The sequence below is a fragment of the Terrirhizobium terrae genome (assembly GCF_030323265.1).
Lineage (GTDB): Bacteria > Pseudomonadota > Alphaproteobacteria > Rhizobiales > Rhizobiaceae > Neorhizobium.
This window is the reverse complement of the sequence record NZ_CP104992.1, coordinates 2,215,040-2,676,412: the sequence shown is the minus strand read 5'-3', so window position 1 is coordinate 2,676,412 and position 461,373 is coordinate 2,215,040. Positions and strand designations below refer to the sequence as shown.

385 protein-coding genes, 6 tRNA genes, 69 pseudogenes and 1 riboswitch (1 of these 461 running past the window's edge) are annotated in these 461,373 nt (G+C 60.7%); of the genes and pseudogenes, 192 read left to right on the top strand and 268 right to left on the bottom strand.

The features are described from left to right. Window positions 1-299: 299 nt before the first annotated feature. Both N7E02_RS20950 and N7E02_RS20945 read right to left on the bottom strand, forming a co-directional pair. A pseudogene (locus N7E02_RS20950) lies at window positions 300-1,186 on the bottom strand (branched-chain amino acid aminotransferase). Window positions 1,187-1,334: 148 nt separating this feature from the next. Further along, the gene (locus N7E02_RS20945) at window positions 1,335-1,712 is read right to left on the bottom strand and encodes a hypothetical protein (protein ID WP_286579535.1); all 378 of its coding nucleotides are present in this window, start codon (window positions 1,710-1,712) and stop codon (window positions 1,335-1,337) included. A gap of 7 nt (window positions 1,713-1,719) precedes the next feature. On the opposite strand from N7E02_RS20945, the gene N7E02_RS20940 reads away from it, so the two are divergent. The 3 genes from N7E02_RS20940 to N7E02_RS20930 all read left to right on the top strand — a co-directional run bounded on the left by N7E02_RS20940 (window position 1,720) and on the right by N7E02_RS20930 (window position 4,023). Continuing rightward, window positions 1,720-2,472 (top strand): gamma-glutamylcyclotransferase, encoded by a 753-nt coding sequence (locus N7E02_RS20940; protein WP_286579534.1) that lies wholly within the window; start codon window positions 1,720-1,722, stop codon window positions 2,470-2,472. 64 nt (window positions 2,473-2,536) lie between these two features. Beyond that, complete coding sequence (locus N7E02_RS20935) at window positions 2,537-3,418, top strand: phospholipase D-like domain-containing protein (protein WP_286579533.1); 882 nt, start codon at window positions 2,537-2,539, stop codon at window positions 3,416-3,418. Continuing rightward, a complete protein-coding gene (locus tag N7E02_RS20930) occupies window positions 3,301-4,023 on the top strand; it encodes a phospholipase D-like domain-containing protein (protein WP_353622920.1) in 723 nt (240 codons plus the stop codon). The genes N7E02_RS20935 and N7E02_RS20930 overlap by 118 nt, the downstream gene beginning before the upstream one ends. Here the strand turns inward: N7E02_RS20930 and N7E02_RS20925 are convergent. Continuing rightward, the gene (locus N7E02_RS20925) at window positions 4,020-4,913 is read right to left on the bottom strand and encodes a LysR family transcriptional regulator (RefSeq protein ID WP_286579532.1); all 894 of its coding nucleotides are present in this window, start codon (window positions 4,911-4,913) and stop codon (window positions 4,020-4,022) included. The genes N7E02_RS20930 and N7E02_RS20925 overlap by 4 nt on opposite strands. Window positions 4,914-5,319: 406 nt before the next feature. On the opposite strand from N7E02_RS20925, the gene N7E02_RS20920 reads away from it, so the two are divergent. From N7E02_RS20920 to N7E02_RS20910, 3 genes are all read left to right on the top strand, one after another. Next, a complete protein-coding gene (locus tag N7E02_RS20920) occupies window positions 5,320-6,507 on the top strand; it encodes an MFS transporter (RefSeq protein WP_286579530.1) in 1,188 nt (395 codons plus the stop codon). Between the two features lie 21 nt (window positions 6,508-6,528). Further along, window positions 6,529-7,566, top strand: coding sequence for an aldo/keto reductase (locus N7E02_RS20915; protein WP_286579529.1), 1,038 nt, complete (start codon window positions 6,529-6,531; stop codon window positions 7,564-7,566). 143 nt (window positions 7,567-7,709) lie between these two features. Beyond that, window positions 7,710-8,537 (top strand): aldo/keto reductase, encoded by an 828-nt coding sequence (locus tag N7E02_RS20910; RefSeq protein WP_286579527.1) that lies wholly within the window; start codon window positions 7,710-7,712, stop codon window positions 8,535-8,537. A 68-nt stretch (window positions 8,538-8,605) separates the two neighbouring features. Here N7E02_RS20910 and N7E02_RS30230 read toward each other — a convergent pair whose 3' ends face one another. After that, window positions 8,606-9,013 carry a hypothetical protein gene (locus N7E02_RS30230; protein ID WP_445344469.1) on the bottom strand — a complete coding sequence of 136 codons (408 nt, stop codon included), beginning with the start codon at window positions 9,011-9,013 and terminating at the stop codon, window positions 8,606-8,608. Between N7E02_RS30230 and N7E02_RS29840 the strand changes: the two genes are divergently transcribed. Both N7E02_RS29840 and N7E02_RS20895 read left to right on the top strand, forming a co-directional pair. Next, window positions 8,943-9,116, top strand: a complete 174-nt coding sequence (locus N7E02_RS29840) for a BrnA antitoxin family protein (RefSeq protein ID WP_445344467.1) — start codon at window positions 8,943-8,945, stop codon at window positions 9,114-9,116. The two genes, N7E02_RS30230 and N7E02_RS29840, sit on opposite strands and share 71 nt — an antisense overlap. Before the next feature lie 160 nt (window positions 9,117-9,276). Further along, window positions 9,277-10,584 (top strand): alpha/beta hydrolase family protein, encoded by a 1,308-nt coding sequence (locus N7E02_RS20895; RefSeq protein ID WP_286579525.1) that lies wholly within the window; start codon window positions 9,277-9,279, stop codon window positions 10,582-10,584. 243 nt (window positions 10,585-10,827) lie between these two features. On the opposite strand, the gene N7E02_RS20890 is transcribed toward N7E02_RS20895, so the two are convergent. From N7E02_RS20890 to N7E02_RS20875, 4 genes are all read right to left on the bottom strand, one after another. Continuing rightward, window positions 10,828-11,658: a YiiG family protein gene (locus N7E02_RS20890; RefSeq protein WP_286579523.1), complete on the bottom strand. Its 831-nt coding sequence runs from the start codon at window positions 11,656-11,658 to the stop codon at window positions 10,828-10,830. A gap of 304 nt (window positions 11,659-11,962) precedes the next feature. After that, on the bottom strand, window positions 11,963-13,012 hold the full coding sequence (locus N7E02_RS20885; protein ID WP_286579522.1) for a magnesium transporter CorA family protein: 1,050 nt from the start codon (window positions 13,010-13,012) through the stop codon (window positions 11,963-11,965). A gap of 724 nt (window positions 13,013-13,736) precedes the next feature. Beyond that, window positions 13,737-14,126 (bottom strand): hypothetical protein, encoded by a 390-nt coding sequence (locus tag N7E02_RS20880; protein WP_092997364.1) that lies wholly within the window; start codon window positions 14,124-14,126, stop codon window positions 13,737-13,739. A 132-nt stretch (window positions 14,127-14,258) separates the two neighbouring features. Then, window positions 14,259-15,251, bottom strand: a complete 993-nt coding sequence (locus N7E02_RS20875) for a YihY/virulence factor BrkB family protein (RefSeq protein ID WP_286579521.1) — start codon at window positions 15,249-15,251, stop codon at window positions 14,259-14,261. Between the two features lie 116 nt (window positions 15,252-15,367). On the opposite strand from N7E02_RS20875, the gene N7E02_RS20870 reads away from it, so the two are divergent. The 3 genes from N7E02_RS20870 to N7E02_RS20860 all read left to right on the top strand — a co-directional run bounded on the left by N7E02_RS20870 (window position 15,368) and on the right by N7E02_RS20860 (window position 18,724). Further along, window positions 15,368-16,945, top strand: a complete 1,578-nt coding sequence (locus N7E02_RS20870; RefSeq protein WP_286579519.1) for a helicase HerA-like C-terminal domain-containing protein — start codon at window positions 15,368-15,370, stop codon at window positions 16,943-16,945. Between the two features lie 241 nt (window positions 16,946-17,186). Next, window positions 17,187-17,381 (top strand): hypothetical protein, encoded by a 195-nt coding sequence (locus N7E02_RS20865; RefSeq protein ID WP_286579518.1) that lies wholly within the window; start codon window positions 17,187-17,189, stop codon window positions 17,379-17,381. Continuing rightward, window positions 17,369-18,724 carry an EAL domain-containing protein gene (locus N7E02_RS20860; protein ID WP_286579516.1) on the top strand — a complete coding sequence of 452 codons (1,356 nt, stop codon included), beginning with the start codon at window positions 17,369-17,371 and terminating at the stop codon, window positions 18,722-18,724. The genes N7E02_RS20865 and N7E02_RS20860 overlap by 13 nt, the downstream gene beginning before the upstream one ends. A gap of 63 nt (window positions 18,725-18,787) precedes the next feature. Here N7E02_RS20860 and N7E02_RS20855 read toward each other — a convergent pair whose 3' ends face one another. From N7E02_RS20855 to N7E02_RS20840, 4 genes are read right to left on the bottom strand one after another with little or no spacing between them, the layout of a single operon-like run. After that, on the bottom strand, window positions 18,788-19,630 hold the full coding sequence (locus N7E02_RS20855) for a VOC family protein (RefSeq protein ID WP_286579515.1): 843 nt from the start codon (window positions 19,628-19,630) through the stop codon (window positions 18,788-18,790). 39 nt (window positions 19,631-19,669) lie between these two features. Next, the gene (locus N7E02_RS20850; protein WP_286579514.1) at window positions 19,670-20,143 is read right to left on the bottom strand and encodes a DUF1579 domain-containing protein; all 474 of its coding nucleotides are present in this window, start codon (window positions 20,141-20,143) and stop codon (window positions 19,670-19,672) included. A gap of 49 nt (window positions 20,144-20,192) precedes the next feature. Then, a complete protein-coding gene (locus N7E02_RS20845) occupies window positions 20,193-20,657 on the bottom strand; it encodes a DUF1579 domain-containing protein (RefSeq protein ID WP_286583962.1) in 465 nt (154 codons plus the stop codon). A gap of 41 nt (window positions 20,658-20,698) precedes the next feature. Further along, entirely contained in the window at window positions 20,699-21,454 is a 756-nt protein-coding gene (locus N7E02_RS20840; protein ID WP_286579513.1) for a DUF899 domain-containing protein, read from the bottom strand. A gap of 55 nt (window positions 21,455-21,509) precedes the next feature. Between N7E02_RS20840 and N7E02_RS20835 the strand changes: the two genes are divergently transcribed. The 3 genes and pseudogenes from N7E02_RS20835 to N7E02_RS20825 all read left to right on the top strand — a co-directional run bounded on the left by N7E02_RS20835 (window position 21,510) and on the right by N7E02_RS20825 (window position 25,870). Beyond that, window positions 21,510-21,971, top strand: coding sequence for a MarR family winged helix-turn-helix transcriptional regulator (locus N7E02_RS20835; RefSeq protein WP_286583961.1), 462 nt, complete (start codon window positions 21,510-21,512; stop codon window positions 21,969-21,971). Window positions 21,972-22,304: 333 nt separating this feature from the next. Then, a pseudogene (locus tag N7E02_RS20830) lies at window positions 22,305-24,733 on the top strand (glucose/quinate/shikimate family membrane-bound PQQ-dependent dehydrogenase). A gap of 237 nt (window positions 24,734-24,970) precedes the next feature. Continuing rightward, window positions 24,971-25,870 (top strand): bestrophin family protein, encoded by a 900-nt coding sequence (locus N7E02_RS20825; protein ID WP_286579512.1) that lies wholly within the window; start codon window positions 24,971-24,973, stop codon window positions 25,868-25,870. Between the two features lie 57 nt (window positions 25,871-25,927). Here the strand turns inward: N7E02_RS20825 and N7E02_RS20820 are convergent, their stop codons facing one another. From N7E02_RS20820 to N7E02_RS20810, 3 genes are all read right to left on the bottom strand, one after another. After that, the gene (locus N7E02_RS20820; protein ID WP_286579511.1) at window positions 25,928-26,584 is read right to left on the bottom strand and encodes an SMI1/KNR4 family protein; all 657 of its coding nucleotides are present in this window, start codon (window positions 26,582-26,584) and stop codon (window positions 25,928-25,930) included. Then, window positions 26,527-27,417 carry a hypothetical protein gene (locus tag N7E02_RS20815; protein ID WP_286579510.1) on the bottom strand — a complete coding sequence of 297 codons (891 nt, stop codon included), beginning with the start codon at window positions 27,415-27,417 and terminating at the stop codon, window positions 26,527-26,529. The genes N7E02_RS20820 and N7E02_RS20815 overlap by 58 nt, the downstream gene beginning before the upstream one ends. 138 nt (window positions 27,418-27,555) lie before the next feature. Continuing rightward, window positions 27,556-28,395, bottom strand: coding sequence for an SDR family NAD(P)-dependent oxidoreductase (locus N7E02_RS20810; protein ID WP_286579509.1), 840 nt, complete (start codon window positions 28,393-28,395; stop codon window positions 27,556-27,558). 130 nt (window positions 28,396-28,525) lie between these two features. Between N7E02_RS20810 and N7E02_RS20805 the strand changes: the two are divergent. The 3 genes and pseudogenes from N7E02_RS20805 to N7E02_RS20795 all read left to right on the top strand — a co-directional run bounded on the left by N7E02_RS20805 (window position 28,526) and on the right by N7E02_RS20795 (window position 30,674). Next, window positions 28,526-29,448, top strand: a pseudogene (locus N7E02_RS20805) (LysR family transcriptional regulator). Window positions 29,449-29,486: 38 nt separating this feature from the next. Then, entirely contained in the window at window positions 29,487-29,957 is a 471-nt protein-coding gene (locus N7E02_RS20800; protein WP_286579508.1) for a hypothetical protein, read from the top strand. 84 nt (window positions 29,958-30,041) lie between these two features. Further along, the gene (locus N7E02_RS20795; protein WP_286579507.1) at window positions 30,042-30,674 is read left to right on the top strand and encodes a LysE family translocator; all 633 of its coding nucleotides are present in this window, start codon (window positions 30,042-30,044) and stop codon (window positions 30,672-30,674) included. Between the two features lie 102 nt (window positions 30,675-30,776). On the opposite strand, the gene N7E02_RS20790 is transcribed toward N7E02_RS20795, so the two are convergent. After that, window positions 30,777-31,199, bottom strand: coding sequence for an organic hydroperoxide resistance protein (locus tag N7E02_RS20790; protein ID WP_092998446.1), 423 nt, complete (start codon window positions 31,197-31,199; stop codon window positions 30,777-30,779). A 173-nt stretch (window positions 31,200-31,372) separates the two neighbouring features. Between N7E02_RS20790 and N7E02_RS20785 the strand changes: the two genes are divergently transcribed. Further along, the gene (locus tag N7E02_RS20785) at window positions 31,373-31,804 is read left to right on the top strand and encodes a MarR family winged helix-turn-helix transcriptional regulator (RefSeq protein WP_286579505.1); all 432 of its coding nucleotides are present in this window, start codon (window positions 31,373-31,375) and stop codon (window positions 31,802-31,804) included. Window positions 31,805-31,894: 90 nt separating this feature from the next. Here N7E02_RS20785 and N7E02_RS20780 read toward each other — a convergent pair whose 3' ends face one another. Then, window positions 31,895-32,617: a L,D-transpeptidase gene (locus N7E02_RS20780; RefSeq protein ID WP_286579504.1), complete on the bottom strand. Its 723-nt coding sequence runs from the start codon at window positions 32,615-32,617 to the stop codon at window positions 31,895-31,897. Between the two features lie 224 nt (window positions 32,618-32,841). Then, window positions 32,842-33,666: a L,D-transpeptidase gene (locus N7E02_RS20775; RefSeq protein WP_286579503.1), complete on the bottom strand. Its 825-nt coding sequence runs from the start codon at window positions 33,664-33,666 to the stop codon at window positions 32,842-32,844. Window positions 33,667-33,918: 252 nt separating this feature from the next. Between N7E02_RS20775 and N7E02_RS20770 the strand changes: the two genes are divergently transcribed. Then, window positions 33,919-36,213 carry a methyl-accepting chemotaxis protein gene (locus N7E02_RS20770; protein WP_286579501.1) on the top strand — a complete coding sequence of 765 codons (2,295 nt, stop codon included), beginning with the start codon at window positions 33,919-33,921 and terminating at the stop codon, window positions 36,211-36,213. 86 nt (window positions 36,214-36,299) lie between these two features. Here N7E02_RS20770 and N7E02_RS20765 read toward each other — a convergent pair whose 3' ends face one another. Then, window positions 36,300-36,758: an Rrf2 family transcriptional regulator gene (locus N7E02_RS20765; RefSeq protein ID WP_286579499.1), complete on the bottom strand. Its 459-nt coding sequence runs from the start codon at window positions 36,756-36,758 to the stop codon at window positions 36,300-36,302. 150 nt (window positions 36,759-36,908) lie between these two features. Here N7E02_RS20765 and N7E02_RS20760 point away from each other — a divergent pair. Further along, window positions 36,909-37,822, top strand: a pseudogene (locus N7E02_RS20760) (NAD(P)/FAD-dependent oxidoreductase). 20 nt (window positions 37,823-37,842) lie between these two features. On the opposite strand, the gene N7E02_RS20755 reads toward N7E02_RS20760, so the two are convergent. The 4 genes from N7E02_RS20755 to N7E02_RS20740 all read right to left on the bottom strand — a co-directional run bounded on the left by N7E02_RS20755 (window position 37,843) and on the right by N7E02_RS20740 (window position 42,546). Further along, window positions 37,843-38,109, bottom strand: a complete 267-nt coding sequence (locus N7E02_RS20755; RefSeq protein WP_286579498.1) for a hypothetical protein — start codon at window positions 38,107-38,109, stop codon at window positions 37,843-37,845. A 5-nt stretch (window positions 38,110-38,114) separates the two neighbouring features. Then, on the bottom strand, window positions 38,115-39,764 hold the full coding sequence (locus N7E02_RS20750) for a cisplatin damage response ATP-dependent DNA ligase (protein ID WP_286579497.1): 1,650 nt from the start codon (window positions 39,762-39,764) through the stop codon (window positions 38,115-38,117). Between the two features lie 255 nt (window positions 39,765-40,019). Continuing rightward, window positions 40,020-41,030 carry a ligase-associated DNA damage response exonuclease gene (locus tag N7E02_RS20745; protein WP_286579496.1) on the bottom strand — a complete coding sequence of 337 codons (1,011 nt, stop codon included), beginning with the start codon at window positions 41,028-41,030 and terminating at the stop codon, window positions 40,020-40,022. Window positions 41,031-41,079: 49 nt separating this feature from the next. Further along, window positions 41,080-42,546 carry an MDR family MFS transporter gene (locus N7E02_RS20740; protein ID WP_286583960.1) on the bottom strand — a complete coding sequence of 489 codons (1,467 nt, stop codon included), beginning with the start codon at window positions 42,544-42,546 and terminating at the stop codon, window positions 41,080-41,082. A gap of 186 nt (window positions 42,547-42,732) precedes the next feature. Between N7E02_RS20740 and N7E02_RS20735 the strand changes: the two genes are divergently transcribed. Continuing rightward, window positions 42,733-43,263 carry a MarR family winged helix-turn-helix transcriptional regulator gene (locus N7E02_RS20735; protein ID WP_286579495.1) on the top strand — a complete coding sequence of 177 codons (531 nt, stop codon included), beginning with the start codon at window positions 42,733-42,735 and terminating at the stop codon, window positions 43,261-43,263. A 6-nt stretch (window positions 43,264-43,269) separates the two neighbouring features. Here N7E02_RS20735 and N7E02_RS20730 read toward each other — a convergent pair whose 3' ends face one another. Next, a complete protein-coding gene (locus tag N7E02_RS20730) occupies window positions 43,270-44,802 on the bottom strand; it encodes a diguanylate cyclase domain-containing protein (protein ID WP_286579494.1) in 1,533 nt (510 codons plus the stop codon). A gap of 165 nt (window positions 44,803-44,967) precedes the next feature. On the opposite strand from N7E02_RS20730, the pseudogene N7E02_RS20725 reads away from it, so the two are divergent. Beyond that, a pseudogene (locus N7E02_RS20725) lies at window positions 44,968-46,340 on the top strand (TIGR03808 family TAT-translocated repetitive protein). Here N7E02_RS20725 and N7E02_RS20720 read toward each other — a convergent pair. Further along, window positions 46,337-46,654, bottom strand: a complete 318-nt coding sequence (locus tag N7E02_RS20720) for a type II toxin-antitoxin system RelE/ParE family toxin (RefSeq protein WP_286579493.1) — start codon at window positions 46,652-46,654, stop codon at window positions 46,337-46,339. The pseudogene N7E02_RS20725 and the gene N7E02_RS20720 overlap by 4 nt on opposite strands. Beyond that, window positions 46,651-46,938 carry a ribbon-helix-helix domain-containing protein gene (locus tag N7E02_RS20715; protein WP_286579492.1) on the bottom strand — a complete coding sequence of 96 codons (288 nt, stop codon included), beginning with the start codon at window positions 46,936-46,938 and terminating at the stop codon, window positions 46,651-46,653. The genes N7E02_RS20720 and N7E02_RS20715 overlap by 4 nt, the downstream gene beginning before the upstream one ends. A 130-nt stretch (window positions 46,939-47,068) precedes the next feature. Here N7E02_RS20715 and N7E02_RS20710 point away from each other — a divergent pair, with 130 nt between their 5' ends. Further along, window positions 47,069-47,716, top strand: a complete 648-nt coding sequence (locus tag N7E02_RS20710) for a glutathione S-transferase family protein (protein WP_286579490.1) — start codon at window positions 47,069-47,071, stop codon at window positions 47,714-47,716. Between the two features lie 10 nt (window positions 47,717-47,726). Here the strand turns inward: N7E02_RS20710 and N7E02_RS20705 are convergent, their stop codons facing one another. After that, on the bottom strand, window positions 47,727-48,617 hold the full coding sequence (locus N7E02_RS20705) for a LysR substrate-binding domain-containing protein (RefSeq protein ID WP_286579489.1): 891 nt from the start codon (window positions 48,615-48,617) through the stop codon (window positions 47,727-47,729). Window positions 48,618-48,645: 28 nt separating this feature from the next. Between N7E02_RS20705 and N7E02_RS20700 the strand changes: the two genes are divergently transcribed. Further along, window positions 48,646-48,933 carry a hypothetical protein gene (locus tag N7E02_RS20700; RefSeq protein ID WP_286579488.1) on the top strand — a complete coding sequence of 96 codons (288 nt, stop codon included), beginning with the start codon at window positions 48,646-48,648 and terminating at the stop codon, window positions 48,931-48,933. 4 nt (window positions 48,934-48,937) lie between these two features. Here the strand turns inward: N7E02_RS20700 and N7E02_RS20695 are convergent, their stop codons facing one another. Together N7E02_RS20695 and N7E02_RS20690 are read right to left on the bottom strand one after the other, a co-directional pair. Then, complete coding sequence (locus N7E02_RS20695) at window positions 48,938-49,561, bottom strand: glutathione S-transferase family protein (RefSeq protein ID WP_286579487.1); 624 nt, start codon at window positions 49,559-49,561, stop codon at window positions 48,938-48,940. A gap of 75 nt (window positions 49,562-49,636) precedes the next feature. Then, window positions 49,637-50,643: pseudogene (locus N7E02_RS20690) on the bottom strand (asparaginase). A gap of 90 nt (window positions 50,644-50,733) precedes the next feature. On the opposite strand from N7E02_RS20690, the gene N7E02_RS20685 reads away from it, so the two are divergent. Next, window positions 50,734-51,471, top strand: coding sequence for a DUF3750 domain-containing protein (locus tag N7E02_RS20685; RefSeq protein ID WP_286579486.1), 738 nt, complete (start codon window positions 50,734-50,736; stop codon window positions 51,469-51,471). Between the two features lie 82 nt (window positions 51,472-51,553). Here N7E02_RS20685 and N7E02_RS20680 read toward each other — a convergent pair whose 3' ends face one another. Then, complete coding sequence (locus tag N7E02_RS20680) at window positions 51,554-51,700, bottom strand: DUF1127 domain-containing protein (protein WP_092997469.1); 147 nt, start codon at window positions 51,698-51,700, stop codon at window positions 51,554-51,556. Between the two features lie 627 nt (window positions 51,701-52,327). Between N7E02_RS20680 and N7E02_RS20675 the strand changes: the two genes are divergently transcribed. Genes N7E02_RS20675 through N7E02_RS20665 form a run of 3 tightly spaced genes read left to right on the top strand, consistent with a single transcriptional unit; the run spans window position 52,328 to window position 54,164 of the window. Further along, a complete protein-coding gene (locus N7E02_RS20675; RefSeq protein ID WP_286579484.1) occupies window positions 52,328-52,705 on the top strand; it encodes a hypothetical protein in 378 nt (125 codons plus the stop codon). Next, window positions 52,654-53,595 (top strand): YcxB family protein, encoded by a 942-nt coding sequence (locus N7E02_RS20670; protein WP_286579483.1) that lies wholly within the window; start codon window positions 52,654-52,656, stop codon window positions 53,593-53,595. The genes N7E02_RS20675 and N7E02_RS20670 overlap by 52 nt, the downstream gene beginning before the upstream one ends. Further along, window positions 53,592-54,164 carry a hypothetical protein gene (locus N7E02_RS20665; protein WP_286579481.1) on the top strand — a complete coding sequence of 191 codons (573 nt, stop codon included), beginning with the start codon at window positions 53,592-53,594 and terminating at the stop codon, window positions 54,162-54,164. Before N7E02_RS20670 ends, N7E02_RS20665 begins: the two co-directional genes overlap by 4 nt. Before the next feature lie 7 nt (window positions 54,165-54,171). On the opposite strand, the gene N7E02_RS20660 is transcribed toward N7E02_RS20665, so the two are convergent. From N7E02_RS20660 to N7E02_RS20650, 3 genes are all read right to left on the bottom strand, one after another. Continuing rightward, entirely contained in the window at window positions 54,172-55,185 is a 1,014-nt protein-coding gene (locus N7E02_RS20660) for an NAD(P)H-quinone oxidoreductase (protein ID WP_286579479.1), read from the bottom strand. A 77-nt stretch (window positions 55,186-55,262) separates the two neighbouring features. Beyond that, complete coding sequence (locus N7E02_RS20655; protein WP_286579477.1) at window positions 55,263-57,068, bottom strand: bifunctional diguanylate cyclase/phosphodiesterase; 1,806 nt, start codon at window positions 57,066-57,068, stop codon at window positions 55,263-55,265. 172 nt (window positions 57,069-57,240) lie between these two features. Next, entirely contained in the window at window positions 57,241-57,792 is a 552-nt protein-coding gene (locus tag N7E02_RS20650; RefSeq protein ID WP_286579475.1) for an HdeD family acid-resistance protein, read from the bottom strand. 223 nt (window positions 57,793-58,015) lie between these two features. On the opposite strand from N7E02_RS20650, the gene betC reads away from it, so the two are divergent. From betC to betA, 3 genes and pseudogenes are all read left to right on the top strand, one after another. Continuing rightward, on the top strand, window positions 58,016-59,533 hold the full coding sequence (gene betC / locus N7E02_RS20645; RefSeq protein ID WP_286579474.1) for a choline-sulfatase: 1,518 nt from the start codon (window positions 58,016-58,018) through the stop codon (window positions 59,531-59,533). A gap of 25 nt (window positions 59,534-59,558) precedes the next feature. Continuing rightward, the gene (gene betB / locus N7E02_RS20640) at window positions 59,559-61,022 is read left to right on the top strand and encodes a betaine-aldehyde dehydrogenase (RefSeq protein ID WP_286579473.1); all 1,464 of its coding nucleotides are present in this window, start codon (window positions 59,559-59,561) and stop codon (window positions 61,020-61,022) included. 257 nt (window positions 61,023-61,279) lie between these two features. Then, window positions 61,280-62,928, top strand: a pseudogene (betA, locus tag N7E02_RS20635) (choline dehydrogenase). 14 nt (window positions 62,929-62,942) lie between these two features. On the opposite strand, the gene N7E02_RS20630 reads toward betA, so the two are convergent. The 4 genes from N7E02_RS20630 to N7E02_RS20615 form a co-directional block, all read right to left on the bottom strand. Then, complete coding sequence (locus N7E02_RS20630; protein ID WP_286579472.1) at window positions 62,943-63,242, bottom strand: type II toxin-antitoxin system RelE/ParE family toxin; 300 nt, start codon at window positions 63,240-63,242, stop codon at window positions 62,943-62,945. A gap of 24 nt (window positions 63,243-63,266) precedes the next feature. Then, on the bottom strand, window positions 63,267-63,524 hold the full coding sequence (locus N7E02_RS20625; protein ID WP_286579470.1) for a YlcI/YnfO family protein: 258 nt from the start codon (window positions 63,522-63,524) through the stop codon (window positions 63,267-63,269). A gap of 61 nt (window positions 63,525-63,585) precedes the next feature. Beyond that, window positions 63,586-64,068: a DUF6644 family protein gene (locus N7E02_RS20620; protein WP_286579468.1), complete on the bottom strand. Its 483-nt coding sequence runs from the start codon at window positions 64,066-64,068 to the stop codon at window positions 63,586-63,588. A 9-nt stretch (window positions 64,069-64,077) separates the two neighbouring features. Then, window positions 64,078-64,470, bottom strand: coding sequence for a DUF6152 family protein (locus N7E02_RS20615; protein ID WP_374730649.1), 393 nt, complete (start codon window positions 64,468-64,470; stop codon window positions 64,078-64,080). Window positions 64,471-64,787: 317 nt separating this feature from the next. Here N7E02_RS20615 and N7E02_RS20610 point away from each other — a divergent pair, with 317 nt between their 5' ends. Next, entirely contained in the window at window positions 64,788-66,101 is a 1,314-nt protein-coding gene (locus N7E02_RS20610; RefSeq protein WP_374730648.1) for a chloride channel protein, read from the top strand. A 3-nt stretch (window positions 66,102-66,104) separates the two neighbouring features. Here the strand turns inward: N7E02_RS20610 and N7E02_RS20605 are convergent, their stop codons facing one another. The 8 genes and pseudogenes from N7E02_RS20605 to N7E02_RS20575 all read right to left on the bottom strand — a co-directional run bounded on the left by N7E02_RS20605 (window position 66,105) and on the right by N7E02_RS20575 (window position 72,137). Further along, entirely contained in the window at window positions 66,105-67,142 is a 1,038-nt protein-coding gene (locus N7E02_RS20605) for a sulfate/molybdate ABC transporter ATP-binding protein (RefSeq protein WP_286579466.1), read from the bottom strand. A gap of 15 nt (window positions 67,143-67,157) precedes the next feature. Beyond that, on the bottom strand, window positions 67,158-68,018 hold the full coding sequence (cysW, locus tag N7E02_RS20600; RefSeq protein WP_286579464.1) for a sulfate ABC transporter permease subunit CysW: 861 nt from the start codon (window positions 68,016-68,018) through the stop codon (window positions 67,158-67,160). Between the two features lie 162 nt (window positions 68,019-68,180). Further along, window positions 68,181-69,046: pseudogene (cysT, locus tag N7E02_RS20595) on the bottom strand (sulfate ABC transporter permease subunit CysT). Window positions 69,047-69,051: 5 nt separating this feature from the next. Continuing rightward, window positions 69,052-70,074 carry a sulfate ABC transporter substrate-binding protein gene (locus N7E02_RS20590; protein WP_286579463.1) on the bottom strand — a complete coding sequence of 341 codons (1,023 nt, stop codon included), beginning with the start codon at window positions 70,072-70,074 and terminating at the stop codon, window positions 69,052-69,054. 183 nt (window positions 70,075-70,257) lie between these two features. Next, window positions 70,258-70,590 carry a GNAT family N-acetyltransferase gene (locus tag N7E02_RS29835; protein ID WP_353622833.1) on the bottom strand — a complete coding sequence of 111 codons (333 nt, stop codon included), beginning with the start codon at window positions 70,588-70,590 and terminating at the stop codon, window positions 70,258-70,260. Continuing rightward, window positions 70,485-70,793 carry a hypothetical protein gene (locus tag N7E02_RS20585; RefSeq protein ID WP_286579462.1) on the bottom strand — a complete coding sequence of 103 codons (309 nt, stop codon included), beginning with the start codon at window positions 70,791-70,793 and terminating at the stop codon, window positions 70,485-70,487. Before N7E02_RS20585 ends, N7E02_RS29835 begins: the two co-directional genes overlap by 106 nt. Window positions 70,794-70,897: 104 nt before the next feature. Beyond that, window positions 70,898-71,545 carry a DUF938 domain-containing protein gene (locus N7E02_RS20580; RefSeq protein WP_286579461.1) on the bottom strand — a complete coding sequence of 216 codons (648 nt, stop codon included), beginning with the start codon at window positions 71,543-71,545 and terminating at the stop codon, window positions 70,898-70,900. Window positions 71,546-71,678: 133 nt separating this feature from the next. Then, the gene (locus N7E02_RS20575; protein WP_286579460.1) at window positions 71,679-72,137 is read right to left on the bottom strand and encodes an RrF2 family transcriptional regulator; all 459 of its coding nucleotides are present in this window, start codon (window positions 72,135-72,137) and stop codon (window positions 71,679-71,681) included. A 363-nt stretch (window positions 72,138-72,500) separates the two neighbouring features. On the opposite strand from N7E02_RS20575, the gene N7E02_RS20570 reads away from it, so the two are divergent. The 3 genes and pseudogenes from N7E02_RS20570 (at window position 72,501) to cysN (ending at window position 75,830) form a co-directional block, all read left to right on the top strand. Beyond that, window positions 72,501-73,301 (top strand): phosphoadenylyl-sulfate reductase, encoded by an 801-nt coding sequence (locus tag N7E02_RS20570; protein ID WP_286579459.1) that lies wholly within the window; start codon window positions 72,501-72,503, stop codon window positions 73,299-73,301. Between the two features lie 50 nt (window positions 73,302-73,351). Then, a pseudogene (gene cysD, locus N7E02_RS20565) lies at window positions 73,352-74,304 on the top strand (sulfate adenylyltransferase subunit CysD). 1 nt (window position 74,305) lies between these two features. Beyond that, window positions 74,306-75,830, top strand: a pseudogene (cysN, locus tag N7E02_RS20560) (sulfate adenylyltransferase subunit CysN). Between the two features lie 73 nt (window positions 75,831-75,903). On the opposite strand, the gene N7E02_RS20555 reads toward cysN, so the two are convergent. Together N7E02_RS20555 and N7E02_RS20550 are read right to left on the bottom strand one after the other, a co-directional pair. Then, window positions 75,904-76,899: a KpsF/GutQ family sugar-phosphate isomerase gene (locus tag N7E02_RS20555; protein WP_286579458.1), complete on the bottom strand. Its 996-nt coding sequence runs from the start codon at window positions 76,897-76,899 to the stop codon at window positions 75,904-75,906. 296 nt (window positions 76,900-77,195) lie between these two features. Beyond that, a tRNA-Pro gene (locus N7E02_RS20550) sits at window positions 77,196-77,273 on the bottom strand. Between the two features lie 236 nt (window positions 77,274-77,509). Between N7E02_RS20550 and N7E02_RS20545 the strand changes: the two genes are divergently transcribed. Further along, window positions 77,510-77,866 carry a hypothetical protein gene (locus tag N7E02_RS20545; protein WP_286579457.1) on the top strand — a complete coding sequence of 119 codons (357 nt, stop codon included), beginning with the start codon at window positions 77,510-77,512 and terminating at the stop codon, window positions 77,864-77,866. Window positions 77,867-78,057: 191 nt separating this feature from the next. On the opposite strand, the gene N7E02_RS20540 is transcribed toward N7E02_RS20545, so the two are convergent. Beyond that, window positions 78,058-78,132: transfer RNA gene (locus N7E02_RS20540), tRNA-Gln, on the bottom strand. 304 nt (window positions 78,133-78,436) lie between these two features. On the opposite strand from N7E02_RS20540, the gene N7E02_RS20535 reads away from it, so the two are divergent. Next, window positions 78,437-79,351 (top strand): MBL fold metallo-hydrolase, encoded by a 915-nt coding sequence (locus N7E02_RS20535; RefSeq protein WP_286579456.1) that lies wholly within the window; start codon window positions 78,437-78,439, stop codon window positions 79,349-79,351. Between the two features lie 5 nt (window positions 79,352-79,356). Here the strand turns inward: N7E02_RS20535 and N7E02_RS20530 are convergent, their stop codons facing one another. Further along, on the bottom strand, window positions 79,357-80,250 hold the full coding sequence (locus N7E02_RS20530; RefSeq protein ID WP_286579454.1) for a DUF1499 domain-containing protein: 894 nt from the start codon (window positions 80,248-80,250) through the stop codon (window positions 79,357-79,359). Window positions 80,251-80,503: 253 nt separating this feature from the next. Here N7E02_RS20530 and N7E02_RS20525 point away from each other — a divergent pair, with 253 nt between their 5' ends. Next, the gene (locus tag N7E02_RS20525; RefSeq protein ID WP_286579453.1) at window positions 80,504-80,770 is read left to right on the top strand and encodes a hypothetical protein; all 267 of its coding nucleotides are present in this window, start codon (window positions 80,504-80,506) and stop codon (window positions 80,768-80,770) included. Between the two features lie 71 nt (window positions 80,771-80,841). Here the strand turns inward: N7E02_RS20525 and ppdK are convergent, their stop codons facing one another. The 4 genes and pseudogenes from ppdK to N7E02_RS20505 all read right to left on the bottom strand — a co-directional run bounded on the left by ppdK (window position 80,842) and on the right by N7E02_RS20505 (window position 88,739). Beyond that, entirely contained in the window at window positions 80,842-83,514 is a 2,673-nt protein-coding gene (gene ppdK / locus N7E02_RS20520) for a pyruvate, phosphate dikinase (protein ID WP_286579452.1), read from the bottom strand. A gap of 362 nt (window positions 83,515-83,876) precedes the next feature. Beyond that, window positions 83,877-87,337: pseudogene (locus tag N7E02_RS20515) on the bottom strand (chromosome segregation SMC family protein). 36 nt (window positions 87,338-87,373) lie between these two features. Further along, window positions 87,374-88,075 carry a DsbA family protein gene (locus tag N7E02_RS20510; RefSeq protein ID WP_286579451.1) on the bottom strand — a complete coding sequence of 234 codons (702 nt, stop codon included), beginning with the start codon at window positions 88,073-88,075 and terminating at the stop codon, window positions 87,374-87,376. 142 nt (window positions 88,076-88,217) lie between these two features. Further along, the gene (locus N7E02_RS20505; protein ID WP_286579450.1) at window positions 88,218-88,739 is read right to left on the bottom strand and encodes a DUF721 domain-containing protein; all 522 of its coding nucleotides are present in this window, start codon (window positions 88,737-88,739) and stop codon (window positions 88,218-88,220) included. Between the two features lie 93 nt (window positions 88,740-88,832). On the opposite strand from N7E02_RS20505, the gene mutY reads away from it, so the two are divergent. Together mutY and N7E02_RS20495 are read left to right on the top strand one after the other, a co-directional pair. Further along, complete coding sequence (gene mutY, locus N7E02_RS20500; protein ID WP_286579449.1) at window positions 88,833-89,924, top strand: A/G-specific adenine glycosylase; 1,092 nt, start codon at window positions 88,833-88,835, stop codon at window positions 89,922-89,924. Between the two features lie 14 nt (window positions 89,925-89,938). Next, entirely contained in the window at window positions 89,939-90,553 is a 615-nt protein-coding gene (locus tag N7E02_RS20495) for an HAD family hydrolase (RefSeq protein WP_286579448.1), read from the top strand. A gap of 10 nt (window positions 90,554-90,563) precedes the next feature. Here N7E02_RS20495 and N7E02_RS20490 read toward each other — a convergent pair whose 3' ends face one another. After that, window positions 90,564-90,974 carry a S24 family peptidase gene (locus tag N7E02_RS20490; RefSeq protein ID WP_286579446.1) on the bottom strand — a complete coding sequence of 137 codons (411 nt, stop codon included), beginning with the start codon at window positions 90,972-90,974 and terminating at the stop codon, window positions 90,564-90,566. A 44-nt stretch (window positions 90,975-91,018) separates the two neighbouring features. Continuing rightward, window positions 91,019-91,330 (bottom strand): helix-turn-helix transcriptional regulator, encoded by a 312-nt coding sequence (locus tag N7E02_RS20485; RefSeq protein ID WP_286579445.1) that lies wholly within the window; start codon window positions 91,328-91,330, stop codon window positions 91,019-91,021. A gap of 240 nt (window positions 91,331-91,570) precedes the next feature. Here N7E02_RS20485 and N7E02_RS20480 point away from each other — a divergent pair, with 240 nt between their 5' ends. Further along, window positions 91,571-91,867: a hypothetical protein gene (locus N7E02_RS20480; RefSeq protein WP_286579444.1), complete on the top strand. Its 297-nt coding sequence runs from the start codon at window positions 91,571-91,573 to the stop codon at window positions 91,865-91,867. A gap of 20 nt (window positions 91,868-91,887) precedes the next feature. Then, window positions 91,888-92,127: a hypothetical protein gene (locus N7E02_RS20475; RefSeq protein WP_286579443.1), complete on the top strand. Its 240-nt coding sequence runs from the start codon at window positions 91,888-91,890 to the stop codon at window positions 92,125-92,127. Between the two features lie 161 nt (window positions 92,128-92,288). Here N7E02_RS20475 and N7E02_RS20470 read toward each other — a convergent pair whose 3' ends face one another. Next, on the bottom strand, window positions 92,289-93,419 hold the full coding sequence (locus N7E02_RS20470) for a site-specific DNA-methyltransferase (protein ID WP_286579442.1): 1,131 nt from the start codon (window positions 93,417-93,419) through the stop codon (window positions 92,289-92,291). Window positions 93,420-93,562: 143 nt separating this feature from the next. Beyond that, the gene (locus N7E02_RS20465) at window positions 93,563-94,411 is read right to left on the bottom strand and encodes a DUF1214 domain-containing protein (protein WP_353622832.1); all 849 of its coding nucleotides are present in this window, start codon (window positions 94,409-94,411) and stop codon (window positions 93,563-93,565) included. Between the two features lie 425 nt (window positions 94,412-94,836). Here N7E02_RS20465 and N7E02_RS20460 point away from each other — a divergent pair. Next, window positions 94,837-96,476 (top strand): annotated as a pseudogene (locus N7E02_RS20460) (Na+/H+ antiporter). A 6-nt stretch (window positions 96,477-96,482) separates the two neighbouring features. Here N7E02_RS20460 and N7E02_RS20455 read toward each other — a convergent pair. Continuing rightward, the gene (locus tag N7E02_RS20455; protein WP_286579441.1) at window positions 96,483-96,830 is read right to left on the bottom strand and encodes an antibiotic biosynthesis monooxygenase family protein; all 348 of its coding nucleotides are present in this window, start codon (window positions 96,828-96,830) and stop codon (window positions 96,483-96,485) included. Beyond that, complete coding sequence (locus tag N7E02_RS20450; protein ID WP_286579440.1) at window positions 96,827-97,180, bottom strand: NIPSNAP family protein; 354 nt, start codon at window positions 97,178-97,180, stop codon at window positions 96,827-96,829. The genes N7E02_RS20455 and N7E02_RS20450 overlap by 4 nt, the downstream gene beginning before the upstream one ends. 104 nt (window positions 97,181-97,284) lie before the next feature. Here N7E02_RS20450 and N7E02_RS20445 point away from each other — a divergent pair, with 104 nt between their 5' ends. After that, entirely contained in the window at window positions 97,285-97,977 is a 693-nt protein-coding gene (locus N7E02_RS20445; RefSeq protein WP_286579439.1) for an ArsR/SmtB family transcription factor, read from the top strand. Window positions 97,978-98,077: 100 nt separating this feature from the next. Beyond that, window positions 98,078-98,768 (top strand): annotated as a pseudogene (locus tag N7E02_RS20440) (HAD family hydrolase). 203 nt (window positions 98,769-98,971) lie between these two features. Here N7E02_RS20440 and N7E02_RS20435 read toward each other — a convergent pair. Then, window positions 98,972-99,496 carry a PilZ domain-containing protein gene (locus tag N7E02_RS20435; RefSeq protein ID WP_286579438.1) on the bottom strand — a complete coding sequence of 175 codons (525 nt, stop codon included), beginning with the start codon at window positions 99,494-99,496 and terminating at the stop codon, window positions 98,972-98,974. A 165-nt stretch (window positions 99,497-99,661) separates the two neighbouring features. Between N7E02_RS20435 and thrC the strand changes: the two are divergent. From thrC to N7E02_RS20415, 4 genes and pseudogenes are all read left to right on the top strand, one after another. Beyond that, window positions 99,662-101,055: pseudogene (gene thrC / locus N7E02_RS20430) on the top strand (threonine synthase). A 24-nt stretch (window positions 101,056-101,079) separates the two neighbouring features. After that, a pseudogene (locus N7E02_RS20425) lies at window positions 101,080-102,374 on the top strand (M16 family metallopeptidase). Between the two features lie 30 nt (window positions 102,375-102,404). Then, window positions 102,405-103,016 (top strand): GNAT family N-acetyltransferase, encoded by a 612-nt coding sequence (locus tag N7E02_RS20420; RefSeq protein WP_286579435.1) that lies wholly within the window; start codon window positions 102,405-102,407, stop codon window positions 103,014-103,016. After that, window positions 103,013-105,917, top strand: a pseudogene (locus N7E02_RS20415) (EAL domain-containing protein). Before N7E02_RS20420 ends, N7E02_RS20415 begins: the two are co-directional and overlap by 4 nt. 149 nt (window positions 105,918-106,066) lie before the next feature. Here N7E02_RS20415 and N7E02_RS20410 read toward each other — a convergent pair. From N7E02_RS20410 to N7E02_RS20400, 3 genes and pseudogenes are all read right to left on the bottom strand, one after another. Continuing rightward, the gene (locus N7E02_RS20410) at window positions 106,067-107,128 is read right to left on the bottom strand and encodes a zinc-binding metallopeptidase family protein (RefSeq protein ID WP_286579434.1); all 1,062 of its coding nucleotides are present in this window, start codon (window positions 107,126-107,128) and stop codon (window positions 106,067-106,069) included. Window positions 107,129-107,229: 101 nt separating this feature from the next. Continuing rightward, on the bottom strand, window positions 107,230-107,421 hold the full coding sequence (locus N7E02_RS20405) for a CsbD family protein (RefSeq protein ID WP_286579433.1): 192 nt from the start codon (window positions 107,419-107,421) through the stop codon (window positions 107,230-107,232). A 91-nt stretch (window positions 107,422-107,512) separates the two neighbouring features. Continuing rightward, window positions 107,513-108,053, bottom strand: a pseudogene (locus tag N7E02_RS20400) (YqgE/AlgH family protein). Window positions 108,054-108,286: 233 nt separating this feature from the next. Here N7E02_RS20400 and N7E02_RS20395 point away from each other — a divergent pair. After that, the gene (locus tag N7E02_RS20395) at window positions 108,287-109,135 is read left to right on the top strand and encodes a protein-disulfide reductase DsbD domain-containing protein (protein ID WP_286579432.1); all 849 of its coding nucleotides are present in this window, start codon (window positions 108,287-108,289) and stop codon (window positions 109,133-109,135) included. Window positions 109,136-109,225: 90 nt separating this feature from the next. Next, a complete protein-coding gene (locus tag N7E02_RS20390) occupies window positions 109,226-109,711 on the top strand; it encodes a peroxiredoxin (RefSeq protein ID WP_286579431.1) in 486 nt (161 codons plus the stop codon). Between the two features lie 58 nt (window positions 109,712-109,769). Here N7E02_RS20390 and N7E02_RS20385 read toward each other — a convergent pair whose 3' ends face one another. After that, window positions 109,770-110,078, bottom strand: coding sequence for a Dabb family protein (locus tag N7E02_RS20385; RefSeq protein ID WP_286579429.1), 309 nt, complete (start codon window positions 110,076-110,078; stop codon window positions 109,770-109,772). A 219-nt stretch (window positions 110,079-110,297) separates the two neighbouring features. Between N7E02_RS20385 and N7E02_RS20380 the strand changes: the two genes are divergently transcribed. Then, entirely contained in the window at window positions 110,298-111,374 is a 1,077-nt protein-coding gene (locus N7E02_RS20380) for an NAD(P)-dependent alcohol dehydrogenase (RefSeq protein ID WP_286579428.1), read from the top strand. A gap of 56 nt (window positions 111,375-111,430) precedes the next feature. Here the strand turns inward: N7E02_RS20380 and rnhA are convergent, their stop codons facing one another. The 12 genes and pseudogenes from rnhA to coxB all read right to left on the bottom strand — a co-directional run bounded on the left by rnhA (window position 111,431) and on the right by coxB (window position 121,127). After that, window positions 111,431-111,898, bottom strand: coding sequence for a ribonuclease HI (gene rnhA, locus N7E02_RS20375; protein ID WP_286579427.1), 468 nt, complete (start codon window positions 111,896-111,898; stop codon window positions 111,431-111,433). Next, window positions 111,895-112,875, bottom strand: a complete 981-nt coding sequence (locus N7E02_RS20370) for a homoserine kinase (RefSeq protein ID WP_286579426.1) — start codon at window positions 112,873-112,875, stop codon at window positions 111,895-111,897. The genes rnhA and N7E02_RS20370 overlap by 4 nt, the downstream gene beginning before the upstream one ends. 240 nt (window positions 112,876-113,115) lie before the next feature. Continuing rightward, a pseudogene (ispH, locus tag N7E02_RS20365) lies at window positions 113,116-114,160 on the bottom strand (4-hydroxy-3-methylbut-2-enyl diphosphate reductase). Window positions 114,161-114,238: 78 nt separating this feature from the next. After that, window positions 114,239-115,006 (bottom strand): SURF1 family protein, encoded by a 768-nt coding sequence (locus N7E02_RS20360; RefSeq protein WP_286583957.1) that lies wholly within the window; start codon window positions 115,004-115,006, stop codon window positions 114,239-114,241. Window positions 115,007-115,017: 11 nt separating this feature from the next. Further along, window positions 115,018-115,314 carry a helix-turn-helix domain-containing protein gene (locus tag N7E02_RS20355; RefSeq protein WP_286579425.1) on the bottom strand — a complete coding sequence of 99 codons (297 nt, stop codon included), beginning with the start codon at window positions 115,312-115,314 and terminating at the stop codon, window positions 115,018-115,020. Next, window positions 115,311-115,657: pseudogene (locus N7E02_RS20350) on the bottom strand (type II toxin-antitoxin system RelE/ParE family toxin). The gene N7E02_RS20355 and the pseudogene N7E02_RS20350 overlap by 4 nt, the downstream one beginning before the upstream one ends. Before the next feature lie 84 nt (window positions 115,658-115,741). Continuing rightward, window positions 115,742-116,620 (bottom strand): cytochrome c oxidase subunit 3, encoded by an 879-nt coding sequence (locus N7E02_RS20345; RefSeq protein ID WP_286579424.1) that lies wholly within the window; start codon window positions 116,618-116,620, stop codon window positions 115,742-115,744. Window positions 116,621-116,679: 59 nt separating this feature from the next. Then, window positions 116,680-117,300 (bottom strand): cytochrome c oxidase assembly protein, encoded by a 621-nt coding sequence (locus N7E02_RS20340; protein WP_286579423.1) that lies wholly within the window; start codon window positions 117,298-117,300, stop codon window positions 116,680-116,682. 38 nt (window positions 117,301-117,338) lie between these two features. Further along, the gene (locus N7E02_RS20335; protein WP_510185315.1) at window positions 117,339-117,476 is read right to left on the bottom strand and encodes a cytochrome c oxidase system small membrane protein; all 138 of its coding nucleotides are present in this window, start codon (window positions 117,474-117,476) and stop codon (window positions 117,339-117,341) included. After that, entirely contained in the window at window positions 117,476-118,432 is a 957-nt protein-coding gene (cyoE, locus tag N7E02_RS20330; protein WP_286579422.1) for a heme o synthase, read from the bottom strand. Before cyoE ends, N7E02_RS20335 begins: the two co-directional genes overlap by 1 nt. Window positions 118,433-118,488: 56 nt before the next feature. Next, entirely contained in the window at window positions 118,489-120,186 is a 1,698-nt protein-coding gene (gene ctaD / locus N7E02_RS20325; RefSeq protein WP_286579421.1) for a cytochrome c oxidase subunit I, read from the bottom strand. Between the two features lie 14 nt (window positions 120,187-120,200). After that, a complete protein-coding gene (gene coxB / locus N7E02_RS20320; protein WP_286579420.1) occupies window positions 120,201-121,127 on the bottom strand; it encodes a cytochrome c oxidase subunit II in 927 nt (308 codons plus the stop codon). A gap of 382 nt (window positions 121,128-121,509) precedes the next feature. Between coxB and N7E02_RS20315 the strand changes: the two genes are divergently transcribed. The 6 genes and pseudogenes from N7E02_RS20315 (at window position 121,510) to N7E02_RS20290 (ending at window position 126,598) form a co-directional block, all read left to right on the top strand. Next, window positions 121,510-122,142, top strand: a complete 633-nt coding sequence (locus tag N7E02_RS20315) for an invasion associated locus B family protein (RefSeq protein ID WP_286579419.1) — start codon at window positions 121,510-121,512, stop codon at window positions 122,140-122,142. A gap of 124 nt (window positions 122,143-122,266) precedes the next feature. Continuing rightward, window positions 122,267-123,682, top strand: a complete 1,416-nt coding sequence (gene tldD / locus N7E02_RS20310; protein WP_286579418.1) for a metalloprotease TldD — start codon at window positions 122,267-122,269, stop codon at window positions 123,680-123,682. 8 nt (window positions 123,683-123,690) lie between these two features. Continuing rightward, window positions 123,691-124,185 (top strand): GNAT family N-acetyltransferase, encoded by a 495-nt coding sequence (locus N7E02_RS20305; protein WP_286579416.1) that lies wholly within the window; start codon window positions 123,691-123,693, stop codon window positions 124,183-124,185. A 3-nt stretch (window positions 124,186-124,188) separates the two neighbouring features. Continuing rightward, complete coding sequence (locus N7E02_RS20300; RefSeq protein ID WP_286579414.1) at window positions 124,189-124,623, top strand: bleomycin resistance protein; 435 nt, start codon at window positions 124,189-124,191, stop codon at window positions 124,621-124,623. Between the two features lie 116 nt (window positions 124,624-124,739). Then, window positions 124,740-125,474 (top strand): sulfite exporter TauE/SafE family protein, encoded by a 735-nt coding sequence (locus N7E02_RS20295; RefSeq protein WP_374730647.1) that lies wholly within the window; start codon window positions 124,740-124,742, stop codon window positions 125,472-125,474. A 72-nt stretch (window positions 125,475-125,546) separates the two neighbouring features. Beyond that, a pseudogene (locus N7E02_RS20290) lies at window positions 125,547-126,598 on the top strand (polysaccharide deacetylase family protein). Window positions 126,599-126,603: 5 nt separating this feature from the next. On the opposite strand, the pseudogene pdxH reads toward N7E02_RS20290, so the two are convergent. Further along, a pseudogene (gene pdxH, locus N7E02_RS20285) lies at window positions 126,604-127,223 on the bottom strand (pyridoxamine 5'-phosphate oxidase). Between the two features lie 31 nt (window positions 127,224-127,254). Here pdxH and N7E02_RS29830 point away from each other — a divergent pair. From N7E02_RS29830 to N7E02_RS20260, 4 genes and pseudogenes are all read left to right on the top strand, one after another. Beyond that, a pseudogene (locus N7E02_RS29830) lies at window positions 127,255-127,742 on the top strand (RT0821/Lpp0805 family surface protein). Window positions 127,743-128,040: 298 nt separating this feature from the next. Next, entirely contained in the window at window positions 128,041-129,168 is a 1,128-nt protein-coding gene (locus N7E02_RS20270; RefSeq protein WP_286579413.1) for a DnaJ C-terminal domain-containing protein, read from the top strand. A 234-nt stretch (window positions 129,169-129,402) separates the two neighbouring features. Then, window positions 129,403-130,221: an enoyl-ACP reductase FabI gene (gene fabI / locus N7E02_RS20265; protein WP_092997714.1), complete on the top strand. Its 819-nt coding sequence runs from the start codon at window positions 129,403-129,405 to the stop codon at window positions 130,219-130,221. Window positions 130,222-130,237: 16 nt separating this feature from the next. After that, complete coding sequence (locus N7E02_RS20260) at window positions 130,238-130,825, top strand: histidine phosphatase family protein (protein ID WP_286579412.1); 588 nt, start codon at window positions 130,238-130,240, stop codon at window positions 130,823-130,825. 59 nt (window positions 130,826-130,884) lie between these two features. Here the strand turns inward: N7E02_RS20260 and N7E02_RS20255 are convergent, their stop codons facing one another. After that, entirely contained in the window at window positions 130,885-131,148 is a 264-nt protein-coding gene (locus N7E02_RS20255; RefSeq protein WP_286579411.1) for a DUF1344 domain-containing protein, read from the bottom strand. Between the two features lie 639 nt (window positions 131,149-131,787). Between N7E02_RS20255 and aroC the strand changes: the two genes are divergently transcribed. The 7 genes and pseudogenes from aroC (at window position 131,788) to glgB (ending at window position 143,683) form a co-directional block, all read left to right on the top strand. Further along, a complete protein-coding gene (gene aroC, locus N7E02_RS20250; protein WP_286579410.1) occupies window positions 131,788-132,885 on the top strand; it encodes a chorismate synthase in 1,098 nt (365 codons plus the stop codon). Between the two features lie 11 nt (window positions 132,886-132,896). Continuing rightward, window positions 132,897-133,997: a 3,4-dihydroxy-2-butanone-4-phosphate synthase gene (gene ribB / locus N7E02_RS20245; RefSeq protein ID WP_286579407.1), complete on the top strand. Its 1,101-nt coding sequence runs from the start codon at window positions 132,897-132,899 to the stop codon at window positions 133,995-133,997. 83 nt (window positions 133,998-134,080) lie between these two features. Then, window positions 134,081-134,329, top strand: coding sequence for a BrnT family toxin (locus N7E02_RS20240; RefSeq protein ID WP_286579405.1), 249 nt, complete (start codon window positions 134,081-134,083; stop codon window positions 134,327-134,329). Between the two features lie 68 nt (window positions 134,330-134,397). Next, window positions 134,398-134,643, top strand: a complete 246-nt coding sequence (locus N7E02_RS20235; protein WP_353622831.1) for a BrnA antitoxin family protein — start codon at window positions 134,398-134,400, stop codon at window positions 134,641-134,643. 255 nt (window positions 134,644-134,898) lie between these two features. Beyond that, a complete protein-coding gene (locus N7E02_RS20230; protein WP_286579402.1) occupies window positions 134,899-138,153 on the top strand; it encodes a maltotransferase domain-containing protein in 3,255 nt (1,084 codons plus the stop codon). Between the two features lie 24 nt (window positions 138,154-138,177). After that, window positions 138,178-141,479, top strand: a pseudogene (treS, locus tag N7E02_RS20225) (maltose alpha-D-glucosyltransferase). Then, window positions 141,476-143,683 (top strand): 1,4-alpha-glucan branching protein GlgB, encoded by a 2,208-nt coding sequence (gene glgB, locus N7E02_RS20220; protein ID WP_286579401.1) that lies wholly within the window; start codon window positions 141,476-141,478, stop codon window positions 143,681-143,683. The pseudogene treS and the gene glgB overlap by 4 nt, the downstream one beginning before the upstream one ends. Here glgB and N7E02_RS20215 read toward each other — a convergent pair whose 3' ends face one another. Then, window positions 143,684-144,877: a winged helix-turn-helix domain-containing protein gene (locus tag N7E02_RS20215; protein WP_286579400.1), complete on the bottom strand. Its 1,194-nt coding sequence runs from the start codon at window positions 144,875-144,877 to the stop codon at window positions 143,684-143,686. Window positions 144,878-144,986: 109 nt separating this feature from the next. Here N7E02_RS20215 and N7E02_RS20210 point away from each other — a divergent pair, with 109 nt between their 5' ends. The 3 genes from N7E02_RS20210 to N7E02_RS20200 are packed head-to-tail and all read left to right on the top strand — an operon-like array spanning window position 144,987 to window position 146,872. Further along, on the top strand, window positions 144,987-145,673 hold the full coding sequence (locus tag N7E02_RS20210; RefSeq protein ID WP_286579399.1) for an energy-coupling factor ABC transporter ATP-binding protein: 687 nt from the start codon (window positions 144,987-144,989) through the stop codon (window positions 145,671-145,673). Then, window positions 145,673-146,278 carry an energy-coupling factor transporter transmembrane component T family protein gene (locus N7E02_RS20205; RefSeq protein ID WP_286579398.1) on the top strand — a complete coding sequence of 202 codons (606 nt, stop codon included), beginning with the start codon at window positions 145,673-145,675 and terminating at the stop codon, window positions 146,276-146,278. Before N7E02_RS20210 ends, N7E02_RS20205 begins: the two co-directional genes overlap by 1 nt. A 30-nt stretch (window positions 146,279-146,308) precedes the next feature. Continuing rightward, a complete protein-coding gene (locus N7E02_RS20200; protein WP_286579397.1) occupies window positions 146,309-146,872 on the top strand; it encodes a biotin transporter BioY in 564 nt (187 codons plus the stop codon). Window positions 146,873-146,882: 10 nt separating this feature from the next. On the opposite strand, the gene N7E02_RS20195 is transcribed toward N7E02_RS20200, so the two are convergent. Continuing rightward, a complete protein-coding gene (locus N7E02_RS20195) occupies window positions 146,883-147,359 on the bottom strand; it encodes an acyl-CoA thioesterase (protein ID WP_286579396.1) in 477 nt (158 codons plus the stop codon). A gap of 52 nt (window positions 147,360-147,411) precedes the next feature. Here N7E02_RS20195 and N7E02_RS20190 point away from each other — a divergent pair. The 3 genes and pseudogenes from N7E02_RS20190 to N7E02_RS20180 all read left to right on the top strand — a co-directional run bounded on the left by N7E02_RS20190 (window position 147,412) and on the right by N7E02_RS20180 (window position 149,882). Next, window positions 147,412-148,343: pseudogene (locus N7E02_RS20190) on the top strand (histone deacetylase family protein). 5 nt (window positions 148,344-148,348) lie between these two features. Beyond that, window positions 148,349-148,615: an exodeoxyribonuclease VII small subunit gene (locus N7E02_RS20185; RefSeq protein ID WP_286579395.1), complete on the top strand. Its 267-nt coding sequence runs from the start codon at window positions 148,349-148,351 to the stop codon at window positions 148,613-148,615. Between the two features lie 199 nt (window positions 148,616-148,814). Then, window positions 148,815-149,882 (top strand): hypothetical protein, encoded by a 1,068-nt coding sequence (locus N7E02_RS20180; protein WP_286579394.1) that lies wholly within the window; start codon window positions 148,815-148,817, stop codon window positions 149,880-149,882. A 17-nt stretch (window positions 149,883-149,899) separates the two neighbouring features. Here N7E02_RS20180 and N7E02_RS20175 read toward each other — a convergent pair whose 3' ends face one another. Together N7E02_RS20175 and N7E02_RS20170 are read right to left on the bottom strand one after the other, a co-directional pair. Beyond that, window positions 149,900-150,250, bottom strand: a complete 351-nt coding sequence (locus N7E02_RS20175; RefSeq protein ID WP_286579393.1) for an HVO_A0114 family putative DNA-binding protein — start codon at window positions 150,248-150,250, stop codon at window positions 149,900-149,902. Next, on the bottom strand, window positions 150,247-150,537 hold the full coding sequence (locus tag N7E02_RS20170) for a toxin-antitoxin system TumE family protein (RefSeq protein WP_286579391.1): 291 nt from the start codon (window positions 150,535-150,537) through the stop codon (window positions 150,247-150,249). Before N7E02_RS20170 ends, N7E02_RS20175 begins: the two co-directional genes overlap by 4 nt. A 109-nt stretch (window positions 150,538-150,646) precedes the next feature. Between N7E02_RS20170 and N7E02_RS20165 the strand changes: the two genes are divergently transcribed. The 3 genes from N7E02_RS20165 to N7E02_RS20155 all read left to right on the top strand — a co-directional run bounded on the left by N7E02_RS20165 (window position 150,647) and on the right by N7E02_RS20155 (window position 154,261). Next, window positions 150,647-151,573, top strand: coding sequence for a pirin family protein (locus N7E02_RS20165; protein WP_286579389.1), 927 nt, complete (start codon window positions 150,647-150,649; stop codon window positions 151,571-151,573). A gap of 132 nt (window positions 151,574-151,705) precedes the next feature. Next, window positions 151,706-153,625, top strand: coding sequence for a 1-deoxy-D-xylulose-5-phosphate synthase (dxs, locus tag N7E02_RS20160; protein WP_286579388.1), 1,920 nt, complete (start codon window positions 151,706-151,708; stop codon window positions 153,623-153,625). A gap of 3 nt (window positions 153,626-153,628) precedes the next feature. Then, window positions 153,629-154,261 carry a hypothetical protein gene (locus N7E02_RS20155; protein ID WP_286579386.1) on the top strand — a complete coding sequence of 211 codons (633 nt, stop codon included), beginning with the start codon at window positions 153,629-153,631 and terminating at the stop codon, window positions 154,259-154,261. Between the two features lie 30 nt (window positions 154,262-154,291). Here the strand turns inward: N7E02_RS20155 and N7E02_RS20150 are convergent, their stop codons facing one another. After that, window positions 154,292-154,873 carry a YceI family protein gene (locus N7E02_RS20150; RefSeq protein ID WP_286579385.1) on the bottom strand — a complete coding sequence of 194 codons (582 nt, stop codon included), beginning with the start codon at window positions 154,871-154,873 and terminating at the stop codon, window positions 154,292-154,294. Between the two features lies 1 nt (window position 154,874). Then, on the bottom strand, window positions 154,875-155,459 hold the full coding sequence (locus tag N7E02_RS20145) for a cytochrome b (RefSeq protein ID WP_286579384.1): 585 nt from the start codon (window positions 155,457-155,459) through the stop codon (window positions 154,875-154,877). Between the two features lie 250 nt (window positions 155,460-155,709). On the opposite strand from N7E02_RS20145, the pseudogene N7E02_RS20140 reads away from it, so the two are divergent. The 3 genes and pseudogenes from N7E02_RS20140 to N7E02_RS20130 all read left to right on the top strand — a co-directional run bounded on the left by N7E02_RS20140 (window position 155,710) and on the right by N7E02_RS20130 (window position 159,494). Next, window positions 155,710-156,482: pseudogene (locus tag N7E02_RS20140) on the top strand (TlyA family RNA methyltransferase). After that, on the top strand, window positions 156,479-157,723 hold the full coding sequence (locus N7E02_RS20135; protein ID WP_286579383.1) for a class I SAM-dependent RNA methyltransferase: 1,245 nt from the start codon (window positions 156,479-156,481) through the stop codon (window positions 157,721-157,723). Before N7E02_RS20140 ends, N7E02_RS20135 begins: the two are co-directional and overlap by 4 nt. A gap of 166 nt (window positions 157,724-157,889) precedes the next feature. Beyond that, window positions 157,890-159,494, top strand: a complete 1,605-nt coding sequence (locus N7E02_RS20130; protein WP_286579382.1) for a peroxidase family protein — start codon at window positions 157,890-157,892, stop codon at window positions 159,492-159,494. 126 nt (window positions 159,495-159,620) lie between these two features. Here the strand turns inward: N7E02_RS20130 and N7E02_RS20125 are convergent. Continuing rightward, window positions 159,621-160,258 (bottom strand): annotated as a pseudogene (locus tag N7E02_RS20125) (enoyl-CoA hydratase-related protein). 251 nt (window positions 160,259-160,509) lie between these two features. Next, window positions 160,510-162,299 (bottom strand): annotated as a pseudogene (locus tag N7E02_RS20120) (acyl-CoA dehydrogenase family protein). Window positions 162,300-162,496: 197 nt separating this feature from the next. Between N7E02_RS20120 and N7E02_RS20115 the strand changes: the two are divergent. Further along, complete coding sequence (locus tag N7E02_RS20115) at window positions 162,497-163,501, top strand: transporter (RefSeq protein WP_286579381.1); 1,005 nt, start codon at window positions 162,497-162,499, stop codon at window positions 163,499-163,501. An 80-nt stretch (window positions 163,502-163,581) separates the two neighbouring features. Here N7E02_RS20115 and N7E02_RS20110 read toward each other — a convergent pair whose 3' ends face one another. The 3 genes and pseudogenes from N7E02_RS20110 to N7E02_RS20100 form a co-directional block, all read right to left on the bottom strand. After that, window positions 163,582-164,085, bottom strand: coding sequence for a BA14K family protein (locus N7E02_RS20110; protein ID WP_286579380.1), 504 nt, complete (start codon window positions 164,083-164,085; stop codon window positions 163,582-163,584). A gap of 170 nt (window positions 164,086-164,255) precedes the next feature. Beyond that, window positions 164,256-164,705 (bottom strand): BA14K family protein, encoded by a 450-nt coding sequence (locus N7E02_RS20105; RefSeq protein WP_286579379.1) that lies wholly within the window; start codon window positions 164,703-164,705, stop codon window positions 164,256-164,258. A 73-nt stretch (window positions 164,706-164,778) separates the two neighbouring features. After that, window positions 164,779-166,022: pseudogene (locus N7E02_RS20100) on the bottom strand (aromatic ring-hydroxylating oxygenase subunit alpha). Window positions 166,023-166,115: 93 nt separating this feature from the next. Then, a riboswitch (cobalamin riboswitch) is annotated at window positions 166,116-166,350 on the bottom strand. A gap of 161 nt (window positions 166,351-166,511) precedes the next feature. On the opposite strand from N7E02_RS20100, the gene N7E02_RS20095 reads away from it, so the two are divergent. Genes N7E02_RS20095 through N7E02_RS20080 form a run of 4 tightly spaced genes read left to right on the top strand, consistent with a single transcriptional unit; the run spans window position 166,512 to window position 170,025 of the window. Further along, on the top strand, window positions 166,512-167,120 hold the full coding sequence (locus tag N7E02_RS20095; RefSeq protein WP_286579378.1) for a DUF6656 family protein: 609 nt from the start codon (window positions 166,512-166,514) through the stop codon (window positions 167,118-167,120). Between the two features lie 31 nt (window positions 167,121-167,151). Then, window positions 167,152-168,144, top strand: a complete 993-nt coding sequence (locus tag N7E02_RS20090) for an L-threonylcarbamoyladenylate synthase (RefSeq protein ID WP_286579377.1) — start codon at window positions 167,152-167,154, stop codon at window positions 168,142-168,144. Window position 168,145: 1 nt separating this feature from the next. Then, entirely contained in the window at window positions 168,146-169,615 is a 1,470-nt protein-coding gene (locus tag N7E02_RS20085) for an FAD-binding oxidoreductase (RefSeq protein ID WP_286579376.1), read from the top strand. Continuing rightward, window positions 169,612-170,025, top strand: coding sequence for a winged helix-turn-helix domain-containing protein (locus N7E02_RS20080; RefSeq protein WP_286579375.1), 414 nt, complete (start codon window positions 169,612-169,614; stop codon window positions 170,023-170,025). Before N7E02_RS20085 ends, N7E02_RS20080 begins: the two co-directional genes overlap by 4 nt. On the opposite strand, the gene N7E02_RS20075 is transcribed toward N7E02_RS20080, so the two are convergent. Next, window positions 170,007-170,744, bottom strand: coding sequence for a DUF1217 domain-containing protein (locus N7E02_RS20075; protein ID WP_286579374.1), 738 nt, complete (start codon window positions 170,742-170,744; stop codon window positions 170,007-170,009). The genes N7E02_RS20080 and N7E02_RS20075 overlap by 19 nt on opposite strands. Next, the gene (locus N7E02_RS20070; protein ID WP_286579373.1) at window positions 170,741-172,603 is read right to left on the bottom strand and encodes a DUF1217 domain-containing protein; all 1,863 of its coding nucleotides are present in this window, start codon (window positions 172,601-172,603) and stop codon (window positions 170,741-170,743) included. The genes N7E02_RS20075 and N7E02_RS20070 overlap by 4 nt, the downstream gene beginning before the upstream one ends. A 304-nt stretch (window positions 172,604-172,907) precedes the next feature. On the opposite strand from N7E02_RS20070, the pseudogene N7E02_RS20065 reads away from it, so the two are divergent. Continuing rightward, a pseudogene (locus N7E02_RS20065) lies at window positions 172,908-173,473 on the top strand (DUF6101 family protein). A gap of 67 nt (window positions 173,474-173,540) precedes the next feature. Here N7E02_RS20065 and ubiA read toward each other — a convergent pair. The 3 genes and pseudogenes from ubiA to N7E02_RS20050 all read right to left on the bottom strand — a co-directional run bounded on the left by ubiA (window position 173,541) and on the right by N7E02_RS20050 (window position 178,426). Continuing rightward, a complete protein-coding gene (ubiA, locus tag N7E02_RS20060) occupies window positions 173,541-174,491 on the bottom strand; it encodes a 4-hydroxybenzoate octaprenyltransferase (RefSeq protein WP_286583953.1) in 951 nt (316 codons plus the stop codon). Window positions 174,492-174,699: 208 nt separating this feature from the next. Beyond that, a complete protein-coding gene (locus N7E02_RS20055) occupies window positions 174,700-175,956 on the bottom strand; it encodes a cyclopropane fatty acid synthase (protein ID WP_286579372.1) in 1,257 nt (418 codons plus the stop codon). A 171-nt stretch (window positions 175,957-176,127) separates the two neighbouring features. After that, a pseudogene (locus N7E02_RS20050) lies at window positions 176,128-178,426 on the bottom strand (Tex family protein). Between the two features lie 227 nt (window positions 178,427-178,653). Between N7E02_RS20050 and N7E02_RS20045 the strand changes: the two are divergent. The 4 genes from N7E02_RS20045 to N7E02_RS20030 all read left to right on the top strand — a co-directional run bounded on the left by N7E02_RS20045 (window position 178,654) and on the right by N7E02_RS20030 (window position 182,999). Beyond that, window positions 178,654-178,860: a hypothetical protein gene (locus tag N7E02_RS20045; RefSeq protein WP_286579371.1), complete on the top strand. Its 207-nt coding sequence runs from the start codon at window positions 178,654-178,656 to the stop codon at window positions 178,858-178,860. Between the two features lie 175 nt (window positions 178,861-179,035). Next, window positions 179,036-180,307, top strand: a complete 1,272-nt coding sequence (gene purD, locus N7E02_RS20040) for a phosphoribosylamine--glycine ligase (RefSeq protein ID WP_286579370.1) — start codon at window positions 179,036-179,038, stop codon at window positions 180,305-180,307. 112 nt (window positions 180,308-180,419) lie between these two features. Then, the gene (locus tag N7E02_RS20035; protein ID WP_286579369.1) at window positions 180,420-180,896 is read left to right on the top strand and encodes a plant virulence effector HPE1-like domain-containing protein; all 477 of its coding nucleotides are present in this window, start codon (window positions 180,420-180,422) and stop codon (window positions 180,894-180,896) included. Window positions 180,897-181,166: 270 nt separating this feature from the next. Beyond that, the gene (locus tag N7E02_RS20030) at window positions 181,167-182,999 is read left to right on the top strand and encodes a methyl-accepting chemotaxis protein (RefSeq protein WP_286579368.1); all 1,833 of its coding nucleotides are present in this window, start codon (window positions 181,167-181,169) and stop codon (window positions 182,997-182,999) included. Window positions 183,000-183,167: 168 nt separating this feature from the next. Here the strand turns inward: N7E02_RS20030 and N7E02_RS20025 are convergent, their stop codons facing one another. From N7E02_RS20025 to N7E02_RS19975, 11 genes and pseudogenes are all read right to left on the bottom strand, one after another. Further along, a complete protein-coding gene (locus N7E02_RS20025; RefSeq protein WP_286579367.1) occupies window positions 183,168-183,659 on the bottom strand; it encodes a 2-thiouracil desulfurase family protein in 492 nt (163 codons plus the stop codon). After that, complete coding sequence (locus N7E02_RS20020; RefSeq protein WP_286579366.1) at window positions 183,656-183,961, bottom strand: type II toxin-antitoxin system RelE/ParE family toxin; 306 nt, start codon at window positions 183,959-183,961, stop codon at window positions 183,656-183,658. The genes N7E02_RS20025 and N7E02_RS20020 overlap by 4 nt, the downstream gene beginning before the upstream one ends. Then, window positions 183,958-184,203, bottom strand: a complete 246-nt coding sequence (locus N7E02_RS20015) for a type II toxin-antitoxin system ParD family antitoxin (RefSeq protein ID WP_286579365.1) — start codon at window positions 184,201-184,203, stop codon at window positions 183,958-183,960. The genes N7E02_RS20020 and N7E02_RS20015 overlap by 4 nt, the downstream gene beginning before the upstream one ends. Window positions 184,204-184,305: 102 nt before the next feature. Continuing rightward, on the bottom strand, window positions 184,306-186,459 hold the full coding sequence (gene glyS / locus N7E02_RS20010; protein ID WP_286579364.1) for a glycine--tRNA ligase subunit beta: 2,154 nt from the start codon (window positions 186,457-186,459) through the stop codon (window positions 184,306-184,308). A gap of 40 nt (window positions 186,460-186,499) precedes the next feature. Next, window positions 186,500-188,473: a DUF2207 domain-containing protein gene (locus N7E02_RS20005; protein ID WP_286579363.1), complete on the bottom strand. Its 1,974-nt coding sequence runs from the start codon at window positions 188,471-188,473 to the stop codon at window positions 186,500-186,502. A gap of 14 nt (window positions 188,474-188,487) precedes the next feature. After that, window positions 188,488-189,038: pseudogene (locus tag N7E02_RS20000) on the bottom strand (LemA family protein). Between the two features lie 88 nt (window positions 189,039-189,126). After that, entirely contained in the window at window positions 189,127-190,059 is a 933-nt protein-coding gene (locus tag N7E02_RS19995; RefSeq protein WP_286583952.1) for a glycine--tRNA ligase subunit alpha, read from the bottom strand. Window positions 190,060-190,175: 116 nt separating this feature from the next. Continuing rightward, window positions 190,176-190,367 (bottom strand): hypothetical protein, encoded by a 192-nt coding sequence (locus tag N7E02_RS19990; RefSeq protein ID WP_286579362.1) that lies wholly within the window; start codon window positions 190,365-190,367, stop codon window positions 190,176-190,178. A 56-nt stretch (window positions 190,368-190,423) separates the two neighbouring features. Then, a pseudogene (locus N7E02_RS19985) lies at window positions 190,424-191,286 on the bottom strand (S49 family peptidase). Between the two features lie 97 nt (window positions 191,287-191,383). Continuing rightward, complete coding sequence (locus N7E02_RS19980; protein ID WP_286579361.1) at window positions 191,384-192,193, bottom strand: tRNA1(Val) (adenine(37)-N6)-methyltransferase; 810 nt, start codon at window positions 192,191-192,193, stop codon at window positions 191,384-191,386. Then, window positions 192,190-192,411 (bottom strand): putative signal transducing protein, encoded by a 222-nt coding sequence (locus tag N7E02_RS19975; RefSeq protein ID WP_286579360.1) that lies wholly within the window; start codon window positions 192,409-192,411, stop codon window positions 192,190-192,192. Before N7E02_RS19975 ends, N7E02_RS19980 begins: the two co-directional genes overlap by 4 nt. 97 nt (window positions 192,412-192,508) lie before the next feature. Here N7E02_RS19975 and N7E02_RS19970 point away from each other — a divergent pair, with 97 nt between their 5' ends. From N7E02_RS19970 to moaB, 4 genes and pseudogenes are all read left to right on the top strand, one after another. After that, window positions 192,509-193,525, top strand: coding sequence for a polyprenyl synthetase family protein (locus tag N7E02_RS19970; protein WP_286579359.1), 1,017 nt, complete (start codon window positions 192,509-192,511; stop codon window positions 193,523-193,525). Between the two features lie 147 nt (window positions 193,526-193,672). Further along, a pseudogene (locus tag N7E02_RS19965) lies at window positions 193,673-195,509 on the top strand (tetratricopeptide repeat protein). After that, window positions 195,509-196,426 carry a 4-(cytidine 5'-diphospho)-2-C-methyl-D-erythritol kinase gene (locus N7E02_RS19955; RefSeq protein ID WP_286579356.1) on the top strand — a complete coding sequence of 306 codons (918 nt, stop codon included), beginning with the start codon at window positions 195,509-195,511 and terminating at the stop codon, window positions 196,424-196,426. The pseudogene N7E02_RS19965 and the gene N7E02_RS19955 overlap by 1 nt, the downstream one beginning before the upstream one ends. Further along, on the top strand, window positions 196,423-196,971 hold the full coding sequence (gene moaB / locus N7E02_RS19950) for a molybdenum cofactor biosynthesis protein B (protein WP_286579355.1): 549 nt from the start codon (window positions 196,423-196,425) through the stop codon (window positions 196,969-196,971). The genes N7E02_RS19955 and moaB overlap by 4 nt, the downstream gene beginning before the upstream one ends. Before the next feature lie 6 nt (window positions 196,972-196,977). Here moaB and N7E02_RS19945 read toward each other — a convergent pair whose 3' ends face one another. Continuing rightward, the gene (locus N7E02_RS19945; protein ID WP_286579354.1) at window positions 196,978-197,502 is read right to left on the bottom strand and encodes a glycosyl transferase; all 525 of its coding nucleotides are present in this window, start codon (window positions 197,500-197,502) and stop codon (window positions 196,978-196,980) included. Between the two features lie 127 nt (window positions 197,503-197,629). On the opposite strand from N7E02_RS19945, the gene N7E02_RS19940 reads away from it, so the two are divergent. The 3 genes from N7E02_RS19940 to N7E02_RS19930 all read left to right on the top strand — a co-directional run bounded on the left by N7E02_RS19940 (window position 197,630) and on the right by N7E02_RS19930 (window position 200,200). Further along, window positions 197,630-198,787 (top strand): PA0069 family radical SAM protein, encoded by a 1,158-nt coding sequence (locus N7E02_RS19940; protein ID WP_286579353.1) that lies wholly within the window; start codon window positions 197,630-197,632, stop codon window positions 198,785-198,787. Between the two features lie 260 nt (window positions 198,788-199,047). Then, window positions 199,048-199,713: a ribonuclease HII gene (gene rnhB / locus N7E02_RS19935; protein WP_286579352.1), complete on the top strand. Its 666-nt coding sequence runs from the start codon at window positions 199,048-199,050 to the stop codon at window positions 199,711-199,713. A 163-nt stretch (window positions 199,714-199,876) separates the two neighbouring features. After that, entirely contained in the window at window positions 199,877-200,200 is a 324-nt protein-coding gene (locus tag N7E02_RS19930) for a hypothetical protein (RefSeq protein ID WP_286579351.1), read from the top strand. A gap of 66 nt (window positions 200,201-200,266) precedes the next feature. On the opposite strand, the gene N7E02_RS19925 is transcribed toward N7E02_RS19930, so the two are convergent. The 9 genes from N7E02_RS19925 to N7E02_RS19885 form a co-directional block, all read right to left on the bottom strand. Beyond that, window positions 200,267-200,752: a F0F1 ATP synthase subunit B gene (locus N7E02_RS19925; protein WP_286579350.1), complete on the bottom strand. Its 486-nt coding sequence runs from the start codon at window positions 200,750-200,752 to the stop codon at window positions 200,267-200,269. Between the two features lie 5 nt (window positions 200,753-200,757). Beyond that, window positions 200,758-201,405: a F0F1 ATP synthase subunit B gene (locus tag N7E02_RS19920; protein WP_374730646.1), complete on the bottom strand. Its 648-nt coding sequence runs from the start codon at window positions 201,403-201,405 to the stop codon at window positions 200,758-200,760. 79 nt (window positions 201,406-201,484) lie between these two features. Beyond that, window positions 201,485-201,712, bottom strand: a complete 228-nt coding sequence (locus tag N7E02_RS19915) for a F0F1 ATP synthase subunit C (protein ID WP_037087706.1) — start codon at window positions 201,710-201,712, stop codon at window positions 201,485-201,487. 66 nt (window positions 201,713-201,778) lie between these two features. Continuing rightward, the gene (locus N7E02_RS19910) at window positions 201,779-202,531 is read right to left on the bottom strand and encodes a F0F1 ATP synthase subunit A (protein WP_092997903.1); all 753 of its coding nucleotides are present in this window, start codon (window positions 202,529-202,531) and stop codon (window positions 201,779-201,781) included. Between the two features lie 56 nt (window positions 202,532-202,587). Continuing rightward, window positions 202,588-202,947 carry an AtpZ/AtpI family protein gene (locus N7E02_RS19905; protein ID WP_286579348.1) on the bottom strand — a complete coding sequence of 120 codons (360 nt, stop codon included), beginning with the start codon at window positions 202,945-202,947 and terminating at the stop codon, window positions 202,588-202,590. A gap of 246 nt (window positions 202,948-203,193) precedes the next feature. Next, window positions 203,194-204,360: a cell wall hydrolase gene (locus N7E02_RS19900; protein WP_374730734.1), complete on the bottom strand. Its 1,167-nt coding sequence runs from the start codon at window positions 204,358-204,360 to the stop codon at window positions 203,194-203,196. A 216-nt stretch (window positions 204,361-204,576) separates the two neighbouring features. Then, window positions 204,577-206,478, bottom strand: a complete 1,902-nt coding sequence (locus N7E02_RS19895; RefSeq protein ID WP_286579346.1) for a potassium transporter Kup — start codon at window positions 206,476-206,478, stop codon at window positions 204,577-204,579. Between the two features lie 377 nt (window positions 206,479-206,855). After that, window positions 206,856-208,034 carry an Mrp/NBP35 family ATP-binding protein gene (locus N7E02_RS19890; RefSeq protein ID WP_286579345.1) on the bottom strand — a complete coding sequence of 393 codons (1,179 nt, stop codon included), beginning with the start codon at window positions 208,032-208,034 and terminating at the stop codon, window positions 206,856-206,858. Window positions 208,035-208,423: 389 nt separating this feature from the next. Then, on the bottom strand, window positions 208,424-209,155 hold the full coding sequence (locus N7E02_RS19885) for a helix-turn-helix transcriptional regulator (RefSeq protein WP_286579344.1): 732 nt from the start codon (window positions 209,153-209,155) through the stop codon (window positions 208,424-208,426). Between the two features lie 342 nt (window positions 209,156-209,497). Here N7E02_RS19885 and N7E02_RS19880 point away from each other — a divergent pair, with 342 nt between their 5' ends. Continuing rightward, the gene (locus tag N7E02_RS19880; protein WP_286579343.1) at window positions 209,498-210,379 is read left to right on the top strand and encodes an SMP-30/gluconolactonase/LRE family protein; all 882 of its coding nucleotides are present in this window, start codon (window positions 209,498-209,500) and stop codon (window positions 210,377-210,379) included. A gap of 179 nt (window positions 210,380-210,558) precedes the next feature. After that, window positions 210,559-211,182: a PRC-barrel domain-containing protein gene (locus tag N7E02_RS19875; RefSeq protein WP_286579342.1), complete on the top strand. Its 624-nt coding sequence runs from the start codon at window positions 210,559-210,561 to the stop codon at window positions 211,180-211,182. An 84-nt stretch (window positions 211,183-211,266) separates the two neighbouring features. Here N7E02_RS19875 and N7E02_RS19870 read toward each other — a convergent pair. The 4 genes and pseudogenes from N7E02_RS19870 to N7E02_RS19855 form a co-directional block, all read right to left on the bottom strand. After that, a pseudogene (locus N7E02_RS19870) lies at window positions 211,267-213,307 on the bottom strand (oxidoreductase). A 120-nt stretch (window positions 213,308-213,427) separates the two neighbouring features. Beyond that, window positions 213,428-214,783 carry a putative bifunctional diguanylate cyclase/phosphodiesterase gene (locus N7E02_RS19865; protein ID WP_286579341.1) on the bottom strand — a complete coding sequence of 452 codons (1,356 nt, stop codon included), beginning with the start codon at window positions 214,781-214,783 and terminating at the stop codon, window positions 213,428-213,430. A gap of 100 nt (window positions 214,784-214,883) precedes the next feature. Then, on the bottom strand, window positions 214,884-215,666 hold the full coding sequence (locus tag N7E02_RS19860) for a response regulator (protein ID WP_286579340.1): 783 nt from the start codon (window positions 215,664-215,666) through the stop codon (window positions 214,884-214,886). Beyond that, the gene (locus N7E02_RS19855) at window positions 215,633-216,565 is read right to left on the bottom strand and encodes a PAS domain-containing protein (RefSeq protein WP_286579339.1); all 933 of its coding nucleotides are present in this window, start codon (window positions 216,563-216,565) and stop codon (window positions 215,633-215,635) included. The genes N7E02_RS19860 and N7E02_RS19855 overlap by 34 nt, the downstream gene beginning before the upstream one ends. Window positions 216,566-216,910: 345 nt before the next feature. On the opposite strand from N7E02_RS19855, the gene mutL reads away from it, so the two are divergent. Then, window positions 216,911-218,758, top strand: a complete 1,848-nt coding sequence (gene mutL, locus N7E02_RS19850) for a DNA mismatch repair endonuclease MutL (RefSeq protein WP_286579338.1) — start codon at window positions 216,911-216,913, stop codon at window positions 218,756-218,758. A 167-nt stretch (window positions 218,759-218,925) separates the two neighbouring features. Further along, window positions 218,926-219,159, top strand: a complete 234-nt coding sequence (locus tag N7E02_RS19845) for a DUF2093 domain-containing protein (RefSeq protein WP_286579337.1) — start codon at window positions 218,926-218,928, stop codon at window positions 219,157-219,159. Window positions 219,160-219,165: 6 nt separating this feature from the next. On the opposite strand, the gene lpxK is transcribed toward N7E02_RS19845, so the two are convergent. The 6 genes and pseudogenes from lpxK to N7E02_RS19815 form a co-directional block, all read right to left on the bottom strand. Continuing rightward, window positions 219,166-220,209, bottom strand: coding sequence for a tetraacyldisaccharide 4'-kinase (gene lpxK / locus N7E02_RS19840; RefSeq protein WP_286579336.1), 1,044 nt, complete (start codon window positions 220,207-220,209; stop codon window positions 219,166-219,168). Between the two features lie 5 nt (window positions 220,210-220,214). Further along, window positions 220,215-220,957 (bottom strand): annotated as a pseudogene (locus N7E02_RS19835) (HAD family hydrolase). Continuing rightward, the gene (gene waaA / locus N7E02_RS19830; RefSeq protein ID WP_286579335.1) at window positions 220,954-222,282 is read right to left on the bottom strand and encodes a lipid IV(A) 3-deoxy-D-manno-octulosonic acid transferase; all 1,329 of its coding nucleotides are present in this window, start codon (window positions 222,280-222,282) and stop codon (window positions 220,954-220,956) included. The pseudogene N7E02_RS19835 and the gene waaA overlap by 4 nt, the downstream one beginning before the upstream one ends. Before the next feature lie 152 nt (window positions 222,283-222,434). Next, the gene (locus tag N7E02_RS19825) at window positions 222,435-222,677 is read right to left on the bottom strand and encodes a DUF4170 domain-containing protein (protein WP_286579334.1); all 243 of its coding nucleotides are present in this window, start codon (window positions 222,675-222,677) and stop codon (window positions 222,435-222,437) included. Window positions 222,678-222,737: 60 nt separating this feature from the next. Beyond that, window positions 222,738-223,538: a 3'(2'),5'-bisphosphate nucleotidase CysQ gene (locus N7E02_RS19820; RefSeq protein WP_510185301.1), complete on the bottom strand. Its 801-nt coding sequence runs from the start codon at window positions 223,536-223,538 to the stop codon at window positions 222,738-222,740. Between the two features lie 5 nt (window positions 223,539-223,543). Then, entirely contained in the window at window positions 223,544-224,890 is a 1,347-nt protein-coding gene (locus tag N7E02_RS19815) for a TldD/PmbA family protein (protein ID WP_286579332.1), read from the bottom strand. Window positions 224,891-225,008: 118 nt separating this feature from the next. On the opposite strand from N7E02_RS19815, the gene N7E02_RS19810 reads away from it, so the two are divergent. After that, the gene (locus N7E02_RS19810; protein WP_286579331.1) at window positions 225,009-226,823 is read left to right on the top strand and encodes a monovalent cation:proton antiporter-2 (CPA2) family protein; all 1,815 of its coding nucleotides are present in this window, start codon (window positions 225,009-225,011) and stop codon (window positions 226,821-226,823) included. Window positions 226,824-226,842: 19 nt separating this feature from the next. Here N7E02_RS19810 and N7E02_RS19805 read toward each other — a convergent pair whose 3' ends face one another. From N7E02_RS19805 to N7E02_RS30220, 4 genes are read right to left on the bottom strand one after another with little or no spacing between them, the layout of a single operon-like run. Continuing rightward, the gene (locus N7E02_RS19805) at window positions 226,843-227,727 is read right to left on the bottom strand and encodes a patatin-like phospholipase family protein (RefSeq protein WP_286579330.1); all 885 of its coding nucleotides are present in this window, start codon (window positions 227,725-227,727) and stop codon (window positions 226,843-226,845) included. A 6-nt stretch (window positions 227,728-227,733) separates the two neighbouring features. Beyond that, a complete protein-coding gene (gene rsmD, locus N7E02_RS19800) occupies window positions 227,734-228,294 on the bottom strand; it encodes a 16S rRNA (guanine(966)-N(2))-methyltransferase RsmD (protein WP_286579329.1) in 561 nt (186 codons plus the stop codon). 3 nt (window positions 228,295-228,297) lie between these two features. Continuing rightward, window positions 228,298-229,392 carry a hypothetical protein gene (locus tag N7E02_RS30225; RefSeq protein WP_353622830.1) on the bottom strand — a complete coding sequence of 365 codons (1,095 nt, stop codon included), beginning with the start codon at window positions 229,390-229,392 and terminating at the stop codon, window positions 228,298-228,300. Continuing rightward, the gene (locus N7E02_RS30220; protein ID WP_353622829.1) at window positions 229,340-230,443 is read right to left on the bottom strand and encodes a pseudouridine synthase; all 1,104 of its coding nucleotides are present in this window, start codon (window positions 230,441-230,443) and stop codon (window positions 229,340-229,342) included. The genes N7E02_RS30225 and N7E02_RS30220 overlap by 53 nt, the downstream gene beginning before the upstream one ends. Window positions 230,444-230,589: 146 nt before the next feature. Here N7E02_RS30220 and N7E02_RS19790 point away from each other — a divergent pair, with 146 nt between their 5' ends. Next, complete coding sequence (locus tag N7E02_RS19790; protein ID WP_286579328.1) at window positions 230,590-231,045, top strand: nucleoside deaminase; 456 nt, start codon at window positions 230,590-230,592, stop codon at window positions 231,043-231,045. 18 nt (window positions 231,046-231,063) lie between these two features. On the opposite strand, the gene N7E02_RS19785 is transcribed toward N7E02_RS19790, so the two are convergent. Together N7E02_RS19785 and ileS are read right to left on the bottom strand one after the other, a co-directional pair. Continuing rightward, a complete protein-coding gene (locus tag N7E02_RS19785) occupies window positions 231,064-231,699 on the bottom strand; it encodes a hypothetical protein (RefSeq protein WP_374730645.1) in 636 nt (211 codons plus the stop codon). A 136-nt stretch (window positions 231,700-231,835) separates the two neighbouring features. Further along, window positions 231,836-234,754, bottom strand: a pseudogene (gene ileS, locus N7E02_RS29815) (isoleucine--tRNA ligase). A 319-nt stretch (window positions 234,755-235,073) separates the two neighbouring features. Here ileS and N7E02_RS19765 point away from each other — a divergent pair. Together N7E02_RS19765 and N7E02_RS19760 are read left to right on the top strand one after the other, a co-directional pair. Continuing rightward, window positions 235,074-235,340 (top strand): type II toxin-antitoxin system Phd/YefM family antitoxin, encoded by a 267-nt coding sequence (locus tag N7E02_RS19765; protein WP_286579325.1) that lies wholly within the window; start codon window positions 235,074-235,076, stop codon window positions 235,338-235,340. Then, a pseudogene (locus tag N7E02_RS19760) lies at window positions 235,337-235,794 on the top strand (type II toxin-antitoxin system VapC family toxin). Before N7E02_RS19765 ends, N7E02_RS19760 begins: the two are co-directional and overlap by 4 nt. 18 nt (window positions 235,795-235,812) lie before the next feature. Here N7E02_RS19760 and N7E02_RS19755 read toward each other — a convergent pair. Then, window positions 235,813-236,055, bottom strand: a complete 243-nt coding sequence (locus N7E02_RS19755; protein ID WP_286579324.1) for a BrnA antitoxin family protein — start codon at window positions 236,053-236,055, stop codon at window positions 235,813-235,815. A gap of 145 nt (window positions 236,056-236,200) precedes the next feature. Here N7E02_RS19755 and N7E02_RS19750 point away from each other — a divergent pair, with 145 nt between their 5' ends. Then, the gene (locus tag N7E02_RS19750) at window positions 236,201-236,482 is read left to right on the top strand and encodes an antitoxin of toxin-antitoxin stability system (protein ID WP_286579323.1); all 282 of its coding nucleotides are present in this window, start codon (window positions 236,201-236,203) and stop codon (window positions 236,480-236,482) included. A 5-nt stretch (window positions 236,483-236,487) separates the two neighbouring features. Then, window positions 236,488-236,772: a type II toxin-antitoxin system RelE/ParE family toxin gene (locus tag N7E02_RS19745; RefSeq protein WP_286579322.1), complete on the top strand. Its 285-nt coding sequence runs from the start codon at window positions 236,488-236,490 to the stop codon at window positions 236,770-236,772. 3 nt (window positions 236,773-236,775) lie between these two features. Here N7E02_RS19745 and N7E02_RS19740 read toward each other — a convergent pair. Together N7E02_RS19740 and N7E02_RS19735 are read right to left on the bottom strand one after the other, a co-directional pair. Then, window positions 236,776-237,755, bottom strand: a pseudogene (locus N7E02_RS19740) (bifunctional riboflavin kinase/FAD synthetase). Between the two features lie 14 nt (window positions 237,756-237,769). After that, window positions 237,770-238,618 (bottom strand): TIGR01459 family HAD-type hydrolase, encoded by an 849-nt coding sequence (locus N7E02_RS19735; protein ID WP_286579321.1) that lies wholly within the window; start codon window positions 238,616-238,618, stop codon window positions 237,770-237,772. Window positions 238,619-238,833: 215 nt separating this feature from the next. Between N7E02_RS19735 and N7E02_RS19730 the strand changes: the two genes are divergently transcribed. Continuing rightward, on the top strand, window positions 238,834-239,949 hold the full coding sequence (locus tag N7E02_RS19730) for an acyltransferase family protein (RefSeq protein ID WP_286579320.1): 1,116 nt from the start codon (window positions 238,834-238,836) through the stop codon (window positions 239,947-239,949). On the opposite strand, the gene chrA is transcribed toward N7E02_RS19730, so the two are convergent. Continuing rightward, complete coding sequence (gene chrA / locus N7E02_RS19725) at window positions 239,946-241,274, bottom strand: chromate efflux transporter (RefSeq protein WP_374730644.1); 1,329 nt, start codon at window positions 241,272-241,274, stop codon at window positions 239,946-239,948. The two genes, N7E02_RS19730 and chrA, sit on opposite strands and share 4 nt — an antisense overlap. Before the next feature lie 339 nt (window positions 241,275-241,613). Between chrA and groES the strand changes: the two genes are divergently transcribed. Next, complete coding sequence (gene groES / locus N7E02_RS19720) at window positions 241,614-241,910, top strand: co-chaperone GroES (RefSeq protein ID WP_092997992.1); 297 nt, start codon at window positions 241,614-241,616, stop codon at window positions 241,908-241,910. Window positions 241,911-241,966: 56 nt separating this feature from the next. Next, on the top strand, window positions 241,967-243,610 hold the full coding sequence (gene groL, locus N7E02_RS19715; protein ID WP_286579319.1) for a chaperonin GroEL: 1,644 nt from the start codon (window positions 241,967-241,969) through the stop codon (window positions 243,608-243,610). Window positions 243,611-243,693: 83 nt separating this feature from the next. On the opposite strand, the gene N7E02_RS19710 is transcribed toward groL, so the two are convergent. Next, on the bottom strand, window positions 243,694-244,320 hold the full coding sequence (locus N7E02_RS19710) for a TetR/AcrR family transcriptional regulator (RefSeq protein ID WP_286579318.1): 627 nt from the start codon (window positions 244,318-244,320) through the stop codon (window positions 243,694-243,696). Window positions 244,321-244,588: 268 nt separating this feature from the next. Between N7E02_RS19710 and N7E02_RS19705 the strand changes: the two genes are divergently transcribed. The 4 genes from N7E02_RS19705 to N7E02_RS19690 all read left to right on the top strand — a co-directional run bounded on the left by N7E02_RS19705 (window position 244,589) and on the right by N7E02_RS19690 (window position 247,677). After that, window positions 244,589-246,148 carry a prolyl oligopeptidase family protein gene (locus N7E02_RS19705; RefSeq protein WP_286579317.1) on the top strand — a complete coding sequence of 520 codons (1,560 nt, stop codon included), beginning with the start codon at window positions 244,589-244,591 and terminating at the stop codon, window positions 246,146-246,148. Continuing rightward, a complete protein-coding gene (locus N7E02_RS19700; RefSeq protein WP_286583943.1) occupies window positions 246,031-246,651 on the top strand; it encodes a prolyl oligopeptidase family serine peptidase in 621 nt (206 codons plus the stop codon). Before N7E02_RS19705 ends, N7E02_RS19700 begins: the two co-directional genes overlap by 118 nt. Before the next feature lie 25 nt (window positions 246,652-246,676). Beyond that, window positions 246,677-246,961 carry a hypothetical protein gene (locus tag N7E02_RS19695; protein WP_286579316.1) on the top strand — a complete coding sequence of 95 codons (285 nt, stop codon included), beginning with the start codon at window positions 246,677-246,679 and terminating at the stop codon, window positions 246,959-246,961. Between the two features lie 203 nt (window positions 246,962-247,164). Continuing rightward, entirely contained in the window at window positions 247,165-247,677 is a 513-nt protein-coding gene (locus tag N7E02_RS19690; protein ID WP_286579315.1) for a hypothetical protein, read from the top strand. Between the two features lie 29 nt (window positions 247,678-247,706). Here N7E02_RS19690 and N7E02_RS19685 read toward each other — a convergent pair whose 3' ends face one another. Further along, entirely contained in the window at window positions 247,707-247,931 is a 225-nt protein-coding gene (locus N7E02_RS19685; protein WP_286579314.1) for a hypothetical protein, read from the bottom strand. A 38-nt stretch (window positions 247,932-247,969) separates the two neighbouring features. On the opposite strand from N7E02_RS19685, the gene N7E02_RS19680 reads away from it, so the two are divergent. Together N7E02_RS19680 and N7E02_RS19675 are read left to right on the top strand one after the other, a co-directional pair. After that, window positions 247,970-248,803 carry an alpha/beta hydrolase family protein gene (locus N7E02_RS19680; protein ID WP_286579313.1) on the top strand — a complete coding sequence of 278 codons (834 nt, stop codon included), beginning with the start codon at window positions 247,970-247,972 and terminating at the stop codon, window positions 248,801-248,803. Further along, window positions 248,773-248,943: a hypothetical protein gene (locus N7E02_RS19675; RefSeq protein WP_286579312.1), complete on the top strand. Its 171-nt coding sequence runs from the start codon at window positions 248,773-248,775 to the stop codon at window positions 248,941-248,943. The genes N7E02_RS19680 and N7E02_RS19675 overlap by 31 nt, the downstream gene beginning before the upstream one ends. A 39-nt stretch (window positions 248,944-248,982) precedes the next feature. On the opposite strand, the gene N7E02_RS19670 is transcribed toward N7E02_RS19675, so the two are convergent. Beyond that, window positions 248,983-249,588, bottom strand: coding sequence for a LysE family translocator (locus N7E02_RS19670; RefSeq protein WP_286579311.1), 606 nt, complete (start codon window positions 249,586-249,588; stop codon window positions 248,983-248,985). Between the two features lie 237 nt (window positions 249,589-249,825). Then, window positions 249,826-250,146 (bottom strand): hypothetical protein, encoded by a 321-nt coding sequence (locus N7E02_RS19665; protein ID WP_092998007.1) that lies wholly within the window; start codon window positions 250,144-250,146, stop codon window positions 249,826-249,828. 646 nt (window positions 250,147-250,792) lie between these two features. Between N7E02_RS19665 and N7E02_RS19660 the strand changes: the two genes are divergently transcribed. After that, window positions 250,793-251,242, top strand: a complete 450-nt coding sequence (locus tag N7E02_RS19660; protein WP_286579310.1) for a DoxX family protein — start codon at window positions 250,793-250,795, stop codon at window positions 251,240-251,242. Between the two features lie 79 nt (window positions 251,243-251,321). On the opposite strand, the gene N7E02_RS19655 is transcribed toward N7E02_RS19660, so the two are convergent. The 4 genes and pseudogenes from N7E02_RS19655 to hisS all read right to left on the bottom strand — a co-directional run bounded on the left by N7E02_RS19655 (window position 251,322) and on the right by hisS (window position 255,514). Next, window positions 251,322-251,930, bottom strand: coding sequence for a class I SAM-dependent DNA methyltransferase (locus N7E02_RS19655; RefSeq protein ID WP_286579309.1), 609 nt, complete (start codon window positions 251,928-251,930; stop codon window positions 251,322-251,324). A gap of 17 nt (window positions 251,931-251,947) precedes the next feature. Further along, window positions 251,948-252,644 (bottom strand): annotated as a pseudogene (hisG, locus tag N7E02_RS19650) (ATP phosphoribosyltransferase). Next, entirely contained in the window at window positions 252,644-253,753 is a 1,110-nt protein-coding gene (locus N7E02_RS19645; protein WP_286579308.1) for an ATP phosphoribosyltransferase regulatory subunit, read from the bottom strand. Before N7E02_RS19645 ends, hisG begins: the two are co-directional and overlap by 1 nt. 218 nt (window positions 253,754-253,971) lie before the next feature. Then, a pseudogene (gene hisS, locus N7E02_RS19640) lies at window positions 253,972-255,514 on the bottom strand (histidine--tRNA ligase). Between the two features lie 147 nt (window positions 255,515-255,661). Here hisS and relB point away from each other — a divergent pair. From relB to N7E02_RS19610, 6 genes are all read left to right on the top strand, one after another. Beyond that, window positions 255,662-255,892, top strand: a complete 231-nt coding sequence (gene relB / locus N7E02_RS19635) for a type II toxin-antitoxin system RelB family antitoxin (protein WP_286579307.1) — start codon at window positions 255,662-255,664, stop codon at window positions 255,890-255,892. Beyond that, window positions 255,876-256,145 carry a type II toxin-antitoxin system RelE family toxin gene (locus N7E02_RS19630; protein ID WP_286579306.1) on the top strand — a complete coding sequence of 90 codons (270 nt, stop codon included), beginning with the start codon at window positions 255,876-255,878 and terminating at the stop codon, window positions 256,143-256,145. The genes relB and N7E02_RS19630 overlap by 17 nt, the downstream gene beginning before the upstream one ends. A gap of 3 nt (window positions 256,146-256,148) precedes the next feature. Continuing rightward, complete coding sequence (locus N7E02_RS19625; RefSeq protein WP_286579305.1) at window positions 256,149-256,901, top strand: hypothetical protein; 753 nt, start codon at window positions 256,149-256,151, stop codon at window positions 256,899-256,901. A 228-nt stretch (window positions 256,902-257,129) separates the two neighbouring features. Further along, window positions 257,130-257,591 carry a hypothetical protein gene (locus N7E02_RS19620; RefSeq protein WP_286579304.1) on the top strand — a complete coding sequence of 154 codons (462 nt, stop codon included), beginning with the start codon at window positions 257,130-257,132 and terminating at the stop codon, window positions 257,589-257,591. A 51-nt stretch (window positions 257,592-257,642) separates the two neighbouring features. Further along, window positions 257,643-258,017: a CopM family metallochaperone gene (gene copM, locus N7E02_RS19615; protein ID WP_286579303.1), complete on the top strand. Its 375-nt coding sequence runs from the start codon at window positions 257,643-257,645 to the stop codon at window positions 258,015-258,017. Between the two features lie 260 nt (window positions 258,018-258,277). After that, window positions 258,278-258,988 (top strand): HAD family hydrolase, encoded by a 711-nt coding sequence (locus tag N7E02_RS19610; RefSeq protein ID WP_286579302.1) that lies wholly within the window; start codon window positions 258,278-258,280, stop codon window positions 258,986-258,988. 54 nt (window positions 258,989-259,042) lie between these two features. Here the strand turns inward: N7E02_RS19610 and N7E02_RS19605 are convergent, their stop codons facing one another. Further along, window positions 259,043-259,666, bottom strand: coding sequence for a DNA-3-methyladenine glycosylase I (locus tag N7E02_RS19605; protein WP_286579301.1), 624 nt, complete (start codon window positions 259,664-259,666; stop codon window positions 259,043-259,045). A 230-nt stretch (window positions 259,667-259,896) separates the two neighbouring features. On the opposite strand from N7E02_RS19605, the gene N7E02_RS19600 reads away from it, so the two are divergent. From N7E02_RS19600 to N7E02_RS19590, 3 genes are all read left to right on the top strand, one after another. Then, the gene (locus N7E02_RS19600) at window positions 259,897-260,742 is read left to right on the top strand and encodes a L,D-transpeptidase (RefSeq protein ID WP_286579300.1); all 846 of its coding nucleotides are present in this window, start codon (window positions 259,897-259,899) and stop codon (window positions 260,740-260,742) included. A 155-nt stretch (window positions 260,743-260,897) separates the two neighbouring features. Further along, window positions 260,898-261,581: a L,D-transpeptidase gene (locus N7E02_RS19595; RefSeq protein ID WP_374730643.1), complete on the top strand. Its 684-nt coding sequence runs from the start codon at window positions 260,898-260,900 to the stop codon at window positions 261,579-261,581. Window positions 261,582-261,722: 141 nt separating this feature from the next. Further along, window positions 261,723-262,385 carry an outer membrane protein gene (locus N7E02_RS19590; protein WP_286579299.1) on the top strand — a complete coding sequence of 221 codons (663 nt, stop codon included), beginning with the start codon at window positions 261,723-261,725 and terminating at the stop codon, window positions 262,383-262,385. Window positions 262,386-262,535: 150 nt separating this feature from the next. Here the strand turns inward: N7E02_RS19590 and glcF are convergent, their stop codons facing one another. The 3 genes and pseudogenes from glcF to N7E02_RS19575 all read right to left on the bottom strand — a co-directional run. Then, window positions 262,536-263,867 carry a glycolate oxidase subunit GlcF gene (glcF, locus tag N7E02_RS19585; RefSeq protein WP_286579298.1) on the bottom strand — a complete coding sequence of 444 codons (1,332 nt, stop codon included), beginning with the start codon at window positions 263,865-263,867 and terminating at the stop codon, window positions 262,536-262,538. Beyond that, window positions 263,867-265,084, bottom strand: a pseudogene (locus tag N7E02_RS19580) (FAD-binding protein); the annotation flags it as partial. The gene glcF and the pseudogene N7E02_RS19580, both read right to left, overlap by 1 nt. 315 nt (window positions 265,085-265,399) lie before the next feature. After that, window positions 265,400-266,823: pseudogene (locus N7E02_RS19575) on the bottom strand (FAD-linked oxidase C-terminal domain-containing protein); the annotation flags it as partial. A gap of 390 nt (window positions 266,824-267,213) precedes the next feature. Here N7E02_RS19575 and N7E02_RS19570 point away from each other — a divergent pair. The 4 genes from N7E02_RS19570 to N7E02_RS19555 all read left to right on the top strand — a co-directional run bounded on the left by N7E02_RS19570 (window position 267,214) and on the right by N7E02_RS19555 (window position 271,648). Next, on the top strand, window positions 267,214-267,732 hold the full coding sequence (locus N7E02_RS19570; protein ID WP_286579297.1) for an NUDIX hydrolase: 519 nt from the start codon (window positions 267,214-267,216) through the stop codon (window positions 267,730-267,732). A 132-nt stretch (window positions 267,733-267,864) separates the two neighbouring features. Continuing rightward, on the top strand, window positions 267,865-269,370 hold the full coding sequence (locus tag N7E02_RS19565) for an inorganic phosphate transporter (protein WP_286579296.1): 1,506 nt from the start codon (window positions 267,865-267,867) through the stop codon (window positions 269,368-269,370). Between the two features lie 12 nt (window positions 269,371-269,382). Next, the gene (locus N7E02_RS19560) at window positions 269,383-270,120 is read left to right on the top strand and encodes a 16S rRNA (uracil(1498)-N(3))-methyltransferase (protein WP_286579295.1); all 738 of its coding nucleotides are present in this window, start codon (window positions 269,383-269,385) and stop codon (window positions 270,118-270,120) included. A 154-nt stretch (window positions 270,121-270,274) separates the two neighbouring features. After that, on the top strand, window positions 270,275-271,648 hold the full coding sequence (locus N7E02_RS19555; protein WP_286579294.1) for a glutamate--cysteine ligase: 1,374 nt from the start codon (window positions 270,275-270,277) through the stop codon (window positions 271,646-271,648). Between the two features lie 227 nt (window positions 271,649-271,875). Here the strand turns inward: N7E02_RS19555 and N7E02_RS19550 are convergent, their stop codons facing one another. Then, complete coding sequence (locus tag N7E02_RS19550; RefSeq protein WP_286579293.1) at window positions 271,876-272,181, bottom strand: DUF1127 domain-containing protein; 306 nt, start codon at window positions 272,179-272,181, stop codon at window positions 271,876-271,878. A gap of 190 nt (window positions 272,182-272,371) precedes the next feature. On the opposite strand from N7E02_RS19550, the gene N7E02_RS19545 reads away from it, so the two are divergent. Next, window positions 272,372-273,322 (top strand): LysR substrate-binding domain-containing protein, encoded by a 951-nt coding sequence (locus N7E02_RS19545; protein ID WP_286579292.1) that lies wholly within the window; start codon window positions 272,372-272,374, stop codon window positions 273,320-273,322. Window positions 273,323-273,325: 3 nt separating this feature from the next. Here N7E02_RS19545 and N7E02_RS19540 read toward each other — a convergent pair whose 3' ends face one another. Both N7E02_RS19540 and N7E02_RS19535 read right to left on the bottom strand, forming a co-directional pair. Beyond that, on the bottom strand, window positions 273,326-273,613 hold the full coding sequence (locus N7E02_RS19540; RefSeq protein ID WP_286579291.1) for a BrnA antitoxin family protein: 288 nt from the start codon (window positions 273,611-273,613) through the stop codon (window positions 273,326-273,328). Continuing rightward, window positions 273,549-273,815, bottom strand: coding sequence for a BrnT family toxin (locus N7E02_RS19535; RefSeq protein WP_286583937.1), 267 nt, complete (start codon window positions 273,813-273,815; stop codon window positions 273,549-273,551). The genes N7E02_RS19540 and N7E02_RS19535 overlap by 65 nt, the downstream gene beginning before the upstream one ends. Window positions 273,816-274,002: 187 nt before the next feature. On the opposite strand from N7E02_RS19535, the pseudogene N7E02_RS19530 reads away from it, so the two are divergent. Further along, window positions 274,003-274,937, top strand: a pseudogene (locus tag N7E02_RS19530) (hydrogen peroxide-inducible genes activator). Between the two features lie 96 nt (window positions 274,938-275,033). Here the strand turns inward: N7E02_RS19530 and N7E02_RS19525 are convergent. The 4 genes from N7E02_RS19525 to N7E02_RS19510 all read right to left on the bottom strand — a co-directional run bounded on the left by N7E02_RS19525 (window position 275,034) and on the right by N7E02_RS19510 (window position 279,259). After that, the gene (locus N7E02_RS19525) at window positions 275,034-275,930 is read right to left on the bottom strand and encodes a dienelactone hydrolase family protein (RefSeq protein WP_286579290.1); all 897 of its coding nucleotides are present in this window, start codon (window positions 275,928-275,930) and stop codon (window positions 275,034-275,036) included. Window positions 275,931-276,029: 99 nt separating this feature from the next. Next, window positions 276,030-276,449: an MAPEG family protein gene (locus tag N7E02_RS19520; protein ID WP_286579289.1), complete on the bottom strand. Its 420-nt coding sequence runs from the start codon at window positions 276,447-276,449 to the stop codon at window positions 276,030-276,032. Between the two features lie 122 nt (window positions 276,450-276,571). Continuing rightward, complete coding sequence (guaB, locus tag N7E02_RS19515; protein WP_286579288.1) at window positions 276,572-278,065, bottom strand: IMP dehydrogenase; 1,494 nt, start codon at window positions 278,063-278,065, stop codon at window positions 276,572-276,574. A gap of 189 nt (window positions 278,066-278,254) precedes the next feature. Further along, a complete protein-coding gene (locus tag N7E02_RS19510) occupies window positions 278,255-279,259 on the bottom strand; it encodes an MBL fold metallo-hydrolase (RefSeq protein ID WP_286579287.1) in 1,005 nt (334 codons plus the stop codon). 212 nt (window positions 279,260-279,471) lie between these two features. On the opposite strand from N7E02_RS19510, the gene N7E02_RS19505 reads away from it, so the two are divergent. Next, window positions 279,472-280,881 carry an MFS transporter gene (locus N7E02_RS19505; protein ID WP_286583935.1) on the top strand — a complete coding sequence of 470 codons (1,410 nt, stop codon included), beginning with the start codon at window positions 279,472-279,474 and terminating at the stop codon, window positions 280,879-280,881. Between the two features lie 3 nt (window positions 280,882-280,884). Here the strand turns inward: N7E02_RS19505 and N7E02_RS19500 are convergent, their stop codons facing one another. Further along, window positions 280,885-281,625 carry an RlmE family RNA methyltransferase gene (locus N7E02_RS19500; protein WP_286579286.1) on the bottom strand — a complete coding sequence of 247 codons (741 nt, stop codon included), beginning with the start codon at window positions 281,623-281,625 and terminating at the stop codon, window positions 280,885-280,887. Then, on the bottom strand, window positions 281,622-283,244 hold the full coding sequence (locus N7E02_RS19495) for a Ppx/GppA phosphatase family protein (protein WP_286579285.1): 1,623 nt from the start codon (window positions 283,242-283,244) through the stop codon (window positions 281,622-281,624). Before N7E02_RS19495 ends, N7E02_RS19500 begins: the two co-directional genes overlap by 4 nt. A gap of 300 nt (window positions 283,245-283,544) precedes the next feature. Here N7E02_RS19495 and N7E02_RS19490 point away from each other — a divergent pair. After that, window positions 283,545-283,618 (top strand) — tRNA-Gln (locus N7E02_RS19490). A gap of 734 nt (window positions 283,619-284,352) precedes the next feature. Here N7E02_RS19490 and N7E02_RS19485 read toward each other — a convergent pair. The 3 genes from N7E02_RS19485 to N7E02_RS19475 are packed head-to-tail and all read right to left on the bottom strand — an operon-like array spanning window position 284,353 to window position 286,340. Beyond that, the gene (locus N7E02_RS19485; protein WP_286579284.1) at window positions 284,353-285,543 is read right to left on the bottom strand and encodes a recombinase family protein; all 1,191 of its coding nucleotides are present in this window, start codon (window positions 285,541-285,543) and stop codon (window positions 284,353-284,355) included. Beyond that, on the bottom strand, window positions 285,540-285,977 hold the full coding sequence (locus N7E02_RS19480) for a DUF2924 domain-containing protein (RefSeq protein ID WP_286579283.1): 438 nt from the start codon (window positions 285,975-285,977) through the stop codon (window positions 285,540-285,542). The genes N7E02_RS19485 and N7E02_RS19480 overlap by 4 nt, the downstream gene beginning before the upstream one ends. A 6-nt stretch (window positions 285,978-285,983) precedes the next feature. Further along, window positions 285,984-286,340, bottom strand: coding sequence for a DUF3489 domain-containing protein (locus tag N7E02_RS19475; protein ID WP_286579282.1), 357 nt, complete (start codon window positions 286,338-286,340; stop codon window positions 285,984-285,986). A 545-nt stretch (window positions 286,341-286,885) separates the two neighbouring features. Between N7E02_RS19475 and N7E02_RS19470 the strand changes: the two genes are divergently transcribed. From N7E02_RS19470 to N7E02_RS19430, 9 genes are all read left to right on the top strand, one after another. Beyond that, window positions 286,886-287,731 carry a class I SAM-dependent methyltransferase gene (locus tag N7E02_RS19470; RefSeq protein ID WP_286579281.1) on the top strand — a complete coding sequence of 282 codons (846 nt, stop codon included), beginning with the start codon at window positions 286,886-286,888 and terminating at the stop codon, window positions 287,729-287,731. Window positions 287,732-288,245: 514 nt separating this feature from the next. Next, entirely contained in the window at window positions 288,246-289,310 is a 1,065-nt protein-coding gene (locus N7E02_RS19465) for a type 1 periplasmic-binding domain-containing protein (RefSeq protein ID WP_286579280.1), read from the top strand. A 534-nt stretch (window positions 289,311-289,844) separates the two neighbouring features. Beyond that, complete coding sequence (locus tag N7E02_RS19460) at window positions 289,845-290,570, top strand: KpsE/RkpR family capsule polysaccharide export protein (protein ID WP_286579279.1); 726 nt, start codon at window positions 289,845-289,847, stop codon at window positions 290,568-290,570. A 96-nt stretch (window positions 290,571-290,666) separates the two neighbouring features. After that, a complete protein-coding gene (locus N7E02_RS19455; protein WP_286579278.1) occupies window positions 290,667-291,320 on the top strand; it encodes an ABC transporter ATP-binding protein in 654 nt (217 codons plus the stop codon). Between the two features lie 24 nt (window positions 291,321-291,344). Beyond that, window positions 291,345-292,622, top strand: coding sequence for a KpsE/RkpR family capsule polysaccharide export protein (locus N7E02_RS19450; RefSeq protein ID WP_286579277.1), 1,278 nt, complete (start codon window positions 291,345-291,347; stop codon window positions 292,620-292,622). A 224-nt stretch (window positions 292,623-292,846) separates the two neighbouring features. Further along, on the top strand, window positions 292,847-293,740 hold the full coding sequence (locus tag N7E02_RS19445) for a glycosyltransferase family protein (RefSeq protein WP_286579276.1): 894 nt from the start codon (window positions 292,847-292,849) through the stop codon (window positions 293,738-293,740). A 1-nt stretch (window position 293,741) separates the two neighbouring features. Next, entirely contained in the window at window positions 293,742-295,928 is a 2,187-nt protein-coding gene (locus N7E02_RS19440) for a glycosyltransferase (RefSeq protein WP_286579275.1), read from the top strand. 159 nt (window positions 295,929-296,087) lie between these two features. Continuing rightward, window positions 296,088-296,903, top strand: coding sequence for an ABC transporter permease (locus N7E02_RS19435; RefSeq protein ID WP_286579274.1), 816 nt, complete (start codon window positions 296,088-296,090; stop codon window positions 296,901-296,903). Between the two features lie 614 nt (window positions 296,904-297,517). Beyond that, window positions 297,518-298,408, top strand: a complete 891-nt coding sequence (locus N7E02_RS19430; RefSeq protein WP_286579273.1) for a class I SAM-dependent methyltransferase — start codon at window positions 297,518-297,520, stop codon at window positions 298,406-298,408. 388 nt (window positions 298,409-298,796) lie between these two features. Here N7E02_RS19430 and N7E02_RS19425 read toward each other — a convergent pair whose 3' ends face one another. Genes N7E02_RS19425 through N7E02_RS19415 form a run of 3 tightly spaced genes read right to left on the bottom strand, consistent with a single transcriptional unit; the run spans window position 298,797 to window position 303,740 of the window. Then, entirely contained in the window at window positions 298,797-300,110 is a 1,314-nt protein-coding gene (locus N7E02_RS19425; RefSeq protein ID WP_286579272.1) for a glycosyltransferase, read from the bottom strand. A 31-nt stretch (window positions 300,111-300,141) separates the two neighbouring features. Continuing rightward, window positions 300,142-303,096 (bottom strand): rhamnosyltransferase WsaF family glycosyltransferase, encoded by a 2,955-nt coding sequence (locus tag N7E02_RS19420; RefSeq protein WP_286579271.1) that lies wholly within the window; start codon window positions 303,094-303,096, stop codon window positions 300,142-300,144. Continuing rightward, complete coding sequence (locus N7E02_RS19415; protein ID WP_286579270.1) at window positions 302,991-303,740, bottom strand: hypothetical protein; 750 nt, start codon at window positions 303,738-303,740, stop codon at window positions 302,991-302,993. The genes N7E02_RS19420 and N7E02_RS19415 overlap by 106 nt, the downstream gene beginning before the upstream one ends. Window positions 303,741-303,955: 215 nt before the next feature. Here N7E02_RS19415 and rfbC point away from each other — a divergent pair, with 215 nt between their 5' ends. The 10 genes from rfbC (at window position 303,956) to N7E02_RS19370 (ending at window position 312,445) form a co-directional block, all read left to right on the top strand. Continuing rightward, window positions 303,956-304,513, top strand: coding sequence for a dTDP-4-dehydrorhamnose 3,5-epimerase (rfbC, locus tag N7E02_RS19410; RefSeq protein ID WP_286579269.1), 558 nt, complete (start codon window positions 303,956-303,958; stop codon window positions 304,511-304,513). A gap of 99 nt (window positions 304,514-304,612) precedes the next feature. Next, complete coding sequence (rfbB, locus tag N7E02_RS19405) at window positions 304,613-305,674, top strand: dTDP-glucose 4,6-dehydratase (RefSeq protein ID WP_286579268.1); 1,062 nt, start codon at window positions 304,613-304,615, stop codon at window positions 305,672-305,674. A gap of 26 nt (window positions 305,675-305,700) precedes the next feature. Beyond that, a complete protein-coding gene (rfbD, locus tag N7E02_RS19400; protein ID WP_286579267.1) occupies window positions 305,701-306,591 on the top strand; it encodes a dTDP-4-dehydrorhamnose reductase in 891 nt (296 codons plus the stop codon). Window positions 306,592-306,602: 11 nt separating this feature from the next. Beyond that, window positions 306,603-307,490: a glucose-1-phosphate thymidylyltransferase RfbA gene (gene rfbA / locus N7E02_RS19395; RefSeq protein ID WP_286579266.1), complete on the top strand. Its 888-nt coding sequence runs from the start codon at window positions 306,603-306,605 to the stop codon at window positions 307,488-307,490. Window positions 307,491-307,778: 288 nt separating this feature from the next. Next, complete coding sequence (gene rfbF / locus N7E02_RS19390) at window positions 307,779-308,549, top strand: glucose-1-phosphate cytidylyltransferase (protein WP_286579265.1); 771 nt, start codon at window positions 307,779-307,781, stop codon at window positions 308,547-308,549. Between the two features lie 31 nt (window positions 308,550-308,580). Further along, the gene (locus tag N7E02_RS19385; RefSeq protein ID WP_286579264.1) at window positions 308,581-309,051 is read left to right on the top strand and encodes an NAD-dependent epimerase/dehydratase family protein; all 471 of its coding nucleotides are present in this window, start codon (window positions 308,581-308,583) and stop codon (window positions 309,049-309,051) included. A 50-nt stretch (window positions 309,052-309,101) separates the two neighbouring features. Continuing rightward, on the top strand, window positions 309,102-309,680 hold the full coding sequence (locus tag N7E02_RS29805; RefSeq protein ID WP_353622828.1) for a CDP-glucose 4,6-dehydratase: 579 nt from the start codon (window positions 309,102-309,104) through the stop codon (window positions 309,678-309,680). 4 nt (window positions 309,681-309,684) lie between these two features. Further along, a complete protein-coding gene (locus N7E02_RS19380; protein ID WP_374730642.1) occupies window positions 309,685-310,938 on the top strand; it encodes a methyltransferase domain-containing protein in 1,254 nt (417 codons plus the stop codon). Next, window positions 310,890-311,399 (top strand): dTDP-4-dehydrorhamnose 3,5-epimerase family protein, encoded by a 510-nt coding sequence (locus N7E02_RS19375; protein ID WP_353622827.1) that lies wholly within the window; start codon window positions 310,890-310,892, stop codon window positions 311,397-311,399. Before N7E02_RS19380 ends, N7E02_RS19375 begins: the two co-directional genes overlap by 49 nt. 116 nt (window positions 311,400-311,515) lie before the next feature. Beyond that, the gene (locus N7E02_RS19370) at window positions 311,516-312,445 is read left to right on the top strand and encodes an NAD-dependent epimerase/dehydratase family protein (protein ID WP_286579261.1); all 930 of its coding nucleotides are present in this window, start codon (window positions 311,516-311,518) and stop codon (window positions 312,443-312,445) included. A gap of 626 nt (window positions 312,446-313,071) precedes the next feature. On the opposite strand, the gene N7E02_RS19365 is transcribed toward N7E02_RS19370, so the two are convergent. The 3 genes and pseudogenes from N7E02_RS19365 to N7E02_RS19355 form a co-directional block, all read right to left on the bottom strand. After that, window positions 313,072-313,704 carry a DUF5681 domain-containing protein gene (locus tag N7E02_RS19365; RefSeq protein WP_286579260.1) on the bottom strand — a complete coding sequence of 211 codons (633 nt, stop codon included), beginning with the start codon at window positions 313,702-313,704 and terminating at the stop codon, window positions 313,072-313,074. Then, entirely contained in the window at window positions 313,701-315,074 is a 1,374-nt protein-coding gene (locus N7E02_RS19360; RefSeq protein WP_286579259.1) for a site-specific DNA-methyltransferase, read from the bottom strand. Before N7E02_RS19360 ends, N7E02_RS19365 begins: the two co-directional genes overlap by 4 nt. Before the next feature lie 1,143 nt (window positions 315,075-316,217). Next, window positions 316,218-317,107, bottom strand: a pseudogene (locus tag N7E02_RS19355) (LysR family transcriptional regulator). Window positions 317,108-317,276: 169 nt separating this feature from the next. Here N7E02_RS19355 and N7E02_RS19350 point away from each other — a divergent pair. From N7E02_RS19350 to N7E02_RS19325, 6 genes are all read left to right on the top strand, one after another. Further along, window positions 317,277-318,266 (top strand): aldo/keto reductase, encoded by a 990-nt coding sequence (locus tag N7E02_RS19350; protein WP_286579258.1) that lies wholly within the window; start codon window positions 317,277-317,279, stop codon window positions 318,264-318,266. Between the two features lie 180 nt (window positions 318,267-318,446). Then, window positions 318,447-319,664, top strand: coding sequence for a (R)-mandelonitrile lyase (locus N7E02_RS19345; RefSeq protein ID WP_286579257.1), 1,218 nt, complete (start codon window positions 318,447-318,449; stop codon window positions 319,662-319,664). A gap of 79 nt (window positions 319,665-319,743) precedes the next feature. After that, window positions 319,744-320,322 carry a flavodoxin gene (locus N7E02_RS19340; protein WP_286579256.1) on the top strand — a complete coding sequence of 193 codons (579 nt, stop codon included), beginning with the start codon at window positions 319,744-319,746 and terminating at the stop codon, window positions 320,320-320,322. A gap of 84 nt (window positions 320,323-320,406) precedes the next feature. After that, window positions 320,407-321,111 carry an SDR family oxidoreductase gene (locus N7E02_RS19335; RefSeq protein ID WP_286579255.1) on the top strand — a complete coding sequence of 235 codons (705 nt, stop codon included), beginning with the start codon at window positions 320,407-320,409 and terminating at the stop codon, window positions 321,109-321,111. Between the two features lie 101 nt (window positions 321,112-321,212). After that, window positions 321,213-322,460 carry an NAD(P)/FAD-dependent oxidoreductase gene (locus tag N7E02_RS19330; protein ID WP_286579254.1) on the top strand — a complete coding sequence of 416 codons (1,248 nt, stop codon included), beginning with the start codon at window positions 321,213-321,215 and terminating at the stop codon, window positions 322,458-322,460. Window positions 322,461-322,474: 14 nt separating this feature from the next. After that, window positions 322,475-323,788: an NAD(P)/FAD-dependent oxidoreductase gene (locus tag N7E02_RS19325; protein WP_286579253.1), complete on the top strand. Its 1,314-nt coding sequence runs from the start codon at window positions 322,475-322,477 to the stop codon at window positions 323,786-323,788. 37 nt (window positions 323,789-323,825) lie between these two features. Here N7E02_RS19325 and N7E02_RS19320 read toward each other — a convergent pair whose 3' ends face one another. From N7E02_RS19320 to N7E02_RS19300, 5 genes and pseudogenes are all read right to left on the bottom strand, one after another. Beyond that, a complete protein-coding gene (locus N7E02_RS19320; protein ID WP_286579252.1) occupies window positions 323,826-324,482 on the bottom strand; it encodes a TetR/AcrR family transcriptional regulator in 657 nt (218 codons plus the stop codon). 168 nt (window positions 324,483-324,650) lie between these two features. After that, a complete protein-coding gene (locus tag N7E02_RS19315; protein ID WP_374730641.1) occupies window positions 324,651-325,184 on the bottom strand; it encodes a gluconokinase in 534 nt (177 codons plus the stop codon). Between the two features lie 30 nt (window positions 325,185-325,214). Continuing rightward, the gene (locus N7E02_RS19310) at window positions 325,215-326,246 is read right to left on the bottom strand and encodes an AbrB family protein (RefSeq protein ID WP_286579251.1); all 1,032 of its coding nucleotides are present in this window, start codon (window positions 326,244-326,246) and stop codon (window positions 325,215-325,217) included. A 163-nt stretch (window positions 326,247-326,409) separates the two neighbouring features. Continuing rightward, window positions 326,410-326,880 (bottom strand): iron-responsive transcriptional regulator RirA, encoded by a 471-nt coding sequence (gene rirA / locus N7E02_RS19305; RefSeq protein ID WP_286579250.1) that lies wholly within the window; start codon window positions 326,878-326,880, stop codon window positions 326,410-326,412. A gap of 835 nt (window positions 326,881-327,715) precedes the next feature. Further along, a pseudogene (locus tag N7E02_RS19300) lies at window positions 327,716-329,210 on the bottom strand (CoA-acylating methylmalonate-semialdehyde dehydrogenase). A gap of 125 nt (window positions 329,211-329,335) precedes the next feature. Here N7E02_RS19300 and N7E02_RS19295 point away from each other — a divergent pair. Beyond that, window positions 329,336-330,223: a LysR family transcriptional regulator gene (locus N7E02_RS19295; RefSeq protein WP_286579249.1), complete on the top strand. Its 888-nt coding sequence runs from the start codon at window positions 329,336-329,338 to the stop codon at window positions 330,221-330,223. 61 nt (window positions 330,224-330,284) lie between these two features. Here the strand turns inward: N7E02_RS19295 and N7E02_RS19290 are convergent, their stop codons facing one another. Beyond that, window positions 330,285-330,530: a helix-turn-helix domain-containing protein gene (locus N7E02_RS19290; RefSeq protein ID WP_286579248.1), complete on the bottom strand. Its 246-nt coding sequence runs from the start codon at window positions 330,528-330,530 to the stop codon at window positions 330,285-330,287. 254 nt (window positions 330,531-330,784) lie between these two features. On the opposite strand from N7E02_RS19290, the gene N7E02_RS19285 reads away from it, so the two are divergent. The 3 genes and pseudogenes from N7E02_RS19285 to N7E02_RS19275 all read left to right on the top strand — a co-directional run bounded on the left by N7E02_RS19285 (window position 330,785) and on the right by N7E02_RS19275 (window position 335,100). Beyond that, window positions 330,785-331,258 carry a hypothetical protein gene (locus N7E02_RS19285; protein ID WP_286579247.1) on the top strand — a complete coding sequence of 158 codons (474 nt, stop codon included), beginning with the start codon at window positions 330,785-330,787 and terminating at the stop codon, window positions 331,256-331,258. A 149-nt stretch (window positions 331,259-331,407) separates the two neighbouring features. Further along, window positions 331,408-332,628, top strand: a complete 1,221-nt coding sequence (locus tag N7E02_RS19280; RefSeq protein WP_286579246.1) for an acetate/propionate family kinase — start codon at window positions 331,408-331,410, stop codon at window positions 332,626-332,628. Between the two features lie 139 nt (window positions 332,629-332,767). Next, window positions 332,768-335,100: pseudogene (locus N7E02_RS19275) on the top strand (phosphoketolase family protein). 77 nt (window positions 335,101-335,177) lie between these two features. Here N7E02_RS19275 and N7E02_RS19270 read toward each other — a convergent pair. From N7E02_RS19270 to N7E02_RS19250, 5 genes and pseudogenes are all read right to left on the bottom strand, one after another. Beyond that, on the bottom strand, window positions 335,178-335,993 hold the full coding sequence (locus N7E02_RS19270) for a DeoR/GlpR family DNA-binding transcription regulator (protein WP_286579245.1): 816 nt from the start codon (window positions 335,991-335,993) through the stop codon (window positions 335,178-335,180). Between the two features lie 139 nt (window positions 335,994-336,132). After that, window positions 336,133-336,981 carry an autotransporter outer membrane beta-barrel domain-containing protein gene (locus N7E02_RS19265; protein WP_286583931.1) on the bottom strand — a complete coding sequence of 283 codons (849 nt, stop codon included), beginning with the start codon at window positions 336,979-336,981 and terminating at the stop codon, window positions 336,133-336,135. 95 nt (window positions 336,982-337,076) lie between these two features. Next, window positions 337,077-337,553, bottom strand: a pseudogene (locus N7E02_RS19260) (autotransporter outer membrane beta-barrel domain-containing protein); the annotation flags it as partial. Then, window positions 337,550-339,292, bottom strand: a complete 1,743-nt coding sequence (locus tag N7E02_RS19255; protein WP_286583928.1) for an endonuclease/exonuclease/phosphatase family protein — start codon at window positions 339,290-339,292, stop codon at window positions 337,550-337,552. The gene N7E02_RS19255 and the pseudogene N7E02_RS19260, both read right to left, overlap by 4 nt. A gap of 421 nt (window positions 339,293-339,713) precedes the next feature. After that, window positions 339,714-340,457: an SDR family oxidoreductase gene (locus tag N7E02_RS19250; protein WP_286579244.1), complete on the bottom strand. Its 744-nt coding sequence runs from the start codon at window positions 340,455-340,457 to the stop codon at window positions 339,714-339,716. A gap of 95 nt (window positions 340,458-340,552) precedes the next feature. On the opposite strand from N7E02_RS19250, the pseudogene N7E02_RS19245 reads away from it, so the two are divergent. Continuing rightward, window positions 340,553-341,463: pseudogene (locus N7E02_RS19245) on the top strand (AraC family transcriptional regulator). A gap of 88 nt (window positions 341,464-341,551) precedes the next feature. Here N7E02_RS19245 and N7E02_RS19240 read toward each other — a convergent pair. Further along, window positions 341,552-341,628 (bottom strand) — tRNA-His (locus N7E02_RS19240). A gap of 169 nt (window positions 341,629-341,797) precedes the next feature. Then, entirely contained in the window at window positions 341,798-342,241 is a 444-nt protein-coding gene (locus N7E02_RS19235) for a phasin family protein (protein WP_286579243.1), read from the bottom strand. A 260-nt stretch (window positions 342,242-342,501) separates the two neighbouring features. Here N7E02_RS19235 and N7E02_RS30095 point away from each other — a divergent pair, with 260 nt between their 5' ends. Next, window positions 342,502-345,861, top strand: a complete 3,360-nt coding sequence (locus tag N7E02_RS30095; protein ID WP_374730640.1) for a PAS domain-containing protein — start codon at window positions 342,502-342,504, stop codon at window positions 345,859-345,861. Continuing rightward, window positions 345,855-346,742, top strand: a complete 888-nt coding sequence (locus N7E02_RS30090) for a sensor histidine kinase (RefSeq protein WP_374730639.1) — start codon at window positions 345,855-345,857, stop codon at window positions 346,740-346,742. The genes N7E02_RS30095 and N7E02_RS30090 overlap by 7 nt, the downstream gene beginning before the upstream one ends. Window positions 346,743-347,000: 258 nt before the next feature. Here the strand turns inward: N7E02_RS30090 and N7E02_RS30215 are convergent. Further along, window positions 347,001-348,845: pseudogene (locus tag N7E02_RS30215) on the bottom strand (acetoacetate--CoA ligase); the annotation flags it as partial. A 270-nt stretch (window positions 348,846-349,115) separates the two neighbouring features. Here N7E02_RS30215 and N7E02_RS19220 point away from each other — a divergent pair. After that, entirely contained in the window at window positions 349,116-349,940 is an 825-nt protein-coding gene (locus N7E02_RS19220) for an AsmA family protein (protein ID WP_286579242.1), read from the top strand. An 11-nt stretch (window positions 349,941-349,951) separates the two neighbouring features. Next, on the top strand, window positions 349,952-350,962 hold the full coding sequence (locus N7E02_RS19215; RefSeq protein ID WP_286579241.1) for an AsmA family protein: 1,011 nt from the start codon (window positions 349,952-349,954) through the stop codon (window positions 350,960-350,962). Here the strand turns inward: N7E02_RS19215 and N7E02_RS19210 are convergent, their stop codons facing one another. The 5 genes and pseudogenes from N7E02_RS19210 to N7E02_RS19190 form a co-directional block, all read right to left on the bottom strand. After that, on the bottom strand, window positions 350,963-351,781 hold the full coding sequence (locus N7E02_RS19210) for an ABC transporter permease (RefSeq protein WP_286579240.1): 819 nt from the start codon (window positions 351,779-351,781) through the stop codon (window positions 350,963-350,965). It lies immediately after the preceding gene. A gap of 4 nt (window positions 351,782-351,785) precedes the next feature. Further along, window positions 351,786-352,715 (bottom strand): ABC transporter permease subunit, encoded by a 930-nt coding sequence (locus N7E02_RS19205; protein ID WP_286579239.1) that lies wholly within the window; start codon window positions 352,713-352,715, stop codon window positions 351,786-351,788. Between the two features lie 16 nt (window positions 352,716-352,731). Continuing rightward, window positions 352,732-353,888 (bottom strand): annotated as a pseudogene (locus N7E02_RS19200) (ABC transporter ATP-binding protein). 64 nt (window positions 353,889-353,952) lie between these two features. Continuing rightward, window positions 353,953-355,046 (bottom strand): annotated as a pseudogene (locus N7E02_RS19195) (polyamine ABC transporter substrate-binding protein). Window positions 355,047-355,190: 144 nt separating this feature from the next. Continuing rightward, window positions 355,191-356,608: pseudogene (locus tag N7E02_RS19190) on the bottom strand (helix-turn-helix domain-containing protein). A 199-nt stretch (window positions 356,609-356,807) separates the two neighbouring features. Here N7E02_RS19190 and aceA point away from each other — a divergent pair. Continuing rightward, the gene (gene aceA, locus N7E02_RS19185) at window positions 356,808-358,097 is read left to right on the top strand and encodes an isocitrate lyase (RefSeq protein WP_286579238.1); all 1,290 of its coding nucleotides are present in this window, start codon (window positions 356,808-356,810) and stop codon (window positions 358,095-358,097) included. 16 nt (window positions 358,098-358,113) lie between these two features. Continuing rightward, the gene (locus N7E02_RS19180; RefSeq protein WP_286579237.1) at window positions 358,114-358,365 is read left to right on the top strand and encodes an SMc00767 family acetate metabolism repressor; all 252 of its coding nucleotides are present in this window, start codon (window positions 358,114-358,116) and stop codon (window positions 358,363-358,365) included. Window positions 358,366-358,572: 207 nt separating this feature from the next. On the opposite strand, the gene N7E02_RS19175 is transcribed toward N7E02_RS19180, so the two are convergent. The 3 genes from N7E02_RS19175 to N7E02_RS19165 form a co-directional block, all read right to left on the bottom strand. Further along, entirely contained in the window at window positions 358,573-360,420 is a 1,848-nt protein-coding gene (locus N7E02_RS19175; protein WP_286579236.1) for a methyl-accepting chemotaxis protein, read from the bottom strand. A gap of 166 nt (window positions 360,421-360,586) precedes the next feature. Next, window positions 360,587-360,868 carry a hypothetical protein gene (locus N7E02_RS19170; protein WP_286584113.1) on the bottom strand — a complete coding sequence of 94 codons (282 nt, stop codon included), beginning with the start codon at window positions 360,866-360,868 and terminating at the stop codon, window positions 360,587-360,589. Further along, entirely contained in the window at window positions 360,846-362,078 is a 1,233-nt protein-coding gene (locus N7E02_RS19165) for a BaiN/RdsA family NAD(P)/FAD-dependent oxidoreductase (protein WP_286579235.1), read from the bottom strand. The genes N7E02_RS19170 and N7E02_RS19165 overlap by 23 nt, the downstream gene beginning before the upstream one ends. A gap of 132 nt (window positions 362,079-362,210) precedes the next feature. Between N7E02_RS19165 and N7E02_RS19160 the strand changes: the two genes are divergently transcribed. The 6 genes from N7E02_RS19160 to N7E02_RS19135 all read left to right on the top strand — a co-directional run bounded on the left by N7E02_RS19160 (window position 362,211) and on the right by N7E02_RS19135 (window position 369,961). Beyond that, entirely contained in the window at window positions 362,211-363,650 is a 1,440-nt protein-coding gene (locus N7E02_RS19160) for a glutamine synthetase family protein (RefSeq protein WP_286579234.1), read from the top strand. An 11-nt stretch (window positions 363,651-363,661) separates the two neighbouring features. Further along, complete coding sequence (locus N7E02_RS19155) at window positions 363,662-365,014, top strand: NAD(P)/FAD-dependent oxidoreductase (protein ID WP_286579233.1); 1,353 nt, start codon at window positions 363,662-363,664, stop codon at window positions 365,012-365,014. 73 nt (window positions 365,015-365,087) lie between these two features. After that, window positions 365,088-366,560, top strand: a complete 1,473-nt coding sequence (gene zwf, locus N7E02_RS19150; RefSeq protein WP_286579232.1) for a glucose-6-phosphate dehydrogenase — start codon at window positions 365,088-365,090, stop codon at window positions 366,558-366,560. A gap of 6 nt (window positions 366,561-366,566) precedes the next feature. Continuing rightward, window positions 366,567-367,265, top strand: coding sequence for a 6-phosphogluconolactonase (gene pgl, locus N7E02_RS19145; RefSeq protein ID WP_286579231.1), 699 nt, complete (start codon window positions 366,567-366,569; stop codon window positions 367,263-367,265). Window positions 367,266-367,430: 165 nt separating this feature from the next. Then, entirely contained in the window at window positions 367,431-369,248 is a 1,818-nt protein-coding gene (gene edd / locus N7E02_RS19140; protein WP_286579230.1) for a phosphogluconate dehydratase, read from the top strand. A gap of 23 nt (window positions 369,249-369,271) precedes the next feature. Beyond that, window positions 369,272-369,961 carry a Type 1 glutamine amidotransferase-like domain-containing protein gene (locus N7E02_RS19135; RefSeq protein WP_286579229.1) on the top strand — a complete coding sequence of 230 codons (690 nt, stop codon included), beginning with the start codon at window positions 369,272-369,274 and terminating at the stop codon, window positions 369,959-369,961. 17 nt (window positions 369,962-369,978) lie between these two features. On the opposite strand, the gene N7E02_RS19130 is transcribed toward N7E02_RS19135, so the two are convergent. From N7E02_RS19130 to N7E02_RS18980, 31 genes and pseudogenes are all read right to left on the bottom strand, one after another. Next, a complete protein-coding gene (locus tag N7E02_RS19130; RefSeq protein ID WP_286579228.1) occupies window positions 369,979-370,335 on the bottom strand; it encodes a hypothetical protein in 357 nt (118 codons plus the stop codon). Window positions 370,336-370,514: 179 nt separating this feature from the next. After that, on the bottom strand, window positions 370,515-371,603 hold the full coding sequence (locus tag N7E02_RS19125; RefSeq protein WP_286579227.1) for an ABC transporter ATP-binding protein: 1,089 nt from the start codon (window positions 371,601-371,603) through the stop codon (window positions 370,515-370,517). A gap of 171 nt (window positions 371,604-371,774) precedes the next feature. Then, window positions 371,775-373,431: pseudogene (bglA, locus tag N7E02_RS19120) on the bottom strand (beta-galactosidase BglA). A gap of 45 nt (window positions 373,432-373,476) precedes the next feature. Continuing rightward, a pseudogene (locus tag N7E02_RS19115) lies at window positions 373,477-374,645 on the bottom strand (carbohydrate ABC transporter permease). Between the two features lies 1 nt (window position 374,646). After that, window positions 374,647-375,661, bottom strand: a pseudogene (locus N7E02_RS19110) (carbohydrate ABC transporter permease). A gap of 190 nt (window positions 375,662-375,851) precedes the next feature. Further along, window positions 375,852-377,214, bottom strand: a pseudogene (locus N7E02_RS19105) (ABC transporter substrate-binding protein). Window positions 377,215-377,389: 175 nt separating this feature from the next. Then, window positions 377,390-378,289: a bifunctional methylenetetrahydrofolate dehydrogenase/methenyltetrahydrofolate cyclohydrolase FolD gene (folD, locus tag N7E02_RS19100; RefSeq protein WP_286579226.1), complete on the bottom strand. Its 900-nt coding sequence runs from the start codon at window positions 378,287-378,289 to the stop codon at window positions 377,390-377,392. Between the two features lie 125 nt (window positions 378,290-378,414). Then, window positions 378,415-379,446, bottom strand: coding sequence for a hypothetical protein (locus N7E02_RS19095; protein WP_286579225.1), 1,032 nt, complete (start codon window positions 379,444-379,446; stop codon window positions 378,415-378,417). After that, entirely contained in the window at window positions 379,443-380,186 is a 744-nt protein-coding gene (locus N7E02_RS19090) for a hypothetical protein (RefSeq protein ID WP_286579224.1), read from the bottom strand. Before N7E02_RS19090 ends, N7E02_RS19095 begins: the two co-directional genes overlap by 4 nt. A 119-nt stretch (window positions 380,187-380,305) precedes the next feature. Further along, window positions 380,306-380,884 carry a hypothetical protein gene (locus N7E02_RS19085; RefSeq protein WP_286579223.1) on the bottom strand — a complete coding sequence of 193 codons (579 nt, stop codon included), beginning with the start codon at window positions 380,882-380,884 and terminating at the stop codon, window positions 380,306-380,308. A 152-nt stretch (window positions 380,885-381,036) separates the two neighbouring features. Continuing rightward, complete coding sequence (locus tag N7E02_RS19080) at window positions 381,037-381,582, bottom strand: hypothetical protein (protein WP_286579222.1); 546 nt, start codon at window positions 381,580-381,582, stop codon at window positions 381,037-381,039. Next, window positions 381,582-381,947: a hypothetical protein gene (locus N7E02_RS19075; protein ID WP_286583926.1), complete on the bottom strand. Its 366-nt coding sequence runs from the start codon at window positions 381,945-381,947 to the stop codon at window positions 381,582-381,584. Before N7E02_RS19075 ends, N7E02_RS19080 begins: the two co-directional genes overlap by 1 nt. A 23-nt stretch (window positions 381,948-381,970) precedes the next feature. Beyond that, complete coding sequence (locus tag N7E02_RS19070; RefSeq protein WP_286579221.1) at window positions 381,971-382,531, bottom strand: rod-binding protein; 561 nt, start codon at window positions 382,529-382,531, stop codon at window positions 381,971-381,973. A gap of 119 nt (window positions 382,532-382,650) precedes the next feature. Beyond that, window positions 382,651-383,070: a hypothetical protein gene (locus N7E02_RS19065; protein WP_286579220.1), complete on the bottom strand. Its 420-nt coding sequence runs from the start codon at window positions 383,068-383,070 to the stop codon at window positions 382,651-382,653. An 8-nt stretch (window positions 383,071-383,078) separates the two neighbouring features. Continuing rightward, the gene (gene fliR / locus N7E02_RS19060; RefSeq protein WP_286579219.1) at window positions 383,079-383,831 is read right to left on the bottom strand and encodes a flagellar biosynthetic protein FliR; all 753 of its coding nucleotides are present in this window, start codon (window positions 383,829-383,831) and stop codon (window positions 383,079-383,081) included. 40 nt (window positions 383,832-383,871) lie between these two features. Then, complete coding sequence (gene flhA, locus N7E02_RS19055) at window positions 383,872-385,959, bottom strand: flagellar biosynthesis protein FlhA (protein ID WP_286579218.1); 2,088 nt, start codon at window positions 385,957-385,959, stop codon at window positions 383,872-383,874. A gap of 97 nt (window positions 385,960-386,056) precedes the next feature. Further along, window positions 386,057-386,323, bottom strand: coding sequence for a flagellar biosynthesis protein FliQ (gene fliQ / locus N7E02_RS19050; protein WP_286579217.1), 267 nt, complete (start codon window positions 386,321-386,323; stop codon window positions 386,057-386,059). A 35-nt stretch (window positions 386,324-386,358) separates the two neighbouring features. Beyond that, window positions 386,359-386,835: a flagellar hook assembly protein FlgD gene (flgD, locus tag N7E02_RS19045; protein ID WP_286579216.1), complete on the bottom strand. Its 477-nt coding sequence runs from the start codon at window positions 386,833-386,835 to the stop codon at window positions 386,359-386,361. After that, window positions 386,826-387,276, bottom strand: a pseudogene (gene flbT / locus N7E02_RS19040) (flagellar biosynthesis repressor FlbT). Before flbT ends, flgD begins: the two are co-directional and overlap by 10 nt. Further along, window positions 387,273-387,620, bottom strand: a complete 348-nt coding sequence (gene flaF, locus N7E02_RS19035) for a flagellar biosynthesis regulator FlaF (protein ID WP_286579215.1) — start codon at window positions 387,618-387,620, stop codon at window positions 387,273-387,275. Before flaF ends, flbT begins: the two are co-directional and overlap by 4 nt. Window positions 387,621-387,656: 36 nt before the next feature. Continuing rightward, complete coding sequence (locus tag N7E02_RS19030; protein WP_286579214.1) at window positions 387,657-388,730, bottom strand: flagellar hook-associated family protein; 1,074 nt, start codon at window positions 388,728-388,730, stop codon at window positions 387,657-387,659. Between the two features lie 5 nt (window positions 388,731-388,735). Continuing rightward, window positions 388,736-390,269 (bottom strand): annotated as a pseudogene (gene flgK / locus N7E02_RS19025) (flagellar hook-associated protein FlgK). A gap of 33 nt (window positions 390,270-390,302) precedes the next feature. Further along, window positions 390,303-391,589 (bottom strand): flagellar hook protein FlgE, encoded by a 1,287-nt coding sequence (locus tag N7E02_RS19020; RefSeq protein ID WP_286579213.1) that lies wholly within the window; start codon window positions 391,587-391,589, stop codon window positions 390,303-390,305. Between the two features lie 136 nt (window positions 391,590-391,725). Then, window positions 391,726-392,398, bottom strand: a pseudogene (gene rem / locus N7E02_RS19015) (transcriptional activator Rem). A gap of 282 nt (window positions 392,399-392,680) precedes the next feature. Further along, window positions 392,681-393,151: a transglycosylase SLT domain-containing protein gene (locus N7E02_RS19010; RefSeq protein ID WP_286583924.1), complete on the bottom strand. Its 471-nt coding sequence runs from the start codon at window positions 393,149-393,151 to the stop codon at window positions 392,681-392,683. 152 nt (window positions 393,152-393,303) lie between these two features. Beyond that, entirely contained in the window at window positions 393,304-393,669 is a 366-nt protein-coding gene (fliK, locus tag N7E02_RS19005) for a flagellar hook-length control protein FliK (protein WP_286579212.1), read from the bottom strand. Beyond that, complete coding sequence (locus N7E02_RS19000; RefSeq protein WP_286579211.1) at window positions 393,590-394,714, bottom strand: hypothetical protein; 1,125 nt, start codon at window positions 394,712-394,714, stop codon at window positions 393,590-393,592. Before N7E02_RS19000 ends, fliK begins: the two co-directional genes overlap by 80 nt. Then, window positions 394,711-395,996, bottom strand: a pseudogene (gene motC, locus N7E02_RS18995) (chemotaxis protein MotC). The gene N7E02_RS19000 and the pseudogene motC overlap by 4 nt, the downstream one beginning before the upstream one ends. Next, the gene (locus tag N7E02_RS18990; protein ID WP_286579210.1) at window positions 395,993-397,294 is read right to left on the bottom strand and encodes a MotB family protein; all 1,302 of its coding nucleotides are present in this window, start codon (window positions 397,292-397,294) and stop codon (window positions 395,993-395,995) included. Before N7E02_RS18990 ends, motC begins: the two are co-directional and overlap by 4 nt. Further along, entirely contained in the window at window positions 397,291-397,929 is a 639-nt protein-coding gene (locus N7E02_RS18985) for a hypothetical protein (protein ID WP_286579209.1), read from the bottom strand. Before N7E02_RS18985 ends, N7E02_RS18990 begins: the two co-directional genes overlap by 4 nt. Window positions 397,930-398,192: 263 nt before the next feature. Continuing rightward, window positions 398,193-399,227, bottom strand: a complete 1,035-nt coding sequence (locus N7E02_RS18980; protein WP_286579208.1) for a flagellin N-terminal helical domain-containing protein — start codon at window positions 399,225-399,227, stop codon at window positions 398,193-398,195. 584 nt (window positions 399,228-399,811) lie between these two features. On the opposite strand from N7E02_RS18980, the gene N7E02_RS18975 reads away from it, so the two are divergent. From N7E02_RS18975 to glf, 5 genes and pseudogenes are all read left to right on the top strand, one after another. After that, the gene (locus N7E02_RS18975; protein WP_286579207.1) at window positions 399,812-400,594 is read left to right on the top strand and encodes a hypothetical protein; all 783 of its coding nucleotides are present in this window, start codon (window positions 399,812-399,814) and stop codon (window positions 400,592-400,594) included. Then, window positions 400,482-402,629 carry a hypothetical protein gene (locus N7E02_RS18970; RefSeq protein WP_353622917.1) on the top strand — a complete coding sequence of 716 codons (2,148 nt, stop codon included), beginning with the start codon at window positions 400,482-400,484 and terminating at the stop codon, window positions 402,627-402,629. Before N7E02_RS18975 ends, N7E02_RS18970 begins: the two co-directional genes overlap by 113 nt. Before the next feature lie 193 nt (window positions 402,630-402,822). Next, on the top strand, window positions 402,823-403,947 hold the full coding sequence (locus tag N7E02_RS18965) for a hypothetical protein (RefSeq protein WP_286579206.1): 1,125 nt from the start codon (window positions 402,823-402,825) through the stop codon (window positions 403,945-403,947). A 187-nt stretch (window positions 403,948-404,134) separates the two neighbouring features. Further along, window positions 404,135-406,179, top strand: a pseudogene (locus tag N7E02_RS18960) (O-linked N-acetylglucosamine transferase, SPINDLY family protein). Between the two features lie 46 nt (window positions 406,180-406,225). Continuing rightward, window positions 406,226-407,380, top strand: a complete 1,155-nt coding sequence (gene glf / locus N7E02_RS18955) for a UDP-galactopyranose mutase (RefSeq protein WP_286579205.1) — start codon at window positions 406,226-406,228, stop codon at window positions 407,378-407,380. Window positions 407,381-407,519: 139 nt separating this feature from the next. On the opposite strand, the pseudogene N7E02_RS18950 reads toward glf, so the two are convergent. The 17 genes and pseudogenes from N7E02_RS18950 to N7E02_RS18870 form a co-directional block, all read right to left on the bottom strand. Then, a pseudogene (locus tag N7E02_RS18950) lies at window positions 407,520-408,789 on the bottom strand (flagellin N-terminal helical domain-containing protein). Window positions 408,790-409,054: 265 nt separating this feature from the next. Beyond that, a complete protein-coding gene (locus tag N7E02_RS18945; protein ID WP_286579204.1) occupies window positions 409,055-410,266 on the bottom strand; it encodes a flagellin N-terminal helical domain-containing protein in 1,212 nt (403 codons plus the stop codon). A gap of 333 nt (window positions 410,267-410,599) precedes the next feature. After that, window positions 410,600-411,808 carry a flagellin N-terminal helical domain-containing protein gene (locus tag N7E02_RS18940; RefSeq protein ID WP_286579203.1) on the bottom strand — a complete coding sequence of 403 codons (1,209 nt, stop codon included), beginning with the start codon at window positions 411,806-411,808 and terminating at the stop codon, window positions 410,600-410,602. A 348-nt stretch (window positions 411,809-412,156) separates the two neighbouring features. Further along, complete coding sequence (gene fliP, locus N7E02_RS18935) at window positions 412,157-412,894, bottom strand: flagellar type III secretion system pore protein FliP (protein WP_286579202.1); 738 nt, start codon at window positions 412,892-412,894, stop codon at window positions 412,157-412,159. 160 nt (window positions 412,895-413,054) lie between these two features. After that, entirely contained in the window at window positions 413,055-413,561 is a 507-nt protein-coding gene (locus tag N7E02_RS18930; protein WP_286579201.1) for a flagellar basal body-associated FliL family protein, read from the bottom strand. A gap of 24 nt (window positions 413,562-413,585) precedes the next feature. Beyond that, window positions 413,586-414,305 carry a flagellar basal body L-ring protein FlgH gene (gene flgH / locus N7E02_RS18925; RefSeq protein ID WP_286579200.1) on the bottom strand — a complete coding sequence of 240 codons (720 nt, stop codon included), beginning with the start codon at window positions 414,303-414,305 and terminating at the stop codon, window positions 413,586-413,588. Continuing rightward, entirely contained in the window at window positions 414,302-414,859 is a 558-nt protein-coding gene (locus tag N7E02_RS18920; RefSeq protein WP_374730638.1) for a MotE family protein, read from the bottom strand. The genes flgH and N7E02_RS18920 overlap by 4 nt, the downstream gene beginning before the upstream one ends. Further along, on the bottom strand, window positions 414,856-415,974 hold the full coding sequence (locus N7E02_RS18915; RefSeq protein ID WP_286579199.1) for a flagellar basal body P-ring protein FlgI: 1,119 nt from the start codon (window positions 415,972-415,974) through the stop codon (window positions 414,856-414,858). The genes N7E02_RS18920 and N7E02_RS18915 overlap by 4 nt, the downstream gene beginning before the upstream one ends. Further along, window positions 415,971-416,453: a flagellar basal body P-ring formation chaperone FlgA gene (gene flgA / locus N7E02_RS18910; RefSeq protein ID WP_286579198.1), complete on the bottom strand. Its 483-nt coding sequence runs from the start codon at window positions 416,451-416,453 to the stop codon at window positions 415,971-415,973. The genes N7E02_RS18915 and flgA overlap by 4 nt, the downstream gene beginning before the upstream one ends. A gap of 18 nt (window positions 416,454-416,471) precedes the next feature. After that, window positions 416,472-417,260: a flagellar basal-body rod protein FlgG gene (gene flgG / locus N7E02_RS18905; protein ID WP_286579197.1), complete on the bottom strand. Its 789-nt coding sequence runs from the start codon at window positions 417,258-417,260 to the stop codon at window positions 416,472-416,474. Between the two features lie 16 nt (window positions 417,261-417,276). Next, window positions 417,277-417,624 (bottom strand): flagellar hook-basal body complex protein FliE, encoded by a 348-nt coding sequence (gene fliE, locus N7E02_RS18900; protein WP_286579196.1) that lies wholly within the window; start codon window positions 417,622-417,624, stop codon window positions 417,277-417,279. Further along, complete coding sequence (flgC, locus tag N7E02_RS18895) at window positions 417,624-418,043, bottom strand: flagellar basal body rod protein FlgC (protein ID WP_286579195.1); 420 nt, start codon at window positions 418,041-418,043, stop codon at window positions 417,624-417,626. Before flgC ends, fliE begins: the two co-directional genes overlap by 1 nt. 3 nt (window positions 418,044-418,046) lie before the next feature. Then, complete coding sequence (gene flgB / locus N7E02_RS18890) at window positions 418,047-418,433, bottom strand: flagellar basal body rod protein FlgB (RefSeq protein ID WP_286579194.1); 387 nt, start codon at window positions 418,431-418,433, stop codon at window positions 418,047-418,049. 53 nt (window positions 418,434-418,486) lie between these two features. Continuing rightward, entirely contained in the window at window positions 418,487-419,041 is a 555-nt protein-coding gene (locus N7E02_RS18885; RefSeq protein ID WP_286579193.1) for a flagellar protein, read from the bottom strand. Window positions 419,042-419,048: 7 nt separating this feature from the next. Continuing rightward, window positions 419,049-420,461 (bottom strand): flagellar protein export ATPase FliI, encoded by a 1,413-nt coding sequence (gene fliI / locus N7E02_RS18880; protein ID WP_286579192.1) that lies wholly within the window; start codon window positions 420,459-420,461, stop codon window positions 419,049-419,051. Then, window positions 420,461-421,199: pseudogene (flgF, locus tag N7E02_RS18875) on the bottom strand (flagellar basal-body rod protein FlgF). The gene fliI and the pseudogene flgF overlap by 1 nt, the downstream one beginning before the upstream one ends. A 1-nt stretch (window position 421,200) precedes the next feature. Then, window positions 421,201-421,977, bottom strand: a complete 777-nt coding sequence (locus N7E02_RS18870) for a DUF1217 domain-containing protein (protein ID WP_286579191.1) — start codon at window positions 421,975-421,977, stop codon at window positions 421,201-421,203. A 186-nt stretch (window positions 421,978-422,163) separates the two neighbouring features. On the opposite strand from N7E02_RS18870, the gene motA reads away from it, so the two are divergent. The 6 genes from motA to N7E02_RS18840 all read left to right on the top strand — a co-directional run bounded on the left by motA (window position 422,164) and on the right by N7E02_RS18840 (window position 427,412). Next, window positions 422,164-423,033 (top strand): flagellar motor stator protein MotA, encoded by an 870-nt coding sequence (motA, locus tag N7E02_RS18865; protein WP_286579190.1) that lies wholly within the window; start codon window positions 422,164-422,166, stop codon window positions 423,031-423,033. Next, a complete protein-coding gene (locus tag N7E02_RS18860; protein WP_374730733.1) occupies window positions 423,030-423,983 on the top strand; it encodes a FliM/FliN family flagellar motor switch protein in 954 nt (317 codons plus the stop codon). Before motA ends, N7E02_RS18860 begins: the two co-directional genes overlap by 4 nt. A gap of 65 nt (window positions 423,984-424,048) precedes the next feature. Then, a complete protein-coding gene (fliN, locus tag N7E02_RS18855) occupies window positions 424,049-424,639 on the top strand; it encodes a flagellar motor switch protein FliN (protein ID WP_286579188.1) in 591 nt (196 codons plus the stop codon). 29 nt (window positions 424,640-424,668) lie between these two features. Continuing rightward, window positions 424,669-425,721, top strand: a complete 1,053-nt coding sequence (gene fliG, locus N7E02_RS18850) for a flagellar motor switch protein FliG (RefSeq protein ID WP_286579187.1) — start codon at window positions 424,669-424,671, stop codon at window positions 425,719-425,721. A gap of 222 nt (window positions 425,722-425,943) precedes the next feature. Continuing rightward, complete coding sequence (flhB, locus tag N7E02_RS18845; protein ID WP_286579186.1) at window positions 425,944-426,972, top strand: flagellar biosynthesis protein FlhB; 1,029 nt, start codon at window positions 425,944-425,946, stop codon at window positions 426,970-426,972. Between the two features lie 5 nt (window positions 426,973-426,977). Then, window positions 426,978-427,412 (top strand): BspJ family T4SS effector nucleomodulin, encoded by a 435-nt coding sequence (locus N7E02_RS18840; RefSeq protein WP_286579185.1) that lies wholly within the window; start codon window positions 426,978-426,980, stop codon window positions 427,410-427,412. A 44-nt stretch (window positions 427,413-427,456) separates the two neighbouring features. On the opposite strand, the gene visR is transcribed toward N7E02_RS18840, so the two are convergent. The 27 genes and pseudogenes from visR to N7E02_RS18705 form a co-directional block, all read right to left on the bottom strand. Beyond that, window positions 427,457-428,203, bottom strand: a complete 747-nt coding sequence (gene visR / locus N7E02_RS18835; protein WP_286579184.1) for a transcriptional regulator VisR — start codon at window positions 428,201-428,203, stop codon at window positions 427,457-427,459. A gap of 11 nt (window positions 428,204-428,214) precedes the next feature. Further along, entirely contained in the window at window positions 428,215-428,952 is a 738-nt protein-coding gene (gene visN, locus N7E02_RS18830; protein ID WP_286579183.1) for a transcriptional regulator VisN, read from the bottom strand. Between the two features lie 371 nt (window positions 428,953-429,323). Then, window positions 429,324-431,003: a flagellar basal-body MS-ring/collar protein FliF gene (gene fliF / locus N7E02_RS18825; RefSeq protein WP_286579182.1), complete on the bottom strand. Its 1,680-nt coding sequence runs from the start codon at window positions 431,001-431,003 to the stop codon at window positions 429,324-429,326. Between the two features lie 134 nt (window positions 431,004-431,137). Further along, window positions 431,138-431,527 carry a chemotaxis protein CheT gene (gene cheT, locus N7E02_RS18820; protein ID WP_286579181.1) on the bottom strand — a complete coding sequence of 130 codons (390 nt, stop codon included), beginning with the start codon at window positions 431,525-431,527 and terminating at the stop codon, window positions 431,138-431,140. Window positions 431,528-431,554: 27 nt separating this feature from the next. Continuing rightward, window positions 431,555-432,115, bottom strand: coding sequence for a chemoreceptor glutamine deamidase CheD (gene cheD / locus N7E02_RS18815; RefSeq protein WP_286579180.1), 561 nt, complete (start codon window positions 432,113-432,115; stop codon window positions 431,555-431,557). After that, a complete protein-coding gene (locus N7E02_RS18810) occupies window positions 432,112-432,501 on the bottom strand; it encodes a response regulator (protein WP_092998331.1) in 390 nt (129 codons plus the stop codon). The genes cheD and N7E02_RS18810 overlap by 4 nt, the downstream gene beginning before the upstream one ends. Continuing rightward, on the bottom strand, window positions 432,502-433,551 hold the full coding sequence (cheB, locus tag N7E02_RS18805; protein ID WP_286579179.1) for a protein-glutamate O-methylesterase CheB: 1,050 nt from the start codon (window positions 433,549-433,551) through the stop codon (window positions 432,502-432,504). It abuts the gene before it with no gap. Window positions 433,552-433,558: 7 nt separating this feature from the next. Beyond that, window positions 433,559-434,455 (bottom strand): annotated as a pseudogene (gene cheR / locus N7E02_RS18800) (protein-glutamate O-methyltransferase CheR); the annotation flags it as partial. Then, window positions 434,452-434,929 (bottom strand): annotated as a pseudogene (locus N7E02_RS18795) (chemotaxis protein CheW). The pseudogenes N7E02_RS18795 and cheR, both read right to left, overlap by 4 nt. Window positions 434,930-434,934: 5 nt before the next feature. Beyond that, window positions 434,935-437,161 (bottom strand): annotated as a pseudogene (locus N7E02_RS18790) (chemotaxis protein CheA). A gap of 16 nt (window positions 437,162-437,177) precedes the next feature. After that, entirely contained in the window at window positions 437,178-437,495 is a 318-nt protein-coding gene (locus N7E02_RS18785) for a response regulator (RefSeq protein ID WP_286579178.1), read from the bottom strand. A 49-nt stretch (window positions 437,496-437,544) separates the two neighbouring features. Next, window positions 437,545-437,838, bottom strand: coding sequence for an STAS domain-containing protein (locus N7E02_RS18780; protein WP_286579177.1), 294 nt, complete (start codon window positions 437,836-437,838; stop codon window positions 437,545-437,547). Further along, window positions 437,838-439,462 (bottom strand): annotated as a pseudogene (locus N7E02_RS18775) (globin-coupled sensor protein). The gene N7E02_RS18780 and the pseudogene N7E02_RS18775 overlap by 1 nt, the downstream one beginning before the upstream one ends. A gap of 399 nt (window positions 439,463-439,861) precedes the next feature. After that, window positions 439,862-440,434, bottom strand: coding sequence for a DNA-3-methyladenine glycosylase (locus N7E02_RS18770; RefSeq protein ID WP_286579176.1), 573 nt, complete (start codon window positions 440,432-440,434; stop codon window positions 439,862-439,864). 86 nt (window positions 440,435-440,520) lie between these two features. Then, window positions 440,521-441,183, bottom strand: coding sequence for a hypothetical protein (locus N7E02_RS18765; RefSeq protein WP_286579175.1), 663 nt, complete (start codon window positions 441,181-441,183; stop codon window positions 440,521-440,523). 144 nt (window positions 441,184-441,327) lie between these two features. After that, window positions 441,328-441,630: an AbiTii domain-containing protein gene (locus tag N7E02_RS18760; RefSeq protein ID WP_286579174.1), complete on the bottom strand. Its 303-nt coding sequence runs from the start codon at window positions 441,628-441,630 to the stop codon at window positions 441,328-441,330. Between the two features lie 195 nt (window positions 441,631-441,825). Further along, window positions 441,826-441,901 (bottom strand) — tRNA-Phe (locus tag N7E02_RS18755). 314 nt (window positions 441,902-442,215) lie between these two features. Beyond that, window positions 442,216-442,428, bottom strand: coding sequence for a DNA gyrase inhibitor YacG (gene yacG, locus N7E02_RS18750; protein ID WP_286579173.1), 213 nt, complete (start codon window positions 442,426-442,428; stop codon window positions 442,216-442,218). Between the two features lie 74 nt (window positions 442,429-442,502). Beyond that, window positions 442,503-443,123, bottom strand: a complete 621-nt coding sequence (locus tag N7E02_RS18745; RefSeq protein ID WP_286579172.1) for a Maf-like protein — start codon at window positions 443,121-443,123, stop codon at window positions 442,503-442,505. 27 nt (window positions 443,124-443,150) lie between these two features. Then, window positions 443,151-443,369, bottom strand: a complete 219-nt coding sequence (gene infA / locus N7E02_RS18740) for a translation initiation factor IF-1 (protein ID WP_004435948.1) — start codon at window positions 443,367-443,369, stop codon at window positions 443,151-443,153. A 131-nt stretch (window positions 443,370-443,500) separates the two neighbouring features. Beyond that, window positions 443,501-443,992 (bottom strand): arsenate-mycothiol transferase ArsC, encoded by a 492-nt coding sequence (locus N7E02_RS18735; RefSeq protein ID WP_374730637.1) that lies wholly within the window; start codon window positions 443,990-443,992, stop codon window positions 443,501-443,503. A 2-nt stretch (window positions 443,993-443,994) separates the two neighbouring features. After that, on the bottom strand, window positions 443,995-444,468 hold the full coding sequence (locus tag N7E02_RS18730) for a UPF0262 family protein (RefSeq protein WP_092998358.1): 474 nt from the start codon (window positions 444,466-444,468) through the stop codon (window positions 443,995-443,997). A 2-nt stretch (window positions 444,469-444,470) separates the two neighbouring features. Then, window positions 444,471-445,784 carry a histidinol dehydrogenase gene (gene hisD / locus N7E02_RS18725; RefSeq protein ID WP_286579171.1) on the bottom strand — a complete coding sequence of 438 codons (1,314 nt, stop codon included), beginning with the start codon at window positions 445,782-445,784 and terminating at the stop codon, window positions 444,471-444,473. 69 nt (window positions 445,785-445,853) lie between these two features. After that, a complete protein-coding gene (locus N7E02_RS18720; RefSeq protein WP_286579170.1) occupies window positions 445,854-446,285 on the bottom strand; it encodes a DUF2948 family protein in 432 nt (143 codons plus the stop codon). A 140-nt stretch (window positions 446,286-446,425) separates the two neighbouring features. Next, the gene (locus N7E02_RS18715; protein ID WP_286579169.1) at window positions 446,426-447,268 is read right to left on the bottom strand and encodes an oxidoreductase; all 843 of its coding nucleotides are present in this window, start codon (window positions 447,266-447,268) and stop codon (window positions 446,426-446,428) included. Between the two features lie 193 nt (window positions 447,269-447,461). Continuing rightward, a pseudogene (gene murA, locus N7E02_RS18710) lies at window positions 447,462-448,753 on the bottom strand (UDP-N-acetylglucosamine 1-carboxyvinyltransferase). Between the two features lie 106 nt (window positions 448,754-448,859). Continuing rightward, a complete protein-coding gene (locus N7E02_RS18705; RefSeq protein WP_286579168.1) occupies window positions 448,860-449,105 on the bottom strand; it encodes a hypothetical protein in 246 nt (81 codons plus the stop codon). A gap of 156 nt (window positions 449,106-449,261) precedes the next feature. On the opposite strand from N7E02_RS18705, the gene N7E02_RS18700 reads away from it, so the two are divergent. Both N7E02_RS18700 and N7E02_RS18695 read left to right on the top strand, forming a co-directional pair. Beyond that, window positions 449,262-449,336: transfer RNA gene (locus N7E02_RS18700), tRNA-Thr, on the top strand. Between the two features lie 638 nt (window positions 449,337-449,974). Next, window positions 449,975-450,814: a hypothetical protein gene (locus N7E02_RS18695; RefSeq protein ID WP_286579167.1), complete on the top strand. Its 840-nt coding sequence runs from the start codon at window positions 449,975-449,977 to the stop codon at window positions 450,812-450,814. Between the two features lie 59 nt (window positions 450,815-450,873). On the opposite strand, the gene N7E02_RS18690 is transcribed toward N7E02_RS18695, so the two are convergent. From N7E02_RS18690 to mscL, 5 genes are all read right to left on the bottom strand, one after another. Continuing rightward, a complete protein-coding gene (locus tag N7E02_RS18690; RefSeq protein WP_286579166.1) occupies window positions 450,874-451,572 on the bottom strand; it encodes a RibD family protein in 699 nt (232 codons plus the stop codon). Between the two features lie 163 nt (window positions 451,573-451,735). Further along, window positions 451,736-452,542, bottom strand: a complete 807-nt coding sequence (locus N7E02_RS18685) for a polysaccharide deacetylase family protein (protein WP_286579165.1) — start codon at window positions 452,540-452,542, stop codon at window positions 451,736-451,738. Window positions 452,543-452,663: 121 nt separating this feature from the next. Then, window positions 452,664-453,698: a UDP-glucose 4-epimerase GalE gene (gene galE, locus N7E02_RS18680; RefSeq protein WP_286579164.1), complete on the bottom strand. Its 1,035-nt coding sequence runs from the start codon at window positions 453,696-453,698 to the stop codon at window positions 452,664-452,666. Window positions 453,699-453,858: 160 nt separating this feature from the next. After that, window positions 453,859-455,034, bottom strand: coding sequence for a pyridoxal phosphate-dependent aminotransferase (locus N7E02_RS18675; protein WP_286579163.1), 1,176 nt, complete (start codon window positions 455,032-455,034; stop codon window positions 453,859-453,861). 124 nt (window positions 455,035-455,158) lie between these two features. After that, window positions 455,159-455,590, bottom strand: a complete 432-nt coding sequence (mscL, locus tag N7E02_RS18670) for a large conductance mechanosensitive channel protein MscL (protein WP_286579162.1) — start codon at window positions 455,588-455,590, stop codon at window positions 455,159-455,161. Between the two features lie 211 nt (window positions 455,591-455,801). On the opposite strand from mscL, the pseudogene N7E02_RS18665 reads away from it, so the two are divergent. Together N7E02_RS18665 and N7E02_RS18660 are read left to right on the top strand one after the other, a co-directional pair. Beyond that, window positions 455,802-459,313: pseudogene (locus N7E02_RS18665) on the top strand (hybrid sensor histidine kinase/response regulator). Between the two features lie 208 nt (window positions 459,314-459,521). Further along, window positions 459,522-460,763 (top strand): OpgC family protein, encoded by a 1,242-nt coding sequence (locus N7E02_RS18660; RefSeq protein WP_286579161.1) that lies wholly within the window; start codon window positions 459,522-459,524, stop codon window positions 460,761-460,763. A gap of 73 nt (window positions 460,764-460,836) precedes the next feature. Here N7E02_RS18660 and N7E02_RS18655 read toward each other — a convergent pair whose 3' ends face one another. Beyond that, window positions 460,837-461,373, bottom strand: the 3' portion of a protein-coding gene (locus N7E02_RS18655; RefSeq protein WP_286579160.1) for a bile acid:sodium symporter family protein. 423 nt of this gene lie beyond the right edge of the window; 537 of the gene's 960 nt are visible here — the last part of the coding sequence; its start codon lies beyond the right edge, outside the window — the gene reads right to left on this strand; the stop codon is at window positions 460,837-460,839.

Here is a 461,373-nt window from a genome sequence, read left to right as displayed (position 1 = left end):
TTCGCTGACATTGCCGCTCCTTTCCGGGCTTGGTTTCCGAGTGCGGAGAGAGACTGCATGTATTACTTGAATGCAGTTGGCATATTTTTGCTGCAATGCGTCAAAAATGAGATGACAGAACGATTTAGACTTGTAGAATGCTTAGCAAAATCTGAAAACAGCCCCATATCGGCACATGTAAATTTATAATACTTTGTCTCATTTGCCTCAAAAAGATACATCACCTCCCAGCCAAAGGCATTGCGGCGCCGAGGCAAGGCCTCAGGCGCCGCAGTAGATCAATGGTGGGTCAGACCGCCTCAGACGTCGTTGCGACCGCCAGAACGGGCCCAGTCCATGTAGAGTTCCAGCGCCTTGCGGGCGACCGGGCCTTCCTGCAGCGAGCGCTCCTCGAACTTCGTCACCGGAACGATCTTGGAATAGTTACCGGAGGTGAAAATCTCGTCGGCATTGGCGAAATCCTGAACCGTCAGCGTCATTTCACGAACGTCGAAGCCGGCCTCGCGCAGCAGGCCGAGGATGCGGGCACGGGTGATGCCGGCAAGGAAGGTGCCGTTGGCGATCGGGGTCATCACGACGCCGTCCTTGACCATGAAGATGTTCGAGGATGCCGTCTCGGCGACATTGCCGTTCATGTCGAGCGCCAGCGCATTGTCGAAGCCGCGGGCGCGGGCTTCAAGGATCATGCGGCCGCTGTTGGGATAAAGGCTGCCGGCCTTGGCGGTGGTCATGGCGACTTCCGGCGACGGGCGGCGGAAGGGCGAGACGGTGAGCGACGAAGGCTTTGCGGTGTGCATCGGCGCTTCGAACAGGCAGAGAGCGAAACGGGTCGATTCCGCATCCGGAGCCACGACGCTGAAGGCGGAGCCGTGTTCGGCCCAGTACATCGGCTTGATGTAGATCGCGGTCTTGCCGTCGAACTTCTTGACGCCTTCGAGCGCGAGGGCCTCGATTTCCTCGGCCGTCATCGTCGGCTTCATGCCCATGTTGGTGGCAGAGCGGTTGATGCGCTGGCAATGCAGATCGAGATCTGGCGTGATGCCGTCGAACCAACGGGCGCCATCGAAGACGGTCGAGGCCAGCCACATGGCATGCGAAGTGGGGCCGATGAGCTTCGGATTGCCCTCCACCCACTCACCATCCACATAGGTCCAGGTGGTAGAACGGGGGATGTATCGACGGCCATGGTAGTCTCCTTCAAACAGGCACGAAAAGTGCCGCGAATGAAGAGCCACGGGCGCCAAAGGTCAAGCGATTATGTCAGATGTAACATCACAAGAATTGATGATTCAGCCTGACAAAGCGATCAAGCAGCATGAAATCTTATAGGCAAGTCAGGGATTATTCTTCGGCGCGGGAGCGAGGAGCGGTTCGTCGGAAGGCTGGATGGGAGCAGTTTGCGGCTTCTCCCCACTGGACAACTGATTTTCATCATTCATCAGCGCGATGCTCAGCACACATGCAATCATCACGGCAATCACGAGTATCGGCAGCCACCGCATACAAAACTGCATCCAAAAATGCCCCCATGCTATGTTCACGCAATCGTTCAAATAGAAACGATCCGTGATCTTGATCAGAACAATCGGGCGGCTATGGGGCAATGTTACAAATCGCAACATTGCGGTCCGTTGACATGCCGGGATGGCGGGCGCACTCTTGGCCGCATGTGCACTGCAGCACTTTCCCGACAGATCCTTATCTTGATCCATTGGAGCCATGCCTACACAATCGTCGATGTCGCTGACCCAGCAACTGGTCGATCTCTGTTTCCGCGAGGAGCAGGATCCGGGAATGCCTGCAGCCTGGCAGCCACTGACCGACGAGGACTATGCCGCGCTTTCTGAAAAACTGACGGAAGAGATCGGCGACGAGCCGCTCTGGATTTTCGCCTATGGTTCGCTGATCTGGAAACCGGGCTTCGATTCCGTCGCCTGCCAGAAGGCAACCGCCTATGGTTGGCACCGGTCGTTCTCGCTGCATATCGAGCGCGGCCGCGGCTCGCCGACACAGCCCGGTTTGATGATGATGCTGTCGCGCGGCGGCCGATGCGACGGGGTGATCTACCGCGTCGCCGACCATGACAAGCGCGACCAGATCGAAAGCGCGCTTCGCCGCGAGGTGAGCCACAAGGACAGCATCAGTACCTTCCGTTTCCTGCCGGTCAGGACGGTGGAGGGCGACACGATCCGGGCACTTACCTTCTGGGCCGGCGGCGACAGCCCGCGGATCATCCGTCCGTTATTGCCGCTGGAACAGGTGGCGCCGATCCTGGCGCGCGCCTGCGGCCATCGCGGATCCTGCGCCGAATATCTCTACAATACAGTCGTGCATCTGGCAGAATTCGGCATTCGAGACCGCAATCTCTGGCAGTTGCAGGAGATGGTGGCGCGCGAGATCCGCAGCCTGCACGAACGCGGCCGGTCGCCCTGCGACGAGCCGCTGGTGACGGAATTCGACATCGCCCGATAGGCGGGCAGAAAAGCCGCCCTATATGCGCCTGCATTCTTATTTCAGCGGCGGGCAACGATATTTCATGGAAAGCATATTGAAGGAAGGCGAGACCTGCTGGAAGATCGCCAAGGCCGACAGGCTGTCGATCATTATCGATGCGGCCGACTTCTTTCGCCACGCCAAGAGCGCGATGACCAAGGCGAAGCGCTCGATCTACCTGATCGGCTGGGATTTCGACACGCGGATCGACCTCGTGCCCGGCAATGGCGACGACCGGAAGAAGAATGGCGCCGACGGCTGGCCGGATCAGCTCGGCAAATTTCTCAACGCCCTGGCTGAGCGCAACGACCAGGTCGATATCCGCATACTGAAATGGGATATCGGACTGTTCAACTCCATCACCCGCGGCGAGACGCCTTTCTACATTCTCAAATGGATGTTCGACAAACGCATCCACCTGACGCTCGACGGCGCCCATCCATCCATCTCGTCCCACCACATGAAGCTTTTGGTCATCGACGATGAAGTGGCCTTCTGCGGCGGGATCGACATGACGGTCGGACGCTGGGATACGCGCGACCATACGGAGAAGGAGCCGCTGCGCAAATCGCCGATGGGTTTTGCGCAGGACCCTTGGCACGACGCGACGACCTGCCTTTCCGGTGAGGCGGCGAAGGCGCTCGGCGAGGTAGCCCGGCGCCGCTGGAAGCTTGCGACCGACGAGGAACTGCCGGCACCGCCCCCGCCGGCGACGACACGCCGTGGCCGGAAGGGCTTGAAGTCGGGTTCCGCGACATCTCGATCGGCATCGCCCGCACCGCGCCGGAATATAAGGAGCGCAAGCAGATCGCCGAGATCGAGACGGCAAAGCTTGCAATCATCGCGGCGGCGAAGAAGACGCTTTATGTCGAGAGCCAGTATTTCGCCTCCCGCCGCATCGCGACCGCCATGGCCGAGCGGCTGAAGGAGCCGGATGGACCGGAAATCGTACTGATCAATCCGGAAGGTTGCGAGGGGTATCTGGAAGCCAAGGCGATGGATTCCGCCCGCATAAGGCTGATGAAGCTGGTGCGGGATGCCGACATCCACAATCGCTTCCGGCTCTACTATCCCGTCAACGCTGCGCGCACACCGATCTATGTGCATGCCAAGATGATGTTCGCCGACGACCGGATCGTGAAGATCGGCTCGGCCAATCTCAACAACCGCTCGATGGGCTATGACACCGAATGCGACGTCATCCTCGAGGCGGAGGAAGGGCAGGATGAATTGCGGGCCAAGATCATCGCGACACGCGACGATCTTCTCGCCGAGCATCTAGGATGCAATCCGGAGGAAGTCGCCAAGGCCATCGCCGACCATGACGGCTCGATCATCGGCGCGATCGAGGCACTGAACCGCGACACCGGCCGCGGGCTCGTGCCGGTGCCGATGCGCGAGCTGACGGCCGATGAGGAAGCCTTCGCAGAGTCCGACATCGCCGACCCCGAGCGGCCATCCGGCGTGCGCTACAGGACGTCCCACTTCCTCAAGCGCCGCTTCGGCCACAAGGTGAAGCGGGCGATCTAAAGCCGCTCCGCCAGGAAATCGATGAAAGCGCGGATGCGGACCGCGAGATGTTCGTGGCCGGCATAGACGGCGTGGATCTCCTCGATGTCTTCCGGATTATAGTCTTCCAGGATCGGCACCAGCGTGCCCGCCTGGATATCCGGTTCGACATGGAAGCGGCCGACGCGGCCGATGCCGAGGCCATCGAGGCAGAACTGGCGGATGATCGAGCCGGAACTGGCCTTGAGATTGCCGGAGACCGGATGAACCTCGATCTTGCCTGTCTCCGGATCACGAAAGGTCCAGCCTTCGACCGAGCGGCGGAAATTGAAATTGATGCAGTTGTGGCGGTCGAGATCGGCAGGCGTCTGCGGCTGGCCGTGGGTGGCGATATAGTCCGGCGAGGCGATCACCACCTGTCGGCTCTGCCCGAGTTTTCGCGCCATCAATGACGAATCGCGCAAGGGCCCGTGGCGGATGGCGATGTCGACGCGCTCGCGGATGAGATCGACCGTGTCGTCGGTCAGTGTGATATCGAGCTGGACATCGGGGAAGAGCGCCAGGAACTCCTTCGTCATCGGCAGGATGTAATGCTCGCCGAAACCGACCGAGGCATTGACCGACAGCGGCCCGCGCGGCAGTGCCCGCCCGCCGCCCGAGACGATCTCCTCCGTATCGGCGATCTCGGCCAGGATGCGCGAGGCGCGGGCGAGATAGGTTTCCCCTTCCGGGGTCAGCTGCAGCAGGCGCGTGGAGCGGACGACCAGCCGCGTGCCGAGCCGGTCTTCCAGCCGGGTAACGAGCTTGCTGACGGCCGATGGCGACAGTTTCAGCATGCGACCGGCAGCCGAAAAGCTTTTCAGCTCGGCGGCGAGGACGAAGACTTCCATTTCTCCGGCGCGGTTATCCATGGGTAATCCTGCTTTGGTGGGTGGCCATACCCCCTCTGCCCTGCCGGGCATCTCCCCCACAAGGAGGGAGATCAGATGGGGGCGCCGCTCCGGCTCGATCAGCCCGCCCATGCTTGGCTTACTGACCGACACCTGTCTAGAGAGCGGAACGAAGGTGGTGCCTCTAGTGATCTCCCCTTGTGGGGGAGATGCCCGGCAGGGCAGAGGGGGGCCAAGTTCGCGACGCTTGATGGAGAGCCCGCAAACATATCCCGAAGGACTGCTACTCACGCCACTTGTTCCTAAATTTCACAAATGATTATCCGCTTATGCCGCTACCCATGCAAGTGGCGGGCGACGATATTGCGCGGCATCGAATGATTTCCGCTTCGCCCTCCTCCCAGGGGTTATAGACAAGGACACTCCAATGCCTCTCGCTCTCTACGCGTTGACGGCCGGCGCCTTCGGCATCGGCGTCACCGAATTCGTCATCATGGGTCTGCTGATCGATGTTTCCAAGGACCTCGGCGTTTCGATCTCGGCCGCCGGCCTGCTGATCTCCGGCTATGCGCTCGGCGTTGTCATCGGTGCGCCGATCCTCGGCGCGATCTCCGGCAAATGGTCGCGCAAGACGCTGCTGATGGCGCTGATGGTGGTGTTCACCGTCGGCAATCTCGCCTGCGCCATCGCACCTGATTACTGGACGCTGATGGCGGCCCGGGTGCTGACCGCCTTTGCACACGCCTCCTTCTTCGGCGTCGGCTCGGTGGTCGCCACCGGCCTCGTGGCGCCGAACAAGAAGGCTTCCGCGATTGCCATCATGTTCACAGGCCTCACCGTCGCCAACATTCTCGGCGTGCCCTTCGGCACCTGGCTCGGACAGGCCTATGGCTGGCGTTCGACCTTCTGGGCTGTGACGCTGATCGGTATTGCAGCACTTGCCGTCATCGCGCTGCTGGTGCCCAAGGACAAGCCTTCAGACACGCCGGAAGAAGCCTCGCAGGGCGTGCTGGCCGTACTCGGCCGCCGCGCCGTTCTTCTCGGCCTTCTCACCACCGTGCTCTCCTGGGTCGGCGTATTTGCGGGCTTCACCTATATCGCGCCCATTCTGACCGAGATCACCGGCTTTTCGGAAAGCGCCGTCTCGCCGATCCTGCTCGTCTTCGGCGGTGGTCTGGTGATCGGCGATCTGTTCGGCGGATGGCTGGCCGATAAGCATCTCGTGCCGACCATCGTCGGCAGCCTCGTGGCACTGGCGGTCGTGCTGCTCGCCATGACGGCGGCGATCCACCAGCCGGTACTTGCCGTCATCGCCATCGGCCTGTTCGGTGCCGCCGCCTTTGCCACCGTCTCGCCGCTGCAGATGTGGGTGCTCGCCAAGGCCGAAGGTGCAGGTCAGGGTCTTGCCTCCTCCTTCAACATCGCCGCCTTCAACCTCGGCAATGCCATCGGTGCCTGGCTCGGCGGCGCGGTCATCGATCATGGTCCGGGTCTCGGCGCGGTTACCCTCGTCGCCGGTCTCGTGCCGATCGCAGCGCTCGGCGTGGCGCTCGTCGCTATCCGCCTCGACAGGCCTGCAACTGGCAATAGTGCCCTCGCCTCCCCGGCCGAATAATCACCCTAAAGGATGCCTAACATGGAATATCGCAGCCTTGGCAAATCCGGCCTCAAGGTGCCGGTCCTCTCCTTCGGCGCCGGCACGTTCGGCGGCGCAGGGCCACTGTTCAGCCATTGGGGCACGACCGATGTGGAGGAGGCCCGCCGCCTCGTCGACATCTGCCTCGAGGCAGGCGTCAACCTGTTCGACACGGCCGATGTCTATTCCAACGGTGCCTCGGAAGAGGTGCTGGGACAGGCGATCAAAGGCCGGCGTAACGAGGTGCTGATCTCAACCAAGGCCAGCCTGCCGACCGGCGATGGGGCGAACGAATGGGGCTCATCCCGCGCCCGGCTGATCGGCGCCGTCGAGAAGTCACTGAAGCGGCTCGGTACCGACCATATCGACATTTTTCAGCTGCATGCCTTCGATGCGTCGACGCCGGTGGAGGAAGTGGTCTCGACGCTCGACCGGCTCGTGGCCGAGGGCAAGCTTCGCTATATCGGCGTTTCCAACTTCACCGGCTGGCAGATCATGAAATCGCTGGCGGCGGCCGAGAAGCATGGCTGGACGCGCTATGTGGCCAACCAGGTCTATTATTCGCTGGTCGGCCGCGACTATGAATGGGACCTGATGCCGCTCGGACAGGATCAGGGGCTCGGCGCTCTGATCTGGAGCCCGCTCGGCTGGGGCAGGCTCACCGGCAAGATCAGCCGCGCCAAGCCGATTCCGGACGGCAGCCGGCTGCACGAGACGGCAAGCTTCGGCCCTCCCGTCGAGGACGAGCTTCTCTACCGCGTCGTCGATGCGCTGGAAGAGGTTTCCGCAGAGGTGGGGAAGACGGTGCCGCAGGTGGCGATTAACTGGCTGATCTCGCGGCCGACCGTGTCCTCCGTCATCATCGGCGCCCGCAACGAGGAACAGCTGAGGCAAAACCTCGACGCGGTGGGCTGGTCCCTGACGAAGGAGCAGATCGGAAAGCTCGATGCGGCGAGCGCCGTTACCGCGCCCTATCCGCATTTTCCCTATCACCGGCAGGAAGGCTTTGCCCGGCTTGCCCCACCGATCGTCGGATAATCTGAGGGGCGATCCACGGCAGGATCCTGCAAGAAGCTACTCCGCCAAAACGGCAGCTTGATCCAAGTCCCGACCGGCCCATGTAACACACGTCTCATTCCCGCCCGGCGCTTCCGCCGGGCTTTCACTTCGAAGGAGAGCTCATGCACACTGTCAGCGCAAACGGCGCCAATATTCCCGCCCTCGGTTTCGGTACGTTCCGCATGCCGGATGCCGATGTCCACCGTGTCCTGCCCGAAGCCCTGAAACTCGGCTTCCGCCATGTCGATACTGCCCAGATCTACGGCAACGAACAGGCCGTCGGCGATGTCCTGAAAGCCTCCGGCATTCCGCGTGCCGACATCTTTCTCACCACCAAGGTTTGGGTGGACAAGGTCGGCCATGACGCCTTCATCGGCTCCGTCGACGAGAGCTTGAAGAAGCTGAAGACCGACCATGTCGACCTGCTTCTCCTGCACTGGCCGCAGAGCAGGATGCCGCTTGCCGACCGGATCGGTGCGCTGAACGAGCTGGTCAAGGCCGGCAAGGTCAAGCATATCGGCGTCTCGAACTTTTCGACCGGGCTGATGGCCGAGGCGGTGAAGCTGTCCGACGCGCCAATCGCCAACAACCAGGTCGAATATCATCCCTATATCGACCAGACGAAGGTGATCAAAGCGGCCCGTGAAACCGGCATGTCGGTGACCGCCTACTTCCTGATGGCGGACGGCGCCGTCATGGGCGATGAGGTGCTGAAGGATATCGGCGCCAAGCACGGCAAGAGCGTCGCCCAAGTGGTGCTGCGCTGGGCCGTGCAGCAGAAGGACGTGATCGCGCTCTCGAAGACGGCGACGACGAGCCGGCTGACGGAAAACTTCGACGTCTTCGATTTCGCCCTGTCGCTTGACGAGATGGAGGCGATCCACGCGCTGGCGCGCGCCGATGGCCGCATCAACGATCCGAGCCATCTGGCGCCGGAATGGGACGTGTAACCTCTATGCCAGCCTGCAATTAGTGATTGAGTTCGGAAAGCTCCAGAGAGAATATCTCTGGAGCTTTTTTATTTTTGTAGTAACGATAAATGGCAATCGTTTTTGATCAGGCAAAACATGAGGCCACGCTCTCGGAACGCGGCCTGGACTTTCGCCGCTGCGGCGAAATTTTCGACGGCCCGCATCTGACGATAGAGGACGATCGTTTCGACTACGGCGAGAGCCGTTACATCACGGTCGGGTTTCTGGAGCAGAGAATGGTGATTTTCGTCTGGACGCCAAGGGGCGACGATCAGCGGATCATCAGCATGAGGAAAGCCAATGAGCGAGAACAGAAAATCTATGCCAACCGGCTCAATTTTCTCCGAAGAGGATGATGCCCCGGATCTCTCCCAGTCGCCCTGGCTGGAAAAACTCGCGGGGACACCTGTCCGACGTGGCCGGCCAAAAAGCGACAGTACCAAGGTTTCCACCACGATCAGGCTCGATGCCGATGTGCTGGAGCGCTTCCGGGCAGAAGGCCCCGGCTGGCAGTCACGTATCAACGACGCATTGAGAGACTGGCTGGCTCATCGATAGGCTGGGTCGATTATCACCCATCGCCTTTTGTGTTTGGGCAGAATTCTACCCATGACCCGCAATGTCGTCGGTCCAGACGTCATTCGCTCAAGTTCTGCCCATTGCCTCCCTCTACCATCGCCATAGTTTTCTCACCGGGCTGGGGAAGGAGGAGTTTTCCATGCTTTTCAAAACGTTATTGATATCGGCGGCGGTGATCGCCACCACCGCCTTGCCTGCTGCCGCGCAAAGACGGGGTGCTGAGCCGGCGCCGAAGGATTGCCCGAAATCGATGCCGGAGGGCACCGAATGCTATGCGGGCCGAGATTTCCGCGGCGCCTATTACTGGATCGCCAGGCCGAAGAACTGGAACGGCACGCTGGTCGTGCATTCCCATGGCGGGCCACGTACGGCCAAGCCCGAGCCAGATGACCCGGTGGAGGATCTGGAGCGTTTCGCCGTGACCGTGCAGGAAGGCTATGCCTGGGCGGGCTCGAACTATCGCCGCGAAGGCTATGGCGTGCGCATGGCGGCGGCCGATACCGATAATGTGCGGCGCATCGCGATCCGGTTGCTCGGCGAGCCGAAGCATGTGCTGCTGCATGGCCAGTCCTGGGGCGGCAATGTCGCGGCCAAGACCGCCGAGCTCTATGCGCTCGACTGGCGCGGGCACAAGAATTACGACGGCGTGGTGCTGACCAGCGGGCTTCTGGCGGGCGGCGGGCATGGCTATGATTTTCGCGCGGATCTGCGGGCCGCCTATCAATATTACTGCAAGAACCATCCGCGCGCCGACGAGGTGCAATATCCCGTCTGGCAGGGTCTGCCGAAGGGCGAGAAGATGTCGCGCGACGAGCTGGAAAAACGCGTCGACGAATGCACCGGCATTTCGCAGGCCAAGGACAAGCGCACGCCCGAGCAGGCCAAGAACCTCGCCAACATCCTGGCCGTGACGAAGGTGCCGGAAAAATCGCTGGTGGCGCATCTCGCCTGGGCGACGGGGCTGTTCTCCGACATCGTCTGGCGCAGGCTCGACGGGCGGAACCCGTTCGACAATTCGAAGGTCGAATACAAGGGCTCGGACGACGACGCGGCGCTGAACAAGGGTGTCGAGCGGTTTACTGCCGATCCGGAAGGGCATCGGCTGATGGCCTATGATTCAGACCTCACCGGCCAGATCGTCGTCCCGACGATAACCCTGCATGCGAAGGACGATCCGACCGTCTTTGTCAGTCACGAGGCGATCTATCGCCAGACGGTGGAAAAGGCGGGCAATGGCGATCTCTTGCAGCAGAATTTTTCCGACGAGGCGGAGCATTCGAAGCTCTCGACGCCGCAATATGCGGCACTGTTTTCGGCCATGATGACGTGGATCGACAAGGGCGAGAAGCCGACCAAGCAGACGATCGCGGCGCTTTGCGAGGAGAAGCGGAAAAGCTACGACGAGCCGTGCAAGCTGCTGCCGGATTTCGAGCCGGTGGCGGACTAGTGACGGCCGTATGACACCGAGTGCGGGATACCCCCTCTGCCCTGCCGGGCATCTCCCCCACAGGGGGAGATTGGCTAGGTGCACGCTTCTGCCCTAAGCATAACCAATGTAAACCAATAGGAAGCTGCAATTGTCAGTTCGGGCGAAGGTCGTGCGGCATATGATCTCCCCCTTGTGGGGGAGATGGCCGGCAGGCCAGAGGGGGTGGGCTTGCGCCAACGCCGCCAGCCAAACGAACCCAACTCAATCCTTCGCAAACGTCGTCGCCGTCTGCGACGTCGAGACCATCGTATTGTAGTCCGAGACGATCCATTCGATGTCGTCGCCGCCGGCCTTGCGGGCGTCGCCTTTGACCTTACCCAGCGTCTCGTCGAGATCGCGCAGCTTCGACAGGAGCGAGGCCGGGCGAGATTCGAAGACGTGGAAACTGTCCGGGTGTTCCAGCGCGTAGTCGTCGAACTCGCGGACGGCGGCGGCGTAGCTGTCGAGCTCCGTCTTGAAGACGGCCATGTCGACCACCGGCTTGTCGTTGTCGGGCATCAGATCCATCATTGCCTCGGCATGGATCATGATGTTGCGCACATGCCAGCGGGATTTCTTCCCTTCCGCCTTTTCCAGCGCCGCAAGCGAGGCCAGATCAAGCTTCAGCTTTTCCGTCCGAAGCGCAAGATCGACTGCCTTGCGGCGCTCCTCATAGGTCGGAGCGAGCGCAGCGATATCCTTGTGGAAGGCCTTGGCGCCCGCCATCTTGTCGGACTTGTAGTCCAGCCGTTCGTAATATTTGTTGGCCTTCTCGATGACCGGCGCGAGCTTCTGGTAGGTCTCGACATAGGCGAGTATGGCGGTGTCGAGTTCCGGCATGTTCGGCTCGGCCTTGGCGGCGGCCTCGACGGCGGCGATTTCCTCGCGCACGTCATAGAGCGAATAGAGGCCGTAGATTACCCGCTCCTTGCCCGTCGGGCCTTTCTTCATGTCGACCCAGCTTGCATAGCGCTGCAGGCTTTCCGAGGCGCGCAGCGAGCGGTTGAGGAATTCGACATAGGCATTCATCTTGGTGATGGCAGCGTCGGTCACCACCTCCTCGGCCCCGGCCGGATCCTCAGGCGTGGCCTCGGATTGAGCGATGGCGGATGAGTCACTTGTGATCAGCGCCCAAAGTGGCGCCTGCAGAAAAAGAGCAAAAATCGCGACGGCGACCGCCCTCGACGCAAAAGACCGCATTATGAATACCCCCAGAAAGACTTAGCCTTAAAAACCACTGGGCATTTGGGGCTGAAACGCCGAAGGTCAATTGCGAAAATTCGCATAAATGGAGAATGCGCCAGCGCGGCCTTGTGCGGGCATCGGCAGGGAATGCGCCACCGATGCCCGCGCAGGCCTATAGCCAGCCTCTACGCTTGAAATAGAGATAGGGTACTGCCATCGAGACGACCATCATCACGATGGCCGAATGGTAGCCGTAATGCCATTGCAGTTCCGGCTGGTATGCGAAGTTCATGCCGTAGACGGAGGCGACCAGCGTCGGCGGCAGGAACATGACCGAGGCGACCGAGAAGATCTTGATGATCTGGTTCTGCTCCAGATTGATCAGGCCGAGCGTCGCATCGAGCAGGAAGTTGATCTTGCCCGATAGGAAGGCGGAGTGGTCGCCGAGCGAGGTCGCGTCCCGCTGCAAGAGCTTCAGGCGCTGGCGCATTTCCTTCGGCAGCTTGCGATCGACGCCGTCGAGTGCCCCGTAATAGGCGACGACGCGGGAGACGCTGACGAGGCTTTCGCGGGTGACGGTGATGAACTCGCCCTTCTGGCCGATCGCGCGGATCAGTTCCTGCAGGTCGCGCTGCTTCTTGTTGGCCTTGGAGGCCTTGGCGGCAAAGACGTCGCGGGAGATCTGGTCGATATCGTTGCCGAGCCGCTCCAGCGTATCGGCCATGCGGTCGATGATCGCCTCGATCAGGCCGGTCATGATCAGCTCGCCGGTGGCGGAATGCAGGCCCATGCCGTTTGCCTTGCGGGCACGGGCCATGAAGGCATCGAACGGGCGCGGTTCGGAGTGGCGGACAGTCACGAGGACATGACCCTTGACGATAAACGTGACCGGCACCTTGAGCGGGGTGCCGGCATCCGGCCGCGTCAGGACGGTCATGGTCATGAACTCGGCGCCGTCCTCCTGGTAGAGCCGGGCGGAAAGCTCGATGTCCTCCATCTCGTCCATGGTGGGAACGACGATGCCGAGGCATTCGCCGACTTCACGTTCTTCCTCGGCGGTCGGGCTGATCAGGTCGTACCAGACGACGGTCTGCTTACGCCCAACGGTTGCCTGCCCTGCCGGTGCGGATGCTGCGGTCAGTTCGTTTGCGGCCTCCTCCACCGGCTCGTCGAAGACGGCGGGAACAAGGCGGTCGATGTCATAGGCGTGGATACGCAGCATGACGGCTCCTTCTCGGACCATTGGGTCCCGGAGCGCGCATCCTGTTGTTCAAAGGATCAGAGCCCCGAGGCGGCAGGTCTATGTAATGACGTCGAACTTCGACTGTCGGGGTTCATCTCAATTGTCCTTTGAAATAGGGCGGGCCCGAACGGGTGCCCCTTCACGGCGTGAAATGTGCCTCAGCCAACGAAAAGTCAAACGGTTTTTTCGCGCCGCGGCCCCGCTCCCAGAGCTTTGATCGCATTGCAGCGTCGGTTCCGTTTGTACATTATTAATAACTAATATATAAGGTCGAAAGCCTGCTTCTCTTAGCTCGATACTAGAGCAGCTATTTCGTTCGTAGCAGGTCCAGGTTCAATTCCTCGGTGGGGCACCAGTATTCCCTGCGAGGCGTCACAGATCCCACTCGATCTGGCAATGTTGCGAGTGCCAATCGACAAAAAGCCGCCGGTATTACAGGAACCGGCGGCTTTCTTGTTTCTACATATTTCAGATAATACTGTGTAAACTCCTCGCACTTGGCTTACTCAACCAAGAAACCAATTTCATATTGCGAATGTATAACTTCTTATTTACTGGATAATCCGAACAAGGGTATTCCAATACCCAGAAAATATATTAGAGTTTCGGCAAAACAATCAAAATACGGATCACAGAAATTGAAAAGCCGCCGGTCTACAGGAGCCGGCGGCCTTCTTGTGTTCGGTGCGTGACAGCGATTGGATCAGACGAACTGGCTGAGGCCCGGCACCGAGGCGATGACGGTATCGACCGTTTCGTCGCCAGCGTGTTCGCGGGCAACGGCCATGGTTTCCTTGGCAAGCGCCGTGATCTCGCCCATGCCGAGACCCTGACTCATCAGCTGCTGGCCAAGCGCCATGACGCCGCCGCCGAAGCTTGCCATCAGGCCGCCGAGCAGACCGCCGCCACCCGCACCTTCGCCGTTGAACTGGGCAACGAGTTCCGGCGCGCCGGGGATCGCTTCGATCATCCTGGCGACCGCGCCGTCATCCGCCTCGCGCTGCAGGAAGCCGAGCATCATGCCGATCGCCTTTTCGGCGACATCGGGAGCAAGGCCGACATTGTCGGCGACGCGGGAAACCAGTTCGTTCATCAGAGGTATCTCCTCAAAAATCTGACGTTGACGTCAACGTAATACACACTTGACTGGGATATGGCCAGCGGCGGAGCATTGTTATTCACGGGCAAGGGATGGTCGCGCAAGGTCTATTCTGGCTAGCCCCCGTCAATCGCTCGCCTTGCCCAGCGTATCGGCCATATAGGCGCCGCGCTCACCCATCGGCTTCGGGCGGCCGGTGGTGCTGTCCTTTGCCGTCTGGTGTTCGAGCTCGGCGTTGATCTCGGCACCGACGATGACGATGATGGCGGAAATCCAGGTCCAGACCATGAAGCCGATCAGCGCGCCCAGCGTGCCATAGGTCGCGTTGTAATCGGCAATGTTGGACAGGTAGTAGGAAACGCCGAGCGAGGCAGCGAACCACAAGATGGTAGAGAAGGCAGCACCCCAGGTGAGCCAGCGGACCTTGGCCGGCTCGCGGCTCGGCCCGAAGCGATAGAGCGCCATGATGCCGATGCCGACAAAGACCATCATGATCGGCCAGCGGGCAAAGCGGATGATCAGCTCCGCCCAGCGATCGAGCCAGAGATAGTTGAGCACGGCGGGCACCACGCCCATGGCAAACAGGATGACGACCGCGATGACGAAGGCGCCGAGCGTGAAGAGGAGCGAGGCAATGTTGAGCCATAGCAGGCTGCGCTTCTCGCTCTCCCCATAGGCGACGTTCATAGCCTCGAACAGGGCCTTGATGCCATTGTTGGCGCTCCAGATCGCCAGCGCCAGGCCGCCGATGAGACCGACCGAGAGCGTTGCGCCGCGCTCGGATGCCAGTGCCCTCACCTGATCGAGGAAGATGTTAAGAGCATCGGCCGGCATGACACTGCTGAGGCTTGCGATGCGCTCGGCAATGGTCGCTGGGTCGGCGAGGAAGCCGTAGATCGAGACCAGCACGCTGGCGGCAGGAAACAGTGCAAGCAGGAGATAGTAGGTGACACCGGCCGCGATCAGCGTCACGCGATCTTCGGTCACGGCGGAGAACACACGCCAGAAGACGTCCTTGAGGCCGCGAGCGGGAATCTCGGCCGGCGTATCCGCTGCCCTGCCCCGCTCTCTCCCGGGCTGATTGCCCTCGCCTTCCGCAACACCATCGATGATCGTCATAGCGCCCTCTTTTCAGGCGGTTGCCGCTTCCCGTTCCTCTGCAAAACCGTTGCCCCTCCCCGCGGGCCATCTTATAAGCATTTGACAACAAACGCCGCGAGGGAGCGCATAGTTGCATGACGGACGAGACGGGTAAGCTCTTCATCGGCGGCAGCCGCAAGCCGGACGACACGCTCAACAAGGCCGAATATCTCGACCTCAAGTTCGGCAACCGTCACGGTCTGGTCACCGGCGCGACCGGCACCGGCAAGACGGTGACGCTGCAGATCCTTGCCGAGGGCTTTTCGCGCGCCGGCGTTCCGGTCTTCGCGGCCGACATCAAGGGCGACCTTTCCGGTGTCGCGGCCAAGGGTGAGGCTAAGGATTTTCTCCTGAAGCGCGCCGAGCAGATCGGCCTGCAGGACTATGATTTCGAACAGTTCCCCGTCATCTTCTGGGATATCTACGGCGAGAAGGGCCACCGTGTCCGCACCACGATCGCCGAAATGGGGCCGCTGCTGCTCGCCCGGCTGATGAATGCGTCGGAACCGCAGGAAGGCGTGCTCAACATCGCCTTCAAGCTGGCCGACAAGGCCGGCCTGCCGTTGCTCGACCTGAAGGACCTTACCTCGCTGCTGAACTACATGGGCGAGAATGCCGGCGAGCTTTCCAAGGAATTCGGCCTGATCTCCAAGGCCTCGGTCAGCTCGATCCAGCGCGCGCTGCTGGTGCTTGAACAGCAGGGTGCGGAACACTTCTTCGGCGAGCCGGCCCTGAAGATCACCGATATCATGCGGACGAACCCGAACAATGGCTATGGCCAGATTTCGATTCTGGCCGCCGACAAGCTGATGATGAACCCGCGGCTCTACGCGACCTTCCTGCTGTGGCTTCTCTCGGAACTGTTCGAGGAACTGCCGGAAGTGGGCGATCCGGAAAAGCCGAAGCTGGTCTTCTTCTTTGACGAGGCGCATCTCCTGTTCGACGAGGCGCCGAAGATCCTGATCGATCGCGTGGAACAGGTCGTGCGACTGATCCGCTCCAAGGGCGTCGGCGTCTATTTCGTCACGCAGAACCCGCTCGACGTGCCGGAAACGGTGCTCGCACAGCTCGGCAACCGGGTGCAGCACGCTTTGCGCGCCTATACGCCGCGCGAGCAGAAGGCGGTGAAGACGGCGGCCGATACGTTCCGCCCCAACCCGGATTTCGATTGCGCGACGGCAATCACCCAGCTCGGCACCGGCGAGGCTCTGGTCTCGACGCTGGAAGCCAAGGGCGCGCCTTCCATGGTCGAGCGCACGCTGATCCGCCCGCCGGCTGGCCGGATCGGTCCGCTGACGGATGAGGAGCGGCAGGGCGTGATGGATCGCAGCCCAGTACTCGGCATGTATGACGAGGATGTCGATCGCGAAAGCGCCTTCGAAATGCTCGCCTCGCGCGCCAAGCAGGCGGCCGACGCGGCCGCGGCCAAGAACGCGCAGGACGAACTGGAGCCCGCCCCGCCGGCCGGTTCCGGCGAGACGACCGGGTGGACGCTTCCGGGCTTCGGCGGCGGTGACGAGGACGAGCAGCAGCGTGGCCGCAAGACCGTCGGTCGTTCCGGCTATCAGCGTGAGACGATCGTGGAAGCAGCGATGAAGAGCGTGACGCGCACCGTCGCCACCCAGCTCGGCCGGGCACTGGTGCGCGGAATTCTGGGCAGTCTCAAGCGCTGATTGCTGGCGCCTTGAGAGAGCAATACCCTTGGTTGCCGTATAGCGCTGCAACCGAGGAATTTTCTGCTGCAATGCGAAAATAGATGGTGATTCAAGGCATTATGGAGACGTTGCCTTAACACCTCGCTTCTAGTGTGCGCCGGTATTCCCGTGACTTTATTGCACGAGCGAGGCGCCAGTGAAGCGATCAGGGGTCATAGCCCAAGCCACCATACTCGCGCTTGTCGGGGTGCTCCTTCCGTTGTCCATCACGATCTACGCGGCCTGGTCGCTGTCGGTGAAGACCGAACAGGACAGGCTGATGGAGATCGCGCAGCAGGCTGTTGCCCGCACCGAGCGATCCATCCTTCATGCCGCCGCGACCCTGCGTGCGATCGACGGTAATGCTTCCTTTCCCCTTGTTCGGATGCGCATGTCGGCGAGATGCGTCGACTGACGATCAATTCGCGCAGCATCAAGGAAATCGGCTTTCTCGACGGTGGCCTGTTGAAATGCACCTCCTGGGGGCAAGTGACGAAAAGGATCGACCAGCAGGCGCCCGACTTCACCATGGGCGATGATATCCAGGCCTGGGTTGCCGTCCCTCCGCTTTTCAGCGGCGCCGATCCAATGACGGTGGTGCAGGTCGGCCGACACAATGCGCTGATCGACCCCATCCGGCCTATCGATCTTCTCGCTGACAATCACATTCGTATCGCCATCATCGCGCCGAATGGCGCCAAGGCTGCCAGCCTGAACGGAACGGTTTCGGCCGAGACCGAGGAGCGTGCGCGGGAAAGCAGCCGAGGGTTGGAAAATGACCATGTCTATGCCGTCGCCTCAGAGGCGGGATGGACGGCCATCGCCCTCAATCAGCAGGACGAACTTTACGAGCATTTCCAGGGCCAGCTCGTGGTCTTCCTGCCCTTCGGTGCCTTCGCCTCGCTCTTCATCGTGGCGCTCGTGGTTCGCATGTCGCGCAAGCGGCTTTCGCCGCTCAGCGAATTGCAGATTGCCGTGCGCAAACGCGAATTCATCGTGCACTACCAGCCGATCGTCGAACTGGCGACGGGGCTCTGCGTCGGCGCGGAGGCATTGGTCCGGTGGAAGCGGCCGGACGGCAGCCTCGTACGACCCGATCTCTTCATTCCGCTTGCCGAACAGAGCGGGCTTATCAAACCGATCACCGACCAGGTGCTGGATGCCGTGGTCAGGGACCTGAACGAGTTGCTCGTCCAGCATCGGTCGCTGCATGTGGCGATCAATTTCTGCGCCGACGACATCAAGACCGGTCGCATTCTCGAGACGGTGGAGAAGCGCATCGGCCGCACTGGCATCGAGAACCGGCAGATCTGGATGGAAGCCACGGAGCGTGGCCTGCTCGACATCACCGAAGCGAGCAAGACGATCGCCGAGGCCCGCGCTCGCGGTTACAAGGTTGCAATCGACGATTTCGGAACCGGCTATTCCAGCCTGCAATATCTGCAGAGCCTGCCGCTGGACGCGCTGAAAATCGACAAGTCCTTCATCGACACGATCAACAAACAGACCGCCACGAGCTCCGTCGTCTCCTACATTATCGACATGGCGAAGGCGTTGAAGCTCAGCGTCGTGGCAGAAGGGGTCGAGACGAAGGAACAGGCCGACTACCTGATCGAGCACGGCGTAGAGTTCGCTCAGGGCTGGTATTACGGCAAGCCGATGCCCGCCGACCTGTTCATCTCCTATGTCCATTCCAACCTGCAGCGCCAGGCCAGCAAGGTCGTTCCGCTGCAGCGCGTCCATGGCGGACGCCGCTGAGACATGCCGACGGACTGGTGCAGGACATGAGAATGTCCTGCACCTTACTTTCTATCGCAGTGGTCAGCGCTTCGGCGCCACCAGGCAGAAAAAGGCCCCTTGGGGGTCTGTGGCCTGGATGATCCAGCTGTCGCCCGGCACCGGCATCGGACCGTTGACGACCTGGCCGCCGCCGGCCTTGACCCGCTCGATCGCGGCATCGATCGCCTCGACGTTGAAATAGTAACTCCAGCACGGGATCGGAACGCCCGCCGGCATCTTCATCATTCCGCCGACCGCTTCCCCGCCATGGGCGAAGATGCGGTAGGGCCCCATTTCGCCCATGTCGAAATCATGGTCCTTGGTCCAGCCGAAAACTTTCGAATAGAAGTCGAAAGCCTCGTCGACATTGCCGGCGTAGAGTTCGCGCCAGCCGACATTGCCGGGGTCATTGGGGCCGAGTTCCCGCGGCGGATTTTCCGGCGGGAGCGGCGTCATGATGCAGATCACCGCGCCATGGGGATCAGCAACGACGGCAAAGCGGCCGATACCCGGGATGTCGGCGGGCTCCCGTTGAACGTTGCCGCCGAGGGCCACATAGTCCTTAGCCGTCTGGTCGACATCATCGACGGCGACATAGCCGGTCCAGTTCGGCGGCAGCTTGCCTTCCAGCTCCGCGGGAAACGACATCATGCCGCCGATGCCCGGGCAATCGTCGCCCTCGCCCATCTCGAACAGGAAATAGGGCATGTCCTCGCTGCCCCCGGCTTCACCCGGATCTTCGACGGACACCGGCATTTCGCCGATCTTCCAGCCAATGACCGACGAATAGAACTCGCCGGCGGCCTTGGTGTCGGAGGTCATCAACTCGCACCAGATGAACTTTCCATGGGTATCTGATCGTGATTTCGAGGCAGTCTGCAACATTGTCGTCATCTCCTCTCGATAGGCGGCGAACGCCGCGCTTCAGCTCTTGCGGGTGTAATGAATGTCCTGAAATGTCTTCCAGCTGCCGTCCGGCTGCTTTGTGGCCGAGGTGAAAAGCCGGTGGTCGTCATCCTCGAAGACGATCTGTTCGCGGTATTCGACGGTGCCGCCGCTGCCTTCGAAATCCGGCCCGGTCGTGTAGAGGCTGAGCGTGTTGCCATCCTCGGACAAATCGCCCTCATAGGTCCAGAGCATGCCCATCATCGTGCCGATCCAAGAGCCGACATATTTGCCCTTTTCGGGATCGTAGCCCACCGTCAGAATGGTTTTCGCCCAGCCGCCGGGCACATCACCCTCGCCTTCGGCGACATACCACATGCCATCCAGCGAACGGCAGGTTTCAGTCCAGCGGGCATAGGGCCCGGTCATCGAGGATTTCACGTCCCAGGTGCCGACCATGCGCTCCAACGCGAAATGTTCGGGCTGGGGCTTATACATCTCTGCTGCGCTCATCGTTCTCTCCTTCGGGTTCGAGCAGGTGGGCGGGTGCGGCGAGCCGATATCAGCTCTTCCGATGGTAATGCGCTTCCATGAACTGCTTCCAGCTGCCGTCCGGCTGTTTGGCGGCGGAGGTGAAGGTGCGGTGGTCGTCGCTCAGGAAGGTGACTCGTTCGCGATAGTCGGCCATGCCCTCGCCGCTCATCGACGGGCCGATCGTGTAGAGGCTGAGCGTCTTGCCGTCGGGCTCGACTTCACCTTCATAGACCCACAGATAGTCCATCATCGAGCCGAGCCAGGTGCCGACATACTTGCCCTTGGCCGCATCGAAGCCGAGGGTCAGCATGGTCGTTGCCGGCCCTTCCCCGCCCGGCATGTCGCCGCTTCCTTCCGCGACGATCCAGATGCCCTGCAGCGAGCGGACCTCCTCGACCCAGGGGATGCCGGCGCTCATGTCCGAGGTGACATCCCAGCTGCCGACCATCTTTTCCAGAAAGCCGTGCTCGGCGCGCGGCTTGGCCATGACCATGGTCATATCTTCCTCCCTGAAGTTTTTGACCTTACGCCGCCTCAATGGCAGCAGGATGAAGACCCATTCTCGGGCTTCTGCTCATACTCGTCGTGACGCTTGAGAAAGCTCATGGTCGACGTCTCGTTGCGGCCGAGCGGCGCGCGATCGAGCAGCATCAGCGTGCCGCAGACTTCCTCGCCGCCGCGGGCATAGGTGGAATAGGTGTGAAATATCTCGCCGGTCGCCTCGTCGCGATAGAAGGAGGACATGCCGTGTTCTTCATCCGCGATCTGATCGGTCGGCACCTTGCGGTAATTGTATTGGACCGCGCCCGACGCCCGCTCCTCATCGGAAAACGAGACGTCGTAGTCATAGTTGAAATCGCTGCCGAAGGACGAGACCCAGGGAAAATTCCAGCCCATGCGCTTGCGATAGGCCTCGATCTTGTCGAGCGGCGCGCGGGACACGGCGACCCAGGTGACGTCGTGATTGTTGAGATGCGGCAGGGCGCCCTCGATGTGATCGCAGAAGAAGGAGCAGCCGATACAGCCCTCCTCCCAATCCGGCCCGAGCATGAAATGGTAGACGAGCAGCTGGCTGCGGCCGTCGAACAGTTCGGCGAAGGTCTTGCGGCCGGCAAGCGTGTCGAAGGCGTAGTCCTTCTCGACCTTTACCCAGGGCAGCGCCTGGCGAGCGGCGCGGACCTTGTCGCGCAGCCGCGTCTCCTCCTTTTCCAACTCCAGAAGCTTCAGCCGCGCGTCGCGCCACTCGTCCTTGTCGATCACGGGGTTCTTCGCGGAAACGGTCACGTCCATCTCAGGCCTCCTCTTCCTTGACAGATTACGTTGATATCAACATGATTATCCCATGATGTCAAATCTCGATTCGGTTCCATTCTCCACTACCCTGCATGTGCGCGACACGTGCCTGTGCCTGCATGTGCAGCGAGCGGCCCGTGCTCTCGCCCGTCGCTTCGACGTGGCGATGAAGCCAATCGGGCTGAACAACGGCCAGTTCTCGCTGATGATGTCCTTGAACCGGCCGGTGCCCGCGACGATGAAATCCGTCTGCGATCTGCTTGCCATGGATCGCACGACGCTGACGGCGGCGCTGAAAGTGCTGGAGCGCCGTGGGCTGGTGAAGAGCGAGAGCGATCCCAAGGACCGCCGCGGTCGCCTTCTGACCTTGACCGACGAGGGCATGGCGATACTGTCTGCCGCCGTGCCGATCTGGACGCGCGTCCATGCCGAGATCGATCAGGAACTGGGCGACGGCGGGTCTCTCGCGGTGCGCAGAATCTCTCTCCGCAATTCGCTGAAAACAGGTGAATAACAGCGCATTTTCAGATACGCGGAAACATTGAACGCTTCGTGTACGAAATAGTACATACATTCTCTTGCAATTTCGTCGCAGGCGGCATTATACCGCAGCGCGGGCATTAAAATGCCTGCGGCTGTCGCGCGATGGGAGGGCGTGCCAGACCTTGAGACGAAGTCCTCGAGAGGACGCTCCCGACCCGCCGGTCACAGATGACCGGCCCGCCGCCGGCGTCCTTCGACAGAAGCATGGTAGGCGCATCTTGAACCTCTATTCCGCTCCTGACGTCACTCCCGGGGATTTCGGCTGTCGACATTGTCGAACCCGAAACTGGAGCTAGAAATACCCATGGAAACCTCTCGGAGCGCCCTCTCCGCGATCGCCAAGACCTGGCTGTTCGTCCTCGGCGCCGTTCTCGTACTCGCAGGCCTGTTCTTCGCCATCGGCGGGGGCAAGCTCGTCATGCTCGGCGGCAGCCTCTACTTCCTGCTGGCCGGCATCGCCATCATCGCAGCCGGCGTGCTGACCATCCTGCGCAAGCCGTCCGGCGCGCTTCTTTTCGGCTTGGTCACCATCCTCACCGCCATCTGGGCCGTCTGGGACGCGGGCCTCGATTTCTGGCCGCTGATCTCGCGCCTGCTGGCCTTCGGCGTCGGTGCGACCGTGATCGCGCTCAGCTTCCCACTCTTGCGCCGTGCCGCCGGCAAGACGCCGGCCTACCTCCCGTCCTTCGCCGTCGCCGCCGTGCTCGCCGTCGCCTCGGCTGCCGGTTTCGCCGGCATGTTCGTGCCGCATCCGACCGTTGCCTTTTCCGGCACCCTGCGCCACTCACTCCGGTCGATCCGGCCAATGAGCAGAAGAACTGGGAAGCCTATGGCAATACCAATGGCGGATCGCGCTTTGCCGCGCTCGACCAGATCACCCGTGACAACGTCAAGGACCTGACCGTTGCCTGGACCTACCGGACCGGCGATACGCCGATCAGCCCCGGTGGTGGCGGCGCGGAAGACCAGCTGACACCGCTTCAGGTCAACGACCGCGTCTTCCTCTGCACCCCGCACAACAACGTCATCGCCATCGATGCCGATACGGGCAAGGAGATCTGGAAGAACGAGATCAACGCAAAGTCGTCCGTCTGGATGCGCTGCCGCGGTCTTGCCTATTTCGATGCAGCCGCGCCGCTCGTCCAGCCGACGATCGAAGGTTCGACGCCGGTTACTCCTGTGAACGTTGCCGAAGGCGCGCTCTGCCAGCGCCGCATCATCATGAACACCATCCAGGCCGAGCTGATCGCGCTCGATGCCGATACCGGCGCCTTCTGCCCGGACTTCGGCAACAATGGCCGTGTCGACCTGAAGATCGGCCTCGGTGATGCACCCGATCCGCAATACGTCTTGACGGCCGCACCAACAGTTGCCGGCACGACGATCATCGTCGGCGGCCGCATTGCCGACAACGTGCAGACCGACATGCCGGGTGGCGTTATGCGCGGCTTCGACGTCGTCACCGGCGCTCTGCGCTGGGCCTTCGACCCGGGCAACCCGACGGTCAACACAGCACCGGAAGACGGCCACACCTACAAGCGTTCGACCCCGAACGTCTGGGCCGGCACGTCCTATGACGCGGCTTCCAACACCGTGTTCCTGCCGGTCGGCAGCCCGTCTGTCGACCTCTATGGCGCAACCCGCACGGATCTCGACCACAAGTATGGCGCCTCCATGCTGGCGCTCGACGCCACGACCGGGCGCGAGAAATGGGTCTACCAGACGGTCCATAACGACCTCTGGGATTTCGACGTGCCGATGGCGCCGTCCTTCGTCGATTTCCCGAAGGGTGACGGCACGACCGTTCCGGCACTCGTGTTCGGCACCAAGGCCGGCCAGATCTGGGTTCTCGACCGCGCCACCGGCCAGCCGCTGACCAAGGTGGAAGAAGTTCCGGTCAAGCCAGGCAAGATCCCGTACGAGCCCTATGCGCCGACGCAGAAGCTTTCCGTCGGCATGCCGCAGATCGGCGCCCAGACGCTGACCGAAAGCGACATGTGGGGCGCGACCCCGTTCGACCAGCTTCTGTGCCGCATCTCGTTCAAGAGCATGCGCTATGACGGCGTCTATACGGTGCCAGGCACGGACCTCGCGCTCAACTTCCCGGGCTCGCTCGGCGGCATGAACTGGGGCGGCGTTTCCACCGATCCCACGACGAACACCGTTTTCGTCAACGACATGCGCCTCGGCCTCTGGATCCAGATGAAGGAAGCCGCACCGACGACGGCCGTTGCCAGCGGTTCGGAAGCAACCAACACGGTCATGGGCGTCGTGCCGATGAAGGGTACGCCCTATGCCGTCGACAAGAACCGCTTCCTGTCGGCGCTCGGCATTCCCTGCCAGGAACCGCCTTTCGGTTCGCTGACGGCGATCGACATGACGACGCAGAAGATAAAGTGGCAGGTGCCGCTCGGCACGGTGCAGGATACCGGCCCGTTCGGTATCAAGATGGGCATGCAGATCCCGATCGGCATGCCGACCATCGGCGGCTCGCTCGCCACCCAGGGCGGCCTCGTCTTCTTCGCCGCCACCCAGGACTACTATCTGCGCGCCTTCGACTCAGCCACGGGCAAGGAAATCTGGAAGGCCCGCATGCCGGTCGGCAGCCAGGGCACACCGATGACCTACAAATCGCCGAAGACCGGCAAGCAGTATGTCGTCATCTCAGCCGGCGGCGCCCGCCAGTCGCCCGACCGCGGCGACTACGTGATCGCCTACGCACTGCCAAACTGATCATCGGTTCGCCACAAATGCTCGAAATGCCCGGCCAAGCGCCGGGCATTTTTCGTTTGAACAGCTGCGCAAAATCCCGCTCAAAAAAGTTTATCGCGGGAACCTCCCTGCCCGGCATGGTGAAATTAATTTCGGCGCCCGTTGGCGACCTCGATTGCTGCACCGCACCTCGAAATTGCTGCAATGCAGCTTAAGTTCGAAATTGCGCATTTAAGCGAGTGAACGAGGAAGCTTTTCATGGTCTTACCCCAGTCCGCCCGTCTGCACCGCATGCTCGGCTATATCGGATGGCCGCTTGCCCTTCTGTTTCTCTGGGACCTGGCCGTCACGCTGGCCTATGTCTACCTTCCCCATCCCTGGCTCAACCTGCCCGTCCTGCCGATGAGCCTGCTTGGCTCAGCTCTCGCGCTGTTTCTCGGTTTCCGCAACAACAATGCCTATAACCGCTGGTGGGAGGCCCGCACGCTGTGGGGCGCAATGGTGAATGCCTCACGCTCATTTGCCCGCGAGGTCTATTCGCTGATCGACGATCGGCCGGAGAGCCGTCACCTGCGCCGCACGCTGGTAACCCGCCAGATCGCCTATGTGCATGCCCTGCGCTGCCATCTGCGCAGTCAGAAATCCTGCGAAGAGATCGATGAATTTCTGCCCGAGGACGAGGCGGAGAAGGTGCGCGGCTTCAACAACACGCCGAACGCCATCCTGAACGGCAGCGCCGCGATGCTGGCCGACGCGGAGAGCAAAGGCTGGATCGACAGCTATCGCCGCATCCAGATCGAAAGCCTGCTCGTCGACATGAGCAATGCCCAGGGCGGCATGGAGCGGATCAAGAACACGCCGCTACCGCGCGAATATGCCTATTACCCGACGCTGTTCGTGCATGCCTTCTGTATCCTGCTGCCGATCGGGCTCGTCGATACGCTGACGATCTTCACGCCGCTCGCCTCCACCGTGGTCGGCTTCATGCTGCTTGCCATGGACCGGATCGGCGCCGACCTGCAGGATCCGTTCGCCAACCGTGCCCATGACGTGCCGCTGTCCTCGATCTGCCGGACAATCCAGATCGATCTCGAACAGCTGATCGGCAAGCCCAAGCCGGCAACGCCGCTCAAGCCTGTCGGGAATGTGCTGTGGTAGTCTGACGACGGCCAAAACGCCCGGCATGGTGCCGGGCGCGCCGGCGCCGGTCAGCCTTCAGTCCTCATCACTTTCCAAATCCTCTTCTTCAAAGAGGTGGATGTTGAACAGATCGAGCGCCTGAGGGTCTTTCAACACGATGCCGCCGAGCAATTTTTCCTTCATGGCCGCAAAGCTCGGCTGCTCGCAGACGAGTTCCCATGGGTCGTCATGGTTCCAGACGTAGCAATGGCCATAGCGCTCTCCGGGGCCGACATACAGGAGCAGAAGATTGCTCACATATTGGGGTTCCGCGATCGGAATGAGGTGATCGAGAGACAGGCCAAAGCCATCAACGACGATTTGATCAGGACCTGCCACACCCGGGTTGCGAACGAAATTCATGAAGTCGTCGCGCATCCTTACCTGTTGCGAAGGGTTGGCGAATTTCAGAACCGCGTCCTCATGTGGCAAGCGCACGAACAGCCTGCACTCGCCCTTGTCCTTCAAGAAGTTCGTGTAGTCCTCAGGGTATGCGATGACCAAGGAGTGTTCGACCTCGGCGATCGCGGCTTCATCGGCCGGTGAGGTAGCAGTGCTCCAGCGCCATGTGGAGCGCCCGGCTTTCTGGTCTGCAAGACGATGTTTCGCATAGGCCTTGAAGCTGTCGCGTGAAGTTATCTCCTTGAAATAGCTGTCACCCGCAATGCGATATATCGCGTCATAAGCATCCACTTCACGCTCGGTGAAGTGATTGCAGATGATCCAGGCTTCGAGCCATTGACGATAACGTGTCGCCGAAGCTTCCTTGCGACCGTGATCGCGACGAGCGCGGCTGCAGGATTGCAGTTTGGGCCTTCGAAAAGATATTCCCGCCCCAGAAGTTCGAAGAGTTCGCCCTCGATATTGCTCGAATAGACGGACCAGATGTAACCGGCGTGCCCCTCTGCCTGACAACGCCGCCACGCTGCGCAAGCCTGTTCTGCAAGCTCGAGCGAATCCGGCCGTTCCATCGCACTTGCGTATCGAGCCTCCAGCCACTTTGCCAATGGCTGTTCCTGAGCCGGCGTGCCTATGAAGGCGGCATTGCGTTCCGCCTGCACGTCAAGAGGGTCGGCAAATGCCGACATCAGCGCCTCATCGATTGTCTGCTGCCATTCCGGCTTCGGGGTGAAATCGCCATTAAGATCCCGGAGCGTGTGCCTCGTGTGATGGGTCTCTATATAGCCCTGCCGGCGCAGCGCTTCGGCTTCTCGTCGAAACGCGGTGATGCCTTCGTTTTCATCATCGATTTCGATCCGCAGGAACTCGCCCGGCAGGTTGTCTTTCGTTTTATCATAAGTGGCCCAATCAAAGCCGAGATAGTCGACCTCCCGCAGATAGGAGCCGATCAGCACATCGCCGTCGACCGCGAGAAAAAGCATGCGGTCATCGTCACCCGGCGCCTTGTGAAAGAATTTCGCAAAATTCATGGGATCCTGCTTGAAAACTAACCGGCCCAACGCCGGAAGATAAAAGGCTGAAAATATCACTCGCTTCGGATCTAGAGGACGACCGCCGGATTGCAACGAAGCTTGTAGAAATGAGGATGATATAGCGCGATTGCCTTGGCGAGCGGTCGGTCTCTATCGCCCCTCCCCTGCCGGTTGCTCACGACGGAAAAACGCCCGGCGGATGACCGGGCGTTTTCGTTTTGAACCAACAGTTCAGGCTGCGGCGGTGGCGAAATCCGTCGAGACGGAGATGCTGCGCAAACTTTCCAGAATTGCCGTGTCGGAAGCGATCTTGGCTTCGATGGCGGCGACCGTGTCGCTGCCGAGCGGCAGGCGGACCGGCGGGTTTTCCATGTCGACGAAATCGATCACCACCGAGGCGAGCTTCTCGGGATTGCCCGGCTGGTTGCGGCTGATCATCTTTGCATGTTCACGCACCGCGCCGGAGGTTGCCGCATAGTCGTCGATCACGACCGGGCTGATTGTGAGCGAATTGCCCTCCAGGAAATCGGTGCGGGTATAGCCAGGTTCTACAGCGGTCGCATAGATGCCGAGCGGGGCGAGTTCATCGGCCAGCGCCTCGGTCAGGCCTTCGACGGCAAATTTTGTCGCGCAATAGACGCCGAAGCCTGCCGCGCTGCGATATCCGCCGATCGACGAGAAATTCAGGATATGGCCGGAACGCTGGCGGCGCATGTGGGGCAGCACGGCGCGGGTGACCGAAAGAAGACCCAGGACATTGGTGCGGAAAATCGCTTCCACTTCCTGCGCACTTGCTTCTTCGACGGCGCCGAGCAGGCCGAAGCCGGCATTGTTCACGAGCACGTCGATGCGGCCGAAGAGGGTGACGGCGGCTCTTGCGGCCTCATGGGCCTGGGCCTCGTCATTGACATCAAGTGCGACGGGAAGAAGATTGGAATGTTCGCCGAAGCGTTCGGTGACCGTCTTCGGATTGCGGGCAGTGGCAACGACATTGTCGCCCTTTGCCAATGCCTTTTCGGCGATGAGAGCACCAAGACCGCGGGATGCTCCGGTGATGAACCATGTACGCATGAGAACCTCCTATTTGTCTTCTAAGACGTTGGAGCCGTCGACCACCGGCGGCTTGAGGAGAGTTTTACGCCGTGAACGTTCCTGAGATAATCGACTCGATTCTCCTCGGCTTAGTGAATACAGTTCACCAATGCGGATCATTGCTCCCTCCGACCTGACACCCTTTCTGGCGCTTGCCCGGCACAAGAGTTTTCGACGCGCGGCGGATGAGCTGGGATGCACGCCGTCCGCACTCAGCCATGCGATGAAGGCGCTGGAGGAGCGGATGGACCTGCGTCTGTTCAACCGCACGACCCGCAGCGTGGCGCTGACCGAGGCCGGGGAGCGGCTGCTTGCCCGCGTGGCGCCGGCCTTTCGCGACATCGAGGACGCGCTCGACGACCTCAACAACTTTCGCGGCACGCCGGTCGGGCGATTGAGGATCAACGCATCGCGTCCTTCGGCGCGCATGGTGCTTCTGCCGCTCGTCGCCCGATTTCTGGAAACACATCCGCGCATCGCCATCGAGATCGTCATAAATAACGATCTTGTCGATATGGTCTCCGAGGGTTCGACGCCGGCGTGCGCTTCGGCGAAGTGATCGCGCAGGACATGATCGCCGTGCCGATCGGGCCGAGGCAGAGGACGGCAATCGTTGCCACGCCGGACTTCTTCCAGAAGCATCCGAAGCCCACGGCCCCCGAGCAGCTGAAATCGCTGCCCTGTATCGGCTTCCGCTTCGGCACCGGCCGGCTCTATGCCTGGGAATTCGAGCGCGGCGGCGTGGAGCTTTCGGTCGAGGTGGAAGGCGCCCTGGTTCTCGATGATCAGGACATGATGGTGGATGCGGCGCTGCTTGGCGGCGGCATCGCCTTTACCTTCGAGGATCAGGTGAAGGATCTTGTAGCACAGGGCAAGCTGGTGCGTGTGCTAGAGGACTGGTGCCCTTTTACTCGGGCTTCTATCTCTACTATCCAAGCCGCCGCCAGATGCCCGCTGCGCTGCGGGCATTCGTGGACTTCGTCAGGGCTGGTTGATGGCGAAGAATTCCCCTTTCGGCCTGCACAGCATTGATAGGCACCGGGTGTTCCTCTTCTGAAATGGAAGACAAAATGACAGAGACATCAACATTCAGGGATAGGTGTGAGCCTTTTGGCAAAGTCGAAAACATACCCTATCGAGACAGTTTTTCGCCGGAGGAATTTCAGCGGATCAAGGCCGGCTTCGAACCGAAAGCCATGGAAGACAAGTGGATGATCTATTTCGAAGATGGCTCACTCTTCCTTCATCGAAGTTGGACCGGGCTTGGTGTCTATCGAGTGAATTTTGAAGAAAGCGACGGCGGCGCCAGGGTGCGCGATGCTTTCTGCAGCCGTGATGTCCTGCAAAACCGGGAGGCGAACTATCAAGCAAAAATGCTCGATTTCCTCGTCTCCAACCTGCTTCTCAAGAAGTCGAAGCCTTTCCCTCTTCCAGAGAACGTCTCGGAGCCTGCGCCGGGTGTATTCCAGCATCACGTTGCGGGTACCGGCTATCCGCAGGTCATCGTACGAAAACGGCCCTGGTGGAAATTCTGGGCTTGATGTGAGAATTCAGTCGAATGGCGCGCGGGCTTTAAACCAGCTATCGTCGCTCGTGCCCGGTCACCCCCGCCTTGAGGATCAACGATGCCATCTTACGAACTGCTGATCGCATTCTTCGTAACGACCGCGATATTCGCCTACATTCCCGGTCCGGCCATGCTTTACGCAGCAGCACAGACCATGGCACGCGGGCGGCGGGGCGGACTGATGGCGACGCTCGGCATCCATCTCGGCTGCTACGTGCATGTCATCGCCGCAGCGGCCGGTCTTTCGGTCCTCTTTCACGCGGTTCCGCTCGCCTATTCCGCCGTCAAGCTGATCGGCGCCGCCTATCTGATCTGGCTCGGGATTTCGCTGTTCAGGGCGCGCGCGAGCGGTGATACCACCCTGCCCGCGATGGCGCAGAAATCGGCACGGCGGGCATTTCTGGAAAGCGTGACCGTGGAAGTGCTCAATCCGAAGACGGCGATCTTCTTCATGGCCTTCCTGCCACAATTCGTCGATGCCTCGGCAAACTTTCCGGTCTGGCTGCAATTCCTGATCCTAGGCGCGATCGTGAACCTGATCTTTTCCTCGGCGGATCTGGTTTGCGTGCTTCTGGCAGGCGCGATCCTTTGCCGCCTGAAAAAGTCCGGGACGGCGCAACGGATGATGCAACGCGCCGGCGGAACCATCCTGATCGGGCTTGGTGCGCATCTGGCGCTACAACGCAGCTAAGACCCGCTGAACATAAAACGGCCGGAACCCGCAGGCCCCAGCCGTTTTGAAGTATGCACCGGAAGGCCGCCTGACGCAGCTTTCCGTGTGGCAGTGCCTGACTCAGACCACCGTGACCGGAACTTCGGTCGAGGTGCGCATGGCGTGGCTGTAGGGGCATACGATATGCGCCTTGGCGACCAGATCTTCGGCCTGGGCCTTGTCCATACCGGGAATGTCGACCGCGAGAGAGACTTCAATGCCGAAGCCGGTGCCGTCTTCGCGCGGGCCGATGCCGACGGTGGCGGTGACCTTGGCGTCTTCCGGGATCTTGACCTTTTCCTTGGCCGCGACGGCCTTCAGCGCGCCGAGGAAGCAGGCGGAATAACCGACCGAGAAAAGCTGTTCCGGGTTGGTGCCCGTCGCGCCGTCACCGCCGAGTTCCTTCGGAACCGTCAGCGTCACGTCGAGAACGCCGTTTTCAGAAGCGCCATGGCCTGCACGGCCGCCGGTAGCGGAACCCTTGGTAGTATAGAGAATAGGCATGCTCAAACTCCTTCTTCGTTAATTTGCGCGCAATTCAATTGCGTGCAATAGATTTATGCGCATTGATTTCCGCCGTCAAGCCTGCGAGAATGAATTATGGAAAAGATAGAGCACAGTTCGGTGACGACAGGGGGCCGAGCCCGAAAAAATCGCCCGCCAGTTTGGATCCCGGCATGCCAGCAGGACTGGATGCGATGCTGTGCTTTGCCATCTACGGTGCGGCCCACGCCTTCACCCGCGCTTACAAGCCATTGCTCGAACCGCTTGGCCTCACCTATCCGCAATATCTCGTCATGATCACGCTCTGGGCGGAAGACGGACAAAAGGTGAAGACGCTGGGCGATCGGCTGGGGCTCGATTCCGGCACGCTGTCTCCTCTCCTCAAGCGGCTCGAACAATCCGGCCTGGTGATGCGCAAGCGCGATCCGGAGGACGAGCGGCAGGTGAAGATCACACTGACGCCAGAAGGGCTGGCGTTGAAGGACAAGTCCGACAGCGTGATGGGAGCAATCATGAAGGCCACCGGTTGCAATCTCGAAGAGGCCTCAGCCTTGCGCGAAGCACTGGTGGGATTGAAGACAAGGCTGGACGGGGCGGAGGAGTAAGTTTCCGCCCGAAAGGAAAAGGCCGCGAATGATCGCGGCCTTTGTACCTTCATCAAGAAGCAGCTTGCCGCTTTGCGGCAATGCTTCTCCTTACTGCCAGACTACAACACGGGCCTTGTTCGGCACCCGTTCATACAGGTCGATGATGTCCTGGTTCATCAGGCGCACGCAGCCGGACGATACGGCCTTGCCGATGGAGTTCCATTCCGGCGAGCCGTGCAGGCGGTAGAGCGTGTCTTGGCCGTTCTGGAAGATATAAAGCGCGCGGGCACCGAGCGGGTTGGTGAGGCCCGGCGGCATGCCGCCATTGGCGGCCGAATATTTGACCAGTTCCGGCTGACGGGCGACCATCTCGTTCGGCGGGGTCCATTTCGGCCATTTCTGGCGCCACTGGATGACACCCTCGCCGCTCCAGGCAAAACCTTCGCGGCCGATGCCGACGCCGTAACGCATCGCGGAGCCGCCGGGCTCGACCAGATAGAGGAAGCGCGACGGCGTATCGACGACGATCGTACCGGGACGCTCGCCCGTCGGGTCGACCACTCGCTGACGATAATAGCGCGGATTGATCTTCTGATAAGGAACGGCCGGGATAACGTAACCGCCATCGACCACGGTGCCGTACATCTGCGCCGCTTCGGAATCGGCACCGCCCATCATGGCGGATCCCGGCAGGCCGGTATCGTTGCGGTAGGAAATCACCGTGCCGCCGGAGCCGGGCGTGGTGGAGGCACAGCCGGCAAGCGCCGACGCGGTGCCTACGCCGAGGGCTGACAGGAAGCCGCGGCGGGAGAGGGAATTGTCGAAGATCATGTCAGGAAGAACCATTCGAGAGGGACACGTTGACGCAAAGCTTAATCGAACGATGTCGAAGACGAAAGGTTCCCGTCGACTAGGCTTACCCCTGAACAGATAGGGCTGCGGTAAATCCGCAACTATCACAAATGCGGCACGGCCGCTCACGGAGACGGGAGCGGCACGTGGAAACTCAATGATCGAAGGGAGTTCCGAGGCGACAGGGCCGACCTCGGAGCCGTTTACATGACGACGATCGGGGTACCGTTCGGCACTCGATCGAAGAGGTCGATGACATCCTGGTTCAGCATGCGCACGCAGCCCGACGAGGTCGCCTTGCCGACGGATTGCCAGTCAGGCGTGCCGTGCACCCGGTAAAGCGTGTCCTTGCCATCCTTGTAGATGTAGAGCGCGCGGGCACCGAGCGGATTGTTGAGGCCGGGCGTTGCACCGCCTTCGGCAGCAGCGAACTGGCGCAGATCCGGCTGGCGGTCCACCATGTCCTGCGGCGGCGTCCAGCGTGGCCATTTCGCCTTGCGCTGGATGATGCCGCGGCCCGACCAGGCAAAGCCGTCCTTGCCGAGTCCGACGCCATAGCGCATGGCCTTGCCGTTCGGCTGTACGAAATAGAGGTAATGGGCGCGGGTATCGACGACGATCGTGCCGGGCGCCTCGGTGGTGCGATAATCCACCTCGGCACGCAGGAAGCGCCGGTCGACGCGAGACAGCGGAATGGCCGGCAGCGTGTGGCCGTCGTCGCGCATGACGTCATACATCGTTCGATGCACCGGGTTCGTGACCGGCAAACCGTAGGTCTGGTGGAAGTCCGATGGGTAGAGCTGACGCCGATGCGGGATACCGCCGGGCATGGGCGGCGGCTGGTTGGTCGGTGGATCCCGATATTCCGGGACGGAAAAGACAGGCGCCGTCTCCTGCACGAAGACGTCCGGGTTCATGCGGCTCGTATCGGTGACGAAGAGCGGCTGGCAGCCGGCAAGCGCAGTCGTGGCGACGAGGATGGCGGCAAGGCCCGCGGCACGGCGGAGCGGTAAGGCGTTATTCAGCATGGAAACCCACTTCGGCAGAGATTCTCTTTCTGCAATGTGGCAGTCCGCGCTGGCGCGAAGCTGGTGGAGAGGGCACGCGCCTGACAACCTTTTCGAGAGGCCCAGCGGCACCTTGCAACCCCGTCGCGATACCCGGTCTTCCGGTGAAAATTATGATGAACGAAAGGCTACTGAGCGTGTATTACTTTATCTAAAATTAGCAATTTGCACGTCATAGCTGCGTCCGGGACACTATGCTTAACGGACGGGGTTATGACCGAGACTACTATCAAGAGACCGCTTTGGGTCACGATTACCGGCTGCGGGTTTGCAGCCGTCATGTTTGCCAGTGCAGCCGTCGGTGGCCTTGCCTGGTATGCGCAGAATGCGATGGGTAATGACGCGCTGACCCGCAAGGCGGACAGCGATCTCAAGCTTATTCAGAACGACATGGCCGCCATTCAGCGCTCCGCTTCGGCGATCGCTGCCCAAGCTGCGGCAGATGCCGACATGGCTGCGCTGATCACGTCCAGGGACCGCCAGGAAATATTGCAGAAATACTCTGCCGGCGCAGAATTCGTGAAGAGCCAGGGCGGCCTTTCGCTCATTACCTTCGTCAGCAGCGACGGCAAGGTCGTCGCGCGGACCCATAATCCGGATGCTTTCGACGACGAAATCCGCGGACGCCGCAAGACCATCGACCAGGCCATGAAAACCGGTCAGATCACCTCCGGCCTCGAACAGGGCAACAATGGCGACATCAGCATGTATGCGGTCGCCCCGGTCATGGTGGATGGCAAGGTCATCGGTGCGGTAGATGTCGGCACCCGACTGGCCGATGCCTATTTCGACCCGCTGGCCGAAAAGCTCGGCAGCGAAATCGCCGTCGACGTCATGGTCAACGGCAAGCTGACCACCCAGACCTCGACCCAGAACGACAAGCCGCTTGTCGCAGAGCAGAGCCTGAAAGACGGGTTCGACGGCAAGAAAGTCTTCGATCGCATCGAAATCAACGGTCGCCAACTCGTCGTGAAGGTCATTCCGTTCAACAATTTCGCCGGTGAGAAGATCGGCGTGTTCGAGATCGGCGCCGACGCGACCCATATCGTCGCGGCCAACACCTCGGCACTGATCAACACGGTCATCGGCACCCTGATTGCTGCGGCGATCTGCCTTGCCGGCTTCCTCGTGTTCGCACGTTCGCTCGGCAACACGATCGGCGGACTGACCCGTACGATGGGACGTTTGGCCTCCGGTGATCTGACCGCGAAGATCGACGGCGAGAGCCGTGCAGACGAACTCGGCGCGATGGCCAAGGCTGTGCAGGTGTTCAAGGACAATGCGCTGAAGACGCAGGCACTGGAGCGCCAGGCCGAGGAACAGCGCAGCCAGACAGAAGAACAGCGCCGCCACAATGCGGAGCAGGACCGCATTCGCGCCGAAGCCATGGCCGAGGCGACCAATGGTCTGGCTACCGGCCTCAAGCATCTGTCGTCGGGCAATCTGACCTTCCAGCTCGACCGGCCCTTCGCCGCAGATTTCGAGAGCCTTCGCTCCGATTTCAACGCCGCCATCGAACAACTGCGCGGCACGCTCGGATCCGTCGCGCAGGCGACCAGCTCGATCGACAGCGGTTCGCGGGAAATCAGCCAGAGCGCCGACGACCTTTCCAAGCGTACCGAACAGCAGGCGGCCTCGCTCGAGGAAACCGCAGCCGCCCTGGACGAAATCACCACCAACGTGGCGAATTCTTCCAAGCGTGCCGACGAAGCGCGTACGGTGGCGATCCAGGCAAACGAAAGCGCCCGCCATTCCGGCGCCGTTGTTGCCAATGCGGTCGATGCCATGGGTCGCATCGAACAGTCTTCCGGCCAGATCTCCAACATCATCGGCGTCATCGATGACATCGCGTTCCAGACCAACCTTCTCGCTCTGAACGCCGGCGTCGAAGCCGCGCGTGCAGGCGAAGCCGGCAAGGGCTTTGCGGTCGTCGCACAGGAAGTTCGTGAACTTGCTCAGCGTTCGGCACAGGCCGCCAAGGAAATCAAGGACCTGATCGGCAAGTCCTCGATCGAAGTCGAAACAGGCGTCAAGCTGGTAAGCGATACCGGTGAGGCATTGAAGACGATCGAGGGCTATATCGTCACGATCAACCAGCACATGGATTCGATCGCGACTTCCGCCCGCGAGCAGTCCGTAGGTCTTGCCGAGGTCAATACCGCGGTCAACCAGATGGACCAGGTGACCCAGCAGAACGCAGCCATGGTTGAAGAGGCAAATGCCGCAGGCGCGACGCTTGCCACCGAAGCTGCTCGCCTGCGCGACCTTGTCTCGCAGTTCCAGCTGAATGGCGGAACATCACAGCAGGCGACATCTTACCAGATGCCTGCTCGCCAGTCGGCAGCGCTGCGCCAGACGGCTTCCGTCATGGCCGCATCGCCGGCTTCCCAGCCGCGCCAGTCGCCGGCTCGCGGCATGGTCGGCAAGATCGCTCAGGCTTTCGGTGGCGGCCGGACTGCGGCAGCGGCCTCTCCGTCGGCTGCAGCGGATAACTGGGAAGAGTTCTGATCAAGCAGATCTGCCAGTAAGACTGTGATACGAAAGGCGGAAGTGCTTCAGGCGCTTCCGCCTTTTTCCTGGCCACCTCCGCAGGTTCAGGGCGCGCAGCCGCCTTCCGCATCGTGGCCGGCGAGCGAAAGCCCGGGCGGAAACTCGCCGGCGATATCTGCCAGCGTCACGCCTGCGAACCGCCTTAGCAGCAGCTGCTCCGCTTCGGCAAAAACATCCTTCAGCGTTGCATTGACCGCCTGCTCGATAGGACAGCCCGGCATGTCATAGGCGGGACCCACGGCAAAGACGGAGGGTTCGCCGACAGCACGGTAGACATCCAGCAAGGTCAGGTCGGCAAGCGGCCGCGCAAGCGTCCAGCCACCGCCATGGCCCTTTTCCGAACGCACGTAACCCTTGTCGCGCAGGCCCGCCATCGTCCTGCGGATGACGACCGGATTGGTATCCAGCATGGCGGCGATCATGTCCGATGTCATGGCGCCCTCGTGCCTGCCCATATGGATCAGGACATGCAGCATTCGCGAAAGCCGACTATCCTGACGCATCTCCATCCCCTTTCCATCCGGAAATCGCGGCCACCCGGCCCGATGGCCATCGCTTAGCATGGCGATCGACACTCGTCACAACAAAAGTTGCGTGACCGTTGACATGGCAATATCACGTAACTTATCTTGTTTCGAGAAAAGGAGCCTCTCATGACAGATCCCATCCATGACGTCATTATCATCGGCGGCAGCTATGCCGGCCTGTCGGCCGCCTTGCAGCTCGGGCGCGCCAGACGCGACGTGCTGATCATCGACGAAGGCAAGCGCCGCAACCGTTTTGCAGACAGCTCACACGGGTTCCTGACGCAGGATGGCGCCGATCCGGCGGCGATTGCAGCCGATGCCCGATCTCAGGTTATGGAGTATCCGACCGTCCAGTGGATTTCCGGTCGGGCCGAAAGTGCCGCGCGGATCGCGGCAACCGATCGTTCGGACGCGGGCTTCGAGGTCAGCGCAGCCGGCGGGTCGCATCGGGCGCGGCGGCTTCTGCTGGCGACCGGCATCAGGGATATCCTGCCAAAGGTGGAAGGGCTGGAGGAGCGCTGGGGCAAGGCCGTATTCCATTGCCCCTATTGCCATGGCTACGAGCTGGAACAGGGGCGGATCGGCGTCATCGCCACCTCCCGCTTTCGACACATCAAGCGCTGATGCTGCCGGACTGGGGGCCGACGACATTGCTGGTCAACGGCACTTTCGAGCCGGATGAGGAACAACTGGCCAGCCTCGCGCTGCGCGGCGTAAGCGTCGAACGCAGCCCGATCGAGGCGATTACCGGACATGCGGACATTCGTCTTGCCGACGGCCGTATGCTTACGTTTGCCGGCCTGTTCACGGCGGCGAATTTCGAGATGGCAAGCCCAATCGCCGAACAGCTCGGCCTGGATTTCGAAGAGGGCATGTTCGGCTCGGTCATCAAGACCGATCCGATGAAGGAAACGAGCATGCCGGGCGTATTCGCCTGCGGCGACGCCGCAAGGCTGATGGCATCGGTGGCGCTTGCCGTCGGTGACGGCAATATTGCCGGTGCCGGCGTTCACCGGTCGCTGATATTCGGCACGATCTGACCCATTTGGGGCGGGAGCGTTCAGGCGCTCCTGCCACCATCCCTTGCCGCGATGCGTGCGGCGTCCTTTTCCTTGCGCCAGGCAAGAAGCGACTTGAACAGCGGGCCGCAGGTTGCGCCGAGCATGGCGCCGCCGACCGTCCAGCCAAGCGCGCCGCCGCCGATCACCTCCTCGAAGACGTAGGCGGTGGCAATGCAGCCCGCCAGTGCCAGAAGCCCCTCCAGATCCAGCCCGATGCCGTCATCAAAACCCTCCCGATCACCTCCATGGCGGAGGCGCAGAGGCAAGTAGATCAGTTTTCGTCGGCGGCAAGGCCGACAGCCCCATCGCGCATCTCGATCATCGCCGTAAGGGTTTCCAGGCGATCGGCATCACGGGGAAGCTTGTCCTGCCGCAGACGCGCGATACGGGGAAAACGCATCGCGACGCCCGACTTGTGACGCGTCGAGCGGGCGATGCCTTCGAAGGCGACTTCCAGCACGAAGCCGAAATCGGGTGTCGCCTTGACGGCCCTCACCGGCCCGAAACGATCGATCGTGTTGTCGCGGACGAACTTGTCGAGCACTTCCAGTTCGGCATCGGTGAAGCCGAAATAGGCCTTGCCGACCGGCACGAGCTGGTCCTTGCCATCCTCGCCGACCGTCCACACGCCGAAGGTGAAGTCGGAATAGTAGCTCGACCGCTTGCCGTGGCCGCGCTGGGCATAGAGCATGACGGCATCGATATTGTAGGGATCGCGCTTCCACTTGAACCACGGACCTTTCAGGCGACCGGCCTGATACGGGCTGTCCTTCCGCTTGATCATCACGCCTTCGATGACGGGATCGGGCGGGTCGATGCGCAGGCGGTCGAGTTCGGCCCAGTCAGTGAAGGGTACAAGATCGGAGAGATCGAAGCGGTCGTGGGGCGCCTTGTCGATTACCTCGGACAGTCGGTCGCGGCGGGTGAGAAATCCTTCGGCGCGGATATCAGCCTCGCCCTGAAAGAGCAGATCGTAGGCGCGAACGAAAGCGGGGTATTCGTCCATCATCTTGCCCGTCACGGTCTTGCGGTTCAGCCGCTGCTGCAGATCGGAAAAGGTGCGCGTCGGGGCATTCGTCCGCTTCGTGCCGCCGACCAGAAGCTCGCCATCGATGACACCGTCGAAATTGATCGCGTCGACCACATCCGGGAAGGCGCCGGTAATGTCGTCGCCGGAGCGGGAATAGAGCTTTTTCGTGCCGCCATGGCTCGACATCTGCACGCGGATGCCGTCCCATTTCCATTCGGCGGCGTAATCGGCCGGATCGAGCTTTTCGAGATCGCCGTCCTCTACCGGATTGGCGAGCATGACGGAATGGAAGATGGCCGGCGTTGCCAGAACCGGCTTGCCCGCCTTGCCTTCCAGCCAGGCGAAAAGCGGTTCATAGGGCGGCGTCAGGCCATGCCAGAGCGTCTCGATCTCGATGATGTCCTTACCGCTCATATCGGCCAGTGCCTGCTTGGCGAGACGGGCGGAAACGCCGATCCTGAGCGAACCGGTGGCGAGCTTCAGGAAGGCGAAGCGGCCGGAGGGGTCAAGGTGGTCGAGCAGATCACGCACGGCACCACGAACCTCGGTGCGACCGAGCGCGTTCATCCGCTTAACGACGTCGGAGAGGCGCGGCTCTTCGACAAGGTGTTCCTTGGCAGAACCTTCCCAGACCAGCGAGATGGTTTCGGCCAGATCGCCGACATAGTCGTAGGAATAACGGAACAGCACCTCGTCCATCCGCTCCATGACGAGCTCGCGCAGCATGGCCGGCTTGACGCTTTTGAGGTCGAGCGTACCGGCAAGGGCTGCGAGGCCATAGCCGCGATCGGGGTCGGGGGTATTGCGGAAATAGTCGACGAGCAGGGTGAGCTTGCCGTTGCGCGACGGGGTGAGGACGAGGCGGTCGAGGAGAGTTGCAAAGGGTTTCATAGGTGCGCCCCGCCGATATCTGCCGTCGTGCTCTGCCAGCCCCCTCTGGCCTGCCGGCCATCTCCCCCACGAGGGGGAGATCACAAGTGGCGAGCGCCTCGTCCCATAAGGGCTACCATCAAGCCAATGCAGTTCACTTCGACTTTTCATGTCAGCGGCTGGTTTGGGCTGAAGTGGTGCGCCCAGCTGATCTCCCCCTTGTGGGGGAGATGGCCGGCAGGCCAGAGGGGGTGTCTTGATGCGAACGGATGCCCATCAATCCCCCTCATCCTCATAGCCCACCAGATGCAGCGGCCGTGCCGGAATGCCTTTCAGCTCGCACCACCTCACCAGAACCTCCTCCCGCCCATGGGTAACCCAAACCTCCTGCGGGGCAATCTCCTCGATCGTCGAGAGAAGCTCGGGCCAGTCGCAATGGTCGGAGACGACAAGCGGCAGTTCGACGCCGCCCTGTTTGGCGCGTTGGCGCACCATCATCCAGCCGGAAGCAAAGGCGATCAGCGGTTCGTTGAAGCGCCGCGCCCAGCGGTCCTGGAAGGCAGACGGCGGGCCGACAACGACGGCGCCGGCGAATTCAGCCGGCTTGCTCTTCTCGATCGTCGCGGGGCGAATATCGCCCAGCTCGATGCCCTGGGACTGGTAATAGTCGCAGAGCCGCGCCAGCGCGCCATGGATGTAGATCGGCTCGGAATAGCCGTTGTCGCGGATCAGGCGAATGACCCTTTGTGCCTTGCCGAGAGCATAGGCGCCGACGAGATGGCTGCGTTCGGGAAACTGTTCGAGCGAGGTGAACAGCTTGCGGATTTCCGCCTTCGGATCGGGGTGGTGGAAGACCGGCAGGCCGAAGGTCGCCTCGGTGATGAAGACGTCGCAGGCGATCGGCTCAAAAGGCGCGCAGGTGGGGTCGACACCGCGCTTGTAATCACCCGACACGACAATTCTCAGGCCATCCTTCTCGATCAGGATCTGGGCCGAACCGAGGACATGGCCGGCGGGTCTGAACATCACCTTGACGCCGTCGATGACGATCTCCTCGCCCCATCCGGCCGCCTGCTCGGTGCCTGCAAAATCCTCGCCGTAGCGGATCGCCATGATGTCGAGCGTCTGGCGGGTGGCGAGCACGCTGCCATGGCCGGAACGGGCGTGGTCGGAGTGACCATGGGTAATCAGTGCCCGGCCGACGGGACGGACGGGATCGACGTAGAAATTGCCGATGGGGCAGAACAGCCCGGCGGGAGTGGGATGAAGCAGAGCCTCGGGTTTCATCCCCATCAACATAGGCGGGAATGCGGGAGTTTCGAGAGGGACGAAGCGCTTAGGCTGCGGCCGCCTTCTCTTCTTCCTTCGGTGCAGGTACCGGCTGCGCCATCGGCAGGCGGATCGGCTTGAGGCAGAAGGCCGCAACGAGCCCGATCGCGGCGATGCCGGCAGCCGTGACAAACAGCGGCGCGAAGGCGTCGTGATAGATGGCAGCGATGGCCTGACGCGAAGCCTCGGGCAGGCCCGCCAGGATTTTCGGCGTCAGGGCTTCGATATCGGAGAGGCCCGGTATCGATACGCTTTCGCCCCTCAATCCCGTTCCGATGATCGCGCCAAAGAGCGAGATGGCAATCGACGCGCCACCCATGCGCATCAGCGTCACGGCACCGGTCGCAGCGCCGATATCGCTGCGCGGCGCGGAATTCTGCACACCGATGATCGGTGCCTGCTGGCCGATGCCGACGGACATGCCCTGCAGGAACATGATGACAGCGACGACAGCAAGCGAAACGTCATGGCCGATGCGCGAGAAGCAGAACAGCATGACGACGCTCATCGACAGGCCGATGATGGTGAAGGGCTTGTAGCGTCCGGTGATGGAAATCAGGCGGCCGGCCGACAGCGACCCGGTGACGATGCCACCGGTCAGCGCGATGAAGAACAGGCCGGCAAGCGAGGGAGAGAGGCCCGTCGTCGTCTGCAGGAAGAGCGCGTAGTAATTGACGAGACCGATGCCGACTGCGCCCGAGCAAAGCGAGATGATCAGGTAAAGCGAGAAGGTACTGTCGCGGAAGAGTTTCAGCGGGACGATGGGTTCCGGCACCCGGCTTTCGACGAAGACCCAGAGGGCCGCGCAGGCGATGCCGACCGCCAGCATGGCAAGTGATTCAGGTGCCACCAGCGAGCCGAAGATCTGGCGGCTGTCGGCATAGGCGACGAGGCAGGTGATCGTCGCCGCCAGCACGACGGCGCCGACATAATCGATCTTCGGCCGGCGGGTGGGGCGGCGATAGGGCAGCATCATCACGAGGCCGGCGATGACGATGACACCAAGCGGCAGGTTGATGAGAAAGATCGAGCGCCAGCCGAACAGGTCGCTCATCGTGCCGCCGAGCAGCGGGCCGATGCTGCCGGACGCCATGATCATCAGGCTCGAATAGCTCTGGTATTTCGCCCGTTCACGCGGCTCGAAGAGATCGGCATTGATCGAGAAGATCGACACCATGATACCGCCGCCGCCGAGCCCCTGGAAGACGCGGGCGGCAATGAGGCTGTCCATCGACCAGGCGAAACCACAGGCGAGCGAACCGAGCGTGAAGATGACGATGGCGGCCAGCATGACGTATTTGCGGCCAAAGAGATCACCGAGCTTGCCGTAGATCGGCATAACGGCGCTGGTGGCGAGCAGGAAGGCGGAACTGACCCAGCCGAAGCGCTCCATCTGGCCGAATTCGCCGACGATCGTCGGGAGAGCCGTGGAGACGATCTGGTTGTCCAGCGTCGCCATGAACAGCGCGGCCATCAGCAAAGAGAAGACGATAAGCCGCTGCCGGTGGTCGGCAACAAGGGTGGGGCAATATGAGTGGGGGTCATGGCGGATCCAAGCTTCCACCAATTAATGTGCCTTTCGCATATAAATGTCAATCGCACTTTCATGTGAAAGACAAATATCTATTGCGGGCACACTCTACTCTGGTATTCTGCGGCCATGACGAAGCAGACCGCCCAGATAGAACCGCCCTCTTCCGCGGCCGCCGATATTGCCCATATCAGCGACGTTATGGGCCGCATGCGCATGATGATCGGCCGGCGCGTGATCAGCCGTACGGTGATCAACAAGATCGCGCCCAGCCTGGAAATCTCGCATCTCGACGCGCTTGACGCGATGCGGCGGATCGATGGCGAGGTGACGGTCGGCGCGATCGCAGACGCGATGCGGCTCGATCCGTCGCGCGGAAGCCGTCTGGTCGCCGAACTGGTGGCGCAAGGAATTCTTCGCCGCGACGCATCGCAGATCGACGGCCGCCGCTCGATCGTCGTCAGGACGGAACTCGGCGACAAGCTTCTCGCCGAAATTCATGCGACGAAGCGCCGGTTGCTTGCATCGCTGCTTGAGGACTGGCCGGAAGACGAATTGAGCGCGTTTGCGGTTCTGTTCGAGAAATTCGTAGGACGTTTCGAGAGTGCCTATGCAACCGAGAAGGCGCCGCAGCAGCCTACCCTCGCGGACGCCTCCTGAGACCGCTTACCGCGCCGGGCTTTGCCCGTCACGGCCAAGTTCCTTGTCGCGATACATGGCGCGGTCGGCGCTTGCCAGAAGCTCGTCCGGCGCGTCGCCATCGACGGGGAAGAAGGCGACGCCCATGCTGCAGTTTGCGGTAATGTCGCGGCCCTGCAGGGCAATCGGCCGGGTGATCAGGTCTTTCAAGCCGTCGAGGCGGTCAAGTGCTGCGTTGCAGTCACCGGTGTCGTCAAACACGACGGCGAATTCGTCGCCTCCCAGCCGGACGAGAAGATCGCCCGGACGGGCATATCTCGCCATGCGCGCGGCAACCGTTTTCAGCACCTCGTCGCCTGCGGCATGACCGAACGTGTCGTTGATGTCCTTGAAATTATCGAGATCCAGATAGGCAACGGTGAGCCGGCGCGCATCGCGCTTGGCCTGTCGCAGGGCATCGCCGAGCTGGCCCCAGAACAGGGCGCGGTTCGGCAATCCGGTCAGCGCGTCGTGATGGGCCATGTGACGGATGCGGCGCTCGCTCAGGTCGCGTTCGATCGCAATGCCAGCAAGATCGGTCGCCATGGTCATCAGTTCGAGTTCAAGCGCCGTGGGTTCGCGCACCGAGTCAGCATAGAGCGCGAACGTGCCGAGCACCCGTGCCTCCGCACCAATGATCGGCGTCGACCAGCAGCAACGGAAACCGAAAAGCGGCCCAAGCTCGCGAAAATCCTCCCAGAGGGGATCGCTGTTGACGTCCTTGACGATCACCGGCTGGCGGCGCCAAGCGGCAGTGCCGCAGGAGCCGCGGGATGGGCCGACTTCAAGACCATCGATCAGCCTCGCATAGGCTGCCGGAAGACTTGGGGCAGCGATCGAGGTGAGACGCTTGCCGCTCTCATCCGTCAGCATGATCGCGCCCCTGACATCATCAAGCTGGCTTTCTGCGAGTTTGATCAATGCTTCAAGCACGGAGTCGATCGGCCGTCCACGCGCGATCATTTCCAGAAGTCGCGCGTGGCCGTGACGCAGATCCTCCTGCCGCTTGCGCTCGGTGATATCCCGCGAGATCTCTACAACGCCGATGATCTCACCGAGATCGTTGCGCAGCGGCGTCTTGGAGATGGAGAGCCAGAGCGTGCGGCCATTCGTCAGCACGCATTTTTCCTCGTGCTTTTCGACCGGGACGCCGGTCGCCAGGACACGTTTTTCAAGGGAGGACAGGCGGAGCGCAACCCGCTCGTCCACGAAGTCAAAATCGGTCTTGCCGGTCAGTTCAGCGCCGTCACCGGTGCCGGTCGCGCGGCAGACGACCTGGTTGCAGAAGACGTAGCGCCCTTCCCTATCCCTTACCGACACATAGTCGGACAGCTGATCGAGAAGCCCGAGCGCGGGGAGATCGTTCAGCGCCTGGTCAAGGTCCTCGTCGAGACGGGAACCATCCTGGAGAGAGATAATCTGCAATGGATCGCGGAGCGCCTCGGAGGACTGAGCCGTCGCCTTCTTGCGTAGCTTAATCGAAACATCCGAGGCCATAGTCTGCGATGCCAAGCCTGTCATTATTTCCCTCCTCGAAAATGAATACAGTAAACGCTACGGATCAAAGAACGTGCCAGATCTGGATGATGACAAAGTTTTTACCCGCTTGGGCAAACAATATCGACGCAGGTTGGTAACAGAGCCATCCATGAATAACATAGGATTAACAAGCGTCGCGAGGGCTGGATGATTTCGAAACGCGAGTTGCTGGCTGGACTAACGGCGACAGCGTCGTTCGCAGCGCTTCCGTCTCTCGTTAGGGCGCAGTCTCCGGCGATCGGCGGCACGAACCTGCGCGGCGCACTCGATGCCCGCGCCCATGGCGTGACGCCGGAGGGCGGTGCCGCGTCACAGCGCAAGCTCGCGCGCCTGCTGCAGGATGCCGCCCGGCAGAACCTGCCCGTCTTCCTGCCGCCCGGGGACTACCCGGTCTCCAATCTCGACCTGCCCGACGGCTGCCGGATCACAGGTATCGCCCGCGCTTCGCGTCTCGTCTATTCCGGCGAGGGCGCAATGCTACGGGCTGAGGGCGTACGGCGAGTGGAGCTTTCCGATATCGTTATCGACGGCGGCAACCGGCCGCTGACCGGCGATGAACCGGCTCTGGTCCGCCTAAGCGGCGTCTCGGCACTCACGATCGAAAACTGCGCGATCACGAATGCCAGCGGCACTGGGTTGAGCCTCGAGCGCTGCGGCGGACGAGTGGAACGCAACACAATTACGGAAGCCGGTGACTACGGGCTCTATGCGGTGCAAAGCGCGGATCTATCGATCACCGGCAACAGCGTTTCCGACTGCGGCAATGGCGGCATCCTTATCCACCGCTGGGAGAAGGGCAAGGATGGCACGATCGTGACCGGCAACCGGGTCTCACGGATCCGCTCGACCAATGGCGGCACCGGCCAATACGGCAACGCCATCAACCTGTTTCGCGCCGATGACGTGATCGTTTCCGGCAACCACATTTCCGACTCCGCCTTTTCGGCGATCCGGGCCAACAGCGCGTCGAACGTGATGATCGCCGACAATCACTGCACCGCGTCGGGCGAGACCGCGATCTATGCCGAATTCGCCTTCGAGGGCGCGATGATCTCAGGCAATATCGTCGATGAGGCGGCGAACGGCATCTCGGTCGTCAATTTCAACGAGGGCGGGCGGCTTGCGACCGTTGCCGGCAACATGGTGCGCAACCTGCGCCTCGTCGGGCCTTACGTTCTCGACGGTGCGATCTTCGGCGTCGGCATCAGCGTCGAGGCCGATACGGCCGTCACCGGTAACGTCATCGAGAACGCGCCGTTCTGGGGCCTGGCGCTCGGCTTCGGTCCTTATCTGCGCAATGTGACCGCGACGGGCAACATCGTACGGCAGGCCGGCACCGGCTGTGCCGTGTCGGTGGCAGATGGCGCCGGCAGTGCTGTCATCGCCAACAACATTTTCCAGGCGGTGCAGCGCGGCGCCATCATCGGCTATCGCTGGAGCGATGCTTCGACCGGGGACCTTGCTAAGGAGGGGCGGAGCGTTTTGCGCATCTGACGATTGAGGGTAACCGAGTGAGCTAGGTTTCCACGTAGGAGCTATAATCATCAGGATCGATGCCTCTACCTTTATAGTAGATGCGGGCAATGCGCACGACATCCCCTCGAACCTGGAAGGCGATGGTGGCCCTGCGCCGATAGCCGACAAGACGAAGATTTGGCCACAAGTCGTCGCGCAGCATTCCCCGCTGCGGGAATGTCGAAAAACCGAAGCAATAGATCTGGATTTTCCGGACATATTCCCGCGCGCCCTTCAGGCCCATTTCGGGAACGAGATAGATAAACAATTCTTCGAGGTCATCACTTGCGGCAGGCGAGAAGACGACCTTGTAGCTCATCGCTTTTCCTGCTCCGCAAGAAGAACTGCCATCCGGGCATCCAGCCTCCTGTCGACCTCTTCCAGTGTCAGCAGGCTTTCAGGATGCTCCTCGATTTCCTTCATCGTCGGCACCACCTCCTCCACCAGCCATTTCTCGATCGCCGCATCTCGCGCGATCAGCGTGCGCAGGCCGTCGCGGATGACTTCGCTTTCGGAGGCGTATTCGCCCGAGGCGACCTTGGCCTTGACCATCTCGGCCATTTCGATCGGAAGCGTGATGCTGAGGGACTGGGTGGTACGCATGGCGATCTCCTACGGTCATCCGACACGATTAAATCCTATCGAAAACTTTCATGGACGTCCAACGCCCATTGATCTTCCGTTCGTCGCAGAACCGCTTTAGCTTCGCGCGCATATCACGAGGGAGATATTGATGCTGAAAATCTACGGGGTTTATCGTTCGCGTGCGACACGGCCGCTCTGGCTCGTCGAGGAAATCGGCCTGCCGTTCGAGCATGTGCCGATCATGCAGGCCTACCGGCTCGACGAGCCGATGGCGGCTGGAGCCCCGGTCAACACGCTGTCGGCGGAATTCCTGGCGATCAACCCGATGGGCTCGATCCCATCGATGGACGACGACGGTTTCGTGCTGCACGAGTCGCTGGCGATCTGCCTCTATCTCGCCCGCAAATACGGTGGCGATCTGGGGCCGAAGGATGTCGAGGAAGAGGCGCTGATGGTGCAGTGGTCGCTGTTTGCCGCAACAAGCGTCGAGACGCCGGCGCTCAAGATCCAGTCCACCAAGGCTGATACAGTCGAAGGCGAGGCCGAAATCGGGGTTGCCGCCCGTCTGCTGAAACGCCCCTGCGACGTTCTGGAAAAGCACCTGACGACCACCCACTACATGGTCGGCGACCGCTTCACCGCGGCCGATATCAATGTCGCGGAAATCCTGCGCTATGCTCGCGGCCACAACGCCCTGTTCGACAGCCGCCCGGCGTTGAAGGCCTGGTACGAGACCTGCACCAGCCGCCCGGCCTATCGCTCCATGTGGGCCAAGCGCAACGCCGAACCGGCGTGATTGCCCAAGCTTAATCCGGCTGGAGATCTACCAGCTCGCCAGTCAGCCATATGTGAAAGGCCTTCACCTTGGCTGACTGGCGTAGTCCGGAGGGCGTGACGAAATAGTGCCCGAAGCCAGTGGGGGCGCGAATGGAAAAAGGCTCGACCAACTTGCCCTCTTTCAGGGCATAGCCCGCCAAGGTTTGCCAGGCGAGCATCACCCCCTCGCCCGCCATCGTCGCGTCAAGGCAGAGCGATGCCTCGCTGAATACGTGGCGTGCTTGCATCAGCCGGCCCTCAAGACCCGCTGCGTGAAGCCACACATCCCATGAAAACATCGCCGGTCCGTCGATGATGGCCGGCAGCTTCAGCACATCTGCGGGCTCCTTCAGCTCTTTGGCGAGAGCAGGTGTACAAACGGGGAAGACGAGTTGGGGCAGAAGCAACTCGGCATCGACGCCCGGCCATTTTCCCGCGCCGACGCGAATGCCGAGATCGACGCCGTCGGCAACGAAATCCGCCATAGCCGTCGTCGCATCGATCCTCAAACGAATATCGGGATGCAGTGCTGTAAAGCGGTCGAGACGATGGACGAGGAAACGCGCGGCGAAGACCGGGGCGACGGAGATGGTCAGGAGCTTTTCGTCCCGCGGCCGGCCGATCGCGACCGCTTCTGACAGGTTGCGAAATCCCTCGGTCAGCCGCGCAAGCATGGGCCGGGCGCTATCGAGCGGCACCATGCCCTTTGCCAGACGCTGGAAGACGGGATGGCCGAGCTGCGCCTCCGCCTTGATGACCTGCTGGCTGACGGCGCCAATCGATACGCCAAGCTCATCGGCCGCTGCCTGCAGCGAGCCGAGACGAGCCACTGCTTCCAGCGCCCTGAGGCCGTTGAGATGAACCAGGTTCAGATTGCTCATATAGAAAACCTATAACGGCAAACTGAGAATGTCGATTGTCTGGACACCCGCCACCTCCCATATTCACCGTGCAAATGAAACCGGCATTTGTGAGGTGCTAGAGATGAACTCCCTCAAGATTTTCTTCAATTTGCGGACGCGGATTACGGATCTGCTCCTGGCTACGGGTCGTCCCGCCCCGGATGCGTTCGATCATCCGGACATATGCGCCATGGATCTGCGCGAGCTTGCAGACCTTCCCCTGCCCGGCCTGCCCCTGGCAGTAGAGGCAAGCGCCGACCAGCAAGGACCAATGCCGCTCGCGCGCTGCGCCTGAACCTTCAAGCCGCCTTTTCTTCCGCCAATGCCTTCTGCACGGCGGGTCGTTCCAGCATCATGCGGTAATGGGCATGGACGCGCGGAAAATCCGCGATCTCCACCCGGTCGCTCTTCAGCCAGCCAGACATGAGAAAAAGATAGGGATCGGCGGTGGAATAGTGCTCACCGAGCACATAGGGGCCTTCCAGCATGCCGTCCTCGATCAGGCGAAAGCACTCGGTCATCACCTGCGGCAGCTTGGTCTTCATGTCGTCGAACGAAGATTCCTGATCGGCCCAACGATAGCCGCGCCTTCCATGGGCATGGGCCACATGAACGGTGGACGCCATATAGGCGTTAAAGGCCTGCATCTTCGCAAACAGATAGGGATCGTGAAGCGGCGCCAGTTTCGCCTCGGGCGCCATCTGGGCGATATAGGCAAGGATGGCGACGGTCTCGGTCACGGCACCCTCTTCCGTCACCAAGGCCGGGACGCGGCCTTTCGGATTGATCGCCAGATAGGCTTGTCCCTGCTGCTCCTTCTCGGCGAAGTTCAGCTTCTTCACCTCATAGGGCAGACCGGATTCGGCCAGCGCGATGTGGCTGGCGAGTGCGCAGCTTCCGGGCGAGAAATAGAGCGTGTTCATCGGTATCCTCCCTGCTTCCCCAGTCATAACACGGCATGAGCCGCTGACCAGTCCGGGCGATGCCGATCCGCGCAATCAGCCGAACATGGCGTCGGTGACCCTGACGTCACCGACATGGCGGCCGTTCCAGTTCTTCATCTGCCGGTTGGCCATGCCCATCAGCTTGGTCTCAATCTCACCGCCCTTTTCGAAATAGCGGGCGATCAGGGCGAAGATCATCGCCTCGGCGGCACGGGTTGTGCCATCCTCGCATTTGACGGCCATGGAAAGCCCCTGCTCCGGCAGAAGCGCGACAAAGACGCCTTCGGCGCCGGTCTTGGCGAAGATCTTGCCGGGCGCAAGCTCCATCAGCTGGGTGCAGGCGCGGCCGGTGCCGGCCACGTAGAAGGGCTCGGCCATGCAGGCATCGATCAGGCGACGCGAGGCCTTTGCACGCGAGGGGAGAGACCTTCACCGGTCAGCATCTTGGCGAAGCCGTGGGCAAGGCCCTTGAGCGGCACGGCATACGTCGGGATCGAGCAGCCGTCGGTGCCGCAATTGTCGGCGCCGAGCACGGCACCGGTCAAGCTCTGCATGACATCGCGGATTTCCCGCTGCAGCGGATGGTCATATTCGACATAGCCTGCCACCGGCGCATCGGAATGAACGCAGGTGCAGACGAAGCCGGCATGCTTGCCGGAACAATTGTTGTGGAGCTGCGTCGGCGCGTCCATCGTGCGGGCCTGATGGATGAGCGACTGCTGCTCGAAGGCCCAGTGGGAGCCGCATTCCAACGCCGAGACGTCGCGGCCTGCCTTGGCCAGCATGGAGGCCGCCATTTCCGCGTGACGGTCCTCGCCGGAATGGGAGGCACAGGCGAAGGCGAGTTCGGCATTACCGAAGCCATAGGCATCAGCCGCGCCGCTTTCGATCAGCGGCAGGGCTTGCATCGCCTTGCAGGAGGAACGCGGGAAGACGGCAGCGTCAGCATCGCCGAAGGAAAACACCGTCTTTCCGCTACCATCGACCACCACGCCCAATCCCCTGTGGCGGCTTTCAACGAGATTGCCGCGGGTCACTTCTACGGTAACGGGATTTTGCATGGTCAGTCCTGGCTTTGCTGGCTTGAATGACAAGAAGAAACGGTGGCAGCCTCTTAGCTTGTTCGCCCATTACTTGCACGGGAAATACTTATGAAATCGGTAAAGCGATTGCTGATCGTCATTTTCGTCGTCTACCTGCTGCCGACCTTTGCTTCGGCAGGGCTTTGGGCAATGGGAGAACACCCGTCCCGTTGGAGCGAAGCACGCTGGACGTCGGCCGGCATCCTCCCGAAGGCCGATGAAAGCGATGAAGCGGCGATCTACATTTTCTCGGCGATGACCGGTGGGCTGAAGGGTTCCGTCGCCAGCCATGCCTGGATCGTGACGAAAGAAAAGGGCGCTTCCGCCTATACCCGCTACGACAAGGTGGGCTGGGGTTCACCGATACGCCGCAACCACCGGGAGGCGGATGCCTACTGGTATTCGAACATGCCGCAGATGGTGGCCGAGATCCGCGGCGCGAAGGCGGAACTGCTGATCCCGAAGGTCGAGGGCGCGATCGCCGCCTATCCCTATGCCGAGCCGGGCGGCTATACGATCTGGCCCGGACCGAACTCCAACACTTTCGTTGCCTATGTGCTTAGGACCGTGCCGGAACTCGGCGCGGTGCTGCCGCCCCATGCGGTCGGGCGCGATTACCTGCCGAACGGCGAGTTCATCCATCTCGACGACGACTGGCGCGACCTGCATGTGACGCTGCGCGGCCTTGTCGGCTTTTCCATCGGTCAGCGCAGCGGCATAGAAGTGCATTTCCTCGGCCTCGTCGCGGGGCTCGATTTCGCCCAGCCCGGCGTCAAAGTGCCGGCGCTCGGGCGGATCGGGGTCTGATCTGCAGGCCGCGACATATCCCGAAAATGCAAAACGCCCGCGGCAGAGCGGGCGTTTACAGAGTAGATTGCCTATCTATTGATCAGAGGCCGTTGGCGGTCCGTGCAAAGTGACGGATGTTCTTCGGGTCGACCCCGATATCGGTCAGCTCACGCGGCGTCATGCGCCCCAGTTCGGCAACCGTCTGACGATACTTGCGCCAGTTGGTGAAGGTGCGTGCTACGTTCATGATAGTCCCCCTTTCCTGGGTTTTCGAAGCCGGCGGCCAGTCCTTGGCGCCTTCATTGCTTCGATGGCTTTCTTATACCTCAGGATGCATTGCTGGCGTAGCACGCGTTTGTCAGCGCACCTATGTGCAATTCGCATAGGTCGAACTGATCTCGATCAAAGTTAAGGCAATCGACTGCGGATAGACTGAAGGGATCTTCGTCAAAATCGTCGCGACCATATCGGACGCACAAAAGGAAAAGGGCCGCCAGAGCGACCCTTCCATGAAATCTAGTCCGTTCAACGAACCCGGGCCGCCTCTAGACGGTCCGACAGGAAGATAAGGTTTAAGCCGAGGGCTGCCTCGTCAAAACCACCTTTCCATTGCCCGAAACACAGACCGAAATCTCATTAGACATTGGATCACCTTCCTTTCACTACGTTGACGATGACTAAAAGGTAGGAGCGAAAGGCGCCTTTCGCAAGGCAAGATATGTAACCGAACCGCGAAATACGTGTGTTGCAAAGCTCACGGCACGTTTTAGCATACGCAAGCGATCGAGCCTGATTCTCTTCCCTGCTCTTGCTGGACATCCCTTTCTCTCCCTCTACATTACGGGCCATCCCGCCATTGCACGACAGGCCTGCCGTGAAACTTCCGACCGTTCGCCGAGACCCGACCGAGGCCCGTGAAACGCTGCCGCCGCTCGAAATTGCCATCACCCAGACGATCGAGGACAGGGTGCAAGCGCTGGTCATGCAGGAGGTTGCCTATGGTGTGCGCAGCAAAGGCAAGGTCAAAGCCCGTGCTGTCATGTGGATTTGGCTCTGGCTGTTCTTCGTGCTGGCCCTCGGCTTCTTTCTATATGACGACATTCGCGAACGCGGCGTCGAGGTCTTTCTGACGGGTTCCGCGATCGCCGCCATTCTACCCATCTTGCTCCTGCTGGTCGCAGCGACGATCGCAGACCTTTTGTGGGCCAGGGGCGTGGCCCGGCGCAAGCGGGGAAATACCGCCGCTATCTGACGCGGCTTGGCGAGACAGGCCAGCGCGCCGTCAGCTTCCGCTTCGATGGCGAAGGAATCACGCTTATCGAAGCGGATGGGATGGCCCAGCTACAGCCGTGGCACGACAATCTGACGCTGACGGACGAGAATGGATGGCTGTGCTTCGTCGGCCATATGCACGAGTTGTGCATTACCATTCCCAAGTACGATCTCTCCGCCCAACAGATCGAGGCGATACTAGAATGGAATGAACTGCGCACAGCGGCAGGCCTGCCTGCAAACCTCGCAATCGCGCCGGAACTCCAAGGCGCAGAAATCGCGCGTTCGGAAACATTCACCTCCAGCCGCGACGAGCTGGTAGCCACGGTGGAGGAGACCGGCAACAGCCAGGCCTGGAGGATGCATCGCATCAGGACTTTCCTAGCTATCGCCGCTGCACTCAGCCTTCTTACCCCGGCATTCTATCTGATCGGTTGGCTAATCGATCCGGATCGGCTGCCGCTTGCGATCGCATGGCCGATCTATCTCGAACTATTCATGACGACTTTCTGGAAAACGGCTTTGGTCGCAGTCGCGGTGATGGCCGGCTTTGCCGCTTTCAATTCAACGTTTCGTCGCTGGGGCGCCCGGTTTTATGCCGACCAGATGTTGGCGGCAGGACTTGGTGAAAGCACTGTCGTGATCGGCGAGAACGGGCTCCTGGACGATGGCACCGCGATCCGCATGTTCATTCCGTGGAAAGCCATCCGCAGGGTCAGGATCTCGCCCGACCACATTTTCCTGACGATACGGCTGGGCGCCGTGCTCACCTACCCTAAGCGTGTCTTTCCGTCGGACAAGATCCCGGCCATCGAAACGCTGTTCCGCGAGCGGGTCGGCCAAGGCGTGAGCGAAGGGAAGAACCCATGAAGAGCATGGCTGTCCTTTTGCTGACCTACCTCCTGCTGGCAGCCGGATCGGCTGAGGCCACGGATACCGCCGCTTTGACGCTCGATCACGGCATCTCCTTTACGCTGCCGCCCGGCTGGGTGCTGGAGGAAAAACGCGATACACGCAAGGGCGACAACGGCCGCCTCATCGTCGAGATCGCCTGTGAGACCGAGCATTGCAAGAACGACACGCTGGAGACCTGCCGCGTGGTGCTTTTCCCGGAGCATCATGGCGACGCGCGGGATGCCGAAAGCCTCGAAGCGCTCTATGCAGCGCCTATGGCACGCTATTTCCGCATGCGCGCGGTGCGCATCGCCACCAGCAAGGACGCCGAATTCCGTCGCCTGCTGGCGCCGATGAGGATCGGTCCGCGCGATTGGTACGTGGCCGAAACCGACGCCCGCCACAACATGAAATCGGGCCTGTTCGCCGATACCATCATCGGTGGCTGGAAGGTGCAGGTGAGCTGCAAGACCTGCGAAACTGGCGAGATACGTCATCGCGACGCTATGGCCATGCTCGCCTCGTTCCGTCAGGACGCAGACTGAGCCCGGCTTAAAGCTTCAACACGATCTTGCCGACATGGCTGCTGGTTTCCATCAATCGGTGCGCCTCGACGACCTGACCGAAATCCAGCACCGAATGGATTACCGGCGCGACCTTGCCCTGTTCCAGGAGCGGCCAAACCTGAGCCAGAAGATCGTCGCGGATGGCGCGTTTCTCTTCCGCCGTGCGCGGGCGCATGGTGGAGCCGGTCACCGTCAGGCGCTTGACCATGATCGGCGTGAGGTTTGCGTTCTCGACCGTGTTGCCGCCGAGGAAAGCGATGATCGACAGGCAGCCGTCCTTGGCAAGCACCGCCAGGTTCTTCTCGAAATAAGCACCGCCGATCATGTCGAGCACGACATCGACGCCCTTGCCGCCGGTCTCGTTTTTGACCACTTCGGCAAAATCTTCCGACTTGTAATCGATCGCCCGCGTCGCACCGAGCTTTTCGCAGGCTTCGCATTTATCGCGCGAGCCCGCCGTCGTGTAGACGGTCGCGCCAAAAGCCTTGGCGAGCTGGATCGCGGTCGTGCCGATGCCGCTCGAGCCGCCGTGGATCAGGACGCTCTCGCCTTCGGTGAGGCCGGCCATCTGGAAGAGGTTGGCCCAGACGGTGAAGAAGGTTTCCGGCACGGCTGCAGCCTTTACGGCGTCATAGCCCTTTGGCCAGGGCAGTGTCTGACCGGCCGGGAGGACGCAATAATCCGCATAGCCGCCACCATTGGCGAGGCCGCAGACCTTGTCGCCGATCGCAAATTCGGTGACGCCTTCGCCGAGCGCCACGATCTCGCCGGCGATCTCGAGCCCGAGGATCGGACTTGCGTCCTTCGGCGGTGGATAGCTGCCCTGACGCTGCGCGACATCCGGGCGATTGACGCCTGCAGCCTCGACCTTGACCAGGATTTCTCCAGCGCGCGGCTTCGGCAGCGGACCCCGGGCAAGTTTCATCACCTCGGGCGCACCGAAGGATGGCAGGTCGACATGGCGCATGTCAGCGGGAAGCGTCGCGGGGGAAAGCGGCATGGAGAACTCCTGTCAGCGTGAAGCCACTGACTTAGGTCAGGCCGCTAGTTTTAGAAAGGCGGCGTTAAGCCGCTCTGTCATTTTGTCTCGCCGAAAGTCGAGAACACGAGCCCGCCTTCGCTCTCCTTGGCGCTCGCCTTGACCGCTGCGATCTCCACGCTGATGCGGCCGATATCGTCGAGCAGCAGGTCCTTGGGCAATTCGAGAACGCCGATCGAGCAGCGCAGCAACGGGAAATCTCGCTCGCGGCCGGAACGGTCGTGGCCGCGGATCTTGCCGGCGGCGCGTTCTTCCTCGGAATAGAGTTCGATCGCATCGTCATGGAAATCACCGAGCAGGCGTTCCAGGATCTCTTCCATCTCCTCACGCGTCCAGTCACGCACGCCAATGAAGAAATCGTCGCCGCCGATATGGCCGAGGAAATGTTCCTCGGAGAAGAAGTAGCGCTTCATCAGGGCGGCGAAGAGCGAGATGGCGTGATCGCCCTTCTGGAAGCCGTAGTGATCGTTGAAAGGCTTGAAGTTGTCGAAGTCGCAATAGCAGAAGAAGCGCGACTGACCGTCGTCGCGGCCGGCCTCCTGCATGAAATCGCGCACGGCGCGGTTGCCCGGCAGGCTGGTCAGCGGGTTCTGGTCCTGGGCGATCTTCAGCTGCTTCTCGTTGACGACCTTGATGAGCGAGGCGGCCGACACGACGCCAGCATAACGCATGTTTTCCGTCAGGATGACGCAGGCGCTGTTCTCCATATTGGCAAAGAGGCTCATCAGTTCTTCCGCTTCGGCATCGAGGCCGATGATCGGCGCACGCTCGACGAAATGGGCGATCGAGCGCTCATAGACCTTGTTCTTCAAAAGGTCGCGGCCGAAAGGCTGATGAATAAATTCCTTCAGGTGATATTCGTTGATGACGCCACGCGGTTCGCCATTGGCATTCAGCACCGGAAAGAAGGCCTGGCGCGGGTTGCGGCGGAAGAGTTCGAAGACCGAGTCGATCGCGTCGTTCTCGAACACCGTCGGCAGTTTCTCGATCTGCTTGCGGATGAGGATTTCGTCGAGCGACTGGCTGGAGCGGCGTGTCCGGCCGATATCCGCAAGATGATGAAATGAATGCTGCAGTTCCGAGGTGAATGTCGTCGGCTTGGCAACGAAATAGCCCTGGACCAGATCGACGCCATATTCGCGACAGGCGAGGAAATCCGCCTCGGTCTCGATGCCCTCGGCAATGACGCGGATGCCAAGGACATGGGCGATGTTGACGATGCTCTTGACCAGATGGCGCTTGCGCGGGCTCGCCTCGATATTGGAGACGAAATGCCGGTCGATCTTCAAATAATCGACCGGGTAGTCGCAGAGCAGCTTCATCTCGCCATGGCCGACGCCGAAATCGTCGATGGCGAGCTTGAAGCCCGCCTTGCGCATCTCGCTCACCAGGTCGGCAAACTCGGGCACGCTGGTATTGTCGAAGCGCTCGGAGAATTCGAAGCAGACGGAGGACGGCGCGATGTGGGCCGCGCGCAGGTGGTGCAATACCCGCTCCAAAAACTCATGCCCCTGGGGGATGAGCCGGACATCGAGATTGAGGAACAGCGTGGCGGAGGAGAAATCCGGCAGCGTGGCGAACTTGGCGAGCGCGCGGCCCGACATCATCTGTTCAAGCGCCAGAAGCTGGCCGGAGCCTTCGGCTTCGTCCAGCAGTTCCGGCGGCGAGGAAAAGCCGATCCGCTCATGGCCGCGCAGCAGGGACTCGTAACCGAAGACCGTACCCGTCGCGACTTCGACGATGGGCTGGAAAGCATTCTCCAGCACCAGTTTTCCGAGACTGACAAGCTGATCGCCCGCATAACGCCGGACAATTTCCGGCTCAACAACGGCAGCAGACGACATCACGCGATACTCCAACGCAAGGCAGGCTGCAAAGCCCCCATAAAGATGTGGGAAAACTGGCGCACAACCTCTCAACAATCCGTTGCTCGTCTATGAAGTTCGTATGAAGGTTTTGTGACGGTCGGCGAGGTTGTGCTTAATATTCAATTAATTAGCACAGCCTCACCACGCCTCATGCCTGTCGGGCGGCGAGCGCTAAGGCAACCATCGCCCAACCCTGGATCATCAGATCCACCGCCAGGAACGCGCCAAGCACGAGGAGGCTGTTGACCGGCCAGCCGAGGGCTATGATCAGACCGGCAAGAGCCGTGATGACACCGCCAGCGACGATCCAGCCCGATCCCCGATGCGGGCGCATGCGAATACCCACCCAGATGCGGAAAATGCCCGCCACCATCAGCGCGACCGCCATCAGAAGCGTCAGGACGACCGCGGTCAACGCAGGGTTCCAGAAGGCGAGAAAGCCCGCGACCGTGTAAAGGATGCCGCTCAGCACCCAAGTCAGCGTATGTTCCCAGCCTTTGACCTGGAAGGCATGAAAGAGATAGGCGAAGCCACCGATCAGCATCAGCATGCCGATGTAGAAAACCGATGCAACAGTGGCAGCGAACAGATTTGCAAAGGCTATGAAGCCGAAAACGATCAGCAGGATGCCGAGCGCGAGAAACCAGCCCCACTTGTCCCGCAGCGTCGAAACCGGGGGCGTATCCAGACCGAGAACCATGACACTTCCTCCTAAACCGTGAACCAGAGAATGAAGCTATCGCCGCCCGCCAGCAGGCGGCTTGGACGTTTCGAATATCGCGGATCGGATTTGGTGCGACCTTGACCGGCGTCAATGGCGCGCTTTTGGAACAGCGCTGTTCGCAATCACCGCTTGATCCAGAGCGCGATCAAAAATAACTCGGTACGACGCCAATTCCGCCATCAGAGAGTCGACCGCGATCATGTCCCGCCCGAATATCCTCATCATCATGGTCGACCAACTGAACGGCACGCTGTTTCCGGATGGTCCGGCGGACTGGCTGCATGCGCCGCATCTGAAAGCGTTGGCGGCACGCTCGGCACGGTTCCGCAACAACTACACGTCCTCGCCCCTCTGCGCCCCGGCCCGCGCCTCGTTCATGGCCGGGCAATTACCGTCACGGACGCAGGTCTATGACAATGCCGCCGAATATGTCTCCTCCATCCCAACCTATGCGCATCACCTGCGCCGCGCCGGTTACTACACGGCGCTTTCCGGCAAGATGCATTTCGTCGGGCCGGACCAGATGCACGGGTTCGAGGAGCGGCTGACAACCGACATCTACCCCGCCGATTTCGGCTGGACGCCGGATTATCGCAAGCCGGGCGAGCGGATCGACTGGTGGTATCACAACATGGGATCGGTGACCGGCGCGGGCGTGGCCGAGATTTCCAACCAGATGGAATATGACGACGAGGTCGCCTTCCTCGCCAACCAGAAGCTCTACCATCTGTCGCGCGAGAGTGACGACGCGGAGCGACGCCCCTGGGCGCTGACCGTGTCCTTCACCCATCCGCACGACCCTTATGTGGCGCGGCGGAAATTCTGGGACCTCTATAACGATTGCAAGCACCTGATGCCGGAGGTCGGCATGCTCGACGATCAGGATCCGCATTCCAAGCGCATCCTGGGTTCCTGCGACTATGCGAGCTTCGCGATCACCGACGAGCATGTGCGCCGCGCACGGCAAGGCTATTTCGCCAACATTTCCTATATCGACGAGAAGGTCGGCGAGCTTATCGACACGCTGACCCGGACGCGGATGCTGGACAACACCTACATCCTGTTCTGCTCCGACCATGGCGACATGCTGGGCGAGCGCGGGCTGTGGTTCAAGATGAACTTCTTCGAGGGCTCGGCGCGCGTGCCATTGATGATCGCCGGGCCGGAGGTCGCCCCTGCCCTGCATGAGGCGCCGGTTTCAAATCTCGACGTGACGCCGACACTCTGTGACCTCGCCGGCATTTCCATGGCCGAGATCGCGCCCTGGACGGATGGTGAGAGCCTGAAGCCGGTCATCGACGGCGGGAAGCGCACATCGCCGGTGCTGATGGAATATGCCGCAGAGGCTTCCTATTCCCCGCTCGTCGGCATCCGCTCGGGAAAATGGAAATATATCCATTGCATGCTCGACCCGGACCAGCTGTACGACCTCGAGGCCGATCCGCAGGAGCTGACGAACCTCGCCGATGATCCGGATTTCGCCGACGTCGTGGCGATGTTCCGCAAGCAGCGGGAGGAGCGCTGGGACATGGGCGCCTTCGACGCCGCCGTGCGCGAAAGCCAGGCGCGGCGGTGGGTTGTCTACGAGGCGCTGAGAAATGGCGCCTACTATCCGTGGGACCACCAGCCCTTGCAACGAGCCTCAGAGCGCTACATGCGCAACCACATGAACCTTGATAACCTTGAAGAATCCAAGCGCTACCCTCGGGGCGAATGACGCGCGGGGAATGCGGAGAATGACCATGAAAGCACAGCCGAAAGCCAGCCACTTCATCGACGGCGAATATGTGGAAGACACTGCAGGTACCGTCATCGAGAGCCTTTACCCCGCCACCGGCGAGGTGGTCGCAAGGCTGCATGCGGCAACGCCCGCGATTGTCGAACAGGCGATCGCGGCGGCGAAACGCGCCCAGCCGGAATGGGCGGCGATGAGCCCGACGGCGCGCGGCCGCATCCTGAAGCGAGCCGCCGAGATCATGCGCGAGCGCAATCGCGCGCTGTCCGAACTCGAGACGCTCGATACCGGCAAGCCGATCCAGGAAACGATCGTTGCCGACCCGACCTCGGGCGCCGACAGTTTCGAATTCTTCGGCGGCGTGATCGCGGCAGGCATGAACGGACAATACATCCCGCTTGGCGGCGATTTTGCCTATACGAAGCGGGTGCCGCTCGGCGTCTGCGTCGGCATCGGCGCCTGGAACTATCCGCAGCAGATTGCCTGCTGGAAGGGTGCGCCCGCACTCGCCGCCGGCAATGCCATGGTGTTCAAGCCTTCGGAAAACACGCCGCTCGGCGCATTGAAGATTGCCGAGATCCTGATCGAGGCCGGACTGCCGAAGGGCCTGTTCAATGTCATCCAGGGCGACCGCGCGACTGGCCCCCTTCTCGTCAATCATCCCGATGTCGCGAAGGTTTCGCTGACCGGCTCCGTGCCGACCGGCCGCAAGGTGGCGGCAGCGGCAGCCGGAAGCCTCAAGCATGTGACGATGGAGCTTGGCGGAAAATCGCCACTGATCGTGTTCGATGATGCGGATATCGACAGTGCCATCGGCGGCGCGATGCTCGGCAATTTCTATTCGACCGGTCAGGTCTGCTCCAACGGCACGCGCGTCTTCGTGCAGCGGAAGATCAAAGACCAGTTCCTGTCGCGGCTTAAAGTCCGGACGGAAAAGATCGTCATCGGCGAGCCGATGAACGAGGCGACGCAGATGGGACCGCTGATTTCCTTCGACCAGCGCCAGAAGGTGATGAGCTATATCGACAAGGGCAAAGCGGAAGGCGCCACGCTTCTGACCGGCGGCGGCATTCCCAACGATGTCACCGGCGAGGGCTATTACATCCAACCGACCGTATTTGCCGACGTGACCGACGAGATGACGATCGCGCGCGAGGAGATCTTCGGGCCGGTGATGTGCGTGCTCGATTTCGACGACGAGGACGAGGTGATTGCGCGGGCGAACGCCACCGAATTCGGCCTGTCGGCCGGCGTGTTCACCGCGGATCTGACGCGCGGGCACCGGGTTGTCGACCAGCTCGAGGCCGGGACGCTGTGGATCAACACCTACAATCTTTGCCCGGTGGAAATGCCGTTCGGCGGGTCAAAGCAGTCAGGTTTCGGGCGGGAGAACTCGCTCGCGGCTCTGGAGCATTACTCCGAGCTGAAGACGGTTTATGTGGGAATGGGCAAGGTCGAGGCGCCGTATTGAGGGGTACCCGGTGGGGCTTACCCCTTACCAACTTCGGCCAAGGGTTCGCTTTGCTCACCCGGCCTTCGTATCCTCTCCCGCAAGGGGAGAGGCAGGGTGCCACAAGCCGCCTTCGCTTCGAGCAAGAGGGGGCCACGAGTTTACCTCTCCCCTTGCGGGAGAGGATAGCAAGTCCGCGAGAGGCATAGCCGATCGCTGGACGCGCTTGGTGAGGGTGAGGCCCTTCAGCCAGCGCCGCAGACAGGGGACAGGTTAGAATGCAGGCAGATTTCGTCATCATCGGTTCCGGTTCGGCAGGTTCAGCCATGGCTTACCGGCTGTCGGAGGACGGCAAGCATTCGGTGATCGTCATCGAGGCCGGCGGATCGGACTATGGTCCGTTCATCCAGATGCCGGGCGCGCTGGCATGGCCGATGAGCATGAAGCGGTACAACTGGGGCTATCTCTCCGAGCCCGAGCCCAATCTCAACAACCGCCGCATCACCGCGCCGCGCGGCAAGGTTCTCGGCGGCTCGTCCTCCATCAACGGTCTCGTCTATGTGCGCGGGCACGAGCAGGATTACGAGCGTTGGGAAGAGCTGGGTGCCACCGGCTGGTCCTATGCGGACGTTCTGCCCTATTTCAAGCGGATGGAAACCTCTCACGGTGGCGAGGCCGGCTGGCGCGGTACCGACGGGCCGATGCATGTGCAGCGCGGACCGGTGAAGAACCCGCTGTTCCACGCCTTCATCCAGGCGGGCGCGCAGGCCGGTTTCGAGACGACCGAGGACTATAACGGCTCGAAGCAGGAAGGTTTCGGGCTGATGGAGCAGACGATCCACAATGGTCGCCGCTGGTCCGCCGCCAATGCCTATCTGAGGCCGGCGATGAAGCAGCCGAATGTCGAGATCGTTTATGGCGTTGCGCAGAAGGTCGTCATCGAGAATGGCCGCGCCATTGGCGTGGAAGTGCTGCGCCGTGGTGTGCCGGAGGTGATCAAGGCGAACCGCGAGGTCATCGTCGCCGCCTCCTCCTTCAACTCGCCGAAGCTTTTGATGCTGTCGGGCATTGGCCCGGCGGAGCACCTGAAATCCATGGGCATAGAGGTGAAGGCCGACCGTCCAGGCGTCGGCGCCAACCTGCAGGACCATATGGAATTCTACTTCCAGCAGGTCTCGACCAAGCCGGTATCGCTCTATTCCTGGCTGCCCTGGTTTTGGCAGGGCGTGGCCGGCGCGCAATGGGTGCTTTCGAAAGGCGGGCTCGGCGCCTCGAACCAGTTCGAGGCCTGTGCCTTCCTGCGTTCCGAGGCGGGGTTGAAGCAACCGGATATCCAGTATCACTTCCTGCCCGTCGCAATTTCCTATGACGGTAAGGCGGCCGCCAAGAGCCACGGTTTCCAGGCGCATGTCGGCTACAACCTGTCGAAATCTCGCGGCAATGTGACCCTGCGCTCGGCCGATCCGATGGACGAGCCGGTGATCCGCTTCAACTACATGAGCCACGAAGAGGACTGGATCAAATTCCGCCATTGCGTGCGGCTCACTCGCGAGATCTTTTCCCAGAAGGCCTTCGATGATTATCGGGGGCCGGAGATCCAGCCGGGCGAGAAAGTGCAGTCGGACGAAGAGATCGACGCCTTCCTGCGCGAGCATCTGGAAAGCGCCTACCATCCCTGCGGCACCTGCCGCATGGGCCGCGCCGATGATCCGATGGCGGTCGTGGACCCGGAGTGCAGGGTGATCGGCGTCGAGGGGCTGCGTGTGGCGGACTCATCGATCTTCCCGCACATCACCTACGGCAATCTCAACGGTCCCTCGATCATGACCGGCGAGAAGGCGGCGGATCACATCCTCGGCAGGACGCCGCTCCCCGCAGCAACCAGGAGCCCTGGGTCAATCCAAGAGCTGCGGTGAGCGATCGGTAGTCATTGCAAGAAGATCAATGGTAATCGTCCTCGCGCTGGTGCCGGATGGCGAGAATAGTGACTTGCGTGGCATTCTCTATCTCGAAAAGAGCGACGTAACCCGCTGATTCGAAGGGGATGACGAGTTCCCGTATAAAAGGATTGCCCTCTTGCGCTTTCCGAGCCGCAAAGGGGAATTCCCTTAGCGTGTTAATCGTTCTTATGATGACTTCGACCGCTCGTTCCGCGGTATCGAAATCATGCTCCAACAGAAATGCGTAGAGCCGCTTGATATCGGCGCGGGCTTTTTTGGCGTAGCGAAGTCGGAAGGTCATCTTTTCAGTTCGGCGCGCTTTGCCTCAAAGCATTGCTCTCAACTCGTCGTGGACCTCATCAGCATCATAATACTCGCCGGTGCGTCTGGACTCCTCTCTTGCCGCCAGCCCCCTTGCGATGAACTCAGCCTGGGTTTTGCGATAGTGGACCTGCTTTTTCAGAGCATCTTCCACAAACGCTGACAACGTCTCTCCTTTTTCAAGCACGCTTTCTGCTGCTGCACGCAATTCGGGCTCGACGCGGAGCGAAGGAATTGTCGCAGTTTTTGTCGCAGCCTTCATGGCACACCTCATGCGTTGCAATTGCGATGCATGATGCGCTCATCCACGAATAATGGCAAGGCTACAGAAAGCCGATCCACCTTCCCGCCACGACTGCACCAATCCAGATCGCAATCGAAGCAAAGGCCGAAATCCGCAGGCCAGTCGTTACTCCGCCACCTTGAAGCACCGCCTTCCAACCGCTGCTGCGATGAACCGCAATTACATTGAGCAGCCCCAGCGCGATCAAGCCGAGCTTCCAGAGAAAGGCTGGATTGGTCGCATATTCCACCGGCCGGACGGAGAAGAGACAGAGGCCGCTGATCATCGTGAGGACGAGGCCTGTTCCTGCCAGACGCGACAGGTAGGGGGCGACGACCGGCAGCGGGATAGGCTTCGCGAGGCCTAACAGTCTCAGGTCCAGCGCCAGGATGGCGCCGAACAGAGTGCCGAGGCTGAGAATGTGGGCGGCATTGACCAGCAGGTAAGCGGTGGACGACCGGATGAGCAGGCGCGCGACCGGCGTCGCCGACAGCGGTTCGATCCACTCGGCAATCCACTCCATGTCGCAGGCCTAATTCGTCTTGATCCTCTCTGGATACATGTCGAAATTCTTGCCTGCGACGGTGATGCGTACGGCCTTCATCAGCTTCTCGTTCTCATCCTGGGACTTATTTCCTAGCACGGTGATGGCGTCGCCGACCTTGGCGGAGCCTTCAGCAAAGCCCGAGCGTTCGGTCTGGCGCGGATTGCCGAGATCGATCTGCCAGACCACACCCTCGGACATGACCGTGAGCGAGGGATGCGGCGGGGCGAAGGATATCGACTGGATCGTCCCTTCGAGAGTCGTCTGCTCGCCTTCCGCCCAGGCCCAGCCGTGATGGGCGAAAGCGGTGCCGGCGATCGTGGCGAACAGGGTGGTGGCGGCGAAGGCCGCGGCAATCGCGCGAGTTGTCATCGGTATCATGGCTGCTCTCCTTTTCCCGTTTCTGCCGATGAAGTGGGACAGCCTTGCCGCATGGCGAGTGGCCTCACCGGTTGTTGAAGGACGGTTCATCGAAAGCGAGCAAGCCATGCGGTGCTCATCATCGCTCCGCCGGAGATTCCTCGTTGCTTGGAACGGCGTAGCTACCCGCCATGCCGGAAACAGGCCCTAGGGCCGGATTTCGGGCAACCCGGCCTTGCAAGCCCGGGAACAGGCGCTTAAGCAAGCCTGCATACGCGCCCTTCCTGCAACCTGCCGCCCTCTCGTCCGCCATGTCCTCTGCCTTCCGCCGTTCCAAGATGTTCCGCCGTTCCCGCGTCATGCGCGGCTCATGGTCGGTGTGGAAACCGCGGATCGTGTTCTGGATCGGGGCGCTGATGATCGGCGTCGTCAGTGTCGGCTTTGCATGGGCAGCGGATGCGGCCCACGGGCTGTTTACGGCGATGACGGAGGCCGGGCCGCACACCTTCCTCATCCCGCTTGTCCTGACGCCGGCCGGCTTCGCGCTTTGCGCATGGCTCGCCATCACCGTCTTTCCCAATGCGCAGGGCAGCGGCATTCCCCAGGCGATCGCTGCGCGTCATCTGCGTCATGAGGAAGACCGCAAGCTGCTGCTCTCGCTCAAGATCGCGGTCGGCAAGATCGTGCTGACCGTTGTCGGCCTGTTCTGCGGCGCTTCGATCGGCCGCGAGGGACCGACGGTACAGGTGGGCGCATCGATCATGCTGGCGGCCGCGCGCTTCGGCGGCATGGCGCAGGCGCGTGGGCTGATCCTCGCCGGCTCGGCCGCCGGCATCGCGGCGGCGTTCAACACACCGCTTGCCGGCATTGTCTTTGCCATCGAGGAAATGAGCCGCACCTATGAAGCCCGTGCCAATGGGTTGGTACTGACGGCAGTCATCCTCTCCGGTCTGGCGGCACTCGGGCTCGTCGGCAGCTATACCTATTTCGGCGAGACCTCGGTCATGGCAACCAGCCATCTCGACTGGCTGATGGTCGGGCTTTGCGGCATCGGCGGCGGTGCGCTTGGGGCCGGTTTCAGTGCCGGCGCGATAAGACTGTCGCGGCGCATCCGTCGCTGGGCGCAGCCAAACCCGATGAAGCGCATGGTAGGGCTGGCCACAGGCTGCGGCCTGCTCGTCGCGTTGATCGGCATCATTTCCGGCGGAGAGACCTTCGGCACTGGATACGAACAGGCCCGTGCCATGCTGGAGGGCGATGCCGCTTCGCCGTTCTTCTTCATCGAGAAATTCGCAAGCACGCTCGCCTCGATGGTGTCGGGCATTCCCGGCAGCATCTTCGCGCCGTCGTTGTCGGTCGGTGTCGGCATGGGTGCGACGCTGGGCTCACTGCTTGGGGCCAGCATCGCACTGTCGGCGCTTCTCGGCATGGCCGGTTATTTTGCAGGCGTTGTGCAGGCGCCGATGACCGCCTTCGTCATCATCATCGAAATGACCGGTAACCACGAAGCGGTGATACCGGTGATGGCCGCATCCATGCTTGGTTACATCACCTCGCGCATGCTGTCGCCGGAACCGCTCTACCACGCCCTCTCGCGGCCGTTCATCGCCGCCGGATTGCGGGCGCGGCGGGCGGAAAGCCGGGCAGCCTGAGCCCTACTTCTGGAAGATTTTCCAGCGGGTCGGGCGGAAGCGGGCTTCCGATCCGAGCTCGATTGGCGCGTACAGCGGCACCTCGATTTCGACGTGGTAGGGATCGTGGCCATTGTTGGCGATGTCTATCTCGGCGATGCGGGTGCCGGCCAGACGACGCGAGGCGGTGACCCTGCCGAAAAGCGCGTCCTTCTCATCCGTCAGCACCACGTCTTCCGGGCGGAAGAACAGGTCGCCGGCGGTATCGGCCTGTCCCGAGACACCGATCGGCTCGCCCTGGAACAGAACGGTGCCGTCCTTCACCTCGACCGGCAGATGCGAGGATTCGCCGATGAAGGAGAAGACGAAGGGCGATTGCGGCCGATCATAGACGTCGTCCGCCGAGCCCACCTGCTCGATCTTGCCCTGGCTCATGACGACGACGCGGTCGGCAAGTTCCAGCGCCTCCTCCTGGTCGTGGGTGACGAAGACGGTCGTGTGGCCGGTGCGGTCGTGGAACTCGCGCAGCCAGCGGCGCAGTTCCTTGCGCACCTTCGCATCGAGCGCGCCAAAAGGTTCGTCGAGCAGCAGGATGCGCGGCTCGATCGCCATGGCGCGGGCAAGCGCCACGCGCTGCCGCTGGCCGCCGGAAAGCTGGTTCGGATAGCGATTTTCCAACCCCGAGAGCTGCACCATGTCGAGCAGGTCGGAGACGCGCTTCCTAATCTCGCCTTTCTGCGGCCGGGTGGCTGCGGGGCGCACCTTGAGGCCGAAGCCGATATTTTCCGCCACCGTCATGTGGCGAAACAGCGCGTAATGCTGGAAGACGAAGCCGACATTGCGCTCCTGCACCGAGTGATGCGAAGCGTCTTCCTGGCCGAAGAAGATCTGGCCGGCGGTAGGGAAATCCAGACCGGCTATCAGGCGCAGCAGCGTCGTCTTGCCGGAACCGGAGGGGCCGAGCAGCGCGATCAGCTCGCCCGACGCGATGTCGAGCGAGACATCGTTCAGCGCGGCGAAGCGGTCGAATTCCTTGCGGATGGTATTGATGCGAACTTCCATGCGGGCTTCAGCCTTTTAATGTCTGCCGCCGGCTGCGCCGGCACCGAACCGAAGTTCGAGAAAGGTTTTCAATGCGAGCGTGACGAGGGCGAGCAGGGCCAGAAGCGAGGCCACCGCAAAGGCCGCGACCATGTTGTACTCATTATAGAGTATCTCGACATGAAGCGGCATCGTGTTGGTGAGGCCCCGGATGCGGCCTGACACGACCGAGACGGCGCCGAACTCGCCCATGGCACGGGCGTTGCAGAGCAGCACGCCATAGAGCAGGCCCCATTTGATGTTCGGCAGCGTCACGTACCAGAAGGTCTGCCATCCGGATGCTCCGAGTGACAGCGCCGCTTCCTCGTCTCCCGTGCCCTGGTCCTGCATGAGCGGGATCAGCTCACGCGCGACGAAGGGGAATGTCACGAAGATGGTGGCAAGCACGATGCCCGGCACGGCGAACAGGATCTCGATGCCATAACTCTTCAGAAACGGCCCGAGCACACTGCCGGAGCCGAATAGGAGCACATAGACCAGACCCGAGATGACCGGCGAGATGGAGAATGGCAGGTCGATGAGCGTGATGAGGAAGGCCTTGCCCTTGAACTCGAACTTGGCAATCGCCCATGAGGCGGCAAGCCCGAAGATGAGGTTGAGCGGCACCGCAATGGCCGCCACCAGCAATGTCAGCTGGATAGCCGACCAGGCATCCGGTTCGAGCAGAGCTTCCTCATAGGTCACCCACCCCTCGCGAAACGCTTCGAAAAAGACCGAGACCAGGGGCAGGAAGAGGAAGAAAGCGAGGAAGACGAGCGAGACGGCGACAAGCAACAGCTTGGTCGTGAAGCTTTCGTCGGCCGGGTTGCGGAATTTTGTCCGGGACGTTTCAGACATTTTAAAAAGTCTCCCTCTGGCCTGCCGGCCATCTCCCCCACAAGGGGGAGAAAACTTGCGGCGACGTTCTGCCCCATCGAATGTCGACGGATCGGCTGGGTTAAGCCCCTCCCCTTGTGGGGAGGGGTTGGGGAAGGGTTCGGTCGCGCACGGTTTGCGAACTCACGCATTCCCATACCTCCTGCGGCTCCAGGCCTGGATGAGGTTGATCACCAGCAGCATGGCAAAGGAGATCAGCAGCATGATCGTGGCGATCGCGGTCGCGCCGGCATAGTTGAACTCTTCCAGCCGGATGACGATCAGGAGGGTGCGATTTCCGAGACGTAAGGAATGTTGCCGGCAATGAAGATGACCGAGCCGTATTCCCCCACGCCGCGGGCGAAGGCGAGTGCGAAGCCCGTCAGGATGGCGGGGGTCAGGCCGGGCAAAAGCACCTTGAAGATGGTCTGGAAACGGTTGGCGCCGAGCGTTGCGGCCGCCTCTTCCACTTCCTTGTCGATCTCCTCCATGATCGGCTGCACGGTGCGCACGACGAAGGGCAGGCCGATGAAGATGAGCGCAATGACGATGCCGAGCGGGGTAAATGCAATCCGGAACGGCATGAAGAGCGAGCCGATCCAGCCATTCGGTGCATAGAGCGACGCGAAAGCAATGCCGGCCACCGCTGTCGGTAGCGCAAACGGCAGGTCGACCATCGCGTCGATCAACCTGCGGCCGGGGAAGCGGTAGCGGGTGAGCACCCAGGCGAGCAGCGTCCCGAAGACAACGTTAACGATGGCTGCGACGAAGGCAGTGCCGAAGGAAACATAGAGTGCCCGCAGCGTGCGTTCATCGGAGAGGATGGCGAAGAAGCCGGCCCAGCCGAGTTCGGCCGTGCGCCAGAGCAGCCCGGCGATGGGGATGAGGATGATCAGCGACAGGTAGGCGAGCGAAAAGCCGAGCGTCAACCCGAAACCCGGGATGATGCTCGGCTGCTTCAGTCGCCACCCGCCACCGACGGATGTCGAGGCGGAGGCGTTTGTGTTCATGCGGCTTATCTACCCGGCTTGTAGATCTGGTCGAAAATGCCGCCGTCGCCGAAGTGTTCCGGCTGCGCCTTCTTCCAGCCGCCGAAAATCGGATCGTCGATGGTGACGAGCTTGATGTCCGGCAGCGCCTTCAGGAGATCCGGCTCGACGACGTCGCGCTTCGAGGGGCGATAGAAATGCTTGGCCGCGATATTCTGTCCCTCATCGGAATAGAGGTACTGGAGATAGGCTTCGGCCACCTTGCGGGTGCCCTTGGCGTCGACCGTCGCGTCGACCACGGCGACTGGCGGTTCTGCCAGGATGGAGATCGGCGGCACGACGATGTCGAAAGCGTCCTTGCCGAATTCCTCACCGGCCAGATAGGCCTCGTTTTCCCAGGCAAGCAGCACGTCGCCGATCTGGCGCTGCGCGAACGTCACCGTGGAACCGCGGGCGCCGGTGTCGAGAACCGGGGCGCGCTTGTAGAGATCGGCGATATAGGCCTTGATCTTGTCCTGATCGCCCTTGAACTCTTCATTGGCCCAGGCCCAGGCGGCGAGATAGTTCCAGCGGGCGCCACCGGAGGTTTTCGGGTTCGGGGTTACGATCTGCACGTCGCCCTTGACCAGATCACCCCAGTTCTTGATGCCCTTCGGATTGCCCTTGCGGACGAGGAAGACGATCGTCGAGGTGTAAGGCGAAGAGTTATTCGGCAGACGGGAACGCCAGTCCTCCTTGATCTTGCCGGTCTTCTGGATTGCGTTGATATCGCTTTCCAGCGCCAGCGTGACGACATCGGCTTCGAGACCATCAATCACCGAGCGCGCCTGGGCGCCGGAACCGCCATGGGACTGGCGGATGGTAACGTCCTCACCGCTTTCGGCCTTCCAGTGCTTGGCAAAGGCGGCGTTGAAATCCTTGTAGAGCTCGCGGGTCGGATCGTAGGACACGTTGAGGAGCTGGCTGTCGGCAAAGGCCGGCGCGAAGACGCCGGTGGTCAGCGAAAGGCTGAGCGCGACAATGCCCAATCTCCGGAAAAAGTTCTGCATGAGGATCCCTCCTGTGGTCTCGGCTAAACTCTATCGGTCAGGTCGTCTTAGTCAATTCACGGCGAAAAGAAGGCAAAACTGTTTCCCTTTGACGGGTTTGGCGGGCAAAGAACGCGCAGCGTGAAGGCGATCAGGCAGAACGGCTGACACGGGAAAAGCCGTGCCGGCAGAATGCCAATCCGGCTAAGAGGGCTCCATTCGTGCCCGATCCGATGCTTCAAAGGGGCGGCTCAGAAACAGCTCCGTGTGTCTGACCGACTCGGGCACATCCCGAAACGGCGGGCAAAGATCCAGGCCGAAGGCGCGATAGAGCGCCACGGCGTCGCTCATATAGATCGTCGTGTGCGCCAGCAGCCTGCATCGCCGGCGAAGCTCGACATTGGCCACAACGGACTGCATCAAAGCACGGCCTATGCCCTTCCTGCGGAAGGCGGGCGGGACGAAGAACTTGTGCAATTCATCCGATGTCTCATCAAAGGGGAGAGGGCAAGGCAGCCGGCGGGTTTGCCCACCCACGTTGCCAGAAACAGCCCCGCGCCATCTTTCAGGTAGCGGCCAGCAAGGCTCGTCGCGGTCTCGCCGTGATAGAGGCCCATGACAATATCGGGATCGACGCCGTGGGCTTGAGCCATCGCCATGTCCCATTCGGCAAGCTGCCCGCACAGCAAGGAAGCCGCCTCGAAATCCTCCTGAGATTTCGCGATAGAGACTGAGAGCATGCCGAACCCTCGACTGTGCTCTCAAACATTAGCACAACCGCACCCGCATCGACAGGCATACATCGAACCGGAGGCGAGACCCGCAGGGCCGCAGGGTCAGGGCATCAGCGGTACAGCGCCACGAACAGATTGTTGGCAGGCATGGGGATGATCTCTTCCCGCGTGAAGCCGCAGTCGCGGGCAAGTGCGATCACGTCATAGATGCGGCGCACGCCCCATTCCGGATTGCGCTCCCGCAGCGATGCGTCGAAGGCGATGTTGCTCGGCGCGGTCTCGACGCCTGCCTGTATGAACGGGCCGTAGATGAAAAGCGGCTGACCGGGCTTGAGCAGTTTGCGGCTTCCCGCAAGCAGACCCTCGGTCGACGACCAGGGACTGATATGGATCATGTTGATGCAGAGCACCGCATCGGCCTCCGCAATCGGCCATGGTGACGCAGCGGCATCGATATTCAGCGGCGCCAGCAGGTTCGGCAGGCCGGAATGCTCGCGCCATGCCTCGATCGAGGTCAGCGCATGGGGATCCGGATCGCTCGGCTGCCAGGTCAATTGAGGGAACAGGCCCGCGAAATAGACGGCATGCTCGCCGCTTCCGCTCGCCAGTTCGAGGATAAGACCATCGCGGGGCAGCAGATCTTTCAGCACCGCAGCAATCGCCTCGCGATTGCGCTGCACGGCGGGCGCGTACTTGCGCCCCTCCTCTTCGGCCTCGGCGGCGAGCCAGGGCTTGGATGCTGCGGTCTCGGATGACATGGTCGGATCCTCTTCGGTCACGGAGGCGGCGCCTAGCTGCCCGCGAAAGCGCTTATCTACGATTTCGCTGATATCACGAGATTTCAAACTCCGCGGCCATCATTGCATCTGCAACGCGGACCAGTCCGCAGCACTAGGCCGTCAACAGTTCGCGGACCTTGGCGGGCTTCTGCTCGGCGGCGCCTTCGATCGCGTCGGCGATCGTGGTGTTGAACAGCACGTCGCGGGTGGCATCGGCCACGCGGGCGAAGACATGGCGGATTTCGCAGAGATGCTCGCCGTCGCAATCGTCGCATTTGCGGTAGGCGGTCTGGGAGAGGCAGGGCAGCGGCGCGATCGGGCCATCGACCAGACGCAGCACTTCCCCAAAGGTGATCGCATCGGCCGGCTTCAAGAGCAGATATCCGCCCTGTTTGCCGCGGCGGCTCACGACGATGCCGGAGCGTTTGAGGTCGAGCAGGATCTGTTCCAAAAACTTCTTCGGAATGCTCTGCTGGACCGCGATCTCCGAAATCAACATCGGCTCGTCCTGGTCGGCCTGCGCAAGGGCGGCGAGCGCCCTCAGCGCATATTTCGCTCTCTGGGATATCATCACGCAACCACTAACAGGATCGCCGCCGCGAGGCTGTTTTGAAGGCCTCACGTCGTCGCTCAATCATCAAAGTCTACGGACATCCTTGAGGCCGGGAATGGCCTTGCGGGTGCTCGTTTGCATGCGGCAATCCCGCATTGCAAAAATCTGCCTTCGGCATAGCTCAAACTGCCTGAAAATACAAACCAATGCGGGCACTTGAGCCCGCAAAAACAGTCACATTTGGTTAAGGCGGCAGGTTTTCTGTGTGCGCCGCGGTTTCTAGAGATATTTGCTCCCGAGCCAGAGCCGAAGAAACGCCTGTTTCTCGCCATCAGCCTTTCGCGTGCCGATAATCCAGCCATCGCTGATGAAAGTAGAAACATGACACCGCATGATGTGATTGAGCGTAACGCGTATGCTGAGGGTGCTGAAACCCTGGCAGCAGACCTCGACCGGCGACTGGCCGATCTCGATCTCGCAGGCCGTCTTTCCTCCGCCGCCGAATTCGGCCACGCGGTCTTCACGACATCTCTCGGCATCGAGGATCAGGTGATCACCGCCGCAATCGGCACCCATCGCCTGCCGATCGACGTCTCCACCCTGGAGACCGGGCGCCTGTTCAAGGAAACCGTCGAGCTGATTTCGGAGACGGAGGACCGCTACGACATTTCGATCCGCCGGTTCCGGCCCGAGCAGGACGATGTCGACGCCTATGCAGCCAAATATGGCCTGAACGGTTTCTATGACAGTGTCGAGGCCCGCCATGCCTGCTGTCATGTCAGAAAGCTGGTGCCGCTCGCCAAGGCGTTGAGCGGCGCGCAGGTGTGGATCACCGGCCTTCGCCGCGGCCAGTCCGGCAATCGCGCGACCACGCCGTTTGCCGAATACGATGCCGAGCGAAACCTCATCAAGGTCAATCCACTGGCCGATTGGGATATCGACACCATCAAAGCCCATGTGGCGGCGGAAGAGATCCCGATCAACCCGCTGCATGCCCGAGGTTATCCCTCGATCGGCTGCGAGCCCTGTACCCGCGCCATCAAGCCCGGCGAACCCGAACGCGCCGGCCGATGGTGGTGGGAAAACGATGAGAAACGCGAATGCGGCCTGCATGTGCCAGACAGTCATGCAAACGCCAACGCGTCTCAGCCTATCCCGCAGGCGAGTTCCATCGCCCGCTAGGCCCCGCCTCTTCACTCTTTGTGTGTAACGTCCGACTACCGGAGACCGAAATGTCCCTGTCCGTACAGGAAACGGAAATCAAGAACCCGCCCGTTTCCCGCCCGCCGCTCGATCCGCATCTCAAGGCTCTCGAAAACGAAGCGATCCACATCTTCCGCGAAGTCGCGGCCGAATTCGAAAACCCGGTCATGCTCTATTCGATCGGCAAGGATTCTTCCGTCCTTCTGCATCTCGCCCGCAAAGCCTTCCATCCGGGCCGCGTCCCCTTCCCGCTCCTCCATGTCGACACGACCTGGAAGTTCAAGGAGATGATCGAGTTCCGCGACCGGATCGCCGAGGAATACGACCTCGATCTCGTCGTGCATACCAACAAGCGCGGCAAGCAAGAGAACATCACTCCCTTCACCCGCGGTTCCGCCTTCTATACCGACGTGATGAAGACCGAGGCGTTGAAGCAGGCGCTCGATGCAGGCGGCTATGACGCGGCATTCGGCGGCGCGCGGCGCGACGAGGAAGCCTCCCGCGCCAAGGAACGCATCTATTCCTTCCGCACGCCCGACCATAAATGGGACCCGCGCAACCAGCGGCCGGAATTGTGGAACATCTATAACGGCATGATCAGACAAGGCGAGAGCGTGCGCGCCTTCCCTCTATCGAACTGGACCGAGGTCGACATCTGGCGCTACATCCAGGCCGAAGACATTCCGCTCGTCCCCTCTATTACGCCGCCGAACGCCCCTATGTGGAGCGCGACGGCATGATGATCCTGGCCGAAGATCCTCGGCTGGAACTCCTGCCCGGCGAAGAGATCAAGCACGGTTCGATCCGCTTCCGCACGCTCGGCTGCTTCCCGCTCACCGGCGCGATCCGCTCGACGGCGTCGAACCTCGAGGAAGTGATCGCCGAACTGGAAATCGCCACCGTCTCCGAACGCCAGGGCCGCGCCATCGACCGCGACCAGTCCGGCTCCATGGAAAAGAAGAAGCGCGAGGGGTATTTCTGATATGAGCGCCACAGCAACCGCGACAAACACCGCGCCGGCCGCTTCGGCCAATGTCATTCCCTTTGCGGAATCGGCTGCCCGCGTCTCCTCCCGAGACACCCGGCCGCTTCGGCTGATTACCTGCGGCTCCGTCGATGATGGCAAGTCGACACTGATCGGCCGGCTGCTCTGGGACACCAAGGCAGTGAAGGAAGACCAGGCGGCAACGCTTGCCCGCGATTCTGGGCCAGCAGAACGATCTCGGCCTGCCCGATTTCGCCCTGCTGCTCGACGGCCTGCAGGCGGAGCGCGAACAGGGCATCACGATCGACGTGGCCTATCGCTATTTCTCCACCGACCGGCGCTCGTTCATCGTCGCCGATACGCCCGGCCATGAGCAATATACCCGCAACATGGTGACGGGAGCATCGACGGCCGATCTTGCCATCCTGCTTGCCGACGCACGCGCCGGCCTGCTGGAACAGACCCGCCGCCATGCGACGATCGCAGCCCTGATGGGCATCAAGCAATTCGTGCTGGCGGTCAACAAGATCGACCTGATTGGCTACGACAAGGCGGTGTTCGAAAAGATCGCCGCCGAGTTCCGTGAATTTGCGCTGGCGCTCGGTGTACGCCAGATCACCGCCATTCCGATGTCGGCGCTGAAGGGCGAGAATGTCGTGCTTTCCGGCGGCCAGGCCATGCCCTGGTATGACGGCCCGACGCTGATCGAGGCGCTGGAACTGGCCACCACACGTTCCACCCAGGCCGGCGGCTTCCGCCTTCCGGTACAGCGCGTCGTGCGCCCGGGCGAAAGTTTCCGCGGCTATCAGGGCACGGTTGCCGGCGGTTCGATCAAGCCGGGCGACAGTGTCGCGATCCTGCCGTCCGGCACGGTTGCCAACGTTAAGCAGATCGTCACCTTCGATCTCGTGCGCAATGCGGCCGTTGCCGGCGACGCGATCACGCTCGTGCTCGACCGGCAGGTGGACGTCGCCCGCGGCGATGTGATCGTCTCGATCGACAACCAGCCGATGACCGGCAAGGCCTTCGACGCGCAGATCGTGGCACTGCAGCCCGGCGGCATCGAGCCCGGCAAGCGCTACTGGCTGAAGAGCGGCTCACGCCGCCAGCGCGTCGCGGTCGAGCCGCTTTCCCAGCTCGACCTTCAGACCGGCCAGTGGAAGCCGCATGCATCGGCTTACGGCATGAACGCGATCGGCAAGGCGCATCTCGCCTTCGAGGAACAGGCTGTCTTCGACACCTACGAGCAGAACCGCTCGACGGGTGCCTTCATCCTGATCGATCCGGATACGCTCAACACCGTCGCAGGCGGCATGATCACGGCCAAGCGCGCCGAACTCGGCGGCATTCATCGCGACCGTGACGGCGACCGCCAGCGTGTCGTGCTGTCGCTGCCTGCCGATCTTGCCGAGCAGCTGATGACGAGCGAACTCTTCGCCAGCCGCCGCGACGAGGCGGAGATCCGCCGGATGACGGCGAGCGAAGCGGCCGAAATCTTCAAGGATGTCGGTAGCGGCATCTGATTGTTTCGGGAGGAAGAAGAACGGCGGCCTGCAGCAATGCGGGCCGCCGTTGCGTTATCAACCAGTCGGCCGGTCAGGCGACGCCGACGCGCAGCAGATCGTGGAAGTGGATGATGCCGATCGGGCGGCGGTCGTCATCGACGACCAGGAGTGCTGCGATGCTGTGCTTGTTGAGCAGAGCCATGGCAGCGGTCGCAAGCGCATCCTTGCCGATCGTCTTCGGGTTCGTCGTCATCGCCTCATCGACGGTCATGACACCAAGATTGCCGTCCAGATGACGGGCAAGGTCGCCGTCGGTCAGAACGCCGCAAAGCCTTCCGTCCTCATCCAGCACGCCGACGCAGCCGAAGCGCTTGGCGGATAGTTCGTGGATGGCGTCCGGCATGGACGAACCCTTGCTGATGAGCGGGACGCGATCACCCGAATGCATCAGGTCGCTGACATGGCTCAGCATCGCGCCGAGCTTGCCGCCGGGATGATAAACGCGGAAATCGGTCGCGGAAAAGCCGCGTGCCTCAAGCAGGGCGACGGCCAACGCATCGCCAAGCGCGAGCTGCATCAACGTTGAGGTCGTCGGCGCCAGTCCATGCGGACAGGCTTCCTGCGCCTTGGGCAGAAGAAGAACGATATCGGCCTCACGCGCCAGGGTCGAAGTCGCGCCGGAGGTCATCGCGATCAGCGGAATGGAAAAGCGGCGAGTGAAGGAAACGATGCCCCGAAGCTCGGCCGTCTCGCCGCCCCAGGAAAGCGCGAGAACGACATCGCTTGCGGTGATCATACCGAGATCGCCGTGATTGGCCTCAACCGGATGGACAAAAAAGGCCGGAGTACCCGTCGACGCGAGGCTTGCTGCGATCTTGTGACCGATATGGCCGCTTTTACCGATGCCGGTGATGATGACCCGGCCCTCGATGCCGCCGATCATTTCGGCGGCGCTTCGGAAAGCTGCACCGAGCCCATCCTGTAGGGAGCTCTCAAGCGCATCCAGCCCTTGTTTTCCGAATGAGATCGTCCGCAACGCGGAATCGATCACGTCATGTTCAACCAGTTGAAGGGCTCGCTTGATCATCGAGACGTTTTATCCCCTTTGCACGCTCAAGTATACGCCTTTCGCATCCGGCGCAGCTGTGGATAACAGCCGTGAGCGCTTGAAACGCGAATTGAGTGCAGCCCTCGTAGCGCCCACCGCTATTTGCCATGAACTAACGGTTCTGATGGCTCTCTCCGCCGTCTTCGCCGGCATCATTATATTCGCTATATTGACCATCGAGCGCCTAGACACCCTGGCCTTTCAGGTGATTTGGCCGCTTGCGCGACCTGGCATCCCGCCAAAAGAAAAAGCCCGCGAGAGCGAGCCTTTTCGACTGGTCGGAGTGGCAAGATCTCGAACTTGCGACCCCCACGTCCCGAACGTGGTGCGCTACCAGACTGCGCTACACTCCGTGACCAGCGGCGCCTCTATAGATCAGCCGAACTGGTCGCACAAGCTCCCTTCTTGAAAAAAATGCGACAGCATTTTTCAATCTGTCGAAGGAGCCGCCTGCGATGCGTTGCAAAAAAGCGGCGCATGAGAGTTTTGATGCTCGAACCCTCAGCAAATCCGTGACGCGCCGACAAAATCTGCTAGCTCAGAATGGAAGTTTTTCTGCTGCAATCCAAAGATCAGGATATCACCGTTCATGCGCCATCGCCTTATCGCCGCGACCGCTCTTTTCGCCTTCACACTTGCCGGCTGCACCACGGTCAGCGTTGCCGCCAACCCGATCAGCAAGACCTGGGTCGGACGTTCCGCAGGCGAGTTCTTTGCCGCCTATAACCCGCCGCTCAGCGATATCGAGAGCGGATCCTCGACGATCTATAACTGGCGCGGCGGCTACAAGCGGATCAAACAACAGAGCGGGCGCACCGCAAGCGTCAGCTGCTCGGCGAAACTGACGGTTTCCGACAGCTATGTGATCCGCGACATCACGATCACCTCCGACCGTCCGGGCGCAAATGGCCCGAGCTATTGCGAAGAGCTTCTGGCACGCCAGTAAGGATTTGGGAGGGGCCGATCGAGCTTTCGCAACGGATCGGCCCGCCCCACAGCCGGCTCTAGTTCGACACGAGCCTTCGGTTGCATGGCAGCGGCCTTCTCTCGGCGCGAGGCGGGAGGAAAATTGTTGGCGAACCCCAGAGGGTCTCGATTTCAGCGCGGTGAAAGAGATCGACTTCGTCAACAAAGCCGTGGCTGGGGCGCCAGGATTCGAACCTGGGAATGCCGGTACCAAAAACCGGTGCCTTACCGCTTGGCGACGCCCCAATGCGAGGGCGGCAAATCGAGTGCAAGCCGCCCGGCAGGCGCCTCATCTAGCAAAGCTTTGACGCCCCCTCAACGGCTAAGTTCATTTCGCTTTCCATTTTCCGAAAGTGTTTTTGCTTAAATTGGCTGGCGGATCGGGTGCTCAGCCGGCCGCGGGCAGCAATCCCGCCTTTGTGCGACCGACAAAGGGATTTGCCAGGGGTGTGCGGCAGGCGCAAAACGTCGTAATGGCAGAGCACAATGCGTGCCGCTTGAATTGCAGCAGGTATATCAGGAAGCAAGGCATCGAGCGGGCCGGATCCATATGGCAGACGATATTGACTTCGATACGGCATTCCAACCGTCCTATGGAGTGCCAGTGCCGGTAGCCGCCGGCGTCCAGCGGCTGACAGTCAACAATCCCTCCCCGTTCACATTCCACGGTACGAACAGCTATATCGTCGGTGGATCGTCATCGGTCGCCGTCATCGATCCCGGCCCGGATGACGAGGCGCATTTCGATGCGCTGATGCGGGCGCTCGATGGACGCGCGGTCAGCCACATCTTTGTCAGCCATACGCATCGGGATCATTCGCCGCTTGCCGGCAGACTGAAGGCTGCCACCGGTGCGCTCACGGTGGCGGAGGGCCCGCATCGCGCATCGCGCCCACTGCACGAGGGTGAGATCAATCCATTCGCCGAAAGCGCCGATACCGATTTCCGCCCGGACATCGCGCTTGCGGATGGTGCTGCGATCGAAGGCGATGGCTGGACCCTGTCGGCGGTCCACACACCGGGACATACCGCCAACCATTCAGCTTTCTCTCTGGACGGCACCGGCATCCTGTTTTCAGCCGATCACGTGATGGCCTGGGCGACCACGATCGTTGCCCCGCCAGATGGCTCGATGGCGGATTTCATGCGGTCGATCGACAAGCTGCTCTTGCGCGATGACCGCATCTTCCTGCCGGGCCATGGCGGGCCGGTGCGCGAGACCGCATCCTTCCTGCGCGGCCTGCGCACCCACAGACGCATGAGGGAGCGCGCCGTTATGGAACGCATCCTCGCTGGAGACCGGACTATTCCCGATATGGTCAAGGCGATTTATGTGAAGACCGATCCGAAGCTGCATGGTGCGGCAGCCCTGTCGGTCCTGGCGCATTTGGAAGATCTGATCGAAAAAGGGCGCGTGGTAACGGACGGGTCGCCCTCGCTCGCAGGCATCTACAGGCCCGCCTGAGGAAATCAACCGCCGGCGAGCCCCAGCAGTTCCGAATCCAGCCTGTCGAGGAAGTCCTCGGCAATCTCTTCGCCGAAGCCCAGGTCGTGCGGGCCATAGCGGGAGACGACGCGGATATCGACGGACGTGGTCTCGGCATCCTCGCGAAGGCGGATGACGACATCGAAGCGCAGGCCGGCGAGCAGCGTGCGGGTTTCGCCCTGCAGAAGGACGTCGCCGACATTGCCGAAATCCGCATCGAGAGAAGGTTCCGGCCGCGGCATGGGAACCGGGGCGACGTCGGGCACCGGTGCCTGGTCGTCCTTCGCTGCGGTACGTTCGGAAAGATCCGGTTCGACGAGCGAGAGACCCTGGTTGCGGCGAATGGAGATCCGTGCCGATACCGCCGCCTTGCGGACACCCTCGTAGACGCGGTCAAGCGCGCCCTCATAGCGGCGACCTGTCAGGCCGGAATAGGCGGCAAGCTGGATGCGGCGCTCACCAACGGTGATAGCTTCGGGTCGCGGCAGCCATTGCTGTGGCGCGTGCGGTTCTGCGATGAAGCTTGGAGGATCGGCCAGATCGGTGGAGATGTCGTAGAGCGCCGGCAAGGTATAGTATTGAAGGGCTCCGTAAGCGACCGTGCCGAGCGGTAGTGCGGCGTAGATGAGCCCCTTCGTTGCGGCAACACCACCTTCTGCACCTACCTGCCAGAGACGCGCCAGGCCGATCAGCGAGAACGGCAAGGACGCGGCGGCGATCGCTGCGGACAGAAACAGCAGCGCCAGAAAATCCGGCTCTCGAAGCGGGCCGAAGCGATGGGCAAGCACAACGATGGCAAAAAGCAGGAAGGCCGACAGGGCCAGGCGCCGGCCGAGATAGGCGGAATGGGAAACGGGCCGGACAAAGCGGACTGTCATGGAGGCAGCGCAACCTTAAATGCTCGAACACTTTCTGCGCGCCGCGTCCGGCGACACTACAGCAAAGCCATTCTCGTCTTGTACGGCAGGTAGAGTTGAATTGGAATCCCGAAGCATGATTGCAGGGTTCAATTCATCCGTCACATCATGTCGATTTTTTTATTACAAAACCAACCAAGGCCAAGCATTTTCACGCCGCGTGCCCTAGATATGAATCGTGCGGCTCCCCGCGCGACTTGACGGAGTTCGAACGATGCGTCCTCAACGCTTTCTCATCCCTTCCCTTCTGCTTGTGCTGCTGGCTTCCTGCCAGACGATGACACCGGAGGAACGGCGAGCGGCGGATCAGCAGACCTGCGCCAGCTATGGCTTCAAGGCGCGGACAGACGGGATGGCGCGTTGCCTGCTGGATCTCGAACTCGATCGCCGCGCACGGTTACGCTCGCTTTCGGCCTATGACGATCCGTTCTACTGGAACGGCCCGGTCTTTGTCGGGCGGCACGGCTTTTATCGGTACTAAACGACACTATTCGATCCTGATCCCTTCGGGGCAGGATCTATCGGTCGTATCATAGCAATATCAAGATGGTCTCAACCGCGCCGCTTGTCGATCGCCGCCTGGGCCGCTGCCAGTCGGGCAACTGGCACGCGGAAGGGCGAGCAGGAGACGTAGTCGAGATCGGCATTCTCGCAGAAGCGGATCGACGCTGGATCGCCGCCGTGTTCACCGCAAATGCCGAGCTTGAGATCCGGCTTGGTCCGGCGCCCGCGCTCTGCCGCAATCTGGATCAACTCGCCGACACCGTCGAAATCGAGAGACACGAAAGGGTCGTGCTCGATGATGCCCTTGCGCTGATACGTTGGAATGAAGGTCGCAGCGTCATCGCGGGAAATGCCGAAAGTGGTCTGGGTCAGGTCGTTGGTGCCGAAGGAGAAGAAATCGGCGGTCTCGGCAATCACATGGGCGCGGATCGCCGCGCGTGGCAGCTCGATCATCGTGCCGGCGAGATAGTCGATCGGCCGGCCGGTCTCCTTCGAAACCTCCCCGGCCACCGCATCGATCACGCCCTTGACGTAGTCGAGCTCGGCGCGGAGGCCGACCAGCGGCACGAGGATTTCCAGTTCGACCGGTTCGCCGGTCATGCCGGCAGCCTCGGTCGCGGCCTCGAAGATGGCGCGCGCCTGCATTTCGGCGATCTCGGGATAGGAGATCGCCAGGCGGCAGCCGCGGTGGCCAAGCATCGGGTTGAACTCGTGGATAGCGTCGATGCGGCGGGCGAGGAAGGCAGGCGGCATGCCCATGGCACGCGCCACGTCCTCGATCTCTGCCTCCGTCTTCGGCAGGAATTCGTGCAGAGGCGGATCGAGAAGGCGGATCGTCACCGGCAGGCCGTGCATGATCGAAAAGATCTCGGTGAAGTCCGACCTCTGCATCGGCAGAAGCTTGGCGAGCGCCGCACGACGCGCAGTCTCGTCTTCCGCGAGGATCATCTCGCGCATGATGTGGATGCGCTCGCCCTCGAAGAACATATGCTCGGTTCGGCAGAGGCCGATGCCCTCGGCGCCGAAGGAGCGGGCCGACCGGGCATCCTGCGGCGTGTCGGCATTGGTCCTGACGGACATGCGGCGCGTCTTGTCAGCCCAGGCCATCAGCTTGCCGAAATCGCCGGAGAGTTCCGGCTGCAGCATGGCGACGCTGCCCTTCAGCACCTGGCCGGACGAGCCGTCGATGGTGACGATGTCGCCCTTTCTGAGCGTGACACCGCCGACGCCGATCAGCAGCTCGTTGCGCAGGTCGACACGCATCGATCCGGCACCGACGACGCAGGGAATGCCCATGCCGCGGGCGACGACGGCCGCGTGGCTGGTCATGCCGCCACGGGTGGTCAGGATCGCCTCGGCCGCATGCATGCCGTGGATGTCTTCGGGGCTCGTCTCGATACGCACGAGGATAACGCGGCGGCCTTCCGCTTCGGCCTCCACCGCCTGTTCGGCGGTGAAGACGATCTCTCCTGTGGCAGCGCCCGGCGACGCAGGCAGGCCGGAGCCGAGGATATGGCGCTGGACCTTGGGGTCGATCGTCGGATGCAGCAGCTGATCCAGTGAGGACGGCTCGATGCGACAGACCGCTTCCTCTTCGGAAATCAGGCCCTCGGCGACGAGATCGGCCGCGATCTTCATCGCGGCCCTTGTCGTCCGCTTGCCGGTGCGCGTCTGCAGCATCCACAGCTTGCCACGCTCGACGGTGAATTCGACATCCTGCAGATCGCGATAGTGGTTCTCAAGTCGCTCGCAGGTGGCGCGAAACTCAGTGAAGGCTGCCGGCATCAGCTTTTCCATCGACGGCTTGTCGGAGCCGGATGCGAGGCGCCCTTCCTCGGTGATCGACTGCGGCGTACGCATGCCGGCAACGACATCCTCGCCCTGGGCATTGACCAGGAACTCGCCATAGAGCGCCTTCTCGCCGGTCGAGGGATTGCGGGTGAAGGCCACGCCGGTGGCAGACGTCGAGCCGAGATTGCCGAAGACCATGGCCTGGACGTTGACGGCCGTGCCCCAGCTGTCGGGAATGCGGTGCAGGTTGCGATACGTCGCGGCGCGGGCATTGTTCCAGCTCGAGAATACGGCGGCGATCGCCTTCCACAACTGCACGTCGGGATCCTGCGGGAAACTCTCGCCAAGCTCTTCCTCGATCAGGCGCTTGTAGAGATCGACGATATGCTGCCATTCGACGGCCGAGAGATCGGTGTCCTGCTCGTGCCCGAGCGCGCCCTTCTGGTCTTCGAGAATTTCTTCAAAGGCCTCATGGTCGAGGCCCATGACGACATCGGCATACATCTGGATGAAGCGGCGATAACTGTCCCAGGCAAATCGCGCGTCGCCGGCATCATGGCCGAGTGCCTGGACGGTCTTATCGTTGAGGCCGAGATTGAGGACAGTGTCCATCATGCCCGGCATGGAGGCGCGCGCGCCGGAGCGGATGGAGAGAAGCAGCGGCCGCTCGCCGCCACCAAAGACGCGGCCGGTCTTGGCTTCGATCGTCTTGATGCCCGCGATAACCTGGTTCTTCAGCTCATCGCAGAGCTTCTTGCCGTTGTCGAAGAAATCATGGCAGGCATCGCAGGTGATCGTGAGGCCTGGAGGAACCGGAAGGCCGAGATTGGCCATTTCCGCGAGATGAGCGCCCTTTCCTCCGAGCAACGCCACGTCCGCAGCGCTGCCATCAGCCTCGCCTCCTCCGAACAGATAAACCCATTTCGTCATGCCTGCCTCCCACCGCATCTTTCCCCCGCATTTGCAGATTTTGCAATAGGTTAGGAATTCAACGGGGCAGGATTATGTTGCGGCGCAACATAATGACGATGAGACAGCTAGATGGGTGAAATTAAAAGGCTTTGCGGGGCCGGATCACACTCGGCCCCGCAAAGCCTTCCGCGCGGGACAGGAAACCCGCGCGGGGGTAGCATCCGTCAGGATGGCTATTCGCACCAGAAGGTGCGCCCCCAGCCCCCGACGAATTGTCTAATTCATGTATTCATATACCGCATTTTGCGCATCACCCATATAGGTGAATTGACGTATTTATGATGACAATAAATCGATTTATTTGCGAGACTGATTTTTTGTCAGCTTGCTTCGCGCAGAAGCTCGGCGGTCTGCAGGTCGACCGATACCAATTGCGACACGCCCTGTTCCGCCATCGTCACGCCAAACAAACGGTTCATCCGTGCCATGGTGATCGGATTATGCGTGATGATGATGAAGCGCGTCTCGGTCGATGCGGCCATCTCGTCCATCAGGTTGCAGTAGCGCTCGACATTGTGGTCGTCGAGCGGCGCGTCCACCTCGTCCAGCACGCAGATCGGCGCGGGATTGGTGAGGAAGACGGCAAAGATCAGTGCCATCGCCGTCAGCGCCTGTTCGCCGCCCGAGAGCAGCGTCATGGTCTGCGGCTTCTTGCCCGGCGGGCGGGCGAGAATTTCGAGACCAGCTTCCAGCGGGTCATCCGATTCTATCAGCTGCAGTTCCGCCGTGCCGCCGCCGAAGAGATGGGTGAACAGGCGCTGGAACTGGGCGTTGACCACGTCGAAGGCGGCGATCAGACGCTCGCGGCCTTCCTTGTTCAGGTTCTGGATTGCGCCGCGCAGCTTGCGGATGGCATCGACCACGTCGTCGCGCTCGCGGGTCAAGGTACCGAGCTTTTCGGCCAGTTCCTGCTGTTCCTCGTCGGCGCGCAGGTTGACGGCGCCGAGGCGCTCGCGCTCCATCTTCAGGCGATCGACCTCGCGCTCGATGGCGCGGATATCCGGCACAGGCTGGCCGGGCTGCATGCCGGCAAGGCGCAGCACTTCGGGCGGCGAGACATTGAGTGCCTCGCGGATGCGCAGCTCGCTCTCGTGACGTTTTTCGGCGGCGGAGACGAGACGTTCTTCGGCGCGGCCGCGCTTTTCGCGGACGTCGGCCAGTTCGGACAGGGCGGTTGCGGCACGCTGGTCGGCCTCGCGCTGGCGGGTTTCGGCGAGAGCGAGTTCGTCGGACGCCTTGCGGCGGGCTTCCTCGGCCTTCTGCAGTTCCGACAGCAGGCTGCGGCGGCGATCATCCACCTCTTCGGGTGCGGCTTCCAGTTCGACGATTTCGTCGCGCGCTTCTTCCTCGCGTTCACGCAGGCTTTCGATATGGGCGGCGGCGCTATCGGCACGCGCCTTCCAAGAGGAGCGCTCCTGGGCAATGGCCGCGATGCGGCGCTTGCGGGCTTCCAGCTCGCGGCTCAAGCCTTCGTAGCGGGCGCGGGCCTCGGCCAGACGGCCGCGATCGGTGGCGACCTCGGCCTGCTGGTCGCGCAGGCGATTGTCGAGCTCGGAAATATCCGGCGCGTTTTCCAACTCAATGCGCGCATTTTCGCCCTGCGCATCGACATCCTCGATCTGCGCCTCGACCTGATGCAGCGCCTCCGTCACCACGTCACGGCGGCGCATCAGGTCACCGGAGGCGCGCTCTGCGGCAGCCAGAGCCTCACGGGCATCGGCCACCTGACGGGTCGCGAGCCTGACACGGTCGCGAGCATCGCCGAGGACGCGTTCGCTCGTGGCGATCTCGGCTGTGGCGTCGGCGAGCAGGCTCTCGCATTCAGAGAGGATGTCGCGGGCCTCGTCGATCTCGGCTTCGAGTTCGGAAAGGCGGTTCTTCTGCGACAGGCGAAGGGCAGCCGCGCCGGGCGCCTCGGAGCCGGTCACATGGCCGTCCCAGCGATAGACGGCGCCATCCTTCGTCACGAGCCGCTGGCCGGGCTTGAGGAGGCCATCAACGTGCGGGCCTGTTCAGCCGATGTGATGCCGATCTGGGCAAGACGGCGAGCGAGTTCCGGCGGGGCGGTGACGCGGGCGGCAAGCGGCTCGACGCCGTCTGGGAGGCGCGGATCGGCAGAGGCATCGCCACTGACCGACCAGAATTTCGACGCGGACGCATCGACCGGGCTTTCGAGATCGTCGCCGAGGGCGGCACCAAGTGCGGCCTCATAACCACGCTCGACATGGATCATTTCGGCGACCGGCACATGGTCCCCGGAGGTCGCGCCAGCGGCCAGCATTTTCGAGATGGTGCGGGCTTCGGTTTCCAGCCCGTTCAGCGCCGTCTTCGCATCCTCGACCGGACGGCGAGCGGAGACTTCCGCGGCACGGGTTGTGGCCAGAGCCGCTTCGGCTTCCTCGGCGGCGGCGGTCGCATCTTCCAGCCCGATCTCGGCAGCCTCGACTAGTTCGGCCTTTTCGGCGGGATCGTCGAGCGAAGACAGGCGCTCCGTGACGGCATCACGTTCTGCAGCCGCATCCTGCCGCTGGCGGTCGAGACGCTGGCGGCGCTCGTCGAGATCGCGGATCAGGCGTTCCAGCTGGTTGCGGCCGGCAGCGGCTTCAGCGCGTTCGCCGGTGATCGCGGCGAGGCGCTGCTCGCTCTCGGCAAGCGCAGTGCCGGCCGCCTCGAAGGCATCGCGCAGATCGGCGCTTTCCGCGCCGCTATCGGCCAGCATGTCGTTGAGTTCGGCCTCTTCCTCGTCGAGCTTGTCGAGGAAGGCTGTGTTGTCGGCGGCGAGCTGTTCCTCGCGGCGAATGTCCTCGCCGAGCTGCGCCAGCCGGCGGGTCAGCTCGTCGCGCCGCTTCAAGAGGCGTCCGGCCTCTTCCTCCAGCTGGCTGCGGGCGATCTGCAGGCGCTGCAGGGCGGCACCGGCTTTCGCCTCCTCCTCGCGCAGTTCGGGCAGCTTGAGGCTGGAGACCGCCTGGTCCTTGGCCGCTTCCATCTGCACCTGCGCCTTTTCGGCGACGACATTGGTGATCTGGTTCAGCGCGGTCTGGGCTTCCAGTTCCGCCTGTTCGGCCTCGACCCAGCGGATATGCAGGAGCATCGCCTCGCGGGCGCGAATATCGGCCGAAAGCGACTTGAAACGGTTCGCCTGGCGGGCCTGACGCTTGAGGCTCTCGATCTGGCTTTCCAGCTGGACGACGACATCTTCCAGCCGTTCCAGATTGGTTTCGGCGGCGCGCAGGCGAAGCTCTGCCTCGTGGCGACGCGAATGCAGGCCGGAGATGCCGGCTGCCTCTTCCAGGAGCTGGCGGCGGGCCTGCGGCTTGGCATTGATCAGCTCGCCGATACGCCCCTGCCCGACCATGGAAGGCGAGCGGGCGCCCGTCGAGGCATCGGCGAAGAGAAGCTGTACGTCCTTGGCGCGGCTTTCCTTGCCGTTGATGCGGTAGACGGAACCGTTCTCGCGCTCGATGCGGCGGGTGACCTGGATCTCGTCGGCATCGTTGAAGGCGGCAGGCGCGGTGCGGTCGAAATTGTCGAGATAAAGCCCGACTTCGGCGGTGTTGCGCGCCGGGCGATTTCCGGAGCCGGAAAAGATCACGTCGTCCATGCCGGACGCACGCATGTTCTTGTAGGAGTTTTCGCCCATCACCCAGCGCAGGGCTTCGACAAGGTTCGACTTGCCGCAGCCATTCGGCCCGACCACACCGGTCAGGCCGCGCTCGATGAAGAATTCCGTCGGCTCGACGAAGGACTTGAACCCGACGAGGCGCAGCTTGTTGAACTTCATGCCGCGCCCCTCACGCTCTCAGATGAGAGCGCGTTATCAGATGCTGTCGAAAAGCGCCGACATGGATTCAACCGTCATGTCCCCAGAATACTTCTTCCCGTTGATCAGGAAGGTCGGGGTGGAGTTGACGCCGAATTCATCGGCGCCACGCTTCACCACCTCGTTGATTTCATCGAGAAGCTTCTGGTTCGTCAAGCAGGCCTCGAAAGTCTGCTGTGAGTAACCTGCAATCCGGACGGTCTGGAGCAGTGCCTTGCGGACATCCTTGTCGGCCGGAGCCGCCCAGGCGCGCTGCTGTTTGAACAGAAGCGAAACCATGGCGAAATACTGTTCCGACGTCGAAGGCTCGGTCGGGTTCTGCGGATTGGAGCGCGCCAGCATGAAGGCGGCGGTGGCGACCGGATCGAACGGGAATTCGCGAATGATGAAGCGAACCTTGCCGCTGTCGACATACTTCGTCTTGATCGGTTCGAAGGTCGTGGTGTGGAAATGGGCGCAATGCGGGCAGGTCATCGACATGTATTCGATGACGGTGATCGGCGCGTCTTCCTTGCCGAGGAACATGTCCGGAAGGGTGCCGGGCTTCAGCGCGGCTTCCATGTCGACATCGCCCTGAGCGTCCGGCATTTCCTGCGCGAAGGCGTCGGAGATGCCGAGCGGGAGCGCGAGGCTGAGGGCGGTGACGGCTGCGCCACCGAGAAGTGCGCGCCGGGTCATGGTCAGGTCGTTCAGAAGCATGGAACATCCTTGCAGGATCGAGAAATCTGTCAGATTGGAACTCCGTATCGCGGCGTTCCTTCCGCGGCAAGTTGCCGTTAAGTAACTTACTTCAAAGAATTGTGACGAAACGGCGATTTTGGAGGGCATCGGATCTCAAAGCCTATACCTTCCGCTTCTGCTGCAGCACTGCCGTTCCCAGTCGCTCGACCGCCTTGCGCAGCGCCTCGCTTTCGATCCCCTCCATCATCTCGTTCAGTTTGCGCGCCGGTTCGCCCTTCAACGGGCGCGGCGTGCGGGAATGCTTCACCTGCGGCGAAACCGGTTTCTGGACGATGCGGATCTGGCGGACGGCGGGAAAGCCGAAGAACGAGTTGATGCGGCCGATCAGTTCGCCCTGCGCATGGGTGAGGAACAGTGCGCGCGCGCCCTCGCAGGCGATCGTCAGCACACCCGGCGTATAGCCGTCCTCGCGGTAACCGTCATTGCGGGCCCAGGTTATCTTTTCCGGTCGCGTGCAATCGGCAAATTCCTCGCCGGCAATTTCGTCCCAGGAGCCGAGCAAAGCCGTCGAGATGCCGGCGCGTTTTGCCAGCACCGGATCGATGATGCCGTTGGCGATCTCGGCGATCTGGTTTGCGCCCTTGCGGACGAAGGGTTTGGCTTTCTTGGCGGGGTAATTCATCGCTGGATAACCGGTCTCTTGCGACTTGGCCGTCCTTGATGCCGGCGCATTCATCTTCCAAGTATAAGGCAATCTTCTCCGATACGGCAAACGATGCTCGATACCTTATCCCCGATACCCACGCTGACCCACGCTGAAAAACTGCTCGGCTGGTACGATCGCCACCATCGCGAACTGCCGTGGCGGGTTAACCCGTCTGCCGCGTGCGCGGGCAAGCGGGCCGATCCCTATCATGTCTGGCTGTCGGAAGTGATGCTGCAGCAGACGACGGTCGGGGCAGTGAAGCCGTATTTCGCCAAGTTTCTCGACCGTTGGCCGAGCGTGAAAGACCTCGCGGCCGCATCTTCCGACGATGTGATGGCTGCATGGGCGGGGCTCGGCTATTACGCCCGTGCCCGCAACCTAAAGAAATGCGCCGAGGCCGTCGCCGCCGATCATGACGGTATCTTTCCTGATACCGAAGATGGCTTGAGGGCGCTGCCCGGCATCGGCGATTACACGTCGGCGGCCGTCGCCGCGATCGCCTTCAACCGGCCGTCGGCGGTGATGGATGGTAATGTCGAGCGGGTCATCTCGCGGCTCTTCGCCATCGATGCGCCCCTGCCCAGCTCCAAGCCCGAGATGAAGGCGAAGGTTCGCGAGCTGACGCCGACGGACCGGCCCGGTGATTTCGCCCAGGCGATGATGGATCTCGGCGCCACGATCTGCACGCCCAAGCGTCCGGCCTGCGCGCTCTGTCCCTTCCGCGACGACTGTCTGGCGCTTGCCGAGCATGACCCGGAGCGTTTCCCGGTGAAGGCGGCGAAGAAGGACAAGCCGGTACGTGTCGGCGCGGCCTTCGTCGCGGTGACTGAGGATGGCGAGATCCTGCTGCGGCGGCGCGTCGAGACCGGTCTGCTCGGTGGCATGACCGAAGTGCCGACCACGGCCTGGACGGCGCGGATCGATGGCGGCACCGGAGACGAGCATGCACCGTTCGACGCCGACTGGCAGCCCTGTGGCGCCATCACCCACATTTTCACCCATTTCGAACTCAGGCTTTCCGTCTATCGGACGCACATCGCATCGAGCGCGGCACCGGAAGGCTGGTGGGTGCCTGTCGAGGCGCTCGGAGACGAGGCTTTGCCGACTGTCATGAAAAAGGTAATCAGTCAGGCTATTCCGACCGCATTTATAAAACACTGACCGCAGGATTTATCATGGCTGCCAAGATCGACCACATCGTCTTCGACATCGGCAAGGTTCTCATCCACTACGACCCGAACCTGCCCTTCAGCCGCATCATTCCCGATGCCGAGGAACGCAAGTGGTTCTTCCAGAATGTATGCACCCATGACTGGAACCTGGAACAGGATCGCGGGCGCAAGTGGGAAGATGCCGAGGCGCTATTGATTGCGCAGTATCCGGATCGCGAAGAGCATATCCGCGCCTTCCGTAAATACTGGCCCGAAATGGTGCCGCATGCCTATGACGGCTCGGTCGAGATCATGCTCGGCCTGATCGACAAGGGCCATGACGTGACCATGCTGACCAATTTCGCAGCCGACACATTCGTCGAGGCGCGCAAAATGTATCCGTTTCTCAACCAGACACGCGGCGTGACGGTTTCGGGTGAGATCGGGCTGATAAAGCCGGATGTGGCCATCTACGAACGGCATGCGAAGGATTTCGGCCTGACGCCGGAAAATTCGATCTTCATCGACGATACCATGGTGAATGTCGAAGGTGCACGGGCGGCCGGCTGGCAGGCGGTGCAGTTCACAGATCCTGAGACGCTGAGGAAGGATCTCATCGCCCACGGCGTGGCGATCTGATCTTACCCGCTCAGCAGGCGACGGCTGTGCTGCGGACGCGGCCGACAACATCGAGGTCCGACAGTGCCCCGGGATCGATGCTTTGCGGCGGATAGGCGGTGCCGTTATCGGCCAATAGCTGCAGTCCGCCGCCGATAAGGCGCTGCACGCGGCGGATGACGAGATTGCCCTCCACCTTGATGGCGTAGATCCCGCCATCGGCAAGGCCACGATCGTCGGTATCGACGAAGACCGGTGCCTGATCGGCAATCGTCGGCACCATGCTGTCGCCTTCCGCCACCAGCGTGGTGACGGTATCGGGCTGCAGGCCGAGGCGTTTCCAGTAGTCTTCAAGCGTCCTCACCGCCGCGGATGCCGGTCTCACCTCGTCATAACCGTGCAGATAGGGCTGAGACGGGTTGTCCATCAGGCCCGGTGGCATGAGACCGGAAGCATAGTCCCGCAGACCCGCCGCCTGCGACAGTTCTATGCGGATGGCCTCGCCGTCCAGAAACCATTCTCCCCCAGATAGGAGGCGGAGACGCCTGCCCTGTCGGCCATCAGTTCAAGCGTCCTGAGCTTCGGGTCCTTCTTTCCATGGCGATAATTGTCGAGCGTATTGTCCGCGACACCGGCGACATCGGCAGCCTTGGCCCTGCCACCCAGTATCTCGGATAGGATGACGGCCTTGACCGCGGTGCTGCGGCGTAAGGGGTCCAGCCCATCCCAGCTGCGGGCGAAACGTGCCAGGGCAAGTTCGATCTTGCCCGCAACTTCTCGCTTTAAGGGAATTCGCATGGCGACATATCTCTTAGGTGGAAGAATGTTTACAAGTGAACTTAATTGGACTATCGTTCACTCGGTTTCACTTAAAGCAAATTTAAAAACTTATCCTACTGCCACAATAATCAACTTCAGGTGGCCGGCATATATCGGCGCACCATAGGCCCGCCCCCGGCGAAAGTACATACAGATCAGGCCACTACAATCCGCGAATGCCCGGACCGCCTTGCTTCCCTGAAACACCGTCGGATTTTCATGCCTCAGCCAGAGAAGCCAAAACACGTCTTCGAAGCCGGCGGTGACGCGTTTTCGGAACGCTTTTCGTTCGTCATTGACGAAGGTTTAACCAAGGACGTCGAGGTTACGAGAAACGGTCGCGGCATCACTGTAGACATCGAGGTTACCGACAGGGCCGTGATCGACACGACCCGGGAAACATTCGAGGCCGACGGCCCGGTCAGGATCAGCGTGACGGACAGCGGACTATACATGACCACATCCTGCGCCTTGTTGGCCGGTCGCGTACGCCTTAGGCGGACTCGCTTCTTTTAAGCAAATCAGTATATAAATCTATGCTGATGGTAATCGACAAAGAGACAGAGGCTTCGGCCCTGGCGGAGTTGGAGCAGGAGCCCCGGCGAACCGCCGCGCCCTTGGGGGCGACCATAAATCAAACCGACATGCCTGCCTTCGCACATGACGGGGATAGCGAGGATGAAGAGAACGGTCGTTCGCTCGCCTTCGTGTATGTTATCGTCGCGTTTGTGATCGGCCTCGGCGCCATCGGCTGGGCCATTTCCGCGATCTACTGACTTTTCCCTTCTTGCTTTGTGAGAGGCTGACAAAGGCACCAAAAACAATGGCGCCCGGGGTCAGCCTCCCCGGGCGCCAGTTATCCTCGTCCGGGACTAGAGGTACAAAACCGGACGAGGAATTCAGCGATCCGTCACAAGTTGAGCCTCGGACTGGTGGTTCAGTCGAGCTTGGCCAGATCGTTGCGGATGACGACGCGCAGTTCATCAATGGGACGCATTCCCTGGCCGTCGTCGAAGTGCCAGAAGGTCCATCCGTTGCAGGCATCCAGCCCCTGCACTTTCGCGCCGAGACGGTGGATCGAACCGGCGTCGCCGCCGGCAGCAAGTGTTCCGTCCGCGCGGATGATGGCGCTCCAGCGGCGCTTGGCATCCGTCAGGACCTGACCGGGGCGTAGGAGACCCGCCTCGATCAGAGTGTTGAAAGCGACACGCGGCTCGGCCTTCTTGCCGGTCATGACCGTCAGTTCCGCCTTGCCGAGCGGCTCTACCGCCTCGATACGGGCAGAGGCCGCGTCGATATAATCCTGCTCGCGCTCAATGCCGACGAAGTTGCGGCCGAGACGTTTTGCGACGGCACCGGTGGTACCGGAACCGAAGAACGGGTCGAGAATGACGTCGCCCGGCTTGGTGGAGGCCATGATGACGCGGGCGAGAAGCGCTTCCGGCTTCTGGGTCGGGTGAACCTTCTTGCCGTCGTCGCCCTTCAGGCGCTCGCCGCCCGAGCAGATCGGGAACAGCCAGTCGGAGCGCATCTGCACGTCGTCGTTGGAGGCCTTCAATGCATCGTAGTTGAAGGTATAGCTCTTGGCCTTGGCATCGCGGCTCGCCCAGATCATCGTCTCATGGGCATTCTGGAAGCGACGGCCCTTGAAGTTCGGCATCGGATTGGTCTTGCGCCAGACGACGTCGTTGAGGAGCCAGAAGTTCAGGTCCTGCATGATGGCGCCGACGCGGAAGATGTTGTGGTAGGAGCCGATCACCCAGATCGTGCCGTTCGGCTTCAGCACGCGGCGGCAGGCGAGCAGCCATGCGCGGGTAAAGGCGTCATAGGCCTGGAAGGATGCGAACTGATCCCAGTCGTTGTCGACGGCATCGACCAGCGACTGGTCGGGGCGGTGAAGCGCGCCACCGAGCTGCAGGTTATACGGCGGATCGGCAAAGATCGCGTCGACGGAATGATCCGGCAGAGCCTCGAGCGCTGCGACGCAATCACCCTTGATGATAGAGTTTACCCAAGAACCCGGACGGACCTGATGCTTCAGATCTGCCAGCGGAAGAACTGCTGCCATGTGACACTCGCTACGCTGAACACAAACGAATTTAATGACTGTTATGGTTACTCAATCTGGTTACCAAAAGCTGAAGCGAGAGCGTCATTTCGGGAAAAAGTTCCAGAACCTGAGTTAGATTACCAACCCTGCAGCGAGTAGGCTCAGTTCACCGGCTCAGGCTGAGGAAATTTCCAGCTGCCGTCGAGGATGCTCGCCTGAGGCTGGTAGAGCCTCACCGTATAGTTCCAGCCTGCCTCGATCGGCAGGCAGTTCGGCACCTTGCCGTCGCAGCCACCGAACTGGATGTCGACGGAGCCGTCCGATCCCTTTGCCGCGGTCATGTTGTTCACCGAGTAGGCGTTCTGCTCGTTCGGCACGAAATAGCCCTTGGCATTGTAGCGGCTGATCGACCAGAAGCCGTCAACGGGCACGTCGGCCGGAACGTGCAACCTGTAGATGGTATTGCCATCGTTCTTTTCGGGCGCAACCCCGAGATAGGTGGCCTCCGTATCGGGATTGCCACCCCATCCGGCCGCTGTGCCGATCAGATGATGGACGGGATCAACCTCGCTCTTCTTGCCAAAGGCCTTGCCGAAGCCATCCATGGTGGCAGCGAGCGCCAGCAGCGCATTACGCACGGCATCGTGGCTTGCCTTGTCCCACGCCGGCAAATCGAGCGCACCAAGTCCGCCGGGCTGATCCACCCTGATTGCATCCTGCAGCCTGTGCACCTCTTCGGCATCGCCGGCCTTGCCCGGATCAATCAGAGTACGCACCGCCGCCATCACATAGCGCGTGCCGACGCCATCACGGGTCAACAAATGGCTGCCGGCGCCATGGAAGAGATCCGTGACATAGTGATCCTGATTGACCACCATCAGCGACATGAAGCGCTTTCCAGCGTCCGGCATGGTGATCGTTACCGGCCCGGCATCGAGATCGAAGACGGCGCTGGAATAAAGCGTATCCCGATTGCCGCGAATGACGGTCTGCTTCGATACGTCGAACACCTCGCGGTGGTGGAATAACTTCCCGATTCCGCCTCCCGCGCCCACGAAGCGAAGTACATGTCCGTCTCGGCCCGTGCGAAATTATCCGGCGTCACCTTGATTGCGTCCGCAGCCGTCACGACCGCAGGCAATAGAACCATGGCGAAGATGAACGTACTCTTTTTCGCGATCATCGCCTCTCTCCTCAAAGTCGTTGGGGCAGCGGCTTACTCCAAGCCTTGCTTGAGACGGCAGGGATGGCCGCCATACCGGATGTCGGCGGAAAATTAGCGCCGGCGACCCCGGGCATGGAAGTACGCAACGGTAAATGCCAAGTACAAACCGGCGTAAACAAACGCGGCAGGCGAGGCTCGCACTGCCCTTGCCTCATCCGCCTGCCTTTCCTATTCAGGGTCGGTATCGGGAATGAGAAAGGCCGCCGATCGATGGACAGCATCACGATAGCACTTGCCCTGCTTCTGGCCGTCATCCTGAGCGGCACGATCTCGCGCATGCTGCCTGTCGCCATTCCCCTGCCCCTCATCCAGATCGCGTTCGGAGCGCTGATCGCGGTTACCACCGGCGGCGGGGTGGAGCTTGAGCCGGACATCTTCTTCCTGCTGTTTTTGCCGCCGCTGTTGTTTCTCGATGGGTGGCGCATTCCCAAGGAAGGGCTGTTTCGCGACAAGGGCGTGATCCTGGAACTGGCGCTCGGGCTCGTCGTCTTCACCGTTCTCTTCGTCGGGCTGTTCATCCACTGGATGATCCCGGCCATGCCGCTCGCCGTTGCCTTTGCGCTGGCGGCCATCGTCTCGCCGACGGATCCGATCGCGGTTTCGGCGATCGCCTCGCGCGTGCCGATCCCGCACCGGCTGATGCATATTCTCGAAGGGGAATCGCTGCTGAACGACGCCTCCGGCCTCGTCTGCATGCGCTTTGCCGTGGCCGCCGCGCTGACCGGCACCTTCTCGCTGATCGATGCCGTCGGCGGCTTCCTGTGGCTGGCGATCGGCGGCATTGCCATCGGTGTTGCGATCGTCTGGGTCGCGATGAAGGCGAAGGAATATGTCTCGCGAAAACTCGGCGAAGATACCGGATCGCAGATCCTGCTCAGCCTGCTCCTGCCCTTCGGCGCCTATCTGGCGGCAGAACACCTGCATTGCTCCGGCATTCTCGCCGCCGTCGCGGCCGGCATCACGATGAGCTACATGGAACTGCGCGGCAAGGCGCTGGCCAAGACCCGCGTCGGCCAAGGCGCCGTGTGGGATACGATCCAGTTTGCGCTGAACGGCATGATCTTCGTGCTCTTCGGAGAGCAATTGCCGCGGATCGTCTCGGGCGCGGCGCGGATCGTCACCGAGACCGGGCATCTGCACCCGATCTGGCTGCTCGTCTACGTGCTCACCATCTATACGGCACTGGTGCTGCTGCGCTTCGGCTGGGTGTGGGTGTCGCTGCGCTTCACCATGTTTCGTGCCGCCCGCCTCGGTCGGGATATCCAAAAACCGCCGGTGCGGCTGCTGATCGCCGCCTCGCTTGCCGGCGTGCGCGGGGCGATCACACTTGCCGGTATTCTGACACTGCCGCTGTTCATGAATGATGGCACGACGCCGTTCCCGGCCCGCGACCTTGCGATCTTCCTTGCCGCCGGTGTGATCGTCGTGTCGCTGATCGTCGCGAGCCTTGGCTTACCTATCGTGCTGAAGGACCTGCAGCTGCCGCCGCAGCCCGATCACCACCAGCAGGAAGACGAGGCGCGCATCGCCGCCGCCAAGGCCGCCATCCGCATGATCGACGAGTTGACCAACAAGATGAGCGAGGGCCGTACCGATGCCGACCGCTATTCGGATGTCGGGACCCGGCTGATGGAATTCTATCGCCACCGGATCGAAGGTCACGGAAAGACCGGAGAGGATGCCGAAACGGTGCGCAAGCTGGAAGAGGCGGAGCGCCGCCTGAGGCTCGCCGCGCTGAGGGCCGAGCGCGACGAATATTACCGGCTCGGCCGCCGGCGCCAGCTTCCGGCGATATCGCCCGCAAACTGGTGCGCGAGATCGATCTGCTCGAGACGCGGTTCACGATCTGACGTGCCTCACGCGGCATGCACCTCGCGGCTGTCCTTCGGCGCTTCGTCACGCTCGAACATGCCATAGTCGCGCAGCACATGGCCGATGCGCAGGCGGTAGTCGGCGAAGATGCCGTTGCGGCCCGCCTGCTGGGCGGCACGATGGGCTTCCACATTGCGCCAGGCCTTCACCGCCTCCTCGTCGCGCCAGAAGGAGAGCGACAGAAGCTTGCCGCGCATGGTGAGGCTCTCGAAGCGCTCGATCGAGATGAACCCGTCGATCTTCTCCAGTTCCGAGCGCAGGTCTCCGGCGAGATCGAGATAGCGGTGGCGTTCGCCCATATAGGGCACGACTTCAAAGATGACGGCGATCATGGCTTTATCAATTCCTCCATTGGCGCCATTCGGGGTGCCCCATGCGGCAGAGACATATTCTTCAGGAAGATCCGGTCCTCCTTCAGGATGAAACGCTCCCGTTTGGCGAACTCGTAATTTTCCCGGCCCAGCGGATCATTGGCGAGACGAGCGCGATAGGCCTCGTAGGCGGCCAGGCTTTCGATGTTGTAGACACCATAAGCGGTGGTGGCCGAGCCCTCATGCGGGCCGAAATAGCCGATCAGGTCGGCACCGTTGCGCGGGATCGACTGGCCCCAGGCGCGGGCATAGTCCTCGAACTTGTCTCTTTTGAACGGGTCGATCTCGTAGCGGATGAAACAGGTGATCATCAGGCGTCTCCATTGTTGTCGACCACCTTCTGCCACGTCACCTTGCGCGAATGCTTCGATTGCGATCGAAGTATGGGCGGGAAAGACGTGCTAGGAATGGTCGCATGAACGAAGGTCCAGACATTGCCCAGATCGCCTCGCTGATCGGCGATCCCGTGCGCGCCAATATGCTGGCGGCACTCACCGGCGGGCAGGCACTGACGGCGACCGAACTTGCCGCCGTCGGCGGCATCACGCTGCAGACGGCGAGCACGCATCTTTCCAAGCTCGAGGCCGGCGGGCTGCTCGCCCAGCGCAAGCAGGGCCGGCACCGCTATTTTGCCTTGGCCGACGAGGCTGCGGCCCGGCTGATCGAGACGATGATGGGTTTTGCCGCGAGCCGCGGCCACCTGCGCTACCGCCCCGGCCCGAAGGACCCGGCGCTGAGGAAGGCACGCATCTGCTACGATCACCTCGCCGGCGATTTCGGGGTGCGGATGCTCGACAGTTTCGTCTGCCATGGCGAGATCGAAAGTGATGGGGAAAACCTCAGCGTGACGACCAAGGGGCGCCAGCAACTTGAGGCGTTCGGCATCGATCTTTCGGCGCTGAAATCCAGCCGCCGTCCGCTGTGCAAATCCTGTCTGGACTGGAGCGAACGGCGCTCGCATCTCGCCGGCACACTCGGCAAGGCGCTGCTCTCGCATATGTTCGAAAAGGGTTGGGCCCGGCGCAGCGCCGACAGCCGGGCGATCATCTTCTCACCGGAAGGCGAGCGGAAATTCCTGCTGCAGTTCCCCCTGCCCGACGCCGCCTGACAGCATCCCGGCCCTTTCGACCCTGCCATGCGGCTTCGTCGGTTGAGCTTATGCCTTCCATCCGCTAGAAGGCCGGCTGACGGATATAAAGGGAATTCCCATGAGCGGTTTCGACCTCATCATCTTCGATTGCGACGGCGTGCTCGTCGATTCCGAAATCATCGCAGCCCAGGTCGAGATCGCGGCTTCTCACGGAAGCGGGATACCCGATCAGCGTCGAGGAAATGGGCGAGCGCTTTGCCGGCCTGACCTGGAAGGACATCCTGCTTGCGGTCGAAAAAGAAGCGGACATCCCGCTTTCGGCGACGCTGCTCGACAAGTCGGAAAAGCTGCTCGATGCCCGGCTGGAACGCGATGTGAAGATCATCGAGGGCGTCACGTTCGCCCTGGCGCGGCTGACGACGCAGCGCTGCATCTGCTCCAATTCGTCGAGCCAGCGGCTGGACATGATGCTGACCAAAGTCGGCCTGAAACCCTTCTTCTCGCCGCATATCTATTCGGCCAAGGATCTCGGCCCCGATCGCGTCAAGCCGAAGCCGGACATCTTCCTGCATGCCGCCGAGCAGTTCGGCGTGCAGCCTTCGCGTTGCCTGGTGATCGAGGATTCTACCCACGGCATTCACGGTGCCCGCGCCGCCGGCATGCGCGTCGTCGGCTTTACCGGCGCATCGCATACCTATCCGAGCCATGCCGACCGCCTGACCGATGCCGGCGCCGAGACGGTAATCTCGCGCATGCAGGACCTGCCGGGCGTGGTTGCCGCGCTGTCGGAATGGGCCGGGGCGATCTAAATCGCGCAATAGATGAGGCACAGTGCGCACCCTAATCGCGACGTCATCCTCGGGCTTGTCCCGAGGATCTGCCAACGCTGATGTCGGGGTTCGTTAGATCCTAGGGACAAGCCCTAGGATGACGATAGTGCGGAGGAGACCTGCGCACCAGAAACTCCCATGCGCAATACTCAAGTCGCGCTGCCGTGCAGCGCAACCGGCAATCACCCTCGCTTGCCCTTCTTCGCGGGCGCGTTATCGAAGCCGAGGCGGACGCGGGTGAAGCGGGAGACGCCGCCCTGGGCGTTCGGGATCTGCACGTCGGCCTTGTTGAAGATGAACTGGGTGCCGCCGGCATCCACCTGGACCGGGAAGGCGACCTTCTGGGAATAGATGACATTGTCGCCGTCGATGACTTCGACGGAGATCGGCAGTGTTACCTGGCCGGCAGTGCCGACGGGTCCCTGAACGATGCGGCCCTGGGCGACGACATTGATCGTCAGCGTCGTCTCGTTGGCCGTGCACTGGCGCGTCGCGTCGGCGAGCGAAGCCTGGTAGACGAGCTTCTGCGGGTCATCCTGGCCGCCGCGAGCATAGGAGCGGTAATAGGCATCCTGTTCCAGCATCACCACCTGCGGGCAATAGGCCTGGATGACGGCGGGAGCAGCAGGCTGAGCGCTGGCATCGGCGGGAGAGGTCAGGCCGAGGCCTGGGGAAGAGGAATTGCAGCCGGCAAGAACAGCCGCCATGGATATCGCCAGAAAACCGCGAGAGAACTTGCCAACCACGTTACTCAACCCTTTGCAGTCGCGTTTCGAATGACGATGCCGGCACGTCGTATTCCGGTCTTTCACCGCCGATTTCGATAGTCTATATCAGCCGTCGGAACAAAAATCGATTAGGGATTCAACGTCGTGGATTACATTTCTACACGGGGCACAGCACCCGCTCTCGGCTTCCGTGATGCACTGATGGCAGGCCTTGCGAAAGACGGTGGTCTCTATGTTCCGCGCGAATGGCCGACCCTGTCGAAGAAGGAAATCCGAGGCTTGCGCGGCAAGTCCTACCAGGACGTCGCCTTCGAAATCCTGTCGCGTTTCGTCGATGGCGAGATCGCCGACGACAAGCTCAAGGCAATGATCGACGAGGCCTATGCCACCTTCCGCCACCCGGCCGTCGTGCCGCTGGTGCAGGTCGGCCCGAACGATTTCATTCTTGAACTCTTCCACGGCACGACGCTCGCCTTCAAGGACGTGGCAATGCAGCTTCTCGCCCGCCTGATGGACCATGTGCTGGCCGAGCGCGGCGAGCGCGCGACGATCGTCGGTGCCACCTCGGGCGATACGGGCGGGGCTGCGATCGATGCGTTTGCCGGACGCGAGCGCACCGACATCTTCATCCTCTTCCCGCATGGCAAGGTCTCGCCGGTGCAGCAGCGGCAGATGACCTCATCGACGGCATCGAACGTGCACGCGATCGCGGTCAAGGGCAATTTCGACGACTGCCAGAACCTCGTCAAAGAGATGTTCAACGACGCCGCCTTCCGCGAGAAGGTGAAGCTTTCCGGCGTCAACTCGATCAACTGGGCGCGCATCATGGCGCAGGTGGTCTATTACTTCACCGCCGCCCTGTCCCTCGGCGGGCCGGACCGGAAAATCTCCTTCACCGTGCCGACCGGCAATTTCGGCGATATCTTCGCCGGCTACGTCGCCAAAAAGATGGGCCTGCCGATCGATCGCCTCGTCATCGCCACCAACGACAACGACATCCTGGCGCGCACTTTGAAGACCGGCCGCTACGAGATGAAGGGCGTCAAAGCGACTACCTCGCCGTCTATGGACATCCAGATCTCGTCGAACTTCGAACGCCTGCTATTTGAAGCCTACGGCCGTGACGCGAGCGCCGTGCGCCGCTCGATGGACGGGCTGAAGCAATCCGGCGCGTTCGAAATTCCGGAAGCGCCGCTGAAGGCGATCAAGCGCGAGTTCCGCGCCGGCCGCACCACCGAAAAGCAGGTGGCGCAGACGATCCGCGAGACGCTTTCGGCCACCGGCTACCTGCTCGACCCGCATACGGCGACCGGCGTTTTCGTCGCACAGAAGAACGCCAAGCCGACAAGCCCGATGGTCACCCTGTCGACCGCGCATCCGGCCAAATTCCCCGCTGCGGTAGAATCCGCTTGCGGAATTGATCCCGCCCTCCCATCATGGCTTGCTGATCTGATGCAAAGGAGGAGCGCTTCGACATACTGGAACCGGAACTCAAGGCAGTCGAGACTTTCATCGGCAGCCATACCCGGGCCAAGTGACGCCAGCGCCGGAAAGAATTGCGTATGAATGTTGAAATTACCCGGCTTCCTCCGGTCTCACCGTCGTTACCGAAACCATGCCGCATCTGGAGAGCGTCGCGCTCGGCGTGTGGATCAAGTCGGGGTCGCGCAACGAGACCGAGGCGGAGCATGGCATTGCCCATCTTCTCGAGCACATGGCCTTCAAGGGCACCAAGCGCCGCAGTGCGCGCGACATCGCCGAGCAGATCGAGGATGTCGGCGGTGAACTGAACGCCGCGACCTCGACCGAGACGACGTCCTATTACGCCCGCGTTCTGAAGGACCACGTTCCGCTGGCCGTGGACATTCTCGCCGACATCCTGACCGAATCCGTGTTCGACAAGGAAGAGCTGCGCCGCGAGAAGCAGGTCATCCTGCAGGAAATCAACGCCGCCAACGACACGCCCGATGACATCGTCTTCGACCATTTCTCGTCGGTCGCCTATCGCGACCAGACGATCGGTCGGCCGATCCTCGGCACGCCGGAACGGGTGAAAAGCTTCACGCCGTCGCAGATCCGCGGCTATCTCTCGCGCAATTACACGACCGACCGCATGTTCGTGGTGGCGGCCGGCGCGGTCGATCACCAGTCCTTCTGCAAACAGGTCGAAGAGCGTTTTGCCGGCCTGCCGCAGACGGCAAGCGCCCCTCCCGTCTCCGAGGTCGCACGCTACACGGGCGGCGACATTCGCGAAGAACGCGACCTCATGGATACCCAGGTTCTGCTCGGTTTCGAGGGCAAAGCCTACCACATGCGTGACTTCTACTGTTCGCAGATTCTTGCCAACATCCTCGGCGGCGGCATGTCCTCGCGGCTATTCCAGGAAGTGCGCGAGCATCGCGGCCTATGCTATTCGGTCTATGCCTTCCACTGGGGCTTTTCCGATACCGGCATTTTCGGCGTCCATGCCGCAACCGGCGGCGACGAGTTGCCGACACTGATCCCGGTCATCATCGACGAGCTGCACAAGTCTTCCGAGACGATCCATCAGGTGGAAATCGACCGCGCACGGGCGCAGATCCGCGCCCAGCTGCTGATGGGCCAGGAAAGCCCGGCCGCCCGTGCGGGCCAGATCGCAAGACAGATGCTGCTCTACGGTCGCTCGATCCCGAACGAGGAGATGATGGAACGGCTGGAAGGCATCACCACCCAGCGCCTGACCGACCTCGCCGGCCGGCTGTTCTTCGATACCGTGCCGACGCTTTCAGCCGTCGGTCCGATCGAAAAGCTTGCGCCGATGACCGAGATCTCAGCGGCACTCTCCGCCCCCATCGTCAAGACCAAGGCGGCCGGTTAAACCCGGCCGGCCTCCCGGAGCGCGCACAGGATGGGCAGATCGGTGTTTCGGTTCTTGTCCCGGCATCCGGATACACCGGAGCTTCTCGGGCCGGAACATCTTCTGCGGCTGCCTCACCAGTCCGATTACAGCCAATGGTTCAAACTGCGTTCGGAAAGTCGCTCCTTTCTGCAGCCGTGGGAGCCGACATGGCGCGGCGACGAGCTGACCGAAAGCGCCTTTCGTGCGCGCGTGGTGCGTGGCGGCCAGGAATATGCCTCGGGGCTTGCCGTGCCGCTGCTCCTCTTCCGCCGTGAGGACATGGTGCTGCTCGGCGGGCTGACGATCGGCTATATTCGTCGAGGTGCGGCACAAAGCTGCATGATCGGATACTGGATGGGCGAAAAACATGCGGGCCAAGGCCATATGTTGGCCGCATTGAGAGTGGCAATCCCCTATATCCAAGGCGGACTTCAGTTGCACCGGATCGAGGCAGCCTGTATTCCGGAAAACTGGAAAAGCATCCGGCTCTTAGAAAAAGCCGGCTTCGAGCGGGAAGGTCTTTTGCGAAAATATCTCAAAATCAATGGTGAGTGGCGTGACCACGTGATGTTTTCCCGGTTGCCGGAAGACGGCGAATTCGGGAAAATGATCAAGCCATGACCGAAGATTTGCGTATTGCGTACCGGGCCTTCGGCCTCAAATTCCTGCTGGTTGCCCTTCTCGCGCTTCTGACGTTCGGGATCGCCGGTGCACGCGCCGCCGAACCGGTGAAGATTTCCGGGACGACACCGCGCTCGACCTGACCGCGACGACCGATATCTACGCCAACCAGGGCGAGGCCTTCCAGGTTTCGACAGCGGCCGGCGCAGACGGCATCCGCCGGCGCATCGAGGTGCGTTCGAGTTCGCAGAGCCACCAGGGCGACTGGGCCGTTTTCGCGCTTTCCAACGTCTCCGAGGAACAGTTGGAACGCGTCATCGTCGCCCCGCATTTCCGCCTTGTCGACTCCAAGGTCTTCTGGCCGGATCTCGGTTCTCAGCGCATCATCGCGATCACGCCGTCGGAAGGCTTTTCGCTCGACCGGGTGCCAAGCCCGGATGCGGACGTCTTCCGTATCACGCTCAACCCGGGTGCGACAATTACCTTCGTGGCGGAACTCGCCACCCCTTCCCTGCCGCAGATCTATCTCTGGCAACCGGATGCCTACAAGGATCAGGTCAACGCGTTCACGCTCTATCGCGGCATCGTGCTCGGCATTGCTGGCCTGCTTGCGGTGTTCCTCACCATTCTCTTCGTCGTCAAGGGCACGTCGATGCTGCCGGCGGCAGCCGCACTCGCCTGGGCGGTGCTTGCCTATATCTGCGTCGACTTCGGCTTCGTCGACAAGCTGATCACCATTACCTCCAGCGACCAGCGCATATGGCGTGCGGGCGCGGAAGTGGCGCTTGCCTCCTCCTCGTCATCTTCCTGTTCACCTATCTCAATCTCAACCGCTGGCACGTCCATCTAGGCTACGCGACGCTGGCCTGGGTGGTGGGTCTGGTGCTGCTCGGCGGCGTGGCGATCTACGACCCGTCCGTCGCTTCCGGTATCGCGCGGCTTTCCTTCGCGCTGACCGGCACGGTCGGCATCCTCCTGATCATCTATCTCGGCTTCAACCGCTATGACCGCGCCATTCTGCTGGTGCCGACCTGGACGCTGATCCTGGTCTGGCTTTTCGGAGGCTGGCTGACGGTGACGGGCCAGCTCGATAACGACATCATCCAGCCGGCGCTCGGCGGTGGCCTCGTGCTGATCGTGCTGCTGATCGGCTTCACCGTCATGCAGCACGCCTTTGCCGGCGGCGCCTATCAGCAGGGCCTGTTCTCCGATCTCGAGCGCCAGTCGCTGGCGCTGACGGGTTCCGGCGACACCGTCTGGGACTGGGATGTCGCCCGCGACCGCGTCGTCACCACGCCCGACATTTCCGGCCGCCTGGGCCTTGAGCCCGGCGCGATGCACGGGCCGGTGCGCAACTGGGTGCCGCGCCTCCATCCCGACGACCGAGACCGCTTCCGCGCCACGCTCGACGTGCTGCTCGAACATCGCCGCGGCCGGCTGCATCACGAATTCCGCATCCGCGCCGAGGACGGCCATTTCCACTGGCTGCAGATCCGTGCGCGGCCGGTGCTCGGCTCCAACGGCGAGATCATCCGCTGCGTCGGCACGATCATCGACGTCACCGAACAGAAGAACTCGGTCGAACGCCTGCTGCAGGATGCGCTGCACGACAACCTGACCGGCCTGCCGAACCGCCAGGTCTTCCTCGACCGTCTGCAGGGCGTGCTGACGCTCGCATCCGGCGGCGACAGCGTGCGACCGACGGTCATGGCGATCGACATCGACCGCTACAAGCAGGTGAACGACAGTCTCGGGATCGCGGCCGGCGACAACATGCTGATCGCGCTCACACGGCGCCTGCGCCGCCTCCTGAAACCGCAGGACACGCTGGCACGGCTTGCAGGCGACCAGTTCGGCCTCATCCTCGTATCCGAACGGGACCCGGCCAAGATCGCCGATTTCGCGGACGCGGTGTCGAAGGCGATCATGGTGCCGATCAACTATGCCAATCGCGAGATCGTGCTGACCGCTTCGATCGGCCTGGCCTCCTGGGTGGACCAACAGGAAAGCGCCGCCGGGCTTCTGGCGGATGCGGAACTTGCCATGTACCGGGCCAAGCGCGGCGGCGGCAACAAGGTCGAGCCGTTCCGGCCGGTCTTCCGATCCTCCGGTACCGACCGGCTGCAGATCGAGACGGATCTTCGCCGCGCGCTGGAGCGCAAGGAATTATCGCTCGCCTATCAGCCGATCATTTCGCTGAAGGACGGCGAGATCGCCGGCTTCGAGGCGCTCATGCGCTGGGAGCACCCAAAGCGCGGCACGATCCCGCCATCGGAATTCATCCCGATCGCGGAAATGTCGGACCTTATCGGCCCGCTCGGCGTGTTTGCCATGGAAAAGGCGGCGCAGGATCTCGTGTCCTGGCAGGAGCAGACCGGCGAGCTGCCGATCTTCGTCTCCGTCAACCTATCGAGCGCGCAGTTGCTCAATGCCGATCTCTACAACGACGTCCGCTCGCTCGTCTCAAAGACCCATGTCAATCCGGCCCAGTTGAAGCTGGAACTGACCGAGAGCCTGATGATGGAGAACCCGGAACAGGCGCGGCTGGTTCTGGCCAAGCTCAAGGAAACGGGCCTCAGCCTCGCGCTCGACGATTTCGGTACCGGTTATTCGTCGCTCGCCTATCTCACCCAGTTCCCGTTCGACATGATCAAGCTCGACAAGAGCATTGTCGGCGACAATAGCGACCGTGGCTCGGTGCTGCTGCGCTCGGTCATCGCCATGGCGCGGGCGCTGGAAATGGTCGTGGTCGCGGAAGGCATCCAGACCGACGACGACGCGATGGACCTCGCCAAGATGGGCTGCCATTACGGCCAGAGCTACCTCTTCGGCCCGCCTGCAGCAGGGGATGCGATCCTGCGTCTGCTGAAAGAGCGCTTTCCACTGACGAAGCGGGCTTGAGGCGAGCTTCCTTATCTCCCCCTTGTGGGGGAGATGTCATCGAAGATGACAGAGGGGGTGGCGCAGCGAACTCAACCAACGAAGAGTATGCGGATCTACCCCCTCTGCCCTGCCGGGCATCTCCCCCACAAGGGGAGATCAGCTAGCTGCTACCGCCTCTGCACCAAATCATGGATGAACTGCAGCTTGGCAGTCACCGCCGGCGTCAGGATGAACGGGTAGAGATCCGGCACGCCCATCGACCGGTGGATGCTGTTGATCGCCAGGCTGAACGGTATCCAGGCCGAGACGAGCTGTTCGGCGCTTTCTGCCCTGTAGGGATTGAAATCGACCTCGGCGGCAAGTTCCTCGTGCTGGCGCGGATCGATCGACATGCCGTAGGAGCGCGCCGTTTCCAGCGTGTCGACGATATGGATGTAGTGGGCGAAGCTTTCAGCGAAATCCTCCCAAGGATGGGAGCTGGCATAGGTCGAGATGAAGAAGTCCTGCCAGTTCGGCGGCGGCCCTTCCTCGTAATTTCGCCGCAGGGCCTCGCCGTAATCGACCGTCTCATCGCCGAAGACCGTGCGGAATTCCTCCAGCCGGCCGCCGTCGCGCACCATCTTGTCCCATATGTAATGGCCGGTCTCGTGACGGAAATGGCCGAGCATGGTGCGATAGGGCTCGTTCATCGACACGCGGATCTGCTCGCGTGTGGCGTCGTCGGCTTCTGCAGCACGGATCGCAATCAGGCCGTTTTCATGGCCGGTCATCGCCGGCTTGAGTGTGCCGTCCGGCTGGACTTCATCGACAAGGAAGTCGAAGACCAGACCACCTACTGGATCCTCGTCGCGGTTGATGCGCGGCAGGTTCCATTTGAGCATCGAGTAAAAGAGATGGCGCTGGGCCTGGCTGATGCGCCGCCACTGGTTGAGCCCCTCCTCCGTCGAGGCATCGGGTACGAGCCGATTGTGCCGGCAGGCAGGGCAGAAGACGTTCGGGTCATCCGCCATGACCGTCCAATTGCAGATGTCCAGGCCTGCGTTTTCGCAGAGCCTCACCTGATGATCAGGCTTGCCGAACAGATGCCAGGTCACACCATCTTCTGCCGCTTCGAGCGCCTGCATCGAGAGCGTTTCGGGCACGAAGGCGAGCCGATAGCCGCAATTGACGCAGTTCCGGTTGACGAAGAAGACAGTCTGGCCGCAGTGATCGCAATCGAAGAGGCGCATGGATGATCCGCTCGAGAGAGGGTTGAGGAGCACATAGAAGAAAACCTGCCCCGACCGAAGCCGAAACAGGTTTCCCGTTCGATTGGAGAGTCGAACTTAAATCAGACGCGGTCTACGAAGTCCTTCGCGGCGTCCTTGACCTTGCCCTTGGCCTGCTGAGCATGGCCCTTGGCTTCCTGGGCGTTGCCCTTAGCCTTGAGGTTGCGGTTGTCGGTCATGTCGCCTGCGGCCTGCTTGACCTTGCCGGCGATCTCGTTGCCCTTGCCGGATACCTTGTCGCTGGTGCTACCCATCGGTGTTTCTCCTTATCTCGTGGCGCTGTCAGCGCGCCTTGCAGAGTAGAAACGACGGGGACGGCAGTTCGTTCCAGCGTAAGTAATTTAATCAGGCGTGGCCGGCGTCAGTAGACAGCATTTCCGGACTTACGCCCATCAGGGCCAATGCTCGTTCATACTTGGTATCGACGCAGGGATCAAAGATGATGTCGTCATGGGCGTTGCAGTTGAGCCAGCCATTATTGCTGATCTCCGCCTCCAGCTGACCTGCCGCCCAACCGGCATAACCGAGCAGCATGGTGGCGCGCGCAGGGCCCTTCCCTTCGGCGATCGCCCGCAGAATGTCGAGCGTCGCGGTCAGCGAGATGTCGTCGCTGACGGGAATGGAGGATCTCGCTGGAGAAATCATCGGAATGCAGGACGAAGCCCCGCCCGGGCTCCACGGGCCCACCGGACAGGACCGGAAAGTGGCGGGTCGTATCCGGCAGCATGAAGGCTTCAGGTTGTTCAAGTAGCTTCAGATGCAGCAGCACATCACTGAACGAAAGTTCCTGCAGGCGGTTGATGATGAAGCCCATCGCGCCGGCCGAGGAATGGGCGCATATATAAACGACACTGCGGGCGAAGTTGCCGTCCTGCACGCCGGGCATGGCGATCAGGAACTGGCCATCCAGAAAACCGCGTTCGCTCTTGTCCGTCAGTGCCGAGTATCCCAATCCTGCCTCCAGTCGGTGTGCTGTCAAAGCCCAGTCCAGTGGTGCGGACCGTAGCAAGCGGTCAGTCACAGCAACATGGGGCAGTCCTCAATATCATTCAACCGAAAATGATCGCTTTTCCTCAGACGTGGCTGGCAGGCTTGAAAGCACTGAGTTAAATCCAGTGCATGAAGACGATTGCCCCCACTTCCCGCAATCCCTTGATTGCGGCTGCAGCGCTTGCCCTCCTGTCTCTCCTTGCGCCCATGCCTCCGGCGCAGGCCGAGACTACCGACTGGGCAGGCAATGAAGGCGGACGCATGCGGATCGTGGCGCTTGCGCCCGACACGCGCGGCATCGTGCGCGGCGCGCTGCAGATCGAACCCAAGGCGGGTTGGATCACCTATTGGCGGGAACCCGGCGATGCCGGCATTCCCCCGCATATCAACTTCCCGTCATCTTCCGACGTGACATTGCAGAAAATGTCCTATCCCGTGCCGAAGCGCTTCGACAATGGCGACCTGCGCGACATCGGCTATGACGGTCCGGTGGCATTTCCGTTCGAACTGAAGATCACGGACCCGTCCAAGCCGGCGAAGCTGACGGCATCCACCTTCATCGGTCTTTGCCGCAATATCTGCATTCCCTTTCAGGCCGATTTCTCGCTCTCCCTCAATCAGGAGGGCGGCACCTCGTTCTCCGAGGCGATGATCGTCAACGACGCCGAGACCAAACTGCCCGAGAAGCCATCCGGCGATTTTGCGGTGACCCATTATGCGGTGTCGGCCGACGGCGATCAGCTGCGGCTGCGGTTGCGGCTTCCCAAAGACGCCGTCAAGAAGCCGAAGGTGATCGTCACCGGGCCCGAGGGGCATGTGCTTTTCAGCGACGATGACGGCAAACGCGACGGCGACGACTATTCGGTGGCATTGCCGGTCGGCAAGCTGCCGAAGGATTACGACATTAAGGGCAAGCGCTGGGGCATTCTCGTGCTCGCCGGCAACCGCGCAATGGAGACCTCACTCGCGTTTGAGTGAGGGTCCAGCGAGTGAGGTTCCGGGCGCCCTTGTCTTGGGTTTCGTCGGCTCTATAGTGCTGGAATTGCATTTGAAACGCGAGACAACACGATGACCATTGCAGTGGGCGACAAGCTTCCCGAAGCCAAGTTCAAGGAAAAGACCGCGGACGGTCCGGTCGAGATCACAACGGGTGAACTCTTCGCCGGCAAGAAAGTCGTGCTGTTTGCCGTGCCCGGCGCCTTCACGCCCACCTGCTCGCTCAACCATCTGCCCGGCTATGTCGAGAACCGCGATGCGATCCTGGCTCGCGGCGTCGACGAAATCGCCGTCGTCGCCGTCAACGACTGGCATGTGATGGGTGCCTGGGCGCAGCAGTCCGGCGCAATGGGCAAGATCCATTTCCTCGCCGATTTCGACGCGTCTTTCACCAAGGCGATGGGTCTTGAAGCCGATCTTTCTGCTGGCGGGCTCGGTGTCCGCTCCAAGCGCTATTCGATGCTGGTCGAGGACGGCGTGGTGAAGTCGCTTAATGTCGAGGAAAGCCCCGGCCAGGCCACCGCCTCCGGCGCCGCGGCGATGCTGGAACAGCTCTGAATTTCATTCTGCAAAAAGGGCGCCTCGCACGGCGCCCTTTTTCTTTGATGCCCTGCGATCAGGCCGCCAGGTCGTAGACGATAAGCCCCGACAATCCACCATCCGCAGCCGCGATAAGGCGTTCGGCGACGGCGATGTGAGCCGGCGCGGTAATGTAGGCGTCACGAGCTTCAGGGCTTTCGAAGGTCACGACAAAGCCGTCGAGAAAGCCACCATTCAGCCCTTCCAGTGATACGTTCGGCCCCGCCTTCAGGTCGAGAATGCCGGGGACGACATCTCGCAGGGTCGCAACCGCTTCATAAAGTTCCTGCTTTTCGGCCGCCTGAAGCGCCGATTTGAAGCGGATGAAAACACAGTGAAGAATCATGCGGGATTTCCCCTATCGCGTCGAGAATTTGCCTCACCATAGGCACTCAGCCCCGGCTGGCAAGCATCTACCCATAGGGCATCGTGATGCCGCTGAAATGACGAAAGACAATCATGACGCGATAACGTCATTGATCTGCGTCATATTGCGATCCTTGCGTTTGCCTATGGTCAGCCATGCTTGCTCATCCGCAAAGGGACAATCCGAGAGGAATTGCAAATGGCGCAGAAAATGAAGGCCGCGATTTTTGTCGACAAGGGGCGCATCGTGCTCGACGAGAAGCCGATCCCGGAGATCGGCCCGCTTGATGCTCTGATCAGGATCACCACCACGACGATCTGCGGCACCGACGTGCATATCCTGAAAGGCGAATACCCCGTCGAAAAGGGACTGACCATCGGTCACGAACCGGTCGGCATCATCGAGAAACTCGGGTCCGGCGTGACCGGGCTGAAGGAAGGCCAGCGGGTGATCGCCGGCGCCATCACGCCATCGGGCTGGAGCCATGCATGCCTGTGCGGCTGCGGCGCGCAGGACGGGGCCGGCACCAAGCATGGCTGGAAGGCGATGGGCGGCTGGCGCTTCGGCAACACGATCGACGGCGCGCAGGCCGAATATCTGCGCGTTCCCGATGCCATGGCCAATCTTGCGCCAATCGACGACGGGATCAGCGACGAGCAGGTGCTGATGTGCCCGGACATCATGTCGACCGGCCTTTCAGGGGCTGAAACCGGGCAGATCAGGATCGGCGATTGCGTCGCCGTCTTCGCCCAGGGGCCGATCGGGCTTTGCGCGACCGCCGGCGCGAAACTGATGGGCGCGACGAAGATCATCGCCGTCGACACCGTGCCGGCGCGACTGGACATGGCCAGGCGCATGGGCGCCGATATCGTGGTCGATTACAAACAGGAAAACCCGGTCGATGCGATCATGCGGATCACCGATGGCCGGGGCGTCGATGTGGCGATCGAGGCGCTCGGCACGCAATCCACCTTCGAGTCGGCGCTGAGAGTGCTGAGACCCGGCGGCATACTGTCCAGCCTCGGCGTCTATTCCACCGACCTGACCATTCCGCTTGATGCCTTCTCCGCCGGCCTCGGCGACAAGTCGATCCGCTCGACCTTGTGCCCGGGCGGCAAGGAGCGGATGCGCCGCATGCAGGATGTCATCTCGTCCGGCCGCGTCGATCTTTCCGGCCTCGTCACGCACCGGTTCAAGCTGGACGACATCGAAGCGGCCTATGACCTCTTCGCCAATCAGCGTGATGGCGTGCTGAAGGTGGCGATCACGCCGTGAGGCGCGAGTGATGGCGGCTTGATGATCCGCTGCGGGTGCGGCGGACCATCGGCGCATTACTTCACCAGAAGCGACCTGCCCAGATTGGGCTTCTTGAACGGCGCCATGCCGAGGCGGGCGAGTTCATCGGCCCGCTCATTTTCCGGATGGCCGGCATGGCCCTTGACCCAGTGCCACTTGACTTTGTGGCGCTGGTTGGCGGCATCGAGCTGCTGCCAGAGTTCACCATTCTTGACCGGCTTCTTATCGGCGGTCTTCCAGCCATTCTTCTTCCAGCCGAAGATCCATTTCGAAATGCCGTCCATCACATATTTGCTGTCGGTGTGGAGATCGACCTCGCAGGGACTCTTCAACGCGTTCAGCGCCGAGATCGCCGCCAGCAGCTCCATGCGGTTGTTGGTCGTTTCCGCCTCGCCGCCATTCAGCTCCTTGGTGGTCTCGCCATAACGCAGGATGGCGCCCCAGCCGCCGGGGCCAGGATTGCCGGAGCAGGCGCCATCGGTGAAGATCTCGACATGCTTCATGGTGCGGCCACCTCGATATTGGGTGCGTACTCGGCGGTCGTAGACACCTGCCGGTGGAAGCGCAGCTTGCGCAGATATTCGAGCGGGTCCTTCTTCACCACCAGCGCGCCTTCCGGCGTGGTCAGCCAGTCATAGAGACGGGTCAGGAAGAAGCGCAGCGCCGAGCCGCGCGACAGGACCGGAAGCGCATCGCGTTCCGCATCCGAGAGCGGCCGGACGGAGCAATAGCCTTCGATGAGCGCCGAACCCTTGGTGACGTTATAAGCGCCGTCCTTCTCAAAGCACCATGCATTGAGGCAGATCGAGACGTCGTAAGCGAGCAGGTCGTTGCAAGCGAAATAGAAGTCGATCAGACCGGAAAGGTTGTCACCGAGGAAGAAGACATTGTCCTGGAAAAGATCGGCATGAATGACGCCGGCCGGCAGGTCCTTCGGCCAATGGGCTTCGAGATAGGCGAGCTCTGCCGTGATCTCCTCCTCTAGACCTTTCTCCACCTCGTCGGCGCGCTCGGCCGATTTGTCCCACAGGACTTTCCAGCCTTCGAGCGACAGCGCATTCGGCCGCTTGATCTCGAACCCTTCGCCGGCAAGGTGCATTTCGGCCAGCGCCTTGCCGACTTCACGGCAGTGTTTGGCTTCCGGCTTTCTCAGCCACATGCCTTCGAGGAAGGAGATCAACGCGGCGGGACGGCCGGACAGCTCGCCGAGCAGCTCGCCATCCCGGCGCGGCAGCGGCAGCGGGCAGGACAGGCCGCGTTCCGACAGATGCTGCATCAGGCCGAGAAAGAACGGCAGGTCCGACTTTTCCACCCGCTTCTCGTAAAGCGTCAGGATCAGCGGATCCTTCGTCGTGTGGAGCAGGAAGTTGGAATTCTCGACGCCCTCTGCAATGCCCTTGTAGGAGGTCAGCTCGCCGACATCATATTCGGCAAGAAAGCGCTGGAGGTCGATTTCGGTGATGTCAGTGTAAACGGCCAAGGAAAACTCACTTTGGATCGAATTTCAGCGACAGCGGCATTCCCTCATTCCTGTGCTTGTCACAGGAATCCAGCCACGGCGCGTCTGCGCCGTGAATAACAAGTTCGTCGCGAAAATGCCACAAGGGTTCTCTCGCGCCCAATGACTTGGGCGCACTGGATTCCTGTGACAAGCACAGGAATGAGGGAAGTTGGGACCAACTCCAACCTTCCCGGACTCTTAAGCCGGTAAATCGAATCGTTATCGAACGATTTCGTCAGAGCCTGCAGCAAGCGGGCGATCACCGTTCACCCAGGCCATATCTTCCGTCGTCAGCGGCACGCTGCGAAGCTCGCGGTTGACGAGGAAGTTTTCGGTTTCCTCGGCGGTGATCGCAAGCTCGATCTCGGCGGAGAAACGCTGCTTGAAAGCCTCGATGATCTCGTCGACGATAACTTCCGGGGCCGATGCACCGGCAGACAGGCCGAGCGTGCCGATATTGCCGATCTCGTCCCAGTTCAGCTCGGAGGCGCGCTGCACCAGCATGGAGCGCTTGGCCCCTGCCCTCAGCGCCACTTCAACGAGACGCTTGGAGTTGGATGAGTTCGGTGCGCCGACGACGATGAAGAGATCGCAGCCGGGAGCCGCCTCCTTTACCGCTTCCTGGCGGTTGGTCGTGGCATAGCAGATCGAGATCGGCTGCGGGCGCCGTCAGGTTCGGGAAGCGTTCCTGCAGCTTGGCGATGACGCCCGCCGTGTCGTCGACCGACAGCGTCGTCTGGGTGACGTAGCCGAGATTGTCCGGGTCTTCGGGCATGTAGGCTTCGGCGTCCGCGATCGTATCGACGAGCGAGACAGTCCCCGGAGGAAGTTGTCCCATCGTGCCGATGACTTCCGGATGGCCGGCATGGCCGATCAGCACGACATGACGGCCGAGGCGCTGGTGGCGCATCGCCTGCTTGTGGACCTTGGAAACCAGCGGGCAAGTCGCGTCGAGATAGAAGAGATTGCGGGCCTGGGCATCTTCCGGCACCGATTTCGGCACGCCATGGGCGGAAAAGACAACCGGCTGCTCGCGATGTTCTTCGGGGATCTCGTGCAGTTCCTCGACAAAGACGGCGCCCTTGGCCTCGAGGCCTTCCACGACATAGCGGTTGTGGACGATCTCGTGGCGGACATAGACCGGCGCACCATATTGCTTCAGCGCCAGAACGACGATCTGGATCGCCCGGTCGACACCGGCGCAAAAGCCGCGCGGACCGCAAAGCCTGATCTTGAGAGCCGGTTTGGTGACCTGAATGTTCATTCCGCGTCCGATGTTCGTGGTGCGTTTTTCAAGCCTCATATAGGCGAGCCAACCAAGCCCTGCCAACAGAAAATGTCGTTATCGCGACCCCGGGCCGGCTGCGGCATCCGGCCTGCGGCTGCGCCACCACATGCCGAAGACCACGGCCATGAGGGCCGCGGCGAGCCCGTACCAGGTGACGGCATATTGGAGATGATTGTTCGGCAAGTCGAACTGCGTAACGCCACCCTTCGGCCAACTACCGGGATTTGTCACCGAAGCGTCGGCATCGACGAACATCGGGATGACGCCGGAGAGGCCGCTGCTGGACGCCATCGCATCGAGGTCCTTCCAGTAGAAAATGTTCTTGGCGAGATCATTGTCCGGCACGATCATCGACGGTTTTTGCGTGAGCTTCGAGCGCGCATAGCCGGTGATCGTCTGTTCGCCCGTCACCTCGCCGGCGGCCCGCGTCGCCGGCTCCTTCATCTCGTAGGGCACGAAGCCGCGATTGACGAAGATCACACGGCCATCGGCGAGCTTAAGCGGCGTATAGACATAGAATCCGGTGCGGCCTTCGAACGTGGCGAAGAAATGCCGTTCCTTCGCATGGTCGAACGTGCCGGACATGGAGACGCGACGATATTCGATATCTTCGCCGGCGGCGGGGCTGCGTTCGATATCGGCCAGCGGGACCGGCTCGGCTGAGCGACGCGCGGCGATATCGGCGAGCAGCCCTTCCTTCCAGTAGAGCCGCTCCAACTGCCATGTGCCGAGCGCGAACAGAATGGCGAGTGAAAGAAGGACGACGACGGCGGTGAGGATGATGCGGAGGCGGCCGGTTTTACCTCGCCGCGTGGCTGGCAGTTGAAGCACCTTCAAACGAGCTCGATACGCAGATTGCGGCCAACGGCAGCGGCGGCACGGCGTAGGGTAAGGAGGGTCACGGATGGATTGTTAGGATCGAGCAATCTATCCAGTTGCTGACGGCTGGAATGCATCCGCTGTGCCATTGCAGTTTTGGTAAGTCCCTCTTGCTCCATCGCGGCACGCAGCTGATCTGCAATGACCTGCTTCAGCGCGATAGCCTCCGTTTCCTCCAGCAGACCGTCCGCTTCCAGGAAGTCGTCGAATGTCTCCGAACGGTCGATATAGCCTTTTGCTTCTTTGCTCATACCACGTCTCTCTTTCTCGCCAAGGCGAGGTCAATGTCCTGCGTAGGCGTCTTCTGCGTCTTCTTCTCAAACCCGTGGAGCAAGATCATCTCTCCTCATGGATGAAGAAGATAACCCTTGCGATGCGTCCACCGGTCAAGCTGCTGCGTACTTCCCAGAGTCCGTGGCCCAATGATCGACAATAGGGCATGCCGAGAGGCCATCCGAATTCAACACGCTGGATATCGACACCTATTTGCCTTCGGTCTTCACGCGAGAGATCCAGCAGCCATTCACGCACTGGCCTACGTCCGCTCCCGGGCGCATAAAATCTTCCGACGATCTTCTTGGGTGCCTCGATCATCTGCTGTTTTGTACCAAAATTGATACGTTAGCGCAAGCATTAAGGGCGGCCCATGCCGCCCTTAATGCGCACCTTGGTCCACGATCACATATGCGCCAGCGGCGCGCCCCATCCGCCCCAGATGTAGATGGAGAAGAACAGGAACAGCCAGACGACGTCGACGAAGTGCCAGTACCAGGCGGCGGCTTCGAAGCCGAAATGCTTTTCCGGGGTGAAGCCGCCGTTCATGGCGCGGAGCAGGCAGACGATCAGGAAGATCGTGCCGACCAGCACGTGGAAGCCGTGGAAGCCGGTGGCCATGAAGAAGGTCGCGCCGTAGATCGAGTTCGCGAACTCGAACGGGGCATGCATGTATTCATAGGCCTGGACGAAAGAGAAGAGGATGCCGAGCGCCACCGTTAGCGCCAGGCCGGTAACAAGGCCCTTGCGGTCGTTGTGGAGCAGCGCATGGTGCGCCCAGGTCACGCAGGTGCCGGACAGAAGCAGGATGATCGTGTTGTAGAGCGGCAGGTGCCAGGGATCGAGGACCTCGATGCCCTTCGGTGGCCACTGTCCGCCCATCGCCTCGACGCGGGAGGCCTGGATCGCCTCGCCCGGATAGAGGCTGGCATCGAAGAAGGCCCAGAACCAGGCGACGAAGAACATCACTTCCGAGGCGATGAACATGATCATGCCGTAGCGCAGATGCAGCGATACGACCCGGGTGTGGTGGCCCTCCCGGCCCTCCTTGATCGTGTCCGCCCACCAGCCGATCATGACATAGACGATGATCGCCAAGCCAATGAAGAAGATCCACGGCGTCGCCCAGTTGAGGCCGAACATGTGGAATTCGCTGCCCTTGAGATAGCGCATGTAACCGACGCCGCCAAAGGTGATGACGAAGGCGCCGATCGAGGCCAGAAGCGGCCAGGGGCTCGGATCGATGATGTGGTAGTCGTGATGTTTCTGATGCGCATCGGCCATATCAGGTACCCCGGTGAATGCCTCTCCAACCGCCCAAGGTCATCCCCGGGCGGCTCCTCTCAAAGCTTGCTTTCAACCTGTTCTTCATCCTTCCTGACAGCGGCGACGGGTTTGGTCGGCTCGCTCGGATAGAAGGAATAGGAAAGGGTGATCGTCTTTATGTTCTTCGTCTCTTCCGCCTTCACGATCTCCGGATCAACGAAGAAGATGACGGGCATGGACACGCTTTCGCCCGGCTGCAGCGTCTGCTCGGTGAAGCAGAAGCACTGTACCTTGTTGAAATAGGCGCCCGCTTCCATCGGCGTGACGTTGAAGACCGCAGTACCCGTCGTCGCGACCGGCGAACGATTGGTGGCGGTGAACTCCACCTGCACCGTCTCGCCGATCTTCGGCTTGACGGTCCTGGCCGGCTTGAACTCCCAGTTCAGGCCGCTCGATACATTGGCGTCGAAGGTGACCTGCATGGTGCGGTTAAGAACGGTGGTCGAATATTGTTCGACGCGCTGGGTCGTACCGTTATAGCCGGTGACCTGACAGAAGAGGCGATAGAGCGGCACGGACGCATAGGCTGCGCCAACCATGCAGGTGACGAAGACCGCGCAGCCGGCAAAGATCGAGGCGTTGCTGACGCGTTTCGTCTGCGCCACGTCCGACTTTCCGCCTTGAACCTCGCCTCCCATGTCGCTCCTCCCTAGCTCCATTCGGCCTTATTTCTCGCCTAGTTCCAGAACCCGCCGACCTTGACCAGCGTGATCACGTAGAAAAGGACACAGAGCCCGGCGAGAACCAGACCGAGCGCCACATTGCGGTTTCGCCGCGATTTCCTCTGCGCCTCGCTGAGCTTGATGGTTTCGATCAAAGCACGCCTCCGATGAAGGCGACAATATCGGCCGCGACATGATCGACCAGCAGGGCGGAGAAGACCGCGAAGAGATAGAAGATCGAATAGAAGAACAGCTTCTTGGCCGGCACCATCTTCTCGTCATCCTCAGGCATGCGCAGCACTAGGATGGAATAGTAGAGGAAGATAACGCTCAGAATACCGGTAAAGATGCCGTAGCCGATGCTGGCAAGACCGGTAAAGGTTGGAGCTGCGACAACGGCCGCCATCAGGACCGAATAGACGACCATCTGGAGTTTGGTGGAACGCTGGCCGACGACATTCGGCATCATTGGAATGCCGACCGAGCCGTAATCACGCATCTTGAACAGAGCTAAAGCCCAGAAATGCGGCGGGGTCCACATGAAGGTGATCATGAATAGGATGACGCTGTCGAGCGACACGCCTCCCGTCACGCAGGCCCATCCGAGCATGGGCGGGAAAGCGCCGGCGGCGCCGCCGATGACGATGTTCTGCGGCGTCGAGCGCTTAAGCCACATCGTGTAGACGACGGCGTAGAAGAAAATCGTGAAGGCGAGCAGGCCGGCGGCGAACCAGTTGACGGCGAGGCCGAGGATGGCGACCGAGAAGGCGGACAACGTCAGGCCGAAGGCAAGCGCTTCCTTGGGCAGGATGCGGCCGGCCGGGATAGGCCGCTTGGCCGTACGGGTCATGACCGCGTCGATATCGGCATCGTACCACATGTTGAGCGCGCCGGACGCACCAGCGCCGACGGCGATACAGAGGATCGAGATGACGGCCAGAACCGGGTTCAGATGGCCCGGTGCCAGAACGAGGCCCGCAAGGGCAGTGAAGACAACCAGCGACATGACCCGCGGCTTCAGAAGCGCGAAGAAATCACGCGCATTCGCCTCGGAAAGGAGCTTTCCTTCCTCGTTGCCAATGGCGTGGGTGGGGTCGATGACGGTCATTTCACTTCAAATCCTGAGAAGATGCCGGGCGCCTCCCAGACACCCGGTTTAAAGTTCTACTTGATGCGGGGAAGCTGTTCCCACTGGTGATAGGGCGGCGGCGAAGACAGCTGCCATTCCAGCGTCGTCGCACCATCGCCCCAGGGGTTATCACCGGCAACCCGCTTCTTGGCGAAGGCCTCCCATACGCCAAAGAGGAAGATCAGTACACCCACGAATGAAATGTAGGAGCCGATCGACGAGACGTAGTTCCAGCCGGCAAAGGCATCGGGATAGTCGATGTAGCGGCGCGGCATGCCTGCAAGGCCGAGGAAGTGCTGCGGGAAGAACACCAGGTTGACGCCGATGAACATGACCCAGAAATGCAGCTTGCCGATCGCCTCGTTGTACATGTAGCCGAACATTTTCGGGAACCAGTAGTACCAGGCAGCGAAGATGGCGAAGACGGCGCCGAGCGACAAGACGTAGTGGAAATGGGCCACGACGTAATAGGTGTCGTGCAGCGAGCGGTCGAGACCGGCATTGGCGAGCTGCACGCCGGTGACACCACCGACGGTGAACAGGAAGATGAAGCCGATCGCCCAGACCATCGGCGTCGCGAAGGTGATCGAGCCACCCCACATCGTCGCGATCCAGGAGAAGATCTTGATGCCGGTCGGCACCGCGATGACCATGGTGGCGAAGACGAAGTAACGCTGCGCATCAAGCGACAGGCCGACCGTATACATATGGTGGGCCCAGACGATGAAGCCGACCGCGCCGATCGCCACCATCGCATAGGCCATGCCGAGATAACCGAAGACCGGCTTGCGCGAGAAGGTCGAGACGATGTGGCTGATGATGCCGAAGCCGGGCAGGATCAGAATGTAGACTTCCGGGTGACCGAAGAACCAGAACAGGTGCTGGTAGAGGATCGGGTCACCGCCGCCTTCCGGCGAGAAGAAAGTGGTGCCGAAATTGCGGTCGGTCAGCGCCATGGTGATGGCACCTGCGAGAACCGGCAGCGACAGAAGCAGCAGGAAGGCGGTGACCAGCACGGCCCAGGCGAAGAGCGGCATCTTGTGCAGCGTCATGCCCGGAGCGCGCATGTTCAGGATGGTGGTGATGAAGTTGATCGCACCTAATATCGACGACGCGCCGGCGACGTGCAGCGAGAAGATCGCGAGATCCACTGCAGGCCCTGGATGGCCGGAGGTAGAAAGCGGCGGATACATGGTCCAGCCGCCGCCCGCGCCATAGGCGCCTGCCGGTCCTTCGACGAACATCGACATGACGAGCAGCAGGAAGGCCGGCACGATCAGCCAGAAGGAAATGTTGTTCAGACGCGGGAAGGCCATGTCCGGCGCGCCGATCATGATCGGCACCATCCAGTTGGCAAAACCGCCGATCATTGCCGGCATGACCATGGAGAAGATCATGATCAGGGCGTGCGCGGTGGTGAACACGTTGAACATGTGCTTGCCGCCGTCGATCGCGGCATCGCCCTCGAAGCCGTAGACGATGGAGGCAAGACCGTGGAAGATCTGGATGCCGGGTTCCTGCAGTTCCATGCGCATGGCGACCGACAGAAGGCCGCCGATGATGCCTGCCATGATCGCGAAGATCAGGTAGAGCGTGCCGATATCCTTGTGGTTGGTCGAGAAGAGCCAGCGGGCGGCGAAGCCCGGCGTGTGATGATGATGCTCGCCATGGGCGTGGGCATCGTCATGGGTGGCGCGGTGAGAATGATCTTCGTGGTGGGTCGTGTCAGCCATTGTCCTCGCCTCCCTTACTTCACATCGTTTGCAGCGACATCGACGTCGCTTGCAGATTTTGTACCAGCATCGGCGAGAAGCGCCTTGTACGCTCCTGGCAGATCGTTAGCGGCGGCGGCGAGCCAGGCGGTGTATTTCTCATCGGAAACGACGCGGATGGCGATCGGCATGTAGGCGTGGTCCTTGCCGCAGAGCTCGGAACACTGTCCGTAATAAAGACCTTCGCGCTCGGCGCGGAACCAGGTCTCGTTGAGACGGCCCGGCACGGCATCGATCTTGACGCCGAAGGCCGGCATGGCGAAGGCGTGAATGACGTCGGTCGGAGCTGCCGTGACGAGCAGGCGCACGGTCTTGTTGACCGGCACGACCATTTCGTTGTCGACGGCAAGAAGGCGCGGATAGACGGCCATGTCGGTCTTGCCGGCTGCGTCGCGATCGCCTTCCTTCAGCATGTAGCTGTCAAAGGCGACCGGAGACGCATTCTCCCCTTGGCCAGAGCCCTCGTATTCGTAGTTCCACTGCCACTGGGTGGCGGTGGCCTTCACCGTCATGTCTGATTCGGGAATTTCCAGCTGAGCGTTCAAGAGGTTGAAGGACGGGATCGCCAGCAGGAACAGGATCAGTACCGGAGCGATCGTCCAGATAACCTCGATCAGACTATTATGACTGGTGCGGGACGGGACAGGGTTCTTGTCGGCGCGGAACTTGACCGCGACCACGACGAGAAGGGCAAGGACGAAGAGCGTGACGGGCACGATAAACCAGAGCGAATAATGCTCGAACCAGCGAATCTGGTGCATGATTCCGGTTGCCGGTTCCTGCAGGTCCAGCTGCCACGGATGCGGTTGATCCGCATATGCCACCGAAGTACCCGCCAGCCCCGCAAGCGAGGTGGCGAGCAGACAGATGGAGCCCATCATCACTGCACTAGCCCTGTTCATCACAAACTTTCTCCCCATGCGCGTGATCCAGATCAAATCGTACGCAAGCCTCCAAGCTATAAGGTTGGTTCAACCATAGTTTGCCTATGTCCGCAATGTCTCGCGGCAAATGCGCCTGCGGCATTTGTACGCGCAAATCCGGACATCGATCTGCGGATCCAACTCCTCCAGAATCAGGCGCCTCTCCCTCCAGAGCGACACCCGCGAAGCAAGGATAAGCCCTTCGCGCCTCAAAATTCCACCAGAATTTGAATTGTGACCGGCCCTGTGGGTTGAACAGGGTCCCATTTTCGCCGTACTCCGCTGTGAAGTCGGCGGCGAGACTTTAAAGTCGCGCCCGTCGCGACAACAATAGCTGCATTGATCTGCACCAGAGGTATCCATGGGTCGTCGTTCCTTGATCATCGCAAGCCTTTTCGCCTTGGTCTCGGCGACTGCTTCTCCCGTGTTAGCCCAGCAACAAGGTGCACGCCCGACACCCCAGACGGCGCCGCAGCCACAGCTGCAGGCTCCGGCAGAAGGTGCAGCTCCGAAGGGTCCGCAGGTTCAGGCACCCTCCGCCGCAACGCCGGGCGCGCCGCAGCCGGGCAATGTCAAGGAAAGCCATGGCGCCTGGTCGGTCATCTGTGACCGTCCGGCAGGGGCTACCGCCGAACAATGTGCGCTGATGCAGAACGTCATCGCCGAGGACAGGCCGGAAGTCGGTCTTTCGGTCGTCGTGCTCAAGACCGCAGACCGCAAAGCAAAGATCCTGCGCATCCTGGCGCCGCTCGGCGTCCTGTTGAAGGACGGCATGGAGCTCTATGTCGACAACAACAATATCGGCCGCGCCTATTTCACCCGCTGCTTCTCCGAGGGTTGCTATGTCGAGGTGGAAATCGACGACGAACTGATGCGCATCCTGCGCGCCGGCAAGAACGCCGTCTTTGCGCTGCGCGAATCCACCGACCAGGACCGCGTCGGCATTCCGGTGGAACTCAACGGCTTCGGCCCCGGCTACGACGCGCTTCCTTAAAGCGTGACCGGCCAAGGGGCGCGACAGCGCTTGCGCCTGTCCACCGACGGACCTACATCGGTTTTCTAAGTTATTTCGGCTTGGGTGCGAATGCGTTCGCGCCCATTTCGCCAAGGAGCATTCCATGAACACCGATCTCGTGAGCCTGTTCGATACCGACGAGGCGAAGCTTCGCTCGATCGTCGCCGAAGCCCTTTCTGGCGCCGATGACGGCGAACTCTTCATCGAACATGCCCAGGCGGAATCGCTCAGTTTCGACAATGGCCGCCTTAAGGGCGGTTCGTTCAACACCGACCAGGGGTTTGGCCTGCGCTCGGTAGCGGGTGAAGCGGTCGGCTATGCCCATGCGGGTGAATTGAGCGCCGCGGCCCTGTCGCGCGCATCGGAAGCGGTTCGCGCCGTCACGGCCGGCTATTCCGGCTCCTATGCGGCCGCCCCCCAGCGTACCAACAAGAAATACTATGGCGACGAGAACCCGATCGGTTCGCCGAGCTTCGAGGCAAAAGCCAAGCTCCTTGCAGAGATCGACGCCTATCTGCGCGACAAGGACCCGAAGGTGCGGCAGGTGACGGCATCGATTGCCGCCAGCTGGCAGGTGGTCGACATCCTGCGCGCCGATGGCCACCGGGTGCAGGACATCCGCCCGATGACACGGATCAACATTTCCGTCGTTGCCGGCGAAGGCGACCGGCAGGAATCGGGCACGTTCGGCACCGGCGGCCGCATCGGCTTCGGCGATTTCGTCGCCGAGGGCAATTGGCAGGTCGGTGCCGACGAGGCGCTGCGCCAGGCGCTGGTCAATCTCGACGCGATCGAGGCCCCTGCCGGCACGATGGACGTCGTGCTCGGCTCCGGCTGGCCGGGCGTGATGCTGCACGAGGCTGTCGGCCACGGGCTGGAAGGTGATTTCAACCGCAAGAAGACATCGGCCTTTGCCGGCCTGCTCGGCGAAATGGTCGCCGCCCCCGGGGTCACCGTCGTCGACGACGGCACGATCGACAACCGCCGCGGCTCGATCACCATCGACGACGAAGGCACGCCATCCGCCTATAACGTTCTGATCGAGAACGGCCGTCTGGTCGGCTATATGCAAGACCGGCAGAACGCCCGGCTGATGGGCATGAAGCCGACCGGCAACGGCCGTCGACAAGGCTACAGTTCCGTGCCGATGCCGCGCATGACCAATACCTACATGCTCGGCGGCGACAAGACACCGGAAGAGATCATCGCGTCGGTCAAGAAGGGCGTCTATGCCGTCTCCTTCGGTGGCGGGCAGGTGGATATCACTTCTGGCAAGTTCGTGTTCGGCTGCACCGAGGCCTATCTGATCGAAAACGGCAAGATCGGTCCCGCCATCAAGGGCGCCATGCTGATCGGCAACGGCCCGGATGCGATGAAGCGCGTCTCGATGGTCGGCAACGACATGAAGCTCGACACCGGCATCGGCAATTGCGGCAAGGCTGGCCAGTGGGTGCCGGTCGGCGTCGGCCAACCGCATCTCAGGATGGATCAAGTTACCGTCGGCGGCACAAAGGCGTGACGGCAGGGATGAGCGAGATCCTTATCCGCCCCTTCGAGCCCGGCGACGAGCAAGGCGTTGCCGACGTCATCCTGCCGATCCAGCGGGAGGAATTCGGCATTGCCATCACCGCGGCCGACCAGCCGGATCTCGCCGACATTCCCGGCTTCTACCAGACGGGCAAAGGCCAGTTCTGGGTCGCGGTGAAGGATGGCCGGATCGTCGGCACGATCTCGCTCAAGGATATCGGCAATAACGAGGCAGCACTGCGCAAGATGTTCGTTGCCGCCGATGTGCGCGGAAAGGAATTCGGCGTGGCGGCGCGGTTGCTGGAGGCGCTGATCGCTCACGCCTCGGCGAGTGGGCTGAAAGCGATCTTGCTCGGTACGACCGATAAGTTTCTCGCCGCCCACCGATTCTACGAGAAGAACGGGTTTGCCGAAGTGACGCCGGCGGAATTGCCGGCAAGCTTCCCGCGCATGTCGGTCGACAGCAAGTTCTATCGTCTGGTATTGGCGGCTTGAGCCATGGAAAACGCCCTCGTTCCGGAACTCTCCGCGACCGACTGGCGAAAGAGCCGCGATTTCTACTGTGACCTGATCGGCTTTTCGGTCGTCTATGATCGCCCCGAGGAAGGCTTCGTTTATCTGGCCCTCGGCCAGGCTCAGATCATGCTGGACCAGATCGGCATCGGTCGCGATTTCCATCAGATCGATGCCGCACCCGCCTATCCCTTCGGGCGGGGCCTGAACCTGCAGATACTGGTTCCGGCTCTCGCTCCCATTCTTGAGCGCTTGGACGAAGCAAAGATCCCACTCCATCTACCTTTGGAAGAGAAGTGGTACCGCCGAGGCGACATCGAGGTCGGCAACAGGCAGTTCATCGTGGCCGATCCCGACGGATATCTGCTGAGGCTGTTCGAGGATTTGGGCGAGCGGTCAATCGCAAGCGGCACCGCTTGACATCCCCCGCAAAACCTCGGCACTTGCGGCGCATCTTCCCTCATCCGCCGTCCTGCAGTCATGACCTCCCCGATCCTGTTTCCGCGTTTCTCGCCACCTGGCTTCCGGGGCATTCCGTGGGCGAACTGGCCTTCGTGGCATTCGCGGCGATGATTGCCGGGTTGGCGCGCGGGTTTTCCGGGTTCGGTGGGGCGCTGATCTTCGTGCCGCTGGCGGGATCGGCGACGAGCCCGCAATTGGCTTCGGCGCTGCTGCTCGTCATCGACGGGATCATGACGCTCGGCATGGTGCCGGAAGGATGGCGCAAGGCGAACCGGCGCGACGTCTTCACCATGCTGGCCGGTGCCACGGTCGGCGTGCCGGCAGGCGCTGCGGCGCTTTCGCTGCTGCCCTCGGTCACACTACGCTGGATCATCTCCGTCGTTGTGCTTTGCCTGCTCATCTTCCTCATGTCCGGCTGGCGTTATCACGGCCGTCCGAAGACCTGGCTGACGGTGGGGGTCGGCGCTATCGCCGGTCTGTTCGGTGGTGCGGCGCAGATGTCCGGGCCGCCGATCGTCGCCTACTGGCTTGGAGGGGCGATCGAGCGCAAGGTCGTGCGCGCCAATCTGATCCTCTATTTCGCGCTGGCAACGGTGCTGTCCGCGACGTCCTACGTCATCGGCGGATTGTTGCCGCTCGAAGTCTTCCTCGTCGCGCTGATCGCCGGACCGGGCTACGGCATCGGTCTGTCGATCGGCTCGCGCATGTTCGGCATTGCCAGCGAAGAGACGTTTCGGCGCATCTGTTTCACGCTGATTGCCGCCGCCGCGATCATCGGCCTGCCGCTGCTTGATGGCATCAGGCCGTAAGAGCCGGGTTCAGCAAGACTTAACGGGTCCCGGTCTAGCCTTTCCGGACGGGGAAACGGTTATCTGACGATGATGAAAGACAAAGCGAAGGCAATCTGGCGCCGCAATCTGAAGCGCTGGCTGATCGGCGTGGGGCTTGAGGGCTCGGCGCTTGCAACCCAGGCCGGGCTTGCAAAAGATGCCCGCGGCCTGGGCGCGATCTTCACGCTGCACCATGTGCGCCCGGAAATCGAGCCGATCATCGGCCCGAACCGGCATCTCGAGATCACGCCGGAATTTCTCGACGCCACCATCATCGAATTGAAGGCGCTGGGATATGAGTTCATTCCGCTTGCCGACGTGCCGGCGAGACTGGCCGCGCCGTCCGGGAGACCTTTACTGCCTTCACGCTTGACGACGGCTATCGGAACAATGCCGATCATGCCCTGCCCGTCTTCGCAAGGCATAATGTGCCGTTCACCGTCTTCGTCGCACCGGGTTTGGCCGAGCATGCCCAGCCGCTCTGGTGGGAAATCATGGGCAGGCTGCTGCGGCAGCAAAAAGAGGTCAGCTTCGATTTCGGCCAGGGTGAGGAAAAGCTGAACCTGAAGACCACCGTGCAGAAGCTCGACACATTCTTCCGCTTCGCCAGCTATGTCTGGAGCCGCGACGAGCGGGAGACGGTCGGCACGCTCTGCCTTCTGGCGGAACGTTACGGCATCGATCCGCTCGGCATGACCCGCGAGTTGGTGATGGGACCCGAAGAGCTTCGGCAGTTCGCAGCCCATCCGCTCGTTTCGCTCGGCGCCCATACCGTAACGCACCGCAAGCTCGCCCGTCTGAGCGCCGACGAGGCTGCCGGCGAAATGGGCCGCTCCGCCGAATGGCTGGAACGGCTTACCGGCAGGCGGCCGACAATGGTCGCCTATCCCTATGGCAGCAAGGAAGCTGTCGGGCCGCGGGAATTTGCCGCGGCCCGCGATCTCGGCTTTGCGATCGGGGTCACGACGCAGCCCGGCACGCTGAGAACGAGCGACCTCTCGCGGCCAACCGCCCTGCCCCGCATCTCGCTTAACGGCTATTACCAGAAGCGGCGCTATGTCTCGGCGCTCGCCTCCGGCATTCCCTTCTCGCTGAAACGCTGAGAAGGTTACGGATACATCCGCACCTTTTCCCAGGCGCCTGCCGCGTCCTTGCGGCGGAACTCGATGCGGTCATGCAGGCGGAACTGGCGATCGTGCCAGAACTCGATCGACACCGGCTTGATTCGGAAACCCGACCAATGGGCCGGCCGGGGATTTCGCCGATCGCGTAACGGGCCGTGTATTCCGCCACCGATTTTTCCAGCGCAAAGCGGCTTTCCAGCGGGCGCGACTGTTTCGACGCCCAGGCACCGATGCGGCTGCCGCGCGGGCGTGAAGCGTAATAAGCGTCGGCTTCCGCATCACTGACCACCTCAACCTCGCCGCGCAGACGAACCTGACGGCGTAGCGACTTCCAGTGGAAAACCATGGCGGCTTTCATCTGGCCGAGGATTTCCTGGCCTTTCTGGCTTTCGAAATTCGTGTAGAACACGAAGCCGTGTTCGTCGAAGCCCTTGAGCAGAACCATCCGGACGTTCGGCAGGCCATGCTCGTCGACCGTCGCCAGCGCAACAGCGTTGGGATCGTTGGGTTCGGAGGCCTCGGCATCCTTCAACCACTGGCCGAACAGTTCGAACGGCTGCGATTCTTCCGTGAAGTCACGTGTTGTTAACTCACTCGAAGACATATTGACTTAAATACTCCCAATCTGATCGAACATGCCCGAGACCGTTCGCCGGACAGGACACAAGGTGACAGTGATAGCAAAGTGGATTGACCTGACAAAGAGGTGGCGTGCGGAAACAAGAACCGCGCTCTGCATCACCTGCCTGGCAATGCCGCTTGCTGGCTGCACGAGCATGGACATTTTCGGTGGTTCCGAAAAGGTCGATCGCTCGATCGCGACTGGCACCGTACCAGCGCACAATCAGTCGGAGACCAGCCTTTCCGACGAGACCACCGTTCGCAACGCCGTAAGCTCTGCAGATCTTGCCAAGATGGGTGCAAGCTCGCTTCCTGGGCCAATACTGCGACCGGCAGCGCCGGCGTCGTCGAGGCTATCCGCGAGGACCACGACCAGGGCCGCACCTGCCGCGCTTTCCGCACCACCCGCCACTCCTATGAAGGCATCGCCGTCTTTGCTGGCCAGACCTGCATGACCGGCAGCGGCGACTGGATGCTGACCGCCTTCGACAAGCAGGGCTGAGCCTCCCATAGACGTTTCAATCGGGCACTCGATGCCCGCTTTCGGCTGCCCGCCACACTGCCGCCACCAGCGTTAACCTGCGATCACGGCCGTTTAATCCATTCTTTGCCATGTCGCAGGGCTCTCCCGGCTGTGTAACCACTGATTCAGGACTGCGCCCATACGTTGCTTTCCATGTAAAAACGGAGAGTTGCGCAGCCGCATGACGGGCCTGCCGCGCTCCGAAAAGTTGTTTTGGAGGAAGGGCGGGTCAGGGATTTCCCGAGCCCCCAGTGTCAGCGTAACCGGTGGTCTCACAATGCGTGATCCCTATTCCATTCTCGGCGTCAAGCGCAGCGCGGGCGCGGACGAAATCAAGGCGGCGTGGCGCTCGAAGGCAAAGAGCATCCATCCCGACCACAATCGCGACGACCCCGGCGCAACCGACCGCTTCACCGAGGTCGGCCAGGCCTATGATTTGTTGAAGGATCCCGAGCGCCGTCAGCGCTATGACAAGGCCGCCGAGATGCACCAGACGATCGCGCAGCAGCGTGAGGCTGCCGAACGGGCCAAGGCCGCACGCGCCAATGCCGAAAAGGTTATGGAGGAGCTGGCCAAGGCTCAGGCAGCACGGGCCCAGGCCAATGCCCAGGCAGGCGCGCAAGCCGGCAAGGCCAGGCAGCAGCAGGCAAGCGAGAAGGGCGGCGAAAAGGCGGGGGAGAGCCCCGAGGAAACCATCGAGCGGATTTTCGGCGGAAGTCCCGAAGCCCGCGAACGGGCCAAGGAACATGCGGAGTCGACGGCAGAGCAGAAGCGCGCTGACGAGCCTCTGGGCAAAGACGACGAGCATGCCGACCAGCGGCAGCCACTCCCGTTGATGGCGGTCGAACTGATCAGCAGCCTCGTCAACCGCTTCCGCGGCACGGCGCCGCTACCGGAAAAGGCGCCGGATCTTTCCGTCGATGCCAAGGTAACGATCGCGGACCTTCTGGCGCAGAAGCCGGTCGGCCTCAACCTTGCCGACGAACGCGAAGTGCGCGTGCCGATCGAACCCGGCGCGACCGACGGACAGGTCGTGCGACTGAAAGGCCAGGGGCTTAAGGTGCCGGGCATGAAGCAGGGCGACCTGCTGGTCTCACTTAGGCTCGCGCGCGGCGAGAAATTCCAGGTGCAGGGCTACGACCTGCACACGATGCTGCCGATCTCGCTGCAGGATGCGGTGCTCGGCGGAGAGGCACGTGTCGAGACACCGGAAGGCTCCCGCACCATCACGATCCCGAGCTGGTCGGGTTCGGATCAGACGATCAAGCTCGACGGGCTCGGTCTGTTCGACGACGCCGGCGGCCGAGGCAAACTTGTTGTCGAATTGCGCGTCGTCCTGTGGGAAAAGCCGGACGCCAAGGTGACCGACCTGATGCGGCACATGCGCGACGGGCTGTTTCTCTGATCGGTCAAAGAGCTTCCAGCAATCGAAAACTTCCGGATTTTCACGCCAGAGGCTTTCGGATGTAGCCGTTATCCACAGAGATGAAGCCTGTTTGACCGATTCCACTGCCGCGCACCCATTGTTACATTTCCTAACAGGAGATGATCTGCAGCCAGCTTGAACGCCGGTTCGGCCTATGCCATAGGCAGCATTCAAGTTTTGGCGGTTTCCCGCCCGTTCATTCAGGGGACAAGTATGGTTCAGGCATCCGGCCTCATGGCAGGCAAGCGCGGGCTCATCATGGGCGTCGCGAACAATCGCTCCATCGCATGGGGCATTGCCAAGGCCATCGTCGAACACGGCGGAGAAGTGGCATTCACCTATCAGGGCGATGCGCTGAAGAAGCGCGTCGAGCCGCTCGCAGCCGAACTCGGCGCGTTCATGGCCGGCCACTGTGACGTCGGCGATGAAGCCACGATCGACGAAGTCTTCGGCAATATCGAGAAGCACTGGGGCAAGATCGACTTCATCGTCCACGCCATCGGCTTTTCCGACAAGGACGAGCTGACCGGCCGTTATGTCGACACCTCTGCCGACAATTTTGCCAAGACGATGCAGATTTCGGTTTACTCCTTCACTTCGGTTGCCCGTCGCGCCGAGAAGCTGATGACCGATGGCGGCTCCATGCTGACGCTGACCTATTACGGTGCAGAGAAGGTCATGCCGAACTACAACGTCATGGGCGTTGCCAAGGCCGCACTCGAAGCCAGCGTCAAGTATCTGGCCGTCGACCTCGGCCCGAAGAACATCCGCGTCAACGCCATCTCGGCCGGCCCGATCAAGACGCTTGCAGCCTCGGGCATCGGCGACTTCCGCTACATCCTCAAGTGGAACGAGTATAACGCACCGCTGCGCCGTACCGTCACGATCGAGGAAGTGGGCGATGTCGGCCTCTATCTCCTGTCGGACCTGTCGCGTTCGGTCACCGGCGAAACCCATCATGCGGACAGCGGCTACCACGTCGTCGGCATGAAGGCCGTCGACGCGCCGGACATCTCGGTCATCAAGGACTGATCCTGGAAAGGTTGCCGTGCTCATCTATGTGATCCGCCACGGCCAGACGGACTGGAATGCCGAAGGCCGGCTTCAGGGCCAGAAGGACATCCCTATCAATGCGCTCGGCCGGGCGCAGGCGACGCAGAACGGCGAAGCCCTTGCCGAGATCATCGGGACTGCCGACGGATATGATTTCGTCGCCAGCCCGCTCGGTCGCACCCGCGAAACGATGGAGCGGATCCGGACCGCGATGGGGCTCGAGCCTGAGGCCTATCGGCTCGACGATCGGCTGAAGGAACTCTCCTTCGGCGACTGGGAAGGTTTTACCACCGCAGAGATCAAGGCTGTCGACCGCGAGCGCATTCGCGAAAGGTCCCGGCAAAAATGGGGTTTCATCCCGCCGGGCGAGGACGCGGAAAGCTACGAGATCCTCTCCTGGCGCGTCGGGGCATGGCTCTCATCGGTCAACCAGCCCACCGTCTGCGTCAGCCATGGCGGCGTCGTGCGCTCGCTCTTCCGCATTGTCGGCAAGGTGGATGAGGACGAGGCGGCGAACATGCCGATCTACCAGGATCGGCTCGTCAGGATAGACACAGAGACGAACGAAATCGGCTGGATCTAGGATTTTGCCTTATCGCCTTGCGGCGTCGCGAAATCGTAGAGCGCTTCTAGGAAGCGTTTTCAGGCCTGAACGATCTCGAGGTCGTCCACCATCCGGTTGTCATCGACCATGGTGTAGAAGATCAGCACCTTCACGCCGGCTTCCAACCCCTCGAAATTGAATTCCTCGGGAACCTTGTAGGTTTTGCCGTCATCCAGTGTCAGGCTCAGTGCCTTGACGTCGACGGCCTTGATCGTCGCCTCGATATCCGCACTCTGCGCCCAGGAATTGAGCGGAGAAAAGATGCTGGCAGTGGCCAGCAGGGTGGCAATGAGGATACGCATTGTTAGAGGCCTTTGACGAGGTCCGGTGATGTTTCGTTTCGATGCAAAATTAGCCTGCCGATTGTGGCGGAATTTGCTCGCGATCATGGCAATTTACGTGAAATTTTATACGCTTATATTGACAAACTTTACCTTTTATCTCTGCAGAATCGGTCCCATCAGGGCCATTTATGTTGTTTCTAAGAAAAAATACAAAACCTGAATGAACATGTTGCGATTATGTATTTCCGACACCACCTTGCCAGCACAGAAAAACAGTATAACCCATGTCACAACGGTTAACACGACCATCAACCGCAGAATATCCTGCGGCCCTTTTGGAAATGCACTTTACAAGGGGTAAATTCGCGCATCCGGACCGCACATCAGCACAACTTCATCGCAAGAAGGCGCTGGAAATATGACCGGTGGTTGCCCGTGTTACAGTATGTGTGTCTCACGGATCAAATCGTCTTTTATCGAGAACCGTGCACAGGCTGCCGAGTTGAAGGTTTTGCCCACCGCGCCGATATCGGCGAGCGGCCCGGATGACAGACCGTCAACGGCGCGTGGCACAAAAGGCTTTCCCCTCGGCGAGATTTTCTAATAAGACAAAGCCGCTTTACGGCGGGAACGGATCCCGCCCTTTGGCGGGGTAACATGTCGCATAATACATTCGGTCATCTTTTCCGCGTCACGACCTGGGGTGAAAGCCACGGTCCCGCATTGGGCTGCGTCGTCGACGGCTGCCCTCCGGGGCTTCGCTTCACGCTTGCCGAAATCCAGGCATGGATGGACAAGCGCAAGCCCGGCCAGTCGCGTTTCGTCACACAGCGCCGCGAAGACGATATCGTCAAGGTTCTCTCCGGCGTGATGTTCGATGAGGACGGCGAGACGATGATCTCGACCGGCACGCCGATTTCCATGCTGATCGAGAATACCGACCAGCGGTCCAAAGATTACGGCGAGATCGCCCGCCGCTACCGCCCCGGCCATGCCGATTACGCCTACGACGTCAAATACGGCATTCGCGACTATCGTGGTGGGGGACGTTCTTCCGCACGCGAGACGGCGGCGCGCGTTGCCGCCGGGGCGCTGGCCCGCAAGGTCGTGCCGGGTGTTATAGTGCGCGGCGCGCTTGTCCAGATCGGCAAGCACAAGATCAACCGCGCCAACTGGGATTGGGCGCAGGTCGACCAGAACCCGTTCTTCTGCCCCGACCCGCAGATGGTACCGGTCTGGGAAGAGTATCTTGACGGCATCCGCAAGGCGGGCTCGTCGATCGGCGCTGTCGTCGAGGTCATCGCCGAAGGCGTACCGGCTGGCCTCGGCGCCCCGGTCTATGGCAAGCTCGACCAGGACATCGCCTCGCTTCTGATGTCGATCAATGCCGTAAAGGGCGTCGAGATCGGCGAAGGCTTTGCATCGGCGGAACTGACCGGCGAGGAAAATGCCGACGAAATGCGGATGGGCAATGACGGCCAGCCGATCTTCCTGTCCAATCATGCGGGCGGGATCCTCGGCGGTATCTCGACCGGCCAGCCGCTTGTCGCGCGCTTCGCCATCAAGCCGACCTCTTCCATTCTCACCGAACGCCAGTCGATCGATGCCGACGGCAACAATGTGGACGTTCGCACCAAGGGCCGTCACGACCCCTGCGTCGGTATCCGCGCCGTGCCGATCGGCGAAGCCATGGTCGCCTGTGCCATCGCCGACCACTATCTGCGAGACCGCGGTCAAACGGGCAAAACACGCTAAGGATGTTCAGCATGGCATATGATCAGAAACGCGTCGTCGACGCCATCAGAGCCTTCGAAGCCGGCGAGATCGTCGTCGTTACCGATGATGACGACCGCGAGAACGAAGGCGACCTGATCGTCGCCGCCGTCCATTGCACGCCGGAAAAGATGGCCTTCATCGTGCGTCACACATCCGGCATCGTCTGCGCGCCCATGCCGCGCGAGGAAGCTAAGCGCCTGAACCTCAACGCCATGGTGGCGGAGAATGACAGCGCGCACACGACGGCATTTACCGTCAGCGTCGACTTCAAGCACGGCACGACGACCGGCATTTCAGCCGACGACCGCAACCTGACCGTTCGCAACCTCGCCAATCCGAATGTCGGTGCGGCGGATTTCGTCCGACCCGGCCACATCTTCCCGCTGATCTCCCGCGAAGGCGGCGTATTGATGCGCTCCGGCCATACGGAAGCGGCGACCGACCTTTGCAAACTCGCCAACCTGCCGCTGATCGGCGTCATCTCCGAACTCGTGAACGACGACGGGACGGTGATGCGCGGCCAGCAGGTCGCCGATTTTGCCGTCAAGCACCAGTTGAAGCAGCTGTCCGTGGCCGACCTGATCGCCTATCGGCAGCGCAAGGAAACGCTGATCGAACTGAAGTCCTCGTTCGACGTCACGACCCCGGTCGGCCCGGCCAAGGCGCATGCCTATTCGCTGCCCTGGGATCCGATGCAGCACGTCGCCGTCATATTCGGCGACATCCGCGACGGCGTCGACATTCCGGTCCGCCTGCACCTGGAAAACGTCGCGCAGGACGTGTTCGGCACGAGCCGATCGATCGAGCGCTACATGGACATTATCGAGAAGGAAGGCCGCGGCGTCATCATCTATCTGCGCGAAGGCTCGGTCGGCGTCGGTCAGACCGATACCGGCCGCAAGGTGCGCGCCGGGCAGGAAAGCCACGCCGAAGCGCAGGCTCGTGAAAGCGAATGGCTGGAAATCGGTCTCGGTGCGCAGATCCTGAAAGATCTCGGCGTCTCCTCGATCAAGCTTCTCACCCGCAGCGAACGCCACTATGTCGGCCTCGAAGGTTTCGGCATCAAGATCGCCGAGACGGTGATCTGCTGATCCCCACAATCCCGGGATTGTAACGCCTATCGTTTCGTTGAATCGTCGCTCGTTGTCGGGCGGCGATTTTTCGTGTACGAATAATGCATATCATCTGGGATGAACGGAAGCGACAGGCCAATATCGAGAAGCATGGCCTCGACTTCGAGGACCTGTCATTCGACTTCTTCCTGTCTGCGGTAACCGTCCCGGCGCGACATGGTCGCCACAAAGCAATTGGCAGACTTCACGATGGTACGATTGCAGCGATATTTGTGACACTCGGCTCGGAAGCGCTTTCAGTCATTTCCATGCGCCCTGCCCGTAAGGATGAAAGGAAACTGGTCGAATGAACATCAAAGCTCAAAGACAGACTGAATTTAAGCCTGGCCGCGGCTACACCAAAGAGGACTGGGATGAGGTGTCCGATAACCCTCCGTGGACCGAGGAAGAGCTGAAGAACGCTCGCCCCTTCCGCGAAGTCTTTCCGGAGATCGCCGAGAAGATGGAAAAAGCCATTGCTGCCCGCGGTCGGCCCAAGGTCGAGGCACCGAAGGTCGCCGTGACGTTGAGGCTTGATCCCGACGTTCTCGAGACGTTCAAGGCATCCGGCAAGAACTGGCGAGCGAAGATGGCGGAAGAATTGCGCAAGGCCGCCGGGCTGTAAGCCCGGTTGCCAAGCCAGCCGACCACCGGCGGGCACGACGCGCGTCCATGCAAAAAACTATCATCGCCGGCGAATACGACCGGCCAACCAGCAACTCCAAATTGCAGTTCAACTTCAGCGGGTTCCGCGAGATGGCCACGTCTCTCCCCGCAGTACCCATGCGTTCCCTCTAATTTTATCGGAACCGCCTCGCCGGGCTTGCCGTTAGGCCGGGAAATTCCTGTCCCCGCAATCTACCCACGGCAAGGACATCCGATGAACACGCGCCCGCAGTTTAACGCTTCCACGTCGCTCACCGATCTCCCGCCGCAGATCTACTATGTGCATCCGCTCGCGCTTTCGGGCAGGCAAGCTTGGGAAGAAGTCTTCGCCCACGCGCAGGATCTCGGTTTCGACACGATCCTGTCCGGGCCACTCTTCGAACGCGGCGCAGGCGCCAGCATTTTTACGACGCGCAATTTCGATCGCCTGGATCCGGCACTCGGTCTCGGCGACGATCCGATAAAGGCGATTGCGGCTTTGGTCGAAATGGCCCGCGCCCATGACCTTAAATTCATGCTCGATCTCGTCATCGATCAGGTCGCGGTCGACCGCGAGCATGCTCCGCCGGTAGCGGCCGATCCACGCTTGAAGCCGCAGCTGAACGGCGCGCGCAAGATCGACTTCATGGCTGAAGCACGGCATATCGAGGGCTGGCGGCAGCGGCTGGCGGCGCTGGCAGGTGCTGGTGTCGCCGGCTTCCGCTGTATCGGCATCGGACGTGTCGCCCCTGAAGCGTGGCATGACCTGATCACCTTCACGCGCCGGACGAAGCCGGACACGATCTTTGTCGCCTGGACGCCGGGCAGCGCATTCGTCGACCGCAAGGCACTCAAGGGCACCGGTATCGACGGCAGCTTCTCCTCGCTCGCCTGGTGGGACATGGAAGAACGCTGGATCATGGACGAGTACCAAATCCAGCGGGATCTCGGCTATCAGATCGCCTTCCCCGAAGCGCCGTTTGGCAAGCGCATCGCCCACGGAACAGACGGTTGCGAGGTGCTGAAGCGCAAGGCGGTGCGCGCGCTGAAACTGGCTTCCACCTTCACCAGCGGGCTGATGATCCCGATGGGGTTCGAATATGGCGTGTCGCTGCCGCTCGACCCGCTCAATGGTGACGGAGCCGGTTTGCGGGACCTGAGGGACCAGGGTTCTTACGACCTATCGGCCGATATCCGCGAGATCAACGGCGCGACGAACAAAACCGCCGCCGGGTTTGCTCGCCGACCTCTGAAACTCGTCTCCGCCAGCCAAGGTCCAGTCGTCGGCCTTTTTCAAACCGACCAGGAAGACAGCCGGGCATCGGAAAAGATGCGCGTCGTGCTTCTCAACCGCGACCTCAGGAAGGTCGCGCCGGCTCCCTTCAACGTGCTGCGCGAGGCCGCCTCACCCTTCCTGCCGCTGCTGGCGCCGGAAGACGAAACGGAAGTGTTCGATGCCAAGCTGAAACTCAAGCCCGGCGAGATCCGCATCTTCGAGGGATATGTTTCCGAACCGATCGTCGATGCAGTGCCTGTGCCGAGCGCCAGCGAGGCTGCGGCGACACCGCGGCTGGCGATCGAGAAGATCACGCCAGCCGTCGACGGGGGTCGCTTCGTCGTCAAGCGCGTGGTTGGCGAGGTGCTGAAGGTCGAGGCCGATATCTTTGGTGACGGACATGATCCGCTTGCCGCAGCCCTGCTCTACCGCTGTGCCGATGACGCGGACTGGCAGGAAGTGCCGATGCAGCTCGTCCTGAATGACCGCTGGCAGGCCGAGTTTCCGCTGAAGCGCATGGGCCGGCACGAATTTGTGGTCGAGGGTTGGAAGAACCCGTTCCAGATTTTTCGCTACGAATTCACCAAGAAGCACGAGGCGGGTCTCGATCTGAGGCTTGAAATTCAGGAAGGCATCAATCTCGTGCTCGACGCGCTCGATCACGCCTCGGGCGAGCTCAAATTGAAGCTGCAGAAGCTATTCGACCGGCTGACTGCCGAGCAGGACAAGCAGCGTATCGAGACACTGCTGCTGGCCGAGACCAATGCGCTGATGGTCAAGGCCGACCGTCGGCCGCATCGGGTCCGTTCGCAGGTCATTCCCGTAGATGCCGAGCGTACGGCGGCAAGCTTCGCCAGCTGGTACCAGATCTTTCCACGGTCCCAGAGCGGCGACCCGAACCGGCACGGCACGTTCGACGACGTGATCGGCCGCCTGCCCGCGATCCGCGAGATGGGCTTCGATGTTCTCTATTTCCCGCCCATCCACCCGATTGGCAAAACCAACCGTAAGGGCAAGAACAACACGCTGACGCCAGGTCCGAACGATCCCGGCAGCCCCTATGCGATCGGCTCGCCGGATGGCGGGCATGACGAGATCCATCCCGAACTCGGGACGTTCGCGGATTTCCGCAGGCTAGTGGATGCAGCGGAGGAGCATGGGCTGGAGATCGCGCTCGATCTCGCCATCCAGGCGTCACCCGATCATCCGTGGCTGAAATCCCATCCCGGCTGGTTCGACTGGCGGCCGGACGGCACCATCCGTTATGCGGAAAACCCGCCGAAGAAATACGAGGACATCGTCAACGTCGATTTCTACGCCTGCGAGGCCGTGCCATCGCTGTGGACCGAGCTGCGCGACGTCGTGCAGAAATGGGTCGACAACGGCGTCAAGCTGTTCCGCGTCGACAATCCGCACACGAAGCCGTTTCCTTTCTGGGAATGGCTGATTGCAGATATCCGCGCACGCCATCCGGACGTGGTCTTCCTGTCGGAAGCCTTCACCAAGCCGAAGGTCATGTATCGGCTGGCCAAGGTCGGCTTCTCGCAGTCCTATACCTATTTCACCTGGCGCAATGCCAAGTGGGAACTCGAGCAATATATGCGCGAGATCACCACCGAAGAGCCGAAGGAGTTCTTCCGGCCGCATTTCTTCGTCAACACCCACGATATCAACCCGGATTTCCTGCAGAATGCGCCGCGCCCGGCCTATCTCATCCGCGCCGCGCTTGCGGCCACGCTCTCGGGTCTCTGGGGCGTCTATAACGGGTTCGAGCTTTGCGAGGGCCGGCCGGACGTCAAGCGCAAGGAATATGCGGATTCGGAGAAATACGAGATCCGCGCCTGGGACTACGACCGGCCCGGCAATATCAAGGGCGAGATCGCGTTACTTAACCGCATCCGCCGCGAGAACCCGGCGCTGCATTCCCATCTCGGCCTGCAGCTTCTGACCGCCTGGAACGAGAACATCATGTTCTTCGAGAAGGCGAGCGCGGGGCGCGAGAACGTGCTTCTGATCGCCGTCAATCTCGATCCCCACAACGCACAGGAAGCGGATGTCGAAATTCCGCTCTGGTCGTGGAACCTTCCCGACCACGGCGCACTTGACCTCGAAGACCTGATTGCAGGCAACCGGTTCACCTGGACAGGAAAGATCCAGCGCCTGCGGCTCGATCCGCAGGCAGGACTGCCGTTTGCGATCTGGCGCGTACGATAAAGGGAGGAATGCGCCGTGGACTTCATGACCAACAGCCTGACGGATCAGCTTGGCCAGCAGCAGTCGAATGCGGACGATCCGCTATGGTATAAGGATGCGATCATCTACCAGCTGCATGTGAAGTCGTTTCACGATGCGAACGGTGACGGGATCGGCGACTTCAAGGGCCTGCACGAGAAGCTCGACCATATTGCATCGCTCGGCGCCAATGCGATCTGGCTCCTACCCTTCTTCCCTCGCCGCGCCGCGATGACGGCTACGACATCGCCGACTACGGCAATGTCAGCCCCGACTACGGCACGATGGAGGAGTTTCGCGCCTTCGTGGATGCAGCGCACGAGCGCGGGATCCGGGTGATCATCGAGCTCGTCATCAACCACACGTCGGACCAGCATCCCTGGTTCCAGCGGGCCCGCCACGCACCGCCCGGTTCGCCGGAGCGGGATTTCTACGTATGGTCAGACACCGACCAGAAATTCCCGGAAACGCGGATCATCTTCCTTGATACGGAAAAATCCAACTGGACCTGGGATCCGGTGGCCGGCGCCTATTACTGGCACCGCTTCTATTCCCACCAGCCGGACCTCAACTTCGACAATCCGCAGGTGCTCGACGAGTTGCTGGAGGTCATGCGCTTCTGGGCGGATACTGGGATCGACGGGTTCCGGCTCGATGCGATCCCCTATCTCATCGAGCGCGAAGGCACGAACAACGAGAACCTGCCCGAAACCCACGTCATCCTGAAGAAGATCCGTGCCGCACTCGATCTCAGCCATCCGGGCAAGATGCTCTTGGCCGAAGCAAACCAGTGGCCGGAGGATACGAGCGAATATTTCGGTGACGGCGACGAATGCAACATGGCGTTCCATTTCCCGCTGATGCCGCGCATGTATATGGCGATCGCCAAGGAAGACCGGTTCCCGATCACCGACATCATGCGCCAGACACCGGAAATCCCGGAAAACAGCCAATGGGCGATCTTCCTGCGGAACCATGACGAGCTGACGCTCGAAATGGTGACCGACGAGGAACGCGACTACCTGTGGAACACCTATGCCGCAGACCGGCGCGCCCGTATCAATCTCGGCATCCGCCGACGTCTCGCGCCGCTGATGGAGCGTGACCGCCGCCGCATCGAACTGATGAACGCGCTTCTGCTCTCCATGCCCGGCACGCCGGTTCTCTACTACGGCGACGAGATCGGCATGGGCGACAACATCTATCTCGGCGACCGCGATGGCGTTCGCACGCCGATGCAATGGTCGCCGGACCGCAATGGCGGTTTCTCCAAGGCCGATCCCGCCCGGCTGGTTCTGCCGCCGGTCATGGATCCGCTCTATGGCTATGAAGCGGTCAATGTCGAAGCGCAGGGTGCCGACGCTCACTCGCTCCTCAACTGGACCCGGCGCATGCTGGCGCTGCGCAACCGGCACCCGGCCTTCGGCCGCGGCTCGCTGCGGTTCCTGACGCCCGGCAACCGCAAGATCATGGCCTATCTGCGCGAAGATGACGGCGAAACGATCCTCTGCGTCGCCAATCTTTCGCGCCTGCCGCAGGCGGTGGAATTGGACCTGTCGCAATTCGAAGGCTCCGTGCCGATCGAGCTCACCGGCATGTCGCCCTTCCCGCCGATCGGCCAGCTGACCTACCTGCTGACGCTGCCTCCCTATGGCTTCTTCTGGTTCCAGCTGTCGCATGAATCCGATGGCCCGAGCTGGCGCAAGGCACCGCCGGAGCAGGTGCAGGACATGGTGACGATGGTGGTTCGTCGTGACCTGCAGGAACTGATCGACCAGCCGAAGCTGGCGGACACGATGTCGAAGGAAGTGCTGCCTGGCTATCTCACCATGCGGCGCTGGTTCGGCTCCAAGGGCCAGATCCTCAACCACGCCTCGCTGATCTCGGCGACCCCGCTGCCCTTTGCCAACAACATTCTGCTTGGCGAGTTGGAGGCAGATATCGCGGGCCGCATGGACAGCTATCTGCTGCCGCTTGCCGTCTCCTGGGACGATGGTCTGCCAACAGCGCTGGCCCAGCAGCTTGCCATGGCGCGGCTGCGGCAGGGTCGTCGCGTCGGCTTCCTGACCGACGGCTTTGCCCATGAGGGCTTTGCCCGCGCCATCCTTCGCGGACTGTCGGAACGGGCGGTCATCACCGGCCGCACCGGCGCGCTGGAATTCATCGGCACAGACCATCTCGACAAGCTGGAGATCACCGACGAGCTGCCGGTACATTGGCTGTCGGCAGAACAGTCCAACAGCTCGCTGATCGTCGGCGATCTGGCCATGGTGAAGCTCATCCGCCACATCTTCCCGGGCATCCATCCGGAAGTGGAAATGACGCGGCACCTCACCAAGGTGGGCTACAGGAACACGGCGCAGCTGCTCGGCGAAGTGGCCCGCACCGGACCGGACGGAACGCGCCATACGCTGATCATCGTGCAGAAGGCGATCCGCAATCAGGGTGACGCTTGGAACTGGATGCTCGGCAACCTACGCCGTTCGATCGACGAAATCGTCGTGACCGGCCTTGAGGACGAGGCCGCCGACGATCACTTCAAGCCGCTCGTCGACTTTGCCGCGACGATCGGCACGCGCCTCGGTGAGCTGCATGTGGTGCTTGCAGAGAATACCGATGACGAAGCCTTCAAGCCCGAATGGGGGACGAAGGAAGACGTTGCGGCGGCGCGACGGGCAGTGGCGGACCAGATCGGACAGAGCCTGACCATTTTGGAAGGCACGGTCGGCGGGCTTGAGGGAGAACTGGCGGAGATCGCCAAGTCACTGATTGCCCGCAGCGACGAGCTCACGGCGCTTGCCGGAAAGCTGACCGAGGCGACCGGTGGCACGCTGAAGACCCGCCATCACGGCGATTTTCATCTTGGCCAGATCCTGGTTGCCGAAAGCGATGCCTATATCATCGACTTCGAGGGCGAGCCGACCAAGACGCTGGCCGAGCGCCGCGCCAAGACCAATCCGCTGCGCGACGTCGCCGGGCTGCTGAGATCGCTGAGCTATCTGGCCGCCGCCGCCGACATGGACCGGGAAGTGGTGAGCGAGGTGGACGACATCCGCCATCGCAAGCTGATCACCCGCTTCATCGAACTGGCCGAACCCGCCTTCCTCGGCGCCTATTTCACCGCGGTCGAAAAGTCCGACGCACTGATGCAGTCGAACGAGAACCGCGACCGGGTGCTCGACCTCTTCCTGCTGGAAAAGGCGGCTTACGAGGTTGCCTACGAAGTCCGCAGCCGGCCACACTGGCTGCCCCTGCCCCTTGCCGGATTTTCGGCGATCGCCTCCCGACTATTGGAGACTGACCGATGAGATATGAGCGCGCAGACCTGATGACCGGCATGGTGCAGGAAGGCCTGCAGGCCCTTGCCGAAGGCCGCCACGGAGATCCCTTCTCCATTCTCGGCCGCCACCAGTATGGCGACCTGACCGTGGTCCGCGTGCTGCTGCCGGGTGCGCTTTCCGTCTCGGTCATCGAAAGCGAAACGGGCCGGGTGATGGCCGAGCTGGAGACAATCCATGAAGCGGGCATATTTGCCGGCCTCGTCGGCAGCCCGGTGCCCTACCGCCTGCGCATCGAATGGCCGGATGCGGTGCAGGAGACGGAAGATCCCTATTCCTTCTCTCCGCTCCTCGGTGATCTCGACCTGCACCTGATCAGCCAAGGGACCCATTACGAGCTTGGCCGCACGCTCGGCGCGATCCCGATGGATATCGACGGTATAGAGGGCGTGCGTTTTTCCGTCTGGGCCCCGAATGCGCGTAGGGTTTCCGTTGTCGGCGATTTCAACGCCTGGGACGGGCGGCGCAACCCGATGCGGCTTCGCCCGCAGGCGGGCATATGGGAATTGTTCATTCCCTGCCTGACCCGTGGCGAACGCTACAAGTTCGAACTTCTCGACGCCCATGGCAACCTCCTGCCGCAACGCGCCGATCCGGTGGCGCGGTCTTCGGAAGCGGCCCCTTCAACCGCATCAATCGTCGCCTCGTCCAAGCCTTTCCGCTGGAACGATGCCGAATGGATGGAGCGCCAGGCACAGGATCGCGCCCGCGAAGGCGCGATGTCCGTTTATGAAGTGCATCTCGGCTCGTGGGTCCGTATCTCCGAAGAAGGCAACCGCTCGCTCGACTGGGTGGAGCTCAGCCAGCGGCTGATCCCCTATGCGCAGAACCTCGGATTTACCCATATCGAAATGCTGCCGATCATGGAGCATCCGTTCGGCGGGTCCTGGGGCTACCAGCCGCTCGGCCTCTTCGCGCCGACCGGACGTTACGGCACGCCGGAGGACTTTGCCTATTTCGTCGATCGCTGCCATCAGGCCGGCATCGGCGTTATCCTCGACTGGGTGCCGGCGCATTTCCCGACGGATGTCTGGGGCCTCGCCCGTTTCGACGGCACGGCACTTTATGAGCATTCCGATCCGCGCGAAGGGTTCCACAAGGACTGGAACACGCTGATCTACAATCTCGGCCGCAACGAGGTTAAGGGTTTCATCATCGCCTCGGCTCTGGAATGGCTTGAACATTTCCATGTCGATGCCCTGCGGGTCGATGCGGTCGCCTCCATGCTCTATCGCGACTACAGCCGCAACGAAGGTGAGTGGATCCCGAACCAGTATGGCGGGCGGGAAAACCTCGAATCCGTGGAGTTCTTCAAGCACCTGAACAGCATCATCCACGACCGTTGCCCGCATGCCTTCACCGTGGCGGAGGAATCGACCGCATGGCCGGGCGTGACGAAAAAGCCGGAGGACGGCGGGCTCGGCTTCGACTTCAAGTGGAACATGGGCTGGATGCACGACACGCTGCATTACATCTCGGAAGACCCGGTCTATCGCAAATACCAGCATGGCGGCATGACCTTCGGGATGATCTATGCCTATTCCGAGCGCTTCATGCTGCCGATCAGCCACGACGAAGTAGTGCATGGCAAGGGCTCGCTGCTCGGCAAGATGCCGGGCGACGCATGGCAGAAGCTCGCGAACCTGCGCGCCTATTACGGCTTCATGTGGGGCCATCCCGGCAAGAAGCTGCTGTTCATGGGCAGCGAAATTGGTCAGGAAAGCGAGTGGAACCACGACGGCTCCGTCACCTGGGACCTTCTCGACCAGCCCGACCATGCCGGCGTGCAGTTCCTGATCCGCGACCTCAACCGCCTCTATGGGGCGGAACCGGCGCTGCAGTTCAGCGACCTTCACTCCGAAGGTTTTCAATGGGCGGTGGCCGACGATGCGGAAAACTCGGTCTACGGCATGCTGCGAACGTCACAGGATCGGTCGACGCATATGCTCGTCATGTCCAACATGACGCCCGTGCCGCGTTACGGCTACCGCGTCGGCGTGCCCGATGAGGGCCGTTGGGAAGTGGTGCTGAACACGGATGCGTCGATCTATGGCGGCTCGAATTTCGGCCAGATGGATGCCTGGGCGCAGCGCTCTCCGGCGCACGGCAAGCCGTTCTCTATCGCGCTGGATCTTCCGGCACTGTCGACGGTGTTCCTGAGGTGGCGGGGGTAATTACTCCCCGCGCCATCCCGGCTGATAGACCACGGTGTCGACACCGGCGAAGCGAGCCACGCGCTGCAGTTCGGCATCCAGTTTCTCCAGCCGTCCGGCAGACGCCCGTACGCTCTTTTCCAGCCAGAGCCTTTTGACGTCGAGCACGCCCGCCTTGCGGTCGGCCTTCATGTCGATACGGCCGATCATCCGGTCGCCTTCGAGAAGTGGAAATACATAATAGCCGTATTGCCGCTTCGGCTCCGGCACAAAGACTTCAATGCGGTAGAAGAAATTGAACAGGCGCTCGGCGCGGTCGCGGTTTCTGAGCAGCGGATCGAAGGGGCTCAGGACGCGAATGCGCGCTGGCGGTTCGGGAATGTCGCCGAGATGATCCGGAAAACCGAGAAAGGCGAAGGAGGCTCGCGGGCGGCTGCCGTCGGCGGTCTCGATCAGCACTTCCGTCAGTTCGTCGCGGTGGCTCGCCACCCAGGCCTTGGCCTCGTCTGGGGTGACGATATCCCAGAAGGCGGCAAGCTCGCCTGACGTTGCGAAGCCGAGTTTCGTCATGGCGCTGCGGCAGGCCCAGTCGACGAATTCCTCGTGCTCCACCTCCGGCTCATGATGATGGGTTGCGATGACGCGTTCGGTGAGATCATAGATCTTCTGAAAGTTGACGCGCCCGGCGATCGCGAGCTTGCCCGTGTGCCAGTAATATTCGAGCGCCGTCTTGTTCGGATGCCAGTTCCACCAGCCGCCGGATTTGTGATCCTCGACCTTCATGTCCCGGGACATGATAGCGCCGTTCTCGGCAATATGCCGGAAGGTCTCGTCGAAAGCGGAATCGAAACCCTCGCCGTGCCATTTGCGCCAGCGTTCTGCGAGGATCGGCTCGCGGCGGCGGAAGCGGTGCTTCCAGTAGCGGAAGAGACGCGCGGGAATGATGGAGGCGTCGTGGGTCCAGTGCTCGAAAAGCTCGCCGTCCTTTTCCAGGAGTGCCGTCAGGTGCTCCCGCCGATAGGTCTGGTTGCGGGAGAACAGGATCATGTGATGGGCCCGTTCCACCGTCGCGATACTGTCGACCTGGACGAAGCCGAGATCGTCGATCAGCTGCAGGAGGTCGGCCTTGGGCAACGCGCGCCCCGGCGGCTGCGACAGCTGCTGCCGTTCGAGGAAGATGCGCCGGGCTTGATTGTTCGGAATAAGAATCGCCATAGAGTAAAGAGTATGGCTCCGTTACAACCTTTTCAACGTTCTTGTTTGGTTCCGAATTTCCTTAATCGCCTCGGCGGTCTATAGACGCTGCGAGAATTGAGGGCATCGCTTGGACATTCGCTACGACACGGTCGAGGTTCGCTTCGAGGGCCGCACGGTCATCCATCCCCTGACGGTCACGCTCACCGAGCGGCGCATCGGCATTATTGGGCTGAACGGCTCCGGCAAGACGACGTTTGCGCGGATGATCAATGGGCTGGTCAAGCCATCAACCGGACGCGTGACCGTCAACGGCTTTGATACGGTGACAGCAGAGCAAGACGCCCGCATGCAGAGCGGCTTCATCTTCCAGAACCCGCAGAACCAGATCATCCTGCCGATCCTGAGCGAGGATATCGCGCTGGGGCTGAAGTCACGGAAATTGCCGAAAGCCGATGTGACGGCTGCGGTGGATGCGATGCTCGACCGCTTCGGGATCAGCCGTTTGGCCGATCGGCGGGCGCATGAGCTTTCCGGCGGCGAGCTGCAGCTTGCAGCGCTGGCCTCCGTGCTGGTGACGGAGCCGAAGATCCTGGTCATGGACGAGCCGACCAATCAGCTCGATCTGAAAAACCGCAATCTCGTCGAACGCACCATCCACACGCTGCCCGAAGACGTCATCGTCATCAGCCATGATCTCGATCTGATTTCCGGTTTCGATCGTGTGCTGATGTTCCACGAAGGGCAGATCGCCGCAGATGGCGCGCCTTCTGAGGTGATCGGCCAGTATCGCGCCCTGCACGGAGCGGCGGCCTGATGCGCTCGCTTCATATCGACGGCAACAGCTTTCTCCACCGGCTGTCACCTGGCGTGAAGCTAGCAACGCTCGCCGTCGTCAGTCTCGGCCTGTTCAGCATAAAGGCGCCGCTGGTGCTCGCGATCGCTGCCACAGCAGGCCTCGCCGGTCACTTGCTGCTGCGAATCAGTCCCCGGCAGATTTGGCTGCGGTTGCGCCCGTTTGCGCTGATCATTGTCGTGGTTGCGCTGTTCACGGCCATTTTAAATAGCCCCGCAGAGGGCCTGACCGCATTTTTTCGGCTGGCTGCGCTGGCGCTTTTCGCCAGTCTGGTCACGGCGACGACCACGACCGGTGATTTCATCGACGTCATCACGAAAGCCGCCTCACCATTGGAGCGGATCGGCCTCGTCAAGGCGCAGGATGTGGGGCTTTCGATCGGGCTCGTCGTCCGTTTCGTGCCGGAAATTGTCGGCCGCTACGAAGCGATCCGCGATGCACATCACGCGCGTGGGTTGAAATTGCATCCGCTTTCCGTTGCCGTTCCGCTAATCATCACGACGCTTCGAAGCGCTGACGAGATCGCATCCGCCATTGACGCCCGCGGCATCCGCCGCCAGAAGTGACACAGGCTCAGCCTTAAGGGATTGGAAACCATGCCTACACGCGACCTCGTTCTGTCAGCGCTTTTCGCCGCCATCATCGTGGCCCTCGGCCTGGTTCCGCCGATCATGCTCGGCTTCATTCCCGTGCCGATCACGGCACAGTCGCTCGGCGTCATGCTGGCCGGCGTCGTGCTCGGCGCCAAGCGCGGCACGATTTCCGTGCTTCTCGTCCTCGTTCTCGCTGCAATCGGTCTGCCGGTTCTCTCCGGCGGTCGTGGCGGTCTAGCGGTCTTCATGGCGCCGACCACCGGCTACCTGATCGGCTGGGTCTTCACGGCACTGATTACCGGCTATCTCTCCCAGTTGATGGTAGGGCGCGACCAGTCGGGTCTCGTGCAGACCGTCAACTTCTTCATTGCCGCGCTCGTCGGTGGCGTCGTCGTGCTCTACGGTTTCGGCATCATCTATCTGGCGCTCGTCACCGGCATGGGCTTCACCCAGGCCTTCCTCGGCTCGATGGCCTTTATCCCGGGCGATGTCATCAAGGCGCTGATCGCAGCACTGGCCGGTCGCGCCGTGATGGTCGGTTACCCGCTTCTGCCGCAACGGGCGTAATGGCGCGACCCTAGTCGAGAAATTTGTAGAGCCAGTCGCGCAGGTCTTCCGGCAAGGAGATCGTCGCGCCTGTCTCCGCATCGACCGCGACCCAGACGATCTCGACTTCCGCAACCGATTCCGCGCCGCGGGTCATGCGCACCAGAAAGCCGGCGGACTTGCCGCCGATCTTGCTGACGCCGACATGCATGTGAACGACGTCACCCATCTGCAGCGGGATGTGGAATGTGCCGGCGACCTTGCCGATGGTGAAGCCCGGATCATCGCCCTGCGATTTCCGGCGACGCCAGAAATCGGCAACCGCTTCCTCCGCCCTGTCGATATAGACCGAGCGGAACATCTGCCCATTCTTGTCCACATCGCGGAAAGCGACGCGAAATTCCGATACCTTGATCGTGTCCTTGACCACGTTTCCCCTGATCGATCGTCCCCCGACGCCTCGACCAAAGAAGCGACGGCAAGAGCGGTGCTTGAAAAGATAGCGCATATGCGCCATGTCGTCAGCAATTCCACGATAAGCCACAGGACGGGGCACGCGTATGACAACCCGCCTCTACGAGCACAAGATCTTCCTCGAGCACAATACGCCGGAGGGCCATCCCGAACGGGCCGACCGGCTGCGTTCGCTGGCGATCGCGCTCGAACATCCAAACTTCAAGAAACTCGACCGAAAAGAGGCGCCCCAGGCCAACGAGGACGCGGTGCTGCTCGCCCATCCGGAAGAGCATCTGCGCTGGGTGATGAGCCGCATCCCGGAAGAGGACGAGATCCGGCAGGTCGAATCCGACACCTATACGAGCCCGAAGAGCCTGCAGGCGGCGCTGACCGGGATCGGCGGAGCGATGGCCGCCGTCGACGACGTGTTGACGGGCAAGGTGGACAACGCCTTCGTCGCCGCCCGTCCGCCCGGCCACCATGCCGAAAAGTCTAAGGCGATGGGCTTCTGTCTGTTCAACAATGCCGCGATCGCCGCACGCCATGCTCAGCAGTTTCACGGCGTCGAGCGCGTCGCGATCGTCGACTGGGACGTCCATCACGGCAACGGCACCCAGGATATCTTCTGGGACGATCCGTCGGTGCTGTTCTGCTCAACGCACCAGATGCCGCTCTATCCCGGCACCGGTGCCAAGGACGAAACCGGCACCAAGAACACCATAGTCAATGCGCCGCTTTCCCCAACGACGGCAGCGAGCATTTCCGCGAGGCGTTCAAGGACAGGGTGCTGCCGCGACTGCAGGACTTCCGGCCGGATTTCATCATCATCTCGGCCGGCTTCGACGCCCATCACCGCGATCCGCTGGCGCAGATCAATCTCGTCGGCGACGATTTTGACTGGGCAACCGGCAGGCTGATGGAAATTGCTGGGAAATACGCCAACAACCGGGTCGTCAGCCTGCTCGAGGGTGGCTATGATCTGGAAGGGCTGGCAGAATCCGCCGGCATGCATATCTGCAGACTGATGAGAGGATGAAGGACATGACCGAAGCAGCACGGGAGCCGGATGGGCAGATCGATGTGAGCGGCTATTCCTTCGAAAAGGCCGTGGCGGAGCTGGAAAGCATCGTCGCCCGGCTGGAGCGTGGCGACGTGGCGCTCGACGAATCGATCGCCATCTACGAGCGCGGCGAAGCGCTGAAGAAGCATTGCGAAAAGCTGCTCACCGCCGCCGAAAACCGTATCGAGAAAATCCGTCTCGACCGCGCCGGCAAACCTCAGGGCATCGAACCGCTCGACGCCGAATAAGGTCGTCGACGCCCCAGTCTGCGCCGGAAAGGGCCAGACTGCTCAAATGCCGATAATTATCTTGAACCACAGTTCATCCGTTTGTCTTAGCTGTCGGATTAGCGTTAGCTAACCAAGACTTGGATAACAGACTTGGTCTCGGGAAAATGGCGGGGTTATGGGTCAGATACGCCCTTTGACAGAAACGGATATTCCAGCAGTGGCCGCCCTTTTCCAAAAGGCGTTCAGGCGGACGAACCAGGCTGCATCCGACGCGCTCGTCGAGTGCCTCAGATATCTCTATCTCGAACACCCGCTCTGCCACGACAGCGTTCCGTCCTTTGTGCATGAAAGCCCGATCGGTCTCTCCGGCTTCGTGGGGCGTCATCGTATTCCTATGACGCTTGCCGGACGCGACATAAGCTGCGCGCTGTTCAGCACCATCATGGCCGACCGCCGTGCCGGGGATCCCCTGATCGGGCCAAAACTGCTGAAGGCGGCACTGGCCGGCCCGCAGGACGTTTCCCTGACGGATACGGCCAGCGATATCTCGCTCGCCATGGGCCTGCGTCTCGGCAATACGGCATTGCCGTGTCACAGTCTCAACTGGATACGGATCATCCGTCCGGCGCAATGGCTGCTGGACCGCGCTTCCCAACGCGCGCCCTTGCTTCGTCTCATTCGGCCGATTGCCGGCGCCGGCGATGATCTGCTGCGCAAGCGCATCTCACCCGACCAGCCGCGCTGGCTTGGTTTCACGGAAAGAAGAGGCGGCAGGCTGGCAAATGTAAAGGAGATCGACCACGACACGTTCGCCGGGCTTTTTCTCGAATTTTCCCATCGGTTCGCCCTGCGACCCGCTTGGTCACCAGCGGAAGTTTCGGCGCTGACCATGGAAGCGATCCTCAAGCGGGACTTCGGTCCGGCCTTTATCGCCTCCGTGACGGATCACCGCGGAAAGACGATCGGCGGCTTTTTCTACCATCTGAAGGAGAGGTCGAACGCGCGCGTGCTCCAGATCGTGACCGCACCTGGGCACGAAGGCGCCGTCCTCGACGCGCTGATCACCCATGCGGCCGACAAAGGTGCCGCCGCCATCACCGGCCGCAGCGAACCCTATATGATGGAAGCCATGCTCGGGCGGCGCATTGCCTTCACCAATACCGCTTCGACCATGATCAGCACCCGCGATGCCGAGATCAAGGCGAGAATCCAAAGCGGAGACGCCATGCTGAACGGCCTGATCGGCGAGCAATGGAGCCCATTGATCGGTAATCGGTTCGATTGATCGGCAGTAGAGGGGCTCTACAGCGCGATGACAGTCCGTATTTCGTCGTAACCGGTGTGAATGCCGTTCTCATCCTGCTCGATCAGGCCTGCGCGTCCAAGGATTTCCACATCCTCGTGGACGCGGCGATAATCCCTCTCAAGCGAACGCGCCAACGCTGCCACGCTCGCTTGTGGATTGGCATGCAGGTGACGCAAGAGTTCCAGCCGCTTGGCCGTCATCGTGCTGGAAAAGACATCCCAAGTGACGAAGGTCAGATGTTCCTGCCCCGCCACGTCGCCGTGTTCGGCCCGATGCCAGGCATCCGTTACACGCTTTGCAACTTCATCGAAAGAGCCGCCGATATGCAGCTCGATATCCTTGCTCATATCCGTTCTCCTCTCAAAGCCTCGACATCCGTCCGGAAGTCAGCGAGCAGTCGCTCAATCGACGTAAACGGGTAGACCTCTTCATGATCACCATAGTGGCGATGATCGCCTTTGCCGCGCTCGTTGTCATAGCAGATAAGCCGCTCGCCAGGTCGGCCGTAGAACAGTGAATACTTCAAAAAATGCCCGGATGGCGGCACGCTTTCAGCAACGCGCCAAATCCGGATTTCCAGGATGGCACCGTCGCTATAAAGAATGCGCTCTCGGATGACCAACTCTGCCTTCATACGGGAAATATGTCATTGGACGCCATATAGCGTCAAGCGGCATATCCGCGGCGATTGTTCTGTAGTGCGATCTTGCGATAGGCTTGATTTGAAACATTGGAGACCGGCCATGTCCTTCTTTCCTGGAACAGATCCCGCAGCCGGCGATGCCTTTGCCTGCGATGCAATCGAGAACCTGATCATCCCGCGCTCTTCCGACATCGGAGGATTTTCCGTCCGCCGCGCCTTGCCGAGCCGGCAGCGGCGACTGGTCGGGCCGTTCATTTTCTTCGACCGGATGGGGCCGGCGATCCTGAGGCCCGACGAGGCGCTGGATGTCAAACCGCATCCCCATATCGGGCTTTCCACCGTCACCTATCTGTTCGATGGCGAGATCAAGCATCGCGACAGTCTCGGCACCGAACTCGTCATCAAGCCAGGCGACATAAACCTGATGACCGCCGGCCGCGGCATCGTGCATTCTGAGCGCACACCGGAGAATTTGCGCGGGCATCCGCTTTCCATGTCCGGCCTGCAGACTTGGCTGGCGCTGCCGGACGAGAAGGAGGAAATCGATCCCGCCTTCGCCCATACGGGCCACGAGAAAATGCCGGATATCGATTGGGATGGCGCCAGGGGTCGCGTCGTGATCGGCGCTTTTGCCGGTCTCACTTCACCGGTCGCCACCTTTACCGATACGCTTTACGTCGACCTGAGCCTGGAACCGGGCAGGCGCTTTCCCTTCCCCGCGGGCCACGAGGAACGGGCGCTCTATATTCTCTCCGGAGAGCTGGAGATTGCCGGCGATCGTTTCGCGCCGGATCAGTTGCTCGTCTTCCGCGCCGGCGACGAGATCACGCTGCAGGCCGGACCACAGGGCTGTCATGTCATGCTGTTCGGCGGAGCGGCACTTAACTCCAAGCGCTATATCTGGTGGAACTTCGTCTCTTCGTCGAAAGAGCGGATCGAGAAGGCCAAGGAGGAGTGGCGCACCGGCCGTTTCGACATCGTGCCGGGCGATGAGGAGGAGTTTGTTCCTCTACCTGCACCCCTATAGCCCTTCCCCACCCCTTGCCCGCCAGCTAAAATCGATTAGAAACCGTCTCTCATAAAACTTGAAAAAGCCTGTTTCGTACTCATGTTGTGCGGTAACGTGCTTTTAGAAAACAAGAAGAGAAAGCCAGCCTCCGTGACATCCCTCCCCGAGACGCCGCTCCTCGACACCGTCAAGCTTCCCGCCGATTTGCGCAAGGTCGAAGACAAGGACCTGACGCAGCTTGCCCGCGAAGTGCGCGATGAGATGATCGATGCCGTGTCGAAAACGGGCGGACATCTCGGCGCAGGGCTAGGCGTGGTGGAACTCACCATCGCTATCCACAAGGTTTTCAACACGCCGGACGACCGGCTGATCTTCGACGTCGGCCACCAGTGTTATCCGCACAAGATCCTGACCGGCCGTCGCGAGCGCATCCGCACCCTGCGCCAGGAAGACGGGCTCTCCGGCTTCACCCGCCGCGCAGAAAGCGAGTACGATCCTTTCGGTGCTGCGCATTCCTCGACCTCGATCTCGGCCGGTCTCGGCATGGCCGTCGGTTCGGATCTGCAGGGCTCGAAGCGCAATGTGATTGCCGTGATCGGTGACGGCGCAATGTCGGCCGGCATGGCCTATGAGGCGCTCAACAATGCCGGCGCGCTCGATGCCCGGCTGATCGTCATCCTCAACGACAACGATATGTCGATCGCCCCGCCGACGGGCGCGATGAGCGCCTATCTGGCGCGTCTTGCCTCCGGCCGGACCTATATGGGCTTCCGCGAAATGGGCAAGAAGCTGACCGGCTATCTCGGCAAAAATATCGATCGCGCCATCACCCGCGCCGTAGAACACGCCCGCGGCTACGTGACCGGCGGCACGATGTTCGAGGAAATGGGTTTCTACCATATCGGCCCAATCGACGGTCATTCCTTCGAGCATCTGCTGCCCGTGTTGCGCAATGTACGCGACAATGCCCAGGGCCCGGTGCTGATTCATGTCGTCACCCAGAAAGGCAAGGGCTATCCCCCTGCCGAAGCCGCGGCCGACAAGTATCACGGCGTCAACAAATTTGACGTCATTACCGGCGCGCAGGCCAAGGCCAAGCCGAATGCTCCCTCTTATACGAGCGTGTTCGGCGATGCGCTGGTGCAGGAAGCCGGCTTCGACGAGAAGATCGTCGGGGTCACAGCCGCCATGCCCGATGGTACCGGCCTCGGAAAGCTGCAGCAGATCTACCCGGCGCGCACCTTCGATGTCGGCATTGCCGAACAGCATGCAGTGACGTTTGCCGCGGGTCTCGCGACCGAAGGTTTCAAGCCGTTCTGCGCGCTTTACTCCACCTTCCTGCAGCGCGGCTACGATCAGGTGGTCCACGACGTGGCGATCCAGGGCCTGCCCGTCCGCTTCCCGATCGACCGAGCCGGCTTCGTCGGCGCCGACGGGCCGACCCATGCCGGTTCCTTCGATACGACCTTCCTTGCCACGCTTCCGGGCATGGTGGTCATGGCCGCAGCCGACGAAGCGGAACTGAAGCACATGGTGCGCACGGCCGCAGCTTACGATGAAGGCCCGATCTCCTTCCGTTACCCGCGCGGCGAAGGCGTGGGTGTCGAACTGCCCGAGCGGGGAGAAATCCTGCAGATCGGCAAGGGCCGCATCGTCAAGGAAGGCTCCAAGGTGGCGCTTCTCTCCTTCGGTACTCGCCTTAAAGACTGTCTGACGGCTGCGGAAGATCTCGAAGCCGCCGGCCTTTCGACGACGGTTGCCGATGCGCGCTTCGCCAAGCCGCTCGACCACGACCTGATCCGCCAGCTTGCCCGCCACCACGAGGTGCTGATCACCATCGAGGAAGGCGCAGTCGGCGGATTCGGCAGCCACGTCCTGCAGTTCCTTTCCGCCGAGGGCCTGCTTGATAACGGCCTGAAGATCCGCTCACTGGTCCTGCCCGATATCTGGATGGAACAGGCGTCACCCGACGTCATGTATGCCAAGGCGGGTCTCGACCGCGCCGGCATCGTCAAGACGGTGTTCGGCGCGCTTGGAAAGACCATGATCGGTGTGGGCGCTGCGGGGTAGCGAGTGAAGGCGACCATGTCAGACGGAGCGTCCCCTGCTACCTCCGGCCGAAATCCGGGCGAAACAATGAGCGTTGAAGGTGAAACGGCCGGCGGGCATAGAGACTGGGAAGATTATTTCGCCGACCCCACTATCGAGGGGCGCGTTCTCTCCGACCACGCTCTCATTTTCCGCTACGAGGCCTGTGCCCGTTACCTCAAGAAAGACGGCGACCTAGATCTCTATGTACAAGGGCGCCGAAATCTCCTCGACTACGAGCCTTTTCAGTTTGGGCGTCTCTACCGCTGCATCCGCAACGTTAAGGCCAACCGTACGGACAGGATAAGCGGGGAATTTGCCGAAGCGCATGTAGGCGATACGATGTGGTTTACCGGCTGGTCTTCGCACGCGTACGATGGCCTTGCGGCTCTGTTTTTCTGCGATCTCCAGGCCGCACGAGAATTCGTCTTCTCCGATGCCTGCCCGGAAATTGACGGACGTATCAATCGCGCTTTCAAGGCCGCACCGGAAGACTATTTCCAGGTGATGGAAGACAATAGCGAGTATGGCGATGCCCTGATGGCGTTGCGTGGCGAGATCATGAGCCGGAGACATGCCCTGCCACCCTCCAAGCGCTGTTACGGCCTTCTGGACTGAGGCTGCCTGTCGGCGGATGCCGTACGCCTGTCAGCGCTGGCCTTCGATCATCATGTCGAACTGCACGACATTGGAATAGATCGGCGTGCCGACATCCATCGCATAGCGGGAGCGCAATATCCTGCCGCTGACGTTGAAGGCGATCTTGCCGCCGCTCCACGAGGTCAGTTTGACGTCGAAAACTTCCGGCAGGCTGCGCCCCTTGGCCGTCAGCGTACCGGAGATGCGAGCGCTGTCCGTGCTGGTCTTCTCGACCTTGTCGGATCGGAATGAGATCGTCTCGAATTCACTGGCATCGAAGACTGCGGGCGAGCGCAGGAAATTGTCGATGCGGCCCTGTCCGGTGCTGATGCTTTCAGGCTTCAACTCGAAACTGACGACCGAATGGGGCAGATCGCCCGCCTTGAGATTGAAGGTGCCGGCGAACTGGCCGAAATGTCCCTTGATGCCACCTCCGCCGATTTGATCGACTGTAAAGCCTATCGTGGAACCGGAGGTAATCCGGTATCGGCCGGCAACTTCCGCGAGATCCGGCTCCTTGGTCTCGGCTTTTCCGGCCAAAGGCGCCGACAAGAAAAGCAACGCTGCGAGAAGAACTGCTCTCCGGGTCATCTCAATAGTCTCCGATAGTCGTTCTGGCCGGCCGTGGACGGATGCCGAGCATTCTCGTCAGAACCTCGTCGCGACGGCGGTAATGGTGATAGAGCGCGGCTGCCGAATGGATCAGGACGAGCACGAGCAGCGTGTAGGCGAGGCAGGTATGGACCGATGTCCAGAGTGCTTCCGCGGCATCCGACTTGGCGACCGGCAGATGCGGCATGACGAAGAGGTTGAAGACGAAGGTCGGGATTTCCAGCGGCGAGACCGATACGATCATCCAGCCGGCAACAGGGATGCAGACCGCAAGCAGGATCAGCAAATAGTGCATGGTGCGGGCGATGCCGTATTCGATGCGGCTGACGCCTTTCGCGGGCGTGCTGCGTACCCAGATGAAGGAATGCACCAATCTGATCGAAGCCAGCAGCAGGGCCAGCAGGCCGAAGGACTTGTGCCACTGGAAAAGCGAGAACTGCAGGCCGGGATCAATCGGCAACCGAGCCATCACGAAACCCAGACAGATCTGGCCGAGGATAAGGAGTGCGATCAGCCAGTGGAGGATGATCGTGACTGCGTCGTAGCGATCTGCCGCATGCTTCATCGCGGGGTCTCCGGGAGATGGTGTTCTCCACGAACGGCATCCGCTGCCGGTTCACGCTGATAACACCTGGACCACCGCTGCTATTCGCTCCGGGAAGGCGCAATCTCACGTCACAAATCGGTAATTCAGTTTCAACTGAAAGACGGGCGGATCGGGTATTGATGTCGCGGCTCTCGGCAGGGCTATCCACTGACGTGAGCGATGAGGAAAAGCTTGCATAACAGGTCATCCGCAGGCATTGACGTCCACCATGTCCAAACCTTCAGAAAACCAGCGCCTCGACCAGCTTCTGGTCTCGCTCGATCTTTTTGCGAGCCGCGCCCGCGCTCGCGATGCGGTAGCGCGCGGAACCGTCACCGTCAACGGCCGTGTCGTCACTAAGCCGAGCCTCACCTTCCCGGCCGACGCAACCATCAGCATCGACGATCCGGCGCAGGATTACGTGTCGCGCGCAGCGCTGAAGCTCGTCGCGGCGCTCGATCACTTCAAGCTCGACCCGGCCGGCCACGACTGTCTCGATGTCGGTGCGTCGACCGGCGGCTTCACTCAGGTCCTGCTGGAACGGGGTGCCGAGCACGTCACCGCGATCGATGTCGGCCACGACCAGATGCATGACAGGATCGCAAGCGATCCGCGCGTCACCAATATCGAGGGCCTCAACGCCCGCAATCTGGAGCCTGAGGATTACGACGAGAGGAAATCACCTTCATCGTCTCCGACGTCTCCTTCATCTCGCTGAAGCTGGCACTCGCGCCTGCACTTGAGCAGGCCGAACCGGATGCGCTCTGCGTGTTGCTGGTCAAGCCGCAATTCGAGGCCGGTCGCGACGCAATCAGCAAGGCCGGACTGTTGAAGGAGCCCGAGACGGCACCTGCAGTGGCCGCGGAACTGGAACGCTGGCTCGTCGAGGACATGGGCTGGACGAGCCTTGGCCTGATCCCCTCGCCGATCGACGGCGGAGACGGCAACAAGGAATTCCTGCTCGCCGGAAGGAAGCCCGAAAACGCAGAGGACGACGAATGAGCACGGTCATCGTCACGATCGACAGGCTCGGCGCCCAGGGACATGGCATCGCCGATGGCAAGGACGGCCCGGTCTACGTGCCCTATGCGCTGCCCGGCGAAGTGCTGGCGATTGCCCGCAACGGCGACCATGGGACGGTCATGTCGACCTCCAATCCGTCGCCGGACCGTATCGAGCCGGTCTGTCGTCATTTCGATCCCGACCGGGACAATTGCGGCGGCTGTTCGCTGCAGCATCTGGCAGCCCCGGCCTATCAGGCCTTCAAGCGCGGACTTGTCGTCGATGCGCTGAAGTCGCGAGGTCTCACGCCCGAGGTTGGCGCGCTGATCGCCTGCCATCCGGGCGAGCGGCGCCGCACCACGTTCTCGGTACGCAAGACTGAAAAGGAACTGCTGCTCGGCTTCAATCGCGCCGAGACCAATCACATTGTCTCCATAGAGGAATGTCCCATCGCCTCGCCGGGCATCGTGGCGAGGCTTCCCGCGATCCGCACCGTCGCGGCCGCGATGGCAATCGGCTCGGAAACCTTCCGGCTGACCGTGCTGGAGACCCTGTCGGGCCTCGATCTTGCCGCCGAAGGGCTGAAGAAGATCGAGGACAAGCAGCGCCGCAGCATTACCGAGGCGGTCCTGTCGCTCAAGGGGATCGCGCGCGTATCCATCAATGGCGAGGTCGTTCTCGAACCGGTAAAGCCGGTGATCGATTTCGGCGGCGTGCAGGTGTCGCCGCCCTCCGGGGCCTTTGCCCAGGCGACCAAGCCGGCGGAAGACGCGATGGCGGAACTGGTGCTCGGTCATCTCGGCAAGGCGAAGCGCGTCCTCGACCTGTTTGCCGGTTCAGGCACGTTCTCGCTGAGGATCGCCCGGAAAGCGAAGGTGCATGCGGTCGAGGGCGAGGACAAGCCGCTGAAGGCTCTCGATACCGCAGCCCGAAATACCCAGGGCCTCAAGCCCGTGACGGTGGAAAAGCGCGATCTGTTTCGCCGGCCGATGATGGCGCAGGAGCTGAAGGTCTACGACGCTGCGGTCTTCGATCCGCCGCGCGCCGGCGCCGAGGTACAGGTGAAGGAACTTGCCCACTCCGGCATCAAGACAATCGCCGCCGTCAGTTGCAACCCGGCTACCCTGGCGCGGGACCTCAGGATCCTCGTCGACGCCGGATACCGCATCCAGTCGGTCACGCCGATCGACCAGTTCCTGTGGTCGCCTCATGTGGAGGCCGTGGCGCTGCTGACGCGCTAATTTGGAGCAGAAAGACCTATTGCGGTATCGAAGGATATACCGTTCGGCGGCTCTAAAGTTGTAGTTTAGACATTACTAATTTACGTGAATTTGGAACTGACTTAACCTTTGTCGGTCGCGCCCCAAGGAGGCAAATGACTTGCTTCAGCGCGGCCTAGGGGAAGTCATGACAGACATAGCGATGCATGGGCATGGCGTGCGCGGCATGAAGCCGGAGACGCTGCACTCTTTCGACGGCATAGGTGATCCCGGAAAATTCGGGGTAATGTTTCCCAATCTCATTCCGCTTTCCGCAAGCGATGATGCGCTTGCCGAGCTCGCGGAGGCGATGCTCGACAAGATCGATGCGAAAGGGAACCCTGATACGGGCGGCGACAACGCCAATATCCCCGCCGGCTATACCTATCTGGGCCAATTCGTTGATCACGACATCACGCTCGACACGACGCCGCTAGACCAGCAGAAAGCCGATCCGACGGCGACGATCAATTTTCGTACGCCTGCTCTCGATCTTGATTCTCTCTATGGCGACGGGCCGGGCATCCACCCCTATCTCTATCAACGCCATCCCACAAAGCCCGAGATCCTCGGCAAGATGCTGATCGGCCATACGAGTGAATCACCGGATCAGAATGGCGTGGCGATCCCATCGCTGCCGAACGATCTGCCACGCAATCAGGTGGGTCATGCGCTGATCTTCGACGAGCGCAACGACGAAAACCTGTTGGTGGCACAGTTCCATCTGCTGATGCTGAAGTTTCACAACAAGGTGTTCGACAAGGTTTCAGCCGAGCGCCCTGACTTGAAGGGGACTGCCCTGTTCAAGGAAGTCCGTCGCATCGTCACGTGGCACTATCAATGGATCGTGCTGTTCGATTTCGTCGAGCTGCTCACCGAACCCGGCCTGATCCAGAAGATCAAGCGGGAGGGTCGGCGCTTCTACCGCTTCAGGCAGCGTCCCTATATGCCGGCCGAATTCGCCGCTGCCTGTTATCGGCTCGGGCATTCCATGGTTCGGCAGACCTACAGCCATAACAGGGTGTTTAATCCGACGACGGATCTGATCGCCAACGGCACACTTGGCCTGCTATTCAACTTCACCGGCAAATCCGGCTCTATCGTCGGCGAACTTGCACCGGTGCCACCGGCAGGGCCGACCTCGCCCCTGCCCAAATTGCCATCCAACTGGATCATCGACTGGCGGCGTTTCTTTGATCTCAAGACGCCGGCCGGCGGCAACTTTGCCCTTAACCACAGCCGCCGTCTCGACCCGATGATCACGCCCGCACTGCACACGCTGCCCGGTCGGGAGCCCAATGCGCCCCCGCAGCAGATGCGGGAATTCAACCTGGCCTTCCGCAATCTCAGGCGCGGCGTTCAGATCGGGCTTCCGTCCGGCCAGGCGATCTGTCGTGCAATGGGTCTTACGCCGTTGAAACCATCGCAGGTGGCGACCGGCCCCGACGGCAAGGCGGCCAAGAAACACGGCCTGCACGAGGAAACGCCACTCTGGTATTACGTGCTAAAAGAGGCCGAATATTATCACAAGGGTGAGCGGCTCGGTCCGATGGCGTCGACCATCGTCGCCGAGACTTTCCTCGGCATGGTGCACGGAGACCACGAGTCCTTCCTATGGCAACGGTCGGACTGGAAACCGGAACTGCCGGGTGCAAAGGCTGGCCACTTCACCATGGCCGATCTCATCGAGTTCGTCGGGGACATCAACCCGATCGACGCGCTCGTGCCGGCGCAGCCCGTTCCTCAGGTCTGACTGAGCCTTTGCGAACACGAACATCTCCGCCTGTCGGTGCGTTAGGCATCGACAGGCTTCACCGCCGCATGAAAGCCTCGAACGCCTCCCGGGCTTCCGTACTCTTCAATCGCTCGGAGAAATGGATCAGCTCCTCGTCCATGCGGGCGAGGACTTCGTCACGCGGACCACGGACCAAATCCCGAGCGATCTTGAGCGCCTGCGGCGGCTTTTGGCAAGGCTGGCGGCGAGCGTCAGCGTCTCCGCCTCTACGGCATCTGTCTCGACGATCTTCCAGATCAGCCCGGCCTCCAGGGCGGCCTGTGCCGAAAAGCCCTCGCCTGCCACGAGCATGGCGAACGAGCGCTGATGGCCCATGATGCGGGGGCGAGCAGGCTGGATGCCGCTTCCGGTATAAGCGCCAGGTCGACGAAGGGCGTCTTGAACAGGCTGCGGTTAGAGGCCACCGTCATGTCGCAATGCAGATTGAGCGTGGTGCCGATGCCGATCGCCAGCCCGTCTACGCCGGAAACGAGCGGCTTTTCAGCCAGTGCCAGCGCCTTGATGAAGACGGCAGCGGCCGGTGCATCCGTCGAGCCCGACATGGCGTGAGCGAGGAAGTCGCCCATGTCGTTGCCGGCGGAAAAACAGCCTTCGGTGCCGAGAAAGGCAACCGCCCTGACCGCCTCGTCGCCATTCGCCTCCTCCAGCGTCGCCGTCATGCGGTGATACATGGCGGCCGTGATGGCATTCTTCTTTTCCGGCCGGTTGAAGCGGATGACCATGACGCCCGAATAGGCTTCGGGGCGCTCGACGATGATATGTTCGGTCATAGGTATCTCCCCCATCTAATTGTCTTTTGTTGGCAGTGCGTTCGCAGATGCAAGTCCCCCTCTGGCCTGCCGGCCATCTCCCCCACAAGGGGGAGAATATCCGGGGCGCGGTCTTACCTCGCAATTGGCCAACCGTTCGAAAGAAGCGGCGCTGCGGGTTAAGCCCCTCCCCCTTGTGGGGAGGGGTTGGGGAGGGGAATGCTTCAATCCAGAACCGCGCGCGCAGCCGCGAGGCTGGCGGGACCGGCGATGACGCGGTCCTTCAGCGCCGAGGTTTCGGCGAGCAGGTTTTCCGCCATGAAGCGGCAGAGGCTGGCCCGCTTGTCGCCCTCGCCATTGTCGAGAGCGACCAGCCCTCCCTTGGCGAGATAGGTTCCCGTCAAGACGAGGCCGAAGAGCCGCTGATAGGGCGTGGCACCCGCCAGGGCGTCCGCTGCGCGTCCTTCGGCCTGAGCGTCCATGAGCCAGGCGGTCGCAGTCTCCAGCGCCGTGACGGCTGCCTTCAGGCGGATACCGGTCTCGCCGAAAGCGTCATCGTTGCGAGCCGCAACTTCCTCCGCCACGTCCTTCAGCTCGGCGATGAGACCGTGCACCTGATCGCCATTCGACAGCGGCAGCTTGCGGGTGACGAGGTCGATGGCCTGGATACCGTTGGTGCCTTCATAGATCGGCGCGATGCGGGCATCGCGAAGATAACGCGCCGCGCCGGTCTCCTCGATGAAGCCCATGCCGCCATGGACCTGGATGCCGAGGGACGCCACTTCGACGCCGATATCGGTCGAGAAGGATTTTGCGATCGGCGTCAGCAGCGCCGCGCGTTCAGCCCAATGACGGGCGGTGTCGCCCTCTGTGTGATGGGACATGTCGGTGGCATAGGCGCAGGCATAGCAGATGGCGCGGGCGCCCTGCGTCAGCGCTTTCATGGTGAGCAGCATCTGGGCGACATCCGGGTGCTCGATGATCGGGCTCATCGACTTGCCACTATCGGCGGACCAATCCGGCGTCTTGCCCTGGGTGCGCTCCTTGGCAAAGGCGATCGCCTTCTGTGTGGCGGCCTCGGCGATCGCGACACCCTGGATGCCGACAGCCAATCGGGCATTGTTCATCATCGTGAACATGCAGGCGAGGCCTTTGTTCTCCTCGCCGACCAGATAACCGACGGCACCGCTTTCGGCGCCAAACTTGCCATCGCCATAGATCATCGTGCAGGTCGGCGAACCGTGAATGCCGAGCTTGTGTTCAATCGAGTGGCAGAACACGTCGTTGCGTTCGCCGAGCGAACCGTCCTCATTGACCAGGAATTTCGGTACGAGGAAGAGCGAGATGCCGCGCGTGCCTGCCGGGGCATCGGGAAGGCGCGCCAGCACCAGGTGGATGATGTTGTCGGCGGCATCGTGTTCGCCCCAGGTGATGAAGATCTTCTGGCCGAAGATGCGGTAGCTGCCGTCGTCGCTGCGTTCGGCGCGGCTTTTCAAGACGCCGAGATCCGAGCCTGCATGGGGCTCGGTCAGGTTCATCGTGCCGGTCCATTCACCGGAGACCATCTTTTCCAGATAGGTCGCCTTCAGCGTCTCGGAACCATGGGTGGCCAGCGCATCGATCGCGCCCATGGTGAGCGTCGGTGCCAGCGCGAAGGCCATGGAGGCGGAATTCCACATTTCCAGCGTCGCGACATTGAGCATATGCGGCAGGTTCTGACCGCCATAGGCTTCCGGCGCGGTCAACCCGTTCCAGCCCCTTCCCGCCAGTGGCGATAGAGCTCTACCCAACCGGCCGGCGTCGTCACCTTGCCGTCGGCAAGCGTGGCACCCTCGCGGTCACCGCTTTCGCCGAGCGGCGCCAATTCACCGGAGGCAAAGCGGCCCGCTTCTTCCAGGATCGCATCCACCAGATCGCCGCTCAGGTCGCCGAAGCGTCCCTCCTCGAGCGCGGAGCCTAGGCCGGCAATATGGTTCAGGGTGAAGGCAATTTCCTCCACGGGGGCGCTGTACATGTGATCCTCCTCATCAGCCGTGCAGCCATGCCATCTCGGCAGTATCTATCTTTTACGTAAACGTAAATACTCTTGTCAATTCTCTGTTCCTGCTGTCACCAAGGCAGCGAAATCCGGCATCAACCGTTCATAAGTCGACGCTAGAGATTCTTTTTCAAGTTTGGCGTACAAGGCGAGAAGACAGAGGAATTGTGCCCATGGATACGCCCCCGCTGATGACGCCTGCCATTCCGGGTCTCGTCTGGGCCTATCGCTTCGATGGGCCGACGCGCTCCTGTGCACGCCTGCCGCTGGAAACGACGGTCAACGAACTTGATGTAACGGACGGGTTCCTGTGGCTGCATCTCAACCTCGCCGACAGCCGCGTGCCCGCTTTTCTCGAAAGCCTTCCCGACCTGACGCCACCGGCGCTTTCGGCGCTTACCACGCGCGACACCCATGCGGCGGTGATCCTGGACGAGCAGCTGATTTACGGCACACTGATCGACTTCCAGAAGGAATTCGCCAGCGAGACACGCGATATCGGCTGGCTGCATTTCTTCGTCTCGGAACGCATCATCATCACCACGCGCCTGCAGCCATTGCGATCCATCGACCGGCTGAAGGTGGCGGTGGAAAAGAATGCCGGCCGCTACAAGCGACCGATCGACGTGTTCGAAACGCTGGTGGCGGAATTCCAGCGCACGCTCATCGCGCTCGTCATGGAGCTGACGGAAGAGCTGAACCTGATCGAGGACTTCGTCTACGACAACGCGCCGCGAGACGAGCGCCGGCGGCTGGCGCCTGTGCGGCGCACGGTCGTCAGGCTGCACCGGCACCTCAGAACGATCCTGACCCTGATGCGGCGCGCGGCGGCGTCCGACGAGGACGACATGCCTTTGGGCTTCGACGATGCGGCGGCGCGGCTGATCGGCCGGCTGGAGGCGGTGGATCACGATGTCTACGCGCTGCAGGAACGGGCGCGTCTGCTGCACGAGGAAATCGATTCCAAACTGTCCTCGGAAACCAACCGTCACCTCTATATCCTGTCGCTGATGACAGCCTTCCTGCTGCCACCGTCGCTGGTCACCGGCTTCTTCGGCATGAACACGTCGTCACTGCCCTTTGCCGAGGGCATTCACGGGACGGCATTTGCCTTCGGCGCGATTGTGCTGTCGGTTGCCGCCGCGTGGTGGCTGCTGCGTCGCGTGGGCATCCTGTAGCTTTGACAATCCGGCAAAGAAAACCCGCGCCGGAGCGCGGGTCTGTCTTGTTCCAGTAAGCCTTTAGCGGAAGCCGAACCTCAGTAGTAAGGCGAGTAGCACTGTTGGCGCGGGCCGTTATAGGGCTGGAACGTATTCGAATAGGAATCGTACGAGCGGTAACGCCCGGCGCAGTATTCGTAGTGGCGCGGATTGAGGCCACCGCTGCTGCGATAGACCGGCGCAGGGGCCGGTTCGACATAACGCGGCGCCGCGAGGGCACCACCGATGATAGCACCGGCGCCAAAGGCCGCCAGCGGATACCAGTAGCCGTCGCTGTGACGGCGGTAGCCATCACGGTAGCCGTGATAGCCGCGGTAACCGCCATACCAGCCACGGCGAGGGCCGCCGTAATAGCCGCGGCGCGGCCCATCCCAGCCCCGACGGGGGCCGCCATAATGCCGGTAATACTGGACGTTGGTCACGTCAGAGGCCGCTGGCGCGTTCGGCACCGCCGGCAGCGGAAGCGCCTGGGCCGAGCCCAAAGAGCCTGCCAGGACGACCGCGGAGACCGCAGCGACTGCAAGTTTCTTGAACAGAGTCATTTCAAATTCTCCATTCCGTGGTTGTTGCGATCATGCGGGGCCTTAAGCGCCGGTGATCGCAGGTCATGATGATCCCGTTTCTCCATGAGGCTAGGATTTTCATCCTGAACCGCCGATTAACAGCGGGATCATCAAAGGTCCGGCCGCGGATCCGGTCGGGCCAAGGAGGCTCACCTGTAGGGCGAGTTGCACGAGCGGCGAACGCCCGGGCTTGAGACATAGGTATTGTCGGATGCACGATAGGTCCGGTAACGGTCGGCGCACCACTGGACGTGACGGCTTCTCCCGCCGGAATTGGCAATCGCACCGCCGATGATAGCACCGGTGGCGAAGGCGGCCAGCGGGAACCAGTAGCCATTGTGATAGCGATAGCCACGACGGCGTTCGCGATAGCCTCGATGACCGTTGTAATAGCCTTCGCGATAGTGGCGGCGGTCATGACGATAGTGGCGACGATCGTCGCGATGGCGCCACTGAACCTCGGTCACCTGACCGGCAGATGACGACACGGCCGGAACCGGCATCGGCGAAACAGGCATTGCGGAAGCCGGAATAAAGCTGGTGGCAAGGACAGCAGCGGCCGTCAGCGCCGTAGCAAGGCGCATGCGAAAGGCGGTCATACGGGGTGTTTCCTTTATTGTAGACTAGCGGTCTACAACGGATGACACCCCGCTTTGTTCCAATGACATGACTTTAGGCAACGGCGTAAAGCTTGCCCTCGTCTCCCTGCAGGCGATCGATCATGAAGTTGGCGTACCATTCGACGAACTGCATGACGCCGCCTTCATGGGCTTCCGAATACGGGCCCGGCTCATAGGCCGGCGAGCGGATCCCGAAGGCATTTTCCTCGACGATCTGGCGGTCCTGGTCGTTGGTCATGTTCCAGACATGGGTCAGTTCGTCGACATTGTAATCGACACCTTCAACCGCATCCCTGTGGACGAGCCATGTGGTGGTGACGGCCGTTTCCTCCGGTCCGATCGGGATCACGCGGAAGGAGATCGCGTGATCGACGAGCATATGGTTCCAGGTCGTCGGATAGTGGAACAGCAGCATCGTGCCGATATGGGAAATCTTCACATCGTCGGAGAGCGAACGCAGGACGGCGGGTCGACCGTTCATCGTGTAGCTCTCGGCATCCTCGATGAGCGGCATGCGGGCGACGCGGAACTGGCCGTCCGGCGACATGTTGAACGTGCTCGGCAGACCGGCCGCCTCGCAGCGGCTCCAGTGTTCGGAGATGAACGGATCATCGCCCGCGCCCTGGACGCCGGTCGCCGTCGGCGCTTCCGGATAGGTGCGGCAGAGTTCGGGATGGTTGCCGGCGCAGTGGTAGCACTCGCGGTTGTTTTCCCAGACGAGCTTCCAGTTGCCCTTTTCGATGATGGTATTCTTGGCGGCGACCTTTGTCTCCGACAACCGGTGGGGGCCATGTAGGGCTCGACGGTAGCACGCACCGGAGCAAAATCCGGGGCCTCCTGAGCAACGCAGACGAAGATGTAGCCGGCAACGACCTGGCAATGGACGGGCTTCAGGCCGAATTTCTTCTTGTCGAAATCCTCGCCCATGTGGCGGGCCGACATCAACGAGCCGTCATGTTGATAGGTCCACTGGTGATAGGGACAGACGAGACGAGTGGCTGAACCGGTTTCCTTGGTGCAGACGCGGTGCCCGCGATGGCGACAGGTATTGTGATAGGCGCGGATATCGCCCTCGCGGGTGCGGATCACGAGAACCGGATAGTCGCCGATCTGCAGGGTGAAATACTGGCCGGCCTTTTCCACCTCGCAATCATGGCCGACGAACAGCCAGTCGCGATACCAGATCATCTCCAGATCGAGCTTGTAGTAATCCTGGTCGATATAGAAGGGCTGCTCCAGGCTGAAGCCTTCGCGACGGTTCTTCAGCTGCCGCAGAACCTGATTATGAATGTCCATATGCTTCCTCGCAAATCAAGCAAGCGGACAGGGCATGGACAAGCCGGCGGGGAGCCTCCCGCCCATTCTCGTCCCGAGCGCCCTCCGCGACCGGTCTAAACTACGGCTCAGGCTGGTTTCCGGGCTGAGGAGTTGTCTCCAAGGTTTCCCTCAGTGAACTGCATGGCACCTTCCCGGGCGGCCGTTCGGCTCTGTCCCAGTGGCTTACGCCATGCCTCAAACTCCACCACCGTTGCGGGGGCAGCGCCGGTTAGATCTTTTAGATCCGCCGGCTTCCCAATTCTCCGCCTTCCCTAGCAAGGCGGCACCATGAGCTTGGTGTCATTTAAGCCCGATGACAGCTTGTCGCATAGGCGACATTGCGACATCCGACACTGCATTGGCGACGAGGCCATATTGCTATCCCGGAACACTATGGCAGCAGGTGAAACTCGTTGTTAAGATTTCACTAATAGAATCGTATCCGACTCACAGGGAAGGCTCGCGCCTATGCCAGGACAGATCCGGTATTTCGAGGTCAACAGGCAACCGACATTCGCGCCGCCGCCTGCTCGGAGCAATGCGCATTCGGAATTCCTGCGCACCGGCAAGATCTCCCGCCCGCGCCCGCCATCGATACCGAACGAACGTCGTTATCTCAGCCATGACGAAGTGGCCGAGCAGACCGGCCGCAAGCTGGAAGCGGCAGGTGAGACGACCCATGCGCGCCTCAACAAATTCCACCGCCTGATCGCCCTGCCGAAGCTCATCTTCCACCGCACGCTCGATGGCAGCCCACATCTCGGCTATTGCCACGTCACGGCTGCACGCACCGCCTTCTCGCGGGAAGACATGGTGAGCTGGTCGTTCTACATCGCCAATTTTTCCTCCGACATTGGCGAGGAGGAAGAATTCTTCGCCCGCATCATTCCGAAGAGCTCGCGCATGTATTTCGCCGTCGCGATCGAGGGAGATGCCGGGCAAGGCGCACGGATCGACCGCACATTCCGCAAGAACGGCCTGCTGTTTCGCACCAGCGATCCGCGCGAAGCGATGCGCAACGTGCTGATGCTGGGCGCGCCGGACGCAGCCGTCCGCGAGATCATCAAAAAGCTTTGAACCGGCTCTCTCCCGCTGTATTGACGACGGCATGACGGCCGAGATCATAGACAGCAGACAGGAACGGGAACGCGCAATCCGCGAGGCGAGCCGCGTGCTCGGCGAAGGTTTTCCTGTCGCCATCCCCACCGAAACGGTCTACGGCCTTGCCGCCGATGCGACGCAGGCCGACGCGATTTCGCGGATCTACGAGACGAAGGGCCGGCCGCGCTTCAACCCGCTGATCTGCCATGTGTCCGATATCGCCATGGCCGAGCGCTATGCGGTCTTCGACCCCATCTCGCGGCGACTTGCGGAGACTTTCTGGCCCGGTCCGCTCACCATCATCCTGCCGCTCCGACCAGGAAGCCCGATCCATCCGCTGGCGACAGCCGGTCTCGAAACCGTCGGACTGCGCTGCCCCGAAGGCTTTGCCAGCGACCTGATCCGCGCCTTCGACAGGCCACTCGCAGCGCCGAGCGCCAATACGTCGGGCAAGATCAGCCCGACCGCCGCCCGGCATGTCATGGACGACCTCGGTGAAAAACTGAAACTGATCATCGACGGTGGCTCATCACCGGTCGGCGTGGAATCGACCATCGTGCGCGTCGACCCCGAGACCGGCGCGATCCTGCTCCTGCGGCCGGGTGGGCTTGCGGCAGACGATATTGCCAAAGCTGTCGGACAGGATGTCCAGCGCCGCGAAGGACCTGCCGCGATCATCGAGGCGCCGGGCATGCTCGCCTCGCATTATGCCCCGGGCGCGGCCGTGCGTCTCAACGCGCGGTCGGTAGAGCCGGGTGAGGCGCTGATCCGTCTTGGCGGCATCGAAATTCCCGGCATCGAGACGGCGGCGATCGATCTCGATCTCAGCCCCTCGGGAGACCTTGCGCAGGCGGCCGCAAACCTGTTCGAATACCTGAAGCGCGCAGATGCCAGCGGCGCGCAGCGGATCGCCGTCACGGCCATTCCCGAGGAGGGACTTGGCGAGGCGATCAACGACAGGCTGGCACGCGCTGCGGCGCCGAGGGATGGAGAGACCTGAAATGGATAATGCGGCGGACCTGCCGGTCGTGGCACCCGAATTGCTCGACCGCTTCGCGGCCATCGTCGGCGAGGCACATGCCGTTCGCGACGCTGCGGATCTCGCCCCGCATCTCATCGAAAACCGCGGTCTCTACAAGGGATCGTCGCCGCTTCTGTTGAAGCCCGGCACGACGGAAGAAGTCGCCGCCATCCTGAAACTCGCCAGCGAAACCGGCACGCCGATCGTGCCGCAGACCGGAAATACCGGTCTCGTGGGCGGCCAGACCCCGCGAACGGGCGGACATGACATCATCGTGTCGCTCGAGCGGATGAACAAGATCCGCGACGTCGACCCGCTTGCCAACGTTCTGGTCGCCGAGGGCGGCGCCATCCTCGCCGACGTGCAGGCCGCGGCCGACAAGGTCGACCGGCTGTTCCCGCTGTCACTCGGCTCGGAAGGCTCCTGCCGGATCGGCGGCAATCTCTCCACCAATGCCGGCGGCACCGCCGTGCTCGCCTATGGCAACATGCGGCAGCTCTGCCTCGGGCTGGAAGTCGTGCTGCCGTCCGGCGAAATCTGGAACGGCCTGCGCCGGCTGAAGAAGGACAATACCGGCTACGATCTGCGCGATCTCTTCATCGGCGCGGAAGGCACGCTCGGCATCATCACCGGCGCGGTCTTGAAACTCTTCCCCAAGCCTGTCGGCCATCAGGTGGCGCTTGCCGGCCTCGCCTCGCCGGAAGATGCGCTGCATCTCTTCGAGAAGGCCTCGACGCTCTGCGGCACGGCACTGACCGGTTTCGAACTCATGCCGCGCATCGGCATCGAGTTCACCACGCGTCATATAGACGGCGTGCGTGATCCGCTGGAAGGTCCACATGCCTGGTACGCGCTGATCGACATTTCGACCTCCGACAGCGCCGAGACGGCCAGCGTCATGGTGCAGTCCCTGCTGGAACAGGGTTTCGAGGCCGGGCTCGTCGAGGACGCGGTTATCGCCTCCTCGGTTGCCCAGCAAAAGGCGCTGTGGCACATGCGCGAAAGCATGTCGGATGCGCAGAAGCCTGAAGGCGGATCGATCAAGCACGATGTTTCGGTACCGGTCTCGAAGATCCCGGCCTTCATGGCGGAAGCGGAGAGAGCCGTGCTCGCCGCCATGCCCGGTGCCCGTATCTGCGCATTCGGCCATCTCGGCGATGGCAATATCCACTACAACATCTCGCAGCCGGTCACCGCCGATATGGGAGCCGACAAGCAGGCCTTTCTCGACCGCTGGCGCGAAATCAACGAAATCGTCCACGCCATCGTTCTCGATGCCGGCGGATCGATCTCGGCGGAGCATGGCATCGGCCAGCTGAAGCGCGATGAACTCGCCCATATCCGTTCGGACATCGAGATGGAGTTGATGTACCGGATCAAGTCCGCCTTCGACCCGGCCGGCATCATGAACCCCGGCAAGGTGGTCAACGTTCCCGGCGCCTCGGCATGAGCCATATCCGCAAGGCGACGATCCGCATCGATTTCGACATCGGCGTCAGGCTCGGACCGGGCAAGGCACAGCTGATGGAACTGATCGAGGAACACGGCTCGATCCGTGCCGCCGGCGCCTCGATCGGCATGTCCTACCGCCGCGCCTGGTTGCTGGCGGACGAGATCAACCGGATGTTCCGCGAGCCGTCGATCTCCACCCGCCATGGCGGCAAAAGCGGCGGCGGTGCGGGGCTGACGGAATTCGGTCAGGAAATGCTGAAGCGCTACCGCCGGGTGGAAGCCGCCATGCGGGCTGCCGCCGAGGACGATCTCGACTGGCTGTCAGGCCATATCGATCCCGACTTCAAGCCAACGGAAAAGAAGAACGACTCTAACGTGCTGACGCCGGATCAGCCCGTGCCCAGCTGAGAAAGCGCCCAGAGCGTATCGGCGCTGATCCCTGCGGTAGCACTGCTGCCGTTCAAAATGCTGACGGCCGGAGACGTCGCGCCCGAATTGTTCTCGATGTCATACATGAAGGTGAAACGCTCGACGAGCTTCTTCAGCTTTACCGGATCGGAGAGATCCGCAAGGTTGAGGTTCTTCTCCACCACGGCCGCCTGCTTGTCGACGTCCATGTTGCTGAACTCGGTCGGCAGGCTGTAGGTCACGCGGAAGAATTCGGCGAGCGCGTCGTCACCAAGAATGACATAGGGATCGGTGATCGTGTCGGCCATGCGCTGGAAATATAGCGCGAGGCGCACGCCGGCATTGTCGTTGCCCTGCTCCGTTTCCAGAAGCTGACTGAGATACATGGACTGTGTCGCCGACATCTGGCCGCCGTTCTGCGCGCCACCACCCTTAGAGCGATCGATTTCGCCATCGGCATCGAAGTTGAAGGAGCCAACGATCTGGGCGAAGCGCTTGTCGTCCAGCGTGTTGACGTAGCTTTCCGGATCATCGAGATCGGACGCGAAGATCTGCTCGATGAAGTCGTCGGTTATCGTCTCCGGGTCGATGCCCTTCGAAACCAGCACGATGTCGATCAGCTGGCGGTCGGCAAGGAACTGGTCGCGGGTGTCGATCCGCTGCATGGCGTCGGTATAATACTTGCTGTCTTCCTCGGCCTTGGCCTTGGCGGCCTTCAATTCATCCCCTCCAGGAAACGAGTCTGGCGCAGGATATAGTCCTTGGCGACATTGGTAATGGTCGCATTCGACTGGGCGAGCACGGGTACCGTTACGTCGCCGTCCTTGTCGAAATTGAACAGCTTGGCGAGCGAGACGAAACGCTCGTCTTTCTGCTGGTAAACATAGCTGTTGGGATCGGAGAGATCACTCTGCAGAATGCTTCTGATCTTGAACTTGGAAACGCTGTCCGGATCGATACCGACAGCCTTCAGCGCAAATTCATAGGTCGTATCGGCATCGGCACTGAGGAAGTCGTCAAGTGTCTCGATTGAAGCCATGTCCGACTTGTAGAAGCCGATGGACTTTTCGAGATCTTCTTCCTGCTTATCGTCCCAGCGGGACATGTAAATGTTGCGCGTGTTCGTGGTCTGGGCTTCCGTCTGGGCATTGCCCGCTTCCACCGTACCGGCGGTACTGAAATTGAACGCCTTGGCGAGCTCCAGATATTGCGGTCGCTCGGCGCCATAAAAATTCGCATAGCTGGTCGGGTCGGAGAGATCGCTGGTCAGGATCTGCTCCAGCGTCGACTTCACGACATAAGCTTCATCAAGATTGAAGGCGCCGCGCAGGTACTGATAGATGCGGTCATCGGCCAGCATCTCATCCACATTGGTGAAAGTGCCAACCTTGCTCTCGAAATATTCCTGGTTGAACATCGCCTCGGCATGGGTGACGCGGCCCTGCGAGGAGAAGTAGTTGCCGACGATTTCCTGGATCTTGTCATCGCTGAGCGCGCCGCTTGCCGGCACGGTGCCGTCGGCGTTGAACTGAAAGTCCTCCGCCAGCTTCTTCATTTTCTCGTAGAAGGCCATGTTGCCGGCGGAATAGCCGCTTATCATCGTCTTCAACTCTGCGCGGCGCGCATCCGTCTCGTCGATCGGCACCAGCTTCGCATCCAGCTCGTCGTAACGCGCCTGCTTTGCCTCCATCGACGCCTGGTCGGCGGCGATCAGTTCTTCGGTCTCGTCCAGCTTGACCTGAAGCGCATCGATTTCGGCCTGCAGGGCTTCCTGGTCTCCGCCATTGTTGATTTCCTGCTGCTTGGCATCGATCTGCTGCTGGTAGTCGGTTTTCTGCTCCTGGCCGAGCGCGATCGACTTCTCGTAGCCCGCAATCGCATCCTTGGCACTGACGCGTTCGGCCAGTTCCGGATCCTCGGTCTTGGCTGCGTTATAGCTGTCGAGCTGCGTGCCGTAAGTCTTGCTGTAATAGCTGTCAGGGTCGTTCGGATCGCTGGTCAGCGCACCCCTGACGGCGGTGTAATTGTAATACTGGCCGTCGATGCCGTATGCGTTGAAGATGTAGTTGCGCAGGTCGTCGTTGCGAAGAAACTGATCGACATTGGTGACATAGCCACTGGTGCCCATCATTACCTTGAAATAGCGGGTATCCTCTTCAGTCTTGTCCTCCAGCGCAGAAATCTGCGCATTATAGAGGTCGAAGACATCTTCCATCTGCCCTTCGGACTGGGCCACGGCCGTCGTCGAGCTCGAGACGGAGAAATTGAAGGCAGCTGCGAAGTTGGTATAGCGCTCGTCGGTGAGGCGGTTGGCAAAGCTGTTCTGGTCGGAGAGATCGCTTTCCAGCACTTGCTTCATGAAGGCCTTGGCATAAGCCATTTCCCCCAGACCGTAGGCAGTCATCGCAAAATTGTAGAGCCGGTAGTTATCGAGGAACTCGTCGACGCTGGTGATCTTGCCGATATTTTCCTGGTAGTAGGCCTGATCGTTGGCGACCTGGGTCTGGCTCGAGATCCGCTTCAGGCTTGAGGCCATGTCGCGGTTGACGAGATCGAAGCTGAGATAGGTCGAAACCATGCGAGACGCCTCACGTATTCCTGTGCTGGCGCAATCATGCCGCACGAGCCTTGTCCGGGGCTTTTCCGCATCCCGGCAAAACACCCGCAAAATGTGCCGTCGCGGCACGAAGGAGGCTCCACGTTCACCCTTCGGAAACCGCGATCGATCCGCATTTGATAACCATCCGGGGTGGCAAACTTTCCTTAACCGCAATTTTTAAGCAGTCGCGAATAGCCCCCGCCTATTGTGAGCCCATCAGAGGACAAAAGTCCCGATGGGAAACCGGAAACGGCTCTCAGGTAAAACAAGGGTAGCATACGAGATGAGCAAAACCGTTCTGAAGCCCGAATGGGCAGGGTCGACATTGAGGCTCGATCCGTCTCGCTTTCCGCAGCAAGTGACTTACGCGCTGCGCGAGACATCAGGAGATGTCACGATCACCATCGACGAGCGCGGCGCCGTGCTGCGCAAAATCCTTCCGGGTAGCGGCCTGCCGCTGTCCTTTGCCCTTCCGGCTCGCGCCTTCAAGGGGTTGCCGCCCGCGCCATCGACCATGGCGACGGCGAAGTTACCGTTACGCTTGAACTCCACCATGAAGATCCGGATCTCTGCATTCCGCTGCTCGTCGCCCACGACCTGTGCGACATCGCAGCAGACTGGCGCAGCTGGTCCGATGCCTTCCGCATTCCCATGCTGATGGTCGAGGCCGACGGCATTGCCCGTCCGCTCGAAAACCATCTCGGTGACGTGCGCACGCAGGCCGTTCGCCCCCGCCGCCGCCATTCCTATTTCGCCGCAAGACGCCCGCGCTTCCTGGTTCGCCGCACCACCGGCAGCCTCGGCGTGGCCATGAAGATCGAAGGCAAGGAAATCATCGCCCGTCGCTAGGAGTTGTTTGTCCCTCTCCTGACGATAGCGCGATGGGAAGCCCGGCGTTTTCGCCGGGCTTTTGCTTTCAGAGAATAAGCGACAGCATTAACCCGCCAAAAAGAATGGCGCCGACACGATTGTTGGACTTGAACAGTCTGAGGCAGTGTTCGGGATTGTCGATATCGAGCACCAGGATCTGCCAGGCGAGCAAGACGGCCGCGGCGACCAGACCGAGATAGGCGAAAAAGCCCGCGCCCGCTGCGATGAAGGAAAAGAGAAGCAGCAGGAGCGTGACGCCATAGAGTCCGACCAGCCAGGGCTTGGCATTGTCACCGAATAGCCGGGCCGTGGAGCGGACGCCGATCAGCTCGTCATCCTCGATATCCTGATAGGCGTAGATCGTGTCGTAACCAATCGTCCAGGCAACGGCGGCGATATAGAGCCAGATCGCGGCCCAGGAAAGCGAACCAAAGATCGCCGCCCAGCCCATCAGCGCGCCCCATGAGAAAGCCAATCCGAGGAAAAACTGCGGCCAGTCGGTGAAGCGCTTAGCGAACGGGTAAACCGCGACCACCGCCAGCGAGACAATCCCGAGGGCTATAGAAAACGCGTTGAACTGTATCAGGACAAGCAGACCGACCAGCGCCTGCAGCGCGATGAAGGCTTTTGCCTCGAAGCGGGACACCCGGCCGGAGGGCAGCGGCCGCGAGCGGGTGCGCGCCACTTCCATATCGATCTTGTGGTCGACGAGATCATTATAGGTGCAGCCGGCACCGCGCATGGCGACCGAACCGATGAACATCAGGAACAGATAGAAAAGGACCGTTCCGAAGGAGAGGTCCAGATCGTCCGGTGCGGCATCGACCGCAAGCGCGACCGACCAGAAGCAAGGCCACATCAGAAGCTGCCAGCCGATCGGCCGGTCCCAGCGGGCAAGCTGGGCATAGGGCCAGGCAGCGCGCGGCAGGATGCGATAGACAAAATTGTCGGAAGGGGCGTCGGCCACGCGGGCGCCAAGATCAGGTGCGTTCGTCATCATGGCCGAGTTTCTAGCGCCGGGAAAATGCGGTGGTCAAGGCGCCAGCCTTTTGCCGCTCATCCGCCTGCCGGCACCTTCTCCCCGTATCGACGGGGAGAAGGACACAAGTCGCAAGCTCTCCGCCCCAAGTTGAAGCACATCCCCTCGCCCCGCTTGCGGGGAGAGGGTTAGGGTGAAGGGCAATCTTTTCCAAAGTATGAGGTCGTCACACCGCAATCTTGTCCAGCGGCAGACGGCTCTGTTCGAATGCCCGCAGCTGCGCCTCGCGTTCGTAGATATAGTCGCGATTGTCCGGCACTGCCTGACGCTTCTTGACGATCTGCATCTGGAAGATGTGGAACGCCTCGTGGGTGAAGGCCATTTCGGAGCCGGCGAGATAGAATTCCCACATGCGCACGAAACGCTCGTCATAGAGGGCCGCGGCCTTGTCACGATTTGCCATGAAACGCTCGCGCCAGTGGCGCAGCGTATAGGCGTAGTGCATCGGCAGGATTTCGATGTCGGAGACGAGCAGGCCCGCCTTCTCGATCGCCGGCATGACTTCCGCAACCGACGGAATGTAACCGCCCGGAAAAATGTATTTCTCGATCCACGGATTGTTGTAGATCGCCGGATAAGGCTGGCCAATCGAGTGCAGCACCATGACGCCGTCATCGGCCAGCACGTCGTTCACCTTGTTGAAGAACTTGCGATAGTTCAGCCGTCCGACATGCTCGAACATGCCGACGGAGACGATACGATCGTAGCTCTTGGTCGGCGGCAGGTAATAATAGTCCTGCAGCTCGAAGCGGACGCTGTTGGAGAGACCGCGTTTGGCGGCGCGCTCGCGCGAGATCTTCAACTGCTCCGTCGACAAAGTGATGCCGGTGACGTCGACGCCGCAGCTTTCCGACAGATACATCGCCATGCCGCCCCAGCCGGATCCGATCTCCAGCGCCTTCTGGCCCGGCTCGGCGAGAAGCTTTGCGACGATATGGCGCTTCTTGGCGATCTGCGCCTCGTCCAGCGAAATGCCGGGCGGGTTGAAATAGGCGCAGGAATACTGCCAGTCCTCATCGAGAAAGAGCGAGAACAGCTTTTCGTCGAGATCATAGTGATGGGCGACGTTGCGGCGATTATGGTTGATCGGCACGCGGTTGCGGAACTGCGAGGCAATGATCCGGCCGATGCCGTGGACGATCATGCCGAAGGTCAGGCCTTCGGACAGCGTGTTGTCCTTGATCAAGGCCAGGAACTCGTAAATGTCGCCGTCTTCGACGCGAAGGCGGCCATCCATGTAGAGTTCGCCGAGCTTCAGTTGCGGATCGCGAACCATTTCCTTTTCGGCCGTCTCGTCAGAAAAACGGATCGTAACCGATCGCCCTCCTCCGCCGCCATATCGCTGTTTGCCGCCGGAACCCCGGACTGTTAAAGTACCAATTTTGATGATTTTGCTGAGAAGATCGTGAAGGGACGAGGCCACTGACCCACCTCCTGAATACTAAGGATGCCTTACTATTTTTCGAAATCTAGCGTCTAATCGTTGGACTGCAAGCACATTCCAGCCATGAAAATGACATAAAATGACAGGCCGTCAAACGGTTGTCTGACGGCCTGCATCTAAAGGTGGAGTTGAAAGAAAAAATTGTCAGATTCAGCGCTTTTTTAAAGCTTCCGCGAGCGCCGCACCGAATGCGCCTTGTGAAGACGGCTTTTCGGTCTTCATGAATTTTTGATTGGCCGGACGCTCGTTTTTGGCACCACCGCGCGGCGGTTGGGCCGACTCAGCCCGTCCTTGCGCATCGTCAGGCCGATGCGCTTGCGCTTAACATCCACCTCGACGACGCGAACCTTCACCACGTCGCCAGCCTTTACTACCTCATGGGGATCCTTGACGAACTTGTCGGCGAGCTGGGACACGTGGACGAGCCCATCCTGATGCACGCCGATATCGACGAAGGCACCGAAGGCGGCAACGTTGGTGACCGTACCTTCCAGCAGCATGCCGGGCTTCAAGTCGGTGATTTCGTCGATACCCTCCGCGAAGGTCGCGGTCTTGAAGCTTGGACGCGGGTCGCGGCCCGGCTTTTCCAGCTCGGCGATAATGTCCTTCACCGTCGGCAGACCGAATTGCTCGTCGATGAACTGACGCGGGTCGACAGCCTTCAAAGCGGCGCTATCGCCCATCAGTGCGCGCAGGTCGCGACCGCAGGCGGCGACGATCTTCTTTGCCACGCCATAGGCTTCCGGGTGGACTGCCGAGGCATCGAGCGGCTCCTTGCCGTTGACGATGCGCAGGAAGCCGGCGGCCTGTTCGAAGGTTCGGTTGCCGAGACGGGCGACCTTCAGCAAATCCTTGCGGCTTCCGAATGCACCATTGGCATCACGGTGGGCGACGATTGCCTCCGCGGTCGAGCGCGAGAGGCCGGAGACACGGGCGAGCAAAGGTGCGGATGCCATATTGAGATCGACACCGACGGCATTCACCGCATCTTCAACCACGGCATCCAGCGAACGGGCGAGCTTGCCCTGGTCGACATCGTGCTGGTACTGGCCGACGCCGATCGCCTTCGGCTCGATCTTGACCAGTTCCGCCAGCGGATCCTGAAGGCGGCGGGCAATGGAGACGGCGCCGCGCAGCGACACATCGAGCCCTGGGAATTCGGCTGCCGCCGTTTCCGACGCCGAATAGACAGAGGCGCCTGCTTCCGAGACGATGACCTTGGTCGGCTTGTTGCCGGGAAGAGAGGACAGCATGTCGGCCACGAGCTTTTCCGTCTCGCGGCTGCCGGTGCCGTTGCCGATCGCGATCAGTTCGACATTGTGCTTGCGGATCAGCGAGGCGAGTTCGGCCTGCGTACCGCGCAGATCGTTCTTCGGCGGGAAGGGATAGACGGTCGAGGTTTCGAGCAGTTTGCCGGTCGAGTCGACGATCGCCACCTTGACGCCGGTGCGGATGCCCGGATCGAGGCCCATCGTGGCGCGAGAACCAGCAGGAGCGGCTAGCAGCAGATCCTTGAGATTGCGAGCGAAGACGTGGATCGCATCCTCCTCCGAGCGCTCACGCATTTCCCGCATCAGGTCGAGCGACAGGGAGACCGACAGCTTCACCCGCCAGGTCCAGCCTGCGACATCCATCAGCCAGAGGTCACCTTTGCCCGAGCCGCGGATTTCGAAGGCAGAGGCGATGATGCGCTGCGCCGGCTTGACCGGCGAGGTGTCGTCAGCATCGACATCGATGGTCAGCGTCAACATCTCCTCGTTCCAGCCGCGCAGCATGGCGAGCGCGCGATGGCCCGGCACGGTCGCCCAGCGTTCGGTATGATCGAAATAGTCGGCGAACTTGGCGCCCGCCTCCTGCTTGCCGTCGACCACCTTCGCCCGCAGCACCGCGCCGTCGCGCATATGCTGGCGCAGGCGACCGAGAAGATCGGCGTTCTCGGAAATGGTTTCGGCCACGATATCGCGCGCCCCGTCGAGCGCCGTTTTCACGTCGGGCACCTCGCCCTGCACATAGGCCTCGGCGAGACTGGCCGGATCGGCGGCACGGTCCGCCCAGATCGCCTCCGCCAGGGGGCGAGGCCGCGTTCGCGTGCGATTTCGGCACGGGTGCGACGCTTCGGCTTGTAGGGCAGGTAAAGGTCTTCCAGCTCCGCTTTAGTGGCCGCGCCGGCGAGCTTTGCCGCAAGCTCATCGGTCATCTTGCCCTGGCCGTTGATCGACTCGACGATCGAGCCACGGCGCGCTTCCAGTTCGCGCAGATAGACAAGCCGCTCGGCGAGATTGCGAAGCTGGGTATCGTCCAGGCCGCCGGTGACTTCCTTACGGTAACGGGCAATGAACGGCACCGTGGCACCCTCGTCCAGCAGCGCGATGGCAGCCTTGGCCTGGTCCGGCCGAGCATTGATTTCGGCGGCGATCGCAACGGCGAGTTTCTGGTTATCGGCAGCCATCGGTATCCTCGTCAATTTCAGGAGGCGCGACCATAGTCAAACTTTAAGGCAAGGCAACACGGGCGCCGATGCCGCGCACAGAATGCTTCGCCTAGCTGTGCCAAATCGAACTAACATTCATCAAGCGGTAACCGTGACGCAGTGGATAAGGAGCTGACATCTTCTCGCGTTTGACCTCGCCACTATAAATACCCTTGCCGCATGATGTGGTATATTAGGAGGTATGAATGCCTAGAAATATCGCTAACCAACTAGCCAGCGACGAGGCGGTCGGCTCCGAAGAACTTGAAGCCGCAATCGCCTACTTGAACGACAAGATCAGAAATGCCGAATTGAGACATGAACCAATCCCTTTTCTTGCATATCGTAATAAAGTGATTTTTCAGACCACGCTCAATCTGCGCCGCGAGTTCCCCTCGCAGTATGAGAACTGACCATCGACGCTGATGTCGATCAGGGCTTAGCCGACCGCCTTACAGGCCGGCTTCGCCACTGCGGCGACAATTCCCTTCATTCGCCGTCCGCGATCTGTGTCCTAACCGCGCCGCGCCCTTGACCTTTGGGTCTGTGAGCCTTAACCGCCCAGTGAAACAACCATGAGGGCGGTGTATGAAGGTTCTCCTGATCGGCTCCGGCGGCCGCGAGCATGCATTGGCGTGGAAGATCGCCCAGTCTCCCAAACTGACACGCCTTTATGCCGCGCCTGGCAATCCCGGCATTGCCGAGCATGCAGAAATTCTCCCGCTTGATGTGGACGACCATGCGGCTGTCACGCGCTTCTGCGTCGAAACCGGCATCGATCTTGTCGTCGTTGGCCCGGAAGGCCCGCTGGTGGCCGGTCTTTCCGACGTTCTGTGTGCGAGCGGCATCACCGTCTTCGGTCCATCGGCTGCTGCGGCGCAGCTTGAAGGCTCCAAGGGCTTCACCAAGGACCTCTGCGCCCGCTACGACATTCCGACCGGCGCCTATCGTCGCTTCACCAATGGTGAAGATGCCAAGACCTATATCATCGAACAGGGTGCGCCGATCGTCGTGAAGGCCGATGGCCTTGCCGCCGGTAAGGGCGTCACCGTGGCAATGACGATCGAGGAAGCGCTTTCCGCCGTCGACGACTGCTTTGACGGTGCCTTTGGCGCCGCCGGTGCGGAAGTTGTCATCGAGGCCTATCTCGATGGCGAGGAAGCCAGCTTCTTCTGCCTCTGCGATGGCAAGACCGCTTTGCCGCTCGTGACCGCGCAGGATCACAAGCGCGTCGGCGACGGCGATACCGGCCCGAATACCGGCGGCATGGGCGCCTATTCGCCCGCCCCCGTCATGACACCCGACATGGTCGAGCGGACGATGAAGGAGATCATCGAACCGACCATTCGCGGCATGGCGGAAAGCGGTTATCCATTTGTCGGCGTGTTCTTTGCCGGCCTTATGATCACGCAAAAAGGCCCGGAGCTGATCGAATACAATGTCCGCTTCGGCGATCCGGAATGCCAGGTGCTGATGATGCGGCTGAAGAGCGATCTGCTCGATCTTCTCTACGCCGCCGCAACCGGCACGCTCGACAAGGTTTCTGCCGACTGGAGCGACGATGTAGCTCTGACTGTGGTCATGGCCTCGAAGGGTTATCCGGCTGCCTATGATAAGAACACGCCGATCGCCTCCCTGCCGCAAACCGGCCCGGGCGAGAAGATTTTCCACGCCGGCACGGCGCTCAAGGGTGGTGCTCTGGTCGCCACCGGCGGCCGCGTGCTCAACGTAACCGCCACCGGCCCGACCGTACGCGAGGCCCAGGTTGGCGCCTATTCGCTGGTCGAGGGCGTCGAGTGGGACAACGGCTTCTGCCGCAGGGATATCGGCTGGCGCGCGGTGGAGCGGGAAAACGGCTGATAACGGGCCAGTCTCGGACAGGCCCTGACAATTTAAGTGGTTGTTTACCGATTTTTCTGACGGGATCGCAACCACTTGCCCCTAAGCATGGTGCAAAGAGAGGATTTGCACCATGCGCCATGTGCTTCTGTCAGCTTTCGTGCTCGTTACCGGCTCCGCCCAGGCGCAGTCGATCGAGCCGCTTGCGACGAACACCCGTAGCGCGACCGCCAGCTTCGTCACTAGGACCTGCGCCCATTGCCCTCCGCTGAAGCCGGTGGAAGATAAAAGCAGCTACAAGGTTCCGGTTCTGAAGGACGGCGTGCAGTCCGTTGCCGTCATGGATATCGATGGCCAGAAGAAGATCGTCCGCACCGATGTCTGGATGGGCGGCTCGCCGGTCGTTCACGTCAGCAAGGTGCCGGCATGGATGACGACCGAGCAGTTGCAGGCAGTTGTCGATACCGGCAACGGCCTGAGCACGGAAGAAGGCATCGAGAGCGCCAACGCTCCCGCCACCCCGATCGACTTCAATGCGAAGACCGGCGCAGTCGAAGACAACGGCTCCATTTCCCAGACCTTTGACGGACTTCCTCTGCGCCGCGACTGACCTGCAACAAACGATCCTGAATACTTGCGAGCTCCGGACAGGCCTCTGTCTCGGACATCCTCCAGTTATGCTTGACTTATGCTGATCGCTTCGCAGGGAGAGATAGTAACGGCCTGAGCCCCCTCCCAACAGTTAAAACTTTATTCAATCTGATATGCGATCGTGTGTTGTGCGATGCAGCACGCCCGGGCGCAGGATGCGCTACCCTCCCCTACATCTCATCTCATTGAAGCCGCATGCGCATGCGGCTGATTGCCCTTCGAGGACATCATGAAGAACCTGAAGATCTCCCATCAGCTCGTGCTGCTCGTGCTGACCCTGATGATCGCCTTTGCGATCGGCACCTATGTCCAGCTGCGCACGTCGACCAACGCTATCTATGCCGAGCGCTACGCCATGTTGCGCACGCAGGTGGAATCCGGCCTCGGCATCATGAAGAAGTTCCAGCAGCGCGAGGCCGCCGGCGAGTTTTCGCGGGAAGAGGCCCAGAAGCGCGCCTTCGAAGCGATTGCGGCCATGACCTTCACGCCGGACGGCTATCTCTATGCCTATGACTACGACGTGACGATGCGCCTGCATCCGGATCCGAAGCGTCTCGGCCAGAATTTCAAGGGCAAACCAGACGTCACCGGCTTCATGTATCGCGACGAACTGGTCAAGATCGCCCGCAATGGCGGCGGCACCGCAGACTTTCTCGGCCCCAAGCCCGGTGAGCAGGGCGACGGTTTCCGCAAGAGCTCCTACGCTCTGGCCTTCGAACCCTGGCAGCTGGTTCTCGTCACCGGCGTCTATGTGGACGATCTGGAAGCGCAGATCCGCGGCGAAGCGATGAAGGCGATCGGCATCGGTGCAGGCATCCTGGTTCTTGCCTCGCTTCTCGCCTTCGTCGTCATCCGCAACATTTCCGGCCCGCTCGGCGCCATTCGCAATGCGCTGAATGCCGTTGCCGACGAAAATGTCGATCTCGCCATCCCTCACACCGGCATGAAGAACGAAGTCGGCCTTATGGCCCGCGCCACCCAGGCACTGCAGCAGAAGGTGCGCGAGCGCCATGCGATGGAAGAGCGGCAGCAGCGCAGCCAAGAGGAGCTGGACGGCGAACGGCAGCAGAATCTCGATATGCAGCGCAGCGAAGCGGACCTGCAGGCCCGCGTCGTGTCGACCATCGGCACTGCTCTGGAAGCGCTGGCAAAGGGCGACCTTACCGTCCGTTGCGGCGATCTTGGCAACCGTTATGCCGGCCTGCGCGACAACTTCAACGAGGCGCTCAGCCATCTCGAGGCCGCCATGGCCAAGGTCAATGCCAAGGGGATCGATATCGGTGGCTCCAAGGACGAAATCCGCCGCGCTTCCAACGAACTGTCGCAGCGCACCGAGCGTCAGGCCGCCAACCTGGAAGAGACTTCCGCTGCCCTCGACGAGCTGACAGTCGCCGTCAAGCAGACGGCGGACGGCGCCAAGGAAGCGGCACAGCGCGTCGTCACCGTCAGCGGCGAGGCAAGCCGCAGCGATGCGGTGGTTGCCGAAGCGATCGAGGCGATGAGCGGCATCGAACAGTCTTCCGGCGAAATCACCAAGATCATCGGCGTAATCGACGAGATTGCCTTCCAGACCAACCTTCTGGCGCTGAATGCCGGTGTCGAGGCCGCTCGTGCGGGCGAAAGCGGCAAGGGCTTTGCGGTCGTCGCACAGGAAGTGCGCGAACTCGCGCAGCGTTCCGCCGCAGCCGCCAAGGAGATCAAGGATCAGATCTCCCGCTCCTCCACTCAGGTGGAAAACGGCGTCCGTCTCGTGGGCCAGGCCGGCGAAGCTCTGAAGCGGATCTCGGGCCAGGTGAAGGCCGCAAGCGACATCGTCAGCAAGATCGCCGATTCGGCGGCCGAGCAGGACACGACGCTGCGCTCCATCTCCTCGTCGCTCAATCATCTCGACCAGGCAACGCAGCACAATGCCGCAATGGCCGAAGAGACGACGGCTTCCGCTGAGGCTCTGGCCGCAGACACCGAGGAACTGCTCAACCTCATCCGCGGTTTCCGCATCAGCGGCACGACCCATGTCGACCGCCTGCGCGACGCGGGCACGCAGATGCGCATGGCGAGCTGATTATCTTTCATCGCTCAGTCAAGAGATCCGTTCCCCGGGGGTATCAGGGGGATGGTGGAAGCCGTCGGGCGAAAGCTCGACGGTTTCTTTTGGGGAGCCATCGCAAGGCCGCACCACAGGCCTCATTGCCAGCTGCCGACAATCTCAGGCGATCCGTGCCGCCCGGATTCAGAGCCCGGAAAGCAAGGCGTCGAGGTCATCGATACGGCGATCCGAAAACACCCTGATGCCCGCATTTTCCAGGAGCGCCGCCGTCACGCCATTACCGGCATGCTTTCGCCCTCCGAACGAGCCATCATAAATAAACCCCGAGCCGCAGGACGGGCTTCCATCGATCAGCAGCGCATGGGTGCAACCGTGAGCCATGGCAAAATCCAGCGCCTGCCGCGCGCCGGCCATGAACTGGGCCGTTACGTCGCCGCCGGTGATTTCCACAACACGCGCCCTGCCCGCCAGGACATCGGCGCCGGTCATGCCGTTCTCGATCTCGGCAGGCGGGCGCGGCACGCTCATGCCGCCGGCGAGCTCCGGACAGATCGTCACCAGCCTTCCCTCCTCCCGCCAGCGGTCGATCGCCGGATGCACGAGCGGCTTGCCCTTGCCGTCATAACGGACGGCATGACCGAGAAGACAGGCGCTGATGAGGATTTTGGCGGTCATTCTTTGTCATCGAAATGGCGGCGGACATCGACCTTTTCGTGGAGGATGCGGACAATATTCGCCTGCCCGTCATCGGCAGTCACGTAGAATATCAGATGGTGGCCGCATCTGAAGCGACGATAACCCGACATGATCCAATTCGCATTCCGGCCGAGACTTGGATTTTCGCCAAGTTTGATGAAGCTGTCGAAAAGGCGGGACACATAGCGTTCCGCTTGTTCTTGCGACCAATTGATGATGGTGTAATTCCATATATCGTCGAGATCCGCCTCAGCCGCCGGGCTTAGACGATAGACTTTCATCGAGCGTGTTTCTCGCGCATGCGCGCCAGAAATTCATCCCGATCAACATGACGCGGCTCGCCGCTGTTCTCACCCTCGATCAGCAATTCACGGAGCTTTTCAAGTTTTTGCTGCTCTTCCTCAAGCAAGCGGAGGCCTGCCGCAACGACCTCGTCCGGAGACGCAAACCGGCCGCTCTCGACTTCGTTGTCGACAAAGCTGGCAAGTGGTTCACCGATGGTAACTTGAACGGGCTTGTTCATCGACAGCTCCAGGATCGTTCTGTTTGCCAGTCTAGCATGGAGCATCAGACAGAAAAAAGCCCCGGCAATGCGGGGCTTTCAAATGTCACCATCCCGGCTGAATCAACCTGAGATCTTCGAGAAATCCGCCACCGTGCCGGTCGCTTCGCGGATCGCCTTCAGGAGCGCCAGGCGGTTGGCGCGGATCGCGGGATCCTCGTCGTTGACCAGCACGTCCTCGAAGAACATGTCGACCGGCGCACGCAACTTCGACAGGGCTTCCATCGCCGAGCGGAAGTCTTCCCCGGCGACAGCTTCAGAAGCTTCCGCCGAGGCAGCCTTGATCGCAGCCCAGAGCGCCTTTTCGGCATCGAGCTTCAACAGTTCTTCCGAGACGCCATCGGCAACGACGGTGCCCTTCTTCTCTTCGGCGGCGAGAAGCTGGACCGCACGTTTGGTGCCGGCCAGCAGGTTCTTGCCGTCATCCGACGAAATGAAGGAGGTCAGCGCTTCGGCGCGGCGGGCGACGAGCAGAAGGTCATCGGTTTCCGGTGTAAGGACGGAATCGATGATGTCGTGACGGGCGCCCATGTCGCGCAGATAGACTTTCAAGCGGTCGTGGAAGAAGGAGAGGAGGTCGGCGTCCTTGGTCGTCGCCAGCAGCGGCAACCGCACATTCCGCTCCAGCAGGATACGCACTACACCAAGCGCCGCGCGGCGCAGCGCATACGGATCCTTCGAGCCGGTCGGCTTTTCATCAATGGCCCAGAAGCCGACGAGCGTGTCGAGCTTGTCGGCCAGCGCCACGGTGATCGCCACCTTGTCCTTTGGCACGCGGTCGGACGGGCCCTGCGGCTTGTAGTGGTCCTCGATGGCGATCGCGACGGATTCGTTTTCGCCCTGCAGGCCGGCGTAACGACGACCCATCAGGCCCTGCAGTTCGGGGAATTCGCCGACGGCCTCGGTGCGCAGGTCGGCCTTGGCGAGGACCGCGGCGCGATCGACGAGGATCGGGTCGGCGCCGACGATCGGAGCCAGTTCCTTCGCAAGCGCCCGGATGCGGGCGACGCGTTCGCCCTGCGTGCCGAGCTTGGCGTGGAAGGTCACGTTCAGCGCATCGAGCTTGGCCATGCGCTGGTCGAGCGGCTTCTTCAGGTCGAGGTCGAATTTCTTCGCCGAATCCGTCAGCGTGCCGAGATCCGGGATGTCGCCCTGGTCGCGGGTCCAGAAATGCTTGGCGTCGGACAGGCGCGCGCGCACGACCTTGCCGTTGCCGTGAATGATTTCCTTGCCGCCATCCTTGGCATCGATATTCGAGATCAGGATGAAATGGTTCGACAGGCCTTCCTCAGCCCCCTGAGGACGGGTGACGAAACACTTCTGGTTGGTCTTGATCGTCAGGCGGATGATCTCGGCCGGGATTTCGAGATAGTCCTTCTCGAATTCTCCCATCAGCACATGCGGCCATTCGACGAGGCCGGAAACCTCTTCCAGCAGACCTTCATCCTCGACCAGTTCCAGACCGTTGGCGAAGGCGAGATCTCGGGCGTCGTGCAGGATCATGTCCTTGCGGCGGTCGGCATCAAGCATGACCTTCGCCTTTTCCAGGCTCGCAACATAATCATCGAAGCGGCGCACGGTGATCGCTTCCGGCGCGTGGAAACGGTGACCATAGGTGACGTTACCGGCAGTGATGCCGTCGATCTCGAAGGGGATGACCTTGGTCTCGTCATGCTCGGGGCCGAACATGCAGACGATCGACTGCAGCGGGCGCACCCAGCGCAGGCTCTCGGACCCTTTGCCTTCGATGCCGCCATAGCTCGAACCCTTAGGCATGGAGGCGAAACCGGAGCGCATCGACTTCGGCCAGGGGAAGGAGCGGATGATGCCGGGCATCACGCCTTCGATGATCTCTTCCGCCGCGCGGCCGGGCTTGGAGACGATCGCGACGTAATAGTCACCCTTCTTCGGGTCGGTGGCGACCTGAGCCTCGGAAATATCCGAGAGGCCTGCCTTGCGCAGAAAGCCGGCGATTGCCTGTTCCGGAGCAGAGGTCGACGGGCCCTTGATCTCTTCGCGCAGATCGGCCGAACGGGCGGTGAGGCCCCGGATATCCAGCGTCAGCCGACGTGGCGTCCAGTATTCGCGCGCACCCTCATAAGTCAGGCCCGCATCCACCAGCGCGTCGGTGACGAGCTTTTTCAGATCACCCGCCGCCTTGCGCTGCATGCGCGCGGGGATTTCCTCGGAGCGAAGTTCAAGAAGCAGGTCGGGCATGATCTCTAGTCTTTGCGCTGAAAATGATGTCGTGGCGGGCTTAGCAAGCCCATCCGTAAAAGTCATCAGTTCGATTCGGGAAAGTGGGGCTACCAGCCCCTCCTCCTCCGCCACCTCCGCCGCCGCCGGAGAAACCGCCTCCACCGGAAAAGCCCGAGGACGAGGAGGAGGATTTCGGGGTCGGAATGGTGGATCTGATGGTCGAGGCCATGTCGGAGGAGAAGCCACCGATGCGGTCGCCGAAATTGCCGAAGCTGTCGCCGTGATACCAGCCGGGCGTATAGGAAGCAGCCACGACGCCGGCCGCCGCAGTCGACAGCCACGCTTCGAAAGCCTTGCTCCACGGCTCCTCCACCTGCAGCGCGACCGCGTAGGGCAGCAGCGTCTCGAAATGCTGCGGCGACATGGTGGGCGCACCGGCCATGTTCATCCGGTCCTTTTCGGCCACCGTGAGATAGGTGCGCAGACCCTCGATGTGATCCATCATCTTGCGACCAAGCGGCGTCGGTGCGCCGATCAGGAAGAAGAAGAGCGCATTGGTCATGACGATGCCGCCGATGCCGACCAGGGTCGGCCACTGGCCGTGCAGGATGCTGCCTATAATTCCGACGAGAAACTGGGCAGCTATGCCAAGCCCGATGAAGCCGAAGAAGGCCAAACCGATCGCTCCCATGATCCTGGCGAGAACCGTTTTTCGCCGCATCAGCGACTGCGCCGATTTGACCGCGAAGAAAGACCAGAACAGGCCAAAGAAGATCGGCATGATCATGAAGCCAACGCTGTCCGCATCGACATCGCCCAGGAGCAGCAGGAATATCAGCACGACGACACTCAGGAATATGCCGAAAACGATCGCCGCGGTATTGTGCCTGTAATACTTGCCGCGATGCTCCCTTTCTATCGCATCCCGGAAAGCCTTGCCGACTTCCTGCACCCTTTCTCCGTTGGATTCTTCAATGGAAAGCGTCTTGCCCGATCGCGCGATCTCCCGCATGAGGGTCGCCTGTCCTATCGGAAGTTCCTTGGTGTCCATCGCCTTTTCCGTCCGGTGGACGCGGACGCGCGATCCCAGATCATCGAGCGTGACGAAGCCCTTGACCGCCAGATCCAGCAGACTTGCCGAAAGCGCCGTCCAGCCGCGACCGGAAAAACCCTTGTTGTCGATATAATTGACCAATGCCGGCGACAGACCCGGCGGGAGGTCCCAGCGCGGTACGATCGTGCCACGTTCGGGGTCACGACCGATCACAAGCCAGATGAGGACGTAGTAGGCCAACACGACGAGAAGGCAGGCGGCCGCCAGCATGAGGTTGAGATTGTCGCGCCACCACCAGGAACTCTGCTGATCAGCCGAAGGTGCGGCAACGACGCCCTTGGGAAAACCGACGACGATGGTGAGACCTTCCTCGCGGCCAAGCGGCTGCCTTGTCGTAAACGTTGCTTCCCGACCGGATGAATTCATGGTGACATCGCGCTCGGTCGAGCCATAAGCGCCGGTAAAGGCCGTCGTTTCGGTCACCCTGCCGCCCGGCAGCGTCACCTTGGCCGAAGCACGCGCGATGCGAAACTGCCAGCCATTGCCGGTGACATTCCAGTAGAGTTCGTCATGATCGTCGAAATAACGGATCTGGCGATTGGTTCTGTAGGTAATCTCGTAGGTGTGCCGGCCGGGCCTGAGCAGCGTGTTCTCGCCGCCCGCATAGATGCGGATGCCGCGGGCAATGCTTTCCGTGTGGGACGGCTCCTGCTGCCCGTCGCGGGTGACGGAGACGAGGTCGAAATCGACATGGATGGTACGGCCGCGCGCATCCTCCATCGTCAGCGGAAAATCACGGAAAATGCCGCGGCGGATGCGATCGCCTTCCGCCATGACGGTGATCGTCTCGGTCACCGTCAATTCGCCATCGGCGGCGATGCTGATATCGGAATGGTAGTCGCGGATATATTCCTCGGCTGCGGCTGGGAGCGAAGCGCCGAAAACAATTGCGACAGCAAGAACAAGACGACGAAGCATCAGCGGGATCCCGTTTAGAATTTTACGGAAGGAACAGCCCGGTCAGCTTCGTTGGTGATCTCGAAATAATCGCGCTTGGAAAAGCCGAAGGGGCCGGCGATCAGGTTGGACGGAAAGCTCTCGACCTTGATGTTGAGATCGCGTGCCGAGCCATTGTAATAGCGCCGCGACATCTGGATCTCGCTTTCGATCGTCTCCAGCGACGTCTGCAGTTCAGCAAAATTCTGGTTGGCCTTCAGGTCCGGGTAGGCTTCCGCCAGCGCGAAGAGTTTTCCGAGCGCCTGGGAGAGCATACCTTCCGCCTGGGCGCGACCGGCGACATCGCCGGGGGAACGGCCTGCGCCTGGTTGCGCAGCTTCACCACCTCTTCGAGCGTGCCCTTTTCATGGGCTGCGTAGCCCTTCACGGTTTCGATGAGGTTGGGGATGAGGTCGGCGCGGCGCTTCAGCTGCACATCGATACCGGACCATGCTTCCTCGGCCATCTGCCGGGCCCGGACGAGGCCGTTGTAGATGAAGATCACGTAGAGGGCGATGATGGCGACGACGCCGAGCGCAATGAGCATGAAAGCAGTCTCCCCGAGGCATTTAAGCTGCGGGGAGATTATGTCGATCGCTTTGAATTGTCACCGCAAAACGGCGACGTCTTCGATATCAGGCGGCCTTGCCGAAATTGGCGCCGCCGGCATCGGTCAGCAGGAAGGCTTCGCCACAGGCCTTGGCCAGCGTGCGCACGCGCAGGATGTAGCTCTGGCGCTCGGTAACCGAGATCACGCCGCGGGCATCCAGCAGGTTGAAGACATGCGAGGCCTTGATGCACTGGTCATAAGCCGGGAAGACGCATTTATGCAGGCGCTGGTTGTCGCCATCGCCCGGCGCGCCGGCTGCCAGCAACGCCTGGCATTCCTTCTCCGCATCGATGAAGTGACGGTGTAGCATCTCGGTATTGGCGAATTCGAAATTGTGACGGGAATATTCCTGCTCTGCCTGCAGGAAGACGTCACCATAGGAAATCTTCTCTTCGCCCTCACGGCCGTTGAAGTTCAGGTCGTAGACATTGTCGACGCCCTGAACATACATAGCGAGGCGTTCCAAGCCATAGGTGAGTTCGCCGGCCACCGGCGAGCATTCGATGCCGCAGACCTGCTGGAAATAGGTGAACTGCGAGACTTCCATACCGTCGCACCAGCATTCCCAGCCAAGGCCCCAGGCGCCGAGCGTCGGGCTTTCCCAGTCGTCCTCGACGAAGCGCACGTCATGCAGAAGCGGATCGAGGCCGATTGCCTTCAGCGAGCCGAGATAGAGCTCCTGCAGGTTGGACGGGTTGGGCTTCAGGATGACCTGGTACTGATAATAGTGCTGCAGCCGGTTCGGGTTCTCGCCGTAGCGACCGTCGGACGGGCGGCGCGAGGGCTGCACATAGGCGGCCTTCCAAGGCTTGGGGCCGAGCGCGCGCAGCGTGGTGGCCGGATGGAATGTACCGGCGCCGACTTCCATGTCGTAAGGCTGCAGCACGGCGCAACCCTTGTCCGCCCAATAGTTATGGAGCGTCAGGATGAGCGCCTGGAACGAGCGCTTGGGGTCCATATGGGGGGCCATGTGTTCGGGCAGATCGGTCATCGCAATCATCGGCATCGTTTATTGAGGATGCGGACGAGTGCCATGTGACGCGCTGAGGGTCAAGCTTGAAGGCGAAGCCGCCGCTATTCCTCATCCTTCTTCAGCCGATACTCACCCGTGACCGGGTCCTTTTCGAGCGTGCCGATTGCGCCCGTCTGGCGCTGCTTTTCCTCGCGGCGGGTCTTGGCCGACAGCCGCTCGGCATCCTTGATGAAGCGCTTGTAGAGCATCCACCCGCCGCAAGCCACGACGACCAGAAATATAAGTTGGGCCATTTCCCCTCGAAGTCCTCACAAATCGCGCCGCAGGTCGAGCGGCCGCGCCGGGCATATTACAGCCCGTATCGGCTCCACAATGCCTTTTCTTCCAGGCTCGCGGCAAGACCCGCACCCGCCTGTGCGGCAATTTCGCCATAAGGCGGAGCAATTGCAGCGACGCCAGGCATTTTTCGACCGAACAATGTGCGGGCGCTGCCGATCAGTTCCAGACGCGCATCCTTTCCGAAACGGCGCTTCAGCACGTCGCGCATATCGCCCAGCCCGTCGATCAGGCCAAGTTCCAATCCCTTGTTGCCCGTCCAGAACAGGCCGGAGAAAATCTCGCCGTCATCGGCCAGCCGCTCGCCGCGGCGCATCTTGACCATGTCTATGAAGACTTTGTGGATCTCCACCTGCAGCGTCTTCAGATATTCGATGTCGCTTTCCTTCTCCGGCTTGAACGGATCGAGGATCACCTTGTTCTCGCCGGCGGTATAGACACGGCGCTCGACGCCGATCTTCTTCAGCATTTCCGGAAAGCCGAAGCCGCCGGAGACGACGCCAATCGAACCGACGATCGAAGTCGGGTCAGCGAAAATCTCGTCGCCCGCAAGCGCGATCATGTAGCCGCCGGATGCGGCCACATCCTCGACGAAGATCAGCACCTTTTTCTGCTTTTCCTCGGCCAGCGCCCGGATGCGCTGGAAGATCAGCCGTGACTGAACCGGCGAACCGCCCGGGGAGTTGAGTGAAATGGCGACAACCGGCGCTTCCTTGCGCGAAAACGCCTTTTCCAGCATGGGCGCCGCAGTCGCAAGGCTCAGCGTCGGCTTGAACTGGCTGCCTCCTGTCATGATCGCTCCATGCAGCCGCACCACGGGAATGGACACCCCTTTTTGCGGAAACGCTTCGGCAGCAGGCGACCCAGGAAACCCATTTTTTCTCCCATCAATCAATCGTTCAGGTGGATGGGATGTATGTAACATTGCGGTAAACGCAATGGTTCTCAGGAGAATTTGACGTTCTACGCCGGCTCAGCCACGACCTGAAACCTTGCCGCGGCGCTGATAGGCGGCACGGCCATTGTTGAGATCGTCCACATCCGGCGAAAAGGAATGACCGTCCGGGCCATGCACGATAAGCGGCGCACGGAAGGCAAGCCGCGCCTTGGAGCCCTTGATGGCGGTGACGAGAATACGCGTCGCATCCTCGCCCGGGCGCGGATGGACCGGGGTAATCTCGAGGCCGCCGAAGCGTTTGCCGCAGGCCGCGAGGATCTCCGCGATCGAGTGCGGACGGGCGATCAGGGATAGCTGTCCGCCCGGCTTCATGATCGCGCCGGCCGTCTTCAGCCAGCTTTCGAACAGGCCTTCGGTCAGAGCATGAGCTTCAGCCTTCAGGCTGTCGGGCGTCCTGCGATCCCCGGCATGGTTGAAAGGCGGGTTCAGGATGACGTGATCGTGAACCTCGTCCTCCAGCCCGGCAGCAAGCCGCGCCTTGCCAGTCAGTGTTACATCCGCCTCGATGACCCGAACACGATCCAACAGGAAGGCATTTTCAGGCAAAGCGACGCTCTGACGCGCATAATCGGCCATGACCGGAAACTTTTCGACGAGCAGGACGCGGGCATTCTCCAACCGCGAAGCGACTGCAAGCCCTGCCGCCCCGGCACCGGAGCCCAGATCAGCGACGCTGATCGGCCTGTCGCTCGCAACCAATGAGGCAAGCAGCATGGCGTCGATGCCGGAGCGATGCCCCTCACCTTTCGGCTGGACAACATGGAAGCGCCCGCGATGGAAGGCGTCGATGGTGAAGTCAGGCCGAACTACATCAGGTCCGTTCATGGCCGAAGCTCATCTCCGAGCCCTGCATCCTTCAAAATCCCCCGCGCCTCGTCCGCCCGCGCTTCCTCCACCAGAAAGCGTCGCTGGAGCAGTCCGAGCGAGCCTTCCAGCACGCTCATCGACTGGTCGGCGACGAGGCAGTGAATGCCGGCATCCTTCATCAGGCTTTCCGCCAGCGACAGCGTTACGACGTCATTGGTGCGGATAAGCTCGATCATGAGGCACCCTTTCGTGAAAATCTCTTTATGTTTTCCCCTTGCCGCCCTATGGACCAGTTTCTATTGTCATTCTGCAAATTTCCAAGGAGGCCTGAACTTGGGCGTCGTCATACCGCTTGAAGAAGGCAAAAACAAACCGGCATCCGTCAAGCCACTGGTCGACCTTACCAAGTCCGACATGGAACGGGTCAACCAGCTGATCCTGTCCAAGGCAGGCTCGGATGTGCAGATGATCCCGGAAGTTGCCAATCACCTTATCTCGTCCGGTGGCAAACGCCTGCGTCCGATGCTGACGCTCGCGTCGGCCTCGATGTTCGGCTACGAGGGCGAAGGTCATGTCAAGCTCGCGACCTCGGTCGAGTTCATGCACACGGCAACGCTGCTGCATGACGACGTGGTCGACGAAAGCGATCTGCGGCGCGGCAAATCAACCGCCCGAATGATCTGGGGCAACCAGGCGAGTGTCCTCGTCGGCGACTTCCTGCTCGGCCAGGCCTTCAAGATGATGGTCGATGTCGGTTCGCTGGAAGCGCTCGATGTGCTGGCGACCGCCGCCTCGGTCATCGCCGAGGGCGAGGTGCTGCAGCTTTCCGTCGCCAAGAACATGGAGACGACGGAGGACGACTATCTGTCCGTCATCCGTGCGAAGACCGCCGCCCTGTTTGCCGCCGCAGCCGAAGTCGGGCCGATCATCGCCAATGCCGACAAGGCCAGCCGCGCGGCGCTGCGCTCCTACGGCATGAACCTCGGCTATGCCTTCCAGATGGCCGACGACGCGCTGGATTACGGCGGCAAAGCTGCCGATCTCGGCAAGAATGTCGGCGACGATTTCCGCGAAGGAAAGATAACGCTTCCCGTCATCCTGGCCTTCCGCCGCGGCACGCCGGATGAACAGGCCTTCTGGCGCACGGCGATCGAAAAGGGTGAAAGCAGCGACGAGAACCTGGAAAAGGCGCTCGGCCTGATCACCAAATATGACGCGCTGAAGGACACGATCGCCCGCGCCCTGCATTACGGCAAGATCGCCCGCGACGCGCTGGCCCCGCTGCCGGCAGGCCCGATCAAGGACGCGCTGATGGAAGTCATCGACTTCTCCATCCAGCGGGTGAACTGACGCTAAAATCTCCCGGTTCACGCCTTCGTGCGTCCGGGAGATTTTCTTGCGGCACCGCTTCAAAAAAGCCATTCTGTTGTGAATCACTCGGCGGCACCTTGCGGCGACGCTTCGCCGCCACGCCCGATCTCTTGAAAGGCCTTGCTCATGCGGCAGACATCCCGTCACCTCCTGCTTTCCAGCGCCGCGCTTGCGGTGTGCCTGGTGTTTGGTTCCGTTGCGGGCGCCGCCACGCCGGAAGCAAAGCCGGCCGAGGAAAAGCCGGTGACGTTCGAGGCGAAAGATGCCCGTTCCTTCTCCGGCGCCTTCCTTGCCGCGCGCACCGCCGATGTCGACCACGATTACCCAACGGCGATCTCGCTCTACCGCAAAGCGCTCGATTTCGATCCGGCCAATCTGGAAATTCGCGAACGGCTGATGATCTCGCTCCTGCTCAACGGCGATTTCGCTGACGGGCTGAAGGAAGCAGAAGCCTTGAAGGATGACGCTGCCGTCGAGCGCGTCACCAAGATCGTCCGCGGGCTCGATGCCCTTCGAAACGGCAAGTTCGACGTCGCCAAGAAGATCCTTGCCTATGACGGCCCGAACGATCTCGACCGGCTGACCCAGGTGATGATGTCAGCCTGGGCCGATGTCGGCGCCGGCAAGGGCAAGCGAGCGATCTCGACGATCACCGGCCTCAAGGGCCCGGCCTGGTTCAAGGTCTTCACCGATTACCATCTCGGCGCGATGGCGCTGGTGAACGGCGACGTGTCGACCGCGCGCCAGTATCTCAACAAGGCTGTGACCAACAATGATGCTGTCGCAACCGCGCCGGATACGTTCATGCGCGCCGTCATGGCGCTTGCGCGTCTGGAAGCCGCAGCCGGCAACAAGCAGAAGGCGCTCGACGCGATCTCCGTCGGCGACGGGCTGATTGCCAACTACGCGCCGCTAAAGGCCCTGCGCCAGAGCATCGAGGCCGGCGAGAAGCCCGCCCAGCAGATCACCACGGCGGCCGAAGGTGCGGCCGGTGTTCTCTTCTCCATCGGCGGTGCCCTGAACCGCCAGGGTGCCGAAGACATGGTGGCGCTCTACCTGCAGATCTCCCACGCACTCGACCCGAAAAGCGCCGACACGCTGATCCTGCTCGGCGGCATTGCCGAGAAACTGGAACAGCCGGAACGCGCGATTTCCTTCTACCAGCAGGTGCCGGAAGATTCGCCGATGCGGCGCATTTCCGAGCTGCAGCTCGGCATCACGCTTTCGGACACCGGCAAGGTCGACGAGGCAAAGCAACACCTCAAGGAACTCATCACGTCAGATCCCGCCGACGTACGCAGCTACATCGCCTATGGCAGCGTCCTTTCCGAAGCGAAGGACTACAAGGAGATGGCGGCGAATTACGACAAGGCCGTCGAAGTCATCGGCCCGGTGACGAAGCAGGGCGACTGGTCGGTCTTCTTCCAGCGCGGCATCGCCTATGAACGCCTGAAGGACTGGCCGAAGGCCGAGCCGAACTTCCGCAAGGCGCTGGAACTCAATCCCGAACAGCCGCAGGTCCTGAACTATCTCGGCTATTCGCTCGTCGACATGAACCTCAATCTCGACGAAGGGCTGCAGATGATCCAGCGCGCCGTCGATGCGCGTCCGGACGACGGCTATATCGTCGATCTCGCTCGGCTGGGCCTATTACCGCATGGGCAGGTTCGACGACGCGGTGACGGAACTTGAAAAGGCAATCCAGCTGCGCGCCGGCGATGCGACGATCAACGACCACCTGGGCGATGCCTATTGGCGCGTCGGCCGCAAGCTCGAAGCCGTCTACCAGTGGAACCGCACGCTGGTTTCCGAGGGCGAGGACGTCAACCGCGAGCATGTGAAGGAAAAGATCGCAAACGGCCTGCCGCCGCTTGGTCCGAACGACACCAACACCGTGCGCAACCAGACGGAAACGCCGGCGGCGCCTGCCCCCGCACCGGCTCAGCCCGACAAGAAGTCCTGATGCTCGACATTTCGCTCGATCACACAAGGACTGCCGCCGCGGCGGGCCTTGTCGAGTTTGCGCGGGCGAAGATCAATCTCGCGCTGCATGTCACCGGCCGCCGCGCCGATGGTTATCACCTGCTCGACAGCGTGGTGACCTTCTGCGAGACGGGCGATAGGCTGACAATCGTGCCCGCAGAGCAGGACGTTTTTACCGTTTCCGGCCGCTTTGCCGATGGGCTCGGCGAAGCTTCCGATAATCTGGTGCTGAAGGCCCGCGACGGATTGCGGGCGCGGCTTGCCGCAGCAGGCGTCACAACATCACCGGTCTCCATCCATCTGGAAAAGAACCTGCCCGTCGCATCGGGCATTGGCGGCGGATCGGCGGATGCCGCGGCCGCCCTGCATGGGCTGATGCGCGTCTGGAACGTCGATCTGGAACCGCAGGAAGGCAAGGCGCTGGCGCTTTCGCTCGGGGCCGACGTGCCCATGTGCCTCGCCGGCCAGCCGCTTTCGGCCCGCGGCATCGGTGAGGATATCACGACGCTACCGCAGATGCCGTCCATGGCGCTGGTGCTGGTCAATCCGCTGATCGGCGTCTCGACGCCAGCGATCTTCAAGGCGCTGCAAAGCCGCGACAACCCGTCGGTCGGCGCCCTGCCGGCCTCGGATTCACTGTCCGAGTGGATCGGCTGTCTTGCGGACCTGCGCAACGATCTCGAGCCACCGGCCACCCTGCTGGTGCCGGAGATCGCGAGCGCTCGCGGGCTGCTGGACCGTCAGGGCGCGCTTCTGTCGCGCATGTCCGGCTCCGGCGCCACCTGCTTCGGCATTTTCGAGGATATCGACAAGGCGCAGGCGGCGGCCGCGGCAATAACGGCAGAACGGCCAGGCTGGTATGTCGCGGCTGCCAGAACGGTTGGAGGACGGACATGATCGGCATAGACGAGAAGCGCAGTTTCATCCCGCTCGGCATCGCCGTGCTCACCGTCTCCGATACGCGCACGATCGAGGACGACAAGTCCGGCCAGACGCTGGTCGACCGCATCACCGACGCCGGGCATCAAGTCAAGGCGCGTGCGATCGTCACCGACGACAAGGCAAAGATCGCTGACCAGGTAAAGGCCTGGACGCTCGATGCGGAGATCGACGTCGTGATCACCACCGGCGGCACGGGCTTTACCGGCCGCGACGTGACGCCGGAAGCGCTGGAACCACTGTTCGAAAAGCGGATGGACGGATTTTCCGAAGTCTTCCACCGGATTTCCTACGACAAGATCGGCACGTCGACGATCCAGTCGCGCGCCACAGGTGGCGTCGCCAACGCCACTTTCATCTTCGTGCTGCCCGGCTCTCCCGGCGCATGCAAGGATGCCTGGGACGGGATCATCAAGGCGCAGCTCGACTATCGCCACATGCCCTGCAATTTCGTGGAAATCATGCCGCGGCTCGACGAGCACCTGCAGCGGACCAAGAGCTGATACGGTTCACGCCCCGCCGCGCGCCGCAGCGACCCAGGCGGGGATCATTTCGCTCGTCAGCCTGATCGTCTTTTCGCCGTTTGCCAGCACTTCCAGCGACATGCCCGACTTCGCCACCGAGATCGCATGGCGCTTCGGCACCAGCAAACCATATTCCAGCGGCGGCACGGCACGGCCGATGCGCTTGAAGAACGGCCGGCGATAATTGCGCGCCGGCGAGAAACGGGCCGACTGCTTCTGCACCGCCAGATGCTCCGCGACCTCGTCGATCCAGCCGCTCTGCGGGCGGGCACCCGGCTCCAGCAGCATCAGCCACTCGCCACGGGCGCTGCGCAGCACGTCCTTGATGTCCCAATGGGTATGGAAACGGCAGCCGGCCGCATCCGCAACGCGCGACGAGCCATCGCGCGAGGCGTGATCGAGAATGATCACGTCACTCACAAGACCCTCCACTGCGGCGGAGACGAGAATCGAAAGCGTTTGCGCCAGTTCAGCTTCCTGGTCGCGGCATTCCATCAGGACAGTCAGCATGATTGACCCTTATCGCATTGCACAAGCGCTTGCCAACAGCGCATCAAAGTTTGTTCTTGCAATGTTCTCATTTAAGAGGTAGGAATTTAATCATCAGGTACGGGAATGATCCCGTCAGGAGCCCCTTATGAACGAGCTGTCCCATTTGAGGCAGGGAGCATTCGCGCCCGCCCATACGGCAGATATTGCCGATGCACTGGTTCAATCGTCCGGTCTGCGGATCGATATCGACCGGCGACGGGGGCGTGGCGCGGGTCTGAACCCGAGCGGACGTTTCGAAGAAGAGCGTCGCGAGACCTTCGACGACGGCTGGCAGACGATCGAGGAACTGGAAGCGTTTCGCACGGAAGTGCAGGTCGAGAAACCGAAGACGGCGATCACCCGCAACGATTCTCCCGACATTCCCTTCGATCGCTCTATCAACCCCTATCGAGGCTGCGAGCATGGCTGCATCTACTGCTTCGCCCGCCCGACCCACAGTTTCATGGGCCTGTCGCCGGGGCTCGATTTCGAATCGAAGCTGTTTGCCAAGCCGGACGTGCCGCGCCTGCTGGAGCGGGAGCTGAGCAAGCCGGACTACAAGGTGCGAGCCATGGCGATCGGTACGAATACCGATCCGTATCAGCCGATCGAACGGGAATGGCGGATCATGCGCCAGATCCTCGAAGTGCTGCACAAGGCCAACCATCCGGTGGCGATCGTGACGAAGTCGGCGCTGATCATGCGCGACATCGATATTTTGGCCGACATGGCCTCCAAGGGTCTAGCTAAGGTCGGCATATCGGTAACGACGCTGGACAGAAAACTGGCCCGCACGATGGAGCCGCGCGCCTCGACGCCGACCAAGCGCCTGGAAGCGATCAAGGCCCTGACCGATGCCGGCATCCCGACCGCCGTCATGGCATCGCCGATCATCCCGGCGCTGAACGACCACGAGATAGAGCGCATCCTGGACGCCGGGCATGCGGCCGGTGCCACGGAGGCGAGCTATGTGCTCCTGCGCCTGCCGCTGGAAGTGGCGCCGCTCTTCCGCGACTGGCTGCTGCGCAACTATCCTGACCGCTACCGGCACGTCATGTCGCTGGTTCGCTCGATGCGCGGCGGAAAGGATTACGATGCAGAATTCGGCAAGCGGATGAAGGGTGCCGGTCCCTATGCCTGGCAGATCAGCCGCCGGTTCGAGATGGCGACAAAACGGCTCGGCATGACCCGTCGCGGCATGCCGCTGCGCGATGACCTGTTCCTCCGCCCGAATGGCGGCGGCATCCAGCTGTCGCTGCTCTGAGCCGGGAGACACGCTCCGAAAGGGACATATGAGGAACGAGGAGCGGTGAGTGAATCGTCCAAGAGGAACAAGGTGGCATCTGCCATGATCCATCCTGTTCTTCGCCATTTAAATTCGACTTCGTTCTCGGCAAGGTTACCCGCCTCCCCTGCCCGCCGAGAACGCTGCGCCCCGAACCCACCGCGTTCCCCGGTGGACAGCGAAGCCGCACTCGCTGTCGGGGCTTGCAGGAGATCGGGACGGCGTGCGAACCTGCCGCCATGTTGGTTCGCACGCCGCCCGATTCTCCGATGCTTTTCGACGCCGCGCCGATCGTCTGCGACTTCAGCCTGGAGCTTGCCGCACGCGATGCCGGACACTGGCCTGTAGCCGGTACCGACGAGGCGGGCAGAGGGCCGCTGGCAGGCCCGGTTGTCGCCGCCGCGGTCATTCTCGATCCCGACAATATTCCAACCGGCCTCAACGATTCCAAACAGCTGACGCTTATCCAGCGTGAGATGTTGTTCGAGGCGATCATGGCGACGGCGCGTGTCTCCATCGCGGCTTCCAGTCCTCGCCATATCGACGAGCGCAATATCCTGCGCGCCAGCCTCGACGCCATGCGCCGCGCCGTCGCCGGCCTCTGTACGCCGCCTGCCCTCGTTCTTGCGGACGGCCGCGACGTGCCGCGAGGGCTTGCCTGCCGCGGCCAGGCCGTCATCAAGGGCGACAGCCGTTCCGTCTCGATCGCCGCCGCCTCGATCATCGCCAAGGTCACCCGCGACCGCATGATGGCCCGCGCCGGCATTGTCTACCCCGCCTACGGTTTTGAAAAACACGCTGGCTACGGCACCAGGCAGCACCGCGACGGCATCGACCAGCACGGCCCCTGCTCGCTGCACCGCATGAGCTTTCGGCCGTTGAAGAAGGATGTGGCGGCTGAATAGGCGCGCCGGGCAAGCGGCTCTCGCCAGTCTTGCAGCGGAGTGCCGCTTCTTTCTTGAGACCATTTGGCCACGATGGCACCTGCATAGCGGATTGACCATTCCAAGGCCGGCATCACGGGGCACATGCGGTCGAAGCAGCCTTTTCCTCTCTCACGCACTGATTATGGAAGGCTTTCCAGCCAAAATTGCGGTGGGTAATCCGTTCGGCGAAGACGGCAGGATGCGCATTACCAATGCCGGTTTCCTGGCAGGCCGATGCTGGGAGAGCCATGCGTGGATCTGCTGCGAGGACATGATCGTAGATGTGACCGCTGATCAGTTCGGTGGCGACCGCCTGATCATCACCCATTCCTCTGATTTGCGATATTGCGCCAACGGTTTAGATGCTGCTTCCCGTTTATCTATGGAAGCGCGGCGCACAGCTGTCGCGCAGATTTGGCCAGAATGGCTTGCCTACCGCCGTGATCACTTGCCAGCTTTGCTTTGAGTTCACGCAACAAAAAAGCCGGGCGTCTCCACCCGGCTTTTCCAATTCCATATCTGACCAGACAGATCAGTTCAGGCGCGACTGGACCTTGGCGACGCCGTCCTTGAAGAGGGCGTTCTGCGTCGTCTTGTCGGCCTTCGAGGCGATGACCTTTTCGGCGGCAGCGATCGCGATGTCGACGGCTGCGGCGCGGACGGCGCCGATGGCGTCGGCTTCGGCCTGCTTGATCTTCTGCTCGGAGAGAGCGTTGCGGCGGGCAACGAATTCCTCGGTCTTCTGGCGGGCTTCTTCCGTCAGGGCCGCGGCTTCACGTTCGGCTGCAGCGACGATCTCGGCGGCGTCAGCTTCGGCTTCCTTGCGCTTCTTCTGGTATTCGGCAAGCAGGGCCTGAGCTTCTTCGCGCAGGCGCTTGGCTTCCTCGAGTTCCTGGCGGATGTTGTCGGCGCGCGCGTCAAGCGACTTCGCCAGCATGCCCGGAACCTTCACATAGACCAGGATGGCGAGGAAGATGATCAGCGCGACGAGCGTAAAGAAAGTTGCGTCGAATGCCATGGTGATCAGGCTCCCGTCTTGGCGGCCGCGACGGCAGCCTTGATGTCGTCACCGGTCGCCTTGCCGCCGATCAGCTGATCGACGATTGCGGATGCGGTGTCCTCGGCGATCTGGCCGACCTCGGTGAATGCCTTGGCCTTGATCTCGCCGATGCGGGTTTCCGCGGCAGCGAGCTTTTCGGCCAGTTCGGCTTCAATCGCGGTGCGGTCGGCGATGGCCTTGGTCTTGGCGGCTTCGCGGGCGGTCTCGGCAATGCCGTGGGCCTTGGAGCGGGCTGCAGCCAGTTCCTTTTCGTAGGTTTCTACGGCAGCGTCGGCCTCAGCCTTCATGCGACCGGCTTCTTCGAGATCGCGGGCGATGCGGCCCTGGCGGTCCTCGATGATGCCACCGACGCGCGGCACGATGATCTTCTTCATGACGAAGTAGAAGATACCGAAGGTAATCGCGAGCCACAGAAGCTGCGATGCAAAGAAGGATGAGTCGAGCGGCGGGAACGGACCACTACCGTGCTCGGTGCCGTGGGCGACACCGGTTTCGGTATGCACTTCGCCAGCCGGTGCAGCATGCGGATCGGTCGCCGGTGCGGCGCCCGGTGCTGCAGGCGTTTCAGGAGCGGCCGGCGCGGTCTGCGCATGTGCCGAAGTCACGAACATCATCACCTCCAGGTGAATTCCAAATGCGAAGGATCACGGCGCGCGTCGAACGGCCGTGATCCGAAGTCCAGGTCCGATATTAGACCACGAACAGGAGGAGCAGGGCTACGAGCAGCGAGAAGATGCCCAGAGCTTCCGTAACGGCGAAGCCGAAAACCAGACGGCCGAACTGGCTGTCAGCGGCAGACGGGTTGCGCAGGGCGCCAGAGAGGTAGCTGCCGAAGATGTTGCCGAGGCCGAGAGCCGTGCCGGCCATGCCAAAGCAAGCCAGACCTGCGCCGATGAACTTTGCTGCTTCCGCTTCCATGATGAACTCCTTGAATGGGTGTTGCGGCTGATGACTGACGCCTCAGGACGCCAATGGTGGTTATCCTTAGTGCCCGCCGGGGTGAACCGCGTCGTTCAGGTACATGCAGGTGAGTACCGCGAAGACGTAGGCCTGGAGGAAGGCGACGAGGAATTCGAGACCCGTCAGGGCGACGGCCATGGCGAGCGGCAGGATTGCGCCGCCGATGCCGAGTGCGCCAAGTGCTCCGAGCGAGCCGACAAAGCCCGCGAACACTTTCAGGGTGATGTGGCCGGCCAGCATGTTCGCGAAAAGACGAACGGAGAGCGAGATCGGACGCGACAGGAACGAGATGATTTCGATGGCGACGACCAGCGGCAGAAGCGCGCCGGGAACACCGCTCGGCACGAACAGCTTCAGGAAGCCGAGGCCGTGCTTGTAGAAACCGTAGACCAGCACCGTGCCGATGACGAGCATGGCCAGCGCGAAGGTGACGATGATCTGGCTGGTGACGGTGAAGAAGTAAGGGAACATGCCGATCATGTTGGCGGTGAGCACGAACATGAACAGCGAGAAGACCAGCGGGAAGAACTTCATGCCATGGCTGCCGGCGCCTTCGCGCAGCATGTTGGCGATGAATTCATAGGACATTTCGGCAACGGACTGGGCGCGCGTCGGGATGAGGCTGCGCGAGGAGGTCGCGAAATAGAGGAAACCGGCGGCGCAGGCCACGGTGGCGGTCATGAACAGGGAGGCATTGGTGAAGGAGAGATCGACGCCGCCGATCTCGATCGGAACGATCTTGCTGATCTGGAACTGATGGATCGGATCGTTTGCCACCGTCTACCCTCTTTCATATGCCGCCCTTCGGCGGCTCAATTCAATATGGAACCAGGCTAGTGCCCGCTTCCCTTCCCGTCCTCGTCGCCCCGCTTCTGGAAGACCGGCGGCTGTGCCACCTTGCCCACCGAGCGAAGGACGTTCAAAACGCCTGCACAGAAACCAAGGAGAAGAAGAACAATCATCCCCCAAGGCGACGTGCCGACAAGATAGTCCAAGCCATAGCCCAGAACCGCGCCCACTGCGATGGCCGAGATGAATTCGGAGGAAATCTTCAAGCCGAGGGCCATGCCCTTGCGACTTTCTTCAGATTGCGCGTCCCGTTTCGCCTCTGCCGCCTCTTCAGCCTTCCTGTCCGCCAATTCGGCCGACAGGCGCTTCCGGCGCTCGTCCAGACCATCGCCACGGTCATCCATCTGTCGCATCCTCCACCACCGGCCGCTCCCGTCCGGCTGAGCCAGACCACGGTTAGCGAGGGATTTCGCGCCTTCCGGCCCGTCTTTCAAGTCGCGCGCAACATAGTTTTGAGCGCCTTGCTAGTCAAGGCGTTCGGCATGCTTCATCCAAGGTTAATTAGAATAGCGAATTCAGCGGCTTAATACCGCTCTACACGCGCCGGCACTAAAACCGTTGCGGGAATCGGCGGCATGTAGGCGCGTGTATCAGCTCCAACCACCACCATAGGTACGGTAGAAGACATGCAGGCCGATGCGACCGACCTTCTTCATCGTGCGCGCCCAGTTCGGGCGGACGTAGACGGCATGGTAGTGAGTGGAGGACCCGACTTCCGGCAGCCAGATCTTGCCGGCGGTGGTCGCCATTGCAACCTCCTTGGCCATTTTCCAGTGATCTTGGGAACGGACACGGTCCTTGATGTTGTCGCAGGCGAAGGAGAATTGGCAGCGGTTGCGCCAATCCTCGTTCTGGTAGACCACGTCGCAGATCGTGCTCGGATAGGCGGGGTTGCGCACCCGGTTCAAGATGACCTGGGCGACGGCCGCCTGGCCCTTCACGGATTCGCCGCGCGCCTCGAAATAAATGCCCGAGGCGAGACATTGCTGCTGCTTGGGCGAGAACGAATCCTCCGGCAGCGGGTTTGCGGCCCAAGCATGGTCTTCCGGCCCGATCGGCGGAATGAAGCGTCCGGCATTCGGCTTGGTGCCGAGAATCGCATCGAAGGGCGACTGGCGGGAGAAATCAGGCTTTGGCGAAGCATAGGCAGTTGCCAGGATATCGGCAGTATCGTTGGTGACGAGGTCGGCGAGCATCGGCGCGAGGCCCGGTTCCTTGATCTCGTCCTTGCGGAAATAGAATTCGGCGAGTTCCACCGGCTGCTGGTCATTGTCCGATTTGACGAAGGCGGTCATGTCCTCGTCACCCGTGATCGGCGCCAGCAGAGCGGGCGTCGTCAGTGAGCTTGAGCGTTCCAGCACAGAGCCGGCCGAAAAGGCCTTCGGCGGCAGCATCGGCTCGACGGCAACGACGCGGCCCTTCTTCTGGCCGCGGTTGACGCGATCCTCGTCAGGCGTGCCCTCGCCCGGCTTGACCTTGCCGGTCAGCGCCAGCTTTTCGCCATCCGGCATCGCGATGCCCGCATCGCCGCCGAGAATGTTCGCACCGCCTGGGAAGGCGAGTGAGGCAGTGTGCAGGGAACCGGCTGGCGACTGGGTGATGACCATCCGCCAGCGCTCGGCCGAACCGTTCACGCCATTCAGAAGGTCGGTCAGATCACCCTGGGAGGGGACGGCGGGAAAAACGAGCCATGTGGCAAGGCCCAGAAGGACCGGTGAGGCCAACCTGTCCCAACGCGGCAGGGACCTCTTACGCAGAACTCTCTTCGGACGCAAAACGGCAACTCCACAAGGCAAGAACGGGCAACGACTAAGCCTTGAGAGTGAATCATTAACCTTGATGAGCGGTTAACGCCGAGGGGTAAAGCCTTGCCCGTCAGGCTTGTTCAGCACACGCGTACTTAACAAGACCGTGAATGTTGCTTTGAGGACACGCCAAAGTGGGGTCGGCCGGGCTCGCTCTCAAGGATCGGCCTAGATGATCACATGAGATCCAAGTTCGACCACGCGGTTGGTCGGCAGGTGGAAATAGTCCGACGGATCGGTCGCGGTATTGGCCATGGCGATGAACAGCCGATCCTGCCACATGGGCATGCCGGACGCGGCATCCGGCACAAGCTTGCGGCGGCCGAGATAGAAGGAGGTCGACATGATGTCGAACTTGAAGCCGGTCTTGCGCAGATAGGCGAGCGCCTGGGACACGTTGTGCGACTGCATGAAGCCGAAGCGCAGTTCGATCAGGGTAAAGCGCTCGGAGATCTTCTCGATGTGATAGCGCTGTTCCAGCGAGACGCGCGGCTTGTTGACCGTGCGGATCGTCAGGACGACGTTCTTCTCGTGCAGGACGTGATTGTGCTTGATGTTGTGCAGCAGTGCCGCCGGCGCGGTCTCCGGATCGCTGGTCAGGAAGATCGCGACGCCCGGGACGGAAACCGGAGCATGATCACTCCGCTTTTCCACCATGGGCACGAAAGTTGCGAGTGGCACGTCGATGCGGCGCGTCTTTTCGAACAGGATGGCCGTGCCACGCTTCCAGGTCAGCATGATGATGGTGAAGGCGATGGCCATCATGACAGGCACCCAGCCGCCGTCATGGATCTTCAAAAGGTTGGCGCCGAGGAAGACGAGTTCGAGCGCAAGCAATGGTGCCAGCGCGGCGACCGCAAGCGTCTGCGGCCATCTCCATTTCAGCCGGACGAATTCGAAGGCCATCAGCGTGGTGACGACCATGGCACCGGTGACGGAGATGCCATAGGCGGTGGCCAGCGCTTCCGAGCTTTCGAAACCGAGCACGAGGGCAATGACGCCGATCAGGAGCAGCGTGTTGACGCCCGGCAGGAAAATCTGCCCGGTATTGGTCTCGGAGGTGAAGAGGATCTGCATGCGCGGCAGGTATCCGAGGTGGATCGCCTGGCGCACCAACGAGAAGGCGCCGGTGATGACCGCCTGGCTGGCGATGATGGTTGCAGCCGTCGCCAGGATGACGACCGGCAGCAGCGCCCATTCGGGGAACATCAGATAGAATGGATCACTCATTGCCTCCGGGTGCTTCAACACGAAGGCGCCCTGCCCCAGATAGTTGAGCGTCAGCGCCGGGAAGACGAGCAGGAACCAGGCCCACTGGATCGGCCGGCGGCCGAAATGGCCGAGATCGGCGTAAAGCGCCTCGGCACCGGTGACGGTCAGGAAGACAGCGCCGAGCACGATGATGCCGGCAAAGCCTTCGCGCAGCATGAATTCGATCGCGTACCAGGGATTGAAAGCCAGAAGGATGCTGTAGTCATCGGCAATATGCATGATGCCGGCGGCGCCCATGACGAGGAACCAGACCGCGGTGATCGGACCGAAGAATTTCGCGACCGCGCCGGTACCCTTCGACTGGATGGCGAAAAGCGCGACGAGAATGACGACCGAGATGGGGAGGACGGCGCTGTCGAGCGCCGGGGTCACCAGTTTGAGGCCTTCGACGGCGGAAAGAACAGAGAGCGCGGGCGTGATCATCGCGTCGCCGAGGAAAAGTGCGGCGCCGATCAGACCGAGAAGCATCAGCATCGCGCGCTGGCCTTTGGCAGCCTTGGTGAGCAGCGCCAGCAAGGACAACGTGCCGCCTTCGCCATCGTTATCGGCCCGCAGCAGGAAGAGCACGTATTTGATCGTGACGATCACCGTCAGGGTCCAGATCATCAGCGAGATGAGGCCGATGATTTCCACATGGGTCACGCCGTCATTGGCGACAGGCTTCAAGGCCTCGCGGAACGCGTAGAGCGGGCTCGTGCCGATATCGCCGTAGACGACGCCGACCGACCCAAGTGCGAGAGCAAACAGGCTGTGCGTACGCGTCTTTTCAGCTGCGTGATGTTCTGCGGGATGACCCATGTAGTATCCGGCGCGAGGCCGGCCTTTCCAGCGGAAAAAGGGGATTATGCGGAGAGCTGCATGCAGGTGCGGGCAGGCGATCTTCCGGAATGCTATGCGACGAGGCTGCGTATTCTTCATGTTCGGCCGGCGTCTTCGGACCCTCGCCCAAAAGCGGCGGAAGAGTTCGCTGGCTATCGACCTGTCGTCAGCGCGAGGCGCCTATAAAGTGAGCTTTTGCTAAAAGCAAGTGCGCGATTGCATGCCTCACCTGCCGAAAACACAAGGACTGAGGGCGTTTTCAGGCAAAACACGTGATCGGCGAGAAGCTTCGCCTGCACCGAGTTTCATGGTCCTGCGGGATTTCGGGCAAGGGCCGACCGGCCCTCTGCCATATTCTATTCGAACACGATGGACGGCGCCTTGCGACGCGCGCCCTGCGACAGCTGAGCCCATACCTGGGCCGCGATGTCCTTGTAGATCTTCGAGATTTCATGCTCCGGATCGGCATGGACGATCGGATCTCCGAGATCGGAGCGTTCGCGAATGTCCATCGTCAGCGGCACTTCGCCGAGGAAGGGGACGCCGATACGATCGGCTTCGGCGCGGGCACCGCCATGGCCGAAGATGTCGTAGCGCTTGCCGGTATCGGGCGCGAGGAAATAGCTCATGTTCTCGACGATACCAAAGAGCGGAACCTCGACCTTTCTGAACATGGTCACCGCCTTGCGGGCATCGATCAGCGCCAGATCCTGCGGCGTCGAGACAATCACTGCGCCGGCAAGCGGCACCTGCTGGGCCATGGTCAGCTGGGCATCGCCCGTGCCCGGCGGCATGTCGACCACCAGAACATCGAGATCGCCCCAGGCAACTTCTCGCAGCATCTGCAGCAGCGCCGACTGAACCATCGGACCACGCCAGATCATCGCGGTTTCCTCATCAACGAGAAAGCCCATCGACATGGCCTTCAGGCCGTAATTTTCCATCGGCTTGATCAGGCGGCCATCGATCTGTTCCGGTCGGCCGGAAAGCTTCAAGAGACGCGGCACGGACGGGCCGTAGATATCCGCATCGAGAATACCGACACGCAGGCCGTTGGCCTTCAGGCCAAGGGCAAAATTGACGGCGGTCGTCGACTTCCCGACCCCGCCCTTGCCGGAGGCGACGGCAATGATCGCGCCGACGCCCGGAACGCCGGCCTTCGCATTGGCCGGGCCGCGGCCCTGACCGGGGCCGCCTGCCGGAGCATGCTGATGACCGTGCGAATGACCGTGACCTGCAGCCGGTGCAGGCTGCGGTGCTTGCGCCTGCGATTGCGGAGAAGCCTTTCGATCGGCGGTCAGGGTGACGAGCGCGCCCTTGACGCCAGGAATTGAGGTGACGGTCTTTTCGGCAGCGAGCCGGAGCGGCTCCAGCTGCTGCGCGCGGTCGGCGGGCACGGTGATCGAGAAATACACCTTGGCATCGGAGATGAAGACGTCCGACACCATCTTTAGCGATACGATATCGCCTTCAAGATCGGGTCCCCGGACCTTGCCGAGCGCTGCCAGCACCTGGTCCTTGGTCACATCAGACATGTCGAACTCCTCATTCACTGCCATTGCGGCGGATCGCGCCGATCCGCCGATGATCTTCTTGCCGCTATATAGGAGTTGGCATGGGTGGGGAGCAAGACGGCGAAGACCGATACAGAGCGCGAGTCGCGAAAGATTAAAGCCGCCGCCCGGTCGGCTGCCATGGGGCGCACTGACCGGACGACGGCTTTTGCTTCTTCACGCCTCTTGGGGCGCTTTTTTCAGTCCCCTCTGGACCTGGCTCTATAGGAAGCATGAAACATGCCACACGGGAAGAGCCTGCTTTTGCCCAGAGAAAAGACATTTTCTCACGACTTACGGCCGAATAACGCGGCACCCTGATGCCGCAACCACAAGCTTCATGCCCAAATCTTGGACAAACAACCTGTCGCTTACTTAATGAGCCCGACGCGCAGGGCCTTGGCAACGGCCTGCGTGCGGTTGACGGTGTCGAGCTTCTTGGCGGCGCGGTTGAGGTAATGATTGACCGTATGTTCGGAGAGACCAAGGATATCGGCAATCTCCGCACTGGTCTTGCCGGCAGCCGTCCAGTTGAGACAATCGGTCTCGCGTTCGGTCAGGACTTCGCCAGGGCGTATATCCGCCTTGCGGAAATCTGCCAGTCGTTCGTAGACGTGCGCCGAGACATACGTCAGCTCCATCATCTGCGGTACGGACAGCGCCGGGCGCGATCCACCAAAGGCAATCGCCCCTCGTTTACCCGAGGCATCGTGGACGGGGAAATAGGCGCCAGACGAGATGCCGAAGCGCCCAAAAATTTCGCGGAGGTTTTCGTCACCATCCGCCGAGCGGGTGTTTTCAAGATCGTAAGTGAAGGGCAAAACGGAATTGCGAAGATGCTTGAGCAAGAAACTCGTCTTGCCCAGGCCCTCGCGATCAAATAGCGCGGTCAACTCCGCCGGCCAATTGGTGATTATCGTGTTGCCGGCCAGTTCCATTGCGGTCGGTGGCGGCAGGTTGAGGACCATGAAACTGCGGAAATCATAGAACTCCGTCAGCTTCTTCATGAAACGAAAGACGTCGAACTGCGTGTCGAGACCCGCGATCTCTCCGACATCGACACCAAAGCCAGACAGTTCAGCGGCTTTTTCCGTTTTGGACATCTGCTACTTCTTTGTTCCACCGTGTGAGGTGATGCGCCCGTGAAGGCCCGAATCGATAGGGGGTTCTTCGACCAAAATCTAGCAGGAGACGAGAGAAAAGTTGCAAGCTCTTTTCCTTCTCCCGTATGGAGTGCTTCGTGAATTGCAAGCTTCCACTTGAGACTTGAAAGAGATGTTAATTTCTCCGGCCATCCCCGTCGAAGATACTGACATTTTATCGCTTTTAATCGGATTCTGCAGCATTGCGCATCTCTGTTGACCATTTTCCTGGGGATGACATTTTGTAAGTCCATGCGATGGCCCCCGCAGGGAGCACCGCAAAAACATCAAGGCGAGGAAAAAATGACGACTGTCCACCCGTTCGAAGGCACCATCCTCTCGCGCTCCCCTTGCGAACTCGGTGAGGGGCCGAGCTTCGAAATGGAAAACAATACGCTCTGGTGGTTCGACATTTTGGGCAAGGCGCTTCACGAATTGAAGATGGATACGATGACGGAAAACATCCATCCGCTGCCCTTCATGGGAAGCGTGATCGCCCGCATCGACGATAAAAGCCAACTGATCGCGAGCGACAACGGCCTGTTCATCCGCGATCGCGCGACGGGCGACCTGTCGCTCCATTGCGAACTGGAGCCCAACAAGCCCGAAAACCGCTCAAATGACGGCCGGGTGCACGCCTCCGGCAGCCTGTGGATCGGCACGATGGGCAAGACCGCGCCGGATGGTGCGGGGGCGATCTATCACGTTGCCAAGGGCAAGGTGACGAAACTCTTCGATGCGATCAGCATCTCCAACTCGATCTGCTTCTCGCCGGATGGCGCCACCGGCTATTTCGTCGATACCCGCGCCAACAAGCTGATGAAGGTCGCGGTCGATCCGGCAACCGGCCTGCCGATGGGCGAGCCCACAATCTTCATCGACGGCAGCACGGACCCGGGCGGCATCGACGGCTCCGTCTGCGACGGCGAAGGCCACATCTGGAATGCCCGCTGGGGCGAGGCCGCCCTCGATCACTACGGCACCGACGGAAAGTTGATCGAACGCTATGCGCTGCCGGCCAAGCGCACCACCTGCCCCGCCTTCATCGGCGGTGGTCGCATCGCGGTTACCTCGTCATGGGAAGGACTGGACGCAGCAGGTCGTGCAGAAGATCCGATGGCAGGAAACCTGTTTGCGGTCACGACAGGCGCGAAGGAAAAATACGAATTTTCCTATAGGCTCTAAGCCCGGAAAACCGGGGATGTTTGCACCAGATCGGCACAAATCCCGCCTCTCAAGTCCGTAAAATCGTGGAACGAAACCTCTTCTGTCGTTGTTTGCCTATCGAAGCCCGCGGTGAGAACACAAGAAACAGACCGCGGGCCGAGCTGAACGACAAGAACAAACAGAAGAGGCAGGATCCCATGAAAAAGACCCTTGGAGCACTCGTAGCCGCAGCTCTCATGACATCGACCGCGCTTGCACCCGCATTCGCACAGTCGAACAACAACGGCGCCAGCCCGGTAACGCCCGCCGCCCCGACGGCCCCGGCCGAACCGAAGGGCATGGCACCGGCACCGTCGGCCAATTCCGACATGCCGGCAACCGGTGACGCCGCCTACCTGACCCAGCAATCGGAAACGCAGGTAAGCGCCAACGATTATATCGGCAAGCAGATCTACAATTCCAACAATGAGAGTATCGGTGACGTGAACGATATCATTCTGGAAGAAAACGGCGGCATCGTCGCTGCCGTGGTCGGTGTCGGCGGCTTCCTCGGTATCGGCGAAAAGGATGTCGCCCTGCCGATGGGCAAGATCAGCATGGCCCGCGATGCCGAGAACAACAATGAAGTGCGTCTGACCACGACCGAAACAGCCGAGGCCCTGCAGGCGGCCCCGGCGTTCAAGACCCTGGGTGATCAGCAGGCCGAGACCGATGGGACGACAACGTCGTCGACGACATCCGCTCCGGCAGCAACGCCTGCAACCCCGGCAACGCCTTCCACTGGCGGCGACACGAACTCGTCGACGGCTCCCGCAAAGTAAGCGACAGCCCGGAACGAGTGGATCATCGCCAATGGCGAGACTGACGATGAGGGGCGGTGCCGCGGCGCCGCCCTTTCTCTTTGCCTACAAGAGAGAACAGAGACGCAGGGCGTCATAGATCGCCGCATGGATATTCCGGCTCGACACGGCATCACCGATCCGCACGAGGTCGAACGCGCTGTCCATATTGCGTGCAAACAGAGGCGGCTGGCGGGCGATCAGCGCCCTGTAGTCGACAGCGCCGAGATTCCGCGACAGCGGCTTCAGCTCCAGAAACAGGTCGGCATTGGCCTGGGTGCCATGCTCGACCACCACCTGCGCCACGCGCCGCTCCGTATTGGCGTCGGAGTAATCCGACCCGAGAACCGCGGTCAGGCCGTTGCCGTCGCGCCGGACGGATTTGAGCCGCGTGTTGATCGTCACCTTCACCTGCCTCTCGGCAAAGGCCTTTGCGTAAGGAACATGGTTCATGCCGCCCATTTCCGGCGCGAGGAACCGTTCCGGTGAAACCAGTTCCAGTTCGGCACCCGATGCCGCGATCACTTCCGCAGCGCTCATGCCCGGATGGCCCCCATTGTCGTCGAACAGCAATACCGGACCCGACGGCTTGACCGCACCGGCCAGGATATCCCAGCTGCTGGTGACTAGGTCTTCACCCGCATCCAACTCCGGCACCTGCGCGAAGCCGCCGGTTGCGACGACGACCAGATCCGGTTCCAGTGCCAGAACATCCGCACCCTCGGCATAGATATCGTAACGGATTTCGACGCCGAGGCGTTCGAGTTCGGCGAGCCGCCAGTCGACGATGCCGACCATTTCCTTGCGGCGCGGGTTGCGGATCAGGAGATTGACCTGCCCGCCGGCCTCTCCCGTCGCTTCCAGCACCGTCACGGCATGGCCGCGTTCGGCCAGCACGCGGGCCGCCTCCAGCCCCGCCGGTCCCGCTCCGACGACCACAGCGCGACGCGACTTCTCGGCCGGCGCGATATCATGAGGGATGAGCGCCTCGCGGCCGGTTGCCGCATTGTGAATACAGAGCGCCTCACCGCCTTCGTAGATCTCTATCGAGACAGTAGGTCGCGCCGACGCAGGGGCGGATGCGCGCCTCCTCGCCGCGCATGATCTTTGCGACGATATGCGGGTCGGCGATATGGGCGCGAGTCATGCCCACCATGTCGAGCTTGCCCTCGGCGATCGCGTGACGGGCGGTCGCGACATCGGCGATGCGGGCGGCATGGAAGACCGGGAATTTCGTCGCCGCCCTCACCTCGCCGGCAAAATCGAGATGGGGCGAGGCCCGCATGCCCTGGATCGGGATGACCTCGTTCAGCGAGGCATCGTGATCGATATGGCCACGGATGACATTGAGGAAATCGACATTGCCGGATGCCACAAGTCGGCGGGCGATCTCGATCCCCTCCTCCTTCGACAGGCCCTTCTCCCAGTCCTCATCCGCCACCATGCGGATGCCGACAATGAAGTCGGGGCCGACCGACTTGCGGATGGCGGTCAGGACCATGTCGGAAAAGCGCATGCGGTTTTCCAACGATCCGCCGAATTCATCCTCGCGACGATTGGTGGCGGGCGACCAGAACTGGTCCATCAGGTGGCCATAGGCTTCGATCTCGATCCCGTCGAGGCCGCCTTCCTGCATGCGGGCCGCCGCATCGGCATAGTCGGCGACGATCCGTTCGATGTCCCAGTCCTCCATCTCCTTCGGAAAGGCGCGGTGGGCGGGTTCGCGAATCGGCGACGGGGCCAGAACGGGCAGCCAGTTGCCCTTGTTCCAGTTGGTGCGCCGGCCGAGATGGGTGAGCTGGATCATCACGGCCGTGCCGTGCTCATGACAGTCGTCTGTCAGCTTCCTCAGCCACGGCACGATCTCGTCCTTGTAGGCGAGCAGATTGCCGAAGGCGGGCGGGCTGTCCGCCGAGACGCTGGCCGAGCCCGCCGTCATGGTCATGGCGATGCCGCCCTTGGCCTTTTCCAGATGATAAAGCCGGTAGCGATCCTTCGGCATCCCGTCCTCGGAATAGGCCGGCTCATGGGCGGTCGACATGATGCGGTTTTTCAGCCGCAGATGCTTGAGCTGAAACGGCTGTAGCAGGGGATCGTTGGATGTCAACATCGGAAGGTCTCACGCCAGCAAAAGACCCATCATCGCGCAGGCGGCAAATCATGGCGAGGACCAGACGCGGCGCGGACTATCCGCCATGCGCCGTCATCGTGCTTAAGGCAGGCCCGTTCAGATGCGCTCGATCATCATGAAGTCGTGGTAGTGCTCGTGGAGATATTGGAGGGTCGAGGCGCCGTCCTTGGGCCTGCCGTAATACCAGCCCTGCCCCATGCCGCAGCCGAGCGCGCGCAGCATCTCGACATCCGCTTTCTCCTCGATGCCTTCGGCGACAACTTCGAGGTCGAGCCCCTGGCACATGGCGATGATGGCGCGAACGATATGTTCGGAGGCGCGGTCGGAGGTGATGCGGGAGATGAAGGCCCGGTCGATCTTGACCTTGTCGAAGGTGAAATCGCGCAGGCGCCCGAGGCTCGACTGGCCGGTGCCGAAATCGTCGAGCGAGATGCGCACGCCCTTCTGTCTCAGGTCAGAAATGATCCGCTCCGCCGTGTCGGCAGAGGTCATGACCGCGGTCTCGGTGATCTCCAGCTCCACCCGCCGCGGATCGAGGCCGACGCGCGACAGCGTCGAGAGGATATTGCCCGATGTGCCGGGGTCCATCAGCTGGGCCGAGGACAGATTGAAGGAAAGAAACAGTTCGCGCGGCCAGGACAGTGCGGCTTCCGCCGCCTTGCGCAGCAACGTGTCGGACAGGGCGTCGATGAAGCCGCGTTCTTCGGCGAGCGGCACGAAGCTTGCCGGTGAGACGGGACCGAGATCAGGATCGTTCCATCGGGCGAGCGCCTCGAAACCGGCTACCATGCCGTCGCGGATGCGCACGATCGGCTGAAAATGAACGTCGACCGCATCCGAAATGATCGCGTGGCGCAGCGCCTGCTCGATCTGCGTCGCGCGCCGCATTTCCTGGGCGATTTCGGTCGAATAGACGGTGATCTGCGCCCGGCCGCGGCGCTTGGAGCGATAAAGCGCGGTCTCGGCGCTTTTCAGCAATTCCTCGAATTCCTCCCCGGCAAAGGGATAGATGGCGAACCCGAAGGAGGCGGAAAGCCGAACATTGCGGTCACCCAGATCATAGGGCGCCGACAAAACGTCCTTCATCATCTGGCCGATACGCTCGGCACCGAGACGCTCGAAGACGAGCGGCAGGACGAAGGCGAATTCATCCCCGTCATGGCGGGTGACTGTGGCGCCATCCGGGATGCAGGCCTTCAGGCGATGAGCCACCTGACAGAGGATTTCGTCGCCGGCCTCGGAACCGAACAGATCGTTGATCGGCTTGAAACCGTCCAGATTGGCGATGCAGATGGTGAAAGGTGCGGGATCGTCCGCGCGCTCGGCAGCCAGAAGCTTCACCTTGTCGCGCAGGCGGTAGCGATTGCCGAGCCCGGTCAGCGGATCGCTGTATGCCATGGCCTGCAGCTCGTTCTGGCTGACCTGCGGCAATGGTTTGACCGCTGAGTTCATGAATATCCCGCCCTCGAATTGCCGGCAGAATGCTTGACAAAGATTAAGAAACCTTGCCGTGCAAAGTCGCAGATGTGCTAATCTGCGACGCGTATTGATCTCAGGATGCGATCAATCTATCGGCGTCGCGCCGGTCGTCCGCGTCTACGAGAAACCGCCTGAAGACGGCGTCGAGCGCCTCGGGGCTGATCGGCTTCAGGATCACGTCGTCCATGCCGGCGCCGAAGCAGCTTTCGCGATCACGGTCAAATGCCTGGGCCAATACGCCGATGATTGGTACAGGAGCCGCATTGCCCTCCAATGCGCGGATCGCAGCAGAGGCCTCGAAGCCGGTGAGCTTCGGCAGAGTGACGTCCATCAACACCAGACGCGGCGAATATTGCCGCCACAGGCGCACCGCCTCTTCGCCATCCACGGCGAGCGCATAGCGATAGCCGAAGCTTTCAATGATCTGGGAAAAGACGATCTGGTTCACCTCGTTGTCCTCGGCGACGAGAACGTCGATCCCGCGATCCTCCTCAGTAGCGCCGACACGCCAGTCCTCCGATGGAGATACGATCATCTCCTCCGAGGCCCGCGTGAGTTCGGCACTTACAAACAGCGGCAGATCGTTCTTGAGCATAAGGGGATCGACCCTCAGCACAGGCGTTGCATGGGCATCGGCGACCTGTACGCAGTCGCCACTCACACGAGTATCGACGACAACCAGATCGATACGTATGTCCGATTCAGACGCAAGCTGGAGGAAAAGCGCAAGTTCGCCCGGTCCCGAGACGGCAGAAACATCGGCTCCCTGATCCTCGAGAATCGCGACCGCGCGGGCCTCGGTCTCCGCGGAAGCAGCGACGATCAGGATCTTCGCATCGGCGATGTCTGCCCGCACAGGGGCTTCGGCAACGCTGGACCTTCCCTGCGGGTAAGATCGATCTCGACGAGATCTTCTTCCTTGATCAGCGGCACCAACGGACGGCCCTCGCCTTCCTGGCCAACAAGTGCGGAGACATCGTGTTTCAGCGTCACGAGATAGTAGCGACCGGGCTTGCCGACGCGGTACTTGTGCACGACGACGATCGCCGTCGATCCGTCCGGCCGGATGATGCGTTCGGGAAGATCGACAGGCTCGCCGGTTTCATAGACCTGGCGATTGATCGGACCGAGGCGTTCCTCGAGCGCCGGCGGGTTGATCTCGGCCCCACTATTGCCGAGAATCGCATCGGCGTTCAGATCGAGAAAATCGCAATTGGCCCGGTTGATGGCGACGAAGGTGCCGTTACCGTCTTTGACGGAAATCGGAAAAGGCAGGTTGTCCAGAACCTCCTCGGTGATCTGGACCCGTTCTGTGTCGAGCCGCCACTGGTCTTCGCGTCGCTTCTGCTCGGAGACGTCCTTGACGACACAGACGCCGTAACCCGAGGGCAGACGACGCTTGGTAATGCGTAGCCACCGATCCTGGCCGATGCATTCCAGCGCTTCGGCCCGTTCCTTCCACATTCCCGAAATCTGCTCGGCGAGCCAGCCTTCCCGGTTTAGCGTGCGTCTCTGACCGTAGGCATCGGTACCCAGATGGATACCGGAATCATAGACTTCAACGAGCAGATCACGCAGGCGCGTCCCCGGCGACATCAGTTCTTTCGCGACCGAAAGGAGCGCTGCAAACTGCTGGCTGGCAAAGACAATCTGATCGTTCTTGTCACATAGAAGCACGCCCGCGGACACACCTTCGGACATCGCTTCCAGAATGGCAGACTGAATGTTCGGATCCGCCGAGTCCAAATCATTCATGGGATGAAACTCCGTATGCTTTCAGGCCGGCCTGCAGCCGCGCCCGGTCAACCAACCCCACGCACGATCGGCGAGGCTTCCTTCACGTCCGGTCAGATCGGTAGGGTGGGACATGCTGGCTCCAAGTCTTCAACGGGCGGCCGAACCAAAGTGACGGTGCCCAGCTGGCCGCCACGTCAGTCGCTCGCGGAGAGTGAGACTCTCCCGGTTTCATCCATTTCAACAGTTAGAGACTATCAGGTTTCTCTTAAGGCCCCATTAATGACAAATCGCAGCCGCCCTATTACCGAGGGATAATCGTCTTCCACCCTTTCCTCCGACCGTCGAATCCCCGAAAATAGAGCCATGCCCGTACAGCTCCTGCCAGAAACCCTGATCAACCAGATCGCCGCCGGCGAGGTCATCGAAAGACCGGCCAGCGCGACGAAGGAACTGGTCGAAAACGCGATCGACGCCGGCGCGACCCGTATAGAGATCGCCACCGCGGGTGGCGGCAAGAGCCTGATCCGCATCACCGACAACGGCTCCGGCATGAATGCCGCCGATCTGGAGCTTGCGGTCCGCCGCCATTGCACGTCAAAGATTTCGACGACGCTCGACGACATTCACACGCTCGGCTTTCGCGGCGAGGCGCTGCCCTCGATCGGCTCCGTCGCGCGACTGACGATAACCAGCCGCCGCCAGGGCGAGGCTGAAGGCTATCAGGTTTCCGTCAATGGCGGACAGGCCTCCACGGTCAAGCCGGCGCCCGCCAATGCCGGCACGGTGGTCGAGGTCCGCGACCTGTTCTTCGCCACCCCTGCCCGTCTCAAGTTCATGAAGACCGAGCGGGCCGAAGCGGCCGCGATCACCGAAGTCGTCAAGCGGATGGCCATCGCCTTCCCGCAGATCCGTTTCGTGCTCTCCGGCTCCGACCGTTCGACGCTCGAATTTCCTGCGACCGGCGACGATCGGCTGGCGCGGATGGCGCAGGTGCTGGGGTCGGAGTTCAAGGAAAATTCGATCGAGATCGAGGCCGCTCGCGAGGACGTGTCGCTTTCCGGCTTTGTCGGCGTACCGACCTTCCACCGCGGCAACTCCGCCCACCAGTTCGCCTTCGTCAATGGCCGGCCGGTGCAGGACAAGCTGATCCTGTCGGCGATCCGCGGCGCCTATGCCGAGCAGATGCCGGCAGGTCGTTATCCCGTCGCGGTGCTCTCCATCGAACTGGACCCGGCGCTGGTCGACGTCAACGTCCACCCGGCCAAGGCCGATGTGCGCTTCCGTGATCCGCAACTCGTGCGTGGGCTGATCGTCGGCGCAATCCGGCAGGCACTGCATCGGGAGGGCGACCGTGCCGCGACGACCGGGGCCGCCGCCATGCTGCGCGCCTTCCAGCCGGGATTTGCGGAAAGTCCGAGGCCGGCGACGCAGCAATACGCATGGCCGCAGCCTTCCGCTCCCCAGGCGCCGTGGTCGGCGTCCTCATCCGTGTCCCGGCCGCTCGATCTCGCTGCTGCTGTGCCCTATCAGGCGCGCCCGACCCAGTCCGGCTTCGAAGCCTTCGCAGCGCCGACCGCGCGGGCAGATACTGTTTCCGAGCCTGCCTATACACCCGAGACGACAGCCGCCGGATACCGGCTCGGCGCGGCCCGAGCGCAGGTGCACGAGAACTATATCGTCGCCCAGACGGAAAGTGGGCTCGTCATCGTCGACCAGCACGCCGCCCATGAGCGCCTCGTTTACGAAAACCTGCGCAAGGCGCTGGAAAGCGACCGCCTCGCCTCGCAGGTTCTGCTGATCCCCGACATCATCGACCTGCCGGAGGAAGACTGCGACCGGCTGATGGCCCATGCGGAAGATCTCGACCGGCTGGGACTCGCGATCGAGCGCTTCGGCCCGGGTGCTGTCGCCGTGCGCGAGACGCCGGCCATGCTCGGTGAGGTCGATGCCTCTGCGCTGGTGCGCGATCTCGCCGACGAGATCGCCGAATGGAACACAGCAAGCGGATTGCGCAACAAGCTCGAATATATCGCCGCGACCATGGCCTGCCACGGTTCGGTCCGCTCCGGTCGGCGACTGAAGCCGGACGAGATGAACGCCCTGCTGCGGCAGATGGAAGCCACACCCGGCTCCGGCACCTGCAATCACGGCAGGCCGACCTATATCGAGCTCAAACTCGCGGATATCGAGCGGCTGTTCGGCCGAAGCTGAATACGCCAAGGTGTTTTACCGGCGGCAAAGGACCTTCAAAGCCTGTGCATCGGAGGCCATGCTTTAAGGTTTTCGCGGCGCGGTTCCGAATTTTTGGGCCGATCGCTGGAAATGGCGCCCGGTTCAGGTTAGACGGTGTGCCCATGTTTTTCGGCAGGAGACCCAGGATGAACCGGTTTGAGGGAAGCGGCTTTCGCGAAGCCAAGATCCGCTATCTCGACGGCGACTACCAGATCCTGAGTGCCGGGTCCTATGTCGTCTGCGCCATGACCGGTGTACAGATCCCCATCGACGAGCTGCGCTACTGGAGCGTCGTCCGTCAGGAAGCCTATGCCGATTGCGAAACCTCGCTCGAGGCCGAAAAGCGCGCCGGCGCCCTGCCTAACCAGAAACGGGCCTGATCCCGCTCAGCTTTTAGCCGAACCTTCACGCAGCCGGCGTTCGCGGAAATTGCGGAATGCCGTTTCGATGATCGCGGCCGGTGCGCGCGGATCGTCGAAAACCATGTCGATCTCCACGATCTTCGAGCGCTCCAAGAGCGTGCGGGCAACGCCCGAATGCCCGGCGAGACGGGCCGCATCCTTCGCCGTTGTGACGAGAGTGAGGTTCTCGCGCCCGGCATCGTCCAGCAGCGACCGTATCTCGTCATCGCTAAAATAGTGGTGATCGGGGAAGGAACGGGTCTTGCCGATCCGGCCACCGACCGCCTCGACCGTGCGGTAGAATTTCGCCGTATCGGCGATGCCGGCATAGGCGAATACGGTCTGGCCGGCGAGTGCCTTTGCATCATGCGGCTGGATAGAGGCCACGTAAATGGCCTTTCCGGCACGGGCCGCCTGGCGGACCAGGGCATCGGCCGCCTCGCCATTGCCGACCTTGAGGATTGCCGACAGCTGCCGCATCTGTTCGGCGATCGGTGCTCTCACCGGGCCTCCCGGCACGAGATGGCCGTTGCCGATGCCGCGCATGGTCTCGATGACGACCAGCGCATAATCAAGATGAAGCCGCGCGCTCTGGAAACCGTCATCCATGATGATCAGGTCGGCACCCTCGGCTGCCAGCCTCTTGGCACCCTCGACGCGGCGCCTCGATATGACTGTCATCGTCTCGGCAGCGAGCAGCAGCGCCTCATCGCCCACGGCATCGGCGCGGTGATGGTCGCGGTCGACCAGCGTCGTGACATCGAGCGACCCGCCATAACCGCGGCTCAGGAAGCCCGGCTTGTGCCCCATGGCCCTAGCGGCGCGCGCCATTGCGATCGCCGTCGGGGTCTTTCCGGCGCCGCCGACGGTGAAATTGCCGATGCAGATGACAGGGACAGGAGCGGAAGCGCGCTTCGCCGTCCGCATCCTACGACCCGCCACCTTGCCGTAGATCGCCGAGATGGGCGAGAGCGCGAAGGCGCGCCAGTCTGCCTTTTCCCACCAGAAGGGCGGCGCCTCGGACACCATGACCGCTATTCCCTTGCCATTATTTCGCGAGGAGCTGCGATGACGGTTTCGAGTGCGGTGATATCGGCCAGGCAATGATCGGCGAGTTTAGACAGCGTCTCGCGCGTGCCGGTTCCGCTGAGCACAGCAATATTCAGCCCCGCCCCGCCGGCGCGGCCCATGGCCATGTCGTGATTGTTGTCGCCGACCATCGCGACTTCAGCCGGCGCAAGACCGGTCGCCTCGCAGAAGGCGAGAAACATTCCCGGCCCCGGCTTGGCGCCGAAGCCGCTGTCGTAGCCGGCGATAAAATCGACATGGCCGGCGATGCCGAAATGTTCGGCGGTTCGGCGGATCGCCGTCTCGTTGTCGCTGGAGGCGATGCCGAGCCTCAGCCCCTTCGCCTTCAGCCCAGCGAATAATGGCGCAAGATCAGCGACGGGCACGGAGAATTCGGCAGCGCGGACGAAAAGCGCATCGAGTTCCGCCGCAAGGGTCATCGGATCGAGGGAGAGCCCGCCGCGACGAAGCCTTTGGCGATCTCTGCGGCATTGCCGGCTGCAAACAGGCTGTCGGCCATAGTCATGCCCGTGACCGGGTCCATGCCACCGGCGATCAGCAGGCGAGGTTCGAGTTCGGCATCGCCGGCGGCAGCGATACGCGCGGCCTCGCGGTTCACCGGCCCCCAGCTCTCGTCATAGCGGAGAAGCGTGCCATCCTTGTCGAACAGAATCCCCGCGATTGCAGGCGTCGGCGCGGGCGGCGTCACGGAGCACTGCCCACTGTTGCCGCCTTCGGCTGCAGCCGCGCGGAAACCGTCAGAGGGTTGATATAGGGCTCGAGCGCTTTGACCGTCTTCGACAGGGCGCCGCGCATTTCTTCCATCGCATCCTGGCCGGCATCGACCATCTTGCGACGGGCGGGATCGGTAATGATCAGGTAATGCACGGCCTTTGCCAGCATCTCGACATCCTTGACCACACGGGCACCGCCCTTGCGTACCAGATGCTGGTAGGCATCGCGGAAATTCTGGATATTCGGGCCGGTCAGCACGGCGCAGCCGATCATCGCCGGTTCCAGCGGGTTCTGGCCGCCCTCGTTCGTCAACGACCGGCCGACGAAAGCGATCTCGGTCAGACGCAGATAGAGGCCCATCTCGCCGATGCTGTCGCCGAGAAATATATCGGTCTCCGGCGTCAATGCATCATCGCGCGAACGACGGGCAACGTTGAGCCCCTCCTCCTTCAGCATCGCCTCGACGGCATCGGCGCGATCCGGATGGCGCGGCACGATGATGGTCAGCTGGCCATTCTTCGGCTTCAGCGCCCGGTGGACGACGGCGGCTGCCTTTTCTTCCCCGTCAAAGGTGGAAATGGCGGCCCAGGTCTTTCTCTCGCCGATCTGTCCCTTGTACTTGGCCAGCAGTTCCTCGTCACAGGGCGGCGGGTCGGTATCGCTCTTCAGGTTGCCGGAGACGATGACCGGCCAGGCGCCGAGATCGCGATAGCGTTCTGCATCTAGATCCGATTGGGCGACGACCAGCGCCATCTTCTCGAACAGCGCCTCGGCGATCTTGTTGTGGTTGCGCCAGCGATCGAAGGAACGGTCGGAAATGCGGGCATTGACCCTGATCTGCGGGATCTTGCGGCGGGCAAGTTCGGCCACCGTCGTCGGCCAGATTTCCGATTCCGCCGTGATCGAGGCGTCAGGCTTCCAGTAGGCGATGAAGCGCTTGATCGGGAACTTGACGTCGACAGGCGCATATTGATGGATCACCTCATCACCGAGCCTCTGCTGCACGAGGGCCGCGGAGGTAACAGTGCCGGTCGTCAGGACGACATGGATTTCCCGGCGGCGCAGCTCGCGGATCAAGGGCAGGATGGACAGTGTCTCGCCGACGCTTGCCGAATGCACCCAGACGAGCGGCCCACGCGGACGCGCAACGCTGGCATAGCCGAGGCGTTCCAGACGGCGGGAGCGATCCTCCTTGCCCTTGACGGCACGGTAGGAAAGGTAGGACCCCGCCAATGGATAAAGCGCAATGCCGGCCAGCCGATAGCCGGCAAGTGCAGCGCGAGCCAGGCCGCTGCTCATCGCATCCGCTCCCGATCGCTGACGATCGCCATCAAAGCTTTACCCCAACAGTAATATCCTGAGCCGTTCTGTGTTTTACAATTACGTCAAAATAGCGGGGCTAGCGAGCCCCGTCACGATATGACTAACTGTCATAATTAACGGATCTTGCCTCAGGCCGACTTGACTTCCGGCTCGAGCAACCGGTGCATGTGCACGATGAAATAGCGCATCTCGGCATTGTCGACTGTGGCCTGGGCCTTCGCCCGCCAGGCGATCAGCGCGCTGGCATAGTCCGGGTAGATGCCGACGATGTCGAGAGCCGAGAGGTCCTTGAACTGGACGCCTTCAAGGCTGGCAAGCTCACCACCGAAGACCAGGTGAAGAAGCTGTTTCTTGTCGCTCGATTCCGTCATTTCATTCGTCCCGTCCGTTGTATTACAGGTCCCCTCCTCTGCTGCATTCCTCGGCAAAGGTCAACCCGCCGCGCCAGTCAACAAATGCGGAAGAAGTGCCTGCCGGGCTTCGGTCGTGCCGGCCAGCAGAACACCATGGCTGACCGCCTGACGATTATAGGAAAGCGGCCGTCCCTGAAGATCGGTCAGGGCACCGCCCGCACGCTCAAGAATGAGATCGGCGGCGGCGAGATCCCAGTCGTGGGAATCCGCCTTCACGATCGTGCCATCGATGCGTCCATCGGCCGCCATGGCCAGCCGATAAGCCAGCGAGGGTACATGCGACACGCGACGGATGCGGAGATCGGTGGTCAGCCGATTTACGATCCGCTCGTCTGCGGCGAGAACCAGCTCGCCATCGTCACCGACGCTTCCGACAGTAATGGAAACGCCATTCTTCAAGGCAGGACCACCTGCGGCCGCGGAAAACTCCTCGTTCAGCGCAGGCGCCACGAGAACACCGGCAACCGGCCGGCCCTGATAGACGACGGCGACCGATACGCACCAGGTCGCCTTGCCGGCGATGAAAGCCCGCGTTCCATCGATCGGATCGATGACGAAAACGGTCTTGCGGGAAAGCCGCGTATCGTCGTCATCGGTCTCTTCCGAAAGCCAACCGTAATCGGGACGCGCCTTCAACAGGACGGATTGAAGATGATCGTTAGCGGCGAAATCGGCGGCGCTGACCGGAGAGCGCCCCTCGTTCTTCCACCAGACTTCCGGCTCATGTCCGAAGAAGCGGTTGGCGATCTCGCCGGCTCCCCGCGCAGCGTCGAGGATCAAAGCGAGGTCGTCATCCCAAGATGTGCGAGCCTCGGCCATGATGCTCACCGTCCCGCCAGCGTCATGCCGTCGATCGCGATGGTCGGGGAGGCGACGCCGTATTTGCGGTCGATGTCGTTTGCAGGGGTGACCCGCATGAACATGTCCTTGAGATTGGACGCGATCGTGACTTCCGAGACCGGGAAGGAGAGCTTGCCATTCTCGATCCAGAAGCCGCTGGCGCCGCGCGAATATTCGCCGGTGATCATGTTGACGCCCTGGCCGATCAGCTCTGTCACATAAAGCCCAGTACCGACCTGCGCGATCAGGTCTTCCGGCGAGATGTCGCCCGGTTCGAGCGCGAGATTGGTCGAGGCAGGGCCGACCGAGTTGCCGCCACGCACGCCGCGGCCATTGGTGGAGAGGCCGAGCTCCTTGCCGGTCGAGGTCGACAGGAACCAGTGCAGCAGGACGCCGTCCTCGATCATGGTCAGCCGCTCGCCGGAAACTCCTTCGCCATCGAAGGGACGCGAGGAGGAGCCACGGACGACAAGCGGATCGTCGGTGATGTTGAGACCAGCCTTCAGCACCTGCTCGCCCATCCTGTCGCGCAGGAAGCTGGTCTTGCGCGCAACCGAGGCGCCGTTGATGGCGCCGGCGATATGGCCGACAAAGCCGCGCGCCATGCGCGGATCGAAGACGACGGTGACGTTGCTGGCGGTCTCGACCTGGCGCGGGTTGACGCGGGCGACGGTGCGCTCGCCGGCGCGGTGGCCGATCAGTTCCGGTGCATCGAGATCGGCGGCATAGAGGCGGCTGTCGAAATCGTAGTCGCGCTCCATCTTGGTGCCCTCGCCGGCGATGACGCTGACGGAGCGGCCGAAGCGAGAGGCCATGTAGGAACCGGAAAAGCCGTGGGAGGTGACGAGCACCATGCCGCCCATGCCGGCGGATGCGCCGGCACCGGAGGAGTTGGAGACGCCGGAGACGCCGAGTGCCGCCGATTCCATCGCAAGTGCGGTCTCGCGCAACTCGTCGGTCGACACATGGGTCGGGTCATAAAGGTCGAGATCAGGATAGGATGTCGCCAGGCGATCCGCTTCGGCGAGCGTCGCGAATGGGTCCTCCGGCGAGACCTTGGCCATGGCAACGGCACGCTCGGCCAGCGTCTTCATGTCGAAGCCGGGATTGGCGGAAACGCTCGCGACCTTCTTGCCGACGAAGACGCGCAGGGCGAAGTCGTCGTTTTCGGAAGCCTCGGTGCCTTCGACCTTGCCGAGACGGACCGAGACGGAGCGGGAATGGGAACGCACCACGACGGCATCGGCCTGATCCGCTCCTGCGGCCTTGGCCAGATCGATCAGTTCGGAAGCGCGGGCCAGAAGCGAAGCGGAATCAATTTCAGAGCTCATATTTGCAAGCCTTTCGTTCCGTCCCATTTATTGTGCGTGCTCCGACGCATCAAGGGCGCTACACCGATTCTTGACACTTGGGTTCAGCACCCCGGTCGCCCCACCGAAAGTTTACTGCATGACTGCACCCGGCTCGCTGTTTTCCGAAATGCTTCTGCTCCTTGCCGGGGCGGTCATAGCCGCACCTATCTTCCGCCGGCTGGGGCTCGGCACCGTGCTCGGTTATCTCGCGGCCGGCGTGGTCATCGGCCCGGTCCTGCAGAGCGTCAGCGATACCGAAGAAGTGCTGCATGTGGCGGAATTCGGCGTCGTCTTTCTGCTTTTCATCATCGGCCTGGAACTGAAGCCCTCGCGCCTGTGGCAGATGCGCGGCGACGTCTTTGGCCTTGGTCCGGCACAAGTGATGCTTACCGGCGCCGCACTTGCGGGGCTGGCACTCTGGACCGGGATGTCCGACTGGCGCGGCAGTCTCGTCATCGGCTTCGGGCTGGCGCTCTCCTCCACTGCCTTTGCGCTGCAACTGCTGAATGATGCGGGCGAAATGAACAGCCGCTACGGCCAGCGATCCTTCTCGGTCCTGCTTTTCCAGGATCTCGCGATCGTGCCTCTCCTGGCGCTGATCACGGTTCTGGCGCCCGGCACGGAGGAACAGGCGGCGACGCCTCTGATCGATTTCGGCGTCGCGGTGGCGGCGGTCATGGCAGTGGTCATCGCCGGCAAATATCTCCTGAACCCGATGTTCCAGATCATCGCTAAGGCGGGTGCGCGCGAGGTGATGATCGCGGCGGCACTTCTCGTCGTGCTCGGGGCTGCGGCCGCGATGCAGGCGGTCGGGCTATCCATGGCGATGGGCTCCTTCCTTGCCGGCGTTATGCTCGCCGAATCCTCCTACCGACACGAGCTGGAAGCCGATATCGAGCCTTTCCGCGGCCTGCTTCTGGCACTGTTCTTCGTTGCCGTCGGCCTGTCGCTCGAAGTCGATGTGATCGTCGAGAACATCCTCTTCATCATCCCGGCCGTGCTCGTCTTCATGGCGGTGAAGATGCTTGTCGTCTACGCGCTCTGCCGCCTCTGGGGCTCGCCGCACAACGATGCGATGCAGATTGCCTCACTGCTGCCCCAGGGCGGTGAGTTCGCTTTCGTTCTGTTCACCACGGCCACCGCCGCGGGCTTGCTGTCGTCTTCTACGGCGTCGCTGTTGATCGCCATCGTGACCCTCTCCATGGCACTGACCCCGCTCGGGGCGGCCCTTGCCAAGCGCTTTCTTAATGGCGAGACGCGGGAAGAGTTGGAGGAAAATTTCGAAGGCGCCGGCGCCGATGTGATGATGATCGGCTTCTCCCGTTTCGGGCAGATTGCCGCGCAGATACTTCTCGCCGGCGGGTCAAGCGTTACCGTCATCGACGATTCCGCCGATCGCATCAGGCAGGCGGCGAACTTTGGCTTCCGCATCTATTTCGGCGATGGCACCCGCAAGGACGTGCTGATCTCGTCCGGCATCGAACGGGCGAAGATCGTCGTCGTTTGCACCCAAAAGCGGGAGACGACCAATCGCATCGTCGAGCTGATCCGATCGGATTTCCCGACCGTGCGCGTCTTCGCCCGCTCCTATGATCGCGTCCGCTCCCTCTATCTGCGCGAACAGGGGATCGAATACGAGCTGCGCGAAACGCTGGAATCCGGTCTGCTCTTCGGCCGGCGCACGCTGGAGGCGCTGGGCATGTCGGAAGCGGCCGCCGAGGAGATCGGCAACGACATCCGCCGCCGCGACGAGGAGCGGCTGGAGATACAGGCGGTCCAGGGACTGGGTGCCGGGCGGGCACTGCTGTTCAACGAGCCGGTCAAGCCGGAGCCGCTGATCAAGCCAAAGCGTGCCAATGTGGAGAATGCGGAGGAGGACGCTTCCACCGGTGTTTCGATTGGGAAGTGGTAGCTCGGCACCGACGCCGGTGTCAGCGATTACTCTCGAAGGCTGTCTCCAGCGCATCGACCGCCCGTTTCAGCTCGTCCTTGACGTGTTCGGACTCGTCGAGGATTTCGCGGGCACGCAGGAAATCCAAGACTCGAAAACGGTTGACCTGCGGGCGCAGGAAGATGTGCGGTGGGTTGAGCTTAAGTTTTAGCGAGATGCTGGCCTGCATGGTGAGCTGGCTTGCGCCGAACAGGCTGTCGATACGGCTCGGCGGATGGGTGCCGTCGCCCTCCGGCGCGCCGACGACATCGACGGCGATGACAACGTCCGCAAGTTCCAGCAGCGGCTCGTAGGGAATGGGGTTAAGCACGCCGCCGTCGATCATCACCCGGCCATTGACCCAGACCGGCATGAACAGGCCGGGAATGGCGGCGGAGGCCGCGATCGCCTCGCGCAGCTCGCCGGTCTCCAGCACCACTTCCGCCTGGCCGTAATAGTCGGTCGCGGAAATCTTCAATGGGATGGCGAGATCGGCAAAATCCCGCGGGATTTCCGGCGGCAGGAAGGCTTCGAGGATCGGTTCCAGATTGAAATGGCCGAAGCGGAAGCCGCCGAGCTTGTCGCGCATAGAGGCGGGACCGAGCGCCCAGAGACGGTTCAGAAGATAGTTGCGGGTGCCGACCGTCTGCAGCGTATAATCCCGGATATCGGCGCCGCGCATGCCCGACGCCATGCCGGCGCCCATGATCGCACCGATTGAGGAACCGGAGATGGCGACCGGCCGGATGCCGATCTCGTCCAGCGCCTCGATGACGCTGATATGGGAAATGCCCCTAGCCCCGCCGCCGCCGAAAGCCACCGCATAACGAAGACCGTTGGCGGTCTCGTCTGCGTTGAGATCTGGCAGGCTGATGCGGGTGTTCATGGTTCGTCAGCCCGGCTCGTAGCGATAGAATTCCACACGGGTATCGCCGAACATACGGCTTTCCAGCGGCTTGAACACCGGATCGACATCAAGCTCGACATCCGCCTTTTCTTCCAGAACCACCAGCGCGCCCGGCACCAGCCAGCCGCCGGCATGAGCCGCATAAAGCGCCCGTTCGCCGAGCTTCTGGCCATAAGGCGGATCGGCGAAGAGGAAGTTGAACGGCTCGATATTGCCGATCGTGCCGAGGCTGGTCGCATCGCGGCGCAGGATGCGCGCGCGACCGTGCAGGCCGAAACTGTCGATGTTCTCCCAGAGAAGGCCGCGACCCTCGACGCCGTTCTCGACGAAGAGCGCCGTGCGGCAACCACGCGACAGAGCCTCGAGGCCGACCGCGCCGGTGCCGGCGAAGAGGTCGATCACCCGGGTGCCGTCCAGCGCTTCCGGATAGACATGGCCGATGATGTTGAACAGGCTTTCGCGCGTCCGGTCGATAGTCGGCCGGATGTCGTTCGTCTTCGGCGTGGCCAGGGCGCGGCCGCGGAATTCACCCCCAACGATGCGCATCGATCAGCCCCTCGGCGTGCGCGGCTTGCCGGCAGGACGCCCTCCGGGCCTTCCACCGCCGCCAGCCGGGCGACCACCGGGCTTGCCGCCACCGGCACCGCCACGCGAACCGCCGCCGCCGGGCTTGCCGCCGAAACCTTTCGATCCACCGGGCTTGCCGCCAAATCCAGGCTTACCGCCGGACGGTTTTCCACCAAATGGCTTGTCGCCCCGGGCCGGACGATCGCCAAAGCTGCGCTCGCCCCTGTTGTCGTCCCGTGCGGGACGGTCGCCACGCGACGGACGATCGGAGAACGGACGTTCACTGCGACCTTCGCCACGGGGACGTTCCGAACGTCCCTCGCCGCCGAACGATCGGGCCGGACGATCACCATCCTGACGCGGCTTGCGGTCACCAAATGACCGCTCGCCGGAAGACCGCTCACCTCTGGGCTTGTCGCCATAGGGACGATCGCCGCGGGGCCTGTCACCACGGGGGCCATCACCACGCGGGCGGTCACGGAAATTACCTTCTCCACGCGAACGCTCGGAGCGTCCCTCTCCGGAGAAGCGCGCGGGGCGGTCGCCATCTTCGCGGGGCTTGCGATCACCGAAGCTGCGCTCGCCTCTCGGTTTGTCGCCAAATCCGCGATCACCGCGATCGCCACGGCCTTCACGATCTCCAAAACCCCGCTTGCCGCCAAAGCCGCCCTTGTCGGACTTGTCCGGGCCGTCTGCGCGGATCCAGTCGCCATCCTCGTCGGCCGTACGATTGACCACGACGCGGCGGTCATTTTCGGGCGTCGGCTTTTTGAACAGCTGTTCCGCCTCGGCACGGGCCGAGGTCTTGCGTCCCCTGTCATCGGTGGTCGGGCGCGCGCCGGGTGCCATCCAGACATTGGTCGTGCGGCTGGTACCCATCGGCGTACGCTTCTTCGGTTTCTCATCGCCGAAGTCGCGATCGCGTGCCTTGTCGCCGAACTTGCCCGCGGGCTTGCCGCCGAACTTGCGGTCGTCCCGCTTGGTGTCGAGACGGCCGAGTGCACGCTCGCGGCGATCTCCGCGGTCATCCCCCTGGCGCCACCTCGGTCGCTCCCCGATCATTGACGCGATCGCCACGATCGCCGGCCCAGCCGCGCTCTGCCTTTTCGGCACGCTGAGGCTTGTCGTCCTCAGCGCCGCGCTCGTTATAGAGCGGCGCTTCGAAATTCGCCTTCGCCTCATCGATGAGGCGCGGGCCGAGCTGGTCGCGCAGGGTGCGGCCGCGCACTTCCAGCGCCTCGCCTTCCGGCAGATCGCCGAGCTGGAACGGACCGTAGGAGATGCGGATCAGGCGGTTGACCTCAAGGCCGAGGGCGCCGAGCACGTTCTTGATCTCGCGGTTCTTGCCTTCGCGCAGGCCCATGGTGATCCAGACGTTGCGGCCCTGGCTGCGGTCGAGCGTCGCCTCGATCGAACCGTAGAGAACGCCGTCGACGGCAATACCGTCCTTCAGCTTGTCGAGTGCTTCCTGATCGACCTCGCCATGGGCGCGCACGCGGTAGCGGCGCAACCAGCCGGTGGTCGGCAGTTCGAGCGTCCGAGACAGGCCGCCGTCATTGGTCAGCAGCAGCAGGCCTTCGGTATTGATGTCGAGGCGACCGATCGAAAGAACCCGCGGCAGACCTTCCGGCAGGTTGTCGAACACGGTGGGACGGCCTTCCGGATCGGAATTGGTCGTCACCAAGCCGCCGGGCTTGTGGTAGAGCCACAAGCGCGTGCGCTCGATGCCGCGGATCGGCACGCCATCGACTTCGATCTTGTCGTCCAGCGTCACGTTGATGACCGGCGTGTCGAGAACCTTGCCGTTCAGGGTGACGCGGCCGTCGAGGATCATCCGCTCGATGTCGCGGCGCGACGCCACGCCGGCGCGGGCGAGTATCTTGGAAATGCGCTCGGGCTTGCCGTCACCGGCCGTCGAGCCTGCGTCGGCCGCGAATTCCTCACGCTTGGCGGAGCGCACCTGCTTCTTCGGCGCAGCGTCCGCCTTGGCGCGGGTCTTTGCCGGCGCGGACGACTTTACAGCAGACTTGGCACCCGGCTTAGATGCAGTCTTGCCTTCCGCTCTGGGCTTGGTTTCGCGAACGAAGGGCTTGGCTTCGCCGCGCTTCGGCTTGTCTTTTGAATTCATTTGTTGTTTGCCTGAAGCATGATGTCGACGGACTGTGCCGGACATCCGTGTTCGTGTTGACTAGAAGATGCACGCCCGCATAGCGCGCTTCGTGTTGGATGCTTCCTACCAGTTCATGCGATCCGGGTTAAGAGGAAATCGCTGAAATGCCTAAGAGTGACGGCTTCATGGATGCCGCCCTGACAGAAGCCAGGAATGCGGCGGCACGCGGAGAGGTTCCGGTCGGCGCCGTTCTGGTCATTGACGGCGTCATCGTCGCCCGTTCGGGGAACCGCACCCGTGCCGACAATGACGTGACCGCCCATGCCGAAATCGCCGTCATTCGCGAGGCCGCCGAAAAGCTCGGCGCGGAACGGCTCGGCGGGGCCGATCTGTATGTGACGCTGGAACCCTGCACCATGTGCGCCGGCGCCATTTCCTTTGCCCGTATCCGCCGGCTTTATTACGGCGCGAACGATCCGAAGGGTGGTGCGGTGGAAAGCGGCGTGCGGTTCTTTTCGCAACCGACCTGCCACCATGCGCCGGATGTCTATTCCGGCATCGGCGAACAGGACGCCGCCGAGCTGCTCACCAACTTCTTTCGCGAACGGCGGGAAAAATAAGGCCCGGCAGGCTGAGACTTACTGGAACGGCTTCCACCAGGAAGAACCGCCGGTGCCGGCAGCCTGGGCTTCCTTCTTGCGGCGCGCTTCCTTCTTGCTCTCGGGCTCGCCGAGATCGCTCAAGGTGCCCGCATCGGCCGAGCGATATTCCGCCGGCGGCTCTGACAGCGAACGGCGGCGCGCCGTCACGTCGGTGGTCTCGGCATTCGCCTTGGCTTGACGGAAGGCTTCCCACTTTTCCGTTTCCGTCAGCTGGCCCGCCTGGCCGCGGCCCGTCAGAAGCGGCGAACGGTAATTCTGGTTTTTCTCGTTGTCCTCGGCTTCCTGGCGCAGGCGCGCACGGGTTTCTTCCGGAGACTCGACCCAGTTCGGATTGTTTTCGCGATTGGCGAGCGACTGCTGCGGCGCGGGCAGATTGCCGGCCTGCTGCTGGCCTGCGACGACCAATTGCGGACGCGGATTATAGCGGATCTTCGCCTTTTCCTCGTCACGGGTGCTGCCGAGCGCGACTGCGGCACCGAGGTCGTCACCGAGCTGCGCCATTGCAGGCTTGTCTGTGCCGTAAGTCGGACCCATGCAGCCGGAGAGAGCCACGGTCGCAGCCAGAATGCCGGCCGCAGTCATGGCCATGCTCAACGCTTTTGTCGTTTCCATCAAACCCCTACCACAAGCGCCCGCCTCGACGCCTCAGAGACTATTATTGTCGACCTGACGTATAAATCCGGCCAATTTCAGGCAGGAATACCGGATGAAGCGCTCAAGCGCAATCATCCGGCAGTATTCCCGAGGTTTAGATCCGGCCGAGCTTCGCCAGCTCGGTCAGTGCCGCGGCATCACGCGCCGAGACATCCGGCCATGCCGGATCAGAGCCGACATCGGTCGTCACCCGCCAGGAACGGGCGCATTTGGTGCCTTCCGCCAGTTTCGGCTCGACGGCCACACCCGCCACTTCGGCCAAACGGAAGGCCGCTTCCGGGCCCTCCCTGACGTGATCGTGATGGCGGAGGTGATGCAGGTTTCCTCGAATTCGAGACCTTCCAGTGCCTTCATCAGTTCCGCATCCGCGACATAAACGACTGGGGCCGCTTCCAGCGACGAACCGATGCGCTTGTCCTTGCGCTCGATTTCGAGAGCGCCCGTCACCACTGAGCGAACCTTGCGGATCTTCGCCCACTTCTCGGCAACAGCCTCGTTCTTCCACTCGGCCGGAATTGCCGGGAACTGTTCCAGATGGACGGACACCGCATCCGGCTTCAGCGACAGCCAGGCTTCTTCCGTCGTGAACGGCAGCATCGGCGCAAGCCAGGTGACCGTGCATTCGAAGATTTTTCGGATGACGGCCAAGGCAGCGCGGCGGCGCAGCGATGACGGCGCGTCGCAATAGAGCGCATCCTTTCGGATGTCGAAATAGAAGGCCGACAGTTCGATATTGCAGAAATCGATCAGCGCGCGGGCGATCTTCTTGAACTCGAACGCGTCATAACCTTCGCGCACGACCTTATCCAGTTCGGACAGGCGGTGCAGCATCAGCTTTTCGAGTTCCGGCAGTTCGGCGTAGGCGATCTCTTCACCTTCGTCGTGCGCCAGCGTGCCGAGCATCCAGCGGATGGTGTTGCGCAGCTTGCGATAGGCATCGACATTCGTCTGGATGATCGTCTTGCCGAGGCGCTGATCTTCCCAATAGTCGGTGGTCATGACCCAGAGACGCAGGATATCGGCGCCGGCATCCTTCATCACGTCCTGCGGGGACACGACGTTGCCGAGCGACTTCGACATCTTCTGGCCCTTCTCATCCATGGTGAAGCCATGGGTGACGACCGTGTCATAGGGCGCGCGGCCGCGGGTGGCAGCCGATTCCAGAAGCGAGGAATGGAACCAGCCACGATGCTGGTCAGAGCCTTCCAGATAGACATCGGCCGGCCATTTCAGGTCCGGACGGTCTTCCAGCGTGAAGGTGTGGGTGGAGCCCGAGTCGAACCAGACATCGAGGATGTCCATGACCTGCGTCCACTTGGCCGTATCGTGCTTGTTGCCGAGGAAACGCTCCTTGGCGCCGGCCGCGAACCAGGCATCCGCACCTTCGGCGTCGAAGGCTTCGAGAATGCGGGCATTGACCTCTTCGTCCTGCAGGACATTGCCTTCCTCATCGGCAAAGACGCAGATCGGGACGCCCCACGCGCGCTGACGCGACAGAACCCAATCCGGGCGCTGCTCGATCATGGCGCGCAGGCGGTTCTGGCCGCCAGCGGGAACGAAGCGGGTGTCGTCGATCGCCGAAAGCGCACGGGTGCGCAGCGTCGTGCCGTCCTTCAGGTCCTTGTCCATATAGACGAACCATTGCGGCGTGTTGCGGAAGATGATCGGCTTCTTGGAACGCCAGGAATGCGGATACTGGTGCTTCAGGCGGCCACGGGCAAACAGCGCATTGCGCTCGATCAGCGCCTTGATGACGCGATCATTGGCATCGCCCTTCTTACCGTTGTCGTCCATGACGCGGCCACCCTCGAAACCGGAAGCATCGGCGGTATAGGTGCCGCCATCATCGACCGGGAACGGGATGCGGGTGTCGATGCCCTTGGCTTCCAGTTCCTTCACCGAAGACATCCATGCCTCGAAGTCTTCGCGGCCGTGGGAGGGAGCGGTGTGAACGAAACCCGTACCGGCATCATCGGTAACGTGATCACCGGCGAGAAGCGGAACGGCGAATTCGTAGCCGCCACCGAGGCCCTTGAGGGGTGGGCAGCCGTCATCGATGCCAGATCGTCAGCGGAAACGGAAGCCAGACGCTTGTATTCGAGCTTCGACTTTTTGAACGATCTCGTCGGCCAACGCATCGGCAAAGATCAGCTTTTCGCCCGGACGCGGGCCAAAGTCGTTTTCGGCAGCGGTCACTTCATAAAGGCCGTAAGCGACTTTTGGCGAATAGGCTATGGCACGGTTGCCGGGGATGGTCCACGGGGTGGTGGTCCAGATGACAACGTGGGCATCGGCCAGATTGTCAGCCCCCTACGACCGGGAACTTCACCCAGATCGTGTCGCTCTCGTAGTCGTGGTACTCGACCTCAGCCTCAGCCAGCGCTGTGCGTTCGACGACCGACCACATGATCGGCTTGGAGCCGCGATACAGCTGGCCGCTCATGGCGATCTTCAGCAGCTCACCGGCGATACGGCTTTCCGCGTGGAAATTCATCGTCAGATAGGGATTGTCGAAATCGCCGACGATGCCGAGGCGCTTGAATTCGTCGCCCTGGATCTTGATCCACTTTTCGGCATAGGCGCGGCATTCCTTGCGGAATTCGATCATCGCGTCGGGCTGCTTCAGGTCAGGCTTCGCCTTGCCCTTGGCGCGATAATTCTCTTCCTCGATCTTCCACTCGATCGGCAGGCCGTGGCAATCCCAGCCCGGAACGTAGTTGCTATCGTAGCCGCGCATCTGGAACGAGCGGGTGATGACGTCCTTGAGGATCTTGTTCAGCGCATGGCCGATATGAATGTTGCCGTTGGCATAGGGAGGGCCGTCGTGCAGAACGAATTTTTCGCGGCCGGCGGCGGAAGCGCGAAGCTTCTTGTAGAGATCCATCTGCTGCCAGCGGGCAACAGTTTCCGGCTCCTTCTGCGGCAGGCCGGCGCGCATCGGGAATTCGGTCTCCGGCAGATAAAGGGTCTTCGAGTAGTCGAGCTTTTCAGCAGTATCAGGCGTATTTGTCATGGGGTCGGGCAATCGTCTCTTGGCGCCGATCGGGGCGCAATGCGGATTGAAAATTCGGTGGCGGAGGCGCGGTTTTCTTGAAGCGCCAAAATCCCGGACCTTCCCGCAGCTTGATCAAGCAGCGCGGAAAGCCGGGCCGATAATTCGTATGATCATCTTCTCGATGATCCTAGCCGAGATCTGAGCCGACCGGAAATCTGTCATGGACGCGGTTATTACGGGTTTTTGGGATGGAAAGGAAGGGGCAAAACCGAGATGCCTGCTGGACTCATTGCATGATGAAAACTATATCTGACTATCTGACCAGTCAGGAAACGCCATGCCGCGCAAAAGTGAACAAAACAGTTGGAAGCTTGAGGATGCGAAGGCACGCTTTTCCGAGGTGGTGCGACGAGCGCGGAGTGAAGGTCCTCAGCATGTTACGGTGCGCGGCAAGGATAGCGTGGTCATCATCAGCACAGAGGAACTGGAACGGCTGAGCAAGCCGGCGCCGCAAAAGCCCTTCGTTGAGTTTATGGAGAGCCTTGGTCTCGACACGCTGGACATTGAGAGAAGCGATGATCGTGGCCGGGATGTCGAACTGTGATCGGCTGGCTGCTCGATACCAACGTCATCTCGGCGCTGATCAACCCGAATGGTGCGCCGTCAGTCAAGCGCTGGGCCGCGGGCCAAAACGAAGAGACGTTTTTCATCAGCATTCTTACGCTTGCCGAATATGACAAGGGCATCGAAAACCTGCCCTCCGAAGATGAAAACCGCTACCGCCATATCGCCGCCCGGAATGCTCTTGAAGACAGGTTTGGTGGACGAACCCTTTCGCTGGAAAATACCGTCGTCCGTCGATGGGGGAGATCTCGGGTCGCGTGAAGCGCGACGCCGGTCATGCACCGCCGGTGATAGACACGCTTTTCGCGGCGACTGCGATCGAGAACGATCTTTATCTGGCTACCCGCAATATCAAAGATGTCCGATTATCTGGCGCGGCAATCTTCGACCCATGGAATGATGATGCCTCGCGGTTCCCACTAAGCCTGCGTTAGGCTTCGGATACCTCTCATTCAATCCTTTGGATTCGCAGCAATCACCGCCCGCAGCGCATCGTTGATGCGGTCCTGCCAGCCGGGGCCGTCTTCCTGGAAATATTCAAGCACCTTGCTGTCGAGTTTCAGCGACACGAGTTCCTTCGTCTCGGGCAGCGCGCGCTTCTCGACCGCCGGAGCAGCGGCTGGCTTCTTCGCCGGCTTGAACAGCGCTTCGGCGGCATCCATCGGGTTTGCAGGCCTGCGCGGGGTCGTTGCCATGGGATCATTCTCCATTGCTTGCATATGGGGGCGTGATTTTCGTATCCAGCCGCCGACCGGCTGACGCCTAGCTTGTTTAGGGCCGTCATCGCAATATTGCTGCAACTCCGCATCAAGTGTATATCTTCCGGCAGAGGATATGGCCATGAGCAAGGACGCGATACTCACATTGCAGGTCGATGTGGAACTCCATGATGCGTTCATGGCAGCGGCAAAGGCGTCGCATAGGCCCGCCTCGCAAATCATCCGCGATATGATGCGCGATTTTGTCGGCCAGCAGGAATCCAATCCGGACTATGTAGCCTTCCTGCAAAGAAAGGCGGACCTCGCCCGATCTCAGATCGCCTCAGGCGATACTTTGAGTGACGAAGAGGTAGAGCGGGAATTTGCCGAGAAACGCACTGCGATTTCTAGCGGGCGCCGCTAGACGCAATGAACATCCGCTGGGCGCCGGCTGCGAGACAGGACCGTGCCCGGATATTCGACTATATCGAATCCCGCGATCCGCGTGCAGCGGCGAGGATCGATGAGCTTTTCGTCGCAGCGATCGCCCGCCTCAAAGATTTACCGCTTCTGGGAAGACCCGGAGCTATCGCAGGAACGCGGGAGCTGATCCCGCATGAAAGCTATCGCATCGTCTATGAAGTCGAAGGCGATACCATCTGGATATTGATGATCGTGCATACCGCACGTAGCTGGCCACCCGAAGCGGAGTAACGCCTAGAACGCCACCTTCATATCCAGTTCCCCGATCGGCTTCACGCCCGTAAGCAGCGCCCTTGCCTCTTCCTCGTCGCGCTTGATCTGCGCTACCAGCGGCTCCAGTCCGTCGAATTTCAGTTCGTCGCGCAGATGGCCGAAGAAGGAGACTGAGCAGACCTCGCCATAGAGCGAGCCGGAAAAATCGAAAAGATAGGTTTCAAGCAGGCGGATACCATCATCCGTGACCGTCGGACGGCGGCCGTAGCTGGCAACGCCGTCATAAAGCTCGCCATTCGGGCGGCGGAAGCGCACAGCGTAGATGCCGGGCTTCAGCTCCGCCTCCGGCGCGAGCCGCATGTTGGCGGTGGGATAACCGAGCTGGCGGCCGAGCTTTTCGCCGTCGATGACTTCTGCCTCGACCGTGTAGCGATAGCCGAGCGGGCCGGCGGCTGAGGCGACATCGCCTTCGGCCAGCATCTCGCGGATGCGGCTTGACGAGATTACCTCGGCATTCTCGTCGCGGAAGGCATCGACCAGCGAGACGGAAAAGCCGTGGCGCTCGCCGGATGCCATGAGGAAGGCCGGGCCGCCTTCCTGCCCTTGCCGAAATGGAAGTCGAAGCCGGTAACGACGGCGCTGGCGCCGAGCCAGTCGACCAGGATCGTCCTGACGAACTCCTCCGCCGAACGGGTCGCGAAGTCGCGGTCGAACGGATATTCGATCACCGACCGGAAACCCATCGCCTCGAGAAGCCGCGCCTTCAGCGGCGCCGGCGTCAGCCGGAAAACCGGCTGATCGGGCTTGAAGACGGTGCGCGGGTGGGGCTCGAAAGTCAGGACAAGCGCCGGGACCCCGCGTTCTTCCGCCAGTTCCAGCGCCCGTTCCAAGACGCTCCGATGGCCGCGATGGACGCCGTCGAAATTGCCGATCGCCACGACGCCGCCCTTCAGCGCGTCCGGCAGCGGCTCCTTCTTCTCGTTGCGGTGGAATACGGTCATTCCGATCAATTCCGTTAGGCCAGTCGGGGCATCCAGAATTTCGGCGCCGCGTTTTCGGATTTCAGCCAGGCCTGGAGGATCGCCTCGTCGGTCTGGCCGTTTGCCGTGTACTCCGCGACATGGATGCCGTCGCTGATATAAAGCAGGTCGAGGTCTTGCGAAAGCGCACCGCGGACATCGGTCGGCATGCCGTCACCGATCGCGAGCACCCTCGCCTTGTCAAACTCCCCGCGCGCCTCGCGGGCAATCGCCAGCGCCTCGTCATAGATCGGCTTGTGCGGCTTGCCGGCCACGCGGGTCTTGCCGCCGAGCTGTTCGTAATAGGCGGCAACCGCGCCGGCGCAGGGGATCATCTTGTGACCCCGCTCGACGATGAGATCGGGGTTGGCGCAGATCAGCGGCACGTCACGCTTCACCCAAGCGGTCAGCATGTCGGTATAATCCTCCGGCACTTCCTTCTCGTCGTCGAAGAAGCCGGTGCAGACGATTGCTTCGGCCTCTTCCTTCGACACGATCTCGACATCGAGACCGTCGAAGAAGTTGAGGTCGCGCTCGGGGCCGAGCAGAAAAACCTTCTTCGGGCCTTCGGCGACCAGATGGCGGGTCACGTCGCCGGAGGTGACGATGCGGTCATAGGTGCCGTCCGGCACGCCGAGCACCTTCATCTGCTCGATCACGCCGGGGGCAGGCCGCGGCGAATTGGTGATCAGCACCACGGTCGCGCCGGCCTCGCGGGCGCCGGCAAGAGCCTTGCAGGAATGCGGGAAAGCTTCGACGCCATTGTGCACAACGCCCCAGACATCCGACAGAACGACGTCGTAGCCGCCGATCACTTCGCTCAAATTCTGGATGCGCTTTGCCATGCCTGGTTCCTTGTCACAATTGTCCCGGTCACATCGCAAACCATTGGCGGGATTACAAGAGGATCGTCGGTGAAAGGCGGCGGAGAGCCGTGCCTGAGACCAAAACTTCACATTTCTGCAACGCACCATGTTGTGATCGTACGTGCGAAATGTTTAATTGACGTGGGGCTGGCTCACTCGAACGAGGAGCCGATCGATGAAAAGGATCGACCAGCTTGAAGGTCTTCGTGGCCTGCTCGCCGTCTGGGTTGTCGTCGTACACCTGCTTCCCGCATCCGGTATCGAGCCGGAGGGATCTCGGACCTCTCCAGGCGCTTTTCAACGAGAAGATAAGGGTGCAGATCTTCTGCATCATGAGCGGTTTCGTGATCTTCATGATGATGTCCGCATCGCATGAAAGCTACGGCACCTACCTCAAGCGCCGCATCCTGCGCATCTATCCGGCCTTCATGCTGGCCTTCGTGCTGTCGATCCTGACCGCCGGCATCGCCTACCAGGCCGTGGCGCAAGCCGACTTCGAAAGCATCCGCAATGCCGGGCGCCTGAAGATACTCGACGAGAGCTTTCTCAACTGGCCGCTGCATTTGATCGCTCATGCGACGCTGATCCACGGGCTGATCCCGGAAGGCTGGCTGAAATTCGGCTCCTACGCCTTTCTCGGTCAGGGCTGGAATGTCTCGACCGAGTTCCAGTTCTATCTGATCGCGCCGATCGTGTTCTTCTTCCTGCACCAGCCGCTGCGCTGGCTGCGCGTACTGTTCGTTGTCGCCAGCCTCGCCGTGATGTGGAAGCTGCGCTTCTATCCGAACGCTTCGTTCCTGGTCTATTACGCGCTCTATTTCGCCGCAGGCATCGCGAGCTACTATCTCTGGAAACGCAAGTGGCAGGACCGGCGCTTCGTCAATCCGGTCACCGTCATCGCCGCCGCCGTCCTCGTCGGCGTGATCGATCTGGCGATCGGCGGCTGGATCTTCGTCTTCGGCTTTGCCGTTTTGATCCGCGACCAGCGCCAGTCGAAGGACCCGGTCACGCGTTTCCTGCAGAAGCCGGCCATGACCTTCCTCGGCACGATCTCCTACTCGCTCTACCTATTGCACATGGTGCCGCTCTATTGCTGGATGTATCTCTTGAACCACCAGGGCCTCAGCCAGCCGGTCTATTTCGGCACGCTGTCCGTCCTGACCTTTGCGACCGCCATCCCGCTCGCCATGCTGTCGCAGAAATATGTCGAACAGGCCTTCTATGCCTCGAAGACCCATAAGCTGCAGCATAGGCTGCCGGAGGGCCATCGGTCGGGCAGCAAGGAAGCCGGCGTGATGGCGCGGCGCTAGCCGAGCAAAAGCCTGACAGCCAAGCCGGCAATGGCGCTCGTGGCGAGCACGGGCACCATGCCGGCCTTCATTACGAAGAGCATGAAGGCCGATCCCGCAAAGAGAATTGCGGCAACGGGATCAAGGCTCGACAAGACGGGCAACGGCAGACCCAGGCCGATCGCCGGCACCAGTTCCGTCGGCCGCACCTCGCGGAAGAGGACATGCAGTCCGAACCAGATCGCGAGGTTGAGGATGACGCCGACGACAGCGGCCGTAATCGCCGAGAGCGCGCCTGACAGCGCGCGGTTCCCCCGCATCCGTTCGACATAGGGCGCTCCGGCAAAGATGAAGATGAAGCTCGGCACGAAGGTTGCCCAGGCGACCAGAAGCGCCCCGACAATGCCGCCTGACATCCCGAAAGCCTCACGAAACCCGGTCACGAAACCGACGAAGGAGAGGACAAGCACCAAAGGGCCCGGCGTGGTTTCCGCCAGCGCCAGTCCGTCCAGCATTTCACCGGGCTTCAGCCAGCCATATTGCTCGACGCCCACCTGCGCGACATAGGCCAGCACCGCATAGGCGCCACCGAAGGTCACCACCGCCATCTTGGAGAAAAAGACGAAGAGGCTGGACAGCGCATCGGGTGCGGAGACTATCCAGAGAACCGCAAGCGGCAATTGCCAGACGATAAGCCAGCCGATCAGCGTGGCAATCGCCCTGCCCGCCGGAGGCTTTGCCGGAACTTCCGCCATGTCGGCGGGAGCGGTCGAAACACCTGCGCGCCGGACATTGACAAGACCCGCAATCGCCGCCGCCAGCACAACGATCGGAAAAGGCACGGAAAACAGAAACAGCGCCGCGAAGGCCGCAGCGGCGACAAGACAGAGAAAGCCGCTTTTCAGCGTCTTCCTGCCTAGGCGGATGACCGCCTCGACGACAATCGCAAGCACGGCCGCCTTCAGGCCGAAGAACAGGCCGGCAAGCCATGTCGTCTCCTGATAGAGCACGTAGGCGGCAGAAAGCGCGGTGATGACGATGAGACCCGGCACGACGAAGAGCAGGCCGGAAATGATGCCGCCGCGCGTGCCGTGCAGGAGCCAGCCGATATAGGTGGCGAGCTGCTGGGCTTCCGGCCCCGGCAGAAGCATGCAGTAATTCAGCGCATGGAGAAATCGCGCCTCGGAGATCCAGCGTTTTTCCTCCACCACGGCCCGATGCATCATGGCGATCTGCGCCGCCGGACCGCCGAAGCTTAGACAGCCGATACGGGCAAAGACGGACGTTAGTTCGGCCAGTGTGGGCGTCGCCCCGCTCTCCTCGCCCCCACGATCCATCGCCGCCATTCACACCTCCCCGATGCGGGTTCAACACCCGGAACTGGCCCCATTAAAAATGTCATGTAAAGGTCGTATGACGGTCCCGGCGGCGGCGTGCCATGCTTATACCAAAGTCCGGTGCGAAAAGCCGCTCGCCCGAGCAACACACAGGCTGGCCATCGGTCCCGTTAATCCTGTTTTGCTTGATGCTGCAGAGCGGCAACGAAATTTTCGGGCCCGTTCTTGACTCGACCAGTGGCCACCCTTATCTCGGGCTCCGTTAGCACTCTCGATAGACGAGTGCCAAACGAGATCCGCGGGTCTCTTCCGAGACCTGTCCATGTCATTTGATCGAGGGATTAGACAATGGCAAGCACAACTTTCCGCCCCCTGCACGATCGCGTTGTCGTAAAGCGCGTCGAGTCTGAAGAAAAGACCAAGGGTGGCATCATCATCCCGGACACCGCCAAGGAAAAGCCGGCTGAAGGCGAAATCATCGCCGTCGGTTCTGGCGCACGCGACGACAAGGGCGCACTCGTTGCTCTCGACGTCAAGGTCGGCGACCGCGTCCTGTTCGGCAAGTGGTCCGGCACGGAAGTCAAGCTTAACGGCGAAGACCTTCTGATCATGAAGGAATCCGACATCATGGGCGTTATCGGCTGATTGCCGGCAACGCCTTTTTCGTAATTCGCTGACACCTCTTATCTGGAGTTATCAAAATGGCAGCTAAAGAAGTAAAATTCGGCCGCTCTGCGCGCGAAAAGATGCTGCGCGGCGTCGATATCCTCGCTGACGCAGTACAGGTCACCCTCGGCCCGAAGGGTCGCAACGTCGTAATCGACAAGTCCTTCGGCGCTCCGCGCATCACCAAGGACGGCGTATCGGTCGCCAAGGAAATCGAACTTGACGACAAGTTCGAGAACATGGGCGCCCAGATGGTCCGCGAAGTCGCTTCGAAGACCAACGACATCGCCGGCGACGGCACCACGACTGCAACCGTTCTGGCCCGTGCGATCGTTCGCGAAGGCGCCAAGGCCGTTGCTGCCGGCATGAACCCGATGGACCTGAAGCGCGGCGTCGATCTCGCGGTTGCAGAAGTCGTCAAGGACCTGCAGGCAAAGGCCAAGAAGATCTCCACCTCGGCTGAAGTTGCCCAGGTCGGCACGATCTCCGCAAACGGCGACAAGCAGGTCGGTAACGACATTGCCGAAGCCATGCAGAAGGTCGGCAACGAAGGCGTCATCACCGTCGAAGAAGCCAAGACCGCCGAAACCGAACTCGAAGTCGTCGAAGGCATGCAGTTCGACCGCGGCTACCTGTCGCCCTACTTCGTGACCAACCCGGAAAAGATGATCGCGGACCTCGAAGACGCATTCATCCTCCTGCACGAAAAGAAGCTCTCGAACCTCCAGGCCATGCTGCCGGTTCTCGAAGCTGTCGTTCAGACCGGCAAGCCGCTCGTTATCATCGCTGAAGACGTCGAAGGCGAAGCTCTTGCAACGCTCGTCGTCAACAAGCTGCGTGGCGGCCTGAAGATCGCTGCCGTCAAGGCTCCGGGCTTCGGCGATCGCCGCAAGGCCATGCTGGAAGACATCGCCATCCTCACGGGCGGCACCGTCATTTCCGAAGACCTCGGCATCAAGCTCGAAAACGTCACCCTCGACATGCTCGGCCGTTCCAAGAAGGTTTCGATCTCCAAGGAAAACACGACGATCGTCGACGGCGCCGGCCAGAAGGCTGACATCGAAGGCCGCGTAGCCCAGATCAAGGCGCAGATCGAAGAAACCACTTCGGACTACGACCGCGAAAAGCTGCAGGAACGTCTTGCCAAGCTCGCTGGCGGCGTTGCCGTCATCCGCGTTGGTGGCTCGACCGAAATCGAAGTCAAGGAACGCAAGGACCGCATCGACGACGCTCTGAACGCGACCCGCGCGGCCGTTCAGGAAGGCATCGTACCGGGCGGTGGCGTTGCCCTGCTCCGTTCGGCTTCCAAGATCACCGTCAAGGGTGAGAATGACGACCAGGAAGCTGGCATCAACATCATCCGCCGCGCCCTGCAGGCCCTGGTTCGCCAGATCGCCGACAACGCCGGTGACGAAGCTTCGATCGTGGTCGGCAAGATCCTCGAGAAGAACGAAGACAACTACGGCTACAACGCCCAGACGTCCGAATATGGCGACATGATCGCCATGGGCATCGTCGACCCGGTCAAAGTCGTCCGTACGGCTCTGCAGAACGCAGCCTCGGTTGCTTCGCTGCTGATCACCACGGAAGCCATGATCGCCGAGCTGCCGAAGAAGGACGCTCCGGCCGGTGGCATGCCTGGCGGCATGGGCGGCATGGGCGGCATGGACATGATGTAAGACCTTCGGGTCTCACATCTGAGCCATCCGGTTCAGGTTACGGAAAGGGCGGTCTTCGGACCGCCCTTTTTGTTTTGCTCCGCTTATCGCCCCCGCGGCGTCACCGGGTCGCAGAATGGCAGGGTGCTGGCGCGACGGATGGCCTGGGCCAGCCGGTCGTTGATTTCCGCGACTGTCGGCACCTGTCCGTATTTCACCGCTCCCCGGCTGACGGTCTCGTCGATGATGCGCATCGCGGCGGCGACTGTCGCCGCGCAAAGCTGCACCTCGAAGTCCTTCGGTGACAGATCTAGGCGGGAGGCGATGACGCCAGCCATCAGTTCCTCCGTCATGCGGGTCGACATGAACCAGGCTTCGAGCAGGGCGGGCTCCTCCTCCAGCCTGGCGATCAGGTGCACGACCAAGGCGCTGTCCTGCAGCTCCTGCTTTTCCATCTTGCTGAAGTCGTAATTGATCTCCAGGAACCGCTCGACCGAGATATCGAACGGCCAGTTGGCCAGCCGTGCGGCGAAGCGCTGCGAGGTCAGTGCGAAGAGCGGTTCGACGCAGCTTTCCTTGCTGCGGAAATAGCGCCACAGGGTGCGCTTCGATATGCCCGCCGCCTCGGCGATCTCGTCGCCGCTCGTGCCTGCGACACCCTTTTCCAGAAACAGACGCGCAGCACTTCGTGCCACTTCGATATGCGCCCCGTCCCGGATCGTCCTGCTCATCTGCGTCTCCAAATCACGAATTCTGCGCCTTATATGGCGCTTAATGACATTAATTTAAGGCTCAAATCCGCCAATCAAGCGCGCCTTGCGTAAGTACGCATCACAATAATGACACTAAGTGCCATTATTCGCTACATTCATGCCAAAGCACTCAGCCTTTCATCCCCAATCCATTCCCACCGGGGTTGCCCATGAGAATACCTGTCGCAATTGCCATCTCCTTTTTCTCCAGATTCACAACGTGTCCGCCCAGCCAATGGAGGATAATTTGCAGAAGATCACCTATCCGACGACCGAGCGTATCGACGTCACCGAAGAGCATTTCGGCCGGACCGTCGTGGATTCATACCGCTGGCTCGAGAATGATGCACCGGACGATCGCGCCGTGGCGGCCTGGATCGAGGCGCAGAATGCGGTCACGCAGAAGCATCTGGACGCCCTTCCCGACCGGGACCGGTTCCACAAACGGATAACGGAACTGCTCGATTACGATCGTTACACCGTGCCCCGGAAGCGGGGAGACCGCTATTTCTTCAATGTCATCAAGGGGAATGAGAACCAGCCCTCGCTCCATATGCGTGACGGCGTTTTCGGCGAAAGCCGTGTTCTCATCGATCCCAACACGTGGTCTGACGACGGTGCCGACTCGCTGACGGACTGGAGCGTGTCCGATGACGCCCGCTACGTGGCCTTCGGCGTACAGGAAGGCGGCACCGACTGGCGAAGCATCAAGGTGCTCGATGTCCAAAGCGGCAAGGAACTTGATGACGCACTCGACGGCGCGCGATTCACCCGCATTTCATGGGCGCCCGACGGGTCCGGCTTCTTCTATTCCCGCATGCCGAAACCCGCGAAGGGCTCAAGCAGAGGATCGGTCGTCGCCAATCACGCCGTCTACTTCCACAAGCTGGGCACGGCGCAGGCCGAGGATCGCCTGATCTACTCGACACCTGATCGACCCGAACTGCTTCATGGAGCGGACCGGGTCTCCGGTGGTCGCTACCTCACCATTTCTTCGACGCCGGGCACGAGTGAAAGCACTCTGACAGTCATCGATCTCGAGGCCAGCGACTGGACGCCCCGGACGGTCGTGGCGGACATGGATTCCGCGTGGTCCGTCATCGGCAATGACGGCAGCACGCTGATCCTTGCGACGACCCACCAGGCCGAGCGCGTGCGCATCGTCTCCCTGGATCTTGCCGAGGAAAACCCGAAGCCGCAGGAGATCGTCTCCGAGGCCGCCGATGGTGCGGTGCTGGACGCCGTGGTCCTTGCCGGCGACACGCTGCTGGCGAGCTACCAGATCGACGTCAAGACGGAGATCCGCCGCTTCACGCTCGATGGACAGCCGGACGGTACCGTCGATCTGCCAGGCGTCGGGAGCGCCCGATTTCTGGAAGGCGACGCCCGCGAAGCCTTCTTCGTCTTCACCAGCTACGACGCGCCGATAGCGATCTATCACTACGATCTCGCCTCCAAAGCCGTCACACCGTGGGCAGAGCCGAAGGTGCCGATCAATCTCAACAGCATTCATGTCGAGCAGCGCTTCTATCGCTCGAAGGACGGCACCGAGGTGCCACTGTTCCTGATCCGTCGCAAGGATGTCACCTCCGCGGCACCGACCCTGCTTTATGGTTATGGCGGCTTCGGCCTCAGCCAGATCCCCATCTACAATCCCGTCCAGCTTGCCTGGGTGGAACAGGGGGCGTGCTGGCCGTCGCCAACATCCGCGGCGGAGGGGAATATGGCAGGGCCTGGCACCGCGCCGGCCAGCTCGAAAACAAGCAGAACTCCTTCGACGACTTCATCGCCGCCGCCGAGTTCCTGAAGCGGATGGGCATCACCTCGAAAGACGGACTGGCCATCCAGGGCGAGTCCAACGGCGGCCTTCTGGTCAGTGCCGTCACCAACCAGCGTCCGGAGCTGTTCGACGTGGCGCTGCCGGGCGTCGCGGTCACGGACATGCTGCGCTACGACCAGTTCACCGGCGGCGGATTGTGGAAAGGCGAGTTCGGCAGCCCATCAGAAGAACGGCACTTCCGCAACCTCATGACCTATTCGCCCTACCACACGATCCGGCAGGGCACGGATTATCCGGCAATCCTGGCAACGACGGCCGATGCCGACGACCGGGTCGTGCCTGCCCACACGTTCAAATACATCGCCGCGCTGCAGGCCGCCGATCTCGGTCCGAAACCGCGCTTGGTGCGCATCGAGACGCGGGCCGGCCACGGCGCCGGCATGCCGATCAACAAGGTCATCGCCCAGCATGCCGATATGTGGGCCTTCGCCGCCTACTGGACCGGCCTGGAGACGACGCCGGGGAAGTGAACCCGATGAAGAGGAGAATGAAGATATGACAATGACACCGACCAAACCACTGGCGAAAGCCACGACATCCATCTTCGGAAGCGTTCTGGTCACCCTGACGCTGGCAGGTTGCACGACGGCCGGAGAAGACCGTTATGACGACAGACGCAGATGCTCCCACGACAGATATTACGACGATTGCATGTACATGCAGCAGCATCGGCGCGACCGCGAGCAGCTCATGAACCAGGAAAAGGCACTCATCAACGCCGAGCAGGCCCGTGAAAACCTCCGTATGCTACGCGAGATCAGAAGAAGGCGCGGCGACTGATGAACGCGGATCACCCGCAAACTCCGTCAAGGGGCGCAACACCCTCGACATGCTGCGTGAGATGAGACGAAAGAGCGGGGAACATCCTTCCCCGCTTCGGCTTTTGCAAAAGACAGCAGGAGACAGATCCGATGAATGAACAACTGCCGGCTTCATCTCAGGACCGCGTATCCGAAATATTGAGACGAAACGAAAGGGCCCTGATGGCTTCCATTCTCAAGGCATGCGAAGAGGCCGACCAAAACACCGCAGCGGAACTTAGATCGGCCAGCGTCGAACCGATCAGGATGAGGGAAGGCTATTCGGCTTCGGTCGCGCTCCATCTCCTGTTTCTGCATCAGTGCGGCGCGGACATGCAAACGAGCAAGGGCGGCGATCCGAAACGGGCCGCGCATTTGCTTCGCGCCGGGAGAAGAATTTCCGCCCATTATTGGGAAGGTCTCGACGCGAGCGAAAGCGCAGGCAGGAGCGACATTGCCTTGGACAAGGAGGAACAACGCGAGCTTTCCGACAGTGCCGGCAGGGCCGCCCAGCGGGCCGTCATGCGCGCTCTTGTCGAACAGGCGAGTGCGGCCGATCCCGCGCTGCGCGATCGCATCACCGCAGATATCGAAGCCTATCTTGCAGGACTTGCTCCACAGTCCGAGACGGATCGCTATTTTGCCGAGCGAGTAAGGGAAAGCATCGCACTGCTGCTGCAGCGGCCAGCCGGCTAGCCACTGGGTGCGGTCACGCGCCCGTGCTGTCAATCGTCAGGATGATACTCTCGATCGCCTTGGACTTTCCCAACGTCTCTGAGGAAAGGCGGCGCTTTGCGATGCGCCATGAATTCATGCCACTCGTCTTCGAGTGCGAGATTTTTCCAGCCGAACCTTATCGAAGCGGGCGCATCGCGGCGATCGGCGGCCATGGGCTGGACAACAACCGTGTTTTTCGCAAATGTCGTGCTTTCAACTTTCGATATTCTCAAACATTCCCTTCAGCCATAGATTTTAAGGACGGTTTTGAATGTTTATTCGGACGCTCGCGCTTGCAGCCGCGCTGACTTCCGTCACGACTTTCGTTCATGCGGCCGGATTGAAGATCTTCGAAATACCCGCCTCTGCGGGTGGAGCGGCAATCAAGGTGGCCGAATGGACGCCCTGTGCAAGGCCGCCAGAGACCATCGAACTCGGCCCGTTCATGCTTCCGGCAGTGCGCGGTTGCCCTATTGCGGGCGACAAGCTGCCACTCATCGTTCTCTCGCACGGCTTTCGAGGCACCAATCTCAGCCATCACGACACGGCGGAGGCGTTTGCCGATGCCGGCTTCGTCGTCGCGGCGCTGAACCATCCAGACGATTCCGCCTTCAGCGCAGAGAAGGGTCGCAGCCTGGAAGCGCTTACGAACCGCCCTGAAGATATCAAGCGCGTTATCGATTTCATGCTTGGACCATCCTCTGACGCGGCGAAGATTGATCCGAAACGCATCGGCTTCTTCGGATTTTCGCGGGGCGGCTATACGGGACTGGTACTTGCCGGCGCCGAACCCGATTTCCGGCAATTGCGCAACCGCTGCGCCGATCCGACAGGCGAAGACTGCAAGCCGATAGATCCGGCCCTTGTGCCCACCGAGACGCTGACCCGCGACCCGCGCATCAAGGCTTTCGTCATTGCCGACCCGCTGAGCAGCGTCTTTCCGACAAGGGAGAGCGTGCGGTCGATCACCGCTCCGATACAGCTCTGGAGTTCCGAGCGAGGCGGCGATGGCGTGTCACCGAAGGATATTGCCGGGATCGCCGGCAACCTCGCCTCCCTCCGGAGCATCATGCCGTGCCCGGCTCCGGCCATTTCGCCTTCCTGACCGTCTGCCCCGCCGCATTGGCGAAAAGCCTGCCGGAACTGTGCACCGATGCACCAGGCTTCGACCGCGCCGAGTTTCATGAAGAGCTGAACAGCAAAGCGCTTGCCTTCCTGCAGAAGCACCTATCCGCACAACCCTGACCCGTCTCACGGTACGGAGCAGTCACGGACGGGCCCGCCCTACCGTGTACCCTCCGTCGCGAGCTTCAGGCCCAGAGCCGCGAACGAGGCGGCGAAGGCGCGGCGCAGCCAGTTCATCGCCGTCTCGCTCTGCAGCAGATACTGGCGGCCGGTGGCCGCAACCGCGGCATAACCAAGGAAAACGAAGAAGGTCATGGCGGTGAAGCTGAGGCCAAGTTCGACCAGCAGTCCGACCGGGCTGCCAGCCGGAACGAATTGCGGGATGAATGCGACGAAGAACAGCGGCAGCTTGGGATTTAGGATATTGAGGAGGATGCCGCTCCGGACAAGTTTGCCCGCCGACTTCCGCGCGCTCGGGCGGATAGAGAGGCCGCCACGGTCGCTCAACACCGCCCAGGCCATCCAGAGAAGATAGGCGACGCCGGCGAACTTGATTGTCTGAAACAGGACCGCGCTCGTGTGCAGGATGGCCGCAAGTCCCGCCATGGCAACGGCGAGATGTAGCACGGTGGCGATGGTGCAGCCGACCGAGGCCCAGAACCCGGCTTTGAAGCCGCCGCCCATGGCCGAGGACAGCGTGTAGACGACGCCGATGCCGGGCGAAAGGCAGATGATGAAGGCTGTCAGCAGATATTCGAAGCTCATGGATCCTCCTCCCGGGATTGCGGCATCGACGCCATGATCGTGCTTGTCGGGTGCGTTCAAATGGAGAATTTTTGCCGACAAGTGCGTATGGAGGATGTCCCGGAGCACGGCTTTTGGCAAGATGCCGGCATCTCTGGGATCGAGACCTGCAAACGGATCGGGGCGGCCCGCTAAGGCCGCCCCCGATGATTTCCTGCCTAGACTTAGCCGCTTCTCGGGCCGTCGTTTCGGCCGCTATCAATACATTGTGCGGCCGTTATGGGTCTTGCGATAGATGTTGCGCGAAGCGCGGTTCTGCATACGTTCGACCTTCTCGCGCTCGCGGCGGGTCACATAGCCATCACGAGCAGCGCGCGACTTGGCACGGTCGATCCGATGCTGCTGACGGGCGAGATTGCGCATTTCGCGCGGGGTCAGTTCGCCACGAACGGCGCCGCGATACACCCGGTGTTCCTGACGATGTTCGCGTGCCTCGCTGCGCCAGGTCTGTGCCTGGGACAGGGTCGGGATTGCGGAGGCCATCACGAGGGCCAGTGCACTGATGATGATCTTCTTCATAACATTCTCCTTTCGGCGTCGAACTTACGAAATCTACGCTGCTATCGTGGGTCCCAAACGATGAACGCCCCCTGAAAGGTTCATTCACAAACGGCAACAAATTGATACAAAACGGCTCACATTCCAGTGATGGAAGCCCTATGCAACGGGGATGGAAACGCATGTGCCGTTCAAATTATTCAAAGGCTTATGCAGAAAATAGGCAAAGATCGTCCACGTCTTTCGGCCGGCTCACATAATCAACGTCGCCTCCGTCGCCGGAGTGTTTCGCGAGACGTTCGCGGGCAGGCGGAAGCTGGCATGTTACACGCCGCGGTTCAGACCCCGCGGTGCCCGGAACTGTCGAAGGAGCCACCAACATCCCAACGGAAAGGAAGGAAAAAAGGGAAACAGGCAGGACAGAGAAACCGGATATGCCAGGGCCGCGCAGTTGAAACGCCACCACACTACCCTACCCCATTCCCGCAATTGCGCGGCCTCTCCATCCCATGCCGGACTCTGTTCCCATCGTTCATTTTTATGAAACGATTTGTCTACTGTCGTTCATCTTTCTGATCTTTGTCAAAACTGGCACATAGGCATCCAGTGAATTCACCGATCGCCGCAAGTCCGTGGGGGCAAGGCCATCGATACCTGGAGAACTGATATGTCCAACACCCAGAACGTCGTCATCCTCGTGGCGCGCATTCTTCTGTCCTTCATGTTCATCTATGCCGGTTTCGGCAAGCTGACCGACCCGGCCGGCACCGCAGGCATGATCGCCGGCGCCGGCATGCCGGCCGCAACGCTTCTCGCCTATCTCGCCGGCGCGTTCGAATTCGTTACCGGTCTTGCCATACTTGTCGGCTTCCAGACCAAGATCGTCGGCTGGGCGCTTGCTCTGTTCTGCGTGTTCACCGGCGCCGTATTCCACTCCGGCACTGTCGCCGTTCCCGGCTGGCCGGACGCAGCCCTCGGCTGGATCAATGCGCTTAACGGCATCATGCTGATGAAGAACTTCACGCTGGCCGGCGCTTATATCATGCTCGCCACTTTCGGTCCGGGAGCCTACTCGCTCGACGCACGCCGCCGCGTTTCGGTCGCAATTGCCGCCTAACCTACAACCATTCCCTGCCAAGACACTCCCGCCGGACAACCAATCCGGCGGGTTTTTTATTGCCTGAAATCTGGTTTTCTTAGCGACGGATGTTGCGGGCGAGCCAGACGGTGGCGCCACCGCAGGCGGGATCCTGGGAGATCTGCTTCACCACCTCGAAGCCGTTCTTCGCCAGAAGCGCCTCGTATTCTGCTTTCGACAGGCTGGCGTGATAGAGCGGCTCGCCGGCAAACTGGCCCATCGCCTCGCCCTCGAAATGGCCGGAGGTGAACATCAGTGCCGCGCTAGGCCCCGCCATCGCTCCGAAGCGGGGAAACATCGCCCGCTGGTCGTTTGCATTCAGGTGGAAGAAGCTGTGCCAGGCGATGATCCCGTCGAATTTGGTCGGGATGTAGAATTTGCGCATGTCCGCCTGATACCAAGCAAGGCCGGGAAAACGCTCCCGGGCAAGCCCGATCAGCGTCTCGGAGGTATCGACGCCGGTGACGTGAAAGCCACGCTTGATCAGATGACCGGCAATCGGCTCGCCACCGCCGCAGCCGAGATCGAGGATCTGGCCGCGCTGCTTGATCAGGCCGGTAAAATGATCGAGCCACGGCCGCTCGAACAGGTTGCGGCCGCGGAACTCGTCGAACACCTTTGCGTGGCGCTCGTAGAGCCCGATGATATTGGCGTCTTCGTTTGCCATCGGATATCGGCTTTCGACTACACGGCCTTGCGGACCGCCTCGACGATCGCCTTGATGCGGGCGCTACCGTCATGTTCCGGCTTGCGCGCCCGCACGAGGCAGGCTTCCGACTTCAGGATCACACCGTCCGACAGGATCTTCAGGTGGTTTGCCTTGAGCGTAGAGCCGGTCGAGGTGATGTCGACGATGATATCCGCCTGCCCCGCCGCCGGCGCACCTTCGGTGGCACCGAGACTTTCGACGATGCGGTAGAGTTGGATGCCGTGCTGCGAGGAGAAATGCTGCTGGGTCAGGCGCCAGTATTTGGTGGCGATCTGCAGGCGGCGGCCGTGGCGCGAGCGGAAATCGGCGGCGACATCGCCGAGATCGGCCATCGTGTCGACATCCAGCCAGATTTCCGGCACGGCGACGACGACATCGGCGCGGCCGAAGCCGAGGCGGGCGGAAATTTCCACCTTGCGGTCGGCATCCGCCAGTCCTTCGCGGATCAGGTCTTCGCCGGTGACGCCGAAATCGACTGTGCCGGCGCCGATCTCGCGGGCGATCTCGGAAGCCGAGAGGAAGGCGATCTCGATATCGTCTCGGCCATCGACCTTGCCGCGGTAGGAGCGTTCATTGCCGACGGCGACGATGGGCAGGCCGGCACGTTCGAAGATCGCCGACGCGTCTTCCTTCATCCGGCCCTTGGAGGAGTGCAATGGTAATTGTGGACATCAGCGCGCCCTCGCCTGTTCGATCCGGTCGAGCCAGAGCGAGAAGCCCACGGCCGGAATATCCTCACTCGCACCGAGCAGCGTCATCAGCCGGTCAAAGCGGCCTCCACCGGCCAGCACCGCATTGTCGCGACTCACCTCGAAGACGAGGCCGGTATAGTAATCCAGTGGTCGGCCGAAGGCGGCGCGATAGGTGACCTTGGTGAGATCGACGCCGAGATCGGCCATCGCCTCGGTGCGCGCCTGGAAGGTCGCCAGCGCCATGCCCATCGAGAGGCCCGCGGCGTCAGCGAAGCCCGCGAGAGCCGCAGAGGCTTCCGAAAGCGGCATTTCCAGCGACAGGAACTCGCTCAACAGAAGAAGCGCCGAGCCATCCAGCCGGGTTTCGGCGAGCGACTGCTTTTCCTTCAGCCGGGCCGCGATCTCGCGCGGCGAGCGGCTGGCATTGGTGGAATAGCCGGTTTCCTGCATCGTCCGGTCGATATGGGCAATCAGCGCCGCCTCGTCCTGCTTCAGAAGCTCGACAAGCTCCGGCGACAGGCCGGACACGGCCTGCGGGCTCGCGAGCGTCATCAGCAACTGGCGCAGATGGGCATTGTTGCCGAAGGACTGGATCAGCCGCTTCTGCCAGCCACCGGGAAGGCCCAGTGCCTTGACCACCGCCTCGAACACCGCCTGGTCACCCAGCGTGACAGTCAGCTTGCGGCCGGGAATGAGGTTTTCCAGAATCTGCATCGCATCGTTGACAGCCCGCGCATCGGCCGACGCCGTGGCGATCTCGCCGAGATCCTCGATACCGGCCTGATAGAACTCGTTGTCACCCTCGCGGCGCTGGCGGAACACCTCGCCGAGATAGCAATAACGCCGCGGCGTGCCGGTGGCGTTGGCAATGTGGCGCAGGCAGACGGGGATGGTGAATTCCGGACGCAGGCACAGGCTTTCGCCGGTTTCGCTTTCGGTCAGGAAGATGCGCCGGCGCAGATCCTCGCCCGCCATATCGAGAAACGGTGCCGCCGGCTGGATCACCGGCGTGTCGATGCGCGCGGTACCGCGGGCAGCGAATTCGTCGAGCAGGCGGCCGGAGAATTCGGGCATGTTGATCAGAGGCATGGGATGGCTCCTCTGAGGTCTGCATACCCCCTCTGCCCTGCCGGGCATCTCCCCCACAAGGGGGAGATCGACGGAGGTGAGCTGGCCAACCCATTTGTAAGACTGCGATACAGGCAAGGATCGATCTGAAGCGGAAAGCGCGCGCCCAGCCGATCTCCCCCTTGTGGGGGAGATGTCCGGCAGGACAGAGGGGGTGGATCCCCACCGAGCCAGCCAAATTAAACATCCTTCGCCCGCCTGCGATCTTCCGCCTGGGCAGCCAGGATTTCCTTCACTTTGGCAACCAGATCAGCTTCGGAAACCGTCTCCTGTGCCACGCGAGCCTCACGCCAGGAGGCATTGTCCTCGATCTCGCCGGAAAGACGCTTGCCCTCGATCAGGTCCTTCAACTGCACGACGCCCTCGGCGCGTTCGTCGCCGCCCTGGATGATGGCGATCGGGCAACCTCTACGGTCGGCATATTTCAGCTGGTTGCCGAACTTCTTCCAGTTGCCCTGGTACATTTCGGCGCGAATGCCTTCGGCACGCAGCGCCTGGGTGAAGCGCTGGTAGCGGCCCATGCTCTCGACATCGCCATCCATGACGGTGACGAGAACCGGCGCGATAACTTCGTCCTGCCCCAGCTTGCCGAGGTTCTTCAGCGCCGTCATCAGACGCGAAACGCCGATGGAAAAGCCCGTGGCCGGAACCGGCTGGCCCATGAAGCGCGACACGAGACCATCGTAACGACCACCACCGCCGACAGAGCCGAAGACAACCTTCTCGCCCTTTTCGTTGGTGACGTCGAAGGTGAGTTCGGCTTCGAAGACCGGGCCGGTGTAATATTCGAGGCCGCGAACACAAGAAGCGTCGATGATAACTCGGTCTGCCGCGTAGCCCGCGCTTGCGAACAAGCTGGCCATATCTTTCAGTTCAGACATGCCCGCTTCAAATGCAGGGTTTACATTGAAAGGCGAGTTGTCGAACACGCCAAACGTAAAGTCTCCGTCTTCGAAAATTTCGTGCGCGATTTTCAGCTCTAACAATTTCAGGATGGCGTCGATCTGAATTTCATTCAGCCCGGCACCCTTGGTGAAGTCGCCGCTTTCATCCTTGCGGCCTTCGCCGAGCAGGAGCTTCACGCCTTCCGGGCCGAACTTGTCGAGCTTGTCGATGGCGCGCAGCACGTTAAGGCGCTGGCCGGCCTTGTCGTCGCCGCCGAGGCCGATCGCTTCCATCACGCCGTCGAGAACCTTGCGGTTGTTCACCCGGATCACGTAGTCGCCGCGCTTGATGCCGAGCGCTTCCATCGTGTCGGCCATCATCATGCACATTTCGGCATCGGCCTGGACGCCCGGCGCACCGACCGTATCGGCATCGAACTGCATGAACTGGCGGAAACGGCCCGGACCCGGCTTTTCGTTGCGGAAGACATAGCCTGCGCGATAGGTGCGGAACGGCAGTTGGATCTCGTTGAAATTCTCCGCCACATGGCGGGCGAGCGGCGCCGTCAGGTCATAGCGCAGCGACATCCACTGGTCGTCGTCATCCTGCAGCGAAAACACCCCTCGTTGGGGCGGTCACTATCAGGCAGGAATTTGCCGAGCGCATCGGTATATTCGAACAGCGGCGTCTCGACCGGATCGAAACCGTAGCGCTCGTAGACCTCGCGGATCTTGGCGGTCATCTCGTTGGTGGCATGGATATCGGCGCTAGAGCGGTCAACAAAACCGCGCGGCAGGCGGGCCCTCAGTTTCTGTGGCTTTTTTGTCTGTCGTTCATGATCGATATCCATTGCTCACGGGCCTTCGGGAAAAGGCCGAAAATACGAGCGGTTTCTTAGAGGATGAAGCTTTTGGCGGCAAGGGCGGCGGCTGGCGAAGTGTCGAGGCGGATGGTATATATCGCGCTACCAAAGGGATCATCGCCATGAACAAGCGCGTCACGATCGAAATGCCGGACGAGATGCTGAAGCTCGTCGAGGAGTATGCGGCTGAAGCCGGTGCTGCGCCGGATGCCTATCTGCGTGACGTGATTGAGCAGCATCTGGAGGATCTGCACGATATCGCGCTCGCCGAGGCGGCGATGGAGCGCATTCGCAACGGCGAGCGAACCTATACCTGGGAAGAGATGGAGCGCGAACTTGGCCTGGAAGATTGACTTTCAGGCTACCGCGATCAAACAGCTCAAGAAGATGGGCCATAACGAGTCAGCTCGCATAAGAGATTTCCTCCATACGAGGGTGAAGCCGCTCGACAATCCGCGCCAATTGGGCGAAGCCCTGCAAGGTCCTCGTTTTAAACATCTCTGGCGATACAAGGTCGGCGATTACCGCATCATCTGCGACATTCAGGATGAGCGGCTCGTCGTCCTGGTAGTGGAAGTTGACCACCGCCGCCAGATATACCGCTAATCCATGATCCTCGAAGCCATCCAATATGCCGCGACGCAGGTCGTCACGCCGTCCGAATTCCGCCCCTTCATTCGCTCCTCCGTGAACCTCTGGTCGCGGGCGAACCGTTGCCGGCATGCCTGGGCGCCGCATGAGGCGAATTGCAAGGCCTTTATCGGCGAGACGATTGCCGGGATGCGGCAGCGGCGCACGGCCGTCGTGCTCGGATCGGGCCTGTTGCGGGACGTGCCGATCCTCGATCTCACACGAGCCTTCGATACCGTGGCGCTGGTCGATCTCGTGCATCTTGCGAGCGTCAGGGCATGGATCAAGGGGAAGCGGCTCAGCAATATCCGGCTGATCTCCCGTGATCTTTCCTGCCTTGGCGAGGCGCTTGCGGGTAAGACGCCGGAACCGCTCTCCTTTCTGCGGCAAGTGCCCTATCTCGATCTCGTGGTCTCGGCCAATATCCTGTCGCAGATCGGCGTCGGCACACGGCGCCAGCTTGCGCAGACGCGTCCTGACGATGCGGATGCGATCGTCTCCTCCCTCATCAAGGCACATCTCGACGGCCTCTCCGCACTGCCCTGCAGGACGGCATTGCTGACCGATATCAGCTACAAGGTGACGGATCGCCAGGGTGCGGTGGTGGAGGACGCCGACCTCTTATGTGGCGTACCGACGCCTGTCGCCAAACGCAGCTGGTCCTGGACGGTGGCGCCTTATGGAGAGCTCGGCCGCGACCGCGAGGCGGTGCATCAGGTGATTGCGGTTTAAGTATTTTCCGTCAACTGATCCAACCTGACGGGTTGGGACAAAGCGGCTGGCTCCAGTTTTCTTCTCCCCAGGGGGAGAAGGTGGCCCGAAGGGTCTGATGAGGGGAGCTCACGATGAACGCGCTACCGTGGAGCCCCCTCATCGCCTCGCTGGCGCTCCGGCACTTCTCCCCGCTGGGGAGAAGATAATCGCCTCGCCGCTGCAGTCACTCTCACCGATCAGCGTTACGTGAACCGACGCCCCGTTGATTTCGCCTACTCAACGCATATTTTCCGCCGTATGAAACGCCTCGCCGCCATGATGATGTTTGCCGCCTGGCTCCTCTACGGGGCCATGCCTGCCGTGGCGATGCCGGGAATGGCGACCATGAAGGTGGCGTCGCAGCCGATAGCAGAAACAACGCATGACCACGGTCAGCATCACGACCTGGGCAGCGGGGCCGGGCAGCCTGATGCAGATCAGACGCAGGCCGATCACATTAGCCATGCCCACAATGATACGTCCAAACCCTGTCCGCATGGCAGTGGCAAGGGATGCGCGGCGCCGTTCTGTGCCGCCTGTCTGGTGCTCCTACCGGATATCGCCTTTGCCGATACGGGCCGCTTCGTCCATCCGACACCGGAGCCGCAGGACGCGCCGTCGCTCGTGATCGCCGCCATCCGTCCGCCGATCCCTCCGCCCCGCGCCTGATCGACCGATACGAACATCGAAAGATCACTCATCAGGACGAGGAGGTATCCCATGTCCAGGACCATTATTACCGCAGCCGTGATTGCGCTGCTTGCTGTCCCATCCTTTACTTCCGCCCAGGAGATGAAAGGCCATGACCATTCGAAGATGCAGATGGATTCGAGCGGTGACAGCGCCTCGACCAAGGCGTTCAAGGCCGCCAATACGAAGATGCATGAAGGCATGGCGATCGACTTCAGCGGCGATGCCGATGTCGACTTTGCTCGTGGCATGATCGCCCATCACCAGGGCGCGATCGACATGGCCAGGGTCGAGCTGGAACACGGCAAGGACCCGGCCCAGCGCAAGCTGGCGGAAGAGATCATCAAGGCGCAGGAGAAGGAAATCGCCGAGATGCAGGCCTGGCTGAAGGCGAAAGGGGAGTAAGGGGGCGCGGCTGGCTCCCGGTAATCTCCCCCTTGTGGGGGAGATGTCATCGGAGATGACAGAGGGGGTGGTGCTGCGAACTCAACTGGCGAGGAGTGTGTGGACCCCCCCTCTGCCCTGCCGGGCATCTCCCCCACAAGGGGGAGATAAACCAGACGCCCCGCGGTCATTCCCGCTGACGAACCTTAGGAGCGCCCCAAGCTTTCCCGCTTGCCCGGCGCCATCCTCTTGCCCATATGATATCGGCGGAGGCAGAGATCATGCGCCCGATTACCGCCATCGGCTTCGATGCCGACGATACGCTTTGGCAGAACGAACAATATTACCGGCTGACGGAAGAGCATTTTCAGGCCCTGCTCGGCGATTATGCCGAGGGCGCCGATATTTCCGCGCGGCTGCTGGAGGCCGAGAAGCGCAACCTTTCCCAATACGGTTTCGGCATCAAGGGCTTCACGCTGTCGATGATCGAGACGGCGCTCGAGGTGACCGACTGTCAGGTGCCGGCCGAGACGATCGCCAAGATCCTCAATATCGGGCGCGACCTCTTGCGCCATCCGGTCGAATGCATGCCCCATGTGGAAGAGACGTTGCAGGCGTTGAACGGGCATTATCTGCTGGTGCTGATCACCAAGGGCGACCTGTTCGATCAGGAGCGCAAGCTGGCGCAATCAGGGCTGGGTGATTATTTCGACGCCGTGGAGATCGTCTCCGACAAGAGCGCCACGACCTATCGCCGGATCTTCCACAAGCTGGCCGACGGACCGGAAAGGGCGATGATGGTCGGCAATTCGCTGAAATCCGACATCGTGCCGGCGATTGCCGCCGGCGCCTATGGCGTCTTCATTCCCCATGCGCTGACCTGGGTTCTGGAGCATGTCGACGCGCCGGAGGATGCGCCGCGCTTCCGCCAGATCGAACATCTGGGCGAGCTTGCCGCCGTTATCGAAAAGATCATTTCTTCTCAGGCATGACGTTGTCCGAAAGCCGCTTCACACTTTTCGGCATCATGCCCCCGCTTTGTCGGATCATGGCCGCTTGAATTTCAGCCGTGCCTCGTCGACTTCGCGCTGGCAGAAGCAGCCGTCCAGGTGGTCGTTGACCATGCCCATCGCCTGCATGAAGGCATAGACGGTGGTCGGGCCGACGAAGCTCCAGCCGCGTTTCTTCAGGGTCTTTGACAGCGTCACCGAAACCGGCGTCGTCGGGTTGGCGCGCAGCGTATCGAGATCCATCACCGCAGGCCGCATGTCCGGGTCGGGCTCGAAACTCCAGAAGAATTTGGCGAGCGAACCGAACTCGGCCTTCATCTCGATTGCGCGGCGGGCATTGTTGATGGTCGAGACGATCTTGCCGCGATGGCGGATGATGCCGGCGTCGGCAACCAGCCGCTCGATATCGTCGTCACCGAATTCAGCGACCCTGTTGAAATCGAAACCGGCAAACGCCGCGCGGAAATTCTCGCGCTTCCGGAGGATGGTCAGCCAGGAAAGACCGGACTGGAAACCTTCCAGGCAGATTTTTTCGAACAGGCGGAAATCGTCGGTGACCGGCCGGCCCCATTCCTCGTCGTGGTAGCGGCGGTAATCCTCCAGTCCGCCATGCCAGAAGCAGCGCCCCTTGCCATCCTCGCCCACGATGATGCCGGCCATTTCCTTCTCCCAAACCATTCGTATTCCCAATCATTAACAGCAGCGGCACACGGTTTAGTATCAAGCAACCATATTTCCAAACCGGCAGGTAACCCTGCCGAAAGCTATATCGGATTCGGGAAGCGAAAGCCGCCACCCGTTTACCATTCGCTTTGAGCTTGCATTCACCATCCGTCTCAACGGGCTAGCTCTTTGAAAGCCCTTCGGTGATTGTAACGAGTGGATCCGACATGAAGGCGAAACTTCTCCTGGCGCTGGGCCTGGCCGCGCTGTTTTCTACCTCCGCACTGGCGAACGACCGCTATCGCGAACGGCCGCCGGTCATGGTGAGCCCGGATCTGACCGCCCCGTGGCTCACCCAGCTTGGCGCCCAGCCTCGATCGGCTGCATCCCGTGAGCGCCGCACCTACCAGCAGCAGCCGCGACAGATGAAGCCGCAGGTCGTCACCGGCCAGCGCAACTATTTCCCGGCGGCGCCTTCCCGTCCGGGCGTTGCCCGCTCCGGCGTCCGGCAGGCGGACCAGCCGGCCCGCCCGGTCGTCCGCCGCGGTATCTTCGGCAACAGTTCCAATGTCCAGCAGGCGGCGGTGCGCCCCAACCGGGCCGTTCGTAGCCAGCTCGAGCCGCAGTTCCTGCCGCAGACCGTTGCCTATGACACGGCGGAAAAACCGGGCACGATCGTCATCGATACCAATAACCGCTTCCTCTATCTCGTTCAGGATGGCGGCCAGGCGATGCGTTACGGCGTCGGCGTCGGCAAGCCGGGCTTCGAATGGGCCGGCGAGCACCGCGTGACCCGCAAGGCCGAGTGGCCGAGCTGGGTTCCGCCGAAGGAAATGATCGCCCGTGAGGCGGCCAAGGGCCACTACCTGCCCGCCCGCATGGACGGCGGCCCGGAAAACCCGCTCGGCGCCCGCGCCATGTATCTCGGCTCGACGCTCTACCGCATTCACGGCACCAATGCGCCCTGGACGATTGGCAGCGCCGTCTCCTCCGGCTGCATCCGCATGCGCAACGAGGACGTGACCGACCTTTACGGTCGCGTTGATGTCGGCACCAAGGTCATAGTGATGTAACCTTCGGCTCAGACAGAATATGTGGCCTGATCGACACGATCAGGCCGCTTTCTTACCTGTCGGGCAATCACATTCGTCTTTCCTTATCTTGCCGCCTTGGAAAAGCCGCGACATTTTGGGCGGGTTTTTTATGAAACTTTGCAAGTGGGGTAAGGATGAATTCGCGTAAGTTGCTGATGGCGGCCACCGCCATGATGTTTGCGGTGGTTGGCACCGCTCTCCCGGTCGAGACCGCAAGCGCCCAGTCGCAGACGACGGCGAGCGACGTCGCGCCGAAGGTTCGCAACAAGGAAGTGCCGGGCAAGTTCCAGCGCCGTAGCGTGCGCTTCCGCACCGACGAGGCGCCCGGCACGATCATCGTCGATACCAACAACAAGTTCCTCTACTATGTCGAAGGCAAGAATCGCGCGACCCGCTACGGCATCGGCGTCGGCCGCGAAGGTTTCGGCTGGTCCGGCGTCGTCTCGATCGGCCGCAAGGCGGAATGGCCGACCTGGACGCCGCCGGCGGAAATGCGCGCCCGCGAGGCACGCCGCGGCATCAAGCTGCCGGTCGTGATGCAGGGCGGCCCGGAAAATCCGCTCGGCGCCCGCGCCATGTATCTCTACAAGGGCGGCCGCGACACGATCTTCCGCATCCATGGCACCAACCAGCCATGGTCGATCGGCCTCAACCTGTCCTCGGGCTGCATCCGCATGATGAACAAGGATGTCGAGCATCTCTATGCCCGCGCCCCGGTCGGCTCCAAGGTCGTCGTCATCGGCCCCGGCTCCAAGCCGGGCGACGTCGCCTTCCAGGATCGCGGCATCGATATCTTCCGCACCATCTTCGGCGGCTGATGCAATGCATTGCGGAGAGGCCCTGCCGGCCTCTCCCATTCCTTTCCGGCACTGCGGTGATGCCCGAAAGACACAGGCCGGTTACATGCCTGTCACCTGCCCGCGCTATGCGAGTGCATCGACAGTCGATCGGGCCGGCTCATGCGCACATTTTCTCAAATATTTTGCTCTTCCGCAGTTTTCCTGACGCTTCTTTCCGCTCCCGCCTTTTCCGGCGATTTCGAAATCTCCGGCTATGGCGGCTACCAGTTTTCGCCCCATAGCGACGTGACGATTTCCGACGGGCCGGACTTCACCGCCGGCTGGGACACCAAGCCCTTCGAGACCCCGCCCTATTGGGGCGTGCGCGCCACCTACTGGTTCGATGAGGGACGGCTCGCCAACTGGGGCGTGTCGCTCGATTTCACCCATGCCAAGGTCTATGCCGATGGCGAGACGCTGGACAAGAGCGGCTTCGACCATTTCGAATTCACCGACGGCATCAATCTCGTGACGCTCAACGCGCTCTACCGGTTCGATATCGAGGGCAGCAAATGGGCGCCCTATCTCGGCGCCGGCGTCGGCCTCAATGTGCCGCATGTGGAAGTGACCCGCGCCAGCGGCCGCACCTTCGACTACCAGGTCGGCGGTGCCACCATCCAGGCCCAGGCCGGCGTCCGCTATCAGTTCACCGAGAACTGGTCGGCATTCGCCGAATATAAGGGCAACTATTCCTTCGTCGACGTCGATATCGACAAGGGCGCGACGCTGGAGACGGACATCATCACCAACGCCATCAACTTTGGTGTTTCCTACAGGTTCTGAGGGGGCGATACTTTCGCCGTCATCCTAGGGCTTGTCCCTAGGATCTAACCACGTCTCCCAATAGCCGGCCTCAGCAGATGCTCGGGACAAGCCCGAGCATGACGGCGGAGAGGTTTTAGCTCCGCCATCCACTGACGCTAAACTCTCAGGCTACCTCACAGGCTCCTTGATCGCCGCTAATTTCTCCGGCCTCGGCCCGCCATAAGCCCAGTCCAACAGCTCCACCGTGTGAACGATCGGGATCGCCGTTGCCGAGCCGATCTGGGTCATGCAGCCGATATTGCCGGTGGCGATGATGTCGGGCTTCGTCGCCTCGATATTCTTAACCTTGCGGGTCTTGAGCTGTCCGGAAATCTCCGGCTGCAGGATGTTGTAGGTTCCGGCCGAGCCGCAACAGAGATGGCCTTCCGCCGGATCGCGGACGGTGAAGCCCGCAGCCTTCAGCAGCAGCTTCGGCGCCATGGTGATCTTCTGGCCGTGCTGCATGGAACAGGCCGAATGATAGGCAACCGTCAGCCGCTTCGGCTCGTTCCCGGAGAGAGATGGCGCGGGCAATTCGAGTGTCGTCAGATATTCCGTAATGTCCTTCGCCAGCACCGAGACACGCGCCGCCTTTTCCGCATAGGCGGGGTCGAGGCGCAGCATGTGGCCGTAATCCTTGATCGTCGTGCCGCAGCCCGACGCGGTGATGATGATGGCGTCGAGGCCGCCCTTCTCGATCTGCCTCGTCCAGACATCGACATTGCGGCGGGCGAAATCGAGCGCCGGCTGCTCCTTGCCCATGTGGTGGACAAGTGCGCCGCAACAGCCTTCGCCCTCCGGCACCGCGACCTCGATGCCGAAGCGGGCGAGAAGCCGGATCGTCGCGGCGTTGATGCCGGGGTCGAGCACCGACTGGGCACAGCCGGAGAGGATCGCCACCCGGCCGCGCCTGATCCCCTTGACCGGTTGCCGGCCATGCATGGGCGCCTTCGCATCGGCAAGCCTTTTCGGTGCGAGTTCCAGCATGGCGCCGAGCGGTTTCAGCGCCTTGACCCGCTTGATGAGCGGCGCGAAGGGGCGGCCGAATTTTGCGAGCGTTAGAGCGGTGCGGAAGCGTGCCGGATAGGGCAGCACGGCGGCGAGCAGGCCACGAACCAGTCGGTCGGCGAGCGGGCGCCGGTAGGTGTTTTCGATATGGATGCGGGCATGGTCGACCAGATGCATGTAGTCGACGCCCGAGGGACAGGTGGTGACGCATGAGAGGCAGGAGAGACAGCGGTCGATATGGGTGACCACCTCCTCATCCGCCGCCCGGCCGTTTTCCAGCATGTCCTTGATCAGGTATATGCGCCCGCGCGGACTGTCGAGCTCATTGCCCAAAGTGACATAGGTGGGACAGGTGGCGGTGCAGAAGCCGCAATGAACGCAGCGCCGCAGGATCTTTTCGGATTCCGCGACATGCGGGTCTTCGAGCTGTTCGGGGGTGAAGGAGGTTTGCATCAGGGAGTCTCCCCTATCTTTCCAGGACCAAATATCCCCACCGGATCGAGCTTCTCCTTGACCCTGGCTGACAGCGCCGCGACCGCGTCCGGCAACGGCTCGAAGGTCGGGGTTTCGGCGCGCACCGTATCCGATGCTCGGATCAACGTGGCGTGGCCGCCGCCGAAGGCGCGGATGAGGCGGCGGAGGAGCCCGCCCTCGGCATCCGCCTCCATGCGCATCCAGACGAGGCCGCCCTGCCAGTCGTAGAAGGCGTCGACCCCAGCTTCGAGCCGAAGCGCTGCGACGAGTTGGGCACCGGCGGAGGGCGCGACGGAGACGCGCCACAGCGGGCGGTCACTGCCGTCGGCGTAGGGGTGAACGTCGCGGATCTCGCGCCAGAGGACCCGGCTTTCATCGGCCCCAAGTCGCGAGACCGGGCCGAAGGCTTCCATGACGGCGGAGAGTTTTTGCGCTCTGACTTCGACGGAGGCGGAAAGACCCTCCAGCCGCAGGACGGTCGCTTCGCCGCCTCCCGGCCCTTCCGGCAATCCGCCGCCGAGAAAACGGGAGCGGACGCTGGCCGGCAGGTGGGCGGCGGCGGAGACTTCGACCGGCAGCGCCATGGCGGCGGCCATGGCCTTGGTTGCCGTCTGGTCGTCGAGACTGGAGATGACGATCGTGTCGGTCATCGGCGGCACGGGGAGAACGCGGAAGGTGACTTCGGTAAGGAAGCCGAGCGTGCCCTGCGAGCCGGCAAGCAGTTTTACCAGATCGAGGCCGGTGACATTCTTCATCACCCGCCCGCCGGCGCGGATGATTTCGCCGCGGCCATTGACGAAGCGGATGCCGAGCAGGCTGTCACGGGCCGCCCCCGCTACGAGGCGGCGCGGGCCGGAGACATTGGCGGCGAAGACGCCGCCGATGGTCGGTTCGGCGGACGGTGTTCCATGAGGCCCGAGGATGCAGCGATGGTCCATCGGCTCGAAGGCCATCATCTGGCGGTTCGCGGCCAAGGCGGCCTCGACCTGCACGACCGGCGTTCCCGCCTTCACCGTCATCACCATCTCGGCCGGATCGTAATCGACCATGCCGGACAGGCTGCGGGCGCTGATCGTCTCGACATTGCCGGCCGTTGCCGGCAGGCGGGTGAGACCACGGGTATTGCCGCCGCAGATTGCGAGGCGTTTCCCGTCGGCTGCGGCATTGCGGATGATATAGGCGGCATCGGCTTCGGAATTGGGGATTAGCATGCGGGGGACATTCCCTTCCGGCGATCTGCTCCGAACCCGTCTCTGGTTTGTCGGCTTCGATGAGCATTGGCGGGTGTCAGCCCCCTCTGCCCTGCCGGGCATCTCCCCCACAGGTGGGGAGATCACAAGTGGCACGACCTTCGCCCAGTCCATCAACCGGATCAGTACACGCCATTTCATCCAGTATCGATTGGGGTTGGGTGGTGCGCCCAGCTGATCTCCCCCTTGTGGGGGAGATGCCCGGCAGGGCAGAGGGGGTGGGCGGCGGACGTGACAGAAGCAAAACCAACCATCATCCTCTCCCTCCAGCGGGAACACCTTGGACGGGTTCAGGATCCAGCCTTCATCAAAGGCAGCCCGGACGGCCATTTGCTGGTTGAGCTCCGCCTGAGTGTACTGATGCCGCATCAGGTCGCGTTTTTCGATGCCGACGCCGTGTTCGCCGGTCAGGCAACCGCCGGCGTCGACGCAGAGTTTTAGGATTTCGTTGCCCGCCTCTTCCGCCTTCATCGCCTCTTCCGGGTCGTTGGCGTTGAACAGGATGAGCGGGTGCATGTTGCCGTCACCGGCATGGAAGACATTGGCGACGCGCAGGCCGAAGCTGTCGGTGATCTCGGATGTCTTCTTCAGGACGTAGGAGAGTTTTCCGAGCGGCACGGTGCCGTCCATGCAGATGTAATCCGCGATGCGGCCGGTGGCGCCGAAGGCGGATTTGCGGCCCTTCCAGATCAGTGCCGCTTCCGTCGCCGACTGGCATTCGCGCACGGTCATGACCTCGTGGCGGCGGGCGATCTCGACGATGCTTTCCAGCATGGCGTCCATCTCGGCCTCCGAGCCTTCGACCTCGACGATCAGGAGCGCGCCGACATCGAGCGGATAACCGGCCTTGGCGAAGGCCTCGCAGATCTCGATCGCCGGCTTGTCCATGAATTCGATCGCGACCGGGATGATGCCCGAAGCGATGATGCCGGCAACGCAGGCGCCCGCCTGTTCCGACGTCGCGAAGCCGAAGAGCACGGGGCGTGCGCCTTCCGGTCTCGCGATCAGCCTCACCGTCGCCTCGGTGACGATGCCGAGCTGGCCTTCCGAACCGCAGACGAGGCCGAGCAGGTCATAGCCCGCCGCATCCAGATGCTTGCCGCCGAGTTCGATCACCTGGCCATCGACCAGAACGAGCTTGACGCCGAGCAGGTTGTTGGTGGTAACGCCGTATTTCAGACAGTGGGCGCCGCCGGAATTCATGCCGATATTGCCGCCGATCGTACAGGCGAGCTGCGAGCTCGGATCCGGCGCATAAAAGAAGCCGTCGATGGCGACCGACTCCGAAATGCTGAGATTGGTAACGCCGGCCTGCACGGTGGCGCAGCGGTTGGCATAGTCGAGCTCAAGGATGCGGGACATGCGCGACAGGCCGAGCACGATCGCGTCCTCCTGCGGGATCGCGCCTCCCGACAGCGAGGTGCCGGCACCGCGCGGCACGACGGGGATGCCGTTCTCGTGACAGTATTTCATCACCGCCGCCACCTGGGACGTGGTGCGTGGCAGGACAACGGCAAGCGGCAGACGACGATAGCTGATGAAGGCGTCCGTTTCGAACGGCACCAGTTCGCGGCCCTCATGAATGACGCAATCCGCAGGCAGGATGCCCGCGAGATCGGCAATGATGGCCCCCGGCGCGACAGGACCTCGCGCCTTGGCGGCAGAAATTGAATGGCCTCCGGCATGCACTCCTCCTCGCATCCCTGTACCCAACCTAACCCATGGACGCAGAAATCAACAATCGATTTCGGGTCAAATGCGGTACGACCCGAAACGCCTGTTTCCGAAAATGCGACAGGACCGTTCCAGCCCCTGAAACAGCAGCGTCGGTCACTCAAAATTGCCGGTGGAAAAGGTGCTATCAGGCAATCCGCATATGCAATTCTGCCATAGTCTCAGGAAAATTGAACAGCTGTGCAACAACCCTGTTGACGCGCAGCCCGACGCACCCACTTATAGTTAGCCGGGCAAGATCTTTAACGGGTGATTCACGATCAAATTCATTGCCGAAGCCTCGTTAATCCCGGCGCAAGCATTATATTAGTAAAATACGACTTTCGGAGGTGTTTTCGAAATTGGGTCTAGTCAAGCGGATTGCCAGCAATCTTCGTCTCATGGTGCAGCGACCGCCGCGCCAGCAATATGCTGCGCTCTGCTATCGCACGAAGAAGAACGGTGAGATCGAAGTGCTCGTGGCAACGAGCCGCGACACCGGCCGCTGGGTGATCCCCAAGGGCTGGCCCATGGAAAACAGAAAATCCCATCAGGTTGCCGAGCAGGAAGCCTTCGAGGAAGCGGGCGTGAAGGGCAAGGCCGAGAAGGCCGCCTTCGGCTTCTACCACTACGACAAGGGGCTGGATAACGGCTTGAAGGTGCCGGTGCGCGTGCAGGTGCATGTGCTCAAGGTCGATGACCTCTGCAAGAACTTCAAGGAAAAAGGCGCCCGCCGGATCGAGTGGGTTTCCTGCCAGGAAGCCGCCGACCGGGTCAACGAGCCGGAGCTGAAGATGCTGATGCTGCAATTCGCCGAGCGGATGCAGCCGAAGAAGCAGGCTGCACCGGCAATCGCAGCCACCGTCAAGTTCGCGGGCTAGAAGCCGAGCCTCCCCGGCGTCCCAGCCCGGCGAATTTCCCACCGCATCACAATCTTTTCGCAAGCGGATGCTAAACGACGGATCCAGTGATCCGGGCACCGCTTGTGTCCTCTCTGCCGATCAAAGAACAAAATGGGCCAAAGAAATCCGCGTCTGGCCAAGCCGACGCTCGACAAAGACCTGGAGAAACTGTCTTCCGTCGAAGACGCCACCCGCCAGACGGCGCGCGGACTGGCGGCGCCCGGCACCGCGCTTCTGTTCATCATTCTCACCGCGATCTTCGCCGCCTCCTATGTGACGGGGGCGCCTGGTGCCATCATCATCGTGGCAGCTGCGGCTCTCGCCGGCTACATGGCGATGAATATCGGCGCCAATGACGTGACCAACAATATCGGCGCGGCCGTCGGCGCGCGGGCCATGTCCATGGGCTTCGGTCTGGCGCTCGCCGCCGTGTTCGAGATCGCCGGCGCGGTGATGGCCGGCGGCGGCGTCGTCCATACGATCGCCAGCGGCATCATGGACGATACGCTGATCGCCAGCCCCAGTGTGCTGATCTGGGCGATGATGGCGGCGATGTTGTCTGCCGCCGTGCTGATCAACCTCGCCACCTGGGCCGGAGCGCCGGTTTCCACCACCCATTCGATCGTCGGCGGGGTGATGGGTGCCGGCATTGCGGCCGCGGGCTTCGGCGCGATCAACTGGGGCATGGTGGCCGGCATCACCGCGAGCTGGATCTTCTCTCCGCTTCTCGGCGGAGTCATCGCCGCTGCCTTCCTGCTGCTCGTCAAGGAGACGATCATCTACCGGGAAGACAAGATCGCCGCCGCAAAGACCTGGGTGCCGGTGCTGATCGGGACGATGGCGGGCGCGTTCGCCGGTTACCTGGCGCTGATCGGGTTCGACCAGTTTCTGGAGCGCTCAGCATTGAGAGCCACCGCGATCGCCATCATTACCGGTCTGATTGCCTGGCGCGCACTTATCCCCGTCATAGCCCGGCAGGCCGAAGGCCTGGAGAACCGCAACCAGTCGCTCAGAAAACTGTTCCGCATCCCGCTCATCCTGTCGGCGGCACTGATGTCCTTCGCCCATGGGGCAAACGACGTGTCGAACGCAATCGGGCCACTGGCTGCGATCGTATCTGCGGCACAGAACGGCATCGAAGGCGCCGTGCGCGTACCTCTGTGGGAACTCGTCATCGGCGGCCTCGGCATCTCGCTCGGCCTTTTGCTCTACGGTCCGAAGCTGGTGCGGCTGGTGGGTGCGGAGATCACCAAGCTCAACCCGATGCGGGCCTATTGCGTGTCGCTGTCGACAGCGCTGACCGTGATCGTCGCCTCCTGGGGCGGGCTGCCGGTGTCGTCCACCCATATCGCCGTCGGCGCCGTCTTCGGCGTCGGGCTGTTTCGCGAGTGGTATACGCGCCATTCGAAACGGCGCTTCGAGTATATGCGGGTCAGGGCCGGCAAGGACCCGGATGCCACCGAACCCTTCGAGCGCAATGACGACGAGCTGAAGCGGCGCTACCTCGTGCGCCGCTCGCATATGCTGAGCATCGTCGCGGCCTGGATGATCACGCTTCCGGCCGCCGCAGGCCTTGCGGCGATCATCGCGACGGTTATGTTCGCGCTGTTCCTGTAAGGATTGAGACCAGTGCGCGCCAATTTCCGTCTGCAACGACTTTTCGTCGAAACCCCGCTTGCCCCCGAGACAAAGCACGAGGTCTCGTCCGAGCAGTTCAACTATCTCGCCAACGTGCTGCGGCTGGAAGCCGGGGCGAAGGTTCTGGTGTTCAACAGTCGGGACGGCGAGTGGCTGGCCGAGGTGGCCTTTCCGAGCCGCAAGAAGATCGTGCTGGAACTCGTCGAGCAGACGCGGCCGCAGCCCGAGCCTTCCGACCTGCACTATCTGTTCGCGCCGCTGAAAGTCGGGCGACTGGACTATCTGGTGCAGAAGGCGGTGGAGATGGGGGCCGGCACTCTGCAGCCCGTCATGACCCAGCATGTGCAGGGCAAGATCACCAATCTCGACAGGCTCAGGGCTAACGTCGCGGAAGCCGCGGAACAGTGCGGCATATTGTCGATCCCCGAGGTTTCCGAGCCGCGCAAGCTCGCCGATGTCCTCGAACGCTGGCCGGCCGACCGGCGCATCATCTTCTGCGACGAGGGCGACGAGGGTCAGAACCCGCTGCCGGTTCTGGCCAAGGTGACGGAGCGCAAGCTCGCGCTGCTCGTTGGGCCGGAAGGCGGTTTTTCCGAGGAGGAACGGGCACTGCTGCGGTCCCTGCCCTTCGTCACCGCGATCCCGCTCGGGCCGCGAATTCTACGGGCGGATACGGCGGCGGTGGCGGCACTGGCCGTGATCCAGGCGGCGGTGGGCGACTGGCGGTAAGCACGACTGCAACACTCGCCCAAGAATTCTGAAACACTCTTGAAACAAATTCGCTTGCACAGCAGATGAATTCGGTTCAAGCAGCCGGACATTCCTCCGCATCTTTCAGCCAGATGCGGCGTCCCGACTAAGGCATTCGACCAGGGTATTCTTCATGGCGCGTGATACGACCGACCAGACACCGCTTTCCTCGGTGTCCGAGCTTTCCGCTTATCTGGCTCAGGGCTCGCGCCCGAAGGACAAATTCCGCATCGGCACCGAGCACGAGAAGTTTCCCTTCTTCCGCAAGGACAACAGCCCCGTGCCCTATCACGGCGATGCCAGCATTTCCGCGCTTCTCAAAGGCATGCAGGAAAAGCTCGGCTGGGAGCCGATCATGGATGGCGACAACATCATCGGGCTCGGCGAGCAGTCCGGCATGGGCGCGATCTCGATCGAGCCCGGCGGCCAGTTCGAGCTTTCCGGCGCGCCCCTGGAGACGATCCACGAGACCTGTCGCGAATCCAACCGGCACCTGGCGCTGGTGAAGGAAATCGCCGAGCCGATGGGCATCGGCTTCCTTGGCCTCGGCGGCAGCCCGAAATGGTCTCTTGCCGAGACCCCGCGCATGCCGAAATCGCGCTATGACATCATGACCCGCTACATGCCGAAGGTCGGCACCAAGGGTCTCGACATGATGTACCGCACCTGCACGATCCAGGTGAACCTCGATTTCTCGTCCGAGCAGGACATGGCCCGCAAGATGCGCGTGTCGATGAAGCTGCAGTCGATTGCGACCGCTCTCTTCGCTTCCTCGCCGTTTACCGAGGGCAAGCCCAATGGGCTCGTTTCCTGGCGCGGCGACATCTGGCGCGATACCGACAACCAGCGTTCCGGCACCTTGCCCTTCGTGTTCAACGATGATTTCAGCTTTACCGACTATGTGGAATGGGCGCTGGACGTGCCGATGTATTTCATCGTCCGCGACGGGAAGTACAAGGACTGCACCCACGTTACCTTCCGCCAGTTCATGGATGGTGCGCTGAAGGGCGAGGTTGCCGACTGGCAGCCGAACATGGGCGACTGGACGAACCACCTGTCGACGCTGTTCCCCGATGTGCGTCTGAAGCGTTTCCTCGAAATGCGCGGCGCCGACGGCGGCCCGTGGCGCCGGATCTGCGCACTCCCCGCCTTCTGGGTCGGCCTGCTCTACGACGATGCAGCACTTGCCGATGCCGAAACGCTGACGGCCGACTGGACTTTCGAGGACGTCACCGCCATGCGCGATGCCGTGCCGGTGGATGGTTTGAAAGCAACGATCAAGGGGCGTTCGGTTCTCGACGTCTCCCGCGATGCCGTCGCGATCGCCAAGGCCGGCCTCAAGGCACGTGGCAAGCTGAACGGCGAAGGCCAGGACGAAAGCATCTTCCTCCAGCCGCTCGAAGAGGTTCTGGCGAAGAAGGCGACCATGGCGGAAGACCTGCTGGCTGCATTCAACGGCCGCTGGAACGGCTCGGTGGAGCCGGTGTTCAAAGATTACCAGTATTGATCAATGCGTCTCGGCGTCATCCTCGGGCTTGTCCCGAGGATCTATCCACGTCGCGAAACCCTGAACGGTAGTAGATGCTCGGGACAAGCCCGAGCATGACGGCAGAGATGTATCCGAGCGTCCCATTCGCCCCTCCCCTAAACAAAAAAGCCCGGCGCGGATCGTCCGGCCGGGCAAGGAGCAGGGCTATTGGCTATCACCCTGCGGGGAAAATGGTGGCACGCAGCTCAGCGTCTGGCGGGGCGCTTGAACCGCGTGCGGGCGCGTTCGCGGGCCGCCCGTGCGAGAAGCAGGGACGGGTCGTCCAGCGCGCCGGACTGATCGAGGGCTGCGACGACATCACGGCGGCTAAGTCCGATATCGTCGAGCATCCGATCGTCAAAATCCGAAAGTCGGTTGGTTGCCACGCGGTTGCGGAGGGCACACCATGCGGACCTGATGCGCACCAACATTGTGCTCTGGGCAAAGCCGACGGAGCCGATGCCCCGGGCATTAACAAGCTTGATCTCGGTTCCGCATTCGGTCGTGCTCATCGGAATATCCTTTCATCGGGCACGGGCGAGGCTTTCCGGCCGCGAAAAGGCGGACAGATTGCCGGGTGACGGTGCGCTCTGGTCAGAAGCGCCTTCGCTGGAGAATTGCACACGTTATCGGCAGATCTTATTGATCAGTCCAACGAATGTTTTTAATGATCATCATCAAACACACTGATGGATGACCGCCATGTCCGCGCCTCTCGACATCGACCAGTTGCATACCTTCATCGCCATCATCGACACCGGCAGCTTCACCAAGGCTGCGGACCGGGTGTTCAAAACCCAGTCGGCCGTCTCCATGCAGATGCGCAGGCTGGAGGAGCGGATCGGCAAGCAGCTGTTTGCCAAGGACGGACGCGGCAACCGGCTGACCGCCGAAGGCGAGAAGCTGATGAACTATGCTCGCCGGATCATCCGTCTCAACAATGAGGCGATCGCCGCCTTCGACGACAACCGGCTGGAAGGCACGATCCGGATCGGCACGCCGGACGATTATGCCGACCGCTACATGCCGGAGATCATCGGGCGGTTTGCCAAGACCCATCCGAATGTCGAGCTCTATATCGTCTGCGAGCCCTCGGTCAGCCTCGGCGAGAAGATGGCACGCGGCGAGCTCGACATCGCGCTTGTCACCCACAATCCGCGCCAGCGCATGTCCGATGTGGTGCGCACCGAGCCGCTCTGCTGGGTCGCCTCCGCCAACCATCCGCTGAAGGACGACGCGCCGGTGCCGCTTGCGGTCGGCCGCCGGGATTGCCTGTGGCGTCAGCTCGCCTGTTCGGCGCTCGATGCGGACGGGCGCGAATACCAAGTGCTGTTCACCAGCTGGTCATCCACCGTCGTCGCGGCCGCGGTGCTTGCCGGCATGGCGGTCTCCGTACTGCCAGAATCGGCGCTGCGCCCGGGCATGAAGGTGCTCACGGCAGCTGACGGTTTTCCGCCCCTGCCGCCGGTACAGATCGGCCTGATGAAGCGGCCGGGACTTTCGGTCTCGCTGATGAACGCGATCACCGACCATATCACCGCCTGTCTCGACAACATCTCGCCGGCTGCAGTGCCGGACGAACTGGAAGGCGACCTCAAAGGCTTCGCCCGCCAGCCACGGGCACGGTCGGGTCAGGTGATGACAGGGTGGTGAACCTTATCTGGATCCTGCCGCTTTTTTAGCTGCTACATAGGCGCGCAACACGTTCTGCATCTTGGTCAGATGACCTTTCCCTTTGGCGTCGCTGTAGAAAAAGTCGAACACATCCTGATCGATCTTCAAATGGACGGACCGTTTCTCTGGATATGAAAGGTCTGCCTTCGACCAGAAATCCGGACCGAGGTCTTCGCCATCCGATGCGGCATTTCCCGGCTCCAGCTTACCGGCTTCTTTCATCGCTCTCAGGTCGGAGAGAGACGCCTTCCTGATATCGTGATCGGTCACCTCGACCTCCTTTCCAGGCGGTTATCAACCGCCTGACATTGTCGCGATCCGTGAAAACCACGACGAAACATTCACCATCAACCATTCCCAGCGCGATTTGTCGGACTTCTCCATAGTCGGCCCGATCATCTATCCTCGTCAGAACCGGCCTTTCGAAAATGAGGGCCGCATAGAGAATATCGACACCTCGCTCCCGAAGCACCTGCTGTCTCTTTGCCTCGTCCCACTCCAACTCCACGACAGCAGCCCCACCCCGAGCGGATCAAGTACCCATGTAAATGTACGCTTTTTCCATACACTTTCAATCAGCAGTTCGCGCTTGAAGATGGAAGCAGCGCATCATAATTTCCGATAAGGACATCAATCGCTTTCCATCAGGAAATTCTATCATGCTCACCCTCCGGCAGATGCGCTATTTCGAGGCGCTGGCGACCACGCGGCATTTCGGGCGGGCGGCGGCGCTGGTGCATGTCAGCCAGCCGGCGCTGTCCTCGCAGATCATGGAGATGGAGGATCATCTCGGCATCAAGCTGGTCGAGCGCAGCCGTGCCGGCGTGCTTTTGACGCCAAAGGGGCGGAGGTGCTGCGGCGCATCCATGTCATTCTCGGCGAAGTCGAGCGGCTTGAGGAAAGTGTGCGCGAGCGTGGCGGACTGCTGGGCGGGCTGATCCGCATCGGCATCATCCCGACGGTGGCACCCTATCTTGTGCCGCATCTCGTGCCGCATCTGCGAGAAAATTTTCCCGCAATCGAGATCGAGCTGAAAGAGGCGGTGACCGACCGACTGGTGGCGGAACTGGCCGACGGCAGGCTGGATGCGGTGATCGCCGCCCTGCCCGTCGAAGCCGACAATATCGAATCCCGGGTGCTGTTTTCCGATCGCTTCTTCATGGCGGTGGCGGATAATGATCGCGATATCCTGACCTCGCCGCTGACCGAAGCGCAGGTGGATGCGGAGAGGCTTCTGCTGCTCGAGGAAGGCCATTGCCTGCGCGACCAGGCGCTGGCGGTCTGCGGCACGGCCGGACGGCGCAGCCTCGTCAATTTCGGCGCGACCTCGATGGCGACGCTGCTGCAGATGGTGTCGCACGACATGGGGATGACGCTGATCCCGGAAATGGCGATTTCTTCCGAGACCGCGCGCAACAACCTGCGGATCGTGCCGTTTGCCGATCCCGCGCCGTCGCGCGAAATCGGGCTGATCTGGCGAAAGTCCAGCAGTCGCGCCGAGGACATGGCGGCGCTGGCCGATGCCATCATCGCCTGCTCGCCGCCGACGAACGGCAGTGCAGGTTTGGTGACGCCGGAAGCCGTTGCTGTCTAGAGCATTTCCGCTTTTCTTCGAACCGCGAAAACGCTCCAGCTTTTTCTTAGCGCAGTTCCGGACGCAAAACCGGTTCCCACTTTTGCTGGAACTGCTTTAGGCCAGATACTTCCTGAAAAAGGCAACCGTCCGGTTCCAGGCGAGATCGGCGGCCGCCTTGTCGTAGCGGGCGGTGGAGGTATCGTTGTTGAAGGCGTGGTTGACGCCTTCATAGACGAAAATCTCGAAGGTCTTGCCGTTCTTCTCCAGAGCCTCGCGATAGGCCGCGATGCCGGCATTGATGCGCTCGTCGAGGCCGCCGTAATGGAGCATCAGCGGCGCCTTGATGGCCGGCACATCCTCGGCCTTCGGCTGGGCACCGTAATAGGCGACGCCGGCATTGAGGCCGGGCGAATGGACGACGAAGTTGTTGACCGTGCCGCCACCCCAGCAGAAACCGACCGCGCCGACCTTGCCGTTGGCGCCATCGATGCCGGCAAGATAGGTCCGGGCCGCTTCGGCATTGGCGGCTGTGTCCGCCGCATCGAGGGTGGAAAACATCTGCCGCGCCTGATCTTCGTCGGCCGGCGTGCCGCCGAGCGGCGAGAGAAAGTCCACCGCCAGCGCATTGAACCCTTCCAGCGCCATGCGACGGGTGACATCCCTGATATGGTCGTTGAGCCCACGGTTCTCGTGGATGACGATGACGCTGCCGAGCGGGCCGGTGGCCGCTTTCGGGCGCACCAGATAGCCCTTTATCGTCACACCCTTGGTGCCGGGGAAGGTGACGTCCTCGATCGTCAAACGATCATCTGTGGCCGGAACGATCTCCGCCCGCGCGCCATCGGCGGCGAGCATGGGGGCGATCGCCGCAGCGGCCGCGCCGGAGCCTGCAAGCGCCGTCAACCGTTCCATGAACTTGCGGCGGTCGAGATGAAGATGGGTGTATTCGTCATAGGCGCTGATCATCGCCTGGGTGATTTTCGGGATTTCCCCGTTGTCTTCCTTATCCATGGCTCTGTTCCTCATCCGAATGAAGTCACGCATCGGAGCCTACAGGCAATGGAGACCGGGAAAGCTACACGTGTTCGTGAAAGCTCCCGGCCGCAGGGATCAGTTGAGCGCCAGCCAGACGGCGAGCCAGACCCACATGAGGAAGAGGGTGAAGAAGCCGACGAGGAAGGCGGGGCGGCGATAGCGCAGCCGGTTGTTGGTCAGGTGCACCCATGCATGGACGTAACGGGAAATGACGAAGATCCAGCCGAGCGCGACCGTGCCCCAATTATCGGCGGTCGAGGCATAGAGCGTCAGGCTGGCGGCATAGAAGAGAACCGGCAGTTCGAACTGGTTCTTGATGCTGTTATGGACCAGCAGGCTTTCCGGCGGCTCCTCACGGTTCTCGCGGAACTGGCTGGCCTTGGCACTGCCGCGCGTCACCGCGAAGGTGCGTTTTACCGAGAGAAGCCAGTAAAGGAAAAAGACGAGCGCCACATGGGCAATCATCGGCCAGAGCGTTGCATTGGTGGAAAGCATGGGGTCTCCCGAAGTGTCAGGTCGACATGAATAGTGCTTTTGTCCGTGAGCACAAATGAAAAAGCCGGACCGCTGTGCAGCCCGGCTATTTGTGGCAAGGTTTTACCCTTACTCGATGAAATTTACGAGCTTGCGCCCGGATAGTTCGGGCTTTCGCGGGTGATCGTCACGCCATGCGGATGGCTTTCGCGAAGGCCGGCACCGGAGATGCGCACGAAGGTCGCCTTTTCCTGGAAATCCTTGATGTCCTTGCCGCCGACATAGCCCATGGCTGCCTTGAGGCCACCGGCGAGCTGGTGCAGCACGGCCGAGACCGGGCCCTTGTAGGGAACCTGCCCTTCGATGCCCTCCGGCACGAGCTTCAGCGTGTCGCGCACTTCCGCCTGGAAATAGCGGTCAGCCGAGCCGCGCGCCATCGCGCCGACGGAGCCCATGCCGCGATAGGCTTTGAAGGAACGGCCCTGATAGAGGTAGACTTCACCCGGGCTTTCATCGGTACCGGCGAGCAGCGAGCCGACCATGACGGCCGAAGCGCCGGCGGCGATTGCCTTGGCGAGATCGCCCGAGAACTTGATACCGCCATCGGCGATGACCGGAACGCCGTGCTTGTTGGCTTCTTCAACCGAAGCCATGACGGCTGCGAGCTGCGGCACGCCGACGCCGGCGACGACGCGAGTGGTGCAGATAGACCCCGGGCCGATACCGACCTTGATGCAATCGGCGCCGGCATCGATCAGGGCCTTGGTGCCTTCCGACGTCGCGACGTTGCCGGCGATGATGCGGATCGCATTCGACATGCGCTTGGTTGCGGCAACGGCGTCCAGAACCTTCTGCGAATGACCGTGGGCGGTATCGACGACGATGACGTCGACGCCGGCATCGATCAGGCGCTCGGCGCGCTCGACGCCATCGGAACCGGTGGAAATGGCGGCTGCAACACGCAGGCGGCCATGGGCATCCTTGGCGGCGTTCGGGTTAAGCTGCGACTTCTCGATATCCTTGACGGTGATGAGGCCGATGCAGCGGCCGTCATTGTCGACGACGAGCAGCTTTTCAATGCGGTGCGAGTGAAGAAGGCGCTTGGCCTCGCCCTGATCGACGCCGTCCTTGACGGTGACGAGATTGTCCTTCGTCATCAGTTCGAAGATCTTCTGGGACGGATCGGAGGCAAAACGGACGTCGCGGTTGGTCAGGATACCGACCAGACGGCCCGGACGGCCGCCGTTTTCGACGACCGGGATGCCGGAAATGCCGTGCGCCTTCATCAGCGACAGGGCTTCGGCGAGCGTCGCGTCAGGACCGATCGTGACCGGATTGACGACCATGCCGCTTTCGAACTTCTTGACCTGGCGGACCTCTTCGGCCTGCTCGATCGGGGTCAGGTTGCGGTGGATGACGCCCATACCGCCCGACTGGGCCATGGCGATCGCCAGACGGCTTTCGGTGACGGTGTCCATTGCCGAAGACAGGATCGGCAGCGAAAGGTCGATATCCTTGGCGATGCGGGTGGAGATGTTGGTCTGACCCGGCATGATTTCCGAGTGTCCCGGCTGAAGGAGGACATCGTCAAAGGTAAGCGCTTCCGCGCCGGTTGCCGAGATTACGATCCGAGCCATTGCCAATTCCTTCGGTTGAATAGGCAGAATCCTCCGGAAAAGGGAAAATCCCTGTCCGGCTTCTTCTGCATGAAATACATGGAAGTTGGCGAGGGCTGGTAACACGTTCATGACAGGAAGGGAACAGAAAAAACCCGAAGGGCTGCCCCTCCGGGTTTGCATGGCTCACGTGTCAGTCGTGAACTGACGTCAAATGTCGAACTGGTAGCTCTTCGGCACGAAACGGTAGCCGGTTTCCTGCTTTTCCGCGTAGCCGACGGCCGGGAACGGCATGTGGTAGCCGAGGAAGGCGACCTTGTCGCTGGCAATCATGTCGAACACTCGTCTGCGCGTCGCAGCGGCCGCTGCCTTGTCCATGTCGAACTTCACTTCCCAATCCGGGCGCTGCAGCGACAGAACGAAATGGTTTGCCGTGTCGGCCGTCAGTACGAGGCGCTTGCCCTGCGATTCGACGTTGAAGATCATCATACCCGGCGTATGGCCGGCGGCGAGCATGCCGGTGATGCCGGGGGCGACTTCGCCGCCTTCGCCGATGAAGGTCATCTTTTCGGCGAGCGGCTTGACGTTGGCAAGCACGGCCTTCTGGTTGCCTTCGGCCGGCGTTCCGGCGCGGGCGGCATCGGTCCAGAAGTCGTATTCCGTCTGGCCGGTGATGTAGCTGGCATTGGCGAAGGCAGGCTTGCCGTCTTCCATCAGGCCACCGATATGGTCGCCGTGAAGGTGGGTCAGCACGACCTTGGTGACATCCGCCGGCATGTAGCCCGCGGCGGCCATGCCTTCGACCAGACGGCCGGCGCCCATGGCGTGACCGGCCTTGCCGAAGCCGGTGTCGAACAGGATGACATCGCTGCCGGTATCGATCAGGGTCGGGGAGAAGCCGTTGACGAACTGGTCCGTCGGCAGGAAGTTTTCCGCAAGCAGCGCGCCGACGGTCTCGGCCGACTGGTTTGTGCCAAAGGTCTCGTTCGGCACGCCGGATGCGCGTGAACCATCCTTGACGACGAGAACCTGGAAATCGCCGACCTTGAACTTGTGAATGTCGGGTGGGGTGACGCGATCGATTGCCAATTCACTACTCGCTTTTGTGCTGTCCTGGGCAAATGCTGCCCGATTGCCAATGATTGCCGGCGCGGCAAGGATGGTGACACCAGCCGTACCCAGCAAGGTTCTTCTTCCGATACCTTTTTCAACCATATCCCACTCCCTCACGGCAGATTGTTCCGCCACGCATATCTAGCGCGATGGCAAGAAAAGTAGACGACGCGGCTGCGGGAAAATCTGCGTTTCACGCAGACGTGACACCGGAACGAGAAAGCACAGGATCATCCTTGGCAGATGAGCATTAGAGGTTTACACCGCCCTCACCTATTTCTTTTCGGGCCTGTCATCCCATGACATCCGTCTCAATGAACCGCATCATTCCCCTCATCCTCGCCGTCGCGCTGTTCATGGAGCAGATGGATTCGACGGTGATCGCCACCGCACTGCCGACGATCGCTGCCGATCTCGGCGTCAGCCCGATCACGCTGAAACTAGCGCTGACCTCCTACATGGTGGCGCTTGCCATGTTCATCCCGATCAGCGGCTGGATGTCGGACAAATTCGGGGCGAAGAAGATCTTTCGGCTGGCGATCCTGGTCTTCGTCATCGGCTCGATACTCTGCGCCATCTCCGATCTGCTCATCCAGTTCGTCATGTCGCGCTTCCTGCAGGGCATGGGCGGGGCGATGATGACCCCGGTCGGACGCCTGGTGCTGTTGCGCACCACCAAGCGCAGCGAACTCGTTTCGGCCATGGCGCTGCTCACTATCCCGGCACTCGTCGGGCCGCTGACGGGGCCGCCGATCGGTGGTTTCATCACCACCTATTTCTCCTGGCACTGGATCTTCATCATCAACGTGCCGATCGGGCTTGCCGGCATCTACCTGACCGGCGTCCACCTGCCCGACGTGCCGCCGATGGCAACCGAGCGGCTGGACTGGACGGGTTTCTTCCTCACCTCAGTCGCCGCCTCGGGCGTCGTCTTCGGTCTATCGGTGATTGGCCTGCCGGCACTGCCTCCGGCCATCGGCATCAGCGCGGCGATCGCCGGCTTCGTCGCCTCCTTCCTTTATGTGCGTCACGCCCGGCGGCATCCGCACCCGATCCTCAACCTGAAGATCTTCAACGACCGGGCGTTCCGGGCGTCAACCACAGGAGGCACGCTGTTTCGCATCGCGACCGGCGCCATCCCCTTCCTGATGCCGCTGATGCTGCAGCTCGGTTTCGGGCTCAACCCGTTCCAGTCGGGCCTCATCACCTTCGCCGGCGCCATCGGCGCGCTGACGGTAAAGTTTCTCGCCCGGCGGCTGTTTGCGCTGCTCGGCTTCCGCACCGCACTGCTTTTTGCCGGTCTGCTCGGGGCGGCAATGACGGCGGTCAACGGCTTCTTTACGCCCGAGACGCCGCATATTCTCATCATCGGCTCGTTGCTGGTGGCGGGCTTCTTCCGCTCGCTGTTCTTCACCGGCGCTAATGCGCTCGGTTATTCGGAAATCTCCGATCAGCTGGCGAGCCAGGCGACATCCATGGCATCGGCCATGCAGCAGGTGAGCCTTGCGCTCGGCGTGGCCTTCGCGGCCTTCATCCTGGAAATGTCCTCGGCATTTTCCGGCACGCATCTGCAGCTTGGCGATTTCCACATCGCCTTCTTCATCGTGGCGGCCGTTTCGGTGTTTTCGATCGTGCCGATCTTCAATCTGGACCCTTTGACGGGCGCAGACGTTTCCGGCCACCGTCGCGGGATACGCGTCGTGCAGCCGGAAGCTGGAGAGTAAGGATCAGACCTCGGACGTCTCGTCCTCGTTCTCGCCATCAGCTTCCACGGCCCGACGGCCCTTGAAATGCTTGGCGAGCAGGAACATCTCGACCGATTCCTGTCGCGACGAGGCGGGCTTCACATGGATGACCTGCTTGAAATTCTTCTTCAGCAGGTCAAGCAGATCCTTTTCCGTACCACCCTGGAAAGTCTTCGCCAGGAAGTGGCCGCCTTCGGCCAGAACCTCGATGGCGAAATGCGCCGCGACTTCGCAGAGATGCATGGTGCGCAGGTGATCGGTGCGGTGATGGCCGGTCGTCGGCGCCGCCATGTCGGACAGCACGAGATTGGGCACGCCGCCGATCGCTTCCTTGAGAAGCTCGGGCGCGCTGTCATCGAGAAAGTCGAGCTGCAGGATTTTGACACCCGGCAAGGGATCGACCTCAAGGAAATCGATCGCGGCGACGCGGGGGTCCTCGTCCGTCGAATTCGTCACCTTGGCGGCAATCTGCGACCAGCTGCCCGGAGCAGCGCCCAAATCGATGATGCGCTTGGCACCTTTGAGAATCTGGTGCTTCTCATCGATTTCAAGCAGCTTGAAGGCCGCGCGGGCGCGATACCCCTCGAGCTTGGCCCGCTGGACGTAGGGGTCGTTGATATGGCGCTCGAGCCAGCGGCGCGAAGAGGCCTTCAGCTTGCCCTTCTTCACCTTCTGGCCGAGCTTGCGGCCTGTCCTGTTGATACCGACCGGTGGTTTCGTCATCGCCGTCTCAAACCTTCTTCCGAACCGCCGTTCGCCGAGCGACGGGAGCGTCCGCGCCGCCATACGCCGTCATCGGCCATCATATCTGTCAAAAGCCCCTCGCGCAGGCCGCGATCGGCCACCCGCATCCGCTGGCTCGGCCAGCGGCGGCGGATCGCCTCCAGGATGGCGCAGCCGGCAAGTACGAGATCGGCCCGGTCCGGACCGATGCAGGGGTTTGCGGCACGGCCGGCGAAATCCCAGGAGAGCAGTTTTGCCTGCATGGCGGAGACTTCCGCATCCGACAGCCAGAGACCATCGACCCTGCGGCGATCATAGCGCGGCAGGTCGAGATGGACGCCGGCAAGCGTGGTGACCGTGCCCGAGGTGCCGATCAAGTGGAAATCGTGATCCGCACTACGCCTGGCCGAACCGATCGGCGGGCAATCGAATTTCGCCAGCATGCCCTCGACCTCGACCACCATGGCCTCGAAGACATCCGGTGTGACATCGCGGCCGCCATGGCGTTCCGACAGCGTCACGACACCGACGGGCAGCGAGGTCCAGTGGGTGATGTGGTTGGCAAGCCTCGACGACCGGTTGTCGCCGATACGGATCACCGCGATTTCCGACGAACCGCCGCCGATATCGAAGAGCACGATGGAGCGCGCCTCGCGACCGACGAGCGAGGAGCAGCCGGAAACGGCAAGCCGGGCTTCCGTCTCGCGGTCGATGATTTCGAGGTCGAGCCCCGTCTCCGCGGTGACGCGGGCCAGAAACTCCTCGCCATTCGCGGCGGCGCGGCAGGCTTCGGTGGCGATGAGCCGCATCTTGCGGATCGGCCGCGAGGCAAGTTTTGAGGCGCAGATGCGCAAGGCCTCGACGGCGCGGTCCATGGCATCGGTGGACAGCCTGCCGGTGGCGGCCAGCCCCTCGCCCAGACGGACGATGCGGGAAAAGGCATCGACCACCCGGAAATGGCCGGGCCGTGTCGGCTGGGCGATCAGCAGACGGCAGTTGTTGGTGCCGAGATCGAGCGCGGCATAGAGATCGTCACGCAACGGCATGGCCGCGTCGAAACCGGACTGGCCGGCGATCGCCGCGCCATTGCCACGCTCGGCTGCGTGGGACGACGTGGCACGCAAGAGCGCCGGCTGCGAGACGCCGTTCAACGCGTCGCGGGCGAGCGCATCCTTGGCGGAACCCTGACCGTGGCCCTGCTTGCCTTGACCTTGGCCCTGAGCAAGTGGACGCCCCTGAAGGCCGCGGCCGCCGCGATTTTTCTTGCGACGGTCTCGTCCCTTGGACTTCGAGGCACTGCCGGGCTGGGAAGAATTCTGCTGGCGCTGATGCGGTTCGGCGCGCACGGACGCGTTCGACGGCGCAGCAGCGATGTCGGGATTGGCGGCACGGTCGGATCTCGACCGCCGACGCTTACGCTTGCGCGCAGGTTGATCCTGCTTCGCTTCGAGACGGGCGGCATTCTCGGCCGCAGGGGCCGATGATGCATGCGGAGATGCAGACGCGTTACGGTTCTTGCCGCCGCGTTTGCCCTTCCTGCGGCGGGATGGCTTGCCAGCCCCGCCTTCTGCCGCCGACGCCCCGCCATTTTGCGGCACACGGCCGCTATCGGGGTCCATTGGTCGTTCTGTCCATCTCGCCGCGCACCACCTGAAAAGGGACGCTGCGGCGTCTGATTGCTTCGTTGTCTCAAGGATAACAGCGTGGGCGCCATTCGCCAACCGCCTTTTTCGGAAGCAGACGAAGCATCGGCCAGGCCTGGACTTCACCCTTTATCAGGGCCCTGCATATGCCCCTCGCCCGGGCTTGGCAGCCCACAAAGAGCACCGCGAAAAAATTTCGGAAAGGGTATTTGCAAGTCGCGAAGGTTTGGCTATAAGCGCCGCACACCGATGAGCCGGCCACAAGCCGTTTCCTGCTGGGGAATAGTTCAACGGTAGAACGACGGACTCTGACTCCGTTAATCTTGGTTCGAATCCAGGTTCCCCAGCCAATCTTCTTCTTTTCCCAGATAGACTTACATACGGCGCAAAATTGTGTCGAAACTTCAGTGGCTTGCCTCACTAAGGAAGCGCCTGAGACTGCTGGCGGCCTAGAATGACCTGCATTTCTTAGCCCCAGTCTCTCCCCGCCATGTCGAAACTTACAGTTCGAGGAAGCTGCATCAGACGCCGATGCTTTTATCAATCGATGCGAGTGCGGGTGCGCTCAGAGAGCGGCGACGATCTCGGCGCTGAGCCAGCCAGTCCGATGGCATGGAGTTATTCGACAGCCATTTGGTCGTCAGGGAAAGCGGCTGCTCGCCTGTCACGATCGACTGGACGATGGCTGGCGCCAAGAAGGCCAGATCGATGATCTGCATCACCCGGCGCGTGGAGAGATTTTCTGATTTAGCGATTTCGTCGAAGCCCCGCCCCTGCTTGATCGCATCATAGAATTGCTGCGCCTTGGCAATGTTGCGGGTCAAAATTTCGTCGCGTGATTTGATGGCTCCCGCACCGATGATCAACTTCGTTTCGACACCGCGCTTGCGGTACTGGAAGCTGGCGGAGAAGGACAAGGTCGCTGGATTGATGCAATCCATAGGAACCTCGATGAGTTCGGCTACGCATTGATCAATGAGAACCAGATCGACCCTGCCCTGCATGATCGTTGCTTTCTCAAGGCATTTGAGGATCACAGGCAGGTAGCCTTCGATGCCGCCTGCGAGAGTTTCGAGGCGGTGCTTTACACGTTCGATCTCATCGACCGACAGGGTGAGAGCGAGATCCTCGGCAATCGATCGATCAAGTGATGCACTATTGCTTCGGCGAGCTGACTTTCGAGCATCGGCGCCGGCAGCCTCCATCCCCGATCCTTTACCGACGCATCCGTCTGTTTTCCGCTCATCAGTCGGTTGGACACATAATAGCGAAAGCGGATACCCCTCTTTTGGGCATGGCTCGGCGTGAAGTAATCGCCGCTGTCATCATGGAGTTTTCCGGCCAGCAGCGACATCTTGGCGATATGGCTCACGCCGCGTGACCGGGCAGCGAAAGCGGTGAGCTTTTCCTGGACTGCATCCCATAGGTCGGGGTCGATGATCGCGGGATGATTGCCATCGTGCCACTGATCCCTATGCCGAATGCGCCCGGCATATACCGGGTTGGTCAGGATGTAGTGGATGTTGGTCACCCCAAATGGCGCCGGCCCGATAACAGTTGCGGCAGGGCGTTTGACGACCTTTGCGTCCTGATCCTCTTCCTTGCGGTATTTCTTGGCCCCCATTCTCGGGCGGGCTTTGGTACGCAGGCCCAAGTCCTTTGCCGCTCCCCTGACCGCGTAGATCGAACCAAGCTCGAGATACAGGTCGAAGATGCGCCTCACCGTCTCCGCCTCCTCCTCGATGATCTTCAGGGACCGGCCATCAGGCTCGTAGCCGAGAGGCACCTGCCCTCCCATCCAGAGCCCCTTTCGCTTGGAGGCGGCAATCTTGTCCCGGATGCGCTCAGCCGTCACTTCGCGCTCGAACTGCGCGAAGGAGAGGAGCACGTTCAATGTCAGCCGGCCCATGCTGGTGGCGGTGTTGAAGGACTGAGTGACCGAGACAAAGGAGGCATTCGCTTTATCTAGGCGCTCGACAAGTTTGGCGAAGTCAGCCAGCGATCGCGTCAACCGGTCGATCTTGTAGACCACGATCTGGTCGATCACTCCGGCATCGATGTCCTTTAACAGGCGCTTCAATCCCGCCCGTTCCAAGGTGCCTCCGGATATGCCTCCGTCATCATAGTAGGCGGGCACCAACACCCAGCCCTCATGCTTCTGGCTGGCGATATAGGATGCGCAGGCCTCCCGCTGCGCATCCAGTGAGTTGAATTCCTGACCAAGCCCCTCCTCGGAGGATTTCCGGGTGTAGATTGCGCAGCGAATGGTCTTCATGTCTTGGCCAACCCGAAGAATCTCGGACCGGACCACGCCGCCCCGGTGATTTTGCGCGCGATGGCAGTAAGCGAGCCATACTGCTTACCGTCCATCTGGAAGCCATTCGTCGTGACCTCGACCTGATGGATGCGGCCGTTCCACTCCCGAACCAGATGAGCTCCGGGTCGCAAGGCTGCGGGAGAAGGGATGGCTTTCGCGTCAGCTTTCGCCTTCCCTCGCCCGGCCTCCTTCAAGCAGGCTTTAAGGACGTTCCGGACAGCCCGCGAGTGGCCACCGAAAGCGGCCACCTGCGCCTCATAAGCAAATACCTTTCTCATGAATTCCACGGAGGCATATTTCGGTGGCCCATAGCCGAATTGCGTTTTCCAGTGCTTGAGGCACATTTCGCGATCAAGCATATCGAACGATGTTTTCGTCGGTTCGGAGTCCATCGCGCCTCAGACCTCCGATGCCGCGACTTGGGGATCATCGACATTCCCCTGCGTCGGCGGCACGAGCCGGTAAACGGCTTCGCCCGTCTTCGGCGCCTTAGTGGCAAGGATGCTATGCCCTTGTTTGCGCAGCCTCGACAACGCGGCGCGGACGGTATGCGCCTGCCAGCCGAGACGCTCGGTGAGGACCGAGATCTTTGTACCGGCTGGCTTTGCGATCAAAGCGAGGAGTTGATTCCTCTTGGATTTGGTTGCCGGCCGGCGATTGGCTTTCAGAGCTGCGGCTTTCAGCGGAGACCGCAGAATTGCCGCGCCGGCGACCGGAGCTATGTCGGAAACATTTTCACCTGTTGGCGATGCCATCGTGTTCTCCACTCAATTCCAGCCAGGATATCCGGCCTTGCACTGAGTGAAGCCCGAGGTCCGGGCGAAGGCAGGCGCCAACCGCTGGCTTTGCCTTGTGTTCAAGTACCGCTTCCTTTGAGGCAAAAGTCCAGCGCAAACTAGCGATCGACCTTGCTATCAGCGATAGGATCGATGACGGCTTCCGTAGAGCAACTCGAACCACCAGCACGTAGCATACGAGGATGAGCCTGAAACCGCGTTAAAGTCGGGCAACAAACGTGCGTTTCACTCTGCATTTTTGGCGCTACAGCGTTTCAAAAGCATCTATTTCTATTTCAGTGACTCGGCTTCGGTCTGATAGATCAGCGCGGCGCTGTGCACTAGCAACAATTCTGCCGCGACACCGCTTGTTGCAAGCAGTTGCGCCCCATGTTTGATCTTGACGCACAATGTCGCCCCATCGAGAAAGCGGTCAGTGCGAGCATATTGCGTTTGCAGCTTGTGAAGACTATGTCGACTTTGCCAAGAGCCGAGTTACCGGCGAGTCTTAACAGGATGAATCAATGCGTTTCAGAAGATTCTTTGATCGGAAGCGAGCGTCCCGCGTCGAACCAGGTGACTCATTTTTCGAGCAGTATTGCCAAGATGCGCCGACGCCGCAGAATGCGATCGACACATTAACAGGATGGAATTCAGCCTTTCCTCCATCTGCGCAGGTTCTAGCAGGCACTCATCCACTATATGCTGACGGCCGAATTGTCTGGGCACTTGAGCGTTCCGGCTCGATTGTCGACAAGCGGATCTTGGAGATTGGGCCGCTGGAGGGCATGCATACCTATATGCTTAACCAGCAGAACCCATTGCTGATCGACGCAATCGAAGCCAACAAACAGTGTTTTTTGCGATGCTTGGTTTCCAAGGAGATCCTTCATATAGATCGCGCACGCTTTCATCTAGGTGACGCGCTCAAGTGGCTAGAGACGACTGAAAGCCGGTATGATTTGGGCGTTGCTTCAGGCGTCCTTTATCATATGGCGGATCCAGGCCTATTTCTAAAAAATCTGTCGGCTCGGTGCGACAAGATCTACCTTTGGACACATTACTTTTCAGACACAGCCATGCCTCACACCGATGTTCGGCGACAAGCCTTCAGCGGGAGCACGACAGATCGCGTTATTGACGGCATTCCAGTGACCTATCATGAGCGCCGCTATTTCAACGCGAATGAAACCAAAGCATTCTGTGGTGGCATGAAAGACCGACACTACTGGATGAACAAAGAGGATATCCTCCGTTTGCTTTCCGCGTTAGGTTTCACCGACATCGAGGTCGCACACGATACTCCTGATCACCCTGGCGGGCCGTGTTTTTCCGTTTTTGCCAGCCGGCCGATCGCATCGATGGTCTGACACACCAACTTCGGAAAGCGGTTTCTCATGAGATGACGGATCTGCCCGCGCTATATCAAAAAGGCCTGCGACTCTTGTTTTAAGGGGCAGTCGGAGATGAGCTTAGCTGGTGTCCGGTGAGAAAAAGTAGAAACGGAGCGGCCGCCGAAATGATGAGCAGTGTCGTGCTGAAGCTTTCATCACTTGGCATTTTTTGCTCTAACGACTGCTGATCATTCCCGGAGTGAGAGTGATTCCTCGATGTCTGACGGTCGAGCCGCGGGCACGCTTCATTTGGGGTATATTATCATTGGAGCAGTGATGCGATTGCCGAGAGCGCCAGGCAACAGAGATCCGGGTTTCCGGCACCGTGGCATCTTATCTAAGCCCTCGTGACACGAATCCGGCGCGAAGGACGCAAACCCCTTGTTTGAAAGCTTGCACGATATTGATTATGTGCCGTTACGCCACCAAATGACGCCGCATAGAAAAACCTTGGTTAAGGCCCATCGCCGCAGCGTTTACTGGGGCAAAAATGCTTTTTAATATCGAGTTTGACCACGGTGGCTTAGTTGGCGGTTATCTGATTCCAGATGGATTTTCCGAAATCCCTCATATTCGTGTCTCGGATGAGAACGGAGAGATTGGTGTATTTGCTTGCAACGATGTAAGGCCCCAGGTTGCAGCATCTGGACGCCACGAGACTGGAATGGTCGGCTTTCGACTCGACGACGCTGTCATTCCGCACCTCGCAGATCGCAAAGGGCTGATGATCCATGACGCGAAGTCACATCTTCTTATTTATAAACGCCTCATCGGTATCTCTCCGTTGCCTCGCAAAATCGTTAGGCTGGAGACGCAGTTATTACCGATGATCCGTTTCGACCAGCACTGCGGCCGGTTCTTTCAGTATGAGCTTTTTGCTTCTGAGCGCCTCGGCCACGAGACAACACTGCAGGTTTTCCATCTCAATGCCGTTGGCTCTATATACTTGAGCGGACGTCTGTTGATGCGCAATTACGAAGAATTTTTGGCCAAGGGCTTCGAGGGCATCGTTATGCTGCCTGACCCTTATTACGAGATGGCCGTGCGAATATTTCTGTTGAAGCGCATGGCAAAGACGCCGATTTCATTTATAGGCGAACGCGACAGACTTATTCTCGGAACTGCAGCAGAATATTTCGCCGAAGCCGATCTCGATGATCTAGGTACACTTCGATCTCTTCTCAAAAAGGCGCCAAGCAAAGTAACTAGCGTTCTTTCCTCGCCAATTACGAGGCAACTCACGACCACCACGCCGGAGCAGCGGATAACGCGGCGTGAGATAGCTCCAGCGATTGATCTCCTCTCGCAATTTACGGTCGTCGGCCACCACCAGGATGCGGCCTCTTTTCGGCAAGCCGTCGGAGAAATGCTGGGCATTCCGACAGACGAGCTCGTTATTCCACCGCAGCAAATGCTGCTCAAGGAGCTAGCTGACAGGCTGCGAATGCTGCCGCTTGCGGAGCTGATGCTAGAAGAGGACCTTATTTTTGACCACTATGTCAGGCAGGCGATGATGTCGGCCCGTCCGAACTCATGGAACGAAGATGCGCACTAGCAGGTCGACCAAGATTGCAGAAAAAGACACCTCGAATCGGCCGGCAACTATGAAGCCGGCAGGTCTCCTTTCACTAACTCCTTGGCGAAAACAGAACGCTGTTCGGAAGGCAGATCGCAACGATGTAATTACCCTGAGCTCTGTAGATGATGAAGTCCTGGCAACATCTACAGGAGGCAAGCCACCTATCCGCGCTGCCTCCTTCTTAGCGATAGTTCTCATTCCATTCTGCGTCATACTTTACTACTTCGCGTTCATTGCAAGTGATCAATATACTGCGGAAGCAAGATTTGCAGTCAGATCACTCGCCGAGCAAAACTCAAAAGACAATGTCGACAGCGATGTACTCAGTCTGAGTTCAGCGAGCCAAGATGCCTTCGTCGTTACAAGCTTCATCCACTCCCACGAACTCCTTGAACGGATAGGGAAGAAGCTTGATTATCGATCAATGTTTACGGGCCCTGAGATCGATTTTTTTCGCGCTTCGATGAACCGAAATCGACGGAAGAATTCCTAGATTATTGGCAGGATCAGGTGACGGCCTATATCGACGGGCCATCCGGTATCATCACTCTGAAAGTCAGAGCCTTCAAACCGGATGATGCAAAACTGCTGGCGGAGGCAATTCTCGCGGAAAGCGAGCAGCTTATCAATGAGCTCAACAAGCGTGCGCAGCGTGATATGATCGCGAGCATAAGCGGAGAAGTGGAGAGAACAGGAAAGCTCTATTCGGATTCTCTCACTGCATTAAACCGCTTTCAGCAAAGCGCGGGTTTGCTAAGCCCGGAGATCCAAGCGAATGAAACCGGAAAATTGCTGACTGGATTGATGGCTGAGAGGCTAAAACTGGAAACAAGGCTCTTTGTTTTAAAGACATCTGGAGCCGAGGGGTCGCCAGCTTACGATCAACTGGTTCGTGCTCGAGGAAGTCTGGACAATCAGATCGAAGATTTACGAAGCCAGCTTACAGGTCCTGAAGATGCAAGCATAGCTAACGCAATTCTCTCTTTCTCAAAGCTTGAAACGGATAGGCTGGTTGCGGAAAACCTTTATCAGGCGTCTCGCAACAATTATGACTCTGCGTTTGCAGCATCGCTTCGCAAGGCGCTTTACGTAATGGTCTTCGTCCATCCGACCATACCAGAGGAAGCCCTGTATCCCAAACGGATCTCTACACCTCTTTTCATTGGACTGGCGCTGGTAGTGGCTTGGGCCACGTTGATGTTGCTTTGGGCGTCAATTGAGGACCACAAGCTTTAGAGCGCAAACTTGGCAGAGGAATGCCCGATAAGACGGACGGCTCCTGCAATGGAAGAAGCCCTCCCTCGAAGCCTTGTGCAAGGACTATTGTAGGAAATGATCCGCTTTACGAATGTTTCCAAGTTTTTCAAGACGCAGCAGCACCGCAAAGTCATCCTTGATAGGGTGACTGTCGATTTTCAATCCGGCTATTCGTACGGACTTTTGGGTGTCAATGGCGCCGGAAAATCGACAACCATGCGAATGATTGCGGGCACCATTCTGCCGAATTCTGGATCCATAAAAAAAGACGTGCGTGTTTCATGGCCGCTTGGTTTTTCCGGCGGATTTCACCCGAACATGACAGGCAGAGACAATCTGAATTTCGTAGCACGTGCCTATGGTGAGGACCCCGTTCGCGTCAGCCGCTTTGTAGAGGAATTCGCCGAGTTGGGAGATTACATCAATGCCCCGGTGAGAACGTATTCGTCCGGCATGAATGCTCGCCTAGCCTTTGGGCTTTCGATGGCGATAGAATTCGAATGCTATCTCGTCGATGAAATAACGGCGGTAGGGGATGCACGCTTTCAAGAGCGGTGCAGAATTGCATTTGAAAACAGAAGAAAAAATGCAGATGTGATAATGATTTCGCATGGTATGGACACGATCAAGAGTTATTGCGACCGAGCGATGGTTCTAGTGGACGGCAGGCTGATGGTTTTCGAAACTGTTGAGCCTGCAATCGAAGCCTACTATCGCTTAAACAGGTAGGCGTAAGGGAGCACACGGTTCGCGATGACCGACCAATCGGAAGCAGGGCTTTCCCATAGCTCAAGCGGCAGAGCACTGGATTACAACCGCGATGTTGCAAAAAAGCTGTCCGTCACAGCTCGGAAGCTGCGGCTGGCGACGTCAAATAGAAGTGCACTCTTCAAATCAGTCGGCTTACGGCCACGGATGATTGATCGCCTCTTCAGTGCAGCTTTTGTCCTATTGACTGTTCTTCTTTTAATTGCGCCTAACCTAATCGCAATTGCCTACTACGGCTACTTCGCCTCTGATCAGTATGAATCGGAGACAAGGCTTACGGTGCGCTCTTCCACCCCAGCTATAGGCAAAGACCAACTGGCAAAAGTCACCGGGCTGCCTACAGCGAAGATCGTACAGGATACTTTGATAGTTACAAATTTCATTCATAGCGGGGAGATGGTTTCTGCGCTTATGGAGAATGACATACTGCGGAGAACCTACGGGCGCAAAACAGTCGACATCTGGGCACGACTTCATACTGACGCTAAAGCTGAAGAGCTTTTGAAATATTGGTCTCATATGGTGACCACAGCCGTAAGCGCTAAAAGCGGAATCGTCACGGTTACTGTTAAAGCGTTCTCGGCGCAGGAAGCCCAGTCAATATTGATGAAAGTAGTCAAGGCATCGGAACAGGTCGTCAATAATGTCAACGATCGTATCTGGAAAGATGTGATTGTGACGGCGCAGAACAACCTCGAGCACGCGGCCGCTCGGCTAACGGCGGCTCGGGAGCAATTGCAGGCAGCCCGTAACAAGGCTGGAATCCTCGACGTTGGCGGCTCGTCAAGCATGGTCACAGGATTGCTTGGTGTGGTTCAAAAGGACCTGCTTAGCCTCCAACAGCGTTATGCCTCGCAGTCGGTAACCGTATCAACAAACGCACCCCAAATGCGTGTTCTGGATCGCGAGATCAAGGCAAAGGAACAGCAAGTAGAACAACTTAAAGCAGAACTGGCGGGGGCGACTGAAAATATGGACGCATCGCCCAATCTTGCCAATATCGCACTCGGCATGTCGCAGCTGGAACTTGAGCAAAGCTTGGCAGAGAAGCAATTCGCATCTTCGGTAAAGTCATTGGAACAGGTACAGTTCATCAGCAAACAGCAGCTGATTTATCTAGACACTTTTCTCAAGCCAACCCTCGCTGACGCGGCAGAATATCCGCGACGCATATTCTGGATCGCGTGTACATTTGTTGCCAGCTTGATAATCTGGGGCTTCGCTGTTGGTCTTCTTTCCGTTGGCCGGAGCAGGATCCACTAACGATAATGCGCCCCTCCCGAGATATCTTCTATAGCCTCATACCCAAACCAAAATCGAGGTTCGATGGTAAGAACGCGGCTCCAGCCGTAACCAGCATATTAGTGATATCCAAACACCCTAATCCGACCTACAGTTACTATATGGAGGAACGGCTAAGGATCGGCCCCTACCCTTTCCAAATCCGTGATATTAAGGATGACTTAGAGGGCCTGGATCCAACCGGCATGTTCGTTGTAATATGCCGCTATGTCACGTCCCAACAGTTGCGGTGGATAGAGCAAAGCCGCCCCCTGCTCGCGGGCGTGGTGCTTTTCGTGGATGACGACCTTGCATCCATCGTTAGTGGATGTGACGGAACTTTGCGCTATAAGCTGCGGCTCATCCGCGTCGGCATCAGACCTCTTTTGCGCCTTAACAAGATGCTAGATGCCGTATGGGTCTCAACGTCAGAGCTTTCTCGGAGATTCGAACGCCCTGGACATGTCCCGCTTGTGGTGGCGCCGTTTCCCGAGATGTTTCAGCCATCGCTTACCCATAACAAAGAGAACAGCCAGAAACCATTGAAACTAGTCTACCATGCCACCGGCATTCATCATCGGGAGCATGATTTCCTGCGGCCGATAGTGATGCGCGCAATGGAACAGCATACCTCCCTCCATTTTGAAGTGATCGCCGATGGGAAATTGGCAGAAGAGTGGCAGAAGCTCGACTTACCAAAGGATCGCTTCAAACTTCGAAGCGGCCTATCGTGGCCTGACTACGTATCCTTTACCGCTACAGAGCCAGCCGACATAGCTCTCGTTCCGCTTCTGGACAGCAGAACAAACAATTGCCGCTCAGACACCAAGCGCATCGACGTAGCTCGCATGAAAGCCGCGGCAATATTTTCGAAGTCGGAAACTTTTGATCGATGCGCTACAGACGGAGAGCTACACGTGGAAAATACGCCAGACGCTTGGCTGTCCGCGATCGACATCTTGGTTAAAGACCAGAACCGCCGGACTACAGCGCGAAACGCAACCTTAGGGTCTTTGGAAAAGATGAGACAGATGGCAACGCCCCACTTTCCTTTAGAGTTTTTTGAATCAAGAAAAAAAAATCAGTTGAAGGGTCAGTAGGGTGCTTTTGAGGGTTATTCCGAACAACGACCTCAAGCTATTGGATGGAGCGGAGGTGCAGAGGCAAACTTGGGCATCCACTGGAGATGATCCAGCTTTTGTCCTGCGCTACGGTTTCATCCGCCGCCCTTACGTTGTGGTGGAGATCTACGCGGCCGGCGGTCAGATGGTTCATCCCAAGATCTACTTCGATAAAGGCCATGGCTTCCGCGAAAAGGATGCAGTCACGTTCACGCCAGGCGAACGCTTTGTCATAACGCTTAAGTTGAGCAGTGTCGGCAATGGCCGAAGAGTTCGCATAGATCCATGTCATAGTGACGCGATTTTCCAGTTTACTGCGAAAGCATTTCGCTCGCTTTCCGAGGCTGAAGCCTACGTAGGGAACATTCCGGACATCAGCACAGCTAGTCAGCCAGAAGTGATACACGTCCCACCATTTCGATTCAGATTGCCGGCGTTTTCGATCAATAAACGGCCGCTTATCGACGATTTCGCCCGTTCAACGTATAATCTCGCAGCCCGTCTGCAACCCATCGGCAAATCAGAAGCATCACCTTGGCTTAGCGTAGTCGTTCCCGTTTACAACGCACCTGCGCGATACTTAGACGACCTAATCGCTTCCTTCGAAAGCCAGGACGAGTGCGGCTGGGAATTAATCCTGAGTGACGATGCATCGACATCCGAGGAGACACACCGGTCGTTGTCGGCAGCTGCCAGGCGTGAAAACATAACGGTTGTCCGGAACGAACATAACGGCGGCATTGCCGTGGCTACGAACAACGGCCTGGCAATGGCTAAGGGACAGTGGGTCACTTTCGTCGACCACGATGATTTGCTGGGACCTCACGCACTTAAGGTTATCAGGCGCGCATTGGCCGACAATCCCAATGCCACATTTATCTATACTGACGAGCTTGTGGTCGATGATGGGCTCAAACTAAGCGGCGCGATGCTTAAGCCTGCTTACGATCCCGTGCTCCTAACCGGCGTCAACTATATTAATCATCTGTCCTTGTACCGTCATGACCGCTTGAAAGAGATAGGTTATCTTCGGGAGGGGTACGATGGATCTCAGGACTACGAACTACTACTACGGTATCTTGACGGCGTAGGATCCGAAGACGTTCTGCACTTGCCCTATCCTGCCTACTGGTGGCGGCGTACGGGTACTACTTATTCTCGGAAGTTCCTGGAACGGGCAACTAAAAACGCTCGAGCAGCGATTGCCGACAGACTAGGACGATCTGGCCTGCCAACGGAGGTAGGTGCAGCGTTGACACCAACTCTCCACCGACCTCTTTTGAGAGATTCAACTTTTCCTAAAGTATCAATCATTATACCGAGCAAAGATAGCCCCGCCTTAATCACGCGGATACTGGAAGACTTGTTTGATAAGACGGACTATCCAGATTTCGAGGTTATTGTAGTCGATAACGGCACGACCGATCCAGCCGTGCTCGCGCTATATGACGTATATCGAGAGCGGTATCATAACTTTAAGGCTGAGATCGTTCTTGAAACCTTTAATTTCGCTCGATCGGTCAATCGCGGACAGCGCCTTGCCAGCGGCGAACACTTTTTGATCTTGAATAACGATATTGAAGTTCTTGAGCCGAGTTGGCTAAAGGAAATGGTGTCATGTCTTAAGTTCGAAAAGGCGGGCATTGTCGGGGCGAAACTGCTTTTTCCAGACGACACAATACAGCATGCAGGTGTCGTGGTGGGCTTCGGAGGACTCGCGGGTCACTGGTATCTCAATCAATCCGGTGACTATGGCGGCCCTATGAACCGTTTACATGTTCGAAGCTCAATGAGCTGTGTAACCGGCGCGGTCATGCTAATTTCTGGAGACTGCTGGTCTGAGCTAGGCCCTTGGGATGAAGAGCACTTCGCGGTAGCCTACAATGACGTCGACTATTGTCTACGTGGGCACAAGCTCGGGTTCCGGATCATATGGACGCCCTTCGCTTGCCTTTGCCATCATGAGTCATTGTCACGAGGCGCAGAGGTAGGCAAAGAAAAGAAGATACGATTTGAAAAGGAAAAGCAGTATCTTCGCGATCTACATGGCACACTGACCTTCGACGATCCGGCCAGCAATCCAAATTTTACCAAGGACAGATCTACTCCGCGCCTCGCCATTCCAGAAAAATTGCATTCCGCCAGGCCTTGGGACTACGATCTTTGACGGTGACCGATGTCAGGCCGGGAAAATTGGTAGGCGCCCGAAGCTCCCTAGTAGGATAAAGTTACGACCACTCCCGGCCGGGCACTTATTTCGAACCTAGATATGTGGTCGGTGAGACCGACAGGGCGTTAAGAACGAGAATTCAGTTAGGTCGCGACCATGCAAGTAAATCACCCTCAAGCTAGGCTGCCAACAAGCTCTTTCCGTTTCGCGCTTCAGCAGAAATTAAATGTCATGAATGCGGTCATACTCAGAGATGTGCGAACGCGTTTTTTCGACCACGGCTTAGGCTTCTTGCTCGTACCACTCTGGCCACTTGGGCACATGATGATTCTGTTAACGATTTACTCGTTCACAGGCCGGCAGGCACCTTTTGGTGAAAGCCTCCACGTGTTCTTCGTTACCGGATTAATTCCGACAATGCTGTTCATGTATGTTTCCCGCTTTATGTCGTTATCACTCATTCTCAACAAGCCGATGTTGGCGTTCCCAGTCGTCAGAATGCTCGACATCATGGCGGCGCGCGCATTTCTTGAGGTGATCGGTGCGGCGTTAACGTTATCGCTCATCACAGTCATATTGTTACTTATGGGAGACAATCCGTTCCCCTACGACTGGGAGCAGGCTGTGTATGCTTATTTGGCTACATTACTACTCGCAATCGGAGTTGGGACGATTATCGGCGTTCTAGTAATGGCCGCCAATTTTATGATGACGGTATATGCGCTATTCCTGATTGTCGTCTATATTGGATCAGGTACCCTTTTTGTAGCACCTGCCCTTCCCGACGAGATTGCTATTCCACTCTCGTGGAACCCGGTAATGCAGGGTGTCGAGTGGATGAGGACAGCCTATTTTGAAACCTACAGCGATAAACTTGTCAGCAAGACTTATCTCATCGGTTTCGGGTTAACGTCTTTATTCATCGGCTTAACACTTGAACGCCTGTTGCGCATGAAGTTGTTGGAGGGATAGAAACTCCAGTCGTCAAAAGTCGGATAGGTTCGGATTATGTTTATCCGCGTCAGATCCTCTGTTGAGAGTTGGGACACAGAGGCGTTCGTCGCGCGCACGTTGAAATGTGATGCAACGTGCGCGCGACCGTGTCCGCATCCAAGCTGTTTTCAAGCAGTATATCGCTACATCAATCAGGTCACAGGGTGCGAGTAGATACAAGCTCCCCCAATCGCGAGATCTATGCTAGGTGAGCAAATACACGTAGGCCAGTTGCGGACCTGCCGATGTGGCAGTGCGACAAATAAGATTGTTGCGGCCAGCCACTCGCCACGGCTGCAGTGACCACACCAGCCTTGGCCTGCTTCGACGACAAATAACTTTTAGTTAGTATTGCCGGCTTTTCTCGGCCCAGACACCGAGACCCACAAACACGCCGCCAGTCAACGATAGCATGGTTGAACCGCCCCCCGGGAACACCGCACGAGCGCTCTGACCTAAAAGTGATTTCCATCTATGTTTTCAGAGAGGATAATCGTGAAACTCCAATTTCTTCCGACCCTCTCTCTAATATCTTTTTATATTGATCTCTAATATACTGGCGACTTCGCTAGATTTTCTGGAGGGGATAATCTATGGTCTTGAACTTTTTAGTTGATAGATTTTTCAGCAGGGCAGAAGGATCTGGTGCAATTGAGGAAAATGTGCAGGACGCAAGCGTAGTTCCCGCCGGACACTTCCGCTTCAAAGGCTATGATATTCCCCTCGACCTGATGATGATGACCGGCGGAGGACCTGAAACCTTCGAAGAGATATCCAATCATCACCAGCGCAACCTCAAAAAATGGGCCGGCTTAACTCCCAACCATGCTGTTCTTGAGATCGGCTGCGGCATCGGGCGTGATGCCATCCCTCTCTCCGAATACCTTACAACCGGATCCTATACCGGTGTCGATATCATCTGGAGGTCCATAGCCTGGTGCCAAGATAACATCGGCGCCAAGAACGAGAACTTCCATTTTATTCACTATGATGTCGAAGACCAACTCCACAACGCCGACGGAGCGACCAAGACCACCGACATAGTCCTTCCTCTGGCGGACGGATCTATCGATCGCATTTTCCTCTACTCGGTTTTCACTCATCTCTATAGGGCTGACATCGAGCACTATATCCGAGAGTTCCGCCGTGTCCTAAATGATGATGGTTTAGTCTATGCGTCGACCTTCATCTACGATGAAGACATCCTCACGTCATCAAGGAATACGAACCGCACTATCTTCGATCTTCGATTTGATCATGAGATAGAGCAGGGTTGCAGGATCAACAAACCAGATCGGCCCTTGGCTGCAGTAGCATTCACAAAAGAGGCTTGGTTGGAAATGCTGGAAGCCAACGGCATGAGGCTAACCAATCGACTTTTCGGACAGTGGTCCAGCTTTCACCCTGACCCCGATGACGGACAGGACGTCATAATCTTCGGGAAGGCGTCAAGCGCGCTTATCTGCGCCACCGAAGCTGATTGACGCTTATGCGAGGCCAAAACAAGACTTTCTTTGTCTCGCAAGATCAGCGTGAACGGCACTCGATAGACTTCATCACCGCAATTTCATGCCTCGTCCACGACCAGTTTGTGCCGACGCTAGGCTAGCTGTGGACACCGCTGTCTCTAACCCTCAGTACCGAGGGTTAGAGACAATGCGCATAAATACGATTACGTCGGCGATTATATCTGATCCGTGATCGGAAAAATAATATGCACGGAGCTTTAGCGTGAATGGATTTTCCGTGATGTGAGCATTGCCGCATGCCCTTTCACTGATCTTTTTCTAGGCAGGTCTGCGCGTTGCGCTAACACCGAAGGCGCACATGTTTTGCTATCCATTACATCAGAGATCAAATCATCTGGGCTTGTCACGAATCCCCTAAACAAGGGTTCATATACCGTATGCAGCCCCTCTGCTCCGCCAATAGGCCCATCCATATACCCAAGCTGCGGAGTGGAAGCGTCTCGGGCGCTCGGTCCAAGGCCTCTACCAGGAACTGGCGATCTACCAAAATAAGATCAACGTTGGGCGCACCTACGCATACCGGCTTGAGCATTGAGAGCATTTCGCTGCCGCGATGAAGGAACGATTGTCCGACGAATGGATCGGCGATCATAGTAGGCGATGTGTAAACACCAGCTCCACGAACAATAGAACCATTTTTTCTTGCAACGGGACCGCATACAGCGACAGCAGTATCGATCATTTCCAAATGGCGCAGACCATGAAGAATGTTGTTCTCAGAGACAAGATCGACTCCTGGTCCAATCATGGCAACGATATCTTGAGTCACGCTCGCCAGTCGGTCAGCGAGTGCCCGAGCGCCTGACGCGCCCCTCGATACAAGCAGTTCATCACTCTCGGTAAGGAAGTCAATGCCGGTCATGCTTCCTTCTCCCAAACGCACCCCAAAGATATCTGGAACATTTTTGGGCAAACGACGGATGAAGAAATCTGGCGACCCCATATCCCCGGGAAACTTAGCTACCTCGAAATTGTCTGGATCGGTCTGCGCCAATCGGATCATATTTAGGGAGTTTCGAACGGACTTGATGCTCCCCTCGAACGTAGCGCCGCTGTTAGAAAGTGAATGACTGTGTTGCCTCCAATGGTAGACGACTTCTGGGATGTGAACTGCATGATACCCCGCCAGTTCAAACCGAAGTATATTGTCCCAGTCTTGAGCGTACTCGGCATCTCCGTTTGTGAATGTGCCTAATTCCAGCGCCGTATTCCGGTTGAAGATAACAGCATGCCAGATGAAGGAGTGAGCTCTGATTTGAGCAGGATCGTAGTCCGGCCGATAGAAAGGATGGACGAACTTACCGCCTATAAGAAGATCCTCATCAGTGTAAAAAATCTGCGCGTCTTTATCTGCAGAAATAGCTTCGCGAATTGTGGCGACGGATCCTCGTTTTAGTAGATCGTCGGCGTCGAGAACCATAAGGAAATCAGCCTTCGCCGCGTCAAGGCATTCCCGCGTGCCACCATGTATTCCCAGATTCACGGGGCAACGAAGCACGCGGATTTTGTCGTGTTCGTTTAGCGCATGAAGGATATCATCAACGTCACTTGGTACAGGCCCGTTAGCGAGAATGACCCATTCATCTAACGCTTCAAGCTCTTCGATTACGCAGTCCGCTGTTTCTTGAAAGAGTTCTGCGTTTGTACGGATATACACCGTCGTTAGAATGCCGAGGCTTGGGGCACCCTCACAGTTTGCATCTGGCTGCACAGATCTCGAAATCAGAATAGGGAACATCAGCAAAACCAACTTTACCGCTATGGGCGATTTCAAAAATGTGCCTACCGCTCATGTTCAGGTTGGCGGCATAGCCTCGAACCGGGACGTCTCTTCTCTTCAGGTAGTCGGCGATAATATTTCGATCGGAACTAGTCAGCCCAGATTTACGGGAAGTTTCTGCGCCTAGAAGCGACGAATTGACGACACGGACGCCAATTTCACCAGCCTTCAATCCCAGCCACAGCCCCAAAGCGTCGATGCCAAAGTGCCTCGGCATTTCTTTGAGCGTCTCGACCAAATGGCCTCGGGTCACCCACGCCAAGCGTGCCGAAACCGCATTAACGGAGTAAGGCAAGGAGATATGAGTGGAATCCTCTCTATGCGGGTTCCCATACATTCCCCCGAAGCCGAACGATACCCCACCGCCCAGGCCGTCCTTAACACCAGATATCTCGACACCGACCATTACTGTATCCGGAAATGCGTCGATGATCTTTTCGACCAAGATGTCAGAAGAAGACCCTAGCACGGCTGTCTTTGTCTTAATCGCTATCAGATCGTCAACATCACCATCGGAGATAATGTTCAACAAGGATGCCCGGTCAATTTCCTCGTCGAGAACAATGGAACTGGCTCGGGTTGTCATCCCAACCATATCCAATTTCTGTTGTCCGCTCTCGACGTACCGGCTTCTGAACCATAACTGTTCCGGCAAATGAACAGCGTTAACGTGATTATGGTTGTCCCATAAAATGTCAGGCCATTTCGAGGAAGCATGGTGCTGCGTTGCGTTGATCAACTCTCGACCGACCGCCACCAGCCCCGGCACGCATCTGCCAAAAGCGCTCAGGACTGGGTCCCAGCCCGTTTGTATCAACGGATCCATAGAAGCCGCAGCAACCGTCAGATCATAGTCGTCAGCAACTATCATCGACGGGTGGTTCATTTGTTCAGCGAACGCACGGATGACACCAAAGGCATCGTAAGAGACAGCGCCGTTCGGCTTGACGAAAAGCAAATAGTCACCGGTTGCCCTGATCGCAATATCCTGAAGCGAAACATCATCGGTCAAGATTTCTACGCGATACTTTTGTGCGAACTCGCCCAGATAGGCTTTCAGTTCATTGTGAACTTTTTCGGGTGCCAGAATTATCAAGTTTTCCGTCAGCGCAATCTGGTTCACGATAGACGGGAGCGTATTGCTCAATTCCGCAGCATCCGACAGTGACATGATAGGTGAGACAGTCGGAGCGTCGTCAGATATCGAATATCGGAGCTTTCGGTCGAGGGATAAGCTTGTAATAGCTGAATAAGTTAACGGTCGAGCAATGCGGGGCTCGATAGGCCGGGCATGGATCGTGCCAACGTTCCTTTTCCGAACAAGCCCCTCCTTTTCGAGCTCTTGGATTAGGCCTGGAATCACATCTGAAAGGCTATCTACCCAGTTCTTTGGTAGAGGGACGATCCCAGGTGAAACCAATTGGCCGTCCTTCTGCATGATCCCTTTCACAATTGCAGGGACAAGTGCATCCAAGGTAGCCGGTACCGCGATAATATTAGGAGAAATTTCCGCAAGTCGCTCGGCGGTCTTACTGCCGTATGTCGTCGTTACAACCACGCCACCACAGGCAGCAAACTCTAGAGGCGGATAGCTGGGATGCGGAGATAGCATCAGAGAAAGAAGCAAATCCGACTCGCGCATCATTTTCGCGTAACCCGCGAAATCCATCCATTCGGCAGGCTTGAGGACAAAGCCTCTACCAAGCGGTATGGGGTCAAAATGCTCGCCCATGCCGATGAACTCCCAGCCAGAGTCACCGAATGCCCCCGCTGTGACGGCGGCCTTGAGGGAAGCGACGCCCAACCAGAACAAATTCCTCTCGGCCATGGTCGGCCTTGTGTAAAAGAGTAATCGCCGTGTGGATTTGACCAATTCGGCAGACGGGTAAAAATGGTCGCTGTCGACAGCTGGATCGAAGCACAGCGCCTTACTTGCGAAGTCGCTGTTCGAAAATTGCCCCACTTTCTGCTCTACAAGATGATCTCGAAGCAGTTTAGTGTTAATTATCGGAATATGATCATAACTATAAGTTTCTTCCGCAAAAGCATGAAGAACAGATAGACCGTAAAACATGCTCTCGTAATCTTGGATCAAGTATGCAAAGCGATTGGTTCGCAGAAGCGCCGTCGCAGCTTTTGCCGGCTGAGCCGTCCACCAGGCCGTAGCCAAGAAAATATCATCGTGATTAAGAACAAAAGGCACATCGCGGGAATGGGCGTCCAAGAACTCTATACCCAAGTCATCGGTATTGAGACCTGTGAGTTTGAAAAGATGCTCTTTCAATGGCCCGAGGTCACGGTCCGGCGCGGCATCTACTGACACAAACTTCACAGGGATGCCTTCGGCAGCTACGAGGCAACCCAGAATATAGGCGGTATTGGGTCCTCCCGTGGCATATCTCCGATTAAGCCCTGGCAGCAGAACTAGGAGCGCAGGATCGCGTCTGCACACCGGGTCGACAACGACGTTGAGTGGGAGGAAGCCCATCCGTTTGTCTAAAGCGCTCAAGCCATCTTCGCGCAATCTGCTCACGGCAGACCCCAATATCTCCGATGACGCGCGATAAAGTTCGGATGTTGCGGGAGCGGAGGAGCTAGCAAAGGTTTGGCGCCCTTCCCACTGGCCGTCTAGTAAGTAGTGCTGCAGCGGATCGATCTCCGCTTGCGCCACATCAGGATAGGCAGAAAGATACTCAGACACACTGAAATTGGGGTGCGGGTCTCGCCCCTCTTTCCATCCGATCTCATGATAGTGCGTCAGTGGATTGGTATCTGGTGAGACCAAGTCCTTATTAAAAGTCGCATACCAGCTCGAGGAAAAGAAACGATTTGGATTACGCCCTTCCTCATAACCAGAGGCCATGTAGTGGGCGAACGGATCAACGCCAGCTTTCTCAATATCTGGATAGGATGAAAGATAGAACGAGTCGTCAAATAGACCGCTTCTTTTAGTGAACCAAAGCCAGCCGGTGCGACTGCACGTGATTCTGCCTTTCCATGAACAATATAGTGATAGAGCGGATTGATGCCGGACTTTGCGACGTCCGGATGCGCGTCGAGATAAAAGCCGGTATCAAAATTCGCACTAGGATTTCGAAGTTCCGATGCGCCATACGCGATATAATGTGCAATCGGGTCTTGGTTGCTGGACGCTACATCAGGATAGTTATTCCTGTAGAATTCGGAATCGAATTCTCTGCTTCGCACGATGGCTTTGTAGACAGTAGAACTAGCGCGCGAGGCCTTTCTGTTCGGCTTTGCAATTAGGCTGACCAAGTCTTTAATTGTTTTCTGAGCGCGGAAATGGATGGAGCGATTGAGCATAGTTATTGCCTGCATTCTCGAGGAGCGCAAATTTATATGGGCCTTGATACGCGGTCGCAAGCGTCTATCCGGCCAAACATGGTGTTTGAGAAAATCGAAGTGGCAGAATCGCGAGCTTGAAGGAGCAAGCTGGAAGATGGCTGCGCTGACCCTGCAAATACCCTTGACCTCCTCCTTCTTCAAACACTGTGTCCCTGAAGCGGTGGGATAGTTGCGTGAACAAGCGCAGTTCTTCCACGGCAGGCTTGCTGACAAACCGCGCTAAATCTTACAATTTCGATTGCCGCACCATTCTCGACATCGACCAACATTGCGTCGATGCTCTGGAAGAGCGAGCACTTTACAGTTGATAAGGTAGCCGTTAGGCAGACGCCTATGGTTCCAAAAGGCGGGCTCCCATGATTTTTGAGAGATTGTATATCCCCGACGTTATTTTGATCACGCCGACGAAGTTTGGCGACAGTCGCGGGTATTTTATGGAGACCTTCCGCGCCAGTCTTTTCGAATCCGAAGCAGGGCCTTTCCAGTTCGTCCAAGACAATCGCTCTTTATCCCTGGAGGTCGGCACCGTGCGGGGATTGCACTTTCAAATCGACCCGATGGCACAAGGCAAGTTGGTGTCATGCGCGGCTGGCTCGTTGCTGGACGTAGCCGTTGACATTCGATTGGGTTCGCCGACCTACGGAAAGCATGTCGCAGTCGAACTCACTCCCGATAACGGTAAGCAATTGTGGGTACCACCGGGTTTCGCGCATGGTTTCTGTACTCTCGCGCCCTCTACCGAGATCAGCTACAAGGTGACGAACTACTACAGCGCTGAAAATGACCGTGGCCTGCTATGGAATGATCCGGCCCTCGCCATCGAGTGGCCAGTTGAGCCGGAGATGGCAGTTCTTTCTGAGAAAGATAAGCAGCAGCCGAGGCTCGCAGATTTGGGAAGCGTTTTCAGCTATTGAGACCTTCACTTGGGCAGCTGCTTTGAAAGGTCAAACGGTAGATCCGCCATGCTGATCTTCCCGGCGGCGCACTTAGCGAGAATGAATGGAGGCGTCTAGATGCGCGTACTAATTACAGGTGGGGCTGGTTTCATTGGATCGGCGACAGTTCGCCACCTCGTGCTCGACAAAGGCTACGAGGTGCTGAACGTTGACAAGCTAACCTATGCGGGGACGGAAACTTCTTTAAACGTGGTGGGCAATCGTCCCGGATATCGATTTCTAAAAGCCGATATCTGCGACAGAGCGACGATCACTCAAGCGCTTGAAGACTTTCGCCCAAACAGGATCATGCATCTGGCAGCCGAGAGCCATGTCGACCGTTCGATCACCGGAGCCAAAGAATTCGTCGACACAAACGTGATCGGAACGTTTAACATGCTGGAGTGTGCGCGCCAGTATTGGTCGAGACTGGAAGCGCCTGAGAAAGAAGCATTCCGCTTCCTGCATGTCTCGACCGACGAGGTCTACGGCTCGCTCGGCGATACGGGCTTGTTTACGGAAGAGACGCCGTACGATCCTAGCTCGCCCTACTCTGCATCCAAGGCGGCTTCCGATCACCTAGCTAAGGCATGGGCCCGCACATACGGGATGCCAATTGTAGTGTCGAATTGCTCTAATAATTACGGGCCTCATCATTTCCCCGAAAAGCTCATCCCGCTAATCATTTTGAACGCCTTGGAGGGCAAGCCGCTCCCAGTTTACGGCAGTGGTGCGAATATTCGTGACTGGCTTTATGTAGAAGATCACGCACGCGCACTCGACATAATCGCTGAGCGGGGCAGGATCGGCGAGACTTACAATGTTGGCGGCCGCAATGAGCGCCGCAACATTGATGTGGTTACTGCGATCTGTGAGTTGATGGATCGACTGCGACCGCAGTTCGCCCCGCATTCGCGGCTAATTACCTATGTTACGGATCGCCCCGGCCATGATGCCCGTTACGCGATTGACGCGACCAAACTTGAGACAGAGCTCGGCTGGAAAGCTCAGGAAAATTTCAACACCGGCATAGAAAAAACGGTTCGCTGGTATCTTGAGAACGAATGGTGGTGGGCACCATTGAGACAGGGGTACTCCGGTTCACGCCTCGGTTTGCTTGCAGAAAAGACTTCTGCATGACGACCGAGAATAGGAGCACTGGCCGTATGCGCATGGTGGTAACTGGCAGAGAAGGACAGGTTGTGCTTTCGCTGCTTAAACGCGGTGAACATAACGACCGCTTCGAGGTTATCTCACTCGGTCGCCCAGCACTCGACCTGTCTGCCCCCGAGACAATTGAAGCCGCATTGCGTGACTCGCGACCGGACGTCATCGTTTCGGCTGCTGCCTACACTGCCGTGGATCAAGCTGAAAGTGATGAGGATCCGGCAATGATCGTCAATGGCGTGGCAGCAGGCAAGGTTGCTGAAACAGCCGCGATGCTTGGCGTGCCCGTCATTCACCTCTCAACGGATTATGTCTTCGATGGCAGCAAACCATCGCCTTACGTGGAAAGTGACCCGGTGGCGCCGATCGGCGCCTATGGGCGTTCAAAGTTGGCCGGCGAACAGGCCGTTGCTATCGCCACACCAAACCATGTCATATTGCGGACAGCGTGGGTTTACAGTCCGTTCGGAAAAAACTTCTTAAAGACAATGCTGCGCGTGGCCGAGAACCGCGATAGCTTGAACGTTGTTGACGATCAGGTTGGGAACCCGACTTCGGCCTTTGACATCGCCGATGCAGTTCTCGCCATTGCCGCCAATCTTTTGGCGAAGGACGATCCGGCCCTCCGCGGTACCTTTCATATGACCGGAACAGGCGCCGCGAGTTGGGCGGATTTTGCGGTTGAAATTTTCTCACAATCGAAAATCTGGAATGGCCCCACGGCGGAGGTCAATCGCATTCCAGCGAGCGCTTACCCGACGCCGGCTCGGCGCCCAGCTAATTCCCGCCTTGACTGCAGCCTTCTTGCTGCACGGCACGGCGTCAAACTTCCTGACTGGAAACAGTCCACGGCCCACATAGTCGAGCAACTTCTCGACTTCAATCACTAGGGAAAATACGCATGAAGGGCATTATCCTCGCAGGCGGCAGCGGCACCCGTCTTCATCCGATGACCAGAGTTGTCTCCAAGCAGTTGATGCCCATCTATGACAAGCCGATGATCTTCTATCCGCTATCAACGCTTATGCTGGCTGGTATCCGCGAGATCCTTATCATTTCAACGCCAGCCGACATGCCAATGTTCGAGCGTCTTCTCGGCGACGGCTCGCAATGGGGGATAAGCCTCAATTATGCGGTTCAGCCGTCGCCAGACGGTCTCGCTCAGGCTTACATAATCGGTGCCGATTTTATAGGTGATAGTTCGTCCTGCTTGATCCTCGGAGATAATATTTTCTACGGCCACGGCATCACCGATCTATTTGTGAACGCCATGGAACGTCCGGCTGGAGCTACCGTTTTCGCCTATCACGTCAAGGATCCAGAGCGGTACGGCGTCGTCGAATTTAACGAGCGTCGGCGAGCAATTTCGATCGAGGAGAAGCCGACTAAGCCACGCTCCAGTTGGGCCGTCACAGGGCTTTATTTTTATGACAAGGATGTAGTCGGCATTGCTGCCGATTTAAAGCCGTCTCCGCGTGGCGAACTGGAGATTACTGACGTGAACCGCGCGTATTTGGAACGCGGTGATCTACACGTAGAGCAAATGGGACGCGGCTACGCATGGTTCGATACCGGAACCCCGGACAGCCTTTTAGAAGCCTCAGAATTCGTCGCGACACTTGAGAGGCGCCAAGGCTTCAAGATCTCTTGCCCCGAAGAGATCGCTTTTTACAAAGGTTTCATTGATAGCAGCGAGCTCAATCGGCTGGCCGAGGGGTATGGAAAGAGCGCTTATGGTCACTACCTGCGCGAAAAAGTTCTCGCCGAGGGTCCTACGAGGGCTGGTTGACCGCGAGACACAAAATGCGGCGTCATGCGAACATCGACCTCCTTAGAACCGCGCCAGTTGATCTCTTTTGGGGTCGATCCAGCGAGGACGGGAATTTCCACTTAAGAGGTTGCTGTAGGTTTGAGCATGTGCTTGAAGGACAAGCTACGCAGCGAAAATGGCATTTTGCTTCCCGCGTTTTTTTGCGCACTATCAAACGCCTTGCCGATAAGGATCGGACTAAGTTTTTCCTATCAGAGAAGCTCAGATTCAAAATGCTAGTTGCAACCGAGTAATGGAGCGAGATTTATGAAGGCCGTAATACTGGCGGGTGGATTGGGCACACGATTGGCAGAAGAAACAAGCTTGCGTCCCAAGCCGATGGTTGAGATCGGCGGCCGCCCAATATTATGGCACATAATGAAGATATACTCTCACTTCGGCATCAACGAATTCGTCGTGTGCCTGGGTTACAAGGGGTACATCATCAAAGAATACTTTATGAATTATCTGCTCCATATGGCGGATGTAACAATTGATCTGTCGAGCCAAAGTACGACAATCCACCAGAAAAGAGCCGAACCTTGGAAAGTCACGCTGGTTGATACAGGTGAACTGTCAATGACTGGCGGCCGCATCGGCCGGATTCGGGAATATATTGGCGACGAGACATTCTGCATGACCTATGGCGACGGAGTCAGCAACATCGATATCCGCCGTGAAATAGAATTTCATGAGAAGCACGGACGGGACGCTACAGTGACACTGGTAAGGCCACCTGGCCGGTTCGGTGCGGCAAATCTTGACGGCGATTCCGTTCGTAGTTTTAAAGAAAAGCCCGACGGTGAAGCCGGGTGGATCAATGCCGGCTTCTTCGTGCTCTCCCCGAAGGTTTTCGACCTTATTGAGGGCGACGATACGGTATGGGAGAAGGGGCCGATGGAAAATCTCGCAGCTTCCGACCGGTTGGTAGGGTTTCGACATGAAGGTTTCTGGCAGCCGATGGACACTCTTCGTGACAAGCAGCAGCTAGAAGAAATGTGGCGGGTCGGAAAAGCACCTTGGCGGATCTGGGAATGAAAGAGATGAGCATGGCGAGATTGACCGGCGAATGACCCAGGATTTCCTCAACACTTATCGCGGAAAGACCGTTCTCGTTACAGGCCATTCCGGGTTCAAGGGAGCGTGGCTGACAACATGGTTGCACAAATTGGGTGCAAATGTCGTCGCCATTAGTCTTCCTCCAGAGCAAGGCGAAGATTCACTTTTCGTCACGGCGGGGATCGAAGACCTATGTGATAGTCGTTGGCTCGACATTCGTGACGCTGAGGGCGTTCGCACCCTGATGGAAGAGGTTCGCCCTAGCATCGTCTTCCACTTGGCAGCGCAAGCGCTCGTGCACCGCGGCTATCGTGAGCCATTATTCACCTTTGGCACCAACGTCATGGGTGCCGCGAATGTGCTTGAAGCTTCTCGCGAAACGTCATCAGTGGAAGCAGTCGTTTTCGTAACAAGTGATAAGGTCTACGACAATCGCGAGTGGATGTGGGCCTATCGAGAGAATGACAGCCTTGGGGGCTAGACCCCTACAGCGCCAGCAAAGGTGCCGCAGAACTGGTAGCCCGTCCATACATGACCGTTCTTCGGAGCGAAGGCGACCGTTTAAGAGTTGCGACGGCTCGTGGCGGGAATGTCGTTGGAGGCGGCGATTGGTCGGCAGATCGGATCGTGCCGGATATTGTTCGAGCGCTTCGCACCAATGTCCCATTGGTTCTTCGCAGGCCGGACGCGACGCGTCCGTGGCAGCACGTACTTGAGCTTTGCTGTGGCTATCTCACTCTAGGCTCTAGGCTGCTTAACGGTTCAACTACGCAAGCAATGAGTCCAAGAGACTTTATTGGATCTTACAATTTCGGCCCCGACAGGACAAACGAGATGCCTGTAAGAGAGTTGACAAAAGCCGCGCTCAAAGCTTGGGGCAATCCCTCTTATCCTGTCGAATTTGGACCAGCGGAGCTTCACGAAGCGACGTATCTGCGAGTAGATTCCTCAAAGGCTCAAGCTTTGCTTGGCTGGCGACCGCACCTCTCCTTCGACGACACAATTGCTTGGACGATGAATTGGTATGCCGACTACTGCAATAACCGCTCGGCCGCCAGCTCTTTAATCAATAGGCAAGTTGACGCCTATACGAATCAATATCTGAGGTAACGCTGTGACCGCTTCCATTTCGACCAGACAGACTTCATGCCGTCATTGCGGTTCACCTCTCGCTACAATTTTTGCCGATCTCGGGGCAACGCCCGTGTCCAACGACTATTTGACCGAAGCGACACGCTTCGATGGCGAGCGTTTTTATCCGCTGAAAGCGTTTAAGTGCGATGAGTGCCATCTGGTTCAGCTCGAGGACTTTCGACGTGCAGACGATCTTTTCAGAGAAGATTACGCTTACTTCTCATCAGTCTCAACGAGCTGGCTGGCACATGCAAAGCAGTTTTCAGATCTCTCAATTTCGCGCTTCGGTCTAGGTTCTGACAGTACCGTCGTGGAAGTCGCCAGCAACGACGGCTATCTTCTACAGTATTTTCAGGACGCTGGCCTGCGGGTTCTCGGCATTGAACCATGCCGTTCAGTTGCGGACTATGCGATCACCGAAAAAGGCATCCCGACACGCATCGAATTTTTTGGCGTAGAGGCTGCAAAATCGCTGGTTGCAGAGGGTTTTACAGCGGATATTACTGCCGCGAACAATGTCCTTGCTCATGTTCCAGATATCAATGATTTCGTATCTGGTTTCAGGGAGATACTTAAACAGGACGGCGTAGCTTGTTTCGAGTTTCCGCACTTGGCGCGACTAATCAGCGAAAACCAATTCGATACCATTTACCACGAACACTTCTCTTACCTTTCCCTGCTGGCGGTTGAGCGGATTTTTGCTGCCAACGGGCTAACCGTCTTCGATGTGGAGAAAATCAAGACCCACGGCGGTTCGCTGCGCGTTTTCGCCTGCAGAACCGACTCAAAACGGCAAGTTGAACCGAGCGTCGCGGCGGTAGTCGACGAAGAGCGCAAAGCCGGCCTTGACCGTTCAGAAGTCTACGCGTCGTTCGGGGAAAAAGTTCGTGAAACCAAACGCTCGCTTCTTGAGCTCCTAATTTCCCTAAAGAGGGATGGTAAAACAATCGTAGGTTACGGCGCCCCCGCAAAGGGTAACACGCTGTTGAACTATTGCGGGATAGGAAGCGACTTCATTGAGTTCACAGTAGATCGTTCACCGCAGAAACAGGGAATGTATCTTCCGGGAACCCGACTAAGTATCAAGGCACCTGAAGCCATTGCTGAGGTAAAGCCAGATTATGTTCTTATCTTGCCTTGGAATATCAAAGACGAGGTGATCGCGCAGATGTCACATATCCGCGAATGGGGAGGGAAATTTATTGTTCCCATTCCTTCGGCAACGATCATCTAGGCAAACTAATGAAGTTCGTCGAAACTGCTCTGCAAGGCTGTACACTGATTGAGATCGATAGGATCGGAGACAATCGGGGTTTCTTTGCGCGGACTTTTTGTTCAGAGGAATTTTCCGCTCGCGGGCTGAACCCGGTTGCAGCGCAATGCAGTATTTCGTTTAGCGCAAAACGTGGCACTACGCGGGGCCTGCATTTTCAGCGCGGGTCGGCAAGAGAGGACAAACTCGTTAGATGCATAAAGGGGGCGATCTTCGATGTCATGGTCGATCTCAGAGAGGGATCACCCAATTTTGGTAAATGGTTGGGTCAGGTCTTGACTGCGGAGAACAATCTTCAGCTTCATTCTTGCCAGGGCTTTGCTCACGGATTTCAAACTCTGACTGAGGACTGCATTGTGAGCTATCATATCAGTCAGCCCTATAACTCGGAGCTAAGCGGGGGTTCTTTGGAACGACCCTGATATCGCCATAACGTGGCCCCTAGAGCCGACGGAGCAATCAGCTCGGGACTTGCTGTTCCCCAAATTGGCGGAAGTAACTCCGGAGCTTCTGCCGTAGTCATTTAAAGTTGGGACAGATGAAGCGTCTCCTGATCACTGGTGCCTCAGGTTTTATAGGCAGGCACTGTGCAAAATTGGCAGCCGAGCGGGGTTTTGACGTATGGGCAACGCGATCGGGTAGATCGAATGACGGCGGCGAGGACGCGCATGGCGCAATAACCTGGCGCACCGTAGATCTGCTTGCTCCGGCTGGATTAGAGCGTCTTCTGGATGAGGCGAAACCAACCCACGTGCTACACACGGCTTGGGTTACTGAACATGGCTCTTACTGGTCGTCTCCTGCCAATCTCGACTGGTTGGCACTCGGAGCGCGATTTTTCAAGCGCTTTGCGGAAATCGGCGGCCAAAGGTTTGTCTGCGCAGGGACGTGCGCCGAGTACGATTGGTCGTACGGATTTATGGTCGAGGATACGACACCCGATCTTCCCGGTACTTTTTACGGTAGCGCGAAACTCATTCACCATCAAACGTTAATGGCGACAGCAAATCAGTTGGGTTTCAGCGCCGCCAGTGGCCGAATTTTCTTCGCCTACGGACCGCACGAGAATTCCTCAAGGTTTATCCCGTCGATTTGCCGATCACTCGCGCAAGGTTCTGAGGCTGCGATGGGATCGGGCCGATTCTTTCGCGACTTCATGCACGTTGAAGACGTTGCAAGCGGCTTCTTGGCCCTACTCGAATCTGGCATCACCGGATCCTGCAATATCTCTTCGGGTGAGCCGAGACGCCTAATTGATATAGCTATGACCTTGGGACGATTTGAGGGAAAAGAGGCTCTTATTCGCGCAGGCGCTCGCCAAGATAAAGTAAATGAACCTGACATGCTCGTTGGCTCAAACAGAAAGCTTCTGACTACAGGGTGGCAGCCCAAAATTGAATTTGAAGAAGGATTGCTGCGAACCTATGAATGGTGGAAGAATGTATCTACAAAAGATCAAGCCTTCTAGTATTAACGCCTTGGCGGCTAATATGCTTGTCCAATTGGGCATCCGTATTGGCCTGTTCAGGAAGAAGCAGGATCGATACGCAAAATTGCGGCCGATCTCGTTATCTGAGCCATAGTGGCCGTCGCAGCGCAGAGATTGTTGAGGTTGCTATTTCTCCCGTGATCAGGATTTGATGCGGACGGTTAGCTTACGGCTTAGTGGTAGGCATGCTGGGGCCCGCTCGGGGTTCGTCACGGAACGTTTTTGACAGAAGCAAGCGAGTTAGTCTTAGTCCATATTTTCCGCTCTCCTGATCCTAGTTGTAACTCTAGCGGCTGCACGCACGCGTCTGATTGTTAATCTCCGGCCCAGCGCCCCGCGTAGCTGGGTGATCGGCGAAGCAAAAATCCGGGCAGTACAGCTTACCGAATTCGCTTAAGGATCCTGACGGTTTGACCGTACGATGAGATAGCTAGCTTGCGGAACCCAGCAAGAAGCGTGGAGGTAGATGTGCGGTACGGTGGACCTGAAAACTGAACTGCTCATTCTACTGCGTCGAGGACAGCGCATCTTTCGTCGATCACAGACAATCGCCGGCTGACCTACCGAGAGCCGACTTGGACAAGTAATCGATCAGAGGACTGGTTTTAGGAGCCGATCATCCGCTCTAGCTTGGTGGCAATCGCCTCCACGGACAGCTTGCCATTTTTGACGTCGGGATAAAGCGCCGCCATCGCCGGAAGAACCCGATCCAACGTTGACCGGACTGCCTCGATTGGAGGCAGACGCCAGCCTCTTGGTTTTGATTGGCCGAGCGCTGCCCATCTCTTGTGGGCGAGTTTTAGCAGCTCCCGTTTCGTTATCCCGCGATATCGCATCAGCTCTATCGTGATCTGCAGAAGCACGCTGTCGGGGTCACGGCCGTGCTTGATGGCCTCCTTCAAAAGATGCCGTTGTCGAGCCTTGATGTTGTGTCCGAGCGCTACTTCCTCATCGATCTTTTGTTGATTGAGGCGTTGCGCCATGTTGATCTGATAGATCGCATTGCTGATGGCGTGTTGCCCACCATTCGCGGCCATTTGCATCATCTTGCGGGTGACCACCTCGTCCATCCGCATCGTCTGGGAGCCGTCATTCGAAGTGATAGAGATTTCTCGCGCTGCTTCTTTCAGCAACGCTCGCTGCAACGGCGTGAGCTTCCTCCAGTCACCATTGCCGTCGCCGATGCCGCTATCGCCCCCACCGCGCCTGGAAGACCTACCTTTTCTGGTTACCATCATGCAGCTCCTTCCACGACGCCCATACTCTTGGAGACCGCTGCGTCAGCACAGCCGCTCCCGTCAGTTCCTTCGTCTGACCGTTCCACACTGATCCGCGAGAACGTTGCTCCGCTGCCCTCCAGCCGGGCGACCTCGCCCGTCACACGCTTGAAACAGCGGATGATCGTGTCGCAATAGTGTGGATCGAGTTCGAGCAGCCGGGCCATGCGGCCGCACTGATCTGCAGCGATCAATGTCGAGCCAGAACCGCCGAAAATGTCCAGCACGGTGTCTCCGCGCCCGGAGCAATCGCGAATGGCATCGGCGACCAAGGCCACCGGCTTGACTGTGGGGTGCATGGCAAGCTCTTCGTCCCTTGCTGCTCCGAGCGAGCTGATACCCGGATAGTCCCAGACATTGGTGCGATAGCGGCCAGTATCGCCGAGCCCGAAATTGTTGACATGGGGCGTGCTGCCCCTCTTGAAGACGAAGATCAGCTCGTGCTTGGAGCGGTAGAACGACCCCATGCCGCCATTGGTCTTGTTCCAGACGCACAGGTTCTTGAATTCGTCGAAGACGGCGTTCCCTGCCTCCAGCAGTTCGCCCATATGCCGCCAGTCCATGCAGACGAAGGCGATTGCCCCATCCCTGAGCTGACTTGCTGCAGTCCCAAGCGAGCCACGCAGAAAGTCGGTAAAGGCCGCCTCATCCATTTCGCCAGAGGCCACCGCGAACTCTCGGTGCTTGACCCGCCCCAGCCCGCTGACATGGCCGACGATCGGAACATTGTAGGGCGGGTCGGTAAACAGCAGATCGACTGCGGCGCCACCACAAAGCCGGGAGACGGCTTCGGGAGAGCGGGCATCCCCGCAGATCAGGCGATGCGAGCCAAGTTGCCAAAGGTCGCCCGAACGGGTGATAGCAGGCCCGGGCTGCAGTGACTCGATCGTGTCCAGCGCACTGTCCACGGACGCGGGCTTTTTCTCGCCCTCGATGGTGAAGTCGATTTCCGTGGTCGAGAAGCCGAGTAGTTCGATGTCGAAATCCAGGTCGATGAGCCCCTGCATTTCGATCGCCAGCACATCGCGGTCCCAGCCCGCATTTTCGGCGAGCTTGTTGTCGGCCAGGATGTATGCACGTACTTCGTCACGTGACAGGTGCGAGAGCTTGCGGACCGGCACCTCGAGCATACCAAGCAGTTTCGCAGCCTGAACACGGCCGTGGCCGGCGATGATGGTATATTCCTCGGATATAAGGACGGGATTGCAGAAGCCGAAACGTTTGATGCTCTGGGCAATCTGATTGATCTGCTTCTTCGAATGGGTGCGCGCATTGTTGGCGTAAGGAACGAGCCTGTCGACCGGGCACGACTGTTCGTCTGGTGGATGCATAGCATTCTCCATGAGAGGAATAGTGTTGCGTTATTCAATGAATTTCGGTGCGGCGCCGCTGGATTGAAGCTAACGCGGCACTCTGGCTTCCCGCAAGCGGTCTGGAGCAGAAAGCAAAAGTGTTTCAGGTAATGTCGGACCCGCTAATATGGGCTTTAAACACCCCTTTAAGTCCCCTTTAAAAGGCCTTTACTACCCCTTTAAACGCAAAGGTTCGCGGGCGACCGAAAAGCGGCCGATTTGGAGAATTATATTCCCCTTCTCCGCGGTAGCGGCTTAATGGAGTGAGACTTGGTCAATGGCCAAACACACTTAGCACCCACCGGGATTCTTCTGATTCGGCAGGAAAATTGCATTTATTACAGTTACATGGAGGTTGCTTGGCCGTTGCGACCTCATGGTGTTCCATAGAACACGGTTGTCCCTCCCCTGCAGCTACCTACGCGTCCCCGGCAAAGCCACGCTATTGGGCAGCGCTTTCGACATCGTTGCAGGTGCACCATCTCGGCCGGGCTCGCGGAAACCACCCTCTCCCCGCGCGCCACTACACTAGAAACGATAAAGGCGTGCCACCGGCAGCACGCCCAGCCGATCAACCTACGGAGGGCCGCCGGAGGCCTCGTTTGATCGACGGGGAGAATATACGACCTTAAGGCCGACTTGGCGAGAACCACCTTCGCGATGTCGGCTCCATCGAAGACAGCGAAGCGAGCGGTTTCTTGGGAGCCGTCACTGACGTTTGCCCGAGCCTCGACTATCGCAATGCGACGTCGCGTAACTGCAATCCGATTTCACGTAACTGCAATTCGGATTCGCGAAACGACAATTCACTTTCGTAAAACGGCAATTTTTCTCGGGCCAGCGCGGCGATTTTTGCTGAAGACAGCCTTGGAAACCCAAGATCTCGCACAGGAAAATCGCGAAAGTGACCGTTCCCACAAGAGGGAATTGGCCTTCTATTTCCTATCGTATTGAAAATTATATCTTATTCCCAGTAGACGGAGTCAATTTTCCCGAACTGGTCCATGAGAGGCGCTTATAAAAAAATAAGTCATCAAGCATTCTGAAATCCACGCTCCGATAATCGGATCATGCCGCTTCCCCTGGCGTTGTGCTGCGGTGAGGCCGTGGACCGTCCGCTTATCACCGATAGCGCAGGGCCTCGACCAGCAGTGCGAAGGCGGGGAGGCTAGTCTTCGGCTCGGATAATAGAGATGGTAGCCTGGGAAAGGCGCGCACCATTCCTCCAAAACGGGCGCCAGCCGCCCTTCTTTTACCAGTAGGCTGAGATGATCGTCAGGGAGGCAGGCGAGGCCCAGGCCGTCGAGGGCGGCGTCGATGATCATCGGCACGTCGTTGCAGATGAACTGGCCGTCGACGCGGACGTTGACCGGGCGGCCGTCGCGTTCGAACTCCCATGCATAGAGCCCGCCGAGCGTCGGCAGGCGCAGATTGATGCAATTGTGCTGGGTGAGGTCGTAAGGGGTCATCGGCTTCGGGTTGCGGGCGAAATAATCCGGCGAGCCGACGACCATCATCCGCAGTTCGGGGCCGATCCTGACCGCGATCATGTCCTTCTCGATGCTTTCGCCCAACCGCACGCCCGCGTCGAAGCGTTCGGAGACGAGGTCCACGAATTTCTGTTCGACGGAGATTTCGACATTGATATCCGGATAGTCCGCCATAAGGCGCTTCACCTTGGGCATCAGGATGGCATGGGCGGGCAGACGGCTGGATGTGATGCGGATCGTGCCGCCGGGCCGCTGGCGCATGGCGCTCAGGGCATCGATGCGGCTTCTTATGTCATTGATCGCGGGGCGCAGCGTCTCCATCATCTGCTCGCCCGCTTCCGTCGGCACGACATTGCGCGTCGTGCGCGTCAGAAGACGCACGCCCATGCGCTCTTCAAGGCGGCGCACCGTATGGCTGAGCGACGATTGCGACGTGCCGAGTTGCGCGGCCGCGCGGGTGAAACTCCGCTCCTCGGCGACAGTGAGAAAGGCGACAAGATCGCCCAGTTCGTCCCGCTTCATTCATGAATCCTAGATATAAGTTTATATGAAACTTAGCATCTAATCAGATTAACAAGCCAGTTCTAAATCTCCTCCCACGACGAGTTGATCGGCTGGTGAACGAGTGGCCGTTGAAGGTTTCTGGCTGCCCGCCCCTTTCGCCCGCCGTCATTCTTGAAGGAGAGCTAAGTTGAAAAGACGTATTCTCGGCAAGGCAGGTCTTGAAGTTTCGGCCCTCGGCTTCGGCTGCATGGGGCTCGATTTCGGCTATGCCAACAAGGTCAGCAAGCAGGAAGGCGTCACCCTGATCCGCCAGGCGGTCGATCGCGGCGTGACCTTCTTCGATACGGCAGAAGTCTACGGCCCGTTCAGCAACGAAGAGATGGTCGGCGAGGCGCTAAGGCCGGTGCGCGATCAAGTGGTCATCGCCACCAAGTTCGGCTTCAACATCGTCGATGGCAAGCAAGCGGGCCTCAACAGCCGGCCGGACCATATCAGACAAGTCGCAGACGAGAGCCTGAAGCGCCTCGGCACCGATGTGATCGATCTCTTCTACCAGCACCGGGTCGATCCGGCCGTGCCGATCGAGGAGGTTGCCGGCGCGGTGAAGGACCTGATCGCCGCCGGCAAGGTCAGGCATTTCGGCCTCTCGGAACCCGGTGCCCAGACGGTGCGCCGTGCCCACGCGGTGCAGCCGGTCACGACGCTGCAGAACGAATATTCGCTCTGGACCCGCGGGCCGGAGACCAACGGCATTCTCGACACCTGCGAGGAACTCGGCATCGGGCTCGTCCCGTACAGCCCACTCGGCAAGGGGTTCCTCACCGGCGCGATGAGCAAGGATACCAAGCTCGGCGAAGGCGATTTTCGCAACATGCTGCCGCGCTTCACTGCCGAAGCGATGGAGAAGAACCAGGTTCTCGTCGATCTTCTGAAGGCGATCGCCGACGACAAGGGCGGCACGCCGGCCCAGATCGCACTCGCCTGGCTGCTCGCGCAGAAGCCCTGGATCGTGCCTATCCCCGGAACGACGAAGCTGCACCGGCTGGAGGAAAATCTCGCCTCGGTCGAGATCGAGCTTTCGGCTGCCGAGCTTGCCCGGATCGAGAAGGCCGCGGCCAAGATCACGGTCGAGGGTGAGCGCTACCCGGAACATCTTTTGAAGACGACCGGGATTTGATCCGGAAGCAGGGTGACTGGACGACGGCGCGCCTGCGGCGTCATTCATGAACCGGGCGCATAGGCTCAATCGGATCGCGCCATCTAATCGCGGTGGCATTCCAGCCCATCTCAGGATTGGGGCTCCACGCGCCGAACGCGTCACCACCTGCCCGCGCCCGATCACAAAGAGGAAAACCGGATGAAGAACATCGCCGCTACCATCGCCATCTCCACCCTCGCCGCGACCGGCGTCGAAGCGCAGGAAGAGCGGCGTCGCGTGGCACCGCCTGCCGTCTATGACGTGGCGCCCGGCCTCGGCCATTTCACCGATGGCGTGCTGTTCGGCGAGGTCTGGGAGCGTGCCGATCTGAAGCCGCGCGACCGCAGCCTCGTCACTGTCTCGGCAATCGTCTCGACCGGCAAGACGGCGCAAATCGGCGGGCATGTGCGCCGGGCGCTGGACAACGGCGTCACGCCGGCCGAGATCGGCGAATTGATCACCCAGCTTGCCTTCTATTCAGGCTGGCCGAATGCCATCTCGGCCGTCATGGAAACCAAGAAGGTTTTCGACGAGCGCAATATCGCGCCGGTGACCGATAGCGAGGCGGCCCGGATCGGGCTCGAAGCGGTTGCGGAAGCCGCGCGCTCGGCGACGGTCAACGCTTCGGTGGCGCCGACGGTGGCAGCTCTCGCGGATCTCACCAATCGCGTATTGTTCGGTGATCTGTGGCAGCGGCCGGATCTTTCCGCCCGCGACCGCAGCCTGGTGACGATGACGGCACTGGTTGCGATCGGCCAGCCCGAACAGCTGCCGTTCCATGCCAATCGAGCTATGGACAACGGGCTCACTGCCGCCGAGGCGTCCGAAGCCATCACGCATGTCGCCTTCTATGCCGGATGGCCGCGCGCCATGTCGGCCGTGCCGGTCCTCAAGGGCGTCTTCGAGAAGCGCAGCGCCGCGACGCAGACGGCGTCCGCCCAGACAGAATCGCAAGGAGCATCCATGGACCTGCAGGTCACTCGCGCCAATACCAATCCGGTTGCCGGCCCGGCCGATTATTTCAGCGGCGAGGTTCGTGTTTCGGCGAATTACAAGAGCACCGAACCCGCCCGGGTCAGCGGCGCGACCGTCACCTTCACCGCCGGTGCCCGTACCGCCTGGCACACGCATCCGCTCGGCCAGACGCTGTTCATCGTCTCCGGCAAGGGCTGGGTGCAGAAGGAAGGCGGGCCGATCGAGACCGTCGGACCGGGTGACGTCGTGTGGATCCCGCCGCATCTGAAGCACTGGCACGGCGCTTCCGCCGACGAGGCAATGAGCCACTTCGCCATCGCCGAAGCGGAGAATGGCAGTGTCGTGACCTGGATGGAGAAGGTGTCAGATGAGGACTACGGCAAGGGCCGTGCGATCGACTGAGTGAGCGCAATTCCGGCAGGCACCCACGCGGGCCCGCCGGAACATTGAACAGAAATAGACGAGCCGACAGGAGGGAACGATGCGGAACGTACTTGCAAGGCGAAACCTTCTGAAGGCCCTGCCCCTGACAGCCGTCAGCTTTGCGCTGGCGGCGACACGGACTGCTGCCCAGGAACAGGCTGCCGGCTCCGGCAGAACGCTGGTGGCCTACTATTCGCGGACCGGGAACACCGCCGTCATCGCCCGCCAGATCAGGCGGGCGCGGGATGCGGCGCTGTTTCAGATCAAGACCGCCGCCCCCTACCCGGAAGACTACGAAGAGACCGTCGAACAGGCGCGGCGGGAAACGCGATCGGACTATCTGCCGCCGCTCGCGCATGTCGTCGCCGACATGAGCCAGTATGACACAATCTATCTCGGCCTGCCGATCTGGGGCATGACGGCACCACCGGTGATCCGCTCGTTCCTCATGGCCCATGACCTTTCCGGCAAGACCGTCGTTCCCTTCATCACCCATGGCGGCTACGGGCTGGGCAACAGCGTGGACGTGCTGCGCGCCCATATGCGGGGCGCCGATCTCAGACCCGCCTTCTCGATGGAGGCGGACCAGGAGCGGCGCACGCTGGAACAGGTCTCCGGCTGGCTGACCAGTTTCTGATCCGCCCCATCATGCCGCCTTGAAATGCGCCCGCGATCGCGCCAAGTTCGAGCCAACGAACGAAAGTATGAGAGGGAGCGTCCGATGTCGGCAGAGAAGGTAGCGATCGTCACGGCAGGCGGCAGCGGAATGGGTGCGGAGGCCGCCAGACGCCTGGCAACGGACGGGTTCAAGGTCGCGATCCTGTCATCCTCTGGGAAGGGTGAGGCGCTCGCCGAAGAGCTCGGCGGCATTGGCATCACCGGATCGAACCAGTCCAATGACGACCTGACACGCCTCTTCAACACCGCCATGGATGCCTGGGGACGTATCGACGTTCTGGTCAACAGCGCCGGCCACGGTCCGCGCGCGCCGATCATCGATATTACCGACGAGCAGTGGCATACGGGTCTCGACGTCTACCTGATGAACGTGATCCGCCCGGTGCGGCTGGTAACGCCGATCATGCAGGCGCAGAAGTCCGGCGCGATCATCAACATCTCGACGGCCTGGGCCTTCGAGCCGGCCGCGATGTTTCCGACCTCCGCCGTTTTTCGCGCGGGGCTGGCCTCCTACACCAAGATCTATGCAGACACCTATGCGGCCGACAATATTCGCATGAACAACGTGCTGCCCGGCTGGATCGACAGCCTGCCGGCAACGGAGGAGCGCCGGGATGCCGTGCCGATGAAGCGGTATGGCACAAGTGCCGAGATCGCCGCGACGATCGCGTTCCTCGCTTCCGAAGGTGCCGGCTACATAACCGGCCAGAACCTGAAGGTCGATGGTGGCCTGACACGCTCCGTCTAGGTCCCGAGCGACCCTAAGCAGCTGATATTTTTCATTTGCGCCGCTGCATCGGCGACTGCATGTTGGACGGATCGGATACGTGCGGAAAGCGGATATCGGTCATGGCAGCGGATGCAATCGTTCTGGGAGCCGGCATTGTCGGGGTTTCGACGGCAGTTCAACTGGCCCGTCGTGGCAAGTCGGTGGTGCTGGTCGATCGCGGCGAACCGGGGCATGAGACATCCTATGGCAATGCCGGGCTGATCCAGCGCGAAGGCGTCGTGCCCTATGGCTTTCCGCAGCAGTTCGGCACCATTCTGCGCTATGCGCTGAACAACCGGATCGACGCCCATTTCCATTGGCGTGCCATTCCCTCTGTGTCGTCCTTCCTGGCGAAATACTGGTGGCATTCGAACCTGTCCCGACACCAGCTCATCGCACGCGCCTATGCGCCGCTGATCGAGCATTCGATCGCCACCCATAACGAGCTGATCGAGGAAGCAGATGCGCAGGACCTGATCGTCAAGAACGGCTGGACCGAAGCGTTTCGTACGCCATCCAAGCGGGATGGCGAGTTTCGCGAGGCCGAGCGGCTCAGCCGGGACTATGGCGTCGCCTTCAAGCGGCTGTCAGCAGCCGAGTTGGCTAGCCAGGAACCGCATCTCTCACGCGATTTCGTCGGTGGGCTGAAGTGGGAGGATCCGTGGTCGGTGAAGAGCCCGCTAGCGCTGACGCAGGCCTATGTGCGGCTGTTCGAAAAGCTGGGCGGCCGGGTGCTGAAGGGCGATGCACGCAGCCTGTCGAAGACGACGACGGGATGGCGGGTCGTTGCCGGTGACGGCACGGTGGAGGCGAAGGACGTCGTCGTGGCGCTCGGGCCCTGGTCGGACACGGTGACGAAGCCGCTCGGCTACAGTTTTCTCGTCGGCGTGAAGCGTGGCTATCACATGCATTACGGCGCGAAGGGCAATGCCACGCTGAACGGCTGGACGATGGATGCCGAGCGCGGCTATTTCCTCGCGCCGATGGCCCAAGGGATCCGTCTCACGACCGGCGCCGAGTTCGCCCGCCGCGATGCGCCGAAGACGCCCATCCAGCTTGAGCGCGCCGAGGCAGTGGCGAAGACGATCTTCCCGCTCGGCGACCGGATGGACAAGGAACCCTGGATGGGCGCGCGCCCCTGCACGCCGGACATGATGCCGGTGATCGGCAAGGCGCCGCGCCATGACGGCCTGTGGTTTGCCTTCGGCCACGCGCATCACGGGTTGACGCTTGGGCCGGTGACCGGTCAGGTAATTGCGGAAGCCATGCTGGGCGAGAAGACGCTGATCGACATCTCGGCCTACCGGCCGGAGCGGTTCAATGCATAGGACGACGGTGTGAAATGGGCCTGAAGACAAATGACGAGCCGGGGCACGACAATCCCGGCCACACCGGATCCTGGTATGCGGCAAGTGCCCGGGACAAGCGCGTGCGCCCTGCCCTTGCGGAAGATGTGACGGCCGATGTCTGCGTCATCGGCGCGGGCTTTACAGGCATTTCCGCGGCGCTTGAGCTTTGCGAGCGCGGCTATTCGGTCGTGGTTCTGGAATCGGAGCGGATCGGCTTTGGCGCGTCGGGCCGCAATGGCGGGCAGATCGTCAACGGGTACAGCCGCGACCTTGAGACGATTGCCGGACGTTACGGCCGTGACAAGGCGATCGCGCTTGGCAAGATGTCGCTGGAGGGCGGCGACATCATACGCGACCGTGTGGTGAAATACGGGATCGCCTGCGACCTCGTACAAGGCGGCTTCTTTGCCGCCTTCACCGACAAGCAGATGCGCCAGATGGAGCAGGACAAGGCTGAGTGGGAAAGGCACGGCCATCCCGGCCTGGAAATGGTCTCAAAAGCGGATGTCGGCAAATATGTGAAGACCGACCGCTATGCCGGTGGGATGATCGACACGCTGGGCGGACACATCCATCCGCTTGACCTCGTGCTTGGGGAAGCCGCGGCCGTCGAGAGCCTCGGAGGCAGCATCTTCGAGGGTTCGCGGGCGATTGCGATCGAGCCAGGCGCGCATCCCGTCGTGCGAACGACCAGCGGGTCGGTGACCGCATCCTATGTGCTGATCTGCGGCAATGCCTATCTTGCGCCGCTGATGCCTGAGATCCACGGACGGATGATGCCTGTGTCGAGCCAGGTTATGGTGACCGAGCCGCTGGATCCGGCGCTGATCGAAAGCCTGCTGCCGGCCAATTACTGCGTCGAGGATGCCAATTACATTCTCGACTACTATCGCCGCACCGCCGACAACCGGCTTCTCTATGGCGGCGGTATCGGCTATGGCGGCAACGATCCCAAGGACCTGACGGGCGTGATCCGGCCGAACATGCTGAAGACGTTTCCGCAGCTTCGGAACGTCGAGATCGATTATGCCTGGAGTGGCAACTTCGCCCTGACGCTGACGCGCATCCCGCATGTGGGGCGGCTTTCCGACACCATCTATTTCTCCCACGGAGACAGCGGTCATGGCGTCACGACGACGCACCTCCTGGGCAAAATCCTCGGTGAGGCCGTTGCAGGCCATGCGGAGCGGTTCGACATATGGGCGTCTCTACCCAACCTGCCCTTCCCGGGCGGTCGAGTATTGCGCGTGCCTCTCACCATGCTTGGTGCATGGTGGTATGGGCTGAGGGACAAGCTGGGGCTCTAAAGCCTGCGGAGGGAAGATCCCTCCGCGCTGCCTGGCATCAGGCTACGGCTGACGGGAAGTGGCCCTTGAGGAAATAGGTCGCGTGGGTACGCACGATCGACTTGAACTGGGCCGATATCTGCGCAGCCTCTTCCGGAACCATTAGCGCGAGACGCAGGGTCGCACCTGCCATATGAAACATGACGAAGAGCGTCTGCGCATAGCTTTCACGAAGGGCTTCGGCGACGAAATGCTGGGTCACCTGGAAAAAGCCTTCAGCCTGGGCCCTGGTTTCGGCGATATCGAGATCGGCAAGCGACTTATCAGCCTGAATCGCGTTCAGCAGATCCTGGGTAGACGGTTCCTGCCGCATGCGCTGGTAATACATATCAAACAGATCGTCGGTAGCGCGCAATGCGTCTTCGGCGGTTTCAATACGGGAAACGTGACCTGCGATGAGTTCACGAACCTCCTCGACATAGACTTCGTAGAGCATCGCGATGATCGCGGACTTGTTCGGGAAATACTGATAGACCGAAGCGATGGGACCGCCGGACAGGGCCGCGATTTCCTTCATCGTTACGGCATCGATGCCCTTCTGGCCGATCAGTTCCTTCGCAACTTTCAGGATTTCGCCGATACGTTCTCGACTTCTTTCCTGCTTTGGTACCCGACGAAGCGAAGCACGTCCGGCAACCTGGCTCGACTCCTGCATGCGAAACCTTTTCTGACCAACGCCTGTTAAAGACAAGCGTCGCCAGCCCAGCCAGCAACGCTAATTGGGCGTTATACGTAAAAAGGTTGTTTACGGATCACTTTAGGAGCAAAAATAATGAAAGAAGCTTCTAATTTCCCTGTATGTAAAGAATTAACTGACCATTAGTCATGTTTTTTCCTGCCATAGTTGTTGTAGCTTCTCAATGGCTACATCCACAATTTGTGGAACGGTAGCGTCTATATCTACGGTGACTACGCCTGATTCGCCTTCCGGGCTCTCCAGCGTCGCTAACTGGCTCTGCAGCAGAGAGAATGGCATGAAATGGCCCGTCCTGTGGCCCATGCGATCGGCCAGCAGCTCGGGCGATCCCTTGAGGAAGACGAAATAGAGCGGCTCACCGCCAGCGCTGCGCAGCTTTTCGCGATAGACCTTCTTCAGTGCCGAGCAAGTAATGACGATATCTTCGTTACGGTCACGGGCGGCATGCAGGTTCTCGCCGATCACCTCGAGCCATGGCCAGCGGTCCTCGTCGGTCAGCGGCGTGCCTTCCGCCATCTTCTTCACGTTGGCCTCAGGATGGAGCTTGTCTCCTTCCACGAAGGCGCATTTCAAGCGGCTTGCCAGGAGTTCGGCGATCGAGGTTTTGCCCGCGCCACTCACACCCATGACGATGATCGCCTTCGACTTGTCTTCCGTCATTCTTTCCTCCAGGGCGGCAGCCTTACGGCATCACCGCAATTTTGAATCCTTGCCGATGACCAATGGCATCAACACGGACAAAAACATCAATCTCAACACATGGTGCGCACCGACATAGGTGGGGTCGGCATGCAGCATGACGGCCATGGCCGCCATCGTCTCCAACCCGCCGGGCGAGAATGCGATGAGTGCGGCATCGAGTGGCACATCGGCAAAATAGGACACGAAGACGGCGATGCCAGCCGCCAGAACCATGACGACGAATGTGACGACGAGGCCGGACACAAAAGCCACGCGAAGCTCCGACAGGGCAACGCCAGAAAATCGCGTGCCGATAAGCGTGCCCAGCAGGACGTAAGTCGGCGTCAGAAGCCAGGTCGGAACGCTGCCGTGTACCGTACCCGTGATATGGGTGGCGATCGAGACGAAGACGCCACCGATCAGCATCGCCGCCGGAAATTTCCAGCGCTTGAACAGCAGGCCGAAGAGGCCGGAGGCAATCAGGATAGCGGCCAGGATCGGAATGGCCATCGTGTCCGGCAGAACGATGACGTCGTTTCCGGCTAGATCAAAGACCTCGACGATTAGCGGCACGCTGATGGTAAGCGAGAGCACGCGCACGCTCTGGGAGATGCTGACGGCCCGTAGATCACAGCGCATTTCTGCAGCAAGGCTGAGCACGTAGCTCAGGTGACCCGGGGATGCGGCAAGCAGTGCGGTTGTGCGGTCATAATGAAAAAAGCGCTGCAACACCCAGGCGGCGGCATAAAGCAGGATGACGATCGCCACGAAGACCATAATGAAGCTCAGTGGCCACGTGCGCGCCGCAACGAAGATCTCGGGCGTCACGGTGGAGCCCATCGAGACGCCAACGATGACGAAGCAGACATTACGCACGACGTGCGGGACCGAAAGGGGCAGGCCGGCAAGGCCGCCGATCGTAACGGCCACTGCCGGGCCGATCAGGAAAGGAGCCGGAAGTCCAAGCACGGCCGCGATGACCGCACCGGCTGTGCCGATCAATGCGGCAATTGCAAAATCACGTAATTCGGGAAAATTCATAAAGACCGGTCCTGGAGCCTCAGCCGGCGCAGAACGACCGCTGGACCGGAGAGGCCTCCCCGTTCTAGCCAAGAGAGCGTCAAGGTCAACCGGACCATAGCTCCCGGACATAAAAAACGCCGGCTGAAACCGGCGTTTTCAAATGATCAGCAAATCTTTGAGGTCAGGCAGCGGGCGCCACAACCTTCGGCATGTCGACATTGTCGATACCGAGCAGGAAGTTGATCTGCGGGCGCGCCTTGACCAGATCGTCGATCGTGTAGTCGGCCAGCACGTCGAAAAAGGCATTCAGTGCCTTTCGCAGAGCTGAGTTCAGGCCACAGCTGTCGACCAGCGGACATTCGACTGCGCGATCCTCGAAGCATTCCGCCATGGCAAAGGAGTCTTCGGTCACGCGCACGACGTCGAACAGCGTAATCTTGTCGGCGGCGCGGCCGAGCTTGACGCCACCATTGCGGCCACGAACGGTCTCGACGAGGCCGGCCTTGCTGAGCGGCTGCAGGATCTTGAACAGGAACAACTCGGAGACGCCGTAGGCCTTGGCGATCTCTGGAATACGGCTGAGATGGCCCTCATTGGCCGCACAATACATTAGCATGCGAACGGCGTAATTGGTCTGCTTGGTCAAACGCATCGTATTCTCCGGAGGTCTTTCGACCTATATATAGCCTTAGCTAGTTTTGAACAATTCCAAATTGGAGAATTTTTGTCAGTAATTATAAGTGCGGCGCGCACTTCCAATTCGGCGACAGACGAGCGCAACAAATCCTGCCTCTCCTGGTCATGTTTTAGCGGGAAAGCATGCGTCCGTCACCCCCTCAACCAGAGATTTCCTCTACAAACGTCACAACATCCATGCGAGAGTGAGCGATGGTGTCGCCGGATCTATTTCATGTCCTGAAAAGTCTGCACGATGCGGGTGCATCTCGTGTATCGGCAGATAAGGTCGGCTGGACCAGCGATATGACCCCAGCCATCATCCGAGCTTTAAACATGCAATATGTAATAGCTCGCGAGACACGGAACGGCCGCGTGTTTTCGTTGACCGAGGCTGGATATCGGGCAGTCGGCGCCGAACCACCCAATTACATGTCGCTGTCGCGTATGTTGCGTTCGATGCTGGGATTATAGGGCCCATACCCTATGTCAGGCCCACCAGCTGACTGCCGCCACAGACAGGCTGCACATAGCAACAAACAATAAAAGGGTCGCGCCAATTCTGCCAAGACGAGCGCGCCGCGCTCGCTTTTCGTCCCACTCGTATACCATGAACTCCCACTCCTACTTGCAACTAAATTAGGCGCCCCTTGCGGTACGTCAAGCGGCGGGGTGGAACATTCGAGGCTTGTGCGAGCCATGTCGGGTGCATCACTTGGTAGAAGGCCGCCATACCTCAACACGCAAAAAGGGGCTTCAACCGGAGCCCCTTTCACATTTCACGACCGCGAAGCTGCGTCGATCTGGCCGACCTATTTCATGACCGGCATGACGAATTCGGCACCGTCCTTGATGCCGGAGGGCCAGCGGGCGGTGATCGTCTTGGTCTTGGTCCAGAACTTGATCGAGTCGGTGCCGTGCTGGTTGAGATCGCCGAAGGACGAGGCCTTCCAGCCGCCGAAGGAGTGGTAGGCGAGCGGAACCGGGATCGGCACATTGATGCCGATCATCCCGATATTGATGCGCGAAGCGAAGTCGCGGGCGGCATCACCGTCACGGGTGAAGATCGCAACACCGTTGCCGTATTCGTGCTTCATCGGCAGTTCGAGCGCATCCTCGTAATTGGCGGCACGGACGACCGAGAGAACGGGACCGAAGATTTCCTGCTTGTAGATTTCCATGTCCGGCTTGACGTCGTCGAACAGCGTGCCGCCGATGAAATAGCCGTTCTCATAGCCCTGCAGCTTAAAGCCGCGCCCGTCGATGACGAGCTTTGCGCCTTCCTCGACACCCTTGTCGATCAAGCCGGAGATACGCTCCTGCGCCGCCTTTGTGACGACCGGGCCCATGTCGGCCTTGTCATCCGTATAGGGACCGATGCGCAGCGACTCGATCTTCGGCACCAGCTTTTCAACCAGGCGATTGGCGGTTTCCTCGCCGACCGGGACTGCGACCGAGACGGCCATGCAGCGCTCGCCGGCCGAGCCGTAGCCCGCACCCATAAGCGCGTTGACGGCCTGGTCCAGATCGGCATCCGGCATGATGATCATATGGTTCTTGGCCCCGCCGAAGCACTGGGCGCGCTTGCCGTTGGCGGCAGCCGTTCCATAGACATAGCGAGCAATCGGGGTGGAGCCGACGAAGGAGACTGCACCGATATCCGGATCCGTCAGGATCGCGTCGACGGCGGCCTTGTCACCGTTGATGACGTTGAGGATGCCGGCCGGCAGGCCTGCCTCGATCATCAGTTCGGCGAGGCGCAGCGGCACGGACGGATCTCGCTCGGAAGGCTTCAGGATGAAGGCGTTGCCGCAGGCAATGGCCGGCGCGAACATCCACATCGGGATCATGCCCGGGAAGTTGAACGGGGTGATGCCGGCGCCGATGCCAACCGGCTGACGCATCGAATACATATCGATCTGCGGACCGGCGCCTTCGGTGAACTCTCCTTGGAGAGATGCGGAATGCCGATGACGAATTCGCAGACTTCCAGGCCGCGGACGATGTCTCCTTGGAATCCTCGACCGTCTTGCCGTGTTCCTTCGACAGCATGACGGCGAGCTCATCCATGTTCTGATTGAGCAGGTCGACGAATTTCATGAACACGCGGGCACGGCGCTGCGGATTGGTGGCGGCCCATTTCGGCTGGGCTTCCTTGGCGTTCTCCACCGCGGCGCGGATTTCAGCCACGCTGGCAAGCGCGACCTTGGCCTGCACTTCGCCGGTTGCCGGGTTGAAGACGTCGGCGGTGCGACCGCTGGTGCCGGCGACATGCTTACCGCCGATGAAATGACCGATTTCCTGCATGGTGTTCCTCCTGAGATTTCTTGGCATCGTTATCCTCAGGCATAGAATGTCACTCGAATTTGCGCAATTCAACGCGATAGTTTACGCAACCGCTGTGCAGAAATGAGCATAAGGCCGATGCGTGCATGGATTGGGATGACGTAAGAATGTTCCTGGCGGTTGCGCGGACAGGCCAGCTGCTGTCCGCTTCGCGCAGGCTCGGCATCAATCACGCCACGCTCGGACGGCGAATGACCGCGCTGGAAAATTCACTGCAGACCCGGCTTCTGATCCGCCGCACCAATGGCTGCAGCCTTACCGCCGAGGGCGAAGTGCTGCTGGCCGCCGCAGAGCGGATGGAAACCGAAATGCTGACCGCCCAGGCGAAGGCAGGTGCAACGGATACGGTCGTTGCCGGTACGGTCAGGATCGGTGCGCCAGACGGGTTTGGCGTTTCATTTCTTGCTTCGCGCATGGGCCGTCTGACGCGGCGGCATCCCGATCTCAAGATCCAGCTCGTGCCGGTGCCGCGCTCCTTCTCGCTGTCCCAGCGCGAAGCGGATATCGCGATCACGATCGAGCGGCCCGACCAAGGGCGGCTGATCTCGTCGAAGCTGACCGACTACACGCTTGGCCTCTATGCATCGAATGTCTATCTGGAGACCGAGGGCGAACCGAGCACCGCCGAGGAGCTGCGGCAGCACCCACGAATAGGCTATGTAGAAGATCTGATCTTCTCGCCCTCACTCAACTTCACCGGCGAGGTGATGCGCGACTGGGATGCGGGTTTCGAGATATCAAGCGCGATCGGGCAGACCGAGGCTGTCCGCGCTGGTTCCGGTATCGGGATCCTGCATGACTATATAGCGCGGCAATATCCGGAACTGACGCGGATCATGCCGGATTTCTCAATCCGCCGTTCCTACTGGACAACCTACCACGAGACATCGCGCGATCTGTTGCGGCTGCGGACCGTGGTCGATTTCATCCGCGAACTGACGGCAAAAGAAAGCAATATCTTCGTCGCCGGCTGACGGTTTCAGATCATAAAGAAAAGCCCGGCAAGCCGGGCTTTGGGTATCAGGCACCTGAAAATCAGGAGAGCAGAAGCGCCGACGGCGGAATCTTCAACGCCGCGGCAATGCGCCTGACCTTTGCCGGATCGGCATCGGAGCCCGCCTCGACCCGAACGATCTCGTCATGGACGAGGCCGGTGGTCAGAGCCAGATCGTCGATGCTATAGCCGGCCGCGAGGCGGGCATCGGCAACGGCCTTGGCTACCTGGCCAGAAATAACTGCACCGTTTCCGGATGCCTTAATGTTGCTGATTGAAACTGTCATAAGGTTTCATCCTTCTCGAAGAACCTGCCAAATGCGGCAGGTGAAGGGGGTCCATGACCCAAACTGCGACATGCGGTCGCGGCCACGAAGATAGGCCATTAATCTGCTTGTGCAAGCCCTAATGCTGCAGCGCACAACAACAAACGCCAAAAAACGGCGGCGCCTCCACTTTTTTATCAACTTTTCCGGCTCGCTTATGGCGAGAGAACCAAATGCCGCTTTCGCGCGTTCTTAGAGCGAACGAGGACGCAAACATGCCCTATTCCGATTCCTTCACGAGTGCCCGATACGAGAGCGGTCGTCACGGGACTGACGCTCAGGTTCTGCAGGCCGCGCATAATCTTGTCGAGGTGTTCCTGCTGTTTCTGCGGGAGCACGAAATGGGCAGCGACCTCCTCGACACGCAGGAACTACCGGCATCGAAGAAGGCACTGGTCAGCGCCTTCCGGGTGGTGATCGCCACCGAAAGCCGGCCAGGTGCGCGGGCGCTTCTGGTCAAGGCCGGCATGACGCTTGCCCAGTTTCAGGACGATATCGGTCCACGCATGTCGGTGACGCCCGTCGACGCAAACAGTCACCGTAATGACCGGCACTGGACGCCGGAGCCGGGTCAAATCCGCCGCTTCGACCGTGCTCTATTGCTGCTGGGAGAAGAGCGGACGCAACTCACACAGATCTTTCAGCAGGCGATCCGAATGGCGGAAAAGAAGCCCGCTCACCACGCGTAACGGCCGCAACAGTTGATTAAAGCCCCATTTTCACGTCAAGATGAGCACCTCTCGGAAATTTGCGATGGATCAAGGATGCTCCATCGCGGTTGAACCAAGTTGCGCCCAACCAAGTTTGGCTCCGTAAGCGGACGATGAGGGAGACGTGAATGACCGAAGCAACGGGCACCGGAACCAGCGATCTCCTCATCACCTTCAATGCCGGGTCCTCGACGGTCAAGATCGGTATCTTTAGCGTCCGAGCAGGCGAGCCGAGAAGGATCGGCAAAGCGGTCGTCGATTTTTCGTCGCATCCGCTGACACTGGAGATCAAGGAAGGGCCGCAGGAAACCGATATTCCCCTGAAGGCCAAGAGTGCAGACGACCTGTCCGAGTTGATGGACGAGGTATTTTCCGCGCTGGCCGAGCATTTTCCGCTCGACCGGATGACCGCGACCGGGCATCGCATCGTGCATGGCGGCGACAAGTTCGACGGGGCAGCCGCACTCTCTGACGCCACGATCGACGAGATCGACGCACTTACCGAGCTTGCGCCGCTGCATCAGCCGCAGGCACTGCGGATGATCCGCGCGGTGCGGCAGCTTCGTCCAAAGCTTTTTCAGACCGCATCCTTCGACACGACCTTCCACCTGACCCAGGGTGAGACCGTGCGGCGGCTTGCGATCCCGCGCGACCTGCATGATCGCGGCGTGAAGCGCTATGGCTTTCACGGGCTGTCCTACAGCTACGTGGCGGGCGCGCTGAAAAAGCAGCTTCCGGAGATTGCAGAGCGCAAGGTGGTGATCGCCCATCTCGGTAGCGGCGCGAGCCTGTGCGGCATCGATAGAGGCCGCAGCCGTGATTGCAGCATGGGATTTTCCACGCTCGACGGCATCCCGATGTCGACGCGGCCGGGCTGGCTCGATCCCGGTGTCATCCTGCATCTCATCGGCCCGCTCGGCAAAAGCGTGAGCGAGGTGGAGGACATGCTCTACCACAAGTCCGGCCTGCTCGGCGTTTCCGGCATCAGCGGCGATACACGGGATCTTCTGGACGACGAGAGCGGGGCGGCAAAAGAGGCGCTCGACCTGATGACGCTTAGGATCGCCGGCGAGGTAGGACGCATCGCCTCGACGCTCGGCGGGCTCGATGCGCTAGTCTTCACAGCCGGCGTCGGTGAGCACCAGCCGAAGATAAGGGCGATGATCGCTCAACGTCTCGAATGGCTGGGCGCGGCGATCGATGAGGCGGCGAATGAGAAGAACGCACGGACGATCAGCAGTGCTGCGAGCCGGGTCGGTCTGCATGTGATCCCGACCGACGAGGAGCAGGTGATCGCCGAGGATTGCCTTGCGGTTCTGAAGACGAAGCAACAATCGCCCGCACCATGATCCATGTCATGAAAGGCATCGGACCGGCGCGATAAACCTAAGCGAGCAGCCAAAGGAGCAATCGATGCAAGCGAATACTCTTGTCCAGGACGCCGCCGAATTTTCCAAGACGGATCTGCCCGAGCCCGAGCTTCGGCTGATGGACCGCTACTGGCGGGCCGCCAACTATCTTTCCGTCGGCCAGATCTACCTGCTCGACAACCCGCTATTGCGCGAGCCGCTGAAACCGCAGCACATCAAACCGCGGCTGCTCGGTCACTGGGGCACGACGCCGGGGCTGAACTTCATCTATGCCCACCTGAACCGGGTGATCAAAGCGCAGGATCTGAATGTCATCTACATCTGCGGGCCGGGCCACGGCGGGCCGGGCATGGTGGCCAATACCTATCTCGAAGGCATCTACAGCGAAATCTATCCTGATATTTCCGAAACGACCGACGGAATGCGAAAACTGTTCCGCCAGTTCTCGTTTCCCGGCGGCATTCCGAGCCATGCGGCGCCGGAGACGCCCGGCTCCATCCACGAGGGCGGCGAGCTGGGCTATGCGCTGGTGCACGCCTATGGCGCGGCCTTCGACAATCCGGATCTAATCGTCGCCTGCGTGGTGGGGGATGGCGAAGCGGAAACCGGGCCGCTCGCCGCGAGCTGGCATTCCAACAAGTTCATCAATCCCGCCCGCGATGGCGCGGTGCTGCCGATCCTGCATTTGAACGGCTACAAGATCGCCAACCCGACGCTTCTGTCACGCATTGGCGACGACGACCTGAAAAAGCTGTTCGAGGGCTATGGCTATGAGCCGATGTTCGTCGAGGGCACGAGCCCGAGGCCATGCACCGGCTGATGGCCGGCGCGATGGACACGGCGACTCAACGAGATCCATGCCATCCAGGACAAGGCCCGAAGCGGCACCTCCCTGCCGAACTGCCGCGCTGGCCGATGATCGTGCTGCGCAGCCCCAAGGGCTGGACCGGGCCGAAGGAGGTGGACGGCAAGAAGGTCGAAGGGTTCTGGCGTGCACACCAGGTGCCGGTGTCCAGCTGCCGGGAAAATCCGGGACACCTGAAGATCCTCGAAGACTGGATGCGCAGCTACAATCCGGAAGACCTGTTCGAGGCGGATGGCCGGCTGAAGCCGGAATTGCGTGCGCTTGCGCCGTCCGGAGAAAGACGGATGGGCGCCAATCCCCATGCCAATGGCGGGCTTTTGCGCAAGGAGCTTGTCTGCCCGGATATCCGCGACTTTGCGGTGGACGTGAAGGAGCCGGGCAAGACGGTGGCGCAGACGACCGAAGTGCTGGGCAAATACCTGCGCCAGGTCCTGACGCTGAACGAGGCGGAAAACAATTTTCGCATATTCGGGCCGGACGAGACTGAATCGAACCGGCTTGGCGCGGTCTTCGACGTGACCGACCGGGTCTGGATGGAAAAGATCGAGCCCTATGACGTGCATCTGGCGCCCGACGGGCGGGTGATGGAAGTGCTCTCAGAACACCTGTGCCAGGGCTGGCTGGAGGGCTATCTGCTGACCGGGCGGCATGGCCTCTTCTCCTGCTACGAGGCCTTCATCCACATCGTGGATTCCATGTTCAACCAGCATGCCAAGTGGCTGAAGGTGACGCGAGAGCTGGAATGGCGCAAACCGGTGAGCTCGCTCAACTACCTGCTCACCTCGCATGTGTGGCGGCAAGACCATAACGGCTTTTCCCACCAGGATCCCGGCTTCGTCGATCTCGTCGCCAACAAGAAAGCCGATATCGTGCGCATCTACCTGCCGCCGGATGCCAATACGCTGCTCTGGGTCGGTGACCATTGCCTGAAGACCTGGGACCGGATCAACGTGATCGTTGCCGGCAAGCAGCCGGAGCCGCAATGGCTGAATATCGAGGACGCCGCCAAGCACTGCGAGGCGGGTATCGGCATCTGGGACTGGGCAGGCAACGAGGATGATACGGTTTCGCCTGACGTCGTGATGGCCTGCGCCGGCGACGTGCCGACGATGGAGACGTTGGCGGCCGTGACGATCCTGCGCGAGATGATTCCGGAACTGAGGATCCGCGTCGTCAATGTCGTCGACCTGATGACGCTGCAGTCCAAGGACCAGCATCCGCACGGAATCTCGGACGAAGAGTTCGACAGGCTTTTCACCGCCGAGCGACCGGTGATCTTCGCCTATCACGGCTATCCCTACCTCATCCACCGGCTGACCTATAAGCGCAACAACCACCGCAACATCCATGTCCGCGGCTTCATCGAGGAAGGCACGACGACAACGCCTTTCGACATGACGGTACTGAACGAACTCGACCGCTTCCATCTGGCGCTGGAAGTGATCGAGCGAGTGCCGGAGCTGAAGGACAAGGCGGGTGACGTGGTCGAGATGCTGAAAGGCAAGCTTGCCGAACATCACGCCTATGTGCGCGAACACGGCGAGGACATGCCGGAGATCAGCGGCTGGACGTGGACTGCGCGGTAGAGCGAGCACAGAACCGCAGATGCCGAAGCGCTGACCATGGGAGACGGCTGACGGATGTCGTCCGGAGCCTTGCCGGGTCAGTCGGCCTGTCTCTGATCGATCGGATCTGCGACATGGTAGACCGTCGTCCCGCCGCTCAGCACGGCGGACAGGCGTTCGGTTGGCGGCGCGTCGCAGACGACGATGTCCATTTCCGAGACGGAGCCAAGCCGCACGAGGGCACGGCGCTCGAACTTGCTGCTGTCTATGGCGAGAACAATGCGCGCTGCCTGTTGCATGGCAGCGCGGACGGCACCGACTTCGGCATAATCGTCATCACCGATATCCCCGTCCTCGTCGATGCCGCTGACCGAGACGATGACATAGTCGAACTTGAAGGCGCGAATGAAGCTCTGGGCATTTTCGCTGAAGACTGCCGCATCGACGTTGCGGATAAAGCCGCCGGGCACGGCAACCGTGAAATCCGTGTTGTCGCTGAGTATGGTCGCAACCTTGAGGCTGTAGGTGACGACGCGCAGTTTTTCGCGAACCGCAAGAGCGCGGGCGATCGCCTCGCAGGTCGTGCCGGTATCTATGAAGACGGATGAATTGTCCGGCAGCAGTTCCGCGACCTTGCGCGCAATCGCCGCCTTGGCTTCGGCATTGGCAACGCGGCGCTGGTGATAGATACCCGTCTCTATGGGAAGGGAGATGACCGCTCCGCCATGAGTGCGCCGGAGCTTTCCCTGCCGCTCCAGAGTCATGATATCGCGGCGCGCGGTCTGCGTCGTGACGGAGCAGAGCGCGGCAATCTCATCGAGCGAGATATATTTGTTCTGCTCGATGTAGCGGATGAGGAAAGCCTGCCGGCGCTCCTTCTTGCCTCCGTCGTCTTCGCTGTCTGCAAATCGCATCGTGTCGCCGGCCTTTCCTGAAGCTTGCAAAAAGATAAACCGCGCAACGCTTGTCAAGCGTAGCGCGGGTTCGAAATCGTTTCCATGGGAAGTTCTCCGGCCCTGATCGACGGGCCAGAGATTTTGCATACCGAAAGCGTCAGAATTTCACGCCGAGATAGCCGTTGATGCCGTTCTGGCTGGCACCGGAACCGAACTGGCCGGTATAGGACAAGCCGACCGCAGCGCTGGCACCGAGATTGAAGCTTACCCCTGCATTCAAGACTGCAACGTCTTCGGCCAGCGGCGCGCCGTGGACCTCGAAGGCACTGCCGCCAGGAAATGCCATTTTCGTCTCAGGCGTGACGTCACCATCCGCATGGCGCCAGCTGACCGAGCCGTGCAGCGTTGCAACGGTTTCCTGCAGGGCGACCTCCGTTGCCGCCCTTAGACCGATCTCGGTGAAGACGGTGTTTTGGCTGCCATCCTCGACTGAAAGCGCTGCGGCACCGCCACGTTCGGAGAAACTGTCATTCTCGAAGTGGACATAGGCGAGGTTTGCGAAAGGCTCCAGCACGGCCTGGCCGACCGTGTGCTGATAGCTGATCTCGCCGAAGACCTGGGATGTGGAGGCATTATAGCCGGCTTTCAGCCGCTCGTTGAGAGTGGGAATGAAGACCGAGCGTTCGCTGTCGATGTCGTTCCAGCTATGGGCGGCGCCGAAGCGCAGGCCAACTGGGCCGAGATAGGTCCCGGCATAAACGCCAAGATCGACCTGGTCGGTATCGCTCTTCGAGGCCAGGCCATTGATGGACACTGAGGTATGGCCATATCCACCGAACAGGCCGACCCGCCAGTCGTCGCCGATCGTGCCGTCGACACCGACCATCACACCGCCGGAGGACTGGTCAATGCCATAGGCGTTGCCGTCGCCATCCTTCTCGGCCCAGCTTCCATAGCCCTTGGTCCAGAGGCCGAGGGCATCGGCACCGGCTGCGCCTGAACGGATTCCTCGCCATCGATGCTGAGTTCCGTCGTGCCGGAGGCTCCGCCGAGCCGCGAGCGCAGGCGGTCATAGGCTGCTTCGCGAACTGTCTGGCTGTTGTCGAGCAGCGCTCCATAGGTGGATGCATGGATCTCGCCGCCGAGTTGCGCAAAGGCGGACCGGGCGGTTTCCTCGTCCAGCGTGACGATCGCATCGTAAAGCGTCGAACCGAAGCCGAGGGTGTCGATGCCGAACGCTGTCTGACGCTGATTGAACGTACCGGTGACGCTATCGAACGCCGTGTCGTTGCGCTCCAGACGCATGCTCAGCGAACCGCCGTCATAGGACAGGCTCGGATCAAGGAAGGCGAAGTTGGAAACGATCGCATCGAAAGATCCTTCGATGCCGCCGGCCGAGCTGATGATCGAATAATCGGTAAGCGGCTTGTAAGTGGTGCCCGTCGCGATGTTCATGACGGTACCGCCGGCAATCGTCGTCTTGCCGCTGACCACAACACGGTCGGTCTTGCCCGCCTCGTCCACCTCGACCTGATAGACCGATCCCTTGGCGAGATCGAGATTGCCGTCGACGGTCAAGGTGCCGATGGAATTGCCCGGCGCAAGCGTTCCGCCGCTTGCGATGGCAAGATCGCCGACGGTGCCGTTACCGCCGATGATGCCACCATCATAGACTGTCGTCTTGCCGGAGCCAGCGATCGATCCATTGACCGCAAGGCGTCCTCCCTGACGGAGGTGTCACCGGTATAAGTGTTGGTGGCTGTGAGATCGAGAGTGCCCTTGCCCGTCTTCGTAAGGCCACCCGCGCCAGAGATCGCGCGGTCCACGAGGACGGAATTCGATGCTTCGGCAATATCGAGCGTGCCGCCGCCGGCTTCGAGAACGACTGAGCGGTCGAGCTTCTGCATACCGGTGCCGGCGATGCGCAAGGCGCCGTTGTCGAGCCGCAGGTCGGCGCTGACATTGCCGAGGGCCGCGTCTTCATCGACGATGACCGTGCCGCCGTCCTTCACAAGCGTCTCGCCGATGAAGCTGTGATCGTCGATACAGTATTCGGCGATGGCCTTGGCAAAGCGCGGATCGCCGCTCTTGCAGTCGAGCAGCGTCTTCTTCTCTGCATCGGTCAGACCGGTGAGAATCGGATTGCCGTTTTCGTCGGAGATCTGGCCGAGATAGACGTCCTGCCGCATGTTGTTGCGGGTGAGGTAGAACTCCTTGCCCTTTTCGCCGAAGGTCGTGGCATCTTCGCCCCAGACGATCCGCGTCCGGTCGACTTCGACATTGTCGGCCGTCTCCTTGTAGGTTTCGAGGCTCGGACCGACCCAGCGGAACTCGTGGGCGACCGGCTCGTGATCGGAAAGCGGCGTGGTGGTGCCGTCAGGTCTGGTGACGTAGACATCCTTGATGACGCCGAGATAGGGGTCATTCGGATCGTCGGCGATCGTGTACCACTTGCCGAAGGGCCGCGACGCGAGGAAATGGTCGATCTTGACGCGGTGCCAGCTGCCCCAGGTATTGGTGGCATCTTCACCGGCAGACGGCCAGGTGGCGCTGCCGTCATTCAGTTCATGCGGTGCGAACTGTTCGCGCTCGCCATCGGTTTGCAGCAGCATGAATTGCTTTTTCAGGATGTTCATCGTTTGCGGCGTGTTGCCGGCAACTGGATAGGTCTCGTCGGCAAAGAGATCCGATGGGATCGCCGCCCCATCGATCGCCGCAGTACCCTTTCCGCGCCAGTCCGCAATGAACTTGTCCAGCGCCGTCTTGTCCTTCGCATACTGACCGAGAAGGCTGTAATAGAAGGCGTTGTTCGGGCTCTTGGTGTAGATGCGCAGCAGAAGCTCCTGCTGGCTCTTGGAATGAAGGCCGCGCTCGGACACGTCGCCCGCGTTGAAATCGCCCGATAGGATCAGGGGATGCGAGGCCGACTTGGCCCAGGCATTGATCGCCTTGGCCTCGGTAACGCGCTTGGTCGCCTCGTCGCTATAGTCCAGATGGACCGTGCCGACGGTGGTCTGCGGTCTTCCCGCATCGCCATCGATGACCTGATAGCTCACGTAACGGCCCTGCGTGCTCACGCCCGGGGCCGTATAGCTGCCGAAATCTCCCGGAAGACGGGAGATGATCCCGACATCGCCGATCAGGTTGCCGCCATAGGTGCCGCGACCGGCATCCTCAAGCATGCCGGGAATGTCGGACACATAACGGCTGCCATTGGCTTCCTGGAACATCAGCACGTCCCAATTGCCATTGACCATGAAATCCCTGGTCACTTCCGGCGTCTGCTTGAACTTGTTCCAGATGTTGAGGGAGAGCATGCGCAAGGTGCCATCATCGGCATGCGAAGTGCCGACCATCAAAAGTGATAGGGCCACACCAGACAGAAGCCGGGCAGCGAAATTGAAACCGTAGGACTTTGGCTTTGAAATTTTTCCGTCGATAAGCACGTAACACTCCGTTTGAACGCGACCCAGACGAGCGCAACGGACGAGCCGAAAATTACAGCCACCACGCGCCAGCGGACGGAATGTCAATTTGCATACTCAAATGTCAGTTTTTTTACATTTTGAGGATTGGCGCAACTTTTCCGGGAGCGGTCGCTGAAACGTAGAACGATCAGGCAGGCCGCAAGCGGTCAATTTCGTGCGTATCTTCCCGTCAACGATGACCTGAACCGGAGGGCGGGGGCCGCCGGATCAGATGAATGGCCCGGCGGCGTTACGGTCATGCTTGCAGCGGTTAGCGGGCGAGCGCCAGCGCATCGGCGCCCGCGGGAAGACGCATCGGGGCGGAGCGATCGGTCGCAGCCCGCCAGACGGCCTCGGCCACGTCACTGGAATGGGTAACCTCGGTCCTTTCGCGCATCCCGCCGAGAATGTTCTTGGCGTAATCGGCATAAGCTTCATGGAATCCGCCGATCCCCTGCATCCGCGCCAGGGCCGTCTTACCGAAGCTGGTTGCGGGAGCGGCACCCGGGAGCACGACCTTTACGTCAATTCCGAACGGCTGGAGTTCCAGCGCAAGCGATTCCGTGAAGGCATTCACGGCGGCCTTGCTTGCCGTATAGACAGAGAGAAGCGGCAGCGATTTCAGCGTGACGCTGGAGGTGACATTGACGATGGTGCCCGCCTTCCTCTCGCGAAACTGCGGCAGGACCGCCTGCACCATCCGCATCGTGCCCAGGGTATTCGTCTCGAATAGGTCGCGTGCGACGTCGATCGGCGTTCCCTCCAGTGCATTCAGCCAGCCGATGCCCGCATTATTGACGAGGACATCGATCGGGCCTGCGGCCTCGATCGCGCGGCGAATGCTGCCCTCATCCGTAACGTCGAGAGGAAGAATGCGGAGATTTTCCGAGGGCGGCAGGATATCCTGGTTCGGTGTGCGCATCGTGGCGATGACTTTCCAGTCGCGCTCCAGGAAGTATTTGGCGATGTCGAGGCCGAAACCGGATGAGCAGCCTGTGATAAGTACGGTTTTCATGAGAACCCCTTTCATGGATGATTGCATGAAAGTAGATATTGAAGCCGGGACGTTCTATAATCGAAAGTCCTTGTTTCGTTTTCAAGAGTCCTGACTTGACCGATCCCTTTGCCGAAGTCGTTGCTCTTCTGCAGCCAAGCCTGCCGTTTTCGAAAATGGCGAGCGGTTCCGGTCCATGGCGTGTCGATGGTTCCGTCACCCAAAGGCCGCTCTTCTCCGTCATTCTTGAAGGCAAGTCGCTTCTCACGCTCGATGGGCAAGCGCCGATAGAGCTTCAGAAGGACGATTTCATCCTGATCCCGGCGAGCTCTGGCTTCGTCATGTCCAGCATCGACACCACCGATACGGGCGACGCCGATCCGCTTGCGGTGACCAAGCTCGCGGACGAAACGCGACATGGTAATCCGGACGGCCCGGCGGATGTGAGAATGCTGGTCGGCGGCATTGCATTCGGCTCGCCGGACGCGACCTTGCTCGTCTCACTGCTTCCAAACCTCATTCATGTGCGCGGCGAGAAACGGTTTGCGACCATCGTCCAGCTGATCAGGGACGAGGCACGCGACGAAAAGCCGGCTCGCGAGATGATCCTGGCGCGGATGCTGGAAGTACTTCTGATCGAGGCGCTGCGCTTCGTATCCGACGGCAACCCACCCGTGGGACTGATGCGCGGGCTTTCCGATGAACGGCTGGCCCCCACGATCCGAAAGCTGCATGAAGATCCGCGGCGGGACTGGAGCGTGGAGCAACTGGCAAGCGAGGCCGCATTGTCGCGATCCGTCTTTTTGCCCGGTTCCGCAAAGCGATGGGTGTCGCGCCGATGGAATATCTGCTGTCCTGGCGGATGGCGCTCGCCAAGAACATGCTGCGTCGCGGCGAAGGCGGCATCAAGGAAATCGCCGATCGTGTCGGCTACGGCTCCGCCAGTGCCTTCAGCGTCGCCTTCACACGGTTCGTCGGCGTTCCCCCGACACAGTACGTCCGGGAGGCTTGTGGCTCGGATCCATGATGAATGAGGAAGAGTGTTGACGTTGGCAGAGAATTTTCTTCTCTCCCGGCAAGTCCCTGTGACTATCAGACTTTCCGGGAGAGAAGAATGGTACGGTTGAGTGGGGTCGAACCACCGACCTCAGGTGCCACAAACCTGCGCTCTAACCAACTGAGCTACAACCGCACACATCGCCGCAGCGATATTGAGGGGTCACATACGGCCATCGAATGAAATTTGCAAGTCTGCCCGCCGACAAAAATTGAGCATATCGCCGGGTAGAGGTTCAAGGCCAATTCGCCGAACCGCCGCAACCAAAGTGGAATACGGCCATTGGCGCGATCGCTTTTGCCTATCAGGACGGCTTGAAGGTGTTCATCACCTTTTCGGCGGCTTCCTGGCCGGGCTTCGACAGTTCGTCGGCAACCTTGCGGGCCGCTTCCTGCATGCCGCGGGCCTGCTCGACGGAAAGCTCGGCCTGCTTGCGCACGAATGTCGTCTGCAGTTCCAGCACTTCCGACATGGATTTGGCGCCCATCAGGCTTTCCATGTGAGCAAGCGACGCCTGGGTATTTTCGCGGAAAGCATCGATCGCCTTCAGACCCATTTCCATCGTGCCCGCCTGGGCCGAATGGATTGTGGATTCCATGGTGCGGGAGGCTTCCTCCGCGGCCGATTTCATCTTACCGTAGGTGTTCTGGGAATGGCTCGCGCCTTTTTCCGCAAATTCGCGCCAACTCTGCGTCAGCTTTGCAGGATCGAAAACGGAAAACGAGAAGATGTCATCAGTATAAGCCAAAACCGTTCCTCCCAGAATCTGGCACGAAGCTGGCCCGGCGAAAAAACAGGCATCGCCGGTCCTGTTCTGCACGAAATATAGCCGACGCCATTGTGCATTGCAACATATTGCGTCTTGCACAACCCGACCCACATTAACCTTGTTTGCGCGTTCCCATGCTCTCTTGTGGACCCTTGAAGGGGTCGGGATATTAACAAGAGGTTAATGTCAAACCAGGCTGCGGGCATGCCCGCCCTACATGTGAACTTACAGGTTTACCCATGTCGGAAGTGCAATACCCATTCATCGACCTCGCCGTACACGAGCGTGTCCGCGAAGCCTTTGCAGCGGGTATGGCGGTGGCTATCTTCACGCCCGAGCTTCGCTCCGTCTGCTGGGCGAACGGTCGTGGTGCGCAGCTTTTCGGTTTCTCGTCGATTTATGATTTCCTCGACCAGGGCGCCGACCGCTCCGAGCTGATGTTCCGCCAGGTGGAACCGATCGCGCGCTCGCTGCAGGCCGTCGGCGACCGGCGCACCTTCACCATCCGCATCGCATCCGGCTTCTCGCGCATCGCCGTGCAGGCGACCTGCGAGATGATCCGCTTTCAGGGCCGAACATGCATCATGCTGGCGCTACCGGCCGACAATCGGAAGCTTTCGCAGGCCGAGCGCGCGGCGCGGTTGATCGAGGGCCTCGATGATCCGGAAACCCATATGGCGGTTCTCGACGGTGACGGCGCCGTGCTGGCCTCGTCGGGCGAGTTCGCCGGCCTCAACATCTCTTCGCAGACGGCGCGGATGCTGGTGTCGATGGTCGGCAACGACCGGAACCGGTTGATCAAGCGTCCGATCTCCACTGCCAGCGGATATCTGCCAGCGGCGATCGGCACGGTGTCGGAAGATCCCGCATTTCACCTTCTCTTTGTCGTCGGCATGGCCAAGACGCGCAGCGCGGTCACGGTGGTTGCACCGATTGCACCCGCCGTCGCACCACAAGCGTTCGCCGATGCACCAGCCGAACCGGCCGCGGACGGCGAGCTGCAAAGCGACTACGAGGATGCCCTGAACGCGGTTGCGGCAATCGAGGAAAATCCCGAGGCGGAAGAGGAAATCTCGCTCGACGGCATCTCGACAGACGCCGAGAACGCGTCGCAGACGGATGAAGACTCTGATGCATCTATCAGCGGAGATGCTGATGGCGACGTGGCTTCTGAGACCGCCGATGTTGCGGAAGAGGCCGAGGTACTGGATGAGGTTGCGTCTGATCACGATGCGCTCGCCGATGCCGAAATCGATGACGCGGCGGTCAACTCCGCCGACACCGAGATCTCGGCGACGGACGTGGCGCTCGAAGAGCTTATGCCGGAATACACGGCGGCCGACGAAGACGTCCAACACGACATTACTGAACGGGAAGCGGCAGGAGACACATCGCCTAAGGCGGTGGATGCAGCCGATCTGCCGGTCCCGGCTGATGCCGTTGGCGATGCGGACCTGAACGAAGAAGAATCAACCGAGCTGCCTGCGAATGAAGAGGTGACCGAGGCAGCCGTTTCCGATCAGCCGGTGCCAACCGCAGAGCTTGCCGAAGACAACGCGACCGAGCAGCCGGTCGCCAAGCCTGACGTGCGCCAGATGCGCGCCGTGCGCTTCGTCTGGAAGATCGATGCCAGCGGGCATTTCAGCGAGATCTCCAAGGAATTTGCCGAGGCAGTCGGCCCGCATGCGGCCGACATTGCCGGTATGGCTTTTTCCGATCTAGCAGCACTTTTCAATCTCGATCCAGAAGGCAAGATCAGCGAGCTTCTCGGCAAGCGTGATACATGGTCGGGCAAGACAATCTGGTGGCCGGTCGAGGGTACGTCGCTGGTCGTGCCCGTCGATCTCGCCGCCCTCCCGACCTATACCCGGACGCGCGAATTCGACGGCTTCCGCGGCTTCGGCATCGTGCGCCTGGCGGATGCGGCCGAGGATCCGAACGCAGCCGGGCTTTCGCTCGGATCGACGCCTGACGACAGGACGGCGAGCCCCTCATTGCTTGCAGGTGTTGAAGCAGCCGAGGGCGACGCAGCTGCTCTTGAGCGGGATCAGTATCTGGATAGGGAAAGCCAAAGCGAAGTCGAAGGCGAAGAGGACGATATCGCTGAAGGCCTTACCGTTCGTGATCAAGCCATTGAGGACCGGGCCGACGACAAGGCCTCTGCTTCAGATGACCTCGTGCCGGCCCTTGCGGCAAATGAAAACGACGCCGCGTCCGACAGGACCACCGGCGTCGCCGATGAGGACGATGCCGCCTCATCCGACGAATGGCCCGCAGGCGAAAAGCCGGCTCTGAGGCTGGTCGAGACGCCCGCCAGGGAACATTCCGACAAGGTGATCCAGCTTGAAGAGCGCCGCTCGCGATTGAGCCCGGGCGAGCAGGCCGCATTCCAGGAAATCGGACGACGTCTCGACACGATCGCGCGGCCTTCGGATGAAGCCGAAGGAGCCGATGCCGGGAAGGTGGCGGAAGATTCGTCTGCAACCGGCTTTGGCGAAGAGACGGTGCTTTCGGAAGACGATGCGACCTCGCTTGCCGGTCAGGATAATGAATCGGACGACGCGACGGATGAGGTCCAGTCGAGCGATATCGAACTGCCCTCGCCCGCCGGCGAAGACCCGATTTCCGCGATTGACGACGAAGAAACGCAACGGATCCAGGCCGGAGACGAGCAGGCAGACGACGAACTGTTGGGCGATGCTTCAGCTCAAGAGGCGGCCGAGGACGATGCGGTCGCGCAGGCCGTCGACGAAGACGTCGCAGCAGACGATGAGATGACCGGCGACGCGGAGAGCATCCAGCCGGAAGCGGCGGACGCCGACCAATCGTCGAGCGACACGCATGGCGAGGCCGGGCCGAAGGAAGCTGATGAGACTGAAACCGAGGAGCCGGTAGCGGAAGCACCAGTGGAAGAGCCGAGCCGTTCGGTGGAAGCGGAAGCCTATGCTTCGATGCTGTCCGGTCGTGAGCGGGCTGACCTGTCGGCAGAAATCGTCGACCAGATGCCTGTGGCACTGCTGGTGCATGCCGGCGACGCACTGATCCATGCCAATCCCGAATTCCTGACGCTGACGGGCTACGCCTCGCTCGAGGCGCTGTCGGATGTCGGCGGGCTTGATGCGCTCTTGCAGCGGCAGGAGCTGGAAGGCCAGGGATCGGAAGCGGGCAGCATGGTCGTGGTCCGTGCGGACGATGCGATCGTGCCGGTGACGGCGCGGCTGCAGTCGATCCGCTGGAACGATGCGGCGGCCCTGATGCTGGCGCTGATGCCGGTTGCGACACCGGAGGCCGTGGATACGGACGAGACGGAAGCCGATGTCATTCCGCTGAATGCGCTGCGCAACGCCGACCAGCTGGCGAAGCTGCAGGTCGAGGTGGAGGAATTGCGCGCCATACTGGAGACGGCGACCGATGGCGTCGTGATCATCGGTTCGGGCGGCGAAGTGCGCTCGATCAACCGGGCGGCCAGCGCGCTGTTCAATTTCGACGGCGATGAAATCAACGGCCAGCCCTTCGTCACGCTCTTTGCGCATGAGAGCCAGCGTGCCGTGATCGACTATCTCGGGGGCTTTCCGGCACCGGCGTCGCCAGCGTGCTGAATGACGGGCGCGAGGTGATCGGCCGCGAGGCGTCAGGCGGCTTCATTCCGCTGTTCATGACGATCGGCCGGCTGACCTCCTCCAACGGCTTCTGCGCCGTGATCCGCGACATTACTCAGTGGAAGAGGACCGAGGACGAATTGCGGGCGGCAAAGCGCGCGGCAGAAACCGCCAATGCCCACAAGAGCGAATTCCTGGCGCATGTCAGCCACGAGATCCGCACGCCGCTCAACGCCATCATCGGCTTTGCCGACATGATGGGCTCGGAGCGGCTCGGCCCGGTCGGCCACCCGCGCTATGTGGAATATGCCAATGACATCGGCCGCTCGGGCCGGCATGTGCTCGATATCGTCAACGACCTGCTCGATATATCCAAGATCGAGGCCGGCGAGCTGGATCTCGATTTTGCCGCCGTCGGGCTGAACGAGACGGTGTCGGAAGCCGTGTCGCTGGTGCAGCCGCAGGCCAATGGCCAGCGGGTGATCATCCGCACCGCCCTGTCGCAGTCCGTGCCGCAGGTCGTGGCCGACCTGCGCTCGATCAAGCAGATCGTGCTTAACATCCTGTCGAACGCCATCCGCTTCACCCCGTCGGGCGGACAGATCGTCGTTTCGACTGCCTACGAGGCGAATGGCAGCGTCGTGCTCAGGATCCGCGATACCGGGATCGGCATGAGCCGCGCCGAACTGGAGCTGGCAATGAAGCCGTTCCGGCAGGTACCGGGCGCATCGCGCAACCGCGGCGACGGCACCGGCCTCGGCCTGCCGCTGACTAAGGCGATGGTGGATGCCAACCGGGCGAGCTTCAACATCACATCCGCGCCGAACGAGGGCACGCTGGTCGAGGTGACGTTCCCTTCGCAGCGCGTACTGGCAAGCTGATCCGCGACCTTCTGAGCGCAGATGCGCGCTATGCGTGCATGTATCCTTAAAAGAAAGGCAGCGCGTAGCTGCCTTTGCAGAGGTAATGCTGTCCAACGACGATAGGATGCCAGACCTCATGTCCCGGAAGCTCATCGCCCGATTGAACTATACATCCAATCAGGGCAAGCGGCGCGACTTTGAGGAACGTCCATCAACAAGAGCTTAACCATGTACCGTTCCGGGTCATCGCTGGATGCGGACCCGATTGATACCGCCTCAATGATCGAGCTCGGCAAGGTTTTCGAAGAGCGATAATGCGGCCGGATTGGCCAGCGCTTCCTTGTTCCTGACCGGCCTTCGGTGGACGATATCGCGCACGGCAAGCTCGACGATCTTGCCCGACTTGGTGCGGGGAATATCCGCCACCTGAATGATCTTGGCCGGTACGTGGCGCGGGGATGCACCGCTTCGGATACGGCTGCGGATCGCTTTGGCCAGATCCTCGTCGAGCGCGCGGCCCTCTGCGAGACGGACAAAGAGCACGACGCGGACATCGTCCTGCCAGTCCTGGCCAATGCAGATCGCCTCTGCGACCTCCTCCATCTGCTCCACCTGGTTGTAGATCTCCGCCGTGCCGATGCGCACGCCGCCCGGATTGAGCGTTGCATCGGAGCGGCCGTGGATGATCAGGCCGCCATGGGAGGTCCACTCAGCAAAGTCGCCATGGCACCAGATATTGTCGAAGCGGTCGAAATAGGCGGCTCGATACTTCGCCTTGTCAGGATCGTTCCAGAACATCAGCGGCATGGAGGAAAGCCTTCGTGCAGACGAGCTCGCCCTTTTCGCCGCGCACCGGCCTGCCGTCCTCGTCCCAGACGTCGACGGCGAGGCCGAGGCCCGGCCCCTGGATCTCGCCCTTCCAGACCGGCTTCAGCGGATTGCCCAGCACGAAGCAGGAGACAATGTCGGTGCCGCCGGAAATGGAAGCGAGGTGGATGTCATCCCTGATGCCTTCGTAGACGAAGGAAAACCCTTCCGGCGAGAGCGGCGATCCCGTCGAGGTCATCAGGCGAAGTGCTGAAAGATCATGGCTCTCCTTCGGCACCAGGCCCGACTTGCGCACTGCGTCGATATATTTCGCCGACGTGCCGAAGACCGCGAACTTTTCCTCCGCCGCATAGTCGAACAGGACATTGCCGCTCGGCGCAAAGGGCGAGCCGTCGAACAGGCAGAGGGTGGCGCCGACAGCAAGGCCCGAGACCAGCCAGTTCCACATCATCCAGCCGCAGGTGGTGAAGTAGAAGAGTCGTTCACCCGGCTCGATGCTGCAATGGAGCCGGTGCTCCTTCAGGTGCTGCAGCAGCGTACCGCCGGCTGAATGGACGATGCATTTGGGAATGCCGGTCGTGCCGGACGAGAACAGGATGTAGAGCGGATGGGCGAAGGGAAGCCGGGCGAATTCGAGCGGCTGGTCGGCATAGGCGTTCACGACATCGAGATATGCGCGGGCATTGTCGATCGAGGCGGCGAGCGTCGTGGCATCCCCTCTTCCGACCCGGCATAGGCCACGACGATGACCTGGGCGCCGAGTTTTCCCGCCACCGCCTTCAGCTTGGCCGACACGTCCTGCCGCTTGCCGTTGTACCAGTAGCCGTCGCAGGCGATGAAGAGTTTGGGCTCGATCTGGCCGAAGCGATCGAGCACGCCCTGTTCGCCGAAATCGGGCGAGCAGGAAGACCAGATGGCACCGAGCGAGGCCGCCGCCAGCATGCAGGCGATGGTTTCCGGCATGTTGGGCATCATCGCCGCGACACGATCGCCCTCGCCGATGCCCATGTCGCGAAAGGCCTGCTGCAGCCGCGAGACTTCCGAGGTCAGTCGGCCCCAGGTCCAGCTGTCATGCGCCTTATCCTCGCCGCGGAAGATAAGCGCCTCGCCCTCTCTGTCCGAATGCACGAGCAGGTTTTCGGCGAAGTTCAGGCGGGCATCGGGAAAGAAACGCGCTTCCAGCATGCTGCCGTTATCGACCAGAGCCGTCTCGCCCCGCTCGCCCCGCACCTCGCAGAAGTCCCAGAGATCGGACCAGAAGGCGCCGCGCTTGGTAACCGACCATGCATGGAAGGCGTCATAATCAGGAAGTCGACCCCATGGCGCGTTTCGCACCATTCGATGAAGCGGTAGAGCGGCGCGCTGCGCTGCTCGTCCTCCGACGGACTCCAAAGCGGCTTTTCCTGATCGAGCATGGACCTCCCTTTCCTCCTCGTGCCACGGCGGGGATGTATTGCCGTGACGAGCGATGTATAGCATGTCGCACCCGACCTTAAAGCATGGTGTTGCCGCCACCTTCATGGCCATTTGCGCCCTGCCGACATTTCCTATATGCGCGTGTCCATGCTGAAAACCGCCGTCGACACCTTCCGCAGGCATGCCCGCCGACCGCTTGGCCGGGCGCTCATCCTGTCGATTGCGACCCTCGTTCTGCTGGGGATCATATTCCGCATCGCCGCGCCCTTCATGATCTCCACCAGCGTGGTGCGGGAAAGCATGGAGAACTCGGTTTCGCAGTGGACCGGTCATAATGCGACGATCGGCGAAGTCTCGCGGATCCGCTTCTGGCCGCATCCGGAAGTCACGCTCACCGACGTCACAATCCACCGGGACACCGGCAAAGGCGAGAAGACGCTGGCAAAGATCGCCGAGCTTTCTGCCACCTTCGATCTCGGCAAGGCGTTGCTCGGGCGGCCGGACTTCGAGAACTTTCACCTGACCGATGCGCATGTCACGCTGACCCGCACCCGTACCGGCGGGCTGGAATGGACGAATGGCGGATTGCTGATGGAAGCGATCGCGAATGTCGGTCAGGCCAATGGCGGCCAGAGGCTCGACGCGGATCGCGATGCGCCAATCGGCGAGATGCAGGTGACAAACGGCACGATCGAGATCGTCAACGAGAGCGACGGCCACTCGATGCAGTTCGACGCGATCAACGGCACGATGGACTGGCCCGAGCTCTCAGGCGCAGTCGAGATCGATGCGGAAACGATATTCCGGGGTCGGAAGATCACGCTCGACGTCTCCACCAGTCAGCCGCTTCTGCTGCTCGGCGGCAGGGGCGGGCAGTTCCAGGGTCTCGCCTCGACCGATATCGGGCTCGCCAGCTTCAATGGCATGGCGAGCTTTTCCTGCGCGGCTATTTCTCCGGCGACGCCGAGCTGAGAACATCGGATATGCCCGCCACGTTGCGATGGCTGGATATCGATCCGACGCTGGCCGACGGCCTGTATTCCGCTTCCGCGACAGCAAAGTTCATCGCCGATCGGGACGACCTGAGGTTCGAGAACCTGTCACTGGGGCTCAACGACGAGCATGCAACGGGGCTGCTGGAGGTCGACACGCCGACCCAGGGCCGGCCTCGCGTTTCCGGTACATTGGCTTTCGATCACATCGATTTCCTGCGTCTGCTCAAGGCTATGGAGCCGGCCATCGGCGACGATGACGACGGCCGCATTCCACCTCTCGTCAAACGACTGGAGTTGGACTTGCGCCTCTCCGCCCGGACGGCGGCGCTCGGCGCCGTACAGTTGCAGGACGTCGCGCTTGGCTTGATGAATGTCGGCCAGCAGTTCCGTCTCGATATCCTCGACGGCAACATGCAGCCCGGACGACTGACCGGCCGCGTCAACACGATCAAGGACGACGAACGCGACGCCGTCGCCATCCGCCTTTCGCTGCGGGGTGCCGACTTCGCGGCGATCGCGCGGCAGTTCAGCATGGTCGGTCCGGTGCCGGCGACGCAGGGCACGTTCGACCTGTCGCTCGACCTGCCACGGCCGCTGAACCGGGATGCCTGGAATGCTGCGGTCGGGACCATGCAGTTCAATTCCGGGCCCGGACGGCTGGACGGGTTGAACCTTTCGACGATCCGCCAGCTTGCCGGCCAGAAGCCCTATTTCGCGCTTGGCGAAGCCTCCGACGGATCGCTCGATTTCGAGAGCATCAAGGCGAATGCTGTCGTGCATGACGGGATTGCCGATATTCGCGAGGCGCAGATTACAGGCGCGAATGACATCGTGACGCTGACCGGTGCCGTGCCGCTGGTGAACCGCAGCTTCGCGCTGTCGGCAACCGTCGCGCCGAAGGCCGGCACCGACAAACCGCTCAACCTCTTCATCGGCGGCGCATGGCCGAGCCCGGTCTTCTGGCCGACGGCGGCACCCGGCCAGAAACCCGGCGAATGATCAGCTGGCGCCGCGCGCCGCGAGGTGTTCGTCGCGGATGCGTTTCACCTCGGCGCGCTTGGTGCTGAGCGAGGCGCAGATGACGCCGATCGTGACGAGCGCGATCAGGATGGTGCAGATCGCATTGATTTCCGGCGTCACGCCGAGGCGAACCTGCGAATAGATCTTGATCGGCAGCGTCGTGGCGCCCGGCCCCGTGTTGAAGCTGGCAATGACCAGATCGTCCAGCGAGAGGGTGAAGGCGAGCATCCAGCCGGCGATGACGGCCGGGAAGATCAGCGGCAGGGTGATCTTGAAGAAGGTTTTCACCGGCGGGCAGCCGAGATCCAGCGCCGCCTCCTCCAGGCTGCGGTCGAAGGTCAGGAGCCGCGACTGCACGACGATCGCCACATAGCACATGGTGAAGGTCGTATGGGCTATCGTGACCGTCCAGAAGCCGCGATCGACGCCCATGGCGACGAAGAGAAGCAGCAGCGACAGGCCGGTGATAACTTCGGGCATGACGATCGGCGCGTAGATCATACCGGAAAAGGCCATGCGCCCGGGGAAACGGGTAAAGCGGGTCAGCGCCAGTGCTGCCAAGGTGCCGAGGATCGTGCCGAAGGTCGCGCTCAGGACGCCGACACGGGCGGTGATCCAGGCGGCATCCATGAGACCCTGGTTCGACCACATGGCCGAGTACCAGTGCAGCGAGAAGCCGCCCCACACCGTGACCAGTCGGGAAGCATTGAAGGAATAGACGATCAGGATGATGATCGGGATATAGAGGAAGGCGAAGCCGAGGGTGAGGACGGTGGCGTCGAAGCGTGAGGATCTCATCGGCTTACCTCACCTTCTGCTGCTGGTTCTGGAAAATCATGATCGGCACGACGAGCATGACGAGCAGGATGACGGCGACAGCGGAGGCGAGCGGCCAGTCGCGATTGCCGAAGAACTCCGTCCAGAGCGTCTTGCCAATCATCAGCGTGTCGGCGCCGCCGAGCAGGTCGGGAATGACGAACTCGCCGGTGATCGGGATGAAGCAGATCATCGAGCCGGCTATGACGCCCGGCAGGGACAGCGGGAAGGTGATCTTCCAGAAGGCCTTCCAGGGCGGGCAGCCGAGGTCGCTTGCGGCTTCGAGCAGCGTATTGTCCATCTTTTCCAGCGCCGAATAGAGCGGCAGGACCATGAAGGGCAGATAGGAATAGACGATGCCGATGAAGACGGCCGTGTCGGTGCGGAAGATTTGCACCTGCTGGTCAGGGCCCATCAAGCCAATCGTCTGCAGCGCGAGCGTCAGCAATCCATCCGGCTTCAGGATGCCGATCCAGGCGTAGACGCGGATGAGGAACGAGGTCCAGAAGGGCAGGATGACAAGCATGACCAGCGTCGGGCGGATCGAACTCGGCGCGCGCGCCATGGCGAGCGCCATCGGGTAGCCGATCAGGAGCAGCAGCAATGTCGAGATCGCCGCGATCCGGAGCGACGAGAGGTAGGACATGATGTAGAGCGGATCATCCGTCAGGAAGATGTAGTTCTCGAAATCCAGCTGAGAGAGGAAATCGCCGATCTCACCGAAGCCGCCGAAGGTCGGGATATAGGGCGGCATGGCGATCGCCGTGTCGGACAGCGAGATCTTCAGGATGATCAGGAAGGGCGCGACGAAGAAGAGCAGCAGCCAGACATAGGGCACGACGACCACGAGCCAGCGGGTCCAGGAAGGACCGCCGGCACTGGCTGGTGCAGGATTGGTTTCGGCGACGCTTGCCATCTTCGCTCTCCCTTCCCTAGCGTGTCAGGACGAGGCCGGCATCGCGCGACCAGGTGAGCCAGACCATGTCGCCGAAGGTGATCGGGCGATCGACGAGACGCGAAATGTTCGCCTGAGCGGCGCGCATCAGGCGGCCATCCTCAGAACGGACGATGAAGAGCGAGAAGTCGCCGAGATAGCCGATATCCCAGACCTCGCCATAGAAGCAGTTGGCGGATAGGTCAGCCGGCGCATCGGGCGAGATGCGCACCTTTTCCGGGCGGATGGCAAAGGCGACCTTGTCGCCCTTCACCGCCTGGCACTCCTGGTCGACGGCAATCGACAGGCCGTCGCTATCGATACTGACCGTGCCCGGCGCGCCGAGCGCGCTTGCCGTGTCGGTGATCGAACCCTCGAGGATATTGATGTCGCCGATGAAGTCCGCGACATAGCGGCTGTTCGGCGCCTCGTAGATTTCCGCCGGTGTCGCCACCTGCATGATGATGCCCTTGTCCATGACCGCGATACGGTCGGACACGGTCATCGCCTCTTCCTGGTCATGGGTGACGATCAGGAAGGTGAGACCGAGCGTGTGCTGCAGATCCATCAGCTCGAACTGGGTTTCCTCGCGCAGCTTCTTGTCGAGCGCGCCGAGCGGTTCGTCGAGCAGAAGCACCTTGGGACGTTTGGCGAGCGAACGGGCGAGCGCCACGCGCTGGCGCTGGCCGCCGGAGAGCTGGTTCGGCTTGCGCTTGGCAAACTCTTCCAGCTTGACGAGTTTCAGCATTTCCTGAACGCGTGCCTCGATCTCGCCCTTCGGCATATTGTCCTGCTGCAGGCCGAAAGCGATGTTCTTTTCCACCGTCATATGGGGAAAGAGCGCGTAGGACTGGAACATCATGTTGGTCGGACGGCGATAGGGCGGCACGCCGCGAATATCCTGTCCCTGCAGGAGGATGCGGCCTTCGGTCGGCTCCTCGAAGCCGGCGAGCATGCGCATCAGCGTGGTCTTGCCACAGCCGGACGGACCGAGCAGCGAGAAGAATTCGCGCTCGTAGATATCCAGCGTCAGGTTGTTGACGGCAGTGAAATTGCCGAATGTCTTGGTGATGTTCTCAAAGCGGATGAAAGGCACCGCCTGCGGATCGGTCCAGGGGAGAATTTGCGTTTTACCGGTCCGAGAGATTTCGCCATGCCTTGCCCCAGGTTGTGCTTGAAATGAAAAGGGCGGGTCGAAGCCCGCCCTTGATATCGGCCATCAGCTGCCGGTCTTGACCTGTGTCCAGACCCGGTTCAGCACGCGCTGCTCACGCGGACCATAGGGGAGATTGTGAAGAGCTTATTCACCACCTCTTCCGGCGGATAGACCGACGGGTTTTCCAGAACTTCCTTGTCGATGAACTTCTGCGAGGCGAGGTTGCCATTCGCATACTGGACATAGTTGGAGGCCTTGGCGATGACTTCCGGCTTCATCAGGTAGTTGATGAAGGCATGCGCTTCTTCGACATTTTTCGCGTCCGCCGGGATCGCGAGGTTGTCGAACCACATGTAGGTGCCTTCCTTTGGGATGACGAACTCGACGTTGACGCCGTTGCCGGCCTCTTCGGCGCGCGACTTCGCCTGCAGCACGTCGCCCGACCAGCCGATTGAAATGCAGCTGTCGCCATTGGCAAGCTCGTCGATATAGGCCGAGGCATTGAAGGTCTTCACGAAAGGACGGATTGCCTTGTAGACGTCGCCGCCGGCTTCCAGGTCAGCCTGCTCCTTGCTGTCCGGATTCTTGCCGATGTAGTTCATGGCGATCGCGAAGGTCTCGTCGGAAGCGTCGAGAATGTTGATGCCGCAGGACTTCAGCTTTTCGGCGTTTTCCGGTTTGAAGAGCACATCCCAGCTGTCGATCGGCACGTCGCCGAGAGCGGCTTTCACCTTGTCGACATTGTAGCCGATGCCGGTCGTGCCCCACATGTAGTTGATGGCATATTCGTTGCCGGGATCATACTTGGCGAGGCGTTCGGAAATCAGCGGCCAGAGGTTCGTCATGTTCGGCAGCTTGGACTTGTCCAGCTTCTGGAACACGCCGGCCTGGATCTGGCGGGCGAGGAACGGCGCCGTCGGCACGACGACATCGTAACCGGAACCGCCGGCCAGCAGCTTGGTTTCTACCAGATCGTTGCTGTCGAAGACGTCATAGACGACCTTGATGCCGGTTTCCTTGGTGAAATCCTCGAGGATCGACTCGTCGATATAATCCGACCAGTTATAGACATGGACAACCTTCTCCTGCGCCGAGGCGCCCGAAGCAAAGACTGACGCCATGAGCGCGGCGGCGAAGCCAAGTAGATGGTTTCTCATGATTTCTCCTGTTCCAGCTTTTCCCGCCGCGTTGGTTCGCGGAAAAATTCCCTTATCTTTCATGGCAGAGTAGAAAGGATTTTTCCGAGCCACAAGTGGGAATGTGCGGTGCGATAGAACTTCCTCCCCAAGGTTATTGCAGCTTTATTGAAAGTCGAAGGCGCTGAGGCCCGTCACCATTTCATCGAGCCCAAGCGGACGGGTGAGCGGCGGCTCGGCACGGGAGAGGCAGGCCTTGCGCTCGCAGATGCGGCAGGCCGGGCCGATGGCAACCGGAGCGGCAGCGGCGGGCAGTGCCGCAGCATAGACGAGATCATCGGCAAACGCGGCGTCGCAGCCGATCAGGATTGCGGTGCGGCGAATGCGCTCGCCGAAATCCGCCTGCGGCCCTTCCAGCGTGCGGGATAGCGTCAGGAAGCCATGACCATCAGGCGTTTCCACCCGGTCGACGAGGATGCGGCCGGGTTCCGCGAAGGCCGAATGGATGCCGAGCTTGGGACAGAGCCCGCCGAAGCGCGACTGCGGAAAGCCTTGCGCCCCTGCCCGCCGGACGGCATTGCCGGCATGATCGATCTCCATGATGAAGAAAGGAATGCCGGGCGCATCCGGCCGGCAGAGCGAGGTCAGCCGGTTGGCGGCCTGTTCGAAGGAGGTGTCGAAGCGGGCGCGCAGCACGTCGATATCCCAGCGGGCGCGACGGGCGGCGGCGAGAAAATCACCATAGGGCATGAGCAGCGCGTGGGCGGCGTAGCGGGCTAGCTCGAAGCGGGCGATGCGACGAGCTTCCGCCGTTTGCAGCGAGAGCCCATCCAGTTCAGCGTCAATCTCCGCATGGAAAGCCAGAAGCGACACTTCCATCGCAAGCTCGCGATTGCGGTCGAAGGGTGAAAGCCGTTCGGAGAGGAATAGCCGCATGCTGTGGCGGTCATAGCGGCGACGCAGCGTCGGCATGACATGGGCGGGCAGCGTGCGGACCGTGATGCCGCGCTCGCTTTTCAGCCATGCCCGCAGGGCAGCGGGCATTTCATCTGCCGCCTCCAAGGTCTTCGCTAGAGCTTCGGCAGCGTCCTCGATGCGCGAGAAGAAGTTGGGGCGCCGTTCGAGGGCCTGCCGCACCTCGTCGATCGGCATGCGGCTGCCGGTGACCGACAGTTCGTGGCCCTCGCGAGCAAGGACCGTCGCAAGGTCGGACAGACGCTGCGCCTGCTCCTTATAGGCCCGGTACAGCTTGACGGTGGCGAGCGCGGCGTTGGGTGCGGCTTCCGCCACCTCGATGATTTCCTGGTCGCCCGGGATCTCGCCGACCAGAAGCGGATCGGCAAAGACTTCCCGAAGCTGGGTGTCGAGGCCGCCGCCCTCCCCTGCAGCGCTTCGAGATCGACCTTGTGGACCGACGCGAGCTTCAACAGCAGTTGCACGGTGAGCGGCCGCTGGTTGCGCTCGATCAGATTGAGATAGGATGGCGAGATGCCGAGATCGGCCGCCATCGCCGTCTGGGTGAGGCCGAGCCCCTGGCGAACACGCCGGACGCGCCCGCCCGCGAATACTTTCCGTTCCGCCATTCGACCTCCTCCTGTCAAAGGCTTTTACAGTCCGTGTCTTTTACAAATTTTACAAATTCACCGCGCGTCTTGTGTAAGTAGTGACATCATAACCTCTTTAATCTCAGCAGCTTATAGCACGCCTCTCGGCTATGCTGTAAATCTTTCACAGAACATCCTGTGCGTGTCCAGATGTTCATAGCAAGTGGGAGAGAGATAGATGACAGATTTTTACAAGCTCGTTGCCAATGCACCGGACGGACGGTTCGACGGCATCAGCCGCCCCTATTCGGCCGAGGACGTGCAGCGGCTGCGCGGCTCGATCGAGATCCGTTATTCGCTGGCGGAAAAGGGTGCAAACCGGCTGTGGTTGCTCTTGAGACAAGAGGACTTCGTCAATGCGCTCGGCGCCATGACCGGCAATCAGGCCATGCAGCAGGTCCGCGCCGGGCTGAAGGCAATCTATCTCTCGGGCTGGCAGGTGGCTGCCGACAGCAATACGGCGTCGTCCATGTATCCCGACCAGTCGCTCTATCCGGCCAATGCCGCGCCGGAACTGGCACGGCGCATCAACCGGACGCTCCAGCGCGCCGACCAGATCGAGACGGCGGAGGGTAAAGGGCTTTCGGTCGACACATGGTTCGCACCGATCGTTGCCGACGCGGAGGCAGGGTTCGGCGGGCCGCTCAACGCCTTCGAGATCATGAAGGCCTTCATCGAGGCGGGTGCCGCAGGCGTCCATTTCGAGGACCAGCTGGCCTCGGAGAAGAAATGCGGCCATCTGGGCGGCAAGGTGCTGATCCCGACGGCCGCGCATATCCGCAACCTGACGGCTGCAAGACTTGCCGCGGACGTCATGGGCGTGCCGACGCTGGTCATTGCCCGCACCGATGCGGAGGCAGCGAAACTTCTGACCTCCGACATCGACGAGCGCGACCAGCCTTTCGTCGACTATGAAGCCGGGCGGACGCCGGAAGGGTTCTATCGCATCCGCAACGGACTGGAGCCCTGCATCGCCCGCGCCGTCGCCTATGCGCCCTACTCAGATCTCATCTGGTGCGAGACGTCGAAGCCGGATCTCGAGCAGGCACGCAGATTTGCCGAAGGCGTGCACAAGGTGCATCCGGGCAAGATGCTGGCCTACAATTGCTCCCCGTCGTTCAACTGGAAAAAGAACCTCGACGACGCGACGATCGCGAAGTTCCAGCGGGAACTGGGCGCGATGGGCTACAAGTTCCAGTTCATTACGCTTGCCGGCTTCCACCAGCTGAATTTCGGCATGTTCGAACTGGCACGCGGCTACCGTGACCGTCAGATGGCAGCCTATTCGGAACTGCAGGAAGCGGAGTTCGCCACCGAGATCAACGGCTACACGGCCACCAAGCACCAGCGCGAAGTCGGTACCGGCTATTTCGATGCCGTATCCATGGCGATCACCGGCGGGCTTTCATCGACCACGGCGATGCATGAGTCCACCGAGCATGATCAGTTCCGGCCTGCGGCCGAATAAAGAGAGGAGAAACGACATGACGATCCAGACACCCATACAGACCCACGTCAAGGAACGGGCCGAAGAACAGGCGACCGCGATGACGTCGGACCAGCAGGCGGCGATCAGGGCACTGGCCAATGATCTGCACCGGCTGAATCACGCGATCATGCGGGCGGTCGATGCGGGCATTTCCGTCGAACTGATGCGGACTGCCCGGCATCATGGCGGCGACGGTCATTGGGGCGACCTGATGGTGCCGATCGTCATGACCAACCGGCTGCAATAGGCTTCAGGGTTTCGCCTGAGAACGGCAAGGCCGCTCGATCTCAGGCAGATCCAACACCGGCCGAAGGAAGAGCCGGGATCATGGCCGCCGCCGGCCCCTCCGGCGGCCGGACACGACTTGTTTTCATCCCCGAACAGATTACGCAAAGAAAAAGGGCGGCTGCAGCCGCCCTTTTTCACGTTTTGATATTCGCTGGCAAAGCGCCGATCAGGCGGCCCGGTCGTAGCGATGGGCGGCCTGGGAAGTGGCCGAGGCATCGATGCGGAACTGTTGCAGCAGGCCAAACAGGGCTTCGGTCTCGTCGGCCAGGCGACGGCTCGCGTCGCTTGTTTCGGCAACCATGGCGCCGTTCTGCTGGGTCATCTGGTCCATCTGGTTGACGGACTGGTTGATGTTCTGCAGGGCGGCGGACTGGTCGCGGCTTGCGGTCGCAATCGTCTCGACATGCTGGCTGATGACGACGATCTCGTTGCTGATCGTGGCGAGAACCTCGCCAGCCTGCTGCACGAGCGAGGCACCGGCGCCGACTTCGTTGGTCGACTGGTTGATCAGGCCCTTGATCTCCTTGGCGGCATCGGCGGAGCGCTGCGCCAGTTCACGGACTTCCTGTGCCACGACAGCGAAGCCCTTGCCAGCTTCACCGGCGCGTGCCGCTTCGATACCGGCATTCAGCGCCAGCAGGTTGGTCTGGAAGGCGATGTCGTCGATGACTTCGATGATCAGCTCGATCTTCTGCGAGGCGTCCTCGATCCGGCCCATGGCGTCGATGGCGTTCTTGACGACCACGCCGGAATTGTCGGCGTTCTTCTTGGTCAGCGAGACAGCCTCATTGGCTTCACGGGCACGGTCTGCGGAAGAGCGGACGGTCGTGGTGATCTCGTCGACGGCAGCCGCGGTCTCTTCCAACGAAGCAGCTTGGCTTTCGGTGCGGCGCGACAGGTCGGCCGAGGAATGGCTGAGATCGGCGCTGCTCTTCTGGATCGCCATCGTGCTCTGGCGGATATGCGAAAGCGTATCGCGCAGCTTGATGATCGAGCCGTTGAAGTCGGTGCGGAGCGGTTCGAGCTTGCCGGAGAAGGGATGATCGATCGTGACCGAAAGATCGCCCTGGGAGAGACGCGACAGGGCCGAACCGAGAGCCGATACGGCCTGGTCGATCTGGCCGTCGACCATGCGCTTGTCGCTGTCGTTGCGTTCGCGCTCGGCTTCGGCTTCGGCACGCTCCATGGTGCTCTGATGCTCGATGCGCAGCTTTTCGAGCGCATTGTCGCGGAAGACCTGCAGGGCGCGGGCAATGTTGCCGAACTCGTCGGAACGTTGCGTATAGGGGATTTCCGACTTGTTGTCGCCGGCAGCGATCGCCCGGACTGAGCCGGTCAGGGTGCCGAGCGGACGGACCATGCCGCGGATGACGAAGTAGCTGACGGCTGCCAGAACGAGCAGTGCGATCAGCGACGACACCATGACGGCCATGCCGGCCGATGCGATATGGGCGAAATAGACTTCCATCGGAATGCCGATGAAGAGGACGCCGCTGACGGCGCCGCCGGCATTCATGATCGGATAGTAAGCGGTCATGAAATCGCGACCGAACAGGACCGCGGGACCATAATAAGCCGTACCCTTGGCGAGGGCTGCCTGGGCCGGGTGCTCGGCGGCAAGCTTGGTGCCGACGGCGCGCTCGCCCTTCTCGTTCTTCACGTTGGTCGAGATACGGACGTAGTCGCTGCCCTGCTTTTCGAAGACGGTGGCGACACCACCGATCGAACCGGCCGTGCGGTCGACGAGATCGTGGCCCTGCAGGGCGCCTTCGCCGGCCGTAACCTTGGAGAGCTTGCCATCGGCAAGCGTGGTCTTGGCACCGGCCAGACCGGTCTCATAGATCAGCGCCATCGTGCGGATGGACTTGTGCGTATCGTCAAGCGCAGTCTCCATGATGTCCTTTCGAAACGTCATGAAGGCCAGACCCGATACAGCTGAGACAGCCACTCCGATGAGAAGCAGACACAGGAATACAATTTTCGTGACAACCGATGACGGAACGATCTTTTTCATGGAGACCCCTTGCGAGAGTAAATTTCCCGACAAGTGATCGCCTATAAGAATGAATTTTTGCTAAATTTGATGAAAATCAAGAGTAAGGCGGCTAAGCACACCTCAGTCCACGCGATAAATGCCCGCGCTATATATAATATTAGCTTATCAGTATATTATTTGTCATTCAGCCAAACAGAACCGGCAAAGCCAGGATTGCTGCTGTTGCGCCGGCCGCGAGCATAAGTAGACGAAAACGATATACTTTGGAACGGTCTTCCGCCTTGGCAATTGCAATGGCGCGGGCACGGCGAGCATTCGGCATGAATTCGAACTCCCAGACGATGATGGGGCTGAGTGTGACAGCCATACCAGCGTTTGAACATGAAAATTTGCTGGCAATATGGCAGCTTCCGCCAGCTATATTAAGAAGTGCTGAATAAAAGTCACACACTCTCGCCACAGACATGGCCCGACGCCCAGGCCCACTGGAAGTTATAGCCGCCGAGCCAGCCCGTGACATCGACGCATTCGCCTATGAAATAAAGCCCCGGCACGGCTTTTGCCTGCATCGTCTTCGAATCCAGATCTGCCGTATCGACACCACCGAGCGTTACCTCCGCGGTGCGGTATCCTTCCGAACCGGCAGGCCTGATCTTCCAGCTCTGAATGGAGGCGGCAATCGCGTCGAGCAGCTTATCGGAGCAGTCCGCAAGCTTGATGGCGGCGGGATGCTGTTCCGCGAAGAATTGCGCCAGCCGTTTCGGAAGTATTTCCGAGAGAGCCGTCTGGGGCGCCTGGCGACCGTTCGCCTTGCGCGCGTCCTTCAACAGATCGGCGATGCGCGTGTCAGGTTCAACCACGAGCGTGACGTCGTCGCCTTCCCGCCAGTAGGACGAGATCTGCAGGATTGCCGGGCCACTCACGCCACGATGGGTAAATAGCAGCGCCTCGCGAAAACTCGTCTTGCCGTGACGGATTTCGGCCGGAACGGCAATGCCCGAGAGCGGCGAAAGCTTTTCCAGCAAGTTTGGATCGAGCGTCAGCGGCACGAGACCCGGACGGGTCTCTACCAGCTTCAGCCCGAACTGTCTGGCGATGTCATAGGCTAAGCCCGTCGCGCCCATCTTCGGGATCGACTTGCCGCCGGTGGCCACGACGACGGAACGCGCGTCGATTACTTCAGACCGGGATGTCGTGACGCGAAAGCCGTCGAGGGATTTTTCGACCGATGCAATGCCCGTCTGCAACTCCAGCTTCGCGCCGGCAGCTTCCATCTCGGCGAGCAGCATGCGGATGATATCCTTGGCGCTGTCGTCGCAGAAAAGCTGTCCGAGCGTCTTCTCATGCCAGGCGATCCCGTGGCGATCGACTAGATCGATAAAATCCTGCGCCGAGTAACGCGCAAGCGCCGACTTGGCGAAATGCGGATTGGCCGAGAGGTAATTCTTGGCGCTGGCGTGGATATTGGTGAAGTTGCAACGCCCGCCGCCCGAAATGCGGATCTTGTCGCCCGGCGCCTTGGCGTGATCGAGAACAAGGACGGAGCGGCCACGCTGCCCAGCGCGGATTGCCGCCATCATGCCGGCGGCGCCAGCGCCCAGGATCACCACGTCGAATTTGCGCGCCAATATCCGTTCCTTCTGCTTTCGGCGGTTGTCAGCTTCGCTCTTCGCCATACTTGTCGCAAAGTCAATGATGAGTCCTCTTCGGGCAACTCCTCCTTGAGAAGGTTTCAACCTTCGCCCCCTCGCCATTCGGCAATCCCTGACTATGATGGGAACATTCGATCAACCCCACCCCGGTGTGTCATGCCGCCTAAGAAATCAGTTCCCCCGCTCGCAACCGGCACAGTGGCCAAAGCTGCAACCGAGCAGCCTACGCTTACCTCGCTTCGAGGCGTGTCCGACTGGCAGGAGGCGGCGGCGTGGCTTCGTGCCCGCGGGATCGAGGACATCGAATGCATCACGCCTGACCTTGCCGGCGTGCCGCGCGGCAAGATGATGCCGTCGTCGAAGTTCACCTCCAATACGTCGCTTGCCCTGCCCTCGGCGCTCTACCGTCATACGATCTCGGGCGAATATCCCGACGAGACGGAGAGCTTCCGCTATGAGCCGCGCGACAGCGACCTCAAGCTGCTGCCCGATCTCTCGACCCTGTCGGTCGTGCCGTGGGAGACGGACCCGACCGCGCAGGTGATCTGCGACATCGTCAATACCGAGGGCGGTGCGGTAACCTATACGCCGCGCAACGTCCTGAAGAATATCGTCAATCTCTACAAGGAGCGCGGCTGGAAGCCGGTCGTGGCGCCGGAAATCGAGTTCTACCTCGTCGCCAAGAACGATGACCCCGACTATCCGCTGCATCCGCCGAAGGGCCGTTCGGGCCGCTCCATCCTCGGCGGCCAGGGCTATTCGATCGCCGGCATCAACGAGTTCGACGAACTGATCGACGACATCTACCACTTCTCCGAAAAGCAGGGGCTGGAGATCGATACGCTGATCCACGAGGAGGGTCCGGCGCAGCTCGAGATCAACCTGCGCCACGGCGACCCTGTCGAGCTTGCCGACCAGGTGTTCATGTTCAAGCGCACGATCCGCGAGGCAGCGCTGAAACACGGCATCTACGCCACGTTCATGGCCAAACCGATGCAGGGTCAGGCAGGATCGGCGATGCATATCCACCAATCGGTGGTCGATATCGAGACCGGTGCCAACATTTTCTCTGCCAAGGACGGCAAGCCGTCGAAGGAATTCTTCCAGTTCATCGGCGGGATGCAGACCTATATTCCGAAGGCGCTGGTAATGATGGCGCCCTATGTGAATTCCTATCGTCGCCTGACGCCGGACATGGCCGCGCCGGTCAACACCGCCTGGGGCTATGACAACCGCACGACGGCTTTCCGCGTGCCCGTCTCGGACCCGGCCGCGCGGCGCGTTGAAAACCGCCTGCCGAGTTCCGATGCCAACCCCTATCTAGCGCTTGCCGCCTCGCTCGGCTGTGGCCTGCTCGGCATCATGAACAAGATCGAGCCGACGCCGCCTACCGACGAAACGGCCAATGAAGGCGCCATCTCGTTGCCGCGCGACCTGCTGAACGCCGTCTCGCTGCTGGAGGAGGAGCCTGAACTCGCCAAGGTCTTCAGTCGGGAATTCATCGGCATCTATGCCGGCGTCAAACGCGGAGAGTTCGAGACATTCATGCAGGTGATCAGTCCGTGGGAGCGTGAATTCCTGCTTCTCAACGTGTGAGGTCGCGCCTGATGACGGACACATATCCGGCCGACGAGCAAGTAAACAATGTACTTCCGGGTGATACAGCCGCTGGCGATACCTGGCAGAGCCCGATCGCGCCCGGGCTTTCCTGGTATCAGGCAACTGTTCCCGACCGGCCCGCCTATGCGCAACTCGACGGGTCGCAGGCGGTGGATGTCACGATCATCGGCGGCGGCTTTACCGGCCTGCAGGCGGCCTACAATCTTGCCAAGGCCGGCGTCTCCGTTGCGCTCATCGAGGCAAGTAGGTTCGGTGACGGTGCATCCGGAAGAAATGGTGGCCAGCTCGGCACCGGCCAGCGCTGGTGGCCGGAGGATGCGGAGAAGGAACTCGGCTATGAGCGGTCCAGGCTGCTGTTCGACATGGCAGAAAACGCCAAGCGCCATCTGATGGATTTTGCCAATGTCCACGGCATAGACATGGAATATATGCCGGGCCAGCTCAACGTGTCGCACAAACCAGGATACGAGCGCGATTACCGCGCCAATGCGGAAATCGCGGCCGAGCGCTACGATTATCCGCATATCACCTTCATGGATGCAGCGGAGACGGCCGAACGCGTTGGCACGAAGGACTATTTCTGCGGCGTGCGCGACACCGGCACCGGCCATATCCATCCGCTCAAGCTGCTCGTCGGGCTGGCAAAATTGGCCAAGGCTGCCGGCGCTGGCATCTACGAAAACACCAAGGCCTCTGCGATCCGTCGCGAGGGCGGCAAGATCAAGGTTGACACTGCACGCGGCACGCTGACTTCGGACAGGCTGCTGATCGCAACCAATGCCTATGTCGGTGATCTCGAGCCCGTCACCTCGGCCCATGTCATGCCGATCGGGTCCTTCATTGCGGCGACAGAACCGCTCGACGCCTTTCCACATGTCATTCCCGGCATGGAGGCCGTGTGCGACAGCCGCTTCGTCGTGCGCTATTTCCGCAAGTCGAAGGACAATCGCCTGTTGTTCGGTGGCCGCGAAGTTTATAGCTCGAAGAACCCGAGCGACACGGCAGAGGCGATCCGCCAGCAGATCGTCGGCACCTATCCGGCGCTCAAGAATGTGCGAATCACCCATGCATGGGGCGGCAATGTCGGGATCACTCTGCCGCGGCGTCCGTTCGTGCGGCAAATCATGCCAGGAGTGACCTCCATCGGCGGTTATTCCGGTCATGGCGTCATGCTGTCAAATTATTGCGGCAAACTTTATGCTGAAATGGTAGCAGGCAGGCCGAGCGAACTTGAAGCGCTCGCCGATCTCGACATCAAAGCATTTCCCGGAGGCCAAATGATGCGCAAGCCACTGCTTTTCCTAGCACTGACCTGGTTCGCGCTGAGAGACCGGATGTAAGGTCCGCCTTTTCGGACTAGCGTTTTTAAATCGATTAGATTAAGACACCAACCACCAAGATGAAAGTTGAGCGATGAGCAGCCAGATCATTCCAGTGGAACCATTCGATTGTGTAGTCTTCGGCGGAACGGGAGACCTTGCGGAACGCAAGCTTCTGCCGGCCCTGTATCACCGGCAGATCGAAGGCCAGTTCACGGAGCCGACTCGCATCATCGGGGCGTCGCGTAGCGCGCTTTCCCATGAAGAGTATCGCAAGTTCGCACAGGATGCCCTGAAGGAGCATCTGAAGAAGGGCGAATACGACGAAGAGCAGGTCAAGAAATTCTGCGAACGGATCTATTACGTTCCGGTCGACGCCAAGTCGGAAGGCGGATGGGCCGATCTGAAAAAGCTGCTCGATGAAGGCAAGGACAACATCCGCGTCTTCTACCTGGCGGTTGCGCCTGGCATCTTCGGTGCGATCTCGGAGAAGATCCGCGATCACAAGATGATCACCAAGTCGACCCGCATCGTCGTCGAAAAGCCGATCGGCCGCGACCTCGCCTCGGCGCTGGAACTGAACAACACGATCGGCAAGGTCTTCTCCGAAGAGCAGATCTACCGCATCGACCACTATCTCGGCAAAGAGACGGTGCAGAACCTGATGGCGCTGCGTTTCGCCAATGCGCTCTACGAGCCGCTGTGGAACGCCAATTATATCGACCACGTCCAGATCACGGTGTCCGAGGCCGTAGGCCTTGAAGGCCGCGCGGGCTACTACGACACCGCCGGCGCGCTGCGCGACATGGTTCAGAACCACATCATGCAGCTCGTCTGCCTGGTTGCGATGGAAACCCCGTCTTCGATGGATTCCGAGGCAGTACGTGACGAGAAGCTGAAGGTGCTGCGCGCGCTGAAGCCGATCAATGCCGACAATTGCGAGCAGATGACGGTGCGCGGACAGTATCGCGCCGGCGCATCCGCAGGCGGCCCGGTGAAGGGTTATCTCGATGAGCTGGAAGGCGGCGTCTCCAACACCGAGACCTTCGTCGCCATCAAGGCCGAGATCGGCAACTGGCGTTGGGCGGGCGTGCCCTTCTACATCCGCACCGGCAAGCGCCTTGCCAGCCGCATGTCGGAAATCGTCATCACCTTCAAGTCGATCCCGCACAACATCTTCGATGCCAGCGCCGGTCGCATCAACCAGAACCAGCTGATCATCCGCCTGCAGCCGGACGAAGGCGTCAAGCAGTCGCTGATGATCAAGGACCCCGGCCCGGGCGGCATGCGCTTGCGCAACGTTTCGCTCGACATGAGCTTTGCCGAGGCCTTCCACGTCAGAAGCCCCGATGCCTACGAGCGCCTGCTGATGGACACGATCCGTTCCAACCAGACGCTGTTCATGCGCCGCGACGAAGTGGAAGCCGCATGGCAGTGGGTCGACCCGATCCTCAAGGGCTGGGAGGCTTCCGGCCAGAAGGTGCAGGGCTATACCGCCGGCACCTGGGGTCCAAGCCAGGCCATCGCGCTCATCGAACGTGACGGCCGCACCTGGCACGAGGGCTGATCGGCCATGACCTTCACGATGAATGAATTCAAGGACGGCGCGGAACTGGCTTCGGCTCTTGCGGACGAAGTCGCGCGCCGTCTGGCGGGCGCCATCTATGCGCGGGATTCCGCGTCGATCGCGGTCTCCGGTGGCTCAACGCCGAAGCGCTTCTTCGAGGAGCTTTCGACGAAGGAACTCGCCTGGGACAAGGTCAAGGTGACGCTGGTCGACGAACGGTTCGTACCGGCCGACAATCCGCGCTCCAACCATCTGCTCGTCGCAACGCATCTGTTGAAGAACCAGGCGGAGGCTGCAACCTTCGTGCCGCTCTATTACGATGCCGCCACGATCGAGGAAGCCGCGAAGAAGGCGACCGAGAAGACTGCTGGTCTCGACCGGCCGTTCGACGTCGTCATCCTGGGCATGGGCGGAGACGGGCACACCGCCTCCTTCTTCCCGCATGGCGACAATCTCGACCGGGCGCTCGATCCGACTGGGCTGAACGGCGTTCTGACCATGCAGGCGCCCGGCGCCGGCGAGGAACGCCTGACCTTCTCCTTCTCCAGCCTTTCCGATGCGCGTTTCCTCGCGCTCCATATCGAAGGCGAAGAGAAGAAGGTGACGCTCGAAAAGGCCAAGGCCGGATCGGACGAAACGGAAATGCCGATCCGCGCCATGCTCAACCGAGCGGCCACGCCGGTGGACATCTACTGGGCGCCGTAACGCGACCATAACACGCATCGCAAATCCCGAAGGTCGCGTGCGATCTTCGGGATACTGCAAGGGCCGGGTGAAACCGGCCGGACAGCTTAGGCAAGTCCCGGTCAATCGTCTTGCGCCCATCGGGCGCCCCGCGTGCGCCGGGACCGATCAGAGAGGACAAAAGCCATGGCCGCCCATTCCAGCATCGAGGCGATCACTGCGAGGATCGTCGAACGATCCAAACCGTTGCGAGAGCCCTATCTTGATCGCGTGCGCAAGGCCGTCGCCAGAGGTCCGCACCGCGCCACCCTCTCCTGCGGCAACCTTGCCCATGGCTTCGCAGTCTGTTCCCCCGCCGAGAAGGAGGCGCTCGCAGGAGACGTCGTTCCGAACCTCGGCATCATCACCGCCTATAACGACATGCTCTCGGCACACCAGCCCTACGAGACCTATCCGGCGCTGATCCGCGACGCGGCGCGCGAGGCAGGCGGGATCGCGCAGGTCGCCGGCGCCGTGCCGGCCATGTGCGACGGCGTCACGCAAGGCCAGCCGGGTATGGAGCTTTCGCTCTTCTCACGCGACGCGATTGCCATGGCAGCCGGCATCGGTCTTTCGCACAACATGTTCGACGCGTCGGTCTATCTCGGCATCTGCGACAAGATCGTCCCGGGCCTCGTCATCGCCGCCCTTTCCTTCGGCCATCTCCCCGCCGTGTTCATTCCGGCCGGTCCGATGACGTCGGGCCTGCCGAACGACGAGAAGTCGCGCATCCGTCAGCTCTATGCGGAGGGCAAGGTCGGCCGTGCCGAGCTCCTGGAGGCGGAATCGAAATCCTATCACGGACCGGGCACCTGCACCTTCTATGGTACAGCCAATTCCAACCAGATGCTGATGGAGATCATGGGCTTCCATCTGCCCGGCGCCTCCTTCGTCAATCCTGGCACGCCACTGCGCGATGCGCTGACACGCGAGGCCGCCAAGCGGGCGCTGGCAATCACCGCCCTCGGCAACGAATTCACGCCTGCCGGCGAGATGATCGACGAGCGCTCGATCGTCAATGGCGTCATCGGCCTGCACGCGACCGGCGGCTCGACCAATCACACGCTGCATCTCGTCGCCATGGCGCGCGCTGCCGGCATCTGTCTGACCTGGCAGGATATTTCCGAGCTTTCGGACGCGATCCCGCTTCTCGCCCGCGTCTACCCGAACGGGCTTGCCGACGTGAACCATTTCCACGCAGCAGGCGGCATGGGCTTCCTGATCAAGCAGCTGCTCGCCCAAGGCCTTCTTCATGACGACGTGAAGACCGTGTTCGGCCATGGGCTTGAAGCCTATACGGTCGAGGCGAAGCTCGGTGAAGACGGCCGGATCTGTCGCGAGACGGTGCCGGATGCCAGCGGCGATCCGAAGGTTCTGTCCACCATCGACGCACCGTTCCAGAAGACCGGTGGACTGAAGATGCTGACCGGCAATATCGGCCGCGGCGTCATCAAGATCTCGGCGGTCAAGGCCGAGCGCCATATCGTCGAGGCCCCTGCCCTCGTCTTCCACGACCAGCAGGAGATGCAGGACGCCTTCAAGCGCGGCGACCTGAACCGCGACTTCATCGCCGTCGTGCGCTTCCAGGGCCCGAAGGCGAACGGCATGCCGGAACTGCATCGCCTGACCCCACCGCTCGGCGTGCTGCAGGACCGCGGCTTCAAGGTGGCTCTCGTCACTGACGGGCGCATGTCCGGTGCATCCGGCAAGGTGCCGGCGGCGATCCATGTGACACCGGAAGCCTGTGACGGTGGCGCGATCGCCAAGATCCGCGACGGCGACATGATCCGCCTCGATGCGGTGGCGGGAACGCTGGAAGTGCTGATCGATGCCGCGGAGTTCGACGCGCGCCCGTTGGTCGAAGCCGATCTTTCCGACAACGAATTCGGCATGGGCCGCGAGCTGTTTGCCGCCTTCCGCCGCAATGTCGGTTGCGCCGACCAGGGCGCCAGCGTGTTTGCCTGAGGCGAAACATTCGGGGATAGGGAATGGTCAATCTCGCGCTCTATAGCGACCAGATCATTCCCGAAAATTCGGCGATCGATGCCAGGCTGATTGCCTTGATGCAGTCGCTGGGCCTGGGCACCCGTCTCGGCTATGTTCCATCCGACCCGGAGCCGTCGCGCCGTTTCTTCACCGAGCGAAAGGACTATTACCGCCGCATCGGGCTCGACCTGTCCCTGTTCCACGATCCCGATGATACGACAGGCATGGATGCACTGCTCGCCTGCGATGCGATCCATCTCTCCGGCGGCCATACGGGCGGCTTCCTGGCACGGCTCAGGCGTGTGGGGATGGTTGAACCGCTCAGGGAATGGACGGCCCGCGGCGGCGTTCTGATCGGCACCAGCGCCGGCGCCATCCTGATGACGCCGACGATTGCTGTCGACGCTTTGTTTTCAGATAGCAGGCCAGAGGATATAAGGGATGGCGAGGCTCTGAACCTGCTACCCTTCGAGTTCTTCCCACACCTGAACGGCAAACCCAATTTTCTGCCTGACCTCGTCCGTTACAGCAAGGCTACGCCAAGGCCGATCATCGCCTGCAATGACGGTGACGGGTTGATCGTTTCGGCAGGACAGGTCGAGTTGATCGGCAATCCTCTCTGGATCGCGGATGGCGCAACGAAAGAGGCCCGGCAGATCGAGCCGAGCCTCTTGAAAACCATGTCAGCCTGAGGCGGCGCCGTCGGCTGTTACCAGCTGCGGATATCGAGCTTGCGATCCTTATGCGCCGGATGGGTCGAGAAGACGAAGATGCGATCCAGTTCCTTCTGCGTCAGCAGGCGCAGGAAGCGGACGTTGATCGTGTTGTTGATATTGACCCGCATGAGCAGGCAACCGACCTTCGAGATACGGGCATCTGGAATGTCGAGATAGAATTGTTCGGGAAGATTGTACTGGGTCAACAGACCCAGCACGGCCTCGCTCATTGAAATTCGCAGCACGTCGCAACGGCGCTGCGCCATGTTGAGGATGGCTTTTTCGGTGTACTCGATGCGGCCGGCATTCATCGTGTCTTCCATCTTGAACCGCTGTTCGCGGTCGTACATGAAAGACTCTTCCTTGTTCAAAAAGTGATTTCTACCAGCTGGCGCGGCACCCACGACCTGTTCTCCTGTTTCAATGAAACGAGACTAGGACCGGAAGCTTAAGATTAGGTTGGCGTATGTTAGCGACAGGCTCGTAAACCTTTGTCTTTCGATGGTTTTGCTTGCCGTTGTCCATAGGCTTAGTGCCGGTATGAGCGCCCCTTATCATCAAAGAGATGCAGCTTGGCCGGGTCGGCGCTCAGTCGGACAATATCGCCCTTGGCGATATCCGAAGTGCCCTGCAGCTTGGCGATGATCGGCTCGTCGGCGGATGGGCCTTCCAAATAGAGCAAGGTGACCTCGCCGAGCGCCTCGACCAGAAGTACGCGGCCTTCGATCAGATAGCCTTCGCCGGTCGAGACCGTCAGGTCCTCCGGCCGTATACCGAGGCTTGCGGCCTTGCCCTTGTCGGAGGCAGGCACTTCAATCGAAACGCCGGCGGTGCGGTTAACCTTTAGCGACAGCGTCGTGTTCGCGCCCGGCTCGGCAATGGTCACCGGTAGAATGTTCATCGCCGGCGAACCGATGAAGCGGGCGACGAAGAGATTTGCGGGACGCTCGTAGAGTTCCAGCGGCGGGCCGACCTGCTCGATCCGGCCTGCGGAGAGGACGACGATGCGGTCCGCCAGCGTCATCGCCTCGACTTGATCGTGGGTGACGTAGATCATCGTCGTGTCCGACAGCTTTTCCTTCAGCTTGGCGATCTCGATGCGAGTCGCGACACGCAGGGCCGCATCGAGGTTCGACAGGGGCTCGTCGAAAAGGAAGACTTTCGGGTTGCGGCAGATGGCACGGCCGATCGCGACTCGCTGGCGCTGGCCGCCGGACAGCGCCTTGGGCAGGCGATCGAGATAGGGCGTGAGCTGCAGGATGTCGGCCGCCGCGCGGACGCGGCGATCGATCTCGTCCCTGCTCTCCTTGGCGATCTTCATGCCGAAGGCCATGTTGTCGTAGACGGTCATGTGCGGATAGAGCGCATAGGACTGGAAGACCATGGCGATGCCACGCCGCGACGGCGGCACATCATTGACGACCGAGCCATCGATCGACATCTCGCCTGCGGTGATGCTTTCCAGACCCGCGATCATCCTGAGCAAAGTCGACTTGCCGCATCCCGAAGGACCGACGAAGACGACGAACTCGCCCTGCTTTATGTCCAGGTCGATGCCATGAAGCACCTTCACCTGGCCATAGGACTTGCGAATTTCCTTGAGCGTGACGCCTGTCATGGTCTTTTCCCTCCCAAACATTCTTCTCGCAATGGCGCTAGCGCCCCTCACCCGGCCTCCGCTTCGCTCGGCCACCCTCTCCCCGAGGGGAGAGGAGGAACGGCCACCTTGCCGCGTCCCTCTTCTCCCCAGTGGGGAGAATGTGCCGGCAGGCGGATGAGGGATTCTTCCTCACACCCTCCTGGCGAAGAACGCGCCCCAGGGCCGCAACTCGACATCTCGCCCTTCGAGCGCGGCGTCGAAGCCATGGCCGGTCAGGACCTCCCAATCACCGATCGGCAACGTGCCTTTCTGTGAATTAGGGCTCATGTTGAAAAGGCAAAGGAGTGTTTCGTTGCCATGGCTGCGGGTGTAGCCGAGCAGCGGCTCTTCCAGCTCCAGGAAGGCGATGTCGCCCTTGGCAAAAGCCGGGTTGGCCTTGCGGAAGGCGAGGAAGCGCCGGTACTGTTCCAGCACCGAGGCCGGGTCGCCATATTGGGCGCTGACGGCATGGAGCTGATGTTCAACAGGGATCGGCAGCCAGGTGCGTTCGGCGGTGGAAAAACCCGCCTGCAGCGCCTGCGCATCCCATACCATCGGCGTGCGGCAACCGTCGCGGCCCTTGAATTCCGGCCAGAACTGGATGCCGTAAGGATCCTGCAGGTCGGCATACGCGATATCCGCCTCGGTGAGGCCCAGCTCCTCGCCCTGGTAGAGGCAGACGGAGCCCCGCTGGCTGAGCAGGATGGCCGAGACCATCTTGGCGAAAGCATCGCGGTCGAGGATTTCCTGGCCCCAGCGGGTCACATGGCGCACGACGTCGTGGTTTGAGAAAGCCCAACAGGCCCAGCCCTCGGGAGCTGCAGCCGAGAATGCATTCTGGACCTCCGCCACACGCGCCGGTGTCAGCGGATCGGGCGCCAGGAACTCGAAGGCGTAGCACATCTGCATCTTGTCATCGCCGGACGTGTATTCGCCGACGATCTCCAGTCCCCGCTGGCTGTCGCCGACTTCGCCGACGGCGGCGATTGCCGGGAACTCGTTCAGCACGGCGCGGAAGCGCTTGAGGAATTCGAGGTTTTCGGGGCGGTTCTTGTCGTAGAGATGCTCCTGGAAGTTATAGGGATTGACCGCCGGCGCGGTGGACGCATTGCGCCGCGACGGATCGAGCGCCGGATTGTCGCGCAGGTCACGGTCGTGAAAATAGAAGTTGATCGTGTCGAGGCGGAAACCGTCGACGCCGCGCTTCAGCCAGAAGCGGGTCATGTCGAGCAGCGCGTCCTGCACTTCGGCATTGTGGAGGTTGAGGTCGGGCTGCGAGGTGAGGAAGTTGTGCATGTAATATTGCATGCGCGTCGGATCCCAATGCCAGGCGGACCCGCCGAAGATCGACAGCCAGTTATTGGGCGGCGTGCCGTCCGGCTTCGCATCGGTCCAGGCGTACCAGTCGGCCTTGGGGTTGAAGCGGCTCGACCTGCTTTCGATGAACCAGGGATGCTGGTCGGACGAGTGCGACATGACGAGGTCGATCATCACCTTGATGCCGAGGCGATGGGCCTCCGCGATCAGGCCGTCGAAATCCGACAGCGTGCCGAACATCGGATCGACATCCGTGTAGTTCGACACGTCGTAGCCGAAATCCTTCATCGGGGACGGAAAGAAGGGAGAAATCCAGACCGCATCGGCGCCGAGCGCTGCGATATGCGACAGGCGGGCAGTGATGCCCTTGAGATCGCCGATCCCGTCGCCATTCAGAATCCTGAAAGGAACGGGGATAGATTTGGTAGATGACGGCGCCGCGCCACCAGTCCTTGTCGGGCTCGACGGAGCCTTCAGTCACAATGCTCATTCGGTACCTTTTTGAAGGAAGCTAAAGGATTGACCTGCCGCCCGCTCAGCCACCCTTGACCGAACCGGCGAGAAGGCCGCGGACAAGGTATCGCTGCAGGGCAAAAAAGACGATAATGGGGATGAGGATGGAGATGAAGGCCGAAGCCGTCAGGATTTCCCATTTTCCGCCCATCGAGCCCAGCAACGCATTGAGCGCCCCCGTCAGCACCAGCTGATCCTTGCCGGTGCCGAGCAGGACCATGGCGACGAGAAGGTCATTCCAGGTCCAGAGGAACTGGAAGATGGCAAAGGAGGCGAGCGCTGGGAAGGACAAGGGCAGCACGATCTTGACGAAGATCTCGAAGTCACTCGCGCCATCGACGCGGGCGGATTCGATGACCTCCTTGGGCAGGCCGGCAATGTAATTGCGCAGGAGATAGATGGCGAGCGGCATGCCGAAGGCGGCGTGCGCCAGCCAGATGCCCGCATAGCTGCGCGACGGCACACCGAAGAAGGCGCCGATATTGTTGTACATCGTCAAAAGCGGGATGAGCGACATCTGCAGCGGCACGACGATGAGGCCGACCACGACCGCGATGATGAGCGTGCGGCCGGGAAAATGCATCCACGAGAGCGCGTAGGCGGCAAAGGCCGAAATCAGGATCGGGATGATGGTCGCCGGGATCGCGACCGTCAGCGAATTGACGAAGGACTGGCCGATGCCCTGCGCCGTCAGCACCGTGCGGTAGTTGTCGAGCGTGAAGGATGGCGGTTGCGTCACTGAGAGGTAGACGCGTTTGCCGCGCTTGTCGTCGAATGGTGCGTTCTTCGTGTAGGTGTAGCTGCCATCCGCGTTGACGGTAAGCTTTTCGCCATCGCCGAGATCGGCCTCCTGCCCGGCCGCAAATTCTGTCGGCTCGGCGACACGGGTGCCGTAGGCCTGGACGCTGCCCTTCGGACCCGCCCCTCATCATCGAAGACCGAGCCGGAGATCACGTAGTTCGGTCCATCCTGCCTTGCCGTCGACGGATCGGCGAGACGCGCGGCGCTCGTTTCGGCGGCACCGGTGAAGGCTGTCCACCAGCCGGAGGATGCGATCTGCCCGGCTTCCCGGAAAGAGGTGACGAAAATGCCGATCGTCGGGATCATCCAGAGAATGCAGATCAGCAGCACGGAGGCATGAACGATAAGGCGCGGAAGGCCGATGCGGCGGAGGCTCGCGACGGCGCTCATGTCAGTGCCCTCCCCGGTCTTCGCTGGCCTGACGGATATTCCAGATCATGATCGGCGTGACGGCCGCCATGATGACGAGCGCTATGACGGCGCTGCGGCCACCGTCGCCGCCGCCGCGGAACATCCAGTCGAACATCAGGTTGGCCAGCACCATCGAGTTCCACTGACCGTTGGTCATGGTCAAGACGATGTCGAAGACCTTGAGCACGAGGATGGTGATCGTCGTCCAGACGACGGCGATCGTGCCCCAGATCTGCGGCACCATGATCTTCCAGAAGATCTGCCAGCCATTGGCGCCGTCGATGACGGCAGCCTCGATCGTTTCCTCAGGGATACCGCGGAGTGCCGCGGAGAGGATGACCATGGCAAAGCCGGTCTGGATCCAGATGAGGATCGCCATGAGGAAGAAGTTGTTCCAGAAGGGCAGCGCGATCCAGACCTGCGGATCGCCGCCGAAGAACTGCACGACGGCGTTCAGCAGACCGATCTGCGCCTCCTCGCCGCCGCGATATTCATAGATGAACTTCCAGATGACCGAGGCGCCGACAAAGGAGATCGCCATCGGCATGAACACGAGGCTTTTTGCGATATTGCCCCACCAGATGCGATCGGTCAGCACGGCGATGACGAGGCCGAAGAAGGTGCAGGCAGCAGGCACGACGGCAAGCCAGAGGATGTTGTTGAAGATCGACTGGCGGAACTGCTCGTCGCCGATTGCCCAGCGGTAATTGGCGAGCCCGACGAAATTGCCGCCCGAGCGATCGTAGAAAGAGAGGATGAAGGTCGAGATGACCGGATAGACGAGATAGACGAGGAGCAGGAGAAGCGCCGGACCAAGAAAGAGCCAGGGCCGGATGACCGCATGGGCCTTAAGATTGGCGGAGATCTCGCCGGGCATCACCGACACGGACGGGGAACGCGAGCTGCAGCAGCTTGTCGGACAGCCAGTAATACAACGCACAGGCAAACACGCCTGCAATGACCGCCCCGAAGGCCGTTACGATCTGCGATGCCATGCTTCCTCCCCTATTGTTATTTAGTGCGGATACCGCCCCCTTACCCGCCTCCGCTTCGCCCGCCACCCTCTCCCCGAGGGGAGAGGAAGAACGGAGACGCTGGCACCCTGCCCCTTCTCCCCTCAAGGAGAAGGTGGTCCGAAGGACCGGATGAGGGGTGTTGCCGTTAACCCTCGGAGCTCGAAAGCCCTTACTTCAACCCATCCCAAGCCTTCTGGATCTCGTCAGCCGAAGCCTGCGCATCTTTCCCGCCGACATAGTCGATCATGCCGGTCCAGAAGGCGCCGGCGCCGATCTTTCCGGGCATCAGGTCGGAGGCATCGAAGCGGAAGGTGGTCGCCTTGGTCAGAAGTTCGCCCTGCTTTTTCAGCACTTCGTTGGCATAGGCATCCAGCTTGACGCCCTTGTAGGGCGTCAGGAACGAGGCCTGCGCCATCCAGACCTCATGGGCGATCGGCGTCTTCAGGAACTCGATGAAAGCCTGGGCGGCCGGCGAGATCCTTGGTGATGGTGAACATAGTGCCGGCACCGAGCACCGGCGTGCCGAGCTCCGGCTTGGAAGCGTAGGTCGGCAGGTAGAAGAAGTCGGCATCGACGCCGAGTTCCTTGTCCGGCGGGAAGAAGGACGGGACGAAGGACGCCTGGTGATGCATGTAGCATTTCGGCGGAATGTCGAAGAGGCCCTTCGGGCTGTCGCGGAAGTCTGTCGAGGCGACGGCCGGCACGCCGCCGGCCACATATTTTTCGTTCTTGGCGAACTTGCCGAATTCCTCGATCGCGCCGACCACGGCCGGATCGTTGAACTTCACCTCATTGCTCACCCACTTGTCGTAGGTTTCCGGCGTCTGGGTGCGGAGCATCATGTCCTCCACCCAATCGGTCGCCGGCCAGCCGGTGGCGCCGCCGGAGGCCAGACCGATGCACCACGGCACGCCGCCATCCTCGACGATCTGATCGGAAAGCTCGATCAGCTCCTCCATCGTCTTTGGGATTTCGTAGCCGGCCTCCTCGAAATTCTCCGGCACGTACCAGACGATCGACTTCAGGTCGGCCTTGAACGGGAAGCCGAAATAGCCCTCCTGGCCGTCCTTGTCTTTATAGGTGCCGTATTTGACCCAGTCCTCGCCGGAACCGTAATTGCTCTTGACCCAATCCTCCGTCTCCTTGCCGAGCGGCGTCAGGAAACCCTTGGGCGCAAGATCGGCCAGCAGGCCCGGCTGCGGCATGATCGCGATGTTCGGTGGCGAGCCAGCCTGGGTGTCGATGACGATCTGCTGCTCGTAATTTTCCGACGAGGAATATTTGCCGTTGGCGCCGGTCGCAGCGTTGAAATAAGCGAGCACGCTGTTGAACAGGACTTCGTCTTCACCACGCCAGGGGCCGAACAAAGTCAGGCTCTGGCCCTTCAGGTCGGCATGCGCCGCCTTGAAATCCTCGTAGCTTTTCCAGTTGAACTTGGCGTCTTCGCCGGGAGGAAACTTCAGCTCTTGCGCATGCGCGGCACCGGTAAACAAGGTGGCCAGCGCAACGCCGACCCATAGCGAAGTTCTCATAAAACTATCCTCCCCATCAGAGATCGTATCTGCGACCTGAGTGAATGCCACGCGTTTCGAACATGGCAGTCCGGATAGTGATTTAAGGCAGTTGCGGAGGTTTCAAGGGGTAATATTCACACTGCGTCGCACAACCGATGCGCGACGAAGATTCTGTGGCTACAGCCGTAGTGTCTCAAAATTTGGGAGCGGCGAGACCTGCGGCGCGGTGGGCGGCGATGACAGTATTGGCCATCAGCATGGCAATCGTCATAGGGCCGACGCCGCCGGGAACAGGCGTGATCGAGGCCGCGACCTCGGAGGCTTCGGCAAAGGCAACATCGCCGACGAGCTTGGTCTTGCCCTCGCCCTTCTCGGGCGCCGGCACGCGATTGATGCCGACATCGATGACGGTCGCACCGGGCTTCACCCAGTCGCGTTTCACCATTTCCGCCCGGCCGACGGCCGCGACGAGAATATCCGCATTGCTGCAGGCGGATGCGAGATCCCTGGTACGCGAATGGGCCATGGTGACAGTGGCATTGGCGGCGAGAAGCAGCAGGCCCATCGGCTTGCCGAAAAGGTTGGAGCGTCCGATGACGACGGCATTGAGGCCAGAGAGATCCTCGCCATGGACGCGCTTGACCAGCAACATGGCGCCGGCCGGCGTGCAGGAGATGAGGCCGGTCGAGAGGTCGCCCGTGGCGATCTTGCCGGCATTGGCGATGTTGAGGCCATCGACATCCTTTTCCGGCAGGATAGACTGGATGATAGCGTCGGAATCGAAATGCTTCGGCAGCGGCAGCTGGACGAGAATGCCGTGAACGGACGGATCGGCGTTCAGTGTATCGACGAGCGCCTGCAGTTCACCCTGCGTCGTCTCCTCCGGCAACGTGTGCTGGATGGAGTTGAAGCCGCATTGCTTGGCCATCTTGCTCTTGGAATTGACATAGGCGTGGCTTGCCGGATCGTTGCCGACGATGACGACCGCGAGACCCGGCTTGATACCAGCCTTGGCTTCGAGCGATGCGGATGCTTCGGTTACGGCGGAAATGACGGAAGCGGCCGCTTCCTTGCCATCAATCACAAATGCCACGATGAACTCCTCGCTGGAACAGCGCCATCCTATGCAACGGCCTCAAGGCCGATTGCCCATCAACGCCCTATGCTGTCCAGATCAGGTAAAAGCAAGAGCTTTGTGACCGGCGCCCGCCGGCGCGATCACCCGTTGGCCTTGCGCTGGCGCTCCTCCTGAAGAGCCGCGAGTGCGCGAAGTTCTTCAAGCTTGCGCCGGAGTGCTGCAAGCTCTTCCTCCTCGCTGGCAAAGTTGCCCTCCGCCAGATCGCCAAGCCAGTAAGCCCGCTCCTCGATCTCTTCGGCGCGACGTGCCTCCGACTGTTCGACGGCAGTGGCAACGAGCGGCGGAAGATCCGCCTCGTCTGCGCGAAGGCGGTTTTCCTCGAGCAGCGCGCGGATGCGATCGCCGAACGTGACGTCGTTGGCGGCTTCCTCGTGCAGCGGCTCGTCCGCAAGCTCCTCATGCAGCGGAAGTTCGTCTTCTAGTACCCGTGGTAGATCGACGACCTGATCCTCTTCGGCGAGGACAGGCTGCGGCTCGATGGCGGGATCGGCGCGATCATCCCGCGCATCGAAATCGGCATCGAGTTCGTAGGTATCCTGCGCGACATCTTCTGCAAGCTGTTCCTGCCGCCGGCGCCAGAGCTCGATGATGGACATGCCGATCAGTCCTCCGGCGGCTGCACCGCCAACGATCAACGTCGCAAGGTCAGGTCCCAGCCGCTTGGCGGAAGCCTCGGATGCGGGCACGATCACGGTCAGTCTCGGAAGGCTCACGGGCCTTGAAACGGATGTGCTTCCTTCGGCCTCGGCGAGGTTTCGCCGCGCCTCACTGGCCGCACCTTCGAGCACGGCAAGCTGCGTTGCCGCTTCGGCGAGCTGCGGGTCGGATGACGCGGCCGCCTTCTGCGCCTTCAGCCCGTCTAGCGATTTAGCCGACGCCGTGGCCTGGCTCGAGAGCGATGCGGCAAGCTCCTGCAGGGCTTGCTTGATATCCCGCCTGGCATCATCGACCACGGCCTGGGCCGCCATGTGCTTGGGGTGTTTCGGGCCCAATTGCACGGAAAGCTGCTCCAGCTCCACCTCAGCCTGGACATAGCGCTGGCGCTGGTATTCGAGGCCGGTGAATTCCAGGCTGTCCGGCAGGGGCTTGGTGAGCACGTCGGCAACCGTCATCGCTGCCGCCGTTTTTCCTTCTGCTGCAGATCTGCAAGCTGGCCGGAGACGGCGTTGATCTCGATATCGCGCGCATCGCCTTCCTGATGAAGCTGCTGCAACCTGGCCAAGGTCTCGGCATCGAACTTGCCGGTAAAACCTGAAAGGGCGGCATCGGCCCTGCCCGCCGTCCTGCGTAACGCTTCGATCTGCGGGGAGACGGATGCGCCGGCTGCAGCAAGGAGCGCATGGCGGAATTCTTCCGTGGTGCGTTCGGCAATCGAAGCGGCTTCTTCGGAATCCGCAGCGGTGGCCGAGATGATCAGGCGCTGCCCGGGAGCATCGTAGGTGAACGAAAGCGCGTCGAGGAGGCGCTGGCGAAGTGCCTGCTCCGCTTCGGCCACGGTGGTCTCACGGCCGGACCATACTTCCGAGGCGATCCGAATGATCGTCGGGCTGTTCACCGCGAAGCCTTCGGCCTGGCCGAGATCGAGCGCACGGATGATGTTGTCGGCCGTCTGGCGTGACTGCGTCGCCTTGATGGCTGCATGGATCGCGTTCTGGCTGACGCCCTGCACGGTCAGCTGGGTCTCGCTGCGGAACTGCGTGTTGAAAAGGGGAGACAGTACGACCGGGAGCGCGCCGCCAATACAGGCGAACATGGCGCCCGCAAGGGCGAGCGAACGAAACCGCCGCAGCATAGAGGGTTCATCGCCGAGCGCCGCGTCGTCCCGCATCTCGGCATTGGTCAGCGCATCCATCGTCCATCCACCTCTGACCGCGGTGGTGACAAAGATCCGCGTTCATTAACGCAGTCTAAATTTTCTAGGCAAACAAATGGTTAACGTAGGATTTGGACGCATGAGCCAGATGCGCAACCCTATTCACCGCAGCGAAGAGACTGGATGCCGGCAAAAATGGTGAGGTTTGCTCTCATGCCTTCGATGGTATTGCCGCGCATTTCAAAGCTTGCAGAGAGGCTGCCCAAGACGATCATCACGTCGGCGCGGTCGACGGTCGTGTCGTTGGCGAGGACGACGCGGTGCCATGGCGTGTGCCGCTGCAAACGATCCCGCAGTTGCTCCGCATGCGGGATATCGGGATGCTGAACCGCTACCGTCATCGGCCGTTCAACGTGGGTGAGAAGTGCAGGAAGGAAGTCTGCGGCACAGAAACGGCCCTTCCCGCTTCTTGCGCCCATCATCCTGTACACCAGCCCCGACAGGATGCCTCCGGTCGGTAGAACGAGGTGGCGCCCGATTGCCTGGCGCTCAGCCGACGAGATAAGGCAACGTAGCATATGACCTGCATCGAGGAAGGAAATCGCGCTGCAGGAGCCGGGAAAGCTGCTCAGGTGTTCGGCGAGGCCAAGAGCCAGATCCCAGTCGAGGTCATAGAACGGGAGGCCACCGGTGCTCGGGCCGGGTATGGCTGTCAGGCATTCTCCAGCTGCGTTCATTAGAGCATCCGTTGCACAGAAAAGTTCGAGCTTTTCCTAACAGAACGGCGCTCACTGGCGCTTTAAACGAGATGTTAAAATTCTACCGGCCCGTGCGAAAATGAGAAACCGGGCCACGAAGCCCGGTTTTCAAAACATCGCTGCGAAAGCGTTCAGTGTCCGCCGGAGGCTGCGGCCGGCGCTTCGATGGTCACGCCGTCCACGATCTTCTGGATCGGTGGCGATGTCTTGCCACCCTTTGCAGCATTGGTGCGGATGTCTTCCTTCGACATGTAGTCGAGCTGTTCCACCAGAACCTCGGCCACGACCTGATCCTTGAACTTCTCGTTCATGCCATCCTTCACGGAGGACTTGAACTTTTCCAGATCGAAGGCACCGGGGCGGGACAGGTCAACCATCTTGTTGCCGACCAGAAGCGTGAACAACTGGTCGGTCATCAGCTCGGTGATCGGAAGCTTGATCTCCTTGGCCTTTTCCTTGTCCATCATGAAGGAGATGCGGCCGATGAAGTAGCCGGAGATATTGCCGTTGGCGATCATCGGCACGGTGATTGCCTCACCGCGAACGACCTCCAGAAGCTCCTTCTTCTTGGCTTCCTCATCGACGGGAGCGGGAGCTGCCGACATCTGGACGGAAAAGTAGACCGCGCCCAGCGTGACGACGCAGACCCAGAGCCCCGTCAGTATAAGCTTAAGCATCAGGCCTCGCTGTAGATGAACTGTTCCTGGGTGTAGGTGCCGTCACCCTCGGCGTCGCGTGCTGCGTTCTTCAGGAGGTCGGCAACCGCGCGCACTGCGTTGAGATGCGCCTCGACGCGGCGGGCATTGAGCGCCAGCTTGTTCTTCAGGCCATGCATCTGGTCGATGTGGTTGGTCGCGAGCGACTTGGGGTCGGTACCGCGGAACAGCATGGTCAGCTCATAAAGGCAGCGGCTCTTGTGCGCGTTAGAAACCTTCAGATCGAATTCGGGATCTGCGCCGATGCGCTGGTTCTCGTTGTCGATGATCATTTCAAGGCGGCCGAGAACGGTCTTGATGCGATAATCGTTCGATACAACTTCCATGGTGTCTGCCTCATATTTCACGGTCAGGCCTCTTTCTTTTCAGTTGCCGAAATTCCAAGGACCTGACGTTGGAAATCGTCGACCATGCTCATCGCCCGGCTGCGCTCGTTCTCGTCAGTGGTGGCGCTGGGGCCCTGACGTTGCAGGCGGTCGAGAGCTTGGGAATACATCTGTTCGGCGATGCCGATGCCGCCGGACTTGGACATTTCGTCCGAGATCTTCTCTGCCATCATGCCCTTCCAGAAGTCGCCGGCGGAACCCTTGCCGTAGACTTCCTCGCTATCGTTCGGAAGCATGGAATTGACGAAGGTCGAAAGGATAGACGCCTCGAACTTGCGATACTCGTCGGGCATCTCGGCGGCATCCGTCTTCTTCGTGCGGCTGACATGATCGAGGCCGGCACGTGTGCCGGGTGTGTCGATGATATCCATGGCCGCACCAAAGCCCTTGCCGGCATCGGCAAGGCTGCTGGCTGCAAAAGCCGCGCGGTTTGCCTTGAGCTTTTCCTGGGCTGCCTGAACACCGGTCGGGTCGGCGGCGCGCACAACGTCAAGCACCAGATCACTCGGAGGGGAAATCGCCACGTCCTGTCCTTTCATTACCATCACAGCGCCGGCCGCCAGGGCGGTTTCGACTGCAACGAGAGTTTGAAATGCACGCGGCCTCGCTGAGTAGCGACAGCAAAACCGCTGCGATGACGGGACTATGACGATTGAAGCTTGCTGGAGGCTGGCGCGGCGAGCGTCATCTCGATCAGATCGTAGATCGCGTTGTCGGCGGCCTCGCGATCCTCAAGTTCACGGGCTTCCTTCATGTTGTCTTCCAGACGGTCGCCCTTGGTACGTTCCTTGAGAACCTTGTTTTCCTGGAACTGCTGAACGCCTTCAAGCTGGCGTTCCTTGGCAGTGAGCCGGCCGAGACGGTCGGCATAGTGATTTGCGAACTGGTGATGGACCGGGTTGACCGAACCGATCGCCTCGATCACCGCATCGATGGACTGAGCGACTTCCGCGCGGTGTCGCACCGTCGCGGCCAGCTCGGAATCCGCCATCTTCTCCAGATGCCGCTGCACGGCGACGAGACGCTTCAGCTTGTCGGAACGTTTGTCGGAGCCGGAAGCCATGGCAATACCTAGAAACCGTTGTAGATGCGGCCAAAACCATCGGCATACTGATGGATGAAGGCTGCGATCGAGAGATAGAGAAGGAAAAGACCTCCCGCCACGAGGAAGGGAGTGGAGATGAAATAGACCGGGATCTGCGGCGACAGCTTGTTGATGAGGCCGATCGCGACGTTGAACATCAGCCCATAGATCAGAAACGGGCTTGCCAGCCGCAGCATGATCATTGTCGAGGCGCGCAGGGTATCGGTCAGCGTGATCAGCATCTTCTGCGGGTCGATGATGGCACCGACTGGCGTCGCGTCGTAGGATTCGACAAGAGCCCTGAAGACCATGTGGTGAAAGTCCATCATGAACAGCAGCAACAGGCCACAGAGCGTCAGAAGGTTGGTCAGCTGGTTTTCCTGGGAATCCTCAAGAATATCGTGGCCACCCGGCGCGGAAAATCCGATGCTCATGGTCAGCACCGTACCGGCAAACTGCAGACCGAGTGTATAGAGCCGCGCGATCAGGCCATACATCACGCCGATCAGCGTTTCGGTCAGGATCAGACCGACATAGGTCGCAGTCGGGGACGCCGCTTTCGGATAGATCACGTCCCAGAGCACCGGCAGCACCGCCATCGCAAGCCCAAACGCGACGAAAAGCCTGATCTGCGGCGGGACGCGGGCGCTACCAAAACCCGGCAGGGTCATCACGCAGCCACCCATGCGGCAGAAAGCCAGGAATAGTGCGAGAATGGTGCCCTGCGGGTCGAGAATCATGGACTTGGTCTTCGAGGGCCTTGACCCAAAGGACTGACGATCATGAAATCGCGCCAAGTATCTTGATTTCCAAGCCTTTGGCGAGTTCCACGTGGGAGAGCACCGGAAGCGTCGCAAACAGGCGCTCGATGATCATGCGGACATAGGAGCGGGTTTCCGGCGACGTGACAAGCACGAATGGCAGGCCGCGGTCCATGAATTCACGGATAACTTTCGTCGCCTGTTCGCTGAACTCTTCAAGCGTGCGCGGATCAATGTCGAATTCGACGACATCACCCTTTGCGTCGCGCTTCAGCGCCTGGTGGAAGAGCATGTCCCACTTGCTGCCCAGTCGAAGCACGCGCAGTACGCCGTTATCAGCCAGGTCGCCGCAAAGCTGCTGCGACATGCGCACGCGCACATGCTCGACGATCTGTTCCGTCTTGCGGACATGCGGTGCCAACTCAGCGACCGCTTCGAGGATCAGATGCAGGTTTCGGATCGAGACGCGCTCGGCGAGGAGCAATTTCAACACGGCCTGCAGGCCCGAATAGGACATGTGCGACGAGCAGATCTCGTCGGCCAGTTTCTTGTACTCGGGATCGAGACGCTCGATGAGGATCTTGACGTCCTTGTAGGAAAGAAGCTGCGGCAGGTTGTTGCGGATCACTTCCGACATGTGGGTAAGCACGACGGAGACGTTGTCGATCGGATGGAAGCCCTCGCGCTTCAGATCCTCGGCGAAGGTCTCGAGGATCGAAACTGCCGGCATGCCGAAGGCGGGTTCGCGGATCTCATCACCCGGAATGGACGGCTTGCGACCGGAACCGGTGACGACGAGGACATCGCCGACACGTAGCTGGTTGGATGCGATCGTCGTGCCGTGGATGCGGATCTGATAGGACTTTTCCGGAATGCCGATATCGTCCGCGACCTTGATCTCGGGCACGACGAAACCGTATTGCGTGGCGAATTTCTTGCGCATCTTGCCGACGCGGAAGGCGAGTTCCTGGTGGGCGCCGAGAAGACGCGTCGAGACCTGCTTGCCGAGCGCCAGCTCGATTTCGGCGGTCTTCAGCACCGACTTGACGGAATCCTTCTCCGCCTCCTTGTTCTGGACGACCTTCTTTTCCTCGTCTTCGCGACGGGCCTTGTTCTCCGCCTCGGCACGGCGCGGCACGAACCAGGCGCCGAAGCCGAGGAGGCCGCCGAGGGCGACGAAAGGCAGAAGGGGCAGGCCGGGAATGATCGCCAGCAGGCCCATCAGGGCAGCCGCCATCGAAAGCGCGCGCGGATAGCCGGAAAGCTGATCGATGACCGCCTTGTCGGTGGAGCCGGTGGCGCCGCCGCGGGTGACGAGAAGGCCCGCGGCCAGCGAGACGATGAGCGCCGGGATCTGCGAGACGATACCGTCGCCGACCGAGAGCTTGACGAAGACGTCGGCTGCTTCGCCGATCGGCATTTCATGGCGGAAATAGCCGATGATGATGCCGCCGAAGACGTTGATGGCAGTGATGATGAGGCCGGCGATCGCGTCGCCGCGCACGAATTTCGAGGCACCGTCCATGGCACCGAAGAAGGAGCTTTCCTGCTCCAGCTCGGTACGGCGGCGCTGGGCTTCCTTCTCGTCGATGATACCCGCCGACAGGTCGGCGTCGATCGACATCTGCTTGCCGGGAATGGCATCGAGGGTGAAGCGGGCGCCGACTTCCGCGATACGGGTGGCACCCTTGGTGATGACGATGAAGTTAACCGTGATCAGGATCATGAAGACGATCACGCCGATGACGAAGTCGCCGGACATGACCAGCGACGAGAAGCCGGAAATCACCCCACCGGCCGCACCATGTCCCTCGTGTCCGTGAGACAGGATGACGCGCGTGGTGGCGATGTTGAGCGCAAGGCGCACCATGGTCGCGATCAGAAGGACGGTTGGAAACGACGAGAAGTCGAGCGGCCGCTGGATCCACAATGCCACCATCAGGATCAACACCGACAGGGCGATCGAGAAGGCCAGGCCAATATCGATCATGAAGGCCGGGATCGGCAGAAACAGGATGCAAAGGATGGCGACGATACCCGCCGCAAAGCCTATGTCACGGCCGCTCGGTGCGACCTTCGGAATGGATAATACAGGTGGCTGCGCCATGGCTTCTTCCGTCTCTTCATGAGAAGGCGGCAGGTCGAGAACCCACCAGTTCACCTAGCTCACTAACGGTCGAAGCTTGTGCGAACATAGCCGCGCTCTAAAAGCCCGACTGCACGCGTGAAAACACCAGATTTGCAAAAAGATTGACCTGCGCACCGATAAACGGTGCGGTGATCCCGATCGTGACCATGATCGCTACAATTTTCGGTACGAAGGTGAGGGTCATTTCCTGGACCTGTGTCAGGGCCTGCAGGAAAGCGATGGCCACGCCGACCACCATGGCGACGAGGACCGCGGGGCCAGAGGCGATCAGGATCGTCCAGATCGCCGCCTGCATGATATCGAGGGCATCGGCTTCATTCATTGCGCCGGCACTTTCCGCTATTTGCGGCGCCGACCTTATGTCGACGCGTTGTCGTCATCCACGGGCTGTATCGTCACCTCGTCCGATTCCGGAGCCGTGCTGGAGATGATGATTCCCGGCTGAACCAGAACCTTATCGCCTGCTTCGGTGATCGCAACAAGACCGTCGGAATAGACTTCCACTTCTTTGACCTTGCCGCTGATCTTGTCGTCGGCGCTGGTGACATATTTGCCGACCAGATCGGAGGCCTGCGAGAAGGAGTTTGCCTGGATCATCGACTGAAGATTGCTGTTCATCTTCACCGACTGTTCGACCTGCGAGAAGGTCGCGAGCTGCGAGACCTGTTCACTGGCATCCATAGGATCGGTCGGATCCTGGTTCTTCATCTGGGCAATGAGCAGCTGAATGAAGTTGTCGTAGTTCAGCGAGGCCGACGAAGCGTCCGTCTTCGCGGCTGTGCCGTTCCCGGATGCGTAAGGATTGGTGGCGCCGCTTACTGAATCTACCGCCATGGTGCAATCTCCTTGCGAGATCTGCTCGATGGTGGCCGGCGCGAGCTCCTGATTGTTCAGGATGCGATCCTCGATCGGGTAGAGCGAACGGATGGCCTTCAGCGCGTCAAAGGCGCGATTGGAGGCAACCATGCCGTCGATCCGCTTCAGCTCCGCCAGGATTTCTTCATCACGGAAGCAACCGAGCAACATGGCAACGGACTTGCGGAACAGAACGGAAGACTGTTCCTTGCCTTCGGGATTGATCAGCATCATTTGGGCGATGAAATACAGCTGGCGAAGCGGGGTCGTCGCCTGTTCAGGCTGGAGAACGTGGTTTTCCAGAAGGAAGGTGACGTCGTTCAAGAATTCCAACGCAACCTTGCGATCAACGCGCAGCACCGCGCCGTTGATGAAGATACGTTCGCCGGATTTCAGCGAGATGCGCAGCGTGCTTTTCATTTAAGTCCATCCCTGATGATGGTGGTCACGTCAATAATGCCCTGGAAATTCGTCGATTGCCGCTTCCTGACTTTTTCGCATTCCTTCAAGATCCAGATTGCGATGGAGATCAGGTCGGCCCGCAGTTCCGTGGCCAGTTCGTTGTCCGGCTGCCTCAGATCCTCAATAAAGCGGATCCAGACACGCCTCGTATAAAATAGCGCCTCGACGGTCGCTCGAGAGTAGCCCTCCTCGTCGCGCGCCGCGATGAGGAGCACGATCGAACGATCCAAGGCCTGCCGCTCACGTTCCTTGGCGTCGGCGACGCCATCCTCCATGATTTCGGCATATGAAAACTGGTACATTCATGTATCCTTCATTTTCATCGCTACCTTTGGTCATCAAAGGTAGTTGACGAGGCTCAGATTTTGAATCTTCGCCGTCACTGAATAGGCAGTCTCCAGAAGCGTCTGCAGCGTGTTCACGCGCGTGGCCGCTTCCGCAGCGTCGACTTCCTGGAGATTGCCCAGGTGAGTCGTCAGAATATCTTCTTGCGCCTGCAAGCTTTCCTCAGCCTTGGCAACGCGTTCGGTGTAGATACCAATCGTCGTGCGCTGCTGGGTCAATCCGCTCTGTGCCTTGCCGACATAGGTGTCGGCAACGCGGTCACCGACGAGCTTGCGGGCATCGGGGTCCATGTCCGTATTCAGGAATTCGACGGAAAGAACCGCTGCCAGCGCGAAATAACGCATGCCGGTGGTGTTGGCGTTGGTCGAGCTTTCCACCACTTCGGTCGGCGTGATGCGGCTCTTCATGTTTTCGTCGGACGCATTAGAAACCGACGTAGTCCAGAAGTCGTCGCCGTTCACCGACGGCTCCGTCCCCATGAACACGTCTTCGATGTGGGTCAAAAACTCAGCCATGTCGGCTTCCGTCATATCCCCCTTGGCATCAAGTCCCTTCGAGTCGAGGAAGGCGTCCAGTTCGGCGTTGAAGGCCTGCTTGGCGTCCGACCCTTCGTCGAGGAAATCGTCCAAAGGCTTCACATCGCTATTGATACCAGCAAATATGTACTCACCGTTAACGGCGGTATTAGCAAATCCTGTAAATGCCGAAAGAGAAGCGCTCATCACTGTACGCGCTGTGCCGAGGCTGGTCTCGTCGGTTGCGCTGCCGAGCGTGATGATGGCGTTCTGCATGTCGAGCGCCAGCTTGTCCATGTTCGACAGAGCGAGTTCGGCACTCTCCAGTCGCTGCGTGGCGAGCGACGCCGTGTTGTAGAGGGAGTTGATGCGCGACAATTCGCGGGTCAGATCGAGCGCGCGGGATGTGCTCGCGCCGAGCGTGGCGCCGATATCGGCATAACGTCCGCTGACTGCTTCGGTATTGGCATCCACCAAGTCACGCTGAGCACTCGCAATTGAGTTGCGCATGGTGGTCTGGACTGCAAGTGAGGAAATGAAAGAAGTCTTCATAATAATCAGCTCGCAATATCAAGAAGGGCTTGCATCATCTCGTCGACCGTCGACATGAGCTTCGCGCCGGCTTTGTAAGACTGCTCGATGTCGAGGAGCAGCGACAGTTCTTCGTCGAGGCTGACGCCGGTCGTGCTGGAATAGGCCTCGAAGGCGCGGGTCAGCATCGCGTATTTGTTTTCATCAGCGGTCGTTGCCGAGCTACGCAGCTGTTCGAGCCAGCCGAGCGAGATCCGACGCAAACGACATGAGATCAGGTGAATCTCCGATCTGCGTTGCCGGATCGAAGGCCATAGGCGCTTCGAGCGCTTCGTTGTACCGGTCTAGGAGATCCGAATAGCTGCTGCCGCCCTTCTCTCCGTCGACCAGGTTGACGACATAATCGGAACCGTTGATGCCGCCGTCGCGAATGAGATCGGCGGAGCCGTCGGGTGGCTGAACGGCCGGGTTCAGCCTCAGCCGCGAGGCGAGCCCGGTGACGACAGCAGAGTTGGCAACCGGATTGCCATCACCATCAACCTCGACGCTCGCCGGCACTTCGGTCTGCAGGGTCCCATCTTCACCGAGATAGGTGAAGAGGCCAGTCATCGGATCGAGCGCCGGGTCGGCGTCCGGATTCGGATCGGTTTCCGCGAACGCAGTAATCAGGCCACGGGCGACTTCATCCAGCTGGGTCTGGAAGACCGGAGCGACATCGTCGCGCAGCTGTAGCAGCGCCGGCAGCGAACCCTTGGCGCTCGTGTCACCCGACGTACCGGCCTTGAGCTGCACGCCGTCAACGTAGATTGCGTTGCCGACCGTGCTCGCGTCATAGGTGGAGGTGGCGGCGAAAGTGACCTTGCGCGGCACAGCCTCGAACAGCGTCACGCCATCCGAGGTGTAGAGAACCATGTCATTGTTTTCGCGCACGTAGGACGAAACGCCGACAATTTCGGAAATCTGTTTCAGCAGCGCATCGCGCTCATCAAGCGCGTCGTTCGGATCGCCACCGGTCGAAGTCTGGATCTTGACCTTGTTGTTGGCCTCTTCAAACTTTCCGAGCAGGGTGTTGAGATCAGAGACATTCTGCTTGATGTCATCGTCCGCACGCTTGCGGATCGCCTGGAGTTCGTTCGATGCGCTGTTGAGTGCGGTAACGAGATCCTGGGCACTGGATACGACGGCAAGACCCATCGCATTGTTGTTCGCCTTGCCGACGAAGGCATCCATGCTTTCGCGGAAAGCAGAGAGATAGGCGGCCGGCGACGTTTCGTAGTCGTTGCCGCCCATCAGGCTCTTGATTTCCTCAAGTCCGGTCAACAACGTGCGCTGGCCGCTGGAAACCGAAGTGCTTTCGATTGTCTGGCGGAAAAGCGGCTGGTTCTGGTTGCGAACGATGTCGCCGATCATCGCGCCATTGCCGCCCGTGACGACCACGGCGGAGCGACGGACATAATCCGTGTTCTGCGCATTGGCGATGTTCTTCGCTGTGACCGACGACTGGGTGCCGGTGTTCGTGAAGATTGATTGCGCCGTAGACAATGCGGAAGTAAGCGACATCGTGTCTTAACCTCTGGAGACTGATTCTCTGAGTTACCGCTTCAGGTTGATGAGAACGTCCATCAAGTCCGAGCCGGTTTGGAATACCTTGGAGTTTGCGGTGTAGATGCGCTGAGCCTCGATCATCTCGGTAAGCTCAGTGGCGATATCGACGTTGGAACCCTCGAGGGCGCCCTTGTAGATCTGCCCGAAGACACCTTCCTGCGGGAAGCCGATCGTGACGACGCCTGAAGCGTTGGTCGGCACGTAGACGTTGCCGTTCTGCGGCAGCATCTGATCGATCGCCGGGACGGTAGCAAGCGCCAGCTGATAGATCGCGCGGCGGCCGCCGTCCTGGTAAACAGCTGTAACGACACCATCGGAGCCGATATCAACATCGGTGATCGGGCTTGGCGCGTTGCCGTTGACGATACCCTTACCCGGCGTGAAGTCCGTGGCAAACTGGGTCATTTCGGACAGGTCAATCTCGATATTGAGCCCATCGCTCGAGCCATCGCTGAAATCAACGATGTTGATCTTGGTATCGGACGTCGACGACAGCTTGTTGGTGTTCGGATCGAATTCCAGGATAGCGGTGGATTTGACCAGGTTCTCTTCCGGGTCGGACGTGTAGGGAAAGCCGCCATCCGTGGACTGATCCTGGCGATAGACCGATACTTCCCAGGTGTTTTCACCGGTCTTGGTATAATAGAAATCGTAGAGCACTTTCGCGCCGCCATGGTCGTAGGCGGTCAGCGAGCTCTTGTTGGTGATCGTGGCACCAGCGACGTTGTCGCTCGGGCGGCTGCCTTCTGCTACAGCCTTGGCGTCGCGGTCGAGATTGGCGGGAAAGCTGCCATAGGTCGAAGGCGACGACACCATGCCGAAATCGTTGATGTTGATTGCTTCAAGACCGTTGAAGCCGTTGACGACGGCGGCAGGCGGGTTCGATCCGTAGGGATAGCCCATCAGCTGATAGCCGGCGGCGTTCACCAGATAACCTTCGGCGTCCTTCTGGAAGGAGCCGGCGCGGGTCAGATAGGGCGAGCCGTTCTGATCGCTGACGATGAAGAAACCTTCGCCCTGAATGGCAAGGTCCGTCGAAGAGGTCGTGTAGCTGATGTTGCCCTGTTCGGAAATGCTGTAGCGAACATTTGTCTCAACGCCACCGGACGAATAGCTGCCCGACGTAGATGGCAGGACCAGTGAGGAGAATGCGGTCGAGGCGCGCTTGTAGCCCACCGTGCTGGAATTGGCGATATTGTCGCCCACGGTGCCGAGACGGTTGGACTGGGCGTTCATCCCGGACACAGCCGTCTTCATCGAACCGAAAATGCTCATCTGGAAAATCTCCTAATTTGGCTAACCTGGAACCTAAGGGGCGGGCCTTGCGTGAAGCTGGCTGTGCAAGCAGTTTTGCCTTCGCAAAAGAAAGGCCGCCGAGAGCGGCGGCCTTGTCTGGCGGAGTATGAGCCTCTCAGCTCCAGTCGATGCAGTAGCCAAGGAAGCGCTTGGAATCGACCGGGTCGAAACCGAGCTTCTTGCGCAGTTTCTTGCGCAGCTTGCTGATGTGGCTTTCCACCACGTTTTCCTCGACCTCTTCGTCGAAGATGCCGTAGATCGCGTTGAAGATCTGCGTCTTCGACACGCGGCGACCGCGGTTGGCGACTAGATATTCCAGGATGCGGCGCTCACGGCGCGGCAGCGGGAACGTATCTCCGTCGATCTCCGGATCACGGCCGTCGGAGAAAACGCGGATCGAGCCGATATCCGTGAAGTTCGAAATCGCCTTCAGGCGACGGCGGATCGCCGCGGCCCGAGCCAGGATCTCACGTGGATGAACCGGCTTGCGCACGACATCATCGACACCGCTGTCGAAGAACGCCAACGTCGCTTCCAGCGAAGGCTGGTCGCTCACCGCGATGACCGGAGCCATCGAGCGATCGCGGATTGCCCGCGGCAGTTCGAGCGAACGCTCGCCCTGACCGATCAGGAATGCCTCGACCGCAGCGATGTCGGAGTCGGCCGCCGACTCCACCCACTCACTGAATTCCCGCGGGTCAGAATCCTGTGGAAGGAATGCCCTCGCGCCCAAAAAGGGATGTATATCCGTCTTTAACGAGCTCTCGCTCATCAACCACTACGATCATTCGTCCGCCTCCGAATCAGTTGTGGTGCCTCGATGGCTCTATGGGTACGAATCGGAGGAATCTGGCGCAAGCTATGCAAAGTTAACCAAACAAATTAATAGTTGATTAACCTTTAGGCAGCGATTTGCACTACATCTAGTAGGTCACGCGACGAAGGCGACTATTTTCTCGTGGAAAAGTTAACGCCCGAAGAGAGAGGACTTGCATGCCTCAATTTCTGCAACTTTGCTAAAACTGCAATCATGCGATTCTTTTCGCGATGTCAACACAACCCAGGATGGTTCATGCTTGACAAAATTGTGACGCGTTTCTCGTCCAGCTGCCATAGCCAGTTGCGACAAGATTGGCGATTACGCGACATACATATCGCTTCTGAGCAGGGTCGTTGTTCGGCCCGGCATGGTATCTTGCCACCGCCATCGTCCAGGTATCATGCCTGTCATGGAGGGATCGCAAGAACTTGGCCGCGTATTCCACATTCAGCCGCGGGTCGAACATCTCCTGGGCGGAGGAGAAATGCTCACCGTGGAAATGGTGATTGATCTGCATGCAGCCGATGTCGATCAGCTTGGCTCCTCGCTGCCTAGCAGCGCTGAAATTGGCCATCGCATCCTGGATGGAACCAGCGAAATAGGCCTTGCCTTCGATGTTCATCGCGAGCGGGCTCAAGCTACCCTTGCGGCCCGTTTCCGTCAGACCGACAGAATAGAGTATCCCCTCCGGTATTCCGTATTTGGCGGCTGCCGCCTGTATCTCCCGCTCGCAGGCTCCGGGATTGACCGGGGCGCGGGCTTCCGCCTTGGGTACCGACGCCGATCGAGGTGCGGCCTTGGGCGCAGATGTAACCTGCGGAGCGCTGTTGCCGGCGCCCCAGGATCCTGCAGAGAAGAGAGGCAGATCGGGCGTTAGAGATAAAGCTGGCCAGAGCGAGCGCCGCCAGAAGCGGGAGCAGCCTGGTTTTCGTGAGCGCCTTCATTGCCGTTTCCTGCTGCCTGTTGGGAGAACTGACGACCGTCGGCATTTTCCTGACCGCGACCGGCTCCGCCCTGCTTTTCACCCTGTGCGGACGCCTGCTGGCCGCTCTGCTGCTGGTTGGTGGCAGCATCGCTATCGGCGGTCGGCGCGATGCTGATCGTCACCTGATCGACCGCGAAGCCCTGCGACCGCAAGGCGTCGAGAATGCCGCTACTGTCATCCGACAGCTGACGGTAGGCAGCACGTGTTTCCACTGTCAGGTGGACATTGAGCTGCTCGCCATGGAGGCGAAGCATGGCCGTCACGGAACCGAGGTCGTGCGGCGTCATCTGCAGCTTCAGGGTATTGACGACGCCACCGGTGGTGTTCTGAGCGCCAACGTTCTGCGAAGAGCTCGTCGACTGCATGGCAGAAACCCATTCGCTGTCGCCGGACATCGCCGACGTCAAAGCGGAGGCGTTCGGAGCGAGGCCAAGGAAGCGGCGCGAGATCGAGCACGTTTACGGTCTCTGCCTGGCCGCCAGCGCTGCTACGGGCATCCACCCGCTCGCTGCGGCCATCGCCGACGCGCATATCCATGCTCTGGCGTTCACCCTTGGCATCCTGGAAGCGGAAGAGGCGATCCTGCTCGGTCTTGACCTCAGTGCCCGGGACCGGCGTCGCATCGGTATCCGCGGACATGCTCGACAGGGCGCTGATTGCAGAGCTCACGTCGGACTTGCTACGCATGGCGTCGCCATCGGCCTTGCCCTGCTTACCGGAGACATGCACCTTCTGAGCGGGCGCCATGCCTTCGGCCGCCGCTACGGCACCCTGGCCGTTCAGCAGCGAGAGGATATCGCCGAGTTCAAGTTCACTGTCGTCTTGGGAAAGCAGTTTGTCGAGATCGATATCCTCGGCCTCAGCGCCATCCTTGCCTTCCAGTGCATCCGCCTTGGCAGTCAGGGCCTTGGCCGCCGCAAGGGCATCCTTGAGCTTCTTTTCGCCGGCAGTCAGTTCGCGCGTCGTCTCCTTGCCGAGAACCTCCTTGGCAGAGATTTTCTGCTCCTGCTGAAGGAAGGCGGACTGCGCCGGAATCGTCGGCTTGCGAAGCGATTCGGGGCGGATGTCGATGATCGGCTTCGGCTTGGCTGCGACCTCGTCGCTGGCTGAGGTATCCTGGTCGGCAACGTCACTGTCATCGGCTGCCTGCTTGGCGCCCGGCTTGCTGCTGACATCGTCCTTGTCGAATTCGGACATTGCGTCGGAGAAGCCCTCGCCCTTGTCCGCGCCCTTCTTGCCCGTGGAGACATTCGAGGAGACCGCCGCATCCGCAGCATTGGTGCCTACAATATTCATCATGGGGACGCAGTCTCCTCCTTCAACAACTCATCGAGTGCATCGAGCTTCGAGCGACCGCCATCAACGAATGTCTTGAAGGCCGGATCGAACGAAGCCTCAGATCCGGCAACCGGATCATTGGCATTGGGGCTAGTTCCGGCAATTTCATTTCCGGTCGAAGCGGCTGAGGATCCCGCCTGGGTGGTATCGTCTAGATTGACCGGAGATTCTTGCGCGAGGCTGTCGGCCTCCGGTTTGGCGATGACCTGGCTCGCAACCGCCTTGGCAGCCTGCAACAGAGCGCGGTCCCGCTCGGAAAGATTTTCTTCGGGAATGGCTGAAATGGCATCCATGGCCGATCCGACGGCATTGGTCGAAATGTCGGCCACTCCGCCATAGAGGCGCGCCATGGAGCCCGGCGTATCCGACGGACTGCCGGCCAGCGCCTCGGCCTTTGCCGATGCAAGCCGCGCCAGCGCGGCATTGCCCTGATGGCGGCCGCGCGCGCGATGCGCAGGAAGACCTCGCGGCGCCGGTCAACATCCATGAATTCGACGGTACCGTCGATATCCGCCTCGGAGATCTGGCCGAAATGCCCGACCACGAGATCGACGAAGAAATCGGCGAACTGGCTGGCATAGGGCGAATGGACGAAGCGACGCGCATACTGGCGCGAATAAAGAAGGCCTTCAGGCACCATATTGGCCTCGACCGCGATCGCGACCGAGCGGCGCAAGGCTGCCTCCTCAATGATCGTTCCCGGCGCCGTCAACCTCGCCCAGTCGTAATGTACCAGCGCGGCTTTGGGATCGCGCGTCACGGCGACATTGCCGCTGACGAGGGCGAGGTAGGGCCCGATCTTCTGATCCCGGTATTCCTCGGCCATCTCGGCCAGGCCCTTGGCCACCAGCGTGCCCTTGCCACTCAGATATTTACGCAGCGCATCGGCGACACGGCTGTCGAAATGACCGGCAATGTCGCGGGAGGCGAGAAATTCGAGCGTCGCGGGATTGCCACCGCTCATCGCATAGATCATGGCCGCATCGACGTTGCGAGGATCCTCGAAGACGGAGGCGTTGGCGGTCCTCAGGCGCTTGTCGAGCGTTGCCAGCATGAAGCGCTGCATCTCGCCGGCCGAGTGATCGCCCTGCACTACAGTATCCTGTACGAACTGGAGCGAGCGAAGCATGGCATAAGGTGCCAGATCGACGGCATCGTCCGCGACGACGGAGGCCGGCGCCACGACGGTGCATAGGAGGCCCGCGGCCAGGAAGGACCGTATCCTCTTTGCCCTCATGGTCAGCTCTCGTCCGCCTGCAACAGGATCTCGATGCGACGGTTGCCGTCGGCGAACGGATCTTCAGGTATCTGAAGCCGCCGGTCCGCAAAGCCGGAGACCTGCTTGACGCGATCTTCCGCCAACCCGCCGTGAACCAGCATGTAATAGGCGCTGTGGGCACGGTTCATGGAGAGGCGCCAGTTATCGTCGTTGCCGCCCTTGAACTGCCGGCCGTCGGTATGGCCACGAATGACGATGTCGCCCTTCTTTTCCTTCAGGACCTGGCCGATCTTCTCCATCGCAAGGACCATGTCCTGTCGCGGTACGGCTGAGCCGACGTTGAACATCGGATCTTCCGTCTGGTCGGAAATGGTGATCAGCACGCCGCCTTCCGCCGGAGTGACGATCAGTCCTTCCGCCAGCTTGCCGGGTACACCGGACAGCTGCTTCTCGAGCTCATCGCGCATATTGTCAGCATCGGCCTGGGCTTGCGCTTCCGCGGGCTTGCCATCGGCCGTCTTCTCGCCATCGGAAGGTTTGCCCTCAGCGGTCTTGTCGGTATCGGAAGGCTTGCCTTCGGAATTGAGGGCCGCTTCGACGGTCTCCGGCTTCGGCGGTACCGCGAGAGCGACTTCGGTACCCTCCTCGGACGGCTTTTCAGCCGTCGTCAGCGCAGTCTCCTGCGCCAGCGGATCCTGGCTCGGATCAACCTTGACTGCCTGGGCCGGACCCTCGGCGCGGGTCAACTGGATCTGCTTCGTCCAGAAGTCGGGATCGAACGGGTCGCGATAGGCTTCACCGCCATCGGCCCCGGTCGCAGGACCGGAATCGCTGGCTCCACCCTCACCCTTGGCGCTGACATTGGCCTGCTGGCCGACTTCCTGGGCGATCTCCGCCAGAACGGAATAGGGGTTCTCGAAGAAATCCGCCTCGGAATAGTTGGTCTCGTCGCCAGAGGTCGAGGTCATGTCGTCGCCGGTGGCGGCGGCAGTGCCGACAACGGTACCCTCGCCCTTCACCTTGGACTGGGCACTTTCCTCCTGGCCCTCAGCCTGATCGACGGGCTTTTCCAATCCCTTCTTCGCCGGCGTTTCGTCCGACAGCTTGATGGGATTGAAATAGCTCGCCATCGAGGCCTTGGTTTCCTCGTTGGCAGCATTGACCAGCCACATGACAAGGAAGAAAGCCATCATCGCCGTCATGAAGTCGGCATAAGCGATTTTCCAAGCGCCGCCATGCGCGCCATCATCATGGCCGCCGCCATGGCGCTTGACGATAATGATCTCGTTCTTGCCGTGGTGATGATTTTCGCCTTCGCTCATCCCAGCACTTTCTTCAGACTTGCGGACCAGGCCGACATACGGGTGACGAGCGACGCGTCACCGAGTTCAACTGTAAGGTCGATATCGTCGGTTTCGACGTGCCGGATGACGGCCGCGGTATCGCCGAGGCGCGTACGCAACGCCTCGAACATCGGTGTCGGGCCACGCACGGTGACTGCGTTGACTTCACCCTCGAGGATTGCCGCTTTGACAAATTCCGCGAGATCGGCCGTCGTCTTGTTGACAACAGCTTCCTCGACCAAGGGAGCAAGAATGCGGGCCGTCTGCTCTCCGACTTCCTGCGCGGTCGCGGTAGCAAAAGCCTCGATACGGTCGGCGATGGTCGCGGCAAGCTCTCCTTCGAGCCTTTCCCTCAGGGCGGCCATCTCTGTCTCGTGAGCCTCGACAAGGGCTGCCCGGTCGGCAGACCAACGCTGCTCCCACTCATCAGCCGCTTCCTGCCGGCCCTTGGCATGGGCCTCAGCGCGCTCAGCCTCTATATCGACGGGCTCTTCGGCCGGCAGTGCCAGGACATCGGTCACGTCATGCGCGAACATATCCAGCTCATCGTCAATGACCGGCGGCGGTGGCGGCGTTCCGAAATCCTTGAGATAGCGGGCGATCGACGCACTCATCGGCATGCTCCGTTCTCTGTAGATCCGCTGGCGAGACGCGCCTGCAGACGGGCGCACCCTCCATACCGATCATTGGAACCTTGCAGCGTCTTCGCCATCATAGCCTTGTCCTGAAACCGTTTCACGATCCGCCGGACGACGGACCGGATCATCCCATGTTTGGCGAGACGCTAGGCCGGTAAACTTGCGCGAGGATGAAGACAGAGGCCGCAGACCGTCTGCGGACGCTCATCGCATGACACTTTCGCGGCTTTGCGACCTTACTACTGGAACAGCTGGAGAATGTTCTCCGCGTTGCTGTTGGCGATCGAGAGCGACTGGATGCCAAGCTGTTGCTGGGTCTGAAGCGCCTTGAGCCTGGTCGATTCCTCGTTCATGTCAGCGTCCACAAGACGGCCGACGCCCTTGTCGATGACGTCTGTCAGCGATGCGACAAAATCTTCCTGCAGATCGATGCGGCTCTGGATGGAGCCGAGACTGGAGGCGGCGCTGGTCATGGCCAGGAGCTGCTTGTCGACGAAGCTTTCGATGATGTCGAGAACGTCTTCTTCGGTCGAGATCGGCTCGACCGTATCGTCCGGATCGAGATTGGCGACATTGTTGATCTCGGTCAGGTAATCGCTGAGCTTGTTGATGTCGAGATTAAAGACGGAGAAGCTCAGGCGGGTATCAGGATTATCGGGGTCGAGCTGGGCCTGCTTGTCGAGAATGGCCTGGTTGCCGCCACTCAGGTCGAAAAGAACGGTCGATTCATCGAGAACGTAGTCGACGGTCTGAACCTGGACTGCGCCCTGAGCCGTGCGCGTGAACGAGGCCACGACTTCCTTGGTCACTGGCGTCAGTTCGGCAACCACGTCCGGGTCGGTCGGATCGCCGCCATCGCTGATCTTGTCCTGCAACCAGTTCTCGCCGGAGAAGCTGGCGGAATCGGAAATGCTCTTCAGCTGCGCCTGCAGCTGCGCGATCTCTTCCTGGATCTTGTTGCGGTTGGAGCCGACACCGTAGGCAGCAACGAGCTTGGTCTTGATCTCGGTCACGGTCTCGATGGCGCTCTGCATGCCGGCGTAGGCGGTATCGACCTTTGCGGCGCCAAGCCCCAGTGCATCCTGAACGGTCGACAGCGCCTGGTTGTCCGAACGCATCGTCGTTGCGATCGACCAATAGGCAGCATTGTCGGCGGCCGTTTCGACCCTGGCACCGGAAGATACACGCGCCTGCGTCGTTTCAAGGCTGCGATCGATCGCGCGAAGGGTCTGCAGAGCAGCCATGGCTGCGCTGTTGGTGAGAATACTGGTCATCGCTGGCCGTGCCTCAGTCAGAATGTCTGGGAAATCCGGGATAGGTCACCGGAACGACAAGAGGCTTCATGCCGGTCGCACCTCGAAACCAGGCGACCTTGCCGTTTTAACAAATCATTAACGTTCATTAACAGATGCATTTGCAGTCTTACAAGACGTAATCCGTTCATTGCCGGCCGCAAACGCATGCTCGGCAGGGTTCGCGCAAGTTTTGCCTTCGTCATTACTGCGAAGTTCATCCCTGGACGACGCGACGACAGCGATCCCCGGCACTCGATGTTAAGGAAATCTTAACCATCGGTTACTAGCGTGCAGTTACTCAAACTGGCCCGATGCAAGACGATTCCGCTTCCAAACCGGAGCCATCTCGAACAGGGCAAGTTCCCAAAAGGCGCAGGAACCCGGGTATTTTCCCCGGTGCATGATGTTTCTTCACGCGCAGGCTTAGACAAGCCATGTCTCCAGAAATTTAATGTCGGCCGGCTTCGGTCCAGGGCTTGAGGATGAAACTTCATCCTTGCCAAGGTTTCCGCAACCGAGACGAACACCAATAGATTTGCTCTGCGGACCGGAGAAATACAGCTGTGACCTCGATTTCCTCTATGACGCTTGCGCAGGTACGCGCGCTGACCACCGCTGAAATTAGCGGATTGTCGGCAGATGAAATGTCCGAGTTCTCACGCAGCAAGATCGGCGTCCTCAGCTCCAGCCAGATTGCAGCGATCTCGACCCAGAACGTGGCGGGCCTCAGCACCTCGTTGCTCAGCGCCATCAAGCCCAGTTCCATTGTCGGTCTGACTGCAGGCCAGCTCGGCGCGCTCACGGGAACGCAGATCGAAAAGCTCTCCAGCTCACAGGTCGCGACGCTGCGCACCGAGCAGCTTGCAGCATTCACGCCCGACCAGGTCAGCGCCTTGACATCGGCGCAGATCAGGGCGTTTACGGCAGGCGATTTCGAGGCCTTCGCGAGCAACGACATCGCCACCTTCACCGATAAGGAAATCGCTGCCATCAACACGGCGGCAATTCGCGGTCTCTCGGACGGCATCATTCAGGGATTGACCCCGACGCAGGTGACAGCGCTCACCTCTCGACAGATCGCGGCCTTGACCACCGATCAGGTAGCGGTCTTCACCGCGTCACATCTCGACAGCCTTACTCCTGCACAGATCGGAAGCTTCCACCTCCCGGCAGTTGAGCGGTCTCAGCCTTGGAGATTTCTCTCCCGAACAGGCGGCTGCCCTGTCGACCAGCATCATCGCCTCGCTCAAGAGCAGCAACGTTGCTGCGCTCAGCAATGGCCAAGTTGCCGCGCTGACCGAAAAGCAGATCGCCGCCCTGACCACAGAGGCGATCCGCGGCCTTGAAGAAGCCGATATCGCCGCCCTGACCTCGGAGAAGATCGAAGCCCTCGGAACCAAGGGGTTGCGCGGCCTGACCGCGGAGCAGATCGCCAAATTTTCGTCGTCTCAGGTGGAAGCTCTCAGCACCAGGCAGATCAGCGTGCTCTCGAACACGCAGGTCAATGCACTTGCTTCGACGCATATGAGCAGCCTCAGCGAAAAGCAGATCGGCGCCCTGACCGCCCGCCAGGTCAGCGGAATGGACTTCGCGGCCTTCGACGCAAGTGACATCGCGGCGCTCTCTACGCGCGTGATCGCAGCTTTCAGCAGCAACGACGTCGCAGCGCTTAGCGCTGACCAGATCGCCGGACTGACCGACAAGCAATTGGGCGCGCTGACCAGAACGGGTCTCGGCGGTTTGCAGAGTGCCGATATCGCGGCTCTTGCACCCGAAAAGCTGGCGCTCATCAAGCGCACGGCGATCACAGGTCTTTCCACCGCTAATATCGCGCTGCTTTCCACGGCCCAGGTCACCGCTTTGACCGATGACCTGATCGCGTCATTCACGACACAGCAGGTGTCTGCGCTGACGGCTGCACACGCCACTAAGCTTTCCGACGACCAGCTCGGCGCGCTGAAGGCCAGCCAGGCAGGAGGTGTGGATATCGCCGCACTCGGCACGGTGAAGATCACGGCACTGTCCGACGATGTCTTCTCCGCCCTGAGAAGCAACCAGGTCGCGACAATGTCCAGCACCCAGGCTGCGGCCCTGACCGAGGAGCAAATCTCCGCGCTATCGGCAAACGGCGTACGCGGCCTGACGGCGGATCAGATCAAGACCTTCTCCACCGCGGAGATCGCAGTTCTCGACAAGCGCGCCATTCTCGGGCTCTCCGAAGGTGCGATCGCCGGATTGACCAGCGATCAGGTCAAGTCACTGACATCGTCCCAGCTATCGGCAATGTCGAGTGCACAGGTCTCAGCCTTCACTCCGGACCAGACCCGCGCGCTCACCAGCACCCAGCTGGAGACCCTCGGCGGCAAGCAGGCGCGCGGCCTCAACCTCACCGCGCTCGACACGCTTCAGATCGCGGCCCTTTCGACGAGCGCAATCGCCGGATTGCAGACGTCCCAGATCGCGGGACTGAGCGAAGCCCAGGCGACGGCCTTGACGACGACCCAGGTCGCCGCCCTTACCTCAGCCGAGCTTCGCGCCTTCGACGTCGAGAACCTTGCGACATTCGAGCCGGAAGAGATTGCCGCAATCAGCCTGCGCGCCATGCCGGGTCTTTCCGGCGCCGCACTCGCCGAACTGTCCGACGATCAGTTGAAGGCACTCACCAAAACGCAGTTCACCAAGCTCACAAGCCTGCAGATCTCGGCGCTGGGCCCAGACCAGATCGGCGCGCTGACCGACGATCAGATCAGCTGGCTTTCTGCCAGCCAGGCCAAGGGTCTGGACGTCGCTGCCTTTTCCACGCTGAAGATCGGCACCCTCGCGACCAGCCTGATCGCCGCGCTCTCCAGCAGCCAGGTTGCCGACCTGTCGAGCGACCAGCTCGGCGCCCTGAGTGACGAGCAGGTTTCGGCACTCAAGGCTGCGGCCATCGGCGGCATCACGAGCGACAATATCGACGGTCTCACGCCGGAAGACATCGCAAGGATCAGCACCGGTTCGATAACCGCCTTATCGACCGCTGCCGTCCGGGCTCTGAGCGACGAGCAGGTCCAGGCACTGACGACCGACCAGATCACCAAGATGAAGTCCACCCAGATCGGTGCACTTTCGGTCGGGCAGGTCACGCTACTCGATAGCGAGCAGGTCGGAGCCCTAAGCTCGGCCCAGATTGCGGCCATGCTGATGGAAGAAATCGCCACCTTTACTACAGACGAGATCGCCGCAATCAGCACCAAGGCAATAAAAGGCCTGGCAACGGAAGATATCTCCGCGCTCGGATCTGCTCAGCTGGGTGCGTTTACCAGCGGACAAGCAAAAGCCATGACTTCCACCCAGGTGAATGCCGTGATTGCAGCATATCTCGAGTTCAGAACCGTTTAACAAGCAAGAATAATAAGCCGGGAATTAAATGATTTTAAACACTTCGGCATGATAATCCGTTCGAGAGCAAAGACCATGCGCTGCCAGTCTTCCTGAATGAGACAGGAAGGCCAGATACAATCAGTGCCGGAACTTGCCTCACGAAGGCGCGGGAAGCAGGGCGGCAACGCTTTTGCAAGCATGAAGCCACTCCATGCGCCGGCTCACGGGAGCCATGTCTCACCCTGTATTGTCGTATTCTGCCGAAAAGACCTCGGAGCAGCCGTCCGTGGTGAGCTTGCGGCCGGGAGCGACACTTCCGTCCTTTTCTTTGGAGATATCCATGACTCTCGCTACTTTCCTCACCAACATCTCTGATACTCAGGTCAAGTCGATCACGACCACGAACATCAAGAGCCTGGTAACTGCAGACATCACCAGCCTGGGTGAAAAGGCCAAGAACTTCTCCGCGGCGCAGGTTGGGGCGATCGCCGACGGGGCTGTCGCCGGTCTCGATTTCACCAACCTCACGTCCAAGTCTGCCGCTGGCCTGACCGCCGGTCAGCTTGACGCCATTGGCGCTGCGAACCTCAATGGCGCAACAAAGTTCGCAGGCGATAATGCAGCGCTGATTTCGGGCCTTTCTGCAGCCGCCGTGGGCAGTCTCGACACCAACGAGCTTACTGCCCTTGCGGGTATCAACAACGCTATCGAAGCCTTGAGCTCTACCCAGCTCGCTGCATTGAAGACTGATCAGATCAATGATGATGTGATGAACAAGCTGACCGACAAGCAGGTTGGCGCTTTCTCTACGGCGCAGGTCAAGGCATTCACCACCGGGATCGTAGAAGGAATGACCAACACGCAGATCGCTGGCCTCAGCTCTGCTGGTGTCGCCGGCCTCGAAATAGAGGACATGGAAGCGTTTACGACCGCTCCAATGGTCGAAGCTCTCGGCACCAAGAACCTGAAGAGCCTTGCCGCGGCCAATATCACGGCATTGGGCACTAATGCCGCAAGCCTTACTCCCGATCAGATGAAAGTCCTCACCGGAGCGCAGATCACCGCACTATCGGAAGCACAGGTCACAGCCCTGACTGAAGGACAGATTGAAGTTCTGAGCTCCACTCAGATCGCCGCGATGGACAAGGACGAAATTGCGACCTGGACCAACGAGAAGCTTGCCAAGATCTCGGATTCCGCTCTCAAGGGTCTGGAGAAGGAAGATATCCTGAGCCTGAACGATGCCAAACTCGGAGCTCTGCTGGCGGACCGCGAGACGCTTCTCACGGCAGACCAGACGAACTGGGTCATCGAAGCATACAAGACGGCTGACTAACGACGGCAGGGGCTGCATGGCCTCATCGTCTTTATCCTTTGAAAGGGCGGCATCCTGGATGCCGCCCTTTCTGCCTTCCGGCTGCACAGCAATCTCCGCCAGCCAGCCAGACACAAGTTCGCAGTGATACCGTCGCGCCCATGTCGCCCGATTTCGGGTATGCGCTCGATTATTTTCTGGGACCGGTATGGATATCACGAGCAAACAAAACGATGGGCCGGCGGCCATTCTGATCAGCCTGCATAAACGGTCAAGGTCGCAACAGATTTCCCTGAACGAGGTAATGCAGGCCGCTGAAACGCTCTCCGCAGCAGGTCACCGGCATCAGGCGGCCGACCTCTACAAGACCTGGATCGCTTATAACGACGGCAATCCCTTGCTCCACCTGGCCTGCTTCAACTATTCCGTAGTCCTGCGACAGCTCGACGACATCGCCGGCGCCATGCAGGCGCTGCAGATGGCAATCAAGATCGAGCCCTCCTTCGCTCCCGCGCATATCAACCTCGGCCGGTATTTCGAAGACAGCCAGCAGCGCGGCCGCGCGGTCACCCAGTGGCAGCAATATGCCAAGCTGACGGAGGACCTTACGCCGGACCGAATCAATCACCGTCTGATGGTACTTCAGCATATCGGTCGCGTGCTCGAAAACGCCAACAGCGCCCAGGATGCGGAAACCGCGCTGTGGCAGGCCATGGAGCTTGCTCCCCATCGCAGCGAAGCCGCCCAGCATTGGATCGGCCTGCGCCAGCAGCAATGCAAATGGCCGGTGATGATCCCATCGGGCAATGTTCCGGCGAGCCAGCTCGTAGACGGGCTGTCGCCGATGACGCTCGGCTGCCACGCCGACGATCCGATCTTCCAGCTGGCCAAGGCCTACCGCTATCACAAGTCGCTCGTTGGACGTCCTGACACGACCGGCTTCATCCGCAAACCGGTGAGGATGAAGACCGGGACCGGGCAGCGCCTGCGCGTCGGCTACCTCTCCTCCGATCTTCGCGAACATGCGGTCGGCTTTGCCCTGTGCGAGACCCTGGAACTGCACGACAAGTCGCAGGTCGAGATTTTCGCCTACTATTGCGGCGACGCCCGGAAGAATGACCGGACTCACGACCGGATCCGCGCAGCCGTCGATCACTGGCGCGACATCGAACAGATTACCGACGAGCAGGCCGCAGCCCAGATCGTCGCTGACGAGATCGACATCCTGATCGACGTCAACGGCTATACCAAGCAGGCGCGGGCCAAGATCTTCGCCTATCGGCCGGCACCGGCGATCGTCAATTTCTGCGGCTATCCCGGCACGACCGCCAGCCCCTATCACCAGTACATGATCAGCGATCCTGTGATCGTGCCGCCGGAAAACGAGATCTACTATACCGAGAAGGTGCTTCGCATCGCCTGCGACCAGCCGGTCGACCGCAAGCGCGATATCGCCGAGCGCCCGACGAGAGCGGAAGCCGGCCTGCCCGAGCATGCCTTCGTGTTCGCCTGCTTCAACGGCGCACAGAAGATCACCGAACCCTGCTTTGGCCGCTGGATGTCGATCCTCAAGGCTGCGCCGGGCAGTGTCCTGTGGCTGCTTTCGGACAATCCCGAAGTCGAACAACGCCTGCGGGACATCGCGGCCAAGGCCGGCGTGTTGCCTAACCGCCTGATTTTCGCACCGAAAATTCCCAATCCGAAGCATCTGGCGCGAATTGCCCTTGCCGACCTGTTCCTCGACACCTTCCCCTATGGCGCCCATTCGACCGCGTCGGACGCGATCACGATGGGGCTTCCGGTGCTGACCGTGCCGGGCAAGAGCTTCCTGCCCGCTTCTGCGCCAGCATTGTATCAGCCGCCGGCATCCCTGAAATGATCTGCAGCACACCTGACGACTATGTCAGCCGTGCTATCGGCTTTGCCAAGGATCGCGACAGCCTGGCAAAAATCCGGCAATCGCTTGCCGACCAGCGGGAAACCTGCGCCCTGCGCGACATTCCGGCCCTCGCCCGTCGGCTTGAAGAGCTTTACTGGCAGATGCAGGGCGAGGCCGAGCGCGGCGAGACGCCGAAGCCCAATCTGCGTAATCTCGACATCTATTACGAGATCGGCGCCGAAATGATCCTGGATAGCGTCGAGTTCGAAGACGAGCAGACCTACCGCCAGCGCTATCTCGAAAAGCTTGCGAAATGGAACGAGTACGAAGAACTCGCCCCCGACAGTCGTCTCTGGACCGAGCATGCGGGCTGATCGAGTGCGGCAGGCAGGAGACAGCGCGAAGGAACCGGGGGCGACGATGGCGCATGACATTCTGATCGTCGGGGCCGGCCTTTCAGGCGCGGTGATCGGCCGGGAACTGGCGGAAGCCGGCCACCGGATATCGATCGTCGATGCCCGCGACCACATCGCCGGCAACTGCCACACGGTGCGTGATCCCGAGACCGGGGTCATGGTTCATGTCTATGGCCCGCATATCTTCCATACGGACGACCGGGAAGTCTGGGACTACGTGAACCGCTTCCAGACCTTCCTCCCCTACCAGAACCGGGTGAAGACCACGAGTGGCGGCAAGGTCTTTTCCCTGCCCGTCAACCTGCACACGATCAACCAGTTCTTCGGCAAGACGCTGCGGCCGGACGAAGCCCGGGCTTTTATCGAGACGTTGTCCGACACGACGATCGAGGATCCCCAGACCTTTGAGGAACAGGCGCTCCGCTTTGTCGGGCGGGACCTCTACGAGGCGTTCTTCAAGGGCTATACGATGAAGCAATGGGGCTGCTCGCCAACGGCGCTGCCGGCCTCCATCCTGAAACGCCTTCCGGTGCGGTTCAATTATGACGACAATTATTTCTACCACCAATACCAGGGCATGCCGGAAGGCGGCTATACGGATATGGTGGCAGGCATAATCGACCATCCGAAAATCACGGTGAAACTCAATACCCACTTCACCCGTGAAGAGCAGACAGGCCACGATCACGTCTTCTACTCGGGCCCGATCGATGGCTATTTCGACTATGATGCCGGCCGTCTCGGCTATCGCACACTCGATTTCGAGCGCTTCACCTATGAGGGAGACTATCAGGGCTGCGCGGTGATGAACTATGGCGATGCTTCCGTGCCCTATACTCGGGTAACCGAGCACAAGCATTTCTCGCCTTGGGAAACTCACGAGAAATCCGTCTGCTATCGCGAGTTCTCACGGGAATGCGGCCCGGACGACATTCCCTACTATCCGATCCGCCTGGTCGAGGAAAAAGCGCTGCTTGCGGACTATCTCGAGCGCGCGCAGGCCGAAAAAGGCGTCAGCTTCGTCGGGCGGCTCGGCACCTATCGCTATCTCGACATGGACGTCACGATCCGCGAGGCGCTCGACACGGCCCGCACCTATCTCGCCACCGCAAAAGCGGCGCGGCAGGAGGCGACAATGCCGGAGCTCGCGCCCGCCTGACCTGCGGGTCGCGTCATCCGCGTCCCATCCCCACCATTGATGGAAAACAGAAAAACCGCGCTCCGAAAAGCGCGGTTTCTTTCCAAAATCATCTGCCGTGTCAGAGCGGGACGAAACCGCTCCAGCCAAAGAGCGACGCTTACTGACGGAAGAGCGACAGGATGTTTTCGGAATTGGTGTTGGCGATGGAAAGCGACTGGATCGCCAGCTGCTGCTGGGTCTGAAGCGCCTTGAGACGGGTGGATTCCTCGTTCATGTCCGCATCGACCAGACGGCCGATGCCGCTGTCGATCGAGTCGGTCAGCTTGGAGATGAAGTCTTCCTGCATGCCGATACGCATGGAGACCGAGCCGAGATCCGCAGTCGAGCTGGTGATCGCCTGAAGCTGGTTCTCGATGAACTGGATCATTGCGTCGAGGCCTTGGTTCTCGGTCAGGCCTTCCTGCGTCAGGTCGGTGGTAATGTCGAGGTCGGAGACGGAGTAGTCCAGTGCGACAGCCGTAGAGTTTTCTTCGTCAAGATAGACAGGGGTGCCGGCGCCATCGGTGCCGATGCTGGATTTTCCTTCCGGTGCCTCATCGGCAAGCTTGACGTATTTGTCGGTGCCGATCTTGTAATAGGTGCCGTCGGCTGCAACCGAACCTTCGCCACCCGCTGCAAAGGTCACGAGGCCCGTCGCCTCGTCCACGGTGAAGGTACCGTCGTCACCCGCGCTGTTCTTAAGCTGTGATCTCGCTGAAGGTCTTGGCTGCCACTGCCGCAGTGGTATCGACGCCATCGGCTGTGGTGGTGATGTCCAGCAGCGCGTAGGAGCCGCTGTCAGAATAATAAGCGGTCTGGTCGAGGATGCCGGTATTGCCGACGGTATCATAGAGAACGTTCTGGCGGCTGAGCGGGATGTCGATCGTCTGGACCGAGACATTGCCGCTTGCGGTGCGGGTGAACGATCCGACGACCTGCTTGGTAACCGTCAGAGAATTGCCGGATCCGTCGCTGATGGCGGCCTGCAGCCAGTTTTCACCGGAGAAGGACGCGGATTCGGCAACGCTCTTCAGCTGGTCCTGCAGCTGGCTGATTTCTTCCTGGATCTTCGTCTTGTCGACGCCGGCTTCGCGGGCGGCAACGAGCTTGTTCTTGATTTCGGTGACGACGTCGACGGCGCTTTCCATTGCAGCATAGGCGGTATCGACCTTGGCGGCGCCGAGACCGAGAGCGTCCTGAACGGCAGATAGTGCGCCATTGTCCGAACGCATCGTGGTCGCGATCGACCAGTAGGCGGCGTTATCGGATGCAGTGCCGACGCGCAGGCCCGAGGAGACGCGCGCCTGCGTGTCTTCCATCTTGTCGTCAAGCGAACGGAGGGTCTGGAGGGCGGCCATTGCCGCGGTATTCGTCAAAATGCTGGTCATTGAAATTGCCCCTATTTTTGGCTGAAGGGAAAAGGGACATCCCGGCTTGAGCGGGGAACGATGGCCAGGCCTGATGCCGTTAACCTCTTTTTCGTCTTGGTTAACCCATCGTTGCGATGGGCCCAGTTAAGGCACGAATGGTTAATAGATCTTAAACGAGATTTACCAAAGTTAACAAAAACAGAAGACGACGATAAAAAAACGGCAACGAAAAAAGGGCCGCGCCAGGGGCGCGACCTTTTCGATTGCTTCAAGTCTGGTCCGATTAACGGAAGAGCGAGAGGATGCTTTCCGAAGCCGAGTTGGCGATCGAGAGAGCCTGGACGCCGAGCTGCTGCTGGGTCTGCAGGGCCTTCAGGCGGGTCGATTCTTCGTTCATGTCGGCATCGACCAGGCGGCCAACGCCCGAGTCGATCGAGTCGGACAGCTTGGTGACGAAGTCTTCCTGCAGGCCGAGGCGCATGGAGACCGAACCCATGTCGGCAGCGGCGCTGGTTGCGGATTCGAGCTGGCGGTCGATGAAGGAGATCATCAGGTCGATGACGTCTTCGTCGGAAGCGGTTGCCTCAACACCGAATGCTTCACGCATGGCAGACATGTCGGAGATGTCGAGTTCGGTGACGGAAGTGCCGGTTGCGAAGACGTCATCATTGAGTACGATGCGGTTGTCTTCGTCAGGAACGCCGGTCTCGTCGAGCAGTACCCACTTGCCTTCATCGACCTGAATGTAAGAGTCGGACCCATCTTCGCCGGTGGTCCACACACCGTCATCACCCTCGAAGTAGGTCGGAGCGCCTTCTTCCGTCGGGTCGTTCAGCTTTACGGCCGTGTAGTAGTTGTCGCCGACCTTGCCGACATTGGCCTTCAGCGCGTCCTGGTCGAGGATGCCCATCTTGTTGCCGCTCGTGTCGAACAGAACGTTGGTGGAATCCAGCTTCACATCGACGGTCTGGACCTTGACGTTGCCGGAGGAGTCGCGGGTGAAGGAGCCAACGACCTGCTTGGTCACGGTCTTGAGCTCGGCGACGTTGTCGACTTCGTCTGCGGCTGTCGGCGCTGCGGACACCGATGCCTTGAGCCAGTTCTCACCCGAGAACGATGCGGAGTCGGAGATCGACTTCAGCTGGTCCTGGAGCTGGGTGATTTCTTCCTGGATCTTGGTGCGATCGACACCGGCTTCGCGGGAAGCAACAAGCTTGTTCTTGATTTCTTCGATGACGTCGATCGAGGATTCCAGACCGGCGTAGGCGGTGTCAACCTTGGCGGCGCCGAGGCCGAGAGCGTCCTGCACTGCGGAAAGTGCGCCGTTGTCGGACTTCATGGTGGTGGCGATCGACCAGTATGCAGCGTTGTCAGATGCTTCGCCGACGCGCAGACCGGAAGATACGCGAGCCTGCGTTTCTTCCATACCCTGGCCGATACCGCGCAGCGTCTGAAGTGCAGACATCGCTGCAACGTTGGTGAGAATGCTCGTCATAGTTGTTGCCCCTTGAATGGCTGATGAATAAGGGCATTCCGGTATCCCGGTGAACGGCGCACAGCCTCATGCCTGCTAACCAGTTAATTGTTAAGGTTAACCGCCGTTCTCTTGGCGCCATTGATAGCGCCCCCGTGGTTAATGAAGAACTAAGCGAGACAATAAAAATTTTTTAAGGCGCGGCAGCCAATGCAATTTTCGCGTGCGCGCGCGTAACATAGGAGGATAAATAAAGGTGAAAGCCGCACCCGTTTCCGGATGCGGCTTTCGTCGATATTCGAGATCCAGCCCTTGGCCGGCAGATGTCGGCCTGGCGGAAGGATCGCCTCGCTCTTAGCGGAAGAGCGACAGGATGTTCTGCGAGTCGCTGTTGGCGATCGACAGAGCCTGGATGGCGAGCTGCTGCTGCGTCTGCAGAGCCTTCAGCTTGGTGGACTCTTCGTTCATGTCGGCGTCGACGAGACGGCCAACGCCCGAGTCGATCGAGTCGGACAGCTTGGAGACGAACTCGGTCTGCATCTCGATACGCGAGGAAACGGCGCCGAGGGCAGCAGCTGCGCTGGTCATGCCTTCGAGCTGGGCGTCGACATGCGAGAGAAGCTGGCTGAGAGTGTCGTTGTCGGTCGCCTCGTCACCCATGTTGAGCGCCGTCTTCAGGGCGCCCATGTCGCTGATGTCGAAATCAGAGATGGACGTGCCATCTGCAAAGATCGCGTCCTGCGAAGTGATTGCCTCACCGGCGTCTGCATGAGCATTGGTGCCAGCTGCGTCGGTTACCTGGACCCACTTGTCTTCAGCAACCTGCTTAAAGAAAGTTTCATCCTCTCCGGTGCCGACCGACCAAACGTTGTTTTCGCCTTCGACCGCACCCTCAGCGAGTTCGTTCACAGCCGTAAAGTACTGATCGCCCAGCTTACCGACGTTGCTCTGGAGTGCTCGGCTGTCGAGGAGGCCCATCTGGTTGCCGCTGGTGTCGAACAGAACATTGCTGCCGTTCAGTTCGATCTCAACAGTCTGAACCTTGACGTTGCCGGAGCCGTCACGGGTGAAGGAGCCGACGACCTGCTTGATGATGTCAGCAGGGCTGGCAAGATTGTTTTCGCCTTCCGGGTCAGCGGCAGCAGTACCGACCTGGCCCTTCAGCCAGTTTTCACCGGAGAAGGAGGAAGCGTCCGTGATCGACTTCAGCTGATCCTGGAGCTGGGTGATTTCTTCCTGTATCTTCGCCTTGTCAGCGGAAGATTCCTGAGCCGTTACCAGCTTGTTCTTGATTTCCTTGACGACGTCGATAGCCGATTCCATACCGGCATAAGCGGTGTCGATCTTGGCAGCGCCGAGACCCATCGCGTCCTGTACGGCGCCGAGGGCTTCGTTGTCCGACTTCATGGTGGTCGCGATCGACCAGTAAGCGGCGTTGTCGGAAGCAGAGCCGACCTTGAGGCCGGACGAAATGCGGTCCTGCGTCGTGGCCATGTCGGAGGAGATGGAACGCAGCGTCGACAGAGCGGCCATTGCGTTGGTGTTGGTGAGAATGCTCGCCATAATCGTTTGTCCCTTTGAAACGAGATACTGAGTGGGGGACATACCGGGTCGGCCGGAATGACCTACCGGTCACGACAGTTCGGCCTCATGCCATTCGGTGCCGCATCTTTTAGCAACCAGACCTGTCGTGTGAGACTGAAACTCGCAGCCAAACCTTGCCAAGTCCTTTATATGGAATTGCGAGAAAACCGAGGATTTTCATATGGTTACGAGTTCGTAAGCAGGCATGATGAACAGTCGGTTAGGGGGATGGTTAACGCTGTCGCGCAATGGCACAGCCGCGCATGAACGCTTGCGGGCGTCGGCCAGCGTTTTACGGGTAAAGTTTGGTTAAGACGGAGGGTCGGATCAGCCGAAGGAGCGGATCAGGCTGCCGACAAGCAGGTTCCAGCCGTCGATCAGGACGAAGAAAAGAATCTTGAACGGCAGCGAGATCGATGTCGGCGGCAGCATCATCATGCCCATCGCCATGGTGATGGCGGCAACGATCATGTCGATGACCAGGAAGGGCAGGATGATCAGAAAGCCGATCTCGAAGCCACGCCGGATTTCCGACAGCATGAAGGCCGGGATGAGCACGCGATAATCGATTGCCTCAGCCGTGCCGACAGCCTGGCCTCGCTCGCGGGCGATATCCACGAACAGCGCAAGATCCTTGTCTCGGGTATTGGCGGACATGAAGACGCGGAAGGGTTCGGCAATCCGCTGCACCGCTTCCGCCTCAGTCACCTGGTTCTGCAGCAGCGGCTGCACGCCCTCGTTCCAGGCCCGATCGAAGGTGGGCGACATGACGTAGAAGGTCATGAACAGCGCCATGGAGATGAGGATCATGTTGGAGGGTGCCGACGCAAGGCCCATGCCCGAGCGCAGGATCGAGAAGGCGATCACGAAGCGCGGGAAGCTCGTTACCATGATGAGGATGCCCGGTGCGACCGAGAGAACCGTCAACAGGCCGAAGGTACGGATGATCCAGGCTGCCGCGGAGCCATCGACCGGCAGGTTCAAAAGATCCGCCGGCGATTGCTGGGCAAGAGCCGCGCCGGGAATGACCAGCAGGGCGAAGAATACGGAGAGCAATCGAATCATTGGGCCACGACAGTTACCAAGGTCGCATTCGATAAGCGCTCATGCCGTCCGGGCGTCAACTCCCGATCGGCCGGCAGGGGCAGTCATGAACAAGAACGTTGGTGAGATAGCCCGGCGCGCAGCCCGGTCGCCGTGGCGCGACATCGGGCGGAGGCGGCCGTCATTCGATGACGAAGGTGCGAAACATGACACGGGCGACCTTGCCCTGGGAGCGGAGTGCGGCGCGTTCCTGAATGTCGTCACGCAGATACTGAAATCCGCGCGGTCCCTCGATCTGCTGCAACGAGACGGTGCGCAGATAGGCCATGATGTCCTGGTGGACGTTCTCGGCAACCTGCAACTCGGGCGCGCCGTTGAACGCCAGCGCCACCTCTAGCCTCACCCAGTTATCGGATGGATAGGCAAGATTGGTGGTAATCGGCTCGAGCAGCACGACGCCATTGGCTTCGGTTGCGATATGCGGGAGGCCTTCCTCACCACCGCCGCCATGTCCGCCCGCGGCTGCCGCCTGTTCTGCGGCCGGAGGCTCGGGCGTCTTCGGTGCGATCATGCCGCCGAGGAACCAGCCGCCGCTGGCGCCGACAAGCGTCAGGACGGCCACGCCCGCGATGAGCAGCACCGGCGAGGATTTCTTCGCGCCCGCTTCGCCCTGAGCTTCTTCCGCCATATGCCCTACCCTTCCCTTAAGCGCTTAGAACGGCGAGAACAGATCGACGACCTGCTGGCCGACCGGAGGCTGCTGCATTTCCATCAGACGGCCACGGCCGCCATAGGAAATACGCGCTTCGGCGATCTTGTCGTAGGAGACCATATTCTCGGAATCGACATCCTTCGGACGCACGATACCGGCGACGTTGAGGATACGGATCTCGTGATTCACGCGGACTTCCTGCGAACCGCTGATCAGGAGGTTGCCGTTCTCGAGGATACCGGTGACGACAGCGGCGACGAGCAAAGTGAGGGTTTCCGACCGTTTGGTCTTGCCCTTGCCTTCCGATTCCGAGTTCGAATCCGTGCCGAGATCACCCGACGTGCCCGCATCCGTGCTGAAGCCCAGAAAGTTCTGGATGCCGGCACCCCATTTCAGGCTGGTCGTATTCGTGCGGCTACGCTCGGTTTCGTTGTCGAAATTCGCCTTGTCGTTGATCTTGATGTCGACCGTCAGGATATCACCGACGTTGAGCGCACGAGCGTCCTTGAACAGCGCGCCCTGGTTGTCGCTCCACAATGAATAGCCGCTCGCCATCTGGCGCGGCTGCTTGGGATAAGACGACATTTGCGGTGCCTGGGCATATTGCAGACCGCTGCCGATCGGGCTCATGGCGGGCGCATTGCCGATTTCCTTGAGCGTCTGGCTTTGGCAGCCCGCCAGGAAAAGAACAGCCAAAAGGGCAGGAGCGCGTTTCGTCATGATGGTGCTTTCGCAGATTGAGTAGAAGTCTTGGAGGTATTCGGATCGGACGCGCTGGAGATGATCGTCGAGATCGCTCCCGCCTTCTGGGGATCCATTTCACTGAGGAAGAGAGCCGACTGACGCGCCGGGAGCTGCATGATGATCGCGGCAGCGATTTCCATGCGCATTTCCTCAAGCTGAGGTGCGGCGGCATCTGGCTTCATGGTCTTGAAAATGTCGACGAGGCCCGCCTGGGCGCGCTGCAGGAAGTCGTTGCGGCGCTTCAGCCAGTCCTGGTACTCGGCCGTACGATCCTCGAGCGTTTTCATCCGGCCATCGATATCGGCCTGGAGCGTTTCCAGTTCCTGCTTCTGCATCAGGTAGCGCTGATCTCGCGCGGCGTCGGCGATATTCGTGCAGAACTTCTGGATCTCGTCCTGGGTCGAGAGTTCGGAAACGGCTGCCGGCTGCTGGGCGCTGACCTGGGGCACGAGCATTACGAGACCGCCGACGACCAGCAGGCGCTTAGCCAGCTTGCGGGAAATGCTGATGGTGAAGAATGCGTCATTCATTGCAGCACGAGCTCCGCTTGAAGGGCGCCGGCGGACTTGATGCCCTGCAGGATCGCGATGATGCCGTCCGGCTTGACGCCGATGCTGTTGAGACCGGCCACGAGGGTACGCAGGTCCGGACCGTTGAGGATCGCGACCTGGCCGCCGTCCTTCATCGCCATGATGTCGGTCATCGGCTGGACGGCCGTCTCGCCGCGCGAGAAGGGTTCCGGCTGAATGACCTGGGGCGTTTCGGAGACCTGAACGGTAAGCGTGCCGTAGCTGACCGCGACGCGCGACACCTTGACGTCGGCGCCGATGACGATCGTGCCGGTGCGTTCGTTGACGACGACCTTGGCCGGCGTATCGGTTTCGACCGCGAGATTCTCGATCTCCGCCATCAGGCGCGTCAGGTCAGCCGACTTCGGCTTCTGGATCACTACTTCCTGGCTGTCACGCGCGTCGGCAATAGGGCCGCCGTAGCGACGGCTGGCATGGGCATTGACCGTATCGGCAATCCGCACCGCTGTTGAGAAATCCGGGTTGCGAAGCTGCAGCACGAGATTGACGCCGTCCCTGAATTTCGACGGCAACTCACGCTCGATGATGGCGCCATTCGGCACGCGGCCGGCGGTGGTAACGCCTTCGGTCAAGGTTGCAGCCTGCCCCTGGGCGGTAAAGCCCGAAACGATCAGAGAGCCCTGCGCCACGGCATAGATCTGTCCGTCCGCGCCAGTGAGCGAGGTCATGACGAGCGTGCCACCGCGCAGCGACGTAGCGTCACCCATGGACGAGACGTTCACGTCCATGCGGCTGCCGGGGCTTGCGAATGGCGGCAGGTTAGCCGTGACCATGACCGCCGCAACGTTCTTGGCATTCGACTGACTGCCCTGCGTCGAGATGCCGAGATTCTGCAGCATGGCGCGCATCGACTGGTCGGTAAAGGGCGAGGAGCGCAGGCTGTCGCCGGTACCCTGCAGGCCTACGACGAGACCGTAACCGATCAACTGGTTGTCTCGTCCCGACTGGAGCGAGGCGATATCCTTGATGCGAGCGACGTCTGCAGCTGCAGCAACTCCGGCTACAACCGTCGAGACGACGAGAGCCAGGGCTGCAAGAAGAACGGAAAGCTTCATTTCGCCATCACCTGTATCGTTCCATCAGCCATCACGGTTCCGTTCAAGATCATACCGGAATCGGTGTTGCGGACGCGGATGACGTCTCCGACTGCTGCGTCCTCAAGCGGCGTTCCGCCAGCCGAAATGGTCATTGCCCCCATGGTGAAGGTCAGCCGGATCGGCGTTCCGCGGGTCACCAGATAGGGTTCGCGCAAACCGGCGAGCGTGATCGTGCGGCCGGGCAGAAGCGTGCGCTTGCTGACCATGCCGGTAACCTCGGACACCTTCTGCGCATAACCGCCCGACAGGTTGGGATTGGTCACATCGACCTCCTCCACCCTGCCGGCCGAAATCACTTCGCCGGGATAGATGATCTGCAACGGAACGACCGCCGTTCCCATCTCTGCCGAAACCGGCGAGACCGAGAACGAAAGACCGAAGGCGAGCGACCACGCGGCCGCCGCGGCATGCAATGCGTTTTTCCGGCGAAACTTCATGTCTGCCTCTCCTGTTTTTTACTTCAGGTTCTTGCTGACGATCGATGCCATTTCATCTGCAGTGGTGATGACCTTGGAATTCATCTCGTAGGCGCGCTGGGCCGAGATCAGATTGGTGATCTCCTTGACCGAGTCGACGTTCGAGGTTTCCAGGTACCCCTGCTTCAGATAGCCGAAGCCCGGATCTTCCGGCACTGCGACGATAGCTTCTCCCGAAGCCAGCGTCTGGCCGAAGAGGTTGTCGCCGAGCGGCTGGAGGCCGGCCTCGTTGACGAAATTGGCGATCTGCAACTGGCCGACTTCCTGAAACTCGGTCTCGTTGCCGATGCGCACCATGACCTGACCGGTGCGGCTGATCTGGGTTTCGCTGGCATCGGCCGGAATGACGATGTTCGGAATGACGGCATAGCCGTCGATCGTCACCAGCTGGCCATCGGCGTTCTGGTTGAAGGCGCCGGCGCGGCTGTAGAGCGTCGTACCGTCCGGAGCCGCGATCTGGAACCAGCCACGACCGACAAGCGCCACGTCGAGCGGGTTTTCCGTCTGGGTCAGTTCGCCCTGGGTGTGGATGTTGCGGACGGCAGACGTCTGGACGCCGAGACCGATATTGGCACCTTCTGGAACGATCGCCTGGTTGGCGCGGTTCGGCACGCCCTGGGCGCGTTCGCTCTGATAGAGAAGGTCAGTGAATTCAGCACGCGCGCGCTTGTAGCCCGTCGTGTTGATGTTTGCGATGTTATTGGCGATGACTTCCAGATTGGTCTGCTGGGCATCCATGCCCGTCGCAGCGACGGCAAGCGCTCTCATGTCTTCGTCCTCAAATCTAAATCTGCATCTTCGTAATATCGAGATAGGCACTGACGATCTTGTCGCGGACCGCCAATGCGGTCTGCAGCGACTGCTGCGCCTCAAGAACCGCGTCTACGACTTCACGGGTGTTCGCCTTGCCCTGGATGGCCTTGAACGACATGGTTTCAGCACCCTTGATGCTGTCGACCGCGCCGCTTGCCATATTGCCGAGCACTTCGGCAAAGTTCATGCCGGTGTTCTGACCGGGCGTCAGCGCAGTGCTGCCGAGCGCCTGTGTTTCCATGGTCGAACCGGTCGAGGAGAGACCCTCGAGGCCCTTGGTGAAGGACAGCGAGCTTACGTTCTGGATCTTGTCAATCATTAGCCGCTACTCTTCAGGAGATCGATGGTGGCTGCGACGAGTTCGCGGGTCTGCTTGATCGTCTGCAGGTTGGCGTCATAGGAGCGATTGGCTTCGCGCATGTCGGCCATTTCGATCAGCATGTTGACGTTCGGCATCTTGACCATGCCGCGTTCGTCGGCCGCCGGATGATCGGGATCGTATTCCTCGACGAACTTGCCCTGATCGACGCCGATCTTCTTGACGCCGACGAGATCGACGCCGGAGGCCTTGTCGAGTTCCTCGCCGAAGGTGATCAGCTTGCGCCGATAGGGATCGGCACCCGGCGTGTCGCCGGTGGAGCGAGCGTTGGCGATATTTTCGGAAACGATACGGAGGCGTGTCGCCTGCGCCTCGAGGCCCGAGCCTGCTATCTTGGAAGCAGCTGAAAGCGGATCCATGCTTTACCTCTTAACGGTCAACAACATCATGCTGTGGAACGACTTCACCAGTCCCGTGCTGAGCTCGTACTGGCGTTTGATTTCACCGGTCTTGCTCAGTTCCTGAGACAGGGACACGGTATTTCCCGACTCCTGGATGCCGATTTCGTTGTTGAGCTCGGAATCCTTGAGGTCGATGTCTTCGCTCAAGTCGTTGGAAGCGAAATGAGCCGGGTTGGTGCGCGCCATCGGGACATGGGTTCTGTCGAGAACCGCCTCGAATGGCGTCACGTCCTTGGACTTGAAATTCGGGGTCGTGGAATTGGCGATATTGCCGGCAACGACTTCCTGCCGAACCGACAGCCATTCGGCCTGACGGGACGCAAGATTGAACAGCTGAATCGGTTGCATAGGCTTTACTCCATCATCTGAGAGGAACCTATGTTAGTAAGCTTGCGTCGGACTTACGGGTTTGCCGATGCCTGGTCCTGATAGATCTCTCCGCTAGACGTGATGATCACCCAATGGCCGTCGCGTTGCTCCAAAGTGGCGACCTTGCTGTTGTCCGGCAGGATGGAGCCTATCCTGACCATGTACATGCCCGAGCCGTCCTCTATCAGTGCCCGGCCGTTGGCCACATGCAGAAGTCGAAACTTGCCTGTGCCAGGCATCGGTTGCTGTTCGAGCGCCACACCGGGCTCCTCGCGTCCCAGCGAAGAGACGGTCGCCGTCGTCAGCTGGTCGAGAGGATCGATCGGAAGCGACTGATCCTTGGTCCGGTCGATCATCGCAAGCGGCGAAACGCTGAAGACCTCGCGCGGTGGCGAAGGCGGCAGATCGCGCGTGTTCTCGAAGGGATCGATGCGCAGTCCGAACTTGTCTTCGTTGAGGAAGACGTACCAGGGAAAGAAGGCCGATGCTGCGGCGAGCATGATCCCCGCTCCCACCAGGAGTTTGTCGCCAAAGCGCGAAGGCTCCTGACGTCGCGCCGTCGCTTTTCCTTGCCGTGAAATGCTCATGGCCGTGTCACCTTCTTGCTATGGCAGACTGTGCTGCGGGCTGGCCTGCCGCCGCGCGCAGAGAGTTCGCGAGATCCGCGTAGGCATCGGCCGCGGGCTTGTCGCCGGGCGTCTGCTTCAAAACTTCGTAAATGACCGGCACCTGCTTGATCGCCATGTCGAGATCCGGATCGCTGCCGGCGCGATAGCCACCGATCAGACGCAGGTCGCGGGTCTCTTCGTATTTGTGGATCAGCGACTTCAGGCGCGAGACCAGCTTTTCCTGGTCGTCCGTCCAGGCCTTGCGGGCGAGACGGGAAATCGACGCCAGCGGGTTGATCGGCGGATAGCGACCTTCCTCGGCCAGCGAACGATCGAGCACGAGGTGCCCGTCGAGAATGCCGCGGGTGCTGTCGGCGATCGGGTCGTTGTGGTTGTCGCCATCGACAAGGATCGAGATGATCGCGGTGATCGTCCCCTCGCCTTCCATGCCGGGGCCAGCGCGTTCAAGAAGCCGCGGCAATTCGGTGAAGACGGAAGCGGGATAACCGCGGGCGATCGGCGGCTCACCGGACGCCACGGCCACCTCGCGGATGGCATGGGCGAAGCGGGTCACGCTGTCGATGATGAACAGGACGTTCTCGCCCTTGTTGCGGAAGTGCTCGGCAATCGTCACGCCGACCAGCGGCGCCATCTTGCGCAGCATCGGGCTTTCATCGCTGGTGGCAACGACGACGATCGACTTTTTCATGTTGTCGCCGAGCGTATCCTCGATGAACTCACGCACTTCGCGGCCACGTTCGCCAACCAGCGAGATGACGACCTTGTCGAAGGCGTCAGCGCGCGCCAGCATGGAGAGCAGCGTCGACTTGCCGACGCCCGAACCGGCGAAGACGCCGAGACGCTGGCCGAGGCAGAGCGGCGAGAAGATGTCGACGGCGCGCACGCCGGTGCGGAAACCGGTCTCGACGCGGCTGCGGCTCATCGATGGCGGCGCGGTCGTATTGATCGAGCGGGCGTCGATGCCGTGAATGAGCGCGCCCTTGCCGTCGATCGGCTCGCAGAGTGAGCTGATCGTGCGACCGCACCAGCTGTCATCCGGGGCAACGCGGAATGCGCCCTGGCGGATGACGGTATCACCGATGCCGATCGGATCGCCCGGCTCGATCGGGCAGACATAGACGAGATCGGGCTCTACCCGGGTCACTTCACCCAGATGCAGGCCCTTGGCCGTGCGGTGCCCGACGAACTCACCGAGGCGCACGTGCTTGGAGAGGCCGGCGACCGTATAGTGGCCGGCGGCAATGGTGCGCACGTTGCCGCCATGGGCGATCGATACGGACGGATCGGTATAGCGAGCGGCAAGGCTGGCAAGCTGAACGAGCTTGCCGCCCGCCAGAGCCTGGGTGACGGCGGGTTCTGACAACGGCGTTTCCATCATCAACTATTGGAGCCGCCGAGTACCCGGATCGCATCATCCATTGCCGATTCTGCTGTCGCGCATCAGCGACGACATGCCCTCGAATGCCCGGTTGACCTGGATCAGCTGGGTCATTTCGCGGATGCCGTTGACGTTCGACTGTTCGACATAGCCCTGGACGACGGATGTGTTGAATGCGTCGACGACCGGTTCGGCGTTGGCGACCGGGATCACGCCTTCATTGTCGTACCGATTGTAGCCCTGGGAGATGTCGGCCGTGTAGAGACCGAGCTGGCCGACGATCACATCGTTCTGGCGGATAGTGCCATCGGCACTGACGCTTGGCGGACCACCTTCGCGATTGAGCTGGATCGGTGCGCCACCTGCATCGAGAACGCTGAAGCCGCGCGAGGAGCGCAGCATTCCGTTCGCGTCGAGCGTGAAGCGTCCGTCGCGGGTGAGGACCTGGCCGGCAGGCGTATCGATGGCGAACCAGGCATCGCCCTTGACCGCGAAGTCGAGCGGGTTGCCGGTCTGCTGCAGTTCGCCGCTGCGCGTTGCGAGATAGTCGTTGCCCTGGCTGACGAAGGCAATCTTGGCATTGATATCGTTGCTGGTCTTGCTCAAGACCTCGTCGAACTTAACCTCGGTAGCCCGAAAGCCAACGGTGTTCATGTTGGCCATATTGTCGGCGATGGTATTCAGGCGTCGCTCAAGCGCGATCTGGGACGAAATGCCGACATAAAGTCCGGACTGCATATCATTTGCCTCCGAGTTTAAGATTGTTGATTGAGATCAGGAGATCGGTCGAAATGCCGCTCGTCGAGGGCGTGAAAAGGCTGACCGGGTCATAGGTATCGGTGGGGTTTTCGAGCTCCCACATCGCCGTGAAGCGTTCCAGGAACTTGCCGACCTTCGCGGGATCCTGAAGATCATCGACGTCGAGGACATCCTCGATGAATTCGGCCTGGCGATCGATATCGGCGGCCATGATTTCGTCCGGCATCTGGAAGGCCGTGCGCACGACCTGCGACAGCGCGTCGTCGGCCAGGATTTCCATGCCCGACTTCACCGTCGGCGCCATGCGCTCGAAGTAGAGGGCAAGGCGGACGCCCATGTTCTCAGAACCGGCATCTTCTTCCAGCGTCTGGCGCTGGAACTTGTCGACGACACCCTTCTGCGCGGCATCGAATGCCGTTGCCGCCCCACCATAAGCGGAGAAGTTGAGCGACTTGACCAGCGAGGAATAGCGGCTGTCGGACAGCTGGTTGGCGAAGGCGTCCTTGCTGTCGACGCCCTCGGTCAGGACCTTGCGGATGAAAGCCTTCGCATAGGCCATGTCTTCGAGGCCGTGTGCCTTCAGCGCATAATCATAGATACGGCTATCGGCCATGAAGTCGTCGACCGACTTTATGTCACCGATCTTGGAGAGGTAATATTCGGTTTCGCGCGCCACATCCGGCTGCTCGGCGACGCGCGCCAGCGACTTGTTCAGGTCGCGACTGATCATCGTATAGCTGGTGTAGGTGGTGATCACGGCTGGTCAATCCTGGTCCGCGCCCGAACGGGCGATGCGCGAAACGGTCCATCCGCTCCGGTGCCCGGAAACTATTGGCGAAGACTTGCGCGAAGCTGTTCGGAAAACCGGCGTTTCGGGCCAGCCTCACGCAAGCCAAGCGCCGTATCCCCAAGACCGAACGAAAAGATCGAGCGCAGGTACGCGATGAATATTGTTATCGGATTTGTTATCACCGTCGGCTGTATTCTAGGCGGCTTCATGGCCATGGGCGGTCACGTCGACGTCCTGTTTCAGCCCTACGAGCTCCTGATCATCGGTGGTGCCGGCCTCGGCGGCTTCATCATGGCTAATCCGATGAAGGTCGTGAAGGATAGCGGCAAGGCTCTCGGCGAAGCGTTCAAGAACGCGGTGCCGAAGGAACGTCACTATCTCGACGTTCTCGGCTGCCTTTACTCGCTGATGCGCGACCTCAGAACCAAGTCGCGTAACGAGATCGAAGCCCATATCGACAATCCGGAAGAATCGACGATTTTCCAGGCGGCGCCCAGCGTTCTGAAGAACAAGGAACTGACCGCATTCATCTGCGACTACGTGCGCCTGATCATCATCGGCAACGCCCGCAGCCACGAGATCGAGGCCCTTATGGACGAGGAACTCGACACGATGTTCGCCGACAAGATGAAGCCCTATCACGCGATCACCGCGATGGGCGACTCCTTCCCGGCCATCGGTATCGTCGCGGCGGTTCTCGGCGTCATCAAGGCCATGGGCAAGATCAACGAAAGCCCGGAAGTACTGGGTGGCCTCATCGGCGCGGCACTCGTCGGCACCATGCTCGGCATCTTCCTGTCCTACTCGCTCTGCAACCCGCTCACCTCGCAGATCAAGATCGTCCGCACCAAGCAGCACCGCCTCTACGTCATCGTCAAGCAGACGCTGCTCGCCTACATGAACGGTTCCGTGCCGCAGGTGGCGCTCGAATACGGCCGAAAGACGATCACCAACAAGGAACGTCCGTCGATCGATTCCGTCGAGCAGGAAATGATGAACCCCGGCGGTGAGAAGGCTGCCTGACCATGACCAATGATGCCGCGACGGAGAGACCTGCCATGGATCACGCGCTTCTTGCAAAGCTGACCGGCGGACTGGGCGATCGGGCGACGATCGAGAGGATCAGCGCGGATTTCGGCACGCTCTACGCCGAATTCCTGCCGGATGTCTTCAACAGCGAGACCGGCATCAACATCACTGTCTCCTATGTCGGCTGCAGCTCGGGCCTGATGACCGATCTCGTCGCAGGCCTTGGTGACACGTTCGCGCTTGCCGACGGTTCGCTGCGCAACTGGTCGCCGAATTTCGTGCTCGCCTGCGGCAACAGCTTCGTCATCGCGCTGATGGAGATGATGCTCGGCGCCGAGCCGGCCAGCATTCACCAGCCGATCGAACGGCCGCTCTCGGATATCGAGCTCGATCTCGCGACCATGGTATTCGAGCGGATCGGCAACGTGCTTCGCTCGGGCGTCAACGCCGCCGGCGGCTTCGAGACGCTGCTCGAGCGCCCGCACAATGCAGAGGATCGGGCAAAGCCGGACGAAGCGATCGCGCCTGAATTCGGCGTGACGATCAGGCTCGGCATCGAGCTCGGTTCGGTGAAGTCGGAATTCGCCCTGGTCGTGCCGCAGCGCGCCTTCCTGAAGACGCAGGTCGTCGTGCCCAAGCCCAAGGGCCAGCTGCCGAAGAGCAAGCAGGAATGGGCCGACCGCATGAACGAGCAGGTGCGTCGCAGCCAGGTGACGCTCGAAGCCCGCATTCGTCTCCAGAGCCTGACGCTCGGCACAATTTCGCGGCTTGCGGCCGGCGACGTGATCGCCTTTCAGGACAAGGGCGATGTGCAGGTTCAGGTCAGTGCCAACGGCAAGGACATGTATTCGTGCGAATTCGGGCGCTCCGGCGAGCGCTATACAGTTCGCGTAAAGGATAACATCAGCACCGACGACGAGATTCTAAGACATCTGATAGGCTAGTTCTTAGGTCCTCGAATTTTCGCAAAAGGCAGGCTGACGCAAGTTTCAACGGGAATAATGGTTCCATGGCTACGAAAAAGACACCACTCACTGACGACGATTCTCTGATGCCGCTTGGCGATAATGCTGATCTGGATCAGGCGATCGACGATCTGCGCGGCGTCCTCAAGGCGGATGCCACCACCGAGACGGATTTCGGCGCCGAGTTTGCGGCACCGGCCGGCGCTGACTTCGGCGGTGGCGACTTCGGGATGCCTGGCGAAGGTGCTGCGGCATTCGGCGGCGGCGATTTCGGCGCGTCCAGCGATTTCGGTGGTTCGAGCGACTTCGGCGCCACCGATGACTTCGGCGGTTCCGACTTTGCCGGTGGCGGCGAATTCAAGGAACCGGGCAGTGCGCTCACCGCCAATCTCGACCTGATCATGGATATCCCGATCGACGTCGAGATCGTGCTCGGATCGAGCCGCATGCAGGTCTCCGGCCTGATGAGCCTCGAGGAGGGCGCAACCATCGCGCTCGACAAGAGGATCGGAGAGCCGGTCGAGATCATGGTGAACGGCCGCCGGATCGGCAAGGGCGAGATCACCGTATTGGAGAATGACGATACCCGCTTCGGCGTTAAACTGACGGAAGTCTTAAGCGCCAAACGAACCTGATCCCGATGTAGGGACAGAGAGGCAAGACCATGATGGACTTTGACGATTTCGGGAGCGCGCTGTCGACGCAACCGTTATCCCAGGCGGAAAGAGCTGCGGCCGTGTTGCTTGCCATGGGCAAGGACGTGGCCGGCAAGCTCTTGAAGTATTTCACCCAGAGCGAGCTGCAGACGATCATCGCGTCGGCGCAGACGCTTCGGGCTATTCCGCCGGATGAGCTCCTGCAACTCGTCAATGAATTCGAAGACCTGTTCACCGAAGGCACCGGCCTGATGGACAACGCGGCCGCCATCGAGGGCATCCTCGAGGCCGGCCTGACGCCGGAAGAAGTCGACGGGCTGCTCGGACGCCGCACCGCGTTCCAGGCCTATGAAGCATCGATCTGGGACCGCCTGCAGGATGCCGACCCGGTCTTCGTCAGCAAGTTCCTGTCGCGCGAGCATCCGCAGACGATCGCCTATATCCTTTCCATGATGCCGTCGTCGTTCGGCGCCAAGGTGCTGATGCAGCTTTCCGAAAGCCGTCGCCCCGACATCATGAACAGAACCGTCAACATGAAGTCGGTCAGCCCCAAGGCTGCACAGATCATCGAGAACCGCGTCGTCGAACTGATCGACGCCATCGAGGCGGAACGCAACTCGACGGGTACCGCGAAGGTTGCCGAACTAATGAACGAACTCGAGAAGAAGCAGGTCGATACCCTGCTCGACTCGCTCGAGACGATCAGCAAGGAAGCTGCGACCAAGGTTCGTCCGAAGATCTTCCTCTTCGAAGACCTCATGTTCATGCCGCAACGCAGCCGCGTCATGCTGCTCAACGACGTCGCCGGCGATATCCTGACGATGGCGCTGCGCGGCGCCAGCGCCGAGATCAAGGAATGTGTCCTGTCGTCGATCAGCCCGCGTGCGCGCCGCATGATCGAGGCGGACCTTCAGGTTCAGGGCGCAACGCTCAATCCGCGCGAAGTGGCCATGGCCCGCCGCGCGGTTGCCCAGGAAGCGATCCGGCTTGCCAATGGCGGCCAGATCCTTCTGAAGGAAGAGCCGAAGGACGAAGCGGAAAAGAGCCCGGAAGCGGCCTGATAGAAAGTTTATGCACGAGGAAGGAAGCGGAGCAGCTCGTCTGCTCCGCTTTCGTTTTTCGGGCGGCACCCCCGTCATCCCCAGTCTTTATGTTGACTCGATCTGCGCCTATCGCGCCTTCAGATAATCTTGGGCAACCTGAGTGACCGATCTCGCTCGAAGGATGGTGCCTTGTCGGACGAAGATAAAGACAGCAAAACAGAAGAGCCGACAGCGAAAAAAATGTCGGATGCCGCGGAGAAGGGTAACGTTCCCTTTTCCCGCGAGCTGCCGCTATTTGCCTCGACACTGGCCTTCTACGTCTTCCTCGTCTTCTTCCTGCCATCCGGCTTCGCGCGCATCGGTGAGACGCTGCGGGATCTGTTCGAGCAGCCCGACCAGTGGCGGCTGGAAAACACGCCCGATGTCGTTTCGCTCGGCTCCCATCTTGGCTGGGCGATGGCCGCCTTTCTCGTTCCGCCGCTCCTGCTTTTCATGATCTTCGGCCTTGGCGCATCGATTTCCCAGAACATGCCGTCCTTCGTGCTCGAACGCATTCGGCCGCAGATGGAGCGAGTGTCGCCGATCAAGGGCTTCAAGCGGATTTATAGCGGACCTGGCCTCGTCGAATTCGGCAAGTCGATATTCAAGATCCTCGTTGTCTCGGTCATCATGTATTTCGTGCTGCGCGGAGAATTCTTCGCGTCGCTGAATGCGATGTTCTCCGATCCGCAGATCATTCTGGTCAAGCTCGACGGCATCGTCCGGAAAATGGCCGTGGTGCTGATGCTTTGCGCCGGCCTGCTTGCCGTCGTCGACGTGCTGTGGACCCGGCACCACTGGTACAGCCAGCTGCGCATGACCAAGCAGGAAATCAAGGACGAGTACAAACAGTCCCAGGGCGACCCGATCGTCAAGCAGCGCCAAAGGGCCGTTGCCCGCGATCGCGCGCGCCGCCGTATGATCAACAACGTTCCGCGTGCGACGCTGGTCATTGCCAACCCGACTCACTATGCCGTGGCTTTGCGTTACGTGCGTGAAGAGAACGACGCGCCGATCGTCGTGGCCAAGGGGCAGGACCTAATCGCGCTCAGGATCCGCGAGATGGCGGAACAGAACAATATTCCTGTTTTCGAGGATCCGCCGCTTGCACGCTCCATGTTTGCGCAAGTCTCGGTAGATAGTGTGATCCCAGCAGTCTTCTACAAGGCTGTGGCAGAACTCGTGCACCGGGTTTACGCGTCCCGGTCGCCCAGAAAACGGACACGCTGAGCGTCATGAAGAAATGCACCTACTCTATCGACCGCGAACAGATCGTTGCTACCGCCATCAGCCCGGTTGCTTCGGAGCTCAGGCTGCTGGACGCAGCGGACCTCATCTCGCTCCTGCGGTTTGAGTGTTACAGTAGTCTTTCGGACCTCGTGTCGTCCGCCGCAGAGCTATATTTTCACCCGGGAACGGTCAGTTTCGGCGCCGGCGGAGATTATTCGCTCGACTGGGGCGGCGTGCCTGCAGTTACGCTCGATCTTGAAATCAAGCCGCGCGGCGTGTCCGTCTACGCGCGTCTACGGCTGGCCGACACGCAGGCCGGACTCGAGATCGACCATATCGCATTTCAAAATCCGTCGGACAGCCCGGACGAGAATACCGCGTTCCTGGAACAGAGCCTGCGCGAATCAAAATTCGTGACGGGCGAAGTCTCGACGCATTGAGCGTCCGGCGCATGCGTAAGGCGGCGCCAACCACTACCTTGAGATCAATGGATATAGCCAAGGCGGATCGCCTTGGCGATCGCCTGGATGCGATTGACCGAGTCGAGCTTGATCGTCGCAGAGCCGAGATAGGCGTTCACGGTGTGCACCGAGAGGCCGAGCTTCTCGGCGATTTCTTCACTGATGCGGCCGTCCCCGGCAAGCTGCAGGCAGGCAACCTCCCGCTCGCTCAATGTCTCCGCCGGTACGCTGCGGCGCTCCTCCAGCGCCAATAGATCCATCATGATCTGGCAACTGCGCACATGCTGGTCGATAATGAGGTCGCTGCTGAGATCGATCGACGAGGCGAGAAACAGGACATAGCCATTCCCGAGCGCCCCGAGGCGTACGGGGAACGCAATTCCGGAAAAGGGTAGAACTCGCGGCTCCAATCGCCGGACGAGCGTGGCGAGATCGCCGGCCTCGGCAAAGCTCGTGCTTTCCGTTCCCGTCCAGATCAGCGGAAGAAGCGACATCTCCATATGATCGAGGAGAACCTCGCCATAGGCATCGACGAGAAGGTCGTGAAGGCCTGTGCCGGCCGTGCCCCAGTTTTCAAGTTCGCAGATCAGTTTGCGCTTGTTCGGCATGCCCGCGCCTGTGACACGCAGCACGACAAAATTGCGCGCCCGCAGCGTCTTCTGCATCGCCACCAGCTTGGGAAAGATGTCGGACCTGCTGGCAGCCCGCTGCAGCCGCAGATATTGAATGTTTCCGGTTCCCTCTCCCATGCCGCTGCGCGAATACGCCATGATCAGCCTTCCTACACCAGGTTGTTGCGCACCGCATAAGCGATGGCTTCGGATCGCGTCTTCGTCGCCGTCTTGCGCATGACGCTGGTGATGTAGTTGTTGATGGTATTGCGTGATATGCCGAGGATGACGGCGATCTCGTCGCTGGTCTTGCCCTCCGCGATCCAGAACAGGCACTCCAGCTCGCGCTCCGTCAGTTCGAAATCACGCTCGGAGCGGGCGTCATGGGCCTCCACGAAGCTCGCGCCATAGGCGGCGAACAGGCCAACTTCCTTCAGCCTCTCCTGCGACAGGATGATCCCTTCGGGGAAAAGCAGCATCAGAGAAAAGCGGATGCGGCCGACGCAGAACATCAGCGAGCAATATTGCCGGCTGATTTCGTCCGGCGGTATTGCCTCGTCCGGCAGGAGCAAAAAGCTCGGCGTCAGCAAGGAAAGGCACTTCTCCAACTCCGTCGAGCGCGCATAACCGCTCGCGAGTTCGGAGCCGAGCCTTCTCACCAGATCGAAGGGCCAGTCCGACGTGACGATGAAGTCGAGGCCCTGCTCCTGGACAAGGTCGTAACGGGCGAGCAGAAAATGAGACGCGCCAACATAATCCGCCAAAAGCTTCATGACGGCCTGGACGTTATTCGACGCAGAGGCAATGCTCAGACGCCTGACCAGTTGCTCTCTGGACAAGATCTTGGTCGACGCGGCATCAGCGTTCAAACCCGTCCCCGCCGTCACGCCCTGATTTGGCAGCTCCATTCGTTTTACGCTCCCTGCGCAGTCTGATCTGCTTGCTTCATCTGCAGCGTCAAATGCGCGCGACCTTCAAGGTTCCGCCAAAACTTCCTCGGCTTGATGGAATGCTCATCATCCCACCACCCAAAAAGCCATATTTTAGCCTTGCTTCAGACACCCTGGATTTCCTTGGCGCAGATAGGCAACGGCACGAATCATGGGTGATTGTAGGTGAGACAGGCCGAATTACCATGCTAGGCGCCCGTCTTTCCCCAAAGCAGCAAGGCCGAAGAGCGCTCGCCCAACAGCCTTTCATGCCATTATGTCACGGAAATTGAACAAAAAAGGGCCGAATTGTGTCGGCCCTTTGATGATCATATTTTTGTGAGCGACTATCAGGCGGCCTTGTCGACAGCCCATTTGCGAAGGATTTTCGCGGCCCGCTCCTCGGAGATCTCGACCATGCGGGCAAGACGCTTCTCCGGGCCTTCCTTGACGCGGCGGTTGAACCCGCCGTCGTCCGCATCCCCGAAGTCGCCGGAGCTGTCGAAGCCGAAGTCCGAGCCGAAATCCGAACCGAAGCCGTCCATGAGCGCCGGGCCGCCGGCCGGTGAGAAGTCGGGCAGTTCCAGTCCGGCAACCTCGCTGGAGGCCTCGGTTGCTGCGGTCATGCCACCGACGGTGCGGATGAGCGGGCGGAGACCGAGCCAAACCACCAGGAAGGCGACCAGGACGAAGGCAAGCGAGTTGATGATGCCGCCGATATTGCGGTTCAGCGTCTCCATCATGCCCGGGCCTGCTGCGGCCTCGTCGAGAAGCTGTGTTTCGAGGAAGTCCATGGCCGTGAGTGTCACGACGTCGCCGCGTGTCTCGCTCAGGCCTGCAGCCGAACTGACGATCTTCTGCATTTCGGCAAGATAGGCGTCGATCTTGGCCTGGTCGGCCGGTTCGCCGACCATCTGTGCGATACGCCCCTTGTTGACGACAACCGCCACGGAGACCTTCTCGATCTGGTAGCTGTTGCGCGTCGTCGCGACAGTACGCTGGTTGATCTCGTAGTTGGTCTGTTCTTCGCGCTTGTTGGCCTGGTCGGACGACTGCGGTCCAGCTGCCCCACCCGCTTCAGGCGCGGCCTGGGGAACGTTCTGCTCGACAGTTGCAGCATTGTCGTTCTGAGACTGCTGAGACTGGGATTCTTCCCGGGTCGTGCGGACCGAGCGTTCGACGCGCGAGTTCGGATCGTAGACCGTTTCCTGGATCTGCTGGCTATCGGTGTTGAGAGCGGCGGTGACGCTGGAGCGGAAATTGTCCATGCCCAGGAAGGGAGCGAGCGCCTTGTCGATATTGGTTTCGATCTCCTGCTGCACCGTCTGGACCATGCCGAGCGAGCGGGTGAGCTGGCTGTTGCCGCCCTCGTCGCCGGACGCGAGAAGCTGCCCCGTGGAATCGAGAATGGTGACGTCTTCGACGTCGAGACCCGGAACGGCAGAGGCGACCATGTGGCGAATGGATGCGGCAGCCTTGCGGCCGGCAGTCGAGCTGGCGCGGATCATCACCGAAGCGGTAGGCTTCTGCTCGCCGCGGCGGAAATTGCCGACGTCGGGCATGACGATGTGGACGCGGGCGGCGGAAACGCCGCTGATCTGCTGGATGGTGCGACCGATCTCGCCCTCGAGCGCGCGAACGCGGGTGACTTCCTGCATGAAGGAGGTCAGGCCGAGAGAGCCGACATTGTCGAAGAGTTCATAACCAGCATTGGCGCTGTTGGGCAGATTGCGCTCGGCAAGCAGCACACGTGCGCGGCCTGTAGATCCTACAGGGACCTGAATACTGGCACCGTCAGCGCCCACCTCAAACGGCATGTTCGCTTCGGCGAGCGCGATACTGATCTGGTTGAGGTCAGTCGTCTCGAGGCCGACATACAAAGTCTCGTAAGCAGGCTTATTGACGTAAATGGCAGCAGCAAGGACCAAAGCGACCGACACCAGGCCGGCGGCCGCAAGCGCAATCAACTTGGTCTGGCCTAAGGCCGCCAAGTTCTTAAATACATTCTGAAATTGAGCTAACAGATTCATTCTGTTTCCACATCGCCGAACACGGTTATAGAGCTTTCGCCCAAGCGCACCCTAAGAGGCGAAGCTTGTGCGAACGTTTCGGCAATGCGGTATGGAGACAGAGCCCGGCCTTTGTTCAGACCGGAAGAGATGGATCAGAAGAAGTCGAAGTCGCCGGCGGCCTTGCTGAGCGGCTGGGAATGGCCATGACGCACACCGCTAGAAAGGGCGCGCTGCATGTCGGCAAGCTTCACCAGGCTGAGCGCGGTGGAGACGTCCACCTTCCAGTTTTCCGGTATGGTGCCTGTGATCGTATCGATGAATTCCGCAAGCCCCCGGGTCTTCTGGACGGCAAGATCGATACCCTGGAGGATCTTGATAGTGTCGGGGGATTTCAAGAGCTCCGCCCCTCCCACTTCGAGGATTTCGGGCTCGATGCGCTCGATCAGATAGGCGACGTCATGCAGTTCGGAGACCAGACGCATCAGCACGTCGGGTAAGGCTTCTTCGGGGGCTGCGATTGGCGGCGCGATTATGTCGGTCATGGCAGTCCCTGGTACGTATGATGAAAATCAGAAGAATTCGATGGAGTTGTCGACGGCCGGCTTTGGCGGTGTGCGAACCGGACGCTGTTCCAGTGCGACCGTCCTCTGGGTTTCGGCTCCCGTCAGCGGGTACTGCCTGGCACGGCCGCTTACCGGCCAGTATTCAAGCTTTCTGCCGTGATCGCCGCCCGTGGAGGAGCCTACGACCTGGATGCCTTCATCACGCAGGAACTCCATGGCGAAGGCAGCGTTCTGCTCGCCCACGTTGGAGAAGCTCGCGATCGTCTTTGCCCCACCGAAGATCTTCGCCTCCAGTCGGTCACGACGCGCGCCCTTCTTCAGAAGGCCGTTGATGAGAAGCTCCATGAGGTGGACGCCGTAACGGGTGGCGTCCCCTCCAGAGCCCATGGCCCCGCCCGAGCCAGGAAGCAGAAAGTGGTTCATGCCGCCGACACCGGCGACAGGATCGCGAAGACACGCAGCCACGCACGACCCAAGGATCGTCGACAGGACGACATCCGGGTCGTCGACGACTTTGTACTCTCCTTGAATAATATGGACGCGCTTGGCAGCAGCGGCTTCTATCATTTGAGGGCTCCGAATACCGCTTCGATGGCGGCTTTCATCTTCTCGATGGTGAACGGCTTGGCGAGCACGTTGTTGGCGCCGAGCGAAGCAGCCTTCTGAACCAGGGCTCGGTCGCCCTGGGCCGTCAGGATGATGAAGGCAGCCTTCTTGGTGTTCGGGTTGGCGCGAACGGCCTGCAGGAAACCGATGCCATCCATGTTGGGCATGTTGAAGTCGGAGATGACCAGGTGATGCGGCTGCTCGGACATGATCTTCATGCCCTGCACACCGTCGCCGGCAGCAGTGATCTGCTTGAAGCCGAGCTGTGTCAGGGCATCGCTGAGCAGCAGGCGGCTGGTGACCTGATCGTCGACGATCAGAACTTTGATTTTTTCAGCGAGAGACATTTATTCGGTACCTTCTTTTCGGGCGGCAGTTAATTTCAAAACTTCTTCTCCAATGGAGCCCAATGGCAGTTGGTGCTCGACGGCACCCAATTCATGGGCGACCCTCGGCATGCCATAGACCACACAGGTCTTTTCATTCTGTCCGATTGTGCGTGCGCCAGCATTGCGCATCTTCAGCAGTCCGGATGCTCCGTCGCGCCCCATGCCGGTCAGAATGACGCCAACCGCATTGCGGCCGGCCAATTCCGCGACTGAATCGAAGAGGACATCCACAGATGGCCGATGGCCGTTGACTGGATCCTTCTCAATCAGCCGGCAGCATGGTGCTGACGGGTTTGCTATCTGCAGGTGCCGGTCGCCGCCGGGCGCGAGATAGACCTTGCCGATCTCCAGACGCGCGCCATCCGTCGCCTCCTGCACCACAGGAGCGCAGATACGATTAAGCCGTTCAGCAAAACTTTTGGTAAACGTGGACGGCATATGTTGAGTGATTACCGTCGGCGGGCAGTTCTGCGGGAATTTTTGCAACACTGCGATCAGCGCCTCGACGCCTCCGGTCGACGAGCCTATCGCCACGACCTTGCGTCCGACACGATAATCCTTGGCCGTCATTGCCGGCGTCACGGCCGCAGGAGCGGCAGACGGTAACCATTTGCGGCCGGAGCGGGCTGCGGCCTTGACCTTTTCCGCCAGATCCATGAACGGGCGGGCATCGCCGGGCACCGGCTTGCCAACGCAGTCGAAGGCACCGATCTCGAGTGCCGCGAGCGTCGCGTTAGCGCCGTGGTGGGTCATGGTGGAGACCATGATGACCGGCATCGGCCGCAGGCGCATGATCTTGTCGAGGAATTCCAGCCCGTTCATGTCGGGCATTTCGATGTCGAGCGTCACGACATCGGGATTAAGCTGCTTGATCGCCGCACGCGCTTCCATCGCATCACCAGCCTGGCCGATGACGCTGACGTCCGGGTCGGAATTCAGGACGGCGGTGATCAGGCCGCGCATTGTCGGTGAATCGTCGACGACGAGAACCCGTGCTGGCGCGCTCATGGCTTCCTCCTCCATGCTTGCCCATATACCGGTAGGTGGTGATACCGATATTATCGAAGAGGTTCTTCGCATCGCCGGAAACGCGCTCGGAATGGCCGATATAGAGATGGCCTGCTTCCGGCAGCAGCGACGCGAAGCGCGACCAGATCTTCACCTGGGTCGGCTCGTCGAAATAGATCACCACGTTGCGGCAGAAGATGACGTCGAAATTGCCCTTGAACGGCCATTGCGCCATCAGGTTCAGTTCGTTGAAGGTGATCAGCTTCTTCACCCGATCATCGACCTGGAACTTGCGGCGGCCGTTAACGTCCACCTCGCGGAACCACTGCTTGCGCATGGCCGGAGACACGCTTTCCAGCGCGCCCTCGTCATAGGCGCCCATCCGGGCGGTATCGAGGATCTTGGGATCGATATCGGTCGCAAGGATGCGAAAATCGTAGTCCGCCGCATTCGGGAACATCGCCAGCACCGTCAGGGCGATCGAATAGGGTTCCTGCCCGTCGGAACAGGCAGCCGACCAGATGCGCACCCGACCGCCGCTCTTGGCGCGGTTGATCAGGCCCGGCAGGACCTCGTCGCGCAGATGCTCGAAATGATGGTTCTCGCGGAAGAAGCGGGTGAAGTTCGTCGTCAGATGCGACAGCATCTCACGGCGCACCGGCGCGCCCTCCGGCGAAGCGACCAGCGTGCAATATTCGCGGAAGCCCCGCAGGCCCAGGTTGCGGATGTGCTTCGACAGCCGCGAATAGACCAGCGACGCCTTGGAATCGTTGAGATAGATACCGGCATCCGCATAGATCATCGCAGCGATTTCGGACAGGTCGCGGCGGGTCAGCGGATATTCACCGCTTGCCAGAACCTCGTCCGGCGACTGCCGGCTATCGATCGCGCCCAGGGGCATCATGCGGCTTCACTTTCCTTATCAAGAACCTTTTCGGGGAACAGCGCGTCAAGCTCGATCATGCAGATCATCCGCTTGTCGATCGCCAGGATGCCCTTGCGTATTGCTTTTCCAGATCGGAGGAGATTTCCGGTACCGGCTGGATGTTTTCCTCGGTGATCGTGAGGATGTCGGAGACGGCCTCGACCAGGAGGCCGACGACCCGGTTCTTCACCTGGGCGACGATGATGACGTGGCGGGCGCTCGGTTCGGCGTCCTTCATGCCGAGCCGGGCCGAGAGGTCGACGATCGGCAGGACGGCACCGCGCAGGTTGATGACACCCAGGACATAGGCCGGTGCGTGCGGCATCGGCGTGGCCTGTGTCCATCCGCGGATCTCGCGGACGGACATGATGTTGACGCAGAACTCCTGCTCTCCGATACGGAAGGCAATCAGTTCCCGGCTTCCTGCACAAGCGACTTCACGGCATACGACATACTTATCAACCCGTGGCGGCGAGAGACATTTCAGGCTTCAGGGACTGGCCGCGCGACGCTGCGACGACTGCATCGACGTCCAGGATGAGTGCGACGCGTCCATCACCAAGGATGGTTGCGGCAGCGATGCCCGGGACGTGGGTGTAGTTGGCTTCGAGCGACTTGATGACGACCTGGCGCTGGCCCTGGATGGCATCGACCATCAGTGCGCGCTGACCGCCACCTTCGGATTCGACCAGAAGGGCGACGCCTTCGACCGGGTTTGCCTGGGTCGAGCGGAAGTTCAGGATACGGCCGACATCCACCAGCGGGCAGAACGAGTTGCGGATGGAGATCAACCGCTGCGTCGCGCCGAAGGAGTGGATCGCCGAGGCTTCCGGCTGCAGGGTCTCGACGATTGCCGTCAACGGCACGACCAGCGTCTGGCCGGCAACGGTGACGACCATGCCGTCGAGAACGGCGAGCGTCAGCGGCAGGCTCATCGTGAAGACGGAACCCTGGCCCGGCTTCGACGAGATCGAGATACGGCCGCCGAGTGCCTGGATCGAGCGCTTGACCACGTCCATGCCGACGCCGCGGCCGGAAATGTCGGAGATCTGGTCGGCGGTGGAGAAGCCCGGCGCGAAGATCAGGTTGTCGATTTCTTCGTCCGTCAGGTTGGCGTCCGGCGCGATCAGATCGTTGTCGATCGCCTTCTGCTTGACGCGCTCGCGGTTGATACCACCGCCGTCGTCCTGCAGTTCGATGAGAATACGGCCCGAACGATGCTTTGCGGAAAGCTTGATCGTGCCTTCCGGATCCTTGCCGGCAGCTTCGCGCTTTTCCGGGCTCTCGATGCCGTGGTCGACGGCATTGCGGATCATGTGGGTAAGCGGCTCGGCGATCTTGTCGATGACCGTCTTGTCGACTTCGGTGTTTTCACCCTCGGTGACGAGGCGGATCTGCTTGCCGACCATGTCGGCCACTTCGCGGACGATACGCGACATGCGCTGGAAGACCGGCTTTACCGGCTGTGCGCGGATGGCCATGACCGAATCCTGGATCTCGCGGGTGAGCTGCTGCAGCTCTTCGAGACCCATGTTGATCGAGGACACGCCGTTATTGTCGTTTTCGATGACGCTCTGGGAGAGCATCGCCTGGTTGATGACGAGCTCGCCGACAAGGTTGATCAGGCGGTCGACGCGATCGAGATCGACGCGGATCGTCTGGCCGGCGGAGTTTGCGGCGGCAGCGGCATTGTTCTGCGCGGCTGCGGCTGCAGCGGCGGCTGCCGTTTCCTTCTTCTCGACGGCAGCGGCGACAGCCTTCGTCACGTTCGCTGCAGTCTCGGCAGCGGCGACGGCGGCCGGTGCGGGGAGGCAACGGGCTCGGCGGCGTCGAGAGCCGAGAGATCGAACGGAACCGGGACCATCGGCAGTTCTTCGTCTTCCGACGCTTCAGCTGGCTTGACGTCCAGTTCGCAATCCCATTCGGCGAATTCGAAGACTGCGCGGACTTCGTCTTCCGACTTTGCGGTCTTCAGCGAGATCTTCCAGCCGAAATAGGAGGCTTCCGGATCCATGCTTTCGAGCGCGGGCAGCGTGTCCGTGTCGCAGGCAATGCTCATCTCGCCGAGGCGGGAGAGATCGCGCAGCAGGAGGGCTGCTTCATTGCCCTTGGAGTAAAGTTCGCGGGTCGGCTTGAAGGAGATGTCGAAAATGTTGCCGAGAACCGCTTCCTCGTCGCCGCCAAAGTCGTCGAAGGTGAAGGGGATCGGCTGGAAGCCGCTGTCGTCGGTCGGCGCAGGCGCTGCGGCTGTAGGGGTAGCCTTGGCGGCAGGCTTCGGCGCGTCGGCCGCGCCCGACGGCATTTCGCCGTTCGCCAGCGCTTCCAGTTCCTTGACCAGCGTCTTGGTGCGGCTGTCCTCGACGCTGCCGCCATCACGCGAGCAGGTGACGAGGTCGGCCAGGACGTCGGCGGACTTTAGCATGACCTTCAGGACGTCCTGGTTCGGCTCCAGCTTGTTGGAGCGAACGCAGTCGAGCGTCGTTTCGAAGACGTGTGCGAAGGCGACCAGGTCGTCCAGACCGAAGGCGCCCGCTCCCCCTTGATGGAATGAACGGCACGGAAGACGGCATTGACCGTTTCGGGATCGCGGTCCCCATCATTCAGCTTGAGAAGACCAGACTCCAGTTCGGCGAGCTGTTCTTCGCATTCCTGAAAGAAGATCTCTTTGATTTCGTTCATATCCATAGGAGGGATTCCCGGTTCAGGCGGTTACACGCTCGATCGCATCGATCAGTTTGGCAGGATCGAAAGGCTTGACGATCCAACCCGTCGCACCGGCCTGGCGCGCGCGGTTCTTCTTTTCGGCATCGCTTTCCGTCGTCAGGACGAGGATCGGGATCGCACGGTACTTGTCGTTGCGACGAACGCCTTCGATGAAGCCGAAGCCGTCGAGGCGGGGCATGTTGATGTCGGTGACGATGACGTCCGGATCACAGCCTTCGAGGACTTCGAGGCCTTCGACGCCGTCTTCGGCCTGGATCGTCTCGAAACCGGCATTGTTGAGGGTCACCAGAAGCATGTTCCGGATCGTCCGTGAATCATCCACGGTCAGCACTTTTTCTTCATTGCTAGATCTCCTTAGCAACCATCTTGTCGGGGTCGATGCCGATCAACTGCATCGTCTTTTCGAAAGCGTCGGAGGCCTTCTCGATCAGGAAAGACTTCTTGTCCGCCTGCCAGGCGGCAGCGCCGGCGACGAGGACCTGGGCGCACTGGACGCCGACCCGCTCGACGGCGGAGGCATCGATCACAATGTCGCTGCCGCGCATCGTCATAAGCTTGCCGTGCAAGGCAGACGCTTCATTGAGGTCGAGGACGGGCGCGAGCGCCACCGTTCCCGATGCGGCTTTCTTTGCTGCCATCAGTTTCTTCCTTGCAGTTTGTAAACGGGTTGAGCCTGCGGCTCGGAAAATGCCTGGTAGGTTACCCCGGACGCATTGTCGGCCTGGGCATAGGCAGGGGCCGGGCGGCGATCCTCGTAACCTTCGACGACCCTGCTCTGGCGGGCGATGCGGAATTCGCGAACGGTGCGGCCGAGTTCGAGGATGACCGAGTGCAATTCATCCGCGCCCTCGCCGGCATTGCGGGCGAAGCTTGCATTGGTACCCATGTCCTGGCTCAGGCTGTCGATATCGGAGGTGATGCGGGTCAGGCCTTCGGACTGCTCGACCGTACGCTGCGCAACACCCGAAATGGCGTCGTTGATTTCGGTCACCTGGCGGACGATGCCGCCGATCGCGGTCTGCGTGCGGTGGACCATGTCGACGCCTGCGCCGACCTGCGACTTGGTGCCGGTGACCAGCGTCTTGATTTCGCGGGCGGCATCGGCGGAACGCTGGGCAAGCGCGCGGACTTCCTGCGCGACGACAGCAAAGCCGCGACCGCTGTCGCCGGCGCGGGCCGCCTCGATGCCGGCATTGAGCGCCAGGAGATTTGTCTGGAAGGCGATCTCGTCGATGACGCCGATGATCTCGCCGATCTTCTCGGCCGAGGTCTCGATGTCGGTCATGGCGCTGATGGCGCGGCCGACGACTTCGCCGCTTTCCTCAACCGAGCGACGGGTCGCGGCAGCGGCCTTTTCGGCGGCGGAGGTTCCGGCGACGGTTTCCTTCACGATCTCGGAAAGCTGACGGAGGTCCTCAGTTGCGGTGCGGGCCCGCTGCGCCTGGTCTTCCGAAGCGGTCGCGAATGTCGATGCGTTGCGGGCAATCGCGTCGGTCAGCCCGACGGCCTGCCTGCCTGCGGCATCGATCGCCTGGACGGATTGCTGCATGCCGCCGACCGCGCGGGCGAGCAACCCTGCGAGTTCGCGGTAGGCTTCCGGCATCTCGGCTGGCAGGGCAACGGTCAGGTCACGCTCGGCGAGAGCGGCAATCACGGCGGCAAACGTGTCGACGGCTTCGGCCTGATCGGCGGTGCGCTGGTCGGCCAGCGCACGCTGGTGCTTCTGGCGCTGTTCGTTGAACCGCAGCGAGACGGCGATCTCGACATCGATCATGACGAGGCGGACGAGCGCGCTCAGGAGATCGTGGAGTTCACGCTCTTTTTGCGCGAGCCGGGAAGGATGGAGCGCGGCGACAGATCGTTGACGGCGCCGACGATAAGATGTTCGAGCATGACCGCATGGCCGGCGACGTGCCAGCGCGGATCGAGCCCCATGCGGCTCTCTGTATCGGAGAGAACCTTGACGCGATCGGCATAGAGCGCATCGAAACGGGCATCGGTGAGGACGGACCAGTGGGACGCCTGGAGGTCGTTCAGGCGCTCGACCTGCTGCTCGCTGTCGAAGTGACGGGCTGCTTCGGGAAAGGACTGGAGGCGGTGGAAGAGATCGCGCAGGCCGGCCTTCAGGTGGTCTTCAAGATGCGGACGGGAGCGGCGCACAAGGTTGCACAGATCGCCGTCGAGCCCGGCGAATGCCAGCCTCTCGCCAAGGCTGCCCGCCTGGCCACGTCGAACCTGTTCGCTTGGCGTGTCCTGCACCAACGTCGTCCCCAAAACCACATAAACCGAGAGCTCGGCGCGAAAGAAGCCATGCCGGTCAGGATCTCTGGAGATGAACGATGCATGCCCGGCACAGGAGGACGATCATCCCGTGCCATGCGAACGCGGCCAACGCAGGTTTTCCTGACTTTTCATGAGCGGATACCGGATTGAGACCGGTACGGCATTGGCGGCTTCATGCCTGGTGGTAGACCGCGGTCGTCCCATTTCGCCGTGATGTCCAATATGTATGGTTAATTCCTTGCGCGAAGGTTAATGCGCAGTAGAACCGGGCCGTTTTGCTACACAAGGCATGTAAAAGATAAACGCTCTGCCAACCCGTGCGTGCACTGCACCATATTGGAGCTACGCAAGGTTATGCGCAGATAGGAAAATACCGCCTCACACGGCCGGCTGCGGCGGAAAGCGCTTGCTGAGATAGGCCGATCCTTGAAGGCCGAAGCGCCAGGGGTGTTCGACCGCCCGGGTGATGCCGATCCTCGGCCCGATGACGACGAGCGGGCTCACCTTCGGCGCCGTGAGCTTGAACGGCGGCTCAAACAGCGACAGCCCGTCATGGGCAATGGTGACGCCGAGCGCCTGGCAGAGGCGGCCCGGCCCCGAGCAGAGCAGCAGCGGATCATTGCGCCCCCGCCGTGCCTCCATCTCCGCAATCCCGCTGACCGGCTGCAGCGCCCGGATCAGCACCGCCGACCCCGGAAGGCAGACGAAATTCAGACACCAGTGGATGCCGTAGGACCGGTAGACATAGGCATGCCCCGGAGCGCCAAACATGGTGCGCGTCCGCGGGCTCTCGCCGCGAAAACTATGCGACGCCGGATCATCCCGTTCATAGGCCTCGGTTTCGACGATGATGCCGGCGGAACCGTCGAAGTCCAGCTCGACGCCGATCAGGTCACGGGCGACGGTGGTGGCGGGACGGGTGAAGAAGGTAGGGAGGATGGGTGAAGACACGGAAGCTCGTCGGACATTCTGAAAGTGGCTCGATGTGTCGAACCAAGAGATTACGTCGCCTCAAAATGTATTGCTGCTCTGATAGGTCATTCCTGTGACTCTGCTCGACGAGCGTCTTGACCGGCTTCAACGTCATTGGGGATGGGTTGCGGCGTTACGTTTGCAAGTGACAATAAATCCGCGACCAGCATGTACGTATATACAACGTATCTATCCGCCTCTTCTTGAGAAGAAATTTCCGAATGGCTTCCTTTTTGTGCCGCGGTGAAAGCTGCGTCGAGCCGATCGCCCAAAAAATTTAAACTCGAGCCTACGACGGCCTCATAGCGACTAGAATTCGCTTTATCTTCAACGTACGCGACTAGCCTGTTGATATAGTTATCAACACCCAACTTAATTCTTTTTTCCTTTTGTCCGCTAGCAATTATCCTGTCTTCCCGGGGAGGGTATACCACATCAGCGATATCTTGCAGTATGCGGCGGCAGGTGTGCACCGCATTAGCCCAGTCCTCTGGATTTTCCGATTTCAGATTGTCATAAGCTGCTGCAAACTTCTGAACGGCTTTAGGTGCCAAAAGGCCAATATTTTCATCCACCGTTGTGCGAAGACGCGAGAATATATCTTCCGCAATTCCGGAAAACCTTAGCTCATCATGCTTTCTCGATACATAACGATGAAGAAAGCCTCTCCGACTAGCTAAAGTCGCCGTGTCATCGCTGATGATTTTTCGGAGATCTCGACCTTTCAATGGTGTTTCCTATTTGCGGGCTCACAAACTGATGAGGGTTAGCGGAGGAAATGGATACATTCGCATCTCGCGCCGCATCAATTGCGATCTTAGACGCAGCTATTCTTGCTTCAATAACCTCAACCGCAAGTGTGCTTGCGCGCTCTACGATGGAATTAGCGCCATTTTTATCTTTTTCGCTCGTTTGATAGACCCGGCCAGCGATTTTCGCGATACGCCACACTTCCGGGGCACGCCGGCGGCCTCGGAGGGATATCCTGAAGCTTCATATTCAAAAGCTAGCTGATGATCGTGATCATTCAACAGCCGTGCCAACCGAGAAGCCTTGAGGAGGGAAACGGATAACGCAGTCTCAGATAGCTCGATATTTCTCAGAATTTCTCCGGAAAGCGCCAAAGCCTCTTCCAATGCCTGCCTAGTTGGTGTGATGGCATCACTCTTGGCCATGAGAACTCCCTGCTCGCTTTAGCTCTCCGGTAAATCGCGATGGCTCGCCGACTCCTGCAAGCGCGACGTTGTATACGCTCACATAGTGCAGCTAAAGGCGTCTAGAAAATACCGGAATACAGGCAACGACATAAAAATGAAATCACGCTGCGCGAATATCAAATCTCGCACTCAAATATCAATTTTAGAGAAAAATGGTGCCCGGAGGCGGATTTGAACCACCGACACGCGGATTTTCAATCCGCTGCTCTACCAACTGAGCTATCCGGGCATCCGAGGCCTTGTTAAAGGCCTGCCGGTCGTTTTGGACCGTCCGGAGGAGCAATCCCCGGGAGCGAGCGGGGTTATAACATCTTGTTCGGCCATGTCCAGCACCCGTCGCGACTTTTTTGACAGGTTTGCGAAAATGTCGAATTCGCCTTTAAAAACAGTGGCGGAACGGGCGCCGCCGAATGGGGATAACCGCTATTCGCCTATTTCCATTCGGGCATCCGGGCAAGCTTCCTGCCGTTCAGCCGTCAGGATGGGCTGAGAGGGTGAGCAGGACCAGCCGGGCAGTCACCCCACGCGGCAGCTCCGTGCCGGTCACTCCCGCCCGTCTTCATCCGCCTTGCGCTCGTCGTCGGCCACCGGAATGGCATAGGAACCATTTAGCCAGCGGGAGAGGTCGAGATTGCGGCAGCGTTCGGAACAGAAGGGATAGCTTTCACGGGTCGAGGGCTTGCCGCATTCGGCGCAGGCCCTGGTCTTCCTGAGCGGCTCGACCTTGCCGCCCGTCTTGATCGGTTCGGATGCCATGGAGCAACTCCTCTTTTATCTTGCTGTCGGTAAGGGCTCGCGGCCAACGCGAGCCTAAGCGGATCAGGCGGAAATCACGTTTCCGGCCATGCTCCGGGTACATCAAAGCCTTCGCCGGCCATCAATGTCGTGACCTCGTAGAGCGGCAGGCCGACGACATTGCTGTACGATCCGACGAGTTTCTGCACGAAGGCGCCGGCAATGCCCTGGATGGCATAGGCGCCCGCCTTGCCGCGCCATTGGCCGGACGCGATGTAGTTTTCGATCTCGCGGGTCGAGAGGCGCTTGAAGCGCACCTTGGTCTCGATGACCTTCTGGCGGAACTGGCCGCCGGGCGTAACCAGGCAGATGCCGGTATAGACCCAGTGGCCGCGGCCGGAGAGAAGATGCAGCGCGGCGGATGCCTCTTCCGTATATTCGGTCTTTTCCAGGATGCGGCGGCCGACGGCCACCACGGTATCGGCCGACAGGATATAGCTGTGCCGCCAGGCCGGATCGTCCTTCACCGCCCGGTGGGCGGCCTCGGCCTTTTCGGTGGAGAGGCGGCGGGCGAGCGAGCGGGGATGCTCGGCCCGCTTCGGCGTCTCGTCGATATCCATCGGCATCAGGCGCGCTGGCGCAATGCCGACCTGGTTCAGGAGATCGAGGCGGCGCGGCGAACCCGATGCCAGTATCAGCTTTTGCTCAAGCGCCATTGAATGCCATGCCCTGCCTTGATCCGCTTACTTGAAGCGGTAGGTGATGCGACCCTTGGTCAGGTCGTACGGGGTCATTTCGACGAGAACCTTGTCGCCGGCGAGAACGCGGATACGGTTCTTGCGCATGCGGCCGGCAGTGTGGGCAATGATTTCATGTTCGTTTTCGAGCTTCACGCGGAACGTCGCATTCGGCAGCAGTTCGGTGACGACGCCCGGGAATTCGAGGACTTCTTCTTTAGCCATTTACTGGTTTTCTTTCTGTGGTTGGAACGCAAGCACGGCGGAGCATTCTCCACCGGCCGCGAAAATTGGGCGGAAACTACACAATCGTGTCCGCTTTGTGAACCTAGCCTGATGGCTATTCTTGCAACTGGTCAATTGCTGGGCGCCGGAGGCCGGCGAATGGGCTTCATGCGCCGGTCGATCAACTTCCAGAGATGGTCTCGAACCGCCCTGTAGGCATCGAGAACCTGGTCGCGCGTGCCGGTCGTTGCCGTCGGGTCCATGGTCGGCCAGTAGACCACGTCGACCGGGCTCGACCGCGTCAGTTCCAGCGCCACGTGATGGGCTTCCGGCGTCAGCGTCACGATCAGGTCGAAGAAATCGTCCTCGATCTCTTCCAGCGTGCGCGGCTTGTGCGGCCGCCTGGCATTGAGCGAAAGGCCGATTTCCTCCAGCACGACATCGACGAAGGGATCGGGCTCGCCGGAGCGAACACCGGCCGACTGTATATAGATATCGGGTTGCAGCAGGCTTTTTGCAATGGCCTCGGCCATCGGCGAGCGGATGGAATTCTGTCCGCACATGAACAGGATCGCCGTCGGTATGCCGATCGTCTCCTTGCGGGCCGGCGCGTCGATTGCCATGGTCAGCCGCGCCAGTAGAGCACGCAGACGAGCGTGAAGAGCCGCCTTGCGGTGTCGAAATCGACGCTGATCTTGCCGTCCAGCCGGTCCATCAGGGTCTGCGAGCCCTCGTTGTGGATGCCGCGGCGGCCCATGTCGATCGCCTCGATGCGCGACGGCGTCGCCGTCCTGATCGCCTCGTAATAGCTTTCGCAGATCATGAAGTAGTCCTTGATGATCCGCCGGAAGGGCGTCAGCGACAGAATGTGGGTGGCGACATCCTCATCCGCCTCGGTGGTGATCGCCAGCACCAGCCGGGCATTGGCGAGCGACAGGCGCAGCTTGTACGGCCCTCCCGCGTGGCCGAAGGGCGTGAACGAATTCTCCTCGACGAGATCGAAGATGGCGACCGCCCGCTCATGCTCGACATCGGGCGTCGAGCGCCCGATCGTGTCGTCCAGGACGACGTCGAAGAGCCGGAAGTCGCCCTGCCCCATGCCTAGCCCCCGTTGTCGTCTGGGTTGGCGTTGAGGCGGATCGCGACCGAGCGCGCATGCGCATCGAGCCCTTCGGACCTGGCGAGCGTGATGGCTGCCGGTGCCAGCTTGCGCAGCTGTTCCGGCCCGAGCCTCAGGATCGACGACCGCTTGACGAAATCGAGCACACCGAGGCCAGAGGAAAAACGCGCCGAACGCGCCGTCGGCAGGACGTGGTTGGAACCGCCGACATAATCGCCGATCACTTCCGGCGTGTGGCGACCGATAAAGATCGCGCCGGCATTGACGATGCCGGGCATCAACGCATCGGGATCGGCCACGGCCAGCTCCAAATGCTCGGCGGCGATGCGGTTGGCGAGCGGCAGGGCCGCCTTAAAATCCTCGACCAGGATGACGGCACCGAAATCCCGCCAGCTGGCCGTGGCGATCTCGGCGCGCGACAGCGTCTTCAGCTGGCGCTCAACGGCGGCTTCCACCGCGCGGCCGAATTCGGCATTGTCGGTCATCAGGATCGACTGGGCGCCGGCATCGTGTTCGGCCTGGGCCAGAAGATCGGCGGCGATCCAGTCCGGATCATTATCCTTGTCGGCGATGACGAGCACTTCCGAAGGCCCGGCGATCATGTCGATGCCCACCGTGCCGAACACCTGGCGCTTAGCGGCCGCGACATAGGCATTGCCGGGGCCGACGATTTTTGCCACCGGCGCGATCGTCTCTGTGCCATAGGCGAGTGCCGCCACGGCCTGCGCACCGCCGATGCGGTAGATTTCGGAGATGCCGGCAATGCGGGCCGCAGCGAGAACGGCCGGGTTGATCCTGCCGCCGCCGGCCGGTACCACCATGACGAGGCGCGGCACGCCGGCAACCTTCGCCGGCACGGCGTTCATCAGCACGGAACTCGGGTAGCTCGCGGTACCGCCCGGAACATAGAGGCCGACCGCCTCGATCGCCGTCCAGCGGGATCCGAGGCCGACGCCGATCGCATCCTCGTAGATGTCGTCCTTCGGCATCTGGCGGGCGTGGTGCTTTTCGATGCGCTCGGCGGCCAGCTTCAGCGCGTCGATGACATCAGGATCAGTCTCGGCATAGGCCGCATCGATCTCGGCCTCGGAGACGCGAATGCCGACCTTGGCGAGATCGACTTTCTCGAAGCGGGCGGAATATTCGATCAGCGCTGCATCGCCGCGGGCGCGGACATCGTCGATGATCGCCTTGACCACGGCATTGACGTCTTCGGAAACCTCGCGCTTGGTCGACAGAAACGCGGCAAAGCGCGCCTCGAAATCACCGGATGCCTGTTCAAGCCAAGTTGCCACGCTGATAAGTCCTTCCATTCCAATGCCAGAATGAGACCTCAAGGAGCCCTCACCCGGCCTAAGATGGGGTCAGGGATGGCGTGGCCTCGATGCGGTTTCCCATGCGCCGCCGATATCCGCAAGAGCGACTTCGATGCATTCGACATCAAGCGCGATGGTCGCACCGCCGGAGAGCACGAGTTCGACCGTTCCTTCCGGGCCTTCGCCCTTCTGGACGAAACGGACGGCGAGGAGCGAGAGCACGTCCTCCTTGCGATCGCGATCGATGCCGGTGGAGCGGACGGCAAGCGCCCGCTTGAAGACGAGGGCTGCTCGATGGCGCTCGAAACCCTTGCGCTTGCCGGTCGCGGCCTTCCAGTCGAAACGGTTGGCGGCAAGCGAGAACATCTTTTCCGATGCGGACCAGCTGACATCGGCAAGCTTGAAGACGGCGTCCTGCATATGGGCGGAAACGACGTCCAGATCATCCTTGTCGAGAGCAAGAAGCTTCAGCTCGGTCATGCGCTATCGTTCCATCCTTGGGCCGCGGGGTGCTGCCTGTTGTTCCATGCGCTGGAGATAGGATGGGACCGGTGAAGAAGCAACAGCCCGGCGAAAGACGGATGCCCAGCATAAGTCCCATGCCTGGCTGTTGCAGGGTATTACGTCGGGAAATCGGCAGACAGCGTCAGTTCCTTCAGGCTCTCAACCTCGTCGAGGCTGCGCTTCAGCTTGCCGGTCACGCCGTTATAGGCATCTTCGCCCAGCACGAGATGCAGCGGCGGGTTGGCGCTTTCGACGATCCTGATCATCGCCTCGCCGGCACGCACCGGATCGCCGGGCTGCTTGCCGCTATAGCCTGCCGTGGTCTTCATGCGGGTCGCTGCGGTTTCCTCGTATTCAGCGATCTTGACCGGTGTCTGTCGCAGCGAACGGCCTGCCCAGTCGGTGCGGAAGGGACCGGGCGCCACGCAGGTGACCTTGAGGCCGAACGGCGCCACTTCCTTGGCAAGCGCATCCGAGAACCCTTCGACCGCATGTTTGGTCGCCGCATAGTAGCCCGAGCCGGGGAAGCCGATGAAGCCTGCCTGGGAGGTGAGGCTGATGACGTGGCCCTTGCGGCGCTTGCGCATGCCCGGCAGCACGGCGCGAGTCATGGCGAAGAGGCCGAAGACATTGGCGTCGAACATTGCGCGGATCTCATCCTCCACGCCCTCCTCGATCGAGGCCTGGTAGCCGTAGCCGGCATTGTTGACGAGCACGTCGATGCGGCCGAATTTTTCTTCTGCAGCCTTTACCGCGGCCTCGATCTGGGCCTCGTCGGTGACGTCCAGAGAAAGTGCGAGCGCATTGTCGTGCCCCTCAACGAGGTCGGCGAGGCTATCCTTTTTGCGGGCGGTCGCAACAGTCGGGAAGCCGCGCGCGATGGTCAGCTTGGCGAGTTCGCGACCGAAGCCGGTCGAGCAGCCGGTAATGAACCAGACGGGGGAAGAAGCGTCAGCCATGGGAAAATCTCCGTTGAAAGCCGGATCATGAATATGAGGCGGGAGATGGCATCGCCCCGACAACTGGAACCAGTTTTCGGAAAGGACGATGCGCGGTTTCTAAGTTGGGGTGCGCTTCTGACATAGGCATGCGAAAAGGGACGGCAAGGTGTTTCCCTGCCGTCCCCCTTAAAAACAGATCGTAGTAGATCAATCAGTCGCTGACGCGTTCGACGACGGCGCCGCAGCGGGTGAGCTTCTCTTCCAGCCGTTCGAAACCACGGTCGAGATGGTAGACGCGGCTGACCATCGTGTCGCCCTCGGCGGCCAAGCCGGCGATGACGAGGAGACGGAAGCGCGCAGGTCGGTCGCCATGACCGGAGCGCCCTTCAGGCGCGAGACGCCCTCGATACGGGCCATCTGGCCGGAGAGCGAGATCTTGGCGCCGAGGCGGGCCAGTTCCTGCACATGCATGAAGCGGTTTTCGAAGATCGTCTCGGTGACGTGCGAGACGCCCGACGAACGGGTCATCAGCGCCATGAACTGTGCCTGCAGGTCGGTCGGGAAGCCCGGGAAGGGTTCGGTGACGATATCGACCGGCTGGATGCCGTTGCCGTTGCGCACGACGCGCAGGCCGCTTTCCGTCTCGGTGATCTCGGCACCGGCGAGTTTCAGCGTATCGAGCGCGTTGTCGAGCAGCGAGGCGCGCGTGCCGGTGAGTGTCACGTCACCACCGGTCATGGCGACAGCCATGGCATAGGTGCCGGTCTCGATGCGGTCAGGCAGGACGCGGTGACGGGCGCCATGCAGGGACGAGACGCCCTCGACGGTGATCGTCTTCGTGCCGGCGCCGGTGATCTTGGCGCCCATGGCCGTGAGGCACTCGGCAAGGTCGACGATCTCGGGCTCACGCGCGGCGTTGTCGATGATGGTCGTGCCCTTGGCGAGCGTCGCCGCCATCAGCATCACATGGGTGGCGCCGACGGAAACCTTGGGGAAGGTGTATTGCGCGCCGACAAGGCCGCCGGCAGGCGCCGTGACATTCACGTAACCGCCATCGATCTCGATCTCCGCGCCGAGAGCCGCAAGGCTTTCGAGGAACAGGTCGACCGGACGCGTGCCGATGGCGCAGCCGCCCGGCAGCGAGACACGGGCCCTGCCCTCACGCGCCAGAAGCGGGCCGATGACCCAGAAGGATGCGCGCATCTTGGAGACCAGCTCGTAAGGGGCGGTCGTATCGACGATGGTGCGGCAGGTGAACTGGATGGTGCGGGCGTAGCTTTCGACCTGGCCTTCGCGGCGGCCATTGACGGAAATGTCGACGCCGTGATTGCCGAGAATGCGCAGAAGCTGCTCGACGTCTGCCAGATGGGGCACGTTTTCGAGCGTCAGCGTGTCGCTCGTCAGAAGCGAGGCGATCATCAGCGGCAGCGCGGCATTCTTGGCGCCGGAAATCGGAATGATGCCGTTCAGCTCATTGCCGCCGGTAATACGGATGCGATCCATGATTGAAAAACTTTCCCTCTCAAGCGCGGAAGGCAGCGTCCTTAGACGAAAAGCCCCGGCTCATCAATGTTGTGAAATCCTGTGAGACCCCGAAAGCCGGAGTAGATCAGGATGATTCGTCCGATTTTGCGGCAGCGGGCGCAGATGCCGGCAGTCCTTGGGTCTCGTCGGCCTCGCCGGCACGCCTGGCGCGGGCCTGGCCCTTGCGGCGCATCAGGTTCTCGCGCAGCTTGGCGGAAGCCTTGGCCCGGCGCTCCGCCTCACGGGCGGCCTGCGCCGCACGCGCCCGGTCGCCCCGGCTTTCGCCGCGCGGCTGGCGTGTCTCATTCTCGGTTTCGTCATTTTCGGCCATCGCCCTCAATAACCAAAAAGCCCCGGAAACAAAAGCGCAGCCGAAGTTTTCCCCATCGTCGGCAAAAGAACTTGGAAATTGCGGCTTGCGCTCCCGGTGAAGCTATGGCAATAGGCCGCTCACCAACGACGCGGCACAAGCCCGCGCCGCCTGAATGCTGCTATAGCTCAGGGGTAGAGCACTCCCTTGGTAAGGGAGAGGCCGAGAGTTCAAATCTCTCTAGCAGCACCATTTTTTCCAAGTAAGTGACATTCCACACTCCTAATATACACGTCGAAGGTGTACTTATTTGTCTTCGTCGATAATGCGAATCCATACTGCTTTACGACCTAGAATTGCCTGTGCTAGTAAATGCTCGGGCAGTGGTGGCGGCATGACAGGTCAATTTTTATACTCAGTAAATACCGTATTCTCAGTACAAGTTGCAAACAGGTACAGGAACGGAATATTTTATGCCTGGTGTAGCGAAGCGTTTTCGGCGGGCCAACAGCCAGGGCAAGCACCATCTGCAATGGTAGCGCCTAGTTCAGATCCTGCTGTAATATACGAGCAATTACATAGGGCGGTGGCTGGCGAAGATCGCCACGATGCCCGGATCAAAAGCTACAAAAGAACGTTTAAACGTCTTGCTGAGGATTGGCTGAGCAGTGGCGAGATAACCAAGGAACAGCGCGACGAGTTGGTTACAAATTGTCAACAAAACAGCTTCAAGATGTGGCGACCCTTGTTATTTATCATATCAAGGCCACATGTCGAAGTCAGATTAAAAAAGTTCCTGCGACCAAGAGGGCCGGTCCAGGCGACGAGTTTATAATCGCTGATTTGCGCGCCTCAGAATTCGACATCATTGAGCTCCCGGTGCTAATCAAATGATCAAAGTCGATACCATTCCCGGATTAGAAAATCTCGACGCGAAAGCGGCAGCAGGGGTGCTATCACGAATGGCACTAGATATTCAGAGTTCAGGCCTAAATCCGGCAGCGAGCCCGAGAGTTGACGGCGAAAATGATAGGCGTCGTAAGATACTAAGTTTTGCACAGCGCGATGTGGCATCAAACAATCCTGACCAAATGTTGGATTGGCTTGACGAATTGTTGGAGGAAGTGTCCGAGCCAATAGATAAAGCAGCCGCCCTACATCGGCTTAACGTTGACGCAGCGATTCCAAGTGACGCATTCTCGGCTAAATTTACCAATTTTCAGCCGCTCTCATTGCTCAATCTTATTGAAGACAAAGCAAATGCATCTCTGACAATAAAGCGTCCAGATTATCATGAATACTTCGGGCCGGACTTTAATCCAGGCCTAATCTCCATTTTTGGAAAATGGATCGGAGACGGACGCGGGCGACATCTGCTTGTTGTCGCGGGTTTTCGCGAAGAAGATTTAGATTTTCAGGTGATGGAAATCATCAGGATATACCCGCAATCCGTGCGCACCTATCCAATGGCCAAGCTTAGTGAGATGATAGAGAGATTTTCGCACGTATACGGAGCTGTTTTTAGTATTGGCTCATTCTCGGGTTATTTTTTAAAAAACATCTCCTTCCCAGGCCAAGAGGTGAAGTATACCGTTACTAAGCCGCGTTACCCGGGAACACACAGAGCATCTTACTTGGCGAGATCGGATAGCGACACCATACATGTGAGTTTTGGCATGTGTATCAACACTGATCGGTACACACAGGATATCAGAAAATTTAGCCGGTAGAGTCCGGTCTGACCGAGACTTTAGGTCGGACATCTATACAATATAATATGATGCCGCTCTCACCCCTTCGACACCCGATAGCGCAGGTGCAGCAATCCCGAGCCGATCTCCGTACAACTCATCAGGGACAACGCGCATTTGCCGGCGAGCCCCTCCTCGCCGAATTCCACGATCCGGTCGCTGCCCTTCCGGGCGTCCAGCGCCGGCGCCACTAGGAGGCTGAGTTCATCGACGAGGCCTGCCGCAAACAGCGAGCCGTTGATGCCGGCGCCGCCTTCGAGAAGCAGGCGCTTGATGCCGAATTCGCGGCCGAGTGCCTTGATCATCGCGGCAAGATCGATCTCCTCTTGATCGGAGACGATGTAGGAAACGCCGTCTGCCGCAAGCTCGGCCAGATGATCGTCGCCGACATCGCGTCCCAGGAGGACAACGACATGATCACCATCGAGATCTCCGCCTGAAAAATGTAGCCTGCCCGATGGATCGAGCGCGATCGCGTGGGACGCCGCCGCGTCGTCGGCGATATGAACCGGACGATTGACGTCCTTCGGTTCCGCGGGCGGGTGCGGCTCGGCCTTCGCCATTTCCGCCATCGTCACGCGCCCCACCAGCCAGCCATCGGCGGAGAAATCCCGGTGGATTTTTTCGTATTGGGCGGACCAGTCGTCGCGCTCGCCGTCCGGGCTCGTGGTCCAGCGGGTCGCATGCAGCCCGCCGTCAAGCGAGGTGATCATGTGGCAAATGACATAGGGTTTCATCGCTGCGCCCCTCCCGTTGCAGTGGCACCGCGGCTCAACGACCCGCAACCGCCCTCAACCTCAATATGGACAGGCGGTCGCCGAAGGGAAGCGCGCAACGGCGGCTTATGCCCAAATCACCAAAATCATAACCTTTCGAGGCAGCGGATCAGACGTGGAGACCTCAGAACAGGCCGGGCCGCGCGGTCGTCGTATCGTTGTCGCCGACGGGATCGACGTCCGCGAGACGGACGAACTCGACGCCGCGGGCCTTGAGCTTGAGGATGGCACTGGCCACGCCCTGGCCTGCCGCATGGGTCGGCTGGTTGATGTGGGAGATCACCACGTCCCCGTCCTTCGCCGCCGCGATCCGCTTTTCGGCAGCGCCCGCGCCGAGCAGCGAGCCGTCGTCGCCATTCAGCGAATAGCCGGCAATGCGGTAACCCATGGCGCGGACTTCGTCGATCGAAGTCCTGTCGTATTTTGCCGTCGCGCCGCGGAACCAGTGGGGTGCCGGAAAACCTGCCGCGATCACCGCCTCGGCGCCCTTGGCCACTTCCCGTGACACGGCTTCCGGCGATCCGGCGGCCGGGATGCCGTAGACCGGCACGGCGACATCAATCGCCGGTATGTGGTTTTCACCGTGGTTCTCGATTTCGAAGAGATCGGGATGGGCGAGGAAGACCGCGACCGTCGCCGGGTTCTTCCGCAGCCAGCGGGCCGTGACGAAGACGGTTGCCGGAATGCGCTCGTTGATCAGGGTGGAGAGAATGCGCTCGTCCACCGCGCCCATGCAGGCGTCAAAGGTCAGCGCCACGCGGAGGCGGGATACGCCGTCAGCCTTGGCGAGATGCAGCTTCGGCTCGACCAGCCGCACTTTTGGCGCGCTCGCAGAAGGCTGGGCCACGGCCGTGTCCGAAGCAAGGGCGGCAGGTGCGGAAGAGAGCCCGCAGGCAAGAGCGAGGAGAACGGCAGTCAGGCGGGCGTGCATAGGGTCAAATCCGGTTGATCACCCGTCCATATACCTGCGCACTGTCACAGGCCACGAGCATTTGCGCATGACACCCGTGTTCGCGGCACAGGCCCCGCCATGGGAGAGCCGCGATCGAAACCTAGAAGCCGACGGCCATCAGGCGCTGGTGCATGTTCGTCAGCCCCTCGGTGCGACGCGTGGCCAGCTTGCTTTCCCAGGCGATCGCGGTATCGACGATCAGGTCGAGATCGTCATGTTGCGGCTGCCATTCCAGAAGCCGGCGGGCGAGCGTCGAGTTGGCGACGACGCTTGCCGCATCGCCCGGGCGGCGCGGGCCGTAGGAAATGTCGAAGGACTGGCCGCTGACGCGTTTGACCGCATCGAGAACCTCGAGCACAGAGTAGCCACGGCCGTAACCGCAATTGGCGATCAGCGGCTCGCCGCCACGGCGCAGATAGCTCAGCGCCTTCAGATGCGCCGCGACGAGATCGGTGACGTGGATATAGTCGCGGATGCCGGTGCCGTCGGGCGTCGGGTAGTCGGTGCCGTAGACGTCGACGCCGGGGCGGCTGCCGAGGGCTGCCTCGCAGGCGATCTTGATCAGATGCGTCGCGCCTTCCGTCGAAAGGCCCGTGCGACCCTGCGGATCGGCGCCAGCGACGTTGAAATAGCGGAGCGCCACGAAGCGGAAGTCATGGGCGGCGGCGGCATCGCGCAGCATCAGTTCCGACATCAGCTTCGACTGGCCATAGGGGTTCTTCGGCAGCGTCGGTGCGCTTTCCAGAACCGGCGTATCATCGGGCTGCTCGCCGTAAACGGCAGCGGTGGAGGAAAAGACGAGATGCTTGATGCCTGCCTTGACAGCCGCGGCGGCAAGCAGGCGGGTCTTGCTGGTGTTGTTCTCGTAGTAATCCAGCGGCTGGGCCATGGACTGCGGCACGGCGATCGAGCCGGCGAAATGCATCACGGCATCGATGTTGTTTTCGGCAAAGATCTCCGGCAACAGCTTCCGGTCGCCGACATCGCCGAGATAGAAGCGGGCCGCAGCCGGCACGGCCCAACGGAAGCCGGTCGACAGGCGGTCGAGCACGACCACGTCCTCGCCCGCATCGAGCAGCGCCCACACCATGTGGCTGCCGATATATCCCGCTCCGCCAGTTACCAGAACCGCCATGACAATGTTTCCCTGCCTTCCATGTTCCCGGCAGGAAAACACCGCGGCACTTGCTCATTGATTACAATTACGGGGCTGCCGCATCTATATTAGCAAGTGTGTATAACAGACGTTTTCAGCGATGCATAAAGTTTTATGCAACGAAGGTCGCAGTCTGCGGTTACAGAGCCTTGATATAGGTCGCGAGCCTGTCGGCCGCTTCCTCGATCTGCACCGGATTGCGCAGGAAGCAGGCGCGCAGAAAGGCCTCACCGCCCTTGCCGAAGGCCGAACCCGGCGCCAGCGCCACACCCGCCCTGTCGACGATATCAAAGGCGGCCTGACGACTATCCGTGATGCCGTCCACCTTGAGGAAGGCATAGAGCGCACCGTCCGGCTTCAGCGTCTGGACGCGGTTTGTGGCGATCAGCATGTCGCAGAGAATGTCGCGCGACTTGCGGGCGCGATCGATGTTTTCTTCCACGAAGGCGTCGCCCTCGTTGAGCGCCACCACGGCGCCGCGCTGCATGAACTGGGCGACGCCCGAGTTGGAATACTGCACGAGGTTCTCGATCACCTGGCCGAGTTCCGCAGGCGCCACCAGCCAGCCGACGCGCCAGCCGGTCATCGACCAGTTCTTGGAGAAGGAATTGGCGTAGATGATGCGGTCATCCGGCTCCGACACGTCGAGGAAGGACGGAGCACGCACCGCACCGCCGTAATAGTAGCGGGCATAGATCTCGTCAGCGATGATCCACAAGCCGTGCTTGCGGCAGAGCCCCAGGATCGCGGCCAGATCTTCCTTGGTCGCGGTCCAGCCGGTCGGGTTGGACGGCGTGTTGATGAACAGGCCCCTGGTCTTCGGCGTGATCGTCGCTTCCAGCTTGGCTATGTCGAGCGACCAGGCGCCGCCGGTGAATTCCAGCGGCAGGCCGGTCGCGACAGCGCCGGAAATCTCGATCGCCGAGACGATGTTGGGCCAGGTCGGCGACAGATAGATCATCTCGTCGCCAGGACCACAGATCGCCTGAACCGCCATCATGATGGCATGCATGCCCGATCCCGTGACGTAGAAATGCTCCATCGGCAGCGACACGGAAAAGTGCCGCGCATAATAGTCGGACAGCGCCTGGCGCAGTTCGGGAATGCCGCGCTGCCAGGTATAGAAGGTCTCACCGCCGATGAGCGCCTCGGATGCGGCGCGATTGATGAAATCCGGGGTCGGAAGTTCGCCCTCGCCGGCCCAGAGCGGGATCAGGTCCTGACGTCCGCCGATGCGGGCGTGGTTGATGATCTCGACGATGCCGCTCTCGGGAGCACCAAGAGCGCGTGGGCTGAGCGAAGCGAGAAGCGACATGCGGATTTCCTGTTGTTTCGTCCTCCTCCTTTAGCGCAGGAAGAGGACGAAATTCCAATGACAATCCGTGAGCCGGCAATTCATTGTTCTGATGAATGCCGCATCGCACAATCGCTTGGGACGATTACCGCGTCTTGAGGATATCGCGGATCTCGGACAGGAGCTGGATATCGGCCGGCGGCGGAGCAGGCTTTTCATCCACCGGCTTCTTTTCTTCCATGGCGCGCAGCCTGTTCACGCCCTTGACCATCAGGAAGATGATGAAGGCGAGGATGAGGAAGTTGATCATCACGGTGATGAAGCTGCCATAGGCGAAGACTGCGCCCTGCTTGCGGGCTTCTTCCAGCGAAGGCGCAGTAACTGCGCTAGACAGCGCCAGGAAGTAATTAGAGAAATCGAAACCGCCGCCGGTGATCGCGCCGACGACCGGCATGACGATATCATTGACGAGAGACGTGACGATGCCGGTGAAGGCGCCGCCGATGATGATACCGACCGCCAGGTCGATGACATTGCCCTTGGCGATGAAGGAACGGAATTCGCTGACTACAGACATGGACATAACCCCTCTCTTGGTTGCCGTCGGGGCTAACATAGCGTTCCCTCATATGCTGAAAAGGTGCAAAAGCCCAAAGACTTAAACCTGACAATCGATCAGGCCGCCCTTTGCGGTATTGGACTTTTTGACAAGACGCCGCCGATTTCCAAGACCTGGCAGATCGCTTACATTCGCCGAGAGGAGCGCATTTGTTTGCGGCGGAGGAAATATGCTTCCAGGCTGGGTGATCCTTGTCTCGGCATTCGCCTATATCCTGCTGCTTTTCGCCGTGGCGAGCTACGGCGACAGGCGCAGTCGCCTTGCCGGGGTACCGGCAGGTGGGCGGCCGGTCGTCTATGCGCTGAGCCTTGCCGTCTACTGCACCTCCTGGACCTATTTCGGCGGCGTCGGCCTCGCCTCCCAGCGAGGGTTGGAATTTGCCGCCATCTATTTCGGGCCGATCCTTGCCTTCACACTCGGCATGCCGGTCATCCGCCGCATCGTCGAATTGGCCAAGGCCGAGAAGCTCACCTCGATCGCCGATTTCATTGCCGCCCGCTACGGCAAGAACTCGACGGTGGCGGCGATCGTCGCAGTCGTCATGCTGGTCGGCACCGTTCCCTATATCGCCCTGCAGCTGAAGGCGGTCTCCAGTTCCGTCGCCGTCATGGTCAACCCGTCCGATTTCGGCATCGGCAGCGGCAATCTGCATTTCGTCGATCTGGCGCTGATCGTCACCGTGCTGATGGCCTGTTTCGCGATCGTTTTCGGCACCCGCCACACGGACGCGACCGAGCACCAGGACGGGCTGATCCTGGCGGTCGCGATGGAATCGCTGATCAAGCTCGTGGCCTTCGCCACCGTCGGCATTGCCGTCGTGTTCTTCATGTTCGACGGCTGGTCGGATCTTGCCGCCAAGGCATCGGAAAACCTGCTGGTCACTTCGGCCGCATCCTACGAAACGCCGCTCAGCCGATGGATCCTGATCATCCTGATCTCGGCCTTCGCGATCGTCATCCTGCCCCGGCAATTCCATGTGACGGTGGTGGAAAACCGCACGCCGCGGGAGCGCCGGGCCGCCGGCTTCCTGCTGCCGGTTTATCTCATCGCCATCAACCTCTTCGTGCTGCCGGTTGCGGCCGCCGGGCTGATCACCTTCGGCGGCATGGGCGATGCCGATCTCTATGTTCTGACCCTGCCGCTCGAGGCGGGATATTCCTTCGTCACGCTGATGACCTTCATCGGCGGCTTCTCGGCGGCGACCGCGATGGTGATCGTGGAGTCGGTCGCGCTGTCGATCATGATCTCAAACGACATCGTCATCCCCTCTTCCTACGGCGAAAGCTGGTCGCCCATTCCGCCGGGCAGCAGGACCTGACCCGGATGCTGCTCAACATCAGACGCGCGTCGATCTTCGCCGTCATGCTGCTCGGCTACGGTTATTATCGCATGGCCGACAGCCAGTCGGGCCTCGCCTCGATCGGGCTTCTCGCCTTCGCGGCGATCGCGCAGATCGCTCCGGCCCTGCTCGTGGGTCTCGTCTGGCGGCGGGCCAATGCGCGCGGAGCTATCCTCGGCCTGTCCTTCGGCTTCTTGGCCTGGGCTTATCTGCTGTTCCTGCCGAGCCTCGGCGGGCCGGACAATTCCTATATCGCAGCTGCCGTGCTGAACTTCATCTTCCCGGTTACCGCGATCTTCTCAGCACCCAATATTGATCCCTTCGTCACGACGACGATCTTCAGCCTGGCGCTCAACACGATCGCCTTCATACTCGGCTCGATGTCGCGCAACCCGCGCCCGGTCGAGCGCCTGCAGGCCGGCATCTTCGTCAAGCGGCAGCATCGCGCCCAGTTCGCCACCCGCGGCTGGAAAACCCGCATCAGCGTCGGCGACCTGAAGACTGTCATCGCCCGCTATTTGGGCGAGGAGCGGATGCTGCGTTCCTTCGCCAATTACGAGAAGACCGCCGGACGAAGGTTCAGTGATGACCAGCCGGCCGACATGGCGATGATCCACTTTTCCGAACAGTTGCTCGGCAGCGCCATCGGTTCCTCTTCCGCGCGGCTGGTCCTGTCGCTCATCCTGCAGAAGGCCGAGGACACCAATTCGGACACGGCCTGGCTTCTCGATCAGGCGAGCGAGGCGCTTCAATATAACCAGGACATGCTGCAGACCGCGCTCTCGCAGATGGACCAGGGTATTGCCGTGTTCGACAGTTCCGACCGGCTGACGATCTGGAACCGACGCTTCCGGCAATTGCTGGATCTTCCCGAACAGGCTGGACAGGTGGGCTTCCTGCTGACCGACATGATCACGCTTCTGGCCGAGCGGGGCGAGATCGCCGAGGCCGACCGGCCGTCGGTCATCGGTCAGTTCAAGGATCTCGGCGCATCCTTTGCACTTGTCGTTCACGAGGGCGAGCGGATCGTCGAGGTGCGGACCAACCCGATGCCGGATGCCGGCTTCGTCGCGACCTTCACCGATATTTCCGAACGGGTGGCCGCCGATCAGGCCTTGAAGCAGGCGAACGAGACCCTGGAACAGCGCGTCGGCGAGCGCACGGCCGAGTTGATGCGTGTCAACCGCGAGCTTGGCGAGGCGCGGGCGACGGCCGATGAGGCCAATATCAGCAAGACCCGCTTCTTCGCCGCCGCCGGCCATGACATCCTGCAGCCGCTCAACGCCGCGCGGCTCTATTCCTCCGCACTGGTCGAGAGGCTTGGAAGCGGCGACAAGAACGCCGCCATTGCCCGCAATATCGATTCCTCGCTGGAATCCGTCGAGACCATTCTCGGCGCCGTGCTCGACATTTCGCGGCTCGATACCGGTGCTATGAAGCCGCGCTTCGGCTCGATCGGCCTCGACGATCTTTTCAAGCGGATCGAAACCGACTTTGCGCCGATGGCGCGGGAGAAGAACCTCGAATTCGTGGTGATGCCGACGTCGCTGAAAGTCGTCTCGGACGCCAACCTGCTGCGCCGCCTGGTGCAGAACCTCGTCTCCAACGCGATCAAATACACGATCGAGGGCAAGGTTCTGGTCGGCGCCCGGCGCCGGGGCGACCGCGTCGTCATCGAAGTGCTGGATTCCGGCATCGGCATCCCCTCCTCCAAGTTCCGCACCGTGTTCAAGGAATTCGCCCGGCTGGACGACGGGGCGAGAACCGCAAGCGGCCTTGGCCTCGGGCTTTCCATCGTCGACCGGCTATCGCGGATGCTCGCCCACCCGGTACGGCTCGCCTCGACGCCGGGACGCGGGACCGCGTTCAGGGTCGAGATGCCGCGCGACCTCGCCGCTTCCCCCACGGCCACCCCTCACGCAAGGCGGGCTCGAAGCCGCCCGGTCGATGTGTTGAGCGGCCTGCGCGTGCTCTGCGTCGACAACGAGCCGAAAATCCTCGAAGGCATGGTGCTGCTCACCACCGGCTGGGGCTGTACGGTCGGCCAGGCGCAATCGATCGGCGACCTTGCCGAGATCATGAACAGGCGCGAGCCGGCACTGGATATCGTGATTGCCGACTATCACCTGAGCGATGGAAACGGCATCGAGGCCATCCTCGCGCTCAGGGCCTTTTACCAGAGCGATATCCCGGCCCTGCTGATCACGGCGGACCGTACGGCTGAGGTGCGGGCCGAGGCGGAGCGGCATGGGATCGGGGTCCAGCACAAGCCGGTCAAGCCCGCCGCGATCCGCGCCTATCTCACGCAGGCGGCCGGTTTGCGCCGCGTCGCTGCCGAATAGTTCTCCACAGGCTCCGTCAAAATCCGTTCATGTAACAGTCATCACGGACTGTTTACGGTTGAAATGTCTGAACGTCGGCTAAAACCCGATTCTGCCGGAACCCACCGGCTTCTCGCGACGTTTAGGCGCGTGACTTCCCGGCCCGCAGAGGCCTTACGGACCGAAGGGCAGCCGCCATCAGGACCGGCAAAGACGGAGACCGCGACGGATGAAGCGCTTTGAAATCATTGACGGAATGCGCGGGTACTTCCTCGTGTTCATGGTATTGAACCACCTTATTTTTGCCGGTGGCTATTTCCTTGTAAAAATCAATCACAACCAGCTTGCCTTCGTCGAAGACGCGCAGGGCTTCGTGTTCCTGTCGGGCCTGATGATCGGCATGGTCTATGCCCGCAAAATGATGAAGGGCGGTTATGCCGCCGGTCGTTCGGCGATCTATAGCCGTGCCTTCGAGCTGTATCGCTATGCGATGGGCATCGTTCTGGCCGTCATGGTGGCGCAGATGATCCTGCCGGGCGCCTATTCGGTCTGGTTCAACTGGCTCGGCTACACGACGTTCGACGATCCGCTGCGTCTCGCCGCGATCGCGACCTTCCTCTACCAGCCGACCTTCATGGATATCCTGCCGCAGTATATCGTCTACATGCTGTTTGCGCCGATCCTCATCAAGCTCGTGCTGGACGACAAGTGGCACTATGTCGTGGCCGCATCGATCATGCTGTGGATGGCCGGCCAGCTCGGCCTGCACCAGCTGGTTACCACTCCGCTCAACGACATGATCATGGGTGCGGACGATCAGGGCCTGCGCGTGTCCTTCAATCTGTTCGGCTGGCAGATCGTGTTCTTCTCGGGCCTCGTGCTCGGTGCGCTGACCTCGTCCGGCAAGATCAACTGGAGCAACATCCTGTCGCCCGACAATACCTTCATTCCGAAGGTTGCGCTGGTGCTGGTGCTGTTCTTCCTGCCGCTGCGCCTGATCACGGCCAACGAGCTGATGCCGCCGCACATGATCGGCAAGTTCGCCTCGATGGAAATCCGCGCCGACTTCGGCCCGGTTTATCTCTTGAACTTCGCCGCCGTCGGCATGCTGGTCACCTGGCTGCTGGTTGCGGGTCCCAAGCACAAGGCCGCCTGGGTTCGCTCCATCGCCTCGGCGCTGACCTGGGTCTTCACCCTGCGTTACCTGCGCCTGCTCGGCCGCCACTCGCTCTATGTCTACGTGTGGCACGTCGCGATCGTATACTTCGTCTACTATTTCGACGGCCGTACGCCGGAACTGAACGAGTGGACAAAGACCGCGATCGCACTCTCTGCTGTCGGCCTGCTCTGCATCCCCGCCCTGTGGCGCGAACGGGACAAGTATCTCGGCACTTCGGGCGAGACCGCACCGGCCAAGACCAGAGAACAGAAGCCTGCGACAGCCGGTCCGCAGCAGATGGTGATCCGCTAAGCGGGTCATCCCAGGACATCAGAGCCGGCGGCCGATCGGCCGCCCTTTTCATTTGTGCAGATTGTTTTCGAGATCAGGCTGTCTGGCTGATCTTCGCCTTGTCTTCCTCGTCCAGCCGGCCGGAGAACCAGTTGGAGAGAAGCGCGCCGGAAATGTTGTGCCAGACGGAGAAGATCGCGCTCGGCACCGCGGCAAGCGGCGAGAAATAGGCGGTGGCAAGGGCAGCACCGAGACCGGAATTCTGCATGCCAACCTCGATCGCGATCGCCTTGCGCTTGGCAAGCGACAGGCCGGCAGCCTTCGCGGCGAAGAAGCCGAGCGTATAGCCGAGGCCATTGTGCAGGACGACGACGGCGAAGATCATCAGGCCGGACTGGACGATTGCGCCCTTCGAGGCTGCGACGACGGCCGAGACGATCAGCACGATGCCGATGACGCTGACGAGCGGCAGGGCCGGAACGGCGGCCTTGACCACCGAGGGCACGATTTTCTGCAGCGCCGCACCAAGCGCCAGCGGTACGAGCACGACCTTGACGATGGACATGAACATCGCCCAGCCATCGACCGGAAGATACTGGCTGGCAAACATCCAGACCAGGAAGGGCGTGAT

Excerpts from the sequence above, each read along its gene's own strand:
- N7E02_RS19980 (WP_286579361.1), bottom strand. The coding sequence starts at position 192,193 with ATGAACGGACCTGATGTAGTTCGGCCTGACTTCACCATCGACGCCTTC.
- N7E02_RS19525 (WP_286579290.1), bottom strand. The coding sequence starts at position 275,930 with ATGGATAAGGAAGACAACGGGGAAATCCCGAAAATCACCCAGGCGATG.
- N7E02_RS20920 (WP_286579530.1), top strand. The coding sequence starts at position 5,320 with ATGCCTCTCGCTCTCTACGCGTTGACGGCCGGCGCCTTCGGCATCGGC.
- N7E02_RS20345 (WP_286579424.1), bottom strand. The coding sequence starts at position 116,620 with ATGGCCGATGCGCATCAGAAACATCACGACTACCACATCATCGATCCG.
- copM (WP_286579303.1), top strand. The coding sequence starts at position 257,643 with ATGTCCAGGACCATTATTACCGCAGCCGTGATTGCGCTGCTTGCTGTC.
- fliR (WP_286579219.1), bottom strand. The coding sequence starts at position 383,831 with ATGATTCTCGACCCGCAGGGCACCATTCTCGCACTATTCCTGGCTTTC.
- N7E02_RS20945 (WP_286579535.1), bottom strand. The coding sequence starts at position 1,712 with ATGGATCAAGATAAGGATCTGTCGGGAAAGTGCTGCAGTGCACATGCG.
- N7E02_RS19890 (WP_286579345.1), bottom strand. The coding sequence starts at position 208,034 with ATGTCTGATGTGACCAAGGACCAGGTGCTGGCAGCGCTCGGCAAGGTC.
- rfbF (WP_286579265.1), top strand. The coding sequence starts at position 307,779 with ATGAAGGCCGTAATACTGGCGGGTGGATTGGGCACACGATTGGCAGAA.
- N7E02_RS20110 (WP_286579380.1), bottom strand. The coding sequence starts at position 164,085 with ATGACTCTGTTCAAGAAACTTGCAGTCGCTGCGGTCTCCGCGGTCGTC.
- N7E02_RS19865 (WP_286579341.1), bottom strand. The coding sequence starts at position 214,783 with ATGAACTCAGCGGTCAAACCATTGCCGCAGGTCAGCCAGAACGAGCTG.
- N7E02_RS30095 (WP_374730640.1), top strand. The coding sequence starts at position 342,502 with ATGTCGGAAGTGCAATACCCATTCATCGACCTCGCCGTACACGAGCGT.
- flgB (WP_286579194.1), bottom strand. The coding sequence starts at position 418,433 with ATGCAACCGATTCAGCTGTTCAATCTTGCGTCCCGTCAGGCCGAATGG.
- N7E02_RS20745 (WP_286579496.1), bottom strand. The coding sequence starts at position 41,030 with ATGAAACCCGAGGCTCTGCTTCATCCCACTCCCGCCGGGCTGTTCTGC.
- flgC (WP_286579195.1), bottom strand. The coding sequence starts at position 418,043 with ATGGATCCGCTTTCAGCTGCTTCCAAGATAGCAGGCTCGGGCCTCGAG.
- N7E02_RS20355 (WP_286579425.1), bottom strand. The coding sequence starts at position 115,314 with ATGAGCAAAGAAGCAAAAGGCTATATCGACCGTTCGGAGACATTCGAC.
- cheD (WP_286579180.1), bottom strand. The coding sequence starts at position 432,115 with ATGATAGAAGCCGCTGCTGCCAAGCGCGTCCATATTATTCAAGGAGAG.
- cyoE (WP_286579422.1), bottom strand. The coding sequence starts at position 118,432 with ATGACCGTCATCGACCCCACCCACGCCATTGGCAACGAGGAAGGAAAG.
- N7E02_RS20575 (WP_286579460.1), bottom strand. The coding sequence starts at position 72,137 with ATGATATCCCAGAGAGCGAAATATGCGCTGAGGGCGCTCGCCGCCCTT.
- N7E02_RS20620 (WP_286579468.1), bottom strand. The coding sequence starts at position 64,068 with ATGGAGTGGATTGCCGAGTGGATCGAACCGCTGTCGGCGACGCCGGTC.
- N7E02_RS20790 (WP_092998446.1), bottom strand. The coding sequence starts at position 31,199 with ATGCCTATTCTCTATACTACCAAGGGTTCCGCTACCGGCGGCCGTGCA.
- fliF (WP_286579182.1), bottom strand. The coding sequence starts at position 431,003 with ATGAATCTGTTAGCTCAATTTCAGAATGTATTTAAGAACTTGGCGGCC.
- N7E02_RS19445 (WP_286579276.1), top strand. The coding sequence starts at position 292,847 with ATGTTCGTTGTAATATGCCGCTATGTCACGTCCCAACAGTTGCGGTGG.
- N7E02_RS19655 (WP_286579309.1), bottom strand. The coding sequence starts at position 251,930 with ATGGCAAACGAAGACGCCAATATCATCGGGCTCTACGAGCGCCACGCA.
- N7E02_RS19000 (WP_286579211.1), bottom strand. The coding sequence starts at position 394,714 with ATGATGAATATTGTAGGCACCAATGCTGCGGATGCGGCGGTCTCCTCG.
- N7E02_RS20605 (WP_286579466.1), bottom strand. The coding sequence starts at position 67,142 with ATGGAAGTTCGCATCAATACCATCCGCAAGGAATTCGACCGCTTCGCC.
- N7E02_RS20030 (WP_286579368.1), top strand. The coding sequence starts at position 181,167 with ATGAAGAACCTGAAGATCTCCCATCAGCTCGTGCTGCTCGTGCTGACC.
- N7E02_RS20735 (WP_286579495.1), top strand. The coding sequence starts at position 42,733 with ATGACGAAGCAGACCGCCCAGATAGAACCGCCCTCTTCCGCGGCCGCC.
- visN (WP_286579183.1), bottom strand. The coding sequence starts at position 428,952 with ATGGAGCTGCCAAATCAGGGCGTGACGGCGGGGACGGGTTTGAACGCT.
- fliG (WP_286579187.1), top strand. The coding sequence starts at position 424,669 with ATGATGGACTTTGACGATTTCGGGAGCGCGCTGTCGACGCAACCGTTA.
- N7E02_RS20650 (WP_286579475.1), bottom strand. The coding sequence starts at position 57,792 with ATGGTTCTCGGTCTGGATACGCCCCCGGTTTCGACGCTGCGGGACAAG.
- N7E02_RS19450 (WP_286579277.1), top strand. The coding sequence starts at position 291,345 with ATGACCGACCAATCGGAAGCAGGGCTTTCCCATAGCTCAAGCGGCAGA.
- N7E02_RS19940 (WP_286579353.1), top strand. The coding sequence starts at position 197,630 with ATGAACGAGCTGTCCCATTTGAGGCAGGGAGCATTCGCGCCCGCCCAT.
- N7E02_RS19385 (WP_286579264.1), top strand. The coding sequence starts at position 308,581 with ATGACCCAGGATTTCCTCAACACTTATCGCGGAAAGACCGTTCTCGTT.
- N7E02_RS18965 (WP_286579206.1), top strand. The coding sequence starts at position 402,823 with ATGCGCCGGCTCACGGGAGCCATGTCTCACCCTGTATTGTCGTATTCT.
- N7E02_RS18945 (WP_286579204.1), bottom strand. The coding sequence starts at position 410,266 with ATGACGAGCATTCTCACCAACGTTGCAGCGATGTCTGCACTTCAGACG.
- N7E02_RS19370 (WP_286579261.1), top strand. The coding sequence starts at position 311,516 with ATGAAGCGTCTCCTGATCACTGGTGCCTCAGGTTTTATAGGCAGGCAC.
- N7E02_RS19320 (WP_286579252.1), bottom strand. The coding sequence starts at position 324,482 with ATGCAGGAGTCGAGCCAGGTTGCCGGACGTGCTTCGCTTCGTCGGGTA.
- N7E02_RS19470 (WP_286579281.1), top strand. The coding sequence starts at position 286,886 with ATGCGTTTCAGAAGATTCTTTGATCGGAAGCGAGCGTCCCGCGTCGAA.
- N7E02_RS19660 (WP_286579310.1), top strand. The coding sequence starts at position 250,793 with ATGTCCAACACCCAGAACGTCGTCATCCTCGTGGCGCGCATTCTTCTG.
- N7E02_RS20150 (WP_286579385.1), bottom strand. The coding sequence starts at position 154,873 with ATGACCCGGAGAGCAGTTCTTCTCGCAGCGTTGCTTTTCTTGTCGGCG.
- N7E02_RS20270 (WP_286579413.1), top strand. The coding sequence starts at position 128,041 with ATGCGTGATCCCTATTCCATTCTCGGCGTCAAGCGCAGCGCGGGCGCG.
- N7E02_RS20130 (WP_286579382.1), top strand. The coding sequence starts at position 157,890 with ATGACAGACATAGCGATGCATGGGCATGGCGTGCGCGGCATGAAGCCG.
- N7E02_RS20870 (WP_286579519.1), top strand. The coding sequence starts at position 15,368 with ATGACGGACGAGACGGGTAAGCTCTTCATCGGCGGCAGCCGCAAGCCG.
- N7E02_RS20785 (WP_286579505.1), top strand. The coding sequence starts at position 31,373 with ATGCCAGCAGGACTGGATGCGATGCTGTGCTTTGCCATCTACGGTGCG.
- N7E02_RS20630 (WP_286579472.1), bottom strand. The coding sequence starts at position 63,242 with ATGACCTTCCGACTTCGCTACGCCAAAAAAGCCCGCGCCGATATCAAG.
- purD (WP_286579370.1), top strand. The coding sequence starts at position 179,036 with ATGAAGGTTCTCCTGATCGGCTCCGGCGGCCGCGAGCATGCATTGGCG.
- N7E02_RS19595 (WP_374730643.1), top strand. The coding sequence starts at position 260,898 with ATGAATTCGCGTAAGTTGCTGATGGCGGCCACCGCCATGATGTTTGCG.
- N7E02_RS19500 (WP_286579286.1), bottom strand. The coding sequence starts at position 281,625 with ATGACGAAACCACCGGTCGGTATCAACAGGACAGGCCGCAAGCTCGGC.
- N7E02_RS20165 (WP_286579389.1), top strand. The coding sequence starts at position 150,647 with ATGTCCTTCTTTCCTGGAACAGATCCCGCAGCCGGCGATGCCTTTGCC.
- N7E02_RS18760 (WP_286579174.1), bottom strand. The coding sequence starts at position 441,630 with ATGGCCAAGAGTGATGCCATCACACCAACTAGGCAGGCATTGGAAGAG.
- N7E02_RS20505 (WP_286579450.1), bottom strand. The coding sequence starts at position 88,739 with ATGAATTACCCCGCCAAGAAAGCCAAACCCTTCGTCCGCAAGGGCGCA.
- flaF (WP_286579215.1), bottom strand. The coding sequence starts at position 387,620 with ATGTACCAGTTTTCATATGCCGAAATCATGGAGGATGGCGTCGCCGAC.
- N7E02_RS19345 (WP_286579257.1), top strand. The coding sequence starts at position 318,447 with ATGAAGAACATCGCCGCTACCATCGCCATCTCCACCCTCGCCGCGACC.
- rfbA (WP_286579266.1), top strand. The coding sequence starts at position 306,603 with ATGAAGGGCATTATCCTCGCAGGCGGCAGCGGCACCCGTCTTCATCCG.
- N7E02_RS19600 (WP_286579300.1), top strand. The coding sequence starts at position 259,897 with ATGAAGGCGAAACTTCTCCTGGCGCTGGGCCTGGCCGCGCTGTTTTCT.
- N7E02_RS19645 (WP_286579308.1), bottom strand. The coding sequence starts at position 253,753 with ATGCCTCTGATCAACATGCCCGAATTCTCCGGCCGCCTGCTCGACGAA.
- N7E02_RS20070 (WP_286579373.1), bottom strand. The coding sequence starts at position 172,603 with ATGGTTTCGACCTATCTCAGCTTCGATCTCGTCAACCGCGACATGGCC.
- N7E02_RS20555 (WP_286579458.1), bottom strand. The coding sequence starts at position 76,899 with ATGATCAAGCGAGCCCTTCAACTGGTTGAACATGACGTGATCGATTCC.
- N7E02_RS19290 (WP_286579248.1), bottom strand. The coding sequence starts at position 330,530 with ATGACAGTTTCAATCAGCAACATTAAGGCATCCGGAAACGGTGCAGTT.
- N7E02_RS19180 (WP_286579237.1), top strand. The coding sequence starts at position 358,114 with ATGACGATCCAGACACCCATACAGACCCACGTCAAGGAACGGGCCGAA.
- N7E02_RS20925 (WP_286579532.1), bottom strand. The coding sequence starts at position 4,913 with ATGGATAACCGCGCCGGAGAAATGGAAGTCTTCGTCCTCGCCGCCGAG.
- N7E02_RS20660 (WP_286579479.1), bottom strand. The coding sequence starts at position 55,185 with ATGCCGCTTTCCCCCGCGACGCTTCCCGCTGACATGCGCCATGTCGAC.
- N7E02_RS19250 (WP_286579244.1), bottom strand. The coding sequence starts at position 340,457 with ATGAAAACCGTACTTATCACAGGCTGCTCATCCGGTTTCGGCCTCGAC.
- N7E02_RS20435 (WP_286579438.1), bottom strand. The coding sequence starts at position 99,496 with ATGGCGGCTGTTCTTGCCGGCTGCAATTCCTCTTCCCCAGGCCTCGGC.
- N7E02_RS19215 (WP_286579241.1), top strand. The coding sequence starts at position 349,952 with ATGCCCGCCACGTTGCGATGGCTGGATATCGATCCGACGCTGGCCGAC.
- fliQ (WP_286579217.1), bottom strand. The coding sequence starts at position 386,323 with ATGAATGAAGCCGATGCCCTCGATATCATGCAGGCGGCGATCTGGACG.
- cheT (WP_286579181.1), bottom strand. The coding sequence starts at position 431,527 with ATGACCGACATAATCGCGCCGCCAATCGCAGCCCCCGAAGAAGCCTTA.
- edd (WP_286579230.1), top strand. The coding sequence starts at position 367,431 with ATGGCCGCCCATTCCAGCATCGAGGCGATCACTGCGAGGATCGTCGAA.
- aceA (WP_286579238.1), top strand. The coding sequence starts at position 356,808 with ATGACAGATTTTTACAAGCTCGTTGCCAATGCACCGGACGGACGGTTC.
- N7E02_RS20795 (WP_286579507.1), top strand. The coding sequence starts at position 30,042 with ATGCCATCTTACGAACTGCTGATCGCATTCTTCGTAACGACCGCGATA.
- N7E02_RS20185 (WP_286579395.1), top strand. The coding sequence starts at position 148,349 with ATGACCGAAGCAGCACGGGAGCCGGATGGGCAGATCGATGTGAGCGGC.
- N7E02_RS18885 (WP_286579193.1), bottom strand. The coding sequence starts at position 419,041 with ATGAGCATTTCACGGCAAGGAAAAGCGACGGCGCGACGTCAGGAGCCT.
- N7E02_RS18990 (WP_286579210.1), bottom strand. The coding sequence starts at position 397,294 with ATGAGCGAAGGCGAAAATCATCACCACGGCAAGAACGAGATCATTATC.
- N7E02_RS18985 (WP_286579209.1), bottom strand. The coding sequence starts at position 397,929 with ATGAGTGCGTCGATCGCCCGCTATCTCAAGGATTTCGGAACGCCGCCA.
- N7E02_RS20045 (WP_286579371.1), top strand. The coding sequence starts at position 178,654 with ATGCCTAGAAATATCGCTAACCAACTAGCCAGCGACGAGGCGGTCGGC.
- N7E02_RS19210 (WP_286579240.1), bottom strand. The coding sequence starts at position 351,781 with ATGAGATCCTCACGCTTCGACGCCACCGTCCTCACCCTCGGCTTCGCC.
- mutL (WP_286579338.1), top strand. The coding sequence starts at position 216,911 with ATGCCCGTACAGCTCCTGCCAGAAACCCTGATCAACCAGATCGCCGCC.
- N7E02_RS20115 (WP_286579381.1), top strand. The coding sequence starts at position 162,497 with ATGGATACGCCCCCGCTGATGACGCCTGCCATTCCGGGTCTCGTCTGG.
- N7E02_RS20765 (WP_286579499.1), bottom strand. The coding sequence starts at position 36,758 with ATGCGTCAGGATAGTCGGCTTTCGCGAATGCTGCATGTCCTGATCCAT.
- N7E02_RS20655 (WP_286579477.1), bottom strand. The coding sequence starts at position 57,068 with ATGTCGTCTGCTGCCGTTGTTGAGCCGGAAATTGTCCGGCGTTATGCG.
- N7E02_RS18715 (WP_286579169.1), bottom strand. The coding sequence starts at position 447,268 with ATGGCTGACGCTTCTTCCCCCGTCTGGTTCATTACCGGCTGCTCGACC.
- moaB (WP_286579355.1), top strand. The coding sequence starts at position 196,423 with ATGATCGGCATAGACGAGAAGCGCAGTTTCATCCCGCTCGGCATCGCC.
- N7E02_RS19695 (WP_286579316.1), top strand. The coding sequence starts at position 246,677 with ATGACAATGACACCGACCAAACCACTGGCGAAAGCCACGACATCCATC.
- N7E02_RS20390 (WP_286579431.1), top strand. The coding sequence starts at position 109,226 with ATGACCATTGCAGTGGGCGACAAGCTTCCCGAAGCCAAGTTCAAGGAA.
- N7E02_RS18930 (WP_286579201.1), bottom strand. The coding sequence starts at position 413,561 with ATGGCGGAAGAAGCTCAGGGCGAAGCGGGCGCGAAGAAATCCTCGCCG.
- N7E02_RS19330 (WP_286579254.1), top strand. The coding sequence starts at position 321,213 with ATGGCAGCGGATGCAATCGTTCTGGGAGCCGGCATTGTCGGGGTTTCG.
- N7E02_RS19505 (WP_286583935.1), top strand. The coding sequence starts at position 279,472 with ATGAACCGCATCATTCCCCTCATCCTCGCCGTCGCGCTGTTCATGGAG.
- rfbD (WP_286579267.1), top strand. The coding sequence starts at position 305,701 with ATGCGCATGGTGGTAACTGGCAGAGAAGGACAGGTTGTGCTTTCGCTG.
- N7E02_RS19610 (WP_286579302.1), top strand. The coding sequence starts at position 258,278 with ATGCGCCCGATTACCGCCATCGGCTTCGATGCCGACGATACGCTTTGG.
- N7E02_RS19680 (WP_286579313.1), top strand. The coding sequence starts at position 247,970 with ATGTTTATTCGGACGCTCGCGCTTGCAGCCGCGCTGACTTCCGTCACG.
- N7E02_RS19080 (WP_286579222.1), bottom strand. The coding sequence starts at position 381,582 with ATGCTTAAGCTTATACTGACGGGGCTCTGGGTCTGCGTCGTCACGCTG.
- tldD (WP_286579418.1), top strand. The coding sequence starts at position 122,267 with ATGAACACCGATCTCGTGAGCCTGTTCGATACCGACGAGGCGAAGCTT.
- N7E02_RS20385 (WP_286579429.1), bottom strand. The coding sequence starts at position 110,078 with ATGATTCTTCACTGTGTTTTCATCCGCTTCAAATCGGCGCTTCAGGCG.
- N7E02_RS19820 (WP_510185301.1), bottom strand. The coding sequence starts at position 223,538 with ATGGCCGAGGCTCGCACATCTTGGGATGACGACCTCGCTTTGATCCTC.
- N7E02_RS20085 (WP_286579376.1), top strand. The coding sequence starts at position 168,146 with ATGGATAATGCGGCGGACCTGCCGGTCGTGGCACCCGAATTGCTCGAC.
- N7E02_RS18690 (WP_286579166.1), bottom strand. The coding sequence starts at position 451,572 with ATGAAACCCTATGTCATTTGCCACATGATCACCTCGCTTGACGGCGGG.
- N7E02_RS20750 (WP_286579497.1), bottom strand. The coding sequence starts at position 39,764 with ATGAAACCCTTTGCAACTCTCCTCGACCGCCTCGTCCTCACCCCGTCG.
- N7E02_RS20570 (WP_286579459.1), top strand. The coding sequence starts at position 72,501 with ATGACACCGCATGATGTGATTGAGCGTAACGCGTATGCTGAGGGTGCT.
- N7E02_RS19565 (WP_286579296.1), top strand. The coding sequence starts at position 267,865 with ATGGGCCAAAGAAATCCGCGTCTGGCCAAGCCGACGCTCGACAAAGAC.
- N7E02_RS20665 (WP_286579481.1), top strand. The coding sequence starts at position 53,592 with ATGAAGAGCATGGCTGTCCTTTTGCTGACCTACCTCCTGCTGGCAGCC.
- infA (WP_004435948.1), bottom strand. The coding sequence starts at position 443,369 with ATGGCTAAAGAAGAAGTCCTCGAATTCCCGGGCGTCGTCACCGAACTG.
- N7E02_RS19945 (WP_286579354.1), bottom strand. The coding sequence starts at position 197,502 with ATGCTGACTGTCCTGATGGAATGCCGCGACCAGGAAGCTGAACTGGCG.
- N7E02_RS20860 (WP_286579516.1), top strand. The coding sequence starts at position 17,369 with ATGCGTCGACTGACGATCAATTCGCGCAGCATCAAGGAAATCGGCTTT.
- N7E02_RS19175 (WP_286579236.1), bottom strand. The coding sequence starts at position 360,420 with ATGAAAAAGATCGTTCCGTCATCGGTTGTCACGAAAATTGTATTCCTG.
- N7E02_RS19360 (WP_286579259.1), bottom strand. The coding sequence starts at position 315,074 with ATGCATCCACCAGACGAACAGTCGTGCCCGGTCGACAGGCTCGTTCCT.
- N7E02_RS18705 (WP_286579168.1), bottom strand. The coding sequence starts at position 449,105 with ATGGCCGAAAATGACGAAACCGAGAATGAGACACGCCAGCCGCGCGGC.
- N7E02_RS20090 (WP_286579377.1), top strand. The coding sequence starts at position 167,152 with ATGACGGCCGAGATCATAGACAGCAGACAGGAACGGGAACGCGCAATC.
- N7E02_RS19510 (WP_286579287.1), bottom strand. The coding sequence starts at position 279,259 with ATGGTTGAAAAAGGTATCGGAAGAAGAACCTTGCTGGGTACGGCTGGT.
- N7E02_RS18980 (WP_286579208.1), bottom strand. The coding sequence starts at position 399,227 with ATGACCAGTATTCTCACCAACAGCGCAGCCATGGCTGCTCTGCAGACC.
- N7E02_RS20780 (WP_286579504.1), bottom strand. The coding sequence starts at position 32,617 with ATGATCTTCGACAATTCCCTCTCCCGCCGCGGCTTCCTGTCAGCCCTC.
- N7E02_RS20300 (WP_286579414.1), top strand. The coding sequence starts at position 124,189 with ATGGAAAACGCCCTCGTTCCGGAACTCTCCGCGACCGACTGGCGAAAG.
- N7E02_RS19750 (WP_286579323.1), top strand. The coding sequence starts at position 236,201 with ATGAGCAAGGACGCGATACTCACATTGCAGGTCGATGTGGAACTCCAT.
- N7E02_RS19030 (WP_286579214.1), bottom strand. The coding sequence starts at position 388,730 with ATGAAGACTTCTTTCATTTCCTCACTTGCAGTCCAGACCACCATGCGC.
- ubiA (WP_286583953.1), bottom strand. The coding sequence starts at position 174,491 with ATGACGAACGCACCTGATCTTGGCGCCCGCGTGGCCGACGCCCCTTCC.
- N7E02_RS20530 (WP_286579454.1), bottom strand. The coding sequence starts at position 80,250 with ATGACAGTCCGCTTTGTCCGGCCCGTTTCCCATTCCGCCTATCTCGGC.
- betB (WP_286579473.1), top strand. The coding sequence starts at position 59,559 with ATGAAAGCACAGCCGAAAGCCAGCCACTTCATCGACGGCGAATATGTG.
- N7E02_RS18745 (WP_286579172.1), bottom strand. The coding sequence starts at position 443,123 with ATGGCGCTTGAGCAAAAGCTGATACTGGCATCGGGTTCGCCGCGCCGC.
- motA (WP_286579190.1), top strand. The coding sequence starts at position 422,164 with ATGAATATTGTTATCGGATTTGTTATCACCGTCGGCTGTATTCTAGGC.
- cysW (WP_286579464.1), bottom strand. The coding sequence starts at position 68,018 with ATGTCTGAAACGTCCCGGACAAAATTCCGCAACCCGGCCGACGAAAGC.
- fliP (WP_286579202.1), bottom strand. The coding sequence starts at position 412,894 with ATGATTCGATTGCTCTCCGTATTCTTCGCCCTGCTGGTCATTCCCGGC.
- N7E02_RS20610 (WP_374730648.1), top strand. The coding sequence starts at position 64,788 with ATGTTCCGCCGTTCCCGCGTCATGCGCGGCTCATGGTCGGTGTGGAAA.
- N7E02_RS19545 (WP_286579292.1), top strand. The coding sequence starts at position 272,372 with ATGTCCGCGCCTCTCGACATCGACCAGTTGCATACCTTCATCGCCATC.
- N7E02_RS20835 (WP_286583961.1), top strand. The coding sequence starts at position 21,510 with ATGTCAAATCTCGATTCGGTTCCATTCTCCACTACCCTGCATGTGCGC.
- N7E02_RS19280 (WP_286579246.1), top strand. The coding sequence starts at position 331,408 with ATGACCGAAGCAACGGGCACCGGAACCAGCGATCTCCTCATCACCTTC.
- groES (WP_092997992.1), top strand. The coding sequence starts at position 241,614 with ATGGCAAGCACAACTTTCCGCCCCCTGCACGATCGCGTTGTCGTAAAG.
- N7E02_RS20230 (WP_286579402.1), top strand. The coding sequence starts at position 134,899 with ATGAACACGCGCCCGCAGTTTAACGCTTCCACGTCGCTCACCGATCTC.
- N7E02_RS20480 (WP_286579444.1), top strand. The coding sequence starts at position 91,571 with ATGCCTCAGCCAGAGAAGCCAAAACACGTCTTCGAAGCCGGCGGTGAC.
- N7E02_RS20095 (WP_286579378.1), top strand. The coding sequence starts at position 166,512 with ATGCCAGGACAGATCCGGTATTTCGAGGTCAACAGGCAACCGACATTC.
- N7E02_RS19990 (WP_286579362.1), bottom strand. The coding sequence starts at position 190,367 with ATGGCCCAACTTATATTTCTGGTCGTCGTGGCTTGCGGCGGGTGGATG.
- N7E02_RS19495 (WP_286579285.1), bottom strand. The coding sequence starts at position 283,244 with ATGGACCCCGATAGCGGCCGTGTGCCGCAAAATGGCGGGGCGTCGGCG.
- N7E02_RS20495 (WP_286579448.1), top strand. The coding sequence starts at position 89,939 with ATGGCTGCCAAGATCGACCACATCGTCTTCGACATCGGCAAGGTTCTC.
- N7E02_RS18940 (WP_286579203.1), bottom strand. The coding sequence starts at position 411,808 with ATGGCGAGCATTCTCACCAACACCAACGCAATGGCCGCTCTGTCGACG.
- N7E02_RS19095 (WP_286579225.1), bottom strand. The coding sequence starts at position 379,446 with ATGACGGTTGCCGACGTGCTCACCAAGCCCCTGCCGGACAGCCTGGAA.
- coxB (WP_286579420.1), bottom strand. The coding sequence starts at position 121,127 with ATGAACAGGGCTAGTGCAGTGATGATGGGCTCCATCTGTCTGCTCGCC.
- N7E02_RS19710 (WP_286579318.1), bottom strand. The coding sequence starts at position 244,320 with ATGAGCAGGACGATCCGGGACGGGGCGCATATCGAAGTGGCACGAAGT.
- glf (WP_286579205.1), top strand. The coding sequence starts at position 406,226 with ATGGCGCATGACATTCTGATCGTCGGGGCCGGCCTTTCAGGCGCGGTG.
- N7E02_RS20020 (WP_286579366.1), bottom strand. The coding sequence starts at position 183,961 with ATGAAAGTCTATCGTCTAAGCCCGGCGGCTGAGGCGGATCTCGACGAT.
- N7E02_RS18675 (WP_286579163.1), bottom strand. The coding sequence starts at position 455,034 with ATGTCGCTTCTCGCTTCGCTCAGCCCACGCGCTCTTGGTGCTCCCGAG.
- N7E02_RS19670 (WP_286579311.1), bottom strand. The coding sequence starts at position 249,588 with ATGAGCTTCGAATATCTGCTGACAGCCTTCATCATCTGCCTTTCGCCC.
- N7E02_RS20685 (WP_286579486.1), top strand. The coding sequence starts at position 50,734 with ATGAAATCGGTAAAGCGATTGCTGATCGTCATTTTCGTCGTCTACCTG.
- N7E02_RS20825 (WP_286579512.1), top strand. The coding sequence starts at position 24,971 with ATGGTCTTACCCCAGTCCGCCCGTCTGCACCGCATGCTCGGCTATATC.
- mscL (WP_286579162.1), bottom strand. The coding sequence starts at position 455,590 with ATGTCTGTAGTCAGCGAATTCCGTTCCTTCATCGCCAAGGGCAATGTC.
- N7E02_RS19295 (WP_286579249.1), top strand. The coding sequence starts at position 329,336 with ATGGATTGGGATGACGTAAGAATGTTCCTGGCGGTTGCGCGGACAGGC.
- N7E02_RS20770 (WP_286579501.1), top strand. The coding sequence starts at position 33,919 with ATGACCGAGACTACTATCAAGAGACCGCTTTGGGTCACGATTACCGGC.
- waaA (WP_286579335.1), bottom strand. The coding sequence starts at position 222,282 with ATGAGCAGCGGCCTGGCTCGCGCTGCACTTGCCGGCTATCGGCTGGCC.
- N7E02_RS20105 (WP_286579379.1), bottom strand. The coding sequence starts at position 164,705 with ATGACCGCCTTTCGCATGCGCCTTGCTACGGCGCTGACGGCCGCTGCT.
- N7E02_RS20240 (WP_286579405.1), top strand. The coding sequence starts at position 134,081 with ATGCATATCATCTGGGATGAACGGAAGCGACAGGCCAATATCGAGAAG.
- N7E02_RS20875 (WP_286579521.1), bottom strand. The coding sequence starts at position 15,251 with ATGACGATCATCGATGGTGTTGCGGAAGGCGAGGGCAATCAGCCCGGG.
- N7E02_RS18810 (WP_092998331.1), bottom strand. The coding sequence starts at position 432,501 with ATGTCTCTCGCTGAAAAAATCAAAGTTCTGATCGTCGACGATCAGGTC.
- N7E02_RS18915 (WP_286579199.1), bottom strand. The coding sequence starts at position 415,974 with ATGAAGCTTTCCGTTCTTCTTGCAGCCCTGGCTCTCGTCGTCTCGACG.
- relB (WP_286579307.1), top strand. The coding sequence starts at position 255,662 with ATGAACAAGCGCGTCACGATCGAAATGCCGGACGAGATGCTGAAGCTC.
- N7E02_RS20700 (WP_286579488.1), top strand. The coding sequence starts at position 48,646 with ATGTCGATTGTCTGGACACCCGCCACCTCCCATATTCACCGTGCAAAT.
- N7E02_RS19270 (WP_286579245.1), bottom strand. The coding sequence starts at position 335,993 with ATGCGATTTGCAGACAGCGAAGACGACGGAGGCAAGAAGGAGCGCCGG.
- N7E02_RS19065 (WP_286579220.1), bottom strand. The coding sequence starts at position 383,070 with ATGGCTTCCGGCTCCGACAAACGTTCCGACAAGCTGAAGCGTCTCGTC.
- N7E02_RS18785 (WP_286579178.1), bottom strand. The coding sequence starts at position 437,495 with ATGCTTCTGGTGACCCTCAACAATGCCGGTTTCGAGACGATCCAGGCC.
- N7E02_RS20810 (WP_286579509.1), bottom strand. The coding sequence starts at position 28,395 with ATGCGTACATGGTTCATCACCGGAGCATCCCGCGGTCTTGGTGCTCTC.
- N7E02_RS19815 (WP_286579332.1), bottom strand. The coding sequence starts at position 224,890 with ATGAGCTCTGAAATTGATTCCGCTTCGCTTCTGGCCCGCGCTTCCGAA.
- N7E02_RS20695 (WP_286579487.1), bottom strand. The coding sequence starts at position 49,561 with ATGAACACGCTCTATTTCTCGCCCGGAAGCTGCGCACTCGCCAGCCAC.
- N7E02_RS19165 (WP_286579235.1), bottom strand. The coding sequence starts at position 362,078 with ATGGCGAAGAGCGAAGCTGACAACCGCCGAAAGCAGAAGGAACGGATA.
- N7E02_RS20315 (WP_286579419.1), top strand. The coding sequence starts at position 121,510 with ATGGGTCGTCGTTCCTTGATCATCGCAAGCCTTTTCGCCTTGGTCTCG.
- N7E02_RS20395 (WP_286579432.1), top strand. The coding sequence starts at position 108,287 with ATGAAGACGATTGCCCCCACTTCCCGCAATCCCTTGATTGCGGCTGCA.
- N7E02_RS19915 (WP_037087706.1), bottom strand. The coding sequence starts at position 201,712 with ATGGAAGCGGAAGCAGCAAAGTTCATCGGCGCAGGTCTGGCTTGCTTT.
- flgG (WP_286579197.1), bottom strand. The coding sequence starts at position 417,260 with ATGAGAGCGCTTGCCGTCGCTGCGACGGGCATGGATGCCCAGCAGACC.
- N7E02_RS20940 (WP_286579534.1), top strand. The coding sequence starts at position 1,720 with ATGCCTACACAATCGTCGATGTCGCTGACCCAGCAACTGGTCGATCTC.
- N7E02_RS20510 (WP_286579451.1), bottom strand. The coding sequence starts at position 88,075 with ATGCTTCTGAACGACCTGACCATGACCCGGCGCGCACTTCTCGGTGGC.
- N7E02_RS19085 (WP_286579223.1), bottom strand. The coding sequence starts at position 380,884 with ATGAACGCAGCTGGAGAATGCCTGACAGCCATACCCGGCCCGAGCACC.
- N7E02_RS19905 (WP_286579348.1), bottom strand. The coding sequence starts at position 202,947 with ATGGATGACCGTGGCGATGGTCTGGACGAGCGCCGGAAGCGCCTGTCG.
- N7E02_RS19955 (WP_286579356.1), top strand. The coding sequence starts at position 195,509 with ATGCTCGACATTTCGCTCGATCACACAAGGACTGCCGCCGCGGCGGGC.
- N7E02_RS18685 (WP_286579165.1), bottom strand. The coding sequence starts at position 452,542 with ATGCACGCCCGCCTGACTGCCGTTCTCCTCGCTCTTGCCTGCGGGCTC.
- N7E02_RS19135 (WP_286579229.1), top strand. The coding sequence starts at position 369,272 with ATGGTCAATCTCGCGCTCTATAGCGACCAGATCATTCCCGAAAATTCG.
- N7E02_RS19895 (WP_286579346.1), bottom strand. The coding sequence starts at position 206,478 with ATGGGTCATCCCGCAGAACATCACGCAGCTGAAAAGACGCGTACGCAC.
- yacG (WP_286579173.1), bottom strand. The coding sequence starts at position 442,428 with ATGGCATCCGAACCGATCAAGACGGGCGGCAAGGTCGAGCCGCTCAGG.
- rsmD (WP_286579329.1), bottom strand. The coding sequence starts at position 228,294 with ATGCGCATCGTTGGGGGTGAATTCCGCGGCCGCGCCCTGGCCACGCCG.
- N7E02_RS19155 (WP_286579233.1), top strand. The coding sequence starts at position 363,662 with ATGACGGACACATATCCGGCCGACGAGCAAGTAAACAATGTACTTCCG.
- N7E02_RS20035 (WP_286579369.1), top strand. The coding sequence starts at position 180,420 with ATGCGCCATGTGCTTCTGTCAGCTTTCGTGCTCGTTACCGGCTCCGCC.
- N7E02_RS19205 (WP_286579239.1), bottom strand. The coding sequence starts at position 352,715 with ATGGCAAGCGTCGCCGAAACCAATCCTGCACCAGCCAGTGCCGGCGGT.
- fliK (WP_286579212.1), bottom strand. The coding sequence starts at position 393,669 with ATGCTTCGCCTCCATGGCGAGCAGCTCAATGTCCACCTGACAGTGGAA.
- N7E02_RS20380 (WP_286579428.1), top strand. The coding sequence starts at position 110,298 with ATGGCGCAGAAAATGAAGGCCGCGATTTTTGTCGACAAGGGGCGCATC.
- pgl (WP_286579231.1), top strand. The coding sequence starts at position 366,567 with ATGACCTTCACGATGAATGAATTCAAGGACGGCGCGGAACTGGCTTCG.
- N7E02_RS19375 (WP_353622827.1), top strand. The coding sequence starts at position 310,890 with ATGGGGAGGGAAATTTATTGTTCCCATTCCTTCGGCAACGATCATCTA.
- N7E02_RS19020 (WP_286579213.1), bottom strand. The coding sequence starts at position 391,589 with ATGAGCATTTTCGGTTCGATGAAGACGGCTGTGTCCGGGATGAACGCC.
- N7E02_RS20205 (WP_286579398.1), top strand. The coding sequence starts at position 145,673 with ATGCGCTCGCTTCATATCGACGGCAACAGCTTTCTCCACCGGCTGTCA.
- N7E02_RS19455 (WP_286579278.1), top strand. The coding sequence starts at position 290,667 with ATGATCCGCTTTACGAATGTTTCCAAGTTTTTCAAGACGCAGCAGCAC.
- N7E02_RS19520 (WP_286579289.1), bottom strand. The coding sequence starts at position 276,449 with ATGCTTTCCACCAATGCAACGCTCTGGCCGATGATTGCCCATGTGGCG.
- N7E02_RS20545 (WP_286579457.1), top strand. The coding sequence starts at position 77,510 with ATGCGCCATCGCCTTATCGCCGCGACCGCTCTTTTCGCCTTCACACTT.
- N7E02_RS19285 (WP_286579247.1), top strand. The coding sequence starts at position 330,785 with ATGCCCTATTCCGATTCCTTCACGAGTGCCCGATACGAGAGCGGTCGT.
- fabI (WP_092997714.1), top strand. The coding sequence starts at position 129,403 with ATGGTTCAGGCATCCGGCCTCATGGCAGGCAAGCGCGGGCTCATCATG.
- groL (WP_286579319.1), top strand. The coding sequence starts at position 241,967 with ATGGCAGCTAAAGAAGTAAAATTCGGCCGCTCTGCGCGCGAAAAGATG.
- N7E02_RS19930 (WP_286579351.1), top strand. The coding sequence starts at position 199,877 with ATGGAAGGCTTTCCAGCCAAAATTGCGGTGGGTAATCCGTTCGGCGAA.
- N7E02_RS20490 (WP_286579446.1), bottom strand. The coding sequence starts at position 90,974 with ATGCCACCGGGCCTGATGGACAACCCGTCTCAGCCCTATCTGCACGGT.
- N7E02_RS19790 (WP_286579328.1), top strand. The coding sequence starts at position 230,590 with ATGCCTAAGAGTGACGGCTTCATGGATGCCGCCCTGACAGAAGCCAGG.
- N7E02_RS19315 (WP_374730641.1), bottom strand. The coding sequence starts at position 325,184 with ATGACGGAAGACAAGTCGAAGGCGATCATCGTCATGGGTGTGAGTGGC.
- N7E02_RS20255 (WP_286579411.1), bottom strand. The coding sequence starts at position 131,148 with ATGCGTATCCTCATTGCCACCCTGCTGGCCACTGCCAGCATCTTTTCT.
- N7E02_RS19550 (WP_286579293.1), bottom strand. The coding sequence starts at position 272,181 with ATGAGCACGACCGAATGCGGAACCGAGATCAAGCTTGTTAATGCCCGG.
- N7E02_RS20585 (WP_286579462.1), bottom strand. The coding sequence starts at position 70,793 with ATGCTCTCAGTCTCTATCGCGAAATCTCAGGAGGATTTCGAGGCGGCT.
- N7E02_RS19855 (WP_286579339.1), bottom strand. The coding sequence starts at position 216,565 with ATGAATGATTTGGACTCGGCGGATCCGAACATTCAGTCTGCCATTCTG.
- N7E02_RS20880 (WP_092997364.1), bottom strand. The coding sequence starts at position 14,126 with ATGAACGAACTGGTTTCCCGCGTCGCCGACAATGTCGGCCTTGCTCCC.
- N7E02_RS19255 (WP_286583928.1), bottom strand. The coding sequence starts at position 339,292 with ATGCTCTCCCTCAACATCTGGAACAAGTTCAAGCAGACGCCGGAAGTG.
- N7E02_RS20915 (WP_286579529.1), top strand. The coding sequence starts at position 6,529 with ATGGAATATCGCAGCCTTGGCAAATCCGGCCTCAAGGTGCCGGTCCTC.
- N7E02_RS19605 (WP_286579301.1), bottom strand. The coding sequence starts at position 259,666 with ATGGCCGGCATCATCGTGGGCGAGGATGGCAAGGGGCGCTGCTTCTGG.
- N7E02_RS20170 (WP_286579391.1), bottom strand. The coding sequence starts at position 150,537 with ATGAAGGCAGAGTTGGTCATCCGAGAGCGCATTCTTTATAGCGACGGT.
- N7E02_RS18695 (WP_286579167.1), top strand. The coding sequence starts at position 449,975 with ATGATCAAAGTCGATACCATTCCCGGATTAGAAAATCTCGACGCGAAA.
- N7E02_RS19845 (WP_286579337.1), top strand. The coding sequence starts at position 218,926 with ATGAACCGGTTTGAGGGAAGCGGCTTTCGCGAAGCCAAGATCCGCTAT.
- chrA (WP_374730644.1), bottom strand. The coding sequence starts at position 241,274 with ATGGCGGCGATGGATCGTGGGGGCGAGGAGAGCGGGGCGACGCCCACA.
- N7E02_RS20705 (WP_286579489.1), bottom strand. The coding sequence starts at position 48,617 with ATGAGCAATCTGAACCTGGTTCATCTCAACGGCCTCAGGGCGCTGGAA.
- visR (WP_286579184.1), bottom strand. The coding sequence starts at position 428,203 with ATGGCGTATTCGCGCAGCGGCATGGGAGAGGGAACCGGAAACATTCAA.
- N7E02_RS20145 (WP_286579384.1), bottom strand. The coding sequence starts at position 155,459 with ATGAAGCATGCGGCAGATCGCTACGACGCAGTCACGATCATCCTCCAC.
- N7E02_RS19555 (WP_286579294.1), top strand. The coding sequence starts at position 270,275 with ATGGCGCGTGATACGACCGACCAGACACCGCTTTCCTCGGTGTCCGAG.
- N7E02_RS20015 (WP_286579365.1), bottom strand. The coding sequence starts at position 184,203 with ATGAACAAGCCCGTTCAAGTTACCATCGGTGAACCACTTGCCAGCTTT.
- N7E02_RS19475 (WP_286579282.1), bottom strand. The coding sequence starts at position 286,340 with ATGGCATCGCCAACAGGTGAAAATGTTTCCGACATAGCTCCGGTCGCC.
- guaB (WP_286579288.1), bottom strand. The coding sequence starts at position 278,065 with ATGGCTCGGATCGTAATCTCGGCAACCGGCGCGGAAGCGCTTACCTTT.
- N7E02_RS19690 (WP_286579315.1), top strand. The coding sequence starts at position 247,165 with ATGGCTTCCATTCTCAAGGCATGCGAAGAGGCCGACCAAAACACCGCA.
- N7E02_RS19875 (WP_286579342.1), top strand. The coding sequence starts at position 210,559 with ATGAAAAAGACCCTTGGAGCACTCGTAGCCGCAGCTCTCATGACATCG.
- N7E02_RS20895 (WP_286579525.1), top strand. The coding sequence starts at position 9,277 with ATGCTTTTCAAAACGTTATTGATATCGGCGGCGGTGATCGCCACCACC.
- N7E02_RS19365 (WP_286579260.1), bottom strand. The coding sequence starts at position 313,704 with ATGATGGTAACCAGAAAAGGTAGGTCTTCCAGGCGCGGTGGGGGCGAT.
- N7E02_RS19755 (WP_286579324.1), bottom strand. The coding sequence starts at position 236,055 with ATGGCAACGACCCCGCGCAGGCCTGCAAACCCGATGGATGCCGCCGAA.
- N7E02_RS20005 (WP_286579363.1), bottom strand. The coding sequence starts at position 188,473 with ATGCTTCGTCGTCTTGTTCTTGCTGTCGCAATTGTTTTCGGCGCTTCG.
- N7E02_RS20455 (WP_286579441.1), bottom strand. The coding sequence starts at position 96,830 with ATGATCGCCGTCATCTTTGAAGTCGTGCCCTATATGGGCGAACGCCAC.
- N7E02_RS19745 (WP_286579322.1), top strand. The coding sequence starts at position 236,488 with ATGAACATCCGCTGGGCGCCGGCTGCGAGACAGGACCGTGCCCGGATA.
- N7E02_RS30220 (WP_353622829.1), bottom strand. The coding sequence starts at position 230,443 with ATGAATTCAAAAGACAAGCCGAAGCGCGGCGAAGCCAAGCCCTTCGTT.
- N7E02_RS19665 (WP_092998007.1), bottom strand. The coding sequence starts at position 250,146 with ATGAAGAAGATCATCATCAGTGCACTGGCCCTCGTGATGGCCTCCGCA.
- N7E02_RS19785 (WP_374730645.1), bottom strand. The coding sequence starts at position 231,699 with ATGGAAACGACAAAAGCGTTGAGCATGGCCATGACTGCGGCCGGCATT.
- N7E02_RS18920 (WP_374730638.1), bottom strand. The coding sequence starts at position 414,859 with ATGAATGACGCATTCTTCACCATCAGCATTTCCCGCAAGCTGGCTAAG.
- N7E02_RS20615 (WP_374730649.1), bottom strand. The coding sequence starts at position 64,470 with ATGATACCGATGACAACTCGCGCGATTGCCGCGGCCTTCGCCGCCACC.
- N7E02_RS20885 (WP_286579522.1), bottom strand. The coding sequence starts at position 13,012 with ATGCTGCGTATCCACGCCTATGACATCGACCGCCTTGTTCCCGCCGTC.
- N7E02_RS19325 (WP_286579253.1), top strand. The coding sequence starts at position 322,475 with ATGGGCCTGAAGACAAATGACGAGCCGGGGCACGACAATCCCGGCCAC.
- N7E02_RS19340 (WP_286579256.1), top strand. The coding sequence starts at position 319,744 with ATGCGGAACGTACTTGCAAGGCGAAACCTTCTGAAGGCCCTGCCCCTG.
- N7E02_RS20485 (WP_286579445.1), bottom strand. The coding sequence starts at position 91,330 with ATGCGAATTCCCTTAAAGCGAGAAGTTGCGGGCAAGATCGAACTTGCC.
- N7E02_RS20340 (WP_286579423.1), bottom strand. The coding sequence starts at position 117,300 with ATGGGAGGCGAGGTTCAAGGCGGAAAGTCGGACGTGGCGCAGACGAAA.
- N7E02_RS19170 (WP_286584113.1), bottom strand. The coding sequence starts at position 360,868 with ATGTCTGTGGCGAGAGTGTGTGACTTTTATTCAGCACTTCTTAATATA.
- N7E02_RS20720 (WP_286579493.1), bottom strand. The coding sequence starts at position 46,654 with ATGAGCTACAAGGTCGTCTTCTCGCCTGCCGCAAGTGATGACCTCGAA.
- N7E02_RS20730 (WP_286579494.1), bottom strand. The coding sequence starts at position 44,802 with ATGACAGGCTTGGCATCGCAGACTATGGCCTCGGATGTTTCGATTAAG.
- N7E02_RS20800 (WP_286579508.1), top strand. The coding sequence starts at position 29,487 with ATGACAGAGACATCAACATTCAGGGATAGGTGTGAGCCTTTTGGCAAA.
- mutY (WP_286579449.1), top strand. The coding sequence starts at position 88,833 with ATGCTCGATACCTTATCCCCGATACCCACGCTGACCCACGCTGAAAAA.
- N7E02_RS20740 (WP_286583960.1), bottom strand. The coding sequence starts at position 42,546 with ATGGCCGCGCTGTTCATGGCGACGCTGGACAACCAGATCGTCTCCACG.
- N7E02_RS20625 (WP_286579470.1), bottom strand. The coding sequence starts at position 63,524 with ATGAAGGCTGCGACAAAAACTGCGACAATTCCTTCGCTCCGCGTCGAG.
- N7E02_RS18730 (WP_092998358.1), bottom strand. The coding sequence starts at position 444,468 with ATGGGGCAGGGCGACTTCCGGCTCTTCGACGTCGTCCTGGACGACACG.
- N7E02_RS19130 (WP_286579228.1), bottom strand. The coding sequence starts at position 370,335 with ATGTACGACCGCGAACAGCGGTTCAAGATGGAAGACACGATGAATGCC.
- N7E02_RS20410 (WP_286579434.1), bottom strand. The coding sequence starts at position 107,128 with ATGCGCCTCTTCGATTGCGATCACTGCGGCCAGACTGTCTTCTTCGTC.
- N7E02_RS19885 (WP_286579344.1), bottom strand. The coding sequence starts at position 209,155 with ATGTCCAAAACGGAAAAAGCCGCTGAACTGTCTGGCTTTGGTGTCGAT.
- aroC (WP_286579410.1), top strand. The coding sequence starts at position 131,788 with ATGTCGCATAATACATTCGGTCATCTTTTCCGCGTCACGACCTGGGGT.
- N7E02_RS19880 (WP_286579343.1), top strand. The coding sequence starts at position 209,498 with ATGACGACTGTCCACCCGTTCGAAGGCACCATCCTCTCGCGCTCCCCT.
- N7E02_RS20450 (WP_286579440.1), bottom strand. The coding sequence starts at position 97,180 with ATGATCACCTGTTTCATCCGCTACGAGATCGACCCGTTCAAAAGAGAC.
- N7E02_RS20840 (WP_286579513.1), bottom strand. The coding sequence starts at position 21,454 with ATGGACGTGACCGTTTCCGCGAAGAACCCCGTGATCGACAAGGACGAG.
- fliE (WP_286579196.1), bottom strand. The coding sequence starts at position 417,624 with ATGATTGACAAGATCCAGAACGTAAGCTCGCTGTCCTTCACCAAGGGC.
- flhA (WP_286579218.1), bottom strand. The coding sequence starts at position 385,959 with ATGGCGCAGCCACCTGTATTATCCATTCCGAAGGTCGCACCGAGCGGC.
- fliN (WP_286579188.1), top strand. The coding sequence starts at position 424,049 with ATGGCTACGAAAAAGACACCACTCACTGACGACGATTCTCTGATGCCG.
- N7E02_RS19590 (WP_286579299.1), top strand. The coding sequence starts at position 261,723 with ATGCGCACATTTTCTCAAATATTTTGCTCTTCCGCAGTTTTCCTGACG.
- N7E02_RS19825 (WP_286579334.1), bottom strand. The coding sequence starts at position 222,677 with ATGACGGAATCGAGCGACAAGAAACAGCTTCTTCACCTGGTCTTCGGT.
- N7E02_RS20080 (WP_286579375.1), top strand. The coding sequence starts at position 169,612 with ATGAGCCATATCCGCAAGGCGACGATCCGCATCGATTTCGACATCGGC.
- flhB (WP_286579186.1), top strand. The coding sequence starts at position 425,944 with ATGTCGGATGCCGCGGAGAAGGGTAACGTTCCCTTTTCCCGCGAGCTG.
- N7E02_RS19335 (WP_286579255.1), top strand. The coding sequence starts at position 320,407 with ATGTCGGCAGAGAAGGTAGCGATCGTCACGGCAGGCGGCAGCGGAATG.
- N7E02_RS20305 (WP_286579416.1), top strand. The coding sequence starts at position 123,691 with ATGAGCGAGATCCTTATCCGCCCCTTCGAGCCCGGCGACGAGCAAGGC.
- N7E02_RS19220 (WP_286579242.1), top strand. The coding sequence starts at position 349,116 with ATGCTGAAAACCGCCGTCGACACCTTCCGCAGGCATGCCCGCCGACCG.
- N7E02_RS20445 (WP_286579439.1), top strand. The coding sequence starts at position 97,285 with ATGAACGAAGGTCCAGACATTGCCCAGATCGCCTCGCTGATCGGCGAT.
- N7E02_RS18735 (WP_374730637.1), bottom strand. The coding sequence starts at position 443,992 with ATGGCAATCGACGCGCCGGCCCGCAAGGAGACGATCGGCATACCGACG.
- N7E02_RS19090 (WP_286579224.1), bottom strand. The coding sequence starts at position 380,186 with ATGGATGCGCTGACCAATGCCGAGATGCGGGACGACGCGGCGCTCGGC.
- N7E02_RS20135 (WP_286579383.1), top strand. The coding sequence starts at position 156,479 with ATGAGCACGGTCATCGTCACGATCGACAGGCTCGGCGCCCAGGGACAT.
- flgA (WP_286579198.1), bottom strand. The coding sequence starts at position 416,453 with ATGAAGTTTCGCCGGAAAAACGCATTGCATGCCGCGGCGGCCGCGTGG.
- N7E02_RS20535 (WP_286579456.1), top strand. The coding sequence starts at position 78,437 with ATGGCAGACGATATTGACTTCGATACGGCATTCCAACCGTCCTATGGA.
- rnhB (WP_286579352.1), top strand. The coding sequence starts at position 199,048 with ATGTTGGTTCGCACGCCGCCCGATTCTCCGATGCTTTTCGACGCCGCG.
- N7E02_RS20420 (WP_286579435.1), top strand. The coding sequence starts at position 102,405 with ATGGGCAGATCGGTGTTTCGGTTCTTGTCCCGGCATCCGGATACACCG.
- N7E02_RS19765 (WP_286579325.1), top strand. The coding sequence starts at position 235,074 with ATGCCGCGCAAAAGTGAACAAAACAGTTGGAAGCTTGAGGATGCGAAG.
- N7E02_RS20910 (WP_286579527.1), top strand. The coding sequence starts at position 7,710 with ATGCACACTGTCAGCGCAAACGGCGCCAATATTCCCGCCCTCGGTTTC.
- N7E02_RS19625 (WP_286579305.1), top strand. The coding sequence starts at position 256,149 with ATGATCCTCGAAGCCATCCAATATGCCGCGACGCAGGTCGTCACGCCG.
- rirA (WP_286579250.1), bottom strand. The coding sequence starts at position 326,880 with ATGCGTTTGACCAAGCAGACCAATTACGCCGTTCGCATGCTAATGTAT.
- N7E02_RS19160 (WP_286579234.1), top strand. The coding sequence starts at position 362,211 with ATGCCGCCTAAGAAATCAGTTCCCCCGCTCGCAACCGGCACAGTGGCC.
- rfbC (WP_286579269.1), top strand. The coding sequence starts at position 303,956 with ATGATTTTTGAGAGATTGTATATCCCCGACGTTATTTTGATCACGCCG.
- N7E02_RS18720 (WP_286579170.1), bottom strand. The coding sequence starts at position 446,285 with ATGACCGAGCTGAAGCTTCTTGCTCTCGACAAGGATGATCTGGACGTC.
- N7E02_RS20580 (WP_286579461.1), bottom strand. The coding sequence starts at position 71,545 with ATGTCATCCGAGACCGCAGCATCCAAGCCCTGGCTCGCCGCCGAGGCC.
- rfbB (WP_286579268.1), top strand. The coding sequence starts at position 304,613 with ATGCGCGTACTAATTACAGGTGGGGCTGGTTTCATTGGATCGGCGACA.
- N7E02_RS20200 (WP_286579397.1), top strand. The coding sequence starts at position 146,309 with ATGCCTACACGCGACCTCGTTCTGTCAGCGCTTTTCGCCGCCATCATC.
- galE (WP_286579164.1), bottom strand. The coding sequence starts at position 453,698 with ATGGCGGTTCTGGTAACTGGCGGAGCGGGATATATCGGCAGCCACATG.
- N7E02_RS20475 (WP_286579443.1), top strand. The coding sequence starts at position 91,888 with ATGCTGATGGTAATCGACAAAGAGACAGAGGCTTCGGCCCTGGCGGAG.
- N7E02_RS19805 (WP_286579330.1), bottom strand. The coding sequence starts at position 227,727 with ATGAACACCCGCATCAGCCTGCCAGATCTCAACGCAGACGAGACCGCC.
- N7E02_RS19975 (WP_286579360.1), bottom strand. The coding sequence starts at position 192,411 with ATGATCGAGCTTATCCGCACCAATGACGTCGTAACGCTGTCGCTGGCG.
- N7E02_RS20470 (WP_286579442.1), bottom strand. The coding sequence starts at position 93,419 with ATGGCAGCAGTTCTTCCGCTGGCAGATCTGAAGCATCAGGTCCGTCCG.
- N7E02_RS20195 (WP_286579396.1), bottom strand. The coding sequence starts at position 147,359 with ATGCGCTATCTTTTCAAGCACCGCTCTTGCCGTCGCTTCTTTGGTCGA.
- N7E02_RS19310 (WP_286579251.1), bottom strand. The coding sequence starts at position 326,246 with ATGAATTTTCCCGAATTACGTGATTTTGCAATTGCCGCATTGATCGGC.
- flgH (WP_286579200.1), bottom strand. The coding sequence starts at position 414,305 with ATGACGAAACGCGCTCCTGCCCTTTTGGCTGTTCTTTTCCTGGCGGGC.
- glgB (WP_286579401.1), top strand. The coding sequence starts at position 141,476 with ATGAGATATGAGCGCGCAGACCTGATGACCGGCATGGTGCAGGAAGGC.
- N7E02_RS20215 (WP_286579400.1), bottom strand. The coding sequence starts at position 144,877 with ATGGCGATTCTTATTCCGAACAATCAAGCCCGGCGCATCTTCCTCGAA.
- N7E02_RS18840 (WP_286579185.1), top strand. The coding sequence starts at position 426,978 with ATGAAGAAATGCACCTACTCTATCGACCGCGAACAGATCGTTGCTACC.
- ppdK (WP_286579452.1), bottom strand. The coding sequence starts at position 83,514 with ATGACGAAATGGGTTTATCTGTTCGGAGGAGGCGAGGCTGATGGCAGC.
- lpxK (WP_286579336.1), bottom strand. The coding sequence starts at position 220,209 with ATGGTGTCCGAGGCGCCGCCCTTCTGGTGGGAAAAGGCAGACTGGCGC.
- glyS (WP_286579364.1), bottom strand. The coding sequence starts at position 186,459 with ATGCCCGACCTGCTTCTTGAACTTCGCTCCGAGGAAATCCCCGCGCGC.
- N7E02_RS19735 (WP_286579321.1), bottom strand. The coding sequence starts at position 238,618 with ATGGCAAAGCGCATCCAGAATTTGAGCGAAGTGATCGGCGGCTACGAC.
- N7E02_RS19485 (WP_286579284.1), bottom strand. The coding sequence starts at position 285,543 with ATGAAGACCATTCGCTGCGCAATCTACACCCGGAAATCCTCCGAGGAG.
- ctaD (WP_286579421.1), bottom strand. The coding sequence starts at position 120,186 with ATGGCTGACACGACCCACCACGAAGATCATTCTCACCGCGCCACCCAT.
- betC (WP_286579474.1), top strand. The coding sequence starts at position 58,016 with ATGTCCCGCCCGAATATCCTCATCATCATGGTCGACCAACTGAACGGC.
- N7E02_RS19420 (WP_286579271.1), bottom strand. The coding sequence starts at position 303,096 with ATGGCCTCTGGTTATGAGGAAGGGCGTAATCCAAATCGTTTCTTTTCC.
- glcF (WP_286579298.1), bottom strand. The coding sequence starts at position 263,867 with ATGCAAACCTCCTTCACCCCCGAACAGCTCGAAGACCCGCATGTCGCG.
- N7E02_RS20175 (WP_286579393.1), bottom strand. The coding sequence starts at position 150,250 with ATGAGCAAGGATATCGAGCTGCATATCGGCGGCTCTTTCGATGAAGTT.
- N7E02_RS20855 (WP_286579515.1), bottom strand. The coding sequence starts at position 19,630 with ATGTTGCAGACTGCCTCGAAATCACGATCAGATACCCATGGAAAGTTC.
- ribB (WP_286579407.1), top strand. The coding sequence starts at position 132,897 with ATGGCATATGATCAGAAACGCGTCGTCGACGCCATCAGAGCCTTCGAA.
- N7E02_RS20775 (WP_286579503.1), bottom strand. The coding sequence starts at position 33,666 with ATGCTGAATAACGCCTTACCGCTCCGCCGTGCCGCGGGCCTTGCCGCC.
- flgD (WP_286579216.1), bottom strand. The coding sequence starts at position 386,835 with ATGGCGGTAGATTCAGTAAGCGGCGCCACCAATCCTTACGCATCCGGG.
- rnhA (WP_286579427.1), bottom strand. The coding sequence starts at position 111,898 with ATGAAGCATGTCGAGATCTTCACCGATGGCGCCTGCTCCGGCAATCCT.
- N7E02_RS20405 (WP_286579433.1), bottom strand. The coding sequence starts at position 107,421 with ATGGGTAGCACCAGCGACAAGGTATCCGGCAAGGGCAACGAGATCGCC.
- N7E02_RS19995 (WP_286583952.1), bottom strand. The coding sequence starts at position 190,059 with ATGGACCCCAAGCGCTCGTTCCAGGCGCTCATCCTGACGCTCCATAAC.
- N7E02_RS19920 (WP_374730646.1), bottom strand. The coding sequence starts at position 201,405 with ATGTTCGTGACTTCGGCACATGCGCAGACCGCGCCGGCCGCTCCTGAA.
- N7E02_RS19430 (WP_286579273.1), top strand. The coding sequence starts at position 297,518 with ATGGTCTTGAACTTTTTAGTTGATAGATTTTTCAGCAGGGCAGAAGGA.
- fliI (WP_286579192.1), bottom strand. The coding sequence starts at position 420,461 with ATGATGGAAACGCCGTTGTCAGAACCCGCCGTCACCCAGGCTCTGGCG.
- N7E02_RS18660 (WP_286579161.1), top strand. The coding sequence starts at position 459,522 with ATGAAGCGCTTTGAAATCATTGACGGAATGCGCGGGTACTTCCTCGTG.
- N7E02_RS20525 (WP_286579453.1), top strand. The coding sequence starts at position 80,504 with ATGCGTCCTCAACGCTTTCTCATCCCTTCCCTTCTGCTTGTGCTGCTG.
- N7E02_RS19075 (WP_286583926.1), bottom strand. The coding sequence starts at position 381,947 with ATGGAAGTTGTATCGAACGATTATCGCATCAAGACCGTTCTCGGCCGC.
- N7E02_RS20590 (WP_286579463.1), bottom strand. The coding sequence starts at position 70,074 with ATGCAGAACTTTTTCCGGAGATTGGGCATTGTCGCGCTCAGCCTTTCG.
- N7E02_RS20680 (WP_092997469.1), bottom strand. The coding sequence starts at position 51,700 with ATGAACGTAGCACGCACCTTCACCAACTGGCGCAAGTATCGTCAGACG.
- N7E02_RS20845 (WP_286583962.1), bottom strand. The coding sequence starts at position 20,657 with ATGGTCATGGCCAAGCCGCGCGCCGAGCACGGCTTTCTGGAAAAGATG.
- N7E02_RS18780 (WP_286579177.1), bottom strand. The coding sequence starts at position 437,838 with ATGGCAGCAAAGAAAGCCGCATCGGGAACGGTGGCGCTCGCGCCCGTC.
- N7E02_RS19810 (WP_286579331.1), top strand. The coding sequence starts at position 225,009 with ATGACTGCACCCGGCTCGCTGTTTTCCGAAATGCTTCTGCTCCTTGCC.
- N7E02_RS20850 (WP_286579514.1), bottom strand. The coding sequence starts at position 20,143 with ATGAGCGCAGCAGAGATGTATAAGCCCCAGCCCGAACATTTCGCGTTG.
- N7E02_RS19465 (WP_286579280.1), top strand. The coding sequence starts at position 288,246 with ATGCTTTTTAATATCGAGTTTGACCACGGTGGCTTAGTTGGCGGTTAT.
- zwf (WP_286579232.1), top strand. The coding sequence starts at position 365,088 with ATGAGCAGCCAGATCATTCCAGTGGAACCATTCGATTGTGTAGTCTTC.
- N7E02_RS19435 (WP_286579274.1), top strand. The coding sequence starts at position 296,088 with ATGCAAGTAAATCACCCTCAAGCTAGGCTGCCAACAAGCTCTTTCCGT.
- N7E02_RS19480 (WP_286579283.1), bottom strand. The coding sequence starts at position 285,977 with ATGGACTCCGAACCGACGAAAACATCGTTCGATATGCTTGATCGCGAA.
- N7E02_RS29805 (WP_353622828.1), top strand. The coding sequence starts at position 309,102 with ATGACCGTTCTTCGGAGCGAAGGCGACCGTTTAAGAGTTGCGACGGCT.
- cheB (WP_286579179.1), bottom strand. The coding sequence starts at position 433,551 with ATGAGCGCGCCAGCACGGGTTCTCGTCGTCGACGATTCACCGACAATG.
- N7E02_RS19925 (WP_286579350.1), bottom strand. The coding sequence starts at position 200,752 with ATGGCATTCGACGCAACTTTCTTTACGCTCGTCGCGCTGATCATCTTC.
- N7E02_RS20710 (WP_286579490.1), top strand. The coding sequence starts at position 47,069 with ATGCTGAAAATCTACGGGGTTTATCGTTCGCGTGCGACACGGCCGCTC.
- N7E02_RS20935 (WP_286579533.1), top strand. The coding sequence starts at position 2,537 with ATGGAAAGCATATTGAAGGAAGGCGAGACCTGCTGGAAGATCGCCAAG.
- N7E02_RS19125 (WP_286579227.1), bottom strand. The coding sequence starts at position 371,603 with ATGACAGGCGTCACGCTCAAGGAAATTCGCAAGTCCTATGGCCAGGTG.
- N7E02_RS20025 (WP_286579367.1), bottom strand. The coding sequence starts at position 183,659 with ATGACCGCCAAAATCCTCATCAGCGCCTGTCTTCTCGGTCATGCCGTC.
- N7E02_RS20715 (WP_286579492.1), bottom strand. The coding sequence starts at position 46,938 with ATGCGTACCACCCAGTCCCTCAGCATCACGCTTCCGATCGAAATGGCC.